A 461373-nucleotide genomic window follows, 5' to 3' on the forward strand; every position below is an offset into this window, starting at 1 on the left:
CGCTTGCGCCGAAGGTAGTGCCAGGGTCACTTGGTGTGAGACTAGGAAGATGCACCTTCTATATAAAAAGCCAGATCAATGATCTGGCTTTTTTTGTTTGTGGGTAAAAAAAATAAGTCACACTACTTCAAGATTGAATTTACCTTTTCAAGTACTTCCTCAACAGTAATAAGATTCATCATATCATCTTCTTTTATACGAAAGCGCCAAGGGACATCGTTCTCTGTTTTATGAAAGTAGTGTTCTAAGGCCCTAGGATAGGCATTAATACAGTTTTCTATTTGACCGAATGGTCCAGTGTATTCTGGAGGTACGGCCGTATATAGACCTATTACCGGTGTATTTAGCGCTGCTGCCATATGGGCAGGTCCAGAGTCTGGAGCAATCACCATTCTAGCTTTTAAAAAGACATTCTTAAGTCCATTAAGAGATGTTTTCCCACATAGATTTATGATATCGGCCTGTGATTCTTGTTCAATAGAATCACATATATCTTTATCGCTTGGAATTCCAGTTAGTACAATTGGTATATTGTGTAGCTCTTTTATTTTGTTTGAAAGCTCGATGTAGCGCTTTGTAGACCAAGTTCTTTGAAGTGAAGAAGCTTTTGGATGTATAACGATAAAGTCTTTTGGAGGAAGTTGTGAAACTTCTTCAGTCGTAAAAGGTAAGTTGAATTCGATTTCGTTTGAATTGATTCCTAAGTAATCAGCGAAGCCTAAAAAAGCGTCTACAGAATGCTCCTTCTTGAAAGGGATTGATTCATTGATGAATATTTTTTGTAGATCACGTCCTCTTTTTGAGTCAAAGCCAATTTTTCTCTTAGCTTTTATAAATGGGTAGATAAAATTAATTCTAAGGTTTGCCTGTGTACATAGAAGTACATCAAAGTTGTAAGGGGCAAATACACTTTTTAATTTAAAGTAGTCTTTTAACTTCTTTGGCTTATCAATTCTTATAAGTTCAATATCCTCAATTCCTTCGATTAAAGGGGCAAAGGTATTGCTCGTTATAAAATATATCTTAGCTTTTGGAAGGGCCTTGCGAATGCGATTAAGCATTGGAAGTGTCCAAATAATGTCCCCAAGGGCAGATGTTCGCATAATAGCGATTGATTTAATTTGATCTAATTTCATGTGGTTATTATAGTGATTTTTTGTGAAAAAGAAAGGCCCACTTTGCGTGGGCCTTAAAGTATTTAGCTAATAATTAAAATTAGAATTTTAATTGAACACCAGCTGCTGCCATTGATGCATCATTTTGTGTTGCACCAGTATCAACTTCATATGTTAGGTAAGTGATATTGAAGTCAATATTCTTATTAAGCATATATCTGTAGTGAGCTGCAATTTGAGTGTAGTCATTATTAAGATCTTTCTCATCACGATTTTGGTAAGTAACAGAGAAAACATTCTTATTTAGCATATAAGTGATACCAGCAAGAATACGATTAATTTCGCTATCAGCTACTGTCGTGTCGTTATTTTCAATACTGTAACCTAGATTGATCTTGAAGCTTCCTAGTCCAAGATTTACACCTGCTAGAGTGTAGTTGCTATCTTCAGTTGAAGCACTTGCCCATTGGTCATAACCAGCGTAAACGTCTAGATCTACCTTATCCATTTTTCTTTGGTATCTTACTAGACCTGAGTAGTGTGTATCGCCGTAGTTAGCTGTTGGGTCGTTATCATTTCCATTTCCACGATCTGTTGAAAGAGCGATTGTAAGACCACCCATACTTGGTGTTTCGTAAGAGAACATGTCTGTTCTTGCACGGTATCTAAAACCAAGACCACCTGATGCTGCTCCATCAATTCTAGCACTAGTATCAGAACCGGCCATTGAAGCTACTGTTGAGCTTAGTGGATCTGATTTTAGCATTACATAATCAAGTGGAGTATATGTTTGACCCATCTTGAATGTACCAAAAGAAGTCTTTGCTCCAACTGCAGCTTGACGCATTCTGATTCTGTAATCATTACCAGAGTTTGATTTACTTGAGTTAAGGCCCATTTCAAGTACGTAAGTACCTTCAATTCCTTCTGTTCCCCATTTTCCTGTAGCTCCTAGTCTAGACTCAGAAGAATCAACGTCTACAAAGCCAGAAAAAGAAGTTCTGTTTGAGTTTTCGTTGTCAGTGTAAAGTGCAACTCTGTTTAATTTTCCGTAAATTGTTGGCGCATCAATTGTTGCTGTCGCCGCGATTGCTGGAATTGCAACTAGCGTAGCTGCAACTGTCATTAGTTTTTTCATAATTCTCTCCATGAATAAATAATCTAATATAAATATTAAAACGAGAGGTTACAACATTGGCAAGTTAAATACCTGAAAAATATAATGATGATTTAATGAAGAGAGCATGGTATAAGGCAGCATGAAGAAAAATTTAGAAAATATGGTTTTACTTGGTACGGCAACTAGGCCTCATGGAATTAAAGGTGCTTTTGTTTTTAATCTTGAAAATAAAGTGAATAGTGTCCTTGAAAATGGCTCAACTTTTATAGCTATGCCTTTAAGCGGAAGTAAAATAAGTAAAGATGGCGAAGAGAAGGAGATTAAAACAATTTCTTTTGGTAATAAAGTCATCGCATATTTAAGTGGTGTTGATAATCGTAATATTACAGAAGATATGCTTCCTTTTGAAATCTACGTAAGTCGAGATATTTTTCCTGATATTGAAGATGAGGACGAGTTTTACATGTCTGATATTGTCGGTCTTGATGTTTATGACTTAGAAAAAGAAGCGGTAGTGGGTAAAGTTGATAAGTACTTTGATAATGGAGCTCACATTGTTCTAGTGACAAAAGTAGGTGGCAAATTTGTGGATATCCCATTTGTTGATCATTTTGTTAAATTAGTTAATTTAGAAGAGAATCGTGTGGAATGTTATATTCCACATCTAATGTAAATGAAGAAAGTTTGGGTCCTTACATTATTTCCACAATTTTTCACTGCCTTTAAAGATAGTGGAGTCATTGGTAAGTTCTTAGGTAGTGAAGTTGAGTTTAACCCTCTCTACCTTGGAGACTTTTCACCAAAGAGTTTTAAAGGTGTTGATGGAGCTCCGTATGGCGGAGGGCCTGGAATGGTTATTCGCGCAGATGTTTTAGAGCGTGGAATTAATCATATCCTAGAGACAGAATCTCTTGATAAGTCTCAGTTAGAGATTATTTATACTTCTCCTCGTGGTGATGTTTTTAATAACGAGGAAGCCAAGTTGTTAGCCAAAGACTTTCAACAAAATAATAAGCAGTATGTTTTTATTTGTGGGCGATATGAAGGGATTGATGAGCGCTTCATTTCTCAGTATGTAACTAAAATAATTTCTCTTGGAGATTATGTGTTATCTGGTGGAGAGTTGGCCGTCATGACTATTGTTGATGCTATGATGAGGTTTTTGCCTAAAGCTCTTGGAAATGAAGATAGCGCAATTCTTGATTCTTTTGAAGATGGACTTATTGAAGGTCCTGTTTATACAAGGCCTTCTGAGTTTAATGGCATAAAAGTTCCCGACGTTTTACTCGAGGGAAATCATAAGTTGATTGATGAGTTCAATCACAGTAAAAAACTAGAATATACAAAGAAGTATAGGCCAGATTTGTATAAAGCCTATATGAGAAATAAAGATTAAGGATATACCAAAGATGAAAGATAATATTTATCTAGGCTTAGTACACCACCCAATTAAAAATAAAAGAGATGATATTGTTACGACTTCAGTAACGAATCTTGATATACACGACATCGCAAGAAGTTGTCGTACTTTTGGGATTAAGAACTACTTTATTGTAACGCCACTAGAGGCCCAACATAAGTTAGTTAATAGAATCCTAGGACACTGGGAAGAAGATGATGCAGGAGCTTATAATCCTGATCGCCAAGATGCACTTGCTATTGCACGCCTAGTAAACTCTGTTGAAGAGGGAATCAATAAAATCAAAGAGATAGAAGGTGTTGATCCTTTGGTCTGTGTTACTGGAGCAAATTTTGAATCAAATAACGGTGTAGAAACTGACCTGATCAATAATGCGCGCCTTGACAAAAAGCCTATCTTCCTGTTATTTGGTACAGGATGGGGTCTTCATGCACAAGTACTCGAACGGGCACATTTTGCGCTTGAGCCAATTTTTGGTGGAAGTGCTGATGGGTATAATCACTTGTCTGTTCGCTCGGCAGTTGCCATCTATTTAGATCGACTGAATAGTGCCTCTGAGACCATGAAATAGAACTTACTTAAGAACAACACGGTGTTGGTCCTCTGAGAAGTTCAAGACGTTAAAGTAGGAGTTCGTAATGAATTTAGTAGACGTTGTAAATGAAAATTACAAGAACACAAACGTAGAATCATTCCCAACATTTAAAACTGGGGATACAGTTGCTGTTCACGCAAGAATCACTGAAGGTCAAAAATCTCGTATTCAGATTTTCCAAGGTGTAGTTATTGCAATGAAAGAAGCTGGAAAACTTACTGGTCACTTCAGAGTTAGAAAAGTTTCTTCTGGAATTGGTGTTGAAAGGGTATTCCCATTCCATTCACCAAACGTAGAAAAGATTGAGATCGTTCAAAGAGGTAAATCTAGAAGATCGAAACTTTACTACCTAAGAGATCGTTCAGGTAAATCTGCTCGTATCGCAATTGACTACGATAGAAAATAATCAAAACTATTTAAGTCATAGAAGGGCCCCTAGAAATAGGGGCTTTTTTTATTTTAAGGTCAAAAATGTTCGAATCACAGTTTGTCGATAACCATAAATTTATCTTAGCAACAGATGAAGTAGGTAGAGGACCTCTTGCTGGCCCTGTTGTAACCTGTGCTGTAAAGGTATCAATTGATAACTTGAAGTCTCTCGTCGAAAGGCTAGATTCAGTTGGTGTGACAGATTCTAAAAAATTAACACTTAAAAAAATGGAGAGTATTCTCAAAGAATTGGGAGTCGAGAAGTTTTCAAAATTCAACGAACATGAACTATTTCAATACAGTGTTGAGAAAGTTGCGCCAAAAAAAATTGATGAACTCAATATATTTCAGGCGAGTTTATTTGGAATGAAAAAAAGCTGTCATAATCTTCTTTGCGATTCAAGTTCAGTCGTTCTTGTTGATGGAAAGTTTCCATTCTCTTCAAAAAAAATTAACGATATTCATCCGATTATTAAAGGTGACTCAAAATCATCACTCATTGGACTTGCTTCAATCATTGCAAAAGTGTGTCGTGATCACCTTATGATAAGAGAGGCGAAAAAATATCCTCATTACGGATTTGAAAAAAATGCTGGTTATCCAACGGCCGTCCATCGCAAGGCCATAGAAGATTATGGTATCACCCCGATTCATCGAAAATCATTCAAAGGGGTAAAAGAATTTGTCACTCAGGAAAATAGCTAAAGGAAGTTCATTAGAACTTAGAAAGTCTCGACTTGTTCACTCTGAATCTGTTCCTCTTTTGGTTTGTTCGACAATGCTTCGTAGGCATGGTTGTGGGCAAGTCGATATAGCAGGTATTTATAAGCTAAATGGAGAGTTTCTCATTAAGCTGTTTGAAGTTAAATCGAGCGGTTTTATGTCAGAGTCTCAAAGGTTGAGGTTATTAAATAGTGCTCATTTTATCTCTTCTTATTTTGAAATATCGTGCATAGTGTCGCTAGTTTGAACAACATTTACCTTGCATCGAACGAGGCCTTCTTTTACAATTTTCATATGGTTAAAAAATTATTCTTAATTACTCTTTTTATTTCAACAACTTTTACTAGCTTCCAAGCAAAAGCAGATATGGATCCTCGTGTGAAAATCGTCGCTTTAAATGCAGGATATGGAACCGTTGGAGGAGCTCTGCTCGGTACTGCTGCCATGGCATTTGGTTCTTCGGGACGCTCAGTTGCAATTGGTGCATCTCTTGGTCTTTATGCTGGATTAATTTTTGGTGGGTATATTGTAGGAAGCCATGAGTACAGAAAGAATGATCGTATGCAGCCTAGCCAAGAAAATTATTATTATCCAGATACTAATGATAGTCCTTATCAAGATTCTCGCTACCAGGGTGGTGGTTATAATTACCAGGGATCAATTAATCAGGATGGCTTCTCTTTAGAAGGCCCGGCCGAAATTGGTTTTAAACAAGAGCGCCCAGGCCAAGATTTTTATGTGAATCTTTTAAATTATCAGTTCTGAAAAGTACGTTTTCTCTGACCGTAGAATTGTGAAAGCTCTGTATCGTCAGTTTCGAATTCGTTAATTAGAATATCCATTGCATCAAAGTTATAGATTTTGAAAACTTTTAAAAACTCTGGCGCAACATTTGAAAGTCTAACTTGATCACGTCTTTTATTTAATGCTTTGATTGTATCAACGAATACACCAATTCCTGAAGAGCCAACAAAGTTTAGGGCCGTCAGGTCAAGAGTGATTAATGAAGTAGGGTGAGTGTTAGTGATTGTAGCTAACTCTTGCTTAAGAGGAATGATATTTTCATAATCCATTCCACCTTCGATATGGACAGTGATATTTCCTGTTGAATCTGTACGTACTCTTGCTTGCATTGTCATTTAAACTCCTTCTTCTACAAAATAACAGCATCTAATAATTATTGTAACGCATTGCGTATTAAGATTTTAGATGGAAGTTATTTCTTATGTAAGTTATAAATAAGGGGAATCATTAAATATTAGGACTAACTTTGAAACTGACTCTAGTAACAACACCAATAGGAAACCTTGGAGATATAACTGAGAATATGCGTCAGGCATTTGTGAGTTGTGATCTCGTTTTGGCCGAGGATACTCGTGTTTTTCGCTCACTCTTATCAAAATTAGAAATAGAGCGTTCAGATTTAAAAGTTGTCTCATTTAATGATCATTCACAGGATCGTCTTAAGTATTTTCTTGATTTAATCAGATCGGCACAACACCCAATTCTTGTCTCTGATGCTGGAAGTCCTATCATTTCTGATCCAGGGCATATTCTAGTGAAAGAGCTCATTAATGAAGGCGGTGAGGTTACATCAGTAGCAGGGCCTAGTGCAGTTACTGTTGCACTTGAGTTAAGTGGAATGGCACCAAATCCATTCTGTTTTTATGGATTTCTTCCACGTAAAAAAGGTGAGATTTCGGCAAAATTCCAACAAGCATATCAGACAAATGTAACATCTTTATTCTTCGAATCACCACATCGTATTCATGGGACACTAGAGCAATTGTCACAAGAATTTCCAGAAGCGCAGGTAAGCGTTTGTCGCGAATTAACAAAGAAGTTTGAAGAGTGTGTACGCTTTAAAGCACAAGAATTTAAAACTGATTTGATTAATGCAAAAGGTGAGTTTGTTTTGGTTGTATCATGGCCTAAGCTAGAATCTGGAGCAACAGCATCTAATGAAGAATTTGAAAAGTTGGCCCAAAATTATCTCGGTAAGCAAACGCCGAAAAACCTTGCAAAACTTCTTTCAAAGATTACAAATCGAAAAACACAAGAGATTTATCAAGAGCTTACTTCTAAATAAACCTATTTTTTCAGTATCTTATTACTAGTAAAAATTTCTAATCCAAGTTAAAATTAAATAAATTGGAGTTAGAATGATCGTTAAAGTCATTGGAGGCCACGGTGGGGTCTCACCACAGTGTCGGGCCACATCGTACTTGGTGGATGATAAATTATTAATTGATGCAGGATCTGTTGCAACAGGTATCAGTGTAAAAGAACAGATAAATATAGATAATATTCTTATCTCACACTCTCATCTTGATCATATTTCTGACTTAGCATTTTTGGCCGATAATTGTTTTGGTTTAAAAGGTGACCCATTTTATATTTGGACATCTAACGAAGTTCAAACAAGTATTCAAAAGCATCTTTTAAATGATGAAATTTGGCCGGATTTTACTAAGCTTCCAACTAAAGATGATCCAACTCTTAAGTTTTCAAATATTGAAAATGGTGAAACAAAGAAAATTGGAGAGTATACAGTTCACGCAATTAAAGTGAATCACTTTGCAGGCTCTCTTGGCTTTATTATCGAAAAAGGTGATTGTGCAATCATCTTTACACAAGACACCGGGCCTACAGATGCAATCTGGCAAAAGGCCAAAACAATCAAGAATATTAAAGCAATCTTTTCTGAGGTTAGTTTCCCTAATTCTTATGATCAGTTGGCCAAGGATAGTCGTCACCATACTGCGCAGACGATGGGGCTTGAGATCGCAAAGATGCCTAAAGATATTCCAATTTACTTAGGGCATCTAAAGCCAAATTACTTAGACCAGTTAACGAAAGAAATTGAAAAAATTAATACTCATGGACGAATTAATATTATTGGTTCTGAGAATAAGAGCTATCAATTTTAATAGATTTTTATAGTCAAAAATTTCTTTTCGTGAGATATCTCTTGCCGTGAAAAATACAGATAATTTCCAAAGTCAAAAACTTGAAGAGTCATTTCTAAAACGTCTTACACTTTTATGTGGAAAGGAGAGTTTTAGACCTAAGTTAGATCATATCAGAGATTTTCTTTCTCAAGACAGACGCGTTATTGAAGCAAGGTCTAAGGTTATTATCGTAGGTGGTACTAATGGGAAAGGTGAAACTTCCCATAGCTTAAGTTACTTATATGAACGTGCAGGATTTACAAGTTGTCTATGGACTTCTCCGCATGTTTTATCAATCACTGAGCGCTTTAAATTGAATGAAAAGAATATTTCGATTGAAGTGCTAACAGAATTATTAGATGAGAATGAAGAAGTCATCAAAAGTTTAAAGCTCTCTTTTTATGAAGCACTATTTGTTCTTTTCATTAAATTTGCACTTAAGCATGAAACTGACTTTGTCATTCTTGAGGTAGGCTTAGGCGGGCGCTTTGATGCAACAAATATCTTCACAAGGCCAATTGCTGCTATTACATCAATTGGATTAGATCATACAGAAATTTTAGGCAACACATTAAAAGAGATTTTATTTGAAAAATATGGAATCACTCGTTTTGGTGGAAAACTTTTTGAAAATATTGAGCAGACATTTCTAAAAGATATTCTTTCTCAGTGGTGTGAGCGCGATGATATCACTTTAACTTCTGTATCTAAACAAAGTGATTTACCATATTTTGAAAGAAATAGGCAGATGGCCGTTGCGCTATTTGAAGAATCAACTCAGCAGAGTCTTGATAAGGATTCGTTGAAGAAAATTGAGTGGCCTCTTACACCTGGACGTTGGGATAGTATGCTGGTTGGAGATAGGGAGTTTGTTTTTGTTGGAGCTCATAACCAATTAGGCCATAAAGTACTTTTAAAAAGTATTTCAGATTGTCAGGGCAAAGAGTCATTTGATGTACTGATGAGTTTCTCCACAGGTCGTGAAGATCAAATTAGTAGTACGATTAAGCTCTATAATACTTATCCTTGTATTATTAAATCAGTGAATATTTTAAGCTTTCAGCACGAGAGAGCATTAAGTAAGGAAACACTTCAACAAAACTTAAAGACTGGCACAAAAGTGTATGAAATACACGATTTTCTCGATACAATATTAAGTACTAATGAGGAAATTGACACAGAAAAACAATCAAATATCGAATCACTTAGATCTGGTTCCAACAAACTTCTTGTTGTGGGCTCTTATTACTTTATCGCTTGTATGCAAAAGTATCTTCGTACTAAGTATTCAAAATAATATCTACGCAGATACTCCAAAAGTTTTAGCTTTTGGTGAAAATGATGAAGTCCAAATTCTTTCTGATAAAGCCTATCGTAAAAGTAGTGATAACTCTTATGAAGCTCACGGCAATGTTATTATCAAGCTTGGTACAGATACAATCTATGGTGAAAAGGCCAGCATCTCTCTTGCGACGAAAATTGGTAAGATTTGGGGAAATGTTCGCTACGCCGGTGCCAAATTTAATCTTTATGGAACACAGATTTCATACTCTCTTCAAAAGGCCGAGTTTTCGGTACAAAATGCAAAACTAGTTGATGAAAACTTTGTCCTAAGAGGTAAGGAAATTGTTCGTCATGATAGTGGAGTTTTTAAAGCGATTGAGGCGGAGTTTACAACATGTAAAGATTGTCCTGAGTCTTGGAGTATTCAAGGGCAAGAAGTCACAGTTGTGCCTGATGATTATATTAGTCTAAAGCATGCATTTGTTAAGATTAATGGTGTGATCATTGTTTATATCCCATATGTTTCACTACCTATTAGAAAGGTTAGAGAGTCAGGGCTCCTTTTTCCAACGATCGGTCTTGATTTTGATGAGGGCTTCTACTTTAAGCAACCAATTTATTGGGCAATTAATGATAATAGTGATGCTACTTTTTCACCGACTGTTTTTGGTAAGCGTGGAAATGGTCTAGCTCTTGAGTATCGTAACTCTCTTGGTAAATATTCTAATATCGAATTTGATGGGAAAACTGTAAACGATAAAATTTGGCAGCCAGGTAAGCTCGATCTTGAACCAAGTGGCAAAGATGAGATTAGGGGGGCGTACAAGTTTAACTATTTTTATCATCCAAATAATAAATTATCATTTTGGGCAAACTCTACTTATTTAACAGATCTTGATATTCAAAGTGATTATGAGGAGTACTTCGAAAAAAATATCTATATGGGTAGTGAGAAAGGCTCTCGTATTTCTACTGATTATATGGGTGATTCAGTTATCGCAAACTTATACTCTAGTTTTATGAGCAATAGTATCTTCAGTGATCCCGAAGGTTTCGATACTGATTATGTACAAAATACTGTGAGACTAGGATTAGGACATAGACCTTTTAATATTTTTAATTCGAAAGGTGTTCTATCAAAAATAAACTTTTATCAAAATCTAAAGTTTGATTACTTTAAACAAGATGTTGTTAACGAAAATCTCTATTATAGAAATATTCAGCGTTTTGACTATAACCCTTCCTTAGAGTTTGTTTTAAGGCCGATCTCTCATATTAATATAAAAATGGAATCGGGTCTCGATGCTCAATACTATGTACTTCCTACAGAGAAACTTGAGAAGCAAAACGGTTATAAGTATGGGAACTATGTTAATACTTCAATGTGGGTCGATATCGAAAAAATTTATGGACGTGCTTATATTCAAGAAGAGATTATCAAGCCTGTTTTAATCGAAGATGAGGAAAGAAACTTAATTGCTAAAATTCCACGTACAGAAAAAGAAGAATTAGACGTAAGAAAGCTTTATCGTTCTTCGTATAAACATAGTTTAAAATTCGGTGTGAACCATTTTTATTACAATGCTCAAAAATATCGTGGAAATAAGAGACTAGGGGATCAATTCGCTCTTCTTGAAGACAATGGGCGTTTTGATGAAAGAGATATTATTAGAGGTCGAAATAATACACTTCAAGATGTATCGACTCGTACTGATTTACCTGAATCAAATACGATTGAATTAGTGTTTAACAATAATATTTTAAAGAAAACTCCTAAGCCTAATTATCAGATGTTTAAGAATTTTAATTATCAACTTGATAATTATGAATATTCCAAAATTGCTTATTTCAATATCTCTCAAGGTTTAATCCTAGAAGATAATGAAGAGTCAACGATTGATACTGATGATAGGCTGACAAGGCTTGCAATTTTAAGTGGTCTTAACTTTAATAACTTTTCGCTTAATTTATCAGAGTATTATTTCCATACAGAAAGTAAGCATATTACTTCATTGACAATGAAGCATGATTTGAAAAGATTTCAATATGAACTAGGCTTCAACTACGACTCTTTCTCTGAAGATCGACGTTATTTTACTATTGATGTTGATTTTGAATTAAATGATATCTTTTCATTTAGAACTGGTTATTACTATGACTTCGAATTAGAAAGGGTATATGAATCTTATCTTGGAACTCGTTACAATCCACTTAATAATTGTTGGGTATTTGATATTGAATATCGTCAAAAGGATGAGTTTGTTAATAATAAATTAAATCTTGATCAATCAATCTCATTAAAGATTTTAATTAACTACAATGCTAAGAATTTTGATTCAGTCTTTGGGGTAACTTTGTGAGACTAGTCTTTATCGACTTTGAAGATAGTTTTACAAATAATATTCTCTCTTATTTTGATCAGTTTGATTTTCATATTGATATCGTAAACTTTCGAAATCTTTCTAAAAGCAATATTTCAGACCTCCTAGAAAATCAACTAGTCGTTTTAGGGCCAGGCCCTGGCCACCCAGAGGAATATTTAAAATCCTTTGTAAGTGTTGGTGTCAACTTTAAGGATGAACTTTCAAAGGCCAAGCGGATCATAGGGATATGTCTTGGTCATCAATTAGTTCTTAATATTTTTGATGAACTTCGAGTTGTGAGAAGCTCTAGGCCAATGCATGGTCAGGCCATTACGATGAAACTTGAAGAAGATGAGGATCTATTTGATTGTTTTAATCGAGAAGATAGGACTGAGCTAATTCATGCCAAGCTTCAGCGCTATAATTCTTTAAAAGTAGAAATTGATAGTGGAGAGTATAAGTCTGGTAATAAGGAGTGTCTGACTCAATTCATTTTCGACAATAACGATGAATTATTAATGGCATACCGCCCGAACTTCTTTTTTACGATGCAGTTTCATCCTGAATCAGTTGGTACCTCATGCAATAATATCCTCTTTGAAGCAATGAATAAGTTTTTAATGTAGAATTATTAGGATGAGATTTGTACTAGAAGGTATATACGACAAAAGAGGATTTAAATTTGCCAATGAAATGGCAAAAGGGGCCTATGGTTTTGATTTTAGACCTAGGAGTTTTAATTTTATCCAAGGTTATGTCATTGAAGAACTTTTAAAAGAATCACTTCTAAAGCTTGAAGATATTATTGAACTACATTTTGAAAATGATGCTCCATTTGTAGTGGATTCAATTATCGAACAAGTTGCAAAAATTCATCCAAATATCAGAATTAACTATGGTACTAGTGGACTTCACACTAAAGAAGAGTTGGAAAGATCTGGTAAACCTTTTTCTATTATTTTTGATATCTCTGACTCACAAGTTTACGAAAAAATTCAGTCTCACTTATGTCAAAGTGTCGTTTTCCTATATGATGATATTCATCAGATGGCGCAGCAGGGACAATTAAATAGCTTCATTGTTAATTTTTATACAAAGGTTATGTCTTCTAAGAATGAGAAGTTTGAATTAGGTATGAAACTAAACTGGGATTCAAATCTTTCAATTGGAATTATTGAGCAACTAGATCCTGACTATATTAAGTTTGAAATCTCATCTCAAGTTGAACGCTGTTATCGAAATATTGATGTTCCTAAGTTATCAGAATACTTTGGTGCTACGATAAAGGCCCTTGCTATTTAATAGCTTTTGATTAATAAGTAATCTATGAATATTTTACTCTCAAATGATGATGGATACTCTGCTGAAGGAATTCAGTGTCTTTATGAAAGTCTAAAAGATATCGCCAATGTTGCAATTGTCGCTCCTGATAAAGAGCGCTCTGCTACATCTCAGGCCTTAACTCTTCATGACCCAATTCGCGTAGAAAAAATTAATGATTACACTTTTAGTTGTAATGGCTATCCGGCCGATAGTGTATTAATTGGAATAAACTCTGTTTTAGACTTTAGGCCAGATTTGGTTATTTCTGGAATCAATCACGGGGCCAACCTTGGACAAGATATCTATTATTCTGGGACAGTTGGTGCTGCAAGACAGGCCGTATTTCAAGGAATAAGGGCCATTGCTGTTTCTACTGTTATGAGATCATCTGATGATGTTAGGCACTTTCAGACGGCCGCTGGAGTCGTTAGAGAGCTCGTTGAAAAGAAGTCTGAAGCATTACTTGCAATGCCTGAGTGCTCACTGTTGAATGTTAATGTACCAAATGTGTCGGCCAATGAAGTTGGAGAGATCGTTTGGACAACTCCTCAGATGAGAAGATACAGTGAAGAAGTCTATGAAAGGGTAGATCAAATGGGCCGTCAGTATTTTTGGATTGGTGGATCTCCTTTAGAAATCGATCCAGACACGACATCTGATCACCATGCCATAATGAACGGAAATATTTCGTTTTCTTTCCTAAACCTTTTGAATTTTTCGTCCGATGTATTCCATGAATGGGCGGCAAAAATTTCCAAATAATTTGAAATAATTGATCATTTTTGTCCTCATTTGAAAATTAAACGAATGAGGACGAATGAAGAAGTCATTGCTATTTCTTATAACATTAATGTCGCTACTTAGTTGTACGACCCTTAAAAATGGTCGCTATATTAAGTTAACGGATAATTATAATGCTAAGAAATTAGCAGAGATTTTTAGTATCCCTGAGTGGCAAATCGAAGAGTTTAATAAAGGTGCTGCCTTTAAAAAAGGTGATACGATCTTTCTACCTTATAAGAATGGTATTTTATATAATCGTGTTGAAGGACGATCTATTTCTTCTATTAACTATCAAAAGCTTCGTCAAAGCTCTCGCTTCCTTTGGCCTGTGCCATCATCTAATCGTGTAACTTCAGGTTATGGGCATCGCTGGGGCAGACCTCATGAAGGTATTGATATTGCTGCCCGTAAAGGGACATATATCGTTTCGGCCGATTCTGGTGTCGTTGTTTATAGTGGTAGGAAGTCAGGTTACGGTAATATCACAGTCGTTTCTCATATTGGTGGATTCTTCACTGTCTATGCTCATGCACATAAGAATTATACGAGAAAGGGACAAAAAGTTGCTCGTGGCCAAGTTATTGCTTCAGTAGGAAATACTGGTAAATCAACTGGTGACCACTTACACTTCGAAATTCGACATGACTCTAAGGCCTTTGACCCTCTAGAGTTTTTTCACAAGCACTAGGTCTAATAACTTAAAGTACATTAGAGCAGTGTTAACAGCATCTTCAAGTGCCGTGTGAGCAACATCACCCATATTTAAAAACTTCATAAGTTTTGAGCCTGACTCACATTCTGCTGGTATGATGTCCATATCAATGAGTCCGTAGGCAATACATGAAAGATCAAGTTGACGGTGCTCAAAGTAAGTTCTCATAAAATCCCAGCCAAGATCTCTTGTCATAAAAGGAAGATCAATCGCACTCATCGATTTTCCAAATAGTGTGATTTTTTTATTTCCAAAGTATTCTTTAACTTCTGGTGATTCAAAATATTTAATAAGCTCTTGTTTGAAGTCTTCAATTGCAACGCCTTCAGAGTGGGCCTTTTCAATAAGTTCTTTATTATGATCAATAACCCATTGGTTTAGATTTGGCTTTAACTCTTCAAAGCTTGGGCATTTTATATAAAAATGTTTTTGAAGTTCTTTATTAATTGTTTTTGTTTTTGCACAAAAGGGAACCATTGCAAATTCGATGATTAAATCTTTTTCTTCAAGTCCAGTAGCTTCAATATCGAATGATAAGTAACGCATAGTTTTTCCTTTTTTATATAAGTTTATAAATATGAAATAGTAATATTAGAATTATACTTTTGAATGATATCTTTTACTAGTAGGCCACATGCCAATTGATCTTCATTAATTAGGCAGAGTCTACATACTTCTTCACCATCACAACTAGATGCAACAGGTATGTTATGTTTTCTTAGGAATTCAAGAACTGTTAGCTCAAGTTCTGACTCGTTGACCTCTAGGGACCAACTCTTTTGTGAGGCATCTCCCTTGAGTGTTAATTGCATGTAAGTTGACCGTTTCTTGGATCTTTATATGTACTTAATCCATTATTGAGCTCAAGTACCGTAAGCTTACCAAGTGCAGGCGTATAGTATTGTGCCGTACCTTGTTCGTTCTTAGTCGTTCCATATATTTCAGAGATTGTTCTTTTTGGATTTTGAAGAACTAAAGATCTTTTTGTATTCATATACTCTTGCGCCGAGGAAACACTTGGAAAGTTATTAATTAGTTCTGTTAATACTTGAGCATTATATGTGATTCCATTCATGAGTAGGATATAGCGTCTACCTTGCTTTAATTCACTCATACAAAGTGCTGTGTAATTATCATTTTCAAAATTCGATAGTAGAACATCTTTGATTGAATTATTAATCTCAGGTAGGGAACTTGTAATCCCAATAATATAATTATTCTGGTCTTTATAATGAGAAAAAGTGTTGTAGTAAGATTTCTTAGGCCTTTTTAAGATGGCCATTTTTGAGTCATGAAGTTTTGAATCAAATGAGCAACTATAATTACCTCTTCTAAACAGGTAGTTGGAGTTGTAGCTATTTATACTATTATGATCTTTAGCAAATTTTGTTAATTTACTTAGTCTTTTTACATAACTAAGTCTTGCAAATAATTCATTCTCACGTACACCTTGAGCACCTCTAAAATACAATCTTTTCAAATCTTTATTCTTAAATAATTCGGCCTGATTATCTTTAATAAATTGTTCCAAAGAGTTTGAGGCGTAGATGTATTCACTAATGTTCTTTTCGATAAGCGTTAGTCGATTTTTGATTGCGAGCGGTTTTTTATAGAAATTTGCCATTTGAGAAATGGCATTCAAAAAAGCGAAATCATTTTGTTTTTGTGGAATACTGTTAATGAAGAAATCTTTTCCTGCAACCTTTGCAATCAATAAGGTATGAGAGTTGAGCGTAGTCGCGTGCGGAGAGAAGTATAATTGAGAGAGTGTAAAATTTAATATCTGATTACGATAGCTTGAGTTTGTTGATTTCGAGCTAATTATCTTACTAATCTCGGGTTCATTTTTTTCGTTATCTAATAAAATATTATTTTTCTTTTCTACAATAGGACAAGTATGGTTAATACTTTGAGAAGTATTTAACTGCTTTTCAACTTCAGAGCATCCGATAAGAGGGATTAATCCTAGGAGTATAATTAAAGTTTTAAATTGATTTGTATTAAGCTTTGTAATTATCATCTTTATGAAACTCTTCATTTTCTTCGTAATAAATCTCAAGCTCTGAATCACTCTCTGTACTGTAACTCGAATTAAAGGAATCATTTAGCTCTTGAATTAATTTTGTAACTTCTTTTTGTTTTCCAAAAATCTCAATTATTACCCAAAGGCCTTTGTCATTAACAGCAGTATGAGCAATATGATAGGCCATCTCTTTTGCATTTAAGAACTGAGTAACTTGATCAAATGCTTTTTCTTGATATGGTGTCGATCTGGCCGGTGGGGAAGGAATAAAATATGTAAATGTTTGTTTGTATTTTTGAGACTCAAAAGCATGAGTGCTATTATTTGCCGCTTTATTCCTGTTGAAAATACTCATCTATTCCCCGTAAGTTTTTGTGATTACGTTTAATTATAAACGTGCTTAAAGGTAAATGGAAATGTTTACCCATTTATTTTTTTTCTGCATTTTTCATTATTGTGCGTTATAATTTAATTGATCGACAGGATGTCGTAGCAAGAGATAGGCATGAAGCCGAAAAAATGGAGGGCCAGTTGCAGGGCCCTCTTTTTTTTACTCAAAAATCTCGTTATCAAAATTCTTATTCAATTCTTTAATAGTTAACCCATTGGCCATATTTAAAACTTTAAATTTTCCATCTTCAATTTTAAAGCTTCCACATTCAGTTACAACGTAATTAACGACACTTTTTCCAGTGAGAGGGAGAGTGCACTCTGGTAATAGTTTAGGCTCACCAGTTTTGCTATAGTGACTCATCATAACAATGATATTTTTAGCGCCATTGACTAGGTCCATAGCTCCACCCATTCCCGTTATTTTCTTACCTGGGATCTTCCAGTTTGCAAGTGAGCCTTGTGTATCAACTTCCATTCCACCAAGGACGCAGAAATCGATATGGCCACCTCTAATCATTCCAAAGCTCATCGAACTATCAAAAAAGCTTGCACCTTTTTCAACCGTAATAGTTTCTTTGCCTGCATTAATTAAAGTAGCCGATACTTCGGCCTCTGTCGGGTTGTCACCTACACCAAGAACACCGTTTTCACTATGAATGATATAGCTATGATTCTTAGGAAGCTGTGATGGGATTATTGTTGGTAGTCCAATTCCAAGATTAATCGTAGAGTTCTCTGTAAAGAGAGTTGTAACTTCTTTGGCCATCTGCTCTTTCGTCCACATAATTATGACTCCCTCGTTTTTAAAAATTCAATAGCATTTTCATAATTTGAACCTTGATAAATTCGCTGAACAAAGACTCCTGGTATATGCACATCTTCAGGTTTGATATCTCCAAGTTCAACTATTTCTTCCACCTCAACGATCGTTGTCTTTGCTGCCATTGCCATAAGAGGGGAGAAGTTTCTAGCTGTTTCTTTGAACCATAGATTTCCATATGGATCTGCTTTTTGTGCTTTGATAATTGCAAAGTCTGCGTGTAGCGCTTCTTCTAAAATACATGGACGATCAAATTCTTTGACTTCTTTACCTTCGGCCACTTCTGTCCCATATCCTGTTGGAGTATAGAAGGCACGAATTCCCATACCTGCCGCTCTAATTCTCTCACTTAGCGTTCCCTGAGGTACTAGTTCGATTTCTATTTCATTTGCGAACATGGCCGCTTCTAGGTCTGGATTACCTCCTACATATGAACAGAATCCTTTTGAGATCATTTTCTTTTTCAAAAGTTTTACAAGTCCTCGTCCAGAGTTTCCAATATTATTTGAAACAACTTTTAAATCTCTTAGTTCCATTTGAGCTAACTGATTAATTGAGTTTTCCGGGATTCCACAAAGGCCGAATCCGCCACTCATTATCGTTGAGCCACTTGTTACATCCTTGAGCGCTTCTTGGGCACTTGGGTAAATCTTACTGTACATATGAGTCCTCGATTATATTTAATAAATTATTTAAGCAAGCTTCTAGTTCTTTTGGTGCGTAATTTAGATACGGACAAAGGATTAGAGAGCGGTTTGTGATATTAATGAAAAGACCATTTGAAAGTAATTTGTTCCATAATAGAGAACTTTCTATGATTACATCACTAAGGTCAATGGCCATGAGAAGGCCAATATGCCTGATGGAATCTATCGCATGAGAGTTTTCTAATTTGATCTTAAATTGATTTAAGAGGTCATAGTTCTGGTTTCTTATTTTAATAAAATCATTCGATTCAATTAATGACATAACTTCATCAAGAACTTTTAATCCGATAGGGTGTGCAGCATTTGTAAGTCCACAGCTTAGTATATTGTCATCAAAGTAAGCTGCATTATCTTCACTGACAAAGACTGCTCCAAATGGAAAGAATCCACCAGAGATATTTTTTGCAAGACTAATAAAATCAGCTTCTAAATTTGTATAATTTTGAAAACCAAAATTAGTCATTGTTCGACCAAATCCACACACGACCTCATCTAAAATGAGTTTGATTCCATTTTCCTTGCAAATTTTCATGATTTCATCATAGTAGCTTTGTGGGGGAATGAAGACGCCATTGCCACCTGTTATAACTTCGATACAAATCGCTGCAATATCACTACTTCCAATGTCTTGAATGACTTTTTTTGTTTTCTCTAAGTCTGGATCATTAAAGAAGTTTGGAATGAAAGCGTGAAACCTTGAAGGAACACCCGCACCATCTCGGCGCCAATCTCCTGTTAGAGCAAGAGCACCCAGTGTCGCTCCATGATAGGAAGTTTCACATGATAGTATAAATTGGCGCCCTGTAATTTGCCTGGCCATCTTTATGGCATTTTCATTTGATTCGGCTCCTGAAGTTGTATAGAAGATTCTTCCGTCAAGACCTATTAGGTTAACGAGCTTTTGCGATACAGTCTCTTTTAGTTCAAATTGACATTTTGGGATTGCCATTGGCATTGACTTGATTTGCTCAATCATTGCCTTTTCTATTTGAATATTTCTATTGCCGAATGACTGATGATAACTTCCTGAAGAAAGGTCATAAATCTTCTGATTAGAAGATGTAATATAGCCCCATTCAAAAGTATTTTGGATATCGATTTTCTTGGCCTGGTTTTGTTTTGTCCATGTGTGAAAAAAAGGTAGATGGGCCATAAACTCTCACTTTAAAATCTAATTTCTCATAAAATTAGGGGTAGATGAATTTCTACATATTCAAAATTTTTGTCATATTTTTTGCAGCCTCTCCAGGCCTTAAATATTTGTGTTTGATAATTATAAAGTGCGCCACCACATGTTTGAGAAGGATCACTTGCTCCCTCTGGAGAGTAGTGTGAGCAAATTGATAAAGGATGGCCGTCGTGAGACATAAGAAGTTTCATAATAGATGCTTCATCCTTAAGTTCACTTCTATACTTTTCGACAAGATCAAACCTTGCATGTGTCGTTTTACTAATATTGTTTCGATCTTCTACTTTTCTAACTGTGCTACCAAGACAGTGATTTGTATGGAAGATTAGACCTTGTGGGTTTGTATTTAAAATTTCTTTTTGTGTAGGAGTGATCTCATAATTGAAGGCACTTTTTCCATCGCTTATAAGATAATTATGGCCTGATGTAATGGGAGCTTCCATTAGTAATTTTCCCATATCATTGAGGCTTTTTTGTTTTGCTGCTTTTCTTATTAATGCAGGCCAGATAATTCCATTTGTTCCATCTAGGACATTAATATTGTTAACACCAATGAATTGACCATGGTTATTAACGGCCATTAATCCTAAACAGCCGCAAACTGTGTAGATAAGTTCTTTTGTACCATTATCCTTATCGTCAATTTCAATTAGCATGAGATAATTTTTTGCACTTTGATGCATATCCCATGTCTGAGCAGCGATGCTATTTTTATCATCGATATATGAGACCGATGTACACCCTTCGTCTTGATTCTCACTATCGAGTTGAATATCTCTAAAGTCAGTGTAGTTATTTAGGATAATAATGTCTTTGATTGAAGTTTCACTGCCTTTCGCTATCCCTTCAATCTCTTGTGCTAGACTTGCATCAAACTTCATGGTTTCTTTAAACTGTAAGTTTGCAAACTCATCAAGTTTATCTTTCAAATGCGGTGACCTTTTAAGAAGAAGGCCAGTTCTAATCTCTATAAGTTCTTGTATTGCTTCTTTAAAAGTTTCACCGTGCTTAAGCCCATTTTCGTATGGGCCACAAGCATCGTATTTGAATATAGGTAAATTTAAGTCTGTCATTAACATGTAAAATACCACTTCTTACTTGTTTGGTTACCAAAAATACTTGGCGCTTTTAGTGTAAAAGCGTAAGAAGTGTCGTTAATAATTTTAAATTCTTTTTTAGCGTCAGCAGGTGACTCTAAATATGATACAGCTTGAGAAAGAGCATAAGCGTCACCATCCCAAGTTGAGATCATCATTAGAGGCCTTGATTCATAGACTTCTTCTTGCAGCATACAAATACCAATTTGTCCTGCGATGTGAATGTAGCTAGCATCCGGAATAATTCCATGGTCTTTTGAAAAGAGTTTCTTTTTATTATGAAAATAAACACTTTCGTTAAAGACAACTTTTGTTCCGTTGTCATGTGCGATTTTTATAATTTCTTTTAGTTCTTCATTAGTAAAATTGACTAAAAGATCACCAATGAAAAGAGCTAAGTAATCTTTGGTCGCAAGTTTTTCTTTTAGTTGGCCAATCGTATCTACTTTAGAGTTCGGATAGAAGTCTAAAACGCCTGAAAGAGTAGCGGACATAAAGCTTTGCTTACCAAAATAGTCATGGTTAAAAGATATTACTTTTGTTCTTTCTTTTTGATTTTTGATAAGAATCGATTTGAATATTTTTTCTACACACTCACTATGTCCACTCGCTGTAAAAAAGTGTTGTAGTTCTTTAGGTGCGATATCTTTGAAACGCTTAAGATTTGCCATAAAACTTTCATCAATGAAGTTTGAAAGACAGATCTTGTTTACAAGTGTTGGCATACTCTCGAATGAAGCAGCATTTAAGATAGGGGAAGTTGAGTACTTTAATTTCTCATTACTCCATCTCAGGTTTTGGCGATAGATGATAACATCGCGATGCTCTTCATCATCGAGATAATTCTCTTTTAGTTTCATCTCAATGATGGCCCCAAGAGAACAGTTTATAGAAAGCATTGCTCCTGCGTGAATATCACGGTTTCTTCCGTAGATATATTCGTTGCCATTGGCACTTGCAATAAGTGTTAGCGCATACTTTAGGTATTTTCCCATTCCTTGTGATTGCTCCATATTTATAATTGTTGTATCGAGCATATAAAGAGTTTTTGGACTATTGAAATACTTAACTAAGCGTAGTCCACTCTCATGAGGGAAGTGGGTAATTTTACCTGCAAATGAGATTCCTACCAGTTGTCTCGTATCGCTTAGTAGGGCCAGCGCAATTGAATCTTTACAATGAGCAATTTTTTCGAATTTCTCAATGCTTGTTTGTCTCGTTGGCTCATATGTATGACGTTGAATTTCTTCAATCTTGTGCTTGTAATAGTCGAAGTTTTCACCATCAATTTTAATTAATTCTAAGTTAAATTCTTCATTAAAGAATTTTTGGGCAAAGCTAAATGCCGCTTTGTCTTGAAGGTTCCCACTGAAGGCTTCCACTAATTTTGCATGCCATAAGTATTCATTGGGAGAATTTACTTTAGTCTTTGGAGTATATTCTAGTTTATTTGTTTCACCTTTATAAATTCGGTTAGCAATCTCGTTAATTGCGTCGAATAGATAGTCGATATCTTCGTTAGTCCAGGCCGTATTAAGTCTAAATCGTAGTGTATTATCTCCAGCTTGATAATAGAGTAGTCCTAGGTCAAAGCGGTTTGAGATAAAAGGTGCAATATCTTTTGCATCCGATAGATCAAAAGCAAATGCGACACCAAAGCATCTAGGTGATGAAAGCTGATCCCACTTACTTATAAGTTGATTAAGTTTATTTCTTGTATATTCTTCGATTGTTGCAATTTTGTAGCGAAGTTGATCGATTGCTATTGCTTGATAGTAACCTCTGATAACAGAAGAAGTTTGAAACTCATTATTCTCCCAGCATGGATCTTGTGTCAGTACAATTCCACTTTGGGCCTTCTTTGCACATGTAATATACTCAGGATTAATTTGATTTCCTTGTGAATCTTTTAGATCAAATGTTCTGTGCCAGAAGAAGTCACGTCCAAGTCCAAACCCTGTTTGAACCTCATCATAGATAAGTGCAACTTGATAAGATTTTACGATCAAATTAAGGGCCACATGGAAGCGATTTGTTGAATAGCGATCACCACCTTCGCATTGCATTGGCTCAACTAAAATTGCAAAGTGAGTATTCTCTTTTAGAACTTCATGAAGTTGCTTTAAAGAGGCGATTTCTGATTTAAGTAAATCATCAGCTTTACTTTCAAATTCTTTTAAATTTGCTTCAAAGCTTGGTGAAAATGGATTCTCCCATAATCTAATCCACTCTGGATCTATATCTAAAATAAATTGATCATTCTTTGTTTCAGGATAATCGATGAAAGTTGTTTCATGTCCTTCGATTTGATATGGCTCTCGCTTACTTGGATTCCAAGTCGAGAAAAGTGTTGATAGGAAGCGTCCGTGAAAACTGCCTTCAAAAGCTATGATTTTGTTTGCACCAGTATGGGCCCTTTTCATATAGGCCATAATAAGGGCCGCTTCATTGGCTTCCGCTCCAGAGTTCACAAATACTGGTGTAAGTTTGTCGTTAGAAGCTTTCTCTCTTAGAAGAGTTTTAAAAGACTCGGCGATTTCGATAAAAGTTGAATCGAGATAATTTCCTGTCCATGCACTTTCATGCATTGTTGTTCCAAAAAGGGCCGTTGCATTGAAACCAAGTCCTAGTGTGGCTATCTGTGAAGCAGCATCGAGGAGAAATTCTGGAGAATTTTCATCTCTTGTTTCCATCGCAAGGTATGCTCCTTGTGAAAATTTATGATGAGGAATATATTCTTTCTTCTCTGCAGAAGTGAAGTTATCCTTGTACATTGTTGCTAGCTTTTCTTTAGCGTGTTCGTGACTGTTTTTACCAATTAAGTTGATTTCCATCTCTTTAACCCTTAAGTGTTTTATATTATCTAACTTCTTTTTGAATCTTCTCTTTTAGAAAATCACTAAATTTGAGTCCTGTGTTTTCTAGCATTTTTGGAAACATTGAAATACTTGTCATACCTGGAAAAGTATTGATTTCATTTAAGTAGATATCCCCATCGCTTAAGAAGAAGTCTATGCGTGACAGATGTCTTAGCTTTAGGCATTTGAATGCTGTCTTAGCTATAATTTGCATTTGAGAGATCTGTTCATTAGTTAACTCAGGCGCCTCAACATAAGTTTTAGCTTTTGATTGCTCACTATATTTTTGCTCATAATCATAAAATTCATCACTTGCATTTACGATTTCACCAGGTTTAGATGCGTGGAGATTTCCTTCTTGCTCAAATACTGCAATTTCTAGCTCACGCCCTTTAAGTGTTCTTTCAATGAGAATATCATCGCTATACTCGAGTGCTTTATTGATTGCATCCACCAAATCTTCTCTATTTGTTACGTGGTAGCAACCTACTGAAGAGCCCTGACTAGCAGCCTTGATGAAAACGTCATTATTTGATTTTTCAAAAAAATCCACAACTTCACTTCGTTCATAAGGTAAATCTTTGTGAATCGACATCCACTTCGTATTTGGTATACCTAGATGATCAAACCATAACTTTGTCGTTACCTTGTTAAAACAAATACTACTTCCTTCATGGCGTGGGCCAAGGTAGGGAAGCTTATGCATTTCAAGGAAGCATTGTATTTCTCCAGTTTCTCCTGGAGGTCCATGAATAACTGGAATGACATAATTGATATATGGCCTTTCTGTTGCCGTTTCTAATATCTGTCCATTTAGGCTAACTTTTTGACCGTTTAAAGTAAGATCCCCCGACTTTGTCATTTCAACGACAATAGGGTTGAACTCTGGATTGATGGCGACTTGCTCTTTTATATATTGAGCAGAGCGAAGAGACACTTCATGCTCAGTAGACCCACCACCACATATGATTAAGATATTTTTCCTTTCCATGGAAACCTTCTTTTAAAGTGAATATATAAAAAACCCTAAAGCTTATGCTTTAGGGTATTTTAAACTATCTAGTGCCTTAAGTTTCTCAAGCATTTCTGCATTCGTCCAATTGAACGAACCTTTTGCTCCATGCTTTCTAACTGCTACGGCATTGTTTTCAATTTCACGATCACCAACAACGAACATGAATGGAATTTTAGACTTTTGAATTTGGCGAGTCTTATATCCCATTGTTTCATTACGATCATCTACGCTTACACGATAACCTTGCGCAAATAATTGCTCTTTAAGTTTGTGAGCAGCTTCCCCGTGTGCTTCATTATTAACTGGAACAATAACGATCTGCTCTGGTGCTAGCCAGAAAGGGAAAACACCTGCAACGTGCTCAGTGTAAACACCAAAGAATCTCTCAAGTGATCCAAGTAGGGCACGGTGTACAACAACTGGTCTTTCTTCGCCACCGTCTGCCGTCGTGAATTTAAGATCAAAACGGTCTGGTAGTTGGAAGTCTAGCTGAATTGTCCCAAGCTGCCACTTACGTCCAATTGCATCTGCAACCTCAATATCAATTTTTGGTCCATAGAATGCACCGTCACCTTCTTTGATAACATAATTGTGACCAGAAGCTTTTAGTGCTTCTTCAAGTGCGTTCTCTGCAATATCCCAAGTCTTATCATCACCAGCTTTCTTTTCTGGACGAGTTGATAAATTAACAGTGATATTATCGAAACCAAATAGCTCGTAAGCTGTGAAGATCATCTTCATTGTTCTTTGAATTTCTTCTTGAACTTGATCAAGTGCTAAGAAGATATGGGCATCATCTTGGCAGAATGAACGCACGCGAGTTAGACCTGCTAGTGCACCTGCTTTTTCATTTCTGTGAAGACGGCCAAAGTCCGCATAACGAAGTGGTAGGTCACGGTAGCTATACTTATAGTGCTTGAACATTAGCATGTGACATGGGCAGTTCATTGGTTTTACCGCATATTCACGATCGTCAATCTTTGAAAAAAACATGTCGTCTTTGTAGTGCTCATAGTGACCAGAAGTATGCCAAAGAGAGCTATCTAAGATTTGAGGCGTGATAACTTCATCGTATTCATAGATACGGTATAGTCTTCTAATATAGTTCACAAGTTCGTTAATAACGATTGTTCCTTTTGGCATAAAGAAAGGAGCACCTGGAGCAACTGGCTCAAAGTGGAATAATTCTAGTTCTTTTCCTAGCTTTCTGTGATCACGCTTTTTTGCTTCCTCAAGCATCATAAGATGTTGCTTAAGTTCTTTCTTATCTGAGAACGAAGCAGCATAAATTCTTTGCATAACTTCACGCTTTTCATCACCACGCCAGTATGCACCCGCAATACTAAGAAGCTTAAAACCTTGTGGTAGGTCAGTTGTATTTTCTACGTGTGGCCCACGACAAAGGTCAATGAATTCACCTTGTGAATAACAGCTAACTTCTTCGTCTTCAGGGATTGCTTCAATAAGTTCTACTTTAAGTTCCTGACCTTGCGACTTGAAGAATTCAACAGCCTCAGTTCTAGTCATAACTTTTCTTTCGATTGGTAATTTTTCTTTGATGATTGTTTTCATCATATCTTCAATTTTTGGAAGATCTTCCTCGCCCAGGGTTCGATCCATCAGAATGTCGTAGTAGAAGCCATTTTCAATAACAGGTCCAACGCCAAATTGAACGCTCTCATTAGGATAAAGTCTTGAAATTGCTTGCGCCATTAAGTGGGCGCTCGAGTGTCTGATTGTGTCTAAATCGTACTTGGGCATGTAATCTCCATAAAATTTTGGAATAATTCCTACTTTAAAGGCCCATAATATCAAATAATTAAAGGGTTCATCAATATTTTGAGTGTAATTATTTTAGTTATTATAAAGAGTTTTGACGGGCAGCGTGATGACATGTTATGAACATGTTGTGGTAAGATTCCACAAAATTCTCACAGCGGAATAGAAATAGGGAGTTGATATGCAGATTGTCGGGGGACAAGAATCTGGAAATAGTGTAAACAGCGGCTTTAAGACTGAGGTTTTAGGCTTTCTTGGTCATGGCGAAGGGCTTATTCCTTCACAAGATATTTTGACTAAGTTAGAGGTTGGTAAGGCTTATTACCAATTAGGAAAACTTCATTATGATAAAGCCGATCTTAATAAGGCCGAAGTAAACTTTTTAAAGGCCATCGACTGTGCTGAGTGTCCTCAGGATAATTATCGCGTTTTAAAAATTCTAAGTTTTCTTATTAGAATTGCTGCTGAAAAGCTTGAAGATGAAAAAGCCGCTAAGTATGTAAATCAGAGTGAGAATATCATTAATGACTTACAAGTAAACCTTGGTAGTCTTTCTGCTGAATACTTCTATTATGCAGGTTTAATCAAGTCGTATCGAAATGATTTTGCAGGTGCATTTAGCGACTTAGAGCTATCTTATAATAAATCTAAAGAAGAAAATGATCCTGATCTTCACTCAAAGTGTTTATTGGCCTTAGCTAATAATGCTTATAATAGAGGTGAATTCGACCTTTCTCTTGATTACATGGCCCAACTGGATAACTTATTAAAGATTATTAATAAGGAATATCTTGGTGGTTCGATGCATATGACTTATGGAAAAATCCTAATTGCTAAAGGTGATGTGGAGGCTTCTTTAAAGCACTTCAATCTTGCTAATATTACACTTCAGAATAAGAAGTGTTGGAATCTTTATGGTTATATTCTTTTAGGAATTGGTCAGGTTGAAAAAGTGAAGGGTGATTATGATAAAGCTACTCTTTACTATAACCTTGCAAAGCAAGCAGTTGATTCAACAACGTTTAAGCGTCTAACTAATGTACTTGATGCTGAAATTCATGAAGTTAATGATTCAAGTGTTGATATTTACCTTGATCGCAATAATAGAAAAGTGAAAGAAAAGAATATTGGTGTTATCGACTTTAAGCACCGTTTTGTTCTTCTTGAAATTCTATTCTTGTTAGCTAAGAACCGTGGTTCTTTTTATGACAAAGAAGATCTGGCACGTGAGATTTGGAAAGACGAGTACAATCCACTAATTCACGACAAACTTATTTATACGTCAATCTCTCGTCTAAGAAAGCTTATCGAGCCGAAAGACAATAGTAATACGAAGAGAAAGTACATTATCCGTGGTAAAGATGGATATACTTTCAACCCAGACGTTAAGATTCGTTATCAGATGGAGACAAAACTTACTGCAGGTAAAGCTGTAGCAAACGTTGACATTAGTTCTCCAGTTTAATTAGCATTATACTTAATGCGATTTATTCTAGTTTCAATATTTTTAATGAATACATGGGCCCTCAAAGATAGGGCCCTTTTCTCTGTAAATGGCCAAATCTATTTCGGTCAAAACACAAATGATCTTTTAAAAGCTTATAATCAAAGTTTGTGCCTGATAGGGAAAAAGAACTATATTGCTAAGTTAACTGGCCTAGCTCCTGCTCTTGAGCAAGTTACAATTGCGCCAGAGTCCCTTAATGCAAAACAGAAAGACTTAATAAAGAGAGTATTATTGCTCTCAAAGTCTATGGATTTAGAAAGTGAGTACGCTTCGTATCCAAAGTTTGGCACTTGTAAAATAAGTAAAGAGCTAACTAAAAAAGTGGTTCAGATTTATAACACAAATTACGAATTGAAGAAGAGATACCAAAATTTTCTAGAAACTCATAAATTAGATAATGGCCCTTATATAGAAGAGGAATATAAAGACTTCGTTTTAAAGAATGTTGACTCAAGGTTATTCTTATAAAGATGAAAGAATTCAAAATAGACTTAATAAGTAATATTGACGAAGAGATACTGTCGAATTTATGCGATTTTGAAGCTGCATTTTTCAAATGGCCTTGGTCAAAGGAAAATTGGCAACAATTGGCATCCTCTGGTCGAGACATTTCATGTATCTGGGCCGAAGATGATGAAGTTGTGGGAATTTGTGTGTTTGAGGTGAACCAACCAGATTTTTGTCATTTATACAAAATTATCGTTCACCCTGACTTTAGAAGACGCTCAATTGCCAAGAAGCTATTTGAAGACATGCTGAGTCATTGCAAGAGTGTTTTTAATGGCCAAATATTTCAAGTTTATCTTGAGGTGGAGGCTTCAAATGAGGGGGCCATCAGGTTTTATGAGAGATTGGGCCTTGAAAAAATTCATCTAAAGAAGAATTTCTATGCAGATGGGAGTAGTGCTGTTATAATGCAAGTAGTCGTAAGCTGAAGTTGTTTTCATAAGTTATCAATGACAAACCTTGACAAGATTTCAAAATCTTTGATAATTAATAAGTACTTAGAAATTAGAAAGTTTTTTTCAGGTTTTTGAGTAAATAACGATTAGTTAAATATTTAACAAGATATAATCGGGTAGACTTTTAGGGCTACCCTTTTTTTTTATTTTTATAGGCTTTTTTGTAAAAGCATATGGGATGCGTTTTAATGGATTTAGATATCTCTTATTCAGGTATGGAACAAAAATTTTTCGAACTTGCTACTGAAGTTGTAAGTGGGGAAGGTTACCTTCTTTATGATATGGAGTATATCAAAGGTTCTAAAACTTTACGCGTCTACATAATGAATAAAGAGACAAGAACAGCTGTAATCGAAGATTGTGTGAACGTTGACCGCGCTTTTAGTGAGCCAATGGAAGCACTTGATTGGATTCCAGATGATATTGTTCTAGAAGTTTCTTCTCCAGGAATGTTTAGAAAAATTAAAACAAGAGAGCACTTAGAGTTAAGTATCGGCGAGCGTATTCTTGTTCAACTTAATAAGAAATTTGGGGATCTTTTCCCAGGTGAAAAGTTTGATAAGAAAACAGCAAATGCTAAGAAAGTTATTTGTAGCTTAAATAGCTACGGAGACGACTATATCGACGTGACTCTCGATAGTGATTTTGATTTAAAATTAAACTTAAATGATATTAATAAGATCGCACTTGAACCAGAAGTGTAATTGTTTGAGGTGAAAAATGAGTTTCTCAGAATTAAGTAAAATTATTGATGTGTTAGGTAAAGACCGTGGTATCGATAAGGCCATTATCGTAAACGCAATTGAACAAGCTTTCTTAGTAACTGCTAGAAAGAAGTTTGGAATTCAAGGTGAATACGAAACTCGTTATAACGAAGATGACGATGATGTAGAGATCTTCCAATATAAAAACGTTGTAGATGAAGTAAGAGATTCAATTATTGAAATCAATCTAGGTGATGCTAGAGAGCTTGATGAAGATGTTGAAATCGGTGACCAATTAGGGATCAAAATTGAAAACCCTAACTTCACACGTGTTGACGTACAAACTGCGCGTCAGATTATTATGCAAAAAGTTCGCGATGCTGAAAGAGAAATCCTATTCTCTGAGTTTAAGCACAGACAAGGTGATCTTGTAACTGGTATCGTTAGAAGATATGAGCGTGGAAACGTGGTTGTTGATCTTGGGAAGGCCGATGCTGTTCTTTCAAGAAGAGAGCTAATTCCTGGTGAGCAATTTAACCCTGGTGACAGAGTACAAGCTTACTTAACTGAAGTAGTTATGACTAACCGTGGGCCAGAAATTAGACTTTCAAGAACTTCACCAATGTTCCTTGTTAAGCTTTTTGAAATTGAAGTTCCAGAAATTCAAGATGGAACAATTGAAATCAAATCAGCTGCACGTGAGCCAGGTCAAAGAGCTAAAATCGCTGTTCAATCAGTAGATAAAGATATTGATCCAGTTGGTGCTTGTGTTGGTATGAAAGGATCACGAGTTCAAAATATTGTTAATGAACTACAAGGTGAAAAAATTGATATCGTAAGATGGAATGATGATCTAGCTACATTTGCTATTGCAGCTCTTGCTCCATCTGAAATTGAAAATATTTCTATTGATCACGATTCAAAATCAATGGACGTAATCGTAGAAGAAGATCAGCTATCACTTGCTATTGGACGTCGTGGACAAAACGTTCGTCTTGCAGCAATGCTATCTGGTTACAATATTAACATTATCTCGAAGTCTAAACTTCAAGAAAAAGTTAATAAGTCAGTTGAGAACTTACTTCAAATCCCATCGGTTACAGATGCAATGGCACAAGTACTTGTACAAAATAGCATCATGGCAATTGGTGACTTCATGGCAACTCCTGCGGATGAAATTGCTACTATGACTGGTGTTGATGCTGCTACAGCACAAACTGCAATTGATGAAGCTGCAAAGTTAGTTGAAGAAGGAACAATTGAGCTTCAACCAGAAGGTGAAGAAGAATTAGTATCTGCTTCTGCAGTTCCTAAGTACCTAGGTATTATTAATAAAGAAGGTGCTGAGCAGGAAGATGAAGGTTCAGACAAATTTAATGAAGCAGAAAGAAGATTAAGAGAAGAATTAGCTGCATTTAAAATTAAGTAATTTTAAAATAGAAAAGTGTAGTCATACTACGGAGATAAAATGCCTAAGAAAATATTTGAATTGGCCAATGAACTCGGAAAGAAGCCATTAGACCTCGTAGAAGAGCTGAAGTCACACGGATTCTCAGTAAGAAACCACATGTCGGTATTATCTGATGAAGATATTACTAAGTGGGAATCACTTACTGGAGGAAGTGCTGGAGATGCACCTGCTGAGAAGGCGACAAAGAAGAAAACGGTCAAAAAGAAAGCTGCAAAAAAGGCGACTGTAAGAAAGAAGTCTGCGGCACAAGCTGACGATGATAGTGAGGAAGATAAACCTGCTAAGAAGACAGTTACTCGTAAGAAGAAGACTGTTGTACGTCGTAAAGCTTCATCAAAATCTTCGGAGGCAACTTCTGATGATGAAAACACTGAAGCTATTGTTGAATCTTCTGAAGATATTGAAGTAAATGCAGAAGAGACTGTAAGTACTCCTGTTGCTGAAGAAGCTCACGCTCCTGAAGTAGAGGAAGAAAAAGAAGTTGAAGCTAAGGAAGCAAAAGAAGAAGTTGCTGTCGAGGCTAAGACTGAAGAGAAAAAAGCTTCTGAAGAAAAAGAAGAGAAGAAAGAATCGACGACTCTAGATGGAAAGCCATTTGGTCTAAGAATTGTTTCAGCTCCAACTAAAGAAGATAAAGAGAAAGCTGCTGCTCGCAAGGCAAAGAAAGCTGCTACTAAGGACGAAGAGGTTCAAGATGATATCAACACTAAAGCAGGTGTTGTTGAAGGTGATGAAGATCGTACAGCTAAGAAGGATAAAAATCGTCTAAGTGGTCTTGCTTCTATGTTAAGTGCTAAGAAGACGGTTAACCGTTCACAAGCCCTTAACGAAGAACGTGCAACTTCAGAGCTTAAGTCTTACTCTTCACTTCAAGGTACTGGACGCCCAATGTATACTCAAGTTAAGAGAAAGCGTCAGTACTCAGGACCTTCGAAATCAACTGAGATTACAGAAGTAAAAGAAGCAAAGAGAATTATTAAGCTTCACGGTGGTGCTTACGCTGAGCAATTAGCGAAGAAGCTATCTATTAAGCTTAAAGATATGATCGATAAGTGTCTTGACCTAAATCTACTTGTTAGAAATGGTGACTATATTGGTCTTAAATTAGCGGGACAAATTGCGTCTCTTTACGATTATAGAGTAGAGGATCAGACTTTTGATGAGGATGCGGCACTTGGGAAAGAATCTCTTTCTGAAGAGCAACTAAATAAGCTTCCACTTCGAGCTCCTGTTATTACAATTATGGGTCACGTTGACCACGGTAAAACAACTCTACTAGATTATATTAGAAATGAATCGATTGCTGCTGGCGAAGCTGGTGGGATCACTCAGCACATTGGAGCTTACTCGGTAGATGTTAAAGACTCTAAGCTTACTTTCCTAGATACTCCAGGTCACGCGGCCTTTGGTGCTATGAGACAGCGTGGTGCTGATATTACAGATATTGTTATTTTAATTGTTGCTGCTGATGATGGTGTTATGCCTCAGACTGTAGAGTCAATTAAATACATTCAATCTGCAGGTAAGCCTTTAATTGTAGCGGTTAACAAAATGGACCGTGAAGGTGCTAACCCAGATCGTATTAAACAAGCTCTAACAGAATTTAATATCACTCCTGAGGAATGGGGTGGGGAAACTCAATTCTGTCATATTTCTGCACTTAAAGGTGATGGAGTTGATGAACTTCTTGAAGCAATTGCACTTCAAGCTGAAATCATGGAGCTTAGAGCTGAACCTAAAGGGCCAGCTGAAGGTGTTGTTATTGAATCAAGAATTGAGCACGGACGTGGTCCTGTTGCAACTGTTCTTGTTCAAACAGGGACACTTAAAAAAGGTGACTCAATTGTTGTTGGAGAAACTTTTGGACGTGCAAGAAGTTTAACTGACCATAAAGGTGTTCAACATAATAAAGTTGGGCCTTCGATGCCAGTACAAATTATTGGACTTGCAGAAGCGCCATCTCCAGGAGATAGCCTAAACGTTGTTAAAAACGAAAGAGAAGCAAAGAAGATTGCTCAAAACCGTATTGATGAAAGAATCAGAATTGAAACTGCAGCTCAGACTCAAGGGCCAAAAGTTTCTCTTGAAGACTTCTTTGCAACTGCTGTATCAGATGAGGGACAAAAGAAAGATCTTAACCTTATCATTCGTTCAGATGTTCAAGGATCTTTTGAAGCGATTAAATCTGCTATTGAAACAATTTCAAATCCAGAGGTTGAAGTTAAAGTTATTCGCGGTGGTGTCGGTCAAATTAGTGACTCAGACATTGAACTGGCAAATACTTCGGGTGCCTTTGTTCTTGGATTTAATATGAGACCATCAACTTCTGCACGTAAGCTTTCTGAGCAGTATGGAATTGATGTTAAGACTTACTCAATCATCTATGAACTAATCAATGATGTGAAACTAGCTGTTGAAGGTCTTCTCGATCCTGAGTTTACTGAAGAGTACATCGGGCGCGCGGAAGTACGTGATACATTCTCTGTTCCTAAAGTTGGAACAATTGCTGGTTCAATTGTTGTTGATGGTGCTATCCAAGTTGGTTGTAACGTACGTCTTCTTAGAGAAGGTAAGATCATGTTTGATGGTAAGATGTCTTCTCTTAAGAGATTTAAAGATGATGTTAAAGAAGTTAAAAATGGTTACGAATGTGGTGTTGGCCTAGAAAATTACAACGATGTAAAAGTTGGCGACCTATTCGAAGCATATAAACTGAAAGAAAAGAAACGTAAGCTTGAGGATGTTTTAACAGCAGACTCACCAATTCTTTAATTCGGTTGGAGATGTCATGAGTGGCAATAAGAAAAAACTTCAATATGAAGAACAAATTAAAAATGAAGTAAATCAATTACTTCGTCGTGGACTAGATAACTCTGCGTTCACATTTTGTTCGATTACTAAGGTTGAGATAAGCCCAGACTTTTCTACGGCAAAGTTATATTGGGATACATTCGATCCTTCTAGAAGAGGTGATATTGCTAAGGCGATGGATACTTCTCTAGGTAAAATTAGAAGTCACCTTGCTAAGACTTTACAAGTAAGACACACACCTTCATTAACTGCTGAGTATGACTCGCAATTTGAAGATGAGCAGGAAATTGAAAAACTACTGCAATCTGAAAAAGATAAAGGAAAGTCTTTCTAATGGCTTCAAGAAATAAGAAATTTAAGGGCCCAATCTTTGGGCCTTTCTTTTTTAAAGTTGATAAACCAAAAGGGATAACTTCCTTTGATGTTATTAGGCGCTTTAAAAAAAACCTTCCTAAAAATATTGGTAAGATCGGACATTTTGGAACTCTTGATCCATTTGCAACTGGTCTACTTGTTATTGGTATTGGACCTGCAACAAGATTAAATCAATACACTCAAATTGATTCTAAAGAGTATATTGCGACAGGAATTCTTGGTGTTAATTCTCCAACAGGTGATTTTGATACTGAAGAAGGTACAATTGAAGAATTAGAGTTTTCTGACGTAAGCTTCGATGAGGTAAAGAGTCAGCTTGAAACTTTTATTGGTCCGTATATGCAAAGCCCTCCCGCTTTCTCAGCAACTAAGCACGAAGGCAAGGCGCTTCATGAGTGGGCACGAGAAGGTGTCTTTATAGAAAAGCCACCTGTTGAGCGAACAATTCATGAAATTGAACTATTAGAGGTTCAGGGCCGTAAGATCGTCTTTCGTGTTTGTGTTTCTTCTGGAACTTATATCCGAGTTCTCTTTGATGACCTTGCTAAGAAATTAGGAACAAGAGGTGCTCTGGAAGACTTAAGACGAACTAATTCAGCAGGAATTGATTTAGAAAATAGTATTGATTTGGCAATCTTTGATGATGAAAATTTCAGTGCTAATGATTTTTTATTGAACTATACAAATCCGATAACTGAACTTATTGGATTTGAAAAAATAGAATTAGACGAGGCCATGAGCCTACGTTTTGTTAATGGCCAAACATTAAAAATGGATGTGGCCGATGGCCACTATTGGATGAGATCGCAAAATCAAACACTTGGACTCGCGGTCGCTAATGGTGGACTACTTAAGAGTTGCGTGGGCTTTAGTCCAGCTGCGTTAGATAAAATCGATTTAACTATGTGTAATTCCTTAGACGAATAATTTTAATTCGTGCTATACTCTAGGAAATTACAAGTGAAATTTAAGGAGATAAAGTGAATACTACTTTAATTGCATTAGCCATTGCATTATTAGTTGTAACAGGGATGGTTGTCCAACTAGGTGTTTTAAGCCTTCTTTCAGGTTCATTCTTCTTCCTATTTGGGAAGTCGAAGTTTGAAGTTCTAAAATCTTCAGATGATGAAAGTTTTGCTTTTGGTTACCGTTGGAATAATTCTAGGCAGCCTGCTAAGTTTAACCACGTTACGGTAAGGCTATTCAACCCATTTGGTAAGAAAACTCAAGTAACTGTTTCAAGTGACTTTGCTGTTCAAGATTCTGACTTTGGTATTGAAGTTAAAATGGGACCGGCTTTTAAAGATATTTTAGAGCTTGAAAACCTTGATTCTTCAACAGTTGAAATCGAACTTAAGTCTAAAGACGGTGTTACTCAATCTCGCACAATGAAGGGACGCAAGTTTATTGAAGCATTCCGTGGTGCTGAAAATACTGTTGAAACATTTAATGAAAAATATGGTTACGTAAAACCAAAGATGTTTTATCACCAAACAACTCGTTCATTTATTGCAGATGCCATTCCACAAGGTGATATTCCTGTAGGACTTAGAATTTCTGCAAACCCACAGTTTGCTGGTGAATTCGCTGGTGCTGCTGGTGCAGGAGCTCCTGCTCAAGAAAACTTTGCTGTTTCTAAGGTATGGATTGAAGAAGGTTGTATTGTTTGTAACGCTTGTGAAGGTATTTACCCTGAAGTATTCGAAGTTACAGATACTAACTGTGTGATTCGTCCAGATGCGCCACTTGATAACGGACTTTTAATTCTTGAAGCTGCTGAAGCTTGTCCAACTGAAGTTATCAAATTCAATAAAGCATAATTCAGATTTTAAATTTTGATATAAATAAGGCCCTCGAAAGAGGGCCTTGTTGTTTCTATTTTCTGTTATAATTATTAAATGGAAGTAGATAAATATTCAACACTCTTATCTCCTGTTGATAACGAGCATTTTAAACGCCGTTTTTTCTTAACTGGAGAACCAATTAACGAATCCCTTATAACCAATGTTTTCTTTGTTCCAAGGGCCGGTGACAAGTGGCTATACCTTGTTAAAGACAGTGGTAAGCTTGACTATCCTGGAGGAGAATTAAGAGAAGGGGAAAGCGTTATTTTTGGTTTAGAGCGAATGCTAGGTCTTGAACTTGGCATTAGTATGAAAAGTATTAACAAACTTGGGCATTGGATCTTAGAAGATAAATACGAGACGCCCTTGCGAGAGCATTTTTCTCATCCTATCTCAGCTGCTGTCGTTTTCACTGGAGATGCAAATTTCGTTAACTCTAATAATTTAAAATCAGCTACCACTGAAGAGGTTTGCCGACTTCTAAAGTCAGAAAACCGCCATTTACAAGCAGATATTTACTTAGCATGCGCTGAGTATTTAGAGTCTTTGGATTAGTTTAAGACGAAGGGGATACATGAATAGAATTACTCTAAGATATTTAACTCATGAGGATAAGGATGAATTCTTTGCTGCTTTCCATGAGGACTGGGAGAACAATTTTGACTTTGTTCATTACTGGGAAACTCTAGCTAATAGAGAGTTTGAGAAATATGTTTCGATAGCTCCGGAGTTTGCAAGGGGAATTCATATTCCAAAAGAGCACGTAGCTGCCGCATTACTTTTTGCCTTCAACGAGGACGGGAGAATTGTAGGCCGTACATCAATTCGTTTTGAATTAAACGATCATCTTTTAAAGGTTGGTGGCCATATTGGTTATGGAGTATGCCCCAATTTCCGCCGTCAAGGATATGCGACTAAAATTCTTGCTGAGTCCTTAAACTACGTTAGGGCCAATATTAAGGGCCTTAAAAAGGTTCTTGTTACTTGTGATGAAGGTAATATTGGATCTGAGAAGACAATTCGTAAAAACCGTGGCCAGCTTGAGAATGTTATTGAGGTTGATGGTGTTAAGAAGATGAGGTTTTGGGTCGAGTTGTAATTTTTTAGGGACTTTAATTCAATGAGTAGTAGTGTGGTCTTTGAAGTTGGTTACCCGAAGGCTCCCTTTATGTTCAGGAAGAATTGTATGCCTGCGAGAGGCAGGAGCCGAAGCAGGCCATGGTCGCCTCTGGGTTGTTCGGCATCATTTTGCCATCGTGTTTTTAAATTATAACATTCTTTAATTCAATGAGTAAGTAGTGTGGTTTTTGAAGTTGGTTACCCGAAGGCTTCCTTTGTGGTCGCCTCTGGGTTGTTCGGCATCATTTTGCCATCGTGGCAAATGACGCCTCCAAAAAAAGAAACCCGCCTGGACAGGGCGGGTTTCAAATTTAAGAACAATTTATCGGTAGATGGTTCGGATTATTTTCCTTCCATCGGATTAATTAGTCTGAAGTATAATCCAAGAAGTTTTACGTTTCTCTTCATATCTCCGTAGAAGCTATCTACATCTTTAGTAACTTTCATTTTCGTCATCGCTTCACCAACAAGCTGATCCATTTGCTGAATCTGAGCGAAGCTGTTTTCTTGGATATCTCTTAAGAAAACATCTCCTAACTTGATTTGCTCGTTATTATTTAGACCTTGGATGATCTTTGTAATAACTGGTGCGAATAGCTCAACTTGACCTTGCTCGTTCACAGAAGGCATTGAAAAGTTGTTCAGAAGGTTAGTGATCTTATTGTCTAAGTAAGTATCCTTGTTTCCAGTCTTTGCCATTTGAATCATATCAACTGTTGAACAGTATTGCTCAGAAAGACGACATGCTTCAGCTTCAAAAGCGATTGGAGCGATTGCCTGGCTAAGTACTTGGTTAATGTATTCAAGTGACACACCTTCAAGACCAATCTCATTCATCATTGTTGTAAATTGTGCTGATACAAAGTATGAACCAGCTTGTTTTACAAGTGCTCTTTGAGCAAGGAATCCTGCAATCATCTCTTTTTGATTTTGTGAAGCAAGAAGAGCGTTGATCTGAGCGAAGTATTTCTCCATCTCTGATTTAATTGCTGTTGCATCACCAAGAGCTGCTGCCATATCAAGCTCTGTCTTTTGAGCTTTCATTGTATCTTCAGTTGCACCTTGTGCCGCTGGAGTTTGAGCAAGTTGAAGTCCTGCGATTTGTGCCTGCTCCCATTCTTTAAAGAATGTTGACCAACGCTCATCGTGAGAGATTAACTGCATCATACTCGCTTTCTTAATAACGTTACCAGCTACATATGAATCTTGTGCGTAAGGTACATATGCTTTTCTGATATCAGTTTTCTCTGCTACATAATCCTCTGGGATTTGGTAAGTTTGCCCTTCGTGCTCAAAAGTCTCAGTAAGTAGGTCGTTTTGAGAAATGTGGTTTACCCAAAATGCACGAGCAGGGTTAGCAGTTTGTTCAAAAGTATCAATGTTACCGTAAACTAGACCACCGATAGCAGCATAGTTAGTTTCAACTTCACCAACTTCAACTTTAAAAGCTCCGTTAGTTAGTGGGATATTACGTCCAGTTTCTGGGTCATATACTAGTGGTGTAACTTGACCAGAAAGAACTTCTCCAATTGTTGATTGTACAATTGAATCTTTAATATCAATTCCAAATAGGTACTGCTCTAGTAACTGGTATGGAATTCTTAAAGAGTTTGAACGGTACTTATAAGAGTACGACTCTGACTCTGTAAGTGCTACAAGAGCTGCAGCCTTATCATATTCAACACCACGGTTTTTAGCTCTGTATGAATCACTATCTAGTGAGATTGCCTCATTCCACTTAGTTTCAACAACCATTGGTTTTTGCGTTGCTACTTGTAGAACTGTTCCATCTTCAGCTGTTACTTCAGTTTGAGATGGTACAAGAGTCGAAACAAATCTCTTGTTTCTTTGTGCTTCAGTATCAAGTCCAGCACCTGGAGTGATATCTGGAGTTGCAACTACCGACTGTAGGAAGAATAGTGATTTAATTACACCATTAACTAGGTCGTTAGTTGTTGCATCATGAGTTGCTTGATCTGCTTGAGAGTACAACTCTGGAGTATAAATTAGGTGGTAGAATACCTCTTCATTCATCATTCTTAGCTTGTAGAACTTGTCCATTAGCCAACCAAATGCTGCTCCACCGTAGAATTCCTTACGCTTACCTGGGAAGTAGATATACTCATACATCTGACGGTAGTCTGCAATTTGGTAATCTACGATTTCTTCAAAAGATGAACCAAAGTCGTGTCTGTTACACTGAGGAGAGTTTCCAGCGTCCTCATCTGAACAGAATCTAATTCTCTTAAGACCAGCTTCCGCCATAAGTCTATGCTTAGAGATATTTGATGGGTTTCCATTTTCTCCAACTAGTGCATCAACAACATCTTTAATTCTTACTAGGTGATAGTATAGACCTGGTTCGAATTCAGACTCTACAGAAGATACCTTAACGTCAACACCGTTGATCTCTACAGATTTCTTTCTTGAGTTTGTGTAACCTTCAAGTTCAACCATCCCTGTATAAGCTGCACGTAGTGCGTATACATCGTATGGAGCTAGACCATCGTAAGTAGCGTGGTCATCAATTGTATAATCCATAACAGAAGATGAAGTTCTCTTAGTTTCTTTTTCTCCTGGGAATACCCAGTTCTTCTTATCAAATGATCCAACGAAGTTGTGACGTAGACCAAGGTTGTGTCCAATTTCGTGAGCAAGAGTCGGCATCCAAATATCAATTAGGATATCGTTCTTACCTTCGTCTGTTTGTGCCATCTTTAGAACATCGTAGTTCTTAGCAAGATTACTTAGAGCAAACTCAGCTGTTTCGTGGTTACAAATTGGGTTTTTATTACCTTTTGCATCGTACTCCATTGAGTGCTTGATCTTCGCTTGAAGGGCCTCAATTGAGTTGTCACCATGAATCGCAGCTTGTAGTGCAACATCATCTTTATTAGCAATTGCTTGCCAAGCAGCATGTACTGCTTTTGCTTCTTTTTGGTTAGCTCTTGTGAAGTTAGAAAGAACTTCATCTTTATCAAATGAGCTAGCTCTAAAGTCGTTCTTCATTAGACGGTGAGCATCTTTGATTTTCCCCATCTGTGAAGCGATATTTGGACGCTTAATTGTGTTAAGTAGGCTGCTCTTTAAGTTAGTATGAGCAACACCATGACGGTGAGATTTCATCTCAGCTTTCTTTGTGCTTTGAGATACTGTTTCACCTTCAATTTCAACTTCAACTTCATCAGAGTCAGCAACTTGTGTATTTTGTCCTGCCGCTTGAGTCTTTGCCTTGTGCTCAGCTAGAGCATCTTCAATAGCTTTCTTATTAAGCTCATCAGCAAGGTTTTTAAGCTCTTTAGTTGGAGTAATATTCTTAACAAAGTTCTTCTCTGCGATGGCCTTATCAACCATCCAGTTAATTGAAGACTTCATGTTACCACCGTATAGGTAAACAGAAGCTGATTCAACAACACCATTTCTTGGGTTAAATGACGGTCCACCAAGTCCAATGATTGAACTTGAAGTTGCTTTTTCTACCCAGTAGATGTGGTTACGTTGTAGATCACCAAGGTGAGTTTTTTCTACTACCTCGATATTTACTGAACGTGACTCACCATCAAGATTGTGAGTAAGAGAAAGATTCTTCGTTCCTGCTGGAATTGAATCATCTTTTTCTATTTTTAGAGTGATAATATCACCACGTCCTTCATATTGTGTACCTTTGAAAGCACGCTTGAAGCCTAGGTTGATATCATCAACAACTTTTTGAGAAGAAACGATAATCTTATTTCTTAAATCAAGTTCTGTTTGAGTCAGTTTTCTAATTAGCTTCCCATCTTTATCATATTTATTTGATGGAATACCTGTAAGTACGTACTCGATATTTTTACCATTTCTGATATCAAATACCATTGGTAGGTCTACTGTTGTATCAAAGTCACGAGTTTGCTCAGTGTATCCTTTTGGTACTAGCTTAGAACCAGTGAATAGACCAAAGTTAAACTTCTTTTGTACTTCGTAAGAAAGGTTTTGCTCTGGTTCTTCGAACTCTTGATTATACTTCATGAAAGTAGTTCTTTCTTTGAAAGTCATCGTTTCATTCTGTTGTCCCCAGTAATCTCCACCGAAGTCAGCACAGTTAAAGAAGTTTCCTTTCTTATAAGTTGATTGAGTAGAGAAGTTAAGGAATTCATCTCTTCCGTCAACTACTTGTACGATGTCACTTACTTCTGTAAGACCATGGGCCTTACCTCCACCACATACGCTCATTAGGTAAGGGTCTAGTGACGTAAGAACATCACCAATTTGATCGTTTCCAAGATTAACTACTGCAATTGCTCTTTCATCATTGTGACTAGCTGGAACGTAAACGATTCCACCTTTGTCATTCTTACTTTCACGGAAGTATTCTGCTTCAAAAGCTAGTAATGGTTCAGTGTCAAGATCAGTTGATCCTGTCTTATCAAGTAGTGGTCTTGATCTTTTTACTAGAACACGATCTGGCTCAAAGTGGAACTTAACGATTTCAACGTGGAAAGTCGCTTTAGAACCTGCAAAACTGTAGTTAAAGATATTTGGAGAGTCTTCTAATACTCTTCTAAAAGTGAATTCTTGATTCTTAAATTTTTCAAGTTTTAGCCAAGCTGTCGATAGCTCTTCTCTGATCTCAGTTGGGTAAATCTCTTCTGGTTGAGAGTCTTTTTCTAGTTGAATGAATTTTGCATCTTCTGCAACTGTACTAGAAGAGATTTTCGTCTCAGCTAGGATCTCATCATTATCATCGATATCGTACTTGAATTTAACGTACTTAATTTTTTCAGAAATTTCTGAACGTAGGAAACAGTTATCAAGAGCGATTCTAGCTCTCTTTGCTGTATCAGCGTCACATCTAGAAAATAGTAGGTTAAATCTTTCTGCACGAACTAATTTTTCTTCGTTATCAGTTAGGTCTTCTTTCTTGATAACACGAGCAAAGTAAGCTTTGCTTTCATTGTCATCAAGAATAACCTTGATTAGATCCTTGTTTTCAAAAATATGACCATCATGCTTTGACGTTGTGAAAGCATTTTCGTTATTAAGGATTCGGTCTTCAAGTTGTCCTACTGTGAATAGGTTATTTTCAACTTTATCACGACGGTAGATTGTCGCGATTTCTTTTTGATCCATTCCGAAAACACCTGTGTAAGTTCTGTTTTCGATTAGGTAGTCAACTTTATAGTGAGTTGATTCCGAACGGTCCTTCTCAACATATCTGATATGTCTTGTTTTCTCATCAAGATCATTCTTTACATTTTCTCTTTGGTAGAAATCAACACCGTATTGAAATAATGGAATACGATCAAGCTTTGAAGCTTTAACTGGAAGAACATCGCGAATGATTTTATTAGAAGCGCTAAGAGTTTGTGCACTAGCATTTACTGGAGCGATATACGCTACTAGGTAGTTTGTCGTAAGATCAAATGTAATCTCAAACTTCTGACCTTCTTTTTCTGCGAAAATAAGAAGATCTTTTACAAGAACATTATAAGTCTTATCATTAGAACTAACGATTTGAGTTGAGTAAAGAGTCTTTGCTTCACTTCCAACACTTGTGTCGATTAGGTCTGTTGAAATTCTGTTTTTAGAAAGCTCTTCTTGAGTCGCAACTGCTTTTGATTCAATAACTAGCTTAGCTGAAGTAACAGAGTTCTTAGTACGGTAACTTTCTTGTGCAAAATCAGGCTCTTTGTCCGGAAGAGTCTTTGCACAACTTGAAAGGATCGCTGCCAATGCGAAAGCATGTGTAAGGCCTCTGAGCATTCCAAACTTGTTTTCATTTTTGATTTTCATTTTTTCTTCTACCTTTGTTCTTTTTGTCATTTGTTCTTCTTTCTCTTTGTCTTCGTTATGTGTGTTCTATATTTTTATTGTTAGTGATGCATAAACTGATGAATCTCTTTCATCAAATAGGTCGATCTCAACCTTCTTCCCATCAGGTGATAGGGGAGTTCCTCCAAATTCATGACCTACCTCTAGGTTGTATTTAGGGCCAAAGCTATAGCCAATAGCCTGTGAGAACGAATAAGCATCTTTTGTATTATTCTGGTATGTCCAACCCTTCATATACGTTCCTCCAAGTGATAGGTATAGCGCATCCGACACGCTGTATGTCAGATATGCAACTGATGAAAGACTATATGAAGTATTTGAGCTTCCAGTCATTGTTGTTTCATACTCATGGAAGTTCTTGGATGCACCAAGAATAACTAATGCAGATAGGTCCTTAATCCCAATAACACTATCGGCTATTGATAGGCCTTCACTTAAGCTAATTCCTGCTTGAAGCTTAGAATATTTTCTAGAAACCTTACTTGTTGGAAGTTTTAACGATGCCGTACCAAATGAAACAACACCATCAAATGGCTGAGAAGCCTTTCTAGTAAAGGATACTGACGTATCGCTGATTCTACTTTTTCGCTCATCAACAAAGTCTTTTGATACTGTTGTTTTAGCGGCGAAACTACCTTTATCTGTAATAATATTGAAACGAAATGAGTTATACATTCCACTATAGTGGCCTGCCTCAGATGTCTTTAATAAATCTCTTGAAACTGTCGTATCAACTCTAGCTGACCAATTTCTAGTCGCACCTGGTGCTTTTTTGACACCCTGGATATTACTAGTGCTACTTTGGGCAACAACAGATGTTGTTGTAAGCGCAAGTAAAATTAATGAGATACACTTAAATGGTGTCACTCTGTCTCCTTTTTTCGTTCCTGAAAATGAAATTCGTTCAATACTTGATGCAAATGGTATGCCATTTGTTCATCTTCGGACGAGTTCGCATTTGAAGTAAATATATAACAATAGGGGTACGAAGACGCTGACTTTGGAAAATCTACAGGGTTGTTTAGGGAGTTGACGATTTTTGAGGGAAGTATAAAGGGAGGCCGTGGGACGGCCTCCGATTACACCTAGGCCCAAAAGAGAGAGGGATTATGAGGGATATTGGGGCCTAAATGATATTTATACCAAAATATAAACATGGGCGCCGCAACGCAGCACTCTCATTTTGAATATGCCTTATTAACGGATTTAGCGCTATCGAAGATAAGTTAATTTTGTTTAAGAAGAGTAAATTAACCTTTAGAGGAATCGTTTCAGAATTCCTGATGTGATCATTTCTTTGAATCCGACTTCATTTTCTTGCCACACTTCTTCAACAGTTACACCAGTGTCTACTGTTGGGCATTCAAATGTAAGTACAGGTGCTCCAAGCTCAACACTTCCGTAAGTTCCGAGTGAGCCAGGAGTTGGGTAGCCGATATCATCTGCAATTGGATAATTATTGTGTTTGGCCAAAAGCTGCGCAACATCCTTACAGTCACCATTGTAATTTACAATTGGTTTCCATGAGTGAATTGATAAAATAAAGGCCGGAGGATACTCATTAAAGAGCTTATTTAGGAATTGGTTTTCAGGCTCACTTAATGGAGCACTTCCTGGATTGTACTTATCTTCTTCGAATTCACTTTCCCAGCTTTGAGTAGGTAAGTTTCGATTAAGATCAACACCATTAGCATTAACGCGCGTTCCTGCATTAACACCATCTTTATTGACAATAGGAATAACGACTAGAGGTAGATCTGTCTCAACCTCAGTCTTAAGCCATGAAAAGATTTCTTTTAGGCAGTGAACTCCCTCGATTTCATCTCCATGAACTCCTGCCATCAGATAGATATAGCGAGGTGAATCAACTTTATTTTTAAAAGCTTCGATTTCAAGGTTGTTAACTGTTTTTCCAGACTCTAGTTTAATAAATTCCATAAAGAAATTGTGGTGGAAGTTTCCTTTTTTGTAAATGAAGTTTTATACTTATGACTTTAAAAAGGAATACTTAAGTAATGAAAAAGAAAAACATACTAAAAACTTTAGAATATTTAGAAAGTGTACTTGATACACAAGATGATCATGATGCAATTGCTCAGCTTCGCGAAAGCGTCGAGCTCCTTGAGGATGTCGATAATGGCGTTGCAAGTGGCAATGGACACTTCAGTATACCAATGGAGGCCATGGGGGCCTACACTGTCTATAGTGACGGTGGATGTCGTGGAAACCCTGGACCTGGAGCGTGGGGGGCAATGGGACAAAATCCAGATGGCGTCGTTTTCTTTGAAAGCTCTGGCTTCGAGTATCAGACAACTAACAATCGAATGGAGCTTACTGGTGCCATTGAATCATTGAAGTCACTAGAGAATGAATTGGAAGAGATGGGGCTAGATCATGGACATGCCGCTTTCCTTTATAGTGATTCGAAATATGTTGTTGATGGAATTACGAAATGGGTTCCTGGTTGGAAGGCACGTGGTTGGAAAAAAGCCGACAAGAAGACTCCAGAAAATATTGAGCTGTGGCAAAGTTTTGATGAAGTGGCAGGACGTTTTTCTAATCTTCAGTTTCGTTGGGTAAAAGGACATAGTGGTCATCCGCAAAATGAGCACTGCGATATGTTGGCCAATAAGGCAATGGATGAAAATATTTAAGGCTTGAAAAGCAGACCAAAGCACTTTAATCTATTTATATAAATATTAATTAGTAAAAAGACTTCAATAAATTTAGACAAAGGATGTTAAATGAAGAAACTACTAGCAACAATGGCAATCGCGCCATTACTATTTGTTTCATGTGGTAAGAAAGAGGAAGTAAAGCCTGAGACTGAAAATGATAAAATCTTCTATTCAGTTGGACATGTTTACGGAAAGAGATTTAAGGATTTCAAACTTACTGAAAGAGAAATGAATAACCTTGTTCAAGGTGTTCGTGACGGTATGACTAAAGATGCAACTGATATTGATACAAGACAATTTGCATTTAAATTTAGAGATATCGTAAACCAAAGAATGAGCGAAGTATCTAAAACAGAAAAAGATGCAGGTGCAAAATTCCTAGAAGAATTTGTTGCTAAAGAAGGTGCTAAGAAGACTGAATCTGGTTTAGCTTACAAGATCATTGAAGCTGGTTCTGCAAAGAAGCCAACTGAAACAGATACTGTAAAAGTTCATTACAAAGGTACTTTAAGAGATGGAACTGAGTTTGATTCTTCTTATAAGAGAAATAAGCCAATCGAATTCCCTCTTAACAGAGTTATTAAAGGTTGGACTGAAGGGATGCAACTTATTGGTGAAGGTGGAAAAATTAAGCTAGTAATTCCATCTGAGCTTGCTTATGGTGATCAAGGTGCTCCTCCATCAATTCCTGGTGGCGCAACACTTACTTTCGAAGTTGAACTAATCGAAGTTCTTCCAGCTGCAAAGAAATAATTCTTAATCGAATTAATCAAATAAAAAGTCGATAAAGTATAGGCCTTCTTAAGTTATCTTAATGAAGGCCTATTTTTTTTCACATCAAATGACATTCAATTTTCGTTATGCTTTCCTTTTACTATTGTTTCTAATTAGGGAGGAAAGATGAAAGTAATTCTACTGATTGCCTTATTGTTACAACCTGTCTCTGAAGCTTCTTTCTTTAAGCATAAAAGAGAGAAAGAATCATTCTTTGCTTATATTATTAGGATATTGATTAAGCCTTCAATTCCTCATGATGGTGAAGGTGATACTTAAAAGGCATATCCTACAGATAGGCCAAACATTGTTTGATCTGTCGATTGTTGGAAGCCATCTGCGAATTCTTCATCAGTTTGGATAGCATCAAAATTAGCTTTGAAAATAAGTGATTGAGAAGTTGAAACCTTATACTCAAGACCTAAGCTGACTGATGGAAGAAGCATTGCGCTTCCAACTCTAACTGTATCTTGGATACTCGTTTCAGAACGGCCAAAGCCTGCGCCTAGTGAAATAAAGTAGCTGAAGCGATAACTCCAACTATTATTAAATGAAATTTTTAAGGCCGCTGTCCCCATCATTCTTTTGGTTTCCTGCTCAACATTTGGATTTAGAAGTGTCAGAAGGTCTAGATCGTAGCGAAATCCTATGATTGTTTGAAAAGTTTGATTAATAGGGATGGCGTAGTTAAATTGAAACGTGTCACCAGTTCTCGTTCCATCATTATTAATACTTGAACTTGTCGATTCACTTAAGCCTTGATTCTTCCCGTAGAAAAATTCAAATCGATTATCATAGCGTTGAAATTGTTTTTCTCTAAGAGACATCTCTTCTTCTGCTAGCATCTGTTTGTATTTTGCATCTCCAAGAATTTTAGGGATTTCTAACCATACTCGCTCAGGAGAGTAGTTAACTGTAACAATTTGACCTTTTTCAAAAGGCACGCGCATATTATTATCAGTCACAATCCACTGAGAGTATTCTTTCGTTATGGAGATAGCACGGGCCGTAAAAGAAATCTTCTTCGAAGAAAATAGAGAGACTTGTCCCTTTACAATATTATCAACTCGTCCTTTTCGAATAACAAAAGACATTCCATCATTAGCAATATTTTGAATAACAATTAGGTTTGTATTGAGGTCATACTTTTCGGCAAAGGACGCTGTGGCCATTGATAGAAATGTAATTGTGACTAAAAGAGTTTGCAAAAATCTTTGAACGCTATTCATATAAGTATTTTATAACCAATGACAAGTTTAAGAAATCATTGGCAAATACTCCTTATTTGCAATTGATAACCAAGTGCTTTGGTATAGTAATATTAATAGTTTAACTTTATTTATTAATCTCCGATATGAAATTAGGGATTTATGGATATGAAACTTAATAATGCATTTTACATTCTCTTCGTTGTACTTTTTGTCGCGTGTAAGCCGGTGAGTAATACCGCTCGCAATAACGTTGATTCATCAGACACTTCTGATATTACTAAAAGACATCAGATTACACTTATTGAAGTTTCTTCAAATCAATTGATTCTTAATGGGACAAACCTTTCAACAATAAGTGCTGTTAAAACAAAGAATGGCCCACAAGTTATTAATTTAAATATTTTATCAAAGTCAGCAAATATGGTGAGGTTAGGAGTACCTAATGGTTTAAAGATCGTTGGTGGCTTTATTTATGACCTTATTGTTACAGATGCCTTTGGACAAACAGTGACATCTGTAAGTTTTGATGTCCAAAATAGTTCGATTTCTACAAGTAAAATTCAAGATGGAGCAATTACGAATTCGAAATTGAGTTCTCTTGGCGCATCTAGTGCAGGACAAGTTTTACAGTATAATGGATCAGCTTGGGTTGCTGTTGATTACCTTGGTGGCTCAAACTACTTAGGTCGATTAATTCTTGATGCTGGAGGAGGAGTTACACCACCTTCTGTAGCAGGAGTTAATAATGGTGACTTCTATGTTGTTAATGATGCAGCACCAGTTGTCGGTGATCTAAATGGTGATGGAAATATTGAAACCTTCACTGCTGGGGACATCATTCGCTTTAATGAATCGACTAATAAGTGGGATCTGCAATTAAGTAATGGTAGTTATGCTGGCCCTTGGGATATTAGTGGTTCACATATTAGACGAGTAGGTTCAGGTGGAAAAGTTACAATTTCTGATGATCCTTATGAAGGCCCTTCAAAATTAACTGTAAGTGGAAATATTGCAGGCCCTACTACTGCTGAAGAAAGTATTCTACTGCATGTTGGTGGAAATGTTAGTTCTGGTTTAGGATCTAGTTGGGCAAGGGCATTATCATTTGGTTTAAGACAAGAGCATAATGCCACGATGGGAGTATACGGAAGTAACACTAATGTCGGTGGGATGAATTACTTCTTTATCGATGTTGATGGAGACGGAGATAGTTTAACTTCATCTTTTTGGAATTCTGCTGAATTCTATATCGACTCTTCAGGGAGAACATCAGTTGGTGGTATTCCTAATCCACTATATCTGTTCTACGTTTATGGTAACTCGGGAATAAATGGAAACTTTAATGTTTCATCGACTGTTACAGCTGCTGCATTTGTAGGGGACGGTTCTGGGATTACAAATATTAATGCTATCAATATGACTAATTCTGGAACGACGACAATAACGGCCGGTAGTTCTGGACCTGGTGATATTGCATTTCAATCTGAATCTTCAGATTTTGCTCTCTACGATGCAAATGGTTTTCTTTCATTTGGGCACACATCAAATCTTGGAACATTCAATGCGACTGCTCAAATTGATGTTCGTAGTGACTCTGGAGATGCGAGTGGACAATTCTATTCTTATGGTGGAAATCAGTCATCAATTAATCTTGCAAGTTCACAAGGTCTAATCACTGCACCTTCGATGACAACAACTAACGATGTTCTAGGTCTCTTAAACTTTGGTGGAGATACTGGTAGTGGAATAGTTAATACTGCAAGTATTCGCTCAACTGCGACAGAAAATTTTAGTGCGACAAATCTTGGTACTGAATTGAATTTCTATACAACTGCAAATACTTCTAATACTCAACAAGAAAATATGAGACTGACAAATAATGGAAGGCTATTAGTTGGTAGTTCTGCCGTTTCCAATACATCGGGTTACCAGATGGTTGTTGGTGGAAGTACTCAACTTGCAGGCAATCTGAATGTTACAGGTATTTCTCAGTTAAGTAGTACTGTTGTTTCCGGAACACTTTCTCATACCGGAAATTTATCAACAACAAATTTAACAGCAAGTGGGACAATTCAAGGAAATGGAATTACTTCAACAGGTGGCCTTGTAAATACAGGCGTACTTACAAATAATGGAAATGCTGTTGTAAATGGAGCTCTACAGGTTACGGGCGCCGCTACTTTTGACAGTGATATTACTGTCACTGGTAATGTGGATTTTGGAAATATTTCTGTTAATACGATTGCAGGTGATGCAACGACAAGTTCAGCATTCTTTGGTCAAGTTACTTCAGCACAAAAGATTATTTCTCAAGGTGGAATTGATAATGTTGTTTTTAAAGGTGGAACGCTTAATAATTTTGAAGTTCTTGTAGATAATGGAACTGGTATAAAGCTTGGAAATATGAACTCAGCAGGAGCAGTTGGCTCAAGCCTTCCTGTTACAATCACTACAGCAAATACTGATCGTATGACTGTTACGGCAGCAGGTCGTGTTGGAGTTGGAACAACGACACCTTCAGAGCAATTTCATGTCGTAGGCAATCTAAGAGTTCAAGGTGCAACAGACTGTACGCTTGGAGGTGGTGCCGGTGCCACGAACTGTACATCTGATGAAAGATTAAAAGATAATGTTGTCGAAATTGAAAATGCACTTGATAAGATTAAGGCACTAAAGGGGGTTGAATTTGATTGGAATGAAAAATCACTTTCTCCTGGAATGCACTCAATCGGTGTAATCGCTCAAGATGTTCAAGCGCAATTTCCAACGGCCGTCATTGAGAATGCAGATGGATGGCTATCTGTGGATTATGCAGTCTTAGTGTCGCCACTTATTGAAGCTGTAAAAGAGCTAGATAAGAATATTTCCATGTATAAGCTTATGAGTGAAGGTGTTGAAGTTCAGTTGGCAACAAATACTCGTGAGATAGCTACACTAAAAGAAGAAAATAATAAGCTTAAAGAAGAAAATGAAGAAATGAGGCAAGCACTTTGCTCGCTTAATCAAAGTTTCAAATTTTGCAAATAGAAGAGAGCGCCTGTCAGTTATTTAAGGCGTTTTCATTCTTTAGTGCATATCTAAGTATCCATAATTACATAAATATAGAGGCGGGATCAGCTATCTTCTATAATATTGAAATAACATAAGTGTTTGTTTGTCTTTATTTAAAGTTAAGAAATATTTTGGCGATAAGTTATTGGGATACTTGGGAAAGATAATGAATCGTTTACTTTTATTTACAATATTTTTAAGTGCTTTCATCGGTTGTACACCGCAGATGAATTCTTTGAAGCAGGCAAGCTGTGATGATGGACACTATTTCGATGAGATCACAAGAAGTTGTGTTCTAGATGTATCTCCCAAAGCTCCAGTTATCACGACAACTTCAGTCTCTATGATGGAAGATGCGCTTAAGACAAGTTTTCCAATCTCTTTTACTGATCAAAATGGGGGAATCCCAACTTCATGTACGATCGTCAATAGCTCTTCAGGCCTTAATCAATCGATTACAATTGGTTCAATGACTTTTGAAAGAGTTAATACTTGGCAAAATGCAATTAACTATGCTGATCTATATATTGAACTTGTGGACAATCCTTCTGTTATTGCAGGATCAGAACTTGTTTCAATTGCAACAAATACAATCACAGTACAAATTGATTCTGGATTTTCAACTTCACTTCAAATTACGAATGCTATAAATTCTAGTTCATTGATTAACCCAATTATCGTGGCCTCAATTACTGGGCCTAACACAACAGAGAGTCCAACTCCTGGAATAAAAATGTTAGGTGCTACTTGTGAATGTATTAGTGGTACTTGTTCAATGGATATTGAACCATCACGCCATATTAATGGTTCATCATATATTGATTTCTATATCAGTGATGATGATGGTGATAGTGCCGTTTCAAGATTATATGTTGATGTGACAAATGTTGATCAATCACCAAGTGTTGCTGCAACAAGGTCTGCGACAGTAAGCGAAGATGACTTAATTACTTTTGTTTTTGATAGTGAAGTAAATGAAATTCCAGTTTCTGGATATTTTGATTATGATGGAGACTTTGCAACTTTCTGTAGTGCTAACTCAATTCATGCAAGTGTCCAAAACTCATCAATTTCATGTAACTGTTCGCTAGGTAAGTGTACTTTAGCCTTTAGAGCAAATACAGATTACTTTAATGCTTCTTCAGAGGCCATGGTTGAGTATCAAATCTATGCAAATGGAAAGTACTCTAATACTGGTGTTGCTTCTGCAAGAATTGTTGAAGTCGATGATGAGCCTGTTGCTGCTAATATTATCACTGTTACAGTGGATGAAGATAGCACAGGAACGCCAGGTGCCCAAACTGCCGTTGGTTTTTACTTTCCAACTGCATCAGATGATTCTTATATGGGATTTCCAAGTTCAGATCTCCGTTATAAATTTAAAAATTTAACAAATTATTCAGATATCCAAGGTTCATGTACAGGTGCTCCTGGAGATAACTTTCATGCTAATAGTGTTGATGATGCCACTTATTGTAATCTCTACTTCGATGGAGATGCTAATGGTGTCTATACAGTAGAATATCAAATTTCTGACTCACCATTACCTTTAACGAGTATGGCAGATTTCCATACAACAGGTTATATCAATGTTGTTATCAATGCTAAGAATGATCCGCCAGTTGTTGCAGGTGGGCCATTTACGCATACAATGAATGAGTCTTCTGATTGGAATAGCGTAAGTGAAACGATTTCATTAGGTAGTGTTTCTGATGTCGATAATACAACATCGACTCTTACTGTTTATTTTATCGATGGTAGCGGAAGTCGTATTAATACGATGGCCGGACAAAGCTCTGTCTCAGGAACAGAGGGGACAATTAAGGATTGTGCAATTTCTTCAGGTGGTGCAATTACATGTTTATACGAAACCCTCAATGGTAATAGCGCTAATACGCTAGGTACACCTGATGATTTCCAATTTGTTGTAAGAGATTCAAGTAATGCGGAGTCTGTTGTTCAAACACTTGATGTTGTTGTTCTTGAAACATCTGATGCACCTGTTATTTGTAATTATTCTGTATATAATCGCCGCGCTGGACGTACCGAGTGTGGTGTAAATAACTGTATTGGAAATGGAGCACCTAGCTTCAATCCTACGTCACACGTAAGTAATGACCCTGTCATTTATTTTGATCGCACAAACGGCCTATGTTATGAATCAATTGATACAGACGAGTGGTCAGTGGCCTCTAATAACGGTACTCAAAACGCTAGTTACATGAGTGATGTTATCGTTGGTGAAAAAGAAGATATTATTATTGATAATGTTATTATTAGTGAAGGTGGAAGTATCAATGAAGCTTCTCAAACAGTAACAATTGAAAATGTTGTTTCAACTAATAATGTACTGATTCAGCCAATGAATATTCAGTTTTTAAAAGATACTGATCTAGATGGTGAATATAGTGAAGCCGGAGATCTTGCTGCTGTAAATGGTGCTATGGCAAGTGGTGTAATTGATAATGGAATTTCTATTAATGAAATTCTAAGAATAAAAATGATCCCAACGGCATCTCAATTTGGTGAGACAACGATTTCATTTGATCTTGTGGATAATGGAACTGGATCACCGAGAACTTCTGTTTCTTTCAAAGTTAGAGTTGAGCCGCAGACAGTTGCTCATCATGGTTGGGCAGATGTAAAGGCCCTTGGTACAAAGGTTAACCATTTTGGAATTCGTGTTGAATCAAACTTTACTTGTTCACATTCTCTTACTAAGTGTGACGGTGGAAAAGAGTGTTATGGAACGGTTGCTCCAAACACATCAAATGTAAAACCTGATTCTGCTGGTGCTATTTACCGTACGGCAGGAAATCTTTGTTATTATTCAACTGGAACGACTTCAAGTGATTGGGTACTAATTAATAAGTCTGTTGCATGTAATATCTCAGAGGTTAATCGCGACTACACAACTGATGGACTTTTAGAAGATACGACAACAACTTGTGATGATCTTGGAAGTGCAAGTTGTATTGGTGATGTAACATATGATTCAGGTGATGCTAGCTCTGTAAGTGTTGTTTTCAATTCTCAAACTGAGACATTACTTGCAAGTGATAATAACGGAAAATTCTTATTTAATACTGCTTATCAGGCAACTACTGGTCAGGATTGTTTTTATTCAGATGGATCAAATTGGATTCCTTATCATGGTACTTCTAGAGTGAACCTTGAATGGGAGAATTTCACTGTCGGTACTTCTGGAGCAATTCAAGGCTACAATGTATATCGTAAGAAGGCCGGCCCTCTTTATACGTTTAATTATAGCAATCCACTAAATAGAGAACTTATTACTTCGTCAAATACATATGTTGATAACGGTGAGAACTCGCGTTTAGCTCCTGTTCCAAACCACACTTATGTTTATGAAGTTAGACCAGTTCTTAGCTACACTAATCAGCTAGGGGATAATGAATCTCTAGAGATTACAACTAATAATAATGTTGCAAAACTAACTGTGGTTGCACCTCAAGAAAACTTTGCATTTGTACATCGCTGGATGGTTAATAAGAAGGCGTGTGAGATGATGCATTCTGATTCGTTTATCGATAGTAACTATGTATGTGAGTATAAAGGCTTTGGTGATACTGCCTCAGCTCTTGGAACGATTGGTTCTGTCTATGACTTTGGTAAGGACTTACTTGTACCTCGTTTTGAAATGGGATGCCCTTATTCAAAAACAAGCTGTGATACAACTGATGGACAGTGTGTGGCCCAAAATCTTGGAGCCTATGATGGTCCTGACGGATCAATCTTCTATGAAAGATCAACTGGTACTTGTTATGTTAAAAACGGAACTTGGCAAAACTTTTCAACTCAGACTTTAGACTCTGCTGTTGCATTCCAGTCGTTCTTGCCACCATTAACTAATATTACTAACTCTAGTGCTGTTAATGCATGTACAACACTAACTGGCGCTCCAACGATCGTTGGTTATGGTGCTGCTACTACTTATAAGCTGCCAACTCGTGATGAGCAAATTGCTTATAGTGCATGGGATGTTAGAGCGACTTCTGATGCTAATGTTGAAGTTGTGGAAAGAGGACTTGCGCTTAATTCTTCAAGTAAGTGTAATGCTTCATTAGCAAGTGGGCTTGAGTCTTCGTTCATGGATATTGATAACTTAAGCTCATCAGATATTCATACAATTCCTGGAACAAATTCTTCAGGAATTCGCTCTTTGCATACAGGTTCTGTATTCACGCAAGATTGTACATCTGCCTTTGGTGTTCAAGATGCTGTAGGAAACGTTTCTGAGATTTCTAATACGGCCTATAGCTTCAATGCTAATATTTATTCTTTTGCTTCAATTGTTTCAACTAAAGCTGATATCTATGGTGGGACAGGTGATTATCTGATGGATTCACTCATTGGGCCATGTAATGACTCTGATGGCGACAATGATTGTGACCTAGAGCTTGAAAGTCATTTATTTGAAAATGTTTCTGATTATAGTGCAAGATATTTTAACTATGTTTTCGGTATTCCTATTTCAAATGCAGCAAAAGCTACTGAAGATGCTATGCCAGGAAGTGTTATTAATGATTATACTCTAAGAATCGGATCGACTGCTGGTATCACTAACTCACAACTTCACGATGATGAGATCTTTAGAATCTTTGACAATACTGGTGGAGTTAACGGAAGTATGGCAAGTGGTGGTGATTATTCAAGTCTTTCGGGTGCTGGCGTGTACGCATTTGAGTTTCTTCCAGATACTGAGGCAAGTAGTCGAATTGGTCTGCGTTGTGTTATCGAACTTGATCCAAATCAGTATGACTAATTGGTACCCACTTCTAAATTTATGATATAATCTTTAAGCATCATGACAATGAATGATTCTTGGGAGAAGGTTATGTTCTTTGGTCGCAATCGCACAAATACTTTAGAAGATTTAGGTAAAGGAAAGATAATATCTTTTCTTAATCAAAAGGGTGGGGTTGGTAAAACAACAATGTGTTTTAATACTGCCCATGCCTTGGCCCAGAAAGGTCACAAAGTTCTTGTTATTGATATGGACCCTCAAGCGAATATGAGTTACTTGTTTGGTCATGAAGAAAGTAGAGAGAGTATTAGTATTTTCAATCTGCTTCTTAATTCAATTAAAGAACTTAAGCATCTGCATTCTTCAACGATTTTCGAAAAAGTTGTTTTCAAGTCCGAGTTAGGTGTTGATCTACTTCCGGCGGCCCAAGAATTATCTGGATTTGAATTATGTGTCGCTGCCATTAATTCTCCAAGACAAACAATTCTAAAAAAATATGTAGAACAAGCGGGATTAAGAAAACGCTACGATTATATTCTTATTGATTGTCCACCAACTCTTGGGCTTTTAGTTGTTAATAGTATTTGCGTCAGTGATGGAGTGATTGTTCCATTTAGACCAGATGATTTTTCAATGAAGGGGCTAGAGCATTTTTATGGGATGTTATCAGACATAGAAGATATGGATATAGTGAAGCTTCCAGAGATCATCACTCATATTCCGAATCTAATGGATACGAGACGTAAGCAAGAAGAGAGTGATCTTGATGAGATTAAGGAACTGATTCGTAAAGTAACTGGAGATGACCGCTTCATTGCTCCATTCTTTAATAAGGCCCAAATAGTGAAATCACAGGCCGCTAAGAAATCAATTTATGCTTATAATTCTAAGGAATATCAGCCGCTTCATGAACAATTTAATAAAATCGCAAATTTAATTGATTCGTGGAATGATTCGACTTTATAACTATAGTTAAGAGACAAAAAAGGAGCTTTCGTGGCCACTATTAAGAACCCATTATATGTTGTAACAAACGAAGGACGTGACGTGGAAGGTGTCGCTACTTATATCGAATTACTAGTCAAGAAATTTGGTTTGCAGCCGTATCTTGATATTCTGGACTCAATGATTGCGATGCTAACAAATCAGGTTGGAAATTACGGCTTTTTCATTGCCCTTCAAAACTTTATTGACCACATTGCCGCTCAAATTGAAAAAGTAGTGGAGTTTGCTTCACGCATTATCTAAAAAATGCTAGACTCCGACTCATATTGACTTAAGGAGTTCATTTTGCAAATACAAGAAAGAGTTGACGCACTTATTTCAGAATTTAATGGATTTGGTGATTGGGAAGATCGCTACATGCACATCATTTCTCGCGGGAAACAGATGGAGTCCCTACCTGAAGATTTACAACAAGAAGAATATAAAGTTAAAGGATGCCAGTCTCAAGTTTGGCTAATTCCAGAGCTTAAAGATGGAAAAGTTTTTTTTCGTGCCGATAGTGATGCGGCCATCGTAAAGGGGATTGTTTCAATTCTAGTTGGTGTCTACTCAGATGCTACACCTGATGAAATTCTCGCAACTAAGCCTGACTTCTTAGATACTATTGGTCTTCGCCAGCACTTATCAATGTCTCGTGCGAATGGACTTTCAAGTATGATCAAGCAAATTTCAATGTATGCCCTTGCTTATAAAACTAAAATTCAAATGGGATTATAATCTATGTATTTAAATAATATTCGTCCAAGAAGAAATAGAAAGAATCACGCCATGAGATCTCTAATGCGTGAAACAACGCTAACAGTAGATGATCTGATTATGCCACTTTTTATCGTAGGTGGAGAAAATCAAACGATTCCTGTAACTTCAATGCCTGGGATTAATCGCTACTCACGCGATCTAATTGTAAAGGAAGTGAAAGAGCTTTGGAACCTTGGCATTAAATGCGTTTCTCTTTTTCCTGCGCTTGATGATTCTATTAAAGACCGTTTTGCAACAGAATCAAAGAATCCAAATGGGCTTCTACAAAAAACAATCAAAGATATTAAAAACGCATGTCCTGATATGCTTATCATGACTGACGTTGCCATGGACCCATACTCAAGTGATGGTCATGATGGACTTGTTTGTGAAAAAACAGGTGAGATCTTAAATGATGAAACTCTGGATATTCTAGCAGGGATGGCACTTGCTCAGGCCCAAGCGGGAAGTGATATCATTGGTCCATCAGATATGATGGATGGAAGAATTGCTGTTATCCGTGAGGCCCTGGATAGTGAAGGTTTCTCAAATACACAAATTATGTCGTATACGGCCAAGTATGCTTCAGCCTTCTATGGGCCTTTCAGAGACGCTCTGGATAGTGCTCCTAAAGCAGGTGATAAGAAGACTTATCAGATGGATCCGGCCAATGCTATCGAAGCTCTACGTGAGATTGAGCTTGATGAAGCAGAGGGGGCAGATATCTTAATGGTTAAGCCAGGTATTAGCTATCTAGATATCATTGCTAAAATGAAAGAGCGCACTAATCTACCTGTTGCCGCTTATAATGTATCTGGTGAATATGCCATGGTTAAAGCAGCAGCTCAAAATGGCTGGGTTGATGGTGATGCCGTAGCAATGGAGATGCTTACGAGCTTTAAGCGCGCTGGATGCGATATGATTTTAACGTATTTCGCTAAAGAAGTGGCCGTTCAATTTGCCAAAAACTAAATTTATTTGACCTTAATAGGGATGTAGGCCTTAGCTCTTTTCTCGCGGGCCTGCTTCTCTTTCACTGAAGCAATTCCAACTAAAATACCAACGATAATAACAGGAATCCACATAATCACTCCTTGGTTCCTTTCCTAAGGAAATTATATCATTATTATCGGATAATATTTGATAAAACTAAGTCAATTTTTTGTGAACTTACTCTAAATGCTTGAATCTACGTAGTCTTTTAGGCTCTGGGCCGACTCTTTAGTGCCATCTTTAAACCACTTTGCCTCTGGATAACTGACAATATGGATACCTTCACGGCATTTTCCAAGGCAGTCGCTTGAAGTAACTCTAACGACACCTTTTCCATATTTTTCGTTGAAATATGTCTTTAACTCGCTCTTTAATGCCATGGCATCATCAAGCATAGGGCAATCATTCTTCTTACAGCTCTTGCAAATAAAGATGTGTTTTTTAAAGAGATTCGTGTCGTGTTCTTTTGCCATATAGAGTCCTAAGCTGTTATTATAATTAAAAAATTTTAAGGATTTATACTATGGATTTTTGCCAAATTCTATCAGCAAAACAAAAAGCATTACAAATTAATTTAGATAATAAAATTTACGGCAGTTTCGCAGAAATTGGTGCAGGACAAGAAGTTGCTCGTGAGTTCTTTAGAGCTGGCGGTGCAGCGGGGACTGTTGCTAAGACGATGTCTGCTTATGATATGCAAATTTCGGATGCTATTTACGGTGTCGAGACATCTGGACGTTATGTTTCTCAAGGACGTCTACATACGATGTTAGAGACAGAATTCACAAAAATGTACAAGCGTCTTAAAGATCAAAGAGAAGAGGGAACAAAATTCTTTTGCTTTGCTGATACTGTTGCAGCAAAAAGTTACTCTGGTCGCGGAGAGTGTCATGGTTGGCTTGGTGTACGTTTCCAACATCAAGCAGGGGCAGCTCCTTCTGATTTAATCATTCACGTTAATATGCTTGATCAAGAAAATCTTCAGCAACAAGAGGCCATTGGTTTTCTTGGTGTGAATATGATCCACAGCTGTTTTTATAATTCAAATGATTCATCTCATCTTGTTTCATCTCTAATGGATAACTTATCTGCTAGTCGTCTTAAGATTGATATGATTGACGTTAAAGGTCCGGCCTTTGATGGAGTTGATCCTCGTATTCTTTCTTTAGAACTTGTTAAGAGAAAGTTTACTTCTGCTGTTATGTTTGATGAGAATGGTAAAGTTGTTCAAATCAAAGATTACTTATATCGAAAGCCACTTGTTGTTTTAAGAGGCTCTTTTAGGCCGCCAACAAAGGGAAATGTTGATGCGCTTAAAGTAGGGCGTGAGCTTTTATGCACAAGTGAGAAGTGTGAGAATGTTGTGACTCTTTCTGAGATCTCAATGTCAAAATTACTTTCTCGTTCATCTTCAATTGATAACGCTGATTTTTTAGCTCGTGTTGATTTACTTGCAAAAATTAAGCAAAAAGTTTTAATTACAAACTTCGCTTCTTACTTCGAACTCAATCAGTTCTTACAGCCAATTGCTAAGAATCAAATTGCGTTTATTACTAACACTTATAATTTAAATGAGATTTTAAATATCAAGCATTATGAGGATACTTCATTTGGGATCCTAGGTGGATTAGGTGAATTATTTGGCCTTAATACTAAATTATATCTTTATCCATGTGCAGATGATAATGATGCAAAAAATCGCCTAAGCTTTGCTGATGTAACTTATGACAAGTCTCTTGAGTTTCTTGTTAAGTATCTTCGTGAAAATAAGTTAATTGTCGATCTTGAAGGTTATGATCATGAAGCATCAGGAATCTGGTCTCGTACAGTTATTGAGATGATCTCAAGCGGCGAGAGCGGCTGGGAAAAAATGCTTCCAGAAGAAGTTGTTGAATTAGTTAAGAGTAATAATTTATTTAAAAATTAAGAGAACATCATGAAAAAGATTCTAAGTATTATTGCAGGCCTTCTTATATTAATCATAGCAAGCGTCTACTTTATGCTATTGGGATCTTTTCCAGTAATGCATGGTAGTCTTAAAGTTGATGGCCTAAATGGTCTCACTAAGATCTATCGTGATCATGAAGGAGTTGTTCATATCGAAGCAGACTCTCGTCACGATATGAATTATGCTCTAGGCTTTTCAATGGCCGGTGATCGAAGCTTTCAATATGAGCTAATTAGTCGTGCTGGCCAGGGAAGACTTGCAGAAATTCTTGGGCCAGATCTTGTCGCTGTTGATAAATTATTTCGTACTTTAAACTCTAAGTATATTCGTGATGGCATCTTGGCCTCTCTTGATCCGGTTGTGAGAAAAGATCTTGAGTCTTTTATGGCCGGCTATAACTACTATCTTGAAAATAATGTTAGGCCGATTGAATTTTTCTTACTGGGAATAAAGCCTAAGAAAATTGATATCGAAGATATCTATGGTGTCTTCGTTTACTTAAATTATAGCTTTTCGCCATTTATGAGAAATGAAGTTGCTTATCAAAATATTATGGCAAATGTTAAGCATCGTGATTTTAAGTATCTCTTTGCTAATAATGAGGTTGATTTCTCTAAGCGTGTAAGACGTGTCGTTGATGCAAGCTTTATTGACTACGAATCATTATTAAAAGGAATTGGTACTTTTACTGGCTCAAATGCTTGGGCGATCTCTGGAAAGAAGACGAAGTCTGGAAAACCAATCCTAGCAAGTGATCCGCATATCAATTTTTCTGCACCTAATATTTGGTATGAAGCAAATATTAAGAATAAGGAAGAGGGCTTTCATATGTATGGCCACTTCCTACCACTTATTCCATTTCCGGCCATGGGCCACAATCGAAAACTTGGTTGGGGATTAACTATTAGTTACACAGATGATGTTGATCTTTATCAGTTAGAAGATGATTTTGAAATTGTACGAGTTGAAGACTCTTTGATTAAAGTGAAGGGAGAAGAGTCAATCAATTTCCAAATCAAGTGGAGTAAGAAGGGTCCTGTTGTTAATGAAATCGTTCAGGCCGTAAACAAAGACGCAAAGAATATTGCGGCCCACTTCAGTTTCTTTCAAGAAGGTAACAAGCCTATTGAGGGATTTTATGGTCTTGGCCGTGCAAAAAACTTTGAAGAGATAAAGAAGGCCACAAGTATCGTTAAGTCACCTGGCCTTAATATTGTCTATGCGGATGCTGATGGGAATGTGGCAAGACTTATCATGGGGGATAGTTACAAAAGATCACATCCATTTGAATCAGATCTTGTTCAAACACCTGATCGCAAGATTCTAGGGGTCTATACATTTGATGAGAAACCTCATGAGATTAATCCTGAAAATGGTTTTGTTGTTTCCGCTAATGATGCACCAAAGACAATGAAAAGTGGTATCTATCACCGTGGTGGTTGGCATTCAGATAATCGCTATAATACTATTTTAAAGTCACTTGAGCTTCGAGATAATTGGGATATGGATTCTCAAAAGATGGTTCAAACTGCAAGCTTCAGTACGAATAATCGTAGGATGCAAAAAATTATTAATAATGCGCTAAAGAAATATCCAATGACTGCTCTTGAAGAAGAGGCCTTAAAATTCTTTATGGATTGGAAAGGTCATTCTCGCAAAGAACAGGTTGGACCGACAATATTTCATGAAACAAATATGCGTATTCGTAAGCTTCTAATGGATGAGATGGGTGAGGACTACGTTAAGTATTGTAAGGCCATTAACTCTTGGATTTATTATTACCGCTTACTTGAAATGCCAGATAACTCTTGGTGGGATATTGAAAAGACTGCACCAATTGAAGATCGTGACCAGGTCATTTCAATGGCATTTAAAGAGGCCGTGAACTATCTAAAGCAAGAGCTTGGAGATGATGTCAGCAAGTGGCGCTGGGGACTTATTCATCAGCTAACAATGCCTCACCCATTTGGAAAAAATGAGTTTCTTGCGAAAATATTCAATCAGGGCCCATATGAGGCCAACGGATCTATCAATAGTATCAACCATATTCGTCGTGTCTCATGTGAAGCAGGACACACTCCGGTGACAGGACCAAGTACTCGTCGACTAATTGACTTTGCTAATGTCGATATTTCTTACGGGATCCTTCCATTAGGAAACTCTGGGCATATGCTTTCTCCTTATTATGATAATCAGAGAGAACGCTTTATGAATGATGAGTATCGTACACAAATCTTTAGTTTTGATTTAATGAAGAAATCAGGCCCTAAAGTCTTAACTCTAAGGCCATTATAGAAGTTTATTTAAGTCTAAATTGTGAAGAGCGATTAGGTGCATTCCACCTATCGCTCACAAGCTCACTTGCAACCTGCTGAGAACGACTGAAGTCCACATTTTCTGGCGTATAAGTTACGCCTGGGTCTTGTTGAACGTGAAGAGTTTGGGTCGGGAAGGCAAAGTTAATACCATGCTTCTTGGCCGCTCTTAAAATATCTAATAAGAATTTATGCTTTTCATTTAATTCGTCATCCCAACTTGGAACTTCCCAAAACATATAGACAAGAATATTTAGAGAGCTTGCTCCCATTGAATTAAAATATACTTGGAAGTTATCCTTTCTTGTCATTGGATGAGCAACGATAATCTGACGGATACTCTCACAAAAGTTTTCAATCTTTTCTGGAGGAGTCGCGTAATCGATACCTAGAGTTGTATTAAAGCGACGATATCTTCTGCGTCCAAGGTTGTCGATATTGGCATTGATAAGGTTTCCGTTTGGAACTGATAGCAGGGAGTTGTGAAATGTTCTGATACGAGTTGAGCGCATACCAACTTCTTCAACAATACCTTCGATATCATTATTAATCTTTACCCAATCTCCAATTGTGAATGGGTTATCAAAGAGAACTGTAAATGAACCAAATAGGTTAGAGATTGTATCCTTGGCAGCAAGAGCGAAGGCGATACCACCAATCCCCATACCAGCAAGAATTGATTTCATATCTAGCTCGAGTGCATCTCCAATGAAGATGATTCCAACTGCGTAAATAAAAAATCTGGCAGTCTTTCTGATAAGTGGAACGACAATATCATCAAATTTATTTTCTGTTTCACGTGCCTTGTCCTCTAGATAGAGACAAATGACAGTGAGAAGTTGATTTAGGATAAATACCACTGAGATTGCCATGACAATATCACAGGCCTTAACGACAAGAACGAGTGCATCTGCAGGGAGATCAATCCATGTTGCTAGCGTTTGAAACACATAGGCAAAAGCAAGACTACCAAAAGGAGAGGTTAGTCTATTTTGTTGCTTCTCTGTAAAAGTGATATTTCTTTTCTTTAAAATTGAAATTGTTTTTGCTGCAATATAGTAGCGAATGATTCGGTCAACGATAAAGCTTAAAAGAGTAATTACAAGAAGCAAAATCCAGTGAATATTTAAAAGCAGAAAGCGCTGATGAAATGTCCATGCTGGAAGGTATTCTTTTAATCGATCCTTAGGGGATTGGCTGTAAACGACATCCTTAGCAACTTTTTTACCTTTAAGAGAGAGGTCATAGAAGCGAAGGGAGTTCATCGTCTCCTTTGTAAATAGCCACACCATCTTATCGCCACGTTGTACTTGGCGAATTGATATCTCAACATTGTGATCTTTATTTTCTACTTGGACGACTTCTTTACGGTAGTACCAAACTCCATCATCTACCTTTCGTGGGATCTTCTTTACATCTATATATTCAATACGATCAAAAATAGTGATTAGAGTTCGTGAGAAATCTTTAAGCTTAAAATCTTTTACTGTCTCTGGAATATGGCGGCCATCAAGCGCAAGTATTGCTTGATCGAGCCCTCTTTCATTTCCAAGCTTGTAGGCCTTCATTGACTTTAAAAAATAATTCATCGTCGATCGTGGTGAGCTTAGATCAAGAGGTGGTAGTTTTTGGGCAAATACCTGTGCCTTTAAAATTAAAACTAGGATTAGAAAAATCTGAAGAAAAAATTTATTCATAATAATCTCATTTATTTCGAAAAAAATATTTTGGTTACCTTGACAATTATAAAACACGTCCCATCTTTATAGTAGAAGGGGAAAAATACCTCATAATTTTAGGTGTTTATACCCATAAAATTGCGTGGAGGAATTTTTATGAATAAGTACGATTCAATCGTTGCAGGCAGTCTCGATATTGCCCAATCTCTTCTTATGGAAAAGAAGAATACTCAACTATCTGAGTGGCACCTTGCTTACGGGCTGGTGAAAAATCCTTCTTCTTTTTCATCAAGAGCACTAAAGAATAAATTAAAAGATATTAAGGCCGAAGTTGAGCGCTTACCTCAAGCTTCTCAAGAAGTTTCACTTGATAATGTTAGACCAACTGCTGGCCTAAGTAAGTGGCTAACATTGGCATCTTCCAATGCTATTCAATCAGGCCGTCAGGAAGTAACAGAAACTGATCTTCTAAAGCATATTGTGACAACCCTCTCCAGTCTCAATATCGATCCGAATGTCTTTAACTCTGCTATGAATGAAGACGAAGAAGAGGTTCCTGCCTTCCTGACGAACCTGAATGAAATGGCCCAAGAAGGCAAGCTTGATCCTGTCATCGGTCGCTCTAAAGAGATTCGTGCCGTGATGGAAATCCTAGGACGTCGTGGAAAGAATAACCCTGTTTTAGTTGGGCCGGCCGGTGTTGGTAAAACAGCTATCGTTGAAGGCCTTGCTGAAATGATTGTTAAAGGGACTGTCGCCGATGTACTAGAAGGTAAAACTGTCTATGCCCTTGATATGGGGGCCTTGATGGCCGGAACAAAATTTCGTGGTGAATTTGAAGAACGTCTACAAAAGCTTTTAAAGTATATTAAGCAAAATGCGGCCACTTCAATCCTATTTATCGATGAGATACACCAATTAGTTGGTGCTGGTAAGACAGATGGCGCGATGGATGCCGCCAATCTTTTAAAGCCAGCTCTAGCAAGAGGTGAGCTAAATTGTATTGGTGCAACGACTGATGAAGAATATCAAAAGTATATTCTAGGTGATAGTGCACTTGAGAGGCGCTTTCGTGCGGTACCTGTAAATGAGCCTTCAAAAGAAGATGCAATTGAAATATTAATGGGTATCCGTGAGAAGCTAGAAATCCACCATGGAATTAAGATCTCTGATGATGCAATTTATAACTCTGTCATTTTATCTGATCAGTATATTACGGATAAGAACCTTCCTGATAAGGCAATTGACTTAGTTGATGAAGCAGCAAGTGCTCTTAAACTTTCTGCCGAAGCTATGCCTGCTAAGCTGGTTGAATTAGAAGCGGATATTCGTTCTAAGAAAGTTAATATGCAGATTGATAAGGATAATGAAAAGCTTGCTAAGGAAGTCGAAGAGTTAGAAAAAACTTTCAATGCACAAAAAAGTACATGGGAAGAAGAAGTTCTTTCTCTTAAAAGAGTCTCCGAGTTAAAGAATCAGCGCGATCGCTTAAATTTTGAGCTTGAGGCAGCTGAAAGAAATCAGGACTATGAAAAGGCATCAATGATTAAATATTCTCAACTTCCTGAAGTTGAAAAAGAACTAGAAGCTTGCCATCATGATTGGGTTCTAGCGACAAAGGATATTGCACTTGTGATCTCAAGACAAAAAGGGATTCCTGTTGAGAAAATCCTTAAATCTAAACAAGCGCAAATTTTACAGCTTGAAGGATTCTTAAAGTCTCGTGTTTACGGACAAGAGGAAGCCTTGACTGAAATAGCTGATACAATTGTGTCGGCCCACGCTGGTCTTACTGACCCTTCTCGACCACTAGGTTCATTCCTCCTAAAAGGTCCTAGTGGTGTGGGAAAGACGGAAACAGCAAAGGCCCTTTGTGAGTTCTTGTTTGATACACAAGATAACTTAATTCGCTTTGACCTCTCAGAGTTTAGTGAAAAACACTCTGTGAGTAAGCTCATTGGAGCGGCCCCTGGTTATATTGGTTATGAAGAGGGTGGTGTTCTAACTGAAGCAGTAAGACGTCACCCTTATTCAGTGATCCTATTTGATGAAATTGAAAAGGCCCATCATGATTTTGGCGATATCTTGTTACAGATTCTCGACGATGGAAGGCTCACAGATAACAAAGGTCGCACGATTGATTTTAAAAATACGATTATTCTTGTCACTACAAATGCGAAAGAAGTAGAAACGGCATTTAAACCAGAAGTGTTGGGACGTCTTGATGCTGTTCTGACATACAATGCTCTTGATCGCTCAATTATGAACTCGCTAATTGATAAGCAAGTACGCTTACTTAACTCGAGACTTCTTGGACGTAAACTTAAAGTTGATCTATCTGAAAGTGTACGTGCGAAACTTAATGAGCAAGGGTATAGCGAAGCCTATGGAGCAAGACCTCTGGCATCAATCTTTAACAGACTCGTTACTAGGCCTTTATCAAAAGAGATAATGGCACATGACCTAGAAGAAAAAGACTTAAAGATTGATTATAAAGATTCTCAGTTTACAATTAATTAAAAACTTAGGGACTACTTTTGAAAGGAAGTAGTCCCTTTAAATCCTCATGATATTTTTTCACACTCAAGTTTTGATTATGTACATGATTGGCAATCGCTTCATGTAATTGTACATTTTTTAAATGGTGCCATGACTCAATCTCTACTGGCCTAAAGCCACGATAGAGCTTTTGTTCTCCTTGAGCACCAGCTTCAAAGATCGCTAGGTTATTTTCAATCGTATACTCAATTGCTTTGTAGTAACACATTTCAAAGTGGAGAAATTCGAAATTGTGTTGGTGTAGTGGGTGAATTCCCCAGTAGCGTCCGTAGAGTTTTGTTTCAGATTCAAAAAAGAGCGCCATTGCAATAATTGAGTCTTCTTTATAGGCGAGGTGAAAAAAACAATTATCTAGTGTGTTTAAACCTAAGAAGAATGCAAGTGTAAGATAGGCGTAAGCCGATTTCTTATCAATTGTTGTTAGATATAAACCATAAATTTGCTTAAGCTCATCTGATGAAAGCTCTTTAGCGAAAACTTTTTTTATCTCAATATCGTAAGAGTGACAGGCCTTGCGCTCTTTTTTAATACTCTTTCTTTTATTCTTTTTAAGTTTAGAAAGATAGTCGTCAAACGATTCGAATTCGTTAATAAAATGATACTGTGTTGTGATTTGCTTAAAAAAACCAAGCTCCTTAAGTTCAAGATAGCTCTCATCTGTAAAGTAGTAGTGCTCACTTGATAGCTCGAGTCCTTGATACATATCAAAAGACTTCGTTAGAAGTTTACTATCAAATTCTTGAGTGAATTTACTATTATTTACTGGTGTAAAAGGGATGGCATGAATTAGTTTTGGGTAGTATTCAATTCCCATACGGTGATAAAGATCTGCCCAGGCCCAATCAAAGATATATTCACCATAGCTGTGAGATTTTATATAGGAGATGAGTTGATTATTTTCTCCCTCAATGTGGACAGGCTCCCAGCCTCTTTGAGGGCATGCACTCCCACTATCTTCAATTAATTTTAGAAAGTGGGAGTTGGCAAATGTATGCATGTTATTTATTTAATTCTTCTCGGATCTGTAATTCAAGTTGTTGGTAGCTAAAGCGCTCTAGTGGCTTGCCGTTGATAAAAAATGTTGGTGTACCACGAACTCCAAGGGCCTTACCGTCTTCAGCATCTTGTCTAATCCATTCCATAAACTTTGGATCATGCATATCACTCTTAATTTTGTCGATATCTAAATCAAGAGTTGTAAGGTAGTTCCAAATAAGATCTGGTCTCGGGTTATGATGATTTCCCCATGCTGGCTGACTTTTAAATAATAGATCAAGTGTTTCCCAATACTTTCCTTGTTTTCTTGCGGCTTCTAAAATTGAGATTGCATATGCAGAGTTCTTATGAAATGCAGCGTAGCGAACGACTAGTTTTACCTTTCCTTCATATTTATTCATGATTTCTTTTACATATGGAGAAAACGCACGACATGATTCACATTCCGGATCTAGAAATTCTACGAGAACAACTTTTGCATTATCTGGTCCCATTGATGGAGAGTAATCACGTACAAATAGCTTGTGGTTTTCATTGGCCATAAAGCCTAGTTTGGCCGCCTGCTGTTTCTTGTAAAATGTTGCACTAATAGCAAATACTGCAATAACTGTAATAATCGCAGCTATGATCTTATGACTTTTTTGCATTTAAAAATTCCTTGTTGTTATAAATTTCTAATAAGAATAGTGATAATAAAATTGTAAAAGCAAAGAATGCCAGCATTGGGATTGAGATGAAACCAAACCAATTAATCCATTTTTCTGAACACGGCACACCACTAACACATGGGCTAGCGCTTTCAGGAATGACTTTAAGCTGGACAAGATTGTGATAAATCGAAATGAGCCAGCCTGCAAAAATGAATGGTGCACTATAAAGTATGCTGCGCTTATCATCTTGATAGAAGCCAATTAATAATATGGCCGCAAGAGGATACATTGCAATTCTTTGCCACCAACAAAGTGCACATGGAACAAATTCCATGATCACACTAAAAAATAGCGAGCCAGCTGTTGCAAGTACTGCAACAATCCACATAATGAAGAGAGTGTTTTCTTTGATTAATTTCATGACAATAATCATAACGAAACTTTAAACAGATGACCAAGTAATTCGTCATCTGCTTAAAGCGTTATATTGTCAATTTTTTGTAAAGTGGTTTTTATTAAAGAGAATATTCAGGATTGAACTCTTGTTGTCCTTCTTCAAGCACAACTGTAGGCTCCGCCACGATATCTTCATCTTGTACTTCTACAGAAGATGTATGATTTGATGTCGTTCCCATGTTAAAAAAGCGCTCAAGATTTTCTTGCATCTTTCTAAGCTCTTTCATAATTGAGTCTGCTTCTTTACCTTCATAAGTTAATTCTTCTAAAAGAATTCGAGTAAGGTTCTTATTCATTCTCTTTGATAGGTTTCTTAGGTGTGCGTATTCAGCTGGTAATGGCTCCATTGTCTCCATTTCCTGTTCTGCTTCTTGAACTCCACCTCGTTTAGCAGCTGCAACGATTTGCTTTACTTCTTTTACTGTCTTATCTGCAATCATTGGAAGAACGCTATCTTGCACTTCCTTGTCTAATTTGATGATTTCATTTGTTACACTTGCATTGATGTGACCAAGCTGGCGTGCTTTCTTAACATGTTCTGAAGCAAGAGCATCTCTTTTGATTGCTCCTTTAATAACACTCTTTGAAAGACCAGTCTTTTGTGCAGTAATGGCAGCAAATGAATCTTGATCTTGCTCTTCTTTAGCTTTTTCCAGCTTCTTCTCTTCTGTTGTTGTTGCGATTACATCAACTTCAATCTTAGTCGCTGTCGGATTAAGCTCTTCAAAGATTTCGCGCCCACGATTAAGGCACTTTTCAAATTCAAGTTTATCAAGTGGTCTTCTCACTAAGTTTTCATCAATTGAAATAAGTTCTTGCTCAAGGCTTTGTCTATCAACTACGTGAACAGGAATCTCTTCAATACCGAGTTCTTTGAGTGCTTGATATCTTCTAGCACCTGCTAGTAATTCATTATCTTTATTAATTGTTAGAGGATTAATTAGACCAATATTTTCGATACTGATTTTTAATGTATCAACATCAGTATTTGTTCTTAGGTATTCACTATTAAGTTTAATATCATTGATATTAACAGTTGTTGTTTGCATGGAGTCCTCTTAATTTTCAAAAATTTGTGTGTTGTGTGGGCCCTAGTTTAATAGGGAAATGTATATCTGACTAGAGGTGTAAGGTATTTTTAGTAACCACGCCCTGTGTTGACGCGCTCAATTATTCTCAGTGTAAGTGTGTGAGGTATAGTGGTTAATAGGGTTTTGAAGATTTTGTTTAGAAAACCTGGGACAATATAAAATTTGTTTTTGCTAAGTGCGCCTATCGTCTCATTCACCACTTGCTCTGATGAAATACCACTGAAGTGCTGCTTTTCGGCCTTGCCTTGGTTAATTCGAAATTGAGTGTAAACAAGTCCAGGGCAAACTGAAATAACTTGTTTGTTTGTCCCGCTAAGATCTCTTCCTAGGGCCAAGCTAAATGAATGAATCATGCTCTTTGAGGCCGCATAGACACTTTGTCTTGGAACAGGGAAGAAGGCATAGAGTGAAGCGATATTGATTATTTTAAGTTCTTCTTTTTGCTGTAAAAAGTGATGGCTTAAGCGCATTGGTACTTCGACATGTACTCTTTGCATGCTTACTTGTTTTTCAATATCTGTTTCAGGATATTTTCCAGCTACTCCAAAGCCTGCATTATTAACAAGGTATGACAAAGGTTCTTTGATCTTAGAGATTACGTATTCACAAGCTTCACTTTCGCACAGATCCTTAATAATGATCTCACAATTTACTTGGTATTTCTCTCGGTACTCTTTAGCATTTTGATCGAGAAGAGTAAGGTTTCGGCCATGAAGATAGAGGTCGTATCCAAGAGAGGCAAAATAGTCAGCAAAGGCCTTACCCATACCTGTTGTTGCGCCCGTGATAAGTACTGTCTTTTTATCTCTATGATTGCTTACGTTCATGATACCAAATTCCAATATTTCGAGGGGACTCTACTTCATTGAAGAATGCCATTAGTTTTGCTTCTTTGCCTCGCTCTTGTAACATGATAGCACGATCATAGAGAAGGTAAAGCTCAAGAGCACGGCCAAACTGCCAGCGAACAATATTGGCAAAGAAGAGCTTTTCTAATAACTCTTGATTTTTTGCATAGAGTTCATCAAGTTGCTGTGCTGTTAAATTAATTGGAATATTGTTTTCTGTTAGCTTTGAAATAGCGTATTCACTAAAGGATTTAGCATAGAGTCTTTTATGAGCATCACCAATTGAGATCACATCAATATCACTTCCTAGTACACTATCAATGTAGATTTGAAGGCAATAGCGATAGTTCTTAACTTTTTTCTTTTGCTCGAATTCTTCGAGGCTCATGCTTTGATGGCCGCGAGTTGCCAAAGTTAAGCTATTACTCTCAAGCTCTAGTGGCCCAATTTCTTTTGCATAATTTGAAATATTAATATGCTTACTTGGTTCAAGTTTATTATAGCAACAACCAAAATTTAGAAGTCCACGAGTTTGATTTCTACTTGCCACCTGCATATGCTTAACCGCAAGAGAGCCACAAGTGTGAAGTCCTAGGGAGAAAGAGTCATTACAAAAAATACGCGCATTCTCATCTCCATCAAGATCAATACTAAAATCATGATTGATGAAGTTTACGTCCTTTGCCAGGTCTGGCCTTGGGTACTTTTTTAAACGATTTTTTCCAATTTCTTGAAATTCACTATTAATATCAAGACTGATCATTTCCATGCCAAAGTAGTGGGCAAGGGTGCGCGAAAGATGACCAACACCACCGCCAATATCAACAGTATGCTTAAAATCGCCTTCCTTATTTCTAAGTTTCTTAAGAAAATTTGCAATGATTAAAATTTCGTCTTGCTTCTTTCCCTTAACTTTATTAAATGCCCAACTCGGAAGCTCATCCACGCCGCGAATGAGTTCTTCATCCACCGTTTCATAAACTTCATTTTCTCTAAGAGAGCATAGTAAAGTTTTTAAGGGGCCATCTTCTAATTTCGAGTAATCGCGAAGACAGTCCATCTCATAGAGTTCTTCGTGAGTAAGCTTTTTTAGAGGTGTGAGGAATTCTTCAGGATACAGCTCGTCGATTTCTCCAGCGCGCCATGCTTGGAGAACTTCTCTTTGCCATAGCTTAGTGTATGGCCTTAAAATAGTGGCAAGATTTAAAAAAAGCTGCTGATAATTCATGCACAGCAATGTAGCACTTTTATCCATATTTTGGAAGGTAATAGTCATATGATCATCAATGAATCGTTAAATAAGTATAATAAGATAGCTGTTGTAGGCCTTGGGGTTTCTGGAGTTTCAGCACTTCGCTTGCTGGCCTTCCTAGGTAAGGATATTTATTTAGTTAATCAAGGACCTATTGATAAGTGGCCTGCCTTTGAAGATTCGACGTGTATTAAGGCGAGACTTCCTCAAGATGAAGCTGCCGATATGCTAGGGGAGATGGATCTGATTATTCTCTCACCGGGGATGTCTAAGGAGTTGCCATTATTTTCAAAAGCATCATGCCCAATATGGTGTGAAATTGAACTTGCTTATAAATTTGCTGATGCACCAATTCTTGGAGTGACAGGAACAAATGGTAAGACAACAGTTGTCTCTTTCCTTGAAGAATGTGGCAAGCAGGATCCAACTGGTGACTACTTTGTTGGTGGTAATATTGGAACACCATTTTGTGACTATATCTATGAGCGCATGAGTGGAGAGCGTGAACCTGCCCAAGGTATTATTCTAGAGCTTTCAAGTTTTCAACTAAATCTCATTGAAGAATTTCAGTGTGATGTTGCGGGAATCTTAAACCTGACTTTCAGCCACGGTGAACGCTATGATGATCTAAGATCATATGCACTTGATAAATTCGAAATCTTTAAGAATATGGCCAATGAAGGAATTGGATTCTTACCGAATAATTTAGAAGTTAAAAATGAATACCCAATTCGCAACGAGCGTCAACTTGATCTCTCTATTGCTAAGGTTAAAGAAGAGCTTTCTGAGGTTATTGATATTGGTTCACTTAAAATCTACGGTGAACACAATCTCGTCAATACATACTTTGTCTATCTTATGTGGGATGCCTTTACTGGCAATATCAAGGCATTTCAAAATGCCTGTGAAGTCTTTGGTGGTGTGGAATACCGCTTGCAGATGATAAGACACACGCAAGAAGGACGCTATTTCTTTAATGATGCCAAGTCCACAAATTGGGAGGCAACTCTTACGGCCTTAAACGGTGTGAAGGAGTTAGGGGAAGTTGAGCTGATCATTGGCGGTCAGCTTCGTGGTCATGGTGATAACCAGCTTGAGAAGCTTCTTCCTTTTAAGAGTCAGATTAAGAAGATTCTCTTCTTTGGTGAATCTGGAAAGGTTCTAAGTGAATCAAATTTTGAAATTGAATCTGAGTATTTTGAAAATTTGGATGAGATTTTTAAAGCAGGCTTTAGCACAAGTGTCGTTCTATTTTCTCCAGCGTTTCCTTCTTTTGATCAGTATGCAAATTACGTCAAAAGAGGAGAGCACTTTACGAAATTAGCACTTACTTAAGAACTGAAATTGTTACTTTTTGCGACTTGGAATCCCTCATATTATCTGCAACAGCAATCTTAAATAAGAAAATAATGAGAATTCCAATAATAAATTTACCTGACTTTGATTCCATAATGTGATTATCGGTACTTAGTGATAATACTTTAGTAAATATTATCTTTTGTTAATAAATTTTTGCTTGCGCAAATCTCTTTGTTGAAACTAAGACCAATAATAGCATGCACAGCCCTGCGATCAAGGCGGCGGAATCCTTTGCTGGCGGGTGTTCAGAAAATTCCGTACTTATCTTTTTCTCAATATCCTCATAAATATGGCCATCATACTTGGCACTATCTTTTATCGGTGCAATTGAGCCACACATTGGTATTTGTTCCTTAGGATAAAGGTAAGTGGCACCATCCCAATCGTCTTGCCCAATCGTTTCTCTACCTGTGAGGTTTCTAAAGTACATAAGTGAGCTTTCTTTTGAAGAGTGGCCAAGGCCAAAGGCATGTCCGATTTCATGGGCAAAAAGAGCAATCTTCTGGGCCCTTGTCTGGTCGTTGTAGCGAGTTCCTGCAATGTCATTTAGGCCAATGACAGAGCCTTGGATAACTGTTCCGTTTAGATTATTTGGTAGTGTTACAGCTAAAATTCCTGTGGAAGTAAAAACTGTATTATTACTATTACAAACGATCAGAATCTGTGTGTTAGTACTTGGTACTTGGCTGACACAACCAGCTTCTCCTGCAGCACAGATTTGTTCAGTTGTATAATCATTGTTAACCGTTAAGATATCGCCACCTTTTAGGTGTAAACTACTTGTCGCAATCTTATTCCAATAATCACTAACTGCAATCTCTACCATATCCATGATTTCATCAGCAGAGTCTGTAATATTTGCGCAAGCATTATCCGCTATATCGACACGAATTTCTGGACTTGCAAAGCGAATAGGAATATTTGCGTTGATCGTAAATGCTAAGGTGTATGTTGAAAGAAGTAAGCTTATTATAAATTTCATTAATTATTTCCAAAAGTATAGTTAAGAGATAATGCATAACTAAATGCGCGCTCATCACCATCTTCAAGGTTGAAGACGCTTAATTGTCCATTTACAAAGTAAGTCTTATTGAAGAGGTAATCTGCACCAAGAATGACAATATTATTAACTGCTGTTTGGTAATCATCCGGTGTGTAGAATTGTTGTGTTGATGTTCCATTGCCAAGAGTTTGCATTTTTCCATCCATTGCTGTGTAGGTAAAGAAAATACCAACTCCTGCTTGTACTCTAAAGCTTTGATTGAAGGTGTGTTCGATAAGTGCATGAATCCAGAGGTTTGTAACAGTTACTGCACTATCTTCACTCGATTTTGGAAGAGTTAAACCTGTTTCAATATTTAGCTTTTTTTCCCAAGCAATATCTGTGCGATAATTGGCCCTGATAAATGGATTGAAAGTGAAGTAATTTCTCCCGCCATCAATATCGGTTTGAATTTTACCGACGTATTTCGTCAAATTCCCAACTCCAAGTGAGAACTCGCCAGGAATATTAAGTTCCTGTGCCTTTATAGAAAATGGAAGTATGCATATAATGCACAGAAGTAAAGAATGGGCTGCTTTCATGTAATAATTGTTAAGAAGTTTTCAAGCTTTGACAACTTCTTATTTGTTTCCAAATACTGGCATTTTATTTAAAATGCCAAGAGATTTAAAGAAACTTAAAAAGGATTTTAAATATGTTCGAAAATTATAAGATACCTAATGAATTAATTCCTAGTGATCCACGCTTTGGTGTTGGGCCATCACTTGTTCCAACTGAATTCGTTCAAAGACTTGCTGATACAAAAGCAACGCTACTTGGGACTTCTCACAGAAAACCGGCAGTGAAAAATCTTGTAAAAGAAGTACAAGAGGGATTAAAAAATTTCTACAACTTACCTGAAGGTTATGAAGTCGTTTTAGGAAACGGTGGAGCAACTTTTCTTTTCGATATGATCGGTCTTGGTCTCGTTAATAAAAAAAGTGTTCACTACACATGTGGTGAATTCTCAAATAAATGGTTTAAGTCACATCATGCAATTCCATGGATTGAAGCACAGGAAATTGCAAGTGAGTATGGCCAAGGTTGTGAGCCACAAGGCTCAGATGCTCATGCTGATGCTGACATGATTTGTTTTACTCTTAATGAAACTTCTACAGGTGTTCAAACGACGACAATCCCAAGTGTTAATGATGAGACACTTGTCGCTGTGGATGCAACAAGTGGTGCAGGGCAAATTCCTCTTGATCTAACTAAAGTAGACTGCTATTTCTTTTCACCGCAAAAAGTTTTCGCATCTGAAGGTGGTCTCTTTGTCGCTATTATGTCACCGAAAGCACTAAAGCGTGCTGCAGAGATTGCAAAGACTGATCGCTATATTCCTGGTATTATGGATTGGACTGTTGCTATTGATAACTCTCTTAAGAATCAAACTTATAATACACCAAGTATCTCAACTCTTTTCTACTTAAATGAGCAGGTAAAGCTTATGAATTCTCAAGGCGGAGAAAAGAATGCAGTAGAACTTGCACGCAAGAAAGCTGATATGATTTACGGCTGGGCAAAGGAAGAAAGCTTTCTTGAGGCATACGTTTCTGATGAGAAGTATCGTTCAACTTCTGTTGCGACGATTAATATCGATGATAAGTATGAAGCTGCAGCACTCATTAAAGTACTTGAGCAACAAAATGCAGTTAACGGAATTGATTCGTACAGAAAGTTAGGAAAGAATCAATTTAGAATTTCTCTTTTCCATAATGTGAAATTTGAAGATCTACAAAAGCTAACCAAAATTATTTCAAGCGCTGTTAATCAAGCAAATAATTAATTAATAAAGAAAAGGGAGTACTAAGTGCTCCTTTTTTATTTCAAAGAAATCGCTCTTAGATCAATTGACATGGAAGAGTTAGTGTAAAACTCTAAGTAATCGCTTCCTAGGTTATCCCAAATCTCTTGGGTTGATAGAGGATTCTTTCTATTTTGATCAGCTACACCAAAGAAGAGTCCGATGATCTCTCCTGTATCTCGATTCATAATAGCACTTCCGGAATCTCCGGATTGAGCATCACAGGCAGTAAAGAAAACATCTCTTACCTTATCCTTGTTGAATCTAATATCCATATTCCCTGTAAGATAAATGCAGTCAGTATCTTGTGCTATCTTAGCATCATACCTTCTCAGATCGGCCTTGCCACCACCAAAACCAACAGTTACGAGAGGATCTCCAGCTACAGGATTTGAAAATTTAGTATTAAGCGATGGAAGTTTTGAGAGAAAGTTTAGCTTCTCACTTTTCTTAATTCGAAAGTAAAGATAATCGCTACCTGATTTAATTGAGCCTATGCTTATAACACCATCACACTTTGCTACTATCTTATTGTGGCCTTCATTAATGAGTAAAAGGGAGGATTCGCTACATTCTTTCTCGCCACTTATTACATGATAATTAGTGAGAAAGATATAATGCTCAAGTTCTTCTTGGTAAAGAAAAGCAGTTCCAATTTTTCTCTTTATTTTGTTAACGACCTTGGCGGTACGAAGAACTAAGCTCTTTGTGTTTGTATCAAGTGTTTGAAAGAGCTTCTTTGTAACCCTTGGCCTACTCCATTCATCTCCACCAACGTAGCGTTTGGCCATTGTTAGATTAGAAAACAATATCAATGTAAGTATAAGAATTATCTTGATCTTCCCCATAGTAGGGTTTTAGCTTAGATTATTTTTTGGGTCTAGAAATGTGAAAAGTTTATAAGAAAAAGGGACACCGAAATGTCCCTCTATATGGTTTTATTTTTTAGTTTTTAGCACCATCATCTTTATTGTAATTTTTTAAAAATTCAGTTTTCCACTCGTTGTAGCGATTATCTAAAATTGCTTCACGAGCTTCTTCTGCCATATTCTTATAGAATTCAATATTGTGCATTGTCGCTAGAACTTGTCCTAGGATCTCATTTGAATCAAAAAGGTGCTTAACATAGGCACGAGTGAAGTTCTGGCAACAGTAACACTTACAATTTGGCTCAATAGGGAAGAAGTCACGACGATAGTTCTTGTGACGAATTCTAATCTTTCCACGTTTCGTAAATAGCGTTCCACCACGTGCAAATTTTGTTGGAATGATACAGTCACTCATATCAATTCCATATTCCCAGATCATACATAGGTCTTCTGGATTACCAACGCCCATAACGTAGCGTGGTTTATCTTTTGGCATCTTAGGCCCTGTGTACTTAACGATTTTTTCCATAAGCTCAGGCCCTTCTCCTACGGATACACCACCAATGGCATAACCTGGAAGATCGCGCTTAACAAGTTCATCAAGACACTCATCTCTATAATCATCGTAAGTAGAACCTTGGATAATACCAAAAAGGGCCTGCTTTGGATTTGTCCAAGCATCAATACAACGATCTAGCCAGCGGTGAGTACGATCGATTGAATTCTTTGTATACTCGCGAGTCGCTGGGTATGGAATACACTCATCAAAGGCCATCATGATATCTGATCCAAGCTCTTGTTGGATTTGAATTGATGTCTCTGGAGAGAGCATAATTGATTTACCTTTATGGTCCTTAAACTCAGCTCCTTCTTCTTTAATGGCCTTTCTTTGAAGTGAGAAAACCTGGAATCCACCTGAGTCTGTAAGAATTGGACGATCCCAATTCATAAACTTATGTAGTCCACCTGCTTTTTCAACCAGTTTTGAACCTGGTGATAAGTGAAGGTGGTACGTATTTGAAAGAATAATTTTAGTGTCCAGATCCTTTAGGAAGTTTGGTGGTAGTGCTTTAATTGCACCGTGCGTACCAACTGGCATAAATACTGGAGTTGGAATTTCACCATGAGGAGTAGTGATAACACCTGCTCTTGCTCCTGAATTCTTATCTTCGTGGACAACTTTGAATTTGAAGTGTTCTTTGACTTGATCTTGAATGCGCATAGATCACCCTTTGTCGTAACTCGACTGTTGAAATATTTCTACTAACTTTAATTATTTAAAGTACTTAGCTTTAATATTTCTTTTGCTGCTTCTTGTCCAACAGTATTTGTGCTACCTTGTAAAAATTTGGCCAGATCTCGGGCAAATTTTGTAAATGAAGCACGGTTCTCTCCGTTATCCTTAATTGAAACGAGCTGATTGATCTCGTCAAGTTGACTCATTAAAATTGATTTATTTGTACCGAGAAATGCCTTTTCAACACTATCAATATATTCAATCTTAACTTTTGGCTTTGCTAAGAATGTTAGGCCTTCAAGTTCACTTGATTTCATATTGCCGCCAACCTTTGAGAATTGCATAACTGAGTCATCTGAAATATAGAGATAGACTTCATCAAGATTGCTTCTATAGAAAGACGTGAATTTATTTAAGTTACGATATTGCTTATAGTTCATTTTAAACTCTGCAAAGGCCTTCTTTGATTGGCCAATGGCAAGTAGGTCAACATGAACTAAATCTTTTGTCGATCGTCCTTTGATGATCTCTCCGGCCCAAAATAATTTTCCAAAATCTTCTCGCGTTAAATAGCTCGATTTTTCATCTTTATAGAAAGAGCTTAAATAAGGATAGCGATACTTGAAGAATGGAATTGAGCTAAAGCTTTTTTGAAAATTTCTAAACGACATTTCATCTGTTAATTTTAAAACATATGTATTTGCTGTTTCTTTATTGATGATAAAGTAGCTTGGTCTTTGCCCTGCAATTCTTAAGATAATATTTTCCTGAGAGAATTTTTTTGAAACTAAAACCTCTTTAATTTTCAGCGGTCGTTTACCTAGCTCTTTTGGCACATTGATTTGTTTAGGAACAGGCGTGTCCGAAAAGCTTTCCTGAATAATAGGATAACCAATTACTAGCATTGTAAAGATTGCTAAGTTGATAAGTGAGATGAACTTAAATCCCTTTATACGATAAGTAATTCGCCCTTGAGTGATAAATTCTTTAAGAGATGGTGAATCAAAGATAACAGGGAGCTCAAATAATGGGATAAGGTGAGCAATAAGATCTAGTGGAGTTCTAAGAACAGCTTTTGCTCTTTTTGTAAGAAATGATCCCGTTGTTGTTGCACCACTAATAAAAAGGGTTGGTGAAACACTTAGAATTAAATTTGAAATAAATAGAATACCAAAAAGTACAATTACAATTTTTGCTATATCTGGGCTTACACTGAATTCGACAAACTTTGCAATTTCTGAATTTAGTAGAGTTGCGAGTTTGTCACTTAGGCTCTCTATTGCCTCAACATCAATCTGAGTTGAAACTATCGTTGTTGCAAAGACGAGTGTTAATGCACTAACGAAGCGAGTAAAAGGGCCTACTAGTTTTCCTTCAGACTGTTTAATTTTTTTCTTTTTTTGTTGTGCTTTTCTGATCTTCGCACCTTCGTAGTCACGGGCAACACCAAGTTTTAGATCAGAGTCTTTATTCGTTGATTTAGTACTCTTTTTTTTCTTCTTCGCTTTCTTCTTTTTTTGACTCGTAAGTGGTCGGCTTACGTGTTCATTAGATTTTACCGACTTCTTACTTTGCTCTGCCTCTGCACTTTGAAGACGGGCAACGTTTAGAACTTGAGTAATACTTAAGGAGTCAGTGTCTTCTTTCATTCGAGGTTGTGAAGGCTGATCACCATTTGTATCAATGACAAAGGAGATATCATCTTCATCGCTATCTGATTCGCTATCTGATTCGTCATCTGACTCATCTCTATTAAGCATATCACTACTTGTCATTTCAAACGAAGGTGTATGCCCTTGTGTTTGGGCCTTTATTTCTTCAACGCTTTCTTCTTGCTCATTCGTGGCAAAATTACTTAAGTCATCAAATTCAAGATCATCCTCATCATTTGCTGAGGCAATATCAAATTCATCAGGAAGTTGTTTTTCAAGAGATAGAGACTTGAGTTTAAATTCGCTACTTTTGTAGCTAAGTTTTTCTCCAATCTCCATGAAGTAAGTTGATCCTTCTTGCAGTGGAGTATCTTGTAATTTAGCGTCTTGTATTTTTTGAATTAATTTTAAAACTAGGCAATCGTCATCGACATGAACTTTTATGCTACCACCGTTTTCAGAAATAATGAGTTCATTATTTTCTTCTTTAAAAAAAAACTCTTTATTTGAGATTGTGATTTCTTGATTTTCGTTAGAGTTGCTGTGGATAAAACCAACTTGCATAGTCAACCTTTGTTAATTTTCAATTAAATTCCTTTTTATTTTAAAGGGATTATATAAATTTTCCTACTAATTTTTAGAATTGATTCCGTGTTAATATTGGTAAAGAGAATTAAGAAGATTTAACCACGGAAGGGGACAAATAGATGAAAAAATCTTTTTTAGTAAGAGCGACGTTTGCTACGCTCTTAGCAGGACAAGTGGCTTTTGCGGCCGATGCAGATTACAATGTACAGGAACGCTTTCGCCTAATGGAAGACAAATTCCAAACTCAAGAGTTTCTAAGAGAACCAGGACATGACTTTCTTATTGATATGTCTGTTTATGCTAATACGGATCTAATGGAACTTGTTGGTGATGTATCTGATGCTTCAGATGCTGCTGACCCAGATCAAGCAGCTGCTGATGTTCTTTCAGCTTATGCTGATACTGAACAAAACCTTAGACTGAATGTAGAAGTAGGTGTTCCACTTCCATCATTTAATGCTTTTAAAGGGACAATTAGTCCAAGTGTTAGGCTAGGTGTAAATGTTGGATCACTAATTGGAATTGGTGAAGAGGATATCATGATTGATACTTTCATCTCTGCAGTTCCTGGTGATGCTGAACTTAAAACAGTTCTTCAAGATAAAATCACACAAGGTGTTTTAAATGACATTATCGGTGGTACAGCGGGTTACCAAAATGTTACAGATTTAGCAGCGACACTAGGTTTAAGTACTGAAGAAGAAACGGCCCTAAGAGATGCCCTTGGTGGTGAAGCTATTCCATTTGCTGGTTCAGGTTCAACTGCTCCAATTATCGATGCATATGTTAAGGCAGACGTTACTGCTGGTTTAAACTTTGATTATAAGAATGAGAGACACTTCGGTTCATTTTCTCTATATGGTTTATATAGAGCTGACGTAAGACGTGTTCTTGATCAAGATGCAATTGCTGGTGACGGTGATGTAATTGATACTGAAAACCTTGATCAAAATATGACTCTTTATGCGATGGCCGACATTACTTATGGTTTCCACTGGCTATCAAATTTCAGAACGATGTTTAAGATCCAAGATATTGCTCTTGCAACAGTGATTGAAAATGATGAAGGTTATCTTCCATTGTATGAGCCAGAAATTGGCTACCGTATGCACACAGATTATAGCTTTAATCTTTCAAATATGAGACTTCGTCCATTCGTAGGTTTCCACATGAGAGATGGTTATGATTTTGCTGATGGAGTTTATGCTGGTACTGATCTAATGTTCCATGTTTGGAAGGAGAGACTAGCTGTTACAGTAAGAGGGATGGTTGACTCTGAACACCTAACTCTAACTCCAAGAGTTAAGCTTGGATTCATGGATTTCATGTATTCTCTTAAGCAACCAATCACTTCTGAAGTAAAAGGTGTGAAAATCTCGACAATTCACTCTGTAAACTTCAGACTTCACTTCTAATTTAAGAAACATTGTGTTAAATATCGGGGATCAAATTGATCCCCTTTTTTATTTTGTCCACGTTAGGCCAGGGGACCGTGAGTGGATATGTCTATTTAGGAGAGTATAAAATGGCAAAAAACACAAAAGAATTTGTTGATATTGTTGATATGGACCTATTTGCAGGTTTCCTTAAAGAGAATAAACTAACAAAACCAACTGAAGTACAAGCTGAAGCAATTCCTCAGTTTCTAGAAGGTCACAACCTACAAGTACAGGCCCAAACTGGTAGTGGTAAAACACTAAGTTATCTTCTACCACTATTTCAAAAGCTAAAAGAAACAGAAGCAGACATAAAAAATCAAAAGGCAGGCTCGCCTCGCGCGATTATTCTTCTACCAATTAAAGAGCTTGCGATGCAAGTCTCTGATGAGTGTAAGAAGATTTCTCACCATGCAAAGATGCGTGTTCGTCTTGCCCTTGGTGGTGAAAAAGGCAAGAAGGTAAGTACACTTAAAAAACAAACTTTTGATATTCTTATTGGAGGCCCTGGCCGAATTAAATCAATGATTGAGAAAAAAGAGATCCGTCTAGATGAACTTGAGTATCTAATTATTGATGAAGCCGACCAGCTTCTTGATATGGGATTTATGCGTGAGCTTAAGGCCATTCGTCGTCATCTTACGTCTTCGTACCAAGCATGCCTTGTTTCTGCAACGATGGCCGATGACTTTGATATGCTAAAGGCCGACTTCTTCTCAGGTATGGAATTTAAATCAGTAAGCCTAGTTGGCTCACACGGACTTTCTCAAACTATTGAAACTTTCAATATTGCTCTCGAATATACAGAGAAGAATGCCATGCTTGATGTTTTCGTTAAAAAAGAAGCAAAGGGCAGTGGGATTATTTTTGTTAACCAAAAAGAGAAGGCGGTAGAAGTTTATAACTATATGAAGCAAGCAAAACTTCATAAAAACCTTTATGTTTCTCATGGTGATATTACTGCAAAAGAAAGAAGTGAGAATTTTAAAAAGTTTAAATCAACTGGTGGTATTCTTATCACTACTGATATGGCGGCCCGTGGGATCGACATTAAGACTCTGCAATGGGTACTAAATTACGATCTTCCATTTGAAGCAGTTTATTATATTCACCGTTCGGGACGTGTAGGTCGTGCTGGAAGGGCCGGAAGTGTCTATAACTTTGTAACTAAGAAAGATCAAAAACTTATTGGGCAAATTAATGATGCCATTAAGAATCAAGATACTTTGAAGATTGATCCAATCTTTCTTAAGTCGATGGCAAAGAAATCGGGAGCCAAAAAGGTTGCAAAGAAAGTTGCTAGACGTGGGCCAGCACCACAGAAAAAGACTTCAAAAACGACGACGAGATCAACATCTCGCACAGGTGGACGTACACCTTCTCGTACTTCAAAAACTTCTCGCGGCAGACGCCGTTAAATGATAAAATGCTAATATGTTTAAACATATTAGCATTTTCTTTCTTCTATTAACTTCACTTATTACTTCATCATGTTCTGAAAAGGATATTTATACGCCTTTGGAAATGTTTGATATGGCCTATAAATTCGACAATACAATTGAAGAAGTTCGCCTTAGTGTGAAGGAGAAGGAGAGACACCTTGACTGCAAGGATTATCCGGCCGGCTGTATTGAAGGCTCTCCTAAGCGCTTTAAGGTGAGACTAGTTGAAATGATTGTTGTCCAATACTTATCATCTAATGAAGCATGTTTGGCCGCTTATAAGCTTGGTCAATATTATGCTCGTAATTGGCTCTTTGATGATGTTGCAGATGAGCCTGTTCTTGTTGATTTTGTTAAACAGGTTTATAAGGCGAAAAGTCCTAAGACAAGACAAGAGTGTAATTAAACCTCACTTACTTTAACCACTGCCTAATCTCTTCATAGTATTGTTCTAGTTTTTTATTAGCACCTATAAAGTCACTACTTGTGATTTGAAAACTCTTGTTATTATTTAATCGTATTTGAATTGCATGATTAGAAGCTGTGGCGCCTTTGGTTTTCAAAAGCTCTATACGTTCAATTTCATCAAGTCCAAATTGTGTGATTTGTTTTCTTAGCAATGAGCGAGCGACTAATCTTGCAGTATTTCTCGGTTTGCTCATTTCCAAGTGTCGGTATTTTATTAAGGATAAGACGACAATGGGTGTGAAGAGAAATAGAAGTAGATCTTTTTGAGCAAGCTTATTATTGAATGTTAAGTAACTTCCAAGCCCAACAACAAGTAGTAAGATACACATAAGTGCTAGCTTAGTTGGAAATGAGTTAAGTGTTAAGTTTTGAAAATTAGTTTCAAGTTTTAACATATCGATCTCCGTTACGCTCTATACTTTATCAGGCCTTAAAGAAGTACTTTTTAAAGCCCGTCTGGAATGCATCAATTTTTACTTCCCAAGAATTGATAAACTCAGGGGATTGCTGTCTATATTCATTTAATGTTTCTTTAAAAAGCATTACCCAACGACCAAGCTCTCCCATATGAATATTTAAGTACTCATGTGCCTCAAGTAAGTGTGCCGCAGGACGAGGAAATTTTATTCCTAGCAATTGTGCCTGCCAAAAAGCATTTATATTAACGAGATGCTCTTGAAAATCATCAATGCTTGAGAGTGGAGCGCTATTAGCAGTTATTTTTCGAAAGTGATAGCCGATGAATACGTCATTAATGGCCTTCTCGTAAAATGACCGAGTAACTTTCTCTATTAATTGAATTTCCAACTGATTGCCTGTCATGACTAAAGTCTACACTAAATATTGCGCTTTAAATACCGATGAAAGTTTATGAACAAAATAATTATATCTTTATTTTCATTACTACTTAGTAAATTTATTTACGCCGGAGCATTAACTTCTGTTAATAACGACACTTGTTGGTACAAGGAAGATGAGGGGCGCACTAAAATAGCTTCCTTTAATGATCAGGTAAGTATTAATACAAATCGTGATGAGATTTTAGGCCACGTTGTTAAGTACTTACATGAACAAAAATTTGCGGCAGACAAGATTGATATGATTCATTCGTTCGGATTATGTGGACCAAGACTTTCTTTGGCCTTTCGTATCTCTTACGATAAAGTCGATTATTGTCTTAGAGCAAATGTAAATAAGAATACTGAGTTAACTTTCTCAGGAATTGGACTTGCTCAAGATAGCAAAGGAGCTTGCCAGTCAATTGCTAGTGATAAATTGATAGTTTCTATTGATCAGAAAAATATTGTCGATCTACAAAAGCTCTTGGGTGAGCAGGGGATGTCGCCTAAGAAAGTTGATAAACTCTCATCTAAGGTTTACGTTTTATACTTTAACGTTGAAAGAGATGAAATTAAAGATGTAAGAAAGAGTATCGTCACATCAAATCTAGTTAACTCTGCGGAGTATTCAACTGGACAATATCATATTGCAGATGAATTCGAGTTATTAAGTATTAGCTACTTTAGAAAGTAGCTCAAACAAATAAAAAAGCCTCGCGATGCGAGGCTTTTTTAATTATCTTTTTCCAATTTCAGCAATTGTTTTTCCAAGAGACTTTGAACGTTTTAAGTATACGTTTGATCTCTCTTCGTGCTCAGCTTCTTCTTTACATGAAATACAAAGTTCCGCTGTGTTTCTCGCCATTAGACGATCGTAACCAATTTCAATATCACACTCATCGCATAGGCCATATTCACCTTTTTCGATTTTTGTAAGTGCTTTATTGATTTTCTTTACGTAGAAGTTTTCACGATTTCTGAAACGAATTTCCTGCGATGTTTGAACGTTAGCTACTGCCTCATCTAGAGGGTCAAGTAGTTCGTTCTTGTCCATGCAATACTGCTCTTTCTCACTGTTTTTGTTAAGAATTCTTTCTTTGTCAGCAAGTAGCGCATCTTTAAGTGCAGCTATTTGCTTGTCCGATAGATACGAGTTAGCTCTGTTCATTTCGACTCCCTTGTGCCGTGTTTCTTCCAGTGAAACAAGTTGCTTGTAACCTTTAATTTGCGCTTAGGCAAAACAATTACGCACAACAAATATTGTGTTCGTGTGTTGTAGAAAGAATTTACTGGTCGGGAAAGTGTTAGTAAAAGGTATTTTTCTTACAAAGGATTACTTTGTCACGAAATTTCAACAGTTTAGATCTAGTTTTTAGGAAACGCTGCTTCACAATGAGGGCAAAACTTCCAAAACTGCTTATCTACCTCATTTTGACAGCTTGAACATGTGATTAGTGCGCTTAATTCCTCAAAGGCTTCGTCATACATATTGGCAAAGAGATCGCTTCTCATGGCCGCTATCGTTGTTGGATGGGCCCTAAAAGTTCCAGGCAGGGTTTTATTTGGAATGAATTTGGCCGGTGTTACGCTCTTGTCTGGAAAGATCTGAACCTGAACTTCTTGCGAAGGCTGCATTTGATACATCTGCCTATTTGCAATATTACGTTCGTTCTTTAGTAATTCAAAATTCTCATTGGCGCTAAACTTTCTTTCCATAAACTAATTGTAGCACACTACTTCCAGCGACGTTCTAGTAGCTCAATTATTTCCACGCAGGCCTTCTTATGCTGGTTAAATCGTGCAAAGAAGCCTGGTTTTGCTTCTAATACGGCCTTTTTGAAATAAATTGATTGTGAACCAAGGGATTCAATAAGGCGCAGAGTCCATTCAAAGACCTCAGGGTCTTGATGGCCAATAAGTTTTTCAAGTGCCTCTAAGAAGTCAAATGGTAGTCTTTCACCTCTTTTGTGGAATTCATCTATTATCTGCTTTCTGGCAACGCCTAAACACAGAGTAAGGACTTCTGGATCGTGGCAAAGTGCAAGGCAGTCCATAATCTCTGGGTAGATAATATGATCAAGAGTAATGGTATTATCAAGTAAACACAGTAGGGGGATAAGTGCATCCCAGTTTTCTTCGCGATTTAGCTCCTGAAAACGTAGCTTAAAAACACTGAAATCTTCTTTTGTATAAGTGCAGTTGGGCCTTTTTCCCGCCTGTAAATCAGCGATGACGACGCGAAACTGTTCATCTATATCAATCATATTTCTTCCCTTGGGCCATTTTTGCGATTTTTCATGTAGCAATTACTCGATTTACTTTTAAATATATGACATTTTAAGGCCTTATGCTATATAAATACCCTTTAAGAAGGTTTTCAATGCAGCAGTATCTTATTAACGACATTTACCGTGCTACAGAAGGAGAGGGAGTCTTTGTTGGACGCTCTCAGGTCTTTGTGCGCTTTCAAGGTTGTGCCGTTGGTTGTATTAATTGTGATTCAATGGATACTTGGAGTTTTGATATTGAGCCAACTTCGATTGAGTCGATTTTTGAAAAGATACTAGAAGAGTCTTATCAGGGAAAAATAAATTGGATTTCAATTACAGGTGGAGACCCTCTTCATCCTAAACATGTTCCAAGTGTTGTTGCTCTATCAAAATTTTTAAAAGAAAAAGGCTTTAAGCTTAATCTTGAAGCTGCAGGGACACGAGTTGTTGATGAAGTATTTGAAAACCTTGATTACATCTCATTTGATCTAAAAACACCTTCGACAGGTGTACAGACTCGTCTTTCACTTATTGAAAAGCTTGCTCAAAACTATAGTGGAAAGTTTCAGCTAAAGGCCGTTATTGCTGATCGTAAGGACTTTGACTACACTCTAGGAGCTTATCGTAAGCTTGAGGAGAGTTTAGGTTCAATTGATTTTCCTTGGGTGCTAACACCGTGTTTTGAACCAAGTGAAGAATTTCCAATGCAAAGATTTATCGATATTCAGGATTGGAATCAGTTAGAGGGTGGACCATTTAGAGTCATCGGACAGCAGCATAAGTGGATCTACGGTGCTGATAAAAAGAGTGTTTAATTAAGCGGCCCTTCTCGTTCTTGCTAAGGTCTCACGTTGCTTGGCCTCTAGTAAATCAACTCCATATTTTTTAATCGTTCCTAAATCTGTAATCGTGTAGGAATTAGAGTCGGCCTTAGTTCGATCTTCTTGAGAGAAGTTATCACAAATAACAACAAGTTTTGTGTCTGTAGGAAGTTTCTTAAGAGCAATTTTGATAATCCCTTGAACCTTATCAAGAGAGTTTGTACAGTAGACTACATATTTCTTGTCGTCTTTAGAAACGCTAAAGTGCCAAAGATTGGATTTATTTTTTGATTCAACGACATGATAATCATATGATTTAAAAACCATCGTACATTGAGTAATAAACCCCTTAATAATTTTTTTAGAATTTGCTATCTTTGCCATTAGATCTCCGCTTAACATCAAGCATATCGGTTTATTGGCCAAAATATTAAGAAATTTTAGAAAGATTATTCCGTATCAATTTTTAGTTAGTTAGAAGTTTTGTGGAGGATTTTTGTCCAATTCCTTTACCCATTTTAAATTGTTTACCGGCCTTAGCGCCAAGATTCCATGCATTTGCATCAAAGCTAGTTGCCTGACTTGTTTGCGATGAGACACGAGGGTAGACTCGGTTTCGATGGGCCTCGGCAAGACCTTTAATATGGATTAGTTCACGTGAGCTTATTTGCTTGCTCTGATGACCTTTAAGTTCAATTAGGAACGATTTCGTAAAACTCTTATAATAAGAATTACGAGCACGAACACCTTTTAAATTTGAGTTTTTCTTGGCCTGCTTCCAAAGTCCTTCCATCGCATTTACTGTATAGTCATAGATATAGTGAGCGGCCTCAACATTTTCTTTGGCCCCAATAATTTCGAGGTAGCCCCCGCCACGTCCAGAGCTGAAGACTGGAGAGACTGCATATTCCTTAAGTATATCGTAGAGGCAATCGTGAAGAAGGTTGCGTCTTTTAAAAGAGGCGACTCGTCTGACATAAGTATCTTCAAAGTCTTTCATATCAAAATCATCTCGTGCTAGATGATTAAGTTTAAGTTTGTCTAAGTTGTGTTTTTGAATGAGATCATTTGCTTTTTTGGCAGCAAGTTTGGCCTCAAATTCATTTTCTGACTTAGCAAGCTCCAGAAGCTTTTGAATCTTTGCCGTGATATTATCATTGCTTTTTACAAAGGCACTTAAGTTTACTTGCGACTTTGAAAAGTTATCATCCCAGCCAAAGCGTTTAAAAATACCTCTAAATTCGATACCGTGTGCCTGCTCGTGTATGCCACATTCAATGTGAACTAAGAAGTGGGCAAGCTCATGCTTGAGAACATTTTCTAGAAGCTTGTCATCGTTAATTGTAAGAAAGCACCTATTGATTCCAATTTGATAAATAAGTGGATCGTAGAAGCCTAGGATTTTGTCAGAGTCATTTACAACAAATGTAAGCGGGTACATCACTCCTTTGTAGTGGAGGCGTGAGCGCTTAAAAGAGAGACCAATTCCCGCGAATATATCACAGGCCATAAGACGAATCTTTTTTATAAATAATTGGGTATTTTCGTTATAAATAAACATTAATATTTAACACTGCATCCATACGGTTTTGTTCTCGCTGGATTTACTTTCTCATTGTTCTTAAGTTGTTCTAGCGCGTTTTTAACATAGTTTCGAGCGTTTTGAATATCATTTTTGTCGGCCGAAGGAATACTGTCGATGGCCCCCATATAGTCAATTATACCGCTTTCATTAATGATGAAAATCTCTGGCGTTGTCTTTGCATTATAGCGTCTACCAACAGTTCCGTCTGTATCAATCAGAAGGTGAGAAGCATTTGATTTTTCGACCTGTAGGCGATTCTTTGCAGCAGCGGCGTCTCTGATATAACCCTGTTTTCCAATATTAGATGAATTAATTGTAAGCCAGTAATGGCCGCTATCTTTTGCAAGCTTCTGTGTCTGCTGCATATTTAGTGAATCATAATGTTTTCTAACGAAGGGACAGCCTTCGTTATACCACTCAAGAATAACTTTCTTGCCTTTAAAAGAGGCCAGTGTAATCTGCTTTCCGTCTTGGTTTTCAAGAGTAAAGTTTGGGGCCTTATCTCCTGGAGATAAAGCGAGAGTAAGTGTAGTCATAAAGAGAGAGACGATTAATTTCATAAATGCTCCTTTTGGATATTCTACGCTGTGAAAAAGGAGCATTCAATAAATAAAGGCCTACATTTGTAGGCCCTTATTTTTATTTGAATTTAATTTATTAAATTAAACAGTTGGTGTCGTCTTAGATGTTACAGCAGCTTTTAGAAGCTCTCTGTTCATACGAGCGATATTTGTGATTTCAATTCCTTTCGGGCATGAAGCTTCACATTCAGCTTCGTTAGTACAGTTACCAAATCCAAGATCATCCATCTTCTTAACCATGTTTTGAACACGTTGAGAAGCTTCAGCTTGTCCTTGTGGAAGAAGTGCCATTTGAGAAACTTTGGCCGATACGAAAAGCATCGCAGAAGCGTTCTTACATGAAGCAACACAAGCTCCACAACCAATACAAGCTGCAGCGTCCATTGCTAGGTCTGCTTGCTCTTTTGGGATTAGGATAGCGTTTGCATCTTGAGCATTTCCTGTGTTTACAGATACGAAACCACCAGCAGCGATGATTTCATCAAATGCACTACGATCAACCATAAGGTCTTTTTCTACTGGGAAAGCTCTTGCTCTAAATGGTTCGATAACAATCGTATCACCATCAGAGAACTTTCTCATGTGAAGCTGACAAGTTGTTGTTTCAGCTTCTGGCCCGTGAGCTTGACCATTGATCATTAGAGAACACATACCACAAATACCTTCACGACAGTCGTGGTCGAAAGCTACTGGCTCAACACCTTGTGGAATTAGTTCTTCGTTTAACTGATCTAGCATTTCAAGAAATGAAGCATCCGGAGAAACGTTTTCTAAAGTATAGTCGGCCATTTGACCTTTATCTTCACGATTCTTTTGACGCCAGATTTTTAGATGAAGTGTCATATTATTATTGCTACTCATATCATATACCTCTTATTTGTAACTTCTTTGTGTTAGTGGAACGTTAGGGAAGTCTAGTTCTTCCACGTTTCTAATTGGCTCACTAGCTTCACCAGTGTATTCCCATACAGCTGCGTGACAGAAGTCATTGTCATTTCTTAGGGCCTCGTTCTCATCTGTTTGAGACTCTTCTCTGAAGTGACCACCACATGATTCTGGTCTTTCAAGAGCGTCGCGTGCCATTAGCTCACCAAGCTCTAGGAAGTCTGCAAGACGGTTAGCTTTTTCAAGCTCGATATTAATTCCATCTGCTGTTCCTGTAACCTTAACGTCTTTCCAGAACACTTCACGAAGTTTTTTAATTTTATCAATCCCTTCTTGAAGACCTTTTGCATCTCTTGCCATACCAACATGGTTCCACATGATTTGCCCAAGTTCCTTGTGAATTGACTCAACTGATCTTGTTCCATTGATTGAAAGTAACTTAGAGAATCTTTCTTTTGAATCAGTAAGTGCCTTGTCAAATTCTGGGTGATCAGTTCCAACTTTATTACCCATAAGTTTTTCACTTGCTAGGTAGTTAGGAACTGTAAATGGAGCAACAAAGTATCCATCTGCTAGACCTTGCATTAGTGCAGATGCACCTAGACGGTTTGCACCGTGGTCTGAGAAGTTTGCTTCACCAAGAGCAAATAGCCCTGGAACTGTTGTTTGTAGGTTATAATCAACCCATAAACCACCCATTGTATAGTGAACCGCTGGGTAAATTCTCATTGGAACTTTATATGGGTTTTCATCAGTAATTCTTTCGTACATATCAAATAGGTTACCGTAGCGCTCTCTAATTGCGTCTTCACCATCGCGCTCAATCGCCGCTTGGAAGTCTAGGTAAACTGCTTCTTCACCGGCGCGAACTGATTTACCTTGGTCAATTTGTTCTTTTGCATTTCTTGAAGCAACGTCACGAGGAACAAGGTTACCGAATGAAGGATATTTTCTCTCTAGGTAGTAATCTCTCTCTTCTTCTGGGATCTCAGCTGCTTTTCTGTGATCACCTGGAGTCTTTGGAACCCAAACACGTCCATCGTTTCTTAGAGACTCTGACATAAGAGTAAGTTTCGACTGGTTTTCACCATGTCTTGGAATACAAGTTGGGTGAATTTGAGTGAAACATGGGTTAGCAAACATTGCACCTTTTTTATAAGCTTTCCAAGCTGCTGAACCATTTGAAGTCATTGCGTTTGTTGATAGGTAGTAAACGTTTCCGTATCCACCTGTACACATTAGAACGGCATCAGCTGCGTGCTTTTCGAATTCACCAGTGATTACGTTTCTTGTGATAATACCACGAGCGCGACCGTCAACCATAACTAGGTCAACCATCTCACGACGAGTTAGCATTTGAACCTTTCCACGTCCTACTTCTTTCATTAGAGAAGAGTAAGCACCAAGAAGTAGCTGTTGACCAGTTTGTCCACGAGCATAGAATGTACGTGATACTTGAGCACCACCAAATGAACGGTTAGAAAGAGTCCCACCGTATTCACGAGCAAAAGGAACACCTTGGGCCGCACATTGGTCGATAATATTATTTGCAACTTCAGCTAGGCGATAGACGTTAGCTTCACGTGCACGGTAATCTCCACCTTTTACAGTGTCATAAAATAGACGCCAGATTGAGTCACCATCATTTGGGTAGTTCTTAGCAGCGTTAACACCACCTTGAGCTGCAATCGAGTGTGCACGACGTGCAGAGTCTTGAAGGCAGAAACACTTAACATTGTAACCTTGCTCTCCAAGAGTTGCAGCAGCAGATGCACCAGCAAGTCCAGAACCAACAACGATAATTTCAAACTTACGTCTGTTGGCAGGGTTAACAAGCTTCATGTTAAATTTATGTTGAGTCCATACTTTAGTGATATCGTCACCAGCTGGAACTTTTCCATCCATTTTTTTGATATTCATATTAGTCATTACATTCCTCCCTTAACGTGACACCAAATTGCAATTGTAGAGTATCCAACAGTTAAGACAACAGCATATAGTTTCGATAGAAACTTGATTGCTGGCATATACTTAGGGTGGTTAAATCCAATTGATTGAAAGGCCGACCAGAATCCGTGAGATACGTGGATTCCAAGTACAATCATGAAAACTACATACATTCCCACATTAAGAGGAGAAGCAAAGTATACGATTACTGTTTTGTAAAGGTCACGAACTTCCATTCCGTTTAATGTCGTCATATATACAGCACCATACTTAAAGTTAATTAAGTGCATGATGATGAAGAAAAGAATTAGCATACCTGTGTAAGGCATAGTTGATGATGCGAAAGTTGCTCCGCGTCCTGTTGGTTGCTTCATGTAGTACTTAACTGGACGAGCTGCTTTATTTTCCATCGTAAGTTTCAGGGCCATAAAGAGGTGAGTTAAGAAGATTACTAGAAGACCTGCTTCAGCAACATAGATTAGCGGGTTTGAAGTAAGCGTGTAAGCGTACTTGTTAAAAGCGTCTGCTCCAACCATTAGTAAAAAGTTACCAAGCATGTGTGATAATAGGAAACCACATAGAAGAAGTCCCGTAACTCCCATTACTTGCTTTTTAGCAACGGAGTTAGTCAAATAAAAGCGTAATGCTGACATTGATACATTTCCTTTGTCTAATTTAATAAAAATTTTAAAATGTTATTTGAATGGATTATAATCCTTAAATCACCAAAACTTAAGTGAATTTTTAAGTGATTTTCATTTTGTGATGCACAATGTAAATATGCCTCAAGGATTAGGAGAATTTTAAATGTTGATCCACTCTTTTTTTGATAAAGACACTAATACTCTGACTTATATCATTTACTCTTTGGCAACAAAGAAGGCAGTGGTTGTTGATCCCGTTTTAAATTTTGACTACGCTAGTGGAACTGTGTCAACAAAAGAAGTCGAACTCATCGACGAGTTTTTAAAAGCAAATAATTTAGAGCTAACTTATATCTTTGAGACTCATGTTCATGCTGATCATTTATCTGGTGCATCGAGCCTAAAGAAATTTTATCCAAATGCAAAAATTGTCATTCATGAAAATATAAAGCAGGTACAAGTTGTCTTTAATCAAGCTTACCGTTCACAAGTTAAAGAGGATGGTTCTCAATTCGATTTATTAACACGAGAAGGAGAAACTTTTAAAGTTGCAGATGATCTTGAAGTTGAAATTATTGAAACACCTGGTCACACGCCTGCTTGTATGAGCTTATATGTAAATAAAGAAGCGTTATTTGTAGGAGATGCGATCTTCATGCCTGATATGGGAACAGGGCGATGTGATTTTCCTAAAGGCAGTGCGGATGACCTTTATGAATCCATACAAAAAATCTATGCCTTAGATGATAATTGTACCATCTACGTCGGTCATGATTATGGGCCTGGTGGACGTGAGATTATGTTTAAGACTACTGTAGGAAAACAAAAGCGTAATAATATACAATGCAAGGCAAGTACTTCTAAAGATGAGTTCTTAAGCTTTCGAACAACTAGGGATGCACACTTAAGCTCTCCAAGGCTACTGATTCCTAGTATTCAGTATAATATGAATGGGGGAGAGTTTATCTTTAATGAAGAGGATGGGGCACCATTTTTGAAAGTTCCAGTTAAATTATAAAATCTAACTAGCTAATTTTATTTAAGTTTATACTTAGAATGTCGATTAGTACTTTGTGGGAGCAAACTAAATGACAAACGAAACTCATCCAGAAATTGAGAACACGATGCAATTTACTAAAATTGGTATCGCCCTTAAAGATTGGCCTTCTCTTTCTGAGTCTGAGCGTCTCTCAACTTTTAATAGTATGTCTGAAGAAGAGGCATTGGATTTCTTTGACTCTCTTGATTCAAACTACCAAGCTGATTTATTTGAACAATTTGACCGCGATCTTAAAAGACGTTGGGCAAATGACTTGGCCTATGATGACTTGGCCGATATTCTTCAACTTCTCGATCGAGACCAAGTAGAAGAAACTCTATCTCTTTTAGCAAAGCATGCGCGTGTTGAGGTAATGGCCCTAATGGCCTATGCCGAAGACGTTGCCGGTGGTCTAATGAACTCCAATTATATTCGCCTGCGTGCAAATATGATGGTGGAAGAGGCCATTCGCTATATTCGTACTCAAACGCTGAGTAATGTTGAAACAATCTATTATACTTATGTTATCGATGCTTCTCAAAAGCTTTTAGGGGTGGTTTCTTTGCGAGAGCTCTTTGGAGCACGTGATGGTCAAAAAGTATCAGAGCTTATGAGTAGTGGACAGGATCTAATTGCGATCCCCGATAATATGGATCAGGAAGAGATTGGGCGTGTGTTTGCCCGTCACGACCAGGTTGTTCTTCCTGTTGTTGATGAAGAATTTCGTATGAAAGGTATCATTACAGTTGATGATATCATTAAGGCGGTAGAAGAAGAGACGACAGAAGATATGCAAAAGATCGGTGCCGTTGAGTCTCTTGATGCTCCTTATCTTGAAGTTGGTTTTTTTGAAATGGCAAGAAAGCGTCTAGGCTGGCTTATCATTCTCTTTATTGGCCAGATGTTAACGGCAACTGCCATGACTCACTTTGAAAATGCCATTGCTCAAACCGTTGCTCTTGTAACGTTTATTCCTTTAATTATTTCATCAGGTGGAAACTCGGGCTCGCAAGCTTCTACACTTGTTATTCGCGCCCTTGCTCTTGGTGAAGTTAAAAATTCTGATACTGTCAGAGTCTTTTTCCGTGAAATCGGCTCAGGACTTTTCATGGGGCTTATTCTAGGGGTTTTTGGTTTTTTAAGAATTTATTTTTGGCCTCATGCAAATGAAATTTACGGCCTAAACTTTGCTCGAATTTCCATGATCGTTGGCTTCAGTATTGTTTGTATTGTGACGTGGGGAACTCTTGTGGGTTCAATGCTGCCATTTATTCTTAAGAAGCTTCGCTTTGACCCGGCCACGGCCTCGACTCCCTTTGTTGCAACAATTTGCGATGTTACGGGAATCATTATCTATTTCTCTATTGCTCACGCGCTCCTTTAGCTTATGGTAAATACTTCAGGGGGGAGTGTTTATGTCTCATCGACCATGCTAAATATCAGAAAAAATATTTAGGAGAGTTTATGAAATTAGCTTTAGTAATTTTAGTAAGTGCATTTAATTTTTATGCAGTAGCTGGTCTACAAACTTTAAGAATTGTTGATTTAGCAACAGTATCTTCAACGAGTTGTTATACGGCCGAACAAGAAGAGTCAGGAAGTATTTCTTCAGTTAGCTTTTATCTTGGTAACTATAGCGGTGAAGGTGAGGATAGAACATTTAATTATTATGAAACTTCAGAGACTTATTATGCATCATCTGTAGTTTGTAAGAATATCAAGTTATTTAATAAAGCATTTGATAGCTCTCTTCCTCAGGAAGAGAAGGTATTTAAGTTATTTGTTGATATGAATGATCACATAAAGGGATTTATGCTGCGAAATAGTGATAAAGTTTTATTTTTTGAAGAGTAGAGTTTTATAAGAAAAGGCCCTCAAGTGAGGGCCTTTTTTTTATTTTGATTTTTTCTTTGCCGTCTTCTTTGCCGTTTTCTTTGCCGTCTTTTTGACTACTTTCTTCGCTGCTTTTTTTGGTGCAGCTTTCTTTGCTGTTTTCTTAGCTACCTTCTTTGCTGTTTTCTTCGTAACTTTCTTGGCAACTTTTTTGGCCGTCTTCTTAGCTACTTTCTTTGCTGCTTTCTTCGCAACTTTCTTGGTAACTTTATTGGCCGTCTTTTTAGCTACCTTCTTTGCTGTTTTCTTTGCAGTCTTCTTTGCAGTCTTCTTTGCAGTCTTCTTTGCAGTCTTCTTGGCCACTTTTTTCGCAACCTTCTTTTCTGCTTTTTTAGCTACTTTCTTTGTCGCTTTCTTTACAACCTTCTTAGCTTCTTTCTTAGCATCTTGTGCTTTCTTTGTTAGATCATTAGCAACTTTCTTAGTCGTGCGTTTAACTTCGTTTACCGCTTCTTCAACATCATCTGACATCTCTTTTGCGGCCTTTGCAACTCTGTTAATTGCTTTCTTTGTCGACTTCTTAACATTCTGATATGTCTCAATATGACCAATGGCCTCTAATTCTTTTTCAATAAGCTTGTCGTATTCAGCTAGAACTTTCATTGGATCTTTACCCAGGCGATCTAGTTCTTGTTGAAGCTCTTCAAAGAATTTTTCAACCTTATGCTTTTGTACATTTACTTTGTCATAGCGAAAACGAAAGTGAGCATAGAGTTCATCATATTTCTCACTACCTTCTTCTTGAATTCTTTCTAACAGGTGTCTACACTTTTTCACAATCTCATCACTTGATGACGTTAGCGCATGTTTGGCCTGTTTGTTCTTCTTTTTTAAAAAATCGTCTAAACCACTCATTGTTTCCCCCTGTAGCAAGATTATCTTGATACACGTAAATAATATTACGTTATAAAGTGTAACGTATTAGAAAGTATTTTCAACACTTTAATGATGGTATTTTTTTAATATTTACTTGCTTTGAGTCACAGAATTCTCTATATATACTTATATCAATCAATTGGACGCTTATGGACAACGAAATGGAAGAAGTAAAAACAACAAAATATGACGAATCAGCGGATCGAGCAGGACTGATTGTTTCTGTCCTATGTTGCCTACATTGCATGGCAATCCCGCTATTGATTATTTTTGTTCCTTCACTTGCTAGCTATTTCGAAAATCCATTAATTCATAGTCTTGCGATTTTTATAATTGTGCCTGTTGGTCTTTACGCTTTTATAAAAAATCTAAAGGTTCATAACGATAGAAGACCACTTTTTATTGGAATTCTTGGTATGGCCACTATTTTAGTTGGTCACTTTAACCAGTACTTCCTAGCAGAGCATGCTGGTCATATGCATATGCACACTCATGCACATTCAATTGGTACTGTAGAAGTTGTAGCCTCAATTATTGGTGGTCTAGCTCTTATTGCAGCACACTTACTTAATATCAAACTATGTCGCTGTAACCACTGCGAGCACTAATAACGTAAGTTTGTTCTTTGTGAAATTCTTAACGATGAGTTGCTCATATAAAGATCAATGGCATCGTTATATTCTTTGGCCGTCTCTAGTGCAAAGAGTTTTTTTGTAAAGCTATGCCCGAAGTTTAGCCATACATGTCCGACTTTTAAAAAGAAGCGAATGCGTTTAAGTGCTGCTTTTTTATCAAAGTATTTAAAACAAGCGTTCACGTAAGCCTTCACAAACTCACCATAGTAGCTAGCATGAAGATAAGGGTCTTCACTTAGAAATTGCTGTTGAAATTCATTAAGTTTATGGCCTTGCTGGGCCGCAAACTGCGTTATTAACCAGGGCTTGGCCGTTAAAGAGCGACCTAGCATTACTGCTTGGCAACCTGTCTCTATAAGCATTTGAGAAATATCGCCGTGATCTTGAATATCTCCATTCCCGATAATAGGAAGATCGATACTTTCTTGTAAGTATTTAATTTGTTCCCAATCTGCGACACCCTTTCTTTTTTGGGCCGCAAGTCTTGGATGTAAGATAAGCCAATCGGCACCAGCTTCTTTAAGGGCATGGCAGAAGTCTAAAAGAAAGCTCTTATCATTTTGATGGCCCGCCCTAAGCTTTACCGAAACAGGTACTGTGGCATGTCTTTTAACCATCTCTACAACACTTGCCGCGTATTTAGTATCTCCCATTAAAGAGACGCCGTAATTGTGTTTTAAGGCCTTCTTTACCGGACAGCCCATGTTGATATCGATTGCACTTGCTCCCCAGCTCTCAAGCTTAGGGATGGCCTTTTCAATATATCTCTCTTCGTTGCAAAGAATTTGCGGATAGAGGCCGTAGTCGAGCTCACTTTTAAATGTCTCAGGAGTTTCACCTAGAATTTGATCAGGGAGCCTTCTTGAATTTAACATTTCTGTGGCCCACAAGGTCTTCATCTCACTTGGAAAGTAAGGTCTTAGTGCATCTCTAAGGGCGACATGTGACAAACCAACCATTGGCGCAAGAAGGGCCTTGAATTCTATTAAGTCGTTAAATTTCTGCCAAGAAGGCGAGATAGGTTGTGCCAAATTCTTTCCTTTAGATCTGTTAGCTCGAGCTCTTGTCTAGTGGCAAACTCTTCATAAATATGAGAAATCTCCACATCGCTACGATCATCAGTTTCAAAGAAGATATACTCTAAGTCCACTTTATTATTCAAGATGGTGCTGCGTATTTTCGCATTAGAGGATTCATAGAAGCGTGGACCTAGGCTTGTATAAATCTGGCGCTCATGACAGTCATTCAAATCCTTGAACGTGCCGTTAAAGTCATGAAGCACCCAGGCAGTATGTCCTTGATAGAATTTATGAAGACGAAAGATATCAGATAGACATCTCACATTATGAATAATTAGAGGCTTTCCAAGTTCATTGGCCAACTCGATATGCCAGCTAAAGATTTTTTCTTGTTCTCTAAGATCTGTTTCAATGGCACGGTCCAGGCCTGCTTCTCCAACCATAAGGCAATTGTCTAAGCGACACATCTTCTTTACCTCTTCAAAGCTAGTTACGGCATCAGAGAGCTTCCATGGGTGGACTCCTGCGCTGTAATATTGACCATCTACAGGTAAGTCATTGATTTGCGGTGAGTAGGAATAGATGCAGAAATCCTCAATAGAGGTCGTTTTATTCGGTCCCGAATGGCCGTGAAGGTCGATAAATTTTGCACTTTCGCTTTCTTTGCTTGTCATATGGCATATATTTTAATACATTACCGTTCTAATTAAAAATTTGAAAAAAGATATTGCTTATCTTTTTAAAATCAATTATTTATTTAGGAATTATTTAATATATTTATTATAAGCGTTACAAATTGATGTAGGAGTACTTAATGTTAACAATTAGATTACAACGCGGTGGTAGAACTCACATGCCTATTTACACAATCGTTGCAGCTGACTCAAGAAATGCAAGAGACGGAAAATTCAGCGAGAAGTTAGGTCAATATAACCCACAACTTAAAGAAAATAACCTTATCGACGTTAAAGCTGAGAGAATCACTGAGCTTGTTGGTAAAGGTGCTACAATTTCTGATACTGTAAGAACACTTCTAAAGAAGAACAAAGTTACTCTTAACTAGTAATTTTTTGTTTTTCATTTAAAAAAGCATAAACGGCATTTTTGTAGAAGGAGTTCATGATGAGTGAGTTAAAAGACTTAATCAATACAGTTAGTCGCGCATTAGTTGATATGCCAGAGCAAGTAGAAGTAAACGAGATTGTTGGTGAACAAACAACAGTTATCGAACTTAAGGTTGATAAAACTGACCTTGGTAAAGTTATTGGGAAGCAAGGGAAAACAGCTCGCGCACTAAGAACAATTCTTAATGCTGCTTCAACTAAGTTGAAAAAAAGATCTGTTTTAGAAATTATAGAATAATTTACTTGAATCAATAAATATTGTGTTTTAAAAAGACCTATCGAAAGATAGGTTTTTTTATTTTTGTTTAAACGAAAGCGAGCACATATATGATTGAAACAATGACGATGTCACAGAATCCTGAAGTAAAGCGTATTTTACTGGTTGATGACCAAGTAGAGATACTGGAGCTCTTACAAGATGCTCTTCGTATGGAAGGTTATGAAGTCGATGCATGTGCTGATGCTAGTGCTGCCTTAAGTGCACTAGGTGAGCATACTTATTCACACGTTATTTCTGATTATCAAATGCCCGAAGTAAATGGAATGGAATTGGCCACAAGAGCACAAGGTGTTCTTAAGGAGAAGATGCCTCCATTTATTCTTGCAACAGGTGATTGTTCGATTAATTCTGATACGATTAAGGGCAAAGGTGTTAGTGGTATTCTACCAAAACCATTTACCCTTAAGCAGGTAATAACTGTTCTACAGAGCTAGAAACTAGCTATTCTTATTTTCGTTATTTGATTGGTCTTCGATTTTACTAGCAGTATTAGTGTTATTCTGCTCATCTTCCTCTTTAAGTCCATGCTTAAAGCCTGTGATGGCCTTTCCAAGAGACTTTCCAAGTTCTGGAAGCTTCTTACCTCCAAACAGTAGAACAATAATAGCTAGGATAATTAAACTTTCAGTAATTCCAAGGCTCATATTTTCCTCATTTTACGCTAAATTAATAAATTTTAGATAAGTCCATTGTATACTTACCTGGAGCATATTCGCTAAACCTTTTTGCACGAATATCCTTATAAATCTTCTTATTGTTGGAATTTGAGGCATATGGATAGATGCAAATTCCACCTCTTGGCGTAAATTCACCAATAACTTCAACGTATTTTGGCTTCATTAGCTTGTTTAAATCGTCACAAATTTTTTGCACACAATCTTCATGGAAATCACCATGATTTCTAAAGCTAAATAGGTATAGTTTTAATGATTTAGATTCAACCATCTTCTTGTCCGCAATATAGTTAATATAGATACGAGCAAAGTCTGGTTGTCCTGTTTTTGGGCATAGTGAAGTGAACTCTGTACAGACAAAAGTAGTCCATGCATCACTTCCAGGGTTTTTGTTGTCAAAAGCTTCTAGAACCTCTGGAGCATAAGTATCCGGGTATTCAGTGTTGGCCGAACCAAGAGCAAATGCGTCTAGCTCTTTTACATTTCTTCCTTTTGGAGATTGTTTAGGTTTTGACTTTGATTTTGTTTCAGTTTTCTTGATAGATTTTTTCGATGCTGACATTTATCGACTCTCTTGAATTATTTTGATAGGTTATATTTACTTAATTTAACATTATCAAGGAACAATGGCAATGCGTCATGATCATTTAACATTTCCAGTTGGTAAAAAAGGTGAGCACAAGGTCACTAAAGTTGTTCTTGTTCAACTTGGTTCTCCAAAGTCACCATCAACTTCAGATGTACGAAAATATTTAAAAGAGTTCTTGGCCGATCCACGAGTTGTGGATATTGATCCACGAGTTTGGAAAATCATTTTAAATCTCTTTGTTCTACCTTTTAGGCCAAAGAGGTCGGCAGCTCTTTATAGTAGAATATGGGAGGGAAGTGAATTTCCTCTAACTAGAATCACGCGTGAGTTTACCCATCGAGTAAATGAGCTAACACCTGAGCATATCGAAGTTGAGCACGCGTTTCTACTTTGTGAGCCAAAAGTTGCAGACGTTTATGCTAAGTGGGAAAAAGAGCTTGATGAGAGAAGGGATCCAGCTCAAAAGTTAATTGTTATTCCAATGTTTCCACAATACTCAGAATCGACAATTGCAAGTGGGATCGATTTCTTTGGAAAGCTTTTAGAAACTAAGGTTAGGATTCCAAACTTTGAAGTCATTACAAACTTTCATCGTCTACATGCTTTTATTGATAATTCGGTTGCAAAGATCAATGAGAAGTTGGCCAATGAAAATATCGATGATCTCGTTATCTCTTTTCACGGGATTCCAAAGAGGAGAGTCATCTATAAGAAAGATCCATATTATCAACACTGTTTTGAAACTTTCGAGTTAATCAAGAGAGGCGTCGTAGGGATTGATCCAGAAAAGATTCATATGACTTATCAATCTCGCTTTGGCAGTGAAGAGTGGCTAACTCCTTATACTGATGAGTATACGGCCAACCTTGCAAAAGCTGGTGCAAAGAATATTGCTGTTTATTGTCCAGCGTTCGTTGCGGATTGTTTAGAAACGATTGATGAGATTGGAACTGAGTTACAAGAAGAAGTTGAAGAGTATGGTACTCACATTCATGCAATTGAATGTTTAAATGACGACGAAAATTGGGCCAAGGGTTTTGCTAATTACGTTGAAACTCTTTGTGAGAATCCAAAAGAAGTTGAAAAAATCGAATACCAAATAGAAGAGGAAAAATACATGGATATGCCAAAGCAAACAATGGAATCAGAGCCATTAAGTGATAATGCTAAGAAGTCGCTTAAAATTGTCTTTTTAACATTATTCTTAGATCTTGTGGGATTCTCAATTATCTTCCCTCTATTTCCAGCACTTGCTAAGTATTATTTAACAGTTGATGCCGATAACGTTTTCTTAAAAGCAATCTTTGGCTCGATTGACACGCTAACACAAGCAGGAGGAGCAAGTAACTTCTCTGCCATCGTACTTTTTGGTGGTGCACTTGGTGCACTTTATTCTCTGTTACAATTTGTTGCAGCACCTATTTGGGGAACGATCTCAGACCGTATTGGAAGAAAGCCAGTTCTGCTAGTTTCTGTGTTTGGTCTTTTTATCAGTTATGTCCTATGGGCCGTTGCTGGTAATTTTACAATCCTTATTATTGCAAGATTCATTGGTGGGATCATGGGTGGAAATATCTCAACAGCAACTGCTGTTGTGGCCGATGTGACAACTAATAAGAACCGCTCTAAAGGAATGGCAACAATCGGTATTGCCTTTGCACTAGGTTTTATTATTGGGCCAGCAATGGGGGGAATTCTTTCTCTATTTGATCTAACAAAGTTTTATCCAGTTCTTGCTGACTATGGTGTAAACCCTTTTTCAATGGCCGCAATTGTCGCTGGTGTTCTTTCTCTATTTAACTTAATTAATTTATTTAATAAGTTTGATGAAACACTTCCTGAAGCGAAGCGCGGAAAACATGAAAGTGAAAGAAGTGCTAACCCAATTACTCTTTTTAAGCCTCTTCCGTACAAAGGTGTTAACCTTACAAACTTTGGTTACTTCTTATTCTTACTAGCATTTAGTGGGATGGAGTTTACATTAACTTTCCTTGCAGCAGAAAGACTAAGTTACTCATCAATGGATAACGCTTATATGTTTATCTTTATTGGTTTAATCTTAGCTCTTGTTCAAGGTGGTTATGTTCGCCGTAAGGCACATACTGTAGGTGAGAAGCGTATGGCACTTCAAGGCCTTGTGACAATTATCCCGGGTCTTATTCTTATTGGATTTGCACAATCTTCTTGGTTAGTTTACGCAGGTTTATTTTTCTTAGCAGTGGGATCATCTTTAGTTATCCCTTGTCTAACTTCGCTTGTTTCAATGTATTCTCCGGCACAGAGTCAGGGACATGTTATTGGTGTTTTTAGATCGCTTGGAGCATTAGCAAGAGTGATTGGGCCAATTGTTGCCTCTCTTGTTTACTGGCGCTATAGTTCGGCAGCACCTTACTATCTTGGAAGTATCTTTTTGATTATTCCAATTCTTATGATTGCAAGACTTCCAAGTCCACAAGAAACAAACGAATAGTCTGCCATACAGATAAAAGAAAAGCCTCGCTTTGCGAGGCTTTTATCATTTTGGACTAGTGTCCCGTTTTCATTTCAATTTGCGATTGCATGTAATTTTCGATACCAACTTTTTCAATTAAAGATAGTTGAGTCTCTAACCAATCCACGTGCTCTTCTTCAGAGTCAAGAATCTTTGAAAGAAGATCGCGAGAAACATAATCTTGCTTCTTTTCACAAAGTTCAATTGCTTCTTTAAGTAATGGTACAGTTTCAGCTTCTGTTTCAAGATCAGCTTCGATGATCTCTTTTACATTTTGACCGATTCTGATTCTTTCAAGCTTTTGAAGATTAGGAAGTCCCTCTAAGAATAGAATTCTCTTAATTACTTCATCAGCATATTTCATCTCATCGATACTTGCTTTGTATTCAAGATGGCCAATCTTATCGAGTCCCCAGTCTTCAAGCATTCTTGCATGAAGAAAATACTGATTAATGGCCGTTAATTCTTTTGTAAGAACATTATTTAATGCTTTGATTACGTCTTGATCACCTTTCATGATTAATCCCTTTCATTAATTTACTATGGATTAATGCTATAGAAGATTGGGATGTGTTTCAAGGATTTTATTTTTTGACTGGAGTTAAGTTATTCTTAACCTCATTGCCTTGCTCATTTTGATTCGATTTGAGGTTCTTCTTAGCAAGACCGGCAGAGACTTGTTCTAATAAGCAAACACCGCATGAGTTACCGATTCCAAGGCTGTTGATTACCTCTTTCTCTGTTTGTCCCTGCTTTATCGCATTATCGAGCATATCTTGTGTAATGGCGTTACAAATACAAATATACATTTACTTGTCTCCTCATTTGATCTTATCGTCAAAAGTTTTGTTAATCAAACAAAAAATTGAAGAATGATATAGAAATTTGGAGGGTCTAATATAATTTCAGTAGTTTATGACTTTTTCAACGAAGTATTGGGCCATCGTTGAACGGTATTGGGAAGATAATAGTAGCTCATCGCTGTGACTCATTCCGGGACATCCGTTCACTTCAACAAGCTTATATTGGCCATCTATGGTCTCAAGAATATCAATGCTGATGAAGTAGAAATCTAAGGCGTTTGAAACGCTCGTGGCCAATTCTAAAACCTTAATTGGGACATTCTCTTCGTTAACTAGAATTGTGTTACTAGCGGCAAAGTTTAGAATGTGAAATGCTTCTTCACTTGCCTTAGGCGTCTTCTTTATAACGAGCTTTTGAATTCTTTTAGAATGAATATTTTTAAAAAGCAGCACGCGCCATTCTGCACACAACTCAATATAGGGCTGGATAATATAATTTAGATCTCCCTTACGCAGTAACTCTTGTCGATCTTTTAGAATATCTGTTGAAGGGAAAACTCCCTTTGCCTGTAGGCCTCTAGTCGTTTTAATAATCCACTTCGATTGCGTGTCACAATAATGAGGCTCTTGTTGCAGTGAATAGGTTTGTATTAAATGTGAAGGCGCTAGAACTTCCTTAAAAAACGGCCATTGTTTATACTTATCTCTAAGGATTCGTGAACAAGTGATAGGGTTGATGACTTTTTTATTGCTAAGTGTGGCCAATTTTTCAAGGTCATCATCATTATAGCTTAGTCCCGTGTTACGATTAATCACGAGATCGGCCCAGGCCAACTCTTCATAACTTACGGAGTAAGGATCACTGAATCGGCACGAATGAGTTGCTTCTGTGATCGCTGCTTCGAGTTGAACACAAGCATAAAGCTTTGGGTTCGTGGTTAAGATGAGTAAGTTTAGACTTTCCATATTGCGTAATATCTCACTAAAATATTGAATATCTATAAATTATATATGATATTATAACACTATACTAATTTGGCCTTAATGGTAGCTATGAATCGATTATCAAAATTTAATTACACAATTTTATTCTCATTAATTATCTTTTTACTTTCTTGCTCTGGTGTTGAGGTTATTGAAAATGGCCAACTCAATAAGGAAGTTGTTGTTACCAATAGTGCTGAGCATAGTGATCATCAGGGGGAAGTGGCCAGAAAGAAAATCGAGCACCCGAAAAATGATGTTAAAAGTGATAAGTTCAATTTTACTGACCACTCACATAAGAATGAATTTTCAGCAGTAAAGAATACAAAGCGCGTTGAGTCTTTTTGTGGCGATATTGATGACAAGTTTAAAAAATATGGTTGGGGTAAGTCTCATTGTGATTCATATAAATGGATTCATGTAAGAGATACTCATCAGGGCCGTCCTATTATGTGGACTGTTTTTGGTGATGAAGAAGAACACAAGCAAGAACCTAAGAATATGACTTTAGTTCTATGTGGTGTGCATGGTGATGAAATCACTCCAATTAAATTCTGCTTTGATATCCTTCACCATCTCTATCACGAAGTAGCGACAATTGAAGGTCAAAAAAAGCTTAAGGATAATCTTGTGGCAGTTGTTCCAATTGTTTCTCCTGATTCATTCTTTAAGAAAAGACCAACTCGAACAAATTCTCGTGGCATTGATCCTAACAGAAATTTTCCAACTAAAGATTGGGAGAATAAGGCCCTTCATCTTTGGAAAACTCGCTACGGAGCTGCTAAAAGAAGGTTCCCTGGTAAGGTGGCAAATTCTGAGCAGGAAACAATATTCCAAGTAAATATTATTGCTCGTTATAACCCAAATAAGATCATTACTGTTCACGCACCTCTAACTATTCTCGACTATGATGGACCGGTTGTTTCAAATCATATTCATGAAGAAGATGGCCTTGCTCTAAAGGCAGAAGAGCTTCTAAATACAATGAGTGAAAAGGCCAATGGTTACCGCGTAAAAAATTATCCTTTCTTTCCTGGAAGCTTAGGGAATTACGCTGGAAATGAGAGAAAGATTCCTACTTACACACTTGAACTTCCTTCAAGTGATAACCGCAATCATAAGAAGTATTGGAAGATGTTTCGTGAGTCAATTGACTTCGCTGTTTTCCATGCTCCAATGACTCGATCGGACGTTACGGCCAGAAAGAACCGAATTGATTAAAGTTTAGTCATTTTAGTTACTTAATGGGCCTTTAGGGGCCACTTTTTTACACTTTCATATCAATTTAAATTGACTGAAATTCCATTAGGATTTATTAGTAGCCTATGGAAAAGAACTTATGGAAATTAGTGGGCCTAGAGGCTCCAAGTACCCCTTATGATATGGCAATTGTTACTGACGAAGTTAGGCCTCACAGCGTCAACCTTGTTGGTTTTGGTTTTGATGGAACGGCCTGTTTTAGAAAAGGAACACGCCTTGGGCCAGATGCCTTAAGAGAAGTCTCGGACGGTATTGAAACGTATTCACCATATCTCGATCTTTCGACTGAAGATTGCACTTTCTATGATCTTGGAAACCTTCCTGTTGCTGATCAGCAAGAAGAGAGTTGGAAAGTTGCAACTGCTTGTTTCGAAAAAAACTTCGACCATATTAATTTAAAAGAAAATGATATTAAGATAATGACTCTTGGTGGAGAACATTCAATTTCTTATGCACCAATTAAAAAGTACCTTCATGATTTTGACGATCTAATGCTTATTCATCTTGATGCGCATGCAGATCTTCGTGATGGTTATTTAGGCTACCATTACTCACATGCTTCAATTATTAAAAGAAGTCTTGATCACTTTGGTCCACAGCATAATTTAATTCAATATGGAATTCGCTCTGGAACTAAGGAAGAATACGATTATATGAATGAGCATGGAACTATTGCAAAATCACGAGCAGAGTTCTTAGATCGAGTTCGTGCGATTCCTGCAGATCGTCCTGTTTATTTAACTCTGGATCTTGATTATTTTGATCCAAGTTTCTTTCCGGGAACAGGAACACCTGAGCCTGGTGGAGAGGATTTCCATTCATTCATCAGTTTTGTTAAAATCCTACTAGAAAAGAATATAGTAGGTTGTGATATTGTTGAGCTTGCCCCTGAGATTGACTCTTCTGGGAATAGTTCTGTTTTTGCTGCGAAAGTTGTAAGAGAGATGATCCTACTACTGACTAGTAAAACGAAGTCTTAATAAGAAAAGGAAATTTAAGTAATGACAAATGAGACTTGGACAATTCAAGATTCTGATCGCCTCTACAACGTAAGTAAGTGGAGTAACGGTTATTTTAAAATTGAAGAAAACGGACAACTTAAAGCAACTCCAAATCCAAATAAGAATGTTGGAATTGTTATTAATGACGTTATTGAAGAAGCTAAAGAACAAGGAATTCAATTACCACTAGTAATTCGTTTCCATGATATTTTACGCTCACAAGTTAAGCTTTTAAATAATACCTTTCAAAAGGTAATTGATGATGAAGATTACCGCGGAAAATTCTTTGGTGTTTATCCTGTTAAGGTAAACCAAATGAGAGAAGTTGTAGAAGAAATCGTTGATGCAGGCTCTCGTTATAATTATGGACTAGAAGCTGGTTCAAAGCCTGAGCTTTTATCTGCACTTGCATATAATAATAATGCTGATTCTCTTACTGTACTTAACGGTTACAAGGATCGTGATTATCTAAAACTTGCTATTCTTGGTGCAAAACTAGGACGCAAGGTTTTTGTTGTTATTGAAAAATTCTCTGAACTTCGTATGCTAGTAGAGTTAGGCAAGGAGCATGGAGTAATTCCATTTATTGGTATTCGTGGACGCATGTCTGTAAAAGGCCGTGGTAAATGGGAATCAAGTGGAGGCGATAAGGCCAAATTTGGTCTAACGACTTCTGAAATTATCTTAGCTATTGAATATTTAAAAAAGCATGATCGTCTTGATATGCTAAAACTTTTCCACTTCCATATTGGATCTCAAATCACTGATATTCGCTCGATTAAAGAAGCAATTGAAGAGGGTTCTCGTATCTATTGTAAGATGCAAAAGATTGGAGCTCCTCTGCAGTACTTTGATGTTGGTGGTGGACTAGGTGTTGATTACGATGGAACAAACTCGACAAATGATTCATCAATTAACTATTCAATCACTGATTATATTACTGATATCGTTTATGGACTAAAGTCTGTTTGTGATCTTGAGGGTGTTGAGCACCCACATATTATTACTGAAAGTGGCCGTGCAATTACTGCACACCACAGTTGTGTTATCACTAATATTATCGGTGAAATCGACAATACAAAAATTGAGTTTTCAACTAAGCAAGAAACTGGTGAGCATAACCTTGTTACAGAAATGAGACAAGTTGGTGAAGTTCTTGCAAAGACTAAAAATTGGCAAGAAGCATATAACGATGCAATGAAGATTAAGTCGGATTCAATTCATGCATTCAAACTTGGTATTCTAGAGCTTGAAGAGCGTGCAAAAATTGAGACGATGCACCTTCGCATCTTAAAGGAAATTAGTACATTAGTTCCAGAAGAAGATTTTCAATCAGAGCTAATGGAAGATTTAGAAAATACTTTAAGTGGCCAATACCTTTGTAACTTTTCAGTTTTCCAATCTGCATGTGACAGTTGGGCAATTGAACAAGTGCTACCTGTTGTTCCATTGACTCGCTTAAATGAAAAGCCTGGTAAGAGATCAACACTAGCTGATATTACTTGTGATAGTGATGGTAAGATTGATCGCTTCTATGACCCAGATGAAGGGTTTAAGAAAACAATTGCTGTACATCAACTAACTGAAGGTGAGGAGTACCGTATTGGAATCTTCCTAACAGGTGCTTACCAAGATGTAATGGGTGATATGCACAACTTATTTGGGCGTGTAAATGAAGTTCACGTTTATGCAGATAGCGATGATCCAAAAGGATTCTATATCGAAGAAACAGTTGAAGGAAACTCTGCTCGTCAGGTTCTTTCAACAATGCAATATAACCCAGAGTTTATGGCATTTAAGGTTAAGCGTTATATCGATCGCCAAGTTTCTCGTGGCCGCATTCGTCCACGTGATGGTGTATCACTTGTAGACTTCTATGAGGATTGCCTTAAGAGTTACACTTATCTTAAATAAAACGGCCGTAACTTATTAGTTACATTGTAAAATTATCGGTCCCTGATAATTGACTTACTTACTTTAGTGTTTGATAATTATTGTATTATTAAAAGAAAGTTTGTCAGGGATCGATAACATGTCTTTAAAATTTGAAAAGAATTCAACCAAAACAGCTAAATCACCAACATCTAAAACTAATTATTTCATTATATGTACACTGTCTTTAATGACACATGGTGTATTAATTTACAATTGGCTCATCACAAGAAGCTTATATAACTTAATCTTCATGGTTGCTGCCATTGCTTTTGCTATCTTTGCTATGATTCCAATGATCAAAGAGTATTACGCAAAAGTAAGACTCTTTAATGATTCAGAGTTACTTCGTTTAGAAGTTGATCGACTAAAAAATGATATCAAGGATTTGAAAGATAGTAAGAAGTCTCTTCAGATTAAACTTTCTCAGGAAATGGATATTGTTTCTGGTCAAAAAGAACAAATCTCTGAATATGAACTAATGACGATTGAACTTCAAAATACAATGGAAGATATCAAGGACCAGCTGCTTGTTGTTAATGATGGCCATAAGGGTATGGAATCAATCGTTGATGCAGTTAATGAGTTAAGAGAGAAAGGTCTTGAGTTCATTAAAGAGCTACCAAAGCAAAAAGATGCACAACTTCAAGCAGAGCAAGGGGATGTGAAGTTCAAGGAAACATTTGAAAAGTTCATGAGTGAATTCCAAGATATGAAAGATATCATCTTTCAACTTAAAACACTTAGCTTTCGCGTTGATGTTCAAGCAAGTCTTCTAAATGACTCAGAAATGACTCAAAGTAGTAGCGAACTTGAAGGACTAAGTCGCAATCTTGCTAAATTTTTCAATAATGTTATTGGCCTACTTTCAAACCTAGAAGAGACATATCGTGGAAATCAAGATGAGCTTATTGAGAAGCTTTCTAAATGTCGTGATGAAATGGACTCTTTCCTAGATTCAAAGCAAGACATTGCTTGTGAAATAGAAGAAGTAAGAGGACAAATCGAGGCCGCTAGCGAAATTATTGCAACTAAAATGGATTTAGTTGAAGAAACTATTGGCAGTGAGGAGAATTCTCTTTCTGACTTTCTAGACGATGAAGACGTTGATGCAGACTCTGAAATCGTAAAAGAAAATACAATGATTTCAGCTACTAACGCTCAAAATTTAGATTCTCAAATAATTCAATAATTCATATATTAAAATATTTTAATCTTTTTACCGATACTTCTCATGTCAGCGACAAAGCTGATGTGAGGAGTAACGGGAAATGCCAATTCAGGACCTATCAAATGTCGATCTAAGTGCTGCCGATAGTACACAAGAATCAAGTGTGCAGGAGTATAAATTTGGTGGTGTTCATGGCCATAACGACCTCTCACATCTTTCTCTCTATTATAAACAACCTATTAAAGCTCTTATTGGACGAACAGGAATTGTTATTCTTAGTTTTTTTACAATAGGGCTTATCTTGTCATTTGTGACTTTATTCCTTAGTTATACAACCTTTGGAAGAGAGTTTTTACAAACTCTAGTCTTTAAAATTTTCTAAGAAATATCTTTTAAAATAGTGCTCGCAATTTGTTTGGGAATAGGCATGATTGAAAGGCGAGAACCCTTCTTTACAAGAGGCATCTCATCGTAGCGAGGATCTGCTTTCATCTCTTTAAGGGTTAGTGCTTTTGAAAATTTTTCGACAAATTTTACATCCACAAGAAACCAACGAGGATTATCAGTCGTGGCCTTAGGGTCAAAGTACTTTGATTTTTCATCGAATTGAGTTTTATCTGGATGAGACTCTTTGACAACTTCAGCAAGTCCCACAATTGCTGGCTCCTTACAACTTGAGTGATAGAAGAAGACCTTGTCTCCAAGCTTCATTTCATCTCTCATGAAGTTACGTGCCTGATAATTTCTCACACCATCCCAAGACTCCGTTTGTTTCGGTCTTCTTGCAAGGTCATCAATTGAGAAAGCATCAGGTTCGCTTTTAAAGAGCCAGTACTGCATGAACTAAGTCCTTATGGGTTTTGGATTAAACCTTCAAGATTCTTCTTCATAAATGTTGGCAGATAAAAAGCTGCCTTATGAAGTCCTGCATTGTAGTAAGAGAACTCAAGTCCAGATTCTGCTACTGCTTCTTCTCTAAAGTCATTAATTGGGTGAGTGTCGCCTTTAGTTGCAAAAGTAAATGACCACAGTCCACCTGGGTAAGTTAGGTTAGAGAAGTTATAGATAAATGTATTTTTGAAAATATCATTTAAAACACCAAGCATACTCTTTTGAATCTCTGCTTCAAACCAAGGTGATTCACCTTGTGAAACAACGATACCATTATCTGCAAGACACTTATTTACGTTTGTGTAAAATTCTGGACCAAATAGAGGGGCCGCTGGACCGATTGGATCAGTAGAGTCGATGATGATAACATCAAACTTTTCAGTAGTTTCTTGTACAAATTTAACACCGTCACCGATGATAAGGTCTAATTTTGGATGGCCTTTAAGTACTTCAGCAGTTTGTGGAATGAATTCCATACATGCTTCACATACGGCGCCATCAATTTCAACCATTGTACACTTCTCAACAGAAGCGTGGCGAAGAACTTCTCTTGCTGTACCACCGTCACCACCACCGATAACGAGAACGTTTTTTGGATTAGGGTGAACAAATAATGGAACGTGAGAAATCATGTCGTGATAAGCGATTTCATCTCTTTCCGTTACCATTACTAGACCGTCGTTAAGAAGCATTTTTCCATGCCCTTTTGTTTCAACAACGTCTACTGTTTGGAATTCTGTTTTTTTCGAGTAAAGAACGTTCTCTACTTTATATCTCATTCCGTAAAAATCTTTATATCTTTCTTCAATCCATAGGTTACTGTGCATAGTTGTCTCCTAAAATATTTAAATTAATTAAAGTAATTTGTAAGGTTTTAAGCGGTTTGTACGTAGCTTGTAAAAATGAGAAAAGTACATGATGTATCCACATTTTAAGAAGCTTTCAACTTGCGTCTTTGCCTTGTATTCACCTGGGTTAACATTTAAACCACAAGTCCCGTCTTGATTAGGGCAGAACTCGATGAAGTCATAAGAAATTGGTTCCATGGCATCGATTAGAACACTTGCAATTTCTTTCATATCAATATCAGTTTCAAAACTAATATATGGGCACTCTTCTTGCGGAGTAATATGGCAAGTGAAGTAGTTATCATCTTTAATCGCATTTAAAGAATATCCGTAAGGATTGAAAACAAAATCATCTAGTTCAAATCCTGGAAGAATCTTATCAAGCTTTAATAAGTTTCTAATTTGATTTTTTGTCACATTCTCATCTGTAAGAAGTTTTCTTGCTTCACAAGAAATCTCATACATTAGAAGCTCATAAGTATGATCATCTGCTGAAGGAGTGTATTCTTGATCTAGGAAATAAATATAATTGTGATGGTCGTCGATATTTCCAAAACGAAGCGCTGTTCCATTAAATTTATTTTCTAATAATTTTATATCATCCATAAAAGTTGAGTGCTGCATATGTGAGAAGTACTCATTCTTTCTTTGAAATATAAGTTGTTTAATTGAATCCTTGCCATATTCACTTGTGAAGAAATCAATGGCCTGAATCAATGTCGTTTGTCCACAAGTGATGATAAGCATACGATCTTCCCAAACAAATAGGGAAGATTCTGAAAGTAGGAAAGCTTTCAGTTTGTCATTCTTTACACTAGATAGGATTGTCGCTTTCGCTTTTTCAACTAGCTGGGCCCAAAATGTATCAGGGATTTCTAGTAAGTTAAGGCCATCTTTAACGATAATTTCGGCCTTCTTTTCTGAACCTTCAAAAATCATAATTCATCCAATTTTAAATGCATTTATACCTGCTTACTTTACGCAAGTACTCAATATTACAACTAATTTTAATATCACATCTTATTGCTTGTGGGCCCATCAGGCAAGTAATAAGGAGCAAATGCGGCCAATCATATAGATTTTATAGCCAATAATTTTGGGCAACAGCCTAAAGTTTTAACCAAATTTTACCGATTAATAACTGTATAGCATTAATGAGGGGATTATCATGCTCGCCAGTTTTTCAGAATTTAAGTTCTTTCAATCTTTCAGAATACCTGTAGAGGAAGCAGATAACCTACGTTTTCTTATTCAAAAAGAAGATGAAGTAGGACATCTAGAATATATCGATGATGCAAAGCTTGTTGATATTTCAATAACAGGTTTTGGCTTTAAAACTCATGAGAGAATTTCTGTAGGAACGGAGCTTGAAGTTTCTTTGCAATTTAAGAAAAAGCATCTTGATCTTACGGGGCGAGTTGTTCGCGCTTTCTCGAATGTATTAGAAGACGAAGAAATTATCTACGGTGTTGAGTTAGATGTTGAAAAGGGAATTAATAAATTCCTCGAAAGCTATATCATGAGCTTCTCTTCAGAAAGACTTAAAGACTGTTTAATTCAATCAGCATTAAAAGAGCGCTACACAGATCCTAATGAAGGATTTGAAATGTTCTCTCTTTTACTTTCTCTATTTAAAGACATCACTCACTTTGGTGACAAAGAAGGGTTTCTTGATACTATGCTTGAAGAAGTTATCCGCATTTTAAATGCACAACGCTCTTCAATCTTTCTAATTAATCCAGATACAAATGAGCTTGAGGCCATTGCAGCGTTAGGGCTTGATAAGACTGGTTTAAAGTTTGATTACCGTCTAGGTGTTGCTGGATCTGTTTTTACAACAGGTGTTGCGCTAAATATTTGTACGGAAAGTGATGAGTCACGTTTTAATAATGCTTTTGATGAGCAAAATGGATTTACGACAAAGTCGATTATCTGTTATCCAATTCATAACCGCGAAGACAAAATTATTGGTGTCATTGAAGTAATTAATAAACGTAACGAAGACCGTTTTACAATTGAAGATGAAAAAACAATGAAGGTTCTTGCCCTTGTTTTCTCTTCAGTATTTCATAGCTTCAACCCGATTTCGAATAATTCTAAAATTCGTAGGTTCTCAGCTCCGTATGATCGTCAGTATGCAATTATTGGAAACACAGCTGGTGTTAAGTCGATGAGAAATTCAATCTCAAAACTTAAAGATCTAGATAGTCCTGTATTAATCACTGGAGAGAAAGGTGTTGGTAAAAATCTTTATGCAACTGTTTTACACTTTGAAGGTAAGCGCGGCCTGCATGAAGTTAATACAGTAAATTGTAAATTACAAGATATGCAAAAATTAGAGGCCCAGCTATTTGGTCCTGATGAAGAGAAATGCGTTTTTTCAAAGACTCAAGGTGGAACAGTAGTTCTTAACCACATTGAGAATCTATCTTACGAATGGCAAGAGAGACTTTTTGATGTTATTTCAAATAGAGGAACTCCTGGTGGTATCGTAAGCATCGATTGTCGAATTATGGCAACTTCTATTAAGGATTTAGGAATTCTAACAGATGAAGGTTTATTTCACCGTGATCTTTTTGAATTCTTATCACAAGCGCAAATTAATATTGACCCACTAAGACGTCGTGAAGATGATATTGAAATGCTTGTTGAGTATTTCTTAAAAGTTGAGTGCAAGAGACAAGGCCTGCTTCTTAAGAGCTTCTCTAAGAAGGTTATGGAGCAAATTCTTCAGTACGACTGGCCAGGAAATGTTTACGAGCTAAAAAAATGTATTGAGAGAGCTGTGCTATATCATCCGAAATCACATATTATCTCTGATATTGAAATCAATGATGGTGTATCACCTTTAGTTGATATCTCAATGAAGCAAAAACAGTTTGGTCAAATTGATCACGTAACGGATTTTACTTTACCTCTAAAAGATCGTCTTGCACTAGTTGAGCGTGAGATGATTCTTAATGAGATTAAGAGAAATTTTGGTAACAAATCTAAGGCCGCAAAAGAGATGGGAATTTCAAGAGAGGCACTTCGTAAGAAGCTAATTTTCTCTCAGGAAGTACTTGATGCTCTTGAGAGTCCAGCAGAAATTACGAAAGAAAAGAAAGTTGCTTAAATTTAGTAATAGTAGAAATAAAAAGGCCTCGCAATGCGAGGCTTTTTTATTATAATTTATAGTTCAATAATAGGTTTCCATTCAAGCCAATCTTTATCGGCCTTTTTATGAATTCTAAAATAATCTTTTTTACGCTGTGAAAATTTCTCTGGGGTTGCAAACTCAACTCCACCCGATAAAAGCGTTTCTAGTGATTGTGTGCTGATCTTTGCGCCTGAAAATAATCCGAATTCAACATCAACTCCACTTACATTCCAAAATTTTGTCTCTTCTTTCAAAAGTCTGTGGTATGGAGAATTCACAAAGATGTCTGCGATAACATTCTTAGCGCGTGTATTAAGTCTTACGTCTGTAATAACTCCCACTTGAATGCCACGATAATAAACACCTTGGCCTTTTGCTAGGGAGTTTCGACGATCACTATAAAGGCTGAGTCTTTGTCCATATTTATTATGAACCTCTTTGAGTGGAGCTTGTCTCAAGGCCTTAAATCTATCAGTTTCTTTACTCTTTCTATATCTTGAGCGACTGATATCAACAGCAATATAATTTCCTGTAAGTGCATCTAGTGACTCAATCCCACTAAGAGAAATTTTTGGTTTAACTTCCCAAAACTGTGCACCTTTAACAACAACTTTTTCAAACTCTTTCTTTATATTTGCCTGTACTGTTAGTGTTGATTTATTACGATCAACTTTTGAGCCTGTCACATAACCAATAATGATACTTCTAAATTTAATAGGTGTTTTAACCTTTGAAACAGCACTTCCCAGTGGGAACTCTATTGAAATTTCTTTACCTGGAATTGTTTCTTCGTACGATGAGTAGAGCTTATAGCTCTTTTCGAAGTTTTCTTTTAAGATTGTTTCATCATCACTTTCAAAATTAACAAATGAAATTCCTCCTCTTACAAGAGAAGCTAAAGATTCAGTTCTAACTTTTACTCCAGCAAGTGAAGCATCAACACTTATTCCGCTAACATTGTAAAACCTAGATGTTGAGTGAATAAGATTTTGGTAACGATCTTCAATGAAAACAGTAATATCAACACCATCTCTTTCCATATCCAGATCATAGCCTGTTACTTCACCAACTTGAATCTTGTTATAGTAAATAGGTGAGCCTATTGAGATAGGGCCAAGTTTGTCGGCGTTTAGCTTGATATAGATACCATCTTTTCTAAGACTTCTTGGTGTTTCATTTAGGGCATCAAATTTTCTAATGAACTTGCCTTTAGCTGGATGCATGTTGATAAATTTACCACTAATAATTGTGCTTAAGCCTGAGATACCTGAAAGATTAACAGTTGGGCTTACTAGCCAGAACTTTGTATCCTTTGAAAGATACTCACGCATGCGTGGATTCATCTCAACATGAACGGCAACACTTGTAAGGTTTTCATTTAGTTCCGTATCTTTTACACGTCCTACAATTGTTCCTTTATAGATAATTGTCGTTTTACCTGGAATGATCCCATCAGCATTTCTGAAGTTGATTGTGATATATGAGCCACGGGCCATTAAGTTTGTATACAAAAGCCAGATTCCAATAGAAACCGCAGCAACAGGAAAAAACCATATTGGATTTATTCCTTTTTTGTTAACAACTTGAGGTTTTGCATTACTCATATCTTTCCTTATCATCCCAGATTAATCTAGTGTCCACTTCGTTTGAGGCCAGGATGGTTAGTATTACAACTGCTGTAAAGTAGAGCACTGCGGGCTCTGCCTTTATTTGAGAAATGAATTCAACATTAACAAGAATAACGAGTAGGGCGATGACAAAGATATCAAGCATAGACCATTTTCCAACGATATGAACAACTCGATATAACTTTGTTAACTTCTTCTTTTTTCTCTCATCTAAAGTATTTATATTATCAATGATATACCAAAGTGAAATGATTTTAAATATTGGGACAATTATACTTGCCGCAAAAACAATCATGGCAATGGGATACATTTTTAAATTGATTAAGTTTATGACACCACCAAGAATTGTTCTTGGTGTACCTCTGTTAAATGTAAGAACGGTCATCATGGGAAGTAGATTCGCTGGTATATAAAGCGCGATGGCCGCAATTAAATAGGCCTTACAACGTGAGATTCCTTCGTAGTTTCTAAGCTCGATCTTTGCTCCACATCGTGTACATGTAAGAATAGAATTTACTTTCTGACACTTCGGGCACAGGGCCTTTTGATGATCAATTCCTCTCATAAAGCCTCTTCCATAATTCATCAAAATGAGTAACCGATTGAAGTAGAATGTTATTAACCATGAGGAGGATTAAGCTCAGAGTCCCAATTGTGAGCTCAACATCTGAGCGGTCGACCATTTTGGATACGGTAACAATAATCCCCATAAAGTAAACATCAACCATAGACCACTCATGTGAAGGTGCAAGGTACTTCAAAAGAGGCCTACCAATATTTCGATTAATAAATTTGTTTTTAAAAATTATTGATAAATATACAAGCAGTCTAAAGAGTGGAATAAGGATAGCGAAGAGAACCACGGAGATTGCTATTGGCCAATAAGCTTTAGTGGCAAATGCGAAGACTGACTGATAAGTCGATGTTTCTAAATTACTACCTGCCATATGAATTTTTAATACTGGTAGAAAGAATGCCGGATAAAATAAGAGAAGGCCTGAGATTGTAAGAACTCTTACCATGCGAATCGTGCTATCTCCGCGGTAAAGAGTGTAGCCACAACAGTGACAAACGGCCTTTTGTCTCGGGGCGATTAATTCAAATTCATAAAGTTCATCACAGTCAGGACAGAGGATTAATTTTGAATTATCCTTTAGCGTTTCCTCATCAATTGGAAGAGACGTTTTGTCTGTGTCGTCTAGAATTATGGCCATACTAATATTAGGCCATAAATTACTGATATTTTTAAGAGAGCAAACCTTGCACTATGGACTAAAAGGCCTTGTGAGAATCAATTAACTTACCATCGAGGTAGTGTTGGCATGAGCCATCTGTGCGAAGTTCAATATAGCCATGAATAAGCTTTGGCGGCTCATCCGATTCTTCATTACCTGACTCATCTAAGCTGGCATCTGTACTTCCTAGTGCTGCAGCGCGGACACCTGCAGTCATGGCCGTGGCATTATCATAGAGGTTTTCGATGGTTTTAGAGTCGTAAAAGCTTAGAGTTCTCTTCTTTTCACCACCACCAAGTTGTGGATACATAATTGATTCAACAGATTTTGAATTAGTATGTTTTAATCCAATAAGGTGACCTAGCTCGTGTAGGATGACTGAAGGCATGTCGTAAAACGAATTGGCCGTTTCTGTATTATCGAAAGTAAACCAGTAGTCACGAAGATTAACGATAATATCACCGTGAACCATTCGAAGGTAATCACCTTTGTGTTCAGCAAAGTATGAAGTAATGGCCAGAACGCCATAGCCAACTTCTGGGTACCAGTCTTGAGTGATATAGATACCGACTTCGCCGTCATAGAAGTCATTTAGATTTGAAGAAGGTGTGCGAGAAGCCGCTTGCCCATGGCCAAGAACAAAGTAGTCTCTCTTTGAGTCTGCATCATTCCATGCCTTTTGCATCTCTTCCATTAGATCATATTCTAGGTAATCGCCATCATCTTCGGCCGCTAGAGGCAGACTATCTGATCCACCATCCAGCTCATTTATAATATTGAAGTCATTGTGAACTTTTACAGTTAAAGGCAGGGCAGAGGCATTCCAACGAAGGGGTAATGCTGCTAGGGATGGGCCTTTTTCTGGCTCAGCAACACACGAGATTGTAGCGGTACAAAAACACGCTAATAGAAAAGTTGATTTTAAAAAATTCATCCCAAACCTTTACCAAAAATAAAAGAGCGAAACGCTCGGATATGTGCTGGTAAGCACTATTTTAATAGATATCGGTCTGTGGGAATTTAAATTTAGAAAAAATAAAGAAACGGGGAGCATAACTCCCCGTAATCACAAATATTATTTATAGATATTCTTTAGATGTGATAACTGCTGATTATTTCTGTGACTTCGCGTGATCGGCCAGAAATTGTGCCAGTCCTTTTTCAGTCAGTGGGTGAGCGAAAAGTGACTTGATTACACCAAATGGCATTGTTGCGACGTCTGCACCTACCATTGAGCAGTGCTTAACGTGATCAGCGTGGCGAACTGAAGCAGCTAGTACTTCTGTTTCAAATCCATAGATATCATACATATGGCGAATTTCTTGGATTAGAGTCATTCCATCTGCACCGATATCATCTAGTCTTCCGATGAATGGAGAAATATAAGTTGCACCATTTTTAGCTGCTAGTAATGCTTGGTTTGAGCTAAAGCATAGAGTTACGTTTGTTTTGATTCCGTTCTCACTGAACCATTTACATGCAGCAATTCCATCTTCAGTTAGGGGAAGTTTAATGACGATATTGCTGTGAATTTTAGCAAGCTCGCTTCCTTCCTTAATCATACCTTCTTTGTCAGTTGCAATAACTTCAGCTGAAATAGGCCCGTCGATAATTTCACAAATATCTTTGATAACATCAACTTGTGAGCGTCCTGTTTTAGCAATGATTGATGGGTTAGTTGTTACACCATCAATGATGCCCCATTTTGCTGCTTCTTTGATTTCGTTAATATCACCTGTATCGATAAAAAATTGCATTCTTTGCTCCTAAGGGAAATATAAAAATTAACTAGTGAAATTTATCATGGGCAGGGGTAATGGACAAGTTTTCTGCCTCTTTTAGTAAAGACGTTTTGCGCTATAATGAACATATGAGATTAATACTTCTAGTATTTTCATTGATTATTGCCCAAGCTCAGGTCGTGGCCAACGCTGATGGTTTTATCATCAAAAAAGATGATGTTCGCAATAAGAATATAAAAAAGGACTATAACGCCTACGAAAATTATATTAACGATCATGGCTTTGATACTTTCTATGATCCAAGTGTCGATTATTCAAAATTTTCAGGACGTGTGACAGATAAGGATCCATCTTCAACAGTTTTTAAAATTCAGGTCGAGTCTCGAAATGTTAAATTTCTAAAACCATCTGATACAGTCTTTTTTAATGTTGCAAGAAATATGGATAATGATCGCTGTAAAGGACATGTGCGCTCTAGTGAAGATAAGTATATAACAATCTATGCTAAAGACCTTGAAGACTGTTGGGGTGAAAATTCGTCTTTAAGAAGAGGTACAATTCTTGTTTTTGAAAGCAAGATGCTCTCGGCCCGAATCAAGGAAGCATCACGCTATCGCTTGTCTCTACTTGCTAAGAAGAGAGATTTTACATTTCAGTTGAATGACGTGAATAAATTTGTCTGGGGATTTTCTCAAAAGCAAGTTGAAGTAGCGGCCGATTATGATAAGCAAATTCTTGAGCTTCAAAGAAAGAAAGACGAGGCCTTAAATTTACTACTTTCAAAAAAGAACGATCAAGTTCGTCTGCAGGCTGAACTCATTTATAAATTGGATAAACTTGATCAAGACCTTAACTTTTACCGCGTTGAAAAAGATGAGCTCTACACTGATCGCTGGCATCTTGATAAGGATGCAGGTCTGCCTGTTTATGACAGACCAGTTCCAATTAAAAACTCTTATTAATATTTTAGATTAATTTATCTTCATTCATTGCCAATTCAATAAATTGGTCGTTGTAGAAGTGCTTATCCATATGTTCTTTATATGGCCTTAGAGAATATGCTGGCGAAACTCCTAACCATTCCTTCATTGTTGTCTCATTAACTCCATTATGAAGCCAAGTGAAAATACAAGACTGACGAAGTGATTTAGGTGTTATTTGAATCATCAGTTGGCTGCGCCACTCTTCGAATAAGAGCTCCATTCCACGTGCGGAAAGCCCTCCTGAGAGGATTTTGTGTGCATTGGCATTAAAGAGTAAGTGAGGGAAGTTATGTCCCTGCTCTTTTTTAACTTTCTCTAAGAGCTCAACATATTCATAAAATAGTCGTCCAAATATAGCTGGAAAAGTAACAGTATAAGGATCACGCTTTTCATGGGTGATAACCGCTTTTATTTCATCTCTAAAAGAGAAACTAGAAACTTTAATTTTTGAAAGCTCGCTTACTTTAAGACCACCAAGGTAGATGGCACTAAAGATAATCCCATTTCGCTTGGCCTTTAGTCTTTCTAGGTCATTCTTGGCCGTACGCTGATCATTTAAGATTGTATGCCACAAGCTTTTAATGTGGGAGAATGTCGCAGGTCTGGGAATATCTAAAAACTTTGGTGAAGTTGGAATCTTTCTAACAGGATTCGCGTTAAAAATACCTTCTTCAACTAAGTGATCAAAAAAGATTCTTAGTGCCTGTACTCGACGGCGACGAGAGTTATCTGAGTTATACTTGGCCTCTAGAAATTTACCGTATTCAAGAATCTCAAGGATTGAGTATTGTTCAATACTGGTTTGCTTTGCACTTTCTGTAACATATTGGTTAAAACAGGCCAAGTCTGTTCGATAATTCTTAATTGTGTTTAGGCTTCGGCCCTTGGCCTCTATCTTCTTGAAGAAGGCTTTTTGCCACTTTTCTAACTTGTTTTTATTGGCTGTAGTGATTTCCATATCCATCCTTAAACTACGTATATTACTGAATATATTAACGAACCTGTTATTATTTCACAAGAAGAAGCTTAGGCTTGCTTTTGGTGGGATAAAGCATTATAAATGGCCTTAACAATTTAATATTAGGTGATTTATGCTCGAGACGACCTCACTCGCCCCGCAAGGGAAGAGTAATCCATTTGCCCATGCATTTTATGTGCACACGATTGCAAATTTTAAGCAATCTGGTGACGCTAATGCTACTGGTGCATCTGAGCAAAATCACAAATTCTTAATCGATACATTCCTTAAATATTCAAATATTGAAGAGAAGCTTCTAGCTACATTCAATTTAAATTTTACAGACAACGCACTTCTTATGCGTGCTTTTACGCATAGTTCATATGCTCACGAGGCCAAAGTAAAAGTGAAAAGCTATGAAAGACTTGAGTTCTATGGTGACTCTGTTTTAGGTGCTTTTGTTACTAAGAACCTCTTTTTAAATTTCGAAAATATGAATGAGGGGCAACTCTCTAAGCTTCGTAGTGCTCTTGTTAATGAGGAGAGTCTAAGTGCTCTTTCAAACTTTCTTGGTCTATCAAATTTTCTGATTGTTGGAAAAGGTGAGTTAGATGAGGAAGTGAATAGTGGGATTCTTTGTGATCTTTTTGAATCTCTACTGGGAGCGATCGCAATTGATCAAGGTGTTGATCGTGCCGATCAGTATTTAAACACATTACTATCAATGTATGAAAAAGAAGTTGGTGAGAAGTTTTTTTGTGAAAAGAAGCTTTTGGACTTTGATCCTAAGACAAAGCTTCAAGAAGAAACACTAGCGCGTTTTAAATGTTTACCAGAGTATCGCGCCACGAAGATTGAGCAAGAATTTAAAATTGAACTCTATGTAAATGAGCAATATATCTGTGAGTTAATCTCTCATAGCAAGAAGAATGGAACAAAAGAAATTGCAAAAAAATGCTTAAAAGATAATTTATTAGATCGACTTTAATAGGTTTAATTTGACGGAGAAATTATGTTATTAGAAAATCAACACCCAGACAACAAATCACTTATGGCAGCAATCGTTGGAGCTCCAAACGTAGGAAAAAGTTCACTTGTAAACTACTTACTAGGAATGGATTTATCAATTGTAACAAGCAAGCCTCAAACAACTCGTAATAAATTTCACGCAGTATTTACAGTTGATCATACTGAAGTTGTTTTAGTAGACACTCCAGGTCTACACAAAGCAAGTCAAGAACTTAACAAAAGAATTAATCAACAAGCAGTAGAAGGTGTTGATGGTGTTGATGTAAACCTTCTTCTAATTGATTTAACAAAGGATATCCTTGGCCAAATTAAAGACTTTAAAGAATATATTGGTGGTAAAGAGTTATCAAAAACTTGGTTAGTATTCACGAAATCTGATCGTGTTGAAAATGCTGAAGCTCTTCCACTTGATAAAGTTTTTGAGCAAGCAAAAGAAGTTATTCCAGCACTTGAGAAGTTTTTCTGCATTTCAACTAAGTCAGGGGATAATGTTCACTTACTAACAGCTGCTCTTTGTGATAACGCACAACCAGGGTCACACCTTTACTTAGATGGTGCAATTTCAAATAAGTCACAAAGATTCTTCGCAACAGAATATATCCGTGAGCAAGCTTTTGAATTATTAAAAGATGAGCTTCCATATGAGATGGCCGTAGTAATTGATGAGTACAAAGACTTTAAAGATAAGACAGGGGAATTTGCTGCTCACATTTCGGCTTCAATTCTAGTTAACCGTCCTTCTCAACGTGCAATCGTTGTTGGATCTAAAGGTACAATGATTAAAGAGATCGGTATGCGTGCTCGTAAGAAAATTGCTGCAATGACTGACGGGACAGTTCACTTAAACCTACACGTTAAAGTTTCTCCAAAATGGTTTAAGAATAACTTCGTACTTGAAGAGCTTGGTCTTCCAAGAGCAACAAACTCTGCACGTGTTTGGAAGAAAAAATAATTTAATTTTAAGAAAATAGGACTTTAATATGCAAAAACGATCAATGATCATTTCATTAATTGGGCGACCGAATGTTGGAAAGAGTTCCGTATTCAACCGATTAATGAAGAAACAATTTAAGGCCATTACGCATGATATGCCAGGTGTTACTCGTGATCGTCACTATGGAATTACAACTTTTAGTGATGCCGATGAGGATCGCCCATTAGATGCTATTCTTGTTGATACTGGAGGGTTTTACCCAACACAAGTTGATGAACAAGGTAAGAATGAGCAAGAGATTAATGCTAATAAATTCTTTAATATCATGACGGATCACGCACATCAGGCAATCGAGGAATCAGATCTGGTTCTTTTTGTTGTTGATGTTAGAGAAGGCGTACTTCCATTTGATAAAACGATTGCTAATTTCATTAGAAAACAAAAAAAGAAAATGTGGCTTATCGTTAATAAGTTTGATTCAAGCGCTCAAGATGGTGATGAGTATGCTTTCTATGAGCTTGGTGTAAATAATGACGAAATGTTTGTCACTTCTGCGGCCCATGGCCTTGGAATGGAGAACCTTCGTGAGAATATTCACCGTGAAATGATGGCATTTTCTGAATCTAATAATGTAATGAATGTTTCAGCACTTCAACGTGGTGTTACTCCACGTGAAAACGTTGTTGCCAAACTTGCTCTTATTGGTGCTCCTAATGCTGGTAAATCAACTCTTCTAAATCAGCTTCTTGGAAGTGAGCGTGCGCTTGTTTCTGATATTGCTGGAACAACAGTTGATCCAATTGATGGCTACTTTGATCTTTTCCTTGGGGAAGATGCAAGGAAGCTTGATGAAGCAAAGGCATTCTTTAAAAACGATAACCTTCTACGTTCTCAGTATGAAGATTTTAAAAAGAATAATCCTGATCTTTATAATGAGCTGATTTCATCATATGACCTTGAAGAAGAGATTGAGACTGAGCTTGACGAGTTCGAACTTGAAGGGCTTGAAGATGTTATGCTTGAGCAAGACGAAGAACTTGATGAAACTTCTGCGACTCGTATGGAAGCACAAGTCTTCGGTGATGATGTTGAAGCTGAATCTTCTGAAGAGGCAAGTGAAGGCGAAGCCGAAGCGTTATCTGAAGCAGAGGTCGAAGGCAGCCACTGGCGCTCAATCCACATCGTGGACACTGCGGGAATTAGAAAGCAAAAGAAGATTGATGACTTTGTTGAGTCTCAGTCTGTATATCGCTCCCTAAGAAGTATTGCAGATAGTGATGTGTGTATCTATATGATTGATGCTGTAAAAGGTGTTTCACACCAAGACAAGCGTCTTCTAGATATCGCAATCGAAAAAGGTGCTTCTGTAATTGTATGTCTTAATAAAGTTGATCTTATGGGGGATACTTTCAAGGATCAAGAAGCACGTAAAGAGTGGCTTTTAAATATTCGCGATAAAATGCCTTGGCTTAACTACTGCGATATTATTCCTATATCGGCAAAGCACAAAAGAGGACTTAAGCGTCTTAAAAAGATTCTTGCAAAGACAATCTTCATTAGAAGACAGTCAATTGCAACAGGTGCTCTAAACCGTTTTGTTTTTGAGTTAATTGAACGACACCCAATTATTCTTAAAGGTTCACGTGGTAAGAGATTCCGTGTTAAGTACGCATCTCAAATTAAGGCAGATCCACCAACTTTCTTATTCTACACGAATAAGTCTAAGGGGATTCCTGAGAACTATCGTCGTTATCTTAAGAATGGTCTACGTGGAGCTTTCCCACTTGATAACACACCAATTCACCTGATCTTTAGAACAGGGACGGATTTACAAAACCGCATGAAAAAAGTTTCAAAATAAAACCAAGGCCCTCGATTGAGGGCCTTTTTCATTTAATAAATTCTTAATTATTCTCTAGATTTGACTTTACTCGCAATTACTCGAACGGCTTGCCGATAAGTGAAGGTATGAGTAGTGATTTTCCTTTCTCTCTATTTAGAAAACTTCCTGTAATGAATACGAGCGCTAATAAGTATAGCTTTGGCCATGTTGTCATTATTGGTGGAAATCTTGGTTATGCTGGTGCTGCCAGGCTTGCTGCTGAAGGGGCGCTTCGTTCAGGTGCCGGGATGGTCAGTGTTTTAACACGAAAAGCAAGTGTATCAGGTATCATTTCAGCTCGACCAGAAATCATGGTACGTGGAATTGATGCTAATGATAGAGGACTAGCTCATGCTAGCGCAATTTTGGAAAAGGCATCGTGTGTTGTTCTTGGCCCTGGTCTTGGGCGAGATGAATGGGGCAAATTTATGTGGGATCACTTTTGTCATCTTAATCTAAAAAAAGTTGTTGATGCGGATGCTCTTTGGTTCTTATCTCAGGCACAAAGTACTATGAAGCTTGTTAATTCTATTATTACTCCTCATGAAGGAGAGGCAGCAAGACTACTTAATGTACCGAGAGAAGAAATTTCAAAGCATAGACTTTCAAGTGTAAAAAAAATAATGAAGTTTTCAAATGTATGTGTACTAAAAGGTCATGATTCCTTAGTCTCCTCACAAAATGAAGTATATGTTAATAAAACAGGAAATCCCGTTTTAGCAATGGCCGGAACAGGGGATATCTTGGCCGGCATAATAGGCAGCTTTATAGCGCAGGGACTTAGTCTTGAAGAAGCAGCTTGTCTTGGTGTCTGGGTACATGGCCGTGCTGCCGATATATTATATGAAAGTGAAGAAGGAATAAGGGGAAGTGTGGCCAGTGACCTCTTCCCCTATATTAGAAAAGTTATGCTTTAACTGAGTACTTCCCACCGTTTGAAAAGAAAATAGCGATATACGCTACTGCATAAAGTAGTGCTTTTTCTTTTGAAGCAAATGGATCATTTCCATGTATTACAAAAGCAGCAACTAACATTGTTACAGCAGAAATAGCTGCAAACCAACGAGTTTTGATACCAACGATAATGAAGGCCTGGCAGAAAACTTCTGCAAAAACTGTTGCTGTAAGTGAAAATGGAATCCCCAGTCCAATTGGGTCAGGGAATTTTGTTAGTAGTGTTGTGAAGTTAGCAAGCTTGCCCCAGCCATGTGCTAAAAGCATCATTAGTGCTGTTGAAACTCTAAGTACAAGCCAACCTAAGTCTGAGTTCAATCTGTTCATTTAACTGTCCTTGTTATGCATTATTTTGTGTTCTATTTTTATCAACTCGCTAAAGCTCGTTGAGATTAATGTTACTACGTCATTTCAGACGACTGCGCACGCACCGCTCAAAATGGTGCATATTAAGTTTGCGCTTTGCAATCATCAACTCGCTAAAGCTCGTTGAGATTAATGTTACTACGTCATTTCAGACAACTGCGCACGCACCGCTCAAAATGGTGCATATTAAGTTTGCGCTTTGCAATCATCAACTCGCTAAAGCTCGTTGAGATTAATGTTACTACGTCATTTCAGACGACTGCGCACGCACCGCTCAAAATGATTATTAATCATTTTGCAGCGGATGCGCTACCAATTCCAAACATATCCAACCATCAGCGTGAATGCAAAACCAGTCAGATCACTCACGCCTGGACCACCCTTCGTTGCTGGGGCATATTTGATTGTACGTACATCTTGAAGAGCAACTGAGTGAACAAGTGCCTCAACATTTACGTATGATTCTTTTATTTTAATTGGGAATTCAAGTCCTCCACCAAGAGCGATACCGACCCCTCCGTAAGAGTCTTCAACTTCACCGTCTTGATTTGAGATTTTTTCCTGCTCATACCAATATTCAAATCGAGCTGTTAAGTAAGGATTTGAATAAGTGATGGCGGTTCCTAAATTTGATGTATCAATATAATAGCGGTAACCAAAATAAAATCTAAGCATTGAGATATCAACAGAAGTTGGAAACTGCTGGATCCCCTGAGTTGGATACGTCAGTGTAATATTGTGTTTTGAATAAGCAAAACCTATATTCCAGGCCGATTGAAAATCAGAAAAATATTGGATTGTTAAACCAAAAGTAGGAGGAAGGTCTTCATATAACATTCCACGGTTTCCTGTCCAAGTTGTAAAACCGATTGCCATTGAGAAAGAGAAGAAGCGCCCATATTTATAATAGCGTTCGTCTTCATAAATTTGAGATTCTTCAAGGTCTTCATTGAAATCAGAGAAGATATCTCCACCAATATTTAGGTCATCATCAGCACCGACCATTCCCTCTTGGGCAAGAGATAGGCCTTGCAGGCAAAAAAGTGTGATGAAGAAAATAATTTTATTTTTAAACATTAAATTGTCCGTATTTTATAGGTAGAAGTGAAAACCTGCTGTGATAAAGTGTTCACCCATTGTTGTCACTTCAAACTCGTCGATATTCTCAAAGCGAATACCAAATTCTGCACTAAGGCCAATGCTATCCACTCCCTGAAACGAAAACTCTGTTCCAAAGCCTAGGTCTCCTTGAAAACCTGAGTCTGAATCTTGTCCCGGTGTTTTGTTATTCAAGAGAACAGCTGCACCAACAGCATAGAAAGTTAAGTATGGTTCATCAAAGATATTGCGGTAGAGGCGCACACCACCGTGCCAGCCACCATTTTCCGCCGTATTTACACCAAAAATGGCGCCATATGCGAACGTTGTACTGCGTTGAACTTTAATCGACAACGATGGGATATCATTGTTAACTGTATTAGAGAAACCAATCCCCAGCCGTCCAACACGCTCTAGTGCGAAAGTGTTTAGTGAGATGATAAAAGCTGCTATTACTAGTGAAATCCTTTTCATGGTGCGTAATTTTCCTTTTTCCTAATTATGAGTAAATATATTTTAACAATACTCATGTATTTTTGACAACTTTCAATGTTCTTTATTAAAATGATAAAAATTTTTAACCAGAGGGTAATGGATGACAACACAGGTAGCGCCAAATGAAGGCCTTAATTCTGAATTAAATTCAACTGAGCTTGGAGCGTTTATCGCTCAAAACAAAGCTTTATTTCTAGGACTGATTCTATTAGTTGTAGCTGCTATTGGTGGATACGGAATCTTTTCTTACACAAAAGCACAAACAAATGAAAAGGCCGCAACTGCTTTTTATCAATTTGAGCAAGGGTCATTAAAAAAATATCAAGAAGGTGGACTTGATGCGAGTGCAATGAGTGCAGAACTTGGGCTGCTTCTAAATGACTTTGCAGGTACTTCGGCTTCTTTCGCAACTAGCTTACTTGCTGTTGATTACCTTACAAATAAAGGTGAAAATAAGATTGCATTTGAAATTCTTACGAAGATGCAGCCGGTAAACTCTCTACAGTCTTACTTTGTAAACTTAAGAAAGGCCGTAGTTCAAGAAGACTTAAATGATATTGATGGTGCAATTGCTTCATTAACTGAACTTAAGAATAATGAAAATAACCTAACAATGGGACGTGTAGAGTTAGACTTAGGACGTATGTACTTTCTTAAAAATGATATGGCACAGGCCAAAGCTCATTTTGAAAAAGTTCTTACATTAACTACTCAAAACGTCTACAAATCACTAGCGAAGAGCTATTTAGCAAAAATTAAGTAATTCTATGATAAAAATTCTAACGGCCACAACAGTGGCCATTCTTCTTACTTCTTGTTCAACACTAAATGGTGTTAAGACTAAAATTTCTGCTGATAAGCTAGAAAAAAAGCCGCTAACACTTGCTTGGGCAAAGAATTTAGAGCCAAGATATGAAAGTGGAAATCTTCCAATTTCATTAGCATCTCCCTTAATCCATGATGGACAGTTATTTGCAGCTGATGGCCGTGGCCACTTTAATGCATATAATGTTGAATCAGGTAGACTCCTTTGGACTTTAAATATTAAAGGACAAATGACAAGTGCACCTATTGTTTACGAGAATCTTTTGATTTTTGGAGACAATACAGGCCGTGTTTATGCTTACGATCTAAACAAAGGTGAGTTGGCATACGAGTTTGACTTAGACGCAGGTGTTGACTCAACTCCAATTGTTCATAACGGAAGACTCTTTATCCATACAAGAAATCATAAGCTATTTAATATTGATGCCTATACTGGGAGAGTCATTTGGTCTTATAAAAGATCAGTTCCTTACTACTCAACAGTACAAAGAACATCGACTGCTTTAATTTCTGGTAACAAGGTTTATGCAGGCTTTGCTGACGGCTATTTCATTTGTTTCTCACTAGAAGAAGGACAAGTTCTTTGGGAAAGACGTATGAGTACTGGACAGAAATTTGTTGATGTCGATATGAGGCCAACAATCTTTAATTCCAAAATTATTGTAGGATCTGTTGACGATAAAATGGAAGTTATTGATCAGAAATCTGGGGTTCTTTTTAAGAAGCTAGGTTTTCAGTCTAATCGTAAAGGCGTTCTAATTGATGGTGGAAAGCTTGCTGCTTTCGGTAGTGTTAATGGTGAAGTCGTTTATATCGATTCAACTTTTAATGAAGTTAAAAGAGTTAAGGTTGATGATGTTGCAATCTCTTCTCTAGCTGCTTGGAAAGATGGACTTGTTGTAACGACAGTTGGAAAAACTGTATACTATATCGATTCTCGTGGGCAAATTTCTCAACGATTTGATCTAGGATCTGCTTATTCAGCAGTATTTGGAAATATGACACAGGACGAAGATTTTATCGCATTTATTTCATCGCGATTTCGTCTGTACACCTTCAAATAAATCCAAGACATAAACTCTAAAAATTACCTTGTGCGTGTTATTTCGACAATGTTATTATTTGCTCGTTATAACACACACAAGTTTCTAATTTCAGGGGAGAGTAATGGATTTAACATTCAAATCAAATGGTATTCTAAGTCGTGGTAAAGGTCTTACTTTTGACGATGTATTATTAGTTCCGAGATATTCTGAAATCTCTTCTCGAAGACATACTGATTTAAAAACAAAAATTACTAAGAATCATACTATTGATATTCCAATTATTGCGGCCAATATGGACACAATTACTGGGCCAGAGATGGCCATGGAAATTGGTCGTCTTGGTGGTGTTGGAATTCTTCATCGCTTCATGTCACCTGAACAACAAGTTGAGGATGTAAAGGCGATCCAAAAATATTTTAAGGAACACTCGATTACTCTACCTATTGCTGCTTCTGTTGGTGTTAAGGAAGAGGGGATGAAAAGAGCAGATCTTTTAGCTGCACTTGGTGTTGAAATTCTTACCGTTGATATCGCTCATGGTGACTCTATTATGATGATGGAGGTTCTTGAGTATATTAAAAAGAACTATCCTCAAATTGACGTTATCGCTGGTAACGTTGCGACTCCAGATGGTGTTAAACGCATGATTGATAAGGGTGCAGATGCTGTAAAGGTTGGTATTGGACCAGGAAGTATGTGTACAACAAGAATCATCACAGGACATGGTGTTCCTCAGTTAACAGCTGTTGCAATGTGTGTTGCTGAGGCCCAAAAAGCGGGAATACCTGTTATTGCCGATGGTGGACTTAAGAACTCAGGTGACATGGTAAAGGCCCTTTGCGCTGGAGCTAGCTCATGTATGGCCGGATCTCTCTTATCTGGTGCACTTGAAACTCCAGGTGAAGTTAAGGGTGGTATGAAAGAATATCGTGGGATGGCGTCTAAGGCCGCTCAAGTTTCATGGCGTGGAGAGCTTCCTAAAGGCATGGCCGCAGAAGGTGTTGATACAATGATTCCTTGTAAGGGACCAGTTGAAAATATTATCAATGAATTAACTGGTGGTATTCGATCTGGAATGACTTACCTAGGTGTTGATAAACTTGCAAACATGAGTGAAGCAGCACTATTTATGGAAATGTCTTCATCTGGTATGGCCGAAAGTAAACCACACGGTAAACACTAATAAATTTAAAAAAGACGATAAGGTCATCGATTATGGAAAATACTATTCTTGACGATTTATTAAGTTATCCAAAACTTATTAAAAGAATTGAAGAAAGTGATAACCCTGAACAAACTAAGAAGAAGGTTGTTGCTAACTTTAATGAAATGCGAGCAGATTATTCTCCATCTTACCTAAAGTCGATGGCCAAGTTTTTCGATGCAACTCTTCCTCGTTTATACGATGGGGTGAGTTTCAATGAAAATGGAACCGACCTTAAGGCACTCTTGGAAGAGGCCAGTGTTGTTCTAGTTCCCAATCACCAATCTCACGCTGACTACATTGCTATCAATTATAAATTCTTTAAAGAATATAAACGAATGCTCTATGTTGCTGGTGGTGATAACTTAAATATTTTTCCAATTGGAAAGATTTTTAGAAAGTCAGGTTGTTTCTTCATTAGAAGAAGTTTCCAAAATGATATTCTCTATAAATTTACAATGGAAGCGTATCTCTTTGCGTTGTTAAAGCGTAAGGAGCCCATCGAATTCTTCTTTGAAGGTGGAAGAACAAGATCTGGAAAACTTAGACCTCCAAAGTATGGGCTATATCAAATGCTACTTGAGGCCCACTCGCATCTTCCAGATGCGAAAGAAAAAGGTCTTGCCTTCGTTCCTGTAAGTATCGCACATGAATATGTACCGGAACAAAAAGCATTAGCTAAAGAGATGATGGGTGGCAAGAAGGTTAAGGAATCAACAGGGCAACTTTTTGGTCTTTTTAAACTTATGGCCTATCAGTTTGGAAAAATTCATATCTCTCTTGGAAAACCACAATATGCACATAAACTTGATGATGAGCATGAAAACAAAGTTAACGTGAGAGAGCTTGCTTTCAAGTGTTTCAGAAGTGTTGGTGACCAAATGGTAATCACACCAACAAATCTCTTGGTTTTAATCTTACTTGATGAGCCAAGTGGTGCCTTAAAGTGGAATGATATTATTTTAAAAGCACAAGCTATTTTAGAATATTGTAAGCGTTATGATATTCCTTTTACGGAAGGTCTAAAGGCAAATAAATTAGAAGATTCTATAGGTCGCGCTATGGATATTCTTATTGGTAATAATAAAGTTGATGTTATTGGACAAAGTGAAGGAACATCTCTTTTTTATGCGATTAAAAAGAATTGTCGCGGCGAACTTTTATTCTTTAAAAATACGATTGTTCATCATTTCATCATTCCTTGGACGATTTCACTAGCGTGGTTTAATGTCTTCAGCGGCGAAATTGATAATGTTGATGATCTTAAAGCATTCTTTGTTAAACAACGAGATATGCTTAAGATGGAATTCTATCTTCCAACTGTCAAAGAATACTATGCAAAGACATTACGCATTTTAAGTAACGCCGTTGGCAGAGATATTACAAATCTTCAAGATGCCATCGAATTCACAAATAAAGACCTATATGAAGTTGCTTCAAAACTTAGCCTTTTTGCTCGAAGCCTAACTTATATTAACGAAGCTTATTTTGTATCAGCACTAACACTTGAGAGTTTTCAAAAAGATGGTGTGGATCACTTTAAGTCGGCAGACTATATGAAGCGTTTTGTTGAAGTATTTAAGGCCGAAATTCAAAGTCAGCGCATTATCCGCTTTGCGGAAAGTCAGAATGTTGAGCTTATGAAAACTGCTCTGACTTATTTTGAGCAAATTGGTGTTCTTGGTTACGAAGATAATTCTTATGTAATTGCTGATAGAACAAAACTTGATGATTTTATTGAATCAACAGAAAAGACATTGAAAGACCAACTAAAATTAAATTTTAAAGTTGTCTAAATAGGAGATCTTTTGCATTTAGAGCTATCTAAGAGAGAAAAAGAAATAAAGAAGGTTTTAATTATTACTTTCTTTTTAAATTTAATTGTCGCTCTAATTAAGATTCTTGCTGGAATCGAGTTTAATTTTATATCTCTACGTTCTTCAGGTATTGAATCTATCTTTGATGGAACTTCAAATCTCCTAGGCATCGTGACTATAGCACTTGCTTCAAAACCACGAGATCGCAGACATAATTATGGCCACCATAAATTTGAAAATATTGGGGCATTAATCATTGCTTTCATGCTTTTTGGCTCTGCAATTAAATTAGGGCTTGATTACCATGATCTTATTCTTGGTACACAAACTAAGTACGGACAATTCGGACTTGTTCCTGTTTTATCAATTCTTATTTCAATGGCAATGAGTTTTGGAGTTTCGACCTACGAAGGTAGAAAAGGGCGTGAGCTTAATTCTCAAATATTAACTGCAGATAGTAATCACACCTTTGGCGATATGATTATCAGCTTTGGTGTTCTCATATCAATTATTGCTGCATATTTTAAAATTTACATTATTGACTATATTGTCGGTGGATTGATTATTTTATATTTGATTTACCTTGGTATTCAAATAACTTTAGAAAATTTAAATGACCTTTTAGATGTAGCTCCTATATTAAAAGATAAGTACATTTCTTCACTTGAGGATATTAAATATGTTCGAGATATTCACAATTTTCGAGCACGTGGAAATTCTACGTGGATGCAAATTGATTTTCACTTGTTACTCGAACCTGACTTATCACTGAGTCAGGCCCATGATATAGCTCACACAGTAGAAGATCGACTTAGGTTGATGCTAAAGGATTATTGTCGCGATATCGATATACTGATCCACATGGAGCCAGATGATGAAGGTCATAAGGATTAGAAGATGAGAAATAAAATAAACAAGAGAAAAGTTGGAAATATTAGACTTGCAATCGGTCCGTGGGAAGAAGATTTTACGAAATTATTTTCATCTGCTGCAAAGCTGATGGCACTAATTGTTCATGGACAGCTGATTCATTTCAAAAGTGACGAGATCTTTGTTTTTGCTGATAAAGAGCTTAAAAACTTTCGTGTTGGTGTTCCAATGATAGGTAATCTTAAGGATAAATACCTAGAAAGCTTTGATCTTCATTCTGGTGAAGTTGAGAGTACTGAGTTTGGTATCGAAAAACTAAAGGAATTCGAAAGAATTAAGAATTTATATACTGATCTTTGCTTATCTGAAGAGTATTTTATAAGAATTACGTCTCACGGCGGGCAATATCTGTCATTTTATGAGAAATATCTCATTCAATAATGTATACTGTGGGTATATTTTTTGTTATGTTTGCAATCCTAATAGCTAGATATTAGAATTGAAATTATTGAAAATAACTAATTCGCTAATAATTGGTTTATTTCCGGAGGTGATTTATTAGCAACAATTTTAAAGGTGGAAGGGTTAAAAAAGAAAGAGGCCCAAGAATTAACGAGCAAATTAGAATTTCTGAATGTCGATTAATGAGTGATGAAGAGCAGTACGGAGTTGTATCTATTGATAGAGCACGTGAAATTGCGGAAGAACTTGGTGTCGACTTAATTGAGATTGCTCCAACAGCTAAACCACCAGTTGTAAAGCTAATGGACTACGGAAAGTATAAATATGCTCTTCAAAAGAAAGCTGCAGAAGCTAAGAAGAAGCAGGCCAAGGTTCAGCTAAAAGAAATTCAACTTCGTCCAAATATTGAAGCACACGATCTTGAGACTAAACTTAAGAGAGCCTATAAGTTCTTAGAGGGTGGTGACAAGGTTAAATTTGTTATGCAATTTAGAGGTCGTGAAATGGCCTATAAGGACATGGGAAAAGAGAAATTTGAAGCGATTCTTAATGGCGTATGCGAAGAAGCTGATGGAGTTATTGAGTCTCCAATTAAGATGATGGGTAATAGAATTATCACAATCGTCGCTCCAGGAAAGAAAAAATAATAATTCTTTTATAAGTGCCTGATATTACTTCAGGCACATTCCATTTATTCTGTCTAAGTACCCGATATTTTTTCACTTATTTTAAATAATCCTTTGCATTAATAGCTTGAAGCTGTTAAAAATATGCACTTATAGTTTTGTTGTATTTTGTTGAATTCTCAACTTGCTTTCGAGTGAGTAAAATTCAAGGAGTAAAAAATGCCAAAAATGAAGACTAGAAGAGCTGTTGCTAAAAGATTTAAGCCAGTAGGTAACGGTAAGTTCAAAAGAAAAAGAGCTAACCTAAGACACATTCTTGAAAAGAAGCCAACTGATGCGAAGAAGAGAGCAGGTAAAACTGACTACGTACACGCTTCAGATGTTGCTCGTGTAAAGAGATGTCTACCTTACGCTTAATTAGCGCAAGCGATTCAAAAAAAAGATTGAGTTGGTCGAAACTTTAAATCGACAAAATTGTTTTTTTAACCTGATTTTTGGGAAAGAACGAAAGAACCATTAGCTTGGTCCCCAAACGTCAAAAAAATGGAGTAAATTATGTCTAGAGTTAGAAGAGGTTTTAAAGCAAGAGCGAGAAGAAATAAAGTCTTAAAACTAGCAAAAGGGTTTCACTTTTCTAGAAGACAAAAGTACTATCACGCTTCTGAAACAGTAAAAAGAGCATTACACTACAGATACATCGGTAGAAGACTTCTTAAAAGAGATATGAGAAGACTTTGGATCGTACGTATTTCTGCAGCTGCTAAGCTTCTTGGTACTTCTTATTCAAAGTTCATGGGACAGCTTAAGAAGAACAATGTTGAAATCAACAGAAAGATGCTTGCTGAAATCGCTGCAAGAGATTTCGACGGATTCAAAGCAATCTACGAATCAACAAAATAATTCATTAAACTATTTGATTTAATAAAACACAAACAAAACTATATAGTGCTTGGGCCTCATTTTTGAGGCCTTTGTCTTTTTGCGGCATCTGCAGGAGCAGATGAAGCATAAAGTCCAGGGAGTCCCAGGATGGGACGAGTCGGAAACAGGCCTCGCATACTCACTTAACTCTATCCTTTCATGAATTTAACTTTCACTTTCCTCGTATGAGGAGCATCTCTGAATTCACAAAGATAAATTCCAGACCATCGGCCAATATCAAGTTCACCATTTTCAATAATCATCGTAAGGGAAGTTTGCATAAGAATTGACTTCATGTGAGAAGGTGAGTCATCAGGCCCTTCAGCTGTATGAGTGATAAAAGAGAGGCTTCTTGGGGCCAGATGCTTGAGGAAGTTTTCCATATCAACTTTTGCACTTGGGTCAAAAGCCTCGTTTATACATAGCGCAGCACTGGTGTGTTGTATTTGACACACTAGGATACCATCTTCATCACTAGGGTTGAGTTCTTCTAAGCATTGTCGCATCTGGGCCGTTATGTCGTAAAAGCCTTCACCTGATGTGTTTACTATCTGCGTTTTTATAGGCATCATTAAACTCCTAACATTTTAAATATTTAGCAGTTTATATATTATGACATTATTTTCAACGCTTCTAAAGCAATTAAGCATTAAAGATTTTTTCGACATGGGCATTGTCGCCCTGATGATCTATCAGGTTCTAAAGATCGTAAAAGGGACAAGGGCCATTCAGGTATTACTTGGTATGGTTTTTCTCGCTATCCTCTATACTCTTGGGATTAAGTACAATCTCTACACGGTAAATTGGATCCTTGAGCACTTCTTTGATTATATCTTCATTATTTTCATCGTTATCTTTCAAGACCAGCTTCGTGCTGCTCTTGCAACAGTTGGTACGGGAAGAAAGATGTTTAACTTCTTTGATCGCTCTCCTGTTAACTATGACATCGAAGAGGTAATTAAGAGTGTAACGGCCCTTTCTAAAGAGAGAACAGGTGCTCTTCTTGTCATTGAAAGAAAAAACGGTCTACAAAACTATATCGATACTGGAACAATTATCGATGCAACGATTCATTCAGACTTAATCTATTCTATCTTCCAAACAATTTCGCCTCTTCATGATGGTGCCATTATTTTAAGAGATGGAAAACTTCTGGCCGCAGGTTGTTTCTTGCCATTATCTAAGAATATTGAAATTGATCGCCACTTCGGAACTCGCCACCGTGCAGCTCTTGGTGTTTCAGAAGTATCAGATGCCATTGTTATAATTGTAAGTGAAGAAACCGGAAAGATTAAACTGTGTATTAATGGCCAGTTCTTCTATTCTCATAACGAGAATGAGCTACGTATGATGCTTAAGAAGGCGTGGGCAGGCAAGAGACTTGATCTACAATCTCAAATCGTAGGGCAGGTATAAGATGTTAAAGAAAATTAAAAGCAATAATTTATTTGAATTAATTCAAAATCAGCTACTAACTCTACTGAGTATTATTCTTGCAATTTTTCTTTGGTTCTATGTTGTAAACTCGGAGCCAATTACAACTGAAAGAATCTATAACCTAGAAGTACTTCCAGCAACAAGTATGGATGTTACTTCAGTGTCTGCTCACGAAATTCATGTGACATTAAAGGGAGCTCGTGCGTTCCTAAAAGACTTTCATGGCGATGATCACTTGAAGCTTCAAGTTGACCTTAAGAAAATGAAAGTTAATCGCACAACGAAACAAGTAAAATATTCGATTAGCGAAACGGATTTAATTGTTCCTTTTGGTGTTGAGGTTGTGGATATTAAGCCAAAGCATATAGCCATCAAGCTAGATAAATTAATTTATAAGAATGTTCCTATTAAGGTAAATTACATGAATAACTTACCTAAGGAATTAAAGCTCATTTCTTCATCTCTTAGTCGTAATCAAGTTAAGATTGAGGGAGCACGTGATATCATGAGAAATGTGGGGCAGGTGAAAACACGCCTAATTGATCTATCGGAGTTATCTGGTCAAGGGGAAGTTCCGATTCAACTTGAAGATCTTCCAGAGTTTCTTCGTTACGGTGAGAATGACACTCTTTCGTTTAAGTATGATATTAGGCCACAAAAAGCTAATCTCACGTTAAAGAATATCCCAATTTTATTTATTGCGCCTAATATGAAATTTCGTTCTCGCATAAGAAAGGTCTCTTTAGATGTACTAACTACTGGTAGAGATGATATAAAGGCAAGCGAAGTTAAGGTTTATGCAGAAATTCCTTCTGATATGGGAAGAAGTGCAGATATTCGTCTAAGGGCCGAGCTTCCTGAGGACGTTCATTTATTAAAAATTCATCCAGAAATAATTAAAGTGAGTAGATAATGACTGAAAGAAAACTATTTGGAACTGATGGAATTAGAGGTAAAGCAAATATTTATCCAATGGTTCCTGAAATTGCGACAGCACTTGGACGTGCAGTAACTTTCTATTTTCAAAAAAAGAATAAGAATAAGAAAACACCTCTAATTATCGTTGGTAAAGATACAAGACTAAGCTGTTATATGATTGAGCAAGCTTTTTCGGCAGGTGTATTATCTCAAGGTGGACGAGTGATTTTTACTGGACCTCTTCCAACTCCTGGTGTTGCTTTTGTGACAACTTCTATGAGAGCGGATGCTGGTGTTATGATTTCAGCTTCACATAATGATTACGATGATAATGGTATTAAGTTATTTGATGCCCACGGATTCAAGCTTCCAGACGAAGTTGAGTTAGAGCTTGAAGAGTTAGTTCTTAATCCTAAACTTATTCCACCAAAAGTTGGTGCCGAAATCGGTCGTGCAAAAAGACTTGAAGGTGTTGAAGGCCGCTACGTTGTTCACGTTAAGTCAGCAATTGATGAAGAGTGTGACCTAAGTGGTATGCGTGTGGTTGTGGATTGTGCAAATGGTGCTAGCTATAAAGTTGCTCCTCTTGTCATGAGTGAGTTAGGTGCAGAAGTTTTTCCATTAGGTGTAAATCCAAATGGCCAAAATATTAATTTAAATTGTGGAAGCTTACACCCTGCTCTTGCAAGTCAAGAAGTAGTAAAGCTTCGTGCAGATATGGGATTTTGTCTTGATGGTGATGCTGATCGTATTCAAGTAATAGATAAAGACGGTGGACTTATTAAAGGTGATAAGCTGATTGGAATTTTTGCGAAGCTTTTACTTGAGCAAGGCAAGCTTAAAAAAGGTGACACTGTTGTTGGAACGATTATGTCTAACCTTGGGCTTGAGAACTACCTTAAGAAGTTAGGTCTTAAATTTCATCGTACAGCAGTTGGTGATCGCTATATTATGGAGTATATGAGAAGTGAAAATGCTCTTCTTGGTGGTGAACCATCTGGGCATATTATTTTTCTAGAGCATGCAACTACTGGAGACGGGACTCTTGCAGCTCTTAAGTCAATTGAGGCCACTTATTTCTTTAAGAAATCAATTAATGAACTGTCTCAAGAAGTAGAATTATATCCACAAGTTTTAAAGAACGTATCTGTTTCTCAAAAGAAGAAGGTTGAAGAAATGCCTACATTTGCAGCAGAACTTAAGGCCTGTGAAGAAGAATTAGGTGAAGAAGGACGTGTGATTTTCCGATACTCAGGAACTGAACCTCTAGCACGTGTTATGGTTGAAGGACGTTGTGAAGATAAGATCAATACAGTTTGTGATCGTCTTGTGAGCGCTCTTAAAAAGGAAATTGCATAATGACTGATAAAATGATTCCAAGACTTGGTGTAAATATTGACCACGTAGCAACTCTTAGACAACAAAGAGATGAAGGCTACCCAAGTGTTGCAAACGCCGCTCAAGATGTTTTAATGGCCGGTGCTGATCAAATTACTATTCACTTACGTGAAGACAGAAGACATATTCAAGATACGGACTTAACAAGTGTTATGGCCGTAACAAAGCGTTTTGAAAAACCATTAAATCTTGAAATTGGCTGTGCTAAAGAGATTGTTGAAATTGCAGCTGATTTTAAACCAGATTGGATCTGTCTTGTTCCAGAAAAAAGAGAAGAGAAGACAACAGAAGGTGGACTAGATCTTTCTGCAGCTAATTTTGATAAAGTATCACAAACTATGTCATACCTAAGAGAGCATTCTCCAAAAACAAAAATCTCTCTTTTTGTTGAAGCCTCGACAGATGTAATGAAGAAGGCCATCGAATTAAAAGCAGATGCTGTTGAAATTCATACGGGAGCATATGCTATCGACTTCCTAAAAGAAGGAGATCTTAATCCTCATCTTAATAACTATGTTGATTGTTTTAAAGTTCTAGAGGGGACAGGTGTTGCTTTCCATGCTGGCCACGGATTAACAATGGAGAGTGTAAGACCTCTTCTTGAGCAAGGTCTTTTTGCTGAATATAATATTGGTCACTGGATTGTGTCTCAAGCTGTATTTAGTGGAATCTCTAATGTTACTAGAGATATGTTAAATTTGTTTAGAAACCATCCAGTTAAGTAAGGTATGGTTTGCCTTTGATTGCTAATTGATTTTTATCGTGGAAAATAAATATCTAAGCAATTAATTCTAAGGAGCACCTGTTGTTTGACTATCAAGATGTTAGGCATTGGAAAAAAGTATACCAAAGTGATATTTCAAATATTATTGTCGAACTAAAAGAGTCGTTAAATGAGCCATCTGTTGTGATTTTAGATGGAGCAGTTGGCGCGGGAAAGACAACATTCACTAACGTCTTCTTAGGTGAAGACAAGTCAGGTTCTCCAACATATTCCCTTATCAATGATTGCGGCGATGTTGTCCATGCAGACTTCTATCGTCTTGATTCGCCAGAAGAGATCATTCATCTTGAACTTGCAATGTACCTCGATGAGAAAAAATACTTTCTTGTTGAGTGGGGCAAGGACTATATCAGAGATATTTACCGTGAACTTTCTGATGACTTCAATTATTTTCAACTAAGCATTGAGGCCAATGACAAGAAAGATGATGAAGAAAGTGCATCTCGTAATTATTTTTTAAAGAAAATTATTTTTTAACATCTTCTAACAAGTGGGCAGAAATAACCGATTAACTCTGTTTGGCATATCTTGTCATCGCAGTTGAATAATTCCCTAACATATAGATATTATTGATATTTTGTGCTCCATCATTGTCTCCAGTAAAGAAAAAATATTTTTTTATAATAATTGATTAAATCAAGTTGACTTTAAGACTTGTGGGCTGACATAATATTTAGGAAGAAAGATTTTAACGGAATAAATCTTTCAACAGAAAGGATAGCACGGAATGCGAGTCCTAAATTAGCACACAATTTATTTGCTTTAAGTTTAAAACTATTTTTTTATTTAACATTTGGATTTATGGAGGAAGACCAATGAGACTCACTTCGAAAGGACGCTACGCAGTTAGAGCAATGCTTGACCTAACTACTCACAGCAACGGAAACCCTGTAAGACTTCAGGAAATTTCAGAAAGACAAAACATTTCACTTCACTACCTTGAGCAACTTTTCAGAAAGCTTAGAAATGGCCAAGCTGTTAAGTCAGTAAGAGGACCAGGTGGTGGTTATGTTCTTGCTCGTTCGATGGAAGAAATTACAATTAAAGATGTACTTGAATGTGTTGGTGAAAATATCAACCCAGCAAAAGACATCCTAGGAACAGAAGCAGAGCAAGCTAGCACTGTTGAATTCCACCTGTCTAAGAATTACTTTCAAAACCTTGGTTTCATTATGAGCGAATACCTAACAACTACTTCTTTAGGTGACCTTGTAAGAAAATCTGGTGAAGTTGAGTCAGAAGTTAGAGGTGAAGAAGCTTCTAATGAACAAGCTACTCAAACAGTAGAAGCAGCTACTCAAAACACTTCAAATGAAAGTGCATTTAGCGAGTACGCTTCAGGAATCAGATCAGGTTTAGGTGAAATTAATCAATAATTATCTCTACTTAGATTATAATGCTACGGCCCCCTTAGTTAAACCAGTCCAAGATTGGCTTTGCAAGGGGGCCGTCTACTTTGGTAATCCAGCTTCGATTCACCAGGTAGGAAAGAAGTCAAAATCTCTCATTAATCAAACAATCAAAAAGATTCAAGATACTTTCAATGCGACAAGCTACGATGTTTTTTTTCACTCAGGTGCCACAGAGGCAATCAATAGTGTAGTAAAAGGTTTTTGCTTTAATGCTCTAAAGCTTAAATCAAAATTCCACGTATTCTGCTTTGATGTTGATCATTCGAGTATGGTGAATCAAAGAGAACATGTAGAGCTTCTTGGTGGTACTTTTCACGTGTTAAAAACACATGGAGGCGACTTTGATAGACAAGAAGTAATACAAGCTCTAAACGAGCTTGAAGGAGAGAAGCTCATTAATTTCACTTATGTGAATAATGAGAATGGTGTCGTGTGGGATCTGGCCGATGTTTTAAAAATCAAAGATGAGACAGGCGCTTGTGTTCATGTTGATTGTGTACAAGTTGTTGGAAAAATCAAAGATTGGAATGAGCTTACCCTAGGACTTGATTACTATACTTTTTCTGGACACAAATTTGGTGCTCTTAAAGGTGTAGGCTTTACACTTGTTTCAAAGGATGCGAGTTGGACTCCACTTATTCGTGGTGGTGGTCAGCAAAAGGCAATGCGCTCAGGAACTGAGAATGCTTTTAGTGTTCATACAATTAATCTCGCTCTTGATTACAATCTGTCACACTTAAATATTGAGCGAGCTCAAAAAGTAAAAGATGAGCTTGAAACGTGGCTTCTTGAAAAATTTGGTGAAAGAATTACTCTTATCGGTGCCAAGGCAAAGAAGAGAAATGCGACAACTATTTTCTTTAGTGTCCATGATAAGAATATTAATACTGTTATGATGGCCCTAGATATGGCCGGAATCTGTGCTTCTAGTGGTTCTGCTTGTGCATCTGGAATCATTAAACCATCACGAGTTGCAAAGGCGTATGAACTCAGTGATGAGGCAGCAACTAATGTTATTCGATTTTCTTTATCTCCATTTTCAGAAGAAGCGGCCCCGATTATTTCAAAATTAGAACCTGTTCTAACAAAATTTCTATCTTAATTCTTTATTTAAAAGATATACGAACGATGCGGCGCAGTGTGCACTTTGGGCTCTTTTGTATTTACTGTAACGAGTTCATTTTGACCTCAGTGACCTTTTTACTCCAGTAATAAGTGTTTGATTTTATTGAAATTGATGTCTTTGGATATTATTCAAAAGTTGGCACGATCATTGCTTTATTAATAGTATCAATGGTTGGACGGCCTTGGTTCTTTAAAAAGAGTCCCAATAACACTTCTACCGGCCATGCTGAAAAACAGGAATCTGTTTTTTTCTCTTGTTCTAAAATCCTATCTTTTCTTCTTTAAAGTAAAAACCAAGGCCCAATTTTTTTCTTTAGATCGCACCTGAGTCGTTTAGAATTTTGATACAATCTTCATTGCCATTTCTTTTTGCATAGTCAAGAGCGCTTCTTCCGTGAGTGTCTTTTATCTTTAGGTCTGCTCCTGCATCAATAAGAGCTTTTAGAACAGTGGGGTTACAATTTAAGCTCTTGTCCATCGCCATTGTAAAACGTCTATTGTTAAAGATGATATTTGGGTTTGCTCCCTTGTTTAGAGCTTCTATAACTAAGTCCTCGCGCTCATCTGCAAGTGCGGCCATTAGGATGTGATTAGCTTCTTTGTTTTCTTTCAAGGCCTTAGGAGCTTTTCGTGTAAGAGCTGCTCTTTTGTGAACGATTTGTGATTCAATTGCGTTTATCGGGGCCGGTTCATCGTATTTGTTTTGAACAGACTGTGTGCTCTCTTTTGAGATATAAGTAGCAAGGGCCAAAAGTATTACGACGATGGGGATAACTGATTTGTTCATTTATAACTCTTCTATTGGTCCTTCTAGAGGCAGGAAAGATTGTGGTTTGGTGTAGTTTGTTATTTTCTTTGCACCTGCGAATTCTTCAATCAAAAACTCTGTCATAAGATCTTGAACTATCTTAGCATTGTACTGATCTTGTCCATTTGATTTAAAGACTTGATGAAAAAAGCCGAAGTAGATCGCTCCTGACTTTGTCGACAATTTACCTGCCAAAGACTTGGTATTCATAAGAGTGCCTGTCTTTGCAAGGATAGAGCCTAAGTTTCTTTGAGAGTTTAATCTTTTCGATAGAGTCCCAATATCAATTCCTGCAATAGGTAGGACTTGTTCAAGCTTATGGCCACTTTGATTCAAGTTATTTTCTAGTTCCTGGTAAGAGCTAATTACAATAGCGCAAGTTGCATAGTTGTCGACGCGCTTCCCATCTATTTTTGAATCCAGGCCTGATCCTGTATAAAGATAAGTATTTTCTTCAGTATCGTTAAACCCAATTCTTTTTTGAAAGTAATCATTACCAAGTTTTTCTTCAATAAGATTTTGAAGATACCACTTTGAGTATTCTTGAGCTCCATAACTTTTATAAGTTATGTCAGAGAGCCAATTGTGAGAAACTGAGTTTTGAAACTTTAGATAAGTTAGAAGCTTAGGAGATTGAACTAAGTAAGTTTTTTTGATGTCTTTAATAGGATTCGCTGCGGAATACACAACATTATCGACAGTCATTCTATAGGCCGATACTTTTAAAGGAAGACCTAGTTCTTTAAGTCTTTCTTCTTTGGTATTTTTTAAAAACTCTTTAAGTCTTGTTTTTATTTTCTTATTGTTATCAAGGTTAAAGTATTCTTTAAGCTGTTCGATGTTATATTCTTTCGAATACCAGGCTTCGCTCATACTCATATAAGGCCTTAGGGCAATTGCAAAAATAGGAGTATTAGCATCAAAGCTTATGGTGTTGAGTTTAACGATTCCATTTGCATTGAGGGCAGCGATTAAGTAGAAGATTTTTTCTTCACTAAACATTCCATCATTTGCTCCTTCAAGATGGATATTTTCTCCATCAGAAATCACTTTTGTTTCATATTGAAAATTTGGCCCTAGAGTTTCGAGTGCCATTAGTGAAGTTATGGGCTTTGTCGTTGAAGCAAGTCGGCTTTTTAAGTGTGCTGTTGTTCCAAAGATTTCACCTTGGTACATATAACAAAAACCGTGCTCATTTGGATTTAAGTTGAACTCTTTAGATAGTGATAACCATTTCTTTTCGATAGTGTCGTGATTAGCTCCAAAGACACTGGTAAAAGTTAAGAATAGTGGGAGTAAATACTTAATAATAAACATGAAGTTTAATTCTAAAGAATTAGAATAAGTCGGTCAAGAAAGGGGAGCGCTCTGTGTTATTTATCGAGCTAGAGCTTTGCTTTTAAGATAGGGAGAATATTTGAAAGTCCATGAGTGATCATCTGAATTGACATGGCCAGTAGAATTAGCCCCATAATTCGTGTTGTTACGTTTACTCCAAGCGTTCCTACTTTTTGACTAATACGATTTGCATTAATAAGAACAACATAAATAGCTAGGACACTAACAAAGATAATTGGAATACTAAGGGCCCAGTCAATTGGAGAATCTAATTTTTGCGCGTAGATAATTGTCGTTGAAATAGCTCCTGGACCTGCTAGCAGAGGAATGGCCAAGGGGACAATTCCTATCTCACGGATTTCATCATCATCAATTTCATCTTGTGTTAGCTTTGATTCAACATCTTTGGCATTGATCATGGAAGTTGCCATGGAAAAAATAAGAATCCCTCCACCAACTGTAAATGAGGCAATCGAAATTCCAAAGAAGCTAAGAATTTTTTCTCCAATAAAAAGAGAAACTACAAGTGTGACAAAAACAGCAATCGAGCAAACTCGAACCATGCTTCTTCTTTGTGTCTCAGACAAGTTTTGAGTCAATGACATAAACATTGGCAGGGCACCAATAGGATTTACAACTGAGATTAAAGCAATAAAGAAAGAGGCCATGATACTAGATTCCATTGGTTCATTATGACTACTTTCATGGATTATTCAAGTTAGTTTTTTGTTAGCGTCATCTGCAGCATCGTGTGGCAAAAGTGCCCCAACGGGCAGTTTTGACTCACTGATGTATGTGACTTAAGAATCAAAGAGCGCAGCTCGCGTGATTCGGTTATGAACCTAAAAGACACCTTAATAACTCTCTTGAGCTAAAGTTTAGAGTTGTGCCTCAACCATCTAATAGTACATAAACAATGAAAATAAATAATGTTTTCTAAACATCTCGAAATGAAAAAAAATATATTTTCTTAAAGTGTTTTTGTTTTAGTTCGATAAAGAAATAACATGTTCATTTGCTGAGGTATTTATTAATTATCTAATTTTTCTTTTGTCTGTCCTTTTTTTAACTTCTTGTGTTTCCCATGTCGATTTTAATTTTGATGATGATAAGCCGGCCCCTTCCTCTGGAGATGGAGTTGGAAAGGTTATTACAACATCAGATTTTTCATTCTTAATGATTAACGATACTGGATCTGGTAATGAAGTTTATCTAAGCTACGGACTAGCAGCTGACACGGTTCAAGTCCCTAATGCTAGCTTTGCTTATTCAAAGATGACTAATCCAGACACGCAGGCTACTGACTCAGTAGGAAATCACTACACATTTTCTAATGGAATGATTGTAGCTGGTTTTAATTCTCCTAATTACGACATCATTCTAATTGATAAGAGTAATAACTTTAATGTTCTGGCAACAATTCCTGGTTTTGGTGATACACAGTCTGATCCAATCTTTGTCAATCGAGTTGGAAATCAGCTCTTTTTTATCATCAAGTCTACTGCCACAACTTATGATCTTTGGGTGACTGATACGACAGTTGCTGGAACTAAGATGCTAAAAACTGTTTCAAATACTTACTATAGTACTTTAAATATCAGGGAACGAAATGTCCTCTTTAATAATAAGATGTATTTTAAAGGTGGCGACGCTGTCAATGGACCTGAGTTATGGGTTACAGATGGAACAGTTAGTGGAACGAAAATGGTTGATGATTATATTGCTGGAGCTTCTGGGCTTGATCCTCGTAGGTTTAGCGTTGCTAATAATAATCTCTATATCTTTTCACAAACAAATCAGACAATTTATCAAATGGGAGCAGATGAAGTTATTTCTGAAGTTACATCTCTTCCGGCATCAATGACTTCTGCAACCTTTAATGAAGCACAGGTCGTATCTAATGATTCCTATTTCTGTTTTAAGCTGTCTGTTTCTTCAACTAAGTATCTCACTTGCATCAATACAGATACTCAAGTTGCAGAGTCTAGGCTTTATACGAGATCGGCAGATTTTCTAGGTGAGGATGGAGGAAAAATCTACTTTGCTGATGTTGTTGATGTAGACCCTACTGCAGCGACTGACTATACGGCCTATATTTATGAAACTTCTGGAGCGATATCATCACAGGCTCCGAGTCAAATTCATGAAATGTCTGTTCCTGTAGAGATTCTTAGAACGAGTCAAATTAATTATGACAATAGTAACGGGGCAATAAGTTATCTTAAGTATGATCATACTGATGATGGTGATAAACATATGTTTGTTAAAATCAAGGACTCAGTGGTTACAGAAATTGATAATATAATCTATCCATTTAGTACTGATCCAAATATTACTCAAATCAATCTCTATACGTCTTATAGTGCGTACCGATCGACTACACCAGGAACCTTTGTCTATTTGGTAAATGATGCTGCAATGATGTTAACGGTGTTGCAGTCAGACGGAACGCTGGCCGGTACACAAGTTCTCACACAGGTCGATTTGGCCGATATTATGGCAGATATTTCAGGTGGGAATGCAGCACAGGGATATGCTCGATATATCGTTGGCCTACTTGATGGGATGTCAGTTGTGCGTCCTTATGACTTTAGTGTGGATCAATACTTTAATCCGAATACTAGTGGGTTGAATTAGGGGGAGCTGGTTTTGGAGTTTGGTTTATTTTGTTTTATGAATTGTTTTATGAAATGTTGCTTATTTTTCACTTCGTGAAAAATGGCGCTTTTTCTATTCGATTGCTTTCCCATTAGTCAGCGCTTAGGCAACACATCGTGCGGCAAAAGTGCCCTAAGGGGCAGTTTTGAAGTACAGATGAATGTTATTCAAGAATCAAAGAGCGAAGCTCGCGTGATTCGGTTATATGAGAAAGGTCCTTTACTCATTTTCACTTCGTGAAAATATCGTTTCTTTTATTCGTTTACTTTCCCATTAGTCAGCGCTTAGGCAACAAAGCCGGGCTTGAACCCGGCTTGTTGAAGATATATTTCATTTCAGGCGACGTGCGCTATCGGCGCGTCCAATAGATTGCCTTTGGGCAATCAATGCCGCGCCTATTCATCAATAGCGTCCCAATCAAGGTCTTTCGAGATTGTGACACCAGAGATCGTTTTTTGGATTTCTTTCTTAATAAAAGGGAAGTTGATTGCTTCAAAGTTATACTCATTCAACAGGCCTTCTTCCATGACCTCATCAAATGCAATTAAAATATTCTTTGGTGAAGCATCAACAAGGTGTGTGAAGTAAAAGTCTTCTGGTAGCTCAGGGATATCGACTTTCGCTTCTTCGTGTCCTTCAAGAATGGCCTCATTCATTGCTGCTTCTGCTTGGAGGGCCATGATTTGTTTAGCAGGAGATTCTTCACTAGTATCGCGTACGATTAGAGATCCCTTGATATTGGCCGGGTTTAAATCTCTAGTGATATTCCAACTAGCAATATTAAAGAAGTCTAAGTAGAAAGTTGATTTTCCATACTTGATCTTTCTTGGAATTTGCAATTGCGTAAGGAATTTACGCGTTGATTCATCTTTTGATTTTCGAGCAAGTTTTTGGGCCAGTTTTGCGTCTTGGACACGGATAATATAGGCACCAGCTTCCTTCGTAGACTTAAATAACATATATTGGAACGCCACACTAAATAGCGTATATAATTTATGTTGACCTAAGTGGATTCGTGACGCGTCGCTTTCGACAAGGGTTTTAACAGACTCATATAGGTCTTGTTTGCTAAGTTGTGAAGACATTCAGTTTATTCCTTTTATTTTGTGCGAAAGATTTTTTAAGAATTAGGTCATTTTTTGTCAACACGTTTGTCAAAAATAAATACTTAAATATTCTTTATTTTAAGCTCAAAAAAGCCTTATAACTCGTTGACTTGAATGGGTTTTTTCTCTAATATGCAACACTGATTATTTTATCTTATGAACGTTACTTTATAAATTTGGTCATCCATTTTTATTTGGACTCAATTAAATATTAACAACCTCAAAACGGAGTTAAGAATGATTAACAACAAGCTGATGGCGAAAACGAGAAACATCGGTATTTCGGCGCACATCGACTCTGGTAAGACTACTCTTTCAGAGCGTATCCTTTTTTATTGTGACATGATCCACAAAATCGAAGATGTTCGTGGTGGTGGAGCTGGTGCAACTATGGACCACATGGAACTAGAGAAGGAAAAAGGGATTACAATTACATCTGCTGCTACGACAGCACACTGGAAAGGTATTAGCGGTAAAGGGACAACTTTTGCTGACGGTATTGAAAAAGATACTCGTATCAACCTAATCGATACTCCGGGTCACGTTGATTTCACTGTTGAGGTTGAAAGATCACTACGTGTTCTTGATGGTGCGATTCTAGTTCTTTGTTCTGTTTCAGGTGTTCAGTCTCAGTCAATCACTGTAGATAGACAGATGAAAAGATATAACGTTCCAAGAATGGCCTTCTTAAATAAGATGGACCGTATGGGAGCAAACCCATTTAATGGACGTGACGCTCTTAAGGAAAAACTAAACCACAATGCTGTTCTTATGCAAATCCCTATTGGAGCAGAAGATCAGTTCACAGGTGTTGTTGATCTAATTACTAAACAAGCAATGTACTTTGATGGTGATAACGGTGAAAACGTTAGAATCGAAGAATGTCCAGCTGATCTAGTAGATCAAATGGAAGAGCTAAGAGCTGAGATGATCGACGCTGTAGCTGAGTACGATGATGATGTTATGGAAGCATACCTAGAAGGTAATGAGCCAACAGAAGAACAACTTCACCTATGTATTAAGAAAGGTGTTCAATCACTTCAGTTAACTCCAGTATATATGGGTTCAGCATTCAAGAATAAAGGTGTACAAGCACTTCTAGAAGCTGTTGCAAGATACCTTCCTTCACCACTTACTTGTGCACTTCCAACTGCACAAGATGCTGATACTGATACTAAAGTTGAGATCATCCCTGATCCAGCTGGTGACCTACTTGCTATGGCATTCAAGATCACTGATGAGCAATTCGGTCAGCTTACTTATACAAGAATCTATAGAGGTACACTAAATAAAGGTGATACTGTTTATAATACAAGAACTGGTAAGAAAGTACGTATCGGACGTATGGTTCGTATGAACTCTAACGATAGAGAAAATATCGATACTGCTCACGCAGGTGATATCATCGCTATCGTAGGTATCGACTGTGCATCAGGGGATACATTCGTAGGTAACGACGATAACTTAAACCTTTCTCTTGAAGGTATCCACGTTCCAATCCCAGTTATCGAGCTTTCGATTTCTTGTAAGGATAAGAACGAGCAAGCGAAGATGTCTAAAGGTCTTGCTAAATTCATTAAAGAAGACCCGACATTCCACGTTTACACTGACGAAGAATCAGGTGAGACACGTATCGCTGGTATGGGTGAGCTACACCTTGAAATTTACGTAGAAAGATTAAAGCGTGAATTCGGTGCAGAAGTACAAGTTGGTGCTCCTCAAGTTAACTACCGTGAAACAATTAGAACTGAAGCTACTTTTGATTATACTCACAAGAAGCAAACAGGTGGTTCTGGTCAATTCGGTCAAGTTGTTGGTCTACTTAAGCCACTTGCTGACGAAGACAAGGATAAAGAAGATCAAGTATTTAAATTCAATAACGAAATTAAAGGTGGTTCGATTCCTAACGAATTCATCGGTGCCTGTGAAAAAGGTTTCCAAGACGTTATGGATAAAGGTCCTCTTGCTGCATTCCCAGTTATTAACTGTGAAGTATTCTTAAGAGACGGTAAGTCACACGACGTTGACTCTTCAGATATGGCATTCCGTATTGCTGCAAGACAAGCGATGAGACAAGCTATCAACAAAGCACAACCAGTTCTTATGGAACCAGTTATGAAAGTTGAAGTTACAACTCCAGATGAATTCCAAGGTTCTGTAATTGGTGACCTTTCTTCAAGAAGAGGGATGATCCAAGGTTCAGAAACTGATCCAGGTGGAGAAGTTATCATCAATGCTGAAGTACCACTTTCAGAAATGTTTGGTTACTCAAATGACCTAAGATCTATGTCTCAAGGTAAAGCATCATACACGATGGAATTTGCTCGTTACGTAGACTGTCCTTCAAACATCCAAGAGACAGTTATGAAAGAACGTAAAGAGAAACTTGCGAACGAAGATTAAGCCGATATTTAAAAATATTGATTTATATTCGAAGGGCCGTATTTATACGGCCCTTTTTTTATCTTGCGTGAATTACTTTTAGGATACTACTCGAAAGTGTTTTAGCATCAACCCAGATCTGTCCCTTCTCATCAACTTCCCAGGCCTGATCATATTTACGATAATCACCCCAGCTATTTCTAACAAGGTATTGGCATGAGTTATCTTGGGCCTTACGTTGTCCAATAACAAGGACAGAGTGATTGCTACAACTTCCATTCATAGCAGGAAGAGAGCGTTTAAAACTTTTGTTTTTTTCTGTTAAAACTTCTGCACAGATATCGACGATAACTGGTAAGTTGTTTCCTGATTCAAGACTATCACTTATGTTTTGGATAGCGTTTTGGTTAATTTCATCAACTTGAAATCGCTGTTTGAATTCTTCATCAGTTTCATGAAAACCAATGTCACTTGGAGAGTAGTCATGGTATTCAAGCTCTGGCAGATTTAAGTTTATCTTGTGGCCTTCACATAGTTTTTCAAAAACAAGTTGTTCTCTTAAGTAAAAACCTTTTTTCGAAACGGCCTGGGCCAACGTTTCATCTTCAACAATATTAAAGAATTCATCTGCTACACCACGAAGTTTTAGTTCGTTTTTTAAAGTAGAAACTTTTTCTTCAATTGATTTATTTGCATAGAATTCGTAAACAAACGGCTCCCAAAAAGTATTAGGGTCTTTGATTCCAATTGACGTAAGAAAGTTTTGATCACAGCTATATCCTTGCTTCATCTGTTTAAAGAGAATATTAATTTGTCCGACACCAAGGCCTGAGCGACCGGCCCCTCTTGATATATTCGAAAGGAGATTAACGCTACTACCATTGTCTCTTGTTGGTGATAGCTTTGTTTGTAAAGCTGTCGTGATAGGGGAAGTTATATGCCCTTTTGCTTTCATATCATTTTGAATAACAGCATCAATAAATTGTGAGCCAGCAAATGCATAACACATTTGAGAGTCTGTCTTCTTCCCATACATTTGGTCGTGTATAGGGAGGTCTTTAAAAGGAGCATTCTCTCCTTTATCAAGACGTATCTCTTGGCAATCATTTGCATAAATTGTTGTTGATAGGAGTGTTAGTGATGTGATGAATAGTTTTTTTATTTTTATCATTTGATAAATATACAGTGGAATAGTTTCTATTCTTTGTTTGGTGTAGAAATTTCTAGCGTGTTAAGTAATAAGACAGAATTCATTTCAAATTTAATGTCATCTTATAAAAGCGTTTATATTATTGACTCTTTTGCGATAGTGTTCATTTTTTAGACGGCCTAAGTGATTGAATGCCTTATAATAAATTGGCACTAGCATTGCTTTATATATCCATGTGAAGAAACTTATTATCGCTCTATTCTTGGTCGCAACTAATGCATACGCAATGAATCTTACATATATTTATGGAGGCATTACACCGCATATTCAAAAGCCAACAGGGCCTAATGCAAGACCACTATGTAATGAGTTATCAGAAGGTAGTGGAGTAATTTTTAATGAATTGCACTCAGTACGATTCAACTATGCCCATGACTGGTCCACTGGACTACTTGTTGGTGAGAATTCGTACTGTGAGCCAATTTGGGGAGTAACCCAAAGCTATAACTTTTACCGCAATAGATATGTAGAGATCAATGGAACTGTAGGGTTTTATCACTTCGATGAAAATGGTTTCGATTTTAGCGAGGGTGCATACTTTGCTAATATTGGTGACTTCTACTTTGTTCCAATCGTAGGTGCGGAAGTAAATTTTAGTCTTTACAAAGATAAGGACTTTCAAATATCTTTCATGAACCTGCTTACTCCGGTTATTACAAATCATTCTTTTGGAGTAACGTTTTTCTTCTAATTTACAAATATTTGACAGAGTTCTTATTTACAAATGTTCATTTTTGGTATAAGGTATAACTTATACTTAAGATAAGGTTGAAATTATGTTAGAAACAAGCCAATTACAAACTCTCGTGGCCGTGGCCCGTGCTGAAAGCTTCTCTCGTGCAGCTGAGGATCTCAATGTGACTCAATCTGCTATCTCTCAATCAGTTAAGAATTTAGAGACTAAAATAGGCGTTAAGGCCTTCAAGAGGACTGGTAAGAAAGTTGTTCTAACTCAAGAAGGTGAGAAGCTCTATGAGCTTGCGACTAACTTTTTAAATGATATGGATGAGACTCTTGTCCAGATTAAAGATAATAAAGATGAAATGAAGGGAAAGATTCGTATTGGGACACTTACCGGTGTTGGTAAATCCTGGCTTGCTAACGAGCTTCTAACATTTGCTGAGCAAGAGAAAGACCTTTCAATTCATATTTCTTTAGGTTTCCAAGAAGACCTAATTAAAAGTTTTGAAGAAAATAAAATCGACTTTTTAGTGCTTCCTGAAGGAGCACTACCGAAGGCCGGTGAGAAGCTACTATTAAGTGAAGAGGCCGTTACTCTTGTTTATCCGAAAGGGAATCCTTTTAATATAACTGAGCAAACTTCTCTTGATGAGCTCACTAAGATGCCTACAGTTCTTTTTGAGCAAGGTGATCGTCTTTACTATAACTGGTGTGTTGCAAAGTATGGGAAGAAGCCTAAAAAGGTAAATGTTCGCTACTCAATTAACTCACATGGAAATATGCTACAGGCCGTAAAGAGTGGCCTTGGTATCGCTGTTGTTCCTAATCACGTTTTAAAACGTTGGTACTATAGTGATGAAATCGAAACTTTAGGCAAAGCATTTGAAGTTTCTAATGACCGTTTCTACATTGTCTATCATAAGGAATCGACAGAGCTAGTACGTATTAGAAAGACAATTGAAATGCTTACTAAAGAGGTAAATCCATTTCTTTAGACTCTGCTATGAAGAAATATGACCTCTCTAATATTCCAAACTCGATACAACTTTTCATTAGAAAGAGTTGGGAAAAAGGCTTTAGGCTTTGTCTTGTCGGTGGAAATGTTAGGGACTGGTATCTTGGTAAGAAATCTACAGACTTTGATTTTGAAATCAGACATCTTGATCGCTACGAAGGGGAGAGTTGGATTCAATTTCTAACTGAAAGCTTTCCTGAGGCCAAGTATATTGGAATGGGAGTTTTTCGTATCAATCTCGGTGAGGCCGAAATCGAATTCTCGTCTGCTCGTCTTGAAGTATTTAATGAAGATATAGGTCATAAGAACTTTACCCCATTTTTCTCTAGTAATTTAAGCTATGCTGATTCATTTAAACGAAGAGATCTTAGGCTAAATGCCATTGGTGTTGAGTTTAATATCGTTAATGACGAAATTCAGTTGAACACCATCGATCCATTTGAAGGCATTAAAGATATTGAAAATAAGGAGATCAATTATATTGATTCCGATTTCTTTAACGATCCAGTAAGGCTTCTTAGAACAATTCGCTTTAGTATCAATACAGGATTTGAAATTATTGAAGATGATAATTATCGAAAGTTTAATTTGAGAAAAATTTCTCTTCATTATCTAAAATATGAATCATCAAAGTGCATTAATTGTCAGCTTTTTGTTGAAACACTAGTGAAATTAATAATACGTTTTAATATAAAACTACCAATTGCTCTAAAGGATCTTCCTTTGTTAGAGAATCATTATCTTGTAAATGATCTACACTCGATTGAGGAAGTTGTTTTGTATAACTATGCAGGCTTTAGTGAAGAACTTTACTCTTTCTTTGCTATTAAGAAAAACCAATACAAGAAAATTTTAAGCTTTATCACTGCTAAAGAAGAGCTTTCTAAATGTGATAGCATCGAATCTCGAATCGATTTTATCAACTCTATTTGTCGTTTAGATGATGATAGTAGACTAGAAAACTACGACTTGTTTACAAAGATAAGAAGTTATTTAAGTGAACATCGTTCGAAAGATGCTAGAAATAAGGCAATCAGCTCTTTGGCCAAAAGTGAGCTAGGCAAAAAACTCCTAAATAAATAATGCACTAGATTTCTACAGGAATTTCATGTCATAATAAAAGAAGGAAAATCCTTCTTGGGGGAGTTATGGTTGACATACATTCAATAATTGCAACTCATAAAAATAAAGAAGTTGATTCAAGTAAGATCGATACGAACTCTTATCCTATTCCTACGTTTTCTGATATCCCTGAAATATTTTTTGATGAGATTCTTGTTAACTATCGTTTAACAAGAGTTGAAATCGTTGTTTTAATGTATCTCTATCGTCGTGTTTGGGCGAAAACAAATCCATATCGTGAACATGGAATCTCTCAACTAATGTCTTTGTCTGAAATAGTTGAAAGGCTACAAATATCTTTAGAGGAAATTCATCAATCAATTCTTAAGCTTGAAAACTTTGGATTCATTTCTACTATCAGAGTTGGCCAATATTTTGTCAGAAGATTCTTTACGAAAGAATATGACGAGTATTATGGTCAAAATTATGATGACTTTGAAGTTTAGATTTTGTGTCAAACTTATAATCCCTGTAAAACCAATATGTTGTGTACTCTTTTTTAAAACATGATATCATGTAGATAAGATTAATTTGCTGGAGCTAATTTGTGTCAAAAAAGATTGCTTATCTAGGACAGGATCTTGGTTATTGGGATGACCTAAAGAAAGTTTACGCCAAGACTTATCCTGATGAAGAAAAGAGTTTTCATCATTTTTCTTATAATGAGAAAAATATCAATCTTTGTATTTATGATCTCTTTGAGTTGGCCCCTTCAATTATCTATATCGACATAAAGAAAGAAGAAGTTTTTGGACATAATTTAGGAATGATTCTTAAAAGAATTCATTTTTTTAGATCGATACCTGTCGTTGCAATTGTTAGTAATTTAGATGAAGTTAAAAAATTAATATCAATTCATTTTGACTTCGTATTTGTTAAGGGGATTGAAGTTCACGATGTTGTACACCACCCTTATAAGCTTCGCTATCCTTCAGAAGCTGTTTCTTCAGAGTTTGCTTTAGCTAAATTAACAGCACCTATTAAATTAAAAGAGATTGCTCGTGTTGGTTTTTACGGACTAAGCACAATGCATATTGAAAGTAATAATATCGCACAAGAAGGTAAGCTCGTTGAAGTCGAGCATTCTTTAGAAAAGAATTTAATGGCGACAAATTACTTCATTGCTCGCAAGCACGGGTTTGATAATATCTATTATGGAGCAAATGGCTGGTCAGAGTTAGAGTATTTATTCGTTGATCCTGCAAAGCGTGAAGATGGAAGCTTTAGTTTTAATGTAGAAGATTTATCAGAAGATGAGCTTAATAAAAAACTAAAGATTGGTAAAACGTTTAAGTCTTGGGTTAATGATAACTCTTCATATGGGTCACAAAAGCGTACAAAGCTATTTATGGTCGATCCTCAATTACATTATTTCAAGCAAAGTGAAAAGTTAATCGATACTTATGATTTTGTTTTCCGTATCAATGAAAAATTTGATCAGGACTATACTTATGTGGGCCGTTTAAATCCAGATATAATTGTCTATTGTTATCCTGATTTTATTTCAGATGTTGAGATGGAGGATGCTAAGGATAATCAAGATGTAGAGCAGATGGCCAATGTTGCTCAAAATCTTGAAGAGTTCCACAAGAGGCAAGACGAGATTCTTAAAGATGCGATTAGCAATATTAAAAAATTAAGTGATAACAATCCTTATTTTATCGTCATAAATTGTGATCGATATGATTCAAAGGCCTTTCAAGAAAGATTTAATTATCAATTTGCTCTCGTAAATCCAACAATGATTGGTATGAATGTTCTATCTCAAATGGTACATCAGTTAGAAGAAAGACGCCTTGTTAAAGAAGAACAAGAGCTTAATACTAAAATTGCAGCATTAAGAAAGAAAGATCCAATTAAGTATGCTAAATTGAATAAGTCATACTTTGATCCACCTAAATACTTCATTAGTAAAAAGTCACCTTTAAGTCATGCTCTAATTATAAGAGACGCTAAGTTAATTGAAATTTCTGAATCAATATGTTTCTTTTCTTTAGATCAAGAACTTGTTCTAGGGAATTACTATCTAACTCATCCTTTTAATTTTGCAGTAAAAATCATTCCTCAAGATGGTAATGTTTTTATCAAGGACGGCAATACTTACAAATATAAGGGGCTGATACACGCCATTGGCGAAAAAGAAAAGATGCGTCTTCGACAATTTGTAAATGATATCTACACTCAACATAAAAAAGAGATCCGAGAAAAAGAAGCACTTGAAATGCAAGAGGCCAATGCTCGATTCTTAGAAGAACAAAGAAAGGCCGGTCTAACTGAAGAAGAGGCCGCGGCCGAGGCTGAAGCGCAGGAGCAAGCTCTTAAGGAAGAAAAGCTTAAGAATACGGCCCCTGAGAATATGGATCTTTTAAATGATCTTGATGCTGCTATCACTAAAAAATCAGGACAGTAGTCTGAGTAGTTTGTTCAACTAAGTTGCTAAACATTCTCTTCTTTTCTTACATCTTGTGATTTATTTTCCAACTGCCATTAAAATGAAAGGATATTTTCATGGAGGAAGATAATGAGAAATCTAATGCTAGCATTGATGCTATTAGTATCGAGCAATGTTCTTGCGCTAAATTCAGATACAGTAAATGAGAAATTCAATAATAGATTCTCTTTTGAAAGAGATGACTCTGGAAAGCTTATTGCTGTAAGAGACCGTACTATTCGTACACAATTCAAATTCAAGGATTATGTTGAGTATATTAAAAACTCAATCCTAAATGAACAGGCCCTGATGTCGCAAAGTGGCTTAACTGGAAATTATGAAGCAGAAGTTGAAGGTCTATTTGAAACTGGTCACAGCTTTTTAGGAAATGATTTTCAAACTCAAAAAAATGTAAAAAGAGTTGTTACATCTATGCGTGCATTTGAAGGTGTTGACTTCAATGCAATTTTTGCTGATGAAAACTTTAATAACTTAATTGAAGAGTTTGGTTCAAAGATTAAAGATGCTTTCTATTATATTGATCCAACAATAATTGCTAAGCCTGATAATGCAACTTTCTTTTATCGTAAAAATGTAACTTATAAGATTGTAAATTGGGCGCTAAATCAAGCGCGTAAGCGTTTATCAACTGTTCCAGCTCTAAATACAGCTTTTTATGTAATTACAGAGACGGAAAAGCTTTTTAGAACAAGACGTTTTTATCACCAAAACCTTCTATTACATTATCTTGAATTTGCAACTCCTGTGGAGCTTGGTCTATCTAAGGAAGAAGCTGATCTTATTTATTCTTCTATCTATGAATCAAGAATTGATTGGATTGCATTTTGGGAGTCAAATAGTGCTAAGTTAAACTGGTCAAGATATGGAACAGCAAGCTTTTATTCTCAATTTAGAACAGCTACAAATCGTTTTAGATCTTATAAGTCAAAGTATTCAGAGGTTGGCGAAAGAATTAACTATGGTTTCCAAGAGGTAACACTAGATGGCGAAAGAGTTATCGTTAACTTATTCGACGGTAATCATACATTTGATAAGTCTCCAGCGATTGCTTACTCGTTTGATCGTCCTAATCGTGTAAAGAGACTTAGAAGCGTACTTACTCTTGCTAGCCTTGGCCTAAGTTTTGTACCACTTCCTGCAATTATTAAGGATAATGTTGATGGTTTTATTAAGTCATACTATAAGCAGCAACAAATCACTGAAGGAGCGCTGATTGGATACTTCGAAATGAATGATGACCAATTTATGCTTCAAGAAATTAGATCTCAATATATCAATCCATTTATGTAATAAAAAAGGGCCTCTTAGAAGGCCCTTTTTTTATGCTGCTTTATGATTTGATTTTATGACTGTTAGAATTAAAAAGATCGTTTGCACTGCAAAGAATGTTCCTAGGAAGTAGGCACCACCTTGAGAGAATCCATAAGAGTGAAGTCCTGTTGCTAGGATGTAGTTAACTCCAAACCATGCCATCATTACACTCATGAAAGCTGCTGCAACTAGTACTGAAAAGCTCTTATTTGTGATCCAATTTGTGTACTTTCCGTGAAGGATTGCCATGTAGATACAAAGTACAATTAATGACCATGTCTCTTTTGGATCCCATCCCCAGAAACGTCCCCAAGAGTAATCGGCCCATACACCACCAAGGATAATTCCTGCTGCAAGCATGATGATACCGTATTTAAGAGTCGTATAGATTAGATCGTTATAATATGTCTCATCTTCAACTTTAAAGTCTGTGAAAGCTCTTTTGAAAAGAATTGTATTTGCTAAAATCCAACTAAGAGCAAGGGCACCATAAGACATGATAATTGTCGTAACGTGTGTGCTTAGCCAGAAGTTATCTCTTAGAACGGGAACAAGTGGACTAATCGATGGTGAAACCATATTTGTCGCAAATGTAATCATCATAAGTGTACATAGGTTGTATGCAAGTCCCATGTATAGGTAAGTCTTTTCATTTTTCAGGTGACCAATGATCATCGATAGAAGTAGAGCACCATAGCCTGAAAAGATCACTGTTTCATACATATTTGTAATTGGCGCACGTCCTGAAATATAAACTCTTAATGCGATATAAACAGTTTGAACAATGATTGTAAGTGTTGATAGAGCAAGAGCTACACCAAATTTCTTGAAAAGAACTAATGCTGCCAAGCCAATTAAAGTAAGAGCGAAAGCGATTTTAGTTAGTTGTAGCTTATCGAATAAGAATTCTGTTAAATACTTCTCTCCTTTAACTTCGATATAGTCTTTCTTTGCTTTAGCAAATACATCTTTAAATGGAGTTGAAGATACTTGCGCTAGAGCGTCTACTTTTTCTTTTGTTAGAAAGTTTGTTACAGGCTCCCAGCTTATCTCATTACCCATTTTTACAGGTAACTGCCAGTTGTTCCCACTTGTTATATCTTGATAAAGAGCGATCTTGTTAAGGAGTCTATTAAGCTCCTTCTTGTAACCCGACTCAACCTTTTCTTTCTGGTAGGCCATTCTAATCGTTACATTTTCATCGATTAAGTCATCAAGTGCCATTGAACTCTTGCCGCCAAGAAGTTCCTTTGCGTTCTTGTGTTCAATCTTTGTCTCAAGCTTAAATGGAGCCTCTAGGCCAAATGCCTTAGAGCTAAGAAGACAAAATGTATCTACTGATGAGTATCCTTTTGCCTTGTACTTTCCTGTTAGGTGATGAATTACTTCCTTTGCATGTACAGTAAGCGGCTTAATTCTTCCATCTTGAAGAATTGGAAGCTTACCTAATTCATCATTACAAAAATTAACGTTTGCAAGTGTACTTGTTGCAATAAGTAAACTTAGTAGTATCTTAATCATTTCTTATCTCCTAGTTGGCCATTATCTGCTACTTCAAGACCTAATAGGTCCTTAGTTTTTCTCTTTGGGCGATAATTTAAGTAGTAATGCCATAGAGAGCCTAATACGAGTAGGATTGAGCCTAGGTATTTAATCCAGCGTCCTTGATCAAGGTTAACTGATAGGGTTGAACTATATTGTCCAGTTTCTGGGTCCTGTGAGTAAGAGGCCTGGTAAAATGTGAAGCCATCATACTTAAGGGGGTTATTCATATAGATATGATATGGAGATGTCTCTCCGTCTGTGAATAAGTTAACAAAACTCTCATAACTCGCTGGACGGTTAGTACCAGGGTCTTTATCCATCTTAAATCGAGTTAACGTAAACTCGAATGGTAGAAGAAACGATCTCTTTGTTAAGTAAACATTAGTCTTTACACCATCGATTAGAACAGAAACAGGCTTGTCATCTGTTAGCCAATATTCCTTGTCTCTAACTTGGATTTTTGCAGCTCTCGTAATACCTTTTACAAGGCCTCCGTTTTGCTGAATAGGAAGAGTTGATTCTGGAACCATTGTTGGAACAAGATTTTGTTCATTACGTACAAGTTTTAAAGTAAAGCCCATCCAAGGAAGTGACATTAGGCCTTGGCCATCAAAACTTTGGCTTACCCATTTATCTGCATCCTTATCAAAGAAAGATGCTGAATCCCCAAAAAGGAATAGGTTCGGTTTTTCTTTAAAAAGATTTTTTGAAAATACTCTAATTGGAGCATTCATTGCTGGCTTTAATTCTTGATCAAGTGCCCATGGGCTTAAGTCTGGAAGAAACGAGTAAACATTTTCTCCATCTTTAATGACAAAGAATCGTTTATTTGTTGCTGTCTCTTCTACCTTGATATTTTTCTCTTCAGCTGTGTAGCATTGAGATGTTCTTGAGTCCCATAGAATTAATCCACTATCACTTGGTGTAGAAAAGCATGGAGCAAGTGTCTTTGGTAAGTAAGTGATGCTTAGAAGTCCCATGCTTAGAGAGGCTTGAAAATCAAATGCTTCAGGATGAAGACTTAGAGTGAAGTCTTGGGCCACGTTATCATTAGAGATGATATAGCTTGATGAATGCATATTCTCAGAGTCATTTACGCTATCTTTGGCCGGCTGCCAACGCATAACTTTATCAGCAAATGGAATGTACTCTTTAATTTCAATTTCTTTATATGTAACATCAATACTACTATCAAATGCACTATAAGGTAGGGGAAGAACAGCTCTTGTGTTCTCATCTGGACGAGTGATCTCAATTACATCTTCATTTAAAACAACTTGCCTCGATGGGCTCATTGGTTGTAAGTGAATTGTCCCGTCGATACCTGCGATATATGTGACAAAAGAACCAATACCAATAATGATAAGGCCGGCGTGAATTGTATAGAATCCGTAAAGTCTCTTTTTAACTGGAAGTCTGATTAATGCCGCAAATAGAATACTTAGGCCCATGAAGAATTGGATGGCCATAAACCACCATGTCTTATAGATAAGTCTTCCTACAAAATCTGTTCCGTAATAACTTTCAACGAATGTTCCTACAATCATTGCAAGTGAAAATAGTGAGATAATAAAAACTGCGAATTTCATTGAGCCAATCGAACGCTCAAAGTACTTGTAATTGAACTTGTTACTTATCATTGCTTTTTAGCCTTTTTCCTTTGCTAAATTAAATAGCATAGTTGGTAAAGAGAGGCTATGGATTTCAAAAAGTTTTCAAAAACCTTACAAAAGTGGCGCGCTTTTTATGATCATGTACGCAATATAAACAATTGAGTAGAGAAAGAGTTGATGAGTAACATAAATGATGAATGAGTGCTTACCTAAGAACTGAATAAAGCGCATAATTTTCCACTGAGGATAGTCGATTTGATGCCATTTTAGATGAAAGAAGGTGATACCAAGCATCGAGACTGCGGCCCATGGAAAGACTGCTATATAATCTAGTGAAGCGTGACTCATTTCTGGAAATGGAATGGCATATGGAGTCATTTGAAGCACGAGAATTACCAATGCAAGTAATGCGCTAAGCCAAGGTTTTTTTCTTATAGGAGTCACTAGGATTGTTGTGAAGAAGATACAGTGTAATGTTCCAAAATAGATCCAATTTTTTGGAAACATAAAATATGTTGAGATACTGATAATTAGTGCCGCTATTCCGATCTTTGCGAGGCGAATTAGGTAGGGACGTGGGTGAATCTTTCCTGGGTGTGCCATGCACATTGAGACACCTACTGAAAACATAAAGAGAGTCACAATAAGGCGTGGAAGATAGTACCAAAACCCTGGTCTAAAAAATTCAACATCCACAAAACCAAAGACATCAAGATCATAAGTAAAGTGGAAGATAATCATTAAAATGACGGCAACACCTCTGGTCAGGTCAATTAGGTGGTATCTCTTTTTTACTGTTTGTGAATCTTGTGTCATTTCTAAATGATAGCATAATCTCTTAATTTATGGTCAAAAGTATTCAAAGCTGATAATTTGATCCATACAAAAAGGTGGATAATGACAATTTCAAATAAAGCACATGAGCTTCTTAGGGAGCTCGATCCTGCACAATTTAATCAATATATTTCTGCAAACTTCTTTGATGATAGCTTTATGGCAAATGAAGAGGATGCATTGAAGAAAAAGGCCCTACTTTATAGTGCTCTTACTATTATAAAAAAAGTTGGCCCGGCATCACTATTTGTTATGACTTTTAGAGAAGCCGAAAGTTTTCTAAGAGATAATGCTAGTGAGCATAGCTGGCCTAATGTTTTGGATTTAAAAAAGTGGTTTGAAACAATCTTGCAAGAGATTCAAAAAGAATTTTTTGAAAATGCACTTATGAATAATAAGATTGAGATTCTTAATTGGGAGAAATTGTCTTTGCAAGAGCGAATTCAGAAAATGGCCCTACTTATAGATAATGTGAATACTACATTGGAGAGTTATAATTTAGGTCAAATTGAATTATTTAGCATTGAAGAAAATGAGGTCTGTGTAGATGATGGGATAGCTTTTGGTGGCTTGCGTCAGTTACAGGCCGATAGTTTAAAAGAAATTATTTACGATGGAATCGCTAAGTATTTGAACTTTAGCTTTCAATCTCAGCGTATAAAATTAGTTGCGCAGTGATGTATAAGCAGTTAATATTAGATAGCTATACGGTAAAGAAAATTAACAAATTAGATATTATAAAAGAGGAAGTAGAATGAAGTTAACGGCCCTTGCACTTATCACACTAGGTATTTTTTCAATGAATACTGCTCACGCTCAAAGCGCGGCCAAAGGTAAGACTCTATATTCACGTTGTATTTCATGCCACGGGGATAATGGGGAAGGAAAGAAGTCGATGAACGCTCCTCGTATTGCTGGACAATACGACTGGTATATCTATTCATCACTTGTTCAGTTTAAAACTGGTGAAAGAAAGAACCCAGATATGTTACCATTTATTAAAGGTCTGAACGACTCAGACTTTAAAGATCTTGCTGCTTATATCTCTACGCTATAATTGTAGAAAGATCTCAGTTTTTTACAATATTATTTACTAGGAAGGAATCATGGTAAAGGCCATTCAATTAGGTGAACTAAGTTTTGAGTCAGTTACATCTCAAAAGAAAGTAAAAGACGTTTACGACTATAACGTTGAGGCATTTTCTGATAGTCCAGATTTCAAGTGGACATTAGATGATATTAAGAAAGAGTTGTCTGATGGTTGGCAGCTTTATTCAGTAAAGTTATCTGAGGAGATTATTGCAGCTGCTTTCGTTAAGAAAGAGGGTGACAAGCTTCTTTGTAAGAATACATCGATTAAGATGCAACATAGTGGAAGTGGTTTTTCTCACAGAATCATGGACTTTTTTGAGCAAGCAGCGAGAGAGTTTGATGTGAAGGAAATTGTTCACTTCTGTTCAATTGATAATTTCAGACAGTATTCACTAAATGAAAGTCACGGTTATGAGAAGACGGCCCGTCGTCTTGGAAATAACGGACACACTACTGAGTGGATTAAGCAAATTAGTAAGTAGTAGCAGGATAATGTCTTGTGCTTAGGGGAGACTCGTAGCGAGTCTTCCCCCAACTCTTTTCGATTCTTCCCGTCTTATTATCGATAATTGCTGTAAATGATTGCGGCATCCCATTTACATCACGATTTACAATATAAATACTCTTATCTGTTATTTTTAACCTCTTTACGATTTCGAATTCACTATCTGCAAGGATAGGTAGGTTCTTTTTAACTTTCTTAATTACAGCGATGTCTTCTTTTGTGAGCTCTTTAGCAACTTCTGCGAGAGAGTCTGATTCGCTCACTTCTGTATTTGGCGTTGCTGTAGAAGGGATCGATGCAATTTTTCGTGAGTGATCGCTATGGCCGTGGTGATGCTTGCGCGCTTTAAAGCGTGTCTTCTTCATACTGTCTGTAGGTGAGTATTCTTTAGAGATCGTTTTTGCATCATTTTGATATGAAGAAATAATAAATAATGCTGCTAACGAAATACTGCAAAATATTAAAAACTTTCTCATCGAGGCCTTCTTTTGATTGCTTCTATTGCTCAATCGTAAAGTTAATATTTAAAATACTAAAAGGTTCTTCACCCGCAAATTCATAGTCTTTAAAATCGTCATAGTTCGAACTACTAAGATCATGGTAACAGTCTTCACAATTTGCAAATGTCATACGTAGACGACAAGATACTTCTGTTCCTAGTGGTATATTTTTATTGATTTCAAAGAACATAATATTTGAGTCAGTAAAGAGTGGCGCTCCTTGCTCGGCCTGCATTGTTTCTTGCCAGTTTGACTTTGGTGCCATGAATGGAATGTTTTGAACATTTGTGCTTGGAATTGCTTTTACGAAACAATTATTTAAGTCATTCTGAGTGCGGTCTTCACCTTGACCTAAACAGTCTTTTTCAAGAAGTCCAATATCTGACTTCATTTTCTTTAAGAATTCATGTTGGTTTAAAAGTTTTGTACTTGTTCCATCATTATAAGTAAGCATACAAACAGGCATGATTCTTCCTGTGTCGTTGTAATTAGTTTCATTTATAGGGTCACAAGCTTTTCCACCTTGTGAAACAGAAGGGTAGCCATCACTTAGATTTGAGCATGGAACTCCATCTTGCATATGGGCCCAATCTGAAGCAAGGATTCGTGTTCCTGCCATGATTGAACTAGAATTGTTATAGACGCTAACAAATAGACCTACGATCTCTCCAGGTGAAACCTTACCGTTTCCATTATTATATCGTGCATCTACTGTTGTAACTTCTCCAACATCCATTTGATTTTGAATTGTTTGATACACTGAAGAGCGAATATCAAATACACTTAATGATGAGTAAGAAGAGCGTGTGTCTTTAATAAGTAGATTCTTGTTAATAAGCTCTGACTTTTTACGATTAAGAGGATTAACAGTAATATTTGTCGTTGAAACTGAGTTTAAGTTATTATTGTAAGTTCTAAAAAGTAGCAGCCCGTATGAATCAAATAGTTGTTCTAAATTGTCCTTAGAAAAATTTTGGTATGTGCATAGGTTGTATTGGCTATTTGTAATATTATAAACATTTCTAGCAAGTGATTGCGAAAAACGTCTGAAGTTAATTGGATTTACTGACTTAAGCCATTCTTTTGCATATTGTTGATCAAGGTTGATTTGGCCACTAAGACCATCTTTTGCCTGTGCTGATAGATCTCCTAATTCTCCTAATGATTCAACAAGTGCGTAGAAAACAAGTTTCTTTGCACCGTCAATATTACCTGTACAACGTGTACTAAGTTCCTTTGTTAAAGCAACAAGAAGGTGACTGATGATTTGGCCATCGACGTGAATATCGTCAACACGGCTTTCTGTGTTGTAAACGTCGTAACCTAAGTATTCAGGATAGCTTAATCTTGAGTCTTCATCTGTTGAAATACCTGCAATGTGCATTGAATCGTCTTCTGAGATCGGGCGTGAAGCATTTGCAAATTTACCTAGTCCCCATTCACCCATGTGTTCTCTATTATTTGTGAAGTATGAGAAGTAATCTGCAATACCTTCATTTATCGAATAGGCCTCATCGTGACCAAAGTAGCCTAATGCAGATTCTTCAAGACAAATTGGATTTGATGTATTTAAACAAAAGGCAGCGTTAAATGCTCTGTTTCTGTGGTTCATTAAACGATCAACAATAGCATGTCCAAATTCGTGATAAATGACAGAAGGGTCTTGGGCCATCTTAATATTTTGATAACCAGGAATATAACCTAATTTGATTAGGAAGTTACTAGGATCAAAACTAGCATTTTTTCTAAGGCTAGCATCTGCGTGGACAACCAATTTTGCCTTATTAGAAGCATTCCAGTACGCCTTGTGTAGGTCTGTGTTTGTCGGTACTGAAGTATCATATGAAACTTCATTTAAGCGGTCGTAGACATAAGTTGTCACATCACCTAGATAAGTATCGATTACTTTTGCTGTATGATAGAAAGCATTGATTTGTAAGAACTCTGTAGTCGTAACAGGAAATGCCCATTTTCTCGATTCATTTTGAAAAGCTGATACACCAGCATCTTCAGTTACTTCGAGGCAATCTCCAATAAGTGAGCACGACTTTGTTAAGTATTCATTGCTTGTAATGTAAACAGGTGAGCGAGTTATTAGTGTTGATAAATCAGTATTCTCATCAGCAGCATAATCGCTTAGAACTAGTGGGTTGGCCGTTAAGATACGGCCATAATTTGCTGATACAGTGTCTTGTGTATTATTTAATGCTGATCCACCAGATCCTTCTCTTGATGAAGATGCTTGATCGACTACACATGAAGTTGCAAGGATACTGATACACCCTAAAGTCCCTAGTGTATGAAGTATTTCTTTTCTTTTTTTAACTATACGTACCGCAAATTTCAATTAGGCCTCCCATGCCCTTGAATCAATATAATCTTTTATTCTTTTCGTCTTATTGAATCATTCCATCTGACGCTAGGTCACGATCGATCTTTTCAATAAGTCCTGGAATAAATCCTTTTTGGCCGTATTGAGAACCATTGATGGCCGCACAAGCAGTTCCACTATATTTCTCACCAATACGGTTCCATTCACTTTGTAGTCCTGGAGAGCTAATTTGAGTAATAATCTTGGCCTCGTAAGCAACTCCTAAAGCGACTAACTTATCTTTTTCAAAGTCTTTTCTTTCTCTCGTAATACATTCTTCTTTTGCTGTATCGGCCTTGCTGTCACATAGTTTACCAACGTATTGGTCACGCCCAGAAGAGAGCATTTTACAAAGACCTTTTCCATCATAATCACCACTAATTTCTGATGCTCTATTCTTAAGAGACTGAATCTGTTGAGCGATAATTAGGTTCTTATCAGAAATCTCCTTAAGAGCATCATCACTCATTTGAGTATCTTCTTTGATAAAGTTTTGAATCTCTTCTTTATACTTACTCTCATCTTCAGATAGGTTGTCTGTTAACTTGTCTGTTAGAGATGTAATAAGTTGCTCATCATTTTGTCCACTATTAGAACAAGCGCTTTGTAGCTGAGCTAGAGATTTACCACTATTTGTTGACTCTTTAGAATCTCCATCTGATGGAATACTTCCTTCCGCTGATGCACTTGCACATAACTTCTTATACTCAGAGATTTGTTCAAAAATTAGTGTACTTGATGATCCACCATTCATTGCCATTTGAAGAGGTGACTGTCCACCTGCTTGGGCCTGTAGGATTGAAGCGATCTCAGTTGCATCTGAATAAAGATCACTTGCATTATTGTCTCCAGTACAACCTGGTCCTGGACTAGAGTCCTGTAGACCTTTTAACTTATAACAGAACTCAACCTGTTGTTGTGATGCCTCGGCAGCTTTCTCTGCACCTTCTTTCGCTGCTTTTTGAGCTGCTTGATTTCTGTCGTTAATTGCAGTGGCACAGTTCGATACGAACTCTTGCCATTTTCCTCTTTCTTCTTGAAGGCTCTGGTTAATTTTTTCAACTTGAGAAGCTAGGTGAGTATTTTGATTCTCAAACCATTTGTTAAGGTCTGCTCTCATGCTTGCACTGTTACCATTCATTCCTGCAAGAAGGTCACGCATAAAGACTTCAGGATCTTTTTCTAATAGAATACCTTTCGTTTCAGCTTCATCCATTGCTTGATCAAGGTCTTGAAGTTTTCCAAAAGTTAAACCTGAAGAAGCTGGAATACCATATGCTCTTGCCATTTCTGGTGTTAGGTTAGGGAACATATTTTTGTATGCATGATCCGAAACTTTTTGCATATGTGCTTGCATTTGCGCCATAAGTGCTTTTGCTTTATTTTCGTATTGCTGCATTTGTGCGTTGTAGACGTCTGCTTTTTGCTTAAGTTCTGCTGTTTTTGCGTTTACTAGTGTTTCTGTAAAAGTAGCACATGTATTAACATTGTCTGAACAAGCTGCGGCCTGTGTTACACAAAATGATTTACTAGAAGTTTCGTAAACATCTGGGCCACACTTGCTAAGCTCAACTGCATTTCCATTACAGTTGTAAATAAGCTCATCGATTTCGGCCATGATACTTCCACTTCCTTCAGAGGCAAGTGTTCTCTTTGTAAGTGACTGAAGTTCTTTAGCTTCTGCCTTAAGTGCTTTCGCTTCAGCACGGTATGTTTCAAGGTTTGCTACATCACCAGCTGGCTTAAGGTCACCATTGTAGATGGCCACACATTCATTTTTAATATCGCTATAGTATTCTCTAGCTGTTTTTGTCACACTTTTTCCACTGCTATTAGAAACAGTGATTCTAATATCATTATTATTAAATGAATTTGCTACGCTATCTAAAGAAGATAATGAAGTCGGATCAGAGAAGGCATTTGAAGCAGCTCTTTTAAAAGATGATAGTGTATCACCTTGGTTCCCAAGTCTAACGTTATCAAATGAGTTAACTGCTTGGTTAATTGGAGTCGAGTAGGCTGCGGCATTTTTACCTGTCATACATTCGATAATGAATTTTTCTTTGTATGAGTCTTCTGATTTTGAAGCTAAGCGATCAACTTTAATTAAAAAACTTGGATCATCAAATTTTGGAAGGTCTGCATCGCTTACACCAAGACTAGAAAGCATTGTTTGAACTTTCTTAAGTTTTGCTGTTGTATTTTGAGCAGCAAAAGTTCTTGCAGATGAGAATAGGTTAGCAAATTGAGTACCTTTGAAAAGGTCTTCTCTTAATGCTTCATCATATCCACCTGTAGCAAGTCTTTGAGCAACTTTCTTCTTATCAGACTCAATTTGATTTCTCATTGTGATAAGAGAGCTTCCTCTAAAGCGCTTTGCTTTACGGTCATCACTGCTTATTCTATCTTTTAATCCTACTAGGCCACCTTGCTTCTTAATGATTTTATTTACATCATATGCTTCTACACATGAAGCAGGCATTAATTTGTTAAAGTCAGTATTAATAAAGTCCTGACTTACGTTATTTCCACCGCCATTTAGTAGGGCATGGATTTCTTTAATTTTGATTCTATTCTTCTTTTGAATTTCTGCTACTTGCTTAAGCTCTGCTTCGAATTGTTCAATCATGCGATCATACTGAGATGTCATTGAAGCAAAGTTATCTTGAATACTCTTCATACCATCTTCGATACATTGAGATCCAATGTAAGGAGGTGTGTTTCTTGGTTTTAGAAAACTTGTGTATTCGTTTAAAATATTTTGTCCAAACTCTAGTGCCTGCTCTGGAATTTTTAGATTCCCACCAATATTACAAGCTCCGTTTGGTGCAAGGATTGGCTCAGGTGCAAGAGGACAATTAAATGCAGGGTGCATTCTTCTCGACTGAAGCTTTTGTTGAGCATCCGCCTTTGACTTGTTGAAAGCTTGAAGTGCTTGGATCTCTGTATTTGATAGACGTCCTTGGTTGTACATTTGTTGAGAGATATCCCCAATCATGTTTAGACCACCAATAACCGTCTTCATACCTGAACCAGACGTGAACTCTGACCAAGACTCACCATTTTTCTTAAAAGCGAATGCGCTCATTGGAATAGATGAATGAATAAGAGTCAGTGCCATTACGCTAACTTTAACTTTTTTGAAAGAGGAACTCGTTCCTTTCTTTCCTAAGTTATTTTGCTCTTTGGCCTTCGTTAATCTTTTCACTTTACTTCCCCTGTCAATTCAATGCTTTATACTTATCGACATTTTAGTAATTTTCTTTATTTTATTAATGAATCGATGCCTGACCTAATAAATTGGTTAATAAAATGGCCAGGGGTGCAAATAAGTCGCTGATTTTATGTGATGGAACATGAGATTTCATAGTGTTAAAATACTTCTATAATTGAGAATATTTAAAATTTCAGTGCCAAAAATAGTGGCCGTTGGTTGATTTATCTATGACGTTTTATTCAAATCGCTACCTAAGAATTACTGCTACCATCATCGATTTATGCCTGTGCTTATTTATAAGTTATGCTCTACTTGGTAGTGAATTTATCTTATCCATTACAAATGCTATTTTTTCGATAAAAAATCTAAGCGCTTCACTACAGCATCTCTATGTTTATCTGATGACGTATTTTCTCTACGTTTTCTATTGCTCATTATTTTTCAGCATAACAATTGGACAATACTTTTGTGGTGTAAGGATCATTGCTAATACGGCCATGCAAAAGAGATTGGGTGCAATCATGCGCTTGATTCTCTTACCAGTACGCTTATTACTTGATGTTTTTGCAAAGGGGATTGAGTCTCCAATTAGTGTGAGGCTTACAGCATCCCGAATTACATATAAGTCAAAAGTAGTCTCTTATCTCATGGCCACAATCATCTGTGTTGTTGCAATTGGAGTAACTCCATTTAGTGCCTTAATGTATAAGCAACAATTGTTTAGCTCGCAGTTTGTTGATTTCGGCCTAAAAACTTTTGTTGAGGGTGAAATTACTGATTTTGAATCTTTTGCTGAAATTGGCTCAACATCTTTGGGATTTTCAAGTTTTACAAATTTAGATAATTCGAGATTTACAATTAGGCCTAGTTTTGAAATTAGAAAAGTTGATTCGAAAACGATTTATCGTCCACTAATTTCTATTTGGGATACGAAGCTTAATAATAAGGGAATCTTTAAAATTTCTTCTCGCTTTGATCTTTATTCGTTGGTTAAGATTGCTCGTGATAATCTGTTTCTATTTGATCTGTATTATCCCGAGTTGAGTAAAGTATTGGAGTTATCAAAAAGGGGAGATGATGAACTTTACTATTTAAGTAGTAGAGCTAGTTTGGAGTTATTTGAATTGATTTCAAATGCATTTCTCGTTAACTATAAAAGTATTCCGAGTTTACTATTAAGGGGTCATTTTCAATTCCTTCCTTATCTTCAACTTAAGTTAGAATTAGAGAAGTTACTTGAAATAACTAATGATAATTATATCGACTTTATTAAAAGTGGTGAAAATATCCTGATTAGAAAAAAAGATTATTCAGGTGAAAATATAATTTACCGTGAGACTTTTTTCAGCCTTTCACTTCTAAGGCCTGTCGTTTATAAAAGCATTTGGGACAGAAACCTTGATAATGATAAAGCGCAAACTGCTTTTGCAAATGCTCTTTTTTTTAAAGCAAGATGGGGAGAGCAAGTAAGTGAACGCTTAGCAATTTGGGTAAAAGATCAGATTTTTAATCCATTGGCAGGTTTTGATCTTATCTCTAATAATTCACAAGTCGAGATCTCGAAAAACTACTCCCGTGGACTAGAGAACTACCTAGTTGAATATTACAAGAAAGATGCAATTAGAGCGATAGAGTCTGGAAATGATAATTATATTTCTAGTGTACGTTCGGCCTTACAGCGATTTGCATTAGTTTTTCAACTAGCAATGGAAAAAAATGTAAATTCTTATTCAAAGGCAACAATAAAAGGTTTTAATGATATCTTACTTGCTCTAAAATTAAAGGATGCAAAAATGCTTTCAGAATTAAAGAGTAATTCTGAAGACAAGAAAAAAGATACGTCAAAAAATACTAAAAAGAATAAAAGTAAGCGCAAACTCAAGCGTTAGAAGTAACAAAGGAAGTTGAGAGATGACATTATGGATGGCAGTCGTCTATGGAATTATTCAGGGGCTAACAGAATTTTTACCAGTTTCTAGCTCTGGACATCTCGCTCTACTACCTTTTATCTATGAGTTTAAAGACCCAGGTATTTTCTTTGATTTGGCCATGCACGTAGGGACTGCTCTTGCGGTTGGTATCTATTTTCATCACGATGTGAGAAGAATTGCTAAGAACTCTTTCTTATTTTTTATTCCCGGAAGAAGCTGCGATAACTTTACTAAGAACTTTATTATAGCAACTTTCTTCACGGGCTTTTTTGGCCTAATCTTAAAATCTACGGCCGAAACTTATGGCCGAAACGAAGTCTTTATTGCATTTAATTTGGCGTTCTTTGGTATTTTACTTTTTATTTCAGATCGAATCGGTAAGACGAATAAAAATATGGAAGGCTTTAGGGCATCTTCTTCAATTGTAATAGGCCTTTCGCAAGTTCTATCAATCTTTCCTGGTGTTTCTCGTTCTGGAATAACAATAACGGCAGCTCGATTTCTAGGGCTTTCAAAAGAGGATGCTTCTTCTTTTTCATTCCTTTTATCTCTTCCCTTAATCTTTGCCGCATTCTTATTAAAGTCTTACAACTTGATTGGCAATCCACAAGACGCTCAATTTGAGGTTTTAAATTGTGCTATTGGCGTTCTTGTTTCTTTTCTTGTAGGCCTTGCGACAATACATTTCTTTATGAAATTGATTAAGCGAATTCAATTCAGCTACTTTCTGATCTATCGCTTAATCTTAAGTGCTTTAGTTTTTTATCTTCTCAATTGATTCGTCGATTGAAATTCTTGGAGAATAGCCAAAATCATTTAATGCGTTATTGTGTTTAAAATAATGAGATGTTCCCATTTGAAGTGCCACAAATCTTGTCATTGCCGGTTGGCCATCGTATTTACCGATTAACTTATAGATGAACTCACAAATTGCACCAATAATGTAGACTATCCTTAATGGTACTTTCTTTGTTAAAGGAGCAACTCCTTTTGCCATAAGTAGTTCATTAATAAAGTGCCATAGATTTACTGGTCGCTCTTGACCAATAAAATAGGCCTTACCTTTATTCTTGGCCTCTCCAACTAGCTCATTTAGCGCCATTACATGCGCATAAGAGGCATTCTCTACATAATTAATATCGACGAGATTATCTCCATGACCAATTATTTTTAATCGTCCACTCTTGGCCCTTTCAACTAGAGTAGGGATGATATTCTTGTCTCTTTCTCCGTAGATTAAATGAGGGCGAATTGCTGTTGTTAGAAGATCTTGAGTGTTTGCTGCAAGGACAAGCTTTTCCGCAATAGATTTTGTCCTGGCATATTCATTCAAATAATTTTCTGGATATTCTAAGGCTTCATCACCATTTTTTATTTCATCTTTTCCAAAGACAACACTTGGGGTACTCGTGTAGACAAGATATTTAACGCCTGCTTCTTTCATTGCTTTTAAAAGATTTTTTGTTCCTTCAATATTAATTCTTTCAAAATCTTCTTTTCTTCCCCACATCCCAACTTTTCCGGCAACGTGGAAAACAGCATCGATTTCAGACAATGCGTTTCTGATATCTTGATAATTGGTAAGATCTCCTTGGTGTGTTTTTATACCCAGCTCTTTAACTTCATCAGTTTCACGTCTAGAGAAGTTAAATACATCATGACCTGCGGCCAAAAGATCCTTTGCTATATGATAGCCTAAAAAACCTGTTACACCTGTGACGAGTATTTTCATTTAATTACCTAAGTTTTCCCTGTTGTGCCATTTGGGCCAGTGCTTTGCGATCAATTTTTATATTATGTCTAATATCTACTGGAAATTTAGAACAGATGTAGATCTCATCTATATCTTTAGTATGACTATATTTATTTGCCATAATCTTAAGCTCTTGCTTAAGGCGTGATTTATTAAGAACTCGTCCTTTCGGTTCAATACTCAGGGCAGGACGAACACGGTTATTTCTTAAAATCCAAATCAGTGCCGATTTATTTACTTGAGGGTGCTTATTGAAAATCGCTTCCGTTGAAATAGGGTAGTATGTCGTAGCGTGGGCCTTTACCTGATGGGCCTTTCTTCCATAAAACCATACACGCCCTTGTGCATCTATCTTTCCAAGGTCTCCCATTCGGTGCCAGAATGTATCACCATCATAAATTTTAGCTTCTCTCGTTTTGTTTGGAAGCTCATGATAGGCCGCTGTCGCAGTTTTTGTACGAACAATAATTTCCCCAACAACACCTTTTGCTAATTGCTTAGTATCTTGAATGTCTTTGATAACACCATCAACATCTTTAATGATTCTAATTTCGACACCAGGACAAGGTAGGCCTATACAAGTTCCACCACCTTGTGCCGTCTCAAACTGTGTGTTCGTTAAGACTTCTCTTCCATTAAAGCAGCTCACAGGCAAACACTCAGTTGCTCCATAAGGTGTATAAGTGTCAGCATCCTCTCGTTCAAGGCGAGCGATTAGTTTTTCATGGACTTCATTTCTAACTGGCGCTCCAAACATGACGACATATTTCACCGTCTTTAGTGTTTGATTGGTTTTCTCTAGGTAGTCCCCAACGCGCTCCCAAATTGCTGGTGAGCCAGCAATGAAAGTGGCACCATTATCATTAATATTCTTAACAAGTGCTTCAGGATTACATTTTGCAGGCTTGCTTGGGTTCATATCTGGAATGACACTCGTCATCCCCATCGACATTGTAAAAAATGAAAAGAGGGGAAAGCCTGGTACATCAACATCTTCAGGTGTTAAGCCAAAGAGTTCTTGTAAGACATCAGTTTGACGATTAAAGATCTCATGAGTGTATTCTACACCCTTAGGTCTTCCTGTTCCGCCTGATGTAAAAAGAATTGCTGCAAGATCAGAATTTTCAACTTTCTCAGTATCATATGTTAGCTGATCTTTTTCTTTTAGTGACTTGATTGTTGTTAAATGTGAAAATAGCTTACCTTCAGTCGTAAAATATTTTTTTATACTTTTGAAGCTATCCTTTTTAAACATTCTTAGGATATGAACAATATTTACTGCAATTAGGTAGTCAGGTTTTGCATCTTTAATCGCTTTAAAAAGGTTTTTAAGTCCCATTCCAGGGTCAATTAAAATTGGTATTGCTCCAATTTTAAAAAGTGCAAATGTTAGGGCAGGAAAGTCAAAAGATGGCCTTACAAATAAAAGAACCTTGTCTCCTTTTTGAATTCCTTCCTGGTTTAATGCAGCTGCATAGTGAGAGCTTAATTGATTAAATTCTTTAAATGTCAGCTCATCATAGTGATAACCACTACCTGTTTTTTTAGGGAATTTTAAACAGATTTTATCAGGCGTCTTTTGGGCCCAATTTTCGATCCTATGCGCGATATTCATTTAAGAAACCTTTTATTTCCTTAAGACAATTTTCTTTCTCATCTTCAATCACGTAGTGGCCAGCATCTTGGTATACTACATACTTGCTGTCAGGGTAAAAATCTTTCCAACGCTTTAGGAAATCCATATTAAAACAGAAGTCTTGAGCTCCCCAAAGAAACATCTTAGGGCATGTTACATTTTTCAAATTGTCTTCAATTTGAGAAAGCTTCGAATATGTTGGATGTTTACTTGATAAAGGGATATCCTTTACAAAGCGAGCTGTCGCAATACGATTTGCATAGTTATTGTAAGGATGAAGGTATCCTTCTTTAATATGCTTTGCTAAAGGCTTTGTCGTCGTCATAAAAGTTGCAGGCCAAGCGAATGCATTAAATGCACGCACCATTGGCTCTCCAATTACAGGCAGCTTACAAAGGGCAATTCTTTTTGGAATATCAAGAGATCTGAATGCTGCTGTATTTAGTAAGATTACACCAGTTACATCTTGCGGGCGTGATGTTGCAACACCCATTCCAATCGCACCACCCCAGTCATGAACAAGTAGTTTAAATTTTTTCACTCCCAATTTATCTAGGAGAGTCAATACATTGTTAATATGATTTTCTAATGTATAGTCATAATCTTGTGGCTTATCTGAAAGTCCACAACCAAAATGATCTGGAACAATACAGCGGTATGTATCTTTTAATTCATTTACAATATTTCTGTAATAGAACGACCATGTTGGGTTTCCGTGAAGCATAACAATGACTTCAGCATCTTTATTTCCTTCGTCTAGATAGTGATATTTCTTATTCTCAATTTCGATGAAGTTACTCTTATATGGATATTCTGTTTTCCAGTTCATTACCAACTTACTCCTAGTACTGAGCATGATAGCCCAGACCCAATGCCTACAAGGGCAATTTTCTTACCTTTTTCAATTCCTTCAATGTCATTCATCTTTGCAAGAGTGATTGGTAGTGCGGCAGAGCCGGTATTTCCCAATGTATCAAAGGTATCAAAAGTTTTATGATTAAGTAGACCAAGTTCTCCCAAGACTATTTCTTTGTGGGCCTTTCCTACTTGATGGCCAATCACAATATCAATCTCGTCTTGATTAAGTCCTGAGTCAGTAAATGTCTTTTTTGCAAGGGCCTTTCCATACTTTAGTAATTCCTCTGAATCCGTCTCCATTACTAAAGATTCTGGATTCCCATCACCTTGACATAATTTATTTGCCGCTGAATCACTACGATTTGTAATAGAAGTAATTCGCGGCGCACTTGGTGCTTCGCTTTTGTGAGCAAGGCAGTAGGCGACACCTGCTGAACCAATTGTTAAATTTGCAAAGAATTTCTTCACAGACTTTCTTGTAATTGACTCGTCTTCATTTAAAGTTTTGATAGTATTTTCTAATAGAGGAGCGCTGTTTTCTCCCGAAACAATAATGGCCCTTTTAATCGCACCTGTTTCAATCATATTGGCAACCACTTCCCAAGCACTCACCATTCCAAGACAAGCATTTGAAATATCAAAGAGCATGCACTCGCTAGGCATCTCTAAATTTGAGTGTATTACTGATGCTGTTGATGGCTCAAGAAAGTCACGACATACACTTGAGTTGATAAGAAGATTTACATCTGCTTTTTTAATTCCTTTCTTAGATAATTTATCTAAGAGTTTATTTGCAGCTTCTGTTGCAATTGAACTTGGCCTAGTTGAGTTAGGCCAAAAACCACGTGATTTGATTCCCGTCATAAGCTCAAGCCTTCCTTGTGGAAGCTTTAGTCTCGTGTAAAGAGGTGAGAGCAGCTCTTCAAGTTTATCACTTGTTAGAACCTCTGGCGGTTCGATGTATGCATAGTCTTCTATTACAACATTATTATATTTCATATGGTGCCTTTTATTCCATTAATCCATGTAGGTTTGCCATGGAAATTCCACTTAGCATGGATCCGATAATCCCAAGGAAGCCTTGATCCGTTCCGCATAGATAAAGTCCTTCAACTGGAGTTCTTCCATCTCTTAGCTTATCTGTTGATCCATATACACATCCACGAAGGTGTCCAGTGTAGCGCTCAATTGTATGTGGAGTGAAAACATCTTTGAATTTCACATCAAGTGAGGCATTTGGATATATATTTTTTAAAGTTTGAAGTGATTGCTCATAAACTTCATTTTTCATCGCAAGGTAGGCCTTGCGATCTGAGTTTACTAAATCTTTCCATTTTTCATAATTTGCCATATAGGTAAGGCGAATAACTCCCTCATCACTATCATCACTTGCAAAATTATTTGGAAAGCAGATTACGGTACTTTTATTATCGATGAATTCAGTAGGCCCGCGATACTGATAATCTTCTCTCTCATTATAGAAAAGAATAGTATCATTCATGTCAAAGTCTTTTGGTCGCTCATCAAGACAAAGAATTGTTTCACAAAAAGTCATCGGTCCTACTGCAACCTTTTGTGCGCTTTGACCTTCTGTAATGGCCATCGTTTCTGGATGTCCCATGCTTGAGATAACCTTGTCACACTCTAATACTTCACCATTTTCAAGAGTTACACTCGTTACTTTATCTGAGTTAGTGTTAATGGAAGCAACACCTGCACGAAAACGAAGTTCTCCGCCAAGTCCTTCATACTTATCAAGTAAGAGGTTAATGATTTTTCTAACCCCACCATCAGGTCTTGCAAAACCTTCAAGGTAGATACTCTTAAACATGATAACAAATTGAGAGAAATCCATATCATCTTCCCATGCTGATCCGTAAATCAACAGCGGAGCAAAGATCATGGAAATTAGCTTTTCATTCTTAATATATTTTCTGGCAACATCTTTTGCCATATAAGTTTCATTGTTTAGGGCGACTTCGTTGAAGTCTCTAATATAGGCAACAAATTGATTAAACTCATCAATTGATGCTGGAAATTTGTCTGCAATTTCTTGCGTAAGAACTGCAAAGTCATTTGTAAATGTCAGTGTTGTCTCAGGGAATATAATCTTTGATTGTTTCTGTTCAATAAGATCAAGTTCTGACCAAGGTATTCTTAGTTGTTTAAGAAGTTTTGTTAGAGGTTTTCCTCTTTCTCCTCTGGTCGCAAAATTTGTTAGGGCATGAAGGCCAACATCGAAATTTCTTTTACCGCGACGGTAGTAAGAATTTAGACCACCTGAAATTGAGTGCTTTTCTAGGCATACTACTTTCTTGCCAAACATAGCAAGGCGAATGCTTGCTGCAAGTCCACTCATTCCAGCGCCAATTACAATTACATCATATTTTTGTGTCATAGTTTTTACTTTATAAAAGGGCCACGGTTGTGGCCCTTATTAAATTTATTGAAATTTTGGTGTTAGGTAAGCAACACAAGAGTTCATTGAAGCTAGCTCAGGGTAATCTTCTTGAGGTACTTCAATTGAGTGTTGTTTCTTAAGTTCCATTACGATATCAAGGAAGTCCATTGAATCTAGGTCTAGTTGATCTCTTAGTGGAGTTGCATCATCGATTGAAGTTACATCGTCATCAACTGCAATGTCTGCGATAATATCAACTACGATTTGTCTTACTTGTTCTGGTGTCATATTTTTCTCCTGTGATAATTTAAAGTTAAGCCTTAGCTTCGTATTTTTTTATAATTAAAGTTGAATTAATTCCTAACATCCCAAATGAGTTGTTAAGGATATATTTAACGTCTTTCTTTAGTGGTGCTTCAAGTACAAGCTGATCCATTGCACACTCAGGATCGATTTCATCAATCTTGTGACATGGGTGTACTAGGCCATCTTCAAAACTAGGTAGGTTCCCTGCAAGCTCAAGTGCTCCGGCCGCACCCATTGCATGACCAATTAAACCTTTAGTGCAATTTACTGCAACTTCTGGTGCATCTTTAAAAGCTTCTTTTATTCCTGCTACTTCTTGGATATCACCCATCTTTGTACCAGTTGCATGAAGGTTCACAATATCGATATCATTAATTGTGATACCTGCTTTTGCTATTGCTTTGTGGACACATTCCATCTGGCGCTCAGGATTAGGAAGAACAAAGTCTGTTGCATCACTATTTGTATGATAACCTGCAACTTCTCCGTAAATCTTAGCTCCACGAGCTAGAGCATCTTCTAATCTTTCTAAAGTGTAGACACATCCACCTTCTGAGATAACGATTCCATTTCTATTATTATCAAGTGGGCGCGAGGCACGCGTTTGATCTTCTGGAAAATCTGCTAGTGCACCTTGTGCTTTGAAAGATACATGGTTACCAAATGAGTTCGATGACTCTGAAACTCCACCAGCAAGTGCAAGATCAACTTCTCCAAGTTGAAGCATTTGAACTGCTTGAATTAGACCCATATTTCCTGCCGCACACGCAGCTCCAATTGTATAGTGAGGTCCAGTAATTCCAAGGTTTAGTGAAACTTCCCCTGCAGGATTATTTGCAACTGTTCTTGGGTTATGGTGATGAGTCCAAAGCTCAGGCTTTTCTTCATTGTTTTTATAAAATTGGAAAAGCTCTTCTTCAGTTTCAACAGGTCCGTGCTCTGTAATACCTAAGTAAATACCAATTCTTGATTTATCAAGTGTTGCAAGATCAAGTCCAGCATCATCGAGCGCTTCTTTTGAGCAGTAGACAGAGATTCCACCGACGCGAGTTCCACGTTTTCTCATTTTTCCTTTTTGGTGCTTTCTTTCGTCAAAGTCACATTTTCCTACAGGGATCTGGCCCATAAAACGTACTTCTTCATAAGTGATTCCCGACTTTTGCTCTAAAAGAGCGCAGCGGAATTCATTTAAGCTATTTCCATTTGGTGCAGTAAGGCCTACACCCGTGATGACAACACGAGATAAGTTCATTCATTAACTCCATTATTACTATGTTTTTCATTTTCTATTTTTGAAACAATATTAAGGAAAGAGTTCCTTAAACCAGATGTGATCCCTGACTTTATTTGATTAATATCTGTCAGTGAGTTCTTTAGCACTTTAGTGACCATTGGAAATTTTTCAATGGCCATATAAGGATTATCGAGCTCCTTGCTAATAGAGATGATAAATTCACTTAGAGACCTAGCAAATCGAGTCGTTGTTAGGATGTTAGTTAAGCGCTTCTTTCTTTTTTCATCGTGAACAAATTTAAGAGATTCTTGTGTGATATTTTCAAATTCTTCGATTATTTCGAGCTCACGCTTCTTTACGATATTTGAGACAATATTGATGGCATCATCATTGGCCTCATGTATCTTCATACGTTTAATTTCTGGGTGATCATGAGTGATGATCATTTTATAAGTCGCAAGAGTCTTTAGAGCACTAGAGACTGCAGGCTGAGATAAGCCTAAGATTTTTTCAATTTCATCAGAAGCTAGTGGCCTAGATGAATAGACAAGTACACCAAAGATGGCACCTTCAATTCTTTTAAAGCCAACTTTTGAAAAAAATGCTTCATAATGAGGTAAGTACTCAAGTAGCTTCTTTTCAACAATCTCAATGTCCATATCAACAGCTTCTTTCATCTTGAAATAACCTTTATATTTTAAAAATAAAATATAAGTAATATTGTCTAAGTGGTCAATCTTAAAAGGATCCTAAATCTTTATTGGTGTGCACAGTGTCTTTATTTTGCGATGCAAGGTGCATCTTGGACCTGATATTTCTAACAGTTTCTTAAAGCACCAGTAAATAATCCAGTTTAGGGCCAATGTGGTACTAAAAACATCAACTTTATGAGACAAAAGTTGGCATGAATCTTGAACTAGTTTCATTATTCTAATTTTAAAATCACGAAGATTTTATTAATGACTGGCCTTGCTGAATAGCAAAGGTTTCAATTTTTTTGAGGGAGAGTATAAATGAAAAAATTATTAGCGGTTGCAGCACTTGGTACGTTACTTGTTTCTTGCGGTGGGAGCGGAGGCTCAAGTTCATCGTCTACTTATGGAAGATACACTTCTCCATATGTGACAGCACAAGGTTTTGTATCGGCACTTAATAGTGTTGATCCTTATTACTATGACCTAAACACTCTTGAGAAGGATCAGTATGATTCTCTTAGAGAAGATTTCTTTGTTTATTTCGATGCTAAGTATAATGAGTTCGTAGCAGTCGATATTACATACCTAAGAACACTTGCATATTGGGATTACTATTCGAATAACCAAGGTTTAGCTGATGAGTTCCGTGACATTCAATCAGATGATGCTTGGGACTATGGAATTATCGGAGACGGTTTTGGTGATAACTACGAAATCGTTGATTATGTAGGCTCTGATGTATTTGGTGATCCAGTATTCCAAGGTTTCGATACTGGTTACTACTATGAAGATGAAGAAGAGACAATGGATACAGGTCTTATGGCCGCAAATGATGAAGAACTACAGATGTTTAATAAAGCATCTCTATACTCACAGGCCTTCAAACTTCCTGCTGATAAAGCACTCTCTCTAGTAACAATGGAAAAAGAAGTTAAAAAGATGCTAGATAACGCTAAAGACGGTGAGCTTCTAGAGCAAGATCAGCAAGCAATTGCAAACAATATCAAGCACTTTACTGGTAAATCAATCGAAGAGTTCATGGCAGCTAAAAATGATCTAAATGCACGTGAACAAATCATTGATGATGTAGCTGGACACTTAGGAACAACGACTCAAAATATCGAAGACGTCATTCTTCCAGAGCTACTTTCAATAGAATTATAAGTCATTGAAATTATATCCAAATACCACACATTTAAGAGGGCCTGAATAGGCCCTTTTATTTTGAACTTGTACATCGCTTAAACAGCACTTGTAGATCTTTCAAAAGATCGGTCTCATGCGCCAAATATTGTTATTTTATAACGTAATGAAAATATTAAATTTAAGTATATTGATTTTACTGATCTCGATCTTAACGGCCAAAGTTTACGCTGCCGATGGACTTGTTGCCATTAATGGTGAATCACTTCCAGCAGGTGATCTTTATAGTATTGAATATGGGCCAATTGATTCAGAACAAGCATATGAGCTTCAGGCCGAAGGAGTTGATCTTTCAACACTGTCTCCCGTTTTATCTAATCTTTGGAATGGAGCCAATAATTTCTCCGATTACAAAGATGATCTGAACTTACCAATTAACGACTTTGAAACTTTGAATTTTTCTGGTGTGATTAGCTCTCCTGCGGGAGTTTTGAGGTTTAATGCACAAAATGGAGAAGGAAATTTTCAGGTACATTTATCTAAAACACTTCATACGATTCTTCTTAGAAAGAATATGCTTAGAAGATTAGGTTATGTTGTTCCAGCTTCGAAGTATCTTAAAAATATAAGAATTAACTTCAAAGATGAAAAGCAAAAAGATTACTTCAAAGATGTTGAGCTAGTAATTAAGTTGGGTGCTTCTTATAAAAACTGGCTAGTTGAAGAGGGAAGTGATTTTCTTGTTTTAAAAGATATCTTTGTAAGGCAGCCTAAAGAAGACGATTTCTATGATGTTGCTCTTACATCAATTAATGATACAAAAGACTTAAGAACACTAAGAAGTCTTATCGTGGTTTATTCACTTCTAAATCTTGAAGAATCGATTAATAAGTATTCTTTTAATTTTCTAAAAATAAAAAATGATCACCTACTTTTTGAGTATCCTAGTTCAACTGATTTCAGTGCTACTTATGATGATGTAAAATGGATTTCGCGATTAATCGGTGATCTTAATCGCCACGAGATTACCCAAGTCGTAAAGCAGTCACACTATCCGGCCGTCGTTGAAAAACTATTAATTGAAAAGATTATTGGCCGTCGTAATAACCTTATATCTACACTTAAGTTAAATGCACCACTTATTGAATATAGTAAGGATATTAAAGACCCTCTTGTTAAAGATGGATTTCTAATTCCACATGAATTTGAAGGTTACGCTGGCCAGTTTAGCTTCGGTGCTAGTAAGTCGCCAATGGATGATATTCCGGCCTTTCTCTTTTCTGAAGCGCAAAGTAGTACATTCAAATGGATTACGGGCAAAATTAGTGAAGGACTTAGCGCATTTGATCTATCAAAGGCCAAGGTTAAGTGGTTACAAGAAGATTTCCTTGCAAATAAAGACTACGCTATTGATTATTTTGCTGAACATGGAGAGTTTCCACCTCTACCTTTCTCATCTTGGAAGTCGCCAGTTGTTAGAGGAAATATTATATTTGGCCGAGACATCGTTGTTGGTCAAAGCCTTGGTACGGACAACTTTGTTCAGCTTGCTGACACAATTGGCTTCACAACAAACCTTGGCCTATTTATTGGCCTAGAAAGATTTATTTCTCAAACAACAGGTGGGTCAGTTTTTCCAAATATTGGGATTAATACAAGTTACACGCATGTAAGGCCAGTTCAAGACCTTAGAGTGGCCGTAAAGACTCCATATAAGAATATGCTAGTTGGTAAGACACTTCGTAATATTGAAGAAAAGCTTAAGCAGTCAATCAATATCTCAGACCTTGATAATGAAACGAGAAGAGAGGATCTTCACGCAATTTATAATGAAATTTCTCAGCAATTTGGTGTTGGTGAGTCCATTATTATTTCGACTTCAGTTGTACCTGATGTAACTCTTTCTCTAAATGCTCCTTTATTTGGCGTTGCAAACGGTTATGGTTCAATCAGTACAAAATATAAGGAACTTTCGAGAATTCATATTACAAGAAAGTCAAAGTACATGTTTCAAGTCTACTATGATGAGGCCAATGTTAGTGAGGTTAGGGCACGTGGTGGCCTTTCATATTTAATTCCAATTATTATGAGTGAAGCGGCCGCAATAAAGTCAAAGCTTGATTTAAAGTTTTATGAAATCAATATGGACCCTGAACAAGAAGATTTAGAATTTTCTAAAAATGCGGTTAAGTTCCTTTCTATTCTAAGAGATCGTTCTAATGAAGCAATGGGGCCAGAAGATATTCAAGTGTATAATCATTCAAAGGATTCTACTTTTAACCTAAATCTACTTTTCTTTGTTTCACGTACTTTAAAGTCTATTACAGAGCTTTTTGTGAAAATTAAGGATCAAGTCAATATTAAGTTAATATCATCGACTTATGGTGAAATGGATGGGATCGCTGCTGGAAAATTCTTAAAGAATATTGCCTCTTATCATCTAAAGAAATTTATTAATAATTTAGAAGTAAGCTTTGATAAGAGCTATATCCCTATGATTGAAGAGGCCAAGCACTACTATCAGAACCCAGGTAAAGAGCTTTTTGGGGCCGCAACGACTTATGAAACTAAGTTTGAATCTAAACTAAGTGATATAAATGCCAAGGCAAGCTTTGATAACATGAATGAGCTTTATCTTCACTATCGTAAAACTCATGAGAAAGCGATCATGAAGGAGAAGACAATTAAGAAGTATCTTAAAAAAGAGAATGAAGCTTTCAATCTTGATTTCTATACGCCTTCAGATGCGAATGATGCTGGTGATATGCACTTTGTTCGTCTTGAGAGTAAAATTCACTTCTTTGATAAGTCAGTTAAAAAAATTCTCTCAATTACATCAAGAGATTTAGATAAGATTTCCGAAAAAATGAAAGTAAGAAATTGTTTTAGAGGTGGAAATCGAGACAATGATAACTCCGGGCGAACGATATCTGAACAGCTACGTTGTGGCGACCTTGATCCTATTAAGAGTAAGCTCTATTGGTGTAATAAGTATTTAAATAAGGCAAAGACTGAAAAAGGCCTTAAGTGTCTAGCTCATGTTGGTCACTACTTTGCTAAATACGTTGATGCAAGAACTTTACTCGAATTTTTCGGTGAAGATAATATGTATATTGAATCTCAACTTTCTGGCTACCGTGTTGGAAGTGAGCTAATGACTAAGCCTATTGTTGGAAATTCGTATGGGAAGATTAATTCTCGAAATTTTGGTGGGCCAATTAATAAATTAGTTACTGTCCTTGGAATGATTAAGGCCGAAGTTTTAGGCCTTTGGTATAGGGAGACACTAAAATGATAATAAGAAATATAATGCTCCTTTTTATCATGTTATATGCTCTATCTAGTCAGAAGGCTTTTGCAGTAGATCTTTCTGGGAGACAGTGGAATATCAAAAATACTGGTCAGTCTTATATTAGGAAAATCTCTGAGCTTGGATTTGAAAATATAGAGGGTATAAAAGGTGTTGATGTAAATTACTTTACAGAGAAGCAATTAGCTTCATTTGGTTCTAAGAAAATTATCGTAGCGGTTATAGATACTGGTGTAGACGTTGATCATCCTGAGCTAAAAGACAATATTTGGAATTATCCAGGCTGTATCGGTAAGAGTGAGGAAGAGAAAAAGGCACTACCATGTCGTGGCTATAATGTTCTTGATGGAAATGGAAATGTTTCAGATGATATTGGACACGGTACTTTTGTGGCCGGGCTATTGGCCGCTAAAAAAGATGGGCTCGGCGTTGACGGACTCCTTCCTGAAAATATTGAAATTATGCCAATTAAAGCGATTACTAACTTTAGAGGCTTTACGCATGAGGGAAGTGTTGTTTCTAGCTATATTGCAAAGGCCATTGCCTTTGCCGTTAATAATGGTGCACAAGTTCTCAATCTATCACTTGGTATTCCTAAAGTCATTGAAACTCCACAGATAGTAAGTGCCATTGAATATGCACTTAAGAAAAACGTTATAATTGTAGCTTCAGCAGGAAATAATAATAAGAGAAGAAATATATTTCCATGTAATTACAATGGTGTTGTTTGTGTTGGAGGTTATGATATTCAGGGACAAAAAGTATCCTCGTCAAATTATGGACAAACTGTAGATATATTTGCTCCTGGAGAGAAGCTTGTTGGGACGATTCCATCTAGTATGGAGTCGACTGTACTACGTGTCGGAAATTATGATATTAAAACTGGTACATCATTTTCTATTGCTCATGTCACGGCCCTCGCTGCAGCAGCAAAGCTTAAAGAAGTTAAGACTAATAGTTATGAGTTTCTTGCAAGGCTTAAAGTAACTTCAAGAACTCTAGAGACATCAGAATTGAATTCTCCTGATTATCAACGTTTTCATAATTCATTTAATGAGATTTCTAATACTTTTCTTTCTCCTTTATTTCTAACAAAGAATATCGATAGTATTTCAGTTTCATTTGATAAGAATAAAAAGCCTTTCGCTAAAATGAGTTTTGATATTCATTCAAATCAAATTTTAGAAAATGTGGATATTTGTTTGTCCTCAATTGTCTTTGATCCCACAAGAAGTTGTAAAAAGAATAACTTAAATAAAGGCCTTAATCGAATAGAGTTAAGTTCTTATTTAAGTGGCCTAGATATTGAGAGCTGGCAAAATCTTCATTTGGAGCTCATTCATGATGGAGTATCTCTTTCTTCAAAATCTTTTGAAGCTCAATTCTTCATTCCACTACCTATTGTTGAAAGTAAGAAGATTTCTAAAATTGCAGCAGGTGCTCTTTTAAGAATCGCTCCAAATATTAAGAGTTCCCAACTTCAAAAAGTTATCGAGTTCAATGCTAGCAAGAGTGAACAGGACTATTTTGTTTTAAATAGTCGCTCATTAAAAAGCATATTCTACCTATCTGAAGAGAAAAAATCATTTGAGCCTTTTCAAATCAATTTCTCGCAAGACATAAAAGTTATTAGTGTCATGAAAGTCGATATGAATGTTGATGGTAAATTAGATATTCTAGTTTATGGAACTTCTGCTAATAATAGAGAGTATATTCTTGAGTCATTTGACTCAAGAGGTAGGCCGTTATTTGGCAAATATTCAAGCTGGAGCTTAAACGCGACTCAATTTGGTGGGCTTGATTTTAATCGTGGTAGGCCATATTTCAATTTTATCAAGGCCCAAACTAAAGAGTTGGGAACAGTCTTGGTTCCGCTTGTAAGTAAGGTATTTGAATTACCGCAAATTGATAATAATGCAGATCCAATTGATTTTATGAATAATATCCAAAAGAAAAGGCCATATTATCTTCTACCTTCTCTTGAAGAGGAAAAATTGAAGCTGCAGATTCGAACTCTAGAATCATATAAATTTGATTCTAAATTAAGAAAGATGCTCGATCTTCCATTCTTCAAAAAACTACAATTCGTATCTTATCTTGAACAAGATAAATCCTCTCAAAATAGTGGGCGAGTTAGGCTTGTTTACGCCGTTGGAGAAGTTACATTTAATGAATATTATGAAATCGTATTTGATGATATCGACTCTTTTACAATTGATAAAAAGGGAAGATCTCTCCAGATTCATCAATCTAATATTGCAACAATAAGATCGACGGCCAATGGTGATTTTATTGATGAGTATCTTATTACACGCCAGCAGGAGTTGAATAAACTCTCATTTAAGCTCTCTGATGGAGGAAGAACTCTTCGTTTCCAAAGTGACTGGAATGATCCTTTAGCTTCAATTCTGGCCGTCTATAAAGAAGATGAAGCCTACTCTGTTTACATTGAAGGTCGTTATCATATTCATTTAGTTGTTACTGATGGTAAAAAAATTATTAGAACTTCGAAAACGGCCATTAACCGTGAATCAAGTTTTCCGGGTGGGAATTTTTCTCAGCTCTTTCAAATGGGCCAAATCAGTCCGTCTCAAGGTGCTATCTATACTGATATGCAAAGACTTTTCGGTGATAATATTCGTTTGATTACAAGTGAAGATCAGAGTTTAAGTAAGATGCTAAAATATAATTATGCAGTACCTTCTCAATGTGCACTGATAGGGCACACACAAGTTGAAAAGTATATGCAAATAAGGCTTCATTGCCTTGGCCCTGATAATTTGTCATCTGTACTCATTTCAAATGGTGCAATTAATTAGTGAAAGGAAAGAAGAGTGTCGATAATGTAAAGATTTGATGCTCTTCACTGTTGCCATTTTCGCAGTCAAACTCTTCTGTAAATTCATCGATAAACTGCATGATCTTTTTCTTAGCATTTGAAAGCTCAGACTTTTTCACATTGATTAGAAAGTGTTCTAAGACCCTTTGTTCCTTTGGAAGGTAATAGCTGTCACTTGATAGTTCACAAATCTCTTTATGAAGAGGTAAGAACTGTGACATATCAAGTTTGTATTGTGGGGTATAATCTTTGTTCAGATAAATTTTAGAATTTTCTATATTGATGATTTTTGCACTCTTCATTTGTTTGATGATTTGTGCGTAATCTTCATGACCTTTATAGATTAATTTTTTAGAATTAAGATCTTTAATCGTATTAAAATCACTCCATTTAAGCATTTCTCTTAAAAGGGCCATTTCCCATTTAAATTCAACCTGTCGATCAGATCTTGTTACATCAGAAGTACGTTTTTCTACTATGGCCTTAAAGGTTTCTTCATCTCCTTTAGAATTCTTTTTAGCATCAACTAAGGTTTGAAAGAATTCGGCCTCTTTCTTATTGAGTTCAAGATTCTTAATGAGCATGGCCGTAATTTGTGGCCCTGGATGCCTTTGGCCTTTTATAATCATGGTTAGGCCTGAGACACTTGATATTCCAAGCTCCTTGGCCCAACGGCCAAATGTATACTTTTTATCGACTGCTTTACGACTTAGATAGATATCTTCTAAGTATTGACGATAATCAATATAGCTAAATAGGTCTATACCCCTAATTTCCATGGTTTACGTATCGACATCTCTTAGAAAACATTTAGTAAGTACCTAAATATATTACACACATACTTGATGAAAATGCTTGAATATAGGATAAATATCCCCATCATACATAAGGGACTGAAATGCTAAAATCAATTTTACTATCTATTCTTATCTCATTTAATACTTTCGCACTTATTTCAAGTGAGAACCCTTTCACGTACAAAGGAAATCAAATTGATATTGATTTTAAAACTGGATGGGGTGCTAAGACTGGTTGGGGTGCTGATGAAATTGAAGATATTGTAATCGATGTAATCAAAAGAGATTACAAGAAAGTATGTTTAGATGGACAGAAGTCAGCTTTATCGATTGCCGAAGATGAGCTGAAATTTAATATTTACTCTCTTAATAACTTCGATCAAGAAAGTCCTAGTGATAGTACAATTTATCTTTCTGTTTTTGTTTCAATGAAAAGTCGTTATATGTTCTCAGGTGTATTTGACAATTATCTTGTTAAAGTAGATTACGATGAGAATCTTGATCAGATTTTTATTAGTTATAGAAATGAAAACGGCGAAAATAATTCAATTAAATGCTTCTAGCTCTTTGAGCTAGAGGCGAAAGCTTATTCCAGCACCGATTGTCACACCACCTACAGATGAAACAGTCTCTGTGACAAGAGTATCCATTGAACTAGTATATAAAGTCGATATCCCGGCCTGTCCGTAGAAGCCAATTCTTGAGTACGGAGCAATCCTTATACGGCCACCAATATTATAACCATAGGCCATACCTGTTGCTTTTTCACCGAAGTTCTCTTGTTCAAAATCACCGGTTAAGATTGCACCAAAGTAGCCTTCTGCTACAAAGCTATTTCGATTAATGAAGCGATATTGGTACTGTAGTTCACCGAGAATGCTGTTGATTGAGCTATAAGTTGCGGAGGCGAAAAGATAGCCAAGAGAAATTTTAAAGCCATGGCGATGTTTTGGGTCTCTGTATTCAATCGCAAGATTTATACGATTAAAAGCAGGTGAAGTCTCGTTGGCATATTGTGCTTGAAAGCTATCCCAGTCAGTTCCAACTTCAAGTCTAGAATAGTCTAGCGAGAAGAAGCTATTTTCTCTTAATCTTTGAGCATCATTAGTGAAAATCGTTTTTACATCGTGGTCTGTTAATTCTGGAACGTGCTCGAGTTTAGTGCCATCTATTGAGTAACTAATATCATTAGTTCTCACATATGCAATCTTTCCTGATACAACTAGTGGTACAATCGTGCCTTGTTTTAAGTCATTGTCACCAACTTTGATTTTACGGCCACTTCGAATGTAGCCAATTGGTGCCGATAAATTTACATCAGCATAAACAATTGTTTGGCGTGATTTTGTCACAGCAAAACGATAGGCGAGAGAACTTAATTGAGTAAGAGAAAAAATTAACACTAAAAGTTTTTTCATATATCTATTATAATCAAAATAGAATTTTTGACTACATTAGTTTAGGATTATTTATGAGATTTCCAGGTAAGAGAAGATCAAAGCATTATTTCCCAGTAAGTGCTAAAGGTCGACTTTCTTTTGAAACAGATTTTAACCGCAAAGAAAATGTTTATATTGTTGGTATCGATCAACTGCTTGTTGATATCGAAGTCGACGCTTCATTTGAGCTTCTCGAAGAATTTAAGCTTAAGGCCGGAGAGTCTTATGTTCTATCAGATAAGGACGTGGAAGACTTGTATCAGCGCTCTTACGAAGAGGGAAGAATACTTGGCCAGTATGCTGGTGGAGCCGTTGGTAATACATTACATAATTACTCGGTATTGTCGGACGACCAATCTTTTGCTCTTGGAACAATTTGTGAAACGATTAAAGTAGGTGACTACGCCTTTAAATATATTTGTAGCACTTCTTCAAAAGTAGACTTTAGCTATCTTCAGCCGTGTGCTGGTAAGATGGCGAGGGCAATGTGTCTTATTACTCCAGATAAGGAGCGAACTTTTGCAATTGGTAAGGGGATTATGAATCAACTTACTGAAGAGTTTATTCCTGATGATCTTATTAAAAATTCTAGTGCATTACTTGTGACGGCCTTCTTATTAAGAGATCGCAATGCGCCTCTATTCAAGGCCACTCTTAAGGCCGTAAATATTGCTAAGGAAAATAATGTTCCTGTCGTTTTTGCTCTTGGAACAAGCTCTCTTATTGAAAGTGATACACACTTTTTCAAAGAATTCATTAGAGAGAATGTAAATGTTCTAGCGATGAACCGTGATGAGGCCCAGGCCCTTCTTGATATTGATGATCCACTTCTAATAGGAGAATCAATTTTAGATTATACTGATCTTGCTCTAATCACAGATGGGGAAAGAGGGCTTTATATTGCCTCTTGGGCCTGTCAGACAAGGGCCCGTGAAACAAAAGATAAGCTACATTCTAAGTCGATTGAAAATTATAACCAATTCGAATATTCACGTTCTCAGTTAAAAGTTGATTGCCAAGAGCCTATGAAAATTTACTCTCATATTAATCCTTTTATGGGAGGGCCTGAGAATATTGAAAATACTAATGGTGCAGGGGATGCTGCTTTATCGGCCATCCTTCACGATATTGCGGCCAATGTTTATCACCAAAAGCTGCTTCCTCATTCAATTAAGCATGACGGGAAATACCTTACTTATTCTTCGATTCACCAACTTTGTAAGTATGCTAACCGAACAAGTTATGAAGTTTTGAAACAGAAATCTCCTAGACTTTCTCATAACCTACCTGTTAAGGAACAAAGTCTAGAAGAGAGCTACTGGGATATGTAAGAAAATTTTCAAGGAAAGAGGTTTTCTCGTAAAACCTCTGGATTCTTTGTAATCGGTCTGCCAACCACAAGATAGTTAGCACCCGCCTTTATGGCCGCCTCTGGTGTCATGACTCTAACCTGATCGTCATGGTCTCCATCAAGTCTAATTCCCGGACATACTTTAGAAAAGTTGAGATTACTTTCATTTTCAAAGTAATTAACAATCTCAAGATCAAGACCTGAGCATACAATCCCTCTAACACTTGAGGCCTTAACTTCCTGGAGTAAGTTTATAAGCGCATCTTTGTGACATCTTCCCCAGATATTTTGAATATCATCTTGATCGTGAGAGGTTAGGATTGTTACCGCCAAAATCTCACAACCTGGAATTACTTTTGAAATACTTTCTTGAGCAAGACTTAGCATAGCGGCGCCTCCCGTTGCATGAACAGTGAGAAAGCGAATATCTAATCCCTCAAGAGCATTGCATGCTTTAGCAACAGTTGTTGGAATGTCATGTAGCTTTAGATCAAGAAATATTTGTACTTTAAATTTTTCCTTTATTTCCTTAACTAGCTCTCGTCCGTAGCGGAGAAATAACTCAAGGCCAATTTTGACATTTTTTATTTGTGGATACTTAGACAAGAGATCTAAGACCTCTTGTCTATTCATTCCATCAAGGGCAACAAAGGTTTTATTCATTCGTCATCTCCTGAAGGCTAACCGGTGTTGCCTGAGCTTTGTTGGCCGAAATAATGGCCTTACAGACAGCATTGATATTTTCAATTCTCGTAAAACAAGGGATTGCATATTGAATGGCCGTGTTTCTAATGAATTCACCATCTGATTTTGAGCGTCCTTGATTTAGAGGCGTATTTAAAACCATCGCAAGATCTTCATTCTTAATGGCCTCTAGCATTCCAATATTACTCCCATCATCTGAAAGTTTATCTACTAGTGTTGCCTTGATTCCACATTCATCACTTAAGAATGAGTAAGTTCCCTTTGTGGCAAAGAATTTAAAACCTAGAGAATTTAGCTCTTTTATATTTTGAATCAATTGCTCATCATCTTTTCTCGCAAGAGATAGGAGAACAGACTTCTTAGTTAGAAGATCTGGGTAATTTCCAAGATAAGACTTAATCATGGCGATATCCCCATTCTTATCAATCCCTAAAGTTTCACCAGTTGATCTCATTTTTGGACCAAGAATAATTGAGTCTTGTACGAAACGGTCAAATGGAAAAGTCGATTGTTTAATAATCTTATAATCACTTTTGAAATTGTGATGGTTTTTAATCTCTTTGCCTAGAAGTGCTCTCGTTGCGATGGCCGCAAGGTTTACATCATAGGCCTTTGATAGAAATGGGATTGTTCTTGAACCTCTTGGGTTGGCCTCGATACAGTAAATCTCGTCATTTTTAAGAGCAAATTGGAAATTAATTGGTCCCGTTATCTCCATTGTATTGGCCATATCAGTGGCAAGTTTTCTCATTTTATCCACTATTTCATCTCTGGCCTTTACAGGAGGAGAGATCATTCCTGAATCCCCTGAGTGAACACCTGCATATTCAATATGCTCACAAATAGTAAAAACAGTATTTCCATTTTTGTCTCGAATAAGATCGACATCATACTCAAGAGCATTCGAAATATAATTTTCAACTTGGAAAGTGATAGTGTTTTCGTGAAGGGATTTTAGAATTTCTTCTGGAAGGTTTTCAATGTCCTGTGGCCCTTCAAAGATAAACATACTTTCACCACCAATTACATAACTAGGCCTTATAATAACTGGATAACCGATTTCTGTAATTGTACTGATAAGGTTTTTATAACCTCTAACTTCTCTTGATGTTGTATGTGCAAGATCGATCTCTTTGGTTAGAAGATCAAAGCGCTTACGGTCCTCAACTGTATCGAGAAGTTCAAGACTTGGGCCTAGAAAATTAAATTCTTGGTGTTTTGTTCTAAAAGGTGCCTCAAGATGAGCACGTATGTTTATTCCTGTCTGCCCACTAAATGATGTAATAACATGAGTAGGGTTTTCAAAAGTTAGAATCTCATAAAGATCTTCTGAAAATAGTGGGCTCAGGTAGAGTCTGTCTGAGCTATCATAATCAGTTGAAACTGTTTCAGGATTAGAGTTAAGAAGAATTGATTTAATACCTTGCTCTTTAAGCTCTTTAGCACTTTTTACACATGAGTAATCAAACTCAATACCTTGTCCGATTCGGTTTGGCCCTGAGCCAAAGATTGCACAACTCTCTTCGCTAATTCTTTGAACATCATTAAATTGTGTATAAGTCGAGTAGAAGTATGGTGTTAGGGCATTAAATTCCCCCGAACATGTATCAACGGCCTTAAAGACTGGCCTTATTCCAGCTTCAATTCTTTTGTCGAGAATTTGCTCCTGGCTTTTTCCAGAAAGAAGGGCCAGGTACTTATCTGAGAAACCGAATTTTTTTAATTCATAGAGTTCGTCTTGGTTGTTGATTATTTGTGAATCTTCTTTTAGCTGCAATTCCTTATCTAAGAAGCATACCATTTGATCGATAAACCAAGGAGTAATCGCACTTACTTCATGAATCTTTTGTGGCGATATCCCAAATCTTAGTGCTTCTAAAACAGTAAGTAGTGATAATTCTCTTTGATTCTTTAATCGCTCTAGTAAGTAGTCTTGTGTTATCGGATATGGTGTCGTCTTAAGCTGCTCAAGACTTGGAATCTCAAGTCCTTGCTCTGTTGCTCTTAAAGCTTTCATAAAAGCTTCATTGAAACTTCCTCCAAGAGCTAAAACTTCTCCAACTGATCTCATTTGGGGACCGAGGATTTGAGAGCTTGAAGGGAACTTATTAAATGGGAAGATTGGAATCTTAATCGCCACATAGTCTAGCGTAGGCTCGAATGCAACAGGTGAGATACGTGTAATATCGTTAAGAATTTCAAATAGTGTTAAACCTACAGCAAGTCCGGCCGAAATTTTTGCAATTGGATATCCTGTTGCCTTTGAGGCAAGTGCCGATGAGCGTGAAACGCGAGGATTCATTTCGATAACAACGATATCATTTTCATCTTTTGGATTAACTGCAAATTGTACGTTGGCGCCACCTGCAACAACATTCATATGCTTGGCAATGTTTAGCGACATTGTTCTTAATTGCTGATAGCAGTGATCTGAAATCGTTTGTGCGGGTGCAACAGTAATTGAGTCTCCTGTGTGAATTCCACAAGGGTCGATATTCTCAATTGAGCAAATGACAACACCACAGCGGTTCTTATCAACCATAACTTCGAGCTCAAGCTCTTTCCAGCCCAGTAATGACTTCTCCATAGTGATTGGGAATTTAATATCACTTGAAGAAAGAGTTTGTGCCAGTTCTTCTAAATTGTGAACAAGTGCCGCTCCTTTACCTCCAAGGGCAAAGTCTCTTCTTATAATCAGTGGAAACTTCACTTGGTCATCAGCTAACTCTAGTGCGTGATCAAAACTTTTTGCACTAAATCTCTTTCCAGATTTGTAGCCAAGCTTATCCAGCTCTTTTGCAAAGAGCTCACGATCTTCAGTTTTCTCAATAGTATCAATATTGGCCCCTAGGAGCGCAACTGCGTGATCTTTTAGGAAGTTTTCCTTCTCTAGATCAATACACATATTTAGTGCTGTTTGGCCTCCCATTGTGGAAAGAACAGCGTCAACCTTTTCTTTTAGAATGATTTTTTTTATCGTCTCTTTGGTAATTGGCTCGATATAAGTACGATGACTCATATCCTTATCTGTCATGATTGTTGCAGGATTTGAATTAAGAAGTACTACTTCAAAACCTAGCTCTCTTAATGACTTAAGGGCCTGTGTCCCACTGTAGTCAAACTCTGAAGCTTGTCCAATTTTAATAGGGCCTGAACCAATTAATAGGATCTTCTTATATGGAGAGTTGAGTTCTCCTTCGTGATACTCAGGAATATCCTTGATTTCTTCAGGAGTAATTTCCTGTGCTCCATTTTGGAGATAATCCTTGATCTCACTAAAGAATATGGATGCATCTTTTGGGCCAGGGTTTGATTCTGGGTGAAATTGTACACTTCTAACTCTTGAGTCATAACTTCTGAGTCCTTCAAGAGAGCGATCAAATAGTGAAGTGTACTCACAAAATAACTTAAGCCCAAATTGATTTTCTAATCTCTTGCTCTCAAAAGATTCTTTTTCAATTGCATAACCATGATTTTGACTTGTGATAAGAAGTTCTTGGTTATAATGAGAATAGACAGGGTGATTAGCGCCTCTTTGTCCGAAAGGAAGCTTGATTGTTTCCATCTCACATGCCAGACCTATTAGTTGGTGGCCTAGGCAAATTCCACGAATTGGAATATCTGTTTTAAGTAAATCTCTTACAGTATTGATTTCTTCTTTATAAAGCTTAGGGTCTCCTGGGCCATTAGATAAGAAGACCATCCTTGGTCTATATTCCTCAACTTCATGTGCTGGCGTATTATGTGGTACAACCACAAGAGGGTAACCTAAATCTTTTATATAATTTACGATGGCCTTTTTAATTCCGTAGTCGATAACGACAATTGGATTATCTCCATCTCTAATAACTTTCTTCACTTTAGATGAAACTTTTGAAAGCTCATTGCACTCTAGGTTGTAATCTGAAAAATTTGGCGCTTGCTCTGTTGTCGTTATTAGGCAGCGATGATCTTTTGATTTACATGAAAGATATTTTGTTAGCGCCCTTGTATCGACATCACTTATAAGTGGTAAGTCACAATTTTCTAAAAATTTATTATAAGAGAAGTTTCTTGCAATTAGGCTTGTGGCATAAGGTTTTGTGGAGTTTAGGCCTTGAGAGACTTCTTCATTGAATTCATAATTTCCTACGTGAGCAGTTGTATAAATAATATGTTGACCTAGAAAAGATGGATCAGTTGCTGTTTCTTGATACCCACTCATTCCTGTTGTAAATGCGGCCTCTCCAAAGATGCCATCTTTTAGACGAGTGTCATTTTTGTCGAGATTAATATAGGCTTTAAAAATTGTTTGGTCAGGAAAATGAAGGAAAATAGGAGTCGTTTTAAGAGATTTTTGAAAGAGTAATTCTTGGGATTGAGATAGGAGTGCGTGCCTATCAAACTTTGCTTTCGTCATTTTCCGTTAGTCCTTTTAGTGCTGAGATATGATTATAACGAGCACCAATTTTAGTGTCGCCATTAGTTATCATGGCCTCAATAATTGCCATTCGAATATAGATAGAGTTTTCAACTTGCTTATGGGCCATCCAGAGGTCTGAGTTAACGATTTCACTGTCAACTTCAATTCCGATATTTGCAGGGCCTGGGTGAAAAATTGGTGCGGTCTTTCCAATACTTAAAAGACGCTCCACATTGATTCCCCATTGAAGATTATATGTCGACATATCAAAGCTCTTCTCATGTCGCTCATTTTGAATTCTAAGAAGATAAATCGCATCACTATTCTTTAGCGTTTCATTAAGATCATCACTTATTTTAATTAGTTTATTATCTGGCAGTTGGGCAGGCATAAACTCTTTTGGTCCACACAGTGTGATCTCGATGCCAAATAGTGGAAGTAAATCCATAAGTGAATGAGTTACTCTTGAATGAGTGCAGTCGCCAACAATACAAATTTTCTTACCAGCAAGCTCGCCTTTGAAATATTCTTTTAGCGTGAATAAGTCGAGAAGGGCCTGGGTTGGGTGCTGATTTATTCCATCTCCACCATTAATTATCTTAATTGGCGGGTAATCCTTAAATTGCTCCAGTAACTTTGTCTCTGTTGTACGAACAATACAAATATCAATACCTTGATAGAAGAGAGTTAATAGAGTTTGTTCGAGAGATTCGCCTTTTTTGAGAGAAGATTTTTCAGCGTCGAAATTAATATGAATACCTTCAAGTTTCTTGATGGCCATTTCAAATGATAATTTTGTTCGTGTTGAATTCTCAAGAAAAGATGTTGCGACTGAAATTTTTCTTTTAAGGGGAAGTCTTGCCGGGGAACCTAATTTAAGTTCCTGGGCGCGGTGGAGGAGTTGCTCAACTTGCTCGCGGTTTAAATCTTCTATTCCTTCCAGAATAGATGGAAATCCAATCATGACATTCCAGTAGTGTTGAGATACATTTATTGAAGAAAGAATAATAAAGAGATACTCACTTGGCCACAAAAAAAAACATATTTTTTTGCAGCTTAACGAGTTAAGGAAATTAAGTGTCTACGAGCTCTGGCAATAACCAATTCATTAATAATTTCAAAGAAATTCATAACCGTACACAACTTGAAGCTTTGAAAAACGAGATCAAAGGTAACCTTTTTGAGTTTCTCGTTGCCAAGGAAATTTCCGTTTTAAATAAAATAGAAGCAAATTTTCTAAAAAATATTGATCAAGAGCTCATGAGAATGATGCGCGAATATGAAAGTTGGTTAAGGCTTCATGCGCGTACTCTTTTGGATGAACTTCCAAAACTTGCTAGAGAGATGGCCAGGGCAATAAATGTAAATATAAAAGGTGATATTACCAATATTACAGTTGTTGGAAAGTTAAGTGATCATCTGATAAAGTCACAACTCCATGAAGCAGATATTGTTGCTCAAGTGAAAATTGATGATGAAGTGCGAATTATTCCTATTAGCTTAAAGTTAGTTAAGAGTGGGGCCAATATCACAACTAAATCGGCCGGAGCTAAAAGTATTTTCCAAAAGTATTTCAAGTCTTACTCAGATATTGATTTTACTCAACATACATTGAATGAATATATCGATCAGGAATTTTCTCGCTTTAATAGAAAGCTCTATGAACGCTATGATCTTGAGTACAGTGGACGTTTTGACTCGCAATGGGAGATGACCCAACTTCCTGGGGAGCTTGAGGGAGAGGACCGCGAGGATCTATTTGAACTGTATCGAAGCTTAATCAAACATTATCACGATATATTTTCAGGATTACTGGAAAAGGATAAAGATAAATTTATTTCGTCGCTATTGCCACTTATGGGCCTAGGCAATAAAGATGTTGTCCAAGGGATATGTTTTTATAAACACAATAGTTATAAATTAGATTTTTGCCACGTTGTCAATTATGCTCAGGCCGCTAAAATCTCTATCTGTGAACTTAATCCGGAGATCTCTTCATTCAATATTGAGATTGAAAACGATAAACTACAGATTCGTGTAAAACCTATGAATAAGTTTACAGCGCCATCGTACAAGATTAATTGCTCGATGAAATTTGATTACAAAAAGGATTAATATGTTTGATATTGTATTATGTCAGAGAGACTTTCAAGAAATTAAAGAATGCTTTGGTGACTCTGGAAAATTTGAAATTCATGAATTCTCTGGCGACTCCCAATTACGAGCATACTTGAATGATAATAAAACAGTACTCTTAATTACGACAAAGAGTAGTGTGAAACCTGATCTTTTTAATCTTTTTGAAATGCCAAAAAAAGGTAATTGCGAATACTACTACCTTTCTAAGTTAAATCTCGATAGAGATGAGCTTGAGGCCTGTGAAAAATTCTTTCCAGATGTGAGAGATATCTCTGTTTGTGCTGATTATTATAGTGCTAGTGGTGTTTTTTATATCGATCAAATTGATCCAGTGGGAATGCCAAATTTTTCAAAAGAAATTATGCCTGTTCTAAAGCGCTACTTTAAAGATAGCGATTATAAAGAGGCGCTCTTTCTAGATCGTGATGGAGTATTAAATATCGACCATTCTTATGTTCATAAAATTGAAGAACTCGAATTAGTCTCAGGGGCCTACGAGTTTCTACTAGATGATTACAATAAGACTAGGCTTAAGATTGTTCTGACAAATCAGTCAGGTGTATCAAAAGGTATGTTTGAGTATACTGATGTTGAAAAATTTAATAGTGCATTAAATGAATCACTTCATCATTTAATTGATGCTTTCTATATTGCTCCATTTGAGTTTCTAAAGGGTGTTGGTCAGTATAAGTACCATTCTCTTTTAAGAAAACCTCACCCTGGGATGCTGCTAGAAGCTTGTTTTGACTTTGCTGTTGATTTGAAAAAATCATATATGGTAGGGGATAAACAAAGTGATCAACTCAACTTTCCTCTTCTCGAAACGATTCATCTAAAGAATCGCTATCCTTTAGAAGGTGTGAAATATTTGGCAAATAATTTTGCGGAAGTATTAAAATTTGCCAAGACGTTGCCAAATAAGACAAATTGAGTCAAAATAGCAGCTATGTAAAAGGAATTACATATGAAAATAATAGACTCTATGGGCCTAGCTAGATTTAATAATTTAAGTACTCTCTTTGCCCTATTTTTAACATTTATAACTTCTGCAACTTTTGCTCGACCTCTAATGAATACTGAGCTCGAGTTATCACGTCAGTTAGACTCTCTTAAAGAAAAAAGTAAAGAGTATATCTCTGTTATTAGTTCTCGCACTAATCTTGAAGAGCTTCCTATATCTAAGTATCTTTCTTTCGTTATCTTAAAAAATGGTTGTGCACCTTTTGAGCAAACAATCGAAGAGATTCAATTACAGGATGAGTCTTTTCCTGATCAGAGTGAAGGATTACTTGAAAAGCTAAACTTATGTCGTAAGTCAACTCGTGCGCTTAAGGAATTTGATGTAAGTGGCCTGGATGCAAGTGTCATTGAACGCTTAAGTGAGGAATAATAAGCTCATCACATGGCCTCTACTCCAATTAAATTCTACTATATCCATTCAACTAATCCCTATGTCAATTTAGCATTTGAAGATTATTTGTTTCGTAAACATCAGCTTGATAATAGTCATGAGCAAATTCTCATTCTTTGGAAGAGTGCTCCAAGTATTGTGATGGGGAAATTTCAAAATCCATGGATTGAGTGTCAGGTAAAAAAAATAAGAGAGCTTGGGATTAATCTTGTTAGAAGACAAAGTGGTGGGGGCTGTGTTTATCATGACCTAGGTAATTTAAACTACTCCTTCATTTGCCCTAAGTCTGCTTACGATAAATCTAAGAACGCTTCCATTATTGTATCAGGACTTAAGTCCTTGGGCATTGATGCTTTTGAAAATCATCGTCATGATCTTAGGCTTATACATAATGAAGTGGATTATAAAATATCAGGTTGTGCCTTTAAAGAAACAAAACATAGTGCCCTTCATCATGGAACGCTTTTAATTGATGCTAACCTTAATCAGTTAAATGATCTTCTGCGCTCGAAACTTACGGCCGAAACGGCCATGGGAGTTAAGTCTGTTCCTTCACAGGTGATAAATCTGAAGCAAGTAAACGCTGATATTAATGAGTCAGTTATTGTTTCTGCCATTAAGAAGTCTTTTGAGTTCAATTATAATACCCAGAGCGAGGCCTTTGAATTAGCTGAACAAGATATTTGTATGATCGATTCCCTGATGGAAAAGATTCAGTCAAATATGAGTTGGGACTGGGTTTACGGTGCAACTCCTAAGTTTTCATTCAAGGTCGCAGACTACTTGGTAACAGCTAAGTACGCTAAAGTTATTGCTTGTAATCCAGAAAATCCTTCTTTAATTGATCTAATTGTCGACAAGGATTATTATTTATCAAGACAAGATTTTAAACTTACTCAGCAGCAAAGCGAATTTATTAAGGAATGTCACCGTATTCTCTTTGTTTAGCTTATCGGAGAAGAAATGAGAGAGACTATTCATATTATTCCAGGTGAGGCCATCATCAATGAAGGCGAGGAAAGTAGTTGTATGTACCTCTTAAAAGAGGGCACGCTGGCCGTCTATAAAGATGTTGAAGGTGAACAGAAACAGATAGGAACGATTTATAGTGGTGAATTTGTCGGTGAAGTAAGTTTTCTTGATAAGAGAACTCGTTGTGCCACTGTTAAGGCCATTACTGATTGTGAGCTTGAGATTTTTGATGCGCAAAAATTCAATGAGTTTATCGAGTCGAGACCTAAATGGTTACAGAGTATGATGAAGACCTTGGCCGATCGCCTTCGTTCAACTAATGAAAAGATAAAAGTTTAAAAGGATAGTGATATGAGTAGCCCAACTAATTTATTCATTAATGCTAATCAATATCTTATTCGTGAAGGTGATGAGAGTACAGAAATCTATATCCTTGAAGAGGGAACTCTTGGGGTCTATAAAGTTAGAAATGACCAAGAGGTTAAGATTGGAACGATCTTTCCTGGAGAGTTAGTTGGTGAGATGAGTTTCTTTGATCGAGGGCCACGTTGTGCCACGATCAAGGCACTGACAAACTCAAGGCTAATAGTCATCCCTTCAGTTAAATTTGAAGCTTATTTAAGTAAGCAACCTAAGTGGTTTAGAAATTTATTAGAAACTTTAATTGATCGAATCCGAAAAGCATCAAGTCGTATTAGGCCAGAAGTTTAGCTATTTTTGAGTCTTCTAAAATCATAAAGATTTTCATCAGTGATTTCATTATTGTCACATGAAAGGTGGTGTAGCTTCTCTATTGTTGCAAGGACTCGTGGCACTTGCTCAAATTTGTTGTTATCGATATTTAAGCGTCTAAGTTCTTTGAGCCACTCAAACTCATTAGGAAGAGTTGTAAGTTGATTGTTTTGTAGCTCAAGGCTTTCAAGCTTGCTTTGTTCCACGCACCAATTAGGAAGTATTGTAAGATTGCAATTTGCTAATTGGAGTATTTTTAAGTTTTTAAGATGACTTCCTGCTAGCTCTTGTAAGTTGCATACACCCTTTAGCTTTAAGATCTCAAGCTCTTGAGCATTACTCAGTGTAAGTTTGCACTGAGCTTGGGCGTAGATATATAGCTTTCTTAAAGACGATAGTTTTGCACAGTCGATTATGATGTGACACGAGTGCTTAAGTGAGAATTCGAGATTTTCTACGGATAAGTAATTATCAATATTTTTGCTGGCCTCAAAGAGGTCATGCTTCTTACTTAGCTTTAGTAACATAACTACTATTGTAGCATAGCTAAAAAAATTAGAGGTATTGAATAAATTTATTATTCTTATCGACTAAGATCTGTTTTGGTCTAATATCTTTTTGGTCAGTCATTTGAAAACCAATAATGATAACTTCGTGGCCCACATTTATAAGATGAGCGGCAGCACCATTTAGACAAATCTCTCCTGAACCACGTTCGCCTTTGATAACATAAGTTTCTAAGCGCGCTCCATTCGTATTAGAGACGATAAGAACTTTTTGTCCTGGCCATAAATCGACAAGCTCAAGTAACTCTTCATCAATCGTAATTGAACCGATGTAATTTAAGTCGGCCTGTGTAACCACGGCCTTGTGAATTTTTGATTGTAACATTTCACGCATAAGAGCTTTTTATCAAATTAGTCTTGGCCCGCCAATGAAAAATTAAGGTTTTGTTAACTAGTTCACCTATAAAATTTCTAACAATCACAATACTTATTGTTTTGAATCTGGCCCTGGAATACCTAGGAAGTACAAGATAGATGTCATTGGTCCGTGACTCATGTGATTTTGAGCATTTTTACGCACGATGTCTTTTGCATGGAAGGCGATTCCTAGGCCGGCCTGCGCTAGCATTGGAAGATCATTTGCGCCGTCCCCAATAGCAACAACTTGTTCAAGTGAAATATTTTCTTGTTGAGCAATAAGGTTAACAAGAACGGCCTTCTGGTCAGCGTTAATAATTGTTCCTTTTACACGCCCAGTGAGCTCGCCACCCTCAATTTCAAGTTCATTAGCAAACGCATAATCGAGGTCTAATTTCTCTTTTAGGTAATTAGCAAAGTAAGTGAAACCACCAGAGATGACAGCAACTTTGTATCCATATTTCTTTACTGTGCGAATAAAGTCTTCAACACCATCTGTAAGAGGCAGATTTAAAGAAATATCTTGTAGTGTCTTCTCGCTTAAGCCTTTTAAATGTGAGACGCGTTCAATGAGAGATTGATTAAAATCAATCTCTCCATTCATTGCTCTTTCTGTGATTTCTGAAACCTTGGCCCCTATTCCGTGCACCTTTGCAAGCTCATCAATGACCTCGGCCTGAATTAGTGTTGAGTCCATATCAAAGACGATAAGTCTTTTTGAGCGTCTAAAGACGTCATCACGGATGAAAGCAATATCTGTATGATGACGATTGCTTATATTTAGTAGATCGGACTTTACCTTATTTAAGCCAACTTTCTCAGGTACGTCAGTTAGAACCTCAAGAGAGTTAAAGCCTTCTTTTGATACATTATCAATTCGGTAAATGTTAATATCGTTATGTGCTAAGCATTGGGCAACATCAGCGATAAAATTTGCAGAGATCTTCTTTGGCGCAACACAATTTAAGATAAAGCTATTATAAGGAGTTTTATAAGTTGTCTCTGCACTTACAATCGAATACTCAAGTTTAAGTCCCATTTCATGGGCCGTGAAAAGTAGTTCTTTAAGAACATTTTGATTTTCACCTTTCTTCTCACTCATCTTAATAACAAAAGATAGCGACAATAAGTTATGTGTAATTGCTTGGTTGATATCAGTTATATCAGTATTGTTCTCACTGATAACTTTCATGAGGCCAGCTGTAATACCTGGACGGTCTTGTCCTGATACGGTGATAATGATTTCTTTTATTCCGTTTTCTAAGCTATTTGGCATGGCTGATCCTTCTATTTATTTTTGCTTTCGCTCTTTTCTTACTTCTGAAATCTTCTTAAATAAGCCAAAGGTATAAACTAGGGCCGAGAAAACAGAAAAAACGAACGAAAGGTAAATAAGTATTGTCCCTACTAATGGGAATGAGAAACCAAATGGTTTATCCCAGGCCATAAGCATTGGAATGGCCATCATTTGAAATGTTGTCTTCCATTTTCCAAGTTGGTTAACACTTACTTTTAAGCCTTTTTCCATCGCAAGTAGACGAAGCGCTGTCATATACATTTCACGCACAACTAAAACAATGACAACAATCACGTTGACGCGATCGAGGGCCTGTAAAAGAATAAGAGATGAGACAACAAGGAACTTATCTGCAATTGGATCAAGAAATGAGCCAAATACAGTAACGATATTTCTTTTGCGAGCTATATAGCCATCTAGAAAGTCTGTGAATGATGCGAGGACAAATGTCCATGCAGCAATATAGCCAAGTGTTTTAACTGTGGCCTTAAAAATATTTTCTTCGAATAAACAGAGGTAAAGGGTCAGGCAAATAACGGGGATGAGTGCAACTCGGAAAATTGTAAGGCGATTGGGGAGATTATCGATTTCCCATTCACTGAGAATTTCCTTTTGTGAGACAGTATTATGTGAGTTTTGCATTTTATTTTCCGACATATTTACTCAATGAAGATTTTTCCTATTTATTAAACTTTAAACCTTCGGCCCATAAACGTCTATAATAATTAACATAAATTACTTAAATCGAATAAAAGGATAACTCGAGCTATGAAAAAGCATCTCAATCTTATTAAAACAGGTCACCAATCTATTGAAAAGCGTGTGTTTCCACGTTTTCCTTTTAGTTACTTAGTTTTTAAAAGAGAAGATAATTCGAAAAATTATCAAGTTCGAGATATTTCATATGGTGGAATGAGTCTAACACTTAGTGATGGTGATTTAGGCGCGCAGATGGAAGATAAGTTCTCTGGAGAGATTCACTGGTATGACCAAAAAGTAAAAGTAAAATGTATTGTAAGAAGAGTTGAAAAAGACAATCTTGGAATTGAGTTCATTAAAGATGATATCTTTGACAAGACGCTTTTAAACTTTCTATCAGTTGCTAATGTTTCAAAAAATCTTAGACCAATTCACGAATATGATGAGCAGCTTGAGCTTCCTGTGGGACTTAAGACTTGGCTTCGTTGTGATGGGCCATTTGAGATTTTCATATGGCACCACAGAGATGGTGAAATTTCAAAAATTCAAATCCTTATGATGGACTCTATTCTAGAGTGGACTGATGGCGAAGGGATTCAGACTGGAAAAGTTCTTAATGTTAGAAGCTCTGACAAGCCATTAACGCACGAAGAAGAATTTGAATTCCTTATTGATACTCCAGTCGATCAGGATCGTTTAGACTTTGCACGTGAACTTGTTGCCCACGTTCCAAAGAGTCTTATTTCCGAAGGTGATCTTGAGTTTCTAACGCGAAAAGTTATTGGTTAATATAACCTTAAGCGCTTAATCGTTAGTTTAATTCATTTATTTCAAAACGAAGCTTTTCAATTGAGGTTTATCTCCTTAAAATAATGCTAAATGTTTTGAATTAAAAGGATTGATAATGAATAGAAACCTCGCTTTAGAATTTGTAAGAGTTACTGAAATGGCCGCTATTAGCTCAGCTAGGCTAATGGGACGTGGTGATGAAAAGGCCGCAGACCAAGCAGCAGTTGATGCCATGAGAACAATGCTAGACTCTGTTGAGTGTAATGCAACTGTTGTTATTGGTGAAGGTGAGCGCGATGAGGCACCGATGCTCTACATTGGCGAAAAGGTTGGTTCGGGCAATGGCCCAGAGCTTGATATTGCTCTAGATCCTTTAGAGGGAACGACAGTATGTGCAAATGGTGGTTGGAACTCAATCGCAGTAATGGCCATTGCTGAAAAAGGTAATTTCCTAAATGCTCCTGATACTTATATGGAAAAAATCGCTGTAGGTCCTGAAGGAAAAGGTCTTATCAATATTGATGATACTCCTGCCGAGAACTTAAAAAGACTTGCTGAGGCAAAGAAGTGTCGTATTCAAGATCTTACTGCTGTTATTTTGGATCGCCCTCGCCACGAAGAATTAATTAGACAGGTAAGAGACGCTGGTGCTCGTATCCAATTAATTGGTGACGGTGATGTTTCTGCTGCAATTGCTTGTAGTGAACCAGATAGTGGTATCGATATCCTTTTTGGGACAGGTGGTGCTCCTGAAGGTGTAATCGCTGCAGCGGCCCTTCGTTGTATTGGTGGAGATTTTCAAGGAAGACTTAAGCCAAGAAACGATGAAGAAATCGCTCGTGCTAAAACAATGGGAATTGATGATATCAATAAGATCTACACAATCGATGAGCTGGCTTCTGGAAATGTAATGTTCTGTGCAACAGGTGTTACAGATGGAAGTTTTTTAAATGGTGTAAAATTCAAGTCATGGGGTGCGATTACTGAATCAATCGTTATGAGAAGTCAGTCGGGAACGATTAGAAGAATCGTTGCTGAACATAGATTTGATACAAAACCACGCTACTAATTTTTTAAATAATAATTACAAGGAAGTTGATTATGGCAAAGGCAAGCCGCACTGAAGTTTTTGATATTGATATTAATAAACTATATGACGTTATTGTTGACTTTGAATCTTACCCAGACTTTGTTCTTGGTGTGAATGAAATTAAAGTTCATGATATGACTGAAGCAAGTGGTGTTGTTGAATACTCAATCGATATGATTAAAAAATTAAATTACCAACTTGATATGGAAATGAGCCGTCCTAATAAGGTTGCTTGGACATTCAAGAAAGGTGATTTATTTAAAGTTAACGACGGTGGATGGGATTTAAAAGATCTTGGTGAAGGTAAAACTGAAGTAACATATAGTTTAGAGATCGAAGTCAAAGGATTTATCCCAGGCGCTAAGATGATCGTGAATAAGCTTACTGAAACATCACTGCCTTCTATGATGAAAAGCTTCTACGAGCGCGCAAAGAACTAGTGAGTCGATTATGAGCGAGTCTAAGAAAACAGATAAGTCAGATGGAATTTTAGGTGATACGATAAAGAAAGTTGTCTCAATTGGCATTGGGGCAGCTTTTATGACAGAAGAATCTGTAAAGAAGGTTCTAGATGATCTGCCTTTGCCAAAAGATATTGTATCTGGACTTATGACAAACGCTAAAAAGACAAAAGAGGATTTTGTCATTTCTGTTCGAGAAGAACTTCGTAGTTACCTAAAGAATGTTGATCCTAAAACAATTGTAGAATCAATACTTGAGGATTATGAAGTTACTGTAAGTTTTAAGAAGAAAGAGAAAAAATCTGAAAAATGATTTCTGAAAATTATCAAAAAATTCTTACTCAAGTTGGTGACAAGAATAAACTCTTGGCGGTAACCAAGTATAGTGAGTTTGAAGATATCATAACTGTTTACGAATTAGGACATAGAGACTTTGGTGAGAATCGTATTGAGTCACTTATGCCTAAGGCCCAAAAGGCACATGAATTAGGTTTTCATGATATTAGATGGCATTTCATTGGTCATATCCAATCAAATAAAATTTCAAAAATTTGTCAGGTTCCAAATTTAAAATGTATTCAATCTCTTGATAGCTTAAAGCATATGCGCCTTTTCAATGAAAAGCTTCAGTCTCCTTGCGAGTTTTATATTCAAGTTAACACTAGTGGTGAAGAACAAAAAGGCGGCCTTTGGGATCTTGACTCTGTTAGAAATTTTATCGACGAGGCCAAAGATCTTAGCAATATTCATATCGTGGGCCTTATGACCATGGCCGCTGCTAATGGAGCTGCTCCTCGTGATAGCTTTAAAAAGTTAGTAGAAATTCGTGATGCTGTCGATAAAGAGCTAAAGCTTTCAATGGGAATGAGTGGTGATATGGCCGATGCTCTTGCATTAGGCAGTGATTGTATTCGTGTAGGAAGTGCTATTTTTAAGGCATAATTATTGTATCCTTACTATCTAATTTCTCAAAATCCCTTTCTAACTATATGTAATTGCATGGTGTATTAGTCGTGACTTATAATTGTCATTATTGACTTTAATTTATGCGCACTGTAATAAATTTTTATCTACTAAAATAAATCGACATCAAAAATGGAGAGTCATTATGAGTACTGCAAATAATAATGAAAGAAGAGTTCCAGAATTAAGCCTTACTTCTTACACTGAAGGCTCGACTGCTGATCAGATTAAATTTGTCGACGACTTAATGTACGGCCTAAAAGAATACGGTTTTATCATTCTAGATAATCACACTGTTGATCAAAATAAAGTTGATGAAGCATATGATATGGTAAAGAAATTCTTCTCTCTACCTGTGGAAACTAAGCTTAATTACCAAGGACAAAACGGTGGTCAACGTGGCTACACTCCATTTGGAATGGAGCACGCAAAAGATAGCAAGCACCCAGACCTAAAAGAGTTTTGGCACGTTGGGCGTGAGCTTGCAGCGACTTCACAATACAAAGGGGTTTATCCTGAAAATATTTGGCCTGCAGAAGTTCCTGGCTTTAAAGAAAAATTTCTTTCTCTCTATGAATCTATGGATGCTACTGCAAATGTTCTTTTAGAAGCAATTGGAAAAGGGCTAGACGTACCACAAGGCTTCTTTGCAGATATGGTTAATGATGGAAATTCAATTCTAAGAACGATTCACTACCCGCCAACAACTGGTCACGATACAACAAACTCAATTAGGGCCGGTGCACACGAGGATATCAACCTTATCACAATGCTTGTTGGTGCAACTTCATCAGGTTTACAGCTTTTAGATCGTGATGGAACTTGGCTAGATGTAGATTCTAAACCAGGACAACTTGTTGTTGATTCTGGAGATATGATGGCAAGGCTAACGAATAATGTACTTCCTGCAACTACTCACAGAGTAATCAACCCAGACAATTCTGGTGAAGAAAGATACTCTATGCCATACTTTGTGCACCCGCACTCAAAAGCATCTCTAGCTTGTTTAGAAAGCTGTGTAGGAGAAGGCAAGAAGTGGGAAGATATCACAGCTGGAGATTTCCTAAATCAAAGACTAAGAGAAATTGGTCTAATTAAGTAATTTTAATAAATACTGGGGAACCAGAACAACAACACTACGAATAATAAGAATGTAAAGGCCTCGCAATAGTGGGGCCTTTTTTATTTGTTGATTAAATGTCTATTTGTCTAAATTCTGAACACTTTCTAAACTCTAAATGCTTATAATTTAATCAAAATGGGTGGCACTTTTTTTGCATATTAATTGCCATGCAAAACCTAAAGAAATCGACTTTAATCAAGTTCGTCACTATTCTTGTATTCAATTTCACGATCCTAGCATCTGCTTCAACGCAATTTAATCGTGAAGTTTTATCAATGAAGAGGGCATCTTCTAAGATTCTTGTTCGCTTAAGAAATATGGCCAAAATCCATAATTCAGAATATCAGCGAAATGGATATACAGAAGCCTATTACCAATATGAGAATATTCATTCTGCTATTAGAAAGTTTCACAAGAGAGTTTTAAAGAAGGGCCAACTAGGCACAGATAAAGAAGGTGAGTACACAGATGAGCTTGCCTATAAAGAAACACTCGAGTTCATTCAATACTTAGATAAGCTTATCCCAACATTTTCTAAGACAAAGGGATACGAAAAGCTCCCATCTTCTCGTAAGATTCTTATCTCTCAAATTTCAGCATCAGCGCTTAATTTAGCAGAAATGTTAAAAGAAGAAGATATTTATATTCAAATTTCAAAACCACTTAGAGAGGTTGCAAGGGTATATCAAAAGCAGGAAGAATTCCTTAAGCAAAAAGAAGAATTACTAGGTGACTTCTATAATGCACAAGATGAATTAGAGATTTCACTAACAAGAATGATTGATCATCTTTCACTGTTTATTAAAAGGAATCATGGGCCAAGAAAAGAATATCGTCGTCCATATACTGCCGAATCCTATGACTATATCAAATATAAGAAGATCTTAAAGGAAGTAGAAGAGCTTCTCGAAGACTTTGATATCAATGATGGAGCACAGTTTGCAAAGCTTACACAGTTAGTGTCACAGACTAGACAGCTAGTAAATCTTACAAAGACAAATACAAAAAATGCGCGCGTACTTTTATCTCGTGTATATAAGACGTTCAACTTATTTTCTTTAGAAGCTAAAAGCTTAAATAAGAGATTAGTAGTGATTGAGCTTGATCCAACGCTTGGTCTTAAAGAGATGGAGTTTAAGTATTATCGTGCGACCCAAGTATGCTCACTACTTGGCGGGCCAGGAAATATTCTCCTTAGAAGATCACTAGAAAGTGATATCGATCTTTTTGAAGACTTTAGTCCTCGAACTTCAGGGGCCATCAAGCTTGTCGAGTTTTTAAAGTTTAATGATCGAAGTCTAGAGTTTAGACACGCTGAGATCATTACAGAAATAGAGCGTGATACGCGTATAAATACGATGGGATTTTACCCTCTTAGCTTTAATTGGGGAAAGGAAGAGGAAGATAAGATGCCTCCTTTTCTCGAGATAAAGAAGGGATATCGCAAGTGTCATTCTGATGGCTGCGATACTTATGATGATTATCGCACAAATTTTGCATGGCTTCGAGTTAATGAGAAGAGTGCAAAGAAGATGACTCGTACGAAAGAGAAGGCATTAAAGAAAGTTGAAAATAAAGAGGATTATTCAAAGCTAGGTGTTTGCTCTGACTTTGTGAATTGGGCATTTGGAAATGTCATAACTTCAAATTGGAACCAGATTCCAATAGTTAGAAATCTTATTCAGATTATTTATCCTCCAGAAGGATTGCAGACACCAGATAACCTTTATGACTCTTACAAGACTGATGTTATTTGTGAAGTGGAAAGAAGAAAACTTAAGTATCCACATTATATCAATGCCCACCATTTAAAGGATCAGGTATTGAGAGACTTAAATTCGCAAAACCCTGCGATAAGCACTCATGCGAAGAATACGTTAAATGAATTAATTAAGAAAAATATTATGGATAACGAATTAAATTTGAACTATGACGTTATTAATTTTGAAACAAAGTAAGAATAAAAACGAAAAAGGAGAGAAGAGAATGAACAACAAAAAACAAAAACTTCTAGTTGCCGCGTTCTTGATGACGCAAGCACCTGCTGTTATCGCGGGTTATTACAATTCTTCAATCGAAGGGATTTCTTTAGATGGTATTTATACACCGGAGAACCTAAGTAATATTTCTAAAACTGTTTGTAAGAAAGTTTATGATGATCCAAATATGGATAAAGAACACACTCAAATGTGTGAGCGTGGAGTTCAGTCTGCTCAACGCATGGCCGCTGTATATGCCGCTGGAGAAGGGACACATTTAGGTTGTGTTGATGGTTATCAACAAGGTCTATATCGTGGGTTTAATGTGACTTCAAACCCGTCGGTTGATATCTTAAGAGACGAACAACGTGCTCTTAAAGGTGTGACAATTGAAAACGCTGTAGCACTTGGTAAAGATAAGGCCGCAAAGGATTCACGTTATTCAACAGAATCTGAAATCATCTCACGTTTTAGAGATAATGTAAGAGATGATGCTTCTCAAACTGTAACAGCTCCATCAAAAGATTATTCTAATGTTCTTAAAGTTCCACGTTTTGAAGGTTTTGATGATGGTTATGCAAGAGATGGGAAAGGTGGATCATTTAGTGATGTAATTAACGCTGGGTGGGTTTCTTCTTCATCTGCAATCTCTAAGAGAATTCACGCTCGTGCTGTTGCTAGACAATTTGGTCTTAGATCAAGTTTAGCAGATAAGTGTTCTTCAACACCTATTCTATTCGATAAAGGTCTACACACTGTTTCAATGTGGGATCTATTCTCTGCATACGGAGAGTATAACTTCAAAGACTATGGTTGGAAGTCAACAACTCGCGCATGGAATAAGTTTCAAGCATCTGATGAACAAGAAGCAATTGCTTATCGTAATATCCAAGATGTTAAAGAAGCATATCAGCAAAGAATTGGTTATCACCAAAAAAGTGTAGCTGTTGAAATCGATGAGATCGGTGCTGATGGACAGCCAACAGGACGCAAAGTAGTAAAAAGAGATGCAAACGGAAATATCGTTTATAAGCAAGTTGATGACTTAAATCGTCCAATCTTTGAAACTCGCTACCGTACTGTTTCTGGAAAGTCTGCTAAAGACCTAAAGGCCGTATATGCTGACGCATTTGCTGAGTCTTATAGAAATCTTGCAAAAGAGCACTTTGGTAAGGCCTTCGTATCAACACATACAATGGCACGCAACCTTGGAGAAGATTCTGGGAAGGCCGTAGGTCTAATCGTTGCACGTGATCTTGCCAAGCAACAAGCTTATGATGAAGTTTACAAGGCACAGTCGGCAACTTCATTTGCTAAAGAATACGAAAACCTATTTGTAGCTTCTTGGAATAAGAATTTCGATTACTTTGTAAATAACCCAATGGTTGAGATCACTGGTTTCGATCTTTCTGGTGACGGAAATGGAATCTTTACAAGAGGTGAGTCACTTAAGTCTGTATTAGGTTTAAGAAACTTAGGTCTTAAGTCTGGAAATATTAAAGTTTCTCTTGATTCAGCTTCATTTGAATCAGGTTCAAGTCGCTCAGAGTACGTAACTGCTCCAGCTTCATTGAACTTTACTCACACTTCAGCAAAAGCTCAAGGTAAGCTTTCAAATAACCTAAATGTATTTGATTCAGCAAGACTTACAGTAAGTATTGATGGAAGCGATATCAAGAAGGTTTACGAACTTAAGAGTACAGATAGCAAAACTATCGAAATCTTAGATGTAGCACCAGTTTACCATGCACAAACTCAGATTAACTCTGTAGTAGCTGGGGACGCAACAGTATACGTAACTGTTAAAAACCCTTCAAACTCAGAAACTTCAGCTTCTGTTGATATCTCTGTAGCAATGAATGATGGTAAGACTTATACAGCTACAACAACAGCTCTAAAAGCAGGTGAGTCAAAGAGAGTTCCTGTTCGTGTTACAGGAGTTGATCCATTATTCATTATCAATAATGGGCTTTCTGGTAAGGTAACATCAAAAGTTGGTGGAAGAATCATGAATACACGTAGTGCTTCTTTTGATAATGTGAACTTTGATAAGTCCGTTGCGGATTACTTCAACTCAATCCTTACAAACTCAACAACTAACTACGGTGATGATGGGTATAAAGAAGATAGAGTTGAAACTTTAATCTCTATCATCTTAACTGCTACTGAAAGAGAAATTAAAACTGATTGGGATAACAACGCAAAAGTTGCTAATACAATGATCGGTGCTCTACAGAAAGAATACAAGGCATCTTCAGCTGCTGGTAAGCTTAATGAAGAAGCAAAAGAAACATATAAAGTACTAGCTCAAGAACTAGAAGCTTTATATGACTCGACTTTTGGATACAAAGATTACATCAATCAATTAAAAGTATTCAACGGTGATCTTGAGACTCGTTCAAAGAAAGATCGTAAGAAAGACTAATTCATAGTCCATTAAATAAGAAAGGCCCGCATCTTGCGGGCCTCTTTATTTTCAATAATTTAATTTTTAATTATTGTGCTTCAACTACAGCTTGACCTGGTTTGAACCAACATAGTGGTCTTAGTCCAGTTGTGAAGTTTTCAGTTCTGTTACAAGTACCGATGTTTGCATCGTTTTGATCTACATCTGTGTAAGCGTCAACAGTACATAGAGCACCTTGGTAGTAAGTATCTAGACGACACTGTGGTGCTGGGTGGTTGTCATTAGTTTTAGAAACTACAGCTGGATCTGGAGTGTCAAACTTAAGCTCAGAAGTCATGCTTCTTAGTGCTCTGAAAAGGTTAGCTAGTGACATACCTGCCATTGAACCTCTTAGACACATTGCATATTCGTTTTCGTTAACAAAGTTTTTCTCACAGTTCTTAACTGCTACAGCTGGAACTTCAACTTCGCTCATGATTGAAGCGTTATCATCGTTTTCCATGAACTTTCTTAGACACTTAGAAGTAGCGAAGTAATCAGCTTGACCTTCGTTTGAAGCCCATGAAGATCCCCACCAGCTAGCTTTCTTAGGTGCTCCACCTAGGTGGTGACCAAGCTCGTGACATACAACAGTTGCAAATCCGTCTCTTGTGATTGTTTCGTGTCTTGCAAGACCACCAAACATACTAACACGCCAAGTGTTACCAATTTGCTGAGCGTATGCGTTAACAGTTCCATCTTCCCATTTTCTTTCGATTTCTAAAGTTTTACCTTTAGCAGCGATAATCGGTGCATAGATCGCTTCAATCTTATCAATGATTGAGTTGAACTCACCTTCTGAAATTGTGTTGATACTTTTAACATTTGAAGGAATCCATAGGTTGTTGTCTTCTACGATTCCTGTTGTTCCGTGCTCGTCACATGCGAAAGAAAAAGTCGATACACATGCAAGTAGTAGAGCTAAAATTCCTTTTTTCAAATCAGTCCTCCCTGAAAAGTATATTATTGATTTGCCAATTCTTTTTCTGGTTTAGCGTAGATATGATTTTTCTGAATTTTTTACACTATGTAAAAGTCTTTTTTTGATTTGGGCCTTAATGTAAGATTTTGTTGGTTTCTAGATGCTGTGCTGCATTGTGAATGTGTTAAAGTTTTTCACCACTCTTTGGTTAAGTCATTAAAATTATGATAAAGTTTTAGCATTATGAAGAAGATAATTTGTATCACTTTTTTTCTACTTTCAGTTGTAAGTTATGGCCAAACTAATGATCCACTGGTTGATCAAATCACACAAATGCGTGATGAGATGTTTAAGCAGATGCAAGCAGGGGATAGCTTTGATGCCGAGATTCAAAAGATGTTTGAGCGAATGCAGAAGTTAGGCCAGATCAAAGGACTTCCTGATCGCTTCAATCGTCATGTGAATATGGTGGAATACTTTTGGCAGGATGCTGACACTCTCGTTATCAAAATTTCTAAAGATGATGAAGTCAATGTCGAAGTGAAAGAAAACATCATAGTTATTAGTGGTCAAAAGGTCATTAAATCGCCAAATGGTATTTCAAAATCATCTTTTTCACAGAGTATCCCATTAAGAGCTAATCTTGACTCGACTTCAGTTAAGATGAGTATGAAGGATGGTAATATCGTCATGGACTTTAGGCCTTTAAAGAAATCTAAGCAGCTATAATTTCTCCATTTAAGTTTTCGAGAATTGCGTAGAGCTTATGATTGAAGTCCTGGGCGTTAAATGGCTTTGTCAGAACTTCTTCTACATTTATCTTTGAAGCATCATGAATCTTGTCGACATCGATATCTCCCGAAATGAGCATGATATGTGGATATTTCTCACGTTGCTTTTCTTCGAGGTGATAGAGTCGTTCAATATATTGTAATACTTCTTGGCCACCCATTTCTGGGAGATTTAAGTCGATCACAATGAGATCATAATTATCATTTTTAATCATCTGACAGGCATCGACTCCATTTGAGGCCATTGATACATTTGCAAAATAGCCACTGCTTGCAATTAGTGACTTAAGGGATTCTGATATTGTTCTTTTGTCGTCAATGATGAGAGCTTTCATAGGTGATTTCCTTATCAGTTACAAATGCAGCGTTGATTCAAAATTATAAACAATATGAGCTTATTTTAATTCGTCACATTATTTTTTATAACTAAATTAATCTATAATATTTGTTAATGTTACTAAACTACTGAAATAACGAGCAAAGTAGTCGGCTAAATTTGAGTAGACGACTAAAGTATCCACTATAAGATACCGATAAATAATTTATGAAAAGCTTCGTTGTGACGTTATTGACATTGATTATTACATCCTTTGCCTTTGGCATCCAGGAGACTTACTTTCATAAGAAAGAGGAATTTGAGATTCCTAAGAGAGATCTGTCGATTATCGCTACAGATAAAGGTTTTTTTCCTTCAAAGGTTACGGCCTTCGTTGGTGAGAAGTTAAACCTTTATGTTACATCAGCGACAAAGCAGCCTAGTTGTCTAATATTAAAAGAGCACGAAGTATATGTTGAGGCCAAGACTGGTGAAGTTAGGGAAGCTTCAGTTTTTCTTGATACGCCTGGACGCTTCAAATTTTACTGCCCGTCAGGACAAATCAGTGGAATTTTAACTGTTATTGAACATCCACGAGAGAAGGCAAAAAAAGACGAGCAAAAAAGAGAAATCGCATCTCGTGAAAGTGAGCGAGTGCGTGTTTGGCGTCCAAAAGACGACTGATTTATATTTAGAGTTTGATTGTGAGGGATTATGTCTTCGGTATTTAACGATGCGATTAAGAATTTACTTTATCCAATAGGCGACCTTTTGGAAGATGAAGGTGTTTCCGAAGTTATGATTAATGGGCCCCATGAAATTTTTGTTGAAAAGAAAGGTCTCGTTTTTAAAGTTCCAAATCAATTCGAAGACGAATCATCACTTATCTCTGCAATGCGTGCCATTGCTCAATCGGTAAATCGAACAATTGATGAAGATAACCCGCGCCTAGATGCGCGTCTGCCAGATGGTTCACGTATTCACGTGGTACTACCTCCAATGGCAAAGAATGGAACGACAGTGGCCATTCGTAAATTTTCTAAGGAAAGTCTAACTCTTAAGGACCTTATCTCATTTGGTTCTATGTCTGATGTGGCCGCAAGGTTTCTGGATATATGCGTTTATCTTGGAAAGAATGTTCTTGTATCTGGTGGTACGGGTTCTGGAAAGACGACGATGCTAAACGTTTTAGGGGGAAGAATTCCTAAAACACAACGTCTCATCATTATTGAAGATGCGGCAGAACTACAAGTTGATGCCGAACACGTCGTAAATTTTGAAACGAGAAAGGCGGATGAGTTAAAGGGGATTGAGGAAGTTTCAATTCGTGATCTCGTTATTTCTGCCATGAGGCTTCGCCCTGATAGAATTATTGTTGGGGAGGTTCGTGGAGATGAGGCCCTGGATCTTGTTCAAGTTATGAATACTGGTCACGATGGTTCAATGGGAACTGTTCACGCCAATAACCCAATTGATGCCTGTACTCGTCTTGAGACACTTTGCCTTATGGGTGATACAAAAATTCCACCAGATGCTGTTAGGAAAATGGTTGGGAGTGCTCTGCAAATTGTTGTTCAGTGTAGTCGTTATCATGATGGGGGACGTCGTACGTCGCATATTTCAGAAGTATTAGGTGTCGATAATAATGGGAATTATATTGTTCGCGATATCTTTCGCTGGGTTCAAACTGGCAAGGATCCGCAAACTGGTAAGTATATAGGAGAGATGGTGCCGTGTAATTATGTACCAACTTTCTTTGAAGATATCGTTGTCCATAAGCTACCATTTCCAAAATCTAATTTCCTTGCCCCAGATTGGGTGAAGGATATGGTTAAGAAAAAGGTCGCTTAATTATTAGATATCAACTTCGATACCATCCTCATAGATTTCAACGATAAATCGGTTCTGATCTAGCTCTTTAGTCTTGTCGACGATTTCCTTGATATCATCCACTTCAAGTTCTGGCTCAAGCTCCATATCAGCGCTAAAAACCTTGATGATAGCGATGCTCATCTTAAAATCACTTAAGTCATTGAATTCAGATAGGGGGAATGTTACCTTGTAACCCCCTGAAAACTTGTCAATATCCACGTCTATTTTCATATAATTAATTGTAATTACATTAGAGTAAAAAGCAATAAAATTTAAACTACGTAGATTCCTGTTGTGTTGTCTAAAATTTGGTGCATAGAAAATGAACATGGCATTACTATTTTTCAACTAGGCCCAATAAAGTCATTTCTGCTGATATTATTGAAGGCGTCAAATAGCTTAATTTTATTTTTGAGGGAAAAATTAAATGAGAAATAGAACTACTTCATTCATCAAATCAACTCTTGTGATGACAGCGATTGCTCTATCTGCAAATATTTTTGCACTAGAAACAATTCAAGATGATATTGATTCTATTCGCTTTCAGCTTAAGTCTGAGCAGATCTACACTCTTAAAAATTATGGGCAGGGACAATATAAAGAACTTGCTTTTACTCGAATTGAAAAACCAAATCTTAAAGTTGGCCTAAATAAGAAATCTGCAACAGAAACACTAGAAGTTGCAATTGATGAATCTCTTTTAGTTGAAAAGAATTCTCTTGTTCACATAAAGTTAGAAAAAAATAACTTAGTAAATATTGAATCTGCCAATGATAAGGCGGCGGTTTTAACAAAGCTTAAAAATAACGGACTTGGCCTTGATAAAAATCAGGCGGCAAAAATACTGAAGAAAGATATTATTGCAAATCTTAATCGTGTTATTGCAAAAATTGGATTTCGCGATAATACAAAAGTTAGTTATGAGATTAAAAACCTTGCATTTAACTGTCCTTCACTAAAAGGGCGTATCACAAATTGTCGTGGTAAATATGATGTTATTGCTACATTAAAGAATGAAAAGAAGAAGACTTCAAATCTTTCAGAGATCCTTATTAACTCTACTAAGAATTTGAAAAATTTTGGTTCTGAAATTGATATTAATGCATATATTGGGGAACTTCGTTCAATCAATAAGCAGCTTAATAAATTATCGGAAGGTAAGCCTAAGGGTGTTGATCTAAAGAAGCTTTACGCTCTTAAAAAAGATGTTCAATCAGAAATTCTTGATTCGTACCAGTACACTGCGATTGCAACATCAAGTGCAAGGGACTTCCTAACAAAGCTTAATTCAAAGCTTAACTAAAACTAGCTGACGCTTTGTTTTAAACTCACAAATAAATTAATTATTTCATTTAATACATCATTATGAAGCTGGCCAAAACTAGCTTCATATTTTTTTGCTTGAGAATCAAATTCAGCTCGATTCTCTTTATTTTTAACTTCTAGCTTTAACTGATCCTTATTGAAAATTAGCTTAATATCAAGATTGTAAATCATGACTCTAAGAATAGGGGATTGCTCCCATTGTCCAAAAAACACCTTGTAACTTAAAATTGTATTTCTATGATCAATACGGGCCAGTGACTTTTTTAGCGTTAGTAGAGTTACTTTTAGCCACTCAAGTGATTTGTCTTCGTTTAGTCCTGTCTTTGGTGGGATTGATTTTAAGTTCTCAATTGAACCATCGATCATGGCCTTAACGGCATATTGTTCAAATTTCTTTGCATCAAAATTTTCGACTTCGTTTTGATATTCGATAAATTCTTTATCCACTAAATTGAGAATGTTCATTTGATCAAAGTGCAAAAGTAAATTATGGTCATTGCTCTCAACGTGAAGATAGATATCATGAAGATTTTTTCGATCATCACGCAAAGGTGTCTTTTCAAAAACATTATGGGCCAAGCAAATTCTCACCGGACTTTGTAGCGACTCTTGCATAGACTTTAAGAGCTTGTCTCTGCTATCATCATTAGATAGACGGTTTTTATTAATTCTAGTGAAAAAGTTTACGAATTTATTTTTAATACCCATAAGGGATAAAATAACGACTTTTTTAGGGATGTCTAGCATTTAAGGTGAAATATTGAAGATAGGTATTTTTGATTCTGGCATTGGTGGACTTAGCGTGTTGCGTGAAGTCGCAAAACTTATGGATCGTTGCGAAATTTATTACTTTGCAGATCGCCTGAATGCACCATATGGCAATAAGACAAAAGAAGAAGTATTTACTTTTTGTCAGAGTATTGTCGAAGACTTTATCTCTCATGGAATTGATACCATTTTAATTGCATGTAACTCTGCTACGGCCATGGCCATTAATGAATTACGCACTAATTACCCAAGTATTCGCTTTTTTGGGATTGAACCATTTATTAATGTCATTAACCTGCGCCCAGAGCTTAAAAAGCAAAAGGGAGTGGTTTTAACAACTAAGATTACTGCAGACTCTATGCGTTTTCAGAGCTTGAAAGAGCGCTATGATCCAAAAGAACACTTGGTTTATCGCGTATCAAAGAATTTAGCTAAAATTATTGAAGACAGTTTTGATAGTGGAAGGCTCAATGAAGATGAGATTTCTAAAGAGATAGTTGATTCAATTTTTCCTTCAGGCCAGAAAGAGAGTTATGATTACATTATTTTAGGTTGTACTCACTATCCTTTCGTCAAAGAGCTATTTAAGGCCAATGTTGGGGCCCAAAGTATTTCTCCTTGTTATCATGTGGCCAAGCATATGGCAGATCAATGTGTCATAAACGAAGATGCTCAAATCGTCGATTTCTTCTATTATCGTGATAGTCGAAGCCCAGATTTATGGCGCAAAGTTAAAAAGCAAAATTTAGAAGGTTTTCCCTTTTTCTAAGTGACGATCCTTAAAAGCGTAAGTTAAAATATGGCAAATTTTAAACTAACGAAGGATTGGTATATGTCTAAAATTAAATCTATTACTCCACGTCAAATCTTAGACTCACGAGGAAACCCAACTGTTGAAGTTGATTTAGTAACTGAAAATGGTTTTATGGCCCGTGCAGCAGTTCCTTCTGGGGCATCAACTGGCTCTAAAGAAGCGCTTGAGTTAAGAGACGGTGACAAGTCTTACTACCTTGGAAAATCTGTTAGAAAGGCAATTTCAAATATCAATGAATATATCGCGCCAAAAATTATCGGAATGGATGTTTTTGACTTAAGAGCTGTTGATCAAGCAATGCTTGATGTTGATGGAACAGAAAATAAAGAAAAGTTAGGAGCTAATGCTATTCTTGCTGTTTCAATGTGTGTTGCTCGTGCAGGTGCTCTTGAAAAAGGAAAGTCTCTTTATGCTTATTTAAGAGAAGATCTAGGTGTTCCTGTGGCAAGTGATAAGTATCGCTTACCAACTCCTATGATGAATATTATCAATGGTGGGGAGCACGCTTCAAATAATCTTGATATTCAAGAATTTATGATTATTCCTCATATGGAAAAGTCATTTAGTGAAAACCTAAGAGCTGGTGTTGAAACTTTTCACGCTCTAAAAAGTGTTTTAACAGAAAAAGGATATTCAACAAATGTTGGTGATGAAGGTGGGTTTGCACCATCTCTTAAGTCACACGAAGAGGCCCTTGATCTTATTCTCAGCGCTATTGAGAAGGCCGGTTATAAACCAGGTCAAGATATCTCGATCAGCCTTGATGCAGCTGCTTCAGAGTTCTATAAAGATGGAAGCTACAAAATGCAAGGTAAGAGCTATTCAAGTGAGGATATGGTTGAATATTACTCAAATTTAGTTTCAAAATATCCGATATATTCAATTGAAGACGGGCTTGATGAAGCTGACTATTCTGGTTGGGTAAAGCTGACTGAAAAGTTAGGGGATAAATGCTTACTAGTTGGAGATGACTTATTTGTAACAAATAAGAAGATCCTAGCTGAAGGTATTGAGAAAAAGCAGGCAAACTCAATCTTAGTTAAGATTAATCAAATTGGTTCTCTAAGTGAAACATTTGATACGTTAAAGCTAGCTTTTGAAAATAACTTTAGAGCAATTATCTCTCACCGCTCAGGAGAAACAAGTGATGCCTTCATTGCTGATCTTGCTGTAGCAACTTCGAGTGGACTTATTAAAACAGGTTCTGCTTCAAGAAGTGATCGTCTTGCAAAATACAATCAACTACTAAGAATTGAAGAGGCCCTTGGTAGTGAAGCAAAGTACGACGGATTAATCTAAGTCAAAATATAAAGGCCTCGTTTTAAGAGGCCTTTTTTTATGTCTAAAAATATACCTAAGTCAGATAACGAAGCACTACATTTTCTCCATGATCTTCTCAATCACACACATGGCCTGAAGCTCTATTTAGAGTCTCGTCATGGTCAGATGGAGCAAGCAAGTCTTAATCTTATTTATAATGAAGTGCAGGCCTTAGAAAATCAAATATCATCCCAATTTAAGCGTTTAAAGGATACAGATTCATATAGTGTCGAAAGTCTTATTGATACTTGTAAGAGACAATTTGAAATTTATCAATTAAAGGTCGACTTAAAAGTTTCAATTTTTCAAAGTGATCTGGCCCCTATTGAATTTTCTTGTGATGGACAAATTTTTGAACGCCTAATAAAAAATATCTCAAAAAACTTATATCTTTGGTCGAGTCCCAAAAGTATGATTGAGTGTCACATCAGTGAAGTTGATGAGAAGATTCAACTAACTTTCTCAAATGAAATTAATGAGCACACAGACTTAGAACAACAATCAAATGGCATTGGCCTACTCTCAATGAAGCGTCTTGCTAGTGAAAATGGCATTACATTTCAAAGTTACTTAGAGAATGAGAAATGGATAACGATAATCCTGATTAATAAAATCGGACATATTAAACAAAATATCGCCTGCTAGGTAAAAGAATTCTATCTATATTAAAAAGTAATAAAGAAGGTTATTCTATATAACATATGGAATTTATAAAGATCTTTATTTCGTTAACGATTTTGTTTGCCTCTGGCCTACAGGCCTTAGCAAACCCTCGAATCTATCAATCAGACGCTACTGCACTAAATAAAGGTGCATCCAAAGTTAAGATTGAAGGCAGCTTTTCTTCGACACTTTCTCAAGTTGATAGTGAGGGTAATGAAGTGGTTTACAATGATGATGTAAGCTACAATTTACTTGATGCAAATATTGATTATCAATATGCCATCATGCCTAAGTTTCAACTTCTTGCTGGCCTTAAAGGACGATATGTAAGTAGTGGTGATACTCTTGAGACGCAAACGACAGCTGGGCTTGAGTCTTTTTATGTCGGAGCATTCTATGCTTTTGATAAAATGCATGGAAAAGATTTTGCTGTAAACGCACTTTATCGCTTCAGGCCTTATACTGTTGATACGTATTCTGGTTCAGCGCCAAGTGATGAATTAATCTTAGGTGACGGTGGAAATGATCTTGAGCTCAATTTCCTTGCTAAATTTGAATCAACAAAGTGGACATCATACGACTTCAAGGTTGGTTACCGTATTCCTGGGGCCCCTATTTCTTCAGAGATCATTTTTGATGCAAGACTTGTAAAGCATTATGTTGATTGGGCCTTTTGGCTTTCTGCAAATGGTGTCTACTCATTGGGTGGTGATGAATACACTGATAACCCGAACGCAAAGCCTGTTGTTGCTAGTGGTTACACTTCAAGGTGGAATTCGATTAATCGCCAATTCCTAAACTTAGACGTTAGTGCTCAAACTCTATTTGGAAAGAAGTATCTTGCTTATGCAACAGTTGGTGCAAAGGTTGTTGGAACTTCAACTGATAAAGACTTTTATACAACTCTAGGTCTTACTTGGACTACTGGTGGTGTAACTGCTCAGCAGAAATTTGAAGAGAGTTTTAAAGAGTACTCTGTCGAGGCCAATGTTATTAAGGTTTCTCCTAGGGGAGTTTTCATTAAGATTGATCATGGCTCTCTTGACGATATTCAAGTTGGAAATATTGTTGATATTTATAAAACAGACTACTTTGGCGGAAATATATTAGTTGCTCAAGGCAAGGTTTATGAAGTTTCAAGTGCTTCATCAATTATAAAAGTTGTGGCACGTTACCGTAAGGTGCCAATAGAAAAAGGCTTTGCTGCCAGGATTAAGTAGCTGAAATGAGGAAATATTTAGTAATTGATATAATTGTAAGTTAAGCTAAAATATTGAATATAAACATAAAAAGGATATTATCGATGATGAAGCAAATTCTAATTGCTTTCTACCTACTGGCCACATCAGCTGTAATTGCAAAACCTTATACTTCTAACTTTCTTGAGTTCGAACTACCAAATGGTTGGGAGTGTTCTATTGAGGGAAGTGAGTATGTTTGTCAGTCGACAAATGATAGAAGAAAGAAAGAGGCCATCATTATTTTCGCGGCCAAGCACCGTGGTAAACAAGATGACTTAATTCAATACAAGGCCTATTTAGAGCAGGCCAAAACATTTAAGCTACCTGGTGGAAAAACACAAATTTCAGAACCTTCATACACGAGAATGAAAAAGATTCAAGGTCAAGGTCATACTTGGGTTGATTCACTTCACTTATCAAGTGAGGTTCCTGGCTTTTATACTCGTTATCTTGCGACTGTAAAAGGAGAGTTAGGTGTAGCTGTAACGTTCTCAGTTGCAAAGGAACACTACCAAACTTATAAGCCAATTTTTGATAAGATCATTGAGACGATGCAGGTATTTTCTCGCATTAAGAATGATGCTGATGGGCTTAAGCTCGCTGGTAATAAAGGTGAAGCAGTTCCGGGTGCTTCAGGTGACTTCTTAGATAACGAAGCAGGTCTTAATGATATTGGCGTTGGTGGCCAAAGACAAAAAGGTAAAGGTGCCGGTGGTGATGATATGACTCTTTATCTGATCCTTGCGCTTGTTGTTGGTGCTGGAATCTTTATCGCTAAGAACCGCAAGAAGAAAGGTACTAAGAAAAAGAAAGGTAAGAAGAAAAAGAAATAAATTAAAAAAATAAAGCCTCTCTTATGAGAGGCTTTTTTTATTCTGAATCAAGACAAGCTTGAATCGCTTTATTGAATGATATATTTGTCGAAACGCTTGTTCCAAGATTTGTTGTATTACTATAGTGATTGATTGAGCAGCCACCATGTGAGTGAACACCTACAATTTTTCCCGATTTTAGATTAATAATACTTGAGCCAGAATTACCACCAGTCGTATCAACCTTATGGCGAATTAGGCCAGTTCTTCCAATACTCTCTATATAACCGATGCCGTTTTGTTGAGCAAAAGATCTTTCTGCTTCAGTATCGACTCCGTAGCCAGTAATACTTATAAGTGATTTACTTGCTGCAACAGAGTAATCTAATTCATAAAAGCCTTGAACATCTCCAGCATACTTTTGTGTCGTCTCATTTGGTAGTATTTTCATAACGGCCCAGTCATTTCCTGGTCCAGCATCACTAAGAGTAATTGAGCTTTGATCTACTTTATATGTGTCTTCTTTAGATGAGTAGTTTATGCCATTTTTGTCAGATTCAGGCGTATTGAATTCGATGATATTAAAGTACTTCTTGCAGTGGCCTACTGATAGAGCGCAACTTTTTGAAATCATCGTGACTGTACAGGCATCAGTTGCAGTTTCATTACGAAGAGCTCTACCTACCTTGGGTTCATTTGAAGGAATTCGATCATCATTACCACATATTGACTTTTCTAAGGCAAATATTGAAGGCGTGATAAGTAATATAAAAATAGGTAATAATCTATTCATGGAAATCCTTGTTGTTACGTGATGCGTTAATTTAAAGGATTTCTGAATTGTTATCAATGCTTAGTGTAGAGTTTATAGAGATAAAAAGGCCTCTGACTTAGCAGAGGCCTAATATTGTAGTCAATAGAATTAGTTTTTTTTATTCACTTGCTAGGCAGTTTTCAACGGCCGCTTTAAACTCTGCATGTAGTTGAAGAACAGTTCCAGCATTCGCATTTGATTCATCACTTCCGTAGCATCCACCGTGAGAGTGTACTCCAACGATTTCACCTGTTTCAAGATTAAGTACGCTTGAGCCAGAGTTTCCACCCATTGTATCAACTCTGTGGTTTAAAATTGCAGCACGATGCTGTCCATAATAGTCACCACCGATTTCAGTTAATGGGCCAATATTATTTTGTTGAGCAAACTTTCTTTCAAATTCGTTATCGTTTCCATAACCTGTGATTGAAAGAATTGTCCCAACTGCAGGAATATCTTTAGCGATAGGGTAGAAGCCTTGTGCTTGACCCGGTAGTAGACCTGTCGTTCTATGAGGCTTGATTTTGAAAACGGCCCAGTCATCTCCTTGGCCATTGCTCTTATATTTAATAGTCGCTTTATCAGCTTCGTAAATATCTTTAGGGTCTGGGTGTGCAATTCCTCTTCTTGTTGAAGCAGGAGTGTTGAATTCAATAACATTGAATGTAGCAGCACAGTGACCTACTGAGATAGCACATGAGTTTGATACAAGTGTTACTGTACAACCTGCTTTATCTCTTGCTCTTTCAAGTGAGCGACCAACTTTTGGATCACTTGAAGGTACTCGATCATCCATTCCGCAAATTGTCTTATCCGTGGCAAAAATTGAAAATGGTAAAATCGCTAGTAGAAATATTTTTTTCACTCTTCTCTCCTTAGTTCGTGAAGAAATATATTAGGTCGTCAAAAAGTAAACGACAAATATGTATTTGAGATAGTAAGAAGTTGTTAGAAAGTTAAGATTTGAATATTTTTTTAAGAAGATTTGAATAAGTCTCTTTATTCATAAAGTGTATATTATGAGAAGCATCATCTATTATATAGCTATGAAATTTCACGTGATCAGATTGTGTGTAGGCGTTAGAGTATGCCTTGTACTTTGTGTCTAGAGCGCCGCAGAGGTAATGATATGTGATGCCTTGTGGTAATTCGTTAAGATCTCTTAAGTCCCTTTGCATAGCAACAGAAAGTTGTGGTGATACCTTAGACCAGGCTTGAGCGTACTTTACATATTCTTTCTCTTTGCGAGTAAGCATTTCATCTATGCCAAGACAATCGTTCATTCCTTTAAAGACGCCTTGATCATACCAATTTCGGAAGAATGTTTTTTCATTCTTTCCATCAAAAAGGCCAGAGTCATGTGCGAGACGTTTTTGTCTTTCTTCTTCATTTCCTAGAAATCCTGGAGCGCCGCTTTCATTTATAAAATTCTTAATATTAGTAAGATCTGCTAATTCATTGTCTCGAAGAATCTCGTTAAAGATTCGCCCGGACATCGAATATGTAATGAAATGTACATTCTTATCTCTATCAATTTTCTTAAGAGAAGAAATTAATTGTTGCTTAAATGTTTTAAGAGAATTTAATTTGTAATTCTTTCCGTGTCCCGGTAGGTCGAGATAGATAAGTAGGTAGTCCTTTGCCAGGCCATTTGTGGCCTCTTCTAGCTCTAGTGCATTTCCCATAAAACCGTGAGAAATGAAAATAAGATCACTATTAGGGTTTCCTTGAACGCTGATTGCAATTTCTTCATCAAATTTTAAAAAGAGTTTATTAGTGAGCTCTTTTATTTTTTCTCGATTTATTTTCACCGCCACTTGCACGTCTTTGAGGTCCATGGCCTTAAATAGTAGGTGTGGTCTCTCAAAAGAGATAAGCTCTCGCTCAATAGTCTCTTGCGCATCTTTTAATGAAATGTCATCGCAATAAGTAATGGCAATAAGATTTTCATACCTTTCGTTTTTTAAGGGTGACACATAAATATTCTTGAAGAATTTAGAAAGTTTCTCTTCAATGATTTCAGGATTTATATTCTCTGCAGCTTTTTGGAAAACGAAATCACTTCGCCCTTTGATTGTGTAATTACCGTCTTGATCAACTTCGATCAGGTCATTAGTATAATACTTCTGATTGAAGTCTTGGCCGTGTAGGTAGCCAAGAGCGATGCTCTTTCCCTCTAGAACACATTTAGCATCGATAATGCTAATTTTGCCATCCATGGGTTTGCCACATGTGCTTAGAAGTTTTATGTCTCTTGTAAAGGGGGTTGCCAGAAACTGCGCACAAGACTCACTTGCCCCAAATGAGTTTGATAAATAAATCCCTTCTTGTGTTGCTTTATTTATCAATGCTGTTGCCACTTTTGATCCACCAAGAACGACACCCTTCATTTGACTCATTCTCGAAATCATTTGAGGATCATCGATTAATCTTGCTAGTTGAAGTTGAACCAGAGAGCAGATTGTAATTTGTGTATTGAGTATTAAATCATTTTCTAATTGTGCGGCGTTAACAATAGTAAGTGAGCTGGCCGCAATAAGGCTGCGCCAAGCAATCATGATTCCACCGATGTGAAAAAGTGGAAGTGATAAGGCCCAGTTGTCATTAGGGGTTATATGATAATGTTCTACGGTTGCTTGTGCACTATTTAAAAGTGACTCTAGACTTAGTCTTACACCTTTAGGACGGCCCGTGGAGCCAGAGGTGTAAATGACACTTGCGCATGATTTTTCGTTAAGAATTCCCTCAAGGTTTGCATTTATTAAACTATCAAGATCATAGTCTTTGGGTGAAGCTTCTAATCTTCTTGCATCAACTAGGATTGGAGTTATTCCATGCTCGATTAAGCGAAAGTATTCAATGAGGAAGGAAGTATTATTGTCTGGACGCCAGGATAAAACTTTGTAGCTTAAGTTTTTACCATCGGCCTTTGATGCTTCGTCTAGTTCTTGTATTTGAGATTTTAATTCCTCATAGCTAAGAACACACTTACCATCTTGATAGATAAATGGCCCTGAGGTATTAGCAATGAGTTTTGATATAAAACCAATTTTATTCATAACTTCGCATTAGACCAACAACAACACCTGCGATTCGAAAGTCATTTTCTGCTGTGATGACAAAAGGTGAGAGGCGATCATTTGCAGGATGCAACTCAACTGAGTTTTTCTTCTTAAAGAAGTTTTTAACTGTGGCCTCATTATCAACAAGAGCGATGACTGTTTGGCCTTGGTTAGCATTTTCTTGTGCACGACAAACGAGAATATCTCCCTCGTGAATACCGTCGTTAATCATAGAGTCACCTTGTACATTTAGTGCAAAGTATCTTCCTGGCCTTGAGACCATATGACTTGGTACGAGAGTGTGTTCACTTGGGTTTTCGATGGCCTCAATTGGATTTCCTGCTGCAACATCACCAAGAAGGGGAATCTCGCTAAATTGTGGACTCATATTTGTTAAGGACGCTAGTTGTTGATCAACATTAGATGTTGTTTGCTCCACATCCAGTAACTTAATTCCACGACGAGCATTCCAGTCAACTTCGATTTTTCCGGCCTCTTGCAAATAGTGCATATATTTATTTACGGAACCGAATGACTTAAGGCCAAAATGCTCTTTAATTTCTTTTTGCGTAGGAGCATAGCCCTCGGCCAGGTAGTAATTCTTTATATAGAGATAAACTTGGTTTTGTTTCTTTGTTAATGCCATAACAATATGTTATGCGTAAGATATGCGTAAGTCAACATAAGTTTTGTTCACATACTTTGTGAATATTTTTCACGGTTTTTGTGAAAAAAACTTACAATCAAAAATCATCTCTTTCTTGAATTGACGTAGGGCCTTGAAATAGCTACTTATAGGTCATCAAATTAAAGGGAGGGTCCATGAAATCGTTTACAAGTTTAAGTCGTTTGGCAGTTATCGCTACATTACTATTTAGTACGAATGCATTCTCTCTAGATGCTAGAGCGCTGAATAAAGCGAAGTTTGAAAAGCTCGATGCAAGAGATCAAGAACAGTATCTTGAGATTGTTGATCGTGAAGTAACTGAAGTTTATCCTCGTTATGGACTTGTTTATAACAAGTTAACAAATGAGAAGAGTGGCGCAGGACTTGGTGAAGTCTTTATGACAGTTGATAAGATTTTGGCCCTTGGGCAAAAGATTTGGAAGATTGTCGATGCAGGAAAACCTGTTAGTAGCACAAAGTTTACAAAGCCAATCAGTATCATCCCAAATATGGAAGATGTTAATGGAACATTCTCTTCAATGTCTCACTGGAGAGCTCCAATTGTTCGCTCATTCAAAGTTGCTTACCGCAATGGATTTGGCTCTGAGGTTATCTCATTCGTTTATACAGTTGTATTTCAATACGGTGGAAAGTTTGAAGGCAAGGGGTCTTATATTACTGGCCTTTTTGTAAGTGCAAGTAACGTAAGTGTTTCTTGGGGATTTAACTTCTCAGCTTCAAGTGAGATTATGTCAATTGCAAATCAGGGAAGCATGGATTCACCAGTTGCTTCAGCAGTAGTTAATATTAACTACAAGGCATCATCAGTTTTGAAATCGATTGATGAAACAGATATCTTCTACGTAAATGGAGATGGCCTACTACAAAGAATGAATTAAGAATTAAAATAGAAAAGGCTTCCGATGGAAGCCTTTTTTTATAGTTTGTTTGCCTCTTTTAAAGCATCTGTTAGCATTGATTTGAAACGATCCAGCCTTTCTTCTTGCTGGTTCTTATACTTCTTAGAAGATGCCCTTTCCGCGCTTAAATCACGCCCTTCAATCGCTGGTGCAATAATTTCCTTAATTATATATTCTCGAGCACGAGCACCAGTTCTTGTTTTAGTAATTTTATACCATTTGAAATCTTTCTTATCGATAATATTTAGGAGGTCTCCTGCGTTTATCGTAAACTCTCTAAAGAAACCTCTTAGGCCACGTGAGCGATTTCTCATGCGATTAAGCTCAGTTTGAACAAGAGCATACGAGAGTTGATCGCCAAATGATCCATCTTTTGTATCACTTGTAAGTGCTTGAGCAAGTAGCTTTCTAAGATTAGTATCCTCTGCAATATTATCAATTGCACCTTCTTCAACTTTTTTAAGAATATATTCTTTAAGCTTGCGCCCTTGTGGTGTTCTCATAATATCTGTTAGCAGACGATTGTTTGTAATATCTTCAATCTTTTCGATAACAAGATTATCTGGCCCATTATAAGAAGCTAGCTCTTTTTTAAAGACTTCATTTAAATTCATTCCCAATTGTGAAGTGATGAGGTTTTCAAGCAGTTCACTTTCCATGAGGGCCTGGGTATTTTGTGCTGTTGAAGACGAAGGATTATCAAGGCCATGCCTTTGCATTGCAATTGTTGTGTTGTGAATTGCCTGATCGCAGATAGCAGTATTATTTTCGCATGAATACTTAAGTGTAGATCCTACTAGCTCAAGAGTTGAAATAAGTTGTGCATTCGGCATTCCCTCAGAAGATGACGAATCTTGTTTGTGATCAGTTTCTTGAGCTTTTGCAGGAATGGTGAGGAGGATATCCATGACCTTTCCTAGTTGCTCTGGGTTTTGTCTTCCGTAGACTTGAATGAAACGATTCTTAACTTCATCTTTTGCTTGTGCTTCAAGTTTAGTAACACAAGAGTTCATATTTTGAGTGGCCTCTTCTAGATCAGGGTTTCTAGGCCCATCAATACAACGTTCAAATTCGCGGTATGCTTGTGATTTCGTGAAGTCCTGTAATGTTGCATTTGGATTTGCAAACTTATTAAGATCAGAAAGGAGAGTCTTAGCAATTGATTTGGCGATATTTCCAATTTCACTGCTAAGGCAATCTTTTGCGTTATCCTGTGCTTTTATATCATCACTTACCGAGTCAAGACACTTCATTAAATTTCTTGAAGATGTTTGAGTTAGAGATGCTACTTTGTTTGGTTCGTTGCTAAAAAGTGGTGCAATCGTTTCTTTTATAATCTTTGGAGCAAGTGAACGGTAAGCATCCTTAACAGTCACTGACATACAAATACTCGCTGCCGTTGTTGCGTTTATTTCACTGTTTCTTTCTTTATCTGCAAGTGTCTTATCAAGGCAATTGTTAAGTTGGGTGCTGATTTTCTCTTTTGCTGCTTCAAATTCAGCTTTTGTAAATTTCGACTTAAAATCCTCTAGAGTCTTTTCAATTGCTCCAGGAGCAACTCTTTTAATAAGTAGAGGAGTTAGGGTGTCGACGTTGCTATCAAGATTATCAGGAGTACTATTAGTTATGTGATTCTCGATAAATCTATTGAGGGAATTAACCTCGTTTGTTGGTAAGTTAAACTCTTTTACCTGAGCATGTGCCATTTCTTTTGCAATTAAACCAATGACACTTCTTTGGGTTTTAAATGTACAGGCCGAAATAATATTGTTCATTTCATCTTGATATGAGCCTAATGATGTGTGTTTAGAAAGATCGCTTTCTAGGCAACCTTTCATTGTATTCTTCACTCTTGATAGCTCTTGCTCTGATATTGCCGCTTCAACTACTGTGTCAGCAATACCTTTGTCACTTGTTGCTTTATAAATACTATCTTTTAGAATTGATCCTGAAAGGGAAGTGATTGCCCCTGTTAAGCACTGGTTAATAAGATTTTCATCAATGTTTTTTGTCAGGTCTCGATATATCTCTCTTTTTGCTCGTTCAATACAAATTTCATAATCTCCAATAATTCTTTGAGAAAGACGAACTCTTTGGGCCTCGTCGATATTAAGAGCATCAAATTGTTTATCAAACTCAAGTGCTAAAATTGACTTTGCAGCTTGTGCTGTTGCCATGGCCGTAATAAATGCTGAACATTCATTTCCGTCAGTTGTATTCTTTGCATTCATACAGGCCGGTAGATGCTTCGTTTTGATTTCTTCAATTAAAAGATTTTTTTCATTTTGAGATAGGCTTTCAGATATCTTTGGATTAGTTAAGATTGCAATTTCTACTACATCGTAAGTTGCACTCATCTTAAGACTATCAATACATTCACCAATTGTTTTTGTGAATTGTTCGGTACTCATTTTAGCAAGCACAAGATATTCTTGTGGTGTTTGACCCTTTTCATTAACAATAGGTGCATAACGACAGTTATTTGACTTTCTTAGTATATCTCCCACAATAGCGTTGTTTTGTGATTTTCCTGTGTAGCCTTTAATTGCATCATTAACACGTCCAGCACGAGTACGATGATAACTTTCTAGGATTCCTGTATAGACACAACCTTTAACGACTGATGTTGTGTCGATGATCTTTTCAAACTTATTAAAGTTTTCACTCACACACTTCATATATGCGTTTGTTGACTTTGATTTAAGTGTCGGTATGCCATCTTCTGGTGTGAAATTAAGGCCAATTTGTTTTTCTAATTCTTTCTCACCTATAGCTAGTGCAATATTATTTGTGAATATATTTGAACATTCGATGACTTGATCTTTTCTGACGGCCTTATTAAGACACTTATCTAAGTCTTTAAGGTAAGGTGTAACAAAGGCCATCTTTTCTTGTTCACTAGAAAAAGTCTTCATATCATCAAGTAGTAAATTGACAACTTCTTTTGAGTAAGCGCTTGCTAGCTCCCTTATTTTATCGAAATTACCAATATCCTTCTTGTTAACATCATCAAATATTTCTTTAATTCTTGCCTCTGTTAAGTTTTCAGAAATTGCACCAATATTCTTAAATGTTGTATACAGAAATTCTTCTTTATCAAATGGGTTAATGCTTCCAAAGAAGTTAAAGACACCAATAGCACCTCTTTCAATGACTCCCATTGTTTTGTCTCCAAAGTCAGGGGATTCCATATTTGAGTAGCTAAGTCTTGCTGTAAGTGACTTACGATGACACTCTTTTTCAAGATCACGAAATTCATTTGTAAGCTCTTGCCTTTCTTTTGCAATAGAAGTTTTTTCGTATCCATTTAGCTTAGAGATGATTTCGTTTAATTGATCATTTAATTCAATGGCAGGAGTAATAAGGTTTGCAATACACTCTGCTGCATTATTACAAACGATAACTGCCGATTCTTCACTATAAGTTGTGTCCTCGAGAGTAGCTAAAAAATCAGACTCAAGCTCATACTGTTCTTTCAGTTTACTCATAGGGATAAACTGTCCATCACTAGAGATTATCCCAGCAAGGATCTCTTCTTGATTCGTTTGATTTTGGCAAATAATAGGTGAAGCGCTATATGACTTCGAAAGTTTAAGCTTTTTAATATCACTTATAAGATGTGTTGATCTTACATCAACTTCTTTTGATGCTGCTTTAATTTTACAATTAGAAAGTTTTTCGTCGCTATGATGCTTTGTTGGAAAGTAGGCGATGGGTGTGTCTAGCTTTAGGGTTTTATGAGCAGCATCTCTTTGATTGTATCTGACAGCTGGAATTCGATAGCTAATGCTATCGTTATGACAAGATACATAATAGCGAGTTAATTGTAGGGCCCTTGGATTAGACGTACGTGTACAACTTTGTTCATATACTATCGTATTTCGATCGAGGATAGTTGCACTACATATCGGAGTTGCACTTTGTGCATCTGATTTAATATTGCCACGTTTTAAAACACAGGCCGACAGATCGTCTGAAGCATAGACTTGAAAGGTCGTAGATATAAATATGAATAAAATAACAATAAAACGATACATTTCATTGATCTTTTCGGAATGTTTAGATTAATACTTGAGGGAAATGTTGAGGTATTAAAAAAGACTTGGGCCAGAGATTGAGTCTAAGTAGCTGATAATCCCTTTTGCTGAGTATTTTGCATAGAGGTGATGAAACCAATCATCTAAAACAAGAGAGGCTTCAGTAGTGTTCGTAAGAAAGCCGGCCTCTAAGAGAATAGAAGGTCTTTTTGATAATGCTAGTACATAGAAAAGGCCCGGTTTTAGGCCTCGGTCTTTCATCTTATAATTCTTTGTTAGAAGCTTTCCTAATTCATCGTGAACTTTAGTCCCAAGCTTTTTAGATTCTGGTGCAACACGCTCAACGACAAGATCAGTTAGAATATTGTTGATGATGACCTGTTTTCCTTCAAGATCTCGGTTTTCTACCGCTTCAATTTTTGCGATCGCAGCATCTTGGTGATTGTTTAAGTAGTATGTTTCAAAGCCACTTGAGCTATTGTCTTCGGCTGCATTTAAGTGGATTGAAATAAAAATATCGGCCTTAATAATGTCGGCCATATCTGCTCTTTTTTGTAGAGAGACTGTTTTATCAATTGTTCTTGTTAAATAAGCGCGGTGCCTCTTTGTTTCATTGATATACTTTTTCAATTTAACAGCAATTTTTAGTGTGACATCTTTTTCACAAACAACGTTTAGCTTCTTTTTTCTCCACACTTTTGCCTTGGCCCCACAGTCTTCACCGCCATGACCAGGGTCAATCAGTACAGTCGCTGCAAACGTCTGTGATACGAGTAAGATGGAACAAATAAGAAGTAAGTTTTTAATCATGTATAGTTATTATATGGATATCCCTCTAGCAGTGCAAATGGATTTTATAAAGCTTATGAATCTTTTGATCATGAAAGTCCTCAGGGATGCTCCATCTTGTCATATCCTTGACTTCAAAGCTCTGTTGTACTTGCTCACTAAGTTTAAAGCTACGTAAGTTATTTGAAAAATAGAGGACGCCACTATCTTCAAGAAGTTTTGAACAGTGCTCAATTAAAAGCTCGTGGTCTTTTTGCACATCAAATACAACATCCATTTTTTTAGATTTTGACATTGATGGTGGATCAAGGATGATGACATCGTATTTCTTGTCCTGCTTTAAAGCTTCATCTTTTAGGTATTTTAAAACATCTTCTCTAATAAAAGTATGTTTATTGATATCTAATTCATTAAGTTTAAAGTTTTCTTTTGCCCAATCAAGATACGTATTAGACATATCAACACTTGTTACAGTTGCTCCAGCATATGCACTTGCAACAGATAAGCTTCCTGTATAGCAAAAAAGGTTTAATACTTTTTTATTTTGAAAATCTTCTTTTGCTAATAATTGCCTTAGTGGCCTATGATCGAGAAAGAGGCCTGTATCAATATACTTATTTAAAACTAGTTTAAATTTTAAATTACCTTCTTGAGAAATAAGGGGAGTTTCACCTTTAGATTTTTCATATTGAAAATCCTGTCCTTGTACCTTTCTTTCTTTTATGAAAATGGCATCATCGTTAAGTTCAGTGTGTTCCTTAATGGCCTCAACCAATAGGGGAAGATGGTTCTTATCAGCGTCAATCTTATCAATGCTTCTTTTATAAATAACACAGTAATTGGCGTGAATATCAACAATGAAAGGAAAGTCAGGAATGTCTCTGTCATAGAGGCGAAATGAATCAATATTATTTCTCTTGGCCCATTTCTTTTTATGTCGATAAAGTTTTTTGATGCGGCCATTGATTGCACTCATGATTTTTCCTTCTGTAAATTCAAGCAGCTGATATCACAAAGATTATGCTTAAATTTTAATATTTTGCAAGTACCTGACTAAAGTATGCGACTAAGGTTTCCGTTAAGTAAGACGATATTACGAAAGCTTATCAATTTTAACATATATACAATTGATTCACATTCTATTTCGTGAGGAGAGTTTAATGAAATTTATGGGTAGAAGTATGCTTGCGCTGTATGCGTTTGTAGCAATTTCTGGAAGTACTTATGCAAGTATCTTTACTTTTGGCGAGCTTTTATTGAAGCCGGTCTCAATCAAATCTAAAATTGTGAAAGAAGGGGTCTCTGGCGCTTCTGTTACAAGCCTCAAAGATTCGATTAATAATAGTGTCGCTTCGCTTTCGCATGGACATGCAAGTTTGAGTGATGCCCTTGTTGAGCTAAGGCCAAATACGACAAAAGAAGATGCTGCAAAAATAGGTCGTATTCTAGCTGCATTAAAAATGAATCACGATACCGTAACAGGGCAAGAGTTTAAGGATATTGTAAATGATCTTGCTTATATTGCATCTGTTTATGGTGAAGACTCTAGTAAGATTTTAAATTGTTCATATTGTAAATCGGATCAATTAGCTAGTCTTGGATTCAAGTCAAATATTACTGTTGTTGCTGATCCAGTTTTAAAAAAACAAGTTTCACGACTTCCAAAAAGTTCTACATCTATTTCTCGCTACATTAGCAAGATGTCTCGAAAGGGCAATGCTAAAGATGTCACTCGTTACCTCGATGCAGGTGAGCGTAAGACTCTAGCGTTATTCTTAAGTTTTAATGATCGTGGAGCAAAGAAAGAATACAAGCAGTTCTATGATGCTGTTTCAAAATACAATGCTGACAAGGCCGGAAATGTAACTCTTGCTGGACCTACTGCAAAGGCATCTTTCTGGAAAATTATTGATGGTAAGTTTTCGCCACAAAGAGCAGCGAAATTAGCTAAGGCCATTAATGAAGCAGCTAAGAAGCCAGTTTCTAAAAGAGAAGATGAGTTTTATAAGCAACTTTATAAAGTTAGCGATAAGACTCCTGAAACAGCAAATAGTATTGAAGAGCTAAAAGCTAAAAAGTGTTTTTTCAAATAATTAAATAAATAATAAAAAATGAAGGTATAGCGTATGAGTGATACTAATAGAAAATTTAAAGATCTTTATTTGCCAGTTGTTGGAACTGTTGCAATTGGGACAGCTGCTTTTTTTGGGGTATCCCAACTTAAGCATGGTGATTATCGAAATCCATCTTCTGATGGAAGTTTCAAAACTGCTTATGAAGCATGGGCCGATCTTCAGTATTCTGGAGCATCATATAGTGCCAAGGCGCTTTTAGTAGATGATAAAACTCTTCCAGGCATGCTTGGAGGGGTAACTTACGGTGCCGAAAAAGAAGCGTCTTCTTCTCTATTAACAAGAGTCATGTCTCCTTCGACGGCAATTATTAAAAAGAATATTGATACTCTTTCAGATGCAAATAAAGAGCTTTTCTTTCGCGATTTCTTAGAAAATTATGCAAAGGATTCTAATGGATATCGTACTTATAAAGACGTTACGACAGGTCGAAAGATTGATCTCGCAAGAGACGTTGTAGACGCCGAAGGAAACCCTAAGGTTATTGACTTAACTGAGCTTAAGGCAACTGATATCAAAACAGCTGACTTAGCAACTTTAGAAAAAGTTTTCTACAATCTATTTGAGCAGATGGAAGATCGATCAATGACTTTCATTAAGCCGACTGTTAGGCGTAAGTTTTTTACTGGAAACCTTCCTGGTCTTCCAAAGATTGTTCAACCAGAAGGTGGTGGTTGGTATAGCAAACCACATAAATTTCTTGGTAACAAGCAAGACTACCGCGAGTGGAAGCCTAACTTTGGTAAGGCCGAAAGATTTCTTACAGATGCCCATGGCCACGGTGGTGGTAATGGTGGTTGGGAGATTAACTTTAAGGCCCAAAATACTTATGGTGAATTCGAAGAAATGGTTGCATGGTTTAGGGAATCTCTTTCTCAAGTTGTGCGCGATCCTTTAACTGGTAAGAATAAAGTTCAACTCTTTCAAGCTCCTGGTCACCAGAGACTTGTTTTTAGAAAGCACCCTGATCTCGATGAAGCAAAGCTTTCAGAGTTCTACCGTACGATTCAGTCTTATATTGTATTAAATGGTATTAAAGGTAACTCTGGAATTGAATTTGCCAATTATAAGAATGTTCAAACAGAATCAAACCTTACTAATCTTTATCATGGTGGACGTGGTGTAATTAGGCCAGACGATCAGTGGAAGCCATGGATTGAAAAGACTGGTGGTTTAGGTATAGAGTTTAGGGCCGGAACAAAGAACCTTGCGCCTGCAAGATTTTATCAAACGACACTGGCCGCTCGTATTGGGGCCAATGACTTTAGTGGCATTGCAAGTATTTCAGACTATAACTTGAATAGCCCTGCATTTAGAGAGCCTGAAAGTATTGCAGCTCGATTTGGTATTGAACTGAGTGTTGTCGAACAGGCAATCGCTAATATGCAAAAGGCAGGAATTAAGGCCGACTACCGTGTGATGTTCTGGGGCTGGACAGAACCAGAGGTTGCATTCATTGGTGATACAAAGCGCGAGATCATTAAAAATCTTGTTAAAGATTATACACAGAAGGTCGCTCTACTTGATCCGAATATGTCTCAAGACAAATTAAAGCAAGAAATTCGTGAAATGAATCGTACATGGGTTTCAGCTTCTAAGTTAATTGATGATCTTGAAGCCTATATGCGTCCTAAGAAAATGGACTATAATGCATTAACAATGGACTTTAAGGCCAACGTCGATGCTCCTAATAGAGTTGCAAATCCAGTCGATGTTAATAAGATTGATCTTGGTATCGAGTACTCTGGTAAGTTCCCATTAAGACTTAAGTCGATTACTTCTAAAGATCGTCTTGAAGATGGTAAGCGCGCTTGGGTACAAACTGTTATTGATCTGTCATCACAAGAGCGTGAAGCAATTATTAAAAGAGTTGCTCAAGATCTTTATGAAGAAATTGGTGGTGAAGAAGGTGAGGCACCTGTTAAATTAGAAGTTGATGGACACGGGCACGGACTTGATGTTGCCTATGCAATTCGCGATTCTAAAGGCCGAAAATGGCAAGTTGAATGGGATGGTATTGGCCGCTCATATACTCCTTCTGGTGAGATCATTGCAGATTCTCCACGTGGGGGAACGATTGAGCTAATTACGCCAAAGTTTACTCCTACTATTGAAGAGGTATCGTCGGTATATAAAGCTTTTGAGAAGAATAATGTTCTTCCATCATTAATGGCCGGTGGTGGTCACGTCAATATTGACCTTGCTGCATTTGATGGTAACCCTAAGGCCCTTGCAAGATTCTTAACAATCTTCCACGAGCATAGAGGGATCATTTCATTAATGTTCCAGCATATTAATCGTACACACACTTCAGAGCCTGTCGTTGTAAGTGATACACTTAAGAATGCACTTAAGGACTTTAATGGATCTGAAGAAGAACTTAAAAAGCTTCTTTATAATGAAAGGTACTTTAATACTCGCTTCGGACGTAAGACTCGTTATATCCAACTTGATGTTTCAGCTTACTTTCAGGATGTTATCCCAGAAGAGTTTGTAACAGATGACTTTGATATCTCTAATCCTACAACAGATTGGAGAAGAACTTTTAGAGTCGATCCAAAAATTAGAAAAGGTGAGTTTAGAATGTTCAATGCTCCTCGTGATGCGGCCGAATCAGCAATGCAGATTCAGCTTGTAAGAGCAATGCTTGATAAGGCCATCAATAGTACGACTGCCTTATCTGGTGAAATTGATAATACGACTCACGTTGATTATGTTAAGAAACCAGATATGGTTGAAGATGATCTTAAAAAGTTATGTGATGATTTAGGACTTGATGTTAACCAATTCCGTACAGCTGCAATGGAAGGTTTATCTATTTCTCAACTAGAGTCAGATAAAATCTTCTTTAGAAGTATTGATGAGAAAATGGCAATCCATCCTCATCAACCTGGTTGGGGAAAAGCTGTTGATGCAAGAAGTAGCGATGAAGCTCTTAACTCTACTGGACGTCAGTGGACTCCAGGGCCAGCTGATGAGTTAAATACAATGGATAATGAGCACCGTATCCGTGCAGCTCTTGCTGCCCAAGAGATGAGACAAGATATTGTTCCAGCTCGTGAGCTACCAGGAGAGTTTGTGAGAACAAATAGTTGTGAAGAGTTATTAAACGAAATTTTATAGAAAAGAAAAGGGCCTCATCAGAGGCCCTTTTTTTATATTAATTTTTAAGCTTGTAAATCCTGAATATAATCCATAAAGACTTGATGGCGAATTGGCTTGTAAAGAATGTCATGTGCGCCTAATTCTTTTACTTCATCAAGAGACACTTCTTGGTGGGCCGTTACAAAAATAAATTTCTTGAAATCTAGTCCTTCTAAAATAAGGTTTTTTAAGAAGTCGATTCCATTCATTTTTGGCATGCGAATATCAGAGAAAATATAATCGAATTTTCCATTCTTAACTTTCTCAAGCGCCTCTTCACCGTTGTACGCAACTTCATAATCTAATCCGATGCGATCAAACATGTATTGATAGAGCTCTACTAATTCAACTTCATCTTCCACAAATAAAAACTTCAAATTAAAAATCCTGTTGTGCTGTGCTGTGTTGTCTTAAAGACACTTCATCATAGTTAATTTTTATTTGTTTATCAAGCAATTTAGTTTGATTAGCTTAACTATTTGAAATCATTTGTCTTGAAAAACTCTACATCAGCATACTTTTCCGTTGCAAGCTTAAGGTCCCATTCCGTGCGGTAAATAAAGCAAGGGCGGTCCTTAATATCAAAAGCGATATTTGCACTATAGCGGGAAATAAACTCGTCTTTAATTTTCTCGCTTGGAAATTTTATCCATCTAATACCGTTGTAAGGGAAGCCTTCGTATTCTCCCTTAACATTATATTCGTCTTCTAGGCGACGTTGGACAACTTCAAATTGCAGGGCACCAACTGCACCAAGAATTTTCTCTGTTGAGTTATGGCGTCTAAACAACTGAACAGAACCTTCTTCTGATAGTTGCTGTAGACCTTTATCAAGCTGCTTTCCTTTCATTGGGTCTTTTAAGAGAACTCTCTTAAATAGTTCCGGGGCAAAGCTTGGAATCCCTGTAAACTGCATGATTTCACCTTCTGTAAAAGTGTCTCCAATTTGCAGCTTTCCAGAATCGTGGATACCAATGATATCCCCAGGAATTGCATATTCAGTAATTTCTCGATCCTGCGCTTGAAAGATTAGCGGTGTTGCTATTTTTAATTCTTTTCCTGTTCTTGCTAATGTAACTTTTTGGCCACGTGTAAACTTTCCTGAACAAACGCGGATGAAAGCGACGCGATCACGGTGCTTTTTATCCATGTTTGCCTGAATCTTAAATACAAAACCACTAAATTTAGATTCACTTGGCTCTACAATACGTGTTTCACCTTTTTCTAGTGGTGCAGTGATTACTTCACGCTTTCCTGGACCTGGCGCAAATTTTGAGAATGTATCTAAAACTTCTTTTACACCAAAGTTATTAAGAGCAGATCCAAAGTACATTGGAGTCATGATACCTGCTAAAAACTCTTCTTCGTCGAATTCTGGCATTAGTTCATTAATCATTTCAAGATCGTTTTCTAACTTCTCTAATAATTCTTCGCCAACAAAGTCGACAATATGCTGAGCTCTTAAGTCGCTTGCATCAATGATATTTGGACTAAATGGATCTTGAGCATCTTTAAAACTCATAATTGTTTTCTTCTTAAGATCGTATACACCTTTGAAGTCAACACCTGAGCCAATTGGCCAAGTCATTGGCACACACTGAATAGAACAAGTCTTTTCAACATCATCAATTAGTTCAAATGGGTCAAGAGAATCGCGGTCAAATTTATTACAGAAAGACACAATTGGTGTATCTCGCATTCGACATACTTCCATTAGCTTCTTTGTTTGAGTCTCAACACCTTTGGCCGAGTCAATCATCATTAGAACACTCTCTACAGCAGTTAGCGTACGATAAGTATCCTCGGAGAAATCCTTGTGACCAGGAGTGTCGAGAAGGTGCATGGCACGTTCATTATATGGAAATGACATAACTGATGAAGTGATTGAGATACCACGTTCTTTTTCCATCTCCATCCAGTCTGATTTTGCGTAGTTACCTTGCTTACTCTTTACCATACCTACGCTGCGTACAACTTGACCAAACCATAAAAGTTTTTCCGTCATTGTTGTTTTCCCCGCATCTGGGTGAGAAATAATTGCAAAGGTCGCTCTTTTTAAATCTTCCATTTAATTCGTATCCTAATTTTATAATTTTATGATGCGACACTGTAACACAGTGTGAATAAATTGAATAGCTTACTTCAAATCTTATTTATTTTTTAAATTTACTTAATTGAGTGTCTTGGGCATACTCTTAGTCAATAATTTCTTTATAGAAAAGTTAACAAAATTAACAATTTAAGGAGAACTGATGAAAGGTTTTAAATCTTTAATTGGTCTTATTTGTGTTGGTGCTATTTCATTTAGTGCCCAGGCCGCAAAAAAGCCAAATTTTTTAATTATCTGGGGAGATGATATTGGTGTTGAAAATATCTCTGCCTACAGTCACGGTATTATGGGTTATAAAACTCCAAATATCGATCGAATTGCTAAAGAAGGGATGATGTTTACAGATTACTATGCTGAACAATCTTGTACAGCTGGTCGTTCAGCGTTCATCACAGGACAAGCAACTCTTAGAACAGGTCTTTCAAAAGTTGGGCTTCCTGGTGCTAAGGCTGGACTTCAAGATCGCGATATCACAATTGCAGAGGTATTAAAGACTCAAGGATATGTTACGGGTCAGTTCGGAAAGAACCACCTAGGTGATAGAGATGAGCATCTACCGACAAAACACGGTTTTGATGAATTCTATGGAAACCTATATCACTTAAATGCTGAGGAAGAGCCAGAAGATCCAGACTATCCAAAAGACAAGGCGTTTCATAAGAAATTTGGTCCTCGTGGAGTTCTTCACTCATTTGCCGATGGAAAAGTAAAAGATACTGGTCCACTGACAAAGAAGAGAATGGAAACAGTTGATGAAGATATTGTTAATCGTTCAATTAAATTCATGACTGATGCTGTTAAGAAAAAGAAGCCTTTCTTTGTATGGGTAAATACAACTGGAATGCACTACCGTACACACCCTCGTCCAGAGGCCAAAGGACTTTCAGGTCAAGGTGACTACAACGATGTATTCGTACAACACGATATGTATGTAGGTCGTCTTCTTGATTCTTTAGAGAAGAATAAGATCAAAGATAATACTTTTGTTATGTACTCAACTGACAATGGTGTTCACTTCAATACATGGCCAGATGCTGGTATTACAAAATTTAGATCTGAAAAGAATACGAACTGGGAAGGTGCTTACCGTGTTCCTGCTCTCGTTATGTTTCCTGGGAAGATTAAAGCTGGTCAAATCTCAAATGAAATTGTTTCTACACTTGATTGGATGCCGACGATCACAAAGTGGGCAGGATACTCTGATATCAATAAGAAATTTCTTAAGGGAACTCGTATTGGTAAAAAGAAGGTTAAACTTCACTTAGATGGGTTTGATCTTACCAAATATCTTGAAGGTAAGGAAAAGAAGTCTCCTCGTAATGAGTTCATTTACTTAGATGATCAAGGTGTTCCTGTTGCCGTTCGTATGGGAGATTGGAAAGTTGTTTTCTCTGAACAAAGAGCAAAGACAATGGCACTATGGGCCGAACCATTTGTTGATCTTCGTGTTTCAAAGGTATTCAATCTTCGTCGTGACCCTTATGAAAGAGCAGACCAAAACTCGAATACATACTGGGACTGGATGCAGTACAAAGCGGCTTACGTTTACATGGCCATGGATGTTACATCGAAGTTTCTTGAAACATTCAAGCAGTACCCACCAAGTCAAGCTGCTGACTCATGGAGTATGAAGGATATTACAAGAAATATTCTCCAGCAAAATAAAAAGAAATAACTTACTTTGATATGGCGGACCTAGTGTTCGCCATATTTATATTTGGAATGATTATGTCTGTTTTAAATGAAATTCAAAATATTCAAGAACAATTAAATAATCGAATCATTGGTCAAGAAGAGATCATTGAAAAGATCATTCTTGCAGTTCTATGTAATGGAAATGTTCTTCTTGAAGGTAATCCTGGAACAGGTAAAACGACAACGGTAAAATACCTGGCCGGACTGATTGGTGCCGATTTAGGTCGTATTCAATTTACTCCAGATTTACTCCCATCAGATGTTGTTGGTTCTGAGTTATATTTGACTGATGAAAGTGGTAAGGGCCGTATTGAATTTAGTAAAGGACCTGTTTTTAACAATCTTCTTTTGGCAGATGAAATTAACCGTGCCCCCTCAAAAGTACAATCAGCTCTTCTTGAGGCCATGGAAGAAAGGCAAGTTACAGTAAATGGTGTTACTCATAAATTACCTAAACTTTTTATGGTTTTAGCAACTCAAAACCCAATTGAACAAGATGGTACATATCCGCTTCCTGAAGCACAATTAGATCGCTTTATTTTTAAGTTAATTCTCAATTATCCTAATAAGGATAATGAAATGAAAATTATGCAATTAATTCGAGATAATTATAATGCTCCACAGATCAAGAGTGTCTCAAGTGAAGAGATCATTTTTGAGGCGAGAAATGAAATTCAAAAGATTACTTCTTCGGCCGCAATTGATCAGTATATTGTTGATATTGTCGATGCAACAAGAAGTAGCGATAAACTCCCTGATGATATACGTAAGTATATAACAATGGGACTTAGTACTCGTACGACCCTCTCGCTAGATATTGCTGCTAAGGCTAAGGCCTGGCTTTGTGGCAGCGAATTTGTTACTCCCGATCACGTGCGTTCAATAATGAAGCCAGTTCTAAGGCATCGATTATATATTAGTTATGAGGCCATCGCTGATGGAGTCTCGGCCGATAATATAATTGATCAAATAATAGACTCAGTAGCTGTATTGTAAAAACAATGATTCAAGAGAATAAGATTTACATATCTAAGAACTATCTAATGGAGCTTAAAGCTAAGATGGTTCATTTTCGTACATTCATTGATCGACCGATTAGGAATGAGTATGTAGGAAGGTTCGCATCTAAAGTAAAAGGCCAAGGCCTAATTTTTGAAGAGATGGATAATTATCGTCTAGGAGACGATATCAGAAATATGAACTGGAAACTTACACAGAAACTTTCTAGGCCTGTTGTTAAGAGATATACCGAAGATAAAGAAAGACCGGTCTACTTAGTTGTTGATCAAAGCTCAACCATGTTCTTTGGTTCAACAAGTAAAATGAAGTCTGTAGTGGCCTGTGAGTTAGCAAGTATCTCATATTGGAGCGTTGTAAATAATCAAGACCCAGTCGGGGCCTTTGTTATTTCTAATGATGGTCATAGCTTTATAAAAGCATCAAAGTCACAAGCAAGATCTGTTGCTATATTAAATGAGTTAGAGAGCGCAAATCGTAAACTCGATGTAAGTAGTTTGACTAATAAGATGGATGTGGTTGAAGAGGCCTTAAAGCGTCTTAGACATGAAGTTAGACAGAATTCTCTCATTATATTTATTTCCGATTTTTTGGATTTTAATGAAGGTGCTTTTACACAATTGAAGTTGTTGGCCAATAAGAATGAGTTAGTTTTAGCTCATATTGTTGATCAAAATGAAACAAGGCTTCCAGAGGTTAGTAATTTTGTCATATCAAATAGTATTGATGAACTAACTATTAACTCGAAAGGGGAGAAGTTACAAAATGCTTATAAAGAAAATTGGGATAAGCATATTGATAGACTTTATGGCCTATGTCGGAAATTATCGTTTCCTATATTTGAAATAAATACTCATGAGAATATTTTTACTCAGTTAAAACAGAGGCGTTTTCATGAGTAAGGCCCTCGAAACAATTAAGCATGAGTATTTTGGGAATCTATCGATTAAAGGAATTCAAGAAGTTTCTGTTGAAATTAGTAGTGTCTCATTGTTGCCACAAACTTGGGGATGGGCCCTACTGCTCATTATAATAATTAGTTTTGTTCTCTACTATATTTATCAACGTATTCTTTATCTAAAAAAGTATGGCCCCTATCTCAGAATCTATAAGGGCCTAACTAATAAGGATAAAGTTGAAGATATTTATCTCTTATATAAAAAAGTTTTCAAATTAAGGTTTAAAAAGCAAATTAATGATCGATTCTTAGTTGATAATGGACTTGGAGAGTATTCTCAACTTGAGCAAGATGAGCTTAATGAATATATCTATTCAGCTAAAAATATAGATGTTGAAGATGAGATCATTTTAAAAAAGAAAATGCTTTTAGATATTGGAGTTATTTTAGGGAGGTATCGTGATTAGTTTCGAGCATCCTATTTTCTTTCTGATTGTGCTATTGCCAATATTTGTTCATTTCCTTTTTAAGCCTTTTAGGATGCGACAAACTTCTATTAGAGCATCATTTTACAATATTGTTGCTGAAAGTATGCAAACAGCAGCAGGTGCTGAAAATATTAGAAAACGTAAACATATTCAAAACTCCTTATTAATAATTTCATGGGTTCTTTTTTGTGTCGCTCTTTCTAAGCCTGTCATGAGTGGTAAAGAAATAATTAAAAATATTTCTTCAAAGAGCTTCTATATCGCATTGGATTTGTCTGGCTCGATGAGCTATCAAGATACCCAAACTGGTGAGACAAGACTTGATGTTGCTAAGAAGAATATCACAAAATTTATTAATGAAAGAAGTGATGACTTTCTTGGACTTATTGTCTTTGGAGACTCTGCTTACCTTCAGGCCCCATTATCAAATGATAAAAAATCACTTGTGTCACTTGTTGAGCAATCTAGTGTCGGGATGGCCGGTCTTAGTACCAGGTTAGGAGACGCCATTGGACTCGGAATTAAGCGATTTCGAGATACTAAGGTTAAAGAACGTGTTTTCATCTTATTAACTGATGGCAATGATACGGGTAGTGAAGTTCGTCCTATTGATGCTGCTCAAATAGCTAAGAATGAGAATATTAGAATTTATGTTTTGGGGTATGGAGATCCTACTACTGTAGGTGAGAATAGCCTTGATACAAATACACTCAAACAGATCGCCACGTTAACTAATGGCCGATTTTACTTACCCAAGAATGAGAAAGAGCTTGAAGAGGCATTTAAAGAAATCAACTCTATTGAAGTTCAGCAAATGACAAGATTAACATATCGGCCAAAGTACGACCTCTTTTATTACCCAATTATTATAATTTTATTATTATACCTCTTTGCCATTGTAATCGTGATATCTAGTCGACACTTTAGACATAGGAGTGTGCAATGAGTGAAATCTTGGTGCTAGCTAAAGCATTTATTATACGCTTTTATACTAATATTGCTGCTTTCCACTTCATTAGGCCATGGTGGCTGCTTTTGCTTATTGTCGTAGTTCTATTTGCTGTACTCTATTTACGAAGTAAGAAGATGGGTGAGCTTGGACAATATTTTGGCCGTGATATTTTAAATGCTCTTGTTGTAAAACAACGAGGAGAATACCTTAAAGATCCACAGTTATGGGCGCTAGCATTAGCTTTTATGCTTATTCTTGCCGCTAGTGGACCTAGTTTTGAAAAGGTAAGGACATCCTTTGATGAGAATGAATCTAAAACAATGCTTGTCTTTAATCTTTCTGAATCAATGGAGTCAATTGATATATCACCTTCGCGTATTGAAAGAGCAAAATTAAAAATTATCGATCTATTAAAAATTACTCAAGGCTCTTATTACTCTCTTGTTGTTACATCTGGTAACTCATATCAAATTCTTCCCTTTACAAGAGATTTTAATATCTTAAACAATTTCATTACAGCACTTGATACCTCTCTTGTAACAGGTGAACTCTTGCGCTTATCAAGTCTTGAGAAAGTAGTGGCATCTTCCTTTACAAAAGATGGCCAGGGGCAAAACTTAATTTTTATCTCTGATCAAGTTGATGATGAATCGATTCCAATTATGGCCCGTGGTCTTGAATCCAATGATGTTAACTTAATTGTCTATGGTGTAGGCCGACCAGAAGTTGAATTAGATAGCAATACTTTCAATCCTACTTTACTGCAGAAGTTTGCTTCAGTAGGAAATGGTAATTATATAGAGTTCTCTAATGACAATAGTGATATTGCTCAAGTGAGTGCTTATTTAACAAAGTATTACCCCCTAGATAGCGATAGTGATCTTCCTTGGCATGATCTTGGTTATTATCTACTCTTTCTATGCATTGCCCCTTTTGTTATGTACTTTAGGCGTGGTTGGGTGGCCGTTATTCACTGTTTTATTATTTTTGTTTGCTTCTCTCCAAAGACTGTAAAAGCAAATATAATATTGGATCCATTCTTAACTTCAAATCAACAAGGCCATTTATTTTATAAGCTCGGTTATTTTAAGAAGGCCGCTAAAGAATATGATGATCAGTATAGTAAGGCCCTCTCTTATTATTTGGCTGAGGACTTTAAGAATGCTCAGCTATATTTTTCAAGCCTTGATTCTCCTGCTGCGAGATTTGCAAATGCAAATTGCATTGCACATATGGGTTATTACTTATCAGCACAATTAGAATACGAAAAGATTATTAAGAGTGGTGGCCCCTATGCAAAGAAGGCAATGCAAAATGTTGAGATTATGAAAAAACTTGTTGCTGAGATTGATGCAACTAGTTTGGCCCAAAGGGCCGAAGAGGACGAGAAGACAAAACTCTACCGTGAGAAATTTAAGATATCTCGCGGGGCCAAGGTATTAGAGACAAATACAAAAGATTCAAGGGAATCAAAAGATGCTCTAAATGTCGATTTATGGATGAATAAAGTTCATTCACCTCTGCGAGAGTTTTTGGCCCGTAAAATTCAAATCATAGATCAGCAAATAGAAACTAAAAAATCTGATAATGATGAGGTTGATAATGAATAGATCAATATTTTATTTCCTCTCATTTTTTATACTGGTTTTTCATCGTCATTCTTATGCATTAAATGGAATAAAAAGTTATTTGAACTCAGGCGAGATTGAGTTCTCGTTTGTAAGAGCAGGTGAAGGGAAGATTGTTCCAAAACAATTAGTTGTTTTCGATCTTTTTACAAAATATCAAAAAGGCTTAGAGGTTGATGTTAGAGTTCTCGATATCAACTTTTCTAAAGGACTAGCAACTCAGCAAAGCACTCGCGAGTACTTCCTTCAGTCTTCTGGCAATTTTTTATTGAAATCTCAAAGTATTCAAGTCTTTCCAAGTTATAGTGGTAACCTTCTTGTTGAAGGCGTTAGACTTGCCGTTACTGTTCGTAATAAATCGACAGGTGTAAAAGGCCGTGAAGAAATCTTTTTGCCTGGCCCATCTTTTGAGGTTGAAGATGTGGGAGCTAATTATGATTTTGTTGCCTCGGGAGTTGAGGAAAGCCTCACTCAAATTAGTGAACAAAAAGAAGACTCAGATGCTCTTGTTTTTGAATACAAAATTGAAGCGAGTCAGACAAGTGTGGCCCTTTTACCTCAAATGCGTTTTAAGAGGCAAGATGATGTCTCGTTTTATTATGAAGTACTTGAAAAGGATGATCGTTTTGATCGTGGAGAAGCGAAATCTATTATAAGAGAAAAGATAACTGTCGTCTTTAATCGTGCTGGTAGTGTTAAGCTTGAGCCCACAAGGATTCGTTATTTTGATATAGATAATGATGAAATTCAAAATAGTGAACTACAAAATATAATAATACACTTGGGAGGATTTTACTTCTCTACTAAGACTAAACTCTTAATCTGTGTCATCGCTTTAGTTCTTGTGTTTGTTTTTTATCTCTATCGACTAAATCGAGAATCACTCGCATATTTTTATAATAATTTAAAAGAAGAGTATAATAATCGACGTGTTTTCAAACAGATTATAAAAAAGCGAGATGCAGTTGGACTAATCAACTACTTATATCGATTTGCGCATGATGCCAATGAGCTTACTCTGATGTCATTTTTTGAAAATTATGGTATTGATGATTCTGCTATATCTAATATTTCTAATGAAGAGGCCATTGTCGGTATTGAAAAACTATTTGCCGATCTTTTTTTAGAATCTAAGCAGTCTGAGGATTATTGGCCACACTTCGAAAGATTATCGCTTAAGAGAGATCTCAAAATTGCATCACTTAAGTATGGTAATCACATAAGTGAGCTTAACTAGTGCAAATTATACTTAATATCATCTTCTTTGTTCTCGTTCTTATTGCTGCTCCTTCGTGTTTTAATAAAAAACTAGAAGTTACAAAATTTGATCCCACAAAAATTTCTTATGAACAATTAAAGAGTAATAATGATCCATCAACATGTTTTCAGTGTCACGAGGATGTCTCAACTCAGTGGAGCAGTTCAGATCATTTTCATTCAATGAATAAGGGGACTAAGGAATTTGTAAAAGGTGATTTTAATAATAAAGTTTTTGAAGCAAATAGAACAAAGTATCTATTTGTCGAGAAACAAGGTCAGTTTTATATTTCTATCAACGGCCTCGATTATAAAGTTCTTTATACATTTGGACATTATCCACTTCAGCAATATGTTGTTGATACTGGAAAAGATGGTAAATTCCAAGTACCTCCAATTGCTTGGGATATCGAAGCTAAGAGGTGGTTTAATACTTTAAGTGAAGTTCAAGTAAATCATCCACACCTTAGTGATTCACTAAAGTGGGATAATAGAGTTAATAATTGGAATAATCGCTGTGCAAGCTGCCACTCTTCAGGCCTAGATAAGTCTTATGATTTTAAAACTGATTCATATAAGACTAAGTCTTTAAGTGAAAATGTCTCATGCTTTTCTTGTCACGGTGATGCTAGTACACACCTTAAGTGGGCCAGTATGCCTTTAGAAGATAGAGACTCTAATCTGACAAACAAAGGCTTTTGGCGTAATTCAACAAATGGTTATAAAGAGATTATTCCTGCAAAAGATGGTGGTGTGCATACGTATATTACAGAACATGATGCAAACACGACTTGTCTTACTTGTCACAGTTTAAGAGAAGACATGAGTGATCATGCTGACTTTGCTGCTGACTTCTTTAATCAATTCTCTCTGACGATTGTAAATGATAATCAGTACCATATTGATGGCCAGCAGAAAGAAGAAGCTTTTGTAGGTGGCTCTTTTCTCCAATCAAAAATGTTCCATAATGGTGTCAAATGTATTAATTGCCACAATCCTCATAGTGGTAAACTTAAAAAAGAAGGAAGTGCTCTTTGTTTACAGTGTCACGATCTTTCTTATGATAAAAAGGCCCATCATGGACATGAAATCGCAAGTGCAAGTTGTGTCGACTGTCACATGCCTAAAAAGGCCTTTATGGGAATTGATATGAGGGCCGATCATAAATTTGTCATTCCTAGGCCTGATTATTCTCTTTCCTATGGTGTACCTAATAGTTGTACTTCTTGTCATAGCGATATTTCAAAAGAGAAGATGAACTCGATGTTCCAAACTAAGTTTCCAAATCTTAAAACAAGAGATGAGCTCCTTGAGATAATTGGTGAAATGAAGAAGGGGAATTTTAAAAATAAAAATCGACTACTGTCGTATATCAATAATGTTGACATGCCAGAGATGAAAAGGGCCGCGGCCATTGTTCTTCTAAGAGAGTTTCCTAGCATGAAGAAAGTCGATTACGAGAAGTTATTAAGTAGTGATTCAATTTTGATAAAAAAAGCGACATTGGAATTGTTGTTAAACTTTCCAGATATTTCACAGCTTCAGACGGCCATTATCGATTTGGCAAAAAAAGGACCTAAGCTTCTATCTTTCTCAGCGGTTTATGTTCTAGCAACTCATGGCCTTAATTTTGAAAAGGCTCCAGGCATTGAACTTAGGCCTCAGCTTGATTCTCTACTAACTATGTTAGAGCTTCATAGTGATGCTCCTGATAATATTCTTAAACTGGCAACTTTGTCTCGTTTTGGCCTATTTCCTAAAACACCTGCACAACTTCTTGAGGCTTCCATAAAGAAGTATCCATATTTTATTGCGGCCTATATCAATTTGGCCGATCTTCATCGCTCAATTGGTAATGAAGCACAGACGGTACAAATCTTAACGCAGGCATTGAATAAAAACCCACAGGATGGCAGTGTTTTAACTGCACTAGGTATGCATTACACGCGACTAGGAGATTATCCTAAGGCCCTTGATTATTTTAAATCTGCGAGTGACTTGAATAAAGATAATGCTTATTTTAATTACCTCTATATACTTACCTATAAGCAGGTTTTTGGTGCTGAGCAGGCGCTTGGTGAAGCTAAGAAATACGAATCTCGCTATGAGGCATCATTCCTTTTTAACCAATTACTTTTTGCTTTAAGTGTAGAGCTTCAGGATGTTGAGAATACGAAGTTCTATAGTAAGAAAATAAATCGTTTTAGACAGTGATTTTGAAACAAAAATTACTGTGAAAAGTCGTGATTCTCTTACATTTTTAAGAATTTTTAATGAAGGCCATTAGGTCAACAAACTACTGTTGTAATATTTACATGTGCAAAAATGATAGGTTGTAACATCTCAAATCACGTCGTATAAACCACTCATTAATGTAGCAGGGATTGATGAATAAACATATCGATAAAGTTGTGTTGTTGTTCTTTGTTCCCCAAATTCGTGTTAATTTTCGTGTTGTTGTTATTCTCGAATTATTCGTATGTTTTTCAATTTCTGCTACACCTAATATATATAAAGGCCTGCATTGCAGGCCTTTTTTTTTCTTATTGTTTTAATTCTTTGTGCTTGTCTTGAATCATTTTAACAATTTCTAGCGTGTCTTTCGTGCGTAACATCTTAGGTGAAATCTCGTCACTTGGAAGCTCCCAAAGTTTATCTAGGGTACGGTAGAACTTAAGGTTCTTATTTGCCCATACCTCATCAACTTTACTAACAGCAGTGAAGTGAGGTGCTGTGTGTAGTACTTCTGGAGAATCAGAAAGAACATTTTTGATTGCTACTAGAACATCAGTAAAATCATCTAGCTCTTTCTTTGTGAAAGATTCAGTTGGTTCAATCATAAGACCAAATACTTCTGGGAAAGCAACTGTTGGTGCGTGAAGCCCGAAGTCTAGGAATAACTTTCCAACTTTTGCAATAATCTGGTTCTTAAGAGTTCCTGACTTTTCGATATGAGCAAACATATCGTCACTTAGTGTAATAATAAATTCGTGCATACGTGGTGTTTCATCCGCTCCATGTGGTAGCATTGGATAAACATCCTTAAGCTTTTGGAAAAGATAGCGTGCACTTAATACTGCAATTTGTGACATTGTCACAACACCGTCTTGGCCTAGGGCCTTTAGATAAGTGTAGGCACGTACCTTGTGAGCAACGTTTCCATCGTGGCGGTGGAAGTCTCCAATACATTTTGGAGCACGTACTTTCTTGTATGAACCATCAGCTAACTTCTCAATTTGAGTTCCTGGAATATAGTCAATAAGTTTGCTACTTACAGCAACGATAGCATCTCCTGGTCCACCTCCACCGTGTGGTATAGTCCAAGTTTTATGAAGGTTGTTGTGGCAAGCATCCACTCCTAATTTCTCAAGAGAAACAATCCCTGCAATAGCGTTCATATTCGCACCGTCCATATAGACTAGGCCGTCAACAGAGTGAATAAGATCCGCTACTTCTTTAAAGTTCTCTTCAAAGATACCTGCTGTATTAGGATTTGTTACCATGATACCAGCAATGCGCTCGCCATCTGTTTTGATAATCTCTTTTAGTTGCTCAAGATCAATTTGACCTCTTTCATTAGCATCTAAAGTAATGATACCAACTTGTTTCCCGTCAACTTTAGCTGGGACAAAACCAGCTACTGCGGCAGTCGCTGGATTAGTTCCGTGGGCAGAGCGTGGGATAAGAATTACATTCTTAGTTTCAGCGTTACCTCTATCTGCATGATAGGCCTGGAGCATCTTGATACCAACAAGTTCTCCCTGTGCACCGGCCACTGCTTGAGTAACAAGTCCTGGAAGTCCTGTTATCGCTTTAAAATCTTCTTGGATATTGTAAAGAAGCTCAAGTGTTCCTTGAGTATACTTATCATCTAGGTCTGGGTGTGCCATTGTAAAGCCAGCAAGCCCTGCTGCCCAGTCATTCACATATGGATTGTATTTCATTGTACATGAACCAAGAGGGTAGATGGCATCATCTGGAGAAACGTTTAAGCTTCCACACTTGTCGTAAAATGCTTTTACTTCTTCTGTTGTGAAAGTTGCAATCCCTGGCGCATCTTCTCTTATATATGTTTGAGGGATTTCCGGCATGAAGAATTCTGATTCACTTTGCGCTGAAAAATTTGCATTAAAAGCAGCAATTAATTTATCGAGATCTTCTTGAGTGTGCTGGTCACCAAAAGAGACTTTTAATAGGTTTCCTTCTAGATTGTGGCGGCCACTAATATCTTTACCTGCAACTAGATCTTCAGTTGAGGCAAGCATGTCACTTACTTTCTTATCTAACTTTAGAACAACTTCATTAAAGTAAGGAGCATCAAAGGCAAGCTCCACACCATCTAGGTGTAGAATATTTGAAAGGAAGTATTGAGTGTTTTGTCTTGAAGTTGCAAGCTTATCTGATAAACCTTCATCACCAAGTGCTAAAAGTGCAGCACCTGCAATTGTTGCTACAAATGACTGGTTTGAGCAGATATTACTTGTGGCCTTCTCACGACGGATATGTTGTTCACGAGTTGATAGTACCATCGCAAGACATTCTTGATTATTCATATCAACTGCATTGCCTACGTAGCGTCCAGCAGTTTGGCGAATTTGATTCTTATTTGCGTCGTTAAAACGAATTCCAAAGATACCTAAACCTGGTCCACCATAGTTTGCGTCTAGGCAAAGGTGTTGACCTTCACCAACGATCATTGTTGCACCGGCCTTGTCACTACCGTATGCACTTGGCTTCTTTAAACCACCCTTAGCAAGTAGCATTGGGTCGATAATAGCAATTGAGAATACTTCGTTGTCACGACATAGGTCAGTTAAGGCATCAACATCTTCTAGTAGACCAAGTGAGTTTACTTGGCCAAATGCAAATGCAGCAATTTCTTTATTTGTTTCAAGTAACTCTTTTACTTTATCGAAGTCTGTTAGACCGCTTTCTTTATTAATTGGTGCCCATAGGATTTCCAGATCAGTATGTGCAGCATTTGTTTCAAGTACACTTCTATCTTGAGGATAGATTGCTTCACTTACTAATACTTTTGTTCTCTTGCGTGCAAGACGTACTCCTGTCTTTAGTGCTTCAAATAAACAAGTTGATCTTTCGTATAAAGACGCATTAATCGCTTCATAACCAGTTAGTGCTGTAATTGCACTTGAGTAGATCCAAAGAGTGTTTAGTGTTCCTTGTGATCTTTCAGGTTGGTAAGGAGTGTATGCTGTTGTTAGACCTCTAATATTACAAACATATGGAACGATCTCATGAATTTTAAACTGTGGAAGTCCATCACCTAAGAAGTTTGTAGGGATTTTATTCTTCTTTGATAGTTCATCAAGATTAGTAACGAGATCATCATAAGATAGTCCTTCTTTTAAAGGGATTTTTGATGAGAATTTTACATCGTCTTTAATATGAGAGAATAATTCTTCTAGTGTCGTTAGACCTAGTTCGTTTAACATCTGTTTAATTTCTTCATCACTTGCACTGATATAATTCTTTGCAAGTTCACGATTAAGATCACCAGAGTTTACTTTTAAATTTCTTGGGTCAAAACCAAGTTTCTCAATAGTTGAGTTTGATACGTCTTGTGTGTGTGACATCTGTTCTCCGTGTGTGTTATATCTAGATAAATTAATTCTAAAGTATGTATTTACGAAAAGTATATATAGCATAGAAAAAACTGGCCATCTACTTGATTTTAATATGAATGAGACTTCACTAAAGACTAATATTGATATTGTAATTGACTGCGCGCAAGAAGAAGATTTAAAAACAGAATCTCTGAATCAAGCGCTGCGCAACTATTTGCAGAAGCTCTCTTCTCATAAATTGACTTATCAATTGCACATGACAGGTGAATCCTTACAAGGGGTTTATTTAGTTTGGAAAGATAATGAATTGTGCTTATTTGATCCGGCCCGAGATTCTTCATTGAAGCTTGATTGGGCAACAGACTTACAAACTCATTTAAAAAGGAATTATGCTGTAACAAAAGAGCCGCTTTTTCGTGCCCTAAAACTGAAAGGTGGTGACATCGAGCATAATAAAGTTGTTGATGCAACCCTAGGTACAGGTAAAGACGCTTGCTTACTTTTAAGCTTTGGCTGTCATCTCGATTGTTTTGAAAGAAATCCCTATGTTTTTGGACTTGCTCTTTGGGCGTATGAGAAGGCCATAAGTTTTGAAAATGAAAAGATTTCTAATATTTTCAAAAAATATATGAGCATCAGCTATGGTCAAGCAACTTTGGCCGATACGGGAAGTGATTTTAAGCGATGCTTTTACGATCCCATGTATGAAATGACAAAATCCAAGGCCAAGAGTGCGCTTAGTCGCAAGGAAATGGAAGTCTTTAAGGACTTAGTAGGTAAAGATACTGATCAGGATCTATACCTATGGTCTTTGTGTACCAAATTTCCTTTAGTTTGCTTAAAGAGGCCAATTAAAGCAAATGAGGTACAAATTCCTACTGATTGTAAGCATCAAAGAGTCGTCTACAGCGGTAAATCGACACGTTATGAGCGCTACTTTCTTCCTTAATATTCTTAAGAAAACATAGTCTTTTAATAAAGTTATTGTTATTATTTCAAGCGTTTAGTAACTCAAACTCAAATTAAAGGAATTTCATGGATATCGTTATTTCTCCAGCGAAGAAACTTAATTTTGATCACTCAGATATCACTGTTGCTCAAGATGTAAATCTAGAGAAACCTACGTTCATAAAAGAGGCCACTGAGCTTGCTACTAAGATGGCAAATTTTGAAAGTGAAGATTTATCTAAAATGATGAAGCTTTCAAAGGCCTTGGCCGATTTGAATGTTGATCGTTTTAATAATTTTAAGAAAACAAATGATCTTGGCGCTGCAATTTTTAGTTTTGCAGGAGATACATATCAAGGCCTAAATGCGGGTGAGCTTAAAAAGAGTGAGTTAAACTATGCTCAAAAACACTTAAAGATTCTTTCTGGCCTCTATGGTGTTCTTGCTCCATTTGATGAGTTACGTGCTTATCGTTTAGAGATGGGAACTCGTATTAATGGCCAAGGTCTAACAAATCTTTATAATTTTTGGGGCGAAAAAATTGTTGAAAAAATTAATGAAGATGCAAAAGCGAATAAGTCTAAGTATCTTGTTAACCTCGCTTCAGAGGAATACTTCAAGAGTGTTAAAAAAGACAAACTCGTTCCTGAACTTGTTAATGTGCGCTTCTTAGATTTTAAGAATGGCCAATATAAGGTTATTTCTTTCAATGCTAAAAGAGCACGCGGTATGATGGCACGCTTTATTATTGAAAATAAAATTAAGGATATTGAAGGCCTTAAAAACTTTGATGTTGCTGGTTACAAGTATGCTGACTTTGATGAAGTAAATAATGAACTTATTTTTAAAAGAAAAGAGTCTTAAATATAAAGGATTAAGTATGAAGAAGTATGATGTGTACGGAATGGGAAATGCCCTTGTTGATATGGAATTTAAAGTTTCTGATGAATTCCTAAACGACCACCTAATTGAAAAAGGCCTAATGACTCTTGTTGAAAAAGAAAGACAAGATCACCTTCTTAACTCTCTTAGAGGAAGTAATGTTGGTCATTCTCGTGCTTGTGGGGGATCTGCTGCAAATACGATTATTGGTGCTACTCAACTTGGTGCTAAAACTTTCTACTCATGTAAAGTTGCACAAGATGAAACAGGAGAGTTCTATAAGAATGACCTGCTTGCAAATGGTGTTAAGTCTAATATTGAACAAGGTCTATATGATGGTGAAACAGGTAAGTGTCTTGTCATGATCTCTGAAGATGCAGAAAGAACTATGAATACTTTTCTTGGAACGACTGCAACATATTCAGATGAACAACTTGATCTTGCCGCTCTAGGCGACAGTAAGTGGCTTTATATGGAAGGTTATCTTGTAACTGGTGCGGCGGGAATTGCTGCCTGTCAAACGGCCAGAGATTTTGCAAGAAAGAATGATGTTAAAGTTGCATTAACATTTTCTGATCCTGGTATTGTAGGCTTCTTTAAAGATGGCTTCAAGCAAATGATTGGTGATGATAAGTTGGATCTTCTTTTCTGTAACGAGGAAGAAGCAAAATCATTTACTGGAATGGATTCAGTTGAGAAAGCATTTGAAGCGCTAAAGAATATTTCACATTCTTTTGCAATTACTGCTGGCTCAAAAGGAGCTTTCCTTTATAATGGTTCAGAGCAAATTAATGTTTCAGCTCCAAAGGTTTCTGCTGTTGATACTAACGGTGCAGGAGACTTATTTGCAGGTGCATTCCTTTACGGGATTACTAATGGACTAGACTTTAGCGCTGCAGGAACACTTGCATGTGCGTGTTCTGCAAAGCTTGTAACACAATACGGGCCAAGATTAGAAAAAGAACAAACTCATTCTATTTTAAAAGAAGTTTTATAAGAAGGTATTTAAATGACACAATTAAAGCGCATCGAACTTAAGCAATTATTTGATCAGGCATCTGACTTTATCGGCTCTGTTGTAACTGTTAAAGGATGGGTACGTTCGGTAAGAAAATCAAAAGCATTTTCTTTTATTGTTTTAAATGACGGATCTTCTCAGGATCTACTACAAATTGTAGCTGATGGTGGTATCGAAAATTATGAGGCCCTTTCGACTATGTTAACTGGTACTTGTGTATCAATTACTGGAAAGGTTGTTGAGTCTCAAGGTAAGGGGCAGACAATTGAGATGCAGGCGACAACTGGTACTGTAATTGGTGCAGTTGATGATTCTTATCCTCTACAAAAGAAAGGTACTTCACTTGAACACTTAAGAGATATTGCTCACTTAAGAGTTAGAACAAATCTATTTGGAGCAGTTTTTCGTGTTCGTCACGCACTTGCTATGGCAACTCACAAGTTCTTTGATGATAAAGGTTTCTTCTACCTAAACTCACCAATTATCACTGCAGTTGACGGTGAAGGTGCTGGAGAAATGTTTAATGTTTCTACGCTTGATAAGCACAATCCTCCAAAAACGGATAAGGGTGAAGTTGACTTCGCTAAAGATTACTTTGGTAAAGATGTTTCACTATGTGTAACTGGACAACTAGAAGGCGAGTGTCACGCATTAGGGCTTGGAAAGGTTTATACTTTTGGTCCAACGTTTAGATCTGAAAATTCAAATACTAAGCGCCACCTTGCGGAATTCTGGATGATTGAGCCAGAAGTTGCATTTGCTGACCTTGAGGATGTGGCCGAACTTGCTGCTGATTATATTAAGTATATGATCGAGTATGCCTTTACACATTGTCGTAAAGAACTTGAATTCCTTTATTCAATGCCATTTACTGATGTTGATAAGAATCATTTTGAAACACTAGCGGCAGTTCGCGATAGTGAGTTTAAGAAAATTACTTATACTGAAGCAATTGAAATTCTATCTGCTTCAGGTGCAAAATTTGAATTCCCGACAAATTGGGGAGAAGAGCTTCAAACTGAGCACGAGAAATATTTAACAGATGTACACTTTAAATCACCTGTTATTGTTACGGATTACCCAAAAGATTGTAAGGCCTTCTATATGAAGCAAAACGATGATGGGAAAACAGTTCGTGCGATGGACGTTTTAGTTCCAGGTATTGGTGAGCTTATTGGTGGATCTCAACGTGAGGAAGATCTTGATAAACTTACAAAGCGTATGGATGAGATGGGAATGGAGAAAGAAGGTTACTGGTGGTACCTAGAGCTTCGTAAATTTGGCTCAGCTCCTCACTCTGGATTTGGACTTGGTTTCGAGCGTGCAATTATGTACATCACAGGTATGAGCAATATCCGTGACGTTATTGCATTTCCAAGAACTCCAGGAAATTGTGACTTCTAAGAATCGCGAAACGATTATATTTTTTCCGGGGCTTAATCAGGCCCCGGCATCTTTCATCTTTTCAAACCCAAATGTTAAATTTATCTCACTTTCTTTCAACAAGAATTCTCGTCCTGATATTGAAAAAGATTTAGAGCGAATTAGAAAAGTATTTAAGGAAAACGGGCGATCTAGTATCGTTGCTCATTCTTTGGCGGCCTTACTTATTGAGTGGTTAATTCAAAATGAGAATCTTGATATAAGAAATTGTAAAATTACTTACGTCGCCCCTGCGTTTTACCCACACAATTTACTTACTAAATTTGTTAAGGCATCAGCAAGGGGAGCGCTATCTCGTCTTCCTATTCCATCACTTGCGCCACTCAAGACTCGAGTTCGTTCCTATGTCGAACTTGGGGTTTACGCAGAGATTTTGGCCTTAAATGAGGGAGTTCTACTAAAGAAGATTAACGCTTCTGTTATAGTGGATAAGAGAGATGAGATGCTTAATGTAAAATACTTGAAAGCTATCTCTGGGCTTGAAATAGTGAGGGAAAATCATTTCCCTCACCATCGTTGTTATACATCTTTAAAAAGAATTATTGATTAGATTTTGTTTCCGTATTCTTTGGTTTATCACCTGAAGGCTTACGGAAGTTTCCGCTTTTTGATTTATTGCGGTTTCTATTGCGATTGCGATTCTTGTTTTGTGACTTATTTTGGCCATCTTCAGATTGCGCATTTTTATCCTGAGGCCTTCTGTTTCTAGGCCTATCGTCACTATCTTTGTCACCTTTTTCATTTCTATTTGTTGGGCGACGCTTTGGACGATTGTTATTATGGCGCTTTTTTTCAATTTTTTGCTTTGGAATATTGTCCGATTCATCTTCAGTTGAATCTAATGGAATCTTCTCAATGTCCTCGTCGTCACTATTATTTGATTCTTCTTCATCATCAAATAACTCGTGCGCATCTTCTTCAATATCATCGCTATCACTATCGTTATTTAGGCTCTTAAGGAAGGCCTGCTTTCTTAGACGTAGCTCTTCTTCTAACTCCTCAATTCCAATAATTGTCGAAGTTTCTTTTGTGATTGATCTAAATTCAGTAGGGAAGCTCCATTCTTTAGGTGGACGACAACGTTTTTTATCAAATTGATTCTTATAATAGCGACGGATATAGCCTCTATCAGTTAACATTTCAAATTGTTCTAATAGAATATGAAGCTTTAAAACCTTTCCGATATCACCATTCTTAGTGCGGATATAAGATCCTTCTCCTGGAAGGAATTCTCTCTTATTTGTGTAAACATCATCTTCGTATTTGATACAACACTTAACTTGTCCACAAACACCATTAATTTTTGAAGGAATTAGGGCAAGGTTTTGATTCTTTGCCATTTTTATGGATACGTTTCCGTAGTTTGTTAAGAAGTACGAACAACAAGTTTGAAGTCCACAAGCTCCTGTTGCTCCAAGTGCCGCGGCACGATCTCTTACTGAGATTTGGCGAAGCTCGATCCTCATCTTAATCTCTGACACAAGGTCTTTTACAAGATTTCTAAAGTCTACACGCTCTGGAGCAGTGAAGTAGAATACGGCCTTTTTTCCAAACTGAATAAACTCAACGTGTGTTAAGTTCATATTTAGATTGTACTTTTCAATGAGGCGAAGGCAGATGATTTCGGCCTCGTTCTCTTTTTTCAAATAACTCTTTTGTTCGTCGATATCTTCCTGAGTTGCAACTTTCGAAATTGAACGAATAGGGAGCATCGACTTGTCGAATGTGACTTCGTATGGGAAAGAGTTGATATAACCAACAGTCATTCCTCTGTCACTCATCGCTATTACTTTTTGTCCGTAAGTGAATTTTCTCTTACCTAGTAAGAAAGGCTGACTTTTAGCATTTCCTGGGAAGCGAACTCTTACCATTGTAAGTGTTTGACCTTCTTCGAATTTACCATCTTGCTCTTTAGCAAGTTTATCATCATGCTTGTTGAATTTATTTACTTTCTTCTTACCACCTGACTTATCATTGTCATGTGATTCAGATATATCTTGCTGATCTTGGTTCGTCATTTTGTCCCATCAATTTTTTTTGAGTAGCTTCAATTGTCGTATTATTGGTAGCTTATGTCTAGCCAAATTGCATTAAATCACAAGTTGAAGTAGACGTGCTAGTCGTGATTTAGATGAACCATTAAATGGAATTTCAAAAGTTGAGGCCTTTGTCGCATCTAGACAGCTTTGAGCATCATCGAAGCTATAGTTATTGCTCTGATTCATATGTGAGGCCACTAAGTGATGTATATTTGCTTCTCTGCTTGGTTCTTCTTTAATTAGGTCTCTTAACTCATCTAGTTGAAGGTTATTTGGCCTGATCGTTGATAGAGTTTTGGCCAACGCTTCATCCTCACATTCTTTTGTGATGAAATCAGAAAAGCTCATATTCGTTCTACGCTCAATACTACTATGATCGTGAGAGACAATGTTGATTTTGATTGTTCTTGAATCAATTGTAGCAAGAGTCTTTTCGTCATTTGATTTGATAAAGACGAAAATATGACCTTCTGGTGGCTCTTCAAGTGTTTTGAGTAGCTTATTTGCTAATATTTGAGTGATCTTTTGCGATTGTTTAAAAATCGTAAATGAATATTTAAGTTTCGAAGGTTTGAAACGGATGAAATTGAAGAATTCCTCAATACTGTCATCGCTAACTTTATAGGACTTCTGGTCTGTTGAGACAAAGAGAATATCCTCATGTCCACGCTCGAGAACTTCTTTGGCGTGAGCTGGCTCCCAACCATTCTCATAGCAAAGAATATTTATTAGAAATTTATTGGCCCATTCTTGCAGAATTTCGTCTTTGGACGAAACTTCACGGTGGCCACCTGTATGAAGAGTGTAGAAGTGGGCCAATTTTTGCTCTTTGTAACGAGCAAAAAGCGCTTCAAATGGAATATCTTTAACTTTTGAAGAATTATCCATTAATAATTGTTTCAATCTCTTCAATTAGTTTCTGTGTGACTGATTCAAGCTGTGCACTACCATCGATTGTTGCAATACGATTAGGAAAGATCTGTGCACAATAATCATATCCTTCAATCAGGTCTTGATGAAAACTATTGTCACGTGACTCAAAGTAGTCCTTTGGCATATTTCTTAAACGTTGTCTCTCTAGTGATTTTTCTAAATCAATTCTTAGGTAGAATGTTTTATGAGGGACAATATTTAATGGAAAGCTTGAGTGAATATTTAAGATATACTCTGGCCCTAGTTTTCTTGCCACTCCTTGATACGCAATCGAGCTATCTAGGAATCTGTCACAAATTACTACTGTATTTGGTGAATCGAGCTCTTTCAAAATCAGTGCATGTAGATTTTGTGCACGAGCACTCGCAAATAAATGTGCTTCTGCTGCAGGGTGAATATCTGTATTAGAAGTTAAAATGGCCTGTCTTAATTTTTCACCGAAAGCAGTTCCGCCTGGTTCGCGAATAACGATAACGTTAAAGCCTTTATCTTCAAGGTAATCCTTGATTTTTACAATTTGTGTCGATTTTCCTGAGCCTTCAATTCCTTCAAAGCTGAAGAAGAATGATCCAGGGAAGGCCGCTTGGCGAAATACATTAGTTAGTTGCGTGATATCTTTAGTGTGTTCCATAACTTAAAAGTAACATAAACAATCAATTATTGACTACTTATTCTTTCAATTTTTATGGAGACAACCTATTAGAATTGTTCACCTTCTATAGCATCTTCAGGTGTGAATTCATCACTAAGTCCTGGTGATTCATCTGGGTTTGCACCGGCCGCAGGCGAGCGATCTAGATACTCATCAACGATTTCTCGTGCCGCATCAAGTTCGTCATAATTATTTAGCTCTTGCTCTGGTGGATCAAATGTCTCTTTTGAGATTCTCTCTCGTACAGGATCTAACTCTAGTGCCTCATTGGCATCATCGAAGATAACCTCTGGTGGAAGATCAGCAGGGTCCATTACTGCATCATTCATCTGCCTTGATTCAGATAGAAAGTCAGCGTTTCCAATTGAATCGTTACCTTTTGTAATTTGACGCCTATTTTGCGCTCTCTTCTTAAAGGCGCTCGGAGCTTCTCTTCTTTTTGAAGTTTTAGTCACTGTCTTTGCTGAAGGCTTCTTTTGCACCTGTGCTGCAGGAGTTCTCTTTGTTTGTGTTCTGGCCGTTTTCTTCGTTTTTGCAACAGGAACATCAGGCGTTCCAGACATCTTGCTAAATACAAAGAAGATAGCAAATACAAATACAAAACTTGCAGCAAATGCTCCTAAACGAAACATTGTCGCTGGGTCTGATTTTTCTTTTTGTTCAAAATCGTCAATTGATGCTTTATTTGGGTTTAGCTTTTGATTTCCAATATAAGCAAGATCGTAAATGAATTCACGATCTTCAGAGTCTTGCTTAGATAGCTCAATTGCTTTGTCTGCGTCTAAGATTGAGTTTTTAAAAATATGACCTTGAGGCGATTCTGGTAAACTTTCGTTTGAGCGGCTGCGACGATCAAATACTTCAAATTCATGAATTGTTCCCCAACTTTGTCCGTTATCGACAGAAATAAAGTCAGTGTAGAGTAGTTCTAGAGAATCAAGCATTGCCATAATTTCACTACTCTTATATGGCCCGTCTTTCTTATTGCTTCTTAGTATAAAGAATTGGTCGTCTTCATCAACTTGAAACTCTTTAATGATCTCTGGCCTTCTTCTTTGAAATAGAGGATGGGCCGTAATGACAGACCATTGTTCTTCCAACATGCTTTTTACGAAGACCTTTTGGTTAAATAATGAGTATTCTTCAATAAATTCCTTTAGATCTTCTTGCCAAAATGGCCCAAGTTCCTTGCCACCATCTTTGATAAAGTAGACTTCATTAGGCTCATAGAGTCCTCCTGAAATTTGTTCTTTCGTAAGTAGGTATTCAGTAACTTTTTTCTTTGTACTAGTGGCCATAAATCCTCAAACCCTGATTAGATTAATCACTTTCTATTAGGTTTATCGGAAATTTTTGCCTGTAGTTTAATAAAGACTTAAAAAAACAAAGCCGACTATTAAAGTCGGCTTCGTAAGTATTTAAAATGGAGTAGTTAATTAAAAAACTGGGAAAAATGCTGATACGATTAAAGAAGCATTCTTTAGTGTACCATCAACGAAATCTGGGTCTTCACCTCTGAAGTCAACTGGCTCAAGAGCAAGTGCTGCAGATAGAGAACAGATTGGGAATGAGTAACCAATTTCTGGTGAAAGTGATAGAGTTTCAGACTCTGTAGCACCAGTTTTTCTCTTTGTACGGTAGTACTCAATCGATAGAGCTGTATACCACTTATCATTGATATAATAAGTTGGAGCTACGGCAGCATAGTAGTTCTCTAGAAACTTAGATGAACCAGTATTTCTGATATAATTTTCATAGAACGCATATGTTCCAATCTTGAAGTTATCAGTGATTTTCTTACCACCAATTAGGTAAAGTCTATTCTTTACATCGTACCCTGAACCATTTCTAGTTGCTGCTGGGTAGTAGTAAATTCTGTTTTGTAGGTATAGATCAAAACCGTTCTTTTCATCAGTTAGGATATTCTTAACGTAAAGACGTGCTTGAGTTGCACCGTATTGTTGGTGAACTGTACGGCTTCCGTCTGCATTTTCTTGTCTCTTAGTAAAGTCTGTTTGCCAGTATGGAACAAGCTTAACTGCGAATGTCTTATTGATATTGTAACCAAGGTATAAGTAGTTGTAGAAACTGTAACCATTGATCGATTGTTTAAAGTTGTTAGAACCTTCAACTAGGTATTGCATATTAAAAGGTGAGTCTTTTAATTTTTGGTACCATGAAGTTCCTGTTGAAGCTTCTGAAGTTGTTGCAGAATCTGTTGAAGATGCTGCTGTTGAAGTTGATGAGCTTGACGATGGCACAGATACTGATGACGTTGATGTCGCCGCCATAGAACTTACTGCCACGAATGCAATGATTGCTCCCTTTAAAATTCCCATTTTTTCTCCCTCTTTCTTTTATAGACTGTAGATATTGGAATTTTTTTTATTGAATTGCAACAAATGATTGTAATTTAGTGAATTAATATTTCAGTTTGTAAGAACATGTCAGAAAAATATGTTGATTTAATTACTTTGGTGTCAAATGGACCTTATTTTGGCTTCTATATTAGAAAAAACCTCATTATAATATACCTATGTTATTGATTTTTCTTATTCAGGCAATTGTAAGAATTGCGCTCTATCCATTATTTTTTGTGCTTTATCTATTAAAAGTGGGACCTTTCTATGCTCGAGTCTCCTTTGAAAGAAAGAATTATCGAGATGAAGGTTGTAGGCCTTTTGCTCGATTTGGAAAAAAAGCACACTGTGTCTTTCACTTCTCAAGTGAAGGAGAGTTTGAGCAGATTAGACCTTTGGCCGACGAGCTTATCTCTTTGGGCAAGAATGTTGAGCTAATTTTCACATCTCCAAGTGTCGAGCATAAGGTTATTGATTACTATCAGGCCAATAGAGAAAATATTCGTTATTTACGTTTGCCTCTAATGATTTATTTCCCGCTTCTTTCACGCCAGAATATCATTGCTTGGTCGAGCGCAAAGAAAATGATGATGGTTCGTTATGACTTCTTTCCAGAGCTACTTTATCTTGGCTCTAAAATGAAAGAATTTATTCTTTTTTCAGCAACTGTTAAAAGCTCACGTATAAAGACCACAGATATAAGTGAATTACGCTTACCTGGCCTTAAGAAGTATATCTATTCAATGTTTAGTAAGATTATTTGTGCAACTAATGAAGACTATATGATTATCGGTAAAGATATTAGTGCTGATAAACTAGAGCACCCAATTGAGCTTAGAATGTTGCAAATTGATTTTCGTCAGCACTTCTTTAGAAGACATTCTTTATATGAGGACTTGAATAAGCTCTTATCTTTGGCCGAATATGAAAAGAGAATTTGCTTGGCCCAGACTTGGCCTGTTGAAATGGATGCTTTTTCTGATCAAGAATTTTGCAAGCTGATAGGAGCAGGTGAGTTATTTGTGTTTATGGCCCCGCATGTACTCAAAGACGATAATATTGAAAATTTAAAAGTGCTTATATTAAAGCATTGTCCCGATTTATCAATTCATATGCTGACAAAAGAAATCATTGAAAATAATCAAATAGACTCATTTATTTCAAATTATAAGCAAAGACCTGGACTCATTATATCCACTCTTAGAGGCATATTATGTGAGATCTATCCTTATTTCCGAACTGTCTTTGTAGGCGGAGGACATGGGAAGGGGATTCATTCTGTACTAGAACCCTTTGTTGCTGGGGCAAATATATTTTGTGGGCCAAATGTAAAGCGCTCGACAGAGTACGATACTATTGTAAAGTCCGGGGTTGGCGTTGGTGTGATTGATAATATGAATGATGCCTATTCAATTATAAAAAGCACTAGCACCAATAAGATGGCCAATGAGTTGATTTCTGATATGATTAAAGAAAGTGAAATGGCCAAACGCAAGCTTATCGCATTATTAACGAATTAAAAAAATATAATATATGAATAAAAAAATAGATACTCTCATCATTGGAAATAATATTGCTAGTTTTTTAACAGCAACTCAAATTCTTAAAAGTGGATTTGGTGCAATCTATTTGAGGGATAAAAGAATTAAGGCAAGTGATCCTTATTTTAAGTTCTTTGGGCCTTTAGATTTAGCATTTATTGAAGCTTGGGCCAGTGATCTCGAATTAGATTCGACAATCTTTGATAAGGATTCATTTGTTCACGCTCCTTTTTATTTAAAATATAAGAGTGAGCAAACGCTTTGTGCAGGACTTAGTCCTTATTTAAACTTCTCTCAGATTTGTCGTCATTTTCCTGAGCTTTATAATGAGTTTATCAATCGTTTAAGAATTGAAGAAATTGATCAAGAGAAGTTTGACCAAGATTTCATGTCTTCTGTTAAGCGCCTTGGAGAGTCTTTATGTCGTTATAAAACATTCCATCAGGTGACAGTTAATACTCTAAGATCAGCTCTTCCAAATTATATTCATGATATTTATGAAATTTTCAAAAAACATTTAAGACTTAATAAAGACCTTCAACGATTTGCTAGTTGCTTTCGCTGTGTTTATACAAAGACATTAGAGCTAACATTTTCAGATCTTGAAACAATATACTTCTTTATCCTTATGTTATCTCCTCGCTTTAGGTTTCAGTGGCAACTTGAAAAAGAAGAGCAGGCCACAAAGACTATTGAATGTTTAGGAGGAAGTAGCTTTGAGGATATCGTTGAAGAATTTAGTTTTTCTAGCAGAAGACCTTGGGCGGCTCAATTGTCGTCTTTTTCAGGGGTCGTCGCGCCTCAAAAGATCGCAATTTTTAGCTCTAATTTAGACAAATTAAATATCGCTCATAATATCACTGACCTCTATCGCTGTGTGAAGCTAGATTATGCCTTGGCCGATAAGCTAATCAGTGCTGATTACTACTACTTTAATGAAAGTTCATTTGGTGGTGATATCGTCTTTATCAGGAAAGAAATAAGCTTGGATGGTACTTGTCAGATTAAAATGTTTAAACAATTTGATGACTGCTTAAAGTATGATTTCTGCGAAAAAGAACTTCATCAATTTCTTTTAGATAACCAGATAATTGATAGAAATGACACTCTTTTAAAAGGTAAACTGACAAATGAAACTTGCATGCTTCGTAATCACAGTGTGATTAATTCTGGCTCAAGGATTAATCTTAAGTTCAGAATGGGTCAAGCTGGTAAGTTCGAGTCTGTAAAAGGCGTCTTCTACCATGGGCCACTAAAGAAGAATAATTTAGGCATCACGCAAACATTATTAGAGGCACGTGACTTTAAAACCTTTATTTAAGTATAGGTATAATGAAGAGAAGCTACACTACAACCATTCTAAAATCACAAAGCGGTCAAACCGCAGTTGAGTATCTTCTACTTCTAGTGGCCGTCGTCTCTATTCTCTTTGCGGTCTTTCAAACTCTTGATGCTCGCTTCAAGGCCGACCCTGAAGCATGCCAACAAGGTAGTATAAATCCTCTTTGTTTTCTTAAAACTATCGGAATTGATGGCTCCAATGAGGTCGATCCTAAGAAATTTCGTACATTCAGGCTTCGTTAGACAGTTCTAACTATCTAATTTTAAAGAACTTTTTCCGTTTTCATGAAATTATTTCATCAGCGTTCGCTTTTGAACAGATTAATCTCGCAATGTGTTATAAGAAACTGTAACTCTATTTAAAAGAGACAGGGAGAACATCATGAAAACAACAATGATTAACTCGGCCGTATTGGCCGCACTTCTAATTTCAAGTGCAGCCTCATATGGACAACAAGACGATCCATTATTAAGTGAAACAGATCAAGTTGTTCATACTGACGAAATCAATATCGACGGGTTCTACAAAAAGAAAAAGAAACCATCACAAGCTGACAAAATCCAAAAGCTACGTCGTGAGCTAGAGGAGAAACACGAGCAGATGATGAGAAAGAATGTTGAGGATATGCGTCTACAAGAAGAAAAGCGTATCGCTGACAAGATCCAAAAGGCACTTGAGGGACAACTTAAGGCAATGGATGAAATAAATAATCAACAAGCAGCACCTGCTAGAGTACAAGCGGTCGCTCCTGTTGTAGCAGAACCAGTACTTCCAGAACTTAGTAATAAACTAACAATTGAGACTGGATATAAGAGTATTACTGGTGAGCAAAAAGAATGGACAGCAGGGATCAATTTCCAAGCTTCTGTTGAAACTGTTATTTCTGAAAGAGTTTCAATCGGAATTAGCGCTGGATTTATGAACCTTACTATTCAAGGTAATGAGCTTAGTAACTACAACAACTATGGTTACTACAATTATAATAACTATAATGCTTATAACTCTTATTCTCAAAATGATGAGATTTCATATAATGAGTTTAACTTTGGTGGATATGGTAAATTTTATTTCTCACGTTCAGCTAAGATTAAACCATACTTAAGTGTTGGAACTGGAATTCACTTTGGATCTTTTGAAATCCAAAACCCAGTTGATACTTTTAACGAGACTAAGCAATCGATGAAGTATGTATCAGGTAGTGCATCTCTTGGAGCAGAAGTTAATTTTGCTAAAGAATTTAGCGCACAAGTTGGCCTATCTTACGAAAAGAATATTTTTAGACTTGGTGAAGAAGCACAATACAATGGTTCAACTAACCAGAAGGCATTAGTTGACCAAGCTAGAAATATTGAAAATGCTGACACATTTACTTTAGGTGTTGGACTTTCATACCTATTCTAAACAATTGTTTAAAAAACCCATGTTCTCATAAAAAGGCTCCGCTCAGGGGCCTTTTTACTTTTCATTGCCACTGATTATCCTTACAATATTAAGCAAGTAAAATAATTTGAAGAAAGGAATCATCAATGAAACCAGTCTACATTGTCGAGGCAGTGAGAACTCCTCATGCAAAAGCCGGAACTATAATTAAAGATATTCAAGCCCCTTATTTAGGTGCTTACCTTGTTCGCCATATTATGGATGGAACTTCAATCGGTGACGATGAAGTTGATGAGGTTATTTTTGGAAACACAGGTACTCCTGCAAAGTATCCAAACGTAGGACGTGTTATTGCACTAGAGGCAGGCCTTCATAAGAAGACTTCTGGTTACTCTGTTCACAGAAATTGTGCTTCAGGACTTGAGGCCGCTTCTCAAGCTTTCATTAAAGTAGCAAGTGGACGTTGTGATGTCGTTGTTGCTGGTGGTGTAGAGTCAATGTCAAATATGCCACTTATTTATGGTAAGCAAATGACTGAGCTTTTTGCTTCACTTATGAAAGCAAAAACAACTGGTGATAAATTAAAAGTTCTTTCAACTTTTAAACCTGCATACCTTTCTCCAATTATTGCAATTGAACAAGGTTTAACGGATCCTTTTTGTGGCCTAAATATGGGACAAACTGCAGAGCTTCTTGCACGTGAACTTGGGATCACTCGTGAAGAGCAAGATATCTATGCAAATGAGTCTCACCATAAAGCTATTAAGGCCATTGAAGAAGGTCGTTTTGCTGATGAGATCGTGCCACTGATCTATGGTTCAAAATTAGATAAATTACTTATGAATGATCATGGGCCACGTAAAGAATCTTCTGTTGAAGGTCTTGCAAAAATGAAGCCTTACTTTGATCGTAAGTCAGGAACTGTTACAGTTGGAAATAGCTGTCCAATTACAGATGGTGGATCAGCGATTCTTTTCTGTTCTGAAGAGGCCGTTAAAAAATATAACCTAGAGCCACTTGCAAGAGTTGTTGATTATCACTTCCATGGACTAGAGCCTGAGCGTATGGGAATGGGACCACTTCATGCAATGGATGGTGTCTTTAGAAGATCTAATATGACTCTTGAGCAAATGGATCTAATTGAAATTAACGAAGCCTTTGCTGCACAAATTATTGCTGTTAAGAAGGCATTTACTGATAAGAAAGTTGCTGACTTCTTTGGTATTGATAAATTATGGGGTGAAATTCCTGCTGAGAAACTAAATGTTAACGGTGGTGCTATCGCTCTTGGACACCCAGTAGGATCAACTGGATCACGCTTAATTGTAACTCTTGCTCATGAGCTAAAGAAGAGAAAAGCAGGATTTGGTGTTGCTTCACTTTGTATCGGTGGTGGTCAAGGTGGTGCCATGATTATCGAGAACTTACAAAAGTAATTAATTTAGAAAATATAGGATATAGCAATGACATATAAGAGAATCAGTTTTGAAATCAAGGACAAGAAAGCATATATCGGCTTTGGTTATAATGACAAAGCTTCGATGACTGTTTTCGATGAAGAAACATTAAAAGAGCTTCAAGATATCGTTGAAGATCTTCATACAAAAGAAAAAGAGCTAGATGGAGCAATCTTCTTTTCACACAAAGACAGATGTTTCATGGCAGGCGCAGATATTAAATTATTCGATACCATGCATACTGCAGCAGATGGACAAGCAGGAGCTGAAGCAGGTCAGACAATCTTTAATCGCATTGAAGACTTGAAGATGCCTACTGTTGCTTGTATCCACGGTGTGTGTCTTGGTGGCGGACTTGAATTTGCTCTTTCTTGTAAATCAAGAATTGTAAGTGATGACAAGGCAACAGGTCTTGGCCTTCCTGAAGTTAAGCTTGGCCTAATTCCTGGATTTGGTGGAACTTTCCGTCTACCAAAAGCAGTAGGGCTTCCAACTGCTCTTGATATGATCCTTTCGGGGAAAACTCTTAATGCTAAAAAAGCAAAGAGGTCTGGACTTGTTGACGAGGTATACGCAAAAGAGCGTCTTGTTGATCTTGCACCAAACCATTTCAAGAAGAAAGTTGATAAGCGTGGATTCATGGATAAAATGCAAGACGCTGCAACTGATAATGTATTCACAAAGAAGATTATTTTTCAAAAGGCACGTGAATCAGTTTTAAAGAAAACTAAAGGTTTCTACCAAGCTCCTCTAAAAATTCTTGATGTGATGGAAGCTGGAGTAATGAAAGGTCGCACATCTTACTTAACTTCTGAAGCTCAGGCTTTTGGAGAGTTATGTATTGGTGAACAATCAAAGAACCTTCGCCATATCTTCTTCCTAATGGAAGGGTCTAAGAAAATGGACGATGCCAAGGGCGTTGGAAGAAAGCTTCGTCGTGGTGCTTGTCTTGGTGCTGGAACAATGGGTGGTGGTATCGCTTGGCTTATGGCAAAGAATGATATGTTTCCAATCATGAAAGACCTGAATCAGGTAGGACTTGAGCTCGGTCTTAAACAAGCTTCAAGTAACTTTGCTGGTGCAGTAAAAAGAAAGCGTATGTCTCACGATGATTTTGAGCGCAAAATGAGATCAATTAGCGCTCAAACAGATTACCGTGGATTTGAACACACAGACCTTGTAATTGAGGCCGTTGTTGAAAATATGGATATTAAAAAGAAGGTCTTTGCTGAAACTGAAACTAAAGTTCGTAAAGACACGATCCTTACTTCAAACACTTCATCTCTTTCAGTTCAAGAGATGGCAAGTGCGCTTGAAGATAACTCAAGATTTGCAGGTCTACACTTCTTTAACCCTGTTCACATGATGCCACTTGTAGAAATTATTAAACACGATGGTGTCTCTGATGAAACGATTGAGTCTCTTTATGATTGGGTAGTAAAAGTTAAGAAGACTCCAGTTGTTGTTAACGATGGCCCAGGATTCCTTGTTAACCGAATTCTTATGCCATATATGAATGAAGCAGGATTCTTATTAGAAGAAGGTGTTTCAATCAAAGATATCGATGATGCTTGTCTAAACTTTGGTATGCCAATGGGCCCATTTAGACTTCTTGATGAAGTTGGAATTGATGTTGGTGATAAAGTTTCTAAAATTATTTATGACGGACTAGGGGAGCGTCAAGCTTCAAATGGTATTGGAAAGCAAATGCTTGAAAAAGAATTCTTTGGAAAGAAAAATGCTAAGGGATTCTATCTATACGATGAAAAAGGTAAGCCAACTGGTCCTAACCAGGAAGCTTGGAATATGCTTCCAAAAGCGTCTAAGAAGCTGAGTGAAACAGAGATTCAAATGAGAATCTTTCTTCCAATGATTAATGAAGCTGCTACAACACTTGAAGATAAAATCGTTGCAAAAGCAAAAGACGTTGATTTAGGTCTAATCTTTGGTATCGGTTTCCCTCCGTTTAGAGGAGGTCTTCTAAGATATGCAGACACTCAAGGGATCGCTCGTTTAAGAGATGAAATGCTTAAGTTTTCTGAAAGTGTAAGTAAGGCCAGGTTCACTCCATGCGCACTTATTAATAAGCTTGCTGATGAAAACTCAACTTTTTACGAGTTATAGATTAAATGTTTCTAAGTTTTTTTAGATTTTTTCTAAATTACTTATTTAAAGCTAAGACTCGCCAAAGGCTACTTATTATGGCCTTGGCGAGTCTTATCATATCAAGCTTTTCACTCCTAAGTGTTCAGTCAGTTCTTAAAGGACTTCAAACCAATCGCATCGAGCGTGGAAAGCAAACTCTTGGCCGATACATTATTGATCTTCCAAAAGATCTCGACTTTGAAAAAACACAGTCTTACTTAGATGATAATAAATTAAGATATTCATTTGAGTATGAAATAGAGGGCCTTATTCGTCTTGAAGGCTACTTAGCACCTGTTATTTTTCATGGTGTTGCAAGTGAAACTTCTACGATTTTACCTAAGGCCATTGATCATTGGCCTGCAAGAGAAGAAATCCTCTTATCACCTTATTTAGGTCGAAAGATTTATGCAGGACTTGATGATAAGATTCAATTTATTTCTCCGGCCCATACTGATGTGTTCTTTGGTGAACTGCCACGCTTTAAGTCTCTCATGATTGAAAATTTCACTGATTCAATGGACCCAGATATCGACGAACTTCACGCCTGGGGACATGCTTATAGTGCATTTTCAATCGCAAAGTCACGTCGTTATAATAAACTGAGGGTTTATAGTGTTTTGGGTGCCGCTGAAGTAGGAGAGCTCAAGCAGTATTTAACTTCAAAAGGTGCAAGCTTTAAAACATGGGAACAGTTAAATCAGAATCTTGTTTATGCTCTGGCGCTAGAAAATAATGTGGTTCTCTTTTTATTTTTAGCAACGATTGTTCTTGTTACATTTTCGATTATCTCAGGGCTGTCAATTTTCTATGCAAGAGTTAGAAATGACTTTGCTTCTTTTTGGATCCTTGGAATGAGTATGGATCAGATTAAGAAGTATGGGGGACTTAATATTGCCATTATTACAGTTTGTGCAATTGCTTTAGGTAATCTTCTGAGTTTTATTGTATTAAAGCTATTAGCGCAGTTTTCTCCTGTTATCATGCCGGCCATGTTTGTTGATCGTTCACTTCCAGTACGCTTTACTGGATCGTCGTTCGTCTTCTCATTTCTAGTGCCTGTGATTATTACAGTAATCTTCACTCTTTTTTCCAATTGGAGATTTTTCAAGGATAATGGGAATTTCATTAGTTTTGTTAAAAAAGTAGGAACTTAATGTTTAAACATTTTCTTCTATTATTTATTTTATTAAGTTTTTCTGGATGTACAGGTATGAGTAAAGTTGCCTCTGTGTTTATGTCTTCACTCGGGGCCCACCCGAATAAGAATGAGTTAAGAAGCTTTGAAAAGTCGGAAAACTTTGATGCCTCTAAGCAAATCTTTATAAACCGCAGACCTAATATTACAAAAGAGCAACCCATTCAAAAAGATGGTTTTGGTTTTTCTAAGTTTATTGAATTCTTAGGAAAGGGCGGAGGGCGCTATCCTGAAAAAACTTTGCCTTCTATAAAGCCTGATATGAAGAAATTCTTAGAAAAGTCAGATCACGTTAAATCGATTTGGTTTGGTCACTCAACGATTCTTTTAAATATCGATTCAAAGATTGTTCTAATTGATCCGATCTTTTCGGGCTCTTCTTCTCCTGTTCCTTTATTCGTAAAGCGCTTTGCACCTCCTGTTCTTAGCTTAGAAGAACTTCCGGAAGTTGATTATATTATTATCTCTCATGATCACTACGATCATCTTGATATGACGACGATGAAATTCTTTGCCAAAAAGAAAGACGTCAAAATTATTACGCCTCTTGGAGTCGGTTCACATCTTAAAAGATGGGGAATAGATGACTCTCGTATTACTGAACTTGATTGGTGGCAAGATGTGGATTTTGAAGGCATCAAATTTACTGCAACTCCCGCTCAGCATTTCTCTGGGCGTGACCAGGCCCATGAGAATACGACTCTGTGGGCATCGTGGGTTGTAAAGACTCAAAATAATAATCTCTACTTTAGTGGTGATACTGGCTACGATATTCATTTTAAAGAAATTGGAGCTCGTCTAGGGCCATTTGATGTAGCGTTTATGGAATCAGGTCAATATAACCCAGATTGGTTTGCGGTTCACTTGCTTCCAGAAGAATGGCCAAAGGCCTATGCTGATATCAACGCTAAGTACTATTTCCCAATTCATTGGGGTGCATTTTCACTTTCATTTCATACATGGGATGATCCGATCTTAAAGTTAGATGAATATGCTCAGCAAGGTGTTCTTAAGCTAATGGCACCAAAGTTAGGAGAAATTGTCTCTTTTGATGAACAAGAATATGTTACAAAGAAGTGGTGGTAATCCAAATAGTAGGAGGCCTTTTGAAGTTTCTTATCTTAATCGTATCTTTCTTTCTCTTAAGTTGTAGCTCGACTACTTATCATAAAACAGTGGACTATGTTGATATTGATCGCTTCATAGGGGATTGGTTCGTACTAGCGGCAAGAGGCACATTTCTAGAAGAAGGCCAGCACAACTCTGTTGAGACTTATACGTGGAATGAAAAAGAGAAGCGTATCGACGTTAACTTTGTTTTTAATAAAGACTCTCTAGATGGAGAACAAAAGGTCCTCACACAAAAGGCCTGGATCGAGGATACAAAAACCAATGCCCATTGGAAGATTCAGCTTTTTTGGCCCCTTAAATTTGATTACCTTGTCGTTGCTCTTGATCCAAAGTACGAGTGGGTGGCCATCGGCGTCCCTGATGAAAAGTACTTGTGGATCATGTCGCGCAAATACTCTAAGGACTACGCCTCCAAAATCGTCGCGAGGGCCATCAGAGAGCTAGATTCCCTAGGCTACAACACTCGTGATTTAATTCTTATACCTCACCACTAAAAGGGGCGCGGGTACGAATCGAGATTCCCAGTAGTTAGCGTTGTTCACTTTTTATCCATAGTGATAAATATTTCAACTTTTCACAAATCGACTCCAATTGCTGTATTTTAAATTTGTTTAGTAACGAAAATCTAAGTTCAATAAAATATAGTAATGGAGGTTACGAATGAAAAAATTATTACTCGTTCTACTATCACTAACAGCACTTTCAGCTCATTCAGCAACATATAAGGGTGTAAATGAAATGGACCAAGCATTAGTTGGTAATGAGAATGTTGAAGTTACAGAAATCGTAGCTGGTGAGAAATACAATCTTAAGATGAATTATGCTGGTCAGCTTGCTGTTGATACAACTTGTGAAAAAGATCGTGTTTCAAATGGCTCTATTGTTTTCAGCTGTATGATCTATGAAGAAGAAAACCACAAAGTTGATCTAGTTTTTTGGAAGCAAATGGGTATTCAGGATATGATCACAATCGATCTTAACACTGGAATGGGATTAAGAGTAAATTTAGAAAGAATTGATTAATAACAGAGAGGTCAGAAAATGAAGAATATTTTAAAACTAGTTTTTGCTTTAATGGTTATTTCTAACATTAATGCAAGTTCGAATGATTGCCATTATTTCTTAGTTCTTTCAGATGTTGATGGACGAACTGATGTAACACAGAAAGTTATGAAAGTTTATGAAGATAAAGGTTATACTTTCACAAAAATCAGTAACTTAAATGAATTACCACAAGAAGGTAGTGTGAGTTATATGACAATTTTCTCTGATGTACATCACTACAGAGGAGCTTATACAAGTGTTAAGCTAAAGGATCTTGTTATAAATGATGGAGAGATTGTTCAAGAGGTAGAGTCTTCTTACAAGCTTACTAAAAAGCCACTATTTGGTTCTTGGACAAAGAGTCTTTTAAGATCTGTTAAGAGAAAAGTTTCTTCGTGTAAATAATTTTTAAAAGTTATATATCTGATTATAAAAGGGCCCATACCGGGCCCTTTTGTTTTTATTAAGTTAGTTTTTTATTGCTTCAGATACAATTATAGTTGCCTCCAATAGTCTGGCCTATGAGCAGACAATGGCGCACCTACTTTACTTTAAATCCTGCAAGCGCCGCAAATGCATTATTCTTTAAAGGTGCATCGTTTTGCTTTGGCATCTTAGGCTTTCCACCACCGCGTGGTTTACTCTGGCGAGGTCCACCTGAAGGGCGCTCATAAGTTTTTGCTTCTTCTGCACCATCTGATTTTAGAGATAGGGCAATACGCTTTCTATCCATATCAACATCAAGAACAACTGCTGAAACCTCTTGTCCAACTTTAAGAACATCAAGAGCATTATCAACAAAGTGGTCTGCCATTTGTGAAACGTGGACAAGGCCGTTTTCTTTGATACCGATATCAACGAAGGCACCAAATTGAGTGATGTTTTTTACGATACCTGGGTATCGCTCACCAATTTTAATATCTTTAATTTCACGTGCATCTTTTCTAAATTCCGTCGTCTTGAATTCTGTACGTGGATCTTGAGAAGGAGCTGTTAGTGATTTGTAGATATCATTAACTGTGAACTCGCCAAGCTTTGCAATTAGGTCCTTATCTGATTTAAGTTGGTTTGCAACAGCATTATCTGTTGTTAACTGCTCTAGTGTGAAGCCTTTCGACTGCGCCCAGTTCTCTAGCATATCGTAGTTTTCTGGGTGGATAAATGTTGCATCTAGCGGGTTTGCACCATTGTAGACACGTAGGAATCCTGCGGCCTGTTGGAATACCTTATCTGTAAAACGTGAAACTTTTAAGATTTCACTTCTATCTGAGAATAGACCGTTCTTATCTCTGTGCTTAACAATATTGCCCGCAACAGTCGGTCCAATACCAGAGATAAAAGAAAGTAGAGGAGCTGAAGCAGTGTTAATATCAACACCAACAAAGTTTACACAGCTTTCTACGACACCATCTAGTGACTTCTTAAGTCTGATTTGGTTTACATCGTGTTGATACTGGCCAACACCGATTGATTTAGGGTCTATCTTTACAAGTTCAGCAAGTGGATCTTGGAAACGACGTCCGATTGAAATTGCACCTCTTACAGTTGCATCTTTATCAGGGAATTCTTTCTTTGCAATTGCAGATGCGGAATAAATTGAAGCACCATCTTCTGAGATCATTGTTGCTTTAACTTTTCCATCTTTAACTGCTGTGACGTTATCTTCAACAAATTGAAGAGTCTCACGTCCAAAAGTCCCGTTTCCAATAGCGATATACTCAACATTGAACTGTTCAATCATTGCATTAAGAATTGTTGCTGACTCACGAACCTGATTTCTTGGTGGGTGAGGGTAAACAACAGTATCAACAACAAACTTACCTGTGTTATCGACAACAACTGTCTTACATCCCGTTACAACACCTGGGTCAAGTGCAAGAACCGTCTTAGGCCCTAGGTATGGTTGAAGAAGTAGGTTTTTAAGGTTTACACCAAAAACGTCAATTGCAGATTCATCTGAAAGCTTCTTAAGCTCACCCTTGATTTCTAAATCAAGTGAAGAGTGAATATAGTTTTTGTAGGCCTTTGAAGCACAGTCAACTAGTGCTTTGTAGCTTGTAACACCAGTGTCAGCAAAGTGTTTTGAAAGAATCATATTATTTGCGTATTCTTCATCAAATACGATTTCTACTTTTAGAATTTTTTCTGTTTGTGCACGACGGATTGCTAGGAATCTGTGGGCCGCTTTTGGATCACGAAGATCCGCTACTTTTTGTTCATACTCAAAATAGTCTTTGTATTTTTGCCAGTCTTTGATTTCCTCATAACCTTTTCTTGGTGATGACTTAATCATTGCCTGTGCCCAGTAATCATTTCGAAGAGTCTCTTTCAGCTCTGTATCGTGTGCGATTTCCTCAATGATGATATCGCATGCTCCTTTTAATACATCTTCAAAAGTTGCAACTTTCTTATCTTTATTAATGAATTTTAAGGCCTCTTTTGCAAGCTCTGGCATAGGAAGCTTCGAAGTCTTCATTAGGATTGCAAATGGCTCAAGCCCAGCTTCTTTAGCAATTTGTGCTTTTGTTTTTCTCTTTGACTTAAATGGCGCGTAGATATCTTCAAGTTGGTTGATATTTGTCGCTGCTTTAATCTTCTTTTCAATCTCAGGTGTCATCATCTCTTGTTTTGTGATGGCCTCAAGGATGAAAGCACGGCGTTTTTCACGCTCAATATATTCGTCGTATTTTTCTTGGATTAGACGGATTTGTTCTTCATCTAAACCACCTGTTTTATCTTTACGGTAACGTGTGATGAATGGGACAGTACAGTCTTCAACAAGTAACATGGCAAGTACGGCCATGATTTGTTTCGCTGTGATATCTGTGTTGTCTACACAAAATAGGACGGCATTTTGATCGATGATATCCATTGGGTTTTTTGCTGCTTTTTCTGTCGTCTCTGACATAATTCATACTCCATTAACTAAATTTGAATTAAAATTGTATAGTTATTGAATTTGGAATGACAATGGAAAACTTGAGTAAATTCGACTGGTTAACTTAAAAATATTGATGTAAGAAGTTATTATGACAAATGAATTCGATTATTTAGTAGTTGGTGATGGCATTGCTGGCCGCGCCATTTTATATTTCTTAACAAAAAAATATCCAACGGCAAGAATCGCTCAAGTATATGATGACGAGGCGTTTCCAGCTTGTTCGAGACGCACGACAAGCGTTGTATCATTCGGATTATTTGAAGAAGGGATTTCGAAGCTTGGAAATATTCTCTTTCATGCTCATGAATTCTTAAAAGACTTCGTTGAAATAAATAGGCCATCTGGAGTTTATAGCTGTAAACAATTCTATCTTCCTCCAAATATTAAAGAGGATCCTCTAAAGTTTAAGCAATTTGAGGCCCGTTATGGTGCAGACTTTATTGAGTTTAAGAATCAGCAGACTGTTGCTAAAGATGCATATGTTATCAATCCTGACGAATTCCTTAATTTCTTTAAAACTGATGTCGAACAAATTAGGGCAAGAGTTAGTGGCGTTAATAAGGGCAAGGTTAAGACTAATATTGGAAGCTTCAATGCTCAAAAAATTATATTAGCAACAAGTGCCTACACGTCATTAATCTTTAAAGATAAGAGTTTACCAGAGGGGAAGCCTGTTAAAGGCACTTACTTTACTTGGGATATCGATTTAAACGAAGAATCCTTTGTGATTTCTCGTGGTCACTTTAATCTTATTTATCGTGCTCAGGATAATCTTCTACTATTTGGTGCAAATTCAATTGAGGGACTTTCTCATCTTCATTCTCCTAAAGAAGTGTATGAGAAACTAGAAATCTTTCAAGGCTTATTTCCTGAATTTAAAAATCTTGAAAAACCAATGATTCACACAGGAATTCGTCATAAAGGTAAGAGACGCACACCTTTTTGTGGTGAGGTTTGTGAAGGTGTCTACGCTCTAAACGCTCTATATAAGAACGGTTGGAGCGCTGGAGTTTCTCTAGCAAAAGAATTAGTGGATAGGCTCTAAGTTTTCTGAACGGTTTGCTCTAATTTCTTCTAGAACATAATCCCACATCTGTGCTCTAAGTTTAAGTGAATCAAGTGCTACTTGCGTTGCTTGTTCTTCTTTTTCAGCAGTGTCACAAAGCTGTGAAAGAAGTTTTCCCGCAAGGTCACCATGCTCGTCACCATCAAGTTCAATATGACGAACAAGGTAGTGTTTAAAATATGGAGCATCAATATTCTTTTCTTCTAAAACATTCACAAATGGTTGAAACAGATCAGGGATCAGGTTTTCTCTTCCATAAAAGAATGCTGAAGCAACGGCACTTGGATGGGCGTTAGTGACAAGGTTTAGGTTAAATGCCGTAAATTTTGCGATCTCCTGAGGGAGCTCATCAAATGAGAAATCACTAAAGAAGTTTTCAATTGGCGTTGTATCAGCACCAACTTCCTTCATCGCATTTAAATACATTGTGAAGTGATCAATATGGCCACCGTTTAGATCTTCATCACTTTCTTCACCTAAAACAATCTCGTTAATGAAACGAACGCACTCTTTGTCATACTTTGAAGGCATCCATGGCGTTGACACACATGTCACTTCACGTTGAAGGCCTTTTAATAGAGACATGAAATCCCATACTGCAAAGACGTGCCACTTCATAAGAATTTTCACATCATCAATATCGTTGATATTTGAATAAAGTGGGTGAGCGCATAGCTCGTTGTGGGCGTTTTGAATTGCTATATTGACCGTTTTCATATGCGGCCAATATAGCGTAATTTACTTAACTCTTAAAGTGCGAATTAACCCTTTAGCTTTAGTTGTGAAATAAGTGGTGGAAATCAGGCCTACTTAATGAGCGGCGTCTTCTTGGGCCATTGCGTCGACCACCTTGCATTTGAAGCTTTTGATTATACTTCTTGTCTTCAATATATTTTATGTACTTATCTAGGTCTTCTTTTCGGTAACTCTCAAGTTCTTGAAACATTTCATTAAAAGAGAGGATTCCTCCTGCTTCTTTCTCCGCCTTTGCAATCCTTTCGTAGAGCTTCTCACCAACTTGGTCTAGAACAACAAAGAGATCAATCTGTTTTGAACCTAGATTGAGTGGAAATTTCTCTTCTAAGTTTACACCTGCTACAAATTTAATAATACCGCGACTGATAACTGAACGACGTGCAAGCCAAGCAAAATCATTACCTAGTTTTGTTCCAAAGCTAGGATCAAATTCATATCTTTCCTTTTCCATCCATTCAAAAATCTTTGAAAGAATTGCGTCTTTGTAACGTGTATCCTTAAGTTTATCTGGATTTCTCCATTCGGCAACGAGATCAAAGCGTGAATCAAATTGAATTTCGCCAGGGCCGAATGTTTTAAACTTTGCGATATTTTCACTTGTCACTTGGAGACCAAAGTCTTGTAGAAATGAAAGTAGGGCCGGGTTAAAGCTCGTTTTAAACTCTGGGATATCCATAGCTGTTCCAGAAAGTTTTTCACTGGCAACTTTGTAACCATGATAAATAACTTCAGAGCAAAAGATTTGCGAGTCATCGTTATAGTCCATGGCAAAGTCGTATGGGATATTTTTATCGTGTTTCTTAGTAAATTTAGAGAAACGCTCATGCATCTCTTTGGCCGCTAAATGCGCTAATTTAGCGTCTTTGTGACGAAAGACAACAGTTCTAGAATTTGCCTGATCAAGGTGTACTTGAAAGGGAGCAACAACATTACCCACTTCGATATGGGCCTCTGACGTGAAAAGCTCGCCTGTCTTCTTGTCTTTATATACTAATGTTAAGTGTGAAAATTGATGGTCATCATCGCCGATTCGAGCAATAGCGGCACTTGAGTAGGCATTCCCGCGTGATAGAATAATATCTCCTGATTTGAGATCTCTCGGGCCTGAAAAACTATATTCAGGATTAACCATAAAGTGAATAGGAGAGTCGCCATCAAAATTTAATGTGCTAAATTTGCGCGGTACTTTTCCCTTAGGCCTTGAGGCATAGTAGGACTCAATAAAGTAGTCCTCAAGATAGCGTAGGGCCCTAAAAATATCTTTTACACCCTTAAGACATTGCTTTTCATCTTGATCAAGTTCCTTAGTACTATTGAGATCTTTTAATTTCTCCTTGAGATCAAGGCGAATATTAAAGGATGCATTCACGAAATCTTGCATTTGATACTGCGAGAATTCAGAAAAATCGATATCTGTTGATTTAATGGAAAAGAGGCGATTGTAGTAATGTTGAGTCTTTGTCGCACATTCTGCAGGAGATTTTACGCCCTTGGATACCTGTTCGTGCATCTCGTGCATGAGGGATTCAAACTTTGAGCTCTTTAATGAACTTGGCATTCGATAAGACTTCTGATTACAAGATACTAGCAAGGTAGAGACGATAATGGCTCCGGCGATCCCTGTAAGTTTCTGATTTTTCATTGTTTTCCCCCACAATTCTGAAAAATATAAATAGCTAAATAATCAAAATTGAACATGACTCAATAAATTTTTATCGGATTTTACCTTTTAAAACTTAAGTATTATTATCGGGTATAGAGAGATTTATTTATGACAAGCAATAAAAGTGAAGAAGTACATTATCGAATTTTAAATGCAGTAACCAAATTAGAAGTTGCTAAGGGACACCTTAACTGGAAAATCGCCGAGGTGGCCAAAGAGGCCGATGTTACTCGCTCACTCATCTATTATTATTTAGGTAAGGAAAAGGATGTAATCCTTAAGGAAGCGGTTAAGTATATGATTGCTCGTATCTTTAACCTATCTCAGGAAAACTCTGTTGGAATTCGTGAGCGTATTAAAATAGTTAGAAAGCAAATCATTCAAATGCCATATCTGTTAGCACTTTATATGATCAATAAGGGTGCTGGTAATGAATTGTCTGATATTATTGTGGAAGCCGAGGCCGAGTTATTTGAACTTCTAAAGAAGAAATATCCTAACGTTGATCCTCGTGAGCACTTAAAAATTTATCTTATGGAATTAGGGGTATGTCTTTACCGCGATGTGGATGATGATACTCTTGATTATATCTTTTCCAAATATGACAGCTTTGAAGCAAAGTAATTAAAATAGAAAAAGGCCTCTTAAGAGGCCTTTTTTATTTCTAGCAAAAATCAATTGATGCGTGATTGTACTGATCTGGTGGAAGTTCACACTTGTCTTCTGAGAAGTTGTGGTCTCCGCCGTTTTTAATTGGGTCATACTTCTCAACCGTACCTGGAATTGCTTGGTCATCGATTAAGTCATGGTTGCTATCAAATGCTTCTTTATAACTCTTGTACACATCTAGCATATAAACATCTGGTGACTGAGTCTTTCTTTCTTTGATGTTAAACATCGAGCTTGAAGCTTTTGCTAGGAAGTCAGTAAACTTATAAAGTGTCTTTCTTCCTCTAAACATCATTGTGTATTGGTTTTCAGTCATTCCAAGTCTATCTCTTAAGATTGAGTTGAATTGGAAACCTTCACCTGTAAAGTACCATGTTTCTTCTAGTCTTTCTTTTCCTGCACTTGGTTTACATACTTTGTAACGAATCGGATTGTTAACAGTGTTGTAAACTAATCTACCACCAAGTCCGTGATTTGATGGATACTTATCAGAGATCCATTCTGCTTTAAACTTTGATGTTCCTTCGATCATAAAACACTGGTGTGTTCTTGCTTCAAAGTTTAGTGTAATTGCTTCAGCGTATAGATCAATTGATTGTCCGCTGTCACTTCTATTGTTATCACCATTTGAACGATCTAGTGACCATGCCGTTGACCAGTCGTATCCTGCTGATACACCAACTCCACCGCTTACTGGTAACTTTTCTCCAAATGGAAGTTTGAAGTCAAGTTTTGCACCAACACCTGTTTTATATCCGTGAGAGAATCCAACTCTTCTGTTTTCAGTAAAGTAAGTTCCGCTACCAGTTGATTTTGAGATTCTAATAGTATTCGAGTGGCTAACTCTTGGTTTTGAAAGAATCTCTTGTACGTGACTTACTGGTGTAATCATCATGAATTCCCATGGAGACTCAATACACTTTTTCATATTGTAGTCTGAGTAAGATTTCCAGATTAGACCTGTTTTTTCTTGGCTAAAGAATGTCCCACATAGCTTAGCAAGTGTTGCTGAGTCGTATTGGTCTTCGTATAGCTTAGAGATTTCAGTCGTCGTAAGCTTATTTTCTTCAATAAGTTTTTTGTTCAGTCCAGTGTGATCAACTTTAATTGTCTCATCAAAAAGCTCGTGCTTCTTAAGTTCGTCAGAGAAGATCGCCTCAGAACTTTTGTTGTAACGAGGAGCTAGTTTAGCTGCAATGATATCTTTCTTTGTCACACCTTTTACATCGTTTGATAGCTTCTCTAGGTAGTTCTCAAGTTGTACCATTTCATTCATTTTCTTATCAATTTTTGTATTTGTGAAATCTTGCTCTTCAAACTTATCCGTCACTTGAAGTTGAGTGTGAAGGATTGAGTGAAAAGACTTTGATGATGCGTGGAATGTACCTGCTGCCCAAGCTGGACGAGGTGCATTTCTTGGATCATCTCCTTCTCTTAAGATCGGTGAAAGTTTAATTGCCGCATAAGTTCTCGTGTGGATATATGGCATGTCCACAAACTTGATTGGCATATCAATTCTTGCCTTTAGTAAGTTGTTTTCTACTTCTACTTCACGTGAAGCAACTGAGATAAGTTTAAACTTGTGCTTGTTCTCATTTGTTAAATCAATATCACCCTGTAGTGGCGCTAGGAAGTATACTTCTAGCTTAAGCTTTCCTTGGTAGAAAGGCTCAATTGGGTTCATGTGGTGTACGTAGTTACCGTAGTTAACTTTTGGGTACATCTTAACAATGAATGACTTCTCAATTACTAGATCAAGGTTCTTGTTAAGGTGGAAACCATTATTATTATCGTGTCCAAGGAAGCTATAGTTAACTTCATCAACAAATAGCCTTGCTCTTTGGTTGTTATTATCTTTTTCACACTTTCCAGTTCTTGAAACCTCAGCAAAAATCCAACCGTTATTTGACCATGGGTAAAGACATAGTCCACGTGTTACTTTTGCATTTTGAAGTGTTTCATTTTGAACTTCAATTTCTAGGTTAAATGGAATACGACGAGTGTTTGTGTATCTTTCGTGCTCAAGGTAGAACTTGATTTCACCACAACCTGACTCATCTAATTGACCGTCAGTAATGTCATACATTTCAGTTACTGCATGCTCTTCACCGTTTTCTTGTTTTTCAAGGTTGATTAGTCTTGCTTTAACAAATTCGTTTGATAGTGAGCTACCATTTGCCTTAAGGTTTAAACATCCATTTACAACAACTTTTTGATCAATAATTAAATTATCATTTCTTGGATCAACTTGACCAAAACCTTTAGGAGTGATTTTAACGTTCTTAACATTGATGATCTCGTCTGCACTTAGACGGTTCTTGTTAAGAGAAGTTTTCATCACATAGTTATTTCTGTGAATAATGCTATTTGTATACTGATTCATCGACAGTTTTAGGTCGTATGAAATATTAGCACTTGTTGCAAGAGTTACTACTCTTTCACCCATTGGTAGGTAAGTGTTTGGAAGAGAGTAGTCCATAGTGATTGGCTCATCCCAAAAGATACAGCTATTGTCATCAGCAGTTCTTTCTACAGTTTGAAAGTTTTCACCAGATACGTAGAAAGTTTGGTACTGTAAGCTCTTTCCAAGTTTTGAACTTAGACATGCTTTTACATGAAACGTCTTACCATAAGCGATTCTTGACTTCATTGATGCCTTATCTTCTGTTACTCCTTCTACTGTGAAGCGTGAAACAGACACAAGAGCACTTTCATTTGCAGAAGCCTTAAGCTGTCTTGCAAGTTGCTGTCTTTCGTCGTTGGAAGTGTCACTTCCACAACTAACAAGCGTTGTTAGTGCAAGCATTGAGATGCTTAGGAGAGTGATGTTCTTCATGTTCTTACAAAATGTCATATTCTTTCCTTAGGGAGATTGTATAAACTTGTTCGTCACTGTAACCATCAATTAAGTACGCTGAGTCAAGGTTTCCAAGTACAGTGCGATTAATATAATTAAATTCTGTGCTAAATCCTTTTTGTGTTTCTAATTCAAATCCTACGGCATATCCTTTGTAGTCATTTGAAAAGATTCCACCACGGTAGAAAGCTGGAGCAGTATCTGCTTGGTTTTCAAATGCTAGGGCAGAAAGAGTAATTTTCTTGTCACCCATATTTGTTTTGAAATCTGCTCTGTATGAGTAACCAGTGTTCTTATCATCTGGAACTACTGATTCAGTGTTTTTAATATATGAGCCTGAAAGCTTAAGAGAGTTATCTCCTAAAGCAATTTCAATTCCTGCATTAGCAAAGATTCCTGTAAAGTCATAAAGGTATAGACTTTGATCAATTGGTGTACCGATGCTTACAGAGTTCCCCCAGTAGTAGTCTTTGTTAGCAAGATCACCTGAAAGTTTCTTGTAGCGGTAACTACCTACAGCACCACCAATGCGTAAAGCTTTTGTAAGGTAGCTAATGTCTGCTGACTCAGAGAAGAATTGTGGATCACCTGAATCATCAATATTAAAAGTTTCTCTTAAAATTGCATTTTGTGGCTTAGCTTGTGTTGCTTGAAGACGAAGGTAGAAGTTTCCAACCTTAGTTGCAATCACTTCTCTTGCACCAATAAACGATGTTCCACCGTTAATGAATGGAGAGATATATTGACGCTTAGTTGAGTTATCAAGAGCACCTGCACTGATCTTTACAAAACTAAGTGGCCTAAAATCAAAATAACCATAGTCATAAGTGAACTTTGGCTTGTAAGTTTTAACTCTTTCTGCTTCTTGTGAAGAAGAGTTACCTGATTGATAGCTAAAACCACCACTGAAGTTAAAGTCGATATTTTCAACAACCTCTGCTTCAAGCTCTAGGTTCATCTTTGTCTGATAAACACTTCCTTTATCAGTTCTTGAATCAAGAGCACCATAATCCGCCCCAAGCTCTAGCCCTACATTTTTGAATCCTGCTGTCTTTAGAGTAGAGCTAAGCCCTTCTGTAAAGATTTTTGCCGATTCGTTCTGTGCGAAAGCTTGTGCCTGGCTTAGTAAGGCCAGTAAAATTAAATGTTTAGTTACGTTTTTCGCTTTAATCATGTCATTCCTATTTGTTTTGATACTAGAATAGATGCATGAATGATGCCATGTGTAATGAAACAAGTTCACAGGTGTAAAAAGTTTAAACTGCTGAAATGTGGTGTAAGTATCGAAATTTAGTTTAGGAAGTTAGTGTTAACGAGCTGAACACTGTATAATAAATGAACAAACACTGATTTGTTATGTCTAAGAAGTAATTTGTAATTTATTGGAATTAGATAAGAGGAGAATGGTGCGAAAGGGCAGATTTGAACTGCCGACCTACGGGATATGAATCCGTCGCTCTAACCAACTGAGCTACATTCGCACATTTCGATTGATTAGGATATTAATGACTTGCGCCTCGTATGTCAATATTATAATTTATCAAAAAGTTAAATTTTGTGAAAATAATGGCGATGAATCTAAAACCTAAACAAAAAAAATCACATTCGCTTGAAGCTAAGATGATTTCTCATTTTAAGAAATTCAACGTTGATATGGGCCTTGATCTATCTCGACCTATGGCCGTTGCCTGTAGTGGTGGCGTTGATTCTATGGTTTTAGCGCATCTACTGGTTCAAGCAGGGGCCAAGAAACTTAGACTTCTACATATTGATCATGGCACAAGAAAAGAGATTGAAGACGAAGTTGAGCTGATATCAAGTTTTGCTAACAGACATGGCCTCGAATTTAAGACATATAAGGTTGAACACTTATCTTTAAAGACAAGGAATTTCGAATCTATTGCACGCCAAAAAAGGTATCAACTATTATTGTCGAATCTAGCAGCGGGAGAGTTACTTCTTACTGGTCATCATCTTGATGACTGCTTTGAATGGTCACTTATGCAGCAGTTTAAATCTTCGGCAAAGCAGATTGATTTAGGTATGCCGTATCGTAATGGCTATATTTATAGGCCACTTTTTGCATTCTCTAAGAAACAGATTCTCATGTATGCTAAATTGGCCAGGCTAGAGTGGCTTGAAGATGCCTCTAATAAAGACCTACGCTACGAACGCAACTTTATAAGAAGTCTTGTTGCAAATCAGATTGCTCCACGCTTTCCTGGACACCTTAAACACTATTGTAATCGCATGAATAAGCTGAAAATGATTAAAAAAGAGCTTAGTCGTGCACAAGACTTCAAGGTTATTCAGCGTCAGTGGGGGATCGTGATTTCATATAATGGTGAAATTAGTGAGGGCATTGAGCAGGCGATTCTTTCACAATCTCATTCATCAAAAGGGCGAACTCATTCACAGTTTGATAAGCTACGCTCTCTTGTAAAGTCTTCGAGTATTGGGCCATTAAGCTTTAGCGGTGGGCTACGAGTATTTAATTTTAAAAATCATTTGGCCGTGGTCAAGAAAGGTCATAAGATTAATTTTAGCATTAATCATTCGCAGATTCCTGAAGGCGTTCCATTTCTATCAAATAACACTAATACTAAGCATTCGCTTAAGATTTGTCCGATAGCTGATAGGGATGGGAACCTAAACAAGTTCTTTTCTGAAATTAGTCTTCCAGTTCATTATTCATGGCGTAAAAGCGGTAAAGTTTTAGTTTGGCTTTAAATTACTAGGCTTGACACTCACTAAAATGATACCATTTTAATAACTATAAGGTTACAATATAGCTTTATATTTTATTAAGAATTGTAATTAGTTAGTGAATATTTGATTAATAGTTAATTTGAAAATTAATTAAAAAGGATTTTAATGAAAGGACAAAACAAAACACTCCTCCTATGGATTATCTTAATCCTTATGTTTGCGGCCATCGCTAAAATTTCTTCTGAAAGCCGCCAGGCATACAAGCCTGTGACATACCCGGACTTTGTTAGTGCAATTAAAGGCAAACATGTTGATAAAGTTGTTCTAAAGGGTAAGGACAAGATCTTAGGAAAGTTTAAGGACGGCTATGAGAATGGAGCTTGGTTTGAAGCGACAGGAACGACAGGTGCCGAAACTTTTAAAATTTTAGAAACTCACGGAATCTATCCAGAGTACGAAGCGGAAGAGAAACAAAACGTTATCACAACTTTCTTGCTACACTGGGGACCGATGATTTTCCTATTCCTCATTGTTATTTTCTTCCTTCGCCAACTTCAATCAGGTGGTGGCAAGGCAATGAGTTTTGGAAAGTCTAAAGCACGTATGCTTTCTCCACACGATAAGAAAGTTACATTTTCTGATGTATCAGGTGTAGAAGAAGCAAAAGAAGAACTAGAAGAGGTTGTAGACTTTCTTAAGGATCCAAAGAAATACACTAATCTTGGTGGTAAGATCCCTAAAGGTGTAATCCTAGTAGGTCCTCCTGGTACAGGTAAAACTCTTCTTGCAAGAGCTGTTGCTGGTGAAGCAGGTGTTCCATTCTTTTCTATTTCAGGTTCAGACTTCGTTGAAATGTTTGTCGGTGTTGGTGCATCTCGTGTACGTGACCTATTTGAACAAGGTAAGAAGAATGCTCCTTGTATTATCTTTATTGATGAGATCGATGCTGTTGGACGCCACCGTGGACACGGTATGGGTGGTGGACACGATGAGCGTGAACAAACACTAAACCAACTTCTTGTTGAAATGGATGGTTTTGAATCAAATGAAGGTGTTATTCTTATTGCTGCAACAAACAGAATTGACGTACTTGATAAGGCCCTTCTTAGACCTGGTCGTTTTGATAGACGTGTAACTGTTGGACCTCCAGATGTTCGCGGACGTCTTGGAATCCTAAAGGTTCATACAAAGAAAACTCCACTTGATACAGCTGTTGATCTTGAGGTAATTGCAAAGGGGACTCCTGGATTCACAGGTGCAGACCTTGCAAACCTTGTTAACGAAGCTGCTCTATTTGCTGCTCGTTACGGTAAGAAGGTTCTTCAAATGATCGATTTCGAACAAGCAAAAGATAAGGTTCTAATGGGGCCTGAAAGAAAGTCGATGGTACTTTCTGATCTAGAAAAGAAAGTAACTGCATACCACGAAGCAGGACACACTCTTGTTGGTATGAATCTTCCAAAGACTGATCCTATCCATAAGGTTTCTATTATGCCTCGTGGAGGAGCTTTAGGTGTGACGCAAACTCTTCCAAACGAAGACATGCACAACTTAACACTTGAGAAAGCTGAAAACTTCATTGCTTTCCTAATGGGTGGACGTGTTGCTGAAGAAATCGTTTTTAACGAAATCTCAAATGGTGCTTCAAATGATATCGAAAGAGCAACTCAACTTGCTTCTAGTATGGTTTGTTCATGGGGGATGAGTTCTAAAATGGGACCTCGTAACTTCCATCAACCAGGTAATTCTCCATTTGGTTCAACTGCACCAAGTGAAGGTGTAGGGTACTCTGAAGAGACAGCACGTGAAATCGATACAGAAATCACACGTTTCTTAGATGAGAACTATAAAGTTGCTAAAAAGATTTTAACTGATCACCGTGATGCACTTGATAGAATTGCTGAAGGACTAATTGTTTGGGAAACTCTTGATTCAAAACAAATTCAGTCTTTAATCGATGGTGAAGATATTGGTGTTCCTTTAGTTGAAGAGGTTAATAACCAACAAGCACCTTCTCAAAAAGCAGCAGGTGAGTCGACAATTTCTAAACCAATTGACGATCCAAAATTAGCATAATCGAAAATGACTAAAATATCTTTTTTAGGGGTAGTTAACACTACCCCTAATTCATTCTCTGATGGCCACTTAAATCTCGATCAAGACTATCAAATCAAACAATTAGAAAAGTTTAAAAACGCCAATTACGGTATCGATATTGGTGCTGAAAGTAGCGCTCCATTTAATGATCCTGTCTCCTTACAAGAAGAATGGGCCAGGCTTGATTCGTATTTGTTCCAGCACCTTAAGTATCTAAATGAATTTAAAACGATTTCAATTGATACCTATAAGCCTGAAACAATGAGGCTGTTCTTAGACAAGTACGCTAAAGAGTTTGAACGTATTATCTGGAATGATGTTTCTGGTGTTATCGACGATAAATGTATAAAGCTTTTAAATGATTATCCAACGATTGAGTACGTCCTTTGTCACACTCTCGTTCCTGGCCGCGATAAGACTCTTGAGCATATGAATTACTTGGATCCTAAGCTCAATGCTAACTCTCTAAAGACTTTTTTCAAGCAGGCAATGGATAAGCTTCAAAGCTCAGGCATAGCTTCTGAACGAATCATTTTAGATCCTTGTTTTGGCTTTTCAAAAACCACAGATCAAAATCTAAATCTATTAGATGAATTACATGAGATTCAAACAATATCTAAGCGTTGGCTCATTGGTATTTCTAAGAAGTCTTTCTTGCGTCATCTTATTAGCTTAGAGCGCCCAGAGATTCGAGATGATAAACAGGCCTTACTGGCCGCGAGTGAAGGTCCGCACTGGATGTATCTTGGCCAGTTTGCACGTGATTTCAACGAGGTAGATGATCTTATTTTCCGTGTTCACGAGGTTGGAAAAATTACAAAAATTACGTAAATACTCGTGTTTATCAGCTTTTTGGCCTATATATATGAACATTATTTTATAAAGGGCCAAAATGAACAAATTAAAAGTATTATTTTCTATTACTTCACTTTTTATTTCATTCAATGCTTTTGCATATCTTACGCCAAGTATTTCAGATTTAATTGATAATATTGATAAGGCCATTTATGGTGATCTTGATATCGTTGATGTCAATGCAGGAACGTTAATGCATTCTCCTGCAGCAAAGATAAATGCTCACTCGAGTGCTATTGTTGTTAATCGTTGGAGTTTAAACGAAGTAATTAGCGGTAGGCTATTTTCTATAACCGGTTCTGATTTCACAAAGAATGCACGTCTTTGTGAGGGGGAAGAGAAGTTTCTTGACCAGAAAGCGTATGGAAAGTGTAGTGCTGTTCTTGTTGGGCCAAAGCAGGTTCTAACGGCCGCACATTGCATTCAAAATGTTCAAATCGCTTGTGATCGTAAAAGCTTTATCTTTGATGCACGTGAGGATCTTGGAAGTAGTAATGCAACTCAATACTTTGTGAAATCTCAGGTATATAACTGCAAGAAGATTCTTGCCTATAACCAAAGTCGCGATAAGACATTTGATTACGCACTAATTGAGCTAGATCGTACAGTTGAAGGTGGTAGAAAGCCTGTGGAAGTAGAAGAAATTAACCTAGAAGTTTCTGATGAAGTCTATATGATTGGTCATCCAAACGGTTTCTTATCAAAGTATTCTTATAATGGTTTTGTCAGAGATATTGATCCTTTATTTTATATCACTAATCTAGACGCTTTTGGCGGCAATAGCGGTGGGCCAGTATTTTCAAAAGAAAGTAATAAGATGGTTGGCCTTCTTATTCGTGGCCATGATGATTTTGAGTGGGATACTAAAGCTAAATGTAACCGCGTTGTTCACTGCCAAGAAGATGGTTGTGATGGGGAATACGTATTAAAAATCAATGCCATTATTGACGATATCGAAAAGGCCCGTAATAATTAAGAGATGAAATTAGGTCACATCGTTTTATTTAGCTCAAATGCTCATTTAACTTCCACTTTTTTAAGTGAAGTTTTTGATCTTGAAGTTGAAGGAGCGTCTGACTCGGTTGTTGTCTTTAACGATGAGTTACGTTTTCTCGTGGTTGAACGTCCTAAACTTGCCCAAGTTGGTAATAATATCGTTTTTGATTTTGTTGTTGATAATTACGATGAGTTAATTGAGCTACAAAAGAAGGTTGAGTTCGTAAACTATCGACTAGAAAGCTCTGGTGAAAACCTTAATATTCTCTCTAATGAAAAGATACCTGAAATACTTGTGCATGAAGGTGTGCAATTCTTCTTTATAACTGATCCAGACAATCGTCGCTGGAAAGTTACCTTAATTGAGTCCAATTAAATTAAGCCTAATTTTTTTAAGCTAATTTAAATTTTATTTAAGTCACAATTCTGACACCTTTTTCTTCGCAATTTGGCCCTAGCGTGTGTCATTTTGACAGGTAAATGCTGGGATGTAGCTGATATCGTAAGATGAACAATTGGCACGGTTTGTGCTTAGTATATAGTAGTTGCCTCAGGCAGGATGCCACAGGCCTTTCTTTATATAAGATATATAAGATCAAAGAACTCAAGGATTGAGTATGCGACTTTTAGTACTTGCTTTGGCCGCCTTCAGTGCGGCCAATATTTCGGCCGATTTTATCATTAAATACAAAGATGGAAGTGTCGAAAAATCAAAAATTAATCCAAGCTCACAATTTTCTTCATTCGCTTTAAGTGACGACGTTGAATACGTGGAAGAAGATTTAAGGCTCTTTGCTAATGGTGGAGAGTACAACGACACTTACTATCCTAGTCAGTGGCACTTCACAAATTACCTCGACAATACTTTCTATCATGCACGAGAGTATGCAACTTCTGAAACAGATACGAGAGTTAATGTAGCAGTTATTGATACGGGGATAACAGACCATTTTGATCTAAATACAAATGTGGTAGGTGGTTATGATTTTATATCCGACTCTGATAATTCAAGAGATGGAGATGGCCGTGATGCAAATCCAAATGATGAAGGGGATTATGGCTCTGCTACTACTGCATGTAATTCTGGAACAAATGCATCAACGTGGCACGGTACACACGTAGCAGGAATTATTGGAGCAAGCTCTAATAATAGTTATGGTGTCGTTGGGGCCGCCAAAAACGTTAATTTAGTGCCACTTCGAGTTTTAGGAGCATGTGGTGGTCTTACTTCAGATATTGCTGATGCTCTGAGATGGGCCGCTGGCGGTAGTGTTTCCGGAGTCCCGGCCAATCCTTATCCTGCCCGTGTTGTAAATATGTCTTTAGGTGCACGTGGTAGTTGTAGTCGTTACATGCAAGAATCAATTGATTTTGCGCGCTCTAAAGGTGTTGTGGTTGTGGTTGCAACTGGAAATTCAAATGCAGACGCTTCTTTTTATACACCATCAAATTGCCGTGGAGTTTTAAGAGTAGGTGCCGTTGCAACAACACGTGCTCGCTCTTCCTATTCAAATTATGGCCGTATTGTCGATATTGCTGCTCCAGGGGATAGTATTCTATCGACTGTTAACAGTGGACAATCAACGCAAGGAACTGCTGTCTTTTCAAGAATGAATGGAACTTCAATGGCCGCTGGCTTTATATCAGCAACTGCCGCAATGATCTTTCAAGCAAATCCTTCTTTATATCCAGATCAGGTTAGAGATATCATCACAAGAACAGCTGTTGATTATTATTGCGATCGCAGCTCTTGTGCAAAAGGTGCTGTCGATGCATACGAGGCAGTATCTCTAGCATTTTCGACAACTCCTAATGCAAGTTTTCGTTATAACGATCCCGTTCTAGTAGGTGGAACAGCTGCTTTAAACGATAGCTATAGTAGTGGCAAAAGTGGTGGAGGAGCCTGCGGAACGATTGAAGATGTTAATAATAGTGGCAGCGGTGGAAATATGCTAGCTGGACTTCTTTTGATTATGGCAATTGTCGTAGCTCATCGTATTAAACTTATGAGGCCTTAACGGGACTGCATTCGACTTCAATATTATTGTCGACTATTTTACAACTATCAACTTTATAAATTTGAGCTCTCGAAGAGTGACCATCTAATTTAATAATGGCATTCCTTGGAATCTCTTCCTTTGTTAAAAGCTTTAAGTGTTTATGATCTTTTTCAACGACACGATAACCTTGAACAACATCACTTATTTCAAATACCTCTATAATATCTCGACCGAGTCTATTTTCATCATTGATTATTTTATTAATCTGGTTAATCACGACATCAAAGCCTTGTTGTTTGAGTACAAAGAGATCGATACCTTTGCGTGCGGCCTCCTCTATTACTTGGCTGTCATTTTCATTTGTTACTAAGATAAAACTCATTTCTTTATCGAGTAATGAGATCTCATCGTACAATTCAATTCCATCCATCTGTGGCATCATATAGTCGCAAATAATATAAAGCTTCTCTCCGCGATTAAGCTTAATTGTTTGTATATCTTCAATGGCCTTAAATGGATTAGTGTGAAAACGAACATGTGAGTTAAATGTGTTTTCGAGGCTAGTGGCAAGGAGCTTGGCAGTTTCGTAGCAGTCGTCAATAACCATGATATGCTTTTTCATAGGAACAGTATAATTGACTTAAGTGCTACCATAGGGATAAGTCGTCTAAATTTAGCTTAATTTAGATTAAGTAAGACGTTATTTAAACAGTCTGTAGGCCTATTAAGACCTACAGTGATACCTCTTGAATTTTGTAACCTTCACCGTAAACACTTCTGATGATAAAGTTAGAATTTTTGATCTTCTTTCTAATTGAACTTATATAAGTATCAATCATGCGATCGTTAACCTTATGATTATCAGGAGCGATATGATTGAGAATTTTCTCTCTCGCCAAAACATTTTGCTCATTTTTTAGAAGTAGATGAATTATTTTGAACTCTGAAGATGTAAAATGAATTCTTTCTCCACGTATTTTAACTTCTTGAGATGGGATATTAAGAGCAATGTCGCGGTAATTAATCACTTCAAGTGCATTCTCATTGTTAACAGACTTAAGAGTTGTGCTAATAATGCTTTTAACTTCTGAAGGCTCAAATGGTTTACTGATAAAGTTTATGCCACCAAGTTGATAACCAGTTACTCTTGTATTCACATTATTCTTTGAAGAAATGAAAACAATTGGTGTATCTTTAAGTTCATCATTCATTTTTAATTGCGAGCAAATTTCAAATCCTGATTCATTTTGTAATAGTATATCTAAGAGGATTAGGTCTGGCTTTTCTTGCCAGGCCGTCGCAATGGCCTCATCCTGATTACTTGCTTCAACGATATTATAATTACTTTCTAGTAGCGCCCTAAGCAGGTCTCTGATTTCTTGATCGTCATCGATTATTAATATTTTTTTCATGAATAACTCCTTTATATTCATGAATATAATGTATAAATATATCAAAAAATCTTCAGCTTAATTTAGGTAAACCTTATATAAAAATCTTAAACACTTGTTTTTAAATCTTCGTTATTTGCAAAGCTTTGAATATTATCAAAAATGAGCTTGGCCATATCAGAACGTGCAACATCATTTGCTGAACCAATATGTGGAAGAATGAAGATATTGGATAGTTCTCTTAAAGGAGAGTTACTACTTAGTGGCTCGTTACAAACAACGTCAAGTCCTGCCTGTGCTTCTTCATTATTTTTAAAGAAGTCATACATTGCATTTTCATTTATAATTTCACCTCTTGCCGTATTAATTAGAATTAAATCTTTCTTCATTAATTTAAAGGCATCGTGACTTAAAAGCTCATGTGTTGACTGAGTATATGGACAATGAATAGAGATGATATCACTTTCTTTTAAAAGTGTTTGAAGATCAACATAAGTTGCATTGCACTCATTTTCAATTTGATCTTTCTTGCTTGGGCCAGTGTAGAGAATCTTTTGGTTAAATGCGCCCTTACACATTTTTGCAAATTGAGTCCCAATTCTTCCTGCACCAATAATTCCATGTTTTAAATCAAATAAAGATTTTCCAATAAAGCCTGCTGGCTCCCATGTTTGCCATTCTTTATTAATTACATTTTGTCTTGCTGCTTCAACTTTTCGTGCACTACAAAGCATCAGTGCCATCGCAAGCTCTGCCGTGGCCTTTGTGAGAACATTTGGCGTGTTTGTGACAGCAATATTATTTTTTCTACAGTAATCAATATCTATATTATTAAAACCAACTGCATATTGAGAGATGAGTTTAAGTTTTGGAAGTTTTTCTAAAGTTTGTGCATCAAATTTATTGCTCAGCATTGAGATAATAACATCACAATCCTTTGCATTTTCGACTATGTCATCTTGAGTGATTGTTCCATGTTTTAAACGATCCCAAATTTTAACTTTATGGCCTTGTTCTTTTAAATCTTGGAATAGGGGACCTTTGATGACATCTGTCGCAAATATCGTTAAATGACGCATAACTTCCTCTGCTGTATTTGAGTTCTTTATACTATATAGTATTTGTTCTATGTAAGACGTTGTAAGCTATCTTCATTTTACATATGCAATCTACATTTTAAAATAGATAATAGAGCTTAAATTTAATCAAAATATATTTCATTGGAGGAAATTTTGAAAATATTAGCAAATATATTAGCAGTAGCACTTTTATCAAGTGCGACAAGTGCTGCAACAATCGCAATTATTGATTCTGGTACAGATATGATGCATGAGCAGATTGCTCCAAAAGCATGGATTAATGAATTAGAAATTCCTGGTAACGATCGAGATGAGGACCGTAATGGTTATCAAGATGATGTCTACGGTTGGAACTTTGCAGAAAGTAATAATCAAGTTATCGACTATAAGTACCTTGGTACTTTAAATGATGACATGGTTAAGTTCTTTGAGCTTCAAGAGAAGTCAATGAGAGGAACAATTACTGAAGAAGAGGTTACTTGGATAAGAACGATTGTAAAAGACGAAGACTTCATTAAGAGAATGACTGTGTATGGAAACTTTATGCACGGAACACACGTCGCTGGTATCTCTGCTGAAAAATCTGATGATGCTAAAATTCTTGCAGTTAAGCTTATTCCAACAGAGGTTAAGCTTCCTGGTCAAAAAATTGCTGTTAATTCATTCTTAGGTGGATTTGTTGAAAAACTAATTAAGGCAGGAATTGATCAACTTGCAAAAGCACAGACTTCAACATTTAACGAAATTGCTTATTATATCGCAGACCATGGAGCACGTGTTGCAAATGGCTCTTTTGGTACAGGTTACCCACAAGCAAAAATGATTGTTGAAACTGTAATGAAGACTTTTTCAAAGAAAGAACCAAATCCAGAAACGGTTGATATGTATGCGAAGTACTTTCTAAGTGCTCTTGTTAAAAACTCTCAATCAATGCTTCAGGCTGCTCCAAATACATTATTCGTTTTTGCAGCAGGTAATGATGGCCTTGATAATGATGTTTTCCCAACTTCACCAACAAATATTCAAGGTGATAATGAAATCTCTGTCGCTGCAACAATTGATTACGATCAACTAGCTCCATTTTCTAACTACGGTGCGAAGATGGTTGATGTTGCTGCTCCTGGTGTAGGAATTCTTTCTAGTGCTCCAGGAAATAAATACATTAAAGTATCAGGAACATCTCAAGCAGCTCCATATGTTGCTGGTGTTGCAGGTAAGGTATTTGATATTAATCCTGAACTGACGCCGCTACAAGTAAAGAGAATTATTCTTGAAACAGTTGATGTAAAAGGCTTCCTTGCTGGAAAGGTAAAAACATCAGGTGTTGTGAACTCTGAGCGTGCACATCGTGCTGCTGTTTTATCTCTAACAGTTTCAGTTGATAATGCAATTGCATCAGCGAAAAATGAAGTTTTAGATATGGAGTCACCTCGTCTTGAAAAAGGTGTAAAGAAGCCTATTTATATTAAAGGCTCAATTCTTCCACTTCCATCTAACTTTGTTATGTCAAAGTAAATTAATAAAAAGGCCGCTTTAAGCGGCCTTTCTTTTTCTTATAATGTTTCTTTTAATTCTTGTATTGTGCCTCTTTTGGCCGTTCCAAAATCCGGAGTCTTTCCCTTTTGCTCAAGCTCTTTTTTCTTAAGTCCTTTCATGTAGACGACAAGACTTAATTGATTTTTACGAGTAGGGTCTTCTATTTGATTGATGAATGTTTGTACTAAATCAAAGCCATACATTGCAGGCTTGCCCATCACAAGGTTTACATCCCATTCAATTCCTTGCTTGTCTTCATTAGGATTTGTTTCATAAGAGTATTGAATAAGTTCCGTACAAACGAAACGAGAATACGAATTTCCATTGAATGAATAATCATACTTCTTTCCAATACTTTTAAATGTACGCTCTAGTGCAAGCGCCTTATCTTTCTTTGTTAGGTTAGGTCGAAGAATAACCAAATTATCCCAGGCCATTGATGGACCTAGTTCCATAAAAACAACACCTGGCTTGAGTCCTTCAAGTGTTACATATGGCCTACCCTGTTTTTCACTATCTTCATATTCTTTCATAGACTCAGGATATTTCTCTTTTAAATACGACATATAGTCCTGGCATTTCATGAATTCGCTAACGCACCTTTTTGCAAAAACTTCATTTGTTTCTATATCGTCTTTAAAGTAATTATTAAATTTAGAATACTTTCCAATAAACATTAGGCCATGGGTCCAGTTACCTTTAAATACAAGATTAGATAACTTTCCATATCGTTGGATTGCACCAACGTCTCCTGGTTCAAATTCTGCCTCAGAAATTTTCTTGAGCTCATCGACTTTTATTGCATGCTTAATAGGCAGGGCAATATAGCTAAAACTTTTTAAAATAAATTCTTTAATATTGTAGAAAATTGTATAGCGGCCAGCATTCCAACTTGTTTCTCTAAGTAAGCTTTTAAATGAAGTTAGCTCTTGGCGAGATTCTTCAATATCATTTTCAATATCTTCAACAAGAAGCTTTAGGCCCTTATCGTTACCTGCAAGCTTTAACACTTCATCGTCGAGATTGTGAAAATCTGTGATTGTCGCAGCTTTAATGTATCTCAGTTGATAGCGATTATAAGGAGCTGAGATATGATTTCTGCCTGTCTGATTATTTACACGATTGGAGTCGCTTAATTGACGTTTTGTTTCTTTGAAATCTGCTTCAAAATGTTTCGACTCGTAATTTATATCTTCAAAGTCATCTGAAAAGACTGAGATAAAGTTTTCACCTGACATCATCATGTAGTTCATAAGTGACAGCATTGCTTTGTACTTGGAAGTACGAATTCTTATAAGCTCTAGTGCCTTGGCGTTATTTTTCTTTCTTATATGATGAGTGATTTTTTCTACTGCTTCATCATGTACATGTAGTAAGTAGTCGAGTTGTTCGTAGGCCGCTATTAATTCCAGTCTCTCGTGGTAGCGAACAATATAACGTGGAGTAAAAGTCGTTTGATAGGCAATGTCTTTTGTCTCATAAACGAAGTCCATCAAAGCAGCTTGAAGCTGCTTATCATATGAGGCCGCAGACTTTTGAAAGTCTAAACTATTATATTCTTTTGCCTTAATTGTTAAAGGCAGTGACGAGGCAATTAGTAGCGATATAAATAGAGTTTTCATTCTCTCTTTATAGCAAATTTATTTGAATAGCAGCTTTGGCCTGTAAAGCTTACAGACCAAGTATTAATAGGTTAGTCACTTACCATTCGTGATGACATTGTGGCGGTAAAGCCCATTAATCCAGTTACTTACATCACTTTTGTAGTTATTTGAGAACCTGCGATCACTTAGGCCTCCTGGTAAGACTGTGTAGACGTCTGCTTGATTGTGGTCAGTAACCATTTTCCATGAAGGTACAAAAGAAGTCGTCCTACCATGGGCCTCATAGACTGCCCCTTGGGTAATGGTCGATCGGTTGCCTGGTATTTCAACATTATCAATATCAAAGCCTAGGAAAGCAGGGAGTTTTCCATCAAATAAAATATGCTTCATCTTATAACGATTCTTATCTCCCCAGCGCATATTCTTTGGTGCTTGGAGTTGACTTTTTTCTAGTGCTTTTTGAATATAGTGTTCTTTTTCTTTTTTATCTTTAAACCAAATATGGTCAATATCATTTGTTAGGAAAATACGATCAAATAAACCGTAGAAGTCAGCGATAATTGACGTTTCATCCATACAATAAGTTGTGACTTGTTCTCCTAGAAGGTGATCACTAAAGAAGTCTTTAAGTAGGGTGCGATAGAAATCTTCAAATAAAGTTGCTTCACAATTGTCGACATCATAGTTGCGCTTCCAATTTATTAGGCGTTGGCCTATCTCATTCTTTTCAAAGACTGAATGAAAAACGTTAATATAAAGATCTGCTTGTCTTGAGAATGTGTCAGATTGCATCTTTTTAAACATTTCAACGTTATGATCTTTGTTGCCAATCAATAGCTCTTCAATTCTATCTTTTCGATAAGATGCCATCGGCGCATTGATGGCCGTAGGGAATTGTTCATGCTGAATTCGATTATTAGCAGTTGCAATTATTTTAATATCAGGGTTTTTGTAATGATATAGTTGATTGCCTTCATGATAACCTTGCCAGATATTTTGCTTAAAATAACCTTCAACAGGGTATAGGCCAGAATGGGCCCTCTTTGGAAGTACTCCAGATTGATGGTAACCAATATTTCCGCTTGAATCTGATAATAGCCAATTACAGCTAATGGCCACATTAGAAACACATGCGAATAAATCATCGACATTTTTTGCGTAGAGAAGATCTATGATGGCCTTTAGTGTTTTTGCGCCACCTCTTTTTCGACATGACCACGCCATCGATAAGTAGTGTCCATCAGTTATGCTCTCTAGCTCACTATTGACTTCAAGAAAGCCAGCATGAGTTTCACGCATATATATTTCAACATCTTCTTTCTTCTTTCTTTTAATGAGATCTCTTCTTATTTTGAAATCAAATAGGTTTGATTCAAAACGATACTTATTGTCACGGACCTCTTCAATGAAGTGATCTACCATATCCATGAAGCCGTATGTGAAAGAAAAGGCCGTATCATCACTTCTTCCCATAACAAATCCTGGTACACCAGGCATAGAAATACCAAAAAAGTTACCAACATTTTTTATATTGGCCTTCATTTCATACCAAATTGCAGGAAGTCGATTACATTCTAAATGCGGGTCACAGGCATGTATTGCATGTCCCTGCATATTTGAAACCCAGTTATTTGAAGCTTGAATCTTTGGAATGTTTTTTAAAAATTTATAACTTTCAGGAATAAGTGGATTGTAGATTCTAACTTTATTAACAAGATTAACTTCACTATCTGTAATTGTATCAAGAGCACCTTTGGCCAGTGACTTAATTCTTTCGACCTGTGTTTGTTGATCGTTTTTGTCGTCTAATTTTTGCGCGTTCTGTAGTAATTGAATAATTAATTTCTCTAGATCCTGTTGCCCTTGGGCCAGTCCTAGAAAGCTCATTGCTTTAATTGTTAGGATTGTATCACTTATTGTCCACGCACTTGGTTTATGGCCAAGAATTTTGAATTCAAAGGGATAAGCTTCGTGAATGGCCTTATTTATCCCATCTACATAGTGTGTTAATAAGCTATTTGTTTCTTCATCAATATTTTGTACTTCTTCTTTAGCATAGTGATTAATACCCAACTCACGCATATACTTATCAATTGCAAAAGTTTCCTCACTATCTTTAATGCACTCACACAAACGACCTTGTGCGATTAGACGCAACATCTCCATTTGCATTAAACGATCTTTGCCGTGATAGTAACCTTGAGCGAAGAGAAAAGAGTTGACGCTCTCGCATGAAATCTGTCTAGTGACATTATCTAAAACATCTGAGGTATAATCTAAATTAGGTTTTTCCATATATTAATAATGACACGTTTAGCGTTTCCTAAAAAGGAATTTTTTAGGATATAATATGTAAAATTACATTCAAGGATTATTTTATGACGACAATTGATCAAGGCGTAGATCACTCGAAGATTCCAGATTTAGAACACAGAAATTTTAGAAATGATGACTTTTGGAAACAAATTCCTGCTTGGGAAAATGTTACTAGAGGTGAGTTCTCAGATCATATGTGGCAACTTAAGAATTCGATTCGAAAAATTGACCAAGTTAAAAAAGTTCTTGGTGATAAAATTTCAGATGAGTTTTTTGAAGACCTAAAGCAAGGTCAACATATAACTCCAATGAATATTCGTATCACTCCATATGTATTTGCATTAATTGATTGGGATGACCCTGTAAACTGTCCTTTAAGAAAGCAATTCCTTCCTATTGGATCTCAATTCCTAGAAGATCACCCAATGCATATGGCCGACTCTTTAAGTGAAGATGTCGACTCACCAGTTCCAATGCTAACTCACCGCTATCCAGATAAGGTCCTTTTTCTACCACTAACAATTTGTCCAGTTTACTGTGCTTATTGTACACGCTCTCGTGTTATTGGTGGCTCTACTGAGACAGTTGAAAAAGAATCATATGGTGCAAATCAGAAGCATTGGGATAATGTATTTGCATACCTTGCAGCTCACCCAAAAGTTGAGGATGTTGTTATCTCTGGAGGGGATGCATTCATGCTTAACCCTAAGCAGATTCAATACATTGGTGAAAACTTATTAAAGATCCCTCATATTCGTCGTATTCGTTATGCTACGAAAGGGATTGCAATTTTTCCACAAAAGATCTTAACAGATGATGCGTGGATGGAAGCGCTTATTAAGGTTAATAACCTTGCCAAGGGTTTTGGAAAACAAATGATGATTCATACTCACTTTTCTTCTCCACTTGAAATTACGAAATGGTCTCAAATGGCCATGGAACGTCTTTTTAGCGAAGGCATCCTTGTTCGTAACCAGGCCGTACTTCAAGAGGGCGTAAATAATCATGTTGATACGATGGTTCTATTAACTCGTAAGCTTGGTTATATGAATATTCAGCCGTATTATGTTTATATGCACGATATGGTACCTGGTTGTGAGCACTTCAGAACAACTCTTGCTGAAGGTGAAGAGCTAGAAAAGGCCGTTCGTGGTACGACTGCTGGTTTCAATACTCCTACTTTTGTATGTGACCTTCCTGGAGGTGGTGGAAAACGCCATGTTGCTTCTTATGAGTACTATGATCAAGAAAATGGAATCTCTGTTTGGCGAGCACCTTATGTTAAGCCAGATAAGTTATTCACTTATTTTGATCCGATTCATAAATTAGCACCAGATGCTAGGGATCGATGGAAAGATGCGGCCACACGTAAGGCCATGATTGACGAAGCAATCGCTAAAGTTAAGTAAAAGTTAAGTAAAAGCTAAGTATCTAATATTACACTTGTGTGTGGCATTAAGTTGGCACACGCAAGTTATTGATTTTCCGAATTTTGTACCTAAAATTAAAGATTTATATTCTGCTTGAGTAAATTACTCATTATTCCGATAAAATATATATAAATTTAATCTTAAGGGAATTAAGAGGGAAATATGTTTCGTCTCATAATATTATTCACATTCACTACCTTGTTCAACTTTCATACCTATGCTTCAAATGATATGGCCAAGCTTGCTACTGAAGAAGCGAAAAAGCTAGAGACAATTGTTGGCAAGGGAAAAGAAATCGATAAGAAAGCTTTAAAAGCTTATATGAAAGAAAACCTTGATGGCACTAGTGATGAATATATTCAATTTCTCATTGATAAAGTAAAGAAAAAGCCCGTAAACACTCGTGCTAGAGAATTATCTCTTCTAATTTATACAGAAGCAAAATTTATTCCAAAAGGTGGCCCATGTTATTCACCAACTAATCAATGTGTGAAAGGTACAGTATGTGGACTTCCTCTTTATTCAAATTCAAAACATGTTTATGAGAAGTGTCTGGTTTCAAAAAAAGAAAATCAAGCTTGTTCTCCTTTAGAAGACTTTTGTGAGTCTGGCTCATGCAAGAAGATGAAGCGTCTTACAAATATCAATACTTGTAGTATTGAAAAAGACTCTTGTTCAAAAGATAGCGAATGTTGTTCAAATTCATGTGATAAGACTAGAAAAGTATGTCGTGCAAATTATAAGTGTTCAAGTTGTTTCAGTGTTGGTCAACGACCTGATAAAGGCGGTGAGTGTTGTGAGTCTCTATTTAAAAACTCAAATGGAGTTTGTGCTCCAATTCTACCAACATTCTCAAAGCTGATGAATTTATTAATTCCTAGCGCCCATGCCTTTGGTAATGCAGGTGATTCATCAGAGATTCAATCTAAGGTCTCTACTCTTAAGTCAAAATTGAGTGCTTTACTATCAAATAATCAGGTCACAAGCTCTAGAGCTAGTACATATATGGCAACTGTTGATAGTGAGTACAATTCATGTTTATCAAAACCTGAAAGAGTATATGATAATGATGCTCCAACTCGTTACCCTCGTAAGGAATGTTTTGAGCAGCTATACGTTGGTGTCTCAACAGAGTACTCTCATCAACAACAAGTTGCTGCAAAAACAAGTGAGGCCACTAAATTACTAGATCACTTTAAAGAAGAGACGCAGGCAAATCCAAAGCATCCTCAAAACTCAAGTGATGCCTTTAATAAATTTGCGGCCCCATATCAAAATGCTATTGTTTCTTGTGCCAATAAGGGTACTCCTCTCGGTTCAGACCATAGCACTCGTATGAAACTTGTTAATCAATGTATTGATAACGCTAAGATTACTATTAATGATGGAGTCGTAGAGGCAAATTATATTTCAATGATGACAGGGAAGGAGACAACTGACCCTGACTACACTCTTTATAATGGACATCAAAATGCTTCACCTCTATTTGAAGATGTTTACGTCTCAGATATGAAGTCTTGTCGTGTAAATCTATTTGGTGACTTTTTATCTGCTCAGTCAAATGACTACTTTGAAGTTATGATGATGATGTATGCAATGGACTATACTACTGGTGGTAAGGACGAAGGTGACTTCTTTCATATTAAGTCTCAGTACAATACATATCGTCCTGCTAGTGGAAGTTATACTGGAACAGACAACCAACCGTATAATTGGAATATTCAAACGAATTCAATGCGTGGATTTAATTTTTCTCGCTTCGATCCCTCTATCGTAGGACGTGGTAAACCGCTGTGGGATGAATTTGATTACACTGTGGGTGAAGAGGCCTTAAAAGAGATCACAAATTATATTGAAGATTTACCAAAGAATGAAAAGAAAATATTCCTTCACTTATTCTATAACGGAAAGCTTACACCAGAAGCACGTAATAATATTGTAAATTACTACATGAAAGACGATGCAAAGTTTCTTGAAACTTTTGATGGCAATGATCCTAAGTCTGGTGCTGGACGCTATAATATTCGCGATGTGGTTCGTTTTGAGGCCATTAAGTATAAGCACTCTCAATTTAAGCTCTATTCTGTTTTAAAGAAAAGATCTCTTGAGATGATGTGTCGTTGTGTTGATACTGTAGGGCCGATGAGTCCAGAAGACTGGCTTCAGCCAGATGTTGAGGCCAATTACCTTGCTAATTGTAATGGGTTAGGAAAGTATGACACTTACGTTTTAAATAATGAAAAAGAAGTTTGTGATGAGACTGGTGGAAACTGTAAGAAGGTTTCTGATAAAGACTATATGCAAACAATCACAGAAAAAGAAAAGCAAGGTGTTGAGGCCCTTGGTGGTGAGTCCGCTGTTGAAGAAAACTCTCTAGGAAATGCTGTTGTTAAAAATGATGGATATTCTCTTAGAGATAGAGAACAAGACTATTTTGTGCAAACCCTAGATCAAGTAACTGCTTGTATTGGAAGTGGTGAGTGTACAAAATCTTCTCGTTACGGAGAGTTTGTTCAAAATGGTAAGGTTACTTTTACAGATGCAAGAAAAGAGACAGCAAAAGGCCATGGTATGGACTTTACTCTCTTTTTACGTGATATGGCCCTGATGAAGATTAAGGCCATTGAAGATGCAACTCTACAAAATATTAGCGCTGGTACGGCCCTTTTTGAATACACTGTGCAGTGGCTTAAGGAATACAATTGGAATTACATCAAATACAATGGAAAGAGGTACACTCTTGGTAAGAAGTGTCTCTATCCTGTATGTTGGATTATGAAGCTAATGAAGTTCTTTGGACTCCATAAGAATAGTCTTATTGGAAATCTCGTAAATATCACAACAGGTGGGATACTATTTGGTAGTGACTACGATGTTGATCTTGACCCTGAAAGAGGGCCAGAAAATATTTGTGGACCAAGAACCAGCTCGACTTGGAAGATTGCACGCGTTCCAGTCGGCCGAAAATACAAGATTAAATGTATGAGTTTTCACTCCCAGAATAATGATGTCTGTAATAAGGAACTTGCTGCAGGTGCTTGTACGAGAAATACTTATGCTAAAAAAGAGGGAAGTGTTGCACTTAAACTACTAGATCCGTTCTTACCAGATATGTCGAGCCTGTATTCGACAAATTATACTTCACGCACAAAGATTCCATTTAATGCTGGAAAGAATGATATCCACAATTACTATGTGTTTAATGATCGAATCACAAATTTCTATCGTGACCATGCAAGAGGCTATTTCTTATCGACTCTTGTTTCAGAAGATAATGGTGATGAAAAAGAAACTGAAGACCGTAGAAGAATGGCCGATGAATTTGCCCAATATGCTTATCGTTACCATTTTTATGCGCCAAAGGTGAGTCGTCTTGACTACTATATAACACCTGGTCTTATTCCGTACTTTGAAATGTTAATTGCAAAACTTAATAATTTCATGGGACAAACACTAGCAAACCTTTCTGGAACGGCAGCATATGCTTTAAAAATGCATAATTACTATCATACTGTTAACGACGGTATTAATGCTTCCACTAATGTTGAGCGCAAGCAAACACACCGTGGTATTCCAGATGTTCAATTAAATAATGGATTTGGCCAGTTTACAAATTGGTTAGGTGGTTTTAGTACTGCAGGCGTTAAATTTGCTGATGCACTTAAGGGTGAAAAAACTCTTGATTCGACAGTTAGTGGAAAACTTCAAACAGGTGGAAATTCAACTAACTCAGCTATTTCTCGTTTAAGTAATGGTATTAGAAAGCAGCTTGATCGCAATGCTAAGAGACGTAAAGATACACAACTAATGAAAGACACCCTTGCAAAACGTGGTAAGAGTGGTGAATTTGCTTCTCTTCAAAGAATTGCAGATAAAAGAAGTGCTGAGCATAACTCAAACCTTTCTTCACTTACAGATTCTTTCCTTAATTCAACTCTAGGACGTTCAGCGGCATCTCGTATTAAAAATCGTATGGCCAATCAGGGCCGTGGTGATGGAAGTCTATCTGGTGAAGGTTATACTCAAGGGGAAATCAATCCAGATGCACTCTCTTCAAACTCTAAGAACGCACGCGCAGCAAAAGGATATGGAGCTGGAAGTGGTGGCGATGGCCTAAATGGTTCAGGTGGCGCTGGTACGGATGGTATCGGAGCTGATGGATCAATTGCTGCAATTTCATTTGATAACCTTGATGAGACTGACGGACTTTTTGATATGGATGATGGTGCGATGGTTATGCTTGGTGATCAAAAGATGACTGCAGGCCAACTTAAAAATTATATTTCAAATATTAAAGATAAGCGCCAGCGCCAAAACCTTTTTCAAAGAGATGATAAGGAGTGGGAGCGTGAAGGTGTAACCCTATTTGAACTGATTTCTCAACGCTATCAAGAATCTGCATTTCCAAAAATGCTCAAATAAAAAAGGCCGCGATAAGCGGCCTTCTTTTTTAATCTTTCAGTATTATGATCCTGCAATCATTAAATCTTTGAAAAGAATTTTTGGTGTAAAGAATGAGTGGTCACTCGATTCTTCAAGCTTGTCACCAATTAGCTCAATTTCACTTAGCATTTTAAAGAAGTTACCACTAACTGTTACATCTTTAAAATAACCTTCAATTTCACCGTTATTCCATACACGCCCACTTACACCTAGTGAGAATTCACCACTAATTGGTCTAATCCCACTGTGAAGGCCCTGAGCTGTTAGGATTTCGACATAACGTCTAGAATTAAATTCGTCTTTTGTATTTGTACCAGCTTCAATGATGAAGTTTGAAGTCGTTGCTCCTAGTGCAGACTTCGCTCCACGAGTGGCACAGAAGTTATTGGCAAGACCTAGCTCTTTTGCTGTGGCACTATTGTGTAGAAACTGGGCAAGTTTACCATTTTCTAAAAGAGTATTTACTTGTTTCTTTTTTCCCTCTCCATCAAATGGACAAACACTATAACCACCAACGTAGAAAGGGTCGTCTTTAAATGTTAGGCGAGAGTCAGCAACTAATTCTCCTAGCTTGTCACGCCATGGATTTGACTTATCGATGGCCGCACGTGCACTAAATAGAAGCATAAAGCTTGAAAGAATATTATCAAATAAATCAATTTCAAAATTTACGTCATAGTCACCAGTTTTAATTTGTTTAGCATCGATGAAATTATTTGCTACTTCTAGCGAGCTATTGATGACCTTATCATAGTCAAGATCCCTAAAGTCTCTCTTGGTATCTGCTAGGTAGTGCATAGCATTTTTATCTCCCTTTTTAACAAGGGCCGAAGTATATGCTGTGTATGCCTTTGATTGATGAGTACAAAGAACACCTTTTGAGTTACCAATGGCAAAGTTTGAAACACCTTCTGCAATCCCGTTATAAGGAGCACTTTGGCAATTTTCATCACGACGCCTTACTTCTGATTCTAGATAGAGAGACTTTTCAATCATCTCATTTGCATCTGGTGTGTGAGCGATATTCACACTAGGATTAGCGTCATCGAGAGAGATTCCTTCTTCGATTATTTGGTGCTCATCTATCTTTGAGAACTTTGAGTTTTGAGAAGCATTGTATAAGGTTGTGCGAATCGCTTCGTCACTTAAGTCCTCTGTAAAACTTAGTCCGATTCTTTGATCCTTTACAACTCGTACTCCAAGAGCTCCAGTATTTGACTTCTTATATTCACTTAATTCACCTTGTTCGGCCTTAAGTGAAAATGACTCAGATCCTGAGATGATAACGTCAACGTTATCGATTCCCATATCCTTTGCCATATTAAGGGTGCGGTTAATATAGTCTTTTTGTAGCTCTGTTTTATTCTTACTCATTATTTACCTCCACCCACAAGAATTTCATCAACTTTAAGGGCAGGTTGTCCAACTGTTGTGTTTACTCCACCTGAAATTGAACCACAAACACCGGCCGCAAAATCAAGGTTATCTGAAACCATTGATATTTGCTTTAAAGCATCTGGGCCTGTTCCAATTAGAGTGGCCCCTTTTACAGGATCTCCAATTTTTCCATTCTTAATTTCGTAACCTTCGATAACAGAGAAGTTAAATTCACCTGTACCAGGACTTACTGAACCACCACCCATTTGAGCACAGTAGATACCGTGATCAATTGAAGCGATCATGTCCTCAAACTTATCCTTTCCTGCCTCAATATATGTATTTCTCATACGAGAAGTAGGAGCGTATTTATAGTTTTCACGACGGCCAGAACCAGTACGTTCATAACCAGTCTTCATAGAACCCATTTTATCAACCATAAAGCTTGTAAGCTTACCGTCTTTAATAAGTTGAGTCTTTTGTGTCTTCATTCCTTCATCATCGATATTGATTGAACCCCAGTAGTTTTGATTAGTACCATCATCAACGGCACTAACTACACTAGAGGCAATCATTTGATCCATCTTATCCCAGAAAACAGAAGCTTTTTTAGCAACTGAAGTAGTTTCTAGTAAGTGACCACAAGCTTCGTGGAAGATAACGCCACCAAAACCATTATCAATAACTACTGGCATTTTCCCAGCTGGACATGGCTTTGCCTTAAGCTTAGTTAAAACTTCTTTTGCCAGTTTTTCCGAAATATACTTAGGGTCTTGACCTTGAATGAACTCCCACCCAAGCATCGCTCCTGGAGAGTATCCTGCACTATCTTGAATCGTTCCGTCAGATGCAATACAAGACGCTCTAAGGCGTACATAGTTTCTCTCATCTGTTACGTGAAGTCCTTCGGAGTTGAAAATTTCAACCTCTTGGAAGCGTTGACTCGTTCCAATTGGAACCTGTGTGATCTTATCTGTTGTCCCTCTCGTCATACGATCGATCTCTAGAAGCAGAGGAATCTTTTGGTCAAGGGAGATGTTATTTTTTAGCCCTGTTTGAACGAAGTGATTTTGAATTGGCTTTTCAAAATTAAAGCTCGTTGAAGTGACAATCGGATCACGAAGATCTTTTGCACTTAAAGAAGAGACAATATCGAGTAATTCTTCTTTATTTGTTGAATTTGTATAACCGTAGAGAACTTTTGTTCCATAAAATAAACGGATACCAATTCCGAAGTTAATTCCGTTTTCAATATTTTCAACATTCGAACTCTTAATGCTGATTGATTCAAACGTTTGGCGATCGACAAAAATTTCTGCAAAGTCAGCGCCGCGAAGAAGTGCGTAGTCGATAACTTCCTTTGCAATTGTACTATCTAACATCATTGTGTTTCCTCCAAAATATTAGAATATCTTAACAAAGAATGGGGGTGATTAAAAGGCAACAAGCGTTTTTGATTTGAATTTAAGCTGCTTCTGGTTCGTTTTTTTCCTGATCCTTAAGCTTTTGTTGAACACGTTTCACGCTTGGGCTGTGACGCTCTGAACGATCTGTGGAACGGCGAGTTGTTAAACTTGTGATACTAACGAGTAGGTCATTATGACGAGTTGTGATTTCATCAAATTGATCTTTATCTAGTCTATAAAGCTCACAATAACCAATTGCGCGAACATTAGCGTTTCGCTTGGTGTCGTGTAAAAGAGCACTCTCTCCAAAGAACTGGCCTTCGTGAAGAGTTGCAACAACATTTCCATCACTCAGGATAACCTCAACACTTCCGTGACCAATAAGGTACATTTCGTGTCCAGTTTCACCAATATTGATTATTGTTTGGCCTGGGCCATAGTATTTTTGCTCAAGGGCCGCGGCCACTTCTTTTAAGCAACTTGAACTTAGTGTTTTAAAGATAGGTAGATTACGAATAAGTTTTATATTCATATAAACTGTAAGCTCTCCTTGAAGTGCTTGAGGCAGTTCATTAATAATCTTATTATCATTTTCAGTTAATCTTTTTGTGACAAGGTGATTGTAGTAGCTATAAACATTTTGCTGAAGACGTTCAGGAACGTTGTAATGCTTCATAAAACTAACTAGATCATGCATTTTTTCACGGTTTTGCTGCTTATAGCGCTCACCATCTTGGACCATCTTGTTGACTGTACCAATAACAAAACCGTAGACACCAACGCCTAAGATCATAATAACCATGGTAAAGAGGCGTCCTTCATTAGTTGTTGGCGTAATATCTCCATACCCAATCGTTGTCAGTGTCGTTACTGTCCAATACATGGCAGTGATATAGTGAGTTGCACGATCTTGTACAAGAGACTGGTCAATAGGAGTGATCATAATCCAGCACAGACTAATCCAGTGTACAGCAACCATAAAGAGTGTAAGTACAGCTGTGAATTTAATCATCTTAGGAACAAAGGCCAGATTTGAAACCATCTCAAAGAGACGTGCAATTCGCACTAGGCGAAAGAGCCTAAAATAAGTAAAGGCATGAAAGCCAAATGCGTAACTTAAAATATCATAGGGTATAGAGGCGATTAAATCGATCCCTATTAGTGCATACCACTTATTCTTATGGGCCTTAGACGTAAAGCTCATATTCTGCGATCTCTTCTTACGAATTCTAATAATCAAGTCACAAACAAATAGCGAGGATACTGCAAAGTCACAAAAGAGTTGCCACTGTTGAATTTTAGTTTGAAAGATAAATGAAAACGGCGCTTCGATGGCCGTAAAGATAACTGCTGCAAAAATGATCGCATTCCATAAAATTTCTTTTCTTGTAATGTGTTTATTGTTGATCATTTTGCTCTTTTTAAATGAAAATCGTTAACAGTTCCTTATTAAATAGTCGGTTATTTATTATATTTCTTTAGGCCTTTCTGGTTTATTACTTTGAATTGTTAATTTTTTGTAAACAATAATTCGTCTTATTGACCAAATTTACGATTAATCTCTATCATATTGAGAATATTATTTTTTAGGAGTTAATCTAAAATGCTAAGATCTGGTTTATTTTTACTTACAAACATATTGGTCGTTGCCACAATCGGTATCGTTCTTAATTTACTTGGTATTCGCGGCTATATGGCCGAAGCGGGAATGAATTATAATTCTCTTATCATCATCTGTGCTATTTGGGGGCTTGGAGGCTCATTTATTTCTTTGGCCATGTCAAAGTTTATGGCGAAGATGGCCTATCGTATGACTGAGATTTCTCCTAATGATCCAAATTATGGTTGGGTTGCTCAGGCAGTTCATCAATATGCTCGTGCAAGTGGAATTAAAAACCCAGATGTATATATTTACAACTCAAATGAAGTTAATGCCTTTGCTACTGGCCCAAGTCGTAATAATTCAATGGTTGCCGTTTCTGCGGGACTCCTACATACGATGAGCCGCGATGAGGCAGAAGGTGTCATTGGTCACGAAGTCGCTCACATTGCAAATGGTGATATGGTGACAATGGCACTTGTTCAAGGTGTGGTAAACGCTTTTGTCATGATCTTATCGCGAATTGGGGCCATGGTTATCTCAAATGCACTTCGCTCTGATGACGAAGAGGGACCAGGACTTGGGCCTTTTGCCCATATGGCGCTTGTCTTTGTTCTCGATATTATTTTTGGCCTACTTGCTATGCCTATTACGATGTGGTTTTCACGCTTTCGTGAATATAGAGCAGATGCAGGAAGCGCGAAATTAGCTGGCCGTGAGAAAATGGTTGCAGCTCTTCAAAAACTTCAGCAGAGTACAAAAATGGTTGATAACTCAGATCCAAATCTTACAGCATTTAAGATTTCAAGTGGGCCATCATTTGCAGAACTTTTTAGCTCACATCCAAGTCTTGATAAGCGTATTCGTGCGCTTCAATCAGGCCTTTAAGATTGATTTGTCGTAAATTGCGTAAAAGCTTCAAGTATACTCATGCCCCTTTTCACATTTGAACTTGGGGCATGATTAATGACAATACCATCACATGGTGCAATGATAGGGGAGATAACCTCTTCTAAGCTTTCAAGTTTATCAAAGTGATAGACACTCATGATCTTTTCACCCTTCTTAAACTTTTCTCCAGGAGCTTTGTGATACTCAATAAAGCCTGCACTTGGTGAAAAGAAGCCCTTGTAATTCTTTAATTCGCAGAAGTATTGTGTATTCTCTTTTGTGTTGATTTGGTCAGAAGCAATAACACCTCTCTTTACAAGGTAATTGTAAATATTGATCGCATCTATTTGGCCGGCCTTAGAATCTATAACTTCCTCACTGCCTAACTCTAGTGTGTAGGATTCAAAAGCATTTTGACTTTGATGAACCTCATGAAACTTTACCCATGGAAAAAAGCACGCCTCATCCATTGCTCCTCCAAACTCAGGAGGTATAACGAGATGGAAAGGGAAATTAAAGTCGGCCATTTTCTCTTTAAGATAATCTGGCCCGTAGATATAGCGACAACCTACACCTGCTGTGTGAAGATCGAGGACTATATCCGCATCACTTGCTAATTCTTGAAGAGTAATAAAGAGCTGCTTATTTTCATCGATACCATAGGCCTTGTGGTAACTTCTATATTCAGAAAATTTATTTTTAAGAAGTTCCTTATAAGCCTGCTTATTTTCACAGGCCTTAATTTCTTCTTCACTTATGAATCCTTGTCCCTCTTTTTGAGCAAAGAGGTTTAGATACATTCGATTCCAATTATCTCCTGTAATAGGGTTAAAGCGTCCATAAGTATAGGTTCCCATCTTTACTGATGTCGCATATGGGTTTGCATTAGGAATCATCCTAATTCTTGCATTTATCTCTTCGTCTTCTAAAAGGTTTAAGAGTTTGAATATTGCCATATTCCCTTGTAGCTCAGCTCCATGAACATTTGCTTGGATATAGATTGTTGGCACATTCTCATCAATTTTATCAGGTATTAAATCGTAGATATGAATTTGGTACTGGGCGTGGTTTGTTTCATCAATTGCAATTGTGCTTTTTTCTAGTTTCCAATTAGACATACTCAACTCCCTAGTGCCTCATTTATAAGTCACTAAATTTTCGAAATTTGACAGATAACCATCTAATTATACATGAAAACCCGTAAGTTGTTTGAATTAATCAAAATTTAAATAATAATTAAGTAATTTCTGATGGCCAGACGATAAGGTAGCGATGATAAAAATAAGTCGACTTTTATATTCAGCTTTTCTAGTTCTAGCAGTAGTTCTATCAACAACTGCAAGTGCTAAGGTAGGTCAACGTATTTATACGCTTGATTTAACTAAACCAGAGTATAAGAACTTTATCACGCTTCAGTACTATCATAATTCAATTGTTGATTTTCATGAAAAAATTGAAAATGCAAGAAAGTATAAAAATCGTTATACATTCCAATTCTTAATTGAAGAAGCATACGCCGCTTCAAGTGAGTGCTTCCTTGCGGGACACAAGTCTACACTAGTAAATGGTAAGTGTCAGATCCCAAAAAGTATCTCATGTGAGACCAGTTTCTTTGGTAATAAAATTTTAAAGCTTAGATGTAATCCTCTACTATTTGGCCCAGGTCAAGATGGGCGTGGCGCTTGTGTTAATGCTCGTCAAAAGGGAAGTAGTAGCTCTAACTTTGGTACAAGCGCATGTAAGAATTCTGCAAGCGAATATACCACTCCTCAAATTGTGAAAGAATTATTAGACGATGAAAAGAAGATGCAGGCCTTTGATGATCTTGCTTCACAAGTTGAAGAGTTTTGTCGTGATAATATGGCCGATGCTTCTTGTTTAGAACAAAAAGATAGAATTGCTAAGATTAAAGAAAGTGTTGCTAAGGCAAAAGAGAATCAAGAAGGTATTGAAAAGGGTGTTGGCCTAGGGCTTTCTAAAGGCGTCGGTATCCTTTCACGTTGTGAAAAAGATTACCGTGCACAAGCTGAAGATAATACTCTTGGAACTTTCTTTATGAGTTCAAGAAATATTGGTGATACTCTTGTTCAAGTTGCTTGTAGTAATGACCAAGTAGTACAAAGTGTGAGTAGTTCTGAATTAAATACTCTTTCTGAGGATTTTGGACGAATTAAGAGACACTCTTCTATTAAATCTCTTCTAGATGATAGTTTAAAAATTGGAAGTGAACTTTCAATGAAGAATTATATTCTTCATAAACTTAAGTCTGATGGTGCTAGTGAGAATAATCTTGATCGTGCAATTGATAAAATTTTAAAGGAATCTCCAAGTTTCGCACAGGAGCCTTTTTTAGGTATTCTAAATAGTGCAAAAGATGAATTTAAAAAGGCCATCGCTGATGGAAAAATCAAAAAGACTAATAAGGGAGAGTTAAGATCAAAAGTTAATGATCTACTTGATGGAATCAATAATCAATGTGATAAAATTAAGACAAAATTTCCATGTGTAACTTCATCTCAGGTAGGAAACTACTACATGGGTGATACACCATATTGTACAACTGTAAGAAGTTCTCGAGCGTATAAAGACTTTATCGCGACGGAACAGAATAATTATGTTTCTAATTTAATGAGTTTTTCTAATGAAAATCCTGATTTTAGAAAGTATTACGCAACAAATGAATTTCGTTCGAAATTTCATGCACCATCAAATGACTTTGCAAAGGACTGTGCGGAGAAAACTTCTTTATTTGGGACAAGTAAGCCAGCAAGTGCAATTTCTACAAGTGATTTTGCAGATCTAGATAAGACTGTAAGTGAAAATATGCTTGAAGACTTAGAAGATCTTGAAGACAAGATTCCATCTTCGTCAAAAGATATTAACGATATGGATGACGATTTAAAGGATCTACTAAAGTATAGGCCATATCTTGTTGCGCAAGCATTCAAGAACAATCGTGCAATTCCAGGCCTACAAGATATGCAAGCATCATTCCTATGCAGTCAGATGCGCGATATTTATGCCAATGATGAAACTTGGAAGCTAGCAAATATCACAATGGCCGGGGCAGGGATGGCGCTATCTGGCGCCCTTGTCATGACAGGAATCGGAAGCCCAGTGGGGATTGCACTTGCTTCAGCGAGTTCTGCACTAATTGTTGGTGAGGCGGCCGTAGGTGTAAGAGAAATTAATGATGCTAATAAACAGCTTGATACAACTGATACAAAACACTCTCTTGGCCTTTCTTCAACTGAAGAAAATATTGAGGCCATTGCAGCTGCTGAGTCTCAAAAACTTAGTGGTCAGATTGCCGTTGGTTTATCACTTGTTAGTGTTGCAACCGATGGTGTAGCTGTAGCAAGATATGGTGCTGAGGCCCTGAGCGCAACAAGAGCTGGCCGAAGTGCAGGTTCTACGACTGGTGCAGCTGTCGCTAAAACAGCTAAAGGTACACAGGTCGCGACAACAACGATAAATGTATCGCCTGCACCAATTGGAATCTTAAATACTAAAACATTGCTGAACGCACCAAAGTCTCAATCTGTTATAGCACTACCTCCACCTAAGGTTCTTGGACTTCCGGCACCAACGACGACGAGTAAGGCCGTTGCTGTTGTTGATGATCAGTCACAAGTTCCAGCGATGCTAAGAAGACTTGAAAACCAATCTGGTGGTAAATTAACTAATGCAAGATTCTTATCTGATAAGCTTATTCCAGAGGTGAGAAGCTATATTAATGGATTTGATGAAGCCGCTAACCCAAATGTTGTTTTCTATACGCGTTTAGGAAAGCGTATGGAAACATTAAAAGAAGGAAAGCTACTTGAGGATGGAAGTGGTCTAATTATCAATAAAGGTTCTGATAATTATCAGGCCATCATTGATTCAGGACTAGGAACAGTAACTGATAAAGGTGTTGTCCTTAAGTTTGGTATTGATATTGATAATATTAAAATTCTTTCTGATGCTAAGACTGCTCAAGGTCAGGCAATGAGAGCAGAGAGACACTTTGTTTTTAAAGAAACTCAGCTTCCGCAAATGAATGGAGCTGTTCGTAGTCTTGATGATGTTAAGGATAGAATCTATGATTTTTCTGGTTTAAGTGACCTTCAAAAGGCCACGACTTACCAAAATATTGAAAGTAAAATTACTCGAGGCGAGCGCCTAAGTGATATGGACTTACTTGCTTTGGCCTATCGTAAAGATGTTGCTAAAGGTGGTGAGCAAAGAGCACAGGGGATTCTTGACCTTGTTACATCAAGAGATCCATCTATCATTGATAAGTTAATTAGTGGCCCAAGTGCTGCTTCAACTGCTCGTCGTGAAGTTCTAAGACAGGCGGTAAGCTCAGGTAAGCCTACGACGCCGCAAATAGCATCAACTACCTCAAATGCTCTTATTACAAGACCAGCTCGCGCTCCACATGGGACTCCGCAAGGAGCAATTGCTGGAGAGAAGGCCCTCGGACTTCCTGCTCCGACTCAAGCTAGTCTTCCTGTTCCAACAAGTCCGGGAAGCCTAATAAAGGAAACAGGACAACGTATTGTTGATAAGGCCAGACAATTGGCCCATACAATTGCCAGAACAGATGATAAGATAGAGCTAATTAAGGCCGCTAATAAAAAAGCAAGTGATGCAAAGACAGCTAGTGACACTAAGACAGCTGTTAATGATGGAATTACAATTGAGGGTGAGTTTACAGATATTACGAATCAGGTAAATGCACCTAGATTAACTTCCGGTTCTAATGGATCAGTGAGACCTGGGTTACTTGCAAACCCAGGTGTTAGACTGGCCGGTGTTCACGCTGCTCAAGGCTCAAGTGCGATTGAAGCGACTATTGCTACAGTAGTTGAGGAATATTTAGGTGGCGGTGAGGATACTCAGCACGAGCTAGATATTACTGAGCCAGATCCACCAGCAGCAACAGAGCCTACTGATGAAGCTCAACCTGAACCTCCAGCAGCACCGGCAAGTACAGATGCAGATATTAATATTGATTTCAATGGTTCGAAACCTGCTATTTCTGTAACTTTTGAAGCGACAAAGGTTAGTGCTTGTAAGCTTAAAAAGACATATTTTGAAGAAGATGAAGATGGTAATCGCAAAGAGAAAGTTAGCACACTTAATTCTTCACTAGAGAATGGTAAAGAATATGAGTTATCGTCTTATGACTATGCCTATATTGTCTCTGTTGAGTGTAAGGCCACAGAAGGTGACTTTAAATTAGTTACAACTGAAAACTTCAGTGATCCAAAACTATTTATTACAGGGTTAAATGAAGGTAAGGCAGAGTATGTCGTAAATGAGTGTGATGGCGAAAGTTGTGCTTCTGAAAGCTCTAATGGCCCAGGTAGAGGAGTTCCAAGACTTACTCCTGCGCAGCTTAGACAAATGGCCCCGCCTAATATTCAACTGCAAAATATTCCAATTTTAAATACTTTATAATTTGGTAGATTATTCAACCCAATCGGCACTTGTTTTAATTGTTCTAGGAATCATAACGTCTCCTTTGTATGAAACAACTTCCGCCGGTAGATTATGACAAAGAAAAAATGGCATACTCTCAGTAAAGCCATAAGCGCCACATTGAGTGAAAACTAGCCAATCTCCGTAGTCACAATCTTGTGGTAATTCAAAGACCCCAAGCTTGTCCAGAGATGTGCACAAAGGACCGTGAACGTGAAATTCCTTAGTTTCTTTGGCCTTTTTATCTTCATTTAAAACACGGCAAGGAAAGGCCTGATCCGTAAGGGCCGGTCGTGCGATATGATTGATTCCGCCGTCAAGTACAAGAATCTCTTGGCCACGTACATTTTTTCGATCAATGACTTGGCTTAAATATAACCCGCATTCACCAACGGCAAAGCGTCCTAGTTCCATCCAAATTTTCTTAAGATTATGTTTCGCTTTCAAGCGCATAAGGGCAGCATTAATATCTTTAAAATCTATTCGCGCGTCTTGATTTTGATATGGAATACCAAGGCCACCACCAAGATCAATGACCTCTGGAGTGATATTCATCTTGCTAGCAAGAGTATTGATGCGCTCACAGGTTTTATCCCAAACCTCTTCAAGTCTTTTGGGATCAAGAATATTTCCCCATTGAAAAACATGAAAGCCAATGGCCTCTATATTTTCGTATTCATTTAAATCGATTGATGACCACGTGTCCTCATCAAGTCCAAAGGCCGTAATTTCATCTCCACCAAGAACAGACTTTTCTTGAGTGTCCCATTCAAGTTGTACCCTTAAAAGGGCACGGGCCTTAATCCCTAGCTCCTTAGCTTGTTCATTTAACCACTTTAGTTGATAGATACTTTCAACAACGACACAGTTAATTTCATGCTCGAGTAGAGTTCTAATATAGCCACGAGACTTACTTGGGCCAGTAGAGATAATGTCACAAGACTTCACACCACTGGCCACAACTTGGGTAAGCTCTCCCTTTGAAGCAACATCGACGCCGATTCCAAGGTTTCTGATAAGTTTTAAAATCGAAGACAGGGGATTGGCCTTACAAGCATAGTAAAGCTTTATACTTTCATCCTTATTGTCTGTGATATAGCGCAGATGCTCTTCAAGGGCATCTAAATCATAGAAATAAAATGATGAATCTAATCTCTTTGTTAACTTCGTTAAAACTTTTTCCATTAAAAATTTGCCTTATCTTAAAAATGCTTCTAGCTCAAGTGAGGCATCTGATTTTTCATCACGGTATTTAACAATCATGGCACAGTTCATTGAAAGGCCCATATCTCTTGCCCATGAAAGCTTCTCGTTAACAGGTCTTGTTCCTGGAACGACAATTGCGCCTTCTGGAATTGGCTCACCTGGTTCAAGTCTTCTTTCATTAACACAATCATATACGGGAACACCTTTTGATAAGATAACCCCTGGAGCAATAACAGCACGTTTTAAAACTTGAATTCCTTCAACGATAACTGCACCGGCACCGATAAAAGCATCATCTTCAATGATTACAGGAGCAAGGCCAATTGGCTCAAGAACGCCACCAATTTGTACTCCTGCACTTAGGTGAACATTTTTACCAATCTGTGCACATGAGCCGACAAGAGCGTGAGAATCGACCATTGTTCCTTCATCAACATAAGCTCCGATATTTATATATGCAGGAGGCATGATAATAACACCACTAGAAACATACGCTCCACGACGTACACTTGATCCACCTGGAACCATGCGAACACCACGGTCTACACTAAATTTTTGTGCTGGAATATTGTGTTTGTCGACAAAGCCTGGCCAGCCAAATTCTGATTGTTCAACATTTTTTCCAGCTTTAAAAACCTCAAGGATCATTTGTTTTACTTCAGTATTTGCAACCCACTTACCATCAACTTTAGAAGCTGATCTTAAAGTTCCACTCTCAAGTCCTAAAAGGATTTCATCTACAGTCATTGTCATTATGCTTTTCTCCATTCATTAATTTTCTTATTTGCATTTAAAACATTAGCTTCTAATTTCATATCTTTGATTGAAAGTGGCGGTCGAAGACTTGCATCTTTAATTTGCCCATTCTCTTTCATAAGCCATTTTGCAGGAACTGGATTCGAAGCAACAAACATTGCGTTGCTCGATTCGACCCACATTTTAGTTTCTTCTTCACTTAATTCGCCACCTAAGCAAGCAACCGTGTATGCATGAGTTTGGGCCGGCCATGGATTTGAAGCGACTGAAACGAGACCTTTGGCCCCTAGAGGTGCAAACTCTGGAAGCATTCCATCATCACCACTATAGACTCGACCTAACTCACCAGCTGCTTCGACATATTTTGCAAATTTCTCAGGGCTTCCACTTGCTTCTTTTATTGCCCAAAATTGCTTATGCTTATTAAGGCGTTTTACGGCCTCAAATGAGAGCTCAATTCCAGCACGAGAAGGAACATTGTAAAGCATTACAGGTTTGTTTGAAACATCCATTAGGGCCTTAAACCATTCATATTGTCCTTCTGCTCCTGGCTTTGCATATAAAGGAGTAACCATCAAATAAGCATCGATTGCTAGGCCATCAAGGTATGATACCCATTCACATGTTTCAGTTAAGTTGATACCGCCAACCCCACACATTAATGGAACTTTTAAACCAAGATCAATAACGAAGTTTAGAATATTTTTTCTTTCTTCAAGATTTAGATTTAAGGCCTCACCTGTAGAGCCTAAGATTAGAATCCCATTTCCTGCTTTTTCTTGTTCTCTTAAAATAGACTCAAGTGAGTCCAGATCAATCGTTAAATCAGCGTTAAGGGGAGTGATTACTGCCGTCCAAAGGGGCGTTGAATTTATATAGTCGTGATTTGCCATTTATATAGCTCCTTAAATTAGTTTCTTTCTTAGCTATTTCTAATTACTTGTAATGCAATATCGCTAAAGTCGTGTAAACCAGGCGCAAGATTACTTACGCGTTCACAGGCCCAAAGAGCACCTGCTGCAAAAATTTTTCGATCCTTAGCTTCGTGTTTAATTGTAATATATTCATTCGGAGTATCAATCTTTAATTCATGAATTCCAATAACATCTCCAATGCGCTCACTTGTAATAGTTGAGTCTTTTTCTAACCATTCTTGCCATGAAAGGGCAGTGCCACTTGGAGCGTCCATTTTTTTTGTATGATGAACTTCATGGATTTCATATTTTAGATCACTGGCAGGAAAGAGTGCTTGGGCCTTGGCCGCAATACGGATCATTTCTTTTGCTAGATTCATCCCAAGACTAAAATTAGTTGCTTTAATCCATGGTGACTTAATTTGACTAATTAATTGCGCAGTCCAAGTGAAACCAGTAGAGCCAGTTACTACGCAGATTCCTGACTCGCTTAATAATTCGAAATAGTGCTCTAAAAATACATCACCATTCAAAAAAGAAAGGACTATATCAAATCTATTAAGATCATCTTTCTTTAAAGGATTTTTTGAATCAAAAACTTCTAATTGAATATGTGAATATTCTGGTGATTCACAAAGCTCAATTACTTTTGAGCCAGTTTTTCCTTTTCCTAAAAGTGCAATTTTCATTAAATGAATTCCTTATGTAATCTTTGAATCGTTTGATCAGCATCATTCTTACCTACTAAGAAACAAAAATTATGCTTACTTGCACCCAAGCAAATCATACGAACATTAATTCCTTCAACAGCATTAAAAATTCGTGCTGCTAAATTTGGTGTGTGATTGATTTCATTTCCAATTAGACTTACTAATGTTAAGTCCTTTTCCACTTTTACGCTACAAAGCTCAGATAAACGATCAATAATCTTCTTATTTAATAAAGCACTATCATCTAAAGTCAGTGCGACTGAAATCTCTGATGTCGTAATGGAATCAATACTGACTTTAAATTCATTAAAGATCTTAAAAATTTCAAATAGAAATCCGTGTGCTTGAAGCATTTTAGGTGTTGATAATGTGACAAGGCTTTGTTCACGTCTTAGCGCCATCGCACGAATTAGTGGCGCTGACTCAGTATCATTCTTAATCCACGTTCCAGGCTCATTTGGCTCATAGCTTGATCCAACAAAGACCTTAATCCCAGCACGTAATGCCGGAGTTAAGGTCGTTGGATGAAGTATTTTTGCACCAAAAGTTGCCAACTCGGCCGCTTCAGAAAACGTTATTTCATTAAGAAGCTTTGCTTCTTTCACTATTCTTGGATCTGTTGTGGCAATACCAGCAACATCTGTCCAGATCTGTAATGTGTCAGCACCCATGGCCTCAGCAACAAGGGCCGCTGAATAATCAGAACCACCACGACCTAAAGTTGTCGTAAGCCCATCACTCGTTGCACCAATGAATCCTTGCGATACATAGACAATATCGCCATATTTTGCATTCACAAGAAACTGGTCAGCACGAGCTTTTGTCGCTTCAATATCCGGAGCTGCCTTTGTAAAATTATCATCCGTTACAAGAACTTGTCTGATATCGAATAATTCAACTTTCTTATTTGATGCTAACTGTTCATTGATGCGTGCTAGAACTTCACTGAAGACAAGGGAAGAAAGTCGCTCACCAAGGCTTACAAGTGAATCATAGGCGCGATCCGAACACTCTCTTAGCAGTAGCATTCCTTTGGCAATCATCGTTACTTCAGATAGAAGTACTGTTACATCATCTTTTAAACTTTCAGAAGCCTGCATTTCTTGAAGGATTTGGCGGTGCTTGTCTTCGATTTCATGAATAAGCTCATTAACTCGTTCTTCGTCACCAGCAGGTGCCTTTTTAGAAATTTCGACAAGTAGGTTTGTGACACCATAGACAGCTGAGACAACGACCATATTAGCGCCTTTATTAACACTAATTTGAGCACTACGAGTCATGGCCTCGAGATTTGCCATCGACGAGCCACCAAATTTCGCTACAATAACTTCATTTGTTTGAGTTGACATAAGTCTCCAAAGTAAAAACGTTTAAAGTTTTAAAATTAAGTTAATTGTATGTAGGAGAATAAAGAAATGCAAAAAAACATCTAGCCAAAAGAATAAGCTAACATTTGCATTTGAAGCTCTCCACATAACTAAATCCTAATTTCGTTAATTAAAATTTACTATATGACAGTCCTAAGGCTTCTCCCTTAGTAACCAATAAGATAAGTTGCACACTCTGATCTTATTTCGGCAATGAACCCATTGTGTTGACTGATAACGGACTAATATAGTTGTGCATCCTTATCAACACGCTCTGAACACTGCGCCTCTTCAATTGAAATTAATTGTAGTGGATAGACACATTGATGTCTATACTTTTATAATTTTAGGCGTAATTATATGAAAAGGCCTTTGCCTGTGGAGATCAAAATGAAAAAAGTTGGAATTATTGGTTGGCGTGGAATGGTAGGATCTGTTCTTTTAGAGAGAATGGAAAGCGAAGGTGACTTTGCTAAGATCGATCCGTACTTCTTTTCAACTTCTCAAGCAGGACAAAGTGGTCCACTTATTTACAATGCGACTCATACTTTAAAAGATGCAAATAATATTTCAGAACTTGCAGATATGGATATCATCATTTCTTGCCAAGGTGGAGACTACACAAAGCAAGTGCGCCCAGAGCTTGAAAAAGTTAATTGGCCAGGATTTTGGATTGATGCTGCTTCAGCAAAGAGAATGGATGATGATTCTTTAATTATTCTTGATCCAGTAAATCGCGACATTATTGATAAGGCCCTGAATGATGGGATTAAAAATTTCGTAGGTGGTAACTGTACAGTAAGTCTAATGCTTATGGGAATTGGTAGCCTTTTTCAAGAAGGTCTTGTTGAGTGGATGAGTACAATGTCTTATCAAGCGGCTTCTGGTGGTGGTGCTCGTCATATGAAAGAACTTTTAAAACAGATGGGAGTTATCGGAAATATGGCAACGCCATTGATGGATGGGCCGATTCTACAACTTGATCAAGATATCTCAAATCTTTTGAAAAGTAATGAGCTTGATAGTGACTGCTTTGGTGTTCCATTAGCGCTAAATCTAATCCCTTGGATTGATAGCGCTGTTGAAGATGGCCAAACACGTGAAGAATGGAAAGCATTTAGTGAAACAAATAAAATTTTAGGTCGTACACAAAACCCTATACCAATTGATGGAACGTGTGTAAGAGTTGGAGCTCTCCGCTCACACTCTCAAGCATTAACTGTAAAATTAAATAAGTCTGTTGATCTTAAAACGATTGAAGAAATGATTAAAAACTTTTCTGAATACACTGAGTTTGTTGAAAATACACCTGAAGCAACACGTGAAAAACTAAATCCACGCTATGTTTCAGGAACTCTTAAAACAACAGTAGGACGTGTACGTAAGATGAAAATGGGTGATGATTACTTGAATATTTTTACAAGTGGTGATCAACTTCTTTGGGGAGCAGCAGAGCCATTAAGAAGAATGCTTAATATCGTGCTATAGTAATTATATGGAATTAGATTTTGATAAATTAGTTAATGATTTTTATGAAAATGGTTTTTGCATTGTTGAAGGCCTTTTTGACTATAAAGAAATAAAACGCATCAAACGCTCATTTGATAACCTTTATGAGGCGTCACAAACGATCAATGAGACGCAAATGCTAAAGCTTGCTCAATTTGTTTTTGATAAGAGCGCTCTTAATCGCATTGTCTGGTGTGGTGGATATGATGAGCACTTACTTGATATTGGTGCTGATAAAAGAATTTTAAATATTGTTAGTAAGATTCTAGAATCAAATGAAATGGTTCAACTCATTAATCAGGCCCACTTCAAGTTACCAGGACAAATTGTAGAGTTTAAGTGGCATCAAGATAGTGAACACCGTCGCTACGGCACTGAACTCTGGGAAGATGTTGATGGGCGAGGAAGTTATGTACAAACTGTAATGGCCATTGATGATATGAATTCTTTAAATGGACCACTTAAGTTTATTCCTAAGTCACACTTACAAGGTCATCTTAATTACAAAGAAGATCCAAGTATTATCGACGAATTGCTAGATAAGCTTCCGTCTATCGACTTACAGCTTAAAGCTGGAGATGTTGCCTTCTTTGGCCCGTATACTTTTCACTCGTCATCTCTTAATAAAACAGATTCACCAAGAAGAGTTCTCATCAACGGATATGCACAGCCGGGAGCTAATAAGAGAGAGTATCCAGGTGCTGGATACGGCAGACATTTGACTCTTTAAATATTTAACTTTAATTCACGATTCTTAAGTCCATTGCTATTTTCCTTGCGCTATATTGTGACTAAGCACACAATAAAACAAGGAAATAGCTATGAGCAAATCAAGTTATAAGAAGTATCTTCTTCCTAGTTTAGGGGTGACTCTTGCCATTACATGGATTTTCACCGTTACCTATCTTATTCAATCTAATACTCCTGAGAGTTCTCAAACACATTTAACGCGATCAGAACTTGATAAGATTTATTATGGGCAATCAACAGAAGCAGAGCGCTCGATTGCATCAGTTCCAGTTAAAGATGATCCGTTATTAAAAGAGGCCTATTCCTTAGGACTAAATGCTTACCTTTGGGGATCAACTCTTGTAAGAATGGAGAATATTGCTCGTACATATACTGATGTCGTCCAAAAACAATCTGAGACAAGTTATCGCGCACCCTTAAATGAATTTGGTCACTCAAGACGCTTACCTGGCCCTACTGATACTGATATGCCAACGGCCAATCAAGACACTCTTTATTCCAGCGCAATTTTGGACCTTAATCAATCAGCGATAGTCCTATCGACACCTGAAGTAAAAGATCGATACTATGTTATTGATGTTTTCGATATGTGGCACAACCTTATCAAATATGTTGGAACTAGGCAGACAGGTACGAGTGCTCAAAAGTATTTAATCGTCCCACCAAACTCTAAAGAAATGTACCAGAAGCAAAAAGGAGTGGAAGGTCTAACAATTATTGAATCTCCAACTTCTAAGGTTTGGTTATGGGGAAGAACCCAGATACTGAAGTCAGATGATATGGAAAAAGAATTAAATGATGTACACAAAATCCAAGACCAATACAAACTAACAGAATTAGATGAATATCTTGGTAAGAAAAATCGTGTCCGCATTTATCCTCTGTCAAAACGTGTTGGAAGTGATAGTGACCCTTTACGTTTTTTTGAAGAATTAGGAGAGTATTTAAAAACTAATCCTGTTAGTGAAAAGGAGAAGGCATTATTTGGGCAATTTAAGAAAATTGGTCTAACTAAAGAAGGATTTAAAAAAGAGATGCTCTCTCAGCAAGTACAAGATGTTCTAATACAAGCTTTAAATGATGGGCCCCAAGTGGTTGCTGCGCAAATAAGAAATCCAGCAAATACAAAATTCATTAATGGATGGAGCTATGTCTTTGATCTAGATAATTTTGGTGATGACTATGCTTTAAGATCAATGGTCTCTCATCCGTACCTAGGCGGGCAAGGGGCCAAGGAAGCTCTATACCCTTTGGCCGAAGTAGACTCTAAAGGAAATAAGCTAAGCGGTTCTAAGATGTATCGTATTCGTTTTGATCGTGAGCCAAAGGTTGGAGCATTTTGGTCTGTCACTGTTTACGATAGTGTAAGTAAAATGCTTATCGAAAATGATCTCAAACGCTACTCATTAAACAATAGTAATAATTTAACAAAGAATTCTGATGGTAGTTTTGAGCTATACTTTTCTAACCAAGTTCCAAAAGATGAAAAGAAGAAAGCGAACTGGCTGGCCACACCGAAAGGAAACTTCTACGTTATTATGCGTTTATATATTCCGTCTCAAGAGATTTTAGACTTAAAGTGGAAGGTTCCAGGGATCGAGCAAATTGAGCCGAAGGTAATTTCAATGAAATAGGTGAAAATGTGGCAAAAAATGATTTTTCCAAATTTCGAAATATAATTCTCTCAGTCATGGCCGTCATTTTATGGGTGGCCATGATTTCATATCTTTATATTGAGCATGAAAATCGTAGCCGTATTCCTGCTTCAATGAAAGATAATGACTCAAAACAAAGACCTCATCGGCTCTATCGCAATTAGCTGACTTAGTTTTTGACACCTATGTAGATTTTTTGAAGACAATGAAAATAGGGCCATGCTTTTGCTATATTTTAGCTATGCGATTCCTATTACTTCTCATTCTTTTTTCAATTTTCAGTGTGAATTATTCATATTCTCAGGACTATGGACTTCTTGATGTAAAAGGATCAATTTATTCAAAAAGAAATGTCGACAATTATTTAAGGCCATTTCAAACAGATGGCTGCTCATCGATCTCCCCACAAGGTACTTTTAATGCTCCTAAATTATGGCAACATTGCTGTATTGAACACGATATAAGCTATTGGATGGGTGGCCCATTAATGGATAAAATTAAGGCCGATGAAGATTTAAAAAGCTGTGTATCTGATGTATTTTCAAGTATTTTTGGCAAGGCGATGCAAGTTGCTGTCTATATTGGTGGGAACCCAACTTTTCATACAGGTTATGCTTGGGGCTATGGTTGGAATCATATTCGAGGCTATCATGAATTATCGAGTTCTGATCGCTACGAGATTTCTAAAAAAATGCCACAAGATCCTTTAAATCAAGAAATCGTCGAGCTAGGTTTTGATAAAGAAACAATTCCTTTAAAGAATGACAATATCTGCTTAGAAGAAATTAATGACTTTCTTGAGAAACGCATTAAAGCAAAAGTCGATATTAAAGTTATCGAAGAAATTGATACATTCTTTTCGAAAGGATTCTTCATTGAAGCAAATAACTGTAAAGGTACCTTAAGAGCAATTATGAGACATGGTGTTGATCATAATGACTGTCGAGATATTCCTTATGAAAACAAATGGGAAAGAACGGTTCGTTCACTTGAGGCAACTGGAGAGTGTGCTGAGATTTATGGAACCCAGCACTCTTTAAGAAATTAATAGTATCGAATTATGCTTTCTTAACAATATACTTTGCGAAATACTCATCTAATTTATGCTTAACTTTTGGTGCCAACCAAATTGTCGCAACCATATTTGGAATGGCCATTAGAGCAAAACCAATATCCATCGCATTTACCATATCATCAGGTGCCGAGATCGCTCCCATAAGAACCGTTGATGAATAGAAAAGTGCAAAAGTTAATCTTGCCCCAAGAATGGGGATACCCCCAAAAAGAAAATCCCAACATTTCTCACAATAGTTTGATGCACCTATTACTGTTGAAAGTGAAAAGAGAATGATTGAAAGTCCTAGTAAATGTGATCCTGCAACTCCAAAGTTTTTAACAAAGGCCATTTGAGTCATTAGAACTCCATTGGACTCTTGAAGCTCTTGTGGTGTCAGAGAGCTTAGAATTACAATTGAAGTCATCGTACATACAATGATTGTATCAATAAAAGGGCCAATCATCGCAACAAGACCTTCCGCAACGGGCTCACTTGTCTTAGCATTTCCGTGGGCCATTGGAGCAGAGCCGACACCTGCCTCATTAGAGTAAGTCGCTCTTTTAATTCCAGTCTTAAAAATGTGAACAACGGCCAGTCCAGATGCTCCACCAACTGCAGCTCGTCCATTAATGGCCTCATTAAAAATAAGAACAAAAACATCAAGAACACTTGATAGATTCATAAAAATAATAGCAATGGCACAACCAACATATAAAAGGCACATTGTTGGAACAATTTTTGAAGTTGCTTCTCCAATTCTTCTAACTCCACCCATGAGAATATAAACCATCAAGGATGCAGTGATAAAACCAGAAATGTATGTAGGTATACTGTAATTTGATTCGATGAAGGTTGCCATTTGATTTGTATTGAATACACCGAGTGAACCGATTAAGCCTGCTACAGCAAAGAAATAAGCTAGGAAGTGCATATACTTAGGTAGGGCCTCTAAGATTGTATACATTGGGCCCCCTTGAATTTCTCCATGGTGGTCATTCTTTCGATACATAACCGCAAGAGTACATTCAAAGAATTTTGTATTCATCCCAATTAGAGCACCAACCCACATCCAAAAAATAGCACCTGGGCCACCTTGCGAAATAGCAACGGCAACACCAGCAACATTTCCCATTCCAACAGTTGAGGCCAAAGCATTTGTTAGTGCCTTAAAATGAGAAATTTGCCCCTTACTCTCATCATCGTGTTCATGGTGAAATTTACCTACGATAAGCTTTATGGCGTGAAAGAAACCTGCTAGCATTTTGAAACGTGAAACGGCCACAAGATAGAGACCTCCGCCAACGAGTAAGATTACCAAAGGTAGTCCCCAGACAATATCGACGGTTTGCGCAAGAAATGCAGAAATATTCATAAAGGTCCTTTAAAATGCGGGTAATAAAACTTATTTAAAATTTTTCCACACAATAACGTAAATGGCCAATTTGTTTACGGCCTATAACGAGTTTACAAATTTAACTATGAATGAGCTTCTAAATTCTATAATCGTTGTGTGATGAAATTACTTTTGGCCCTTACAATATTAGCAATCCTCTTATCTTGCCATGGGCAAGAAGCTAACATTGTTGTTAGCTCTCATAAAATGATTTACGGACAAGATAATCGCCAAGAGCTTGACTCTAAGAGTTTTCATTCAGTCTCAGATGCAACTGCCGCAATTATACACAAAAACAACTTGAAACAATTTGTGAGCATACAAGAACGCTCAAACTTGTGTTCTAATGAACGATTTTCCAAGCAAAATTCTATTGGTGAATGTAGTGCATTTCTAATTTCAAAGAATAAAATGATGACGGCAGGTCACTGTGTATTTTTAAACGATAAAGATCAATATAATTTTTGTGAAGATTTTGTCTTTGTCTTTGATTACACAAATGACAATTCAAACTTTAAGAAAGTATACGAGTGCAAAAAGGTATCTCATGTACTCTTTGACGAGGAAGAAGAGGCCGATGTGGCAATTATTGAACTGAAAGAAATTGTAAAAGATATTAAGCCTTTAAAATTATCGACAAATTTTAAAGAAGGCGAAGAGCTTTTAACTGTTGGAAGTCCTCTTGGAGCACCTTTAAAAATTGTAGATCATGCCAAGGTTGAATACGATAATGGCCAGACAATGGAATACAACCTCGATGTATTTGGAGGCAATTCAGGATCGGCGATTTATAGTATTGAGCAACAAGCTGTTATTGGTATCCATACATTTGGATCTGCTTGGTCGCTAATTGAAGATACGCATAAGGGTTGTATGCGCCACAATAGCTGCGAGCAAAGTCCACAAGATCCCTCATGTACTGGCACAGGTGGCCTTGCAGGAGGGATGCCTATTCGTGAAATACCATCTTATTTTCTTAATGATCTAAATTAATAAAGTTGGCACTCTAGTTGCATCATATATCTCTAAGAAATCATTGAGAGAGGTATATGGTGTTAAAATCTAAGTTTTTACTAGTTATTCTTTTGACAGTGACTATTTTTTCGACACAAGTGCAGGCCAAGCCTATGCACAGTGGTCCAATTAATTCTCGCGCCGATGAAGAATGGGGTAATGAAGAAGCATTAGTTTCACTTAAATGGCCTCTTAAATTTCTTCGCTATGATCTTCAGGACTTACTCGTTGGAGATGGTAAAGGTAGCTTTAAAGAGATCTCCAAGATTGACCTTGATCCAATCAATAGAACTTTTCACCTTGATGCCACCGTAAATATTCCAGACTCGATGCTTTTATCGATGGAAGATAAAGCCGGCGATAAGCTCTTAAATGAACACTCAATCTCTCTTGTTCTTGGCTTTCCTCCATATGTGCGTGGACAATATGTTGAGTTAACAATAGAGAAATTTGTCTTAGATGACGTTGATTATACAAATGGTATGCATATTGTAACTAATGTAACTGCGGCGCTTTTAAGAAATCGAAGCTTACTCAATTACTTCATGGCCGATGATAAGGCCCCTACAGATTATTCTGATGAAGACCTTTCTAAAACAATTAAAGATTTATTTGATAATGAAGATATCGTTTTAAAGGACAACCGAGTTCGTCTGCGTTTCAACTTTATGAAACTCTCCGGCCTAACACGTTACCGTGATCTCGAAAATCTTCAAGTTTGGTATATTGGCCCAAAGAAATTAAAAGGAACAAAGCAAGGAGCTTCATTTCTAATTGAAGGTGGAATTGGAAATCCTTCTCTTAGTTATATCAAAGGAATGAAAGAAGAAGGAAAGGTTGCTGCTGATGAGCTTAAAAAACTTCGTGAAGCAGAATATAAGACATATGGTTTTAGCGCTGATACTGAGCTAAGACTCTCCAAAATGCACTCAAGACTCCTAGAAGAGACAGGTATTTATAATTGGAATGATCGCGAAAGAATGATTATTAACGAAATTCTAAAAACGTCTATTACAAAAGCAAGAAAGGCCCTAAGCCTAAAAGACCTATATTTTATTGATGAGCCACAACTGGCAAATATCAAATTCTTTGAGCAAGCAGGTGAGTTTTTAAGAGTCTCTATTGCTGATTTAAAGCTTAGACATGCAGTTGATTGGGAAACTCGAAATGGAGGCCGAAAAGGCTCAGAGATGCCTTTTGTAAGCTCTCGCATCTCACAAAATGCGGTTTCACAATTCACAAATTTCTTTCGTGACTTCAAACTAATTGATAAGGAGCCACTATTTAAAGAATTGAATGTTGTGCTAGCTCCACATCTTCCTGGAATCATCTTAAGAGGACGTGTAAATCTTGAGCTAAACTCGCTATTTGAGATGGGCCTTGAAGGTGAAGGAATTGATTTTAACAATCCAGATATTCGCCTTGATAGTAAGACTTATGGTAACTCTGTTCCATTTGAAATTTCTTTATATACATATATGAGAGATAAGGGTGTTTTAGAGCTAGATATTAAAGATGCGACACTTGGTAGTGGAAAAAATAGCGTTCTTCTAACTCCTAAAACTGACAAGGGATACTTTCTTGAAGAGTTCACAAAGCTTGCAACAGCAAATATTTTAAAGACGTACCTAATTAGTGATCCTCTTGCGACAAAAGAAGATGAAGTTGTAGTTGATGAGGCAGAAGTAAAAAGAAAGCTTATCGAAAAACTTGAAAACTTCAAAAATAACTTTCAACTTGCACAAACTGTTAAGACAGAAGAAGAAATCATAGCGGTTAAAAAGCTTGATCTTCAAAGTCCATTTAATTCGATCCCTGAAGAGATGACAGAAGAAAACTTAGTTGAGTTCTTCAATAATATCCTTGGAATTGATCGCCGTACAGGTAGACTTCAGATCAATCTTGATCCGACTATTTTAAGTGAAAAGATTCTCTATGCTCAAAATAATGTACAAGTTTGGAATATAGAGCCAATCTTCGATAAATTAATGGATAAGACCTATATCGATCTAGCAATTGGTCACGGTGTAAGAACAAAAGACTTCTTATCAAATATTTATAATCGTCCAGAAAAGAAAGATAGCCTAAATTTTGTAGGTACTTCTGGTGATTTTAATAACGAAGGACCTACTGATTACTCATTTAAGATAAATCTTAGAGAATTCGAATCAATGGTAAACTCGATTCTTACGGCCTCAATTGCTCCACAAGTAAAAGAGGCCAAGGCCCAGCTTGCATCTCTTGAAGAAGGAAGTGTTAATATCCTTGAGGATCTTACTGTAAGGTCACAAGGTGATAATCAGCTATACTTATCAATTGCCCTAAATCAAGTTGAAAAGAAGAAGCGCTGGTTTGGAGCAAGAATTGTTAACAATATCTTTGGTAACGAAGACAAGAATTATGTTATTGAGAATAATCGCTCATCAATAAGTGCAAGAATTAAGCTGCATGCTGTGCCTTTAAAAGACTATAAGAGTGATCTAATTGCAAAGAATCAGGATGAAATCTTTTTAGGAAATACTCTTCTAAAGATTGAATTAGAATCAATTGGTCGCACGGCAAAGAATCCTGGACTATTCGGATCGGTTTTAAACGCCATGATAGGGGATGTTAACCTTAAAAATGGCATCGTAGGCTCTAACCTTAAAAAGCTAGTCCTTAAGATTGCAGGGCCAATGCTAAACCCTACAGATGAGAGAAATGGTAATGCAACTCTAGCGGGATTTGCACTCAATAATTACTTAAAAGTATTTACGACTAAAAAAGATATCTTATTACAGCTTAATCCACGTCTTGCAGGCCCAGTATGGGATCTACTACTTGTCCAAGACCAGGACTTTAAGGGACGCAAGATTGGAATTGGTGTGGATTATCCAAGTGAGACAATTAACTTTGACTTTAAGATGGTCTTTAACCCATCGACAGTTGATAAGCATGAGCTTTATTTAATTATGAAGGAAGCAAGTGAGATTTCCCAATCAGTAAAAGATGGTAAGATTAAATCGACTGCAGACTTCTTAAAAGTTTATGATCGTCTTTTCTATAATAGTGACATCACAAAGCTTTCACTTAAGCATCGACTGATTAAAGTAATTGATAGCTACAATGCGCTTTCTGTTTTAAATGAAGAAGAGACTCATGCTGATAATTACTCAACAACTGGAGCAGAGCTTATGCAAATTGCCACAGCGGCAAAGGTTTTAAGAGATGCCTTAACAAGAGTAAGTGATCTTAAGCAACCAAAAGGTATTAGCACATATGCTAATAATGCACATAGAGTTTTAGCTGAGCTTGATGAAAGATTTATTGGGCCTTATTATCGACTTTATAATAAGCGCTACAAAGAGAACAATCTTAAGATCATAAATGCACAGATTACGGATTGGACGCTTTACATCCTTCCTGATGCACTCTTTGCACAGAAGGCCTTTGAGTTTCTTGACTAGATTTCACAAAAATCTAGCGAGTTGACTCTCCAAGAATGTAATTTAGACCTAGAAAAATACTTTCGCGATAGCCTCTTTTAGTTAAGGGGCTATCTTCTACCGCTCCGGAATACTTCGTATACGAATAGAAGCTATTTAAAACGTATTTCTTTCCAATAGGGTAATTAACAATAAGCCTAGCACTTAGCTGATGAGAGGCCCCTGGAGTGTATTCAGGACGATCTGCACGAGCTTCAGCACTTGAGACACCAAAATAGTAGCGACTCCAATTGTCGCTATACTGAGAGTATGTGATACCTGGAATAAGAACGATCTTTTCACCCTTCCAAGGCTCAATTGGGAATGCCTTAGAGACTGAAACATAGTATTTGCTAGCTTCAGAGCGGCCACTAATATCGTGCGTATAACTAAATCTCGTCATAAACCACTTAGATGGCAGAATAAAGGTTAGTCCTAAATCAAGGGAGCGATCTCGCTCACGAAGTCCGTCATTATATGTACCAGCTTCGGCCTCGACTTTGTTAAAGTCTGGAGTAAGAGTTAGGCTTGTGAGAGGAAACAAGCGAAAGCTTGCTGCAATCCCACGAAATGAAAATCTCTTATAATTGTAGTTAATTGAGGGAACAACTGGGATATCGAATTGATCCCCAACTTTATAGAGAGAAGACGAGAAACTTGTTCCTAAACCAACTTGATTTGTTGGCGGCGGTCTCTTATCTCTTTGTCTTTCTAACTCGTTGATCCTCTCGGTTCTACCATTAGAAAAAACAGGGGCCGAAATAATAACGGCCCCTAATGTGATTATTTTGAAAAATAATTTTTTACGACTTGGCAAACGTACTCGCATTCTTCTTCCGTGATATAGGCGAAACATGGCAGGTTTAAAACTGCTTTACTAATATAATCAGCATTTCCGTGATCAATTGATCCAACACTATGGGCAGGAGCACCTTCTTGCTTGCTCATTGCACCTGGATAAATTGTTCCGTAACCTACATTTGCTTCTTTTAAAGCAGCTGATAGCCCATCTCTAAGCTCTGGCTCAATTAAAGCAACACTACAGTATCCATTTTCTCCTACGTGAGCTGGAACATCTTGAATCTTAAGAGGAAGACCCTGAAGATTCTTGCGGTAGTATTCAACAGCCGCGCGACGAGAATCAAGTCTTGCATCGATATGCTCAAGAGATAGGTTTAGAAATAGTGATTCATAAGCACCAATTCTTGAGTTCCAACCAATTAGGCCGTGGCTATAGTGACTTGTACGTCCGTGGTTAATTAGAGTCTTACAAGTGTTAATTAGCGTTTCATCGTTTGAGAAGATTGCACCTGCATCCCCAGAAGCTCCAAGAACTTTTGCTGGGTAAAAGCTTGTCGTTGAGATCTTAGCTGTTCCTAGAATCGACTCTCCATTGATTGTCGTTCCAAAACACTGAGCACCGTCTTCAATAAGCATTACGCCATTATCTTCAGCGATCTTTCTGATTTCCATTGTATCTGGACATGCCCAACCATATAGGTGAACAAGAATAGCTGCCTTAGGATTGAATTTTTCAACGGCCTCTTTAAAAGTATCTTTATCCCAGTGTAGAGTTTCACGGCTAACATCAACAGTTGCAGGGTTTGCACCTACGTTAACAACTGCCTCAAAAGTCGCCCAGAAAGTCATATCTGGAACTAATACAACGTCGTTTTTTTCAACGCCACTTGCTCTTAGAGCAATCTGGATTGCATCCGTACCGTTGGCACAACCAACTGCGTATTTTGCACCAGTCTTAGCTGCTAGCTTCTCCTCAAGCATATTAACCTGAGGTCCACCAATAAATTGTGTGTTATCAAAAAGTGTTTCAACGCCTGAAAGGAATTCATCACGAAACCCGTCTTCAAAGCGATTTAATGTAATAAATGGTACGCCGTTAACTGACATATTTCCTCGCATTTTTAAGTAATTACAAACATTATAGGGGAAAGAATATGACTTAGGAATAGCGAATATTGTTAAATTTGGGTCAAAAATAGGGGATTTTAAAGGCGATTTCAAGCTGAATTTTCAAGGCCTTACGGCCCAACTTTAATCAACAAAATCTATACACCACTATATATAGATTTCAACATCACTCATTGCGTTCAGATTATCTGTTATATAAATAAAATGAAAACAATCTCATTAGCTATTATTTCTCTAATATCAACTAATATCATGGCCTCTAGTGTGATCACGACGGAAAGTGAGTTTCGTGAAGTCATTGAGAGCGTCCTAAGTATCTACGACCAGAAGTTACCACAAGGCAATCAGCGCCAAGTTGATATTAACTGGGAATCTAAGACATTAAATGCGTCAGTTGGTTACAAGAGAAATTCAGAATCTGTGCGCTTTAGCTTTCACGGAGAGTTTGTTCGAAAAAACCAATTAACAAAAGATGCCTTTGCTCTTGTTGCTTGTCATGAAGTTGGCCATATCATTGGTGGTTATCCGAAGGTTATGCCGACCCAAAAGTATTCAAGTGAGGCGCAGTCTGATTACTTTGCTACTAATGAATGTTTGAAGAAATACTTTGCTTTAAATAACTCTGATAGCTTTGAGCTAAATGGTATTAGCGCTGAGAATCTTTTAGAGTGCAAGCAAGATAAATCATGCCTAAGAGGCCTGGGTGCCATTAGAGATGCTTCAGTCATTTATCCTGGAAGTAATATCAATGAGAAGTCAGATCATGTCTCAAAAGTGACAATCTTTAATGATTACCCACAAAGTCAGTGTCGTGTGGACACGCTAAAGGCAGGCCTTTTAAATCAGCCAAGACCAACTTGTTGGTTTAAGTCTTATCAAGCTGAGCGCTATGAATATCAGTATGACTATGAATATGAAGAGGCCCAAGGTGTCGCAGAGATTACTGAAGTAACAGCAACAGATTTCGGTTGTCATATTCGTACGAAATACCCCGATGTATGGATGGGAAGTTACTTAAACCCGCTGTCAGAAAGCGAATTATTACTTAGAGGCGTGCGCTACGTAGGTACTAATTGCAAGTATCAAGTAGGGGATACACTTAGTGGTGCCATGACCCTATTTCGTGGGAATTTATACCTAAATCTAAATCCAACGGATAAGTAAATCTTAAGTTTTCTTAACTATTAAGATCGCCCCCATTTGCATAATAATTGTTAAATATTATTTACAGTTGGGGGACAAATGAAGATTTTAACTAAAATCTCTATTGCATTAACATTAATTTCAGCAGTATCAACAATCGCAGCAACCGTAGACTTTGGGACAACGAATCACATTGCATTCCGTTGCCAAGTAGATATCTTTGAGAAGGTTGTTAATCCAGTCTCATACCGTGCATATGCCGGAAGACTTATTAATTCAGTATTTCACGAACAGTACAATAATATCACAGGCCCAGACCTAAAAATGCTTATGGATTATGGCAATGGGCGCGCACTTTTTTCTAATGTAATTATTGGTGGAAATGGCTATTTCAAATGGTCTGTTGTGGAAACCGATGATCATGCAATTGATATATTAGATGCAAAATGGCCTATTTCGGCCCGTGTTCTATACAGTCCGAGACACTTTGATCGTGCCAAAAATGGAAAAGCAATAGGAGAGTCAAACGACCATCTCTATCGCGTTGAATGTTTTGAAGTAAAACAAGCACCTGGTGACGACGATATCGTTATTGGTGTCTAAAATAGTGATTGAAAAATCCCCTTCTTTTATGAAATAATTTTTGCTTACTTATTGTTTTATAAAAGAAGGATTTTTCATGAAACTTTCCCTGGTCATTTTATCAGCTATTTTTAGCTGTTACTCATACGGCTTAAATTTTCAAAATACACAGCAAAATACCTATGAAGCTGCGACTTTAATTGGTGGTGTTGGCATCAAATGCGACAACGGCTCAAATCAGGCCGTAAAGGCGTTTGGATGTAAAACGCGACATCTATATCCCGTAAGATTTGAAGACTTCATTGTGGGGCAAAATTTAGAGGCCGATAAAATCGTCGTGTCATACACGGACGAAAAAGGCCGAAATAAATCGAAAACTCTCCGTTACGATATGACTAGTCAGCGCACGAAAACTTCAGTCAATCTATGGGCCAAAAACCTTCGAAAAAAACCTGTGCTACACACGGGCAAAAATATCATAAAAATGAGTGCATATTTCAAAGGCCGTTTAGTTGAAGAAAAAACACACGAAATCTTTGTTGAGGACCTAGGTCAAATTTCATGTGGATCACAGATGTTTATCTCACGTGATATGTCAGATTGTTTCTCAGCGGCCAGAGCATGTGAGAAGCTATATCAACTGACAAATTACTGTCGTTAAAGCTTGTTAAAATTTGCCTAGATGTATGAGGCGATATTTCAAGATATAATCATTATCATAAGTTATAATATGGTCTTACCCCATATAACTGATATTATATGATATAAAATATTTTCCCCTATAACACTTAAGCCCGTCTGAAAAAGTCACTCTCTAAATGCTTTATATCCATAAATTATTCTATGTAATTCATTATATTTTTTATCTGCGTCTTTTTGTTTCTTAAAAGAGCCTCCATGTATTTGTAAACAAGCCTTCCACTTTTTTTGTTTTGTACAAAAATTACTTCCAAAAGTATCGCCAGAATTTCGCTGACTTCTTTTTAAATGATTTTGCTTATGTGATACCCATTCTAGATTCTCGTAGAAATTATTGGCCCTGTTACCATCAATGTGATTTACACTATCAAAGTAACCAGAGTTTTCTACATGAAATAAAGCAACTAGTCGATGTACATACATGGTCTTACTTTGATTATTTGTTAGACTTAGGGAACACTGCTCATATCCAGCTCTTGTTATCCACGAGCTCAAGAGCTTAGACCTTCTTTTACTAAATATAGTCCCATCTCTATTTACAATATATTTAGAGGAAATTTCTTCTTTTAAATTATTTAAATTTTCAGTAGCAGCTGAGTAATTTTTCTTTTGTTTTCTTAATCTAAGAATATATTCGGCTACACTGAAAATTTCAGCACAGAAGTCTTTCTCATCTGTAAACATAAGTTTATGTTCTTCGTATAAGCATGTTAGTTTTTTGTATAGGATGTCCTTTGAGTCATCCATATCACCTCTCTTGATTGTATGAATAATGAAAGAATACCAACGCTTTTTAAGAGATTCAAAAACTAAGAGTATAATTTAGTTTATATTTCGCCTTGAAAATTTGCTTTAGGGGCGCACCCTAAATAAGCAGATTGAATACAACAACCCATACCACAGAATCTCTATAACTGAACTCATTGGCCTTGCCTATGTTGTTTGCTTGACTTCTTATTTTGCATAATTGTTATAACTATAAATGTTAGCCCAACCAAAATGCTAAATATCATTTCAATGTACTCACCTGTTTTTGGATTAGATGGCCTTATTAGATAAATACCTGAGACCGTATTGTTTATTCCGTGTAAAACAGCACAAACCCAAGTTGAATTAGACTTTATTTTAAACCACCCCAGGGCAAAGCTCATAAAAACAACAATTAAAGGGAAAGTAATAAAGGTAGTGAGAAAGACATTCTCTGAACCATTTACACCTCCTAGGTTTGCAGGAATATGCCAATATGCCCAAATCAATCCAACGAGAAGCGTTCCCTTTAAAAAGCCGTACTTAGTAGTTAAAGTATCTTGTAAATACCCTCTCCATCCAATCTCTTCTCCAAGAGTGGCCATAATTGTTGTTGGAATAGTTCCAATTAGAATTGTTATAAATAGATTCAAAGCAAGGAATGAATATGACTGCTCACCTGTCCCTAGCATTAAACCAATCTTTTTAACTTCAGCTATTCTGGAAAAATCGGGACTCAAAACAAAGCTTTCGCTATTCCATGCCCCTAAATCAAGCATATAAAAACTTAGCTGTGACAGGATGTATGGCGTCAGTGCAACGATAGGCGTGAGTGCCATATATTTAAAAGAAAAAACTCTTAGATTTTTAATAACGTCTTTAGCTTCTTCACCAAGTCCCAGTAGGCCAATCGCAGGAGTCCACATCGCAATAATTAGGAATAAACTATTCTTGTAATAAAGAAATAATCCCTGACAAAGAAAACCACTAATAAAAGTAATTAACAAAAATTTAAAAAGCTTCTTATCTTTAATCATAAAGCCTTAGTAACCATATTGCATTGAACAAACCCTTTCTTCAGATTCTCTTTCAATCTTGTTGTACTAATTAAATCTGTTACTGAAGAATTATCTTCAGCATATTTAACTGCACAGCGGGTAACTTTCTCACCTTGTGATTTACAAAGAGCTGCAGTATCAAAAAATTGAGTAATAAGTTTTCCAAATGATGATTCATTAGAGATATTTCCGACACACTTCACTGTTTCATAATCATACTCATGGCATAACATTAGATTGTAATTAAAACCGTAAGTCGAAAGAAGTGAGCTCGTACCAACGGCGCACTCAATTGTTTCACCTGAATACTTCTTACAAGTCGTTAAGTTGTCCTTAAATGAATTAGGTATCCACATTGAGTTATTATCAGATAAATCTAATGAGCAGTTTATATCTTTTTGGCTCTCGCTTGCACAGTAGCTTACAGCTTCTTTGATATTTAAACTTGAAACTTTTTTATTCAGGTCTTTCCCGCACTCTAGTTGATCGCGTGTGTAGCTTATACATAACTCAATACCCGCTTTAATATCTCGTGGTGATAGATCTACCCCACACATTATATTTTCAATACCTAGTGAATATTCTCGGCAAAGATTAAGCGCCTTTACTTGGGAAAGTTTCGTGTTACTTGCTGTGTTTTTAAGGATTTCAATTGAGCAATCAAATTGTTCCTGTGTTACCTCGTTTACACTTGAACAACTGTCTTGTGCCACGATACGCATCGAAAATAGTAATGAAATTGTAACTACAGAAAATTGCATAATTTTCATGAAACACTCTCCTAATGATAAACATTTAGAGAGTGATACTATTTTTATTGAAGTAGATAAATACGACCTATAATAATTACTGAATTCAATCTTGCTATATAGATATATTATATAATAAACATAATTATCATTCTTAATATGAATAATAGGAAATCTTATGGAATTAGGTCACTTAAAACATTTCTACTATGTCGCCAAGTACGGAGGCTTCACAAAGGCATCTAAGAAGCTCTACGTCCAGCAACCATCGATTAGTAAAACAGTGGCCCTATTAGAAGATCAGCTTGGTGTGAAACTCTTAAATCGTGAAAAGAGGAAGACGACTCTCACTGATATTGGCCAAGAGATCTATGCCAAATGTGAACTTATTTTTAAAACAGTTGAAGATATCGAAAATATCGTAAGTGACGGAAAATTTGAATGCTCAGGCCCTTTAAAGTTTTGTGCTAGTGAGCCGATTTCTGCATACTTTGTTCCTCGAATCTTAAAAGAATTCCTTAGTGAATATCCGCAAGTACAACCAGCGTGTTTTACAAGTTTCTCATCTGACTTATTTAATAGGATCGAAGATGGAGAGTTTGAATTTGGTCTCTTCTTTCATACGCCAGAGATGGCCAAATACGCCCACAAACTTGATCTAGAAGAAGTTGCATCTATCCCCTATGATTTAGTCATTAAGGCCTCTGAGCATAAGAATTTGGACGTTATACGATCATTCATTGGCTCACGCGAGGTTGATGATGTGACAACGAAAAAATATCCGACAATTTCTAAGATGAATAAGGATTATAAGAACGTTAAGATTACAATCTCATCAAACAGCTTAACGTCACACAAGGAAATGGTCTTACAAGGCCTCGGGGTTTCAATCCTTCCGTCAATTATGGTTGAAAAAGGAATCAAGGCAAAAGAGCTTAAAAGATTATATCCAAAGGGGACGTTTCACTTCCCTCTTAAGCTTGTCACAAAGAAGAATCACTTTCTTTCACGAAATGCACAGGCGTGGATTAAGTGCTTAAAAGAGCAATTATCAATCATTTAAACAGCTTGAAATAACTTGGTAGCCAGCAAGAATGATATCAAGTCTCCAGGCCGATGCTCTGACAATTTTTATAACCTGCTTCTTATCTTCTTTGCTAAGCTCACAGTAGCCTGCACTCAGATAACAAGGAACGTGGTGAGAGATGGCAGTTTTCTTAAACTCTCGACAACTAGTCTCAGCAGAAATGTCATTCATACCAGAAATTAGACATGCCTTAACATCCTGAATCCATTTCTTACCGTCTTCAGAAAACTTCTCAACTCTAGAATCGAATTTATTACAGTATTTTTGCCCAAAGGCCAAGGGATAACCACGCTTTCCACATACTCGCTCTTTTTCTATACAGCTGTAATATGCACAGTCGTCACTTAGATCAGCACAATCATTTGCAGCAAACGAATGCGTGGCCAAAAGAATGGATAAAAAGGTGAAAATGATAGATTTCATAAGCAATAAGTAGCAAACTTCTCGTTGCTTAGTAAACTTAATGAAAAGTTTATAAAGGTAATACTAATCAAGCGCCTTCCTTTATTGCTAGGCAGACAGGAATATAATTCCGCAGCATTTATAATTATCTAACAATACTTGTCTATAGGATATTAAGAGATTCATTAACTTTGGCCCATAACTAATCGTAATTTCACCTATCGCTTAAAATCCAATACTTCTAACGCATTTATTGTGAGTTATCTTCTTAAACCACCTCTTAAAAAATACATTATTTGAGATAAGATATAAGAAATTTTATTGTTTTCAATGGAGATTATAATGAGCGAATCGCTTACAATTTCACTTTATTTAACTACTGCTGTTACAGTTTTTTTGCTCCTATTCATGTCTGTCTCTGTCTACAACAACCTAATTGAAGTTTCTAAAGAGGTTAAGAAGTCCTGGGCAAATATTGATGTCATTTTAAAGCAGCGATACGATGAGATCCCAAAGCTTATCGAAATTTGTAATCAGTATATAGAGCATGAAGTTGCAATGATAGACAGGATTATGGAATCTCGAGAGAAGTTGGTGGGAGCAGAAAATAGTCGCAAAGAAAAGATGAAGGCATCTGAAGAGGTTTCAAAGTCATTAAAAGGCCTTCTGGCCTTGAGTGAGGGCTATCCTGAAATTAAAGCAAATAATAATTTCATACAAATTCAAAACAAAATCTCAAAACTTGAAGATACACTTGCAGACAGACGTGAATACTACAATAGTTCTGTAACTATATATAATACACGAATTGAGCAAATTCCTTATGTATTCTTCACGCCAATACTAGGCTACAAAGAAGAGGTTCTTTTTAAAGTCAGTGAAGAAGAAAAGGCTTATCCAGAACTAAAGATTGATACACTTAAAAGGAATGCTTAATGTCTAAACCAGATAAGTATTCGACCTCTCTGATAGCATTCATGATGGGAGGAAAGCTAATATATGATTCTTTAAAAAGCTTTAATGAATATTTAAAAATTAAAAGTATCCCTACCTCGAAAATTCGATCAGCAGCGATCGGTGAAAACGTTGAAATCCAAGGTAAAGTATATGGACAAAATTCATTAATTTCACCCATAAATGGCATCGAGTGCGTAGCATATTACATAATAGTTGAAGAATATATTTCATATGGAAGATACGGACATTGGAAAGAAAGAGCACACATAAGCTCTAGTGCATTTTTACAGATAAAGAATGATGGGGAAGAAGATCTCGCCCTAATTGATCTATACAGAAGTAATGGGCTTAAACATATCAATACCGACCATCTTTTTGTTAAAAGCGGAAATCTAGAATTATGTGAAAGGCAAAGGATTGTAGACCATCTTGATAATTTGAATCTTATTAATACAAAAAATCTCTACTTCAAAGAAGTTGTCTTTCTAAGTGGACAAAAGGTTTATGCGATTGGTTCATGTCAACCTCCCACTAGTTACAACTTACCATATGCTGAGCATTCACTACTTTGTACAAAAGTTTGGCCATCATCTGACAACCCCAAGCTTTTTGAGTATCGAAATCTAATTAATGACATATCGGAAGAATACCTACAGGAACAAATAAAAGAGAGTACTATATTACTAACTAAAGCAAAAGGCGGTAATCAAGTATTTGACATCGGTTATGTTATTGTAGCAAAAGATCAAGAAGAGAATTTTGCCAAAAGGGTCAACCGTAGTTTTTACTTGAAAAATATTGGCGCTATTGCTTGCATAATCGTTGGTATTTATATCCTCTTTTCATAAGAACAACTGTTTTACACAAAAAAGATGGCCAGAGCAAAGACTGCTAGCAAACTAATGACGATTGCTTCAAAGAAGTAGTTCTTCTTTGTCTCCGGTGCCTTAAACTCACCTGTTAAGCGAAAGTGTGAATCATTGATATTATTTATCACGTACTGAATCTTTCCTAGGGGTGTAAGCCCTGTGAAGTCATAAAGAACTTCCCTATTTTCACAAATGGCCGTATATGGAACGCCACGCACTCCAAATTGATCTGCAATCTCAGGACTCTCCATGGTATTTACTTCATAAACATTTACTTCTGGGTTATTTTCATTTAGGGCCTCAAAGACAGGTGCCATTGATTTACATGGGCCACAGGTATCAGAATAAAACTTAATAACGAAAACGCCTCTTTCACTAGATACGACAGATTCAAAGTTTTCATTATTTATTCTTTTTATATTCATAAAAGCACCACCCTGATAAATTCAATCTTACTATAACCATTCACATTAAAATTTACAACAAACTTAATTGGATATAACAATTTGTATTCAGGTGGCGTCTACCTTCTATTTACAGTAGAATAGTATTTTTAACCTACATAAAGAAAAGGCATATATTATGAGAGGGACTTTCTTCTTAAAACCATTAGAGTTGAATTTAGAACTTGCTGGCGAGAGCTGGCCCCAGGGCGAGCAGATAAACGGAGATCTTACGATTAAGGCCCATGGTGAAGCCGATCTATCAAAAATAGGCATCCACCTGTGTGAAGTGAATATAAAGAAGTTTAAGGCCAAGGACGAAGCGGCATTTAAAGTTATTGAAACAGTTGAAGCAAGCGGTGAGCAGACAAGCTTTAGTTTTAAACTAGCTGATAACTGCCTAATTACTGAGAAGGCCACTTCCCTTTATGTTATCTGTGGAGATATTGATACACCATATGAGTGTGGACATCTTCAGCTTGATATCCTTCCAAATAAGAATATTTTGAGCTTCATTGAAATCTTTGAAAATTTTCTTAAATTCAAATTTAAGCCTCTTAAAAATAAGGCCGGAATGATTCAAGCAAAAATCACTCCACCTGACATCAAAGACTGGACAAGTATTCAGGCCATGAATCTTGGAATGTCTTGTGTTGATAATATTCTTTCACTCGATTTCGCTTTTAAAGTGAAGAAGATGTCATACGAAGGCGGCGCTGTGGAGACGAAAGAAGTTAAGATTAACAATAAAGTTGAATTTAAACCTAAGGATTACATCCTTTTTGAAAGTACACTAAATCAAGATTTCATTACTGGAGAGTTAAACAAAGTTCTTGATGAGGTAAGGTTTAAGCCGGTTATTTAATAAATGAAATATGGCCACTGACGTGGCCCTTTTTTATTTCGAAGAAACCTTCATACAGTTCTTACTTTCATAATTCTTTTTAACGGCTATAATCTGACCTCTAACACTAGCAAGTTCAAAGGCTTCAACGCCATCGCCTTTTCCTATGCCTCCAAACATGAGTGCTTGGCTATAGCTATCATCAACCCTTCTTCGTTGAGCATCAACAAGAACCTTCTCATGCTGCTTTAATCCGCCATACTCACTTACAAGCATCTTGCAATCAAAGTTTGCGTATTTTTGTGGTGAAACATAACTTGCTTTTACATGCTCTGGTTCAGTCGACATATTTGCACAGCTTGTAAGCAGAAAAAATAGAACGATCTTTTTCATAACTCTCCCTATTGAATTCTTTTGTTTTATATCGGTGTAAAGTCACCAATTAGTGAACGATTTCAAAACCTTAAGAATTATTCGAGAATTACTTGGTAAGCATACGAATTTATTATTTTGTGATTTGTACCCTTGCTTACTCTTTACATAGTTCAACTAACTATAGAGAATTAGAACAACACAATTACACAAGATTTATGAGACAATTACTATTACCTATTTTAATATCACTACTTATTCAGCAAGCTCTTTACGCATGTGAAATAAGTGTAGAAAACTTTAGCTTCGACTATGTCGAAGATATTTCACTTACTAGTGATGAATGTCGCCTTATTAATAATAGAGTCATTCAGCTAAAGCAGGAATTTCAAATAACAAATAAAGCCCAAAAACAAAATCAAGAAAAGTATATCAGTAACACTGAAACCATCAGCCTTCAGATTCAACAACTTCGAATTAATGGCCAGGTTTACGGACAAGTCTTGATCGGTAAGTTTTTACTCTAGGGCGCCCCTTTTAACTAAATAAGCTTCTTATCATACGCAACCTTTAGACTGCGCTCGACTAGATTGTTCACAACCTCACCAGACGGGTTAATTTGAAACGGCATAGCGAAAGCGAAGAACAGCTGAAAATAAGTTTCGAGTCCGTCGGCAACACTAAAGCGATCAATTTCATTTCCCTTAGCATCTTCAACGATTGTAGTGGCCCTAAGCCATGTGGTTTCCTTAGCCGGTATAACTGTTAAAGTCATAGCAGATAAGAATGAAGCAGGACCGGCTTCTTGATAGACCTCTATTGTGATCTTAAGCCTGCGACTTTCCTTTCTATTCTTACAACTTTTTAAACTACAGATTTCAAAGTCCTTAAGCTCGACCGGATTAAGTCCTAGCGAAACACCAAGAGGCATCGAACTACGTTTCCCATCAGCATTGCCATTATAATAGCGTGGGATGACCAAAATCTTTGCATAGCGACTCTTATCGCGTTTATAGCGGGCCTCATTTTCAGCGCTCAGCTTCTTTGTTGCACAAGATAGTGATGAAAATAATATGATTAAAAGTAGCAGCTTAGACTTCATTTCTTTGTCCCTTTTTCTTATATTCATCCATGTCAGTTATGATCGTATCAATTAAAACCTTCTTGTAGAGTTTAAACTCTGGACCTTCATAGATTTTGATAATTTTCTCTATGTCTTCATCTTTGATATTTTTGATGACAAGAAAGTAATATGGTAACGAAATTTCTCTTGAAACCTTCATCATGCTAGAGAAGTTGATCTTTAGAAATGTTTTTGTTTCGTATTTAGGAATTTTGTCGGTCATTCTTTTTAAAACTTCATCGGCAACACTAAAAGAAAGCTCTAGTTCAAGAATTTTTTTGGCATATGCAATTTTCTTCTTGTTTGCTTTTTGGTCATATTTCTTGAAGCTGTTAACAATCTCATTCGTATTCACGCTATTATAGAAGTTTCGTTTATGATCATAATTCTTCCAAGCGGGGTAATCACTTAGCTTATAAGCGAAACTATAAGTCTCATCCCTTTTCGTTTTTGACTTGAGATTTTGCTTATACTTTGCATATAATTTATCGGCATCCAAAGTACTATAATATAAATAGGCCGGATTATTTTTAAGCTCGGGGTATTTTGATACAGGGATTTGAGAATACTGATATTTCACATTGGCCAACATTCTAAAATATTCAATAGAAAAAGATCGATAAGCTGTTACATTGATAAGTCTTTCGTGATCTAAAACTTCAAGTGGCCTACGAGACGGATTTGAGCATGAGCTAAGTCCTAAGATAATAATCGCAACAAATACAAATAATCTTGTATATTTCAAGAACTCCCCCTTAAGAAAACAATAACTTAATCTTAACCTCGTTTAGAGCTCTAGAGTATCAATTCATAATGATAATAGGACTGCTTTAGCTTCTTTTAAAGTTACCAAGCTAAGTAACTGGAATATTTTATTGGCCTTAAATCTTGTAATACAGGAGAGTTATCTTTGATTGCTTCTAAAGCGGAAAAAGGTGCCAATTTTCTAAGTTTCGCTCATGGGATAAGCCCAATCTTTCGCTCTAGACTTCTGTCATGTTGAAAAAACTTAACTTGGCTACGATAGAAGTCCACCACAGTTTTCTCCATTTCTGGATACACACTCTCCGCTAAGAAGCTTTCTAACTCTTGGGACTTGATCTGCATATCAGGCTTGTCTTGCACATACTTAAAGAGAATTGCGTCTTTGCCTTTCTTGTAGCTAAAATCAAACTTAATATTTTCTGCTGGCTGCAAACTCTTATTACCATCCATGTGAAGTCTAAGTAGGATTGAAAAAATCCAATAACCATTTTCAGCAAGCTTTACGGCCCCGTGAGGTGTATAGGAGACGTCCTCATCAATAGGTGAAAAATATTCTCCTTCATCTTCTTCACTAAACTGAATGGTTGGAACGAGCTTAATAAGATCGTACTCACTCTCTGCAATACCCAAATGACTTTTAAAACCTTTAAACAAAGTTGCTGCAAAATTTGAGGCATCATCATGGGTTTTAAAGAAGAGCTCTCGAGATTTCTTATATTCGCTACATAGATCCAAGTATGACATGAAGGGTTTATCGGGATCGTTTAAACATCTAAGTACTTAAATATTCTTAAAAAAGTGTAAAGCTTACACACTTTTTGAAAACGTCACCTGATGTAAATGAGAGAAATTCAGCTATCGATTATCTTGTCCTCACAGAAAAACAATCAAACAAAACATGATTATAAAAACGAGGAGAAAAACATGAGAAAATTATTATTAGCACTTGCACTAGTATCAACACTTTCAGCATCTGTTTCAGCTAATTGTGTAGGAATTTATGAAAATACAACAATCCAGCACAATGAGAAAGCTTCTAAGAATGTCTTAGCAGTTATGGGCAGTGAGTATAAAGATATGTTCGAATTTCTATTGGCAAGTGGAGATGCATACTCAATTATTGTATCGCCACTTGCTGCAGTATTGGTATCACCAATTGTTCTTTACAAGTCGATTCATTACAAAGGAACTTATAAGTTCTATAAGAGATTTGTATCAACAATGAATGAAAATAGTGAAGATCATAAGAAAGATTTTAAAAAGTTTAAACGCTCAGTTGCAAAACGTTTTAAAATTTCGAATGAAGAATTCCTTGATGTATTAAAGGATCTAAATGACAGCAGGTCACTTTGTGAAGGGTATAAGAGAAATACAGTTTTAACAGAAGAAGGTATCGCTTACTTAGAGTCAAGAGGCTATAAGACATTTCTTCAAGCAGCTTTAAACGGAAAAAGAGATCCTGTAACATTTAGAGAGTTACAATCAAATCCAAGATACTTCACAGTTGTTTATGGCGGAGTAATTGATGCATATGATTTTAAAAAGATCGTAAGAGCAGAAATTGAAGCTCGCGGTTACGAAAAATAATTAATAAATTAAAGGCCTCGACTTCAGTTCGAGGCTTCTTCGTCTTCTTGTTTATCTAGATAATTCACAATATTTGCAATTTCATTAATCTTTTCTTTACGACGCTTATTATACAAAAAAGTCATACGCGGGTCTGAGTGCCTCGCATACGTTGCCTGATCCTCAAGGCTTGCTCCGCAAAAGAAAAACAACCTAACCTACTAATTTTACGTCCATCTTAAATTAAGTTTGTTTCACTTAATCTTTTACCATATTATGGAATTGTTAACACAATAGCTGACCGAGAAGGGACATTATTTATACAATGAGAAACAAAAATATTACAGAGAAATCATTCTTAACAAATTACTACAACATAAAAATCACTAATCTATCTCTCCTTAATGATTTTAAACTACATTTAAAATTTGAAGATCAAGTGAAGGTAGTAAACAAATTAAGAACTAATGACTTTAGATTCTTACTAAGTGAAATATCACTGTTGACAAACAATAAACCAAGAACTCTTCTTACTCTCCCTGTCACGACGCCTGTAACATCAACCTCTACTAGACAGCTGGCCTACCTTATTCATGGTATATTGCACCAAAGTGAAACGATCAAGAAGTTCAATAAAAGTAGACTCAAAATTGAAAGCGACATTAGCTTTGGAGAGTTTGAAGAAGCATTTAAAGAGTGCGAGAAAGTTGTAAAAAAATTTGGATTAAGTTTTTGGGTAATTGAAAAATTATACTTAATTTCAAAGCACTGCAGAGAATCAAAGAGACTATATAAGCAAATAGAAAAAAGTGTTAGCTCACAACAAATACTTCTGCTAGATGTTGCACTTGTTATCATGAGAACAACTAAACAAAAGAAAAGTAACTACAAGGCTCTAATAGAAGACTTTGAGAGCAGCATAGAAATAATAGGGCAAAAAACTAGCAAGCAGAACCAAGCGCTTGCACACAGCGTGCTACAATTATACTTCTTTCCTTATCGATTTTCTTCTGAAGTAGACCTCAATCAGGCACTTCACATGTCAGAAGCATTAACACTGATAGATAGATTTGTAATTACGCAAAAAGTTTACAAACAGATCCTAACAAGCAAGGAAAGGAACTTTCTAAGTTCTTTGATTAACAATGAAACATTCAAAGAAACATACAGTGCTTCATCTCCAAACCTTCTCGCTACACAGCATGATCTGAATAAATTTACTTCAATAATAGACTCTAATATGGAAGTAGAAATAATAAAAAATGCATTAAATAAAATATCCAAAAAGAACAATAGCTTGTCTTTTATAGAATACGAAGCTCTTCTGCTAAACTGGAACCTTTTGAAAGAAAAAGAAAGAGGCGTAGCGTCAAGCTTGTTTTTTTTCCAACAGCTAGACAAGCTTCTTGAAAGAGAATCCAAAAGATTAACATTATTCCTTCGTCTTGATCAACTGTACTTCATGTTCAATAATTTTGAACAATCTCATATTGTAAACTCTTTAATTGAGTCTATTATATTTCCAGACAACTCTGATAACATCTACAATATTATCATCTCAAATGAGGAAACTCTGTTCCTTGAAAATTTTTATGGTGTATCTAACTACTACCTGCATCCTATCTTGCTAAAACAACTACAAGCAAAAACAACAGATAGAGATTCTCCATGGTCAAACTACAAAAGGAATGAACTTCTATACTCTACAAAAGATTACTCACGAATAATATTACAATGGAAAGAAAATATTCTAAACCATACACAAAACACTATTTACCTTGAAAAGCTGCACAGTATTTATTTCTGGTCACTTCTTGCTGCAGAAGAAATGAGAGGTCTAGTCATTTTCATACTTAGCCTTTATGCAAAATACAATGATAGATTCGACTATTACCCAATTGACAAAGTAATAAACATATTTATTGAAAAAGGACTAAAGTATAAGCACGAAGATATATCAGTCATGATTCTGTATTATATAGTATGTGAAGAAGGTAACATTAACTTTAACAGTTACACAATGTATACATTCTGGGATAATTTTATGAATGTAAATCACCTACCTTCCCCGGAAGAAATAGTTAAGACACCACTCCTCTACCTCGACAACAAAGATTACCTGAAAATATATTTTAAAAAGATCTGTATCTTTGATGTGATAAACAGGTCTTTATTATACAATAGCGACGAGGAAGTTTTTGATCTGAGAACAAGAATTCTTCAAATACTATTTAAAATAGACCCCGATGATCTAGACAGTCACAAAGAAGAAATTTCTATCCTCGCACTATCAAAAGTTCGCTCTAAATTAAAAAGAGAAATAAATGACGGAAGAATTTATGCCGACATTAAAAACTTGTCCAGAGAGCTTGAGACTTATATTAATTACAATTATTCTTCATTTGTAGACCCACATTCTCCAACAATGTCAGCATCAATTCTGTTTCTTACTGAGTTTGAGCACTCCAGGTCAAAAGGAACCTTTATGAAGGAGATATATGCTGAACTGGATAGGTACTTTATATTTTCATTAATCTTTGACCACATCAGAAGCGTCTACATAAATAGCGAGATGTCAGGTTTGAATAACTACATAGGAACCAGAATAAGACATAATATATTAAGTGGTGAAGTTCGGGCCCCTCTAAAAAAACACAAAGTAATAATAGATAAGGTAGATGGACATTACCCGACACAAGAGAATATCGATAAGGCCCTTGTAAAAATGTCAAAATCAAACAAGAGCTTATTTTATAAAACTCTTCATAACCTTTACGATCAGATACAATTAACGATAGATAATTTTACTGACAAGATACTACGTGTCCAAACAGCAAAGAATAAATCAGGTTTAGTTCGCCTCAACTTTACCGATACAGAAAAAAAAGAATTAATGGAAGATCTTGTACAAAACACAAATGATCAAAACTCTTTTCTAAAAAAGTCGTTAAGCTATCTAGTAAAAAAAACAGAAGAAGACTTACAGGATATAAGAAATTACTATTCAGAAGAGTTCGTAAAATCATTAACCCAGATATACAAGCAGATAATGAATCATGTCACAAAGCATTTAGCAATTGAGTACAGTAATCAAATCGAAACAATTTTTCTACATGCTGAAACAAGTTTTAAACAAAGACTTGAGGACATAGAAAGCTGGTTTTACTTTCAAGGCAACAATCCTGCATCAATTTACAAACTAGATGAAATTGTAGAATACGTGATAACAGAAGAAATAATGATTAATCCAGATTTGAAAATTGAATTAATAAAAAATTACGTTACGCCTATTAATAATGTATCACTAAACAGTGAAGAAGCTAAAGCGGTAAATTACATATTTGAGAACTTAATAAGTAACTTTATTAGACACGGACAGACTGAGGATGGTGTTAAAAGAGCGATTTTCTCTACAAGAAGATCTGGTAATTCAATAATATTTGAATTCTCAAACAAGAGTAACGAATCGGAAGACAAAAAAGAAATAATATGCAAAGTAAAGAGTGATATTGCTAACAATAATTTTGACACCGAAAATAAAAACACAGGAATAAAGCGAATTATAAGAATTCTAATTGGGACATTTAACATAGATATAAAAAACATAAATTTTGGTTTAAGTGAAAATTGTTTTACATTTTCCTTAGCTGTAAACGAGGAGCGTCTTTATGAATATTTTAGTAATCGAAGATGATGGGAAAAAAGGTGCCGATATTTATAGTTTTTTAAAAAATCTAAAGTACATAAAAAACATTAATATAAAGAAGTCAGTAAAAGAAGGTTTACGTGAGGTAGTTAAAAACGATAGCAAAATTGATTTCATGATTCTAGATATGACATTGCCAATGAATGATATTAAGAAGCACAACAAGAATGTTGATCTATTACACTTTGCTGGTGAAGAAGTATTGAAAGAGTTAAAGAGGTATGACAAAGAGTTGCCATTTATCATCTTCACTGCTTTTAAATATTTTGGCGAAGAGAGTAATGAGATGACGACTCTGGAAAACCTAATTCTTCGCATTAAAAAACAAAATACACATACATTTCAAGATGTAATTCACTATAAAAGCGGGAATGAAGACTGGAAAAAGAAAATAAGTAAAACGTTGAGCAGATGGAGAAAAAATAATGAAAACAAAAGTATTAATAATTGATGATAGTTTAGATAAAATTGAAACAGTTGAGACTTCTATCATTGCGTCTTATGGTGATAAGGTTACTATTGATAAAGCAAGATCATCTAATGCAGCTAGAGAGAAACTTAGAAAAAATAAATACAGTATGGCAATAATAGATTTATGCATTCCCGTAAGAGACAGTGGAGCTCCCATTAATAATGAAGGAGTAAACTTACTTCATGAAATCCTAAGAGACAACTGTATACACAAGCCTGATCATATCTTTGGATTAACATCGTTCACTGATCTCTTTGAGCAATATACTGCCGAGTTTGATAGAAACTTAATTACACTACTTGAGTATTCAAATTCAAATCAAGAATGGATCAGTAAAATACGTTTAAAACTTGATGAAATTATTGATAACTCTCTACCATTATGGAAGAAGCACTGGGGAAAAGCGGTAGCAACAATCGGACTTGTCAGCTCAATTTTAGGAATCATTGATTATTTCAATAAAAGCTAAACTTCTTACAATGGTAAAATACCATTATGAAAATATATATTTAAAAATGCGAATAACTGATGAAACAAATATCAACGTAGATATGCTAAGAACCCAACAGGATACTTTAATAATGTACAAGTTTTAAGAATTTCTCTTCTAGGGTCATGTACGAAAGAATAATTTATACAGCAATACCTAATGCGTTAGATATATATTTCTATCTCTACTCGCAAGAGCGTTCTTCATTAGCAATATCTGCCTCACCTATGTAATTCACAATATTTGCAATTTCATTAATCTTTTCTTTTCGACGCTTATTATACAAAAAAGTCATACGCGGGTCTGAGTGCCTCGCATACGTTGCCTGATCCTCAAGGCTTGCTCCGTTCTCATAGAGATTACCAATGCCTGTAGCACGTGATGAGTGCGGAGATATCTTATGCTTAATCCCAGCAAGCTTTGCGTATTTTTGAAAGATCTGATCGATGGTATTTCGATTAAGAGGTTTAAGTTCCTGAGACTTACGGCCAGAGGTAAATAAAGGCTCATTTTCAAGAAATTCACGGCGAGCGCTAAAGACTTCCATATAGTGTTTAATGTCACTGAAGGTTTCATCAGAGATGTAGACCTTTTGTTTCTTGCCACCCTTACTTCGTACATGAAGGTAATTGCCAATATTATCACTAGCAAAGTCCCCTACTTTAAGCGCAATTAATTCCGACTTTCTCAGTAAAGTATAGAACATCACACGTAGAATCGTATAGTGAAGGACACCACTTAGATTATAGCTACCATCGCGGTTGTTTTGATTAACACTCTCAAAGAGGTCCATAACTTCAGGTGCACTAAGATCATTGGTTTTAACTTCCATGACAACTTTAGGGCGAAAGACTCCAGTTGCTGGATTCTTATAGCAAAGCTCTTTTTCAACTAAGAAGTCAAAGAAGCGCTTTATGGACGACAGATGTCTTGCCACCGTGGCATCTTTTAGTTCTTCGTTTTTTAGAAGATGGTCTCGGTAGGCCGAGATATGCCTCTGGGAAACATCAGATAGGCTTGAAAAGGTCTCAAATCCTTTTAGAAACGTTAGAAACTTCTTAAGGTCTCGTCTATAGGCATCTCTAGTATGAGCAGAATTAGACTTGGTTAGGAAGTCCTCAAAGATATCGTTAATTTTTGCATTCGATCTAGCAGGCCTTATGGCCCTTGACCTAGAATAGCTTACTCCAACCATTACTGAAACGATCCTTCAACAACTGTATGCTTATAACTCTTAGACCATGACTCGAGTGCTTCTAGAAGGTTTTCCTTAGGCGAGATAACCCATGTATTAATTTGGGCCAATTCTTTCTTTGTAAAGGCCTCTAAAAGGTCATCTTCATCAAACATATATTCGAAGTGAAGTCTCTTAAAAATATGGCGTCCTTTAAGCACACGCTCTTGGTAGTGCTGGGCCTGTGAGATACGGCCATGTTTCTTATTAGAGATTAAAAGCTCTGTATCATCAATGATAAGATCAAAAAGGTTTCTAAGCTTTGTAAGGAGTCTCTTCTTACGAATAAGCTCCTTATCATATTGCTCAACTAATGCCTTTAGAATTGTCCCAAGTCCTGGTTTCTTTCTTGTAATCTTTGAGGCCACAAGATCGTAGGCCCAAGAAATATACTTAGACTTAATCATGAGAGTCTTATGGATAACTTCATCATTATTATGCTTTTGGGCACATTCACTCTGATTGCTTCCACTAGATAGAACAATCATATCGTATTCATCATATGTCGGTTTTGTATTATCGATTAAAGGTGTCGATGCTTGAGACGTCCTTCCAGACAGAGATCTAAGCTGTTTCATAAGCGCTCCTTGCTTATTTTAATTTTATCATTCACATGGGTCATATATCAATTTTTCCCCACGTCGATTTTTATTTTTTTATATCTAGGCATAACTCCAATTATGCCTAGATATATTACATGTTACTTTAAACCAAGAAACATGTCATGTTTTTGAGATCAAAATTTGTCACGGTAAATATTTTTAAGCGACATTAAAATTATAGCAATAGACACTATTGTTACGATGCAATCTTGTCTTTAGTCGATTTAGTTAGTGCTTTTCTTTTTTTCTTCCTTCTTTTTCTACGCCTTTCTTTTTCGGCCATGATCCTTTTGTGTCTTTTATGTAACACTAGAATTAAAAGTAAAACGCAAATCAAAGAAAATTCTTTTTTGTAATGTAAAATAATATTTATTACCAAATTTAGATTTTGATTATCACCATCACCGAGAACTGATGCGATATTTCGTCTTTGCTTTTCTTGCTCTATACGTTCTGGAGTAAACATAGCAAATCGATCACGATATTGTTGTGTAAGACTTTTTTGCGCATCAGATTTTGATAGCTTTGATAGTGTACCTAGTACATTATTTCCATATTGAATTGCGGCTTTATCAAAGCTCATGAAGGCATAGTTATAAACAACACTTAGAATAAAGTTTACTGACTCGTAATCCTCCTTAACTTCCTTAACTTTAAAGAGCATTTTCATTTTTTTGTAGAAAACCGAGATTTCTTCTTTTTGATTATTTTTAGCGAAGTAATGAGCAGCAGTGGCCATCAAATATGTTTGATAAACAGGATCATTCTCTTCTGGATTCATCTCTTGTGAAAACTCTAATAACTCCTTATCCTTCTTTAGAGCTATTAAAGTATCTACCATCTGTTTATTAAAAGCATTTACATAGTAAGTATATTCAGGGTTCTTGAAAGCGAGGTTTAAATTCTCATATGCCTCATTATATCTTTTAAGTTTATTTAATGACTTGATCAGGCCAAGGTATGCTTTACCAGTTTGCCTAATTTTCAAGCTTTTTTTGTACTGAGTAATTGCCAATTCATACTTCTTCTCTCTTCTTAGATGCGCTCCATAGTCAATGTGAGCATAAGTATACGCATCAACTCCATATCCGTTCTGTTTTATCTCATAGGCCTTCTTTCCCCACTTTATAGCATTTTCAAAGTCCTTTTCATCAGCATAGCTATACTTCATACTTATAGCGCATCTCTGGTAGTTGGGTCTTAGGCTTAAACATTGTTTAAGCTTCTCTCTAGCAAGTTCAAACTTTTTCAAGTAAACGTAATTAATACCAATATCACTATAGGCTTTATAAAGCTTTTCATATCGAACTTCATCGACAATGCTCTTTTCGAAGTAGTCAATCGACTTCTGATAATCCTTCTTATCCTTATAAATCTTTCCGATGAGTGCATAGAACTTATTCCTATCTTTCGGATACTTTTCAATCATCTGTTTAGCAACAGGTATCATATCTGCTTTTGGTGTTAAACGATGTGTTAACCAAATCTTCTCAACAATTGCATCAGTATAATCAGGATCAATCTTAATGGCCTTGCTAATAAGGGCGTCGGCATATCTAATTTTTGCTACATCAGCTGGCCCTCGAACAACAGAAAATGATTCATTTATTTTAGCTGCATGATAAAAGGCCTCCTTATTATTTGGATCATCATTTATGATACCCATTAACAATTCTAATTCCTTAAACCCACCACCATCTTTTTCAGCTATTTTACTTTTAACGTATTTTAAACGTTCATCGACATTCATTTTTGCAACTTCAACGAGATCACTTTTTTTAATTTCTCTATTCATTGATGTAAACTTGGCAATATCTCCAAAGAAGCAATTATCTATTTCAGTATTAAGCTTATTGTGTTCTTCACTTTTAATATCAGCTCTGCTGATCACATTTTTTTTAACTGTATAACTTTCAAAAAGACTAAGAGTATTGTTTTTATAATTAATCTTGCTTTCGTAATCGATCCATTTCGATCTAATTAAACAGTTAGACTTGTTGAATTCTCCGAGTTTTGCATTATTTATTGTAATATTTCTTTCAAATGAAATTTTTGGCCCAAGATACCGTGCAAAACTATGCTTACTCCAAAATGCCTTAGATAATGTCGTCAGTGGCTTCGCTTCCTTAGTGCTAACAGGGACACCATCCTTATCACTATCAGTTAACACATCTTTATATGAAAAACTTGCTTCTACATCTTTATTGAAACTATACTTATCGACATCTAGGCCTTTAAAATCAATCTCATTTACTGTATCGATATCACGCATAATACCGACAAGAAATTTATTCACCAAAGTGTCTCCACCTTGTTTTTTTATCTCACTAAGTAGAAGTTTATTTGAACCAGTAAACTTAACTTTTCCATTTACAGCAAAGTTTAGGTCATCAAAAAGGTCGTAGTTCTTATCAATACTAATAAGATTATCCTTGCCATTAATCTCAGGAATACTGTGAATAACATCTTTTTTGTCCCAAAGAACTAGTGCTTTTCTATCTGCGATATCATCACGAATAGATAGGCCGAAAGAGCTAGGGTTAGTTGGATCAACCCAATAAGATTGACCTTTATGCTTTATGTGAACTATTGCATGGTTAAATGCACTACTTCTTGGAAGAGTCATGTCTATATATTCACTGTGACCGCTGGCACCACGCTTTACAAAAGCTGTATGTGCTTCGTAACCTAATTCTCGTAATATTTTAATGACACTAATTGAGAAGTCTTTACAGTCACCGTAGCCAGAAGAAGCGATATCTTTGAGTGATCGTGGTACATATCCACTCCCAATAGCACGCCAATCACCAATGTAATTGAATTTCTTAGCAATTTCGGCAAGAATATAATCAACTTGTTTTTCCAGTCCATTAATCTTACTTGCGTTATCCTTTATTAATTTTAGATTTTTTGGTAACTCATCTTTTAAACGATCCTCATACTTTTTATAATAAATTTGAGAATACTTAGACCAATTATCAATAGAGCTTAAGACCACCCAATGAACATCCTTATATTCCATTATTGCACCATACTCGTTAACTGGAACTGTAAGTAATGGTTTCAACTGAACAATCTTTACTTTGTAGATCCCGTCTAATTCAGTCGTTTCAACTAATACAGAGTCTGAAGGATCATTTTCTTTAATGTGAATGGGAACCTGTGAGCTTATTTCAACAACTGAGTTTTGTTCTAATATATTCATTCCATAGGTAAATACATTATCGAAAAAGTTACGAGGAATTTTTGTTTGTTTTGTATAAACAACCTTTAGCTTTGAATTCACCTGAAGATTAGGAATAGGAATAGCATAGTAGAAATTAGAATTTAGGCCATCATTTGATTGTGATGCAGGTGTTCTTTGTGCCTTAGAGAGGTCTACTGAAACCTCTTTGCCCTTGTTCGTAACAGTTATAGAATGAACATCAAGATTTACACTTAGTTTATTATATGGAAGTTTAAATATTTTAAAATTTTCGATCCCATGAGTATTTAAGATCTCATAAACAAGAGTATGTTTCTCTTTTTGATGACCTGAGCTTTTAATATTGTAATCTGAGTGACTATCAAGGATCTGATAACTTAAATCTTTTTTTATGGCATATCTAGCAAATGAGCTAAACCCAAAACATGATATAAATACAATAATAATTATATAAACCCTGAATTTCAAACCGTCACCTCTCTGTAATTACTACTACTTATCGGTGAAACAACAATAATTATTAAAAATATTTTATATTTAGGGAAACAATAGAATAACTAGATAAGTTCATGATTTTAGCGACACTCACCATAAATAAGATACTTGCTAAAGGCCGCATACTTTTCTCCCATAGCTAAGCAGCGATCAACTGCAACTGGACAAGACATGGGTATTTGGTCCATGGCCTTCTTGATATTTTTACGCATAAATTTCGATGTATAGGAATTACAATTTATCCCTTCATCCATTCCTTCATCAACAAAATCGGCCATATCGATATCACGAGTTGCTTTAAATTTCCCGTCTATACATTTTATCACACCGGTTCCAGTGAGGTCTTCATTAGTAAGAGGATCAATTCCTTTACCAAAGAGTTTCTGATAAAAGCGCATCCCTTGAAAGTTAGCGACAAGATCACCATTTGAAACAATACCATTAAAGAATCCTCCCCACATGATATTTTCTGCATTCTTACCATAGTGAATTATCTCTTTAATTGATAGGCCATGTTCTAACTTTCGATAATAGAGGTAGCCGACATTAAATAGATGGCTAAATTTGTCACTTCCAACTAGAGCATCATTTACTTTTAGTAATGGAGAGTAAGGAGTTAGATTCAAAATTGGTTTATAGATAAGTGGAATATAGCGAAAGATGGACTCACTCTTTTTTGTCTTTACCAGATATTCTTTTCCAATTCTTCCCTTGTCGATATAGCGTTGAAGTGGAGCGCTGACAAAGAAACCTTTAAAACTTGCAACTAATTTCTTTTTAACTTTTCGACGTATTGTATATTCGCTACATGATTGTCCAAATATCTCATCCGCATGATTTGCTTCAGCAACCGCCGATCTAATTTTTCCAGTAACGTACTTATTAACTTCATCTAAAGCATCATCCTTAACAAGGGCCTTATCACGATGTGTGAAGCTATCAACTTCCAAGGCATACGAACTAAAATTGAAACAAATAATTACAATAAGAAATTTCATGAAACGATGCTAGCCCACTGGTAACAATCAAAATATTTAAAAAATCTTAATTTTCTAACTGCGTATATTATTAAATGTCCTTGCCCTCTGTCGTAACTGAAAGTACTCCTGACTCAAAAGGATCATTTATATTAATAAAGTAATAGCATTTTGAATTATCTATCATAAAACCATTAGGTGTTTTAGAAGACATTTGCATACGCCAACCTCTAGCAAGAATTGGTACATCCACCTTTATCAGCGCACCTTTAGTGTCATAGTAGAAATTAACCATAGTCATTTTTAAAAAAGATGGGTCATCTCTAAGCTCACTACCGTGTAAGATATTAAATGTATAAACCATACCAGAAGATTGCTTGGCCTTTAGCACATAGGCATGCTCAGGTATTGCAAAGTAATAAAAAGCTCGCTCAAAATCCTTGATACACATATCTTGTTGGCCAAAACGATTTTCAATCATACCAAGGTTATCTCGGGCCTCAATTCCCCTATCACGCCAATTCTGATCGAGGCGTTCATAATCACTTAGTTCCTCTGAACTAGGCTTTCGCTCATCATCTTTCTTATTACTAGAACAAGAGAAAGCCGAGACTAAGATAAAGCAAATTATAAATATAAGGAGAGTGAGATACTTAATCATAAGAAGCTCATCGGGCATAAGTGTATTTAAACAACCATCAAAGTACTTTTTTAAGAATATTTAACTTATGAAATAGGCCCTTAAAGCTATCGGTATTCCTACTAGGTTCCGCTCGTTGCTTAGAAGCTAGGCCTTGTTCAAAACAAAACTGATTATTGATCTTTGCCGCAACACCAATTTTTCCAATCTTCTTTTGTAAGAAAGTCTTTGAGGTATTTTTTGGATATTGAATTTCATCCCAAGATTTCTTTAACGGCATAAGTTTGTAAATATCTAACTGAAATTCTTTTTGCGTGTACATTAACTCTCTATAGAAACAGCGTAAAATCTTGACTGACATGATATTACTTTGCTTATCATCGCTAGTGTATAGGTTCTCAATTGCGGCAACAACTTTATGAAGTGAATCGGTCATCGTTTTCTTAGCTTCAGCAGAAATTTGTAATGTTGATATGGCCTTATTAAGATCAGCAATTGGCCTTAGTGCATATCCGTCAAAGAGACTCTTATCAAGTAATTGAGAATCAACATATTCTTTATACTTTCCAAAGCCAATGGCCGCGATAATTGTCGTGACAAATATTAGTATTAAAATTACCAGAATCTTCTTTTGTGACATTAGTAAAAATCATCCTCTTTTAAGCTATTTCGTATTTCCTGTAGCTCAAGAGTGTGTCCTGTCCCGAGACCGAGGTGATCATTTAAGTAGAGATCATCAATCACAATACTTAACGAATCTTTAACACTAGATGCATAATAGTCGTTATACATATCAGTATCTTTCATTCTCTTGTTTAAATTATCCTTTATCGCAGATATATTATTTTTAAGTAGCTCTAAGGTTTTTACAGGATCTTGCTTAATATAGGCTTCATGAAATACTGAAGCAACAATTCGAGCTGAAGGGTAGGCCGCATAATCAGCAGAACTCTCTGCTTCAATTTTATCAATCAGTTCATTGGCCATTTCATTATCATACATTTTTGGCCCCCAATCAGAGACAATTAAAGTCGATAAGTGCAATCCTATCGGATTAAAATATTCACCTTGAGCACGAGCAAGAAGCGCTTGTGCTTCAATGCTTCCTGGATTTTCCTTTATATAGTTTATAGTGGCACGCATTCCATTACTTGATAGATAAGCATGTTTTGAATAATCTAAGAAATCTCTTACATAACGAACATCACCTTCATTATTATAATCTCCCCGACATACTCGACAAGCAGCTTCAACTCGTGCCTTTTCATCGTCACTATTATAAGACAAGCAACAGTCCTCACAAGCGTAAGAAAACTCAAATCCCTCGCCATGAGAATAGCCTAGGTTATGAAGTTGCTCATGGAAGAGAGTTTTTCTAAGTTCATTTCTTTCTGCATCACCTTCAGGAGTAAACTCTAGAGATGTGGGTTGACCAGGATTGATGGCCATATAAGGGTGTTTAACTTTCCCACCATATGCGTCCTGTGTTTTGTCTGAAACAGAAGCATAGGCCAGAGTTCCTTCCCAGTACTTCATGTCATCGGCACGATCTGTACACATTACAGTAACTTCATTTTTACTTAGAAGTTGTTCTAAATCATATGCAAGGCGAGTTGAACCCACGGGATTTTTAATATCTTTTCCTAGCTCCTTTAAACATGCAATACCGTCATGAATAGAGCTCTTTAAGAAGTTTGGAAAATCCTGTCCCCATTTAGAAAGACAAGCATTTTCAATGCGATAACCAAAATCAGTAGGTAGGAATCCATCATCAAAGCTTGCACTGACTTTATTAACAAGAGCAGATAGCTCGCCAATTACAGACTTCGATTGTGGTAAATGGCATTCTTGTTTCTGAATTAAGCTTTGGGTGTTTTTGTATTTTATTTCAAAGACGCCATCAAAATCCTTATCAACCTCAATTGTTGCCTGAAATTGAGAATCATTTAGTTTTCGATAACTAACCCTACGATCAATTTTCCCATCACCGTTGGTATCTTGTAATGTTTGTTTGTATATCTCTTTTAGGTTGAACTTCGTGATAAACTCAAATTTTCCATCGCCATTTCGATCTTCTTGAATTTCAACAATTTTCTTTCCAAGACTTATTTCGATGCGATCGATCTTACCATCTTTATTGATATCAATTTTCTTATGGCGTAATTTTTGAGCTGCATAAGTATTAAAAAATAAGGAAAGGACTATAATAAATCTCATTCCTAAATTTTAACATAAATTGGATTTATCGACGTATAAATTCTAAAGAAATTTCACGATCACTACTGAAAACAAATTTTTGCTTTGGTTTTACTTGCGCTAAATCACATGCTGGCCAGATATGATAACTTCTTAATATATGGGCAAGAATGAGCTTTACTTCAATACTTGCCATTTCACGCCCTAGACAAGTACGTGTTCCTGTTGAGTAAGGAATATATGCTTTCTTCTGCTCACTTGTTAAATGATTAAAACGCTTTGGATTAAATTTATCGTGATCTTCACCCCAAATTTCTTGATTATTGAGGATTTTACCCAGAAGTGAAAAGACGATTGTCCCCTTCTTAACTTTGAATGTAATATCTTCGCTTGTTAACTCTTCATCTTCTGCTGCTTCTCTAAACAAGATAGGGAAGGCCGGCCTTAAGCGAAGGGTTTCTGCAACATAATTTTCCAATAATTCATTTTTAATTATTGAATTTGAATCGTTAAGATCTAGTGTAGCTAACTCTTGATATAATTCATTTTGTAATTCTTGATTTTGAGCTAGAAAGTAAAGGGCCCATGTTAAAGAGACCGCTGTTGATTCAAAAGAAGCTCCTACTAGGCCATATATTTGACCAATAATTGCTTCAGTATCTAGGCCTTGATTTTTTAAGTGAGTAATTAATGTATAACTAGTTGTTCCTTTCTCAACTTTTTCACGAACAAATTGTTTTCCTTCCTTAATAAATTTAGAAAATCGTAGGTTGCTAAGCGTTGGTAAGTATTTCCACATTGGGCCATAGTTCATTCGCTTAGTAAGTTCAGCAATAAGAAATTTTTGAAAGTAATAGAAACTATCGCTATCTGCATTTGAATTTGTAATTTCCTCTTTATTAATTTGAAAATTATGTTCAATAAAGAACTCACTTGTGATGGCCAAAGCAATTTTTCCCATCAATACTTCAACATCATCAACAATTGAATGATCATCAAATAGTGGAAGTGACTTTTCAAGTCGCTTGCTTGTAATATCATATAGGTTTTCTAATACTTTAGGTGTAAAGAAATGGACTAACTCCCCTCTTAAATCCTGCCACGTTTTACCATCGGCATCTAGAATTGAGGGCCTCCCTTTATTGATGTGTTTAATCTCATTAAGGGTACTTCCTTTTAAAAAAGTATTTCTTTTTTTAACAATTACTTCTTTATAGAGATCATAATTTCCGATTACCACAATATCTTTATGAAAAATTTTAAAACGATATGAATCTCCAAGCACCTTGCTTTTCTCATTAAGCTGATCAAATAGACACTTTTTGAAGTCTAACTCTCCAATACTGCCGATTACAGGTAATGTTTTTAAGCTTGGAATTGTACTCATATTAACCTTCTTTTATAGTCCTAAAATATCGCCAATTCGATCAAAGATTCCTCTTGCTGTATCAGCAACAGGCTTCTTTAGGCCGTATTCAACTGTTCTTGGCGAAGTAACAAATCCAAGTGCCTCATATTCTCTTGCATCTAGTTCAACTAGAGAGTCTTTAATACAAGATTTTTCAACTTCATCTATTTTAAGTGTGCCTGTTTTTAAGTAATTCTCAACACAATTTTTCTCTTCTTTCGTATTAATTGCAGCAGTAAGAAGAACAGCTGAAACTGTTGGTGCAGGATATTTCATATCAAGCTCACCTTTTCCAACATAGTTTCTAAGAACAGATAATCCGTAATTGGCCCCCTCTTCATCATTTGACTCATAAGCAGAACAGGCAGCAATACTAGCAACCTTAAAAGACGAATAACTTGTTGAGTAGCTAACACAAGTAAACTGTTGCTTTGAAGAAATTTGATTACAATATTCAACGACTTTATCATCAATATTAAAGTCTTCTTTTAAGTAATCCACACAAGCAGGCGAAGCATCAAGTAGTCCGGCCTTTACTTTTTGAATAATAAGTTCCTTTTTGTTGACGCCTATACACTCAACATCTGCATCAACAGAACAATAGGCCATATCACCTGCGATATAACAGTCTGAATTACTAAAATCTATTTTTTCATTATTGTCACAAATTCTTTTTATACTAAAAGTAGCATTGGCCTTTGCTTGTTTCGTTGCCGCCAGTTTTGCCTTAGTTTCAGCAAAAAACTTTCCTTCAACTTTTGATTCACCTTGTGAGCGAAGACTTAGATCTGCACGATCACCATATTCATGCAGGCGAATCTCTTGGTACTCAACACTATCCATTGCCTGATCAGCAATTGAGATCGCTCCATGGGCCATAGAATTTAGCAAGAAGAATGCAAGTAGTGATAGTGTTTTTTTCATAAGTCATTACCTTTAAAAATTGTACACCTATAGGCCAGCTGTCCAAAAATGAAACAGGCATAGTCCTCTAAAGTGCTAAATTCTTTAACAAATTAAGTATTCAAGGTAATAAGTTGCAAGGGATGGGCCAATTTAGAAATTTGTTTCGTAACCGCTTTCTTTAAACTCTAATTCACGCCATACACTTTTCCAGTCATCCTTAAGTAGAGTTGACGGCGTAAGTCTTGCTTGATTAGGTGTATCTTCTTTGAGCTCGATTTTCTCAAGGCCAGAGATGAGAAACATTCTATCTTTATCGAATTCAATATAAAAATCAGATTGGAACAAATGTCCCTTTAATGTCTTTCCCTTTAGGAGTACGAGGAGATAATCACTTGTTTTACATTTCTTATCAAGACGATATAGAAGCTCGCTTTTTGCGTTGTAATAGGTTTTGCGCAAGTCACCCAAGTTTAAGCGCTTCTTACCAATCATAGGAAAAGCGATATTCTCTTTAAGTAAATAAGAAACTGTAGTCGGGGTATCTGGATAGTTAGAATAATATTCTTTGAAGCATTCTTTGTTAAAGAAGCTACCTCTGGTTGTAGCAGCAAGTTGAGACCTTACTTCATAGACCTGGTCAACAATGTGATCGTTGGAATAAGTTGAATATTCATAGAAATCGACAACGACTTCGCCTGCTATTACAGGAGTCGAAATAGTTATCAAAATAAATATTAACTTAGCAAAATATCTCACAATACTGTTTGTTTACCATAAAAATATAGTGTTTCAATAAACACTTAAGGTTTTTGTAAAATATCTAAGACCATGGCCTTGATTATACGCATTTGTTGGCCATCTTTCAGGTGATAATTTGCTCCTGAATGTCCCCACCAGTCCCAACAACCGTGTGGATTTCTTCCAGGAATTACTGATTTCTTTGCTTGAGGAAAAAGAACAACAACATCAAGCTTATCAGCAGCTTCTTTTATTCCAGTATCATTAATATAACTCATGCCAATATGATCTACAGTTTGCTTACAGCCATGAAAAGCTACATGCAGGTCACACTTTCTGTCACCTTTACAACGCGAAGGAATATAGAGATATGCCTTGTCTTGTAATAGTGGCGTGAATGCTCCAACATCAAAAGCTGTAAAATGCTTGGCCTGATCAACTTCAACTGTTTTTCCTTTGAAAGTAAAACGTCTTTGCTTCTTTTCAGGATAGAGCGCACTAAGCGACTTCAAAGCACCATTGTAATTACAATTTCCAATATAAGGAACTTCTGAAAGCTCACACTCAACTCCTTTATTTTCAGTAGGATAAGTATGGCCAGCTGCTAATGTACCCTCGTACTCGAGATTTTTAACACCAAAGAAAGCATACAAGTCTCTAAGTTCTTCACTTACGCTAGAAACGACTGTTTTATCGTTTTGCCCAGAGAAAATATAAACCTTATCATCCTTTAAATTTGTCGTAGGATCAATAAGGCCCATCATGGCCAATCCACTGGCAAATACATACGACTGATAAGCACTGCCCCAGGCACCATTTCCCTTCATACATGTATTTGTCGCCAAGGCCACAGAGCCCTTTGCGCAGTAATAAGGGCCTGCTGCAAATATAGCTGCACCTTCTACTAGGTTGCTATTGGCAATGTGAAACTGATGAGCAAAGAAGCCTCCTGAGGAGATCCCTGATACAGTAATTTTCTCACTCAGGTTAAGAGCGAATACATTTGAAACTAAGATTATATAAATAGCTAAGATTATTTTCATTTTTGCTTTATAGAACAAAATCTATCGAATTTAAATGAGCGTGAAATAAGTAAAGGGGGGCCTCCTCACAAAGCCCCCAATTATGCTAGAACAATCAGCAAACCCCTAAGAATTCTTGATTATTCGACAACAATAAAGTTGAATTCACATACGTATTTTCCGCCACCGAACATACCTTTTTTGTAGAAATCAACATCTCCAAAAACATATCCGATAGTTGTATTGATGATTCTGTTTCTCATTTTCATACACTCAGTATATGACTTATCGTAGTTATTAGTGATTTTCTGTTTAATTTGCTTCTTAGATAGTACTTGCTCGTAACTATCAAGAGTTGTTCTGATTTCACAAATGTGATGGCTACCACTTTTTCTAGTGATAAATTCAAATTCAATACCTTCAACTTTGATATCTTTGATTTCATCATACTCAACTTCTGCGTCAAGACATGCTTTCTTGGCCTGCTCCTCTGTGTCATAACGATCTATTTCGATGCTTGATGATTGAAGCTTTGCAAAAGATGATAAAGAAAATACTGCACATAAAATTAAAAGTAGGTGTTTCATAAGTTTCCCCTCTGTTTTTCAATTGTTAAAAAATAATGTTTTTTCTTGAGAAACTTATAGCCAATGAGACTACTCAGGTCAGTTTAAGAAAGGTAAAGTTAAAAGTGAAAATGTATAAACTCTCTTAACTTTACATTATCTCTGGAATTTTGTTGGTAATTTCGGATATTTAGCTAATTCGTCGTTGAAAACCTAGTACAACAAGGGAAAAACCGAAGATGACAAGCCCCATAACTTTATAAATACGAGTTGGATCAAAAGAGATATTTAACTTAACCTTCTTCGGTGTATATGGACTTAATGGATCTAGAGAAATTAACCAGCCACTTATATTAGCTTTTGAATTCTTCGAGTTTAAAATGTATTTTTGATCTGAAATTGAAAGTTCATAACTACTTTCATTATTTTGTTTTGAGATTTTGTCTAAACGAATATCAAAAGGAAGTTTAAATTCCTTATTATGAAATTTAAGATCATAGAATCTTCCTTCACTATCAATAATCTCTCTCGTTTCACCTAATTTCATTTGATAAATTTTTTGAGTATTTCCCTTCTCATAAAACTTAAGAATGTCACTATCATGCTTTTTAAAATTACTGCTATAGCGATATTCTAGTTTTAGGCCAGTATCCTCTAGAAAGTTATTTAAGCGGTACTTATAACTATCACCAACAACTTCTAACTTAACTTTTTGCATTTTACATTCATTACCTAAAGAATAAAAACCATCTTCTTTAAGAGCATATTTATTAGTTAAACAGTATTCTTTTTTGAGCAATGATATTGACTTTCTTCTTGTGTACACTGAACAAGCAGGGTTCACATTTGATAAATTTTCCAAGCAATTGAGCATTGATTGATTAAAGAGAACAATCTCCAAATTACCATCCTTTATACTAGTTGGATGATCAAGACGACTTGAAGAAAGATAAATCAACTCACTATTAACTCCCGAAAGGTAGCGAGACTCCTTCAAAACGACAGCACTATTATCTCCTGTACTTTTAAAATTTGCGTGAAATTTTTCGCTATAAGGTAGGTATGAAATTAGATAAACCGGACCAAAATCGAGATTAAGGCCTTGAGGTCTTACTGAAAAATTTAGATCAATATATAAAGTTTTTCCGCTAGATCGCTCTCTTAATTGAGCTTGATACTGATCGAGCATAGCAGTTTCAACTTCCGACTTCTCTAAGAGTTCTATATGACCCTTAATTGATGTGAAAGTTGAGACTATCGTCGAGACACAAATAGTAATTAAACCAATATGTGTTAAATGAATACCTAGTAACCTAGTTCTTATTGGAAACTTTTTAAGAAAACTTACGACTAATGATAATGTTACAAGTGAAAGTAAGAAGATAAAAAATGGGCCATTAAAAATTAGGGAATTTGAAATCTTCGGGCCATATAAATAATCGACTACCGCACCTATGACCAAATAAAGGACAAAAATGATGACTAAAGTGATAGCACTATAAACACTACTAAAAGAATGATTTAGTTTTGATAAGACTTGTCTCATGACAATAGAATAACTTGGGTCAAAATATCTGTCTACGTGCTAAAAAAGCGCTAAAAGACGTAAAGCACTTCATTAACCAACCGATAATATAAGGTATGAGAAGAGCTATTATAATTACACTTTTACTACTATTTAATTTCACGGGCCAAGCTAATAAAAATCAAGATTTAGAATGGGAACATGACTTCAGTTTTGACAACATTCAGGTCTGGAAGAATTCTCATAAGAGACTAACAGTCGAGGATAAGAATTCATCGAATAAAATTGAGAATTATAATAAAGAAAAAATAAGAAAATACTTAGATCAAAGAAACAAAATACTCAAGTATAGCAATTTCTCACAATTTAAAACAGAGTCCTTAGACTTCACGAAAAAGAAAAACTATATTCAAGTCTATAAGCTTGGTAGCTATAAAAACTCAAGATCCAAAACAATCTACTTAGCTGAGATACATCGTCTTTATAAAAATCGCACGATTATCACAATGCTAAGCTCTGAAAAAAAGATATCAAAATCAGATATAAAAGACTTAAATGAAAAATTCAAATTTGTTACGGAGCAAAGATAATGAGAAAACTTTGTACCGTACTTACTCTAATTATAAATATGTCAATTCATGCATTTGTCCCAATGAGTAATTATGAATTGGATCTTAGTGTTGCACAGACTCAATGCTTAGAAATTGGAAACCTTAATATTCTTGATGAGGCAAATTCACTACAATTATGTGAAATTGTTGTAAACTCACCTGCCTGCGAAGATGTTGAAGCAATAGATAAAAGAAAATGTGATCCGGGCCTTATAGTCGAAAGCAATGTTGCTGTTGATTTTATCTCTTGCCTACAGGGTCTTTGGGGTTCTGCGGTTGAGTTTATGAAGTTCATTGGTTCAGTCGTCGATTATATTATTGATGATGAGTATCGTGGAGAAAAGAATGAAGAGCTCCTTAATACCCTTCAAAGCGCCAAACACATGCTCGCTATGGAATGGTCGCGCTCACTAAGTGAAACTGATGGTATAGGGCCTTTGCATTATATCAATGCAGCAAAGCACTTCTCAAAAACAATGGGAACAATTATTTTTAATATGCTCCAAGATGCTTATTATTCGACGCAAGCAAACTACGCTTGTCTTTCACCAGCCGCAAGAACAAAAGCAATATGTCAATTTGCGGGTTCTTATGTTATTCCACCAACAATTGTGATAGCAAAAGTTGCGAAATTTCTATTAAAGTCAAAAACTGGTATAAGTCGCTATACTCGCGAAGACTTTGCAAAAGAAGAACTCGAAAATAATATTCACGAGAAAAAAGATATTGATGATGAAGATGTCGTTGAAACAAAAGGGCCTTATTCAGAAGAATCAAGCTTTTTAGCAAGACTCGATTTATCACTGGCCAAAAGAGCGTTTGAAAAACCTGAGCAGATCACAGAGATTTCAAATGCGCAGACAGAAGGAATATTAAAGGTAATCAATAAAATTGAGCTTCCACATCGAATAGATATTATTGAAATTCAAGGAAAGAAAACAAAACGAATTGTTCTTTATGAAGGTGATCTTGTAGCAGCAAAATCAGATGCGGCCAAAGAACTACTTGCATACATGAAACAAACGGGAAGAAGTCAGATCGTTATCTCACCTCAAGAGATGTATCAAAGAAGTAGTGCTCTTCTTGCATCAGATAAAACAACATTCGTCTCAGGTACTGGTCTTGCAAATATCCTACGCCTTAATGAGAAGAATAGTCTGAATCAGAACAGGGCCTCTGCAGCAATTGAGGCAACGATGATTGATTCATCAGATGAAAACATAATTAGACTTGCAAAAGAGTTAAATGATCAAGGCTTCTCAGTTCGTGTTATAGAAAGAAAGGCCGTTAATAAAGAGACGAATCAGAATGTAACTAAAAAGGCCCTACAATTTAATAAATTTGCTGCAGATCAAGACAACCCAGCAGTAATTAGACTAAATAGATTCAGAAATGAAGATTTCAGACAAAAGATAGTCTTTTATCCAGATGACCTAAAGAAAGCGCAAGGCTCTTCAAATAGAGGAACTAGAACTGTCTCATTTAATTTTTCAAACTTAAGAGAGCTAATTAATGGAGGCCATGCTAATACTCTACCTCATGAGTTTAGACATGCTAAGTTTGAATATAATCGCTCAATCGGAAAAGAATCAGCTTACGATCTACGTGTTCAACACTTAAAACCAGACGGCAAGCTTCATGATGGAAGAACTTATACAAATTATTTTTCAATGGAAGAGCTTTATAACCACGCACAAGATATTCAAAGTGTGACAAGAAAGATTCAGAAAGACCCTCAAATAGGTTTCACACTAGAAAAGGTTGCTGCAAAGGCAGATACGATAATCAATATTGCGAAAGGATTCAAAGTACAAAACGACTCTCTTAACTTGAACTTAATGTCGAGAATTCTTCCCTCGCAACTTAGTAGGCCTATTAGAGATCAGGGCACGTATAAGATAAATGTTGGGAGTGATAGTTATGTTAAAATAATAAAAGATAATAATAACTATTTCTCGATTGTTTTAAAAGATGATGATGTCGAACACACGGTACCAATGACATCAGAAAACTCAAAAAATGTGCTTAGAAACTTCATCAGAAATGCAGATAATGCAGCTCAAACAAATGATATGAATACTATTGCGAGTGAGTTAAAAACTGTTCTAAGAGATGTGGTTGCTAAAAACAATGAAAGGAGAAATCTCATTCGTTCAATTGAGCCAAGAGCAAAGGCATTAAAAGAAGCAGTTAAAAATACTGATTACTCTAACAAAAGCTTAGAAGAAATTAGAGAGCTGTCACGCCAGCTCTCGCAAGCTACAAAAGGTCGTGTTAATTAGACTTTGTTTTTAACACGGCCTTGTAAAAGGCTTCAGGATCAACGATCCCACCACTTTCACATGGAAGCCTTCCGCTTTTTGGAATATAGGCAGTTGATAGAAGCAGCTCTTTTAATTTTAAAGGAGAAAGCTCTGGATTAATTTTGTGTCCTTTTAACAGTACGTTTGTCACAAAAGGAGCGGCCATAGAAGTTCCATTTAATGGAATTGTTCCACCACCTGACTGAGCAGAGACAACACCTTGCCCCGGGGCGAAGATTTGTACTTTTTTGTTTCCAAACTTTGAAAAGCTAGCAGGTTTATATGTGTCCATCTTCTCCTTTTCAAGTGTTGCCGTATTTAGTGCTCCAACTTTAATCATATTATTGTAATCATAGCTTGCTGGGTAATTGTCGTTTCCTTTTAAATCGAGATCAAGATTTCCACGAGCGTTCCCTGCTGCCACAACAAAGATAGTCTCTGGATTTTCAACGAATGTATTTTCTAGATAATAGAATGATTCACGTGGTGCCGACATTGGCGCACCAGGATAACCAATAGCAAAGCTCATATTAACAAATTTAACATTCTTCTCTTTAATATATTCTGCAGCTTTCTCTAAGTGATCAGAGATGGCCACATCTCCAGCAAAACCAACAAGGCCGTACATATCTAAATCTTTTAAAGCAAGGGCCGCTACGTGGGTTCCATGAGAAACAGGATATGGAGTATGAATAAGGGAATGCGTTTCACGAATATTGTTATTGTCTAACAGGAGGCTTAGGCCAGCATCATCTTGTCTTTGCCAACCCCAAGAATCATCGACTCTCCCATTTCCATCATTATCAATACCATCACCTACTAAATCAAATGGCGAGTTATATAATTTATGAGTTAATGAAGGGTGCATAATATCAAAGCCTGTATCAATAATAACAACAGGCTCACGAGTCTTGTCTTCAAAGATACTTAATCTACGCTCGTATTCTTCATTTGAAAGATTAAATTTTTTAAGCTGATCACTAACATTAAAAGGTGCAACTTCATTATACTGGCCGATCAATTCCCCAGATGGTGTGAATGCCTTAAACTCTGAAACGAGATTAGCAAGAGGCGCTTTCATATTATAAACAACTTCGTAGTATTTTGAGACCTCGCCATCTTTACCAAGAACATCAATTCGATAAGGCTTTACAACAAAGAAGTCATCATCATTAGTTTCATCGTAACGGTAATGTTTAATTCCAATTTGCTTATATGAGCTTTGTGAGATTACCCATTGTTTTAAAATTGTAGGATCTTCGGCATCACCTTTCATAAGAATCTTTTCTTTTATTTTGTCTGAGACAATGCCATTTTCATCAATAACGTAAACACTTTTTAAGCGCTCTCCATTGTCAAAATATTCAAACTCAGCATGATATGTATAGATACCATCAGAACTCCAGGAGTCATTTGTTAGCATACGCCCTTGTTCATCGTATGTGCTAGCTCCCGTTTTTGAGCCCGTCTTTAAATATGTTTCAAAAGAAGACGTCAGTTTATTATTTTCACATTGGTAGGTCGTTTTCCAATTTCCATCGATTACGATTTTATTCGTTGGACAAGGAGCGGCCATAAGTGAAAGTTGAGATAAAAAAAGAGTTGTTGCTGTTGTGATATATTTCATGCCACGGTTTTTACCACACATAGACACACCGCAAACAATGCTTGAATAGATTACATGAAAAATTTTTAAGACCATATAGTTTCAATGAGTTAAATGTCTTTTTAATACCCCATCACCTATATTTCTGATCACTTTATATGGACGGATTCTGGCCTCTTCGCTAGTATGGCGCTCATGAACGAAATAGAGTTAGAGAAATTTATCAATACACCAGGGGCAGATCACCGCTCGCACCTTAATCGTCTTAAAAGAATTCAGGGACAACTTGAATCCCTCATAAATCTGGTTGAAGATGGAAAGTATTGTATCAATATCGTTCACCGCTCAAAAACAATTCGCGGCGCCCTTCGAGGTTTTGAAAGTTCAGTCATGGAAAATCACTTAAGAGGTTGTGTTGCAAAAGCGATCCAATCACAAGATACGAAACTGATTGATGAAAAGATTGATCAACTTTGTACAATTATCAGAAAGGACTAACCAATCTGAAATTCTGTAAAATTTGAGACTGGCAGCTCTTCAATAATTGTCACATTCGTAACCTTGGCCGTCTCTGGGCCGACCTTTAAAAATTCTTCGAGATTGGTTATATCGTCTAATTCGCCACTGGCCATAACCTCAACGCTTCCATCTTTGAGATTTTTTACATAACCAGTAATTGTAGGGGTATGTTTAAGAACATACTCGTATGTACTTCTTCGAAACCAAACACCCTGTACGACGCCTTCAACGCGGTATCTTCTGTTAATCATAAATCCATCCTAGCATGTTCATACATCTTGAAGATGTAATTTTTCTTAATTTATATGTTAAGATATTACCATGTGTTTTTCGATACAAGCGCAAACAAACTTGAAAGTGCTTTCACAAAAGCTTAATACTCCTTTAAACACGAAGGCTTATGAGTCATTTCGTCTGTTGCAAGAATTAGAAGCTTCTCTTGATCCGCAAGAATTAAAGAAAATACTGGGCCTAAAGAGAAAACCAAGTAGTGATATCTTTAAGTCAGCTGATAAAGAAGGGCGAATTTTTCCAAATTATTTTGCAAATGTTATGACGCAAGAATACGAAGAGAGAAGCATTTCACCAATGCGCTACCGTGTTCGCCCAAGAGGATCGCAAGAAGAAATTCCGACCAAATTCAATGTCTTTAATGCCAGACTTGATTCACTCGAAAAGAGACAAACATGGGCACCACTTTTTATGAAAAACCATGGAGTCATTGCCTTTGAAGCATTTTACGAATGGGTTGAAAGAAACGGCAAGAAAACTCTTATTAAATTTCTTCCACAAGATGGAAAGCTCATTCTTGCACCTTGTTTGTGGGATGAGTGGACATCAAATGATAAGCAAATAAGCTTTAAATCATTTGCTATCATAACAACTGATCCACCAAAGGAAATTGAAGAGATGGGACATGATCGCTGCCCTATCTTTTTAAAAGAAGAGTATTTAAACGACTGGCTTAACCCAAAAGGCTTAAGCAAAAATGATACATATGAGATTCTTACCCATCCGTACCAAGAGCATTATGATTACGAATGGGCCTAATGATTTTATTTTAAGAAATTGAAATAACTTCGTATTCACGAGTAATATCACCCGTTTCAACATCAAAGAAATCTCCAACTTCCATCCCTAAGGCTTCATTTCCAATGGGAGAGAAAACTGAAATAACAAGAAGTGGTGTTCCATCAAGATTTAGCATTGTTCCACCTGCAGTTGGTGTGATGAAGTAATGCCTTGTCTGATCATTGAATTTAAGTTCAACAAGTGAGCCTAGTGCGATTTTATCTCCCTTGGGAAGATCTTCAGAAAGCTCTTTAATCATGTTGATATCGATTTCTAGCTCATCAACACGCTTCTTTTGGGCCCCTGCAAGATAGCCTGCCTCAATAGCGCGAGTATCGTACTTACCTTCTTGGGCCATATCAGGCTCTTGAGACATCACTCGAGTCGTCTCAAATGCAGCTTTGGCCTTTGTCAGTTCTGTTTCTAAATTTTCAATAAGTGTAGAGATGATAGATTCTTTATTCATAATAAATAATTTCGCTAGATTACCTTTAAGAAATGGTTGTATTATTTTCAACAATATACCTCAAAATCCCCTTTTGTACTATAAATTGGGCATATGAAAATCTTGCTTACCTTGCTATGTGCACTATTAACTTTTTCGGCCCTTGCTACAACTAGTGAGAGAAATCCTCATGAGTATCAGATTCTTGCTCATGAAGACCTTGGTTCAGAAGTAAAAGAACAAGATTTTTACTTTGTCGTTGTTGAAGCCTTGAGGCTGTATCAAGACGAAGCGATAAAACAAAAGCGTGGTATTTCAGTGAAAACCCTCGACTGGCAAACTCCGTATTTTAGTGCTTGGGCCTTATACGATGACAAGGCAGATCACTTTAATATTAATTTCTGGGGAGGCTTTGCTCGCATGCCTAATATGACAAAAAGAGCATACGCCTTTACTGCCTGTCATGAGATAGGACATGTTCTTGGAAAAGCACCGCGTATGGAAAATAAGCATTTTTCACAAATGAGTACAGAAGGACAATCGGACTTCTTTGCAGCAGCAAGTTGTTATAAGAAATTTGTCATTAATAATCCAAACTACTTTGACTCTCCAATAGAGCTTGACCCATATGCGGCCTCACTGTGTCTAGAGAAGTTCTCTTCTGATAATTTTAACCAAGAGCTTTGTTTTGAGACAATGCAGGTTGCTCAAGACTTCCCTAAGGCCATTGCTCATATGAGTTCTGACCCAAATAAGCACGCTAAAATAACGAACTCAGATCCTACGACTGTTACCAAGACCCTGGATAGCTATCCAACATTACAGTGCCGTATGGATATCATCAAAAACGGGGCACTTCTTGAATTTAGCGGGGACGAAATATCAATAAAAAACCTCGAATCGCGCTTGCCATGCTGGTTTGCAAATTCAGCTACTTCCCATATCCATTGACATAAAATAGCTCTAACGAGTTAAGAGAAAGTTTGCCGTATCTATATAATTTCTTAACTTCTGATATAATTTCAATATGCACGAACGTAACGGCGAACTCTATTCTAAGTTTGAAGAAATCATCAACTCAACAACACACAGCTTGGGTATTATCCTAGGAATAGTTGGAACAATTATGATGGTTTTGAAGGCCAAGTCTGGCATTCACACTTTCGCCTATACTGTATTTGGACTTTCAATCACTTTCCTTTATACAATGTCCACTCTCTATCATGGGACGGCCCATAAGAAGCTTAAGAATATTTTTCGTAAAATGGATCATATTGGCATCTATCTTTTGATTGCCGGCTCATATACGCCATTTCTTATGCTGGCCATTAAAGGTGAAACAGGAATGTGGATGATGATCAATATTTGGGCCTTGGCCTTTATTGGGATTCTGATTAAGCTTTTTGCCTTTAATCGTTCTGAAGTTCTTACGATAATTCTGTGTCTGATTATGGGTTGGATGGTTCTTGCTATTCGCACAGAAATGATCGCAAATCTAAGCTTTGATTGCCTCAAATGGATTGTCATTGGTGGCGCCTGCTATATGACAGGAGTTCTCTTCTACCTGCGTGAAAGTCTATACTTGGGTCATGCAATTTGGCATATTTGTGTCCTTTTAGGCACTACTTCTCACTTTTACGCAGTGTATGCATACGTCTAATCTTTCATAAACTTCAATAGATTTTTACTATGAGCTGACATAGATTCTTTATTGGATTCGTATAATTATTATTGTTATACTTTAGAAAATAAAGGAGAACGTATGAACACGATTAACCAATTAAAACTAATTCAAGCTGATGCACAAGTATACTTTATGAAACTTCACAACATTCACTGGAATGTAACAGGAATGATGTTTCAACCAATTCACGCGCTAACTGAAGCTCTATACAACGAATTTGCGATCGTTTTTGATGACCTTGCAGAAAGACAATTACAACTTCATCAGAAACCTGTTTTAACGATGTCAGGCGCACTCGAAATAAGCCGCATAAAAGAGACGAATGAGTCATCTTTTACAAGTACGCAAGCACTAGAGCTAATACTAAAAGACAATCAATACTTCCTAGAAGCCTTCAAAGAGTTATCGGCAACAGCTGATGATGAAAACGATGCTACAACAGTCGCTTATGCAGACGAAAAAGTTGCTTGGCTAGAAAAAGAAAATTGGCAATTAAGAGCAATGCTAGAATAGTCAAAATATCATTTAAAGCCGAAAGTCACCCTTTCGGCTTTTTTTTATTCTTTCCACTATCACCTTAAAAGCTTCAATCATATGATCCTTAACCGCAGATCCCTCTAGAACCTCTAGAGCGTGTGCAATGGCCTCATATGTACACAGAAAATTCTCACCAGGAGACTTTCTTAATTCGTAGATACTGTGTCCCACATCGATTAAGTGATATTTAGGCATACGCCCAAGCACTTCTTCACGCTTGTGAAATTTCTTGGCCTTTGACCAAGAACCGTCAGGCACAACAAGACAAGTCTGCTTACCTTCTTCGGCCTTATAATCCTGCAAAGGAAGTGAGTCTTGTGTTGGAAAAAGATAGATATAATCAAATGTATCAAAGTCGAAAAGCTGGGGCCCAAAAGGCTCATGAACATTTCCTCTTTCGAAAATTTCACATTTCTTAAGTACCTTGGTCGCGAAATAGGCCGTATTACTCGTCAGCCATCTCTCAGTATAATGCATAGGGATGATGACTTTAGTTTGGTTAGCAAACGGTTTAAGCACGTCACAAAAGCACCAATGAGTATTGATGCGACAATTTGGACAGCGGGAATCTCTTGTATCTCGGCGTGACTTTGACATAGGTTTGATTTATCATAATTAGTGCATTTATTCGATTTTAAAATAAAGGAAAGGTAAAAAATGAATTATTTTAGTGATGAAAGTGAATGGAAGTGGATGCTTAGAAACGCAATTGATTGGAAAACTATTATTCCAATGTACTATCCTAACTTCCCTACTGAAGACGGCTTTAATAATGAAGAAGAAATCCTAAGCTTTATGGAAGAGCTTCTTACTCAAACAGGTAGCTGGGCAGCTGATGCAGTCTATGCCAGAGCAGAGGCCATTGATCAAAATGGTGCTGGAGAAGTTAAAGATGGTAGAACGATTCCTGGCCCAGAATTAAATGCATTCTATCAAGAGGCAACTGAGCTGGGAGCATTTGGAGTAAGTCTTCCTACTGATTTTGGAGGAATGGGACTTCCTGCTGTTGCACTAATGGTTTTACTAGAACAACTATCACGAGCGTGTAACTCTCAATGTACACAGCTTGCTTTCTTTACTTCAATCGCAGATATGGTTCACCGTTTTTGTGACCACGAAACAGCACAAAGAATTGTTCCTAAAATTATCTCAGGAGAACTTTCAGGATCAATGAATTTAACAGAACCTGGCTGTGGTTCAGATCTTGGTATGATTAAAACTTCCGCAACTCCAGTTGGAGATGGCACATATAAGCTAAATGGTTCGAAGATATTTATCACTAATGGTGGTGGCGGTATTGGCTTTGTATTGGCCAGAGTAAAAGGTGCACCAGAAGGACTTTCAGGTTTATCACTCTTTCTATGTGAGCAAGATGAGCCAGGTGTTGAAGGCCCTAATTTTATCGTTGCCAAAAACGAACATAAGATGGGAATGCATGGATCATTTACTTGTGAAATCGTTTATGAAAATTCTATTGCTCGCCTAATTGGTGAAGAAGGCCAAGGATTCAAGTATATGCTTCACCTCATGAATGAAGCACGTATCGCTGTAGGTATGCAGGCACTTGGTGGAATTGAAGGCTGTATTGGCTATGCTAGAAAATATGCTGATGAGCGTATGCAATTTGATAAGCCGATTTCAGAACTACCACTTATGAAAAGAAATCTTGAAGACTTTGAAACTGAAAGAGATGCAATTAGAGCACTACTTGTTGATACGATTTCTTCATATGATATTTTTCAAAAGTTAGATCTAAAAAAGAAAATAACAGGAGAGCTTACAAGCGAAGAAGAAGCTCAATTTAAGAATGCTTCAATTTGGACAAGAAAACGCACTCCTCTTGTTAAGTACTATTCATGTGAAGCTTATACATACCTCTCAACTAAGGCCATTCAAGTTCTTGGTGGTTATGGATTTATGGAAGAGTATCCTATGAGTCGCTATCACCGTGATTCGTTTGGTCCACTTCTATACGAAGGAACAAGTCAAATTCAAGCGCTCATGGCCCTTAAAGACATGATTAAATATATTGCAAAGAACCCTGACAAATACTTTAAGAATCTCTTTATTAAGCACCCTGCATTTAGTTGGGTTAGTGCGGAAAGCAAAGAACAAAAAGAGCTTACTTCAACACAATATACTTTTAAGAAAAGTCTTGTGAAATTAATCATCAAATGTCTCAAGCCAGATAGCCTTTCAGATCTTGCAAACCCAAAGGCATGGATGAATGAAGAAAATGTCGACAAACTAATGATCCACGCTGAAACGATCTGCCAAGGACTTTCATATCTTGAAACATTAAGAGTTCTTGCAAATCACGCTTCAATCGATAAACAGAGATATGATTTATTCTCTCGCTACTTAAGACTTGTTACACCAAGACTAACAGCAATTTATAATGATTGGGATTTAAGATAATGAATGAAGCCTCTTATTAAAAGTGAGAGGCTTCTTATTTTAAATTATATTCTTCAATATTTTGATAATCATACTTAACATTGTTATTTGAGCATTGTGTTTCATATTCAATTTTTTCGATCATTGCATTTCGAGAAGCAGCTGAATTGGCTTCAATTGTATAAGTATACTTTTGCGACAAGACCTTTTCGTTTGCAGATCGATCAGTAACGATACTTCTTACAAAGATATTTGAATTTGGAAATGAATAAACAATTCCAATTCCTGCAAAATTTGCGTAAACTTGATTAGGATTTCCATTATTGAAGAAGGCCTGACAAAATAATTGCATAAATCCATCTTCATCTGTTTGCACTTGAGTCTCTAAGAGCTCACCAGGTACATCGAAGGCACCAGATACAACTTGTAGGCTTATTTTATTATTATAAACAGCATCAATACTTGCCCTTACATTTCTAACACTCGGGTTAGCACTACAAGAACCTTTTCTAACTTCAAACTTAACAGTCTCGATATCATCAGTACTTGCTAAATTCATACGCATTGCTCTTAAACGAGAACAAGCAGAGCGAGCATTAGATAAAGAAAGTTCATCTAAAGACGGCTGAACTTCAACTATACTACCAACTTGAGAACTAGAAATAGGTGCAGGACCACCACCGTACTCACCACATGACGACATCACAAATGTGCCGGTGATGGCCAATAAAATATGAAAGAATTTAGATTTTAAAACCGTATTCATCAACTAACTATTCGGATTCGGTTAACTAAACTTAAATTTCCATGGCCGTGAAATAGCTCAAGTGTTAAATTTTACCTATGAAATTCAAAACAAAATTAGGCGAATACCAAGCAGTAGAAACCGCTGATGGACATCTAACACTACACAGTGGCCTCTACGATGAGAATTGTCATTCAACTGCTGGTGCCTATGAAGAGACCCTTCATAACTACGTCTATGGCTGCAGCGTCATTGACCGAGTAAACAACTCACCTATAACAATTTTAGAGATTGGCCTTGGGGTAGGCCTAGGAGTTCTTGCAACATTCAATGAAGCAAAAAACTGTCAAAATAAAATCAAATTTATCTCAACAGAAATTGACCCTGAACTAGCTCAATGGGTTTGTCGACAACATGGTTTTTCAAATGGCGAAATTTCAAATGATAAAATCAAGTTTAATATAGACGATAAATTTGAAGTTGAAATTCTAATTGGTGATGCCAGAGAAACTATAAAGAAACTTATTCTAGAAGAAATTAAAGTGGATTGTATTTTTCAAGATGCTTTTTCGCCTACAAAAAATCCTTCTTTATGGACAAAAGAATGGTTCAGGAATCTGCGTAGCTTATGTAATAATAATTCCGTAATGACAACGTATAGCGCATCAGTCAAAATTAGAAAGGCCATGCTCGAAGCAGATTTTCACGTTACCAATATGAAAGGTTTTGGCAATAAACGAACGGCCACTCGTGCTTTTACTGACGGCCTATTCAAAGACGAGAAATTAGAGGGAGAGCTCAGTCGATCAAAGACTCCCCCTTTTTCAGATAAGGATTTAAATGAAATTTGATATGTTTAACTTAAAAGATAATGTGATTTGTAAGCTCTTCAACATTGAATACCCTATCATTCAAGGTGGGATGGTTTGGGTCTCTGGCTCAAAATTAGCGGCAGCAGTAAGCAATGCCGGAGGCTTAGGCCTTATTGGTGCAGGTTCAATGAAACCGGATCTTTTAAGGGAGCATTTAAGAAAAGCTAAATCACTTTTAGATGATGGTAAGCATATTGGAGTCAATGTCCCTCTTCTCTATCGTCTTGCAGAGGAACAAATCCAAACTTGTCTTGATGAAGGCATTAAAATCTTTTTTACATCAGCAGGCTCACCTAAGAAATATACAAAGTTTTTAAAAGATCAGGGATGTACAGTTGTCCATGTCACTTCAAGTCCTGCCCTTGCAAAAAAATGTGAAGATGCGGGCGTTGATGCAGTTGTCGCAGAAGGCTTTGAGGCCGGTGGCCACAATGGACGAGACGAAATTACAACAATGTGTCTTATCCCACAAGTTTGTGACACAGTTAATATTCCTGTTATTGCGGCCGGTGGCATCTTTGATGAACGCACAATTGCCGCAGGCCTTTGTCTTGGAGCAAGCGGTGTCCAACTTGGAACTCGCTTTCTTATGACCAAAGAAAGTAGCGCCCACCAAAATTATAAAGATCTTATTTTAAAAGCAGGCCCTGGAGACACTCGCCTTCAGATGAAACCATACGTTCCCGTAAGACTTTTAAAAAATAAATTTGCCATGGAGTCACTTAAACTAGAACTCGAATGTGCATCAGTTGAAAAGCTCGTTGAACATTTAGGAAAAGGCCGCGCCAAGCTTGGAATGCTTGATGGCGATATTGATGAAGGTGAATTAGAAGTTGGCCAGGCCTCGGGGGCCATTGACGATCTTCCAAGTGTTAGTGAAGTTATGAAAAAACTTATCACAGTTTTTTCATAATTTTGTGGCGCCGCTCTGATCCTGACTATTTTTAACAGTTACTTTGTGTCACCTGTTCAATCTTTTTTTTAGATAATAACCATCTAATATTGTTATGTTTTTTGGCATGGCCCTTGCTTTATATAAAGCAAGGAGGTGAAAAAAAGTCCTAACACTAGGCACACACAACACACGCACATTACACAGACATTTTGACGGAGGAAAACGCAATGAATGCAATCGCGATGAATGGATTATCGTTTGGTTTCTATCGTGAATTGGCCATGACACTAGTATGGTATATTGGCTCACTCTCGTTGATGTTATCGCTATTTGTTTTTGTTATCAGACCAAAATTTGGTCTAGCGCAAGCGCAGCAAGCTGAATTTAGAACACAGATGGAGATTGCAAAATTTATTCACACAAGAAAGTCCCAAGTAGCATTTGGGAATGAAAAAAACTGGAAGTATCTACGTAAGCAAGTCTTTCGTATCCAAGGCACGAAGTGTCTAAAGTGTGGAATCGAGCACGACAATATGCACATTGATCATATAAAACCTAAATCGATTCACCCACACTTAGAGTTTATGATTGATAACCTTCAGGTTCTTTGTCCAAGTTGTAACCGTGAAAAGTCGAATAAAGAAGAAGTCGACTATCGCAAAGGACACCACTTAATGGCGCTCGTAAATACTATTAAGGAGAATAAGTTATTAAGAGAAAGGTATACTTATGACTTTGACAAGCTAACGGGCCTTACAAAAGAAAAAATGCAATTTGAATTAGCAGCATAATCAAATGAAAGAAGGGAGCGCAGGCTCCCTTTTCAATTATAGATATTCGATTTTAGTTACTGAAAATAAAAAGACGTCCTCTTCAGTTTCGACCATTGTCTCTACTGAGGAAATTGAAGGCCTACGGCCCTTATAGTACACATCGATCATACCAGCGTTTGTAATCGCATAATCAAGTTTTGAATATTTAAAAAGTTGAGTTACAAGTCCACCAGATCCACTTAAGTAATAATTTGTATACGCAGATGATCTTGTATAGTCGTAGCCAAGATCATGAGAAACATTCTTAATAAGAAAGTTATCACCTTCTCCAACATTGCAATTGAAAACATTCAAACTATTGTTCCATTCAAGAACTTGTGTAACTTCACATTCAGCTGAAATAACAATTTCATTTGTCAGCATATTTGTAATTTCAAAGTCAAATTGAAATCTTGCCGTAGACTTGGCACTTGCATTCGAACTAATAAAAATAAATGATAAAAGTAGCGTCAAAATTATTCTATTCATAAAAACTCCCTAATGAAAATTTAAAGATAGGTTATAAATTTTGAAATGAATAGAATATATTCAGGATATGAAAGTTGGAAAAACTCTCCCCGATTTTGTCACACGAGTAACAAATTTAGACACAATTAAATAAAATCAGTCATTTATATCATCACTACCAGGATTAAATAGATTGAAATTGAGCACTAAAGTAACAACATCTTCATCAGTATCTTCAGAAACTATCTTTTTAAAATCTTCAAAAAATCTCAAGTAAAGAGCAATGATTTGTTGTCTTGCAGATTGGCTTGCATTAAAAACCATAGAACCGTAAGCATCTTTTTCTGACTTATCCTTTATATTTGCGATGGCCTTTTCAAGCCAGAACTTACGAATATCATTCATTTGCTGACGGCTACCTCGATCACTAATTTTAATTTTTCCAGCACGATAGATTCCATCGACTTTTTCAATCAATTTATTATTTTCACAAATAACTAGAATATCATTAACTTCTTTTATACTAAGGCCTGTGGCCTTTGCTAGAAACGAATCCTGATGAAAGCTAAGTTTTTTATATGCAGGTAAATCCAAACAAATAAGAACAACTCCAATATTTGGGTTATCAAAATAGTGCTTAGTAATCTCAAGGCGCATCTTATTATAATTATCGAGGAGTGGAATTGACTTCTGTGAAGTTAATTCGAAGACAAGGGCCATCGATTCCATCTCATCAAGTCCAAATACGATTTGTAAGAAATCATTTAAACACAGTCCTGTCTCGCCACTTTTTAAACGTCTTAATTTTGATGTAGTAATGCCACATGAGCTAGAGATGTCATTTAAGGATTTATTACTAAAAATAAAATCAAGTAATTTAGATGGCTCTTGTAAGGTATCTTGATAACGTAAATAGGACAAAAGAATATTTTTAAGATCAATCTTAAATATGTCACACAAAGATAAAAAGTCTTCCCATGAAGTCTTTGAATGACCTTTTTCCCAACGATGGACAATATTAGAGCTGGCGCCTAATTTCTGATTAACCCATTCTTGGCTTTTGTCACCACGAATTGATCTTATTAACTGTTGTGATAATTCATCAAAATCAAAATCTGTCGTAATACTCATAATCTCTTATCGACAAATTTCATTCATATTTAAGTGAAATATTGGATAAAAAAATGCTAGGGCCTAAGCTCTAGCATTTCCTTTATAACGTCTTATATGAAGGATAAATATCTTCGTAAGAGTTTACACCGTGATTACTATCGCGTTTAAAGATATCCTTACGCTTTAGATCCTTAACATTTTCATAGCCGGCCGCTGCAACAATTTCTCTTACCGCTTCTAAAGTGGCGTGATGAAAGTTTGCAACACGCTTACCTTTTTGATCCACATTAAGACCTTTAACGAGATCAGGGTTTTGCGTTGTGATACCAACTGGACACTTATTTGAATTACAAGTAAGAGCTTGAATGCAGCCAATTGCAAGCATCATTGAGCGCGCGCCATAACATGCATCAGCACCAAGTGCGATGGCCTTTACAATGTCAAAAGCTGTAAAAATCTTTCCAGCGGCAATGACTTTGATTTCATCCTTTAGGCCGTATTCAGTTAAAATATTAACGACAGCTGTTAGGCCTTCAATTAAAGGTGTTCCAATTGAGTCAGAAAACTCTAAAGGGGCAGCACCTGTTCCTCCCTCGGCACCATCAACTGCTATATAATCAGGATAGTTTCCAAGCTCTTTAAAGGCCTCAACCATTTCGACAAACTCGTCTCTACGCCCAAAACATAATTTAATACCTACTGGCTTGCCTCCACTTAACTCCCTTAAGCGTTGAATGAAAGCAACCATCTCTGTCGCATCTCTAAACTCTTTGTGAGATGGAGGTGAGTCAACCTCAGTGCCCTGTTTAACTCCACGAATACGTGCAATTTCAGCAGTATTCTTTCTGGCCGGCAAAATCCCCCCATGCCCAGGCTTTGCACCTTGAGAAAGTTTTAACTCAATCATCTTCACCTGATCCAATGTGGCCTTCTCTTTAAAGCTCTTATCACAAAAGCCACCTTCTGGAGTTCGTGCCCCGAAGTAGCCTGTTCCAATTTGCCAAATTAGATCACCTCCACCCTTTAGATGATAGTCACTAATTCCACCTTCTCCTGTATTGTGAGCAAAGTTATTAAGCTTAGCACCAAGGTTTAATGCTTCAACTGCACGCGAACTTAGAGAACCAAAGCTCATTGCAGAAATATTGAATATTGAAAGATTGTATTTCTGATCACAATGCTTGCTCCCAACCATGACTCTGAGATCTTTTTGGACTTCATAAAATTCTTTAGGATACATTGAATGATTGATCCATTCATAACCTGTTTCATAAACGTCTTTTTGAGTTCCAAAAGGTTTTGTACTAAGTGCTAGCTTTGCTCTTTGATAGATAACGTTTCTAGTTGTTCGTGGGATGGGTGTTCCATCTTCATCTGATTCAATAAAGTATTGATAGATCTTAGGCCTTAAATCTTCCATAACATAACGAAAGCGTCCAACAACAGGATAGTTGCTCTTTAGTGTATGCTCACTTTGCACTAAATCGTAAAAACCCAGTAAATAGATTGGGACTAAGATTAAGTACTGATAGTAGAAGAACTCATTAAAAAAGACCCCAGCAAATATCGTTGCCACGTTTGTAATAAGAAAAAACAACCAAAATAATTTACGTGGACTAACCCCGCGACCAAGATAGGCCATAGATACCTCATTCGTAGTGAACAAATTATGTTTTAATTTGTCAGTTTTTTACTATTTATGACTTACTTATCGTCAACATTTACATTTGTTTTACAATGAAATTGCTCGTGAATTGTTAAGATTAGTTAAACACAAACACGAGAGACACCTATGTGCAAAAAGACTTATTCATTAAAAAATCTAAATAAAACAAATACACTCTTTCTTTTAATCACACCACTAATTGCTATTGCAGGAACAATTGCATGGCTTAAAATTGATGGTTTTGATTGGAGAATTTTAGCGTTATCGTTAATTTTCTATATCGCAACAGGACTAGGAATAACGGCCGGATATCACCGACTATTTGCTCACAGGTCCTACCAAGCGAGTTGGCCAGTAAGACTTTTACTACTGATATTTGGAGCTGCGGCAGTACAAAACTCTGCACTTAAATGGTGTAATGACCACAGAGTTCACCATGGAAAAGTAGATACCGAACTGGATCCATACAATATCAATGAAGGGTTTTTCTACGCTCATATGGGCTGGATTCTACTTTTAGAAGATCAAAATGAGTACAAGTACTCTAAAGACCTTCTAAAGGATCCAATGGTTATGTTTCAACATAAATTCTATCTTGGCTTCGTTGCACTTTTTAGCTTTGCCCTGCCAGCACTCATTGGATACCTATGGGTAGGATCTTGGCTAGGTGGCCTATTTGTGGCCGGTGTTGCTAGAATTGTTTTTGTTCACCATTGTACATTCTTTATCAATTCACTATGTCACGTTGTTGGGACTCGCCCTTACGATAAAGGACAAACAGCACGTGATAGCTGGATTATGGCGCTTTTCACATATGGTGAAGGTTATCATAATTTCCACCACACATTTCAAACTGACTACAGAAATGGAATTAAATGGTATCACTTTGATCCAACAAAGTGGCTCATTCGATCTTTAAACTTCGTAGGGCTTACGTGGAATCTTAAGAGGACACGTCCTGAGTTAATTCAAGCCAAAATTCAGGCCTAAACGAAGCTTATATACCTGTTAAAGGCACACCAGAATAGAAATGGTGTGCCTTTTTTTTCCTCCACCATACCCCAGATAAAAACCTTGCTAAAATTGATATATGTTCGATTTAAAGCAAGAAGATATTGGTCATGACTTTATTCTCGATGAAGAGTTTTTTGAAAACTTTACTTCATCTCATACAAGAAAATCTTATCTAAATGATATTAACCAATTCTTATGCTGGATTAGTGATTACTATAAGCTTAATGACTACGATTCAATTGAGCGTATACATATCATCAAATTTAGAAATTACCTCTCTGAATTTGGAGGTCATAATCAAAACCCTTCAACACCAAAGACGATCAATCGAAAGCTTGCGAGTTTAAGTGCATTCTTTAAGTATCTCGTCGAGAAAAATCTACTTAAGGCCAATCCTGTCTCAAGTGTTAGAAGACCAAGAAGTGAAGTTAAATCCCCTACTAATGCCCTTAACAAGCAACAGGTTTTAGAGCTATTTTATCATATGGGACAAAATGAAAAGAGCAAGTATCTTCACTTAGCACTCTTTACAACGTTCTTTACAACGGGACTTAGAAAGAGTGAAATTTTAAATCTACGTTTTAAAGATTATCAAATACAAGGCGCTAATAAGATTCTTCAATATCGTGCAAAAGGTGGAAAGCTTGGTAAGAAAGTTTTGAATCCTATCGCGATAAAGGCCCTTGATGAATATATTGAATGGATGAATGAGAATGAACGAGACACAGCAGAAAATGACTGGCTTTTTCAACCAACTAGAAATCCAAGTGATCCAACAAATTTAAACAAACCTATAAACCCGAGAACAATTAATGAGCTTTTAGACAAGTATGCTCTTAAAGCAGGTATCGGATTTAAAATTACTCCCCATTCGGCCAGGGCCACTTTTATCGGAGAGCTCCTAGAAATTGGTGTCGATATCTACACAATTGCAATTGAAGTAGGTCACGCATCAGTGAAAACAACTGGTGAATACGATAAGAGAAGAAACAAAATTAAAGAATCTCCTACACTAAAATTAAACTGGGAATAAGTTAGTTTTTTTATTTCGCACCCCATTGTTCGTATATTTTAACAAGATATAGTAGTGTCAAAAATATTACGGCCACAATATATGGTATAAGCACATCGTGTCAAAGACTCCCCTTGCTAATAAAAATTAGATGACAGAATTTTTAAGACAGTATTTTTTTCTAAAAATAAGACTTGAAAAAGTGCCGAAACCCCTTGTTTAATGGGTCTAGAAAGACACATCAACCTGATCAAGTATAAAAATTAGCGGCCCTTAAAAAAAAAGAAATATCTATTGAGTCTTGTGTATTGAAATAGAAAGTAGGCAGTCATACACTGAATAAGAACAACACAACACGATCTTATTAAATAACATTTAAGAGATTTTATATTTTTTTTACTAAATATAAGTTGCATGTATTTAGCACACACACGCTATTGCAAAAGTTAAGGAGGAACTTGTGACTTCACCAATTCTAGCACAGAATGACGATAGATTCGTCCTTTTCCCAATCGAATACAATTCAATCTGGGAAATGTACAAAAGACACATGGCAGTTTTCTGGACTGCTGAAGAAATCGACTTGGCCCAAGATATTACTGACTGGGAAAAGTTAAATGACAATGAGAGACACTTCATTACTCACGTACTTGCATTTTTTGCAGCAAGTGATGGGATTGTTAATGAAAACCTAGCTGTACGTTTCTACAATGATGTACAAAACCCTGAAGCTAGATGTTTCTATGGTTTTCAAATTGCAATGGAAAACATTCACTCTGAAACTTACTCTCTACTAATTGATACATATGTAAAAGACGCTAAAGAAAAAGATCGTCTTTTCCACGCTGTTGATCACTTTGAGCCAGTTAAGAAAAAAGCTGACTGGGCAATGAAGTGGTTATACTCAAAAAATACATTTGCTGAAAGATTAGTTGCATTTGCTGCCATCGAAGGAATCTTCTTCTCTGGTTCATTTTGTGCAATCTTCTGGCTAAAGAAAAGAGGCCTAATGCCAGGTCTATGTACTTCTAACGAGTTTATTTCTCGTGACGAAGGTCTACACTGTGAATTTGCAGTTCTTCTACACTCACTACTTGATAAAGAAGAACAATGTAGCAAAGAAAAGATCAAAGAGATCCTTACTGAAGCAGTTGAAATTGAAAAAGAATTCATCACTGATGCAATTCCAGTTTCTCTAATTGGTATGAATGCAGACCTGATGAAGCAATATATTGAATTTGTAGCTGATTTCTGGATGCAACAATTTGGTCTAGAGACTCACTATGGTGCAGCGAACCCATTTGACTGGATGGAGCTAATTTCTCTTGAAGGTAAAACAAACTTCTTTGAGAAGAGAGTTTCTGAATACCAAAGACCAGGTATTCTTTCTGAAAAATCAGAAAACACATTCACACTAGACGCGGAGTTTTAAGAAATGTACGTACAGACAAGAAGTGGCGAGAGAGAGCCAATTAAATTCGATAAAATTACAGACAGAATCAATACACTTGCCTTTGGACTAGAAGGTAATGTTGATGCAACAATGATTACTCAAAAAGTAATCGAAGGTATCTACGACGGTATTACAACAACTGAACTAGATGGACTTGCAGCCGAAACAGCTGCATACCTTGCAACAAAGCACCCAGACTATAACGTACTTGCTGGACGTGTTGCAGTTTCTAACCTTCACAAAGAAACAAAAGGTTGTTTCTCTGAGAACGTTAAGGAAATGTACCACTATGTTAACAAGGCAACTGGTGAGCACGCTCCTCTTGTTTCAAAAGAACTATATGAAACAGTAATGGCAAATGCTGAATTACTAGATAAGACAATCGTTGATAAGCGTGACTTCAACTACGACTACTTTGGATTCAAAACTCTTGAGAAGTCTTACCTTCTTAGAATGGATGGTAAAATTGTTGAAAGACCAGGCCAAATGCTACTTAGAGTTTCTGTTGGTATCCACATGAATGACATGGATGCTGCAATTGAAACATATAACCTAATGAGCCAGAAGTTCTTTACTCACGCAACTCCGACTCTATTTAACTCGGGAACAACTAAGCCACAGCTTTCTTCTTGTTTCCTACTAACAATGAAAGATGATTCAATTGATGGAATCTACGACACTCTTAAGCAAACTGCACTGATTTCTCAGTCTGCTGGTGGTATCGGTCTATCAATCCACAATATTCGCGCAAAAGGTTCATTCATCAAGGGAACTAATGGTACGTCGAACGGAATCGTTCCAATGCTAAAAGTTTTCAATGATACTGCTCGCTACGTAGATCAAGGTGGTGGAAAGCGTAAAGGTTCATTTGCAATTTACCTTGAGCCATGGCACGCAGATATCTTCGAATTCCTAGAAATGAAGAAGAACACTGGTAAGGATGAGCAAAGAGCGCGTGACCTTTTCTACGCACTTTGGACGCCAGACTTATTCATGAAGCGTGTTGAAGAAGATGGACAGTGGTCACTATTTTGCCCACATGAGTGTCCAGGTCTAGCTGAATGTTATGGTGCAGAATTTGAAGCTCTTTACACTCGCTACGAGGCAGAAGGTAAAGCTAAGAAAACAATCCGTGCACAAGACCTTTGGTTTGCAGTACTTGAATCACAAACAGAGACTGGTTCTCCGTACATGCTTTACAAAGATGCAGCTAACGAAAAATCAAACCAAAAGAACCTAGGTACAATCAAGTCGTCAAACCTTTGTACTGAAATTCTTGAATATACAGCACCTGATGAAGTTGCTGTTTGTAACCTTGCTTCAGTTGCTCTTAACAAATTCGTTAAGACTGACAAAGATGGAAATGTAACATACGACCACAAACACCTTTATGAAGTTGTTTACCGTATGACGAAGAACCTTAACAGAATCATCGACATCAACTACTACCCAGTAATTGAAGCGAAGAATTCTAACATGAGACACCGTCCAATCGGTCTTGGTGTTCAAGGTCTTCAAGATACTTTCTTTATGATGAGACTACCATTTGAGTCTGAAGCTGCACTTCAGCTTAATAATGACATCTTTGAGACAATCTACTTTGCAGCTGTAACTGCTTCAAAAGATGATGCAATCATTGATGGGCCATACTCAACTTACGAAGGTTCTCCAATGTCACAAGGTCAATTCCAATTTGACATGTGGGGACATACTGCTCACTCAGGAAACTGGGACTGGGATGGACTAAAAGCAGAAGTTGCAAAGCACGGTGTAAGAAACTCTCTTCTAGTTGCTCCAATGCCAACGGCATCAACTTCACAAATCCTTGGTAACAACGAGTGTTTTGAGCCAATCACTTCAAATATCTACGTAAGACGTGTTCTTTCTGGAGAATTTGCAGTTGTTAATAAATTCTTAGTTCGCGACCTAATTGATCGTGGCCTATGGGATGATACTTTAAGAAATGAAATCATTGCTAACAATGGTTCAATTCAATCAATTGAAAGAATCCCAGAGGATTTAAAAGCTCTATACAAAACTGTTTGGGAAGTTAAGCAAAAAGCAGTTATTGATATGTCTGCTGGACGTGGCCCTTATATTGACCAAGGTCAGTCACTTAATATTCACCTTGAAAACCCTAACTTCGGGAAACTTTCTTCAATGCACTTTTACGCTTGGAAGAAAGGGCTTAAGACAGGTATGTACTACCTACGTTCACGTGCTGCAGTTAACGCTGTTCAGTTCACAGTAAAGAATGAAGGTAAGAAAACTCCTGAGCAACTTGAGCAAGAAGCGGCAGCAATGGTTTGTTCAATCGACAATCCAGAAGATTGCCAAATGTGTGGAAGCTAGAAGTTACATTAAAATTAAATTTGATCCAACTCCGGTTGAATCGAAGTGCTAGAAAGAGGGGCCAAGGGATTTGGCCCCTCACTACATTTAGAGCGATAATATGAAAATTGAAACAAATCAAAAACAAGATAACGCAAAATTTTGGCAAGAGGGATGGGATAAAGGCTTCACAGGCTTTCATCAGAGTGAATACAATCAGGCCATGATTGATTACTTCGGCGATCTTGATCTAAATGGAAAAACTGTACTCATCCCCTTATGTGGTAAATCACTAGATATGATCTATCTTGCAAATAAGGGGGCAAAAGTAATTGGCGTTGAAGTCGTTAAAGATCCTGTTGAACAGTTTTTTAACGAGAATGAAATTGAATTTAAAAATAATGATCAAGTCTATTGTTCTAAAGATGGAAAGATCGAAATCCATAACAAGGATTTCTTCAAGATCGAAGATTTAGGTAAAATTGATTTTCTCTACGACCGAGCTTCAAATGTAGCACTTCCAAAGTGCATGAGAGAAGAGAAGTACTACCCTACAATCAAGAGATTAATCCAAGAAGAGACAAAAATTCTATTGATTACAATGGATCATGATGGATCTCGTGACTTTGGTCCTCCTTATGCAATAAATAAAGAAGAAACAAAAGAGCACTACCCATTGATTGAGCTGACTAATGAAGATAGTTCTAAGGCAATGGAGCGATTCCAAGAAGAAGGAATCAAGAAAGTAAGACGCTATATTTGGGCCAACTAAAAAAGCGGGCCCAAAGTATAAGCTAAATTAGTAATCGTAGCTTGCAAGAAGTTTAAGACAGTCAGTTTCTGGAGATTCAAACTCAGCTCCGTCTGACTCAATACACTCTTCTAGCCTTCCTTTAAGTTCAATCGACATCTCTTGACGTTCTTCTTCTGTCACAACACCATCTGCAATAATGTGTCCAGCTTCTTCAAACTCATCAGTTGTTAATGCATCATTAATTGATTCAGTCGTCGTAACAAATGGTGAAATTGTTAAAATAGTTGAAAGCTCTCTCTCAGAAACACCATCTGAATGAGCATTTAGACTTAAAAGTGTCATAACGATTAGTGCGATATTTTTCATAAACTCTCCTTTATAAACGTTTTCGTTTGTTGATATCTTTAATTAATTCTTTCGTTGTTTTTATATTCAAAGCGACTTCTTTAATTCGCTCAACTCTGTGCATAAAGTGAATACGATAGAATTGATCAATTCTATTTGTGACATCATTTGCCTTAGGTTTCTTTCCTTGTCTTAAGAGTAAATTGCTCTGTCGATACCAATCCTTATACTCGCTAGCAAGAGCTTCAAATTCATTGGCAATAGATGCGTTTTCATTTTTTGAAGCAAGCTCGAGTAAATTCATATTTTCTGTCGAAAAGGCCATTGTTTCTAGAAACACAAATGCATGTAAAACTGAGGTATCATTAGAATCTTGACGAGAATGACGATGATGAAACATCTGCGCTTTAGCGGCCCTTAAACTAGGTTCAAGTAAGAGATAATCTTCAAAGCTTTTGACATCAAGTAATGCAAGACTCTCTAAAACCTTTTTTGATTTCTCTTTTAAAGTACGACTCTTTTTAGTACTTACATATCCACTCTCTTGTAATTCTTCTAAAAGACCCTTTGGAGTAGAAATATTTGAGCGCAATTTAGTGTGGCCAAAAGCTGCTCTTATGAGCTTGTATGATTCTGTCGCACAATTTGCAGAAAAGAACTTGTAGCGTCCCATATCTTTGTTCTTATATAGATTAAGCGCATGAGAGATAAATCGTCTCTTATCACGTCCTGTTACATTCAGGTCGTATTGGTAGAGGTCTCTAAATTCTTCATAATTATATTTTTGTTTAACTTGGGCAAGTGACATGAAATCAATCTTTGCAGCATAACCACCAAAGATACCTTTGAAAAAACCAGGAGATAAATCATCAACATCGGCCGCAACACCAAGAACAAATTCGACCTGATCTCTTGTTGGACAATTCTCTATATCTAGCTTACATGCAGAAACATAGAACATACTGTGGCCAAAGCGGCTCATTGCACTCTTTCCATTAGAGGCCATAAGGTATGAAATCTTAGTTATACGATTCGTATAAAAACTAATTTCAACAAGGCCCATTTGATTAAAAATAAATGTTGAAAAATGATTATCACACTTACTTGATGTGGGCCTTATACCTGTAACATCGGCCATGAATTCATAAATAGCAAAACGCTCACATTTAAAATTTTCATCGAGATAAAAACTTTCTAAGACTGAAGAAAACTCTTTAGCTGGTGATTTGAAATCAGATTCTAGATTAAGAGACTTGTAAATAACTTGCCTCTTTCTTACGCCCCCATGATGAATCGAACGTATACTTCTTTTCCAATTTGTCAGTGAAAGAAATTGATCCCTATGGGCCTCACTTAACTTACGAAACTCTAGTTCTCCAGCAATAGCTGGCACTATCATTAGGCACATGATGAGTGTCGTAAATAATTTAGAAGTTAGACGTAATTTCATAATTACTATAATTACGCTAAATTAAGGCCATTCTGTTAAGAAATGAAAGAATGTTAGAGGCCGTCTACTCTCTAGACGGCCATTAAATATATGAAATTATAGAATTTTTAGTTCGCGTTAGCGCTTGCTTGAACAAAGCTATAGTAGAAAACCGCGTTTGGATCATTAGAGACTTTCTTTAGCTCAATTCTCATCTCATCAACTGTCTCTTGATCCACACGTCCTTCTTTTACAAGTTGAGGGGCCGCAGACAAGAGAAGCTCACACCAATAATCGATGAATTCCTTTCTCTTATCGGGACGTCGATTATCAAGGTGCCACGTCTTTGATTCCACCTTAATATTTCTAAAACCTTGTTGCATAAGAAGGTTTCCAAGTTTAGCACCAATAAACGGGTCACCGCCCATATCGTATTGATAGTCATTAAAGGCCTGCCAATACTTCCAAGTATTTGGAGAATATGGATCAAGAAGAAAACTAGAATTCATAACTTCAGTAATATAAATACGCCCGCCAGGTCTAAGAACTCTTCTTGCTTCAGAGAGAACCTTTGCTGGTTCAGGCACATGCTCAAGAATCCAACACAGAAATGCTCCATCAAACTTACGTGAATCAAAAGTTAAATTTGTTGCATCCATCTGATGCAGTTCAAAACGATCCTTAAAAGCACCATTAAGAGTGCTCCCGAGAAATTCCTTTGCAGAGGCAAGCTGATGTTCACTGCGGTCGACGCAAGTAATGTGCATATCAGGAAATCTTCTTAAAAGTATTTCCGTTTGAGCACCAACGCCACATCCAATCTCAATTAATTCCTTTACCCTCGAAAGATTTACATCCTTATAAACAGTTTGTTCTGCAAAACGGGCCTGAGCACGTAAGCGATCCTGTTCAGTTTGGTCAAAACCATGAAGATATGGAAACTCGCTAGGATTTACATTATTATTTTCATTATTATCAGACATAGATTACCTCAATAAAGTTTGGGTTATTATATCATGAATGGCCCAAGCGTGATAGATTTGCTAAGTTATGAGAAATCGTTTTCGGAGTAAATTATGCAGTTAATATTAGGAAGTTCATCACAGTTTCGCCAAGCACAATTAAAACAGCTAGGCCTAGAATTCACATGTATTTCACCAAATATTGATGAAGAGGCCATAAAAACACAAGGCCTTACTCCACTTGAGGTTTCTCGTGAATTATCTCTACAAAAAGCACAAGAGGTTCTCAAAACTAATCCTGAATCAATTATCATCGGTGGAGACCAAGTCCTAAACTTCAATGGAGAGATTTTTAATAAGCCAAAAACACCAGAAAATGCTTTTAATCACTTAAAGCGCCTACAGGGTAGTACGCATGAGCTCATTACAAGCATTGCTGTCATCTCAAAAGAAAAGCAAGTGATTGAGACTGTCGTCTCTAAAATGAAGATGAAACCATTAACAGATGAACAGATCAAGCGCTATATCGAAATTGATGAGCCACTATGGAGCTGTGGTGCTTATAAACTTGAAACACTTGGAATCGCGCTTTTTGATGAAGTCGAATGTCCAGATCACTCTTCAATAATCGGGCTACCACTTATATCACTCTCAAAAATCTTAGAAGATTTCGGTATCAAGGTTCTATAAATAACTGAAAAAACTAGTAAAACAAATATCTGACTAAATAACTCCCTCAATGTTACCGATGAATAATTGGTATTGATAAATATGAGGGAGTTATCATGATGAGAAAGAGTGCAATAGTTGCTCTTATGGCAACCAGCTTATTCGTTTCGAGTTGTACGAAAGACTATGCAGACATAAATAGAAAAATATCATCAGTAAGTCTCTACGGCCCAGAGGTCGAAACCTATTATGATCATGAAGAATTAGAAAATTATCAAAATAGAATCGAAGAAATTCTAGTCTGGCGCCACAACGCTATTGATTTCATTATCGACATACAAGAACAGAAAGTCTTAAAGAGTAGTCAAATCACTACAATGCACGAAGAAGGAACTGAAACCTACAAACGATTTAGAGATTCGGTATGGCCAAAAATTGATGAAACCAAATGGATTGTTGATCGCTATAACGAAGTAATTATCACAACAGATCGTCCATCAGAAATTTTAAAGAAGAAAAAGAAAGTAAGAACGAATCATAATCAAAAAAGAGATGCCCACGAAAATTATCGTTGGCAGAAATACAAAGAGATTACAATTAACCCAACTGATGAATTAGGTAAGGCCCTTATCTATGACATGAAGATGTCTATCGCTACAGCTCTTGTTATGTACGATAATTACATGATTGTACTTTCACAAATACAAGAGATGAAAAAGATTCGCCACCTCATTAACTACGATAATGCTGAATTAAAAAATCAACTAGCAAAGATTACATTTAGCTACAACAAATATGACAATTACAATCGCGTTGAACGAGGCTTAGAACAATACCAAAACCTTCTAAAGTTCTATGCTGAAAATAATATTGCAACAGACCGTGCTAATTACTACCTAGATTCTCTCATTCAATCATCTATTAGTTTTGATAAATTAAATAAGGAATTTAAAAAAGGAATTCTTGGCAGAAAGATTTCGATGATCTGGCGCTATATTGGCGACTACTTTAAAGAGAGTAAAAATAATGCCACCCATGTTATTTCAAAAGGTTTTGGAAACACTGCAGGCCTTGTTCAAACAAGACGTGGAAAGCTTTATGATCCATCTCCAGAAAAAATTCAGGAGCTTGAGGCACAACTACAACCTCTTGATGTTTTACTAGAAAAGACACCATTTAGACTTACAGATAAATTCATTCCTGGTCACTGGGGACACGTTGCCATTTGGACTGGAAATAAGGCCCAGCTTCAAGAATTAGGAATATGGGATCATCCTGAGGTCGTCCCTTTCCACGATGAGATCGAAAATAAAGGAAAGCGCATTATTGAAGCACTTAGACCTGGTGTTCAGTACAATACTCTTCATCACTTTATGGACATTGATGACCTAGCAGCTGTTCGCTACCAAAGAGAGTTAACTCGTGAGCAAAAACAGGATTACTTAATCAATGCTTTCAAACAAGTTGGTAAGGTCTATGACTTTAACTTTGATGTTGAAACCGATGAGAGAATTGTTTGTTCAGAACTTGCTTACGTCACTTTTGATGATATGGAGTGGCCTGTGGCCAAGGCCGCTGGACGCTATACAATCTCACCTGATAACGTTGGTGAAAAAGTTGGAGATGATAAATCATTTACAACAGTTCTACTGATTCACGACGGAAAAGAAGTAGCAAAGGATCTCAATGGAAACTTTGCTCAACTTATGAAAGATAGTACTTTAATTAAATAGATTACAATCGATTTAAAACAGAGAATTTCCAAGCTGGGGAATTCTCTGTTTTTTCAAAGAATACCTCATCACTTACACTAAATTCACTTCGGTCAAACTCAGGAAAGAACACATCGGCCTCTCCTTCAAAATCAACTTCAGTTAAATAGATTCTATCAACCATTGGTAGGTAATATTCGTAAATGAATGAGCCACCAATAACCACGGCCTCTTCTACTCCTGCAGCTTTTAAATTATCTAAGACTTCTAGTGGATTAGAAAAAACTTCGCAACCTTCTATCGTTAAAGAAGGATCACGAGAGACGACAATATTGCGTCTCTTTGGCAGAGGCCTGCCGATTGAATCATAGGTTTTTCTTCCCATAATAATCGGCTTGCCACTTGTTATTTTTTTAAAATTTTTAAGGTCCTCGCTAATATGCCAAAGCAGATCATTGCCCTTGCCTATTTCACGATTCTTCCCTATTCCAACAATTAACGAAAGGATCAAACTGAAACCTCTCCTGCAATATGTGGATGGGCCTCATAGCCTTCAAGCTTGAAGTCTTCATAAGTAAATTCAAAGATTGATGTGATCTCTGGATTTACCCACATCTTTGGAAGTGGATGTGGCTCACGCGTTAGCTGAAGCTTTGCTTGATCCAGGTGATTTAAGTAAAGGTGAGCGTCACCCATTGTGTGAACAAAATCACCAAGCTTAAGACCTGTAACTTGCGCTAGCATCATTGTGAATAATGCGTATGAAGCGATATTAAATGGAACACCTAAGAAGATATCTGCAGATCTTTGATAAAGCTGACAAGATAATTTCATATCAGGTGAAACATAGAATTGAATAAATGAGTGACACGGTGGAAGTGCCATATTATCAACATCGGCCGGATTCCATGCAGTTAAAATATGACGACGAGAAAATGGATTTTCACGTAAACCTTTTACAAGATTTGCAACTTGGTCAACTTCGTCTCCATTTGGAGTTTTCCAGTGACGCCATTGGTATCCATAAACAGGTCCAAGATCACCGTTTTCATCTGCCCATTCATCCCAGATGCGAACTTTATTTTCTTTAAGATATGCAATATTTGTATCACCTTTTAGAAACCAAAGAAGTTCATGAATGATTGAACGAAGGTGACATTTCTTAGTAGTAACTAAAGGAAATCCTTCTTCTAAATTATAACGAGCTTGATAACCAAAAACTGAAATTGTTCCCGTACCTGTGCGATCTTCTTTCTTTTGACCGTTTTCAAGCACGTGTTTCATAAGATCTAAGTATTGTCTCATCCGTGTGTCTCCCAAGGTTGTGTGTGTTTTCTCTAAACTCAATTATAACGAAATAAGCACGATTTTAATAGCTTGCAACTCGTCAAAAAGGCCCATAAAATATTACAAATAAGGAAATATATTATGATAAAAATAGGATTAGAGCGTCTAAGAGATGACGCAAGTTTACAAAATAAAATTACAGGAAATATTGCATTACTTTGTCACAGCGCAAGCGTCGATACAAACTTCAAGGTCGCCCCAATTATTTTCAAGGAAATTTTTGGAGATCGATTCAAAAAATTATTTGGCCCTCAACACGGCTTCGTTAGTGACGTACAGGATAATATGGTTGAGACTGATCACTACACTCACCCATTCTTTGGTGTGCCAGTTTACTCACTTTATAGTGAAACAAGAAAGCCGACTTCTGAGATGCTTGAAGGTATTGATACTTTTGTTGTGGATCTTCAAGACGTTGGAACACGTGTCTACACTTATATTACAACAGTTACATATCTACTTGAAGAATGTTCAAAGCACGGTATTAAGGTCGTTATCCTTGATCGTCCTAATCCTGTGGGACTTGAAAAGATAGAAGGAAATATATTAGAAACTGAGTATAAGTCATTTGTAGGTGCACTAGAAATTCCACAACGCCATGGACTTTCAATGGGAGAATACGCACTCTTGGCCAAAAAAAAGCTAGGTATTAACGTTGAACTTGATATTATCGAAGTTGAAGGGCTAACAAGAGCAATGTTTTGGAAAGACACAGGACTTGCCTGGGTTAATCCATCTCCAAACCTACCAACACCTGAAGGATCACTTACATTTTGCGGAACCGTTCTTTATGAAGGAACAAACTTAAGTGAAGGACGAGGAACAACTCGCTCCCTTGAAGTTGTTGGCCACCCAGCAATAGAAGCCTACTCTTTTGTAGACTCACTTAAAGAGACACTTAATGAAATTGATAACGGAAGCTTTATTCTACGTCCGGTAAACTTCATGCCGACTTTTAATAAACATGCAGGAAATGCATGTGGCGGAGTTCACATTCACGTGACGAATGAAAAAGAATTCAATTCATGGCAAGTTTCTCAATATCTTTGTCGTGAGTTTAAGCGCGCCCTAGGAGACAAATTCCAGTGGGATGCTAAAGACTATGAATATGCGTTTGGCAAGCTGGCCATTGATCTTATTAACGGAAGTGAATTTGTCAAAGACTGGGTAGAGCGTCTAGGTAGCATGAGTGAACTTCGTGAGTTTGAAATTAAAAATCATAAAGAGTACTTAGAAGAAATTGAATCAATAAAAATTTATAAATAAAAATGGCCTCTTTCGAGGCCTTTTTTATTAATTATAAGTTTTCATCTGACCAGACTTAAAACGTGTAATATAATCATCCGCTTTCGCTTTAAGAAGATTTGAGAAACAAACCATTCCGATAATATTAGGAAACGCGATTGAAAGAAGCATTAAGTCTGCAAAGTCTAGTACGTGACCAATTTCAAGAACTGGACCTAAAATAATAATAAATACGTAACAAAGACGATAGAACTTCACACTTCTAAAACCAATCCATTTCTCAAATAGAAATAAAGTTGCTCTCTCACCATAATAAGACCAAGAGATAACTGTCGAGTAAGCAAAAACACAAATGGCCATTAATAGACAATAAGGTGCCCAATCACCAAGAGTCGCAAAAGCATATGCCGTCATCTCTACACCTTTACCTGCAACACTAGGTTCAATGTGAGCGTTGGTAACAAGAAGAGTTAGGGCAGTAATTGTACAAACAATATGAGTATCAATAACTGGCCCAATCATCGCAACAACACCTTCTCTAACAGGCTCACTTGTTTTGGCCGCAGAGTGGGCAATGGCAGCTGATCCAAGCCCCGCCTCATTTGAAAAAGATGCTCTTTGAATCCCTACAAGCATAACAGCGAAAGCACCGCCAAAAACAGCGTCAGGTGTCATTGCCTCTCTAAAGATCATCGAAAACATATGAGGAATATTACTATAATTTGAAAGAATAATTGCGAGACAAGTAAAAACATAGAATGCGCACATTATTGGAACTAGCTTTGAAGTAACCGTTCCGATTTTTTTGATCCCACCAATAAGAACAACACCTGCTAAGAATGCAAGGATAATCCCTACGATCCACGGTGAAGTACCAGGGTGCTGGTCGGCAATAATTTTGAAAGTTTGGTTTGCTTGAAATAAGTTACCACCACCAAATGATGCTCCAATAGTCATTATGGCATAAAAGATACCTAGGAACTTCCCTACCCAAATGAGCTTAGTTTTCTTAAACATTTCAGTTAAGTAAACCATTGGCCCACCTAACATATCTCCATTTGAAGTCTTATGCTTAAACATCTGCCCAAATGTAGAAGAAGCAAATTTCATCGACATACCAAAAAAGGCGATAATCCATAGCCAAAGCACAACTCCTGGACCACCTTTACCAATGGCAAGAGCAACACCTGCAATATTACCAAGACCAACAGTTGCTGAAAGTGCGGATGTTAGCGCTTGGAAGTGAGTAATATCCCCTTCATCCTCAGGGTTATCATACTTTCCACGAATTACATCAATGGCGTGCTTAAAAAGTCGAATATTAATAAATCCAAGTCTTAGCGTGAAGAATACACCACCAAAGACCATGACGAACAAGATTAATGGCATATCAATAATTGGAATATTCCAAAAAAGAAATGGATAGTATTTTCCATTTATGACACCAAATATATTATTCACTTTATCTTGTAGATCAAGCTCGCTTTGAGCATAGTCTTGGGCGTAGGTACTTAGGGTGATGATAGAAAAAATAATCCCCATCAACGTGCGAGACATTGCGATTTTAATCATTAAACAATCCTTTGTTTTAGTTTACTCTCTCAAAATTCGTATGCGTTTTTTATTGTGTCACAGTAAATTTTATAGAAACTTTATTGATCTTGTCACCTTTTTTATTTTCGGGCCCATTAAAATCGTGTATTCTTATTTCTTATAAAGATTTAAAAGGAGTAAAAAGTGAGTAAGTTACCAACGCTTGAAGAAGCGATTGAAATCGTAAAACCACTTGTTAAGTATTCAACAATTGATAATCAAAAACATATCGATCTAACTGTTGCTACGGCCGATAAGAGATTTATTAGCCAGCAGGCGCTAATGGTTATTAAGACTTCAATCGAAGCAGGCCAAGCAGATGAAAAAGAAGTGAACGCTCGCCTAGGGCTTTAATCTTCAAATCAGTGCAGATTCTTGTCTAAGTCATGAGAAAGACCTACAGGAATCTGCGAAACTGAACCCACTCGCTTATTTTCTATACACCCTTGTAAGCCTTACACCAAACAAAGAATCCCAACCGCTTAAGTGCTAAAATAAACCTATGAAAGCACTACTACTAGCTCTATTCATTTCAACTCATACACTAGCGGCCATTCCACTAAGTGGAGATGATGAGAGATCAATTAACAATATCTCTAAGATGGCCATGCAGAATGTGCAGCTTAAAGAGATGACAAAAAAGCTAAATCTAGCAATTTTTGAATATGCAAAAGTTAGAGACCTAGCTGATCAGGACTACGCTTTAGAGTTAAATAATATTGCATCTGAGTTAACTCATTTAAATGACCACACAAGTGAGCTTTCACCAGAGTATTTAAAAGCATTAGAAGAAGATATTGAATATATCCATCAAGATTTAATCGAGATGAGATAACCCCTCCCCCCAAAGAAATAATAAGACAAAAAAAGACCGAATTAATTCGGTCTTTTTTTAATCAGCTCTTAAAAATTTTTGATAAATTAATCGATAGTCTTTACCAGAGTGATCACTAATGAAGATTTCACTTTGTTCGATGGCCATCCCGTAATAACGAGAATCCTTATTGATATCGAAACGATACTGATAAGAACGATAAAGGTAGTATTTAGAGTCGTTGTGCTTTGTATAGATACCTACATCAAATCGATCATCAGAAATGACATTATAAACGTAATACTGAGATCCAACTAATTGCTGAACTTTCGGTGGCGCACCGACATTATTGAGCGTGTAATCACATAGTGATGCCATATAGAGGTTATTTTCTGTTGGAATTTTAGTGATAAAATTCTTAACAACACCCTTCGTCCCCTTAAAAGTTGGAGTTGTATTGTAGTCATTAGGCACTTCAATATAAACACCGATATTTGAAATATCTCTTATCGTTGGGTCCCCATAAACTTTTTGACGACGTGAAAATATAAAGTCTTCTGAAAATACTCCACGTAAAATATTATCGTGATACTCTTCAAGTCCTTCACACATTCTAGTTAGTCGAGTTAAACTAACTTCACTTAAGGCCACATTCGATATCTGCAACGCCTCACCCGCACGGATTACACCACGATCATTTTGTTCATCCTTTCCATAATCTTCACAAGAAGATAAAGTTAAAACAAAAAATATAGGCCATAGTAAAACGACAAAAAGGCTCTTAAACATCAAATTCTCCAATAAAATAGATCGTTATATTATTCTAACGAATAAAAAGAAATTGAGTTCTGTTAATTTCTTACAATTAATCAATCGATAATGCGATAGTCGGCTTCAATCACATCTTTATCACTAGCTGGGCCTGTACCAGATTGATTTTGACCTGAGCGATAAGAGGTATGTTCATGTTGTTGGTATTTTTGAGTCGTCGGCTTAGAACCAGACAAAACGCCAGTGTTTCTAAGAATCTTTCTTATCTGAATAAAGATAAAATAAAAAATGGCGGCCTTAATTAATGCTGCAAACATGCTTAAAATCTAGCATAAAAGTAGCAAAAATATCATTAAAAATCTTAACTACGTGAAATTATTTTGTTATAGTGTGAGCGATTTCGAAATTATTATTTAAGCAGTAGGTATCATATGACAGAAAAACTGAATCTAGTTCACTGGGCCGACATGACGGCAGACCGCATCATTCGTCAACACGGCGATAAAAACGACTATGTAGTCGCAAGTGGGATCACACCATCAGGTGTTGTTCACTTTGGTAACTTTAGAGAAGTAATCACAACTGACCTTGTTGCTCGAGGCCTTCGTGCTCGCGGCAAGAATGTTCGCTTTATTTTCTCATGGGATGATTACGATACATTTAGAAAGATCCCAGCAAATCTACCAAAACAAGACGAATTAGCTCAGTACTTATTCCAACCAATCGTTGATACTCCAGACCCATTTGGAGAGCACGAAAGTTATGCCGCTCACCACGAGCATAATTTCGAAGAGCAACTTAAGAAAGTTGGAGTTGAAGTAGAACCAATCTATCAAGCAAAGAAATACCGCGCTGGTGATTATAAAGACCAAATCAAACTTGCACTTAATAAGAGGTTTGAAATTCGTGATATTTTAAACCAACACAGAAAAGAGCCGTATGGTGATGATTACTATCCAGTATCTGTCTACTGTGAAAAATATAAAACAGATAAGACGACAATCCTTTCATGGGATGGCGAGAGTAAGTTGCGTTATAAGCACAATGAGCACGACTATGAAGGTGAAATCGATATCAACACAACAAGTCTAGTGAAACTACCATGGCGTGTTGACTGGCCAATGAGATGGGCATTTGAAAAAGTTGACTTTGAACCAGGTGGTAAGGACCACTCTTCTCAAGGTGGATCTTTCACAACGGCCAAAGACATTGTAAAAATCTTTGATTGGGAAGCACCAATTTATCTTCAATACGATTTCGTATCAATTAAAGGTCTTGGTGGCAAAATGAGTTCATCAAAAGGTAACCTTGTTACAGTTAATGATATTCTAAAAGTATATGAGCCAGAAATGGTTCGTTGGATTTTTGCTTCTTATAAGACCAATGTAGATTTTGCGATCTCATTTGATTTAGATGTACTAAAGACTTATGAGGACTTTGATCGTCAAGAGCGTCTAGCTTATGGGCTTGAGCCAGGAAATGAGAAGAAAGTTGCAATGGCAAAGAGAGTTATTGAACTTTCTCAAATTGGAGAGCATCCAACTGAGTGCCCATTCCAACCATCTTTTAGACACCTTTGTAACGTTCTTCAAATTAATGATGGAAATATTGAAGCTGCACGTGCCTACTATGCTGATCAAATCAAAACTGAAAGAGACGAGAGACGCTTTAGAGAAAGAAGTACTTGTGCTCTTCATTGGCTACAAGAGAATGCTCCAGAAGAATTTAAATTTGCTATCAATAAAGAAGCAGTTGAAATGGAGCTAGAAAGTAATGTTCGTTCATACTTAGATAAACTTGTTTCACTATGTGAATCTGAATGGGATTCTATTGCAGACGATAAAGAATTCAATGATAAAATGTATGAGATTATGCACGAGCTAGAACTTAAGCCAGCAGATATCTTTGCACCGATCTATCAAAAACTAATTTCACGTGAAAAAGGCCCTAAGCTTGCTGGTTTCATCCGTACTATTGGGAAAGAGCGTGTAATTAAACTTCTTAAGTAAGAATACTTAAAAAATCTTTTTAAATACTAGGCCATCCTTTGCGATGGCCTTTATTTCAATTGGGTACTCTCTAAATTGTTTTAATCTTTTGGCGACTTCAAGGTCATTCTTTGATAATAAGCATAGTTTAAACTTTTTGCGATCAATATAGCATGAGCTTAAATGAGTATGTGCTATTTCGGCCTTTATAATCGCAAGGCCACACTTTCTGGCCTCACTTTCAAGTTCAAGCATTGTATTCATTATCGTTTTATAGTCAGAGACACTACGAGAAGAGCCTTTAAATATTTTTGACTCGAGAATGATATTTCCTTCCAGATGAAAGCGAATCTGCATCACTTCCCTTTTAATTACTCCGTATAGTGCATATGAGTGTCTTAATAATTTCTTGTCCCAACGAGTAGGGCCACAAACCATTTGATCATTACAGTATACCTGCTGCCCCACAGTTTTTAGGTTGACGTACTCATTACTTAAGGCGTGAATTTTAACTCTTTCAAAGAAGCTCATTTCCATAAATAAGTTTTCGGTGAAGTTATAGATCAATGTGAATAAATCTTAAATATTGGTCACAATGGGAAAAATAGTGGCATTAGGGGCCCAAAAATCTTGATTTTTTGTAAAAACTCCTCGATTTAAATGTCATTTTTTGTGAAAAATCTCAGAATTTCTTACAATGGGCCTAAATATTGCGCCTCTAAATTATTGAAATTGTCACACTTCTTCTTTGTTCATAAAACATAATTAACAAAATAAAAAAAAACGAGAGGGGTTTTATTTATGAAAAAATTTTTAGTTGCTGCTGCTTTATTCGTTACATCTGCAATGGCCATGGCCGAAACTTGTCATGTTGATATGGTTGCCAGAAATGGCCGCTCAATCGATAAATTCTCATCTTATGATTATGATTTTGAAGCCGCTTGCCGCCAGGCCCTTAGGCAATGTACACGCGAACAAGATAGAAGATCATATGATCCAGTTGTTTCAAGAGCAACTTGTAATGTAACTTCAAGAAGGCCAGTTCCACCACCACACCAGAGAAAAGAAGTTTGTTCATTCAACTTAGTTAACACACAAAACGGAAGAGTTGTTGATACATTTACAGCTCAAGCAAATAACGAGCACCAAGCTTGTCGTAAAGCAGATGATAAGTGTTTTGATGCAAGATACACAAAGCAAAACCCATGGAAATTCTCATGTGAAAAAATCCGTGGAGGTTCAAGACCAACACCAAGACCAAACCCAACTGTAACAAGATTTTGTACAGTAGATAGAATCGCAAATGGATCAATCTCAGGACGTGTCGTACAAACTTATACGTCAAGTGCAACTGCAATGTCAGCATACGAAGCAGAAAGCCGTGCTTGTCAAAAAGCAACAAGTGACTGTGCAATGGATGCCAGATATAGCCAACGTCGTGATACTTGTATGAGAAGATACTAATTACCCAATTTTTATAGAAAATCTAATACTCCATTAGATTTTGGTTGTAGCAGAGGGCGCCTTTTCCAGGGCGCCCTCTTTGCGTTTTGGGCGTAATTTGATATGATGCCAATCATAAAAGTGAGGTATCAAATGACAAATAATGTCTATAGTAATCGTCGTAAACAACTTCTAAATATGATGGATGATGGAATTGCCATTATCGCTTCAGCTAAATATGCACATAAAAGTAATGATACGGAATTTCCATTTCGCCAAAACTCAAACTTTCGTTACCTAACTGGATTAACGGAAGCAGATAGTGCACTAATTCTTTCTAAAAAGAATGGTGTTGAAAAACAAATTATCTTCGTTCGTCCAAAAGATGAAATTGCAGAAATGTGGGCCGGAAAAAGACTTGGGCCACATAAAGCAAGTGAACTTTTAGGAACAGATGAAGGTCACTCAATTGAAGATCTTGATAAGAAATTAGAAGAACTTCTTCCTGGACACAAAAGCCTATACGTTCACCTAAGTGAGCGCACAGATATCGCTGATAAAGCTAGAAAAATTGCGGCCTCTTTATTTAGCAAGAAAAGAGCACAACAAGAATTGCCACCAGAGACATTTAAGAATGTTGGGCATTTAATTGAGAAAATGAGATTCATCAAAGATGAAACTGAAATCGCACAAATGAGAGAGGCCATGATTGTTACAGATCGCGCCCATCGTGCGGCAATGGCCCTTGCAAACCCAGGTGTTTCAGAGCAGGAAGTAAACGCCCTGATGACTTACCTTTTCATGAAAGGACCAACTCAAGGAAGTGCTTACGATAATATTATTGCAGGTGGAAATAATGCTAACTGCCTTCACTATATTAAAAACGATGAAATTCTAAATGCAGGAGATCTGCTTTTAATTGATGCTGGTAGTGAGTTAAATGGTTATGCGACAGATATCACTAGAACTTTCCCTGTAAGTGGAAAGTATACTGGAATTCAAAAAGAAGTTTATAATATTGTTTTAGAATCACAATTAGCGGCCATTGAATTATCAAAGCCAGGCAATAACGCTACAATTCTTCATAACAAAGTTAGTGAGATTCTAACTCAAGGACTAATTGATCTTAAGGTTCTTGAAGGAAGTGTTAGCTCAAATATTGAACAATCGAATCACAGAAAGTTCTTCCCACACGGAACAGGACACTGGTTAGGTCTCGATGTTCACGATCAAAACCCATACCTAGTTGATGGAACAAGTGATCCGATGCCATTTACTAAAGGCTGTATCTTCACTATTGAGCCAGGACTTTACTTCTCAAATGAATTCACAAATATTCCAGAAGAACTAAAAGGAATTGGAATTAGAATTGAAGACAATATTCTAATTACAGATAATGGACATGAGAACCTATCTCACATGATCCCTAAAACTGTTGAAGAAGTTGAAGAAGCTTGTGCAAAAGATGTAAAGGACTTCCTACTGTAATGAAAACGACAAATCTTCTTTTAGTTACACTATTTATTTTCTTAGGTGCTTCATGTGCTACTAATGATAGACGAGATGATGAAATTCATCTCGTTCATTGGAATATTAAAGAACTAGACAACACAAAACTTAGTAAAAAAAATGATCAACTAACAAGTGTTAAGAATATTCTGGAAAAGCTAGACTTTGATGCCATTAGTGTAAATGAGATCCAATACGATCTACCAAATGGAAAAAACCTAGAAAAACTTTTAGGACAATTAAAAGAAGATACGAGTGAATTTGCCTTTAGCTTCACTCAGGCCAACACAGGAAATAAAGCAAAGAAAGTTAATGGCAAGTATTCAAAAGATAGAAAGAATGCCGATCAAGTTAACTACGGCCTATTTCCTGGACAGTACTCAACTGGTTTTGCCTCAAAGCATCCAATCAAAGAGGAAATTATTGTAAAAGATCTTCAGTGGAAAGAATTTAACCCGGCCGCTGACTTTTCAAAATTTCGTGATGGTGCAGGAAAAAAACTGCCTAAAGAAATGGAACTTTTTGATAAGAGCTTCACTCACCTAGTTGTTGAAGTGGCCGATCAAGATGTACACATCATTCTTCTTCACACTGTTCCAAGTTATCACTTTGGAAACCGCCAAACTCCAAACTATGAAAGAAATCGCGATCAACTGCGATTTCTAGAGTGGTATGTAACGGGAGCAACAAACTTCAATGTAAAACTTCCAAAGAAGTATGCACACTTAAAACCAATTCATAAAGAAGATCGAGTCATCATCATGGGTGATTTCAACACTTCAATCTATATGAATAATCCAGGTTCTGTTGTTCTTAGAAGATTATTTAATCACCTAAATCCTTGGCTTAAAAACCCAGGGCCAACAAATGAGCGCCAAACTTTTGCGGCCAATCGCAATCCACTAACACTTGATTACATCGCATACAGAGGGCTGAAGCTAATGGATGCAGGAATTTATAATCCTGAAACACTTGTGAATAAAGGCAATGTATTTTGCACGCCACCAAGTCAGCTGCCAAAGTATATGGTTAAAGGATTAGATAAGCGTGTAAGTTGTATCGATGACGATGCAATTGAGCTTAAGAAGGCAAGCGACCACTTCCCTATCTGGGCAACGTTTAGACTTTAAAAGAAAGGCCAAGCTAAAGCTTGGCCTTAAATATTTTGTGAGTAATATAATTATCAAACATTAGACAGTTAAGTATCTTAAACCTGGCGGTTTAGAATAAAGCCACCAATAAGCTCAAGAGGCTTGATCGTTTCAGCTAAGCGCTCTTCATTGAACCCACGAGAAATTAATTCTGTGCGAATTTCGTGAAGGATATCATTAGCTTCATCAATAAGTGCTGTGGCTTCATTTTTAATATTAGAAACATTTTCTGAGATTTCTTCGAGATTAACGATATCCTTAAGCTCGCCACCTTTTTGATACTCATCCATCTTAAGAGGATTTGCCGCAAGATAGTCATAGACAACTGAGTTAACTAAATTCTGCTCTAGATCAAGGTGAGCATCCTTTAGGCTTTCTCCATCACTGAAATCAAGTGTGTCATCTACCATCTGGAAAGCAATTCCGATTAGGTGTCCAAAACGTGCAGCTTTAGATGCAAGCTCTTCATCCTCTACACCAAGGTAAGCTCCAGACCAACAGCACCACCCCATAACAGAGGCCGTTTTATGAAAAGCAATTTTTTCAATAATTTCTTTCGAGTACTTACGAGAATCGAGAGCATCAGACTGAACCCATTCACCAATTGCAAGATCTTGAATTACCTGAGACATGCTTTGAAGAACTTTAATTGAGCCAATTTTAGAAAGGCTTAAGATAACGTCTGCTAGCAGATAATCTCCAGCAAGAACGGCCTTCTTATTTGATGCCTCAACATTAATTGAAGGATTCCCACGCCTTTGCGTTGCGCCATCAATAACATCATCATGAGCAAGTGAAGCAGCATGAACCATTTCAATTGCACGAGCACATATTGCGACATCCTCTTTTTCGTGCGCATTAAAAAAATCTGCCATTAGATATGTCAGCATAGGACGCAGGCGTTTTCCACCAGATAAAACAGTTTTAGCAAGAACTTCCTTAATTGCTTTAAGGCAGTTTTCGGACTTAATTTCTAGGTCAATATTGACCGCTTTCTCTAAAATTTGTGGAGGGATGCTTTCAAAAAATTCGTTCATAGTTTTTTCCGTTTTAATAGTAATACCACTTGTCGAAAGGGGCCGTAAATGATTAATATAACGCAAATACTATTGATAAACACTGCACTGCAGAAGGACTGATTAAATATGAGCAATAAAGAGCTTGCGACAAGAAAAACAAAGTCATTTGAAATCTTTGATAAAATTGCCGGAACATACGATTTACTAAATCACATCCTTTCATTTGGTATCGATATCTACTGGCGTAAGGTGGTTATTGCCAACCTTCCGAAGAGAGAAAAACTTCAGTGTCTAGACCTTGCTTGTGGAACTGGAGATTTAACAATTGCACTTGCTCGTGCAAAAAATGTTGAAAGCGTAACAGGTATCGACTTATCAAAAGGTATGATCGAAATCGGAAAGAAGAAAATTGTTGCTAAGAAATTAGATAAAAAAGCCAAAATGCATATTGGCGACGGAGTTGAAATCCCAGCGGCCGATGAAACATTTGATGTAACAAGTGTAAGCTTTGGTATTAGAAATTTCCCAGACTTTAAAAAATCATTACAAAATATGTACAGAGTGATTCGTCCAGGTGGAAGAAGCTTTGTTTTAGAATTTTCTATTCCAAAGAACTTTCTTTTTCGTGGGATCTACTTCTTCTACTTTAGATACTTACTTCCATTTGTTGGAAACCTAATCTCTAAGCATAAGGACGCTTATACTTATCTAAATCAAACTGTAGAAGATTTTCCATATGGACAAGAGTTTGCAGACGAGATGACAAAAGCAGGTTTTAAAAACGTTAGATTTATTACTCTTACATTTGGGATAGCCACTCTTTACATTGGAGAGAAGTAATTGCGTTTATCTGCTAACAACCTCCAAATTGATATCATCAACGCCCTGATTAAACTTGATTGTTCAAGTGAAGATTTAATCAAGGGTAGTGAATATAGTCTTGTAAAGTTTGAGGCCGGGTTTAATAATATCTCATCTATTATTGACCTCTTTCAAACTTCAAAAAAGTTTTACTTTCTAAACAAAGACAAAGATACAGAGTTTCTGGCCCTTGGTTCTTGGCGTGACTTTAGCTCCCTTTACCACTACGAAGATATTGAGAGGCTAATTGAGTCTCATGATTTTCTTAAAATTTGTGGTGCTCAAAGATTTAAAGCTGAAGCAGATTCACTTGAGTGGCATGGACTTGAAGACTGCTCGTACTTTGTTCCTAAGGTCTTAATCGAAACGACACCTCAGGGTGTTGATATCAATGTAATTCTTCCAAACTCATTCTTTGCGGATGAGCAAAATAAGAAAGAGGCCCTTCATGAATTGGCCATTACCCTTGATCCAAATCCTAGGCATATGCATAGTGATTACAATCATATTACAAAGAATATTTCTGAGACGAGTAAGAATCAGTGGAGTAAAATAGTTGAAGCCGCAGTTTCTAAGATTAATCGTTCACAAATTTCTAAGATAGTTCTTTCTAGAAAACTTAAGGTTTCATTTAAGAACCCTATCAGTTCATATGAACAATTTAAGACACTAAAAGAAAACAATAGCTACAATAGCTATAATATCTTATTTCAATTTTCAGCACACCAATGCTTCTACAGTGTAACACCAGAAACTCTATTTAAGCTTGATGGCAGAAAAGTTCTGATCGACAGTATTGCAGGAACGACGAAAAGAGGCGCCAATAAGCAAGAAGATGACACGCTAGAGGCAAATCTACTATCAAATACAAAAGAGCTTGAAGAACACAGACATGTTTCAAGTTATATTGAAGAGACGCTAGCTAATTTGGCGAGTGATATTGAAATTACTAAAAAAGAACAAATTCTAAAACTTAAATATATTCAGCATATTCATACGAAGTACGAAGCGACTTTGAATGATAGTGCTAAACGCAGTGATCTAATCACTAAACTGCACCCTACTCCTGCAGTTGCGGGACTTCCAAAGCCACTTGCAATTAGTCTTATTAGTGAACTAGAAACTAATTCTCGCGGGCTCTACGCTGCCCCAATTGGTTATTTTTCAAAAGACAAAACTGAGCTTGCAGTTGGTCTAAGGTGTGCACTTGTGGATAAATCAGACCTACATATTTATGCTGGTTGTGGAATCGTTAAAGATTCTTCAGCGGAAAAAGAATGGAATGAAACCACAAACAAAATGAAAAACTTCACTGAAGTTATCAAGGCCAAATCATGGACAAATTTCCAGTAACTGAAAATCTTTCAAGACTTTGGGCATCAATCATTGTTGATGAATTAGCAAAGAATTCAATCACGCAATTCTACGCGGCCCCAGGAATGAGAAATGCACCAGTTCTTGCCGCTGCTCACTATCATGAGCTTGTTGACACATATTCATACTTTGATGAAAGAGCACTTAGCTACAGGGCCCTAGGGCGATCTAAAGTCTCAGACTCAATTCCCCTGCTTACATGTACATCGGGAACGGCCATGGCCAATTTTGCGCCGGCAATTATCGAGGCAAATAAATCAGGGCTACCATTAATAATATTAACAGCTGATAGACCTAGTGAATTAGTTAAAACGGATTCAAACCAAACAATAGATCAATTAAGTGTTATTGCTGATCACACTTGTTATAATTTAAGTCTTGAGGCACCAAATGAAGCGCTAAGTGCTACGAGACTTAGAACTCTAATTTCAACGGCCATAGGACGCGCAAAAATCAATAAGAGGCCTGTACACATTAACCTTCCTCTTAGAGAGCCACTTGACTCAACACCAATGCCTATTTCAAAAGAGTATCTTGAAAAAGCGCTAGAGAGTTTTAATAATAACGGTGCCAAGGTGATCTCAAGTGCTTATCAAACTTACCAAATGGAGTTTAAACTAGGACAAAAACTAGTTGAGGCAAAGAATGTCTTACTCGTTATTGGAAAACTTGATGGAAAAAAAGATCTTGAGCATTATCAAGACGCCCTAATGAAAATCAAGGTGCCAAAGTATCTTGATATCACAAGTGGACTAAAGTACCAGTTCTGTCTCGAAGACTATCTGACACCAAACTTTGATCATCCAGAGGTTTTGGATGTTTATGAACAAAGTCCACCGGAGATTATCATTCATATCGGTGGCCGCTTAGTTTCAAAGCATTATTATAATTTCTTAGAAAGAAATAAGTGTGAACTTATTCATGTAACAAATGTGGACTTTGATCACGACCCAGGATTTTCAAACACACATAAAATTATTTGTGATCCTCTTTCATTTTTAAATGGACTCGTAAAACTTGAACTTAATCAAGCGCCACCAGTTATGTGGCATGATTTCGTGGAAAGAAAGAGGGCCGTTATCGAAGAAGAAGAGCTGACTCAACCTTTTATCTCTAAGAATATTATTGAAAATATTGATGAAAACTATGATCTTCTTGTAGGTAATTCAACAATTGTCAGAAGCTTTGATAACTTTGTATCAAGTAATTACAGATCAAATGTAAATGTTTTCACTAACCGTGGCGTTAGTGGGATTGAAGGGTTTGTTGCAACATTAGTTGGACTAAGTGATGAGAATGATAAACCAAAGCTACTAGTTCTTGGCGATATTTCATTCAAGCATGATCTAAACTCTCTATATATGCTAGAAGAAGCTGCCAAGGCCGGAAAAAACCTAAGTGTTATTATTATTAATAACTTTCAAGGCGATATTTTTAATCTTCTACCTATTGCTAAAGAGAAGGAATTTCTTCCTCTTTTAACGACTCCACACAACGATCGCTTTGATCGCTTAATAAAAGCATTTGATGGCCTATCATATGAGTGTTGTGAAACGAAAGATGACTTCAATAAACTTGTGGCAAAGGCCCTAAGTACTAAAGGGGTCAATATTATAGAGGCCATAACAAATAATGAGTCGAATATGGCACTCTTTAAAAAATTAAAAACAGTAAAAAGGTAAAAGAATGAGTCAACTTGTAAAAGGCTTTATCATTGCAGCAAGGCCAAAGACATTACCAGCGGGAGCTTCACCAGTAATACTAGCGACAGCACATGCCTTTTTTGACCAAGGCGAGATTAGCTGGATTATTTTTGTTATTACTCTGCTTTGTACATTACTTTTACAAATCTCATCAAATCTAATCAATGATTACTATGACACTCAGACTGGTGTTGATACGCAAGAGCGCCTCGGTCCAGAGCGTGTCACAAACACCGGCCTAATAGAGCCGCAAACAGTTAAAAATTTCTTTATTGGAACGTTGGCCTTAGCATTTCTTCTTGGAATCTTCCTGATGAATGTTGGGGGTATGCCCATTGTTATTCTAGGTCTGGCCTCAATCGCTGGTGCATATCATTACACAGGAGGGCCATTTCCTCTGTCACACTATGGAATGGGAGAACTACTTGCTCTTATTTTTTTCGGAAATATTGCAGTTTGTGGCACTTACTATCTTCAGACCTCAACGATTAACGACGCAGTCATACTGCTGAGTCTTTTTCCTGGCCTTTTAAGTGCTGCTATCATGGCCATTAATAATGCACGTGATATTGAAAGTGACGCTATTGCAAAAAAGATGACTCTTGGTGTTTTACTTAATCGTGCACTCAAAAAGAAAGCGTCAAGCTGGCTTCCATTATTTTTTGTTGCTCAAGCCTTTATCATTCTATGTGTCCACTCATACCTAGTTCTAAATCAAGGACAATCACTTGCTTTTATGATGGTGTTTCTAATTATAACTCTCATTTTTTTAAAGACATGGACTTTCTTAATTAAAAATGGGCCATCTCCAGCTTATAACGATAGTCTTGCTCGAACAGGTAAGTACCTATTTATTACATCACTTATCTATAGTGGAATCTTGTGGCTAAGCTAATTCTTAGACCTATATACAAAGAAGTTCACAATATGCGCTTAGCACTTAAGGCGCGAGCAAAAGAGTATAAGAAAATCGATTACTTTGAAGTTGAAGTATATATTGAAGAGGAGGTATTCACTTCTTATATTACTCAGTTTGCTTTCTTTTATGAAAACCAAGAACTTGAGCATGAGTACGAAATTGACTATCCTCTCGATCAATTTCTAAATGGGGACTTATTTGAAGCACCTCTTATTGATGCCAAAGATATTCCAAATAACGTTATTCTTGCTTTTGAGTATGCCCTCATAAAATATTATCGTAAGAAAAACTTCAAGCAAGACAATCACGAAGATTACTTTAGTAAAAATAATAGCGTCAAAATCAATTTACTATTTCAGAAAGGATTAGACTTAAAGTTTGGCACCTCTGATATTTTAAAATATAAAATTTCGACTAACTCTAATACCCATGAAGTTATCACAGACCTTAATTCACTTGCAGCAAAAGGAGTTAAGTTACGCCTTGATGGCAATAGATCCCTTGATAGCTCAGTCTTAGAAAGTATTCTCTATAACCTCGATTCAAATACAATTGATGCCATCGAATATATTGAAGAACCATTTAGTGACCTTGGGCTTTGGGCCCAAAGTCTATGGAGTGATAAGATCACTCTAGCTCTTGATGAAAGCTTTGAATTTCAATTTAGGGACTCAATACCAGAGGAAGTAAGTCATTTAGTTCTAAAGTTTGGTGTCAACATAAGTGTCTTTGAATTCTTCCAGTTAAGACGTGATAAAAGAAATTGGCAAATTATCGTCACAAGTGGCTTTGAGTGTCCTAAATTATTTAACTTTATTATTCATCTTGCAGCTTTAGAAAATAATGCCGCAGGCCTTTCTACGTTCAACTTCTACGAAAATGGGTTAAAATTATTCAAAGAATTTCAACCTCAAAAGAGTTTGCTAATTGCAAGGCCTCTTTAATCTTTGTGTTGAAGATTATTAACAAATTTTAAGGAGAAGTTATGTTTAAAGTACTTGGTCTAACTGCATTGTTAGTTATGGGATCTTGTTCATCATTCAAAACTGGTGAGTCATGTGATCGCTCACAAAAGAGTTGTTGCGCTAAGAAGAAAAAAGACTGCAAAGACTCGAAAAAATGTGATGGAAAATCATGTGATCGCAAAGACAAGAAGGGCAAAAAGGCCCATAAGTCACACTCTTAATAATCGATTCTATCGATCATGTAATAGAGGGCCTGCACATTTTGCAGGCCTTTTTTTTATCCTAATTCGAGTTATAATATTTGCAGGAAAAAGGAGTTTTTCATGAAAAAAATTATCTCTCTACTTGCCCTGTCTACACTAGTTTTATTTAGCGCCTCGTGCTCTTCGAACTCAACTCGTGATGTCGCTTCTGAGCGAAAAGACTGTAAGGAAACATCAGTTCCTGACTACGAACAATATTACGAGAATTACGAAGACTGCAATAAGCTTTAAAAAACAGCAAAGGCAAAATTATATTGTAAGTAATTCACACTTAACACAATTCTGTTTTTACAGTTTGTCACTTAATTGATACATCTCTCTTATTAAATCGCCAATTTATATGTCATTTTGATAAGAGAGAGTAGACAATGTTTAAAAAATCCCTACTAGTTTCACTATTACTACTTAGTAGTATTACTGCCCAAGCCTACGACTTCAATGTTCGTGCCTTCATGGTTTTAGACCTAATGACACTTGAGAAGATCGGTGGCAACAGCACTCGTGCTGAAATGGGTTATGGTACTGCTGATATTAAAGTTTACTTTAACCACGAGCAGTGGAGTGCAAAGTTCAAACTTGATATTGATGCAACTGAAGAAGCAGGGACAACTGTTGATCTAATGGAAGAGGCCCTACTTACTTACCGTTTCAATAGTAATTGGAAACTAACAGGTGGTAAGGGTAAAGTTCCTTTCTACACAATGCACTTTGGTATCACTGAAAGAAACCTAATGGACGGTGGATACCTTACGCAAACTTACTCTGGGATGAGAGCTGGATACTTTAAAAGAAAGTATCTTCTAACTCTACGCTACGGTGGATGGAGACAAGGTCAAATTCACGATGTGACTTTCTTTGGTTCAAACCAACAAGTAAGACGTGACAGAGACAATCAATCAATTCCATACCTTGGTGGAGATCCAGCGTCTGAGCTTTCTTATGATACAGAAAGAACTTTTAACACAAACTTTCAAAGAGGTTTTGCTTATAAAGGTCGCTATATCCCTTCTCAAAATCATGAGATCATCGTAGGTGCTTTCACTTACTGGCGCGATATCGATCCAGAAGCAGATCACGGTTATTCTGTAGCATACCAATATGAAAATAATAGCTGGGCATTTTGGACAGAAGGTCTTTTTGGTTACTTCTCAAAGCATCCAAACGATCGCTACGCAACTCTTAAGCAAGAGACTTACAATGCTCAAGCTGGCTTCCTTTATAAGATCGATGACAAGTGGGCCGCGGGGATTAACGCTGAGTACTCATTTGTTTACGACCTAGCACACGATGCAGCCGACTACCCATCAACAGAATTTGGACAGTCGAGATATAACGATGGAAATGTAAGTAGAACAACGATCTACAAACTTGATATCGGTGCTCAGTACAAGCTATCGAAGAAAGTACAACTTAATGGTGGTTTCCTAGTAGAGCGCCAGCTAAGAGAAGAAACAAATACATCAACAGATGGTAATGCGGACGAGACGAACGGATACGCAATTAACTTCTCACTAAGTACTTGGCTTTAGGCCCAGTACTTAGAGCTTAAAAGTTTTACTTATTTAAGTTATCTTAACTAACAATCAGTACGATACATCTCCTAAAATGAATTAATTTAGGAGGTGTTTCGTGGCCATCGAACAATTTATCATAATTTTATTTATTGGTGCTATCTCAGGCTGGCTAGCTGGAAGTCTCTATCGCGGAGAAACCTTTGGCCTTGTGGGCAATATCATCGTGGGTATCATGGGCTCCTTCGTAGGAAGCTTCACATTCCATCTGGTTGGCTTTGCAGGCTATGGCCTTATTGGAAGTATCGTTATTTCCACCATCGGCGCTATCGTCTTTCTAGCGACTCTCCAGCTCTTGCAAAAACTATGAACAAAAGTTAATGCGAACAAGGCAATTATCTGTAGACTAATCGCAGGCCTGTGACTAAAATACGCCACATGGGCCTAATGTTTATATTTCCAGTATCAAAAGAAGAAAAAGATCGTATCACAATCAATGAAGAGGGTTTAACTCTTAAAACCTATGGACTACCAATGGTTTTCTGGGGCTATCTTCTAGCAGCGGCAACAGTTGTCTTTGCAATGTTCATTGGTGTTAAAGGTCCAATGGTTAAGCTTTACAACACAGGTGATAGTATCAATCAGGCACTTGTAATTGCAGTTGCGGCCACTCTATTTCTAATTCCATTTATTACGCTATGTTTTTATATGTATGAGAAATTCATCGTTAAGCAAGATGATAAGCTTGTACTAAAGCATAGACTGTTCTTTATTCCAATTTATAAGAAGACTTATAAACTAGAGTCAAAGGATGCCTTTTCAATCGATCACTTTATGGACTCTCCTAATGTGGCAAAAATGAAGCAAGATCCTACAATGCGTGGATTTGAAAACAAAGGTTACTTCCAGCTTTTTGCAAAGCTTGAAGATGGAAAGTATATTTTTGTTGATCGCTCAAATAGAAAAGCAGACCTGAAAAAGATTCAGGCCCTGCTGTCGGAATTTTAATTTTTAATCGTCTTTAGAATTTTTATCGTCTTCTTCTTTGTAGTTTTGACGAATTGTTTTAGGACGGCGTCCGCCACCTAGGCGCTTTTCTTTAGAGTTGTCGCGTCCATCACGCTCCCAGTGGTTTTTCCATTCCTCTTTCTTAGAGTTCTTTTCTTCCCACTTAGCTTGGCGCTCAGTCATTACTTTCTCAACTTCATCTTTCTTTCTAACTTTAAAGTTTCCAGATTGCTTAAGCTTTGAAAGTTTATCATTAACAACTTTTTTATTCTTAGCTTCGCGCTTTGCCTCAACACCAGCTTTAGAGTGTCCTGACATATCCACAGTAACTTCACCATTTACGATTGTCTGACATGACATACGCTCTTTAGTGATGTGAAAAACATTACCGATAAGCTTTTTTTCAACTTCTGTTGGTTCATTAAGATTATCTGAACCGGCCATTACACGAACGATACAATCTGTACAAGTTCCGTGTCCGCCACAACTAGAGTTAACATAAACTCCATTCTTTTTTAGATGCTCTAATAGAGACATCTCATCATCAACATAGATTGTCTCATTTGATGGAGTAAGAGTAACTTTGAACATTTTAAGCCTTCATTATTTTTATTGAGTTAGATAAAGAAGGATTAAACCGTCTTCTTAATCTTATTCTCAATGGTTTCTAAAATTTTTCCTTTAAGAGGCTTTAGCATAAAAGATAGGTCAAGATCAACCAGACAGTAAGATTCTTCAAACTTTAGCTTCAATTCAAAGCCTTTTCCTTTAGCTTGCATGGAAAAATTACCATCATCAGTCGTCACATCAGCTTTTACATTGAATTTTGCGACGTATTCAGGTGTTACGGCCTGCTTACCTAGATTGTAGGCTTCTTCTTGAGATGAAGCTTGGCTATAGTTTACTTTTAAACTCATTACAATAATCCTTATTTTACTACTTTGTCCCTGTTGAGCCGAAACCTCCAGCTCCTCTTTCAGTATCAGATAACTCATCCACGGCCGAAATTCTGGCCTGCCAAACCGGGGCCATAACCATCTGAGCAATTCGCTCACCATGCTTAATGATGAAATCTTCTTTTCCAAAATTTCCAAGAATGATCTTAACTTCTCCGCGGTAATCACAATCGATTGTCCCAGGTGAGTTAACAACAAGTAGGTCAGTCTTAAATGATAGTCCCGAACGTGGCCTAATTTGAACTTCATACCCGTGAGGGATCTCAAAACTAAGTCCTGTTGGAACTAAGACACGAGCACCTGGAGCAATCACAAGGCTATCTTTGTTCTCAAGATGAGCACGAAGATCCGCACCTGCAGCTCCAGTTGTTTCATATTGTGGAAGATCGAAGCTAGAGTCGTAATGCTCTAGCTTCTTTACTTTTAAATCAACTACTCTATCGATCATAAAAATCCTGATCTAACTAACTAGTCTTTTTTCTCACCACGAGGCTTTCTGTCACCTCTTGGCTTTCTGTCATCACGACGAGGGCGACGATCACCTCTATCACCATCTCTTGATTCACGTGGCTCGCGCTTTGGTGCATCTTTTTGAGCTTCTGCTTCAGTTTTACCATCACGACGAGTTAGTGCTTCAACAGCTTTGATTGAAAGCTTTGCACGTCCCATTTTATCAATTTCAAGAACCTTGATCTTAACTTCTTGACCTTCTTCTAGGTAGTCAGCTGCATCAGTGATTCTATCTTCAGCGATTTCAGAGATGTGAACAAGTCCACCAACACCAGCAGCGATATCAACAAATGCACCGTAGTCTTTAAGAGAAGCAACTTTTGCTTCGTAAACTTTACCAACTTCTGGTCCATTAAGTTGTAGGCCAACAAGTGCCATACACTCATCAATCATCTCTTGATTAGTTGAGATGAATTTAGTTGTTCCATCTTCATCAATCTCGATAGTAAGTTCGAAATCTTCTTGAAGCTTCTTAATATTCTTCCCACCAGGACCAATAAGGCCACCGATTTGGTCTTGCTTAATTTGCATAGACTTCATTACAGGAACACCCTCTTTAAGAGTCTTTCTTTCAACAGAAATAGTCTTTGCCATCTCTTCTAGGATGTGAAGACGTCCTTCTCTTGCTTGTGCCATTGCACTTTCAACGATCTCTTTAGTAAGACCTGTAATTTTGATATCCATTTGAATTGCAGTAATACCTTCAGTAGTACCAGCAACTTTAAAGTCCATATCACCTAGGTGATCTTCGTCACCAAGGATATCTGTAAGAATCTTGAATCTTTCACCATCAGTTACTAGACCCATAGCGATCCCTGCAACAGGAGCAGTTAGAGGAACACCAGCATCCATAAGTGCCATTGAACCTGAACATACAGAACCCATTGAAGAAGAACCGTTAGACTCTAAAACCTCACATACAAGACGAGTTGTATATGGGAAGTCTGTTGGGATAACTGCTTTAAGAGCACGCTCAGCTAGGTTTCCGTGACCTTGCTCACGACGTCCAACACCACGTACACCACGTGCCTCACCTACTGAATATGGAGGGAAGTTATAGTGTAGATAGAATTGATCTTCTGAAGTACCAATAATACGGTCACTCATTTGAGCACCTTTGCTACCACCTAGAGTAACAGCGGCCATAACCTGAGTCTCTCCACGTGTGAATAGAGATGATCCGTGTGGAACTTTAAGTACATCAATCTCAGTTTCGATTTCACGTACTTCAGCAAGTCCACGACCTGCAATACGCTTATCTTCATTTAAGATATCTCCACGAAGCATTTCATACATTAGTTCATCTACACCTTTGTATGCTTCTTTTCCGAATGCATCGTTTTCAGTTAGACCAAAAGCTTCTGGTGCGTCTGCCATTGCAGCTTTAACTTGAGCTTCAATAGCTTTAACAGCTTTTTGTCTTTCTAGCTTATCAGTAATCTTAAGCGCCTCACGAGCTGTTGCTGTGTAGTCTGCTCTGATTTTTTCAAGCATAGTATTGTTTGCAGCTGCTGATACGAATTCACGCTTAGCTCTACCAACTTCTTTTTGAATATCTTTAAGGAATGCAACAAAGCCTTCGATTTCTTTTTGACCAAAAAAGATTGCATCTAGAACATCTTGCTCAGGAGCGACTTTCGCTTCCCCTTCAACCATAAGGATTGCATTGTCACTTGCTGCAACAACGATTTCCATATCAGACTCTGCCCATTTGTCATGGTCAGGGTTGATAACAAATTCACCACCGATACGACCAACTTTACAAGTACCAATTGGACCTTCAAATGGGATATCAGAAATAGTTAGAGCTGCTGATGCACCAAGTGCAGCAAGAACCTCTGGGTCACCTTCTGGTGAGTAAGAGATTACAGTTGCAGAAATAACTGTATCAAACATATATCCGTGTGGGAAAAGAGGTCTTAGTGGCCTATCAATTAGACGAGCATTTAAAGTCTCACCAACTGAAGGACGACCTTCTCTTTTTAAGAATCCACCAAGGAATTTCCCTGCTGAATAGAATTTTTCTGTGTATTCAACTAGAAGTGGGAAAAAGTCTTGTCCGTCTTTTACTTCTGTTGCAGATGTAGCAGTAACTAGAACTTGTGTACCACCACTAGATACGATAACTGATGCGTCAGCTTGTTTTGCCATACGACCAGTTTCAATTGTAACTTCCTTACCACCAAAGTTGTAAGTAAACTCTCGTTTGTTGTTTAACATAAATAACTCCATTTATATTTTTGAATGTCTATATTTAGAAATGTGTTAGTTGGAATGTATGTGAGAAGAAATCCAAAGAATATGAAAATCTAAAACCACTGAGATCAGCGTGTTTTTAAATTTTAATATCCCTTAAATCTCAAACTCTCCTCTTAACCATTTCCGTACTAAAATTTTAACTGCTTAAATAAAAAAAAGGAAGCATAAAGCTTCCTTTCTTTTGTCTTGATATATAAAGCTTACTTTCTTAGACCAAGTTTCTTAATTAGTGCTTTGTAGTTTTCTTCGTTGTTTGTAGCAACATACTTAAGAAGACGACGACGACGTCCAATCATCTTAAGAAGACCACGGTTTGAAGAATAGTCGTGAATGTGTGCACCAAAGTGTGTCTTAAGGTTGTTGATTCTTGTTGTAAGAATTGCAACTTGAACCGCTGCACAACCACTGTCTTTTTCACCTGCACCAAATTCTTTACCAAATTCTGCTACGATGCTTGCTGTTTCTGCATTTGTAATCATATTTTTCTCCTAAAACTTACCCAAAACCGAGCAAGGAAGTTATTTTCCAGGCCAAGAAAGGGGCGCTATAATTTTGAGCATACTAACGTATTATTTCACTCATGTAAACCTTTAAATTCTCGAGCAAACGGGCCTCAATTTGACGAATTCGCTCACGAGAAACCCCATAATCATCTGCGATGGCCTGTAGAGAGCGCGGAGCATCATTTAGAAGCCTTTCGCGAAAGATTTCCTGGTCACGAGGCTTTAGGCCTTGGATAAAATGATCCAGATTATCTTGTAATAATTTCAAGGATTGTTGGAACTCGATATCTTCGGCAAAATCACCAGAATCAGGCAGTAGGTCTCCCATGGTCGAAGACGACTCTCCAACCGGAGTATCAATACTAACTTCAGAGCCACCTTCACCCAGGCGCATATCCATCAGGGCCACGGCCTTTTCACTAACATCAAGGTTCTGGGCAATAGTCTTATGATCAGGCTTAATCCCTTGGGCCTCGAGACGCTCTTTTTCACGCATCAGGTTATAAAACAACTTCTTTTGTTCATTTGTTGAACCAAGTTTAACTAACTTAAAGTTATCGAGAATAAATTTTAGAATATAAGATTTAATCCACCAAGAAGCATAATATGAAAGCTTTGCGCCTTTATCTGGTTCAAATAATGAGACGGCCTTCATAAGGCCAATATTCCCTTCTTGAATCAAATCCATCACATTGGCGTGAGCACTTCGGTACTCCATAGCGATTTTGACAACTAGGCGAAGATTAGAAACAACGAGTTTCTTTGCCAAATCAATATCACCTGATTCACGAAATTGCTTAACCAGCAGCTTCTCTTGTTCAGGAGAAAGTAGCTCATAACGTGAGATATCTTTTAGATATTGGTTTAATTTATTATCTAGTTTTGAAGGAACAGGAAGATTTGAGGCCAGGGCCGGAAGAGTCTCTTGAATGAGCTCAACTTCTTCATCTATCGTAAGTTTTTTAGGACTGATATCAACATACTCGTGATCATCCTCGATTACTTCGACATCATTATCAAAAAGATCAGAATCCTCAACTGATGGGAGAACCTCAACATCATAATTAGGATCTGACTGATTGTTATTCTTATTATTGTTATTAATTTTTGCCATTAAGGCTATTTATCATTTTTTGGCTTCCGAGGCCATAGAATCGATATTATTTAGAGTTTCTAAAGACTTAATTTCACTTAAATCTCTACTTGATAGATCAGATACAATTCTTTTATTTCGTATTGCAACAAGAGCAAATGGTGCAATTCTAATATTTACGCCAATCTTTAGTTGTCTATTATCTTCACCCTTTGGTAGCTCAATCATATCAATTATATCAAATTGTCTAAAAAGCTCATCTGTTATTATTTGCGTTAAATCAGCATTTACTGAAAACTGCATCAGCGTATCTTTAATATCCTTGTAATCATTTTCGACATAAAGGGCCAAACGCTCCTTTAACTTCTTGATCGACTTATCATCGTTTCCAACATGAGCGATTTTATATTGCTCATAAATCCATTTGATATCAGTACGAGGAATATTAATATCAAAATGTAGGCCTAACATATTATTGATGTCACTTGCCTTATCAAACTCTCCATGAAGAACATTGAAATTAATCTGAGGAAAGCTTTTATGATAAACAAAGTAGTTATTTACTTCTTTATCAACTTGCATAACTAGGGCCTCTTCGTAAGAGAGCTTTTTAGAATTTGATTTCAGATAATCTGATGCCCAAAAATCCCATAGGCCATCATTTGACAATGAAATATAGTCCTTAATTGTTTTTGAATCATGAGTCCATACATTAAAATCAGGTATGCGAGTAACAAGGGCCAAGAACTGACCAATTAAGCGCGGCCTCTCTTCTTTAAATTCATCAAGAGCACTCACTAACTCAGGACTAACTTCTGTCGAATATTTAGGAGAAGAGAAACGAAATTTTTCACAATACGCTAGTTTGAAATCAAAATTTAAATTGGCAGAACCAACTGGTCGGATGATTCCATTTTGAATTTTTGTGATTTCTTTTGGACGACAAATTTGATTGCGACAAAGCGCCCCTTTTTTGTCAGACAATTTATCATCATAGCTATAAGTATCTAGGCCACTTAATTCACGGATGATAAAACTCATAACAGCGGAAGAAGAAAGAAATTTTGAAAGCTCTCTAGGATACTCAACTTGACCTCCCCAAGAGCATGCGTGTGAAAAAATCCCTGTCGTATAATAAAGTTCATTAACAAGAATTTCATTTTCACTTTGTAGCTTATTAAGTTTATCTGTAAATAATTTCTTTCTTTGATCTATTGGCAAGAATATTTCGCCTTCGTCTTTGAAGTAATTATCGAAATGATACTTTATAAGACGATGTCCCATTAAAGTTATATTTTGCGAACACTTTGAGATGAGAGATCTTACTAAATTATCATATTGCTCGCTATCAAATTGAAGTTTCTTGGCATAAGTCGCTATTGCATGCATCGAATATGTCATCATCTTATACTGAAGAGTTGCCATGATAGTGCGATAAAACTCGTCTCTTTCAAGGCCATTTTTAAAGTATAATTTTGCGCTATTTTCACGACAAAAATAATCAAGTTTCTCATCTTCAAGATAAAATTTTCTATAATCATTTAAGAGATCAAAGTTTTCTTTTGAATTTTTAACGCGAGATTGTTCGATTGATTTACTCAGATTATCAAAAATCATATCCCCTTGCTTGTTTAAAACAAGGCTATCGGCAGCTTGTGAATAAAGAGACAGCAGACCAAATAAGCTCACAAAAACAATGCGCATATAATTTAAGAATTTTGCGAAAACATCCATGTAAAATCCATTTAAAGTTTCCCTTAAGTTATCGGAATTATTCCCGAAAGGTTTAATAGGAAATTTAAAAGAATTAAAATATGAAAATAATTTCACTAAAGGCCATTCTTATACTCATTAGCTTATCATTACTAAGTGAAATGATTCGTGCCCAATCGTATTCTTCGATTATTTCCAGACAAGCAAAAAGAGAACTTGATCCTCCATACAATATTTATCATGAGATTGAGGCCGCCTACTTTAACGAAGGCCTACAACTTGATGATCGTAAAGACTTTCTCGATCAATTACGCGTGGCCAAGTCACTTTTAATAGACGGCCATTCCAACGATGCCATATTGGTATTAGAAAAGTTACTTGCAAAGACTAATAGTTATAAGAAAGAACTCCTTATTAAACGCTTCCTTGTTCTAGCATACTTTTCAGATGCTAGAGCAAAGGAGACAAGAGATACGCTTGCCTCTCTTCAAGATAATGCATCATGGTTTTATCAAAACTGTACACTAAGAATGGTTAGTGCCCTTTCTATGCCAAAGGAAATGGATTCAAAGGTTGAAGAAATATACAATAATTGCATTATTAGAGTACATAATAAAAACCCTTATCAAGATAATACATGGCTTAACTTGGTTTTAGAAAAACGCTTGAAAGGATATGTGAGATCAACACAAATACGAGATCTCATGGCCAGCAATAACTTAGATATCATTAAGACAGTTCTAAGATATGGAATCTTTTTTAAAGAACATGAGAGAGTGTTAAAGCATTATGGAAAAATCCCTGTTGATTTCTATGCTGATCCAATGCTTAGAACTTTAGTTGCAGTAAACCTTTATAATGCAGGAAAATATGATCAGGCTTTAAAACTTGCGCAATCAATAGATAATACGAATACAAACAAGATCAAAGGCCACATGGAAGTTCATAAAGGTGACATTAAAACGGCCTATTCACACTATATCTCTAACTTGATTTTAAAACCTGAATCAATTGTAAATAATAAGTTACTATTAGCTGCCGCATGGCTTAGTGGTAACTTTAGAAACGCAAGGGTTGCCCTATCAAAGATACCCGTATCAGACTCTTTATCGAGAGAGAAAGAATTATTGAGAATAAATATTCTTATTAAAGAAGGTAAATTTAAGGAGGCCGTCTATCTGATGAATAATCTTGATATTCGTTACAACAAAAGACTTCCTTATGAAGCAGCTATTTTAAGTACATATTTAAAACTGTTAAATAACGATCAAAACTGGGTACAATTGAGTGATAAATCGTGCCTGAATAAGAATATCATCAGTTGTTGGTTACACATGCAATCGAAACTTTGGAATAACTTTACAACTGAAGTCATAAGAAAAGACCAAAAAATGGAATCTAAAACAATACAGGACCGACTTGAGGCGATGATAGCACCTGTCTCAGATAAGAAATTCGAAGAGCCTGTCTTAATTTATCAAAAAGATATTTACGAGCTTGATCTAGCTCAGTACCCAAAACTTGGGCACTGATAAAAATCTTTTCTTAAAAAGAATAGCGATAGCCAATATTTAATACCGCTCCACTCATATCAACATCACTATCATTTCCACCACCAGAAATTGAATATGAATGGGCCAGATAATCAAATTCCGCAAAAATGAAACTAGCACGATTTAGCCAGTAATCGGCCTTAGCTCCAAAATAGAAACCAATCCCACTATCAACATCAAATCCATCATCAGCATTAGCAAGATTATACTTAGCACCGGCGCGTGCAAAAAGATCTAATTTATCTAGATTAATTACTTTTAGACCAAACTCCCCGATAAAATTAGTTAGAGTTGCACTTACAATACTTGAACTAGTACTAAGTACGATAGGCTCCTCATCAATTGACAGTTGTCCGCTAAGATAGAAAATATGGCCGAATTGATAATCAAGACCTAAATTCATTTGATAAAAACGTTCGATATTATTTGAAAAAGCAGAGGTTTCAAAATTTTCATTTAATAGTCTAAATTTTGCAAATGGCCTAAAACTTCCATTACCAATCAAAGCTAAACTTAGCTCAATACCACGCTTACTCAGTTCAAAATCACCTGAACCATAACCGTAAGTATAACCTTGGTTAACGAGTGAAAGGCCAATGATATTTGAAGAAAATCTTTCTGCCGTAGTCATTTTCTTTCCACTTACATTTTTATAACTGGCCAATAAGAGATTTGACTTTAAAAGATTATTTAATTGATTTTGCTTCTCAATTGACTCATGAGTATTGTTGACCACAACAAAGCCACGATTTGGATCAAGAGTCAGATTTTTAGGTGCAATAAAGTTTCCATTTGAACCATTAATGCGGCCGATTTCACGGGCCTCATATACTCGGTATTCTTCGTTAAAAGTGGCATCTTTTTCAGGTGGAATATAAATTCCAGAAACTAAATCAATAAGGCCACCTGCCTTTGGCGCGTATCTTCTTTGATTAGCAGAGTACTGCCCGCGGTAAGAACTAACTTGTTCTGCAGGCTTCATTAAGTTAGAAACTAAAGGATATGGTGCAATATTAAAATCATCACTATCAGTATCTTCAGAATAAACTGTCATATCAAGAAGTCTATTACTGTATAATCTTGATAATTGCAGAGGATTGATTTTTACAGGCATAGACACTGGTCTAGAATCGTGAAAAGTAGCACTATACTGTCCTCTAGAAACAGTTGAGACGTCCTTTAAGTTATCCCCAAAGAGGACTTCATTAATTTCCATGCTAAAGTTTTGGAGTTCATTATTTGTGCGAAACTTAAACTTGATCTTTTGCTCTTTAACGCTTCTTCTAAAAACAAGTCTTTCACCTGCACTAAATTTATGAGAACGATTAACTCTTTTCATATTGGCCTTACCTGTAAAAGTAAGAGCACCTGTTACGTTATTATAGATATTGTAGAGGATAAGAGAGTCAGAGTTTTCAAGTCCTACAAGAGCGCTATTAGTGCGCACAAAGACGCGATCAAATCGCCCCTCTCTTACCTTTCGCTGCTTTTTTGCCATGATTCTAACAAGGCCAGCATGAAGCGAAATAAAGTCACCTTCTGTCGCATTAATTAGTTCAATAGTAACCTTCGAATTTGGCCCTATAAAAATAGTATCACCGCGATCATTAACAAGGCGGGCATATGAATTATCTTCAGTAATGATAAGAGTGTCTTGAGAAAGTCCTATCTCTTGGGAAATTTTTGTTGCGTCAATTTGGCGTGAGCCATTCTTGCTAACGAGTGAAATATCACCACGTCCAGAATTTAACTTTATCGCTGCAAAGGTTTGAATTGAAAAGATTAACGATAAAACGAAGAGGGTACTTTTTGAAAGCATGAATATTCCTAAATTGACTTAAATTCTTATATCTAAAGATACTTCAATTTTACTTGAAAGTAATTTTAGGTCAATAAGCAATATAGATTACTCGTTAGTTATCTTCTTTAAACTCAATCCCATCAAAAAGATAAACAATGGACTTATCTTCAACGATAGTAGTGATTGAGACAGGTCTCTTCCAAACCTTGTAGATATTGGCCATTGTATCCTGGGCCTGCCCAACGTCAAGGTCTACTCCCTGGTGTACATGACGAAGAAGAAGCTCACCACGATTCTTATAATTTGCCGATTCCACTTCAATAATTGGTGTACCAAAATTTGTTAATTGATTAAGAAGCTTTGACTTAATTTCTTTGAAGTCACGCGTTTCAATTTCATTGCGTCCTGTACGCGAGTTATACTTATACGTAAAAAGCTGCATACGATTACAGAATTCTTCAGTAAAGAACTCATCAATGAAAGTAATATCATTATGAGTGCGTCTTACTTCGAAGATTTTCTCACGTCCCATATTTGTTTCAATATGCCAATTTTCTTTTTTATGAAGGTCTGTGCAATCTTGATACTCTTTTCCAAATTTTCCAGTATCCCAACGGTATTCAATGTCACGCATAAGCTCAATGCCGATCTTATATGGATTGATATTTTGCTTACTCATGGCCATTACACCAGAATGAATATCTGCAAAGTCGATAATTTCAGAACTATTTAAGGCCTTCTTAGTAAGAATCTTAGAGTGCCAGTAAGATGCCCACCCCTCATTCATAATTTTAGTCATTCTCTGAGGAAGAAAGTAATAAGCTTCCTCTCTTAGAATTCCAATGATATCGGCTTGCCAGTCTTCAATTGGAGCGTGATCAATTAGAAATTTCATAATATCACGTGTTCCACGAATTTCTTCATCAAGAAGCTCTAGTGGTGTTTTCTTAACTTCCACCTTATCGCTATCAAGGCCTGAGCGCGCCATTTTAGAATTCATAAATGACTTAAGAACTTGCGAGCGGTCATCCTTAAATTCAAATTCATCATCAGCAGATGTTCTTTGCTTCTCTTCACTTTGGAAGAGCACATTAACATCAAGTAGGTTTTCAAATGATAAGACTGTATCAATAAATTCTTCGACACGGTCTTGGCCATATTTATCCATATAACGACGAACTTTCGTTCCATGATTGGCCATAACATCCATCATGCGACGATCTGTTCCTCTAAACCAAGCATTATTCTTAAAGAAGTCAGCATGCCCATAAACGTGGGCCATAACAAGTTTCTGATCAACATAGCGATTAGAGCTTAAAAGATATGCATAGCAAGGGTCAGTATTGATTACAAGTTCGTATATTTTTTGAAAACCATAACGGTTTCCTTTAGCAAGACGATCATACTCGAGCCCGAATCTCCAGTGCGGGTAGCGAGAAGGAAAACCTCCATTTGCTGCTAAAATACAAACTGTATCGTAGTCACAAACTTCAAAAACAACAGGATAGAAATCAAGGCCATATTCTACTGCATAGCTATGAACCTCATCTCTTAATCTTGCAAGTTCTCCACTTAGTGGTTTAGTTCTTTCCATACTACTTATTACTGGAGTCACGCCTTACTTACCTTTTCCTAGAAAGTCTTTAATTGAATCTAGGATTGCTTCTTTATTTTTAATTTTACTCAAAATAACATCTTCGTGTTTTTCACCGAATTCTTTGGCGAGGTCCTTATAAAACTGACCTGAACCATAACGAGACTCTACTTGTCCGTAGAAGAATGCATTTGAGTTTGGAATAATTGAATTCTTTAAAATATCAAGACAAACCTTAGTGTCCTCTGCAGACCAGTTATCACCATCCGAAAAATGGAAAGGATAAATATTCCACTCATCTGAATTATAATCGCTAGCAATCATATCCTTACAAAGTTTAAGTGCCGATGAAATAAGAGTCCCACCACTTTCACGAGTTCTAAAGAATGTTTCTTCATCAACTTCTTTTGCCGTTGCATCATGAATGATATAGCGAATTTCAATATCTTTATACTGCGACTTAAGCCAGAGATTGATCCAAAAAGATTCTGTGCGAACAATTTCTTTTTGTTCATCCCCCATTGATCCTGAAACATCCATCATGTAGATTACAACTGCAGAGTTTTCAAATTCTATCTTTGAATCACTTGCACGGTAGCGCATATCACTTTTGATTGGAACAACGACAGGGTTCTTTGGATCATATGTCCCCATTGCGATTTGTCGCTTTAGGGCCTCTTTAAAAGATCTCTTGTAGTGCTTAAGTGAATCTGGTCCAACTGTACCGATACTTGTGTAGCGATCAACAGTTGACTGCATATTCTTCTTACCTTTAGGCTCGATCTTAGGAAGTGCTAGCTCATTTCCTAGAATTGAAGCAAGCTCATCTAAGCTCATTTCAACATCGAGGGCCTTATCACCTTCCTGCTCACCAGCTTCACCTGGTTCCCCTTGACCTTCTTGCGGTTCACCTTGTCCATCGACTGGATCTCCTGGCTGGCCATCACCCTGTCCTGTTCCTCCTTGGCTTTTATCACCAAAGCGAAATTGAGGAGTGTTGATTGAGGGCATTGGTACTTTAAATTGCCCATTGCCCTTTGGAATTGGCATCTCACCGCCAGCAATATACTTTCTTAGATTATCACGCACCTTTCCTTTAATAATTTTTCGAAAACGTGCGTGGTCTCTTTTAATCGGGTGATCCATTAACTCTCCAGTTGTGGAGGTGCTAAGTCCTAAGACTTAGCACTGTCTCCTTTTGCAAATATACTAGCGACGTAATTAAGAGCGTCAGTTGCTGAAATTTCACAGTAACCATAGTTCTTAATTAGACGAGACTTGATAACATCAATCTTCTCTTGTGTTTCTTTATCAACAACATTAGAGATGATTGTTGTAAGTTTAATCGCATCTTTTTGATCTTCAAAAAGCTTAAGCTCAAGTGCACGGTGTAGTCTTTCATTCATTTTATAATCGAATTGTTTACCTTCGATTGCAAGAGCACCGATGTAGTTCATGATCTCACGTCTGAAGTCATCCTTGCGAGATTCAGCAATGTCGATCTTCTCTTCAATGCTTCTCATGAAACGCTCATCCGCTTCTTCAAGTTTACCTGTGTACTTGTTGCGAACCTTCTCTTTTTGAGTGTAGGCCTTAACGTTATCAATATAATTTGCACATAGAGTCTCAATTGCAGTTTCATCAAGAGAGATAGCTTTTTGAACATCATTTTTAACAATGTCTGTATACTCTTGGCGAACGATTGCTAGCATCTCACGATACTTATCTACTGCCTCTGGATTATTTGCCATAGAATTTTTAAGTCCAGACTCAAGTTCGTTGAAAACCATAAATGGGTTTAGTGAACCAGTGTGTCCATACTTAACAAGAGCGTTAGAAATTTTATCTTGGATATAACGAGGAGAAATACCTTCTAAACCTTCTCTTACCGCTTCTTTACGAAGCTCTTTTACGTTGTCTTCATTATACCCAGTAAGAGTCTTACCGTTATAAAGCTTAAGTTTTTGAACAAGAGTAAGGTCTGCTTTCTTTGGCTCTTCCATTCTTGTTAAAACTGCCCACATTGCTGCCATATCTAAAGTATGTGGAGCGATGTGAACATGAGGGATTTTTTCAGCATTAAAATCACGCTGATAAATTCTCACTTCATTATCAAGACGAGTAATATAAGGAATATCAATTTTTACAGTACGGTCACGTAGAGCTTCCATAAATTCGTTATTTTGAAGCTTTCTAAATTCAGGCTCATTTGTGTGACCAAGAATGACAAGGTCAATATCTGTTTGAGCAAATTTCTTTGGCTTAATTGACTGTTCCTGAGACGCTCCTAGTAGGTCATAAAGGAAAGCAACATCAAGCTTTAACATTTCGATGAATTCGATAATACCACGGTTAGCGATATTGAATTCCCCATCGAAGTTAAAGGCGCGAGGATCTGAATCAGATCCGTATTGAGCGATCTTTCTATAGTTGATATCACCTGTTAGTTCAGTTGAATCTTGGTTTTTCTCATCTTTAGGTTGGAAAGTACCAATACCTAGACGATCCTTTTCAGAAAGAATAAGTCTCTTAACACGGATGTGATTTTCCATAACTTTCATGAAGTCACCGTCATATTTAATCATGTACTCATTTAAGATATAACGGTCAGCAGGACAAACTTCTCCGCGAATTTTAATTTTTTGTTCTTTATTACCCTTATTCATTGCTTCAATGAATTCTTTTCTTACTTCATGTGGAATTAGCTTTAATGGGTCTTCATGCATTGGAGATGGAAAAACTTTTTGACCACCAAGAATGTCTGATTCTTCTTCGTCATACCATTCGAAAGTATAAAGAGCTCCCTCATCTGTTCTTGAGTAGTGTTCAAGACCTTTTTTAAGATTTCTTGCAATTGATGATTTAGCAGAACCTACTGGACCGTGAAGTAGTAATACCCTTTTTTCAGTTCCGTAACCAAGAGCAGCGGCCTTGAAAAAGTTTACTAATTTCATTAAGTGTACATCAATCCCAAAAACGGCATCTTTACCATTTCCAATTGGATCATCAAAGAAGTGATATCTAGTAATTTCTTTTTTATATTCTAGGTATGTGCTCGTTCCAAAAGTCATGATCATATCAAAAATTCTTTGGAATGAATTGCGTGCGATTCGAGGATCTTCAGATACAAGATCTACATATTCTTGAAAACTTCCTGTCCAGTGTAAGTGAGCAAAGTCTTCAACTTTGTAGTTCTCACTCATAAAGTCTTTCATATTCATTTTAGTCATATTTTCTCCATCCATGATTTGCATTCTCTGCAAGCTAAATTCCTAAATATATTATAACGTGAAAAACTAAGTAAGATCAAAGGTAAGTATAAAAAAAATATGTAGTGACTTTTTGACACCGTAAAACAATCAAGTAATCACTAAATTTACTAGGCAAATTCTTGGCAAAATTGAAGTCAAACAAAAGCATTTGACTAAAATCTGTATCCATTTGAAAATATAAGAATTACAGATTAAGAATTGTTGAGGGATTACAAGGGTGAACATGGAAATTATTTGTGCCGGCGTATCAGATATTGGCCGCAAGAGAGAAACCAATCAGGACTCTATTTACGTTGGAAATTCAAGTAAACTCTATATTGTAGCAGATGGCATGGGTGGACACTCTGGAGGTGAACTCGCTTCTACAATGGCAATTAAATATATTGCAGAGAAAGTTAAAGAACTAAAAGCTGCCAGCACTGATATCTCAGAAGTACTTAAAGATTCTGTTCACTTTGCAAATGAAAAAATCAAAAACTATGCGGATGAAGAACCATCGCTAAAAGGAATGGGAACAACTGTTGTTGGAATTCTTTTTGGAAAAGATAAAGCAAGTATTGCAAATGTTGGAGACTCTCGTGCTTATGTCATTACTCAAGGTCAAATTTTTCAACTAACAAAAGATCATTCAGTTATTCAAGAAAAAATAAATTTTGGAATTTATACCCGCGATCAAGCAGCAAATGATCCGAATAAGAATTACTTGTCACGAACGGTTGGTTTTGAATCAGGAATTGAAGTCGACCTTTACGATTACAAACCTAGTAAAGGTGATATTTTTCTACTCTGCTCTGACGGACTTCATGGAAAGCTAAGCGATGAAGATATTCTTTTCATCATTAATGACATGATCAAAAAGAACGACGAACTAAGTCATCAGCTCATTCACGACTGTGCACAGACACTTGTTAGACAGGCCAACGAACACGGTGGTCAGGACAATATATCTGTAATCTTAGCTGTAGTTAACTAATCTTAACTTTCACTACTTGAGAAAAATATTTCGTCTCAATGTGTCATAGATTAATGTCTTGCAAACTGTTATCAAGAAACCTACAATAAACATCAGAAATTATTGAAAATTCAAGGAAGTAATTTTGAGTCGTTTTTACACAATTATGGTAATTCCTGAAAAAGAAAAAGGAGTTAAGTCATTTCGCATACCGCGCGTGATCTTCAACTCTGTATTATTCTTCATAGTTATCATTGTAGCAGTTATTGGAATTCTCACTTTTGACTATATAAAGATCCTTAAGCAGGTATATGAAAATCGTCACTTGAGTATTGAAAACCGTCAGCTTAAAGAGCAAATCCAGCTCTTTAATATGAAGCTCAATACTTTAACCGATGATATTGAACGTATTCAAAAAATCGAAAGTAAATTAAGAGTCATCTCTGGTTTTAAAGATTTTGATCTGACAAAGCCTGTAATGCAGAACTCTGATGAACAAGAGGCCCAAGAAGGTGATCACGGCCATAATCATTCGGCACCATCAAATCCATCTCGTAACCCACAATCTGTTCTCATTCCGCAAAGAGACCAGGAGTTAATGGACAAAGTTAAGTCGGAACTAAAGGAACTCAAAACAGTTGAGGAATTTAGTGACATCAATGATCTGTATGAAAGAAAGATCGCTACTAATTTTGGTCTAACTTCTGGTTATAGCTTCACAAAGGAATGGAGTAGCTTAATTAAACAAAGTTTTAAGTTAGCTGAAAACTTCGCGTTTTTTGATTATCGATATTCAATTCTACGCAAGATTTCAGGTGACTTAGAGATTCGTGTTAATGAGCTCGATCAATTCTTACTTGATCGCGAATCTTTTTTAAGATCAACGCCAACTCTACTTCCGGCCCGAGGCTGGATAACTTCGTACTACGGTCCACGTATGAGTCACTACTCAAAACGTGTAAAGATGCACGAAGGCCTAGACGTCGGTGCACCAATTGGAACAATCATCTTAGCGCCAGCGGATGGTATCGTTAAAGTATCAAAGAAAAATTACGGTTTTGGAAACCACGTTGAAATAGATCATGGATACGGTATAACTACAGTTTACGGACATAATTCAGAAAACATCGTTGTAAAAGGCCAAAAGGTCAAACGGGGGCAACCAATTGCAAAAGTTGGAAACTCCGGTTTATCGACAGGCCCCCACTTACACTACGAAATTCGTGTAAATGGAACGCCGGTGGACCCTCTCTATTATGTACTGGATTAATTAGGAGAAATTTAAATGTTTAATCCGCTTAAGTCTTTTTTTGGCACGAAACACGATCGTGACATCAAGAAAATCATGCCAATTGTTAATGAAATCAACTCACTTGAAGCACAGATGGAAAAGCTTAGTGATGAGGAACTAAAGGCCCAAACGACTAAGTTTAAGCAACGCCTAAGTGAAGGAGCAACTCTTGAACAACTTCTTCCTGAAGCATTTGCGACAGTAAGAGAAGCTGCAAAGCGTGTTCTTGGTATGCGTCCATACGATGTTCAGATCATTGGTGGTATTGTTCTTTTTAAAGGGATTATTGCGGAGATGAAAACAGGGGAAGGTAAGACTCTTACTGCGACTCTGCCTCTTTATCTAAAAGCTCTTGAAGGAAAAGGTGCTCACCTTGTAACAGTTAACGACTACCTTGCTAGCCGTGATGCTAAAGAGATGGGTGTTCTTTATAACTGGCTTGGATTAACTACTGGTTGCATCATTGCAGACATGGAAGATGAAGAGCGCCAAGCGGCTTACGCTTCAGACATTACATACGGAACAAATAACGAATTTGCTTTCGATTATCTAAGAGATAATATGAAATTCTCACTTGAAGAATATGTTCAAAGAGATTTTCACTACTGTATCGTGGATGAGGTTGACTCGATTCTAATCGATGAGGCCAGAACTCCCCTATTAATTTCAGGTCCAAGTGAAGGTGACTCAACACTTTATGGTGTTGCAAATAAAGTTATTCCACAGCTTACTGTCGAAAAACATTTCACGATTGATGAAAAATCAATGTCGGCTGTTTTCACAGAAGAAGGGATTTTGAAAGTTCAAGAGCTAATGAAAGTTGATAATCTTTACGATATCGAAAACTCAGCTCTGCTTCACCACTTAAATCAGGCCCTTCGTGCTCACCACTTATTTAAAAGAGATGCTAATTACATCATTAAAGATGGTGAAGTCATTATCGTTGATGAATTCACAGGGCGTCTTAAAACAGGTTCTCGTTGGTCAGATGGACTTCACCAAGCGATCGAGGCGAAAGAAGGCGTAGAGATTAAGCAAGAAAACCAAACTCTTGCATCAATCACTTTCCAAAACTACTTCAAAATGTACTCAAACCTAGCAGGTATGACAGGTACAGCAGATACGGAAGCGGAAGAATTTAAAAAGATCTATGATCTCGATGTAATTGTTATTCCTACAAATCTTCCAATTGCTCGTGTTGATGAAGCTGATGTTATCTATAAGAACAAGCAAGCAAAGTATAGAGCAATTATTAAGCTTCTAAGAGAATTAAATGAGAAAGGTCAACCGGTTCTAGTTGGGACAATTACAGTTGATTCTTCTAACCTACTTTCTCAAGAACTTGAAAAAGCTGGTATTCCACACAATGTACTAAATGCTAAGCAACACGGTAGAGAAGCGGCCATCATTGAAAATGCTGGTCAAAAAGGTGCCGTTACTATTGCAACAAATATGGCAGGTCGTGGTACCGACATTAAAATTAATGACGAAGTGAAGGCCCTTGGCGGTCTATATATCCTTTGTACAGAAAGACACGAGTCACGTCGAATTGACAACCAACTTCGTGGTCGTTCTGGACGTCAAGGAGACCCAGGACGTTCAAAATTCTTCCTATCGCTTGAAGATGATTTAATGAGAATTTTCGGAAGTGATCGTATCGCAAAGGTTATGAACACTCTTGGGATGGAAGAGGATGAGCCTATTGAGCACAAGATGATCACTAATGCGATTGCTAAAGCTCAAAAGAAAGTTGAAACTCATAACTTTGAAATCAGAAAGCACCTTCTTGATTTTGATAACGTTATGAATGAACAACGTCGTGTTATCTACCGTATCCGTCGTGACATCCTTTCAGATGAAGACAACCTTGGATTTGTAAAAGAGATGACAGAAGATGTTGCAGATAACTTATATGAAAATTATCGCCCGCAAAAGAAAGTTCCATTAGAAGACCTTCCTTGGGAAGATATGAAGTCTGGCTTTAGTGCAACTTTTAACACTGAATATGAAGTAAGCGCTGTAGAATGTTCAGAAAAATTTGAAGGAAATGTTAGTAAGTACTTTGAAGAAAGAGCTAAGGAAATCCTAGAAAGCAAATTAGCTGGATATGATGATAGACAAGTAACTCTAGCACTTAGAGAAATTCTACTATCAACTTTTGATCAACACTGGAAGGATCACTTAAGAAATATGGATCACCTTAAAGAAGGGATCAATCTTAAGGCCTACGCACAAAAAGACCCTCTTACAGAATATAAGAGAGAAGCATTTAACCTTTTTGAACAAATGCGTGTTGATGTAAAAGCAAGTGTTGTACGCAACATGTTTACTGTTCGTCTTTACACTCAAGAAGAAATTGAGGAACTAAGACGTGAGCAAGAAGAAGCACTACAAAGACAATTAGAACTTCTAAAAGCACAAAGAATTGCTGAAGAAGAAGGTCTAGATGAGCCTGTACAACAACAAGCTCCACGCTCTCGTGGCCAAGTTAAAGTTGGAAGAAACGATGCTTGTCCATGTGGTTCTGGAAAGAAATTTAAACACTGTCACGGATCATAATTAATATGTCAGATGGCGATAACAAAAACGATTTAACACGTATTGAAGACTTGTCAGAGTTTCTTCATCAAGGTGATGATGAACTCGACAAGCTTCTTGCTGATCTCGATGAGTCAGATGATGGCCAATCAAATGAACAGGAAGATGAACAAGAAGATGAGGCGGAAATCGAGTTAGCGCCATTTGAGTATTCTAATAATTCAAATGACTCCGAAAACGAGTTTGAGGATGAAGCCGAAAATTACGAAAACTTCTCAGAAGAAGAATCGTATGACGAAGCCGATTACGCGTTTGACGGGCCAGAGCTTGAAGATGAAGAAAGTGACCAAGAAAGTGATGAAGAGCAAAGCTTTGACAACTTTGACAACTTTGACAACTTTGACAATTTTGAAGAGTCTGACAACTTCGACGAGGTCGACGACTTTGAAGAGTCTGCTGACTTAGATAGTGTTGAAGAAGAGCAAAGTGACGATGAAGATTCAAGCTTTGAAAACTTCCCGACTTTTCAAGAAGATCAAGAAGAAGACCAAGAAGCAGATCAAGAAGAAGACCAAGAAGCAGACCAAGAAGCAGACCAAGAAGCTGAAATCGAGCTCTCACCTCTTGAAGAAGACCAACCCGAATACGAAGCTGAGAGTGAAGTTGAACAAGAAGAGTTTGTAGCACCGCAAATTGAGTCCTATGAACAAGTTGAAACACCTCTTACGGCGACTCCTGAAACAGTCGCACCTGAAATAAGGCCGGCCCAAGACTTTAGAGAAGTTAGAGATTTTGCGGCCAATTCAACATATGGAAAGGTAGCGATTGGAGGCAATCCTCCATTTTCAATTCTTATGCAAGGAATAGTTCCTGGTGAATACGACGAGAGTATTCTTGCTATATTGAATGAGCACGGACTCTTAGGTGACAATGAAGAACTTTATCGAAGAAGCTTAGAGAGTGGACAACTTCTCATCGCCCAAATTGGTGAGTTTAGTGCAATTTACTTAGCAGGAAAATTACGTCGCTTTTGTCGTGTGATAAAACTAGGTCTTGCTCATGAAATTCATGCTAGTCCAAACTATGACCATAGCGATCAAAGAGGATTAACAGGGCCACGCTCAATTAATCAGAATCAGGCGAAGCACTTTATAAGAAATGACAGGGATTTTACGCAAGAAGATGTCTTATTAAGCTCTTCTCACTTCGTCCCGGGATATTTGATAACACATAGCCTTGGACCAATGCAAATCAATGAAGTTATTGATGGCAATGAGTTTAATGATATTAAATCCATTAACCTAATTGAATATTTCAGCGAATTGTTTAGGGAAAGTGCGTTTAAAAAGGGTGCTAATGCAATTATCTCAATTCATTTTACAGTTAATCACCAACGCAGTGATTCGACATCAAATAATATCATTATCATGGCCCATGGGGACTATGTCGTTCTAGAAGAGAACAAAGCATAGCTAAATAGACAATTATGATTAGCAATTTAAGCGAAACAAAAGATTTTTATAGCACTATTATTATTGGTGGTGGCATCGTTGGAGCGGGAGTTTTTAGAGATTTAAGTCTCCACGATATTGATACTCTTCTTATCGATAAGAAGGACTTTGCCTCTCAAACAAGTTCAAAAAGCTCGAAGATGCTTCACGGAGGAATTCGTTATCTTGAAAACTTTGACTTCCCTCTCGTCTGGGAAGCACTACATGAGAAGAATCTTTGGTTAAAACTTGCACCGCACCTTTGCTTTGAAGAAAAATTTTATCTACCCATATACTCTGATTCGATTCGTCCAAAGTGGATGATTAGAATTGGATTATTCTTATATGATTTACTATCAAGCTTTCAAAATTCTCCTTATGAGATGAAAAACAAGATTGAAACGCTTGAAATAAATGCAGATCTTAAAGAAGAGGATCTTAAAGGAAGCGGTGTCTACCACGATGCTGTTGTACATGACGGACGCCTAACCATTGAAGTTTTAAGAGACGCTGCAATCAATCCACGCTGTCATGCTCTTAATCATATAGGACTTGAAGATTATGAATTTCTTAATGATGGTAGAATTCGTGTCATTTTGAAAGATGAGATCGAAGGTGTGACTAAGGAAGTTTTCTGCAATGACATCGTTTTTGCAACAGGGCCTTTTACCGATAAAGTTCTAGCAAAGTCTGCGCAAATACATTGGAATCCACAACTTCTACCATCACGTGGAAGTCATATTTGGATCTCAAAAGAGCGCCTTAAGATTAAAACAGCAATTCTACTAACACCAAATGATGGAAGAGTAATCTTTGTCATTCCACAAGCTGATCGTATACTTGTAGGAACGACAGAGTCTAAAGTAGAAGAAGAATACTTTGATTTAAAGCCGACTGCAGAAGAGATCACTTACTTATTAGCAAATTTAAACCAATATTTTCCAAAAGCTAAAATTCAAGAAGATGATATTCTCTCATCATTTGCAGGAATAAGACCTCTTGTTAAAGATGACTCGACAGCAACTCTTGGAAAAACAGCACGCGTACACAAATACTTTCAACCACTAAAGAATTGCCATGTTCTAGTTGGCGGCAAGTACACAACATTTAGAACGATGGCCCAAGATGTTGCAAGATCGATAGTACACAAACATAAGAAGGCCTATATTCAAGATAAGACCCTCGCTGAATTTCGCTTCAAAATGCGCTACAACCCATTTAAGCAAAAAGGTTTTACTCCTGAGCAAGAAGCGCAAGTGAGAAAGTATGAATTTATTCGTTGTGAAGAAGACTTTAACAGACGCCTCTAATTTCCTAGCTGCGTCTGTTAGAGAAGTAATTAGAAACGTAAATAAGCACCTGCGATTGCTCTAAATCCACTTAAAGAAATTGTATTCTCAACTGTTGAACCGCCGGTTTCGATGCTAAAAGTTGATGAGCTACTGAAGTAGTCACCTTTTGCATAAAAACCAAATCCTGAATCTAGTGTATACTTAATCCCACCACCAACATTCATATAAGTACCTGAACCTGATAGACTCTCAGTTGTCGATGATCCAGCATTTTGTGGAATTTCGTTAAGTGAAGTCATCGATAAACCAAATCCTACTTCTACGTATGGGATAAAACGATTCGTCGCAAGAGGGTTGAAAATGTGGAAGTTAACTGCTCCACCAAAGTCAATTGAAGAAGACGTTGAATCTGAAATTCCATTGCTTCCTGAATAGTAACCAACACTGGCCTTTAAAGAAAACTTTTGTAAAAAACTTTGCGACTTAGGAAAGAACAACTCGAACTCTCCAGCAAAGCCCAGTGTACTTAACTCAGCATCAGAGCTAACTCCAACGTTATCATAAGTACCACTTAGCATATTAAAGCCGGCCGATACATTTAGGGCCATATTTTTATCTAGAATCTTACTTGGTGTCGGCTTTGACATCGTTTGATTACTAGAAAAAGAAGTTGTTTTAATTGCATCAAGCTCACTTTCTTCATCAAAGCTTTCTGACATTGATTTAGAAGGTTGTGAATAGGCACTTCTTTGCTCAGGAGCTTGACGATTAATATCAACAGGCTCGCCCATTTGTCTTCCTGCAGGAAAAGTTGCTTGTAGAGATTTAGAGCGATCACTTGTCAATTTAACAGGTGATGAAATTTTTAAATTTGCAACCTTATCTCTTTGAATTTCACTAGGCTTAACAATGCGGTAAATACTCCAAACAGAGCGAGATGGTGTTGCTTTAATACAGACGGCCCTTGCAAAGACACCAGTTGTGATAAAGAACTTAGCGTGATCTCCAATGACTAATCCATCTTCTAATCCTCGATTCATTAGAATCGTCTTCTTTGAAGATGATGTTTGAAGAATTCTGAAAGTTAACTTCTCATCAATATCGAGAGCAAGAACACTCGAACTCAACAGAGTAATGAGTGAAATAGAGAGAATTTTTAATAAACGTCCTGTCATATCATTTCCTTAAAAAAATATACTTAAACTAGCTATAAATTTTAAATTATTAATTGTTTGATTAAGTTCAAAGTTAGAAGCATCTGTCGCATTAACCTCACTAATCGGGCTTAAACTAAGAAGCTCATAATTTAATTTGGCACCTATTCCATAGCCAAACATATTACCCTTTTCATAATCTCTAAAAGTTGAAATACGAGTTTTAATACCTAGTGAAATTGAAGGTAAGGCCACTAATTCATAGTCATAGCTATAATTAGTGAGTCTTGGCGAAGTTGTCTCACCTGTACCACGCTTTATCCCTAGGCCAACATAAGCAAGCAGTTTATTTCGAACATAAGGTGCATTGTAAAAATAGTAATTCACGTGGGCGCCAAAATTCATATAAGTCATGCGGCCATTGATCCCACCTAAATCAACATTTAGATTCGAAAGATCAAGCCCAAAGTCAACACTCCATTTTTTTAATGAATCATGTGCTCTAATAAGATGAAACTCATATGAAGCAGCAAGGCCATATCCAAGATTCTGATGATTGCTATCAGAGTCTGTATAATTTGGCATAAGGTTAGAGATAAAACTTAATTGCACTTCATTACCACTTTCAATTGAAAGTACATTTTCACGCCTAAATTTTTCGCGAGCAATTCCAGAAGATTTTAAGTAGCGACTAAGTTGTTCACTATCCATATCGGCAGACCACAGAGGGCCTTCTTTGTCTAAGACGGCCTTAGCTGACTTCGTCACTCGATTCTTTGCTCTTTCTCGTGCAAGACTTTCTTCCATAGCATTTGGAATTGATAAATTTGAATTTGCACCGGTTAGATCTGGCTTTCCACTATAAAGCATTTCCTTATATCCATCTTGTGCAGCAGAAATTTTAATTAATTGATCTTTATTTTGTGCTCCCATTTGAGCATCAAATTCTTGTGCAGATAATTTTGAAGTATCAACAGGCTCTAGCTGGGAGTCCACATACTTATAGCGAAGTCTGCCATCCTTTACGATAATTTCATCACCGTTTCTTAGTTGCGTCTCTTTTGTCACTTTATAGATCGTCGAGTCATCAATATCCTGAGCATAATTCTTATCACTTGGCGTTTCTTTATCTTGAATTAAGTCCGTAGGAACCTGTCCATCAATTGCATGCTGATTATTAAATTCAGTTTTTTTCGACTCATATGCCTTAATTTCATAAACAGGCTTTTTCTTATAGCGGCCACTTGCAGTTTGAGAGCGAATTTGTAGAGCAAGTGTCGCATCAGGCGCGAAGTTTGCACGATTTATCTTATCTCCAGAAATATCCTTGAAGTACCAGTAAGATTCGCGATCAGACACTTTTAAGAGTTCAATGCTACCTAGATAAAGATACTTAGGCTTTTGGTAGTCACCAATGCGCATTGACACATCGGCCACGTCACCAGTTTTAAGTCCGGTAAGCTTACCGACAGAAAGCTTTAAGGTGCGTCCAGATTGAGAAAGGGCCACAACTTTTGCCTGCATCATGGCATAAGTATTTGCCATCAATAAATTTAGCAAAAGTATCATTACGAATTGTTTATATTTATCCATATATTTAATTATAACGAATGGAAGTATTTGAAACAATATGGTAAGGTATGTATATTTTTACAAAATTATGCCACGGTGCACCATGAGTGAACGGAGGAAGATATGGCCAAAAGAAAGAAGAATATTCAAATTTTTCGATACGAATGCCAAATGACTGGCGAAGTTTACAAAACAACAAAGAAAGCAGCTAATCCAGATGACCTAGTTAGCGTAAATGCATATTACGATATGCATCCAGAAGAAGATGATCGCCCTGAGGAAATTAAGAAAGAATTAGGAATTGAGTAAAATTTAATAAAACGGAGTTTTTAAATGGCACACCACAAAGTCATTATTATCGGATCAGGTCCTGCTGGTTACACAGCGGCCCTATATGCATCTCGTGCAAACCTTGGACCTCTAGTTATTGAAGGACATGAGCCAGGGGGACAATTAACGACAACAACTGACGTTGATAACTTTCCAGGATTCCCAGAGGGAATTATGGGGCCAGAGCTTATGGCCAATATGAAGAAACAAACTCAGAGATTTGGTACTGAATACCTGAGTGGTTTCGTCACTGATATTGATACAACAAAGAGACCATTTACTTTAACAGTTGATGGTGACAAAACTTATACTGCTGATGCAGTAATCTTAGCAACAGGTGCCTCAGCGAAATACCTAGGCCTTCCAAATGAGAAAGAACTTATTGGTAAAGGCGTAAGTGCTTGTGCAACTTGTGACGGATTCTTCTACCGCGACCGTGTCGTTCACGTTGTTGGTGGTGGAGATACTGCAATGGAAGAAGCAACTTTCCTTACAAAGTTTGCTTCGAAAGTTTATGTTGTTCACAGAAGAGATGAGCTACGTGCATCTAAGCCAATGCAAGAGCGCGCTTTCAATAACGAAAAGATTGAATTCGTATGGGATAGTGCTGTAACAGAAATCATTGCCGATGCAACTGGTGTTACTTCAATCAAAGTTGAAAACTTAAAAACTGGTGAAGTATCTGAAAGAAAAACTGATGGCCTATTTATGGGTATCGGACATAAGCCAAATACTGATTTCCTAAAAGGAAAAATTGAACTTGATGATCATGGGTTTATCGTGACTCAAGGAAAGCACCCTGATACAAGCGTTCCAGGTGTTTTTGCTTGTGGTGACGTTCAGGACTCTTACTATCGTCAAGCAATCTCTGCTGCGGGTTCTGGTTGTCAGGCGGCGATCAGAGCAGAAAGATTCATCGAAGAAAACGAATAATCTTAAAAATAAATTGTGGCCTAGTCTATTAACTAGGCCACATTATCTGAAATATACAACTCTACCCTTTCAACTGTTTCATTAAAAAGTCGCTTTACAACCTTACTACCATTTTTAAGTCGCTCAACCATATCTTCATATTCAATTAGCGATCCCTTCGCAACAGACTTTAGGCCAACAGCGCCTTCTTTTAATTGTTTTGCCACGAAAAAATATAGATAAAGATCTGCACACTCTTTTTCGTTTAAATCATGCTCATCAAAAGCATTAATTTTTAAGTCATTGGCCTCAATTGAGATTTGAGGTTGAAAATCTTTTTCAAATAATGGAGTGATCTCACTCGTACGAATAGTAAGATTTCCGCTACCTTTATTAAAGATCATAAGTCGTGCAATACAGGCCTTAAGCTCTGAAATATTTCCTGGCCAATCATAATCAAGCAGCATTTTTTGAACACGATGAGAAAGTCGCTTCTTTGCAGTATGATTCTTTAAACTATATTGCGATATGAAGTAATTTGCGAAGAAGAGAATATCTTCCTTTCTTTCAACTAATGAAATTGTTTTAAAACTTGGTATGGCCAACTCTGGAATATAGTCAGTACCTGTAAACATAGTTCGATAAGACTCTCTCTTATCAACTGTATTAATAATATAATTGGCAACACTTGTTGATAGCTTATCAAGGCCCTTAAATATAACGTGGCCATTAATAACGCGATCCCTGATCTTGTCCACGATATCATCAATATCTTTTTTGGTCATTTTGGCATAGCAATTAACAATTTCAATATGCGTGTTAGCGGTACTTGATTGCCTTGCAATTCTTTCACATAGAAAATACTTTCCACTTCCTTCACCACCATAAATATAGACAGGGCCTCTCTCATTTGGAGCACTATATTGCTCAAGAAAAGATTGGGCACCCTTTGCAAAAACACTAATCCCCATAGATGTGTTGAAGGCAACATCCGCCTCATAGTCATCGCTGTGATATTCTTCATATTCCTCAATTTCATCACTCTTATAAAAGTAAAGAAGTCCAATTACTCGGGCCAAAAACATAGCCTGTTTAAGGTCATTATCCGTAAATAGCTCATTCTTTTCTTTATTCGAGAAATTTAAAATACCAAAGATATTTTCATTGTGATCAAAGATCGGACACATCATATATGTTGAAATAGTCGTATTATTAACGACTTCATACATATTAAAAAATTCATCACTAGAAAGAGATTGAGAAAATTTTGATTTGATTCCACGAGGATGATTATAAAGCTCTTCTAGAATACCAACGATTGGATATTCAATTTCTTTCAATTGATTTGTCTGAAAATCAAATTCACTGAATGTATGCTCATCGTGTCCCACAATAAATGCTCGTGCATCGCGGGCCTTTACTATTCTTTGAACTTCTATGATAAATAATTTTATTAATTCGACTTTGTTACGATAATTTTTAAAAATATGAAACAAATCAAGGATCATAGAAACAGAAACATTATCATCAATATCCTTATCAAAGTTATTATCAGAATCATAATTTCCAGCAACAGCTTCATTTAAGACCATGTCATACATGAGATTTCTTAAGCGTCTTTTACCCATTGATGAAACGAGCTCAGTCATAAGATTCATAATATTTTCGACTTCATAATCAATAAACTCAAGGCCAAGGTAGTTATCGCCAATATTGTTAAAATTTGGCCTATAACGTCTAAGCTTTACTGTTTGAAAAAGACGAATTTTTTTGAAACGAATTTCGATTTTGAAAATTTGACTATCAACATACTCTCCTATGAGAACACCAATACCAGTTGTTGAAATATTATCGACAATGACATTAAAAGAATTTGAAGTAGAGTCTCCAATCATTTCATAGAGAATACACTCAATATTATCTGACTCTTTTAGTTTGATACGATAGTTTCTTAGCTTCTTCATATGAATAGTTATCGACTAGTAAAATTACTAACTTTAACTACAAGACATATAAAAATTCTAAAGAAATCGTCGATAAGGGAGTATCTCCAATCGAGCTAAAAATTGAGGAATAATTGAAGTTTAATATTCAAAATTACAAATTTTTCAAATCATATCGTTTTCCAATACATGAAGACGACAAAGTTAGTGCAGAAGTTAGCACAATTGAGCGTGAAAACATAAAGCATAACAGTGTTAGAATCGACTCAATCAACTTATCTGGATTAAATTTCATCTGCTCTCAAAAATACACATTGGGAGAGAAAGTAAAAATCAAAATTCAAACGAAAAGACTATTTAATAACTGGGACTTCGAGCTAACAGGTATAATTATTCGATCTTTCATTTACTGTGAGGATGTAACAAAGACAATCTATGGTATCTCTATTGAACCAAATTCTCAGACAACAGTATTAAAGTACTTCTTAAAAGACTTTTTATCACATTACAGAACCGCAAAACTCAAAGATAAGCTCTTTCAAATCTGCCAAAACAAAATTAAGATCAACCGAGATGACGGTGTTGAACTATTTTCACTTTTTCAAAGTTTGATTCAAAAGACTTATAGTGGAAAAATCATTGATATTTTAAATGAACTTCCTAGCATCTTTCGTTGTGAGAATTATCACATCTTTCTTTTTGATGCAAAAACTGGTGAATTTGAAATAGAGCGAACAAATAGTGACGTGACTCCAAGGGATCACAGCTTTAATAGTATTTTAAAAGAAGCCTATTTCAACAAAGTCATTATCAACAAGAGCTTTCATGAAAAGAAGGCAACGGGTGTTGACCTTGAAATAAAAAACATTCTTATGTCTCCTATCGTGAATCATAATGGAGAAAGCATTGGTATCATTTGCATGTCAAATAGTGTCTCTGGCGGAAAGTTTAATTTCACTATGATTGAGAATATAAAGATCATCGCAAGTCTTATCTCTTATTTCTATGAAGGTAAGAAGCATACAATAAGTAGTGAAAAAGTAGAAAATAAACTTCCTGATCACTTCATATTCAGCGATAAATCACAAACTGGACAGTCGATTATCAACACATTAAACACCATAAAAAACACAAGAGAGAATCTCTATATTCACGGTGAAGTTGGACTGGGAAAAAGCGCCTATGCTCGATATATTTGCGGAGACAATAAAGAAAATATTATCGATTTTAATGATGAAGAAGTGGCCAACCATAAGAAGTTAGAGCAAATAAGTGATCTTACAAACAAGGGAATCAAAGACCTCATTGTTAAAAATATTGAGATGCTAGGCTATGAGGATCAAGCGACTTTCTATAATATTATTAGATCCCTAAAGATTAGAATTGTTACCATTGCCACTAATGATCTTAAGGCGCTTGAAAAGAATGATATTATCCTTACTGATCTTTATAATCTAATAACAACAGTTAAACTCAATGTACCGCCGCTACGACTTCGTCGAGCTGAAATTGTTGAAATAGCCAAGCACTATATCAAATACGAATGTAGCAAAAGAGCAATACCGATAAAAAAACTATCTCAAGAATCGATAAATGAATTAGAGGCCGCAAACTGGGACTTTAACAACAGTACACTTCATTCTTTAATTGTAAAGGCCATCCTAAAAACCGAGTCAAACGAGCAAGTAATTCATCTTATGCTTAAAACAAGGGATTCCAAAAGAATCGTCAATAGCGACAAAAACACTCAACTACAAGAGTACATCCTTAACACCTTAAATTCATGTGATAAGTCCATCTCTTATAAGAATACTGAAAGTATTTTTGTAGAAAATTTAATGAGAAAAAAAGCTTCTTAGATTTGACAGACCCAGGCCAAAATTGAAATAATTTTATTAACAGATCACGGATCGATCTGAGAGTTTACATTTAGTAACTAAAAATTGCATCGGATAGCAATTTTAAAAAGACCAGGGAAGGTATCAATGAGTAATTTCTTTAAGTACAATACACTCAATATTTCACTATCTAGACAAACTCGCACTTGTAACGTTGTTGTTGCTAACAATGAGCAGTTTTTCAATACTTCAACGTACTTAAATGAACTCGAACACTTCTTTGATTGGTTAACTAATAAAATTGAAATTCATTCGGTAGTTTTTAAATTTGCTAGTGATGATATTGAATTATTCAAGAAAGAAGAATTAAGATTCTTCGATGAAGTAAACCTTGGTAATACCCTACAGCAACTCGCAAGGTTAAGTTGGGGACAACTATTATTACCACAGACGATCCTTTGGTCATTTCAAAAATCAGCTTGCCCATTTAGTCTTGAATTAGCTATGGGTGGTGATATTCGCTACTGTGCTCCTTCTTTTAGTGTGACATTTAACCAACTTGATAAGGGAATCACACCAATGGCCGGTATGAATACCCTTACTAATGAAAAAGCAAATAGTGCAAAGCTTATGCAATACCTACTATCTTCTCAAAGCGTAGGTGCCGATGCTCTTATAAGCGCAGGCCTCATCGGTAAAATCCTTTACAGCGAAAATGAACTTGAAGATATTGTAACTCGTATTTCTAAACAGTCTCCTACTGCAAGAATTCAAACAAAGAGATCATTTAACAACGCTCTTATTAAAGCAATGGAAGATGACCTTTTAGAGGAAATTACTTTTGCTAACTCAACGTTGGCCACAGGTGACTTTAAAAACTACGCAAATGGGAAGGACTTCATTAATCCACGCGACTTTGCCCGTGTTTTAAAGCAAACTCCTACTGTTGCAGAGGCCATCTAGCCTAAGAACGGCCCACCTCCTCTTCAAATAGGTGGGCCAAATAACTGATTTCACGTGAATTTCTCTCTAAAATATAGCTCACCATAAAATATTTACACAAAACCACGTAATACACTTTTTTCGTGTTATAACTTCCTCGAACAAGAAAACAAAAATATTGAATGAGGAGAGAATATGAAAAAGTTAATGATTGCACTTTCACTACTTACAGCAGCGAGCTCTTTTGCAAACTGTAAGCAGATTTCGAAATACGTTAAAATTTATGAATGTAGAGATGTAATTGCCAAGCATGTACTTAAAAAAGGTAAATGTTGGTACAACGATAATATGTATATCGAATCATATAATGCCTTTGCAGGTGTAGCTTTTGTGGAGGAAGTATATTTAAAAGATGAGAATCATAATCTGCTTACTGAAAGAAGAACTGTTCTTAGCACGACAAGTGGAACAAGTGCCGGAGTGCAGGCCATGGACTCATACTGGGATTGTCGTAAGGCCATGAATAATCTTGAAACTTACACTCTAGTAGAAGTTAAAGATCTTTATGGAATTGAACAGTAACAAATCAAATTAAAAAATAAAAAAGTAAACGGAGAAAATTATGAAGAATATTATTTTACTACTATCTATACTAGCAACTACAAATATCCTTGCAAGCACATGGTGTGAAAAAGGTAAGCATGATGAGAACTACAAGTGTCGTGTTTCTATAAATGAATATGCATTATCTGTAGGACAATGTTCTCCCTTTCCATGGCCAAATGGAGATGTTGAATATAGTGCAAAAGCAATGGCCGTCGAAGTATTTCAAGAGTTTGAAGTAAATGACAAGAATGAAGTAGTTTCAGATATTAGATATAACTATATTACAAAACAATCAGTATTCTCTGGAGTCTATGCAATGAGAACGATGAAAATTTGTAATGAAAAAAGAAAAGCGACTCCTACTCACAAACTCGCTGATATTAGAAAAATGTATGGATTAAAATAATTAAAAACTAGGCCCATTTTAAGTGGGCCTTTATTATACTGGTCTTAATTCAAAATTAGCTAGCTGTGTAGGAAGCTTAGAGATATCTCGGGCCAAGCCTAGAAGGAATCCTCCCCCTCCGGCGCCACAAAGCTTTAAATAAAAATCATCTGACTCAAGCCCCTCGCTCCAAAGATCACGATAGAGAGCAGGAATCATCGGATTAAAATGTTCAAACTGAAAAGATGACAGCTCTTTAAACTTCTTCCAAAGTTGTTCGCGATCATCAGCAATATAGTACTTAATGCACTCATCTGAAATAGGTGTTAAAACACGATCACAAAGATAGGCAAAATCCTTAGATGAACACTTTTCCATAAAAAGATTTACCAATGGCTCAGTTCTTCTTGCACGGCCAGTATTTAAAAGGAAAAGCCCTGGCCCTTTGGAATCATTTTTAAGAACAACTTCAGTTAGTTGCTTCTTACTATCAATTAATAGTGGAACATTTAGATAGCTTATAAGCGGATCAACTCCAGATGAAGAGCCATGAAAATGCGACTCCATTTCTTTAAAACAATCTTTTAAGAATGCGATATCATTTCTTTGTTCATCACATATACGAGCATAGCGATCGAAAACGGCTGCACAAAGAGCACCAGAGCTCCCAACACCATAACCTTGAGGGATAGTCGACTTAAATCTAATACCGCTAGAAATATCAAAAGAAAAAGATTGATGATCAAAGTTAAAGCTTAGCTTCCCTTTCTCATTTTGTTTTTTTAAGTATTGAGAAAATGCAGAAAGCTCAGAATCAATTCCAGTATTTTGATCTTCTGGAAAATTTAATTTCCCATCAAAAAGAGCATATGGCATTGCTAATGCTTTTGAAGAACGAATAATTGAATACTCACCAAAAAGAAGAATTTTAGCACTGAAGCTTCCGATATTTTCCATTATGATTCTCGATTTAGAAACTCAACCTCAACACCATTACCCATGTGATCATGGATAACAATCTCATTATGACACAGCTTAGTTACTTCTTCTTCGATGAATTGACGTACCTTCGCTTCATCTTCTTTCAAATAAAGAATGTGAACATTTGGACCAGCATCAAGAGTGAAACATATCTTTGCGCCTGATTGTGCTCTGAAGTTTCTAATCTTTGCAATAATGGCCAAAGTATTCGGTTCCATAAGAATAAATGATGGTTTTGAATTCATCATCAGGCCATGTAGTTCTAGCGCCTCGGCCTCAACAATTTCAGCAAAAGAATTAAAATCACCACTACTTAAAGCAAAGCAAAGTGAATTAAAGTTATTACATGCATTTAAAAAACGCGTCTTTGCAAATGGATGAGTATTCATAAGAGCGTGACCAGCTGTTGAACTAACGGCCTTTTCACTTGCACTTACAATAGCAATAGAATCACAGATACCTTCAAAAGACTTATCAAAGCTATCAAGCCCAATTGCATAGTCTTGAGAACTACCTTGAACAGATTTTCCCCAAATCGACATTTTTGGAAAAAGCGAGCGAGAAGCACTCCCTGATCCTAATCTGGCCATAAATGAAGCTTTCTTTAGGTAGTACTCTTCGTCGTGATCTTCTTCAGTAACAAGCTTCTCGATTTCACATAGTGCACTTGCAAAGTTAGACATTGAAGCAGCGGAAGAAGCAATCCCTGAAGAATGAGGAAATGAGTTCATTGAATCCATTTCAATATTGCACTCATTAATGAATGGGAAGAATTCGATGGCGCGATTAAAGAATTTCTCAACACGTGCCTGAAACTTTTCATTCTTAAGAGATTCAAATTTAAAATCTAATTCAAATTTATTAGATTTAGTAATCTTATAAGTTGTTAAAGTGTGAGCATTATCAAGTGTCACACTCAGTGAAGGATTAGAAGGCAGTTGCTCCCCATATTTCCCCCAGTACTTGATTAATGCAATATTTGAAGGGCTCTTTACTGTGAAAGAGCGGCCTTCATTTAATTTTTCTATATTATAATTCGTTAACTTGAAATTAGTGGACATTATTAGCTTCAACTTTTGGATCATTATCGACAATTAAATCACGGTAAGGAATGATAACCTTTAGGCCTTTTTCCTCAAAGTAATTTGAAACGTACTTTCTATTATTCATTGTTGAAGCAAGAATGAAATCTCCACCCCATGCACCAAGTGATTTGATTTCTCCATCAAAGTCACTAAACGCCTCTTGCTTAATAGGTTTAAGCTTTAACTGCTTTCCAATGATTTCTTCGTGAGCACGAATTAAGAAATTAAACTCTTCTTGTGTCTTTGCCGCAGCAATCTGATTTGAAAGTTCACTAATTGTATTAATTACTTCCGGTGAATGCGGACGTAATTGATTATAATATTCAATAGCGTCACGAGAATTTTTCTTATGACCTAGATAAATAAAGTATAAATTATTTTTAAATGATGGATTAAATTCTACAGGTGACCACTTTGGCCCATCACCACTTTTTTGATAGATAATTGGATCATCACTTTGCGCACAAGCAATGTCATAACCTGATCCACCTAAAGTATTAAATGCTAACTCAAATGGTGAAACCATAGCCCAATCAGCGATATTATGAATTAATGTCGATGAAGACCCAAGTCCCCATTCTAGAGGGAATCCAAGTTGTGTTACAACATGAACATCAACACCATCTCTTAGAAAGTGCTTATTCTGTCTTCTGGCCTGTCTAAGCATTTGCTGTAGAACCATCATCTCTTTCGTTGGGTTTTCATTTAAGATATTGAAGTGCCAAAACTCAAAGATAACTTCAAACCATAATTTTCCGGCCGGATCATATGACTTCCAATATAACTTTGGGTCAAAAGAAGCCGAATATTGTACGCGAAGAGATTGTCCAACAGTTGTTGGTAGACCAAGTGCTTGAGCACCATCTAAAACAAAATACTCTCCAGATAGAAGTAGTTTTCCATGTCCAAAATATAATTGGCCATTCTTTGGAAGTTCAAGAAATTGCTCTCCTTCCAAATACTTTAAAATTGTGTTGCTTGTGTGTGTTGTGTTCATAATTTAGTTTCTTAAACTCTCTAGTTGTTCTCTTACTGCACTAAACGAAACAACCTTGTCCGCAAAGTATTCAGCAATCTTTTCTTTCTCTTCATTATTAGCTTCAAGCTGTCCCAATATATTCATTAGGTGCATTTTCATGTGTCCTTTTTGAATACCACTTGTCACTAAACTCTTTAGAGCTGCAAAGTTTTGAGCAAGTCCTACACTTGCTGTAATCATCATTAGCTCATTTGCACTTGGACGCTCTAATATATCAAGAGACATCTTCGCTAGAGGATGTAGCTTTGTTAATCCACCAACAGTTCCCAATGCTAATGGAATTTCAATTTCAAATAAGAACTTATCCCCTTCAACCTTACAATTAGTTAATGAGCGATACTGTCCATCTCTTGCAGCATATGTGTGCCCACAGGCTTCAACTGCTCTAAAATCATTTCCTGTCGCAATAACAACTCCGTCAATACCATTGAAGATACCTTTGTTATGAGTTGTTGCACGATGCGGATCGATATGAGCGATGCGAACTGCACGTGAAAATTTTTGTACAAAAGTCTTTGCATCCATTCCAAGACTCTTTTCATTTAAGTCTTCAATTGGACACTCTACCCATGCACGGGCCTTACAATTAGGCGTATAGTTAGAAAGGATACACATAATAACTTGTACATGCTCTCCTAGCTTTTCTTCTAAATATTTACCAACAGCTTCTAAAACAGA

General features: G+C 36.8%; 417 protein-coding genes, 1 tRNA gene and 1 riboswitch (1 of these 419 only partly in view). Of the genes, 226 read left to right on the plus strand and 192 right to left on the minus strand.

The window, feature by feature from the left end; genetic code table 11:
* Positions 1-122: 122 nt before the first annotated feature.
* Positions 123-1136 carry a glycosyltransferase family 9 protein gene (locus tag ACMAYS_RS00005; RefSeq protein WP_412462495.1) on the minus strand — a complete coding sequence of 338 codons (1014 nt, stop codon included), beginning with the start codon at positions 1134-1136 and terminating at the stop codon, positions 123-125.
* Between the two features lie 79 nt (positions 1137-1215).
* Entirely contained in the window at positions 1216-2253 is a 1038-nt protein-coding gene (locus ACMAYS_RS00010) for a porin (RefSeq protein WP_158246790.1), read from the minus strand.
* Between the two features lie 121 nt (positions 2254-2374).
* On the opposite strand from ACMAYS_RS00010, the gene rimM reads away from it, so the two are divergent.
* From rimM to ACMAYS_RS00040, 6 genes are all read left to right on the plus strand, one after another.
* Positions 2375-2908: a ribosome maturation factor RimM gene (gene rimM, locus ACMAYS_RS00015; protein WP_103216953.1), complete on the plus strand. Its 534-nt coding sequence runs from the start codon at positions 2375-2377 to the stop codon at positions 2906-2908.
* A complete protein-coding gene (gene trmD / locus ACMAYS_RS00020; RefSeq protein ID WP_103216954.1) occupies positions 2909-3631 on the plus strand; it encodes a tRNA (guanosine(37)-N1)-methyltransferase TrmD in 723 nt (240 codons plus the stop codon).
* Between the two features lie 13 nt (positions 3632-3644).
* On the plus strand, positions 3645-4226 hold the full coding sequence (locus tag ACMAYS_RS00025) for an RNA methyltransferase (RefSeq protein WP_103216955.1): 582 nt from the start codon (positions 3645-3647) through the stop codon (positions 4224-4226).
* 67 nt (positions 4227-4293) lie between these two features.
* Positions 4294-4656 carry a 50S ribosomal protein L19 gene (gene rplS / locus ACMAYS_RS00030; RefSeq protein WP_103216956.1) on the plus strand — a complete coding sequence of 121 codons (363 nt, stop codon included), beginning with the start codon at positions 4294-4296 and terminating at the stop codon, positions 4654-4656.
* A gap of 65 nt (positions 4657-4721) precedes the next feature.
* A complete protein-coding gene (locus ACMAYS_RS00035; protein ID WP_392992259.1) occupies positions 4722-5384 on the plus strand; it encodes a ribonuclease HII in 663 nt (220 codons plus the stop codon).
* A 312-nt stretch (positions 5385-5696) separates the two neighbouring features.
* Entirely contained in the window at positions 5697-6167 is a 471-nt protein-coding gene (locus ACMAYS_RS00040; RefSeq protein WP_103216958.1) for a hypothetical protein, read from the plus strand.
* Here the strand turns inward: ACMAYS_RS00040 and ACMAYS_RS00045 are convergent.
* The gene (locus ACMAYS_RS00045) at positions 6158-6541 is read right to left on the minus strand and encodes an STAS domain-containing protein (RefSeq protein ID WP_103216959.1); all 384 of its coding nucleotides are present in this window, start codon (positions 6539-6541) and stop codon (positions 6158-6160) included. The two genes, ACMAYS_RS00040 and ACMAYS_RS00045, sit on opposite strands and share 10 nt — an antisense overlap.
* 131 nt (positions 6542-6672) lie before the next feature.
* On the opposite strand from ACMAYS_RS00045, the gene rsmI reads away from it, so the two are divergent.
* From rsmI to ACMAYS_RS00085, 8 genes are all read left to right on the plus strand, one after another.
* Entirely contained in the window at positions 6673-7491 is an 819-nt protein-coding gene (gene rsmI, locus ACMAYS_RS00050) for a 16S rRNA (cytidine(1402)-2'-O)-methyltransferase (protein ID WP_412462496.1), read from the plus strand.
* 73 nt (positions 7492-7564) lie between these two features.
* Entirely contained in the window at positions 7565-8332 is a 768-nt protein-coding gene (locus ACMAYS_RS00055) for an MBL fold metallo-hydrolase (RefSeq protein WP_412462497.1), read from the plus strand.
* Positions 8333-8378: 46 nt separating this feature from the next.
* Positions 8379-9650 carry a hypothetical protein gene (locus tag ACMAYS_RS00060; protein WP_412462498.1) on the plus strand — a complete coding sequence of 424 codons (1272 nt, stop codon included), beginning with the start codon at positions 8379-8381 and terminating at the stop codon, positions 9648-9650.
* Positions 9586-11997, plus strand: a complete 2412-nt coding sequence (locus ACMAYS_RS00065; protein WP_103216963.1) for an LPS-assembly protein LptD — start codon at positions 9586-9588, stop codon at positions 11995-11997. The genes ACMAYS_RS00060 and ACMAYS_RS00065 overlap by 65 nt, the downstream gene beginning before the upstream one ends.
* On the plus strand, positions 11994-12626 hold the full coding sequence (locus ACMAYS_RS00070) for an aminodeoxychorismate/anthranilate synthase component II (protein ID WP_103216964.1): 633 nt from the start codon (positions 11994-11996) through the stop codon (positions 12624-12626). The genes ACMAYS_RS00065 and ACMAYS_RS00070 overlap by 4 nt, the downstream gene beginning before the upstream one ends.
* Before the next feature lie 10 nt (positions 12627-12636).
* Positions 12637-13302: a hypothetical protein gene (locus tag ACMAYS_RS00075; RefSeq protein WP_103216965.1), complete on the plus strand. Its 666-nt coding sequence runs from the start codon at positions 12637-12639 to the stop codon at positions 13300-13302.
* Positions 13303-13326: 24 nt separating this feature from the next.
* Positions 13327-14085 (plus strand): 5'/3'-nucleotidase SurE, encoded by a 759-nt coding sequence (surE, locus tag ACMAYS_RS00080; protein ID WP_412462499.1) that lies wholly within the window; start codon positions 13327-13329, stop codon positions 14083-14085.
* A gap of 55 nt (positions 14086-14140) precedes the next feature.
* Entirely contained in the window at positions 14141-14794 is a 654-nt protein-coding gene (locus ACMAYS_RS00085) for a M23 family metallopeptidase (RefSeq protein WP_103216967.1), read from the plus strand.
* Here the strand turns inward: ACMAYS_RS00085 and ACMAYS_RS00090 are convergent.
* The 11 genes from ACMAYS_RS00090 to thrS form a co-directional block, all read right to left on the minus strand.
* Positions 14771-15364, minus strand: a complete 594-nt coding sequence (locus tag ACMAYS_RS00090; RefSeq protein ID WP_103216968.1) for an exonuclease domain-containing protein — start codon at positions 15362-15364, stop codon at positions 14771-14773. The genes ACMAYS_RS00085 and ACMAYS_RS00090 overlap by 24 nt on opposite strands.
* Before the next feature lie 23 nt (positions 15365-15387).
* Positions 15388-15630, minus strand: coding sequence for a hypothetical protein (locus tag ACMAYS_RS00095; protein WP_103216969.1), 243 nt, complete (start codon positions 15628-15630; stop codon positions 15388-15390).
* Positions 15621-16856: a hypothetical protein gene (locus ACMAYS_RS00100; protein WP_158246792.1), complete on the minus strand. Its 1236-nt coding sequence runs from the start codon at positions 16854-16856 to the stop codon at positions 15621-15623. Before ACMAYS_RS00100 ends, ACMAYS_RS00095 begins: the two co-directional genes overlap by 10 nt.
* Positions 16819-17196, minus strand: coding sequence for a hypothetical protein (locus tag ACMAYS_RS00105; protein WP_103216971.1), 378 nt, complete (start codon positions 17194-17196; stop codon positions 16819-16821). Before ACMAYS_RS00105 ends, ACMAYS_RS00100 begins: the two co-directional genes overlap by 38 nt.
* Before the next feature lie 195 nt (positions 17197-17391).
* Positions 17392-18018, minus strand: coding sequence for a 3-oxoacid CoA-transferase subunit B (locus tag ACMAYS_RS00110; protein WP_103216972.1), 627 nt, complete (start codon positions 18016-18018; stop codon positions 17392-17394).
* Between the two features lie 2 nt (positions 18019-18020).
* Complete coding sequence (locus ACMAYS_RS00115; RefSeq protein ID WP_103216973.1) at positions 18021-18716, minus strand: CoA transferase subunit A; 696 nt, start codon at positions 18714-18716, stop codon at positions 18021-18023.
* Entirely contained in the window at positions 18706-19914 is a 1209-nt protein-coding gene (locus ACMAYS_RS00120) for an aminotransferase class III-fold pyridoxal phosphate-dependent enzyme (RefSeq protein WP_412462500.1), read from the minus strand. The genes ACMAYS_RS00115 and ACMAYS_RS00120 overlap by 11 nt, the downstream gene beginning before the upstream one ends.
* A gap of 26 nt (positions 19915-19940) precedes the next feature.
* Positions 19941-21023 carry a C45 family autoproteolytic acyltransferase/hydolase gene (locus ACMAYS_RS00125; protein ID WP_158246793.1) on the minus strand — a complete coding sequence of 361 codons (1083 nt, stop codon included), beginning with the start codon at positions 21021-21023 and terminating at the stop codon, positions 19941-19943.
* Positions 21023-23881, minus strand: a complete 2859-nt coding sequence (locus ACMAYS_RS00130; RefSeq protein ID WP_412462501.1) for an aminotransferase class III-fold pyridoxal phosphate-dependent enzyme — start codon at positions 23879-23881, stop codon at positions 21023-21025. The genes ACMAYS_RS00125 and ACMAYS_RS00130 overlap by 1 nt, the downstream gene beginning before the upstream one ends.
* A gap of 25 nt (positions 23882-23906) precedes the next feature.
* The gene (locus tag ACMAYS_RS00135; RefSeq protein WP_103216977.1) at positions 23907-24896 is read right to left on the minus strand and encodes a D-alanine--D-alanine ligase; all 990 of its coding nucleotides are present in this window, start codon (positions 24894-24896) and stop codon (positions 23907-23909) included.
* Between the two features lie 42 nt (positions 24897-24938).
* Positions 24939-26681, minus strand: coding sequence for a threonine--tRNA ligase (gene thrS, locus ACMAYS_RS00140; RefSeq protein ID WP_392992242.1), 1743 nt, complete (start codon positions 26679-26681; stop codon positions 24939-24941).
* Positions 26682-26880: 199 nt separating this feature from the next.
* On the opposite strand from thrS, the gene ACMAYS_RS00145 reads away from it, so the two are divergent.
* From ACMAYS_RS00145 to ACMAYS_RS00195, 11 genes are all read left to right on the plus strand, one after another.
* Positions 26881-28164: a winged helix-turn-helix domain-containing protein gene (locus tag ACMAYS_RS00145; protein WP_392992240.1), complete on the plus strand. Its 1284-nt coding sequence runs from the start codon at positions 26881-26883 to the stop codon at positions 28162-28164.
* Positions 28165-28179: 15 nt separating this feature from the next.
* A complete protein-coding gene (locus tag ACMAYS_RS00150) occupies positions 28180-28674 on the plus strand; it encodes a hypothetical protein (protein ID WP_412462502.1) in 495 nt (164 codons plus the stop codon).
* A gap of 2 nt (positions 28675-28676) precedes the next feature.
* The gene (locus tag ACMAYS_RS00155; RefSeq protein WP_412462503.1) at positions 28677-29141 is read left to right on the plus strand and encodes a GNAT family N-acetyltransferase; all 465 of its coding nucleotides are present in this window, start codon (positions 28677-28679) and stop codon (positions 29139-29141) included.
* A 215-nt stretch (positions 29142-29356) separates the two neighbouring features.
* Positions 29357-29872, plus strand: a complete 516-nt coding sequence (gene rimP / locus ACMAYS_RS00160) for a ribosome maturation factor RimP (RefSeq protein ID WP_392992236.1) — start codon at positions 29357-29359, stop codon at positions 29870-29872.
* Positions 29873-29888: 16 nt separating this feature from the next.
* The gene (nusA, locus tag ACMAYS_RS00165; protein WP_103216983.1) at positions 29889-31301 is read left to right on the plus strand and encodes a transcription termination factor NusA; all 1413 of its coding nucleotides are present in this window, start codon (positions 29889-29891) and stop codon (positions 31299-31301) included.
* A 39-nt stretch (positions 31302-31340) separates the two neighbouring features.
* A complete protein-coding gene (infB, locus tag ACMAYS_RS00170) occupies positions 31341-34115 on the plus strand; it encodes a translation initiation factor IF-2 (RefSeq protein ID WP_103216984.1) in 2775 nt (924 codons plus the stop codon).
* Positions 34116-34131: 16 nt separating this feature from the next.
* Complete coding sequence (gene rbfA, locus ACMAYS_RS00175) at positions 34132-34488, plus strand: 30S ribosome-binding factor RbfA (protein WP_103216985.1); 357 nt, start codon at positions 34132-34134, stop codon at positions 34486-34488.
* The gene (truB, locus tag ACMAYS_RS00180; protein ID WP_412462504.1) at positions 34488-35456 is read left to right on the plus strand and encodes a tRNA pseudouridine(55) synthase TruB; all 969 of its coding nucleotides are present in this window, start codon (positions 34488-34490) and stop codon (positions 35454-35456) included. The genes rbfA and truB overlap by 1 nt, the downstream gene beginning before the upstream one ends.
* Before the next feature lie 53 nt (positions 35457-35509).
* A complete protein-coding gene (locus ACMAYS_RS00185; protein WP_199177516.1) occupies positions 35510-36349 on the plus strand; it encodes a ferredoxin in 840 nt (279 codons plus the stop codon).
* A 78-nt stretch (positions 36350-36427) separates the two neighbouring features.
* Positions 36428-36928 (plus strand): hypothetical protein, encoded by a 501-nt coding sequence (locus ACMAYS_RS00190; protein ID WP_392992230.1) that lies wholly within the window; start codon positions 36428-36430, stop codon positions 36926-36928.
* Between the two features lie 19 nt (positions 36929-36947).
* The gene (locus ACMAYS_RS00195) at positions 36948-37472 is read left to right on the plus strand and encodes a GNAT family N-acetyltransferase (RefSeq protein ID WP_412462505.1); all 525 of its coding nucleotides are present in this window, start codon (positions 36948-36950) and stop codon (positions 37470-37472) included.
* A gap of 362 nt (positions 37473-37834) precedes the next feature.
* Here the strand turns inward: ACMAYS_RS00195 and ACMAYS_RS00200 are convergent, their stop codons facing one another.
* From ACMAYS_RS00200 to ACMAYS_RS00210, 3 genes are all read right to left on the minus strand, one after another.
* Positions 37835-43294 (minus strand): zinc-dependent metalloprotease, encoded by a 5460-nt coding sequence (locus ACMAYS_RS00200; protein WP_412462506.1) that lies wholly within the window; start codon positions 43292-43294, stop codon positions 37835-37837.
* A gap of 36 nt (positions 43295-43330) precedes the next feature.
* Complete coding sequence (locus tag ACMAYS_RS00205; protein ID WP_103216990.1) at positions 43331-44170, minus strand: hypothetical protein; 840 nt, start codon at positions 44168-44170, stop codon at positions 43331-43333.
* A gap of 390 nt (positions 44171-44560) precedes the next feature.
* Positions 44561-45241: a M14 family murein peptide amidase A gene (locus tag ACMAYS_RS00210; protein WP_412462507.1), complete on the minus strand. Its 681-nt coding sequence runs from the start codon at positions 45239-45241 to the stop codon at positions 44561-44563.
* 245 nt (positions 45242-45486) lie between these two features.
* On the opposite strand from ACMAYS_RS00210, the gene ACMAYS_RS00215 reads away from it, so the two are divergent.
* The 3 genes from ACMAYS_RS00215 to ACMAYS_RS00225 all read left to right on the plus strand — a co-directional run bounded on the left by ACMAYS_RS00215 (position 45487) and on the right by ACMAYS_RS00225 (position 47034).
* Entirely contained in the window at positions 45487-45957 is a 471-nt protein-coding gene (locus ACMAYS_RS00215; protein ID WP_103217557.1) for a ribonuclease H family protein, read from the plus strand.
* Between the two features lie 90 nt (positions 45958-46047).
* A complete protein-coding gene (locus ACMAYS_RS00220) occupies positions 46048-46734 on the plus strand; it encodes an FKBP-type peptidyl-prolyl cis-trans isomerase (RefSeq protein WP_103216992.1) in 687 nt (228 codons plus the stop codon).
* A gap of 147 nt (positions 46735-46881) precedes the next feature.
* Positions 46882-47034, plus strand: a complete 153-nt coding sequence (locus ACMAYS_RS00225) for a hypothetical protein (RefSeq protein ID WP_158246795.1) — start codon at positions 46882-46884, stop codon at positions 47032-47034.
* Here ACMAYS_RS00225 and ACMAYS_RS00230 read toward each other — a convergent pair.
* A complete protein-coding gene (locus ACMAYS_RS00230; protein ID WP_412462508.1) occupies positions 47031-47927 on the minus strand; it encodes a hypothetical protein in 897 nt (298 codons plus the stop codon). The two genes, ACMAYS_RS00225 and ACMAYS_RS00230, sit on opposite strands and share 4 nt — an antisense overlap.
* Before the next feature lie 204 nt (positions 47928-48131).
* Between ACMAYS_RS00230 and ACMAYS_RS00235 the strand changes: the two genes are divergently transcribed.
* The 6 genes from ACMAYS_RS00235 to hemB all read left to right on the plus strand — a co-directional run bounded on the left by ACMAYS_RS00235 (position 48132) and on the right by hemB (position 58500).
* Positions 48132-50993, plus strand: a complete 2862-nt coding sequence (locus ACMAYS_RS00235; RefSeq protein WP_392992221.1) for a tail fiber domain-containing protein — start codon at positions 48132-48134, stop codon at positions 50991-50993.
* 190 nt (positions 50994-51183) lie between these two features.
* Entirely contained in the window at positions 51184-55803 is a 4620-nt protein-coding gene (locus tag ACMAYS_RS00240) for a hypothetical protein (RefSeq protein ID WP_412462509.1), read from the plus strand.
* 42 nt (positions 55804-55845) lie between these two features.
* On the plus strand, positions 55846-56751 hold the full coding sequence (locus tag ACMAYS_RS00245; RefSeq protein ID WP_103216996.1) for a ParA family protein: 906 nt from the start codon (positions 55846-55848) through the stop codon (positions 56749-56751).
* A gap of 30 nt (positions 56752-56781) precedes the next feature.
* Positions 56782-57033: a hypothetical protein gene (locus ACMAYS_RS00250; protein WP_103216997.1), complete on the plus strand. Its 252-nt coding sequence runs from the start codon at positions 56782-56784 to the stop codon at positions 57031-57033.
* A 42-nt stretch (positions 57034-57075) separates the two neighbouring features.
* Positions 57076-57507: a SufE family protein gene (locus ACMAYS_RS00255; RefSeq protein WP_103216998.1), complete on the plus strand. Its 432-nt coding sequence runs from the start codon at positions 57076-57078 to the stop codon at positions 57505-57507.
* A gap of 3 nt (positions 57508-57510) precedes the next feature.
* Positions 57511-58500, plus strand: a complete 990-nt coding sequence (gene hemB / locus ACMAYS_RS00260) for a porphobilinogen synthase (protein ID WP_412462510.1) — start codon at positions 57511-57513, stop codon at positions 58498-58500.
* A gap of 203 nt (positions 58501-58703) precedes the next feature.
* Here hemB and ACMAYS_RS00265 read toward each other — a convergent pair whose 3' ends face one another.
* Positions 58704-58994, minus strand: a complete 291-nt coding sequence (locus ACMAYS_RS00265) for a (2Fe-2S) ferredoxin domain-containing protein (protein WP_103217000.1) — start codon at positions 58992-58994, stop codon at positions 58704-58706.
* 50 nt (positions 58995-59044) lie between these two features.
* Between ACMAYS_RS00265 and ACMAYS_RS00270 the strand changes: the two genes are divergently transcribed.
* Positions 59045-60448, plus strand: coding sequence for a TonB-dependent receptor (locus ACMAYS_RS00270; protein WP_392992213.1), 1404 nt, complete (start codon positions 59045-59047; stop codon positions 60446-60448).
* Between the two features lie 9 nt (positions 60449-60457).
* Complete coding sequence (locus ACMAYS_RS00275) at positions 60458-62764, plus strand: penicillin acylase family protein (protein WP_412462511.1); 2307 nt, start codon at positions 60458-60460, stop codon at positions 62762-62764.
* A 4-nt stretch (positions 62765-62768) separates the two neighbouring features.
* Here ACMAYS_RS00275 and ACMAYS_RS00280 read toward each other — a convergent pair whose 3' ends face one another.
* Positions 62769-64481, minus strand: coding sequence for a mechanosensitive ion channel family protein (locus tag ACMAYS_RS00280; protein ID WP_412462512.1), 1713 nt, complete (start codon positions 64479-64481; stop codon positions 62769-62771).
* Between the two features lie 138 nt (positions 64482-64619).
* On the opposite strand from ACMAYS_RS00280, the gene ACMAYS_RS00285 reads away from it, so the two are divergent.
* A complete protein-coding gene (locus ACMAYS_RS00285) occupies positions 64620-66983 on the plus strand; it encodes an ATP-dependent Clp protease ATP-binding subunit (protein WP_412462513.1) in 2364 nt (787 codons plus the stop codon).
* A 4-nt stretch (positions 66984-66987) separates the two neighbouring features.
* On the opposite strand, the gene ACMAYS_RS00290 is transcribed toward ACMAYS_RS00285, so the two are convergent.
* From ACMAYS_RS00290 to ACMAYS_RS00315, 6 genes are all read right to left on the minus strand, one after another.
* Positions 66988-68019 (minus strand): peptidogalycan biosysnthesis protein, encoded by a 1032-nt coding sequence (locus ACMAYS_RS00290; RefSeq protein WP_412462514.1) that lies wholly within the window; start codon positions 68017-68019, stop codon positions 66988-66990.
* Position 68020: 1 nt separating this feature from the next.
* A complete protein-coding gene (locus tag ACMAYS_RS00295) occupies positions 68021-68665 on the minus strand; it encodes a DsbA family protein (protein WP_233189690.1) in 645 nt (214 codons plus the stop codon).
* On the minus strand, positions 68649-69089 hold the full coding sequence (locus tag ACMAYS_RS00300) for a disulfide oxidoreductase (protein ID WP_103217559.1): 441 nt from the start codon (positions 69087-69089) through the stop codon (positions 68649-68651). Before ACMAYS_RS00300 ends, ACMAYS_RS00295 begins: the two co-directional genes overlap by 17 nt.
* A 94-nt stretch (positions 69090-69183) precedes the next feature.
* A complete protein-coding gene (locus ACMAYS_RS00305; RefSeq protein ID WP_103217006.1) occupies positions 69184-70173 on the minus strand; it encodes a ParB/RepB/Spo0J family partition protein in 990 nt (329 codons plus the stop codon).
* A gap of 89 nt (positions 70174-70262) precedes the next feature.
* Complete coding sequence (locus ACMAYS_RS00310) at positions 70263-71042, minus strand: SDR family NAD(P)-dependent oxidoreductase (protein WP_103217007.1); 780 nt, start codon at positions 71040-71042, stop codon at positions 70263-70265.
* Positions 71023-72291: a methyltransferase gene (locus tag ACMAYS_RS00315; protein WP_392992202.1), complete on the minus strand. Its 1269-nt coding sequence runs from the start codon at positions 72289-72291 to the stop codon at positions 71023-71025. Before ACMAYS_RS00315 ends, ACMAYS_RS00310 begins: the two co-directional genes overlap by 20 nt.
* Before the next feature lie 48 nt (positions 72292-72339).
* Here ACMAYS_RS00315 and murD point away from each other — a divergent pair, with 48 nt between their 5' ends.
* Positions 72340-73650, plus strand: coding sequence for a UDP-N-acetylmuramoyl-L-alanine--D-glutamate ligase (gene murD, locus ACMAYS_RS00320; protein WP_412462515.1), 1311 nt, complete (start codon positions 72340-72342; stop codon positions 73648-73650).
* Here the strand turns inward: murD and ACMAYS_RS00325 are convergent.
* The 3 genes from ACMAYS_RS00325 to ACMAYS_RS00335 are packed head-to-tail and all read right to left on the minus strand — an operon-like array spanning position 73643 to position 75150.
* Positions 73643-73765: a hypothetical protein gene (locus ACMAYS_RS00325; protein WP_255407609.1), complete on the minus strand. Its 123-nt coding sequence runs from the start codon at positions 73763-73765 to the stop codon at positions 73643-73645. The two genes, murD and ACMAYS_RS00325, sit on opposite strands and share 8 nt — an antisense overlap.
* A 51-nt stretch (positions 73766-73816) precedes the next feature.
* Positions 73817-74656, minus strand: a complete 840-nt coding sequence (locus ACMAYS_RS00330; protein WP_392992198.1) for a matrixin family metalloprotease — start codon at positions 74654-74656, stop codon at positions 73817-73819.
* The gene (locus tag ACMAYS_RS00335) at positions 74656-75150 is read right to left on the minus strand and encodes a hypothetical protein (protein WP_412462516.1); all 495 of its coding nucleotides are present in this window, start codon (positions 75148-75150) and stop codon (positions 74656-74658) included. The genes ACMAYS_RS00330 and ACMAYS_RS00335 overlap by 1 nt, the downstream gene beginning before the upstream one ends.
* Before the next feature lie 221 nt (positions 75151-75371).
* Between ACMAYS_RS00335 and ACMAYS_RS00340 the strand changes: the two genes are divergently transcribed.
* Positions 75372-76502: an aminotransferase class V-fold PLP-dependent enzyme gene (locus ACMAYS_RS00340; protein ID WP_103217012.1), complete on the plus strand. Its 1131-nt coding sequence runs from the start codon at positions 75372-75374 to the stop codon at positions 76500-76502.
* A 35-nt stretch (positions 76503-76537) separates the two neighbouring features.
* On the opposite strand, the gene ACMAYS_RS00345 is transcribed toward ACMAYS_RS00340, so the two are convergent.
* The 3 genes from ACMAYS_RS00345 to ACMAYS_RS00355 all read right to left on the minus strand — a co-directional run bounded on the left by ACMAYS_RS00345 (position 76538) and on the right by ACMAYS_RS00355 (position 80842).
* Complete coding sequence (locus ACMAYS_RS00345) at positions 76538-77368, minus strand: S1 family peptidase (RefSeq protein WP_412462517.1); 831 nt, start codon at positions 77366-77368, stop codon at positions 76538-76540.
* Between the two features lie 97 nt (positions 77369-77465).
* Entirely contained in the window at positions 77466-78611 is a 1146-nt protein-coding gene (tgt, locus tag ACMAYS_RS00350) for a tRNA guanosine(34) transglycosylase Tgt (RefSeq protein ID WP_103217014.1), read from the minus strand.
* 47 nt (positions 78612-78658) lie between these two features.
* The gene (locus ACMAYS_RS00355) at positions 78659-80842 is read right to left on the minus strand and encodes a hypothetical protein (protein ID WP_412462518.1); all 2184 of its coding nucleotides are present in this window, start codon (positions 80840-80842) and stop codon (positions 78659-78661) included.
* Between the two features lie 143 nt (positions 80843-80985).
* Here ACMAYS_RS00355 and ACMAYS_RS00360 point away from each other — a divergent pair, with 143 nt between their 5' ends.
* The 3 genes from ACMAYS_RS00360 (at position 80986) to ACMAYS_RS00370 (ending at position 84150) form a co-directional block, all read left to right on the plus strand.
* Positions 80986-82281 (plus strand): hypothetical protein, encoded by a 1296-nt coding sequence (locus tag ACMAYS_RS00360; RefSeq protein ID WP_412462519.1) that lies wholly within the window; start codon positions 80986-80988, stop codon positions 82279-82281.
* A gap of 110 nt (positions 82282-82391) precedes the next feature.
* On the plus strand, positions 82392-83720 hold the full coding sequence (locus ACMAYS_RS00365) for a DEAD/DEAH box helicase (protein ID WP_412462520.1): 1329 nt from the start codon (positions 82392-82394) through the stop codon (positions 83718-83720).
* Positions 83721-83736: 16 nt separating this feature from the next.
* Positions 83737-84150 (plus strand): hypothetical protein, encoded by a 414-nt coding sequence (locus ACMAYS_RS00370; protein WP_103217018.1) that lies wholly within the window; start codon positions 83737-83739, stop codon positions 84148-84150.
* A gap of 7 nt (positions 84151-84157) precedes the next feature.
* Here ACMAYS_RS00370 and ACMAYS_RS00375 read toward each other — a convergent pair whose 3' ends face one another.
* Positions 84158-84607 (minus strand): hypothetical protein, encoded by a 450-nt coding sequence (locus ACMAYS_RS00375; protein ID WP_412462521.1) that lies wholly within the window; start codon positions 84605-84607, stop codon positions 84158-84160.
* A gap of 28 nt (positions 84608-84635) precedes the next feature.
* Complete coding sequence (locus ACMAYS_RS00380) at positions 84636-85034, minus strand: hypothetical protein (protein ID WP_412462522.1); 399 nt, start codon at positions 85032-85034, stop codon at positions 84636-84638.
* A gap of 48 nt (positions 85035-85082) precedes the next feature.
* On the opposite strand from ACMAYS_RS00380, the gene ACMAYS_RS00385 reads away from it, so the two are divergent.
* Positions 85083-85745, plus strand: coding sequence for a hypothetical protein (locus tag ACMAYS_RS00385; protein ID WP_103217021.1), 663 nt, complete (start codon positions 85083-85085; stop codon positions 85743-85745).
* Between the two features lie 42 nt (positions 85746-85787).
* On the opposite strand, the gene ACMAYS_RS00390 is transcribed toward ACMAYS_RS00385, so the two are convergent.
* The 3 genes from ACMAYS_RS00390 to ACMAYS_RS00400 form a co-directional block, all read right to left on the minus strand.
* Positions 85788-86219, minus strand: coding sequence for a TraR/DksA family transcriptional regulator (locus tag ACMAYS_RS00390; protein WP_103217022.1), 432 nt, complete (start codon positions 86217-86219; stop codon positions 85788-85790).
* A gap of 197 nt (positions 86220-86416) precedes the next feature.
* Positions 86417-86767, minus strand: a complete 351-nt coding sequence (locus ACMAYS_RS00395; RefSeq protein WP_412462523.1) for a hypothetical protein — start codon at positions 86765-86767, stop codon at positions 86417-86419.
* A 17-nt stretch (positions 86768-86784) separates the two neighbouring features.
* Positions 86785-87315: a hypothetical protein gene (locus ACMAYS_RS00400; RefSeq protein ID WP_103217024.1), complete on the minus strand. Its 531-nt coding sequence runs from the start codon at positions 87313-87315 to the stop codon at positions 86785-86787.
* A gap of 116 nt (positions 87316-87431) precedes the next feature.
* On the opposite strand from ACMAYS_RS00400, the gene ACMAYS_RS00405 reads away from it, so the two are divergent.
* A complete protein-coding gene (locus ACMAYS_RS00405) occupies positions 87432-88136 on the plus strand; it encodes a 4Fe-4S cluster-binding domain-containing protein (RefSeq protein ID WP_412462524.1) in 705 nt (234 codons plus the stop codon).
* Here ACMAYS_RS00405 and ACMAYS_RS00410 read toward each other — a convergent pair whose 3' ends face one another.
* From ACMAYS_RS00410 to ACMAYS_RS00435, 6 genes are all read right to left on the minus strand, one after another.
* A complete protein-coding gene (locus ACMAYS_RS00410) occupies positions 88137-88526 on the minus strand; it encodes a hypothetical protein (protein WP_103217026.1) in 390 nt (129 codons plus the stop codon). It lies immediately after the preceding gene.
* Between the two features lie 82 nt (positions 88527-88608).
* Positions 88609-89652 carry a SprT-like domain-containing protein gene (locus ACMAYS_RS00415; RefSeq protein WP_412462525.1) on the minus strand — a complete coding sequence of 348 codons (1044 nt, stop codon included), beginning with the start codon at positions 89650-89652 and terminating at the stop codon, positions 88609-88611.
* A gap of 50 nt (positions 89653-89702) precedes the next feature.
* Positions 89703-90287: a redoxin domain-containing protein gene (locus ACMAYS_RS00420; protein WP_412462526.1), complete on the minus strand. Its 585-nt coding sequence runs from the start codon at positions 90285-90287 to the stop codon at positions 89703-89705.
* A 102-nt stretch (positions 90288-90389) separates the two neighbouring features.
* Positions 90390-91151, minus strand: a complete 762-nt coding sequence (locus tag ACMAYS_RS00425) for a succinate dehydrogenase/fumarate reductase iron-sulfur subunit (RefSeq protein ID WP_103217560.1) — start codon at positions 91149-91151, stop codon at positions 90390-90392.
* A gap of 30 nt (positions 91152-91181) precedes the next feature.
* A complete protein-coding gene (locus ACMAYS_RS00430) occupies positions 91182-93122 on the minus strand; it encodes a fumarate reductase/succinate dehydrogenase flavoprotein subunit (RefSeq protein ID WP_233189692.1) in 1941 nt (646 codons plus the stop codon).
* On the minus strand, positions 93122-93793 hold the full coding sequence (locus ACMAYS_RS00435) for a succinate dehydrogenase cytochrome b subunit (RefSeq protein ID WP_103217029.1): 672 nt from the start codon (positions 93791-93793) through the stop codon (positions 93122-93124). Before ACMAYS_RS00435 ends, ACMAYS_RS00430 begins: the two co-directional genes overlap by 1 nt.
* A 154-nt stretch (positions 93794-93947) precedes the next feature.
* Between ACMAYS_RS00435 and ACMAYS_RS00440 the strand changes: the two genes are divergently transcribed.
* The 3 genes from ACMAYS_RS00440 (at position 93948) to ACMAYS_RS00450 (ending at position 96677) form a co-directional block, all read left to right on the plus strand.
* Positions 93948-94802, plus strand: coding sequence for an MBL fold metallo-hydrolase (locus ACMAYS_RS00440; RefSeq protein WP_412462527.1), 855 nt, complete (start codon positions 93948-93950; stop codon positions 94800-94802).
* A gap of 70 nt (positions 94803-94872) precedes the next feature.
* On the plus strand, positions 94873-96207 hold the full coding sequence (gene mgtE, locus ACMAYS_RS00445; protein ID WP_103217031.1) for a magnesium transporter: 1335 nt from the start codon (positions 94873-94875) through the stop codon (positions 96205-96207).
* Positions 96208-96287: 80 nt separating this feature from the next.
* Positions 96288-96677, plus strand: coding sequence for a hypothetical protein (locus ACMAYS_RS00450; RefSeq protein WP_392992177.1), 390 nt, complete (start codon positions 96288-96290; stop codon positions 96675-96677).
* A 39-nt stretch (positions 96678-96716) separates the two neighbouring features.
* Here ACMAYS_RS00450 and ACMAYS_RS00455 read toward each other — a convergent pair whose 3' ends face one another.
* Complete coding sequence (locus ACMAYS_RS00455) at positions 96717-97571, minus strand: hypothetical protein (protein WP_412462528.1); 855 nt, start codon at positions 97569-97571, stop codon at positions 96717-96719.
* A gap of 170 nt (positions 97572-97741) precedes the next feature.
* Here ACMAYS_RS00455 and ACMAYS_RS00460 point away from each other — a divergent pair, with 170 nt between their 5' ends.
* Positions 97742-98200: a MerC domain-containing protein gene (locus tag ACMAYS_RS00460; protein WP_392992174.1), complete on the plus strand. Its 459-nt coding sequence runs from the start codon at positions 97742-97744 to the stop codon at positions 98198-98200.
* On the opposite strand, the gene ACMAYS_RS00465 is transcribed toward ACMAYS_RS00460, so the two are convergent.
* Positions 98197-99258 (minus strand): tRNA-dihydrouridine synthase family protein, encoded by a 1062-nt coding sequence (locus ACMAYS_RS00465; protein ID WP_412462529.1) that lies wholly within the window; start codon positions 99256-99258, stop codon positions 98197-98199. The genes ACMAYS_RS00460 and ACMAYS_RS00465 overlap by 4 nt on opposite strands.
* Complete coding sequence (locus ACMAYS_RS00470) at positions 99213-99920, minus strand: TatD family hydrolase (protein WP_392992171.1); 708 nt, start codon at positions 99918-99920, stop codon at positions 99213-99215. The genes ACMAYS_RS00465 and ACMAYS_RS00470 overlap by 46 nt, the downstream gene beginning before the upstream one ends.
* Before the next feature lie 140 nt (positions 99921-100060).
* Between ACMAYS_RS00470 and rpsP the strand changes: the two genes are divergently transcribed.
* From rpsP to ACMAYS_RS00485, 3 genes are all read left to right on the plus strand, one after another.
* Positions 100061-100309: a 30S ribosomal protein S16 gene (gene rpsP, locus ACMAYS_RS00475; protein WP_392992170.1), complete on the plus strand. Its 249-nt coding sequence runs from the start codon at positions 100061-100063 to the stop codon at positions 100307-100309.
* A 59-nt stretch (positions 100310-100368) separates the two neighbouring features.
* Complete coding sequence (locus tag ACMAYS_RS00480; protein WP_392992169.1) at positions 100369-100608, plus strand: KH domain-containing protein; 240 nt, start codon at positions 100369-100371, stop codon at positions 100606-100608.
* Between the two features lie 89 nt (positions 100609-100697).
* Positions 100698-101084, plus strand: a complete 387-nt coding sequence (locus ACMAYS_RS00485) for a response regulator (RefSeq protein ID WP_392992167.1) — start codon at positions 100698-100700, stop codon at positions 101082-101084.
* 3 nt (positions 101085-101087) lie between these two features.
* Here the strand turns inward: ACMAYS_RS00485 and ACMAYS_RS00490 are convergent, their stop codons facing one another.
* Both ACMAYS_RS00490 and queF read right to left on the minus strand, forming a co-directional pair.
* Positions 101088-101294, minus strand: coding sequence for a twin-arginine translocase TatA/TatE family subunit (locus ACMAYS_RS00490; protein ID WP_103217038.1), 207 nt, complete (start codon positions 101292-101294; stop codon positions 101088-101090).
* 22 nt (positions 101295-101316) lie between these two features.
* Positions 101317-101886 (minus strand): preQ(1) synthase, encoded by a 570-nt coding sequence (queF, locus tag ACMAYS_RS00495; RefSeq protein ID WP_392992166.1) that lies wholly within the window; start codon positions 101884-101886, stop codon positions 101317-101319.
* Positions 101887-101950: 64 nt separating this feature from the next.
* Here queF and hemH point away from each other — a divergent pair, with 64 nt between their 5' ends.
* The gene (gene hemH / locus ACMAYS_RS00500) at positions 101951-104383 is read left to right on the plus strand and encodes a ferrochelatase (RefSeq protein WP_392992164.1); all 2433 of its coding nucleotides are present in this window, start codon (positions 101951-101953) and stop codon (positions 104381-104383) included.
* A 55-nt stretch (positions 104384-104438) separates the two neighbouring features.
* Here the strand turns inward: hemH and bfr are convergent, their stop codons facing one another.
* From bfr to ACMAYS_RS00515, 3 genes are all read right to left on the minus strand, one after another.
* The gene (bfr, locus tag ACMAYS_RS00505; RefSeq protein ID WP_103217041.1) at positions 104439-104921 is read right to left on the minus strand and encodes a bacterioferritin; all 483 of its coding nucleotides are present in this window, start codon (positions 104919-104921) and stop codon (positions 104439-104441) included.
* A 67-nt stretch (positions 104922-104988) separates the two neighbouring features.
* Positions 104989-105213, minus strand: a complete 225-nt coding sequence (locus ACMAYS_RS00510; RefSeq protein ID WP_103217042.1) for a bacterioferritin-associated ferredoxin — start codon at positions 105211-105213, stop codon at positions 104989-104991.
* 96 nt (positions 105214-105309) lie between these two features.
* Positions 105310-106173 carry an ATP-grasp domain-containing protein gene (locus tag ACMAYS_RS00515; RefSeq protein WP_412462530.1) on the minus strand — a complete coding sequence of 288 codons (864 nt, stop codon included), beginning with the start codon at positions 106171-106173 and terminating at the stop codon, positions 105310-105312.
* 87 nt (positions 106174-106260) lie between these two features.
* Between ACMAYS_RS00515 and ACMAYS_RS00520 the strand changes: the two genes are divergently transcribed.
* The 5 genes from ACMAYS_RS00520 to ACMAYS_RS00540 all read left to right on the plus strand — a co-directional run bounded on the left by ACMAYS_RS00520 (position 106261) and on the right by ACMAYS_RS00540 (position 111937).
* Positions 106261-107412, plus strand: coding sequence for a M14 family zinc carboxypeptidase (locus ACMAYS_RS00520; protein ID WP_158246802.1), 1152 nt, complete (start codon positions 106261-106263; stop codon positions 107410-107412).
* A 104-nt stretch (positions 107413-107516) separates the two neighbouring features.
* Positions 107517-108431, plus strand: coding sequence for an agmatinase (gene speB / locus ACMAYS_RS00525; RefSeq protein WP_412462531.1), 915 nt, complete (start codon positions 107517-107519; stop codon positions 108429-108431).
* 21 nt (positions 108432-108452) lie between these two features.
* On the plus strand, positions 108453-110366 hold the full coding sequence (gene speA, locus ACMAYS_RS00530; RefSeq protein WP_103217045.1) for a biosynthetic arginine decarboxylase: 1914 nt from the start codon (positions 108453-108455) through the stop codon (positions 110364-110366).
* A 118-nt stretch (positions 110367-110484) separates the two neighbouring features.
* Positions 110485-111576: a hypothetical protein gene (locus ACMAYS_RS00535; RefSeq protein ID WP_103217046.1), complete on the plus strand. Its 1092-nt coding sequence runs from the start codon at positions 110485-110487 to the stop codon at positions 111574-111576.
* A gap of 79 nt (positions 111577-111655) precedes the next feature.
* Positions 111656-111937 carry a hypothetical protein gene (locus ACMAYS_RS00540; RefSeq protein WP_103217047.1) on the plus strand — a complete coding sequence of 94 codons (282 nt, stop codon included), beginning with the start codon at positions 111656-111658 and terminating at the stop codon, positions 111935-111937.
* Here the strand turns inward: ACMAYS_RS00540 and ACMAYS_RS00545 are convergent.
* Genes ACMAYS_RS00545 through ACMAYS_RS00555 form a run of 3 tightly spaced genes read right to left on the minus strand, consistent with a single transcriptional unit; the run spans position 111934 to position 114233 of the window.
* Positions 111934-112395 carry an EVE domain-containing protein gene (locus ACMAYS_RS00545; protein ID WP_103217048.1) on the minus strand — a complete coding sequence of 154 codons (462 nt, stop codon included), beginning with the start codon at positions 112393-112395 and terminating at the stop codon, positions 111934-111936. The two genes, ACMAYS_RS00540 and ACMAYS_RS00545, sit on opposite strands and share 4 nt — an antisense overlap.
* An 11-nt stretch (positions 112396-112406) precedes the next feature.
* A complete protein-coding gene (speE, locus tag ACMAYS_RS00550) occupies positions 112407-113273 on the minus strand; it encodes a polyamine aminopropyltransferase (protein ID WP_103217049.1) in 867 nt (288 codons plus the stop codon).
* Positions 113274-113300: 27 nt separating this feature from the next.
* Positions 113301-114233, minus strand: a complete 933-nt coding sequence (locus ACMAYS_RS00555) for an adenosylmethionine decarboxylase (protein ID WP_412462532.1) — start codon at positions 114231-114233, stop codon at positions 113301-113303.
* Between the two features lie 229 nt (positions 114234-114462).
* On the opposite strand from ACMAYS_RS00555, the gene ACMAYS_RS00560 reads away from it, so the two are divergent.
* The gene (locus ACMAYS_RS00560; RefSeq protein WP_103217051.1) at positions 114463-116409 is read left to right on the plus strand and encodes a sigma 54-interacting transcriptional regulator; all 1947 of its coding nucleotides are present in this window, start codon (positions 114463-114465) and stop codon (positions 116407-116409) included.
* Positions 116410-116465: 56 nt separating this feature from the next.
* On the opposite strand, the gene ACMAYS_RS00565 is transcribed toward ACMAYS_RS00560, so the two are convergent.
* The 5 genes from ACMAYS_RS00565 to fsa all read right to left on the minus strand — a co-directional run bounded on the left by ACMAYS_RS00565 (position 116466) and on the right by fsa (position 121053).
* On the minus strand, positions 116466-118037 hold the full coding sequence (locus ACMAYS_RS00565) for an intermembrane transport protein PqiB (RefSeq protein WP_412462533.1): 1572 nt from the start codon (positions 118035-118037) through the stop codon (positions 116466-116468).
* Entirely contained in the window at positions 118030-118626 is a 597-nt protein-coding gene (locus tag ACMAYS_RS00570; protein ID WP_412462534.1) for a paraquat-inducible protein A, read from the minus strand. Before ACMAYS_RS00570 ends, ACMAYS_RS00565 begins: the two co-directional genes overlap by 8 nt.
* Positions 118613-119275: a paraquat-inducible protein A gene (locus ACMAYS_RS00575; RefSeq protein ID WP_103217054.1), complete on the minus strand. Its 663-nt coding sequence runs from the start codon at positions 119273-119275 to the stop codon at positions 118613-118615. The genes ACMAYS_RS00570 and ACMAYS_RS00575 overlap by 14 nt, the downstream gene beginning before the upstream one ends.
* A gap of 58 nt (positions 119276-119333) precedes the next feature.
* Complete coding sequence (locus tag ACMAYS_RS00580) at positions 119334-120230, minus strand: matrixin family metalloprotease (RefSeq protein ID WP_392992153.1); 897 nt, start codon at positions 120228-120230, stop codon at positions 119334-119336.
* Between the two features lie 178 nt (positions 120231-120408).
* Positions 120409-121053, minus strand: coding sequence for a fructose-6-phosphate aldolase (gene fsa / locus ACMAYS_RS00585; RefSeq protein ID WP_103217056.1), 645 nt, complete (start codon positions 121051-121053; stop codon positions 120409-120411).
* A gap of 113 nt (positions 121054-121166) precedes the next feature.
* Here fsa and ACMAYS_RS00590 point away from each other — a divergent pair, with 113 nt between their 5' ends.
* Positions 121167-122000: a hypothetical protein gene (locus tag ACMAYS_RS00590; protein WP_146037783.1), complete on the plus strand. Its 834-nt coding sequence runs from the start codon at positions 121167-121169 to the stop codon at positions 121998-122000.
* Positions 122001-122004: 4 nt separating this feature from the next.
* Here ACMAYS_RS00590 and ACMAYS_RS00595 read toward each other — a convergent pair whose 3' ends face one another.
* Positions 122005-122979, minus strand: coding sequence for a tyrosine-type recombinase/integrase (locus tag ACMAYS_RS00595; RefSeq protein ID WP_392992150.1), 975 nt, complete (start codon positions 122977-122979; stop codon positions 122005-122007).
* A gap of 133 nt (positions 122980-123112) precedes the next feature.
* On the opposite strand from ACMAYS_RS00595, the gene rnc reads away from it, so the two are divergent.
* The 4 genes from rnc to ACMAYS_RS00615 all read left to right on the plus strand — a co-directional run bounded on the left by rnc (position 123113) and on the right by ACMAYS_RS00615 (position 127741).
* Positions 123113-123967 (plus strand): ribonuclease III, encoded by an 855-nt coding sequence (gene rnc, locus ACMAYS_RS00600; protein WP_392992148.1) that lies wholly within the window; start codon positions 123113-123115, stop codon positions 123965-123967.
* A gap of 24 nt (positions 123968-123991) precedes the next feature.
* Positions 123992-124960 (plus strand): GTPase Era, encoded by a 969-nt coding sequence (gene era / locus ACMAYS_RS00605; protein WP_103217060.1) that lies wholly within the window; start codon positions 123992-123994, stop codon positions 124958-124960.
* A 28-nt stretch (positions 124961-124988) separates the two neighbouring features.
* A complete protein-coding gene (locus ACMAYS_RS00610) occupies positions 124989-126803 on the plus strand; it encodes a ribosome biogenesis GTPase Der (RefSeq protein WP_412462535.1) in 1815 nt (604 codons plus the stop codon).
* A gap of 107 nt (positions 126804-126910) precedes the next feature.
* Positions 126911-127741 carry an NAD(P)H-hydrate dehydratase gene (locus ACMAYS_RS00615; protein WP_412462536.1) on the plus strand — a complete coding sequence of 277 codons (831 nt, stop codon included), beginning with the start codon at positions 126911-126913 and terminating at the stop codon, positions 127739-127741.
* On the opposite strand, the gene ACMAYS_RS00620 is transcribed toward ACMAYS_RS00615, so the two are convergent.
* The 3 genes from ACMAYS_RS00620 to ACMAYS_RS00630 all read right to left on the minus strand — a co-directional run bounded on the left by ACMAYS_RS00620 (position 127731) and on the right by ACMAYS_RS00630 (position 129716).
* Complete coding sequence (locus ACMAYS_RS00620) at positions 127731-128105, minus strand: DoxX family protein (RefSeq protein ID WP_233189693.1); 375 nt, start codon at positions 128103-128105, stop codon at positions 127731-127733. The genes ACMAYS_RS00615 and ACMAYS_RS00620 overlap by 11 nt on opposite strands.
* Positions 128106-128453: 348 nt before the next feature.
* Positions 128454-129221 carry a hypothetical protein gene (locus ACMAYS_RS00625; RefSeq protein WP_103217063.1) on the minus strand — a complete coding sequence of 256 codons (768 nt, stop codon included), beginning with the start codon at positions 129219-129221 and terminating at the stop codon, positions 128454-128456.
* A gap of 15 nt (positions 129222-129236) precedes the next feature.
* Complete coding sequence (locus ACMAYS_RS00630; protein WP_103217064.1) at positions 129237-129716, minus strand: hypothetical protein; 480 nt, start codon at positions 129714-129716, stop codon at positions 129237-129239.
* A 121-nt stretch (positions 129717-129837) separates the two neighbouring features.
* On the opposite strand from ACMAYS_RS00630, the gene ACMAYS_RS00635 reads away from it, so the two are divergent.
* From ACMAYS_RS00635 to rplT, 9 genes are all read left to right on the plus strand, one after another.
* On the plus strand, positions 129838-130500 hold the full coding sequence (locus ACMAYS_RS00635; protein WP_392992139.1) for a YfgM family protein: 663 nt from the start codon (positions 129838-129840) through the stop codon (positions 130498-130500).
* 4 nt (positions 130501-130504) lie between these two features.
* Positions 130505-131626, plus strand: a complete 1122-nt coding sequence (locus ACMAYS_RS00640; RefSeq protein ID WP_412462537.1) for a PQQ-binding-like beta-propeller repeat protein — start codon at positions 130505-130507, stop codon at positions 131624-131626.
* Positions 131627-131729: 103 nt separating this feature from the next.
* Complete coding sequence (locus ACMAYS_RS00645; RefSeq protein ID WP_103217067.1) at positions 131730-132791, plus strand: guanosine monophosphate reductase; 1062 nt, start codon at positions 131730-131732, stop codon at positions 132789-132791.
* A gap of 32 nt (positions 132792-132823) precedes the next feature.
* Entirely contained in the window at positions 132824-134608 is a 1785-nt protein-coding gene (locus ACMAYS_RS00650; RefSeq protein ID WP_103217068.1) for a glycerol-3-phosphate acyltransferase, read from the plus strand.
* Positions 134609-134620: 12 nt separating this feature from the next.
* Complete coding sequence (locus tag ACMAYS_RS00655; RefSeq protein ID WP_392992134.1) at positions 134621-135523, plus strand: cation diffusion facilitator family transporter; 903 nt, start codon at positions 134621-134623, stop codon at positions 135521-135523.
* A gap of 3 nt (positions 135524-135526) precedes the next feature.
* Complete coding sequence (locus ACMAYS_RS00660; protein WP_103217070.1) at positions 135527-135940, plus strand: hypothetical protein; 414 nt, start codon at positions 135527-135529, stop codon at positions 135938-135940.
* A gap of 116 nt (positions 135941-136056) precedes the next feature.
* Complete coding sequence (infC, locus tag ACMAYS_RS00665; RefSeq protein WP_103217071.1) at positions 136057-136608, plus strand: translation initiation factor IF-3; 552 nt, start codon at positions 136057-136059, stop codon at positions 136606-136608.
* Positions 136609-136806: 198 nt separating this feature from the next.
* Complete coding sequence (gene rpmI / locus ACMAYS_RS00670) at positions 136807-137004, plus strand: 50S ribosomal protein L35 (RefSeq protein WP_021267185.1); 198 nt, start codon at positions 136807-136809, stop codon at positions 137002-137004.
* A 138-nt stretch (positions 137005-137142) separates the two neighbouring features.
* On the plus strand, positions 137143-137487 hold the full coding sequence (rplT, locus tag ACMAYS_RS00675; protein WP_103217072.1) for a 50S ribosomal protein L20: 345 nt from the start codon (positions 137143-137145) through the stop codon (positions 137485-137487).
* A 170-nt stretch (positions 137488-137657) separates the two neighbouring features.
* On the opposite strand, the gene ACMAYS_RS00680 is transcribed toward rplT, so the two are convergent.
* On the minus strand, positions 137658-138077 hold the full coding sequence (locus tag ACMAYS_RS00680) for a secondary thiamine-phosphate synthase enzyme YjbQ (RefSeq protein ID WP_393022082.1): 420 nt from the start codon (positions 138075-138077) through the stop codon (positions 137658-137660).
* 43 nt (positions 138078-138120) lie between these two features.
* On the opposite strand from ACMAYS_RS00680, the gene cdaA reads away from it, so the two are divergent.
* The 7 genes from cdaA (at position 138121) to ACMAYS_RS00715 (ending at position 144559) form a co-directional block, all read left to right on the plus strand.
* On the plus strand, positions 138121-138924 hold the full coding sequence (gene cdaA, locus ACMAYS_RS00685) for a diadenylate cyclase CdaA (protein WP_103217074.1): 804 nt from the start codon (positions 138121-138123) through the stop codon (positions 138922-138924).
* 1 nt (position 138925) lies between these two features.
* Positions 138926-139858: a YbbR-like domain-containing protein gene (locus tag ACMAYS_RS00690; protein WP_103217075.1), complete on the plus strand. Its 933-nt coding sequence runs from the start codon at positions 138926-138928 to the stop codon at positions 139856-139858.
* Positions 139858-141222, plus strand: a complete 1365-nt coding sequence (glmM, locus tag ACMAYS_RS00695) for a phosphoglucosamine mutase (protein WP_103217076.1) — start codon at positions 139858-139860, stop codon at positions 141220-141222. Before ACMAYS_RS00690 ends, glmM begins: the two co-directional genes overlap by 1 nt.
* Positions 141222-141986, plus strand: a complete 765-nt coding sequence (locus ACMAYS_RS00700) for a pyridoxine 5'-phosphate synthase (protein WP_103217077.1) — start codon at positions 141222-141224, stop codon at positions 141984-141986. The genes glmM and ACMAYS_RS00700 overlap by 1 nt, the downstream gene beginning before the upstream one ends.
* A gap of 80 nt (positions 141987-142066) precedes the next feature.
* Complete coding sequence (gene tsaE / locus ACMAYS_RS00705; protein ID WP_158246807.1) at positions 142067-142522, plus strand: tRNA (adenosine(37)-N6)-threonylcarbamoyltransferase complex ATPase subunit type 1 TsaE; 456 nt, start codon at positions 142067-142069, stop codon at positions 142520-142522.
* A 338-nt stretch (positions 142523-142860) separates the two neighbouring features.
* Positions 142861-143421: an Rrf2 family transcriptional regulator gene (locus tag ACMAYS_RS00710; protein ID WP_392992130.1), complete on the plus strand. Its 561-nt coding sequence runs from the start codon at positions 142861-142863 to the stop codon at positions 143419-143421.
* Positions 143405-144559 (plus strand): cysteine desulfurase family protein, encoded by a 1155-nt coding sequence (locus ACMAYS_RS00715; protein ID WP_412462538.1) that lies wholly within the window; start codon positions 143405-143407, stop codon positions 144557-144559. Before ACMAYS_RS00710 ends, ACMAYS_RS00715 begins: the two co-directional genes overlap by 17 nt.
* Before the next feature lie 336 nt (positions 144560-144895).
* Here the strand turns inward: ACMAYS_RS00715 and ACMAYS_RS00720 are convergent, their stop codons facing one another.
* From ACMAYS_RS00720 to ACMAYS_RS00730, 3 genes are all read right to left on the minus strand, one after another.
* Positions 144896-145369: an ankyrin repeat domain-containing protein gene (locus tag ACMAYS_RS00720; protein ID WP_392992128.1), complete on the minus strand. Its 474-nt coding sequence runs from the start codon at positions 145367-145369 to the stop codon at positions 144896-144898.
* The gene (locus tag ACMAYS_RS00725) at positions 145370-146707 is read right to left on the minus strand and encodes a D-alanyl-D-alanine carboxypeptidase (protein WP_412462539.1); all 1338 of its coding nucleotides are present in this window, start codon (positions 146705-146707) and stop codon (positions 145370-145372) included.
* A 68-nt stretch (positions 146708-146775) separates the two neighbouring features.
* Positions 146776-147411 (minus strand): MarC family protein, encoded by a 636-nt coding sequence (locus tag ACMAYS_RS00730; RefSeq protein WP_103217083.1) that lies wholly within the window; start codon positions 147409-147411, stop codon positions 146776-146778.
* A 367-nt stretch (positions 147412-147778) separates the two neighbouring features.
* On the opposite strand from ACMAYS_RS00730, the gene ACMAYS_RS00735 reads away from it, so the two are divergent.
* Positions 147779-149365 carry a hypothetical protein gene (locus ACMAYS_RS00735; protein ID WP_392992126.1) on the plus strand — a complete coding sequence of 529 codons (1587 nt, stop codon included), beginning with the start codon at positions 147779-147781 and terminating at the stop codon, positions 149363-149365.
* 416 nt (positions 149366-149781) lie between these two features.
* On the opposite strand, the gene ACMAYS_RS00740 is transcribed toward ACMAYS_RS00735, so the two are convergent.
* A complete protein-coding gene (locus ACMAYS_RS00740) occupies positions 149782-150471 on the minus strand; it encodes a hypothetical protein (RefSeq protein ID WP_103217085.1) in 690 nt (229 codons plus the stop codon).
* Between the two features lie 258 nt (positions 150472-150729).
* On the opposite strand from ACMAYS_RS00740, the gene fusA reads away from it, so the two are divergent.
* Complete coding sequence (gene fusA, locus ACMAYS_RS00745) at positions 150730-152895, plus strand: elongation factor G (RefSeq protein ID WP_103217086.1); 2166 nt, start codon at positions 150730-150732, stop codon at positions 152893-152895.
* Positions 152896-152953: 58 nt separating this feature from the next.
* Here the strand turns inward: fusA and ACMAYS_RS00750 are convergent, their stop codons facing one another.
* Complete coding sequence (locus ACMAYS_RS00750; RefSeq protein ID WP_103217087.1) at positions 152954-154045, minus strand: hypothetical protein; 1092 nt, start codon at positions 154043-154045, stop codon at positions 152954-152956.
* Positions 154046-154259: 214 nt separating this feature from the next.
* Here ACMAYS_RS00750 and ACMAYS_RS00755 point away from each other — a divergent pair, with 214 nt between their 5' ends.
* The 6 genes from ACMAYS_RS00755 (at position 154260) to ACMAYS_RS00780 (ending at position 160644) form a co-directional block, all read left to right on the plus strand.
* Positions 154260-154775, plus strand: a complete 516-nt coding sequence (locus tag ACMAYS_RS00755) for a hypothetical protein (protein WP_146037784.1) — start codon at positions 154260-154262, stop codon at positions 154773-154775.
* Between the two features lie 85 nt (positions 154776-154860).
* Positions 154861-155760, plus strand: coding sequence for a LysR family transcriptional regulator (locus ACMAYS_RS00760; RefSeq protein WP_103217089.1), 900 nt, complete (start codon positions 154861-154863; stop codon positions 155758-155760).
* Between the two features lie 8 nt (positions 155761-155768).
* Positions 155769-156863 carry a hypothetical protein gene (locus ACMAYS_RS00765; RefSeq protein WP_412462540.1) on the plus strand — a complete coding sequence of 365 codons (1095 nt, stop codon included), beginning with the start codon at positions 155769-155771 and terminating at the stop codon, positions 156861-156863.
* Between the two features lie 65 nt (positions 156864-156928).
* Positions 156929-157348, plus strand: a complete 420-nt coding sequence (locus ACMAYS_RS00770) for a hypothetical protein (protein ID WP_103217091.1) — start codon at positions 156929-156931, stop codon at positions 157346-157348.
* A gap of 101 nt (positions 157349-157449) precedes the next feature.
* Positions 157450-159312, plus strand: coding sequence for a hypothetical protein (locus ACMAYS_RS00775; protein ID WP_103217092.1), 1863 nt, complete (start codon positions 157450-157452; stop codon positions 159310-159312).
* A 111-nt stretch (positions 159313-159423) separates the two neighbouring features.
* Positions 159424-160644 (plus strand): hypothetical protein, encoded by a 1221-nt coding sequence (locus ACMAYS_RS00780; RefSeq protein ID WP_103217093.1) that lies wholly within the window; start codon positions 159424-159426, stop codon positions 160642-160644.
* A gap of 30 nt (positions 160645-160674) precedes the next feature.
* Here the strand turns inward: ACMAYS_RS00780 and ACMAYS_RS00785 are convergent, their stop codons facing one another.
* The 3 genes from ACMAYS_RS00785 to ACMAYS_RS00795 form a co-directional block, all read right to left on the minus strand.
* The gene (locus ACMAYS_RS00785) at positions 160675-162186 is read right to left on the minus strand and encodes a cytochrome c biogenesis protein (RefSeq protein ID WP_103217094.1); all 1512 of its coding nucleotides are present in this window, start codon (positions 162184-162186) and stop codon (positions 160675-160677) included.
* Positions 162183-163850, minus strand: coding sequence for a cytochrome c biogenesis protein ResB (locus tag ACMAYS_RS00790; RefSeq protein ID WP_393099556.1), 1668 nt, complete (start codon positions 163848-163850; stop codon positions 162183-162185). Before ACMAYS_RS00790 ends, ACMAYS_RS00785 begins: the two co-directional genes overlap by 4 nt.
* 84 nt (positions 163851-163934) lie before the next feature.
* Entirely contained in the window at positions 163935-164639 is a 705-nt protein-coding gene (locus ACMAYS_RS00795; RefSeq protein WP_392992116.1) for a heparan-alpha-glucosaminide N-acetyltransferase, read from the minus strand.
* Between the two features lie 81 nt (positions 164640-164720).
* On the opposite strand from ACMAYS_RS00795, the gene ACMAYS_RS00800 reads away from it, so the two are divergent.
* The 3 genes from ACMAYS_RS00800 to ACMAYS_RS00810 all read left to right on the plus strand — a co-directional run bounded on the left by ACMAYS_RS00800 (position 164721) and on the right by ACMAYS_RS00810 (position 166231).
* Positions 164721-165335: a hypothetical protein gene (locus tag ACMAYS_RS00800; RefSeq protein WP_103217097.1), complete on the plus strand. Its 615-nt coding sequence runs from the start codon at positions 164721-164723 to the stop codon at positions 165333-165335.
* A gap of 76 nt (positions 165336-165411) precedes the next feature.
* Complete coding sequence (locus ACMAYS_RS00805; protein ID WP_021267353.1) at positions 165412-165714, plus strand: c-type cytochrome; 303 nt, start codon at positions 165412-165414, stop codon at positions 165712-165714.
* Between the two features lie 49 nt (positions 165715-165763).
* On the plus strand, positions 165764-166231 hold the full coding sequence (locus ACMAYS_RS00810; protein WP_103217098.1) for a hypothetical protein: 468 nt from the start codon (positions 165764-165766) through the stop codon (positions 166229-166231).
* Here the strand turns inward: ACMAYS_RS00810 and ACMAYS_RS00815 are convergent.
* From ACMAYS_RS00815 to ACMAYS_RS00825, 3 genes are read right to left on the minus strand one after another with little or no spacing between them, the layout of a single operon-like run.
* Positions 166221-166730, minus strand: a complete 510-nt coding sequence (locus ACMAYS_RS00815) for a hypothetical protein (protein ID WP_103217099.1) — start codon at positions 166728-166730, stop codon at positions 166221-166223. The two genes, ACMAYS_RS00810 and ACMAYS_RS00815, sit on opposite strands and share 11 nt — an antisense overlap.
* A 22-nt stretch (positions 166731-166752) precedes the next feature.
* Positions 166753-169101 carry a hypothetical protein gene (locus ACMAYS_RS00820; protein ID WP_412462541.1) on the minus strand — a complete coding sequence of 783 codons (2349 nt, stop codon included), beginning with the start codon at positions 169099-169101 and terminating at the stop codon, positions 166753-166755.
* A 49-nt stretch (positions 169102-169150) separates the two neighbouring features.
* The gene (locus ACMAYS_RS00825) at positions 169151-172333 is read right to left on the minus strand and encodes a hypothetical protein (RefSeq protein WP_412462542.1); all 3183 of its coding nucleotides are present in this window, start codon (positions 172331-172333) and stop codon (positions 169151-169153) included.
* 236 nt (positions 172334-172569) lie between these two features.
* On the opposite strand from ACMAYS_RS00825, the gene ACMAYS_RS00830 reads away from it, so the two are divergent.
* Together ACMAYS_RS00830 and ACMAYS_RS00835 are read left to right on the plus strand one after the other, a co-directional pair.
* Positions 172570-174231 (plus strand): hypothetical protein, encoded by a 1662-nt coding sequence (locus tag ACMAYS_RS00830; RefSeq protein ID WP_412462543.1) that lies wholly within the window; start codon positions 172570-172572, stop codon positions 174229-174231.
* 22 nt (positions 174232-174253) lie between these two features.
* Positions 174254-175051, plus strand: a complete 798-nt coding sequence (locus ACMAYS_RS00835) for an undecaprenyl-diphosphate phosphatase (RefSeq protein ID WP_103217103.1) — start codon at positions 174254-174256, stop codon at positions 175049-175051.
* On the opposite strand, the gene ACMAYS_RS00840 is transcribed toward ACMAYS_RS00835, so the two are convergent.
* From ACMAYS_RS00840 to ACMAYS_RS00875, 8 genes are read right to left on the minus strand one after another with little or no spacing between them, the layout of a single operon-like run.
* On the minus strand, positions 175028-176005 hold the full coding sequence (locus tag ACMAYS_RS00840; RefSeq protein WP_412462544.1) for an NAD-dependent epimerase/dehydratase family protein: 978 nt from the start codon (positions 176003-176005) through the stop codon (positions 175028-175030). The genes ACMAYS_RS00835 and ACMAYS_RS00840 overlap by 24 nt on opposite strands.
* Before the next feature lie 4 nt (positions 176006-176009).
* Positions 176010-177641, minus strand: a complete 1632-nt coding sequence (locus ACMAYS_RS00845) for a fatty acid CoA ligase family protein (RefSeq protein ID WP_103217105.1) — start codon at positions 177639-177641, stop codon at positions 176010-176012.
* Positions 177625-178491 carry an alpha/beta fold hydrolase gene (locus tag ACMAYS_RS00850; protein WP_412462545.1) on the minus strand — a complete coding sequence of 289 codons (867 nt, stop codon included), beginning with the start codon at positions 178489-178491 and terminating at the stop codon, positions 177625-177627. The genes ACMAYS_RS00845 and ACMAYS_RS00850 overlap by 17 nt, the downstream gene beginning before the upstream one ends.
* Positions 178491-179519 carry a 3-oxoacyl-ACP synthase III gene (locus ACMAYS_RS00855; RefSeq protein WP_412462546.1) on the minus strand — a complete coding sequence of 343 codons (1029 nt, stop codon included), beginning with the start codon at positions 179517-179519 and terminating at the stop codon, positions 178491-178493. The genes ACMAYS_RS00850 and ACMAYS_RS00855 overlap by 1 nt, the downstream gene beginning before the upstream one ends.
* Positions 179520-179529: 10 nt before the next feature.
* Complete coding sequence (locus ACMAYS_RS00860) at positions 179530-180918, minus strand: phytoene desaturase family protein (RefSeq protein WP_412462547.1); 1389 nt, start codon at positions 180916-180918, stop codon at positions 179530-179532.
* Between the two features lie 45 nt (positions 180919-180963).
* On the minus strand, positions 180964-181209 hold the full coding sequence (locus ACMAYS_RS00865; RefSeq protein WP_103217109.1) for an acyl carrier protein: 246 nt from the start codon (positions 181207-181209) through the stop codon (positions 180964-180966).
* A 25-nt stretch (positions 181210-181234) separates the two neighbouring features.
* On the minus strand, positions 181235-182479 hold the full coding sequence (locus ACMAYS_RS00870) for a beta-ketoacyl-[acyl-carrier-protein] synthase family protein (protein WP_103217110.1): 1245 nt from the start codon (positions 182477-182479) through the stop codon (positions 181235-181237).
* Positions 182476-183138, minus strand: coding sequence for a GbsR/MarR family transcriptional regulator (locus tag ACMAYS_RS00875; protein ID WP_103217111.1), 663 nt, complete (start codon positions 183136-183138; stop codon positions 182476-182478). The genes ACMAYS_RS00870 and ACMAYS_RS00875 overlap by 4 nt, the downstream gene beginning before the upstream one ends.
* A gap of 336 nt (positions 183139-183474) precedes the next feature.
* On the opposite strand from ACMAYS_RS00875, the gene ACMAYS_RS00880 reads away from it, so the two are divergent.
* The 3 genes from ACMAYS_RS00880 (at position 183475) to ACMAYS_RS00890 (ending at position 190428) form a co-directional block, all read left to right on the plus strand.
* A complete protein-coding gene (locus ACMAYS_RS00880; protein WP_412462548.1) occupies positions 183475-184320 on the plus strand; it encodes a hypothetical protein in 846 nt (281 codons plus the stop codon).
* Positions 184321-184465: 145 nt separating this feature from the next.
* Positions 184466-187594: a hypothetical protein gene (locus ACMAYS_RS00885; RefSeq protein ID WP_412462549.1), complete on the plus strand. Its 3129-nt coding sequence runs from the start codon at positions 184466-184468 to the stop codon at positions 187592-187594.
* Positions 187591-190428, plus strand: coding sequence for a S8 family peptidase (locus ACMAYS_RS00890; protein WP_412462550.1), 2838 nt, complete (start codon positions 187591-187593; stop codon positions 190426-190428). The genes ACMAYS_RS00885 and ACMAYS_RS00890 overlap by 4 nt, the downstream gene beginning before the upstream one ends.
* Here the strand turns inward: ACMAYS_RS00890 and ACMAYS_RS00895 are convergent.
* Complete coding sequence (locus ACMAYS_RS00895; RefSeq protein WP_103217115.1) at positions 190421-191227, minus strand: TIGR02147 family protein; 807 nt, start codon at positions 191225-191227, stop codon at positions 190421-190423. The genes ACMAYS_RS00890 and ACMAYS_RS00895 overlap by 8 nt on opposite strands.
* 119 nt (positions 191228-191346) lie before the next feature.
* On the opposite strand from ACMAYS_RS00895, the gene ACMAYS_RS00900 reads away from it, so the two are divergent.
* A complete protein-coding gene (locus ACMAYS_RS00900; protein WP_103217116.1) occupies positions 191347-191808 on the plus strand; it encodes a hypothetical protein in 462 nt (153 codons plus the stop codon).
* A gap of 9 nt (positions 191809-191817) precedes the next feature.
* Here the strand turns inward: ACMAYS_RS00900 and ACMAYS_RS00905 are convergent, their stop codons facing one another.
* Positions 191818-192663 carry a hypothetical protein gene (locus ACMAYS_RS00905; RefSeq protein ID WP_103217117.1) on the minus strand — a complete coding sequence of 282 codons (846 nt, stop codon included), beginning with the start codon at positions 192661-192663 and terminating at the stop codon, positions 191818-191820.
* Positions 192664-192716: 53 nt separating this feature from the next.
* On the opposite strand from ACMAYS_RS00905, the gene ACMAYS_RS00910 reads away from it, so the two are divergent.
* Complete coding sequence (locus tag ACMAYS_RS00910) at positions 192717-194015, plus strand: inosine/guanosine kinase (RefSeq protein ID WP_103217118.1); 1299 nt, start codon at positions 192717-192719, stop codon at positions 194013-194015.
* A gap of 8 nt (positions 194016-194023) precedes the next feature.
* On the opposite strand, the gene pyrF is transcribed toward ACMAYS_RS00910, so the two are convergent.
* From pyrF to ACMAYS_RS00925, 3 genes are read right to left on the minus strand one after another with little or no spacing between them, the layout of a single operon-like run.
* A complete protein-coding gene (gene pyrF / locus ACMAYS_RS00915) occupies positions 194024-194698 on the minus strand; it encodes an orotidine-5'-phosphate decarboxylase (protein ID WP_412462551.1) in 675 nt (224 codons plus the stop codon).
* On the minus strand, positions 194691-199139 hold the full coding sequence (gene carB / locus ACMAYS_RS00920) for a carbamoyl-phosphate synthase large subunit (protein WP_412462552.1): 4449 nt from the start codon (positions 199137-199139) through the stop codon (positions 194691-194693). The genes pyrF and carB overlap by 8 nt, the downstream gene beginning before the upstream one ends.
* On the minus strand, positions 199120-200106 hold the full coding sequence (locus tag ACMAYS_RS00925) for an aspartate carbamoyltransferase catalytic subunit (protein ID WP_412462553.1): 987 nt from the start codon (positions 200104-200106) through the stop codon (positions 199120-199122). Before ACMAYS_RS00925 ends, carB begins: the two co-directional genes overlap by 20 nt.
* 113 nt (positions 200107-200219) lie before the next feature.
* Here ACMAYS_RS00925 and ACMAYS_RS00930 point away from each other — a divergent pair, with 113 nt between their 5' ends.
* Genes ACMAYS_RS00930 through ACMAYS_RS00955 form a run of 6 tightly spaced genes read left to right on the plus strand, consistent with a single transcriptional unit; the run spans position 200220 to position 204375 of the window.
* A complete protein-coding gene (locus ACMAYS_RS00930; RefSeq protein WP_412462554.1) occupies positions 200220-201257 on the plus strand; it encodes a hypothetical protein in 1038 nt (345 codons plus the stop codon).
* Between the two features lies 1 nt (position 201258).
* Complete coding sequence (locus tag ACMAYS_RS00935) at positions 201259-202212, plus strand: HAD-IIIA family hydrolase (RefSeq protein WP_392992092.1); 954 nt, start codon at positions 201259-201261, stop codon at positions 202210-202212.
* A 33-nt stretch (positions 202213-202245) separates the two neighbouring features.
* Positions 202246-202671 carry a hypothetical protein gene (locus tag ACMAYS_RS00940; RefSeq protein WP_103217124.1) on the plus strand — a complete coding sequence of 142 codons (426 nt, stop codon included), beginning with the start codon at positions 202246-202248 and terminating at the stop codon, positions 202669-202671.
* A gap of 12 nt (positions 202672-202683) precedes the next feature.
* A complete protein-coding gene (locus ACMAYS_RS00945; RefSeq protein WP_412462555.1) occupies positions 202684-203640 on the plus strand; it encodes a lipoate--protein ligase in 957 nt (318 codons plus the stop codon).
* A 15-nt stretch (positions 203641-203655) separates the two neighbouring features.
* Positions 203656-204003 (plus strand): Crp/Fnr family transcriptional regulator, encoded by a 348-nt coding sequence (locus tag ACMAYS_RS00950; RefSeq protein WP_392992088.1) that lies wholly within the window; start codon positions 203656-203658, stop codon positions 204001-204003.
* A 12-nt stretch (positions 204004-204015) separates the two neighbouring features.
* Complete coding sequence (locus ACMAYS_RS00955; RefSeq protein WP_103217127.1) at positions 204016-204375, plus strand: Crp/Fnr family transcriptional regulator; 360 nt, start codon at positions 204016-204018, stop codon at positions 204373-204375.
* Here the strand turns inward: ACMAYS_RS00955 and ACMAYS_RS00960 are convergent.
* The 4 genes from ACMAYS_RS00960 to pgsA form a co-directional block, all read right to left on the minus strand.
* On the minus strand, positions 204372-204923 hold the full coding sequence (locus tag ACMAYS_RS00960) for a leucine-rich repeat domain-containing protein (RefSeq protein WP_412462556.1): 552 nt from the start codon (positions 204921-204923) through the stop codon (positions 204372-204374). The two genes, ACMAYS_RS00955 and ACMAYS_RS00960, sit on opposite strands and share 4 nt — an antisense overlap.
* 28 nt (positions 204924-204951) lie before the next feature.
* On the minus strand, positions 204952-205296 hold the full coding sequence (panD, locus tag ACMAYS_RS00965) for an aspartate 1-decarboxylase (protein WP_021267374.1): 345 nt from the start codon (positions 205294-205296) through the stop codon (positions 204952-204954).
* Between the two features lie 93 nt (positions 205297-205389).
* Positions 205390-206595 carry a phosphoserine phosphatase SerB gene (gene serB, locus ACMAYS_RS00970; protein ID WP_103217129.1) on the minus strand — a complete coding sequence of 402 codons (1206 nt, stop codon included), beginning with the start codon at positions 206593-206595 and terminating at the stop codon, positions 205390-205392.
* A gap of 15 nt (positions 206596-206610) precedes the next feature.
* Positions 206611-207273: a CDP-diacylglycerol--glycerol-3-phosphate 3-phosphatidyltransferase gene (gene pgsA, locus ACMAYS_RS00975; RefSeq protein ID WP_103217130.1), complete on the minus strand. Its 663-nt coding sequence runs from the start codon at positions 207271-207273 to the stop codon at positions 206611-206613.
* Between the two features lie 111 nt (positions 207274-207384).
* Between pgsA and ACMAYS_RS00980 the strand changes: the two genes are divergently transcribed.
* The 8 genes from ACMAYS_RS00980 (at position 207385) to ACMAYS_RS01015 (ending at position 216145) form a co-directional block, all read left to right on the plus strand.
* Positions 207385-208104 carry a PilZ domain-containing protein gene (locus ACMAYS_RS00980; RefSeq protein ID WP_103217131.1) on the plus strand — a complete coding sequence of 240 codons (720 nt, stop codon included), beginning with the start codon at positions 207385-207387 and terminating at the stop codon, positions 208102-208104.
* Between the two features lie 115 nt (positions 208105-208219).
* Positions 208220-209173, plus strand: a complete 954-nt coding sequence (gene glpX / locus ACMAYS_RS00985) for a class II fructose-bisphosphatase (protein WP_103217132.1) — start codon at positions 208220-208222, stop codon at positions 209171-209173.
* 32 nt (positions 209174-209205) lie between these two features.
* Positions 209206-209634, plus strand: coding sequence for a type II toxin-antitoxin system RatA family toxin (locus ACMAYS_RS00990; protein ID WP_412462557.1), 429 nt, complete (start codon positions 209206-209208; stop codon positions 209632-209634).
* A gap of 10 nt (positions 209635-209644) precedes the next feature.
* Positions 209645-209968: a hypothetical protein gene (locus ACMAYS_RS00995; protein ID WP_103217134.1), complete on the plus strand. Its 324-nt coding sequence runs from the start codon at positions 209645-209647 to the stop codon at positions 209966-209968.
* Positions 209965-210597: a YggS family pyridoxal phosphate-dependent enzyme gene (locus tag ACMAYS_RS01000; RefSeq protein ID WP_412462558.1), complete on the plus strand. Its 633-nt coding sequence runs from the start codon at positions 209965-209967 to the stop codon at positions 210595-210597. Before ACMAYS_RS00995 ends, ACMAYS_RS01000 begins: the two co-directional genes overlap by 4 nt.
* A gap of 166 nt (positions 210598-210763) precedes the next feature.
* Entirely contained in the window at positions 210764-211720 is a 957-nt protein-coding gene (locus ACMAYS_RS01005; protein WP_103217136.1) for an isopenicillin N synthase family dioxygenase, read from the plus strand.
* 188 nt (positions 211721-211908) lie between these two features.
* Positions 211909-213699, plus strand: a complete 1791-nt coding sequence (locus tag ACMAYS_RS01010) for a hypothetical protein (protein ID WP_103217137.1) — start codon at positions 211909-211911, stop codon at positions 213697-213699.
* A 28-nt stretch (positions 213700-213727) separates the two neighbouring features.
* On the plus strand, positions 213728-216145 hold the full coding sequence (locus ACMAYS_RS01015) for a hypothetical protein (RefSeq protein ID WP_392992075.1): 2418 nt from the start codon (positions 213728-213730) through the stop codon (positions 216143-216145).
* A gap of 70 nt (positions 216146-216215) precedes the next feature.
* Here the strand turns inward: ACMAYS_RS01015 and ACMAYS_RS01020 are convergent, their stop codons facing one another.
* Positions 216216-217106, minus strand: a complete 891-nt coding sequence (locus ACMAYS_RS01020; RefSeq protein WP_103217139.1) for an ImmA/IrrE family metallo-endopeptidase — start codon at positions 217104-217106, stop codon at positions 216216-216218.
* 225 nt (positions 217107-217331) lie between these two features.
* Between ACMAYS_RS01020 and ACMAYS_RS01025 the strand changes: the two genes are divergently transcribed.
* Positions 217332-217817, plus strand: a complete 486-nt coding sequence (locus ACMAYS_RS01025) for an Hsp20/alpha crystallin family protein (protein ID WP_412462559.1) — start codon at positions 217332-217334, stop codon at positions 217815-217817.
* Here the strand turns inward: ACMAYS_RS01025 and ACMAYS_RS01030 are convergent.
* Positions 217804-218214 carry a response regulator gene (locus ACMAYS_RS01030; protein WP_103217141.1) on the minus strand — a complete coding sequence of 137 codons (411 nt, stop codon included), beginning with the start codon at positions 218212-218214 and terminating at the stop codon, positions 217804-217806. The genes ACMAYS_RS01025 and ACMAYS_RS01030 overlap by 14 nt on opposite strands.
* 209 nt (positions 218215-218423) lie before the next feature.
* Here ACMAYS_RS01030 and ACMAYS_RS01035 point away from each other — a divergent pair, with 209 nt between their 5' ends.
* Positions 218424-218879 carry a cupredoxin domain-containing protein gene (locus ACMAYS_RS01035; protein ID WP_103217142.1) on the plus strand — a complete coding sequence of 152 codons (456 nt, stop codon included), beginning with the start codon at positions 218424-218426 and terminating at the stop codon, positions 218877-218879.
* 30 nt (positions 218880-218909) lie between these two features.
* The gene (locus ACMAYS_RS01040; RefSeq protein ID WP_103217143.1) at positions 218910-220046 is read left to right on the plus strand and encodes a CpaF family protein; all 1137 of its coding nucleotides are present in this window, start codon (positions 218910-218912) and stop codon (positions 220044-220046) included.
* A gap of 3 nt (positions 220047-220049) precedes the next feature.
* Here ACMAYS_RS01040 and ACMAYS_RS01045 read toward each other — a convergent pair whose 3' ends face one another.
* The gene (locus ACMAYS_RS01045) at positions 220050-220298 is read right to left on the minus strand and encodes a hypothetical protein (protein ID WP_146037789.1); all 249 of its coding nucleotides are present in this window, start codon (positions 220296-220298) and stop codon (positions 220050-220052) included.
* Positions 220299-220494: 196 nt separating this feature from the next.
* Here ACMAYS_RS01045 and ACMAYS_RS01050 point away from each other — a divergent pair, with 196 nt between their 5' ends.
* Positions 220495-221370, plus strand: coding sequence for a hypothetical protein (locus ACMAYS_RS01050; protein WP_412462560.1), 876 nt, complete (start codon positions 220495-220497; stop codon positions 221368-221370).
* A gap of 2 nt (positions 221371-221372) precedes the next feature.
* Here the strand turns inward: ACMAYS_RS01050 and ACMAYS_RS01055 are convergent, their stop codons facing one another.
* On the minus strand, positions 221373-222101 hold the full coding sequence (locus tag ACMAYS_RS01055) for a hypothetical protein (protein ID WP_103217146.1): 729 nt from the start codon (positions 222099-222101) through the stop codon (positions 221373-221375).
* 52 nt (positions 222102-222153) lie between these two features.
* Here ACMAYS_RS01055 and ACMAYS_RS01060 point away from each other — a divergent pair, with 52 nt between their 5' ends.
* The 5 genes from ACMAYS_RS01060 (at position 222154) to ACMAYS_RS01080 (ending at position 227032) form a co-directional block, all read left to right on the plus strand.
* Positions 222154-222930 carry a glutamate racemase gene (locus ACMAYS_RS01060; protein ID WP_412462561.1) on the plus strand — a complete coding sequence of 259 codons (777 nt, stop codon included), beginning with the start codon at positions 222154-222156 and terminating at the stop codon, positions 222928-222930.
* Between the two features lie 63 nt (positions 222931-222993).
* Positions 222994-224274 carry a phosphopyruvate hydratase gene (eno, locus tag ACMAYS_RS01065; RefSeq protein ID WP_103217148.1) on the plus strand — a complete coding sequence of 427 codons (1281 nt, stop codon included), beginning with the start codon at positions 222994-222996 and terminating at the stop codon, positions 224272-224274.
* Between the two features lie 39 nt (positions 224275-224313).
* Complete coding sequence (locus ACMAYS_RS01070; RefSeq protein WP_392992068.1) at positions 224314-224940, plus strand: hypothetical protein; 627 nt, start codon at positions 224314-224316, stop codon at positions 224938-224940.
* 56 nt (positions 224941-224996) lie between these two features.
* Positions 224997-226178 (plus strand): hypothetical protein, encoded by a 1182-nt coding sequence (locus tag ACMAYS_RS01075; protein ID WP_412462562.1) that lies wholly within the window; start codon positions 224997-224999, stop codon positions 226176-226178.
* Between the two features lie 83 nt (positions 226179-226261).
* Complete coding sequence (locus ACMAYS_RS01080) at positions 226262-227032, plus strand: hypothetical protein (RefSeq protein WP_103217151.1); 771 nt, start codon at positions 226262-226264, stop codon at positions 227030-227032.
* Positions 227033-227069: 37 nt separating this feature from the next.
* On the opposite strand, the gene ACMAYS_RS01085 is transcribed toward ACMAYS_RS01080, so the two are convergent.
* The 4 genes from ACMAYS_RS01085 to lexA all read right to left on the minus strand — a co-directional run bounded on the left by ACMAYS_RS01085 (position 227070) and on the right by lexA (position 231533).
* The gene (locus tag ACMAYS_RS01085; RefSeq protein ID WP_103217152.1) at positions 227070-227804 is read right to left on the minus strand and encodes a trypsin-like serine peptidase; all 735 of its coding nucleotides are present in this window, start codon (positions 227802-227804) and stop codon (positions 227070-227072) included.
* Positions 227805-227943: 139 nt separating this feature from the next.
* Positions 227944-228690 carry a trypsin-like serine peptidase gene (locus tag ACMAYS_RS01090; protein WP_103217153.1) on the minus strand — a complete coding sequence of 249 codons (747 nt, stop codon included), beginning with the start codon at positions 228688-228690 and terminating at the stop codon, positions 227944-227946.
* Between the two features lie 91 nt (positions 228691-228781).
* Positions 228782-230884 carry an AMP-binding protein gene (locus ACMAYS_RS01095; protein ID WP_412462563.1) on the minus strand — a complete coding sequence of 701 codons (2103 nt, stop codon included), beginning with the start codon at positions 230882-230884 and terminating at the stop codon, positions 228782-228784.
* On the minus strand, positions 230877-231533 hold the full coding sequence (gene lexA, locus ACMAYS_RS01100; protein ID WP_103217155.1) for a transcriptional repressor LexA: 657 nt from the start codon (positions 231531-231533) through the stop codon (positions 230877-230879). Before lexA ends, ACMAYS_RS01095 begins: the two co-directional genes overlap by 8 nt.
* A 176-nt stretch (positions 231534-231709) precedes the next feature.
* On the opposite strand from lexA, the gene ACMAYS_RS01105 reads away from it, so the two are divergent.
* Positions 231710-232453, plus strand: a complete 744-nt coding sequence (locus ACMAYS_RS01105) for a hypothetical protein (protein ID WP_103217156.1) — start codon at positions 231710-231712, stop codon at positions 232451-232453.
* A 38-nt stretch (positions 232454-232491) separates the two neighbouring features.
* Here ACMAYS_RS01105 and ACMAYS_RS01110 read toward each other — a convergent pair whose 3' ends face one another.
* From ACMAYS_RS01110 to ACMAYS_RS01120, 3 genes are read right to left on the minus strand one after another with little or no spacing between them, the layout of a single operon-like run.
* Positions 232492-236511 (minus strand): hypothetical protein, encoded by a 4020-nt coding sequence (locus tag ACMAYS_RS01110; protein ID WP_412462564.1) that lies wholly within the window; start codon positions 236509-236511, stop codon positions 232492-232494.
* A gap of 54 nt (positions 236512-236565) precedes the next feature.
* Positions 236566-237321, minus strand: coding sequence for an N-acetylmuramoyl-L-alanine amidase family protein (locus ACMAYS_RS01115; protein ID WP_103217158.1), 756 nt, complete (start codon positions 237319-237321; stop codon positions 236566-236568).
* A 25-nt stretch (positions 237322-237346) separates the two neighbouring features.
* Positions 237347-238276, minus strand: a complete 930-nt coding sequence (locus tag ACMAYS_RS01120) for a class I SAM-dependent methyltransferase (protein ID WP_103217159.1) — start codon at positions 238274-238276, stop codon at positions 237347-237349.
* 184 nt (positions 238277-238460) lie between these two features.
* Between ACMAYS_RS01120 and ACMAYS_RS01125 the strand changes: the two genes are divergently transcribed.
* Both ACMAYS_RS01125 and ACMAYS_RS01130 read left to right on the plus strand, forming a co-directional pair.
* A complete protein-coding gene (locus tag ACMAYS_RS01125; protein ID WP_103217160.1) occupies positions 238461-239393 on the plus strand; it encodes a hypothetical protein in 933 nt (310 codons plus the stop codon).
* Positions 239394-239426: 33 nt separating this feature from the next.
* Positions 239427-242555 (plus strand): hypothetical protein, encoded by a 3129-nt coding sequence (locus tag ACMAYS_RS01130; RefSeq protein WP_103217161.1) that lies wholly within the window; start codon positions 239427-239429, stop codon positions 242553-242555.
* A gap of 44 nt (positions 242556-242599) precedes the next feature.
* On the opposite strand, the gene ACMAYS_RS01135 is transcribed toward ACMAYS_RS01130, so the two are convergent.
* Complete coding sequence (locus tag ACMAYS_RS01135; RefSeq protein ID WP_392992057.1) at positions 242600-242953, minus strand: response regulator; 354 nt, start codon at positions 242951-242953, stop codon at positions 242600-242602.
* Between the two features lie 98 nt (positions 242954-243051).
* Positions 243052-244644, minus strand: a complete 1593-nt coding sequence (locus ACMAYS_RS01140) for a peptide chain release factor 3 (protein WP_412462565.1) — start codon at positions 244642-244644, stop codon at positions 243052-243054.
* A gap of 184 nt (positions 244645-244828) precedes the next feature.
* Between ACMAYS_RS01140 and ACMAYS_RS01145 the strand changes: the two genes are divergently transcribed.
* The 8 genes from ACMAYS_RS01145 to ACMAYS_RS01180 all read left to right on the plus strand — a co-directional run bounded on the left by ACMAYS_RS01145 (position 244829) and on the right by ACMAYS_RS01180 (position 254835).
* Positions 244829-246361, plus strand: a complete 1533-nt coding sequence (locus ACMAYS_RS01145) for an arylsulfatase (protein WP_392992054.1) — start codon at positions 244829-244831, stop codon at positions 246359-246361.
* A 53-nt stretch (positions 246362-246414) separates the two neighbouring features.
* Positions 246415-247377, plus strand: coding sequence for an AAA family ATPase (locus tag ACMAYS_RS01150; RefSeq protein ID WP_412462566.1), 963 nt, complete (start codon positions 246415-246417; stop codon positions 247375-247377).
* 5 nt (positions 247378-247382) lie between these two features.
* Positions 247383-248300, plus strand: a complete 918-nt coding sequence (locus tag ACMAYS_RS01155; RefSeq protein WP_412462567.1) for a DUF58 domain-containing protein — start codon at positions 247383-247385, stop codon at positions 248298-248300.
* Positions 248293-248763: a hypothetical protein gene (locus ACMAYS_RS01160; protein WP_412462568.1), complete on the plus strand. Its 471-nt coding sequence runs from the start codon at positions 248293-248295 to the stop codon at positions 248761-248763. Before ACMAYS_RS01155 ends, ACMAYS_RS01160 begins: the two co-directional genes overlap by 8 nt.
* 73 nt (positions 248764-248836) lie before the next feature.
* Positions 248837-249730: a VWA domain-containing protein gene (locus ACMAYS_RS01165; protein WP_392992046.1), complete on the plus strand. Its 894-nt coding sequence runs from the start codon at positions 248837-248839 to the stop codon at positions 249728-249730.
* A complete protein-coding gene (locus ACMAYS_RS01170; RefSeq protein ID WP_412462569.1) occupies positions 249727-251346 on the plus strand; it encodes a vWA domain-containing protein in 1620 nt (539 codons plus the stop codon). The genes ACMAYS_RS01165 and ACMAYS_RS01170 overlap by 4 nt, the downstream gene beginning before the upstream one ends.
* A gap of 79 nt (positions 251347-251425) precedes the next feature.
* Entirely contained in the window at positions 251426-252601 is a 1176-nt protein-coding gene (locus ACMAYS_RS01175) for a hypothetical protein (protein ID WP_412462570.1), read from the plus strand.
* Positions 252601-254835, plus strand: a complete 2235-nt coding sequence (locus tag ACMAYS_RS01180) for an ammonia-forming cytochrome c nitrite reductase subunit c552 (protein WP_412462571.1) — start codon at positions 252601-252603, stop codon at positions 254833-254835. The genes ACMAYS_RS01175 and ACMAYS_RS01180 overlap by 1 nt, the downstream gene beginning before the upstream one ends.
* Positions 254836-255164: 329 nt before the next feature.
* On the opposite strand, the gene gcvPB is transcribed toward ACMAYS_RS01180, so the two are convergent.
* Entirely contained in the window at positions 255165-258215 is a 3051-nt protein-coding gene (gene gcvPB, locus ACMAYS_RS01185) for an aminomethyl-transferring glycine dehydrogenase subunit GcvPB (RefSeq protein ID WP_412462572.1), read from the minus strand.
* A gap of 103 nt (positions 258216-258318) precedes the next feature.
* Between gcvPB and ACMAYS_RS01190 the strand changes: the two genes are divergently transcribed.
* The 5 genes from ACMAYS_RS01190 (at position 258319) to ACMAYS_RS01210 (ending at position 263047) form a co-directional block, all read left to right on the plus strand.
* Positions 258319-259155: a class I SAM-dependent methyltransferase gene (locus tag ACMAYS_RS01190; RefSeq protein ID WP_392992037.1), complete on the plus strand. Its 837-nt coding sequence runs from the start codon at positions 258319-258321 to the stop codon at positions 259153-259155.
* An 86-nt stretch (positions 259156-259241) separates the two neighbouring features.
* Positions 259242-260018: a peroxide stress protein YaaA gene (gene yaaA, locus ACMAYS_RS01195; RefSeq protein ID WP_103217166.1), complete on the plus strand. Its 777-nt coding sequence runs from the start codon at positions 259242-259244 to the stop codon at positions 260016-260018.
* 16 nt (positions 260019-260034) lie between these two features.
* On the plus strand, positions 260035-261033 hold the full coding sequence (locus ACMAYS_RS01200; protein ID WP_392992035.1) for an adenosine kinase: 999 nt from the start codon (positions 260035-260037) through the stop codon (positions 261031-261033).
* A 12-nt stretch (positions 261034-261045) separates the two neighbouring features.
* Positions 261046-262458 carry an asparagine--tRNA ligase gene (gene asnS / locus ACMAYS_RS01205; protein ID WP_103217167.1) on the plus strand — a complete coding sequence of 471 codons (1413 nt, stop codon included), beginning with the start codon at positions 261046-261048 and terminating at the stop codon, positions 262456-262458.
* The gene (locus ACMAYS_RS01210; protein ID WP_412462573.1) at positions 262448-263047 is read left to right on the plus strand and encodes a hypothetical protein; all 600 of its coding nucleotides are present in this window, start codon (positions 262448-262450) and stop codon (positions 263045-263047) included. The genes asnS and ACMAYS_RS01210 overlap by 11 nt, the downstream gene beginning before the upstream one ends.
* Here ACMAYS_RS01210 and ACMAYS_RS01215 read toward each other — a convergent pair.
* The 5 genes from ACMAYS_RS01215 to ACMAYS_RS01235 form a co-directional block, all read right to left on the minus strand.
* A complete protein-coding gene (locus ACMAYS_RS01215) occupies positions 263037-264515 on the minus strand; it encodes a stage 0 sporulation family protein (protein ID WP_103217169.1) in 1479 nt (492 codons plus the stop codon). The genes ACMAYS_RS01210 and ACMAYS_RS01215 overlap by 11 nt on opposite strands.
* Before the next feature lie 72 nt (positions 264516-264587).
* Positions 264588-265439 carry a hypothetical protein gene (locus tag ACMAYS_RS01220; protein WP_412462574.1) on the minus strand — a complete coding sequence of 284 codons (852 nt, stop codon included), beginning with the start codon at positions 265437-265439 and terminating at the stop codon, positions 264588-264590.
* Positions 265417-266100, minus strand: a complete 684-nt coding sequence (tmk, locus tag ACMAYS_RS01225; protein ID WP_103217171.1) for a dTMP kinase — start codon at positions 266098-266100, stop codon at positions 265417-265419. The genes ACMAYS_RS01220 and tmk overlap by 23 nt, the downstream gene beginning before the upstream one ends.
* A 68-nt stretch (positions 266101-266168) precedes the next feature.
* Entirely contained in the window at positions 266169-267419 is a 1251-nt protein-coding gene (locus ACMAYS_RS01230) for a hypothetical protein (protein ID WP_103217172.1), read from the minus strand.
* Between the two features lie 138 nt (positions 267420-267557).
* Entirely contained in the window at positions 267558-268460 is a 903-nt protein-coding gene (locus ACMAYS_RS01235) for a hypothetical protein (protein ID WP_103217173.1), read from the minus strand.
* A 197-nt stretch (positions 268461-268657) separates the two neighbouring features.
* Between ACMAYS_RS01235 and ACMAYS_RS01240 the strand changes: the two genes are divergently transcribed.
* The 11 genes from ACMAYS_RS01240 (at position 268658) to ACMAYS_RS01290 (ending at position 280124) form a co-directional block, all read left to right on the plus strand.
* The gene (locus tag ACMAYS_RS01240) at positions 268658-270001 is read left to right on the plus strand and encodes a hypothetical protein (RefSeq protein WP_412462575.1); all 1344 of its coding nucleotides are present in this window, start codon (positions 268658-268660) and stop codon (positions 269999-270001) included.
* 13 nt (positions 270002-270014) lie between these two features.
* The gene (locus ACMAYS_RS01245; RefSeq protein WP_103217175.1) at positions 270015-271343 is read left to right on the plus strand and encodes a hypothetical protein; all 1329 of its coding nucleotides are present in this window, start codon (positions 270015-270017) and stop codon (positions 271341-271343) included.
* An 11-nt stretch (positions 271344-271354) separates the two neighbouring features.
* The gene (locus tag ACMAYS_RS01250; RefSeq protein ID WP_103217176.1) at positions 271355-271606 is read left to right on the plus strand and encodes a Flp family type IVb pilin; all 252 of its coding nucleotides are present in this window, start codon (positions 271355-271357) and stop codon (positions 271604-271606) included.
* Between the two features lie 139 nt (positions 271607-271745).
* Positions 271746-272765: an OmpH family outer membrane protein gene (locus tag ACMAYS_RS01255; protein WP_103217177.1), complete on the plus strand. Its 1020-nt coding sequence runs from the start codon at positions 271746-271748 to the stop codon at positions 272763-272765.
* A gap of 125 nt (positions 272766-272890) precedes the next feature.
* On the plus strand, positions 272891-274180 hold the full coding sequence (locus ACMAYS_RS01260) for a thiolase family protein (protein ID WP_103217178.1): 1290 nt from the start codon (positions 272891-272893) through the stop codon (positions 274178-274180).
* 27 nt (positions 274181-274207) lie between these two features.
* Entirely contained in the window at positions 274208-276325 is a 2118-nt protein-coding gene (locus ACMAYS_RS01265; RefSeq protein WP_392992024.1) for a 3-hydroxyacyl-CoA dehydrogenase NAD-binding domain-containing protein, read from the plus strand.
* A gap of 77 nt (positions 276326-276402) precedes the next feature.
* On the plus strand, positions 276403-277503 hold the full coding sequence (locus ACMAYS_RS01270; RefSeq protein ID WP_412462576.1) for an ABC transporter permease: 1101 nt from the start codon (positions 276403-276405) through the stop codon (positions 277501-277503).
* The gene (locus ACMAYS_RS01275; RefSeq protein ID WP_412462577.1) at positions 277503-278630 is read left to right on the plus strand and encodes an MBL fold metallo-hydrolase; all 1128 of its coding nucleotides are present in this window, start codon (positions 277503-277505) and stop codon (positions 278628-278630) included. Before ACMAYS_RS01270 ends, ACMAYS_RS01275 begins: the two co-directional genes overlap by 1 nt.
* Before the next feature lie 20 nt (positions 278631-278650).
* The gene (locus tag ACMAYS_RS01280) at positions 278651-279169 is read left to right on the plus strand and encodes a lipocalin family protein (protein WP_412462578.1); all 519 of its coding nucleotides are present in this window, start codon (positions 278651-278653) and stop codon (positions 279167-279169) included.
* A 166-nt stretch (positions 279170-279335) separates the two neighbouring features.
* Positions 279336-279698, plus strand: a complete 363-nt coding sequence (locus ACMAYS_RS01285; protein ID WP_412462579.1) for a hypothetical protein — start codon at positions 279336-279338, stop codon at positions 279696-279698.
* An 18-nt stretch (positions 279699-279716) separates the two neighbouring features.
* Complete coding sequence (locus tag ACMAYS_RS01290; protein WP_392992016.1) at positions 279717-280124, plus strand: hypothetical protein; 408 nt, start codon at positions 279717-279719, stop codon at positions 280122-280124.
* A 136-nt stretch (positions 280125-280260) separates the two neighbouring features.
* Here ACMAYS_RS01290 and ACMAYS_RS01295 read toward each other — a convergent pair whose 3' ends face one another.
* Entirely contained in the window at positions 280261-282627 is a 2367-nt protein-coding gene (locus ACMAYS_RS01295; protein WP_412462580.1) for a Tex family protein, read from the minus strand.
* A 121-nt stretch (positions 282628-282748) separates the two neighbouring features.
* Between ACMAYS_RS01295 and ACMAYS_RS01300 the strand changes: the two genes are divergently transcribed.
* Positions 282749-283705, plus strand: a complete 957-nt coding sequence (locus tag ACMAYS_RS01300; RefSeq protein ID WP_412462581.1) for an NAD(P)/FAD-dependent oxidoreductase — start codon at positions 282749-282751, stop codon at positions 283703-283705.
* On the opposite strand, the gene ACMAYS_RS01305 is transcribed toward ACMAYS_RS01300, so the two are convergent.
* Positions 283688-284443, minus strand: coding sequence for a DUF3050 domain-containing protein (locus ACMAYS_RS01305; protein WP_412462582.1), 756 nt, complete (start codon positions 284441-284443; stop codon positions 283688-283690). The genes ACMAYS_RS01300 and ACMAYS_RS01305 overlap by 18 nt on opposite strands.
* Positions 284444-284501: 58 nt before the next feature.
* Positions 284502-286124 carry a YiiX/YebB-like N1pC/P60 family cysteine hydrolase gene (locus ACMAYS_RS01310; protein ID WP_392992009.1) on the minus strand — a complete coding sequence of 541 codons (1623 nt, stop codon included), beginning with the start codon at positions 286122-286124 and terminating at the stop codon, positions 284502-284504.
* 129 nt (positions 286125-286253) lie between these two features.
* On the opposite strand from ACMAYS_RS01310, the gene ACMAYS_RS01315 reads away from it, so the two are divergent.
* A complete protein-coding gene (locus ACMAYS_RS01315) occupies positions 286254-286769 on the plus strand; it encodes a TetR/AcrR family transcriptional regulator (protein ID WP_103217192.1) in 516 nt (171 codons plus the stop codon).
* A gap of 40 nt (positions 286770-286809) precedes the next feature.
* Here the strand turns inward: ACMAYS_RS01315 and ACMAYS_RS01320 are convergent, their stop codons facing one another.
* From ACMAYS_RS01320 to ACMAYS_RS01330, 3 genes are all read right to left on the minus strand, one after another.
* On the minus strand, positions 286810-289668 hold the full coding sequence (locus tag ACMAYS_RS01320) for a hypothetical protein (protein WP_103217193.1): 2859 nt from the start codon (positions 289666-289668) through the stop codon (positions 286810-286812).
* Positions 289655-290845 carry a hypothetical protein gene (locus ACMAYS_RS01325; protein ID WP_412462583.1) on the minus strand — a complete coding sequence of 397 codons (1191 nt, stop codon included), beginning with the start codon at positions 290843-290845 and terminating at the stop codon, positions 289655-289657. Before ACMAYS_RS01325 ends, ACMAYS_RS01320 begins: the two co-directional genes overlap by 14 nt.
* Positions 290846-291075: 230 nt before the next feature.
* A tRNA-Met gene (locus ACMAYS_RS01330) sits at positions 291076-291152 on the minus strand.
* Positions 291153-291243: 91 nt separating this feature from the next.
* On the opposite strand from ACMAYS_RS01330, the gene tilS reads away from it, so the two are divergent.
* The 6 genes from tilS to ACMAYS_RS01360 all read left to right on the plus strand — a co-directional run bounded on the left by tilS (position 291244) and on the right by ACMAYS_RS01360 (position 298346).
* Positions 291244-292401, plus strand: a complete 1158-nt coding sequence (gene tilS, locus ACMAYS_RS01335; RefSeq protein WP_158246813.1) for a tRNA lysidine(34) synthetase TilS — start codon at positions 291244-291246, stop codon at positions 292399-292401.
* A 144-nt stretch (positions 292402-292545) separates the two neighbouring features.
* Positions 292546-294456, plus strand: a complete 1911-nt coding sequence (ftsH, locus tag ACMAYS_RS01340) for an ATP-dependent zinc metalloprotease FtsH (RefSeq protein WP_103217196.1) — start codon at positions 292546-292548, stop codon at positions 294454-294456.
* A 6-nt stretch (positions 294457-294462) separates the two neighbouring features.
* Positions 294463-295308 (plus strand): dihydropteroate synthase, encoded by an 846-nt coding sequence (locus tag ACMAYS_RS01345; RefSeq protein ID WP_412462584.1) that lies wholly within the window; start codon positions 294463-294465, stop codon positions 295306-295308.
* 61 nt (positions 295309-295369) lie between these two features.
* Complete coding sequence (locus ACMAYS_RS01350; protein WP_412462585.1) at positions 295370-296308, plus strand: trypsin-like serine peptidase; 939 nt, start codon at positions 295370-295372, stop codon at positions 296306-296308.
* Between the two features lie 3 nt (positions 296309-296311).
* Positions 296312-296704, plus strand: a complete 393-nt coding sequence (locus ACMAYS_RS01355; RefSeq protein WP_021267033.1) for a glyoxalase/bleomycin resistance/dioxygenase family protein — start codon at positions 296312-296314, stop codon at positions 296702-296704.
* Positions 296705-296945: 241 nt separating this feature from the next.
* Positions 296946-298346 carry a S8 family peptidase gene (locus ACMAYS_RS01360; protein WP_103217199.1) on the plus strand — a complete coding sequence of 467 codons (1401 nt, stop codon included), beginning with the start codon at positions 296946-296948 and terminating at the stop codon, positions 298344-298346.
* Here ACMAYS_RS01360 and ACMAYS_RS01365 read toward each other — a convergent pair.
* From ACMAYS_RS01365 to ACMAYS_RS01375, 3 genes are all read right to left on the minus strand, one after another.
* Positions 298333-298950, minus strand: coding sequence for a response regulator (locus tag ACMAYS_RS01365; RefSeq protein WP_103217200.1), 618 nt, complete (start codon positions 298948-298950; stop codon positions 298333-298335). The genes ACMAYS_RS01360 and ACMAYS_RS01365 overlap by 14 nt on opposite strands.
* 109 nt (positions 298951-299059) lie before the next feature.
* Positions 299060-299740, minus strand: a complete 681-nt coding sequence (locus ACMAYS_RS01370) for a response regulator transcription factor (RefSeq protein WP_158246814.1) — start codon at positions 299738-299740, stop codon at positions 299060-299062.
* Positions 299741-299826: 86 nt separating this feature from the next.
* A complete protein-coding gene (locus ACMAYS_RS01375) occupies positions 299827-300798 on the minus strand; it encodes a 2-hydroxyacid dehydrogenase (RefSeq protein WP_412462586.1) in 972 nt (323 codons plus the stop codon).
* 153 nt (positions 300799-300951) lie between these two features.
* Here ACMAYS_RS01375 and ACMAYS_RS01380 point away from each other — a divergent pair, with 153 nt between their 5' ends.
* Positions 300952-302313: a S8 family serine peptidase gene (locus tag ACMAYS_RS01380; RefSeq protein ID WP_412462587.1), complete on the plus strand. Its 1362-nt coding sequence runs from the start codon at positions 300952-300954 to the stop codon at positions 302311-302313.
* Between the two features lie 38 nt (positions 302314-302351).
* Here ACMAYS_RS01380 and ACMAYS_RS01385 read toward each other — a convergent pair whose 3' ends face one another.
* Together ACMAYS_RS01385 and ACMAYS_RS01390 are read right to left on the minus strand one after the other, a co-directional pair.
* Positions 302352-303956, minus strand: a complete 1605-nt coding sequence (locus ACMAYS_RS01385) for a hypothetical protein (RefSeq protein ID WP_392991986.1) — start codon at positions 303954-303956, stop codon at positions 302352-302354.
* Positions 303957-304031: 75 nt separating this feature from the next.
* Positions 304032-306233 carry a penicillin acylase family protein gene (locus ACMAYS_RS01390; protein WP_103217205.1) on the minus strand — a complete coding sequence of 734 codons (2202 nt, stop codon included), beginning with the start codon at positions 306231-306233 and terminating at the stop codon, positions 304032-304034.
* A gap of 83 nt (positions 306234-306316) precedes the next feature.
* Between ACMAYS_RS01390 and ACMAYS_RS01395 the strand changes: the two genes are divergently transcribed.
* Positions 306317-307663: a KamA family radical SAM protein gene (locus ACMAYS_RS01395; protein ID WP_392991982.1), complete on the plus strand. Its 1347-nt coding sequence runs from the start codon at positions 306317-306319 to the stop codon at positions 307661-307663.
* Positions 307664-307846: 183 nt separating this feature from the next.
* Positions 307847-312106: a hypothetical protein gene (locus ACMAYS_RS01400; protein ID WP_412462588.1), complete on the plus strand. Its 4260-nt coding sequence runs from the start codon at positions 307847-307849 to the stop codon at positions 312104-312106.
* Between the two features lie 42 nt (positions 312107-312148).
* Here ACMAYS_RS01400 and ACMAYS_RS01405 read toward each other — a convergent pair whose 3' ends face one another.
* The 3 genes from ACMAYS_RS01405 to ACMAYS_RS01415 form a co-directional block, all read right to left on the minus strand.
* Positions 312149-313501 (minus strand): TldD/PmbA family protein, encoded by a 1353-nt coding sequence (locus tag ACMAYS_RS01405; RefSeq protein WP_412462589.1) that lies wholly within the window; start codon positions 313499-313501, stop codon positions 312149-312151.
* Entirely contained in the window at positions 313501-314886 is a 1386-nt protein-coding gene (locus tag ACMAYS_RS01410; protein ID WP_412463088.1) for a TldD/PmbA family protein, read from the minus strand. The genes ACMAYS_RS01405 and ACMAYS_RS01410 overlap by 1 nt, the downstream gene beginning before the upstream one ends.
* Before the next feature lie 82 nt (positions 314887-314968).
* Positions 314969-316321: a cyclic nucleotide-gated ion channel gene (locus tag ACMAYS_RS01415; RefSeq protein ID WP_103217209.1), complete on the minus strand. Its 1353-nt coding sequence runs from the start codon at positions 316319-316321 to the stop codon at positions 314969-314971.
* Between the two features lie 192 nt (positions 316322-316513).
* Here ACMAYS_RS01415 and htpX point away from each other — a divergent pair, with 192 nt between their 5' ends.
* Complete coding sequence (gene htpX, locus ACMAYS_RS01420; RefSeq protein WP_412462590.1) at positions 316514-317398, plus strand: protease HtpX; 885 nt, start codon at positions 316514-316516, stop codon at positions 317396-317398.
* Here htpX and ACMAYS_RS01425 read toward each other — a convergent pair.
* Complete coding sequence (locus ACMAYS_RS01425) at positions 317395-318519, minus strand: succinylglutamate desuccinylase/aspartoacylase family protein (RefSeq protein ID WP_412462591.1); 1125 nt, start codon at positions 318517-318519, stop codon at positions 317395-317397. The two genes, htpX and ACMAYS_RS01425, sit on opposite strands and share 4 nt — an antisense overlap.
* Before the next feature lie 154 nt (positions 318520-318673).
* Between ACMAYS_RS01425 and ACMAYS_RS01430 the strand changes: the two genes are divergently transcribed.
* Positions 318674-322849 carry a hypothetical protein gene (locus tag ACMAYS_RS01430; protein WP_412462592.1) on the plus strand — a complete coding sequence of 1392 codons (4176 nt, stop codon included), beginning with the start codon at positions 318674-318676 and terminating at the stop codon, positions 322847-322849.
* A 9-nt stretch (positions 322850-322858) separates the two neighbouring features.
* Here ACMAYS_RS01430 and ACMAYS_RS01435 read toward each other — a convergent pair whose 3' ends face one another.
* The 5 genes from ACMAYS_RS01435 to lysC are packed head-to-tail and all read right to left on the minus strand — an operon-like array spanning position 322859 to position 327805.
* A complete protein-coding gene (locus tag ACMAYS_RS01435; protein WP_103217213.1) occupies positions 322859-324055 on the minus strand; it encodes a PLP-dependent decarboxylase in 1197 nt (398 codons plus the stop codon).
* A 12-nt stretch (positions 324056-324067) separates the two neighbouring features.
* A complete protein-coding gene (locus ACMAYS_RS01440) occupies positions 324068-324823 on the minus strand; it encodes a 2,3,4,5-tetrahydropyridine-2,6-dicarboxylate N-succinyltransferase (protein ID WP_103217568.1) in 756 nt (251 codons plus the stop codon).
* A gap of 5 nt (positions 324824-324828) precedes the next feature.
* Positions 324829-325725 (minus strand): 4-hydroxy-tetrahydrodipicolinate synthase, encoded by an 897-nt coding sequence (gene dapA / locus ACMAYS_RS01445; RefSeq protein ID WP_103217214.1) that lies wholly within the window; start codon positions 325723-325725, stop codon positions 324829-324831.
* 29 nt (positions 325726-325754) lie between these two features.
* Positions 325755-326435 carry a 4-hydroxy-tetrahydrodipicolinate reductase gene (locus ACMAYS_RS01450; RefSeq protein ID WP_412462593.1) on the minus strand — a complete coding sequence of 227 codons (681 nt, stop codon included), beginning with the start codon at positions 326433-326435 and terminating at the stop codon, positions 325755-325757.
* Entirely contained in the window at positions 326435-327805 is a 1371-nt protein-coding gene (gene lysC, locus ACMAYS_RS01455; RefSeq protein WP_103217216.1) for a lysine-sensitive aspartokinase 3, read from the minus strand. Before lysC ends, ACMAYS_RS01450 begins: the two co-directional genes overlap by 1 nt.
* A 105-nt stretch (positions 327806-327910) precedes the next feature.
* A riboswitch (Lysine riboswitch) is annotated at positions 327911-328123 on the minus strand.
* Positions 328124-328213: 90 nt separating this feature from the next.
* Between lysC and asd the strand changes: the two genes are divergently transcribed.
* The 5 genes from asd to ACMAYS_RS01480 all read left to right on the plus strand — a co-directional run bounded on the left by asd (position 328214) and on the right by ACMAYS_RS01480 (position 332785).
* On the plus strand, positions 328214-329311 hold the full coding sequence (gene asd, locus ACMAYS_RS01460; protein ID WP_412462594.1) for an aspartate-semialdehyde dehydrogenase: 1098 nt from the start codon (positions 328214-328216) through the stop codon (positions 329309-329311).
* 7 nt (positions 329312-329318) lie between these two features.
* Complete coding sequence (locus ACMAYS_RS01465; protein WP_103217218.1) at positions 329319-330062, plus strand: phytanoyl-CoA dioxygenase family protein; 744 nt, start codon at positions 329319-329321, stop codon at positions 330060-330062.
* Positions 330063-330153: 91 nt separating this feature from the next.
* Positions 330154-331716 (plus strand): DUF1254 domain-containing protein, encoded by a 1563-nt coding sequence (locus tag ACMAYS_RS01470; protein ID WP_412462595.1) that lies wholly within the window; start codon positions 330154-330156, stop codon positions 331714-331716.
* Positions 331717-331724: 8 nt separating this feature from the next.
* Positions 331725-331901: a hypothetical protein gene (locus ACMAYS_RS01475; protein WP_412462596.1), complete on the plus strand. Its 177-nt coding sequence runs from the start codon at positions 331725-331727 to the stop codon at positions 331899-331901.
* Positions 331902-331978: 77 nt separating this feature from the next.
* Positions 331979-332785 carry a hypothetical protein gene (locus ACMAYS_RS01480; RefSeq protein ID WP_392991967.1) on the plus strand — a complete coding sequence of 269 codons (807 nt, stop codon included), beginning with the start codon at positions 331979-331981 and terminating at the stop codon, positions 332783-332785.
* Positions 332786-332795: 10 nt separating this feature from the next.
* Here ACMAYS_RS01480 and ACMAYS_RS01485 read toward each other — a convergent pair whose 3' ends face one another.
* Positions 332796-334166: an alanine/glycine:cation symporter family protein gene (locus tag ACMAYS_RS01485; protein WP_103217221.1), complete on the minus strand. Its 1371-nt coding sequence runs from the start codon at positions 334164-334166 to the stop codon at positions 332796-332798.
* Between the two features lie 141 nt (positions 334167-334307).
* Between ACMAYS_RS01485 and ACMAYS_RS01490 the strand changes: the two genes are divergently transcribed.
* Entirely contained in the window at positions 334308-335180 is an 873-nt protein-coding gene (locus ACMAYS_RS01490) for a trypsin-like serine peptidase (RefSeq protein WP_412463089.1), read from the plus strand.
* Positions 335181-335278: 98 nt separating this feature from the next.
* Complete coding sequence (locus ACMAYS_RS01495) at positions 335279-338647, plus strand: hypothetical protein (RefSeq protein ID WP_412462597.1); 3369 nt, start codon at positions 335279-335281, stop codon at positions 338645-338647.
* 13 nt (positions 338648-338660) lie between these two features.
* Here ACMAYS_RS01495 and ACMAYS_RS01500 read toward each other — a convergent pair whose 3' ends face one another.
* A complete protein-coding gene (locus ACMAYS_RS01500) occupies positions 338661-339494 on the minus strand; it encodes a MipA/OmpV family protein (RefSeq protein ID WP_158246817.1) in 834 nt (277 codons plus the stop codon).
* Positions 339449-340573, minus strand: a complete 1125-nt coding sequence (locus ACMAYS_RS01505) for a DegT/DnrJ/EryC1/StrS family aminotransferase (RefSeq protein ID WP_412462598.1) — start codon at positions 340571-340573, stop codon at positions 339449-339451. The genes ACMAYS_RS01500 and ACMAYS_RS01505 overlap by 46 nt, the downstream gene beginning before the upstream one ends.
* A 225-nt stretch (positions 340574-340798) precedes the next feature.
* On the opposite strand from ACMAYS_RS01505, the gene ACMAYS_RS01510 reads away from it, so the two are divergent.
* The 3 genes from ACMAYS_RS01510 (at position 340799) to ACMAYS_RS01520 (ending at position 342980) form a co-directional block, all read left to right on the plus strand.
* A complete protein-coding gene (locus ACMAYS_RS01510; RefSeq protein WP_412462599.1) occupies positions 340799-341758 on the plus strand; it encodes a hypothetical protein in 960 nt (319 codons plus the stop codon).
* A 78-nt stretch (positions 341759-341836) separates the two neighbouring features.
* The gene (locus ACMAYS_RS01515) at positions 341837-342340 is read left to right on the plus strand and encodes a hypothetical protein (RefSeq protein WP_103217226.1); all 504 of its coding nucleotides are present in this window, start codon (positions 341837-341839) and stop codon (positions 342338-342340) included.
* A 76-nt stretch (positions 342341-342416) separates the two neighbouring features.
* Entirely contained in the window at positions 342417-342980 is a 564-nt protein-coding gene (locus ACMAYS_RS01520; RefSeq protein WP_412462600.1) for a hypothetical protein, read from the plus strand.
* A 146-nt stretch (positions 342981-343126) separates the two neighbouring features.
* Here ACMAYS_RS01520 and ACMAYS_RS01525 read toward each other — a convergent pair whose 3' ends face one another.
* From ACMAYS_RS01525 to ACMAYS_RS01535, 3 genes are all read right to left on the minus strand, one after another.
* A complete protein-coding gene (locus tag ACMAYS_RS01525; RefSeq protein ID WP_392991956.1) occupies positions 343127-343765 on the minus strand; it encodes an HNH endonuclease signature motif containing protein in 639 nt (212 codons plus the stop codon).
* 173 nt (positions 343766-343938) lie between these two features.
* Positions 343939-344802, minus strand: a complete 864-nt coding sequence (locus ACMAYS_RS01530) for a CPBP family intramembrane glutamic endopeptidase (protein WP_412462601.1) — start codon at positions 344800-344802, stop codon at positions 343939-343941.
* On the minus strand, positions 344799-345593 hold the full coding sequence (locus ACMAYS_RS01535; RefSeq protein ID WP_412462602.1) for a hypothetical protein: 795 nt from the start codon (positions 345591-345593) through the stop codon (positions 344799-344801). The genes ACMAYS_RS01530 and ACMAYS_RS01535 overlap by 4 nt, the downstream gene beginning before the upstream one ends.
* 157 nt (positions 345594-345750) lie before the next feature.
* Between ACMAYS_RS01535 and ACMAYS_RS01540 the strand changes: the two genes are divergently transcribed.
* Complete coding sequence (locus ACMAYS_RS01540; protein ID WP_412462603.1) at positions 345751-346635, plus strand: LysR family transcriptional regulator; 885 nt, start codon at positions 345751-345753, stop codon at positions 346633-346635.
* On the opposite strand, the gene ACMAYS_RS01545 is transcribed toward ACMAYS_RS01540, so the two are convergent.
* On the minus strand, positions 346624-347082 hold the full coding sequence (locus ACMAYS_RS01545; RefSeq protein ID WP_412462604.1) for a hypothetical protein: 459 nt from the start codon (positions 347080-347082) through the stop codon (positions 346624-346626). The genes ACMAYS_RS01540 and ACMAYS_RS01545 overlap by 12 nt on opposite strands.
* A gap of 321 nt (positions 347083-347403) precedes the next feature.
* Between ACMAYS_RS01545 and ACMAYS_RS01550 the strand changes: the two genes are divergently transcribed.
* Positions 347404-347997: a LemA family protein gene (locus tag ACMAYS_RS01550; RefSeq protein WP_392991949.1), complete on the plus strand. Its 594-nt coding sequence runs from the start codon at positions 347404-347406 to the stop codon at positions 347995-347997.
* Entirely contained in the window at positions 347997-348866 is an 870-nt protein-coding gene (locus ACMAYS_RS01555) for a hypothetical protein (protein WP_412462605.1), read from the plus strand. Before ACMAYS_RS01550 ends, ACMAYS_RS01555 begins: the two co-directional genes overlap by 1 nt.
* Positions 348867-348877: 11 nt before the next feature.
* Here the strand turns inward: ACMAYS_RS01555 and ACMAYS_RS01560 are convergent, their stop codons facing one another.
* Positions 348878-349312, minus strand: coding sequence for a thioredoxin family protein (locus tag ACMAYS_RS01560; RefSeq protein WP_412462606.1), 435 nt, complete (start codon positions 349310-349312; stop codon positions 348878-348880).
* A 157-nt stretch (positions 349313-349469) separates the two neighbouring features.
* Here ACMAYS_RS01560 and ACMAYS_RS01565 point away from each other — a divergent pair, with 157 nt between their 5' ends.
* The gene (locus tag ACMAYS_RS01565; RefSeq protein ID WP_412462607.1) at positions 349470-350195 is read left to right on the plus strand and encodes a hypothetical protein; all 726 of its coding nucleotides are present in this window, start codon (positions 349470-349472) and stop codon (positions 350193-350195) included.
* A 33-nt stretch (positions 350196-350228) separates the two neighbouring features.
* On the opposite strand, the gene ACMAYS_RS01570 is transcribed toward ACMAYS_RS01565, so the two are convergent.
* Positions 350229-350567 carry a hypothetical protein gene (locus ACMAYS_RS01570; protein ID WP_392991941.1) on the minus strand — a complete coding sequence of 113 codons (339 nt, stop codon included), beginning with the start codon at positions 350565-350567 and terminating at the stop codon, positions 350229-350231.
* Positions 350568-350764: 197 nt separating this feature from the next.
* Here ACMAYS_RS01570 and ACMAYS_RS01575 point away from each other — a divergent pair, with 197 nt between their 5' ends.
* Positions 350765-351073, plus strand: coding sequence for a hypothetical protein (locus tag ACMAYS_RS01575; protein ID WP_412462608.1), 309 nt, complete (start codon positions 350765-350767; stop codon positions 351071-351073).
* A gap of 14 nt (positions 351074-351087) precedes the next feature.
* Here ACMAYS_RS01575 and ACMAYS_RS01580 read toward each other — a convergent pair whose 3' ends face one another.
* The 3 genes from ACMAYS_RS01580 to ACMAYS_RS01590 form a co-directional block, all read right to left on the minus strand.
* On the minus strand, positions 351088-351648 hold the full coding sequence (locus tag ACMAYS_RS01580) for a hypothetical protein (RefSeq protein ID WP_412462609.1): 561 nt from the start codon (positions 351646-351648) through the stop codon (positions 351088-351090).
* A complete protein-coding gene (locus ACMAYS_RS01585) occupies positions 351638-352414 on the minus strand; it encodes a hypothetical protein (RefSeq protein ID WP_412462610.1) in 777 nt (258 codons plus the stop codon). The genes ACMAYS_RS01580 and ACMAYS_RS01585 overlap by 11 nt, the downstream gene beginning before the upstream one ends.
* A gap of 212 nt (positions 352415-352626) precedes the next feature.
* On the minus strand, positions 352627-353178 hold the full coding sequence (locus tag ACMAYS_RS01590) for a hypothetical protein (RefSeq protein ID WP_103217236.1): 552 nt from the start codon (positions 353176-353178) through the stop codon (positions 352627-352629).
* Positions 353179-353358: 180 nt separating this feature from the next.
* Here ACMAYS_RS01590 and ACMAYS_RS01595 point away from each other — a divergent pair, with 180 nt between their 5' ends.
* From ACMAYS_RS01595 to ACMAYS_RS01610, 4 genes are all read left to right on the plus strand, one after another.
* Complete coding sequence (locus tag ACMAYS_RS01595) at positions 353359-354021, plus strand: hypothetical protein (RefSeq protein WP_412462611.1); 663 nt, start codon at positions 353359-353361, stop codon at positions 354019-354021.
* Between the two features lie 304 nt (positions 354022-354325).
* Positions 354326-357694 (plus strand): hypothetical protein, encoded by a 3369-nt coding sequence (locus ACMAYS_RS01600; RefSeq protein WP_412462612.1) that lies wholly within the window; start codon positions 354326-354328, stop codon positions 357692-357694.
* Positions 357669-358157: a hypothetical protein gene (locus tag ACMAYS_RS01605; protein ID WP_412462613.1), complete on the plus strand. Its 489-nt coding sequence runs from the start codon at positions 357669-357671 to the stop codon at positions 358155-358157. Before ACMAYS_RS01600 ends, ACMAYS_RS01605 begins: the two co-directional genes overlap by 26 nt.
* Positions 358132-358647 (plus strand): hypothetical protein, encoded by a 516-nt coding sequence (locus tag ACMAYS_RS01610; RefSeq protein WP_412462614.1) that lies wholly within the window; start codon positions 358132-358134, stop codon positions 358645-358647. The genes ACMAYS_RS01605 and ACMAYS_RS01610 overlap by 26 nt, the downstream gene beginning before the upstream one ends.
* 205 nt (positions 358648-358852) lie before the next feature.
* Here ACMAYS_RS01610 and ACMAYS_RS01615 read toward each other — a convergent pair whose 3' ends face one another.
* The 13 genes from ACMAYS_RS01615 to ACMAYS_RS01675 all read right to left on the minus strand — a co-directional run bounded on the left by ACMAYS_RS01615 (position 358853) and on the right by ACMAYS_RS01675 (position 374203).
* Positions 358853-359863 (minus strand): tyrosine-type recombinase/integrase, encoded by a 1011-nt coding sequence (locus ACMAYS_RS01615; protein WP_412462615.1) that lies wholly within the window; start codon positions 359861-359863, stop codon positions 358853-358855.
* The gene (locus ACMAYS_RS01620; RefSeq protein ID WP_412462616.1) at positions 359863-360480 is read right to left on the minus strand and encodes a hypothetical protein; all 618 of its coding nucleotides are present in this window, start codon (positions 360478-360480) and stop codon (positions 359863-359865) included. Before ACMAYS_RS01620 ends, ACMAYS_RS01615 begins: the two co-directional genes overlap by 1 nt.
* Before the next feature lie 220 nt (positions 360481-360700).
* On the minus strand, positions 360701-364177 hold the full coding sequence (locus ACMAYS_RS01625; protein ID WP_412462617.1) for a DUF3857 domain-containing protein: 3477 nt from the start codon (positions 364175-364177) through the stop codon (positions 360701-360703).
* Positions 364178-364284: 107 nt separating this feature from the next.
* Positions 364285-365202, minus strand: a complete 918-nt coding sequence (locus ACMAYS_RS01630; protein ID WP_412462618.1) for a hypothetical protein — start codon at positions 365200-365202, stop codon at positions 364285-364287.
* A gap of 70 nt (positions 365203-365272) precedes the next feature.
* Positions 365273-365842 carry a hypothetical protein gene (locus ACMAYS_RS01635; RefSeq protein ID WP_103217242.1) on the minus strand — a complete coding sequence of 190 codons (570 nt, stop codon included), beginning with the start codon at positions 365840-365842 and terminating at the stop codon, positions 365273-365275.
* Positions 365843-365879: 37 nt separating this feature from the next.
* Positions 365880-366461 carry a hypothetical protein gene (locus tag ACMAYS_RS01640; RefSeq protein ID WP_412462619.1) on the minus strand — a complete coding sequence of 194 codons (582 nt, stop codon included), beginning with the start codon at positions 366459-366461 and terminating at the stop codon, positions 365880-365882.
* On the minus strand, positions 366461-368038 hold the full coding sequence (locus tag ACMAYS_RS01645) for a hypothetical protein (RefSeq protein WP_412462620.1): 1578 nt from the start codon (positions 368036-368038) through the stop codon (positions 366461-366463). The genes ACMAYS_RS01640 and ACMAYS_RS01645 overlap by 1 nt, the downstream gene beginning before the upstream one ends.
* A 25-nt stretch (positions 368039-368063) precedes the next feature.
* Positions 368064-369404, minus strand: coding sequence for a cytochrome P450 (locus ACMAYS_RS01650; RefSeq protein ID WP_412462621.1), 1341 nt, complete (start codon positions 369402-369404; stop codon positions 368064-368066).
* Positions 369405-369416: 12 nt separating this feature from the next.
* On the minus strand, positions 369417-370349 hold the full coding sequence (locus ACMAYS_RS01655) for a hypothetical protein (RefSeq protein WP_412462622.1): 933 nt from the start codon (positions 370347-370349) through the stop codon (positions 369417-369419).
* Between the two features lie 132 nt (positions 370350-370481).
* The gene (locus ACMAYS_RS01660) at positions 370482-371057 is read right to left on the minus strand and encodes a hypothetical protein (RefSeq protein ID WP_412462623.1); all 576 of its coding nucleotides are present in this window, start codon (positions 371055-371057) and stop codon (positions 370482-370484) included.
* A 74-nt stretch (positions 371058-371131) separates the two neighbouring features.
* Entirely contained in the window at positions 371132-372112 is a 981-nt protein-coding gene (locus ACMAYS_RS01665; protein WP_412462624.1) for a PHB depolymerase family esterase, read from the minus strand.
* Between the two features lie 119 nt (positions 372113-372231).
* On the minus strand, positions 372232-372678 hold the full coding sequence (locus ACMAYS_RS01670) for a hypothetical protein (RefSeq protein ID WP_103217249.1): 447 nt from the start codon (positions 372676-372678) through the stop codon (positions 372232-372234).
* 169 nt (positions 372679-372847) lie between these two features.
* Positions 372848-374203, minus strand: coding sequence for a hypothetical protein (locus ACMAYS_RS01675; protein WP_412462625.1), 1356 nt, complete (start codon positions 374201-374203; stop codon positions 372848-372850).
* Positions 374204-374298: 95 nt separating this feature from the next.
* On the opposite strand from ACMAYS_RS01675, the gene ACMAYS_RS01680 reads away from it, so the two are divergent.
* Both ACMAYS_RS01680 and ACMAYS_RS01685 read left to right on the plus strand, forming a co-directional pair.
* On the plus strand, positions 374299-374772 hold the full coding sequence (locus ACMAYS_RS01680) for a hypothetical protein (RefSeq protein WP_412462626.1): 474 nt from the start codon (positions 374299-374301) through the stop codon (positions 374770-374772).
* Entirely contained in the window at positions 374772-377075 is a 2304-nt protein-coding gene (locus ACMAYS_RS01685) for a hypothetical protein (protein WP_412462627.1), read from the plus strand. The genes ACMAYS_RS01680 and ACMAYS_RS01685 overlap by 1 nt, the downstream gene beginning before the upstream one ends.
* Here ACMAYS_RS01685 and ACMAYS_RS01690 read toward each other — a convergent pair.
* Positions 377068-378723: a S8 family serine peptidase gene (locus tag ACMAYS_RS01690; RefSeq protein WP_412462628.1), complete on the minus strand. Its 1656-nt coding sequence runs from the start codon at positions 378721-378723 to the stop codon at positions 377068-377070. The two genes, ACMAYS_RS01685 and ACMAYS_RS01690, sit on opposite strands and share 8 nt — an antisense overlap.
* 174 nt (positions 378724-378897) lie before the next feature.
* On the opposite strand from ACMAYS_RS01690, the gene ACMAYS_RS01695 reads away from it, so the two are divergent.
* The gene (locus ACMAYS_RS01695) at positions 378898-379200 is read left to right on the plus strand and encodes a metal-sensitive transcriptional regulator (RefSeq protein ID WP_158246820.1); all 303 of its coding nucleotides are present in this window, start codon (positions 378898-378900) and stop codon (positions 379198-379200) included.
* Here the strand turns inward: ACMAYS_RS01695 and ACMAYS_RS01700 are convergent.
* On the minus strand, positions 379197-379472 hold the full coding sequence (locus ACMAYS_RS01700; RefSeq protein WP_103217255.1) for an acylphosphatase: 276 nt from the start codon (positions 379470-379472) through the stop codon (positions 379197-379199). The genes ACMAYS_RS01695 and ACMAYS_RS01700 overlap by 4 nt on opposite strands.
* Positions 379473-379542: 70 nt before the next feature.
* On the opposite strand from ACMAYS_RS01700, the gene ACMAYS_RS01705 reads away from it, so the two are divergent.
* Positions 379543-380271, plus strand: a complete 729-nt coding sequence (locus ACMAYS_RS01705; RefSeq protein WP_103217256.1) for an SOS response-associated peptidase family protein — start codon at positions 379543-379545, stop codon at positions 380269-380271.
* Positions 380272-380281: 10 nt separating this feature from the next.
* On the opposite strand, the gene ACMAYS_RS01710 is transcribed toward ACMAYS_RS01705, so the two are convergent.
* Entirely contained in the window at positions 380282-380758 is a 477-nt protein-coding gene (locus ACMAYS_RS01710; RefSeq protein WP_146037798.1) for a GreA/GreB family elongation factor, read from the minus strand.
* A gap of 93 nt (positions 380759-380851) precedes the next feature.
* Here ACMAYS_RS01710 and ACMAYS_RS01715 point away from each other — a divergent pair, with 93 nt between their 5' ends.
* The 3 genes from ACMAYS_RS01715 (at position 380852) to ACMAYS_RS01725 (ending at position 382934) form a co-directional block, all read left to right on the plus strand.
* A complete protein-coding gene (locus ACMAYS_RS01715; protein WP_103217258.1) occupies positions 380852-381688 on the plus strand; it encodes a hypothetical protein in 837 nt (278 codons plus the stop codon).
* A gap of 76 nt (positions 381689-381764) precedes the next feature.
* Positions 381765-382397, plus strand: a complete 633-nt coding sequence (gene trhA / locus ACMAYS_RS01720; protein ID WP_103217259.1) for a PAQR family membrane homeostasis protein TrhA — start codon at positions 381765-381767, stop codon at positions 382395-382397.
* Between the two features lie 102 nt (positions 382398-382499).
* Positions 382500-382934 carry a Dps family protein gene (locus ACMAYS_RS01725; protein WP_412462629.1) on the plus strand — a complete coding sequence of 145 codons (435 nt, stop codon included), beginning with the start codon at positions 382500-382502 and terminating at the stop codon, positions 382932-382934.
* A 12-nt stretch (positions 382935-382946) separates the two neighbouring features.
* Here ACMAYS_RS01725 and ACMAYS_RS01730 read toward each other — a convergent pair whose 3' ends face one another.
* Positions 382947-383555 carry a tRNA-uridine aminocarboxypropyltransferase gene (locus ACMAYS_RS01730; protein WP_392991902.1) on the minus strand — a complete coding sequence of 203 codons (609 nt, stop codon included), beginning with the start codon at positions 383553-383555 and terminating at the stop codon, positions 382947-382949.
* 60 nt (positions 383556-383615) lie between these two features.
* Here ACMAYS_RS01730 and ACMAYS_RS01735 point away from each other — a divergent pair, with 60 nt between their 5' ends.
* Complete coding sequence (locus ACMAYS_RS01735) at positions 383616-385376, plus strand: acyl-CoA dehydrogenase family protein (protein ID WP_392991900.1); 1761 nt, start codon at positions 383616-383618, stop codon at positions 385374-385376.
* A 34-nt stretch (positions 385377-385410) separates the two neighbouring features.
* On the opposite strand, the gene ACMAYS_RS01740 is transcribed toward ACMAYS_RS01735, so the two are convergent.
* A complete protein-coding gene (locus tag ACMAYS_RS01740) occupies positions 385411-386121 on the minus strand; it encodes a hypothetical protein (RefSeq protein WP_412462630.1) in 711 nt (236 codons plus the stop codon).
* A 77-nt stretch (positions 386122-386198) separates the two neighbouring features.
* On the opposite strand from ACMAYS_RS01740, the gene mnmD reads away from it, so the two are divergent.
* The 3 genes from mnmD (at position 386199) to ACMAYS_RS01755 (ending at position 388658) form a co-directional block, all read left to right on the plus strand.
* Positions 386199-386951: a tRNA (5-methylaminomethyl-2-thiouridine)(34)-methyltransferase MnmD gene (gene mnmD / locus ACMAYS_RS01745; protein ID WP_412462631.1), complete on the plus strand. Its 753-nt coding sequence runs from the start codon at positions 386199-386201 to the stop codon at positions 386949-386951.
* The gene (locus tag ACMAYS_RS01750) at positions 386941-387885 is read left to right on the plus strand and encodes an NAD(P)H-dependent flavin oxidoreductase (protein WP_412462632.1); all 945 of its coding nucleotides are present in this window, start codon (positions 386941-386943) and stop codon (positions 387883-387885) included. Before mnmD ends, ACMAYS_RS01750 begins: the two co-directional genes overlap by 11 nt.
* Positions 387886-388094: 209 nt before the next feature.
* A complete protein-coding gene (locus tag ACMAYS_RS01755; protein WP_103217267.1) occupies positions 388095-388658 on the plus strand; it encodes an HNH endonuclease in 564 nt (187 codons plus the stop codon).
* A 36-nt stretch (positions 388659-388694) separates the two neighbouring features.
* On the opposite strand, the gene ACMAYS_RS01760 is transcribed toward ACMAYS_RS01755, so the two are convergent.
* The 3 genes from ACMAYS_RS01760 to ACMAYS_RS01770 all read right to left on the minus strand — a co-directional run bounded on the left by ACMAYS_RS01760 (position 388695) and on the right by ACMAYS_RS01770 (position 391902).
* A complete protein-coding gene (locus tag ACMAYS_RS01760; protein WP_103217268.1) occupies positions 388695-389168 on the minus strand; it encodes a hypothetical protein in 474 nt (157 codons plus the stop codon).
* A 135-nt stretch (positions 389169-389303) separates the two neighbouring features.
* Positions 389304-390278: a DUF4423 domain-containing protein gene (locus ACMAYS_RS01765; protein ID WP_412462633.1), complete on the minus strand. Its 975-nt coding sequence runs from the start codon at positions 390276-390278 to the stop codon at positions 389304-389306.
* Between the two features lie 82 nt (positions 390279-390360).
* Entirely contained in the window at positions 390361-391902 is a 1542-nt protein-coding gene (locus ACMAYS_RS01770; RefSeq protein ID WP_412462634.1) for an FMN-binding glutamate synthase family protein, read from the minus strand.
* Positions 391903-392052: 150 nt separating this feature from the next.
* On the opposite strand from ACMAYS_RS01770, the gene ACMAYS_RS01775 reads away from it, so the two are divergent.
* From ACMAYS_RS01775 to ACMAYS_RS01795, 5 genes are all read left to right on the plus strand, one after another.
* Complete coding sequence (locus tag ACMAYS_RS01775) at positions 392053-392916, plus strand: acyl-CoA desaturase (RefSeq protein WP_392991886.1); 864 nt, start codon at positions 392053-392055, stop codon at positions 392914-392916.
* A gap of 100 nt (positions 392917-393016) precedes the next feature.
* Positions 393017-393973 (plus strand): tyrosine-type recombinase/integrase, encoded by a 957-nt coding sequence (locus ACMAYS_RS01780; RefSeq protein WP_412462635.1) that lies wholly within the window; start codon positions 393017-393019, stop codon positions 393971-393973.
* A gap of 439 nt (positions 393974-394412) precedes the next feature.
* Positions 394413-395384, plus strand: a complete 972-nt coding sequence (locus tag ACMAYS_RS01785) for a ribonucleotide-diphosphate reductase subunit beta (protein ID WP_233189698.1) — start codon at positions 394413-394415, stop codon at positions 395382-395384.
* A gap of 3 nt (positions 395385-395387) precedes the next feature.
* Positions 395388-397757: a ribonucleoside-diphosphate reductase subunit alpha gene (locus ACMAYS_RS01790; protein ID WP_103217273.1), complete on the plus strand. Its 2370-nt coding sequence runs from the start codon at positions 395388-395390 to the stop codon at positions 397755-397757.
* Between the two features lie 100 nt (positions 397758-397857).
* The gene (locus tag ACMAYS_RS01795) at positions 397858-398508 is read left to right on the plus strand and encodes a hypothetical protein (RefSeq protein ID WP_103217274.1); all 651 of its coding nucleotides are present in this window, start codon (positions 397858-397860) and stop codon (positions 398506-398508) included.
* Positions 398509-398535: 27 nt separating this feature from the next.
* Here the strand turns inward: ACMAYS_RS01795 and ACMAYS_RS01800 are convergent, their stop codons facing one another.
* The 3 genes from ACMAYS_RS01800 to ACMAYS_RS01810 all read right to left on the minus strand — a co-directional run bounded on the left by ACMAYS_RS01800 (position 398536) and on the right by ACMAYS_RS01810 (position 401247).
* On the minus strand, positions 398536-398856 hold the full coding sequence (locus ACMAYS_RS01800; RefSeq protein ID WP_103217275.1) for a hypothetical protein: 321 nt from the start codon (positions 398854-398856) through the stop codon (positions 398536-398538).
* 10 nt (positions 398857-398866) lie between these two features.
* Positions 398867-400285, minus strand: coding sequence for a DUF4105 domain-containing protein (locus ACMAYS_RS01805; RefSeq protein ID WP_103217276.1), 1419 nt, complete (start codon positions 400283-400285; stop codon positions 398867-398869).
* 107 nt (positions 400286-400392) lie between these two features.
* Complete coding sequence (locus tag ACMAYS_RS01810) at positions 400393-401247, minus strand: class I SAM-dependent methyltransferase (RefSeq protein ID WP_103217277.1); 855 nt, start codon at positions 401245-401247, stop codon at positions 400393-400395.
* Positions 401248-401340: 93 nt separating this feature from the next.
* On the opposite strand from ACMAYS_RS01810, the gene ACMAYS_RS01815 reads away from it, so the two are divergent.
* Together ACMAYS_RS01815 and ACMAYS_RS01820 are read left to right on the plus strand one after the other, a co-directional pair.
* Positions 401341-401916 carry a Maf family protein gene (locus ACMAYS_RS01815; protein WP_412462636.1) on the plus strand — a complete coding sequence of 192 codons (576 nt, stop codon included), beginning with the start codon at positions 401341-401343 and terminating at the stop codon, positions 401914-401916.
* A 95-nt stretch (positions 401917-402011) separates the two neighbouring features.
* Positions 402012-403628, plus strand: a complete 1617-nt coding sequence (locus tag ACMAYS_RS01820) for a YiiX/YebB-like N1pC/P60 family cysteine hydrolase (protein WP_103217279.1) — start codon at positions 402012-402014, stop codon at positions 403626-403628.
* Position 403629: 1 nt separating this feature from the next.
* Here the strand turns inward: ACMAYS_RS01820 and ACMAYS_RS01825 are convergent, their stop codons facing one another.
* Together ACMAYS_RS01825 and ACMAYS_RS01830 are read right to left on the minus strand one after the other, a co-directional pair.
* Entirely contained in the window at positions 403630-404118 is a 489-nt protein-coding gene (locus ACMAYS_RS01825) for a dihydrofolate reductase (RefSeq protein WP_392991877.1), read from the minus strand.
* Complete coding sequence (locus ACMAYS_RS01830) at positions 404115-404912, minus strand: thymidylate synthase (RefSeq protein WP_103217280.1); 798 nt, start codon at positions 404910-404912, stop codon at positions 404115-404117. Before ACMAYS_RS01830 ends, ACMAYS_RS01825 begins: the two co-directional genes overlap by 4 nt.
* Positions 404913-405035: 123 nt before the next feature.
* On the opposite strand from ACMAYS_RS01830, the gene ACMAYS_RS01835 reads away from it, so the two are divergent.
* On the plus strand, positions 405036-406220 hold the full coding sequence (locus tag ACMAYS_RS01835) for an exo-beta-N-acetylmuramidase NamZ domain-containing protein (RefSeq protein WP_103217281.1): 1185 nt from the start codon (positions 405036-405038) through the stop codon (positions 406218-406220).
* 27 nt (positions 406221-406247) lie between these two features.
* Here the strand turns inward: ACMAYS_RS01835 and ACMAYS_RS01840 are convergent, their stop codons facing one another.
* A complete protein-coding gene (locus tag ACMAYS_RS01840; protein WP_103217282.1) occupies positions 406248-407771 on the minus strand; it encodes an alanine/glycine:cation symporter family protein in 1524 nt (507 codons plus the stop codon).
* A 165-nt stretch (positions 407772-407936) separates the two neighbouring features.
* Here ACMAYS_RS01840 and ACMAYS_RS01845 point away from each other — a divergent pair, with 165 nt between their 5' ends.
* Complete coding sequence (locus ACMAYS_RS01845; RefSeq protein WP_103217283.1) at positions 407937-408146, plus strand: hypothetical protein; 210 nt, start codon at positions 407937-407939, stop codon at positions 408144-408146.
* A 148-nt stretch (positions 408147-408294) separates the two neighbouring features.
* Positions 408295-408627, plus strand: coding sequence for a hypothetical protein (locus tag ACMAYS_RS01850; RefSeq protein ID WP_103217284.1), 333 nt, complete (start codon positions 408295-408297; stop codon positions 408625-408627).
* Positions 408628-408684: 57 nt separating this feature from the next.
* Here the strand turns inward: ACMAYS_RS01850 and ACMAYS_RS01855 are convergent, their stop codons facing one another.
* Together ACMAYS_RS01855 and ACMAYS_RS01860 are read right to left on the minus strand one after the other, a co-directional pair.
* On the minus strand, positions 408685-409395 hold the full coding sequence (locus ACMAYS_RS01855) for a hypothetical protein (RefSeq protein ID WP_103217285.1): 711 nt from the start codon (positions 409393-409395) through the stop codon (positions 408685-408687).
* 80 nt (positions 409396-409475) lie between these two features.
* Positions 409476-409694 carry a hypothetical protein gene (locus ACMAYS_RS01860; protein ID WP_103217286.1) on the minus strand — a complete coding sequence of 73 codons (219 nt, stop codon included), beginning with the start codon at positions 409692-409694 and terminating at the stop codon, positions 409476-409478.
* A 114-nt stretch (positions 409695-409808) separates the two neighbouring features.
* Here ACMAYS_RS01860 and lysS point away from each other — a divergent pair, with 114 nt between their 5' ends.
* Positions 409809-411386 (plus strand): lysine--tRNA ligase, encoded by a 1578-nt coding sequence (gene lysS, locus ACMAYS_RS01865; protein ID WP_103217287.1) that lies wholly within the window; start codon positions 409809-409811, stop codon positions 411384-411386.
* 6 nt (positions 411387-411392) lie between these two features.
* Here the strand turns inward: lysS and ACMAYS_RS01870 are convergent, their stop codons facing one another.
* Positions 411393-411902 carry a hypothetical protein gene (locus ACMAYS_RS01870; protein ID WP_146037802.1) on the minus strand — a complete coding sequence of 170 codons (510 nt, stop codon included), beginning with the start codon at positions 411900-411902 and terminating at the stop codon, positions 411393-411395.
* A gap of 264 nt (positions 411903-412166) precedes the next feature.
* Here ACMAYS_RS01870 and ACMAYS_RS01875 point away from each other — a divergent pair, with 264 nt between their 5' ends.
* The 3 genes from ACMAYS_RS01875 (at position 412167) to ACMAYS_RS01885 (ending at position 415447) form a co-directional block, all read left to right on the plus strand.
* Positions 412167-412829 carry a hypothetical protein gene (locus tag ACMAYS_RS01875; RefSeq protein ID WP_103217289.1) on the plus strand — a complete coding sequence of 221 codons (663 nt, stop codon included), beginning with the start codon at positions 412167-412169 and terminating at the stop codon, positions 412827-412829.
* Between the two features lie 132 nt (positions 412830-412961).
* Positions 412962-414296: an aminopeptidase P N-terminal domain-containing protein gene (locus ACMAYS_RS01880; RefSeq protein ID WP_158246821.1), complete on the plus strand. Its 1335-nt coding sequence runs from the start codon at positions 412962-412964 to the stop codon at positions 414294-414296.
* A complete protein-coding gene (locus ACMAYS_RS01885; RefSeq protein WP_103217291.1) occupies positions 414296-415447 on the plus strand; it encodes an endonuclease/exonuclease/phosphatase family protein in 1152 nt (383 codons plus the stop codon). Before ACMAYS_RS01880 ends, ACMAYS_RS01885 begins: the two co-directional genes overlap by 1 nt.
* Positions 415448-415524: 77 nt before the next feature.
* Here the strand turns inward: ACMAYS_RS01885 and ACMAYS_RS01890 are convergent, their stop codons facing one another.
* Positions 415525-416505 carry a polyprenyl synthetase family protein gene (locus tag ACMAYS_RS01890; RefSeq protein WP_392991867.1) on the minus strand — a complete coding sequence of 327 codons (981 nt, stop codon included), beginning with the start codon at positions 416503-416505 and terminating at the stop codon, positions 415525-415527.
* Positions 416506-416613: 108 nt separating this feature from the next.
* Here ACMAYS_RS01890 and ubiE point away from each other — a divergent pair, with 108 nt between their 5' ends.
* The 10 genes from ubiE to ACMAYS_RS01940 all read left to right on the plus strand — a co-directional run bounded on the left by ubiE (position 416614) and on the right by ACMAYS_RS01940 (position 425091).
* Positions 416614-417327: a bifunctional demethylmenaquinone methyltransferase/2-methoxy-6-polyprenyl-1,4-benzoquinol methylase UbiE gene (gene ubiE, locus ACMAYS_RS01895; RefSeq protein ID WP_103217293.1), complete on the plus strand. Its 714-nt coding sequence runs from the start codon at positions 416614-416616 to the stop codon at positions 417325-417327.
* The gene (locus ACMAYS_RS01900) at positions 417328-418701 is read left to right on the plus strand and encodes an isochorismate synthase MenF (protein WP_412462637.1); all 1374 of its coding nucleotides are present in this window, start codon (positions 417328-417330) and stop codon (positions 418699-418701) included. It begins immediately after the preceding gene.
* Complete coding sequence (gene menD, locus ACMAYS_RS01905; RefSeq protein WP_412462638.1) at positions 418683-420404, plus strand: 2-succinyl-5-enolpyruvyl-6-hydroxy-3-cyclohexene-1-carboxylic-acid synthase; 1722 nt, start codon at positions 418683-418685, stop codon at positions 420402-420404. The genes ACMAYS_RS01900 and menD overlap by 19 nt, the downstream gene beginning before the upstream one ends.
* A gap of 4 nt (positions 420405-420408) precedes the next feature.
* On the plus strand, positions 420409-421320 hold the full coding sequence (gene menA / locus ACMAYS_RS01910) for a 1,4-dihydroxy-2-naphthoate octaprenyltransferase (protein WP_392991861.1): 912 nt from the start codon (positions 420409-420411) through the stop codon (positions 421318-421320).
* A complete protein-coding gene (locus tag ACMAYS_RS01915; protein ID WP_412462639.1) occupies positions 421308-422288 on the plus strand; it encodes a hypothetical protein in 981 nt (326 codons plus the stop codon). The genes menA and ACMAYS_RS01915 overlap by 13 nt, the downstream gene beginning before the upstream one ends.
* Positions 422289-422329: 41 nt before the next feature.
* Positions 422330-422530: a hypothetical protein gene (locus tag ACMAYS_RS01920; protein WP_103217298.1), complete on the plus strand. Its 201-nt coding sequence runs from the start codon at positions 422330-422332 to the stop codon at positions 422528-422530.
* 102 nt (positions 422531-422632) lie between these two features.
* The gene (locus ACMAYS_RS01925) at positions 422633-422803 is read left to right on the plus strand and encodes a hypothetical protein (protein WP_158246822.1); all 171 of its coding nucleotides are present in this window, start codon (positions 422633-422635) and stop codon (positions 422801-422803) included.
* A gap of 137 nt (positions 422804-422940) precedes the next feature.
* On the plus strand, positions 422941-424101 hold the full coding sequence (locus ACMAYS_RS01930; protein WP_412462640.1) for a hypothetical protein: 1161 nt from the start codon (positions 422941-422943) through the stop codon (positions 424099-424101).
* A 100-nt stretch (positions 424102-424201) separates the two neighbouring features.
* Positions 424202-424453 (plus strand): GlsB/YeaQ/YmgE family stress response membrane protein, encoded by a 252-nt coding sequence (locus ACMAYS_RS01935; protein ID WP_103217300.1) that lies wholly within the window; start codon positions 424202-424204, stop codon positions 424451-424453.
* Between the two features lie 77 nt (positions 424454-424530).
* Positions 424531-425091, plus strand: coding sequence for a hypothetical protein (locus ACMAYS_RS01940; protein WP_103217301.1), 561 nt, complete (start codon positions 424531-424533; stop codon positions 425089-425091).
* Between the two features lie 3 nt (positions 425092-425094).
* Here the strand turns inward: ACMAYS_RS01940 and ACMAYS_RS01945 are convergent, their stop codons facing one another.
* The 7 genes from ACMAYS_RS01945 to ACMAYS_RS01975 all read right to left on the minus strand — a co-directional run bounded on the left by ACMAYS_RS01945 (position 425095) and on the right by ACMAYS_RS01975 (position 432146).
* Positions 425095-425682 carry a 2Fe-2S iron-sulfur cluster-binding protein gene (locus tag ACMAYS_RS01945; protein WP_392991852.1) on the minus strand — a complete coding sequence of 196 codons (588 nt, stop codon included), beginning with the start codon at positions 425680-425682 and terminating at the stop codon, positions 425095-425097.
* 41 nt (positions 425683-425723) lie between these two features.
* The gene (locus ACMAYS_RS01950) at positions 425724-426008 is read right to left on the minus strand and encodes a polyhydroxyalkanoic acid system family protein (RefSeq protein WP_103217303.1); all 285 of its coding nucleotides are present in this window, start codon (positions 426006-426008) and stop codon (positions 425724-425726) included.
* Between the two features lie 19 nt (positions 426009-426027).
* Positions 426028-426495, minus strand: a complete 468-nt coding sequence (dut, locus tag ACMAYS_RS01955; RefSeq protein ID WP_103217304.1) for a dUTP diphosphatase — start codon at positions 426493-426495, stop codon at positions 426028-426030.
* 20 nt (positions 426496-426515) lie between these two features.
* Positions 426516-428777 (minus strand): polyribonucleotide nucleotidyltransferase, encoded by a 2262-nt coding sequence (gene pnp, locus ACMAYS_RS01960; RefSeq protein ID WP_103217305.1) that lies wholly within the window; start codon positions 428775-428777, stop codon positions 426516-426518.
* 239 nt (positions 428778-429016) lie between these two features.
* Positions 429017-429295: a 30S ribosomal protein S15 gene (gene rpsO, locus ACMAYS_RS01965; protein WP_412462641.1), complete on the minus strand. Its 279-nt coding sequence runs from the start codon at positions 429293-429295 to the stop codon at positions 429017-429019.
* 82 nt (positions 429296-429377) lie between these two features.
* Positions 429378-430433: an RNA polymerase factor sigma-32 gene (locus ACMAYS_RS01970; protein WP_103217307.1), complete on the minus strand. Its 1056-nt coding sequence runs from the start codon at positions 430431-430433 to the stop codon at positions 429378-429380.
* 12 nt (positions 430434-430445) lie between these two features.
* Complete coding sequence (locus ACMAYS_RS01975; RefSeq protein ID WP_412462642.1) at positions 430446-432146, minus strand: hypothetical protein; 1701 nt, start codon at positions 432144-432146, stop codon at positions 430446-430448.
* 80 nt (positions 432147-432226) lie between these two features.
* On the opposite strand from ACMAYS_RS01975, the gene ACMAYS_RS01980 reads away from it, so the two are divergent.
* A complete protein-coding gene (locus ACMAYS_RS01980; RefSeq protein ID WP_103217309.1) occupies positions 432227-433657 on the plus strand; it encodes a hypothetical protein in 1431 nt (476 codons plus the stop codon).
* Positions 433658-433670: 13 nt separating this feature from the next.
* On the opposite strand, the gene ACMAYS_RS01985 is transcribed toward ACMAYS_RS01980, so the two are convergent.
* From ACMAYS_RS01985 to ACMAYS_RS02000, 4 genes are all read right to left on the minus strand, one after another.
* Positions 433671-435497 carry a hypothetical protein gene (locus tag ACMAYS_RS01985; RefSeq protein ID WP_412462643.1) on the minus strand — a complete coding sequence of 609 codons (1827 nt, stop codon included), beginning with the start codon at positions 435495-435497 and terminating at the stop codon, positions 433671-433673.
* Positions 435498-435591: 94 nt separating this feature from the next.
* Positions 435592-437073, minus strand: coding sequence for a SpoVR family protein (locus ACMAYS_RS01990; protein ID WP_103217311.1), 1482 nt, complete (start codon positions 437071-437073; stop codon positions 435592-435594).
* A gap of 24 nt (positions 437074-437097) precedes the next feature.
* A complete protein-coding gene (locus ACMAYS_RS01995) occupies positions 437098-438219 on the minus strand; it encodes a DUF444 family protein (RefSeq protein WP_103217312.1) in 1122 nt (373 codons plus the stop codon).
* A gap of 29 nt (positions 438220-438248) precedes the next feature.
* Complete coding sequence (locus ACMAYS_RS02000) at positions 438249-440303, minus strand: PrkA family serine protein kinase (RefSeq protein WP_103217572.1); 2055 nt, start codon at positions 440301-440303, stop codon at positions 438249-438251.
* A 265-nt stretch (positions 440304-440568) separates the two neighbouring features.
* Here ACMAYS_RS02000 and ACMAYS_RS02005 point away from each other — a divergent pair, with 265 nt between their 5' ends.
* The 5 genes from ACMAYS_RS02005 to ACMAYS_RS02025 all read left to right on the plus strand — a co-directional run bounded on the left by ACMAYS_RS02005 (position 440569) and on the right by ACMAYS_RS02025 (position 447926).
* The gene (locus tag ACMAYS_RS02005) at positions 440569-441318 is read left to right on the plus strand and encodes a Stp1/IreP family PP2C-type Ser/Thr phosphatase (RefSeq protein WP_412462644.1); all 750 of its coding nucleotides are present in this window, start codon (positions 440569-440571) and stop codon (positions 441316-441318) included.
* Between the two features lie 124 nt (positions 441319-441442).
* Entirely contained in the window at positions 441443-442567 is a 1125-nt protein-coding gene (locus ACMAYS_RS02010) for a M23 family metallopeptidase (RefSeq protein WP_146037805.1), read from the plus strand.
* Between the two features lie 15 nt (positions 442568-442582).
* Positions 442583-445147: a preprotein translocase subunit SecA gene (secA, locus tag ACMAYS_RS02015; RefSeq protein ID WP_103217315.1), complete on the plus strand. Its 2565-nt coding sequence runs from the start codon at positions 442583-442585 to the stop codon at positions 445145-445147.
* 5 nt (positions 445148-445152) lie between these two features.
* The gene (locus tag ACMAYS_RS02020; RefSeq protein ID WP_412462645.1) at positions 445153-446598 is read left to right on the plus strand and encodes a hypothetical protein; all 1446 of its coding nucleotides are present in this window, start codon (positions 445153-445155) and stop codon (positions 446596-446598) included.
* 14 nt (positions 446599-446612) lie between these two features.
* Positions 446613-447926, plus strand: coding sequence for a glycerol-3-phosphate dehydrogenase/oxidase (locus ACMAYS_RS02025; protein WP_412462646.1), 1314 nt, complete (start codon positions 446613-446615; stop codon positions 447924-447926).
* A 29-nt stretch (positions 447927-447955) separates the two neighbouring features.
* On the opposite strand, the gene ACMAYS_RS02030 is transcribed toward ACMAYS_RS02025, so the two are convergent.
* Both ACMAYS_RS02030 and ACMAYS_RS02035 read right to left on the minus strand, forming a co-directional pair.
* Positions 447956-449083 (minus strand): hypothetical protein, encoded by a 1128-nt coding sequence (locus ACMAYS_RS02030; RefSeq protein ID WP_103217318.1) that lies wholly within the window; start codon positions 449081-449083, stop codon positions 447956-447958.
* A 9-nt stretch (positions 449084-449092) separates the two neighbouring features.
* Positions 449093-450607: a hypothetical protein gene (locus tag ACMAYS_RS02035; RefSeq protein WP_392991833.1), complete on the minus strand. Its 1515-nt coding sequence runs from the start codon at positions 450605-450607 to the stop codon at positions 449093-449095.
* Positions 450608-450757: 150 nt separating this feature from the next.
* Between ACMAYS_RS02035 and ACMAYS_RS02040 the strand changes: the two genes are divergently transcribed.
* Complete coding sequence (locus ACMAYS_RS02040) at positions 450758-450943, plus strand: hypothetical protein (protein ID WP_103217320.1); 186 nt, start codon at positions 450758-450760, stop codon at positions 450941-450943.
* Between the two features lie 24 nt (positions 450944-450967).
* Positions 450968-451897 (plus strand): thioredoxin-disulfide reductase, encoded by a 930-nt coding sequence (gene trxB / locus ACMAYS_RS02045; RefSeq protein WP_103217321.1) that lies wholly within the window; start codon positions 450968-450970, stop codon positions 451895-451897.
* Between the two features lie 32 nt (positions 451898-451929).
* Here the strand turns inward: trxB and ACMAYS_RS02050 are convergent, their stop codons facing one another.
* A complete protein-coding gene (locus ACMAYS_RS02050) occupies positions 451930-453840 on the minus strand; it encodes a hypothetical protein (RefSeq protein ID WP_103217322.1) in 1911 nt (636 codons plus the stop codon).
* A 113-nt stretch (positions 453841-453953) separates the two neighbouring features.
* Here ACMAYS_RS02050 and ACMAYS_RS02055 point away from each other — a divergent pair, with 113 nt between their 5' ends.
* From ACMAYS_RS02055 to ACMAYS_RS02070, 4 genes are all read left to right on the plus strand, one after another.
* Positions 453954-455678 (plus strand): hypothetical protein, encoded by a 1725-nt coding sequence (locus ACMAYS_RS02055; protein WP_103217323.1) that lies wholly within the window; start codon positions 453954-453956, stop codon positions 455676-455678.
* A 126-nt stretch (positions 455679-455804) separates the two neighbouring features.
* Positions 455805-456620, plus strand: a complete 816-nt coding sequence (locus ACMAYS_RS02060; protein ID WP_103217324.1) for an enoyl-CoA hydratase/isomerase family protein — start codon at positions 455805-455807, stop codon at positions 456618-456620.
* A gap of 174 nt (positions 456621-456794) precedes the next feature.
* Entirely contained in the window at positions 456795-457181 is a 387-nt protein-coding gene (locus ACMAYS_RS02065) for a hypothetical protein (protein WP_412462647.1), read from the plus strand.
* 40 nt (positions 457182-457221) lie between these two features.
* Complete coding sequence (locus ACMAYS_RS02070; protein WP_103217326.1) at positions 457222-457611, plus strand: hypothetical protein; 390 nt, start codon at positions 457222-457224, stop codon at positions 457609-457611.
* A 33-nt stretch (positions 457612-457644) separates the two neighbouring features.
* On the opposite strand, the gene ACMAYS_RS02075 is transcribed toward ACMAYS_RS02070, so the two are convergent.
* The 4 genes in view from ACMAYS_RS02075 to ACMAYS_RS02090 are tightly spaced (at most 3 nt apart) and all read right to left on the minus strand, a layout consistent with a single transcriptional unit that may run on beyond the window.
* Positions 457645-458547, minus strand: a complete 903-nt coding sequence (locus tag ACMAYS_RS02075) for a mevalonate kinase (protein ID WP_233189699.1) — start codon at positions 458545-458547, stop codon at positions 457645-457647.
* Complete coding sequence (mvaD, locus tag ACMAYS_RS02080; RefSeq protein WP_158246823.1) at positions 458547-459632, minus strand: diphosphomevalonate decarboxylase; 1086 nt, start codon at positions 459630-459632, stop codon at positions 458547-458549. Before mvaD ends, ACMAYS_RS02075 begins: the two co-directional genes overlap by 1 nt.
* Complete coding sequence (locus tag ACMAYS_RS02085; RefSeq protein WP_103217328.1) at positions 459622-460653, minus strand: GYDIA family GHMP kinase; 1032 nt, start codon at positions 460651-460653, stop codon at positions 459622-459624. Before ACMAYS_RS02085 ends, mvaD begins: the two co-directional genes overlap by 11 nt.
* 3 nt (positions 460654-460656) lie before the next feature.
* Positions 460657-461373, minus strand: the 3' portion of a protein-coding gene (locus ACMAYS_RS02090; protein ID WP_103217329.1) for a hydroxymethylglutaryl-CoA reductase, degradative. It continues 564 nt past the right edge of the window; 717 of the gene's 1281 nt are visible here — the last part of the coding sequence; its start codon lies off the right edge, out of view; the stop codon is at positions 460657-460659.

This window comes from Halobacteriovorax sp. RT-2-6 (genome assembly GCF_047085025.1).
In the GTDB taxonomy this organism is placed as follows: domain Bacteria; phylum Bdellovibrionota; class Bacteriovoracia; order Bacteriovoracales; family Bacteriovoracaceae; genus Halobacteriovorax_A.

Bases quoted from the DNA above. Each gene is read 5' to 3' on its own strand.
- ACMAYS_RS00005 (WP_412462495.1), bottom strand. From the start codon at position 1,136: ATGAAATTAGATCAAATTAAATCAATCGCTATTATGCGAACATCTGCC.
- ACMAYS_RS00010 (WP_158246790.1), bottom strand. From the start codon at position 2,253: ATGAAAAAACTAATGACAGTTGCAGCTACGCTAGTTGCAATTCCAGCA.
- rimM (WP_103216953.1), top strand. From the start codon at position 2,375: ATGAAGAAAAATTTAGAAAATATGGTTTTACTTGGTACGGCAACTAGG.
- trmD (WP_103216954.1), top strand. From the start codon at position 2,909: ATGAAGAAAGTTTGGGTCCTTACATTATTTCCACAATTTTTCACTGCC.
- ACMAYS_RS00025 (WP_103216955.1), top strand. From the start codon at position 3,645: ATGAAAGATAATATTTATCTAGGCTTAGTACACCACCCAATTAAAAAT.
- rplS (WP_103216956.1), top strand. From the start codon at position 4,294: ATGAATTTAGTAGACGTTGTAAATGAAAATTACAAGAACACAAACGTA.
- ACMAYS_RS00035 (WP_392992259.1), top strand. From the start codon at position 4,722: ATGTTCGAATCACAGTTTGTCGATAACCATAAATTTATCTTAGCAACA.
- ACMAYS_RS00040 (WP_103216958.1), top strand. From the start codon at position 5,697: ATGGTTAAAAAATTATTCTTAATTACTCTTTTTATTTCAACAACTTTT.
- ACMAYS_RS00045 (WP_103216959.1), bottom strand. From the start codon at position 6,541: ATGACAATGCAAGCAAGAGTACGTACAGATTCAACAGGAAATATCACT.
- ACMAYS_RS00055 (WP_412462497.1), top strand. From the start codon at position 7,565: ATGATCGTTAAAGTCATTGGAGGCCACGGTGGGGTCTCACCACAGTGT.
- ACMAYS_RS00075 (WP_103216965.1), top strand. From the start codon at position 12,637: ATGAGATTTGTACTAGAAGGTATATACGACAAAAGAGGATTTAAATTT.
- surE (WP_412462499.1), top strand. From the start codon at position 13,327: ATGAATATTTTACTCTCAAATGATGATGGATACTCTGCTGAAGGAATT.
- ACMAYS_RS00085 (WP_103216967.1), top strand. From the start codon at position 14,141: ATGAAGAAGTCATTGCTATTTCTTATAACATTAATGTCGCTACTTAGT.
- ACMAYS_RS00090 (WP_103216968.1), bottom strand. From the start codon at position 15,364: ATGCGTTACTTATCATTCGATATTGAAGCTACTGGACTTGAAGAAAAA.
- ACMAYS_RS00095 (WP_103216969.1), bottom strand. From the start codon at position 15,630: ATGCAATTAACACTCAAGGGAGATGCCTCACAAAAGAGTTGGTCCCTA.
- ACMAYS_RS00100 (WP_158246792.1), bottom strand. From the start codon at position 16,856: ATGAAGAGTTTCATAAAGATGATAATTACAAAGCTTAATACAAATCAA.
- ACMAYS_RS00105 (WP_103216971.1), bottom strand. From the start codon at position 17,196: ATGAGTATTTTCAACAGGAATAAAGCGGCAAATAATAGCACTCATGCT.
- ACMAYS_RS00110 (WP_103216972.1), bottom strand. From the start codon at position 18,018: ATGTGGACGAAAGAGCAGATGGCCAAAGAAGTTACAACTCTCTTTACA.
- ACMAYS_RS00115 (WP_103216973.1), bottom strand. From the start codon at position 18,716: ATGTACAGTAAGATTTACCCAAGTGCCCAAGAAGCGCTCAAGGATGTA.
- ACMAYS_RS00120 (WP_412462500.1), bottom strand. From the start codon at position 19,914: ATGGCCCATCTACCTTTTTTTCACACATGGACAAAACAAAACCAGGCC.
- ACMAYS_RS00125 (WP_158246793.1), bottom strand. From the start codon at position 21,023: ATGACAGACTTAAATTTACCTATATTCAAATACGATGCTTGTGGCCCA.
- ACMAYS_RS00130 (WP_412462501.1), bottom strand. From the start codon at position 23,881: ATGGAAATCAACTTAATTGGTAAAAACAGTCACGAACACGCTAAAGAA.
- ACMAYS_RS00135 (WP_103216977.1), bottom strand. From the start codon at position 24,896: ATGGAAAGGAAAAATATCTTAATCATATGTGGTGGTGGGTCTACTGAG.
- thrS (WP_392992242.1), bottom strand. From the start codon at position 26,681: ATGCCCAAGTACGATTTAGACACAATCAGACACTCGAGCGCCCACTTA.
- ACMAYS_RS00145 (WP_392992240.1), top strand. From the start codon at position 26,881: ATGCAGATTGTCGGGGGACAAGAATCTGGAAATAGTGTAAACAGCGGC.
- ACMAYS_RS00150 (WP_412462502.1), top strand. From the start codon at position 28,180: ATGCGATTTATTCTAGTTTCAATATTTTTAATGAATACATGGGCCCTC.
- ACMAYS_RS00155 (WP_412462503.1), top strand. From the start codon at position 28,677: ATGAAAGAATTCAAAATAGACTTAATAAGTAATATTGACGAAGAGATA.
- rimP (WP_392992236.1), top strand. From the start codon at position 29,357: ATGGATTTAGATATCTCTTATTCAGGTATGGAACAAAAATTTTTCGAA.
- nusA (WP_103216983.1), top strand. From the start codon at position 29,889: ATGAGTTTCTCAGAATTAAGTAAAATTATTGATGTGTTAGGTAAAGAC.
- infB (WP_103216984.1), top strand. From the start codon at position 31,341: ATGCCTAAGAAAATATTTGAATTGGCCAATGAACTCGGAAAGAAGCCA.
- rbfA (WP_103216985.1), top strand. From the start codon at position 34,132: ATGAGTGGCAATAAGAAAAAACTTCAATATGAAGAACAAATTAAAAAT.
- truB (WP_412462504.1), top strand. From the start codon at position 34,488: ATGGCTTCAAGAAATAAGAAATTTAAGGGCCCAATCTTTGGGCCTTTC.
- ACMAYS_RS00190 (WP_392992230.1), top strand. From the start codon at position 36,428: ATGGAAGTAGATAAATATTCAACACTCTTATCTCCTGTTGATAACGAG.
- ACMAYS_RS00195 (WP_412462505.1), top strand. From the start codon at position 36,948: ATGAATAGAATTACTCTAAGATATTTAACTCATGAGGATAAGGATGAA.
- ACMAYS_RS00200 (WP_412462506.1), bottom strand. From the start codon at position 43,294: ATGACAAAAAGAACAAAGGTAGAAGAAAAAATGAAAATCAAAAATGAA.
- ACMAYS_RS00210 (WP_412462507.1), bottom strand. From the start codon at position 45,241: ATGGAATTTATTAAACTAGAGTCTGGAAAAACAGTTAACAACCTTGAA.
- ACMAYS_RS00215 (WP_103217557.1), top strand. From the start codon at position 45,487: ATGGGGGCCTACACTGTCTATAGTGACGGTGGATGTCGTGGAAACCCT.
- ACMAYS_RS00220 (WP_103216992.1), top strand. From the start codon at position 46,048: ATGAAGAAACTACTAGCAACAATGGCAATCGCGCCATTACTATTTGTT.
- ACMAYS_RS00225 (WP_158246795.1), top strand. From the start codon at position 46,882: ATGAAAGTAATTCTACTGATTGCCTTATTGTTACAACCTGTCTCTGAA.
- ACMAYS_RS00230 (WP_412462508.1), bottom strand. From the start codon at position 47,927: ATGGCCACAGCGTCCTTTGCCGAAAAGTATGACCTCAATACAAACCTA.
- ACMAYS_RS00235 (WP_392992221.1), top strand. From the start codon at position 48,132: ATGAAACTTAATAATGCATTTTACATTCTCTTCGTTGTACTTTTTGTC.
- ACMAYS_RS00240 (WP_412462509.1), top strand. From the start codon at position 51,184: ATGAATCGTTTACTTTTATTTACAATATTTTTAAGTGCTTTCATCGGT.
- ACMAYS_RS00245 (WP_103216996.1), top strand. From the start codon at position 55,846: ATGACAATGAATGATTCTTGGGAGAAGGTTATGTTCTTTGGTCGCAAT.
- hemB (WP_412462510.1), top strand. From the start codon at position 57,511: ATGTATTTAAATAATATTCGTCCAAGAAGAAATAGAAAGAATCACGCC.
- ACMAYS_RS00265 (WP_103217000.1), bottom strand. From the start codon at position 58,994: ATGGCAAAAGAACACGACACGAATCTCTTTAAAAAACACATCTTTATT.
- ACMAYS_RS00270 (WP_392992213.1), top strand. From the start codon at position 59,045: ATGGATTTTTGCCAAATTCTATCAGCAAAACAAAAAGCATTACAAATT.
- ACMAYS_RS00275 (WP_412462511.1), top strand. From the start codon at position 60,458: ATGAAAAAGATTCTAAGTATTATTGCAGGCCTTCTTATATTAATCATA.
- ACMAYS_RS00280 (WP_412462512.1), bottom strand. From the start codon at position 64,481: ATGAATAAATTTTTTCTTCAGATTTTTCTAATCCTAGTTTTAATTTTA.
- ACMAYS_RS00285 (WP_412462513.1), top strand. From the start codon at position 64,620: ATGAATAAGTACGATTCAATCGTTGCAGGCAGTCTCGATATTGCCCAA.
- ACMAYS_RS00290 (WP_412462514.1), bottom strand. From the start codon at position 68,019: ATGCATACATTTGCCAACTCCCACTTTCTAAAATTAATTGAAGATAGT.
- ACMAYS_RS00295 (WP_233189690.1), bottom strand. From the start codon at position 68,665: ATGCAAAAAAGTCATAAGATCATAGCTGCGATTATTACAGTTATTGCA.
- ACMAYS_RS00300 (WP_103217559.1), bottom strand. From the start codon at position 69,089: ATGAAATTAATCAAAGAAAACACTCTCTTCATTATGTGGATTGTTGCA.
- ACMAYS_RS00305 (WP_103217006.1), bottom strand. From the start codon at position 70,173: ATGCAAACAACAACTGTTAATATCAATGATATTAAACTTAATAGTGAA.
- ACMAYS_RS00310 (WP_103217007.1), bottom strand. From the start codon at position 71,042: ATGAACGTAAGCAATCATAGAGATAAAAAGACAGTACTTATCACGGGC.
- ACMAYS_RS00315 (WP_392992202.1), bottom strand. From the start codon at position 72,291: ATGAATTATCAGCAGCTTTTTTTAAATCTTGCCACTATTTTAAGGCCA.
- murD (WP_412462515.1), top strand. From the start codon at position 72,340: ATGATCATCAATGAATCGTTAAATAAGTATAATAAGATAGCTGTTGTA.
- ACMAYS_RS00325 (WP_255407609.1), bottom strand. From the start codon at position 73,765: ATGGAATCAAAGTCAGGTAAATTTATTATTGGAATTCTCATTATTTTC.
- ACMAYS_RS00330 (WP_392992198.1), bottom strand. From the start codon at position 74,656: ATGAAATTTATAATAAGCTTACTTCTTTCAACATACACCTTAGCATTT.
- ACMAYS_RS00340 (WP_103217012.1), top strand. From the start codon at position 75,372: ATGTTCGAAAATTATAAGATACCTAATGAATTAATTCCTAGTGATCCA.
- ACMAYS_RS00345 (WP_412462517.1), bottom strand. From the start codon at position 77,368: ATGGGGAAGATCAAGATAATTCTTATACTTACATTGATATTGTTTTCT.
- tgt (WP_103217014.1), bottom strand. From the start codon at position 78,611: ATGCGCATTCAAGATCAAGTCAAAGAACACTTCAAATTCAAAGTTGTC.
- ACMAYS_RS00355 (WP_412462518.1), bottom strand. From the start codon at position 80,842: ATGCAAGTTGGTTTTATCCACAGCAACTCTAACGAAAATCAAGAAATC.
- ACMAYS_RS00360 (WP_412462519.1), top strand. From the start codon at position 80,986: ATGAAAAAATCTTTTTTAGTAAGAGCGACGTTTGCTACGCTCTTAGCA.
- ACMAYS_RS00365 (WP_412462520.1), top strand. From the start codon at position 82,392: ATGGCAAAAAACACAAAAGAATTTGTTGATATTGTTGATATGGACCTA.
- ACMAYS_RS00370 (WP_103217018.1), top strand. From the start codon at position 83,737: ATGTTTAAACATATTAGCATTTTCTTTCTTCTATTAACTTCACTTATT.
- ACMAYS_RS00375 (WP_412462521.1), bottom strand. From the start codon at position 84,607: ATGTTAAAACTTGAAACTAATTTTCAAAACTTAACACTTAACTCATTT.
- ACMAYS_RS00380 (WP_412462522.1), bottom strand. From the start codon at position 85,034: ATGACAGGCAATCAGTTGGAAATTCAATTAATAGAGAAAGTTACTCGG.
- ACMAYS_RS00385 (WP_103217021.1), top strand. From the start codon at position 85,083: ATGAACAAAATAATTATATCTTTATTTTCATTACTACTTAGTAAATTT.
- ACMAYS_RS00390 (WP_103217022.1), bottom strand. From the start codon at position 86,219: ATGAACAGAGCTAACTCGTATCTATCGGACAAGCAAATAGCTGCACTT.
- ACMAYS_RS00395 (WP_412462523.1), bottom strand. From the start codon at position 86,767: ATGGAAAGAAAGTTTAGCGCCAATGAGAATTTTGAATTACTAAAGAAC.
- ACMAYS_RS00400 (WP_103217024.1), bottom strand. From the start codon at position 87,315: ATGATTGATATAGATGAACAGTTTCGCGTCGTCATCGCTGATTTACAG.
- ACMAYS_RS00405 (WP_412462524.1), top strand. From the start codon at position 87,432: ATGCAGCAGTATCTTATTAACGACATTTACCGTGCTACAGAAGGAGAG.
- ACMAYS_RS00410 (WP_103217026.1), bottom strand. From the start codon at position 88,526: ATGGCAAAGATAGCAAATTCTAAAAAAATTATTAAGGGGTTTATTACT.
- ACMAYS_RS00415 (WP_412462525.1), bottom strand. From the start codon at position 89,652: ATGGCCTGTGATATATTCGCGGGAATTGGTCTCTCTTTTAAGCGCTCA.
- ACMAYS_RS00420 (WP_412462526.1), bottom strand. From the start codon at position 90,287: ATGAAATTAATCGTCTCTCTCTTTATGACTACACTTACTCTCGCTTTA.
- ACMAYS_RS00425 (WP_103217560.1), bottom strand. From the start codon at position 91,151: ATGACACTTCATCTAAAAATCTGGCGTCAAAAGAATCGTGAAGATAAA.
- ACMAYS_RS00430 (WP_233189692.1), bottom strand. From the start codon at position 93,122: ATGACTAATATGAATATCAAAAAAATGGATGGAAAAGTTCCAGCTGGT.
- ACMAYS_RS00435 (WP_103217029.1), bottom strand. From the start codon at position 93,793: ATGTCAGCATTACGCTTTTATTTGACTAACTCCGTTGCTAAAAAGCAA.
- ACMAYS_RS00440 (WP_412462527.1), top strand. From the start codon at position 93,948: ATGTTGATCCACTCTTTTTTTGATAAAGACACTAATACTCTGACTTAT.
- mgtE (WP_103217031.1), top strand. From the start codon at position 94,873: ATGACAAACGAAACTCATCCAGAAATTGAGAACACGATGCAATTTACT.
- ACMAYS_RS00450 (WP_392992177.1), top strand. From the start codon at position 96,288: ATGAAATTAGCTTTAGTAATTTTAGTAAGTGCATTTAATTTTTATGCA.
- ACMAYS_RS00455 (WP_412462528.1), bottom strand. From the start codon at position 97,571: ATGAGTGGTTTAGACGATTTTTTAAAAAAGAAGAACAAACAGGCCAAA.
- ACMAYS_RS00460 (WP_392992174.1), top strand. From the start codon at position 97,742: ATGGACAACGAAATGGAAGAAGTAAAAACAACAAAATATGACGAATCA.
- ACMAYS_RS00470 (WP_392992171.1), bottom strand. From the start codon at position 99,920: ATGACAAGCAAAGAAAGCGAAAGTGCAAAATTTATCGACCTTCACGGC.
- rpsP (WP_392992170.1), top strand. From the start codon at position 100,061: ATGTTAACAATTAGATTACAACGCGGTGGTAGAACTCACATGCCTATT.
- ACMAYS_RS00480 (WP_392992169.1), top strand. From the start codon at position 100,369: ATGAGTGAGTTAAAAGACTTAATCAATACAGTTAGTCGCGCATTAGTT.
- ACMAYS_RS00485 (WP_392992167.1), top strand. From the start codon at position 100,698: ATGATTGAAACAATGACGATGTCACAGAATCCTGAAGTAAAGCGTATT.
- ACMAYS_RS00490 (WP_103217038.1), bottom strand. From the start codon at position 101,294: ATGAGCCTTGGAATTACTGAAAGTTTAATTATCCTAGCTATTATTGTT.
- queF (WP_392992166.1), bottom strand. From the start codon at position 101,886: ATGTCAGCATCGAAAAAATCTATCAAGAAAACTGAAACAAAATCAAAG.
- hemH (WP_392992164.1), top strand. From the start codon at position 101,951: ATGGCAATGCGTCATGATCATTTAACATTTCCAGTTGGTAAAAAAGGT.
- bfr (WP_103217041.1), bottom strand. From the start codon at position 104,921: ATGAAAGGTGATCAAGACGTAATCAAAGCATTAAATAATGTTCTTACA.
- ACMAYS_RS00510 (WP_103217042.1), bottom strand. From the start codon at position 105,213: ATGTATATTTGTATTTGTAACGCCATTACACAAGATATGCTCGATAAT.
- ACMAYS_RS00515 (WP_412462530.1), bottom strand. From the start codon at position 106,173: ATGGAAAGTCTAAACTTACTCATCTTAACCACGAACCCAAAGCTTTAT.
- ACMAYS_RS00520 (WP_158246802.1), top strand. From the start codon at position 106,261: ATGAATCGATTATCAAAATTTAATTACACAATTTTATTCTCATTAATT.
- speB (WP_412462531.1), top strand. From the start codon at position 107,517: ATGGAAAAGAACTTATGGAAATTAGTGGGCCTAGAGGCTCCAAGTACC.
- speA (WP_103217045.1), top strand. From the start codon at position 108,453: ATGACAAATGAGACTTGGACAATTCAAGATTCTGATCGCCTCTACAAC.
- ACMAYS_RS00535 (WP_103217046.1), top strand. From the start codon at position 110,485: ATGTCTTTAAAATTTGAAAAGAATTCAACCAAAACAGCTAAATCACCA.
- ACMAYS_RS00540 (WP_103217047.1), top strand. From the start codon at position 111,656: ATGCCAATTCAGGACCTATCAAATGTCGATCTAAGTGCTGCCGATAGT.
- ACMAYS_RS00545 (WP_103217048.1), bottom strand. From the start codon at position 112,395: ATGCAGTACTGGCTCTTTAAAAGCGAACCTGATGCTTTCTCAATTGAT.
- speE (WP_103217049.1), bottom strand. From the start codon at position 113,273: ATGCACAGTAACCTATGGATTGAAGAAAGATATAAAGATTTTTACGGA.
- ACMAYS_RS00555 (WP_412462532.1), bottom strand. From the start codon at position 114,233: ATGATTTTTGAAGGTTCAGAAAAGAAGGCCGAAATTATCGTTAAAGAT.
- ACMAYS_RS00560 (WP_103217051.1), top strand. From the start codon at position 114,463: ATGCTCGCCAGTTTTTCAGAATTTAAGTTCTTTCAATCTTTCAGAATA.
- ACMAYS_RS00565 (WP_412462533.1), bottom strand. From the start codon at position 118,037: ATGAGTAATGCAAAACCTCAAGTTGTTAACAAAAAAGGAATAAATCCA.
- ACMAYS_RS00570 (WP_412462534.1), bottom strand. From the start codon at position 118,626: ATGAGAGGAATTGATCATCAAAAGGCCCTGTGCCCGAAGTGTCAGAAA.
- ACMAYS_RS00575 (WP_103217054.1), bottom strand. From the start codon at position 119,275: ATGGCCATAATTCTAGACGACACAGACAAAACGTCTCTTCCAATTGAT.
- ACMAYS_RS00580 (WP_392992153.1), bottom strand. From the start codon at position 120,230: ATGAATTTTTTAAAATCAACTTTTCTATTAGCGTGTTTTTGTACCGCT.
- fsa (WP_103217056.1), bottom strand. From the start codon at position 121,053: ATGCAATTTTTTATCGATACAGGTGATATTAACGAAATCAAAGAAGCA.
- ACMAYS_RS00590 (WP_146037783.1), top strand. From the start codon at position 121,167: ATGAGATTAATACTTCTAGTATTTTCATTGATTATTGCCCAAGCTCAG.
- ACMAYS_RS00595 (WP_392992150.1), bottom strand. From the start codon at position 122,979: ATGGAAATCACTACAGCCAATAAAAACAAGTTAGAAAAGTGGCAAAAA.
- rnc (WP_392992148.1), top strand. From the start codon at position 123,113: ATGCTCGAGACGACCTCACTCGCCCCGCAAGGGAAGAGTAATCCATTT.
- era (WP_103217060.1), top strand. From the start codon at position 123,992: ATGTTATTAGAAAATCAACACCCAGACAACAAATCACTTATGGCAGCA.
- ACMAYS_RS00610 (WP_412462535.1), top strand. From the start codon at position 124,989: ATGCAAAAACGATCAATGATCATTTCATTAATTGGGCGACCGAATGTT.
- ACMAYS_RS00615 (WP_412462536.1), top strand. From the start codon at position 126,911: ATGAGTAGTGATTTTCCTTTCTCTCTATTTAGAAAACTTCCTGTAATG.
- ACMAYS_RS00620 (WP_233189693.1), bottom strand. From the start codon at position 128,105: ATGAACAGATTGAACTCAGACTTAGGTTGGCTTGTACTTAGAGTTTCA.
- ACMAYS_RS00625 (WP_103217063.1), bottom strand. From the start codon at position 129,221: ATGTTTAAAAATAAAATTATTTTCTTCATCACACTTTTTTGCCTGCAA.
- ACMAYS_RS00630 (WP_103217064.1), bottom strand. From the start codon at position 129,716: ATGAAAAGGATTTCACTAGTAATAGCAGCTTTTATCATCTCACTAAAC.
- ACMAYS_RS00635 (WP_392992139.1), top strand. From the start codon at position 129,838: ATGACAACACAGGTAGCGCCAAATGAAGGCCTTAATTCTGAATTAAAT.
- ACMAYS_RS00640 (WP_412462537.1), top strand. From the start codon at position 130,505: ATGATAAAAATTCTAACGGCCACAACAGTGGCCATTCTTCTTACTTCT.
- ACMAYS_RS00645 (WP_103217067.1), top strand. From the start codon at position 131,730: ATGGATTTAACATTCAAATCAAATGGTATTCTAAGTCGTGGTAAAGGT.
- ACMAYS_RS00650 (WP_103217068.1), top strand. From the start codon at position 132,824: ATGGAAAATACTATTCTTGACGATTTATTAAGTTATCCAAAACTTATT.
- ACMAYS_RS00660 (WP_103217070.1), top strand. From the start codon at position 135,527: ATGAGAAATAAAATAAACAAGAGAAAAGTTGGAAATATTAGACTTGCA.
- rpmI (WP_021267185.1), top strand. From the start codon at position 136,807: ATGCCAAAAATGAAGACTAGAAGAGCTGTTGCTAAAAGATTTAAGCCA.
- rplT (WP_103217072.1), top strand. From the start codon at position 137,143: ATGTCTAGAGTTAGAAGAGGTTTTAAAGCAAGAGCGAGAAGAAATAAA.
- ACMAYS_RS00680 (WP_393022082.1), bottom strand. From the start codon at position 138,077: ATGCCTATAAAAACGCAGATAGTAAACACATCAGGTGAAGGCTTTTAC.
- cdaA (WP_103217074.1), top strand. From the start codon at position 138,121: ATGACATTATTTTCAACGCTTCTAAAGCAATTAAGCATTAAAGATTTT.
- ACMAYS_RS00690 (WP_103217075.1), top strand. From the start codon at position 138,926: ATGTTAAAGAAAATTAAAAGCAATAATTTATTTGAATTAATTCAAAAT.
- glmM (WP_103217076.1), top strand. From the start codon at position 139,858: ATGACTGAAAGAAAACTATTTGGAACTGATGGAATTAGAGGTAAAGCA.
- ACMAYS_RS00700 (WP_103217077.1), top strand. From the start codon at position 141,222: ATGACTGATAAAATGATTCCAAGACTTGGTGTAAATATTGACCACGTA.
- ACMAYS_RS00710 (WP_392992130.1), top strand. From the start codon at position 142,861: ATGAGACTCACTTCGAAAGGACGCTACGCAGTTAGAGCAATGCTTGAC.
- ACMAYS_RS00720 (WP_392992128.1), bottom strand. From the start codon at position 145,369: ATGAACAAATCAGTTATCCCCATCGTCGTAATACTTTTGGCCCTTGCT.
- ACMAYS_RS00725 (WP_412462539.1), bottom strand. From the start codon at position 146,707: ATGTTTATTATTAAGTATTTACTCCCACTATTCTTAACTTTTACCAGT.
- ACMAYS_RS00730 (WP_103217083.1), bottom strand. From the start codon at position 147,411: ATGGAATCTAGTATCATGGCCTCTTTCTTTATTGCTTTAATCTCAGTT.
- ACMAYS_RS00740 (WP_103217085.1), bottom strand. From the start codon at position 150,471: ATGTCTTCACAACTTAGCAAACAAGACCTATATGAGTCTGTTAAAACC.
- fusA (WP_103217086.1), top strand. From the start codon at position 150,730: ATGATTAACAACAAGCTGATGGCGAAAACGAGAAACATCGGTATTTCG.
- ACMAYS_RS00750 (WP_103217087.1), bottom strand. From the start codon at position 154,045: ATGATAAAAATAAAAAAACTATTCATCACATCACTAACACTCCTATCA.
- ACMAYS_RS00760 (WP_103217089.1), top strand. From the start codon at position 154,861: ATGTTAGAAACAAGCCAATTACAAACTCTCGTGGCCGTGGCCCGTGCT.
- ACMAYS_RS00765 (WP_412462540.1), top strand. From the start codon at position 155,769: ATGAAGAAATATGACCTCTCTAATATTCCAAACTCGATACAACTTTTC.
- ACMAYS_RS00770 (WP_103217091.1), top strand. From the start codon at position 156,929: ATGGTTGACATACATTCAATAATTGCAACTCATAAAAATAAAGAAGTT.
- ACMAYS_RS00780 (WP_103217093.1), top strand. From the start codon at position 159,424: ATGAGAAATCTAATGCTAGCATTGATGCTATTAGTATCGAGCAATGTT.
- ACMAYS_RS00785 (WP_103217094.1), bottom strand. From the start codon at position 162,186: ATGATTAAGATACTACTAAGTTTACTTATTGCAACAAGTACACTTGCA.
- ACMAYS_RS00790 (WP_393099556.1), bottom strand. From the start codon at position 163,850: ATGATAAGTAACAAGTTCAATTACAAGTACTTTGAGCGTTCGATTGGC.
- ACMAYS_RS00795 (WP_392992116.1), bottom strand. From the start codon at position 164,639: ATGACACAAGATTCACAAACAGTAAAAAAGAGATACCACCTAATTGAC.
- ACMAYS_RS00800 (WP_103217097.1), top strand. From the start codon at position 164,721: ATGACAATTTCAAATAAAGCACATGAGCTTCTTAGGGAGCTCGATCCT.
- ACMAYS_RS00805 (WP_021267353.1), top strand. From the start codon at position 165,412: ATGAAGTTAACGGCCCTTGCACTTATCACACTAGGTATTTTTTCAATG.
- ACMAYS_RS00810 (WP_103217098.1), top strand. From the start codon at position 165,764: ATGGTAAAGGCCATTCAATTAGGTGAACTAAGTTTTGAGTCAGTTACA.
- ACMAYS_RS00815 (WP_103217099.1), bottom strand. From the start codon at position 166,730: ATGAGAAAGTTTTTAATATTTTGCAGTATTTCGTTAGCAGCATTATTT.
- ACMAYS_RS00830 (WP_412462543.1), top strand. From the start codon at position 172,570: ATGACGTTTTATTCAAATCGCTACCTAAGAATTACTGCTACCATCATC.
- ACMAYS_RS00835 (WP_103217103.1), top strand. From the start codon at position 174,254: ATGACATTATGGATGGCAGTCGTCTATGGAATTATTCAGGGGCTAACA.
- ACMAYS_RS00840 (WP_412462544.1), bottom strand. From the start codon at position 176,005: ATGAAAATACTCGTCACAGGTGTAACAGGTTTTTTAGGCTATCATATA.
- ACMAYS_RS00845 (WP_103217105.1), bottom strand. From the start codon at position 177,641: ATGAATATCGCGCATAGGATCGAAAATTGGGCCCAAAAGACGCCTGAT.
- ACMAYS_RS00850 (WP_412462545.1), bottom strand. From the start codon at position 178,491: ATGAACTGGAAAACAGAATATCCATATAAGAGTAACTTCATCGAAATT.
- ACMAYS_RS00855 (WP_412462546.1), bottom strand. From the start codon at position 179,519: ATGAAATATAATAATGTTGTAATAGAAGACTATGCATACATCGAACCG.
- ACMAYS_RS00860 (WP_412462547.1), bottom strand. From the start codon at position 180,918: ATGACACAAAAATATGATGTAATTGTAATTGGCGCTGGAATGAGTGGA.
- ACMAYS_RS00865 (WP_103217109.1), bottom strand. From the start codon at position 181,209: ATGACACCAGAACAAGTAAGACAAATCGTAGTTGATATTATCGCAGAC.
- ACMAYS_RS00870 (WP_103217110.1), bottom strand. From the start codon at position 182,479: ATGAACTTATCTCGTGTTGTCATCACGGGTGTAGGCCTTACTGCACCA.
- ACMAYS_RS00875 (WP_103217111.1), bottom strand. From the start codon at position 183,138: ATGAAAGAAGCTGTTGATATGGACATTGAGATTGTTGAAAAGAAGCTA.
- ACMAYS_RS00880 (WP_412462548.1), top strand. From the start codon at position 183,475: ATGAAAAAATTATTAGCGGTTGCAGCACTTGGTACGTTACTTGTTTCT.
- ACMAYS_RS00885 (WP_412462549.1), top strand. From the start codon at position 184,466: ATGAAAATATTAAATTTAAGTATATTGATTTTACTGATCTCGATCTTA.
- ACMAYS_RS00890 (WP_412462550.1), top strand. From the start codon at position 187,591: ATGATAATAAGAAATATAATGCTCCTTTTTATCATGTTATATGCTCTA.
- ACMAYS_RS00895 (WP_103217115.1), bottom strand. From the start codon at position 191,227: ATGGAAATTAGGGGTATAGACCTATTTAGCTATATTGATTATCGTCAA.
- ACMAYS_RS00900 (WP_103217116.1), top strand. From the start codon at position 191,347: ATGCTAAAATCAATTTTACTATCTATTCTTATCTCATTTAATACTTTC.
- ACMAYS_RS00905 (WP_103217117.1), bottom strand. From the start codon at position 192,663: ATGAAAAAACTTTTAGTGTTAATTTTTTCTCTTACTCAATTAAGTTCT.
- ACMAYS_RS00910 (WP_103217118.1), top strand. From the start codon at position 192,717: ATGAGATTTCCAGGTAAGAGAAGATCAAAGCATTATTTCCCAGTAAGT.
- pyrF (WP_412462551.1), bottom strand. From the start codon at position 194,698: ATGAATAAAACCTTTGTTGCCCTTGATGGAATGAATAGACAAGAGGTC.
- carB (WP_412462552.1), bottom strand. From the start codon at position 199,139: ATGACGAAAGCAAAGTTTGATAGGCACGCACTCCTATCTCAATCCCAA.
- ACMAYS_RS00925 (WP_412462553.1), bottom strand. From the start codon at position 200,106: ATGATTGGATTTCCATCTATTCTGGAAGGAATAGAAGATTTAAACCGC.
- ACMAYS_RS00935 (WP_392992092.1), top strand. From the start codon at position 201,259: ATGTTTGATATTGTATTATGTCAGAGAGACTTTCAAGAAATTAAAGAA.
- ACMAYS_RS00940 (WP_103217124.1), top strand. From the start codon at position 202,246: ATGAAAATAATAGACTCTATGGGCCTAGCTAGATTTAATAATTTAAGT.
- ACMAYS_RS00945 (WP_412462555.1), top strand. From the start codon at position 202,684: ATGGCCTCTACTCCAATTAAATTCTACTATATCCATTCAACTAATCCC.
- ACMAYS_RS00950 (WP_392992088.1), top strand. From the start codon at position 203,656: ATGAGAGAGACTATTCATATTATTCCAGGTGAGGCCATCATCAATGAA.
- ACMAYS_RS00955 (WP_103217127.1), top strand. From the start codon at position 204,016: ATGAGTAGCCCAACTAATTTATTCATTAATGCTAATCAATATCTTATT.
- ACMAYS_RS00960 (WP_412462556.1), bottom strand. From the start codon at position 204,923: ATGTTACTAAAGCTAAGTAAGAAGCATGACCTCTTTGAGGCCAGCAAA.
- panD (WP_021267374.1), bottom strand. From the start codon at position 205,296: ATGCGTGAAATGTTACAATCAAAAATTCACAAGGCCGTGGTTACACAG.
- serB (WP_103217129.1), bottom strand. From the start codon at position 206,595: ATGCCAAATAGCTTAGAAAACGGAATAAAAGAAATCATTATCACCGTA.
- pgsA (WP_103217130.1), bottom strand. From the start codon at position 207,273: ATGTCGGAAAATAAAATGCAAAACTCACATAATACTGTCTCACAAAAG.
- ACMAYS_RS00980 (WP_103217131.1), top strand. From the start codon at position 207,385: ATGAAAAAGCATCTCAATCTTATTAAAACAGGTCACCAATCTATTGAA.
- glpX (WP_103217132.1), top strand. From the start codon at position 208,220: ATGAATAGAAACCTCGCTTTAGAATTTGTAAGAGTTACTGAAATGGCC.
- ACMAYS_RS00990 (WP_412462557.1), top strand. From the start codon at position 209,206: ATGGCAAAGGCAAGCCGCACTGAAGTTTTTGATATTGATATTAATAAA.
- ACMAYS_RS00995 (WP_103217134.1), top strand. From the start codon at position 209,645: ATGAGCGAGTCTAAGAAAACAGATAAGTCAGATGGAATTTTAGGTGAT.
- ACMAYS_RS01000 (WP_412462558.1), top strand. From the start codon at position 209,965: ATGATTTCTGAAAATTATCAAAAAATTCTTACTCAAGTTGGTGACAAG.
- ACMAYS_RS01005 (WP_103217136.1), top strand. From the start codon at position 210,764: ATGAGTACTGCAAATAATAATGAAAGAAGAGTTCCAGAATTAAGCCTT.
- ACMAYS_RS01010 (WP_103217137.1), top strand. From the start codon at position 211,909: ATGCAAAACCTAAAGAAATCGACTTTAATCAAGTTCGTCACTATTCTT.
- ACMAYS_RS01015 (WP_392992075.1), top strand. From the start codon at position 213,728: ATGAACAACAAAAAACAAAAACTTCTAGTTGCCGCGTTCTTGATGACG.
- ACMAYS_RS01025 (WP_412462559.1), top strand. From the start codon at position 217,332: ATGAAGAAGATAATTTGTATCACTTTTTTTCTACTTTCAGTTGTAAGT.
- ACMAYS_RS01030 (WP_103217141.1), bottom strand. From the start codon at position 218,214: ATGAAAGCTCTCATCATTGACGACAAAAGAACAATATCAGAATCCCTT.
- ACMAYS_RS01035 (WP_103217142.1), top strand. From the start codon at position 218,424: ATGAAAAGCTTCGTTGTGACGTTATTGACATTGATTATTACATCCTTT.
- ACMAYS_RS01040 (WP_103217143.1), top strand. From the start codon at position 218,910: ATGTCTTCGGTATTTAACGATGCGATTAAGAATTTACTTTATCCAATA.
- ACMAYS_RS01045 (WP_146037789.1), bottom strand. From the start codon at position 220,298: ATGAAAATAGACGTGGATATTGACAAGTTTTCAGGGGGTTACAAGGTA.
- ACMAYS_RS01050 (WP_412462560.1), top strand. From the start codon at position 220,495: ATGAGAAATAGAACTACTTCATTCATCAAATCAACTCTTGTGATGACA.
- ACMAYS_RS01055 (WP_103217146.1), bottom strand. From the start codon at position 222,101: ATGGGTATTAAAAATAAATTCGTAAACTTTTTCACTAGAATTAATAAA.
- eno (WP_103217148.1), top strand. From the start codon at position 222,994: ATGTCTAAAATTAAATCTATTACTCCACGTCAAATCTTAGACTCACGA.
- ACMAYS_RS01070 (WP_392992068.1), top strand. From the start codon at position 224,314: ATGTCTAAAAATATACCTAAGTCAGATAACGAAGCACTACATTTTCTC.
- ACMAYS_RS01075 (WP_412462562.1), top strand. From the start codon at position 224,997: ATGGAATTTATAAAGATCTTTATTTCGTTAACGATTTTGTTTGCCTCT.
- ACMAYS_RS01080 (WP_103217151.1), top strand. From the start codon at position 226,262: ATGATGAAGCAAATTCTAATTGCTTTCTACCTACTGGCCACATCAGCT.
- ACMAYS_RS01085 (WP_103217152.1), bottom strand. From the start codon at position 227,804: ATGAATAGATTATTACCTATTTTTATATTACTTATCACGCCTTCAATA.
- ACMAYS_RS01095 (WP_412462563.1), bottom strand. From the start codon at position 230,884: ATGAATAAAATTGGTTTTATATCAAAACTCATTGCTAATACCTCAGGG.
- lexA (WP_103217155.1), bottom strand. From the start codon at position 231,533: ATGGCATTAACAAAGAAACAAAACCAAGTTTATCTCTATATAAAGAAT.
- ACMAYS_RS01105 (WP_103217156.1), top strand. From the start codon at position 231,710: ATGAAATCGTTTACAAGTTTAAGTCGTTTGGCAGTTATCGCTACATTA.
- ACMAYS_RS01110 (WP_412462564.1), bottom strand. From the start codon at position 236,511: ATGTATCGTTTTATTGTTATTTTATTCATATTTATATCTACGACCTTT.
- ACMAYS_RS01115 (WP_103217158.1), bottom strand. From the start codon at position 237,321: ATGATTAAAAACTTACTTCTTATTTGTTCCATCTTACTCGTATCACAG.
- ACMAYS_RS01120 (WP_103217159.1), bottom strand. From the start codon at position 238,276: ATGAGTGCAATCAATGGCCGCATCAAAAAACTTTATCGACATAAAAAG.
- ACMAYS_RS01125 (WP_103217160.1), top strand. From the start codon at position 238,461: ATGAAATTTATGGGTAGAAGTATGCTTGCGCTGTATGCGTTTGTAGCA.
- ACMAYS_RS01130 (WP_103217161.1), top strand. From the start codon at position 239,427: ATGAGTGATACTAATAGAAAATTTAAAGATCTTTATTTGCCAGTTGTT.
- ACMAYS_RS01140 (WP_412462565.1), bottom strand. From the start codon at position 244,644: ATGGAAGATTTAAAAAGAGCGACCTTTGCAATTATTTCTCACCCAGAT.
- ACMAYS_RS01145 (WP_392992054.1), top strand. From the start codon at position 244,829: ATGAAAGGTTTTAAATCTTTAATTGGTCTTATTTGTGTTGGTGCTATT.
- ACMAYS_RS01150 (WP_412462566.1), top strand. From the start codon at position 246,415: ATGTCTGTTTTAAATGAAATTCAAAATATTCAAGAACAATTAAATAAT.
- ACMAYS_RS01155 (WP_412462567.1), top strand. From the start codon at position 247,383: ATGATTCAAGAGAATAAGATTTACATATCTAAGAACTATCTAATGGAG.
- ACMAYS_RS01160 (WP_412462568.1), top strand. From the start codon at position 248,293: ATGAGTAAGGCCCTCGAAACAATTAAGCATGAGTATTTTGGGAATCTA.
- ACMAYS_RS01165 (WP_392992046.1), top strand. From the start codon at position 248,837: ATGCGACAAACTTCTATTAGAGCATCATTTTACAATATTGTTGCTGAA.
- ACMAYS_RS01170 (WP_412462569.1), top strand. From the start codon at position 249,727: ATGAGTGAAATCTTGGTGCTAGCTAAAGCATTTATTATACGCTTTTAT.
- gcvPB (WP_412462572.1), bottom strand. From the start codon at position 258,215: ATGTCACACACACAAGACGTATCAAACTCAACTATTGAGAAACTTGGT.
- ACMAYS_RS01190 (WP_392992037.1), top strand. From the start codon at position 258,319: ATGAATGAGACTTCACTAAAGACTAATATTGATATTGTAATTGACTGC.
- yaaA (WP_103217166.1), top strand. From the start codon at position 259,242: ATGGATATCGTTATTTCTCCAGCGAAGAAACTTAATTTTGATCACTCA.
- ACMAYS_RS01200 (WP_392992035.1), top strand. From the start codon at position 260,035: ATGAAGAAGTATGATGTGTACGGAATGGGAAATGCCCTTGTTGATATG.
- asnS (WP_103217167.1), top strand. From the start codon at position 261,046: ATGACACAATTAAAGCGCATCGAACTTAAGCAATTATTTGATCAGGCA.
- ACMAYS_RS01215 (WP_103217169.1), bottom strand. From the start codon at position 264,515: ATGACGAACCAAGATCAGCAAGATATATCTGAATCACATGACAATGAT.
- tmk (WP_103217171.1), bottom strand. From the start codon at position 266,100: ATGGAACACACTAAAGATATCACGCAACTAACTAATGTATTTCGCCAA.
- ACMAYS_RS01230 (WP_103217172.1), bottom strand. From the start codon at position 267,419: ATGGCCACTAGTACAAAGAAAAAAGTTACTGAATACCTACTTACGAAA.
- ACMAYS_RS01235 (WP_103217173.1), bottom strand. From the start codon at position 268,460: ATGGGAATTTTAAAGGGAGCAATCATTGCATTCGTGGCAGTAAGTTCT.
- ACMAYS_RS01240 (WP_412462575.1), top strand. From the start codon at position 268,658: ATGTTATTGATTTTTCTTATTCAGGCAATTGTAAGAATTGCGCTCTAT.
- ACMAYS_RS01245 (WP_103217175.1), top strand. From the start codon at position 270,015: ATGAATAAAAAAATAGATACTCTCATCATTGGAAATAATATTGCTAGT.
- ACMAYS_RS01250 (WP_103217176.1), top strand. From the start codon at position 271,355: ATGAAGAGAAGCTACACTACAACCATTCTAAAATCACAAAGCGGTCAA.
- ACMAYS_RS01255 (WP_103217177.1), top strand. From the start codon at position 271,746: ATGAAAACAACAATGATTAACTCGGCCGTATTGGCCGCACTTCTAATT.
- ACMAYS_RS01260 (WP_103217178.1), top strand. From the start codon at position 272,891: ATGAAACCAGTCTACATTGTCGAGGCAGTGAGAACTCCTCATGCAAAA.
- ACMAYS_RS01265 (WP_392992024.1), top strand. From the start codon at position 274,208: ATGACATATAAGAGAATCAGTTTTGAAATCAAGGACAAGAAAGCATAT.
- ACMAYS_RS01270 (WP_412462576.1), top strand. From the start codon at position 276,403: ATGGCCTTGGCGAGTCTTATCATATCAAGCTTTTCACTCCTAAGTGTT.
- ACMAYS_RS01275 (WP_412462577.1), top strand. From the start codon at position 277,503: ATGTTTAAACATTTTCTTCTATTATTTATTTTATTAAGTTTTTCTGGA.
- ACMAYS_RS01285 (WP_412462579.1), top strand. From the start codon at position 279,336: ATGAAAAAATTATTACTCGTTCTACTATCACTAACAGCACTTTCAGCT.
- ACMAYS_RS01290 (WP_392992016.1), top strand. From the start codon at position 279,717: ATGAAGAATATTTTAAAACTAGTTTTTGCTTTAATGGTTATTTCTAAC.
- ACMAYS_RS01295 (WP_412462580.1), bottom strand. From the start codon at position 282,627: ATGTCAGAGACGACAGAAAAAGCAGCAAAAAACCCAATGGATATCATC.
- ACMAYS_RS01300 (WP_412462581.1), top strand. From the start codon at position 282,749: ATGACAAATGAATTCGATTATTTAGTAGTTGGTGATGGCATTGCTGGC.
- ACMAYS_RS01305 (WP_412462582.1), bottom strand. From the start codon at position 284,443: ATGAAAACGGTCAATATAGCAATTCAAAACGCCCACAACGAGCTATGC.
- ACMAYS_RS01310 (WP_392992009.1), bottom strand. From the start codon at position 286,124: ATGAAAAATCAGAAACTTACAGGGATCGCCGGAGCCATTATCGTCTCT.
- ACMAYS_RS01315 (WP_103217192.1), top strand. From the start codon at position 286,254: ATGACAAGCAATAAAAGTGAAGAAGTACATTATCGAATTTTAAATGCA.
- ACMAYS_RS01320 (WP_103217193.1), bottom strand. From the start codon at position 289,668: ATGACATTTTGTAAGAACATGAAGAACATCACTCTCCTAAGCATCTCA.
- ACMAYS_RS01325 (WP_412462583.1), bottom strand. From the start codon at position 290,845: ATGATTAAAGCGAAAAACGTAACTAAACATTTAATTTTACTGGCCTTA.
- tilS (WP_158246813.1), top strand. From the start codon at position 291,244: ATGAATCTAAAACCTAAACAAAAAAAATCACATTCGCTTGAAGCTAAG.
- ftsH (WP_103217196.1), top strand. From the start codon at position 292,546: ATGAAAGGACAAAACAAAACACTCCTCCTATGGATTATCTTAATCCTT.
- ACMAYS_RS01345 (WP_412462584.1), top strand. From the start codon at position 294,463: ATGACTAAAATATCTTTTTTAGGGGTAGTTAACACTACCCCTAATTCA.
- ACMAYS_RS01350 (WP_412462585.1), top strand. From the start codon at position 295,370: ATGAACAAATTAAAAGTATTATTTTCTATTACTTCACTTTTTATTTCA.
- ACMAYS_RS01355 (WP_021267033.1), top strand. From the start codon at position 296,312: ATGAAATTAGGTCACATCGTTTTATTTAGCTCAAATGCTCATTTAACT.
- ACMAYS_RS01360 (WP_103217199.1), top strand. From the start codon at position 296,946: ATGCGACTTTTAGTACTTGCTTTGGCCGCCTTCAGTGCGGCCAATATT.
- ACMAYS_RS01365 (WP_103217200.1), bottom strand. From the start codon at position 298,950: ATGAAAAAGCATATCATGGTTATTGACGACTGCTACGAAACTGCCAAG.
- ACMAYS_RS01370 (WP_158246814.1), bottom strand. From the start codon at position 299,740: ATGAAAAAAATATTAATAATCGATGACGATCAAGAAATCAGAGACCTG.
- ACMAYS_RS01375 (WP_412462586.1), bottom strand. From the start codon at position 300,798: ATGCGTCATTTAACGATATTTGCGACAGATGTCATCAAAGGTCCCCTA.
- ACMAYS_RS01385 (WP_392991986.1), bottom strand. From the start codon at position 303,956: ATGAAAACTCTATTTATATCGCTACTAATTGCCTCGTCACTGCCTTTA.
- ACMAYS_RS01390 (WP_103217205.1), bottom strand. From the start codon at position 306,233: ATGGAAAAACCTAATTTAGATTATACCTCAGATGTTTTAGATAATGTC.
- ACMAYS_RS01395 (WP_392991982.1), top strand. From the start codon at position 306,317: ATGACGACAATTGATCAAGGCGTAGATCACTCGAAGATTCCAGATTTA.
- ACMAYS_RS01400 (WP_412462588.1), top strand. From the start codon at position 307,847: ATGTTTCGTCTCATAATATTATTCACATTCACTACCTTGTTCAACTTT.
- ACMAYS_RS01405 (WP_412462589.1), bottom strand. From the start codon at position 313,501: ATGAGTAAGAATAAAACAGAGCTACAAAAAGACTATATTAACCGCACC.
- ACMAYS_RS01410 (WP_412463088.1), bottom strand. From the start codon at position 314,886: ATGTTAGATAGTACAATTGCAAAGGAAGTTATCGACTACGCACTTCTT.
- ACMAYS_RS01415 (WP_103217209.1), bottom strand. From the start codon at position 316,321: ATGATCAACAATAAACACATTACAAGAAAAGAAATTTTATGGAATGCG.
- htpX (WP_412462590.1), top strand. From the start codon at position 316,514: ATGCTAAGATCTGGTTTATTTTTACTTACAAACATATTGGTCGTTGCC.
- ACMAYS_RS01425 (WP_412462591.1), bottom strand. From the start codon at position 318,519: ATGTCTAATTGGAAACTAGAAAAAAGCACAATTGCAATTGATGAAACA.
- ACMAYS_RS01430 (WP_412462592.1), top strand. From the start codon at position 318,674: ATGATAAAAATAAGTCGACTTTTATATTCAGCTTTTCTAGTTCTAGCA.
- ACMAYS_RS01435 (WP_103217213.1), bottom strand. From the start codon at position 324,055: ATGGAAAAAGTTTTAACGAAGTTAACAAAGAGATTAGATTCATCATTT.
- ACMAYS_RS01440 (WP_103217568.1), bottom strand. From the start codon at position 324,823: ATGACTGTAGATGAAATCCTTTTAGGACTTGAGAGTGGAACTTTAAGA.
- dapA (WP_103217214.1), bottom strand. From the start codon at position 325,725: ATGGCAAATCACGACTATATAAATTCAACGCCCCTTTGGACGGCAGTA.
- ACMAYS_RS01450 (WP_412462593.1), bottom strand. From the start codon at position 326,435: ATGAAAATTGCACTTTTAGGAAAAGGAAAAACTGGCTCAAAAGTAATT.
- lysC (WP_103217216.1), bottom strand. From the start codon at position 327,805: ATGTCAACTCAAACAAATGAAGTTATTGTAGCGAAATTTGGTGGCTCG.
- asd (WP_412462594.1), top strand. From the start codon at position 328,214: ATGAAAAAAGTTGGAATTATTGGTTGGCGTGGAATGGTAGGATCTGTT.
- ACMAYS_RS01465 (WP_103217218.1), top strand. From the start codon at position 329,319: ATGGAATTAGATTTTGATAAATTAGTTAATGATTTTTATGAAAATGGT.
- ACMAYS_RS01470 (WP_412462595.1), top strand. From the start codon at position 330,154: ATGAGCAAATCAAGTTATAAGAAGTATCTTCTTCCTAGTTTAGGGGTG.
- ACMAYS_RS01480 (WP_392991967.1), top strand. From the start codon at position 331,979: ATGCGATTCCTATTACTTCTCATTCTTTTTTCAATTTTCAGTGTGAAT.
- ACMAYS_RS01485 (WP_103217221.1), bottom strand. From the start codon at position 334,166: ATGAATATTTCTGCATTTCTTGCGCAAACCGTCGATATTGTCTGGGGA.
- ACMAYS_RS01490 (WP_412463089.1), top strand. From the start codon at position 334,308: ATGAAATTACTTTTGGCCCTTACAATATTAGCAATCCTCTTATCTTGC.
- ACMAYS_RS01500 (WP_158246817.1), bottom strand. From the start codon at position 339,494: ATGCGAGTACGTTTGCCAAGTCGTAAAAAATTATTTTTCAAAATAATC.
- ACMAYS_RS01505 (WP_412462598.1), bottom strand. From the start codon at position 340,573: ATGTCAGTTAACGGCGTACCATTTATTACATTAAATCGCTTTGAAGAC.
- ACMAYS_RS01510 (WP_412462599.1), top strand. From the start codon at position 340,799: ATGAAAACAATCTCATTAGCTATTATTTCTCTAATATCAACTAATATC.
- ACMAYS_RS01515 (WP_103217226.1), top strand. From the start codon at position 341,837: ATGAAGATTTTAACTAAAATCTCTATTGCATTAACATTAATTTCAGCA.
- ACMAYS_RS01520 (WP_412462600.1), top strand. From the start codon at position 342,417: ATGAAACTTTCCCTGGTCATTTTATCAGCTATTTTTAGCTGTTACTCA.
- ACMAYS_RS01525 (WP_392991956.1), bottom strand. From the start codon at position 343,765: ATGGATGACTCAAAGGACATCCTATACAAAAAACTAACATGCTTATAC.
- ACMAYS_RS01530 (WP_412462601.1), bottom strand. From the start codon at position 344,802: ATGATTAAAGATAAGAAGCTTTTTAAATTTTTGTTAATTACTTTTATT.
- ACMAYS_RS01535 (WP_412462602.1), bottom strand. From the start codon at position 345,593: ATGAAAATTATGCAATTTTCTGTAGTTACAATTTCATTACTATTTTCG.
- ACMAYS_RS01540 (WP_412462603.1), top strand. From the start codon at position 345,751: ATGGAATTAGGTCACTTAAAACATTTCTACTATGTCGCCAAGTACGGA.
- ACMAYS_RS01545 (WP_412462604.1), bottom strand. From the start codon at position 347,082: ATGAAATCTATCATTTTCACCTTTTTATCCATTCTTTTGGCCACGCAT.
- ACMAYS_RS01550 (WP_392991949.1), top strand. From the start codon at position 347,404: ATGAGCGAATCGCTTACAATTTCACTTTATTTAACTACTGCTGTTACA.
- ACMAYS_RS01555 (WP_412462605.1), top strand. From the start codon at position 347,997: ATGTCTAAACCAGATAAGTATTCGACCTCTCTGATAGCATTCATGATG.
- ACMAYS_RS01560 (WP_412462606.1), bottom strand. From the start codon at position 349,312: ATGAATATAAAAAGAATAAATAATGAAAACTTTGAATCTGTCGTATCT.
- ACMAYS_RS01565 (WP_412462607.1), top strand. From the start codon at position 349,470: ATGAGAGGGACTTTCTTCTTAAAACCATTAGAGTTGAATTTAGAACTT.
- ACMAYS_RS01570 (WP_392991941.1), bottom strand. From the start codon at position 350,567: ATGAAAAAGATCGTTCTATTTTTTCTGCTTACAAGCTGTGCAAATATG.
- ACMAYS_RS01575 (WP_412462608.1), top strand. From the start codon at position 350,765: ATGAGACAATTACTATTACCTATTTTAATATCACTACTTATTCAGCAA.
- ACMAYS_RS01580 (WP_412462609.1), bottom strand. From the start codon at position 351,648: ATGAAGTCTAAGCTGCTACTTTTAATCATATTATTTTCATCACTATCT.
- ACMAYS_RS01590 (WP_103217236.1), bottom strand. From the start codon at position 353,178: ATGTCATACTTGGATCTATGTAGCGAATATAAGAAATCTCGAGAGCTC.
- ACMAYS_RS01595 (WP_412462611.1), top strand. From the start codon at position 353,359: ATGAGAAAATTATTATTAGCACTTGCACTAGTATCAACACTTTCAGCA.
- ACMAYS_RS01600 (WP_412462612.1), top strand. From the start codon at position 354,326: ATGAGAAACAAAAATATTACAGAGAAATCATTCTTAACAAATTACTAC.
- ACMAYS_RS01605 (WP_412462613.1), top strand. From the start codon at position 357,669: ATGAATATTTTAGTAATCGAAGATGATGGGAAAAAAGGTGCCGATATT.
- ACMAYS_RS01610 (WP_412462614.1), top strand. From the start codon at position 358,132: ATGAAAACAAAAGTATTAATAATTGATGATAGTTTAGATAAAATTGAA.
- ACMAYS_RS01615 (WP_412462615.1), bottom strand. From the start codon at position 359,863: ATGGTTGGAGTAAGCTATTCTAGGTCAAGGGCCATAAGGCCTGCTAGA.
- ACMAYS_RS01620 (WP_412462616.1), bottom strand. From the start codon at position 360,480: ATGAAACAGCTTAGATCTCTGTCTGGAAGGACGTCTCAAGCATCGACA.
- ACMAYS_RS01630 (WP_412462618.1), bottom strand. From the start codon at position 365,202: ATGAAATTTCTTATTGTAATTATTTGTTTCAATTTTAGTTCGTATGCC.
- ACMAYS_RS01635 (WP_103217242.1), bottom strand. From the start codon at position 365,842: ATGATTAAGTATCTCACTCTCCTTATATTTATAATTTGCTTTATCTTA.
- ACMAYS_RS01640 (WP_412462619.1), bottom strand. From the start codon at position 366,461: ATGTCACAAAAGAAGATTCTGGTAATTTTAATACTAATATTTGTCACG.
- ACMAYS_RS01645 (WP_412462620.1), bottom strand. From the start codon at position 368,038: ATGAGATTTATTATAGTCCTTTCCTTATTTTTTAATACTTATGCAGCT.
- ACMAYS_RS01650 (WP_412462621.1), bottom strand. From the start codon at position 369,404: ATGAGTACAATTCCAAGCTTAAAAACATTACCTGTAATCGGCAGTATT.
- ACMAYS_RS01655 (WP_412462622.1), bottom strand. From the start codon at position 370,349: ATGAAAAAAACACTATCACTACTTGCATTCTTCTTGCTAAATTCTATG.
- ACMAYS_RS01665 (WP_412462624.1), bottom strand. From the start codon at position 372,112: ATGAAAATAATCTTAGCTATTTATATAATCTTAGTTTCAAATGTATTC.
- ACMAYS_RS01670 (WP_103217249.1), bottom strand. From the start codon at position 372,678: ATGAAACACCTACTTTTAATTTTATGTGCAGTATTTTCTTTATCATCT.
- ACMAYS_RS01675 (WP_412462625.1), bottom strand. From the start codon at position 374,203: ATGAGACAAGTCTTATCAAAACTAAATCATTCTTTTAGTAGTGTTTAT.
- ACMAYS_RS01680 (WP_412462626.1), top strand. From the start codon at position 374,299: ATGAGAAGAGCTATTATAATTACACTTTTACTACTATTTAATTTCACG.
- ACMAYS_RS01685 (WP_412462627.1), top strand. From the start codon at position 374,772: ATGAGAAAACTTTGTACCGTACTTACTCTAATTATAAATATGTCAATT.
- ACMAYS_RS01690 (WP_412462628.1), bottom strand. From the start codon at position 378,723: ATGAAATATATCACAACAGCAACAACTCTTTTTTTATCTCAACTTTCA.
- ACMAYS_RS01695 (WP_158246820.1), top strand. From the start codon at position 378,898: ATGAACGAAATAGAGTTAGAGAAATTTATCAATACACCAGGGGCAGAT.
- ACMAYS_RS01700 (WP_103217255.1), bottom strand. From the start codon at position 379,472: ATGATTAACAGAAGATACCGCGTTGAAGGCGTCGTACAGGGTGTTTGG.
- ACMAYS_RS01705 (WP_103217256.1), top strand. From the start codon at position 379,543: ATGTGTTTTTCGATACAAGCGCAAACAAACTTGAAAGTGCTTTCACAA.
- ACMAYS_RS01710 (WP_146037798.1), bottom strand. From the start codon at position 380,758: ATGAATAAAGAATCTATCATCTCTACACTTATTGAAAATTTAGAAACA.
- ACMAYS_RS01715 (WP_103217258.1), top strand. From the start codon at position 380,852: ATGAAAATCTTGCTTACCTTGCTATGTGCACTATTAACTTTTTCGGCC.
- trhA (WP_103217259.1), top strand. From the start codon at position 381,765: ATGCACGAACGTAACGGCGAACTCTATTCTAAGTTTGAAGAAATCATC.
- ACMAYS_RS01725 (WP_412462629.1), top strand. From the start codon at position 382,500: ATGAACACGATTAACCAATTAAAACTAATTCAAGCTGATGCACAAGTA.
- ACMAYS_RS01730 (WP_392991902.1), bottom strand. From the start codon at position 383,555: ATGTCAAAGTCACGCCGAGATACAAGAGATTCCCGCTGTCCAAATTGT.
- ACMAYS_RS01735 (WP_392991900.1), top strand. From the start codon at position 383,616: ATGAATTATTTTAGTGATGAAAGTGAATGGAAGTGGATGCTTAGAAAC.
- ACMAYS_RS01740 (WP_412462630.1), bottom strand. From the start codon at position 386,121: ATGAATACGGTTTTAAAATCTAAATTCTTTCATATTTTATTGGCCATC.
- mnmD (WP_412462631.1), top strand. From the start codon at position 386,199: ATGAAATTCAAAACAAAATTAGGCGAATACCAAGCAGTAGAAACCGCT.
- ACMAYS_RS01750 (WP_412462632.1), top strand. From the start codon at position 386,941: ATGAAATTTGATATGTTTAACTTAAAAGATAATGTGATTTGTAAGCTC.
- ACMAYS_RS01755 (WP_103217267.1), top strand. From the start codon at position 388,095: ATGAATGCAATCGCGATGAATGGATTATCGTTTGGTTTCTATCGTGAA.
- ACMAYS_RS01760 (WP_103217268.1), bottom strand. From the start codon at position 389,168: ATGAATAGAATAATTTTGACGCTACTTTTATCATTTATTTTTATTAGT.
- ACMAYS_RS01765 (WP_412462633.1), bottom strand. From the start codon at position 390,278: ATGAGTATTACGACAGATTTTGATTTTGATGAATTATCACAACAGTTA.
- ACMAYS_RS01770 (WP_412462634.1), bottom strand. From the start codon at position 391,902: ATGGCCTATCTTGGTCGCGGGGTTAGTCCACGTAAATTATTTTGGTTG.
- ACMAYS_RS01775 (WP_392991886.1), top strand. From the start codon at position 392,053: ATGTGCAAAAAGACTTATTCATTAAAAAATCTAAATAAAACAAATACA.
- ACMAYS_RS01780 (WP_412462635.1), top strand. From the start codon at position 393,017: ATGTTCGATTTAAAGCAAGAAGATATTGGTCATGACTTTATTCTCGAT.
- ACMAYS_RS01790 (WP_103217273.1), top strand. From the start codon at position 395,388: ATGTACGTACAGACAAGAAGTGGCGAGAGAGAGCCAATTAAATTCGAT.
- ACMAYS_RS01795 (WP_103217274.1), top strand. From the start codon at position 397,858: ATGAAAATTGAAACAAATCAAAAACAAGATAACGCAAAATTTTGGCAA.
- ACMAYS_RS01800 (WP_103217275.1), bottom strand. From the start codon at position 398,856: ATGAAAAATATCGCACTAATCGTTATGACACTTTTAAGTCTAAATGCT.
- ACMAYS_RS01805 (WP_103217276.1), bottom strand. From the start codon at position 400,285: ATGAAATTACGTCTAACTTCTAAATTATTTACGACACTCATCATGTGC.
- ACMAYS_RS01810 (WP_103217277.1), bottom strand. From the start codon at position 401,247: ATGTCTGATAATAATGAAAATAATAATGTAAATCCTAGCGAGTTTCCA.
- ACMAYS_RS01815 (WP_412462636.1), top strand. From the start codon at position 401,341: ATGCAGTTAATATTAGGAAGTTCATCACAGTTTCGCCAAGCACAATTA.
- ACMAYS_RS01820 (WP_103217279.1), top strand. From the start codon at position 402,012: ATGATGAGAAAGAGTGCAATAGTTGCTCTTATGGCAACCAGCTTATTC.
- ACMAYS_RS01830 (WP_103217280.1), bottom strand. From the start codon at position 404,912: ATGAGACAATACTTAGATCTTATGAAACACGTGCTTGAAAACGGTCAA.
- ACMAYS_RS01835 (WP_103217281.1), top strand. From the start codon at position 405,036: ATGATAAAAATAGGATTAGAGCGTCTAAGAGATGACGCAAGTTTACAA.
- ACMAYS_RS01840 (WP_103217282.1), bottom strand. From the start codon at position 407,771: ATGATTAAAATCGCAATGTCTCGCACGTTGATGGGGATTATTTTTTCT.
- ACMAYS_RS01850 (WP_103217284.1), top strand. From the start codon at position 408,295: ATGAAAGCACTACTACTAGCTCTATTCATTTCAACTCATACACTAGCG.
- ACMAYS_RS01855 (WP_103217285.1), bottom strand. From the start codon at position 409,395: ATGTTTAAGAGCCTTTTTGTCGTTTTACTATGGCCTATATTTTTTGTT.
- ACMAYS_RS01860 (WP_103217286.1), bottom strand. From the start codon at position 409,694: ATGTTTGCAGCATTAATTAAGGCCGCCATTTTTTATTTTATCTTTATT.
- lysS (WP_103217287.1), top strand. From the start codon at position 409,809: ATGACAGAAAAACTGAATCTAGTTCACTGGGCCGACATGACGGCAGAC.
- ACMAYS_RS01870 (WP_146037802.1), bottom strand. From the start codon at position 411,902: ATGGAAATGAGCTTCTTTGAAAGAGTTAAAATTCACGCCTTAAGTAAT.
- ACMAYS_RS01875 (WP_103217289.1), top strand. From the start codon at position 412,167: ATGAAAAAATTTTTAGTTGCTGCTGCTTTATTCGTTACATCTGCAATG.
- ACMAYS_RS01880 (WP_158246821.1), top strand. From the start codon at position 412,962: ATGACAAATAATGTCTATAGTAATCGTCGTAAACAACTTCTAAATATG.
- ACMAYS_RS01885 (WP_103217291.1), top strand. From the start codon at position 414,296: ATGAAAACGACAAATCTTCTTTTAGTTACACTATTTATTTTCTTAGGT.
- ACMAYS_RS01890 (WP_392991867.1), bottom strand. From the start codon at position 416,505: ATGAACGAATTTTTTGAAAGCATCCCTCCACAAATTTTAGAGAAAGCG.
- ubiE (WP_103217293.1), top strand. From the start codon at position 416,614: ATGAGCAATAAAGAGCTTGCGACAAGAAAAACAAAGTCATTTGAAATC.
- menD (WP_412462638.1), top strand. From the start codon at position 418,683: ATGGACAAATTTCCAGTAACTGAAAATCTTTCAAGACTTTGGGCATCA.
- menA (WP_392991861.1), top strand. From the start codon at position 420,409: ATGAGTCAACTTGTAAAAGGCTTTATCATTGCAGCAAGGCCAAAGACA.
- ACMAYS_RS01920 (WP_103217298.1), top strand. From the start codon at position 422,330: ATGTTTAAAGTACTTGGTCTAACTGCATTGTTAGTTATGGGATCTTGT.
- ACMAYS_RS01925 (WP_158246822.1), top strand. From the start codon at position 422,633: ATGAAAAAAATTATCTCTCTACTTGCCCTGTCTACACTAGTTTTATTT.
- ACMAYS_RS01930 (WP_412462640.1), top strand. From the start codon at position 422,941: ATGTTTAAAAAATCCCTACTAGTTTCACTATTACTACTTAGTAGTATT.
- ACMAYS_RS01940 (WP_103217301.1), top strand. From the start codon at position 424,531: ATGTTTATATTTCCAGTATCAAAAGAAGAAAAAGATCGTATCACAATC.
- ACMAYS_RS01945 (WP_392991852.1), bottom strand. From the start codon at position 425,682: ATGTTCAAAGTTACTCTTACTCCATCAAATGAGACAATCTATGTTGAT.
- ACMAYS_RS01950 (WP_103217303.1), bottom strand. From the start codon at position 426,008: ATGAGTTTAAAAGTAAACTATAGCCAAGCTTCATCTCAAGAAGAAGCC.
- dut (WP_103217304.1), bottom strand. From the start codon at position 426,495: ATGATCGATAGAGTAGTTGATTTAAAAGTAAAGAAGCTAGAGCATTAC.
- pnp (WP_103217305.1), bottom strand. From the start codon at position 428,777: ATGTTAAACAACAAACGAGAGTTTACTTACAACTTTGGTGGTAAGGAA.
- rpsO (WP_412462641.1), bottom strand. From the start codon at position 429,295: ATGATTACAAATGCAGAAACAGCAAGCATCGTAGCAGAATTTGGTAAA.
- ACMAYS_RS01970 (WP_103217307.1), bottom strand. From the start codon at position 430,433: ATGGCAAAAATTAATAACAATAATAAGAATAACAATCAGTCAGATCCT.
- ACMAYS_RS01975 (WP_412462642.1), bottom strand. From the start codon at position 432,146: ATGGATGTTTTCGCAAAATTCTTAAATTATATGCGCATTGTTTTTGTG.
- ACMAYS_RS01980 (WP_103217309.1), top strand. From the start codon at position 432,227: ATGAAAATAATTTCACTAAAGGCCATTCTTATACTCATTAGCTTATCA.
- ACMAYS_RS01985 (WP_412462643.1), bottom strand. From the start codon at position 435,497: ATGCTTTCAAAAAGTACCCTCTTCGTTTTATCGTTAATCTTTTCAATT.
- ACMAYS_RS01990 (WP_103217311.1), bottom strand. From the start codon at position 437,073: ATGGAAAGAACTAAACCACTAAGTGGAGAACTTGCAAGATTAAGAGAT.
- ACMAYS_RS01995 (WP_103217312.1), bottom strand. From the start codon at position 438,219: ATGGATCACCCGATTAAAAGAGACCACGCACGTTTTCGAAAAATTATT.
- ACMAYS_RS02000 (WP_103217572.1), bottom strand. From the start codon at position 440,303: ATGACTAAAATGAATATGAAAGACTTTATGAGTGAGAACTACAAAGTT.
- ACMAYS_RS02005 (WP_412462644.1), top strand. From the start codon at position 440,569: ATGGAAATTATTTGTGCCGGCGTATCAGATATTGGCCGCAAGAGAGAA.
- secA (WP_103217315.1), top strand. From the start codon at position 442,583: ATGTTTAATCCGCTTAAGTCTTTTTTTGGCACGAAACACGATCGTGAC.
- ACMAYS_RS02020 (WP_412462645.1), top strand. From the start codon at position 445,153: ATGTCAGATGGCGATAACAAAAACGATTTAACACGTATTGAAGACTTG.
- ACMAYS_RS02025 (WP_412462646.1), top strand. From the start codon at position 446,613: ATGATTAGCAATTTAAGCGAAACAAAAGATTTTTATAGCACTATTATT.
- ACMAYS_RS02030 (WP_103217318.1), bottom strand. From the start codon at position 449,083: ATGACAGGACGTTTATTAAAAATTCTCTCTATTTCACTCATTACTCTG.
- ACMAYS_RS02035 (WP_392991833.1), bottom strand. From the start codon at position 450,607: ATGGCAAATACTTATGCCATGATGCAGGCAAAAGTTGTGGCCCTTTCT.
- ACMAYS_RS02040 (WP_103217320.1), top strand. From the start codon at position 450,758: ATGGCCAAAAGAAAGAAGAATATTCAAATTTTTCGATACGAATGCCAA.
- trxB (WP_103217321.1), top strand. From the start codon at position 450,968: ATGGCACACCACAAAGTCATTATTATCGGATCAGGTCCTGCTGGTTAC.
- ACMAYS_RS02050 (WP_103217322.1), bottom strand. From the start codon at position 453,840: ATGAAGAAGCTAAGAAACTATCGTATCAAACTAAAAGAGTCAGATAAT.
- ACMAYS_RS02060 (WP_103217324.1), top strand. From the start codon at position 455,805: ATGAGTAATTTCTTTAAGTACAATACACTCAATATTTCACTATCTAGA.
- ACMAYS_RS02065 (WP_412462647.1), top strand. From the start codon at position 456,795: ATGAAAAAGTTAATGATTGCACTTTCACTACTTACAGCAGCGAGCTCT.
- ACMAYS_RS02070 (WP_103217326.1), top strand. From the start codon at position 457,222: ATGAAGAATATTATTTTACTACTATCTATACTAGCAACTACAAATATC.
- ACMAYS_RS02075 (WP_233189699.1), bottom strand. From the start codon at position 458,547: ATGGAAAATATCGGAAGCTTCAGTGCTAAAATTCTTCTTTTTGGTGAG.
- mvaD (WP_158246823.1), bottom strand. From the start codon at position 459,632: ATGTCCACTAATTTCAAGTTAACGAATTATAATATAGAAAAATTAAAT.
- ACMAYS_RS02085 (WP_103217328.1), bottom strand. From the start codon at position 460,653: ATGAACACAACACACACAAGCAACACAATTTTAAAGTATTTGGAAGGA.